At 34.4% G+C, this 461,373-nt stretch carries 401 protein-coding genes, 6 tRNA genes, 3 rRNA genes and 1 pseudogene (2 of these 411 running past the window's edge); 121 read left to right on the plus strand and 290 right to left on the minus strand.

The annotated features are described in order from the left end of the window. Together OZP09_RS08810 and OZP09_RS08815 are read right to left on the minus strand one after the other, a co-directional pair. Positions 1-552: the 5' portion of a GH25 family lysozyme gene (locus tag OZP09_RS08810; protein ID WP_269237457.1), read on the minus strand. 300 nt of this gene lie to the left of the window's left edge; only the first 552 of its 852 coding nucleotides appear in the window; its start codon is at positions 550-552; its stop codon lies off the left edge, out of view. Between the two features lie 9 nt (positions 553-561). Beyond that, a complete protein-coding gene (locus tag OZP09_RS08815) occupies positions 562-1,278 on the minus strand; it encodes a CDP-alcohol phosphatidyltransferase family protein (RefSeq protein ID WP_269237458.1) in 717 nt (238 codons plus the stop codon). Positions 1,279-1,467: 189 nt separating this feature from the next. On the opposite strand from OZP09_RS08815, the gene OZP09_RS08820 reads away from it, so the two are divergent. Together OZP09_RS08820 and OZP09_RS08825 are read left to right on the plus strand one after the other, a co-directional pair. Then, a complete protein-coding gene (locus OZP09_RS08820) occupies positions 1,468-2,535 on the plus strand; it encodes a putative type IX sorting system protein PorV2 (RefSeq protein WP_489886124.1) in 1,068 nt (355 codons plus the stop codon). Positions 2,536-2,560: 25 nt separating this feature from the next. Further along, a complete protein-coding gene (locus OZP09_RS08825) occupies positions 2,561-3,691 on the plus strand; it encodes a lipoprotein N-acyltransferase Lnb domain-containing protein (RefSeq protein ID WP_281310620.1) in 1,131 nt (376 codons plus the stop codon). Positions 3,692-3,693: 2 nt separating this feature from the next. On the opposite strand, the gene OZP09_RS08830 is transcribed toward OZP09_RS08825, so the two are convergent. The 57 genes from OZP09_RS08830 to OZP09_RS09110 all read right to left on the minus strand — a co-directional run bounded on the left by OZP09_RS08830 (position 3,694) and on the right by OZP09_RS09110 (position 68,266). Then, positions 3,694-5,088: a sugar transferase gene (locus OZP09_RS08830; protein WP_269237460.1), complete on the minus strand. Its 1,395-nt coding sequence runs from the start codon at positions 5,086-5,088 to the stop codon at positions 3,694-3,696. Between the two features lie 56 nt (positions 5,089-5,144). Continuing rightward, positions 5,145-6,494 carry an O-antigen ligase family protein gene (locus OZP09_RS08835; protein ID WP_281310621.1) on the minus strand — a complete coding sequence of 450 codons (1,350 nt, stop codon included), beginning with the start codon at positions 6,492-6,494 and terminating at the stop codon, positions 5,145-5,147. Position 6,495: 1 nt separating this feature from the next. Next, on the minus strand, positions 6,496-7,569 hold the full coding sequence (locus tag OZP09_RS08840) for a glycosyltransferase (RefSeq protein WP_269237461.1): 1,074 nt from the start codon (positions 7,567-7,569) through the stop codon (positions 6,496-6,498). Further along, positions 7,566-8,684 (minus strand): glycosyltransferase, encoded by a 1,119-nt coding sequence (locus OZP09_RS08845; RefSeq protein WP_281310622.1) that lies wholly within the window; start codon positions 8,682-8,684, stop codon positions 7,566-7,568. Before OZP09_RS08845 ends, OZP09_RS08840 begins: the two co-directional genes overlap by 4 nt. A gap of 31 nt (positions 8,685-8,715) precedes the next feature. Continuing rightward, positions 8,716-9,708, minus strand: a complete 993-nt coding sequence (locus OZP09_RS08850) for a glycosyltransferase family 2 protein (protein ID WP_269237462.1) — start codon at positions 9,706-9,708, stop codon at positions 8,716-8,718. After that, on the minus strand, positions 9,705-11,252 hold the full coding sequence (locus tag OZP09_RS08855) for a glycosyltransferase family 2 protein (RefSeq protein ID WP_281310623.1): 1,548 nt from the start codon (positions 11,250-11,252) through the stop codon (positions 9,705-9,707). Before OZP09_RS08855 ends, OZP09_RS08850 begins: the two co-directional genes overlap by 4 nt. Further along, positions 11,249-12,412 carry a glycosyltransferase family 4 protein gene (locus tag OZP09_RS08860; protein WP_281310624.1) on the minus strand — a complete coding sequence of 388 codons (1,164 nt, stop codon included), beginning with the start codon at positions 12,410-12,412 and terminating at the stop codon, positions 11,249-11,251. Before OZP09_RS08860 ends, OZP09_RS08855 begins: the two co-directional genes overlap by 4 nt. Positions 12,413-12,414: 2 nt before the next feature. After that, the gene (locus tag OZP09_RS08865; protein WP_269237467.1) at positions 12,415-13,296 is read right to left on the minus strand and encodes a hypothetical protein; all 882 of its coding nucleotides are present in this window, start codon (positions 13,294-13,296) and stop codon (positions 12,415-12,417) included. After that, on the minus strand, positions 13,296-14,729 hold the full coding sequence (locus tag OZP09_RS08870; RefSeq protein WP_281310625.1) for an MBOAT family O-acyltransferase: 1,434 nt from the start codon (positions 14,727-14,729) through the stop codon (positions 13,296-13,298). Before OZP09_RS08870 ends, OZP09_RS08865 begins: the two co-directional genes overlap by 1 nt. 45 nt (positions 14,730-14,774) lie before the next feature. Next, positions 14,775-16,175 (minus strand): glycosyltransferase family protein, encoded by a 1,401-nt coding sequence (locus OZP09_RS08875; protein WP_269237468.1) that lies wholly within the window; start codon positions 16,173-16,175, stop codon positions 14,775-14,777. Further along, entirely contained in the window at positions 16,175-17,296 is a 1,122-nt protein-coding gene (gene neuC / locus OZP09_RS08880; protein ID WP_269237469.1) for a UDP-N-acetylglucosamine 2-epimerase, read from the minus strand. Before neuC ends, OZP09_RS08875 begins: the two co-directional genes overlap by 1 nt. A 4-nt stretch (positions 17,297-17,300) precedes the next feature. Beyond that, positions 17,301-18,158 carry a glycosyltransferase family 10 domain-containing protein gene (locus OZP09_RS08885; protein WP_281310626.1) on the minus strand — a complete coding sequence of 286 codons (858 nt, stop codon included), beginning with the start codon at positions 18,156-18,158 and terminating at the stop codon, positions 17,301-17,303. Between the two features lie 661 nt (positions 18,159-18,819). Further along, complete coding sequence (locus tag OZP09_RS08890; RefSeq protein ID WP_281310627.1) at positions 18,820-19,599, minus strand: glycosyltransferase family 2 protein; 780 nt, start codon at positions 19,597-19,599, stop codon at positions 18,820-18,822. A 13-nt stretch (positions 19,600-19,612) separates the two neighbouring features. After that, positions 19,613-20,653 (minus strand): N-acetylneuraminate synthase family protein, encoded by a 1,041-nt coding sequence (locus OZP09_RS08895; protein WP_269237471.1) that lies wholly within the window; start codon positions 20,651-20,653, stop codon positions 19,613-19,615. A gap of 15 nt (positions 20,654-20,668) precedes the next feature. Next, positions 20,669-21,337 carry an acylneuraminate cytidylyltransferase family protein gene (locus tag OZP09_RS08900; protein ID WP_269237472.1) on the minus strand — a complete coding sequence of 223 codons (669 nt, stop codon included), beginning with the start codon at positions 21,335-21,337 and terminating at the stop codon, positions 20,669-20,671. After that, the gene (locus OZP09_RS08905) at positions 21,338-22,432 is read right to left on the minus strand and encodes a glycosyltransferase family 4 protein (protein ID WP_269237473.1); all 1,095 of its coding nucleotides are present in this window, start codon (positions 22,430-22,432) and stop codon (positions 21,338-21,340) included. Between the two features lie 14 nt (positions 22,433-22,446). Continuing rightward, the gene (locus OZP09_RS08910) at positions 22,447-23,538 is read right to left on the minus strand and encodes a glycosyltransferase family 2 protein (RefSeq protein ID WP_269237474.1); all 1,092 of its coding nucleotides are present in this window, start codon (positions 23,536-23,538) and stop codon (positions 22,447-22,449) included. A gap of 41 nt (positions 23,539-23,579) precedes the next feature. Then, positions 23,580-24,326 carry a glycosyltransferase family 2 protein gene (locus tag OZP09_RS08915; RefSeq protein ID WP_281310628.1) on the minus strand — a complete coding sequence of 249 codons (747 nt, stop codon included), beginning with the start codon at positions 24,324-24,326 and terminating at the stop codon, positions 23,580-23,582. Between the two features lie 31 nt (positions 24,327-24,357). Then, positions 24,358-25,380, minus strand: a complete 1,023-nt coding sequence (locus tag OZP09_RS08920; protein WP_281310629.1) for a glycosyltransferase family A protein — start codon at positions 25,378-25,380, stop codon at positions 24,358-24,360. Continuing rightward, positions 25,364-26,536: a glycosyltransferase family 4 protein gene (locus OZP09_RS08925; RefSeq protein WP_281310630.1), complete on the minus strand. Its 1,173-nt coding sequence runs from the start codon at positions 26,534-26,536 to the stop codon at positions 25,364-25,366. The genes OZP09_RS08920 and OZP09_RS08925 overlap by 17 nt, the downstream gene beginning before the upstream one ends. Positions 26,537-26,673: 137 nt before the next feature. Continuing rightward, positions 26,674-27,657, minus strand: coding sequence for a glycosyltransferase family 2 protein (locus OZP09_RS08930; RefSeq protein ID WP_281310631.1), 984 nt, complete (start codon positions 27,655-27,657; stop codon positions 26,674-26,676). Next, positions 27,654-28,847: a glycosyltransferase gene (locus tag OZP09_RS08935; RefSeq protein ID WP_281310632.1), complete on the minus strand. Its 1,194-nt coding sequence runs from the start codon at positions 28,845-28,847 to the stop codon at positions 27,654-27,656. Before OZP09_RS08935 ends, OZP09_RS08930 begins: the two co-directional genes overlap by 4 nt. Positions 28,848-28,855: 8 nt before the next feature. Further along, positions 28,856-29,794 carry a class I SAM-dependent methyltransferase gene (locus OZP09_RS08940; RefSeq protein ID WP_281310633.1) on the minus strand — a complete coding sequence of 313 codons (939 nt, stop codon included), beginning with the start codon at positions 29,792-29,794 and terminating at the stop codon, positions 28,856-28,858. Positions 29,795-29,806: 12 nt separating this feature from the next. Then, a complete protein-coding gene (locus OZP09_RS08945; protein ID WP_281310634.1) occupies positions 29,807-31,033 on the minus strand; it encodes an ABC transporter ATP-binding protein in 1,227 nt (408 codons plus the stop codon). Between the two features lie 39 nt (positions 31,034-31,072). Then, positions 31,073-31,915 (minus strand): hypothetical protein, encoded by an 843-nt coding sequence (locus OZP09_RS08950; RefSeq protein WP_281310635.1) that lies wholly within the window; start codon positions 31,913-31,915, stop codon positions 31,073-31,075. A gap of 55 nt (positions 31,916-31,970) precedes the next feature. Further along, positions 31,971-32,834, minus strand: a complete 864-nt coding sequence (locus OZP09_RS08955; RefSeq protein WP_281310636.1) for an ABC transporter permease — start codon at positions 32,832-32,834, stop codon at positions 31,971-31,973. A 101-nt stretch (positions 32,835-32,935) separates the two neighbouring features. Then, on the minus strand, positions 32,936-34,867 hold the full coding sequence (locus OZP09_RS08960; RefSeq protein WP_432419447.1) for a polysaccharide biosynthesis protein: 1,932 nt from the start codon (positions 34,865-34,867) through the stop codon (positions 32,936-32,938). Positions 34,868-34,979: 112 nt separating this feature from the next. Further along, positions 34,980-35,864 (minus strand): glucose-1-phosphate thymidylyltransferase RfbA, encoded by an 885-nt coding sequence (rfbA, locus tag OZP09_RS08965; RefSeq protein WP_269237484.1) that lies wholly within the window; start codon positions 35,862-35,864, stop codon positions 34,980-34,982. 61 nt (positions 35,865-35,925) lie between these two features. Beyond that, positions 35,926-36,771: a dTDP-4-dehydrorhamnose reductase gene (rfbD, locus tag OZP09_RS08970; protein WP_281310638.1), complete on the minus strand. Its 846-nt coding sequence runs from the start codon at positions 36,769-36,771 to the stop codon at positions 35,926-35,928. After that, positions 36,771-37,319 (minus strand): dTDP-4-dehydrorhamnose 3,5-epimerase, encoded by a 549-nt coding sequence (gene rfbC / locus OZP09_RS08975; RefSeq protein WP_269237486.1) that lies wholly within the window; start codon positions 37,317-37,319, stop codon positions 36,771-36,773. Before rfbC ends, rfbD begins: the two co-directional genes overlap by 1 nt. 2 nt (positions 37,320-37,321) lie before the next feature. Next, positions 37,322-38,464 carry a DegT/DnrJ/EryC1/StrS family aminotransferase gene (locus OZP09_RS08980; protein WP_281310639.1) on the minus strand — a complete coding sequence of 381 codons (1,143 nt, stop codon included), beginning with the start codon at positions 38,462-38,464 and terminating at the stop codon, positions 37,322-37,324. Continuing rightward, a complete protein-coding gene (locus OZP09_RS08985; protein ID WP_269237487.1) occupies positions 38,457-38,882 on the minus strand; it encodes a WxcM-like domain-containing protein in 426 nt (141 codons plus the stop codon). Before OZP09_RS08985 ends, OZP09_RS08980 begins: the two co-directional genes overlap by 8 nt. Beyond that, the gene (locus OZP09_RS08990; protein ID WP_281310640.1) at positions 38,882-39,844 is read right to left on the minus strand and encodes an MraY family glycosyltransferase; all 963 of its coding nucleotides are present in this window, start codon (positions 39,842-39,844) and stop codon (positions 38,882-38,884) included. Before OZP09_RS08990 ends, OZP09_RS08985 begins: the two co-directional genes overlap by 1 nt. A 34-nt stretch (positions 39,845-39,878) precedes the next feature. After that, positions 39,879-40,946, minus strand: coding sequence for an EpsG family protein (locus OZP09_RS08995; RefSeq protein WP_281310641.1), 1,068 nt, complete (start codon positions 40,944-40,946; stop codon positions 39,879-39,881). Between the two features lie 249 nt (positions 40,947-41,195). Beyond that, complete coding sequence (locus OZP09_RS09000) at positions 41,196-42,089, minus strand: NAD-dependent epimerase/dehydratase family protein (protein WP_269237490.1); 894 nt, start codon at positions 42,087-42,089, stop codon at positions 41,196-41,198. A 252-nt stretch (positions 42,090-42,341) separates the two neighbouring features. Next, a complete protein-coding gene (locus OZP09_RS09005; protein WP_281310642.1) occupies positions 42,342-43,514 on the minus strand; it encodes a glycosyltransferase in 1,173 nt (390 codons plus the stop codon). Continuing rightward, positions 43,495-44,601: a glycosyltransferase family 4 protein gene (locus OZP09_RS09010; protein WP_281310643.1), complete on the minus strand. Its 1,107-nt coding sequence runs from the start codon at positions 44,599-44,601 to the stop codon at positions 43,495-43,497. Before OZP09_RS09010 ends, OZP09_RS09005 begins: the two co-directional genes overlap by 20 nt. A gap of 3 nt (positions 44,602-44,604) precedes the next feature. Beyond that, complete coding sequence (locus tag OZP09_RS09015) at positions 44,605-45,486, minus strand: glycosyltransferase family A protein (RefSeq protein ID WP_269237495.1); 882 nt, start codon at positions 45,484-45,486, stop codon at positions 44,605-44,607. Then, positions 45,486-46,586: an EpsG family protein gene (locus OZP09_RS09020; protein WP_281310644.1), complete on the minus strand. Its 1,101-nt coding sequence runs from the start codon at positions 46,584-46,586 to the stop codon at positions 45,486-45,488. Before OZP09_RS09020 ends, OZP09_RS09015 begins: the two co-directional genes overlap by 1 nt. 245 nt (positions 46,587-46,831) lie before the next feature. Next, complete coding sequence (locus tag OZP09_RS09025) at positions 46,832-47,998, minus strand: glycosyltransferase family 2 protein (protein WP_281310645.1); 1,167 nt, start codon at positions 47,996-47,998, stop codon at positions 46,832-46,834. Between the two features lie 5 nt (positions 47,999-48,003). Then, positions 48,004-49,491: a lipopolysaccharide biosynthesis protein gene (locus OZP09_RS09030; protein ID WP_281310646.1), complete on the minus strand. Its 1,488-nt coding sequence runs from the start codon at positions 49,489-49,491 to the stop codon at positions 48,004-48,006. 217 nt (positions 49,492-49,708) lie between these two features. Then, entirely contained in the window at positions 49,709-50,206 is a 498-nt protein-coding gene (locus tag OZP09_RS09035; protein WP_281310647.1) for a GNAT family N-acetyltransferase, read from the minus strand. Continuing rightward, positions 50,203-51,273, minus strand: coding sequence for a DegT/DnrJ/EryC1/StrS family aminotransferase (locus OZP09_RS09040; protein WP_269237502.1), 1,071 nt, complete (start codon positions 51,271-51,273; stop codon positions 50,203-50,205). The genes OZP09_RS09035 and OZP09_RS09040 overlap by 4 nt, the downstream gene beginning before the upstream one ends. Then, positions 51,273-52,361 carry a DegT/DnrJ/EryC1/StrS family aminotransferase gene (locus tag OZP09_RS09045; protein WP_269237503.1) on the minus strand — a complete coding sequence of 363 codons (1,089 nt, stop codon included), beginning with the start codon at positions 52,359-52,361 and terminating at the stop codon, positions 51,273-51,275. The genes OZP09_RS09040 and OZP09_RS09045 overlap by 1 nt, the downstream gene beginning before the upstream one ends. A gap of 10 nt (positions 52,362-52,371) precedes the next feature. Further along, on the minus strand, positions 52,372-53,394 hold the full coding sequence (locus OZP09_RS09050; RefSeq protein ID WP_269237504.1) for a polysaccharide biosynthesis protein: 1,023 nt from the start codon (positions 53,392-53,394) through the stop codon (positions 52,372-52,374). 220 nt (positions 53,395-53,614) lie between these two features. Further along, positions 53,615-54,685: a Wzz/FepE/Etk N-terminal domain-containing protein gene (locus OZP09_RS09055; RefSeq protein WP_281310648.1), complete on the minus strand. Its 1,071-nt coding sequence runs from the start codon at positions 54,683-54,685 to the stop codon at positions 53,615-53,617. A gap of 7 nt (positions 54,686-54,692) precedes the next feature. Next, positions 54,693-57,146 (minus strand): SLBB domain-containing protein, encoded by a 2,454-nt coding sequence (locus OZP09_RS09060; RefSeq protein WP_281310649.1) that lies wholly within the window; start codon positions 57,144-57,146, stop codon positions 54,693-54,695. 39 nt (positions 57,147-57,185) lie between these two features. Further along, positions 57,186-58,241 (minus strand): dTDP-glucose 4,6-dehydratase, encoded by a 1,056-nt coding sequence (gene rfbB / locus OZP09_RS09065; RefSeq protein WP_281310650.1) that lies wholly within the window; start codon positions 58,239-58,241, stop codon positions 57,186-57,188. A gap of 15 nt (positions 58,242-58,256) precedes the next feature. Then, entirely contained in the window at positions 58,257-59,264 is a 1,008-nt protein-coding gene (locus OZP09_RS09070) for a mannose-1-phosphate guanylyltransferase (RefSeq protein WP_269237508.1), read from the minus strand. A gap of 29 nt (positions 59,265-59,293) precedes the next feature. Continuing rightward, positions 59,294-60,577 (minus strand): nucleotide sugar dehydrogenase, encoded by a 1,284-nt coding sequence (locus tag OZP09_RS09075; RefSeq protein ID WP_281310651.1) that lies wholly within the window; start codon positions 60,575-60,577, stop codon positions 59,294-59,296. A gap of 308 nt (positions 60,578-60,885) precedes the next feature. Beyond that, positions 60,886-61,362, minus strand: a complete 477-nt coding sequence (locus OZP09_RS09080) for a UpxY family transcription antiterminator (RefSeq protein WP_281310652.1) — start codon at positions 61,360-61,362, stop codon at positions 60,886-60,888. 12 nt (positions 61,363-61,374) lie between these two features. Continuing rightward, positions 61,375-62,766: a UDP-glucose 6-dehydrogenase gene (locus OZP09_RS09085; RefSeq protein WP_281310653.1), complete on the minus strand. Its 1,392-nt coding sequence runs from the start codon at positions 62,764-62,766 to the stop codon at positions 61,375-61,377. An 18-nt stretch (positions 62,767-62,784) separates the two neighbouring features. Next, on the minus strand, positions 62,785-63,768 hold the full coding sequence (locus OZP09_RS09090) for an SDR family oxidoreductase (RefSeq protein WP_269237510.1): 984 nt from the start codon (positions 63,766-63,768) through the stop codon (positions 62,785-62,787). Positions 63,769-63,781: 13 nt separating this feature from the next. After that, a complete protein-coding gene (locus tag OZP09_RS09095) occupies positions 63,782-66,232 on the minus strand; it encodes a GumC family protein (RefSeq protein ID WP_281310654.1) in 2,451 nt (816 codons plus the stop codon). Positions 66,233-66,246: 14 nt separating this feature from the next. Next, entirely contained in the window at positions 66,247-67,038 is a 792-nt protein-coding gene (locus OZP09_RS09100) for a polysaccharide biosynthesis/export family protein (protein WP_281310655.1), read from the minus strand. Between the two features lie 70 nt (positions 67,039-67,108). After that, the gene (recR, locus tag OZP09_RS09105) at positions 67,109-67,729 is read right to left on the minus strand and encodes a recombination mediator RecR (protein ID WP_269237511.1); all 621 of its coding nucleotides are present in this window, start codon (positions 67,727-67,729) and stop codon (positions 67,109-67,111) included. A 171-nt stretch (positions 67,730-67,900) separates the two neighbouring features. Next, complete coding sequence (locus tag OZP09_RS09110; RefSeq protein WP_269237512.1) at positions 67,901-68,266, minus strand: CoA-binding protein; 366 nt, start codon at positions 68,264-68,266, stop codon at positions 67,901-67,903. A gap of 154 nt (positions 68,267-68,420) precedes the next feature. On the opposite strand from OZP09_RS09110, the gene OZP09_RS09115 reads away from it, so the two are divergent. Further along, a complete protein-coding gene (locus OZP09_RS09115; protein ID WP_269237513.1) occupies positions 68,421-69,050 on the plus strand; it encodes a MarC family NAAT transporter in 630 nt (209 codons plus the stop codon). Between the two features lie 90 nt (positions 69,051-69,140). On the opposite strand, the gene ctlX is transcribed toward OZP09_RS09115, so the two are convergent. From ctlX to rpsL, 37 genes are all read right to left on the minus strand, one after another. Continuing rightward, entirely contained in the window at positions 69,141-70,076 is a 936-nt protein-coding gene (gene ctlX / locus OZP09_RS09120) for a citrulline utilization hydrolase CtlX (RefSeq protein ID WP_281310656.1), read from the minus strand. Positions 70,077-70,150: 74 nt separating this feature from the next. Beyond that, a complete protein-coding gene (locus OZP09_RS09125; protein WP_269237515.1) occupies positions 70,151-71,065 on the minus strand; it encodes a dimethylarginine dimethylaminohydrolase family protein in 915 nt (304 codons plus the stop codon). Positions 71,066-71,128: 63 nt separating this feature from the next. Further along, positions 71,129-72,406, minus strand: a complete 1,278-nt coding sequence (locus OZP09_RS09130; RefSeq protein ID WP_269237516.1) for a citrate synthase — start codon at positions 72,404-72,406, stop codon at positions 71,129-71,131. Between the two features lie 155 nt (positions 72,407-72,561). Further along, a complete protein-coding gene (eno, locus tag OZP09_RS09135) occupies positions 72,562-73,854 on the minus strand; it encodes a phosphopyruvate hydratase (protein ID WP_281310657.1) in 1,293 nt (430 codons plus the stop codon). A 111-nt stretch (positions 73,855-73,965) separates the two neighbouring features. Further along, positions 73,966-75,075, minus strand: a complete 1,110-nt coding sequence (carA, locus tag OZP09_RS09140) for a glutamine-hydrolyzing carbamoyl-phosphate synthase small subunit (RefSeq protein ID WP_269237517.1) — start codon at positions 75,073-75,075, stop codon at positions 73,966-73,968. A gap of 236 nt (positions 75,076-75,311) precedes the next feature. Next, entirely contained in the window at positions 75,312-75,803 is a 492-nt protein-coding gene (gene rplQ, locus OZP09_RS09145; RefSeq protein ID WP_269237518.1) for a 50S ribosomal protein L17, read from the minus strand. Between the two features lie 36 nt (positions 75,804-75,839). Then, entirely contained in the window at positions 75,840-76,832 is a 993-nt protein-coding gene (locus tag OZP09_RS09150) for a DNA-directed RNA polymerase subunit alpha (protein ID WP_008464329.1), read from the minus strand. Positions 76,833-76,853: 21 nt separating this feature from the next. Beyond that, positions 76,854-77,459, minus strand: a complete 606-nt coding sequence (gene rpsD / locus OZP09_RS09155) for a 30S ribosomal protein S4 (RefSeq protein WP_110305597.1) — start codon at positions 77,457-77,459, stop codon at positions 76,854-76,856. A gap of 90 nt (positions 77,460-77,549) precedes the next feature. Beyond that, a complete protein-coding gene (gene rpsK, locus OZP09_RS09160; RefSeq protein ID WP_007803677.1) occupies positions 77,550-77,933 on the minus strand; it encodes a 30S ribosomal protein S11 in 384 nt (127 codons plus the stop codon). A gap of 8 nt (positions 77,934-77,941) precedes the next feature. Continuing rightward, complete coding sequence (gene rpsM, locus OZP09_RS09165) at positions 77,942-78,316, minus strand: 30S ribosomal protein S13 (RefSeq protein WP_012022478.1); 375 nt, start codon at positions 78,314-78,316, stop codon at positions 77,942-77,944. A 2-nt stretch (positions 78,317-78,318) separates the two neighbouring features. Then, on the minus strand, positions 78,319-78,435 hold the full coding sequence (gene ykgO, locus OZP09_RS09170; protein ID WP_002987490.1) for a type B 50S ribosomal protein L36: 117 nt from the start codon (positions 78,433-78,435) through the stop codon (positions 78,319-78,321). A 12-nt stretch (positions 78,436-78,447) separates the two neighbouring features. Continuing rightward, complete coding sequence (gene infA / locus OZP09_RS09175; RefSeq protein WP_007136545.1) at positions 78,448-78,663, minus strand: translation initiation factor IF-1; 216 nt, start codon at positions 78,661-78,663, stop codon at positions 78,448-78,450. A 7-nt stretch (positions 78,664-78,670) separates the two neighbouring features. Then, positions 78,671-80,017: a preprotein translocase subunit SecY gene (gene secY, locus OZP09_RS09180; RefSeq protein WP_223680106.1), complete on the minus strand. Its 1,347-nt coding sequence runs from the start codon at positions 80,015-80,017 to the stop codon at positions 78,671-78,673. A 12-nt stretch (positions 80,018-80,029) separates the two neighbouring features. Then, positions 80,030-80,482, minus strand: coding sequence for a 50S ribosomal protein L15 (gene rplO / locus OZP09_RS09185; RefSeq protein WP_026982954.1), 453 nt, complete (start codon positions 80,480-80,482; stop codon positions 80,030-80,032). Positions 80,483-80,493: 11 nt separating this feature from the next. Beyond that, entirely contained in the window at positions 80,494-80,676 is a 183-nt protein-coding gene (rpmD, locus tag OZP09_RS09190) for a 50S ribosomal protein L30 (RefSeq protein ID WP_017495010.1), read from the minus strand. A 12-nt stretch (positions 80,677-80,688) separates the two neighbouring features. Next, entirely contained in the window at positions 80,689-81,213 is a 525-nt protein-coding gene (gene rpsE / locus OZP09_RS09195) for a 30S ribosomal protein S5 (protein WP_157486071.1), read from the minus strand. A gap of 3 nt (positions 81,214-81,216) precedes the next feature. Beyond that, positions 81,217-81,567, minus strand: coding sequence for a 50S ribosomal protein L18 (gene rplR / locus OZP09_RS09200; RefSeq protein ID WP_269237519.1), 351 nt, complete (start codon positions 81,565-81,567; stop codon positions 81,217-81,219). An 11-nt stretch (positions 81,568-81,578) separates the two neighbouring features. Next, on the minus strand, positions 81,579-82,121 hold the full coding sequence (rplF, locus tag OZP09_RS09205; RefSeq protein WP_031456036.1) for a 50S ribosomal protein L6: 543 nt from the start codon (positions 82,119-82,121) through the stop codon (positions 81,579-81,581). Between the two features lie 18 nt (positions 82,122-82,139). Continuing rightward, entirely contained in the window at positions 82,140-82,538 is a 399-nt protein-coding gene (gene rpsH / locus OZP09_RS09210) for a 30S ribosomal protein S8 (RefSeq protein ID WP_017495014.1), read from the minus strand. A gap of 104 nt (positions 82,539-82,642) precedes the next feature. Then, positions 82,643-82,912, minus strand: a complete 270-nt coding sequence (gene rpsN / locus OZP09_RS09215) for a 30S ribosomal protein S14 (protein WP_223680110.1) — start codon at positions 82,910-82,912, stop codon at positions 82,643-82,645. A gap of 3 nt (positions 82,913-82,915) precedes the next feature. Continuing rightward, positions 82,916-83,467, minus strand: a complete 552-nt coding sequence (gene rplE / locus OZP09_RS09220) for a 50S ribosomal protein L5 (protein WP_007803652.1) — start codon at positions 83,465-83,467, stop codon at positions 82,916-82,918. Between the two features lie 2 nt (positions 83,468-83,469). Further along, positions 83,470-83,784 (minus strand): 50S ribosomal protein L24, encoded by a 315-nt coding sequence (gene rplX / locus OZP09_RS09225; protein ID WP_007803650.1) that lies wholly within the window; start codon positions 83,782-83,784, stop codon positions 83,470-83,472. Between the two features lie 11 nt (positions 83,785-83,795). Beyond that, positions 83,796-84,164, minus strand: a complete 369-nt coding sequence (gene rplN, locus OZP09_RS09230; protein ID WP_007803649.1) for a 50S ribosomal protein L14 — start codon at positions 84,162-84,164, stop codon at positions 83,796-83,798. A gap of 2 nt (positions 84,165-84,166) precedes the next feature. Then, positions 84,167-84,427, minus strand: coding sequence for a 30S ribosomal protein S17 (gene rpsQ / locus OZP09_RS09235; RefSeq protein ID WP_007803646.1), 261 nt, complete (start codon positions 84,425-84,427; stop codon positions 84,167-84,169). A 17-nt stretch (positions 84,428-84,444) separates the two neighbouring features. Beyond that, a complete protein-coding gene (gene rpmC / locus OZP09_RS09240) occupies positions 84,445-84,636 on the minus strand; it encodes a 50S ribosomal protein L29 (RefSeq protein WP_008464297.1) in 192 nt (63 codons plus the stop codon). Positions 84,637-84,648: 12 nt separating this feature from the next. Further along, positions 84,649-85,074, minus strand: coding sequence for a 50S ribosomal protein L16 (gene rplP, locus OZP09_RS09245; RefSeq protein WP_017495016.1), 426 nt, complete (start codon positions 85,072-85,074; stop codon positions 84,649-84,651). 19 nt (positions 85,075-85,093) lie between these two features. Then, positions 85,094-85,855: a 30S ribosomal protein S3 gene (rpsC, locus tag OZP09_RS09250; RefSeq protein ID WP_007803635.1), complete on the minus strand. Its 762-nt coding sequence runs from the start codon at positions 85,853-85,855 to the stop codon at positions 85,094-85,096. A gap of 5 nt (positions 85,856-85,860) precedes the next feature. After that, a complete protein-coding gene (gene rplV / locus OZP09_RS09255; protein WP_007803631.1) occupies positions 85,861-86,274 on the minus strand; it encodes a 50S ribosomal protein L22 in 414 nt (137 codons plus the stop codon). Between the two features lie 6 nt (positions 86,275-86,280). Further along, positions 86,281-86,559 carry a 30S ribosomal protein S19 gene (rpsS, locus tag OZP09_RS09260; protein ID WP_012022488.1) on the minus strand — a complete coding sequence of 93 codons (279 nt, stop codon included), beginning with the start codon at positions 86,557-86,559 and terminating at the stop codon, positions 86,281-86,283. 6 nt (positions 86,560-86,565) lie between these two features. Beyond that, positions 86,566-87,390 (minus strand): 50S ribosomal protein L2, encoded by an 825-nt coding sequence (gene rplB / locus OZP09_RS09265; RefSeq protein WP_008464287.1) that lies wholly within the window; start codon positions 87,388-87,390, stop codon positions 86,566-86,568. A gap of 9 nt (positions 87,391-87,399) precedes the next feature. After that, positions 87,400-87,690, minus strand: a complete 291-nt coding sequence (gene rplW / locus OZP09_RS09270; RefSeq protein WP_012022489.1) for a 50S ribosomal protein L23 — start codon at positions 87,688-87,690, stop codon at positions 87,400-87,402. Positions 87,691-87,697: 7 nt separating this feature from the next. Beyond that, complete coding sequence (gene rplD / locus OZP09_RS09275; RefSeq protein WP_163393987.1) at positions 87,698-88,327, minus strand: 50S ribosomal protein L4; 630 nt, start codon at positions 88,325-88,327, stop codon at positions 87,698-87,700. Continuing rightward, positions 88,327-88,944, minus strand: coding sequence for a 50S ribosomal protein L3 (gene rplC, locus OZP09_RS09280; RefSeq protein WP_057124294.1), 618 nt, complete (start codon positions 88,942-88,944; stop codon positions 88,327-88,329). The genes rplD and rplC overlap by 1 nt, the downstream gene beginning before the upstream one ends. Positions 88,945-89,347: 403 nt before the next feature. Continuing rightward, on the minus strand, positions 89,348-89,653 hold the full coding sequence (gene rpsJ, locus OZP09_RS09285; protein ID WP_007803605.1) for a 30S ribosomal protein S10: 306 nt from the start codon (positions 89,651-89,653) through the stop codon (positions 89,348-89,350). Positions 89,654-89,663: 10 nt separating this feature from the next. Further along, the gene (gene fusA, locus OZP09_RS09290; protein WP_113676540.1) at positions 89,664-91,820 is read right to left on the minus strand and encodes an elongation factor G; all 2,157 of its coding nucleotides are present in this window, start codon (positions 91,818-91,820) and stop codon (positions 89,664-89,666) included. 10 nt (positions 91,821-91,830) lie between these two features. Continuing rightward, positions 91,831-92,307 carry a 30S ribosomal protein S7 gene (gene rpsG / locus OZP09_RS09295; protein WP_026727879.1) on the minus strand — a complete coding sequence of 159 codons (477 nt, stop codon included), beginning with the start codon at positions 92,305-92,307 and terminating at the stop codon, positions 91,831-91,833. A 24-nt stretch (positions 92,308-92,331) separates the two neighbouring features. Continuing rightward, complete coding sequence (gene rpsL / locus OZP09_RS09300) at positions 92,332-92,715, minus strand: 30S ribosomal protein S12 (protein WP_007136570.1); 384 nt, start codon at positions 92,713-92,715, stop codon at positions 92,332-92,334. 180 nt (positions 92,716-92,895) lie between these two features. Between rpsL and OZP09_RS09305 the strand changes: the two genes are divergently transcribed. The 6 genes from OZP09_RS09305 to rlmB all read left to right on the plus strand — a co-directional run bounded on the left by OZP09_RS09305 (position 92,896) and on the right by rlmB (position 104,907). After that, the gene (locus tag OZP09_RS09305; RefSeq protein ID WP_269237520.1) at positions 92,896-94,599 is read left to right on the plus strand and encodes a BamA/TamA family outer membrane protein; all 1,704 of its coding nucleotides are present in this window, start codon (positions 92,896-92,898) and stop codon (positions 94,597-94,599) included. 84 nt (positions 94,600-94,683) lie between these two features. Continuing rightward, complete coding sequence (locus OZP09_RS09310) at positions 94,684-97,791, plus strand: SusC/RagA family TonB-linked outer membrane protein (protein ID WP_269237521.1); 3,108 nt, start codon at positions 94,684-94,686, stop codon at positions 97,789-97,791. A gap of 4 nt (positions 97,792-97,795) precedes the next feature. Beyond that, positions 97,796-99,190 carry a SusD/RagB family nutrient-binding outer membrane lipoprotein gene (locus OZP09_RS09315; RefSeq protein WP_269237522.1) on the plus strand — a complete coding sequence of 465 codons (1,395 nt, stop codon included), beginning with the start codon at positions 97,796-97,798 and terminating at the stop codon, positions 99,188-99,190. A gap of 227 nt (positions 99,191-99,417) precedes the next feature. Continuing rightward, a complete protein-coding gene (locus tag OZP09_RS09320) occupies positions 99,418-102,606 on the plus strand; it encodes a SusC/RagA family TonB-linked outer membrane protein (protein WP_281310658.1) in 3,189 nt (1,062 codons plus the stop codon). Between the two features lie 17 nt (positions 102,607-102,623). Then, positions 102,624-104,057, plus strand: a complete 1,434-nt coding sequence (locus tag OZP09_RS09325; protein ID WP_269237525.1) for a SusD/RagB family nutrient-binding outer membrane lipoprotein — start codon at positions 102,624-102,626, stop codon at positions 104,055-104,057. A 115-nt stretch (positions 104,058-104,172) separates the two neighbouring features. Next, positions 104,173-104,907, plus strand: coding sequence for a 23S rRNA (guanosine(2251)-2'-O)-methyltransferase RlmB (gene rlmB, locus OZP09_RS09330; protein WP_269237526.1), 735 nt, complete (start codon positions 104,173-104,175; stop codon positions 104,905-104,907). A gap of 68 nt (positions 104,908-104,975) precedes the next feature. Here the strand turns inward: rlmB and OZP09_RS09335 are convergent, their stop codons facing one another. Then, positions 104,976-105,740 (minus strand): rhomboid family intramembrane serine protease, encoded by a 765-nt coding sequence (locus OZP09_RS09335; protein ID WP_269237527.1) that lies wholly within the window; start codon positions 105,738-105,740, stop codon positions 104,976-104,978. Positions 105,741-105,958: 218 nt separating this feature from the next. Between OZP09_RS09335 and OZP09_RS09340 the strand changes: the two genes are divergently transcribed. Further along, entirely contained in the window at positions 105,959-107,236 is a 1,278-nt protein-coding gene (locus OZP09_RS09340; RefSeq protein ID WP_281310659.1) for a replication-associated recombination protein A, read from the plus strand. A gap of 13 nt (positions 107,237-107,249) precedes the next feature. Here OZP09_RS09340 and OZP09_RS09345 read toward each other — a convergent pair whose 3' ends face one another. Genes OZP09_RS09345 through OZP09_RS09360 form a run of 4 tightly spaced genes read right to left on the minus strand, consistent with a single transcriptional unit; the run spans position 107,250 to position 109,847 of the window. Further along, positions 107,250-107,993 carry a hypothetical protein gene (locus OZP09_RS09345; RefSeq protein ID WP_281310660.1) on the minus strand — a complete coding sequence of 248 codons (744 nt, stop codon included), beginning with the start codon at positions 107,991-107,993 and terminating at the stop codon, positions 107,250-107,252. 2 nt (positions 107,994-107,995) lie between these two features. Beyond that, the gene (locus OZP09_RS09350) at positions 107,996-108,682 is read right to left on the minus strand and encodes a YjjG family noncanonical pyrimidine nucleotidase (RefSeq protein WP_269237529.1); all 687 of its coding nucleotides are present in this window, start codon (positions 108,680-108,682) and stop codon (positions 107,996-107,998) included. A 3-nt stretch (positions 108,683-108,685) separates the two neighbouring features. Continuing rightward, positions 108,686-109,375, minus strand: coding sequence for a RadC family protein (radC, locus tag OZP09_RS09355; RefSeq protein ID WP_269237530.1), 690 nt, complete (start codon positions 109,373-109,375; stop codon positions 108,686-108,688). Positions 109,376-109,385: 10 nt separating this feature from the next. Beyond that, a complete protein-coding gene (locus tag OZP09_RS09360; protein ID WP_269237531.1) occupies positions 109,386-109,847 on the minus strand; it encodes a GNAT family N-acetyltransferase in 462 nt (153 codons plus the stop codon). Positions 109,848-109,937: 90 nt separating this feature from the next. Between OZP09_RS09360 and OZP09_RS09365 the strand changes: the two genes are divergently transcribed. Beyond that, a complete protein-coding gene (locus tag OZP09_RS09365) occupies positions 109,938-110,567 on the plus strand; it encodes a DUF1287 domain-containing protein (protein WP_269237532.1) in 630 nt (209 codons plus the stop codon). 87 nt (positions 110,568-110,654) lie between these two features. Here OZP09_RS09365 and OZP09_RS09370 read toward each other — a convergent pair whose 3' ends face one another. Continuing rightward, positions 110,655-112,010 carry a UDP-N-acetylmuramate--L-alanine ligase gene (locus OZP09_RS09370; protein ID WP_281310661.1) on the minus strand — a complete coding sequence of 452 codons (1,356 nt, stop codon included), beginning with the start codon at positions 112,008-112,010 and terminating at the stop codon, positions 110,655-110,657. Between the two features lie 65 nt (positions 112,011-112,075). Beyond that, entirely contained in the window at positions 112,076-112,765 is a 690-nt protein-coding gene (locus OZP09_RS09375) for a tetratricopeptide repeat protein (protein ID WP_269237533.1), read from the minus strand. A gap of 130 nt (positions 112,766-112,895) precedes the next feature. Between OZP09_RS09375 and OZP09_RS09380 the strand changes: the two genes are divergently transcribed. The 4 genes from OZP09_RS09380 to OZP09_RS09395 all read left to right on the plus strand — a co-directional run bounded on the left by OZP09_RS09380 (position 112,896) and on the right by OZP09_RS09395 (position 121,249). Beyond that, the gene (locus OZP09_RS09380) at positions 112,896-119,378 is read left to right on the plus strand and encodes an alpha-2-macroglobulin family protein (RefSeq protein WP_281310662.1); all 6,483 of its coding nucleotides are present in this window, start codon (positions 112,896-112,898) and stop codon (positions 119,376-119,378) included. Between the two features lie 84 nt (positions 119,379-119,462). Beyond that, positions 119,463-120,341, plus strand: coding sequence for a hypothetical protein (locus OZP09_RS09385; protein ID WP_281310663.1), 879 nt, complete (start codon positions 119,463-119,465; stop codon positions 120,339-120,341). A gap of 28 nt (positions 120,342-120,369) precedes the next feature. After that, the gene (locus OZP09_RS09390) at positions 120,370-120,717 is read left to right on the plus strand and encodes an STAS-like domain-containing protein (RefSeq protein WP_281310664.1); all 348 of its coding nucleotides are present in this window, start codon (positions 120,370-120,372) and stop codon (positions 120,715-120,717) included. Further along, entirely contained in the window at positions 120,704-121,249 is a 546-nt protein-coding gene (locus tag OZP09_RS09395; protein ID WP_281310665.1) for a type II toxin-antitoxin system VapC family toxin, read from the plus strand. The genes OZP09_RS09390 and OZP09_RS09395 overlap by 14 nt, the downstream gene beginning before the upstream one ends. A 71-nt stretch (positions 121,250-121,320) precedes the next feature. Here OZP09_RS09395 and OZP09_RS09400 read toward each other — a convergent pair whose 3' ends face one another. From OZP09_RS09400 to hpt, 5 genes are all read right to left on the minus strand, one after another. Next, positions 121,321-123,465 (minus strand): S46 family peptidase, encoded by a 2,145-nt coding sequence (locus OZP09_RS09400; RefSeq protein ID WP_269237538.1) that lies wholly within the window; start codon positions 123,463-123,465, stop codon positions 121,321-121,323. 175 nt (positions 123,466-123,640) lie between these two features. Then, positions 123,641-124,642, minus strand: coding sequence for a GTPase ObgE (gene obgE, locus OZP09_RS09405; protein ID WP_269237539.1), 1,002 nt, complete (start codon positions 124,640-124,642; stop codon positions 123,641-123,643). 103 nt (positions 124,643-124,745) lie between these two features. Next, positions 124,746-126,020, minus strand: a complete 1,275-nt coding sequence (locus OZP09_RS09410) for a hemolysin family protein (RefSeq protein ID WP_269237540.1) — start codon at positions 126,018-126,020, stop codon at positions 124,746-124,748. Between the two features lie 213 nt (positions 126,021-126,233). Continuing rightward, a complete protein-coding gene (locus tag OZP09_RS09415; protein WP_269237541.1) occupies positions 126,234-126,806 on the minus strand; it encodes an adenylate kinase in 573 nt (190 codons plus the stop codon). Positions 126,807-126,879: 73 nt separating this feature from the next. Then, positions 126,880-127,410, minus strand: a complete 531-nt coding sequence (hpt, locus tag OZP09_RS09420; RefSeq protein ID WP_269237542.1) for a hypoxanthine phosphoribosyltransferase — start codon at positions 127,408-127,410, stop codon at positions 126,880-126,882. Between the two features lie 184 nt (positions 127,411-127,594). Between hpt and OZP09_RS09425 the strand changes: the two genes are divergently transcribed. The 7 genes from OZP09_RS09425 to OZP09_RS09455 all read left to right on the plus strand — a co-directional run bounded on the left by OZP09_RS09425 (position 127,595) and on the right by OZP09_RS09455 (position 136,742). Continuing rightward, on the plus strand, positions 127,595-128,872 hold the full coding sequence (locus OZP09_RS09425) for a PQQ-dependent sugar dehydrogenase (RefSeq protein ID WP_269237543.1): 1,278 nt from the start codon (positions 127,595-127,597) through the stop codon (positions 128,870-128,872). Between the two features lie 225 nt (positions 128,873-129,097). Then, a complete protein-coding gene (locus OZP09_RS09430) occupies positions 129,098-131,200 on the plus strand; it encodes a TonB-dependent receptor (RefSeq protein ID WP_269237544.1) in 2,103 nt (700 codons plus the stop codon). Positions 131,201-131,222: 22 nt separating this feature from the next. Beyond that, the gene (locus OZP09_RS09435) at positions 131,223-131,774 is read left to right on the plus strand and encodes a HEAT-like fold family protein (RefSeq protein ID WP_269237545.1); all 552 of its coding nucleotides are present in this window, start codon (positions 131,223-131,225) and stop codon (positions 131,772-131,774) included. A 217-nt stretch (positions 131,775-131,991) separates the two neighbouring features. Continuing rightward, on the plus strand, positions 131,992-133,146 hold the full coding sequence (locus OZP09_RS09440) for a 5-(carboxyamino)imidazole ribonucleotide synthase (protein WP_269237546.1): 1,155 nt from the start codon (positions 131,992-131,994) through the stop codon (positions 133,144-133,146). Between the two features lie 174 nt (positions 133,147-133,320). Next, positions 133,321-133,806 carry a 5-(carboxyamino)imidazole ribonucleotide mutase gene (gene purE / locus OZP09_RS09445; protein WP_269237547.1) on the plus strand — a complete coding sequence of 162 codons (486 nt, stop codon included), beginning with the start codon at positions 133,321-133,323 and terminating at the stop codon, positions 133,804-133,806. A 107-nt stretch (positions 133,807-133,913) separates the two neighbouring features. Further along, entirely contained in the window at positions 133,914-135,941 is a 2,028-nt protein-coding gene (locus OZP09_RS09450) for a M3 family metallopeptidase (RefSeq protein WP_269237548.1), read from the plus strand. A gap of 141 nt (positions 135,942-136,082) precedes the next feature. Then, entirely contained in the window at positions 136,083-136,742 is a 660-nt protein-coding gene (locus tag OZP09_RS09455) for a SanA/YdcF family protein (protein WP_269237549.1), read from the plus strand. Between the two features lie 67 nt (positions 136,743-136,809). Here OZP09_RS09455 and OZP09_RS09460 read toward each other — a convergent pair whose 3' ends face one another. Then, positions 136,810-138,072, minus strand: a complete 1,263-nt coding sequence (locus OZP09_RS09460) for a cation:proton antiporter (protein WP_269237550.1) — start codon at positions 138,070-138,072, stop codon at positions 136,810-136,812. 138 nt (positions 138,073-138,210) lie between these two features. Between OZP09_RS09460 and OZP09_RS09465 the strand changes: the two genes are divergently transcribed. The 7 genes from OZP09_RS09465 (at position 138,211) to OZP09_RS22600 (ending at position 141,328) form a co-directional block, all read left to right on the plus strand. Next, on the plus strand, positions 138,211-138,714 hold the full coding sequence (locus tag OZP09_RS09465; protein ID WP_269237551.1) for a GbsR/MarR family transcriptional regulator: 504 nt from the start codon (positions 138,211-138,213) through the stop codon (positions 138,712-138,714). A 67-nt stretch (positions 138,715-138,781) separates the two neighbouring features. Beyond that, positions 138,782-139,129: a hypothetical protein gene (locus OZP09_RS09470; protein WP_269237552.1), complete on the plus strand. Its 348-nt coding sequence runs from the start codon at positions 138,782-138,784 to the stop codon at positions 139,127-139,129. Then, on the plus strand, positions 139,126-139,473 hold the full coding sequence (locus OZP09_RS09475; RefSeq protein ID WP_269237553.1) for a hypothetical protein: 348 nt from the start codon (positions 139,126-139,128) through the stop codon (positions 139,471-139,473). Before OZP09_RS09470 ends, OZP09_RS09475 begins: the two co-directional genes overlap by 4 nt. A 17-nt stretch (positions 139,474-139,490) precedes the next feature. Then, complete coding sequence (locus OZP09_RS09480; protein WP_269237554.1) at positions 139,491-139,874, plus strand: hypothetical protein; 384 nt, start codon at positions 139,491-139,493, stop codon at positions 139,872-139,874. 91 nt (positions 139,875-139,965) lie between these two features. Further along, complete coding sequence (locus OZP09_RS09485; protein ID WP_281310666.1) at positions 139,966-140,874, plus strand: TIGR01777 family oxidoreductase; 909 nt, start codon at positions 139,966-139,968, stop codon at positions 140,872-140,874. After that, complete coding sequence (locus OZP09_RS22595; RefSeq protein WP_349293626.1) at positions 140,874-141,002, plus strand: hypothetical protein; 129 nt, start codon at positions 140,874-140,876, stop codon at positions 141,000-141,002. The genes OZP09_RS09485 and OZP09_RS22595 overlap by 1 nt, the downstream gene beginning before the upstream one ends. Positions 141,003-141,091: 89 nt before the next feature. Continuing rightward, positions 141,092-141,328, plus strand: a complete 237-nt coding sequence (locus tag OZP09_RS22600; protein ID WP_349293627.1) for an SRPBCC family protein — start codon at positions 141,092-141,094, stop codon at positions 141,326-141,328. Between the two features lie 196 nt (positions 141,329-141,524). On the opposite strand, the gene OZP09_RS09495 is transcribed toward OZP09_RS22600, so the two are convergent. The 16 genes from OZP09_RS09495 to OZP09_RS09570 form a co-directional block, all read right to left on the minus strand. Then, the gene (locus tag OZP09_RS09495) at positions 141,525-141,932 is read right to left on the minus strand and encodes a DUF1842 domain-containing protein (protein WP_269237555.1); all 408 of its coding nucleotides are present in this window, start codon (positions 141,930-141,932) and stop codon (positions 141,525-141,527) included. 259 nt (positions 141,933-142,191) lie between these two features. Then, the gene (locus tag OZP09_RS09500) at positions 142,192-143,388 is read right to left on the minus strand and encodes a phenylacetate--CoA ligase family protein (RefSeq protein WP_281310667.1); all 1,197 of its coding nucleotides are present in this window, start codon (positions 143,386-143,388) and stop codon (positions 142,192-142,194) included. Positions 143,389-143,398: 10 nt separating this feature from the next. Beyond that, positions 143,399-144,307: a glycosyltransferase family 2 protein gene (locus OZP09_RS09505; protein ID WP_281310668.1), complete on the minus strand. Its 909-nt coding sequence runs from the start codon at positions 144,305-144,307 to the stop codon at positions 143,399-143,401. A gap of 4 nt (positions 144,308-144,311) precedes the next feature. Next, complete coding sequence (locus tag OZP09_RS09510) at positions 144,312-145,580, minus strand: hypothetical protein (RefSeq protein ID WP_281310669.1); 1,269 nt, start codon at positions 145,578-145,580, stop codon at positions 144,312-144,314. A 12-nt stretch (positions 145,581-145,592) separates the two neighbouring features. Continuing rightward, complete coding sequence (locus tag OZP09_RS09515; protein ID WP_269237560.1) at positions 145,593-146,405, minus strand: hypothetical protein; 813 nt, start codon at positions 146,403-146,405, stop codon at positions 145,593-145,595. 213 nt (positions 146,406-146,618) lie between these two features. Next, on the minus strand, positions 146,619-147,188 hold the full coding sequence (locus OZP09_RS09520; protein ID WP_269237561.1) for a class I SAM-dependent methyltransferase: 570 nt from the start codon (positions 147,186-147,188) through the stop codon (positions 146,619-146,621). A gap of 1 nt (position 147,189) precedes the next feature. Continuing rightward, positions 147,190-148,614, minus strand: a complete 1,425-nt coding sequence (locus OZP09_RS09525; protein ID WP_281310670.1) for a radical SAM/SPASM domain-containing protein — start codon at positions 148,612-148,614, stop codon at positions 147,190-147,192. Between the two features lie 74 nt (positions 148,615-148,688). Continuing rightward, positions 148,689-148,859, minus strand: a complete 171-nt coding sequence (locus OZP09_RS09530; protein WP_269237563.1) for a DUF1843 domain-containing protein — start codon at positions 148,857-148,859, stop codon at positions 148,689-148,691. A 93-nt stretch (positions 148,860-148,952) separates the two neighbouring features. Then, a complete protein-coding gene (locus tag OZP09_RS09535) occupies positions 148,953-149,132 on the minus strand; it encodes a DUF1843 domain-containing protein (RefSeq protein WP_281310671.1) in 180 nt (59 codons plus the stop codon). A 103-nt stretch (positions 149,133-149,235) separates the two neighbouring features. Beyond that, positions 149,236-149,406: a DUF1843 domain-containing protein gene (locus OZP09_RS09540; protein ID WP_269237565.1), complete on the minus strand. Its 171-nt coding sequence runs from the start codon at positions 149,404-149,406 to the stop codon at positions 149,236-149,238. 91 nt (positions 149,407-149,497) lie between these two features. Further along, entirely contained in the window at positions 149,498-150,157 is a 660-nt protein-coding gene (locus tag OZP09_RS09545; RefSeq protein WP_269237566.1) for a hypothetical protein, read from the minus strand. Positions 150,158-150,891: 734 nt separating this feature from the next. Beyond that, entirely contained in the window at positions 150,892-151,641 is a 750-nt protein-coding gene (locus tag OZP09_RS09550) for a copper chaperone (RefSeq protein WP_281310672.1), read from the minus strand. A gap of 13 nt (positions 151,642-151,654) precedes the next feature. Then, entirely contained in the window at positions 151,655-153,517 is a 1,863-nt protein-coding gene (locus tag OZP09_RS09555; RefSeq protein ID WP_281310673.1) for a tyrosinase family protein, read from the minus strand. Positions 153,518-153,963: 446 nt separating this feature from the next. Further along, positions 153,964-154,944 carry a hypothetical protein gene (locus tag OZP09_RS09560; protein ID WP_281310674.1) on the minus strand — a complete coding sequence of 327 codons (981 nt, stop codon included), beginning with the start codon at positions 154,942-154,944 and terminating at the stop codon, positions 153,964-153,966. Between the two features lie 20 nt (positions 154,945-154,964). Further along, positions 154,965-155,714 (minus strand): glycosyltransferase, encoded by a 750-nt coding sequence (locus OZP09_RS09565; RefSeq protein WP_281310675.1) that lies wholly within the window; start codon positions 155,712-155,714, stop codon positions 154,965-154,967. A 192-nt stretch (positions 155,715-155,906) separates the two neighbouring features. Then, the gene (locus OZP09_RS09570) at positions 155,907-156,719 is read right to left on the minus strand and encodes a UbiA prenyltransferase family protein (RefSeq protein WP_269237572.1); all 813 of its coding nucleotides are present in this window, start codon (positions 156,717-156,719) and stop codon (positions 155,907-155,909) included. Positions 156,720-156,939: 220 nt separating this feature from the next. On the opposite strand from OZP09_RS09570, the gene gcvP reads away from it, so the two are divergent. The 7 genes from gcvP (at position 156,940) to OZP09_RS09605 (ending at position 166,039) form a co-directional block, all read left to right on the plus strand. Continuing rightward, a complete protein-coding gene (gcvP, locus tag OZP09_RS09575; protein ID WP_269237573.1) occupies positions 156,940-159,789 on the plus strand; it encodes an aminomethyl-transferring glycine dehydrogenase in 2,850 nt (949 codons plus the stop codon). 361 nt (positions 159,790-160,150) lie between these two features. Continuing rightward, entirely contained in the window at positions 160,151-161,398 is a 1,248-nt protein-coding gene (locus OZP09_RS09580; RefSeq protein ID WP_269237574.1) for a glycoside hydrolase, read from the plus strand. Positions 161,399-161,633: 235 nt separating this feature from the next. Continuing rightward, positions 161,634-162,692 (plus strand): 3-oxoacyl-ACP synthase III family protein, encoded by a 1,059-nt coding sequence (locus tag OZP09_RS09585; RefSeq protein ID WP_269237575.1) that lies wholly within the window; start codon positions 161,634-161,636, stop codon positions 162,690-162,692. A 234-nt stretch (positions 162,693-162,926) separates the two neighbouring features. Further along, entirely contained in the window at positions 162,927-163,448 is a 522-nt protein-coding gene (locus OZP09_RS09590; RefSeq protein ID WP_281310676.1) for a methyltransferase domain-containing protein, read from the plus strand. Between the two features lie 154 nt (positions 163,449-163,602). After that, a complete protein-coding gene (locus OZP09_RS09595) occupies positions 163,603-164,451 on the plus strand; it encodes a glycosyltransferase family 2 protein (protein WP_281310677.1) in 849 nt (282 codons plus the stop codon). A gap of 80 nt (positions 164,452-164,531) precedes the next feature. Beyond that, positions 164,532-165,278 (plus strand): MlaE family ABC transporter permease, encoded by a 747-nt coding sequence (locus OZP09_RS09600; RefSeq protein WP_281310678.1) that lies wholly within the window; start codon positions 164,532-164,534, stop codon positions 165,276-165,278. After that, positions 165,278-166,039, plus strand: coding sequence for an ABC transporter ATP-binding protein (locus OZP09_RS09605; protein WP_269237577.1), 762 nt, complete (start codon positions 165,278-165,280; stop codon positions 166,037-166,039). Before OZP09_RS09600 ends, OZP09_RS09605 begins: the two co-directional genes overlap by 1 nt. A 90-nt stretch (positions 166,040-166,129) precedes the next feature. Here OZP09_RS09605 and OZP09_RS09610 read toward each other — a convergent pair whose 3' ends face one another. The 12 genes from OZP09_RS09610 to OZP09_RS09665 form a co-directional block, all read right to left on the minus strand. Next, entirely contained in the window at positions 166,130-166,732 is a 603-nt protein-coding gene (locus OZP09_RS09610) for a SprT-like domain-containing protein (protein ID WP_269237578.1), read from the minus strand. A 71-nt stretch (positions 166,733-166,803) separates the two neighbouring features. Then, the gene (locus OZP09_RS09615; protein ID WP_269237579.1) at positions 166,804-167,481 is read right to left on the minus strand and encodes an SDR family NAD(P)-dependent oxidoreductase; all 678 of its coding nucleotides are present in this window, start codon (positions 167,479-167,481) and stop codon (positions 166,804-166,806) included. Positions 167,482-167,517: 36 nt separating this feature from the next. Beyond that, a complete protein-coding gene (locus OZP09_RS09620) occupies positions 167,518-168,489 on the minus strand; it encodes a M20/M25/M40 family metallo-hydrolase (protein WP_281310679.1) in 972 nt (323 codons plus the stop codon). A 22-nt stretch (positions 168,490-168,511) separates the two neighbouring features. Then, positions 168,512-169,168: a hypothetical protein gene (locus OZP09_RS09625; protein ID WP_269237580.1), complete on the minus strand. Its 657-nt coding sequence runs from the start codon at positions 169,166-169,168 to the stop codon at positions 168,512-168,514. A gap of 1 nt (position 169,169) precedes the next feature. Beyond that, positions 169,170-170,204: an ATP-grasp domain-containing protein gene (locus OZP09_RS09630; protein WP_281310680.1), complete on the minus strand. Its 1,035-nt coding sequence runs from the start codon at positions 170,202-170,204 to the stop codon at positions 169,170-169,172. 13 nt (positions 170,205-170,217) lie between these two features. Next, positions 170,218-170,928 (minus strand): NRDE family protein, encoded by a 711-nt coding sequence (locus tag OZP09_RS09635; RefSeq protein ID WP_269237583.1) that lies wholly within the window; start codon positions 170,926-170,928, stop codon positions 170,218-170,220. Then, the gene (locus OZP09_RS09640) at positions 170,916-171,404 is read right to left on the minus strand and encodes a DinB family protein (protein WP_269237584.1); all 489 of its coding nucleotides are present in this window, start codon (positions 171,402-171,404) and stop codon (positions 170,916-170,918) included. Before OZP09_RS09640 ends, OZP09_RS09635 begins: the two co-directional genes overlap by 13 nt. A gap of 2 nt (positions 171,405-171,406) precedes the next feature. Then, the gene (locus tag OZP09_RS09645; protein ID WP_269237585.1) at positions 171,407-171,793 is read right to left on the minus strand and encodes a DoxX family protein; all 387 of its coding nucleotides are present in this window, start codon (positions 171,791-171,793) and stop codon (positions 171,407-171,409) included. Positions 171,794-171,799: 6 nt separating this feature from the next. Beyond that, positions 171,800-172,258 carry a YHS domain-containing (seleno)protein gene (locus OZP09_RS09650; protein ID WP_269237586.1) on the minus strand — a complete coding sequence of 153 codons (459 nt, stop codon included), beginning with the start codon at positions 172,256-172,258 and terminating at the stop codon, positions 171,800-171,802. A 6-nt stretch (positions 172,259-172,264) separates the two neighbouring features. Further along, on the minus strand, positions 172,265-172,861 hold the full coding sequence (locus OZP09_RS09655) for a peroxiredoxin-like family protein (RefSeq protein WP_269237587.1): 597 nt from the start codon (positions 172,859-172,861) through the stop codon (positions 172,265-172,267). Positions 172,862-172,950: 89 nt separating this feature from the next. Then, the gene (locus OZP09_RS09660) at positions 172,951-173,628 is read right to left on the minus strand and encodes a Crp/Fnr family transcriptional regulator (protein WP_269237588.1); all 678 of its coding nucleotides are present in this window, start codon (positions 173,626-173,628) and stop codon (positions 172,951-172,953) included. A gap of 104 nt (positions 173,629-173,732) precedes the next feature. Further along, a complete protein-coding gene (locus OZP09_RS09665) occupies positions 173,733-174,875 on the minus strand; it encodes an acyl-CoA dehydrogenase (protein ID WP_269237589.1) in 1,143 nt (380 codons plus the stop codon). Between the two features lie 438 nt (positions 174,876-175,313). On the opposite strand from OZP09_RS09665, the gene OZP09_RS09670 reads away from it, so the two are divergent. After that, the gene (locus tag OZP09_RS09670) at positions 175,314-175,886 is read left to right on the plus strand and encodes a chalcone isomerase family protein (protein ID WP_281310681.1); all 573 of its coding nucleotides are present in this window, start codon (positions 175,314-175,316) and stop codon (positions 175,884-175,886) included. Between the two features lie 145 nt (positions 175,887-176,031). Here the strand turns inward: OZP09_RS09670 and OZP09_RS09675 are convergent, their stop codons facing one another. Then, entirely contained in the window at positions 176,032-177,186 is a 1,155-nt protein-coding gene (locus OZP09_RS09675; protein ID WP_281310682.1) for an endo-1,4-beta-xylanase, read from the minus strand. A gap of 178 nt (positions 177,187-177,364) precedes the next feature. On the opposite strand from OZP09_RS09675, the gene OZP09_RS09680 reads away from it, so the two are divergent. After that, complete coding sequence (locus OZP09_RS09680; protein ID WP_269237591.1) at positions 177,365-178,591, plus strand: Glu/Leu/Phe/Val dehydrogenase dimerization domain-containing protein; 1,227 nt, start codon at positions 177,365-177,367, stop codon at positions 178,589-178,591. Between the two features lie 256 nt (positions 178,592-178,847). Further along, on the plus strand, positions 178,848-179,750 hold the full coding sequence (locus tag OZP09_RS09685) for an energy transducer TonB (protein WP_269237592.1): 903 nt from the start codon (positions 178,848-178,850) through the stop codon (positions 179,748-179,750). 379 nt (positions 179,751-180,129) lie between these two features. Here the strand turns inward: OZP09_RS09685 and OZP09_RS09690 are convergent, their stop codons facing one another. Further along, positions 180,130-180,525 carry an ExbD/TolR family protein gene (locus OZP09_RS09690; protein ID WP_269237593.1) on the minus strand — a complete coding sequence of 132 codons (396 nt, stop codon included), beginning with the start codon at positions 180,523-180,525 and terminating at the stop codon, positions 180,130-180,132. 3 nt (positions 180,526-180,528) lie between these two features. Beyond that, on the minus strand, positions 180,529-181,224 hold the full coding sequence (locus tag OZP09_RS09695) for a MotA/TolQ/ExbB proton channel family protein (protein WP_269237594.1): 696 nt from the start codon (positions 181,222-181,224) through the stop codon (positions 180,529-180,531). Positions 181,225-181,352: 128 nt separating this feature from the next. Between OZP09_RS09695 and OZP09_RS09700 the strand changes: the two genes are divergently transcribed. Further along, positions 181,353-182,579 carry a bifunctional folylpolyglutamate synthase/dihydrofolate synthase gene (locus OZP09_RS09700; protein ID WP_269237595.1) on the plus strand — a complete coding sequence of 409 codons (1,227 nt, stop codon included), beginning with the start codon at positions 181,353-181,355 and terminating at the stop codon, positions 182,577-182,579. A 180-nt stretch (positions 182,580-182,759) separates the two neighbouring features. Then, a tRNA-Val gene (locus OZP09_RS09705) sits at positions 182,760-182,837 on the plus strand. A gap of 217 nt (positions 182,838-183,054) precedes the next feature. On the opposite strand, the gene OZP09_RS09710 is transcribed toward OZP09_RS09705, so the two are convergent. From OZP09_RS09710 to OZP09_RS09725, 4 genes are all read right to left on the minus strand, one after another. Beyond that, on the minus strand, positions 183,055-184,341 hold the full coding sequence (locus OZP09_RS09710) for a hypothetical protein (protein WP_269237596.1): 1,287 nt from the start codon (positions 184,339-184,341) through the stop codon (positions 183,055-183,057). 58 nt (positions 184,342-184,399) lie between these two features. Further along, a complete protein-coding gene (locus OZP09_RS09715; RefSeq protein WP_269237597.1) occupies positions 184,400-184,900 on the minus strand; it encodes a hypothetical protein in 501 nt (166 codons plus the stop codon). Positions 184,901-184,946: 46 nt separating this feature from the next. Continuing rightward, entirely contained in the window at positions 184,947-186,311 is a 1,365-nt protein-coding gene (locus OZP09_RS09720; RefSeq protein ID WP_269237598.1) for a hypothetical protein, read from the minus strand. Positions 186,312-186,454: 143 nt separating this feature from the next. After that, entirely contained in the window at positions 186,455-187,531 is a 1,077-nt protein-coding gene (locus OZP09_RS09725; RefSeq protein WP_281310683.1) for a calcium:cation antiporter, read from the minus strand. A gap of 146 nt (positions 187,532-187,677) precedes the next feature. Here OZP09_RS09725 and OZP09_RS09730 point away from each other — a divergent pair, with 146 nt between their 5' ends. Beyond that, entirely contained in the window at positions 187,678-188,079 is a 402-nt protein-coding gene (locus tag OZP09_RS09730; RefSeq protein ID WP_269237600.1) for a DoxX family protein, read from the plus strand. 99 nt (positions 188,080-188,178) lie between these two features. On the opposite strand, the gene OZP09_RS09735 is transcribed toward OZP09_RS09730, so the two are convergent. The 8 genes and pseudogenes from OZP09_RS09735 to OZP09_RS09770 form a co-directional block, all read right to left on the minus strand. After that, positions 188,179-188,544, minus strand: a complete 366-nt coding sequence (locus tag OZP09_RS09735) for a hypothetical protein (protein ID WP_269237601.1) — start codon at positions 188,542-188,544, stop codon at positions 188,179-188,181. Between the two features lie 122 nt (positions 188,545-188,666). After that, positions 188,667-189,050: a hypothetical protein gene (locus tag OZP09_RS09740; RefSeq protein WP_269237602.1), complete on the minus strand. Its 384-nt coding sequence runs from the start codon at positions 189,048-189,050 to the stop codon at positions 188,667-188,669. A gap of 9 nt (positions 189,051-189,059) precedes the next feature. After that, entirely contained in the window at positions 189,060-189,599 is a 540-nt protein-coding gene (locus OZP09_RS09745) for a hypothetical protein (protein ID WP_269237603.1), read from the minus strand. 350 nt (positions 189,600-189,949) lie between these two features. After that, positions 189,950-191,233, minus strand: coding sequence for a bile acid:sodium symporter family protein (locus OZP09_RS09750; RefSeq protein WP_269237604.1), 1,284 nt, complete (start codon positions 191,231-191,233; stop codon positions 189,950-189,952). 126 nt (positions 191,234-191,359) lie between these two features. Next, positions 191,360-192,022: an aspartate/glutamate racemase family protein gene (locus OZP09_RS09755; protein WP_269237605.1), complete on the minus strand. Its 663-nt coding sequence runs from the start codon at positions 192,020-192,022 to the stop codon at positions 191,360-191,362. Further along, complete coding sequence (locus OZP09_RS09760; RefSeq protein WP_269237606.1) at positions 192,019-193,401, minus strand: four-carbon acid sugar kinase family protein; 1,383 nt, start codon at positions 193,399-193,401, stop codon at positions 192,019-192,021. Before OZP09_RS09760 ends, OZP09_RS09755 begins: the two co-directional genes overlap by 4 nt. After that, entirely contained in the window at positions 193,401-194,642 is a 1,242-nt protein-coding gene (locus OZP09_RS09765) for a ribulose-bisphosphate carboxylase large subunit family protein (protein WP_281310684.1), read from the minus strand. The genes OZP09_RS09760 and OZP09_RS09765 overlap by 1 nt, the downstream gene beginning before the upstream one ends. 188 nt (positions 194,643-194,830) lie before the next feature. After that, positions 194,831-195,016: pseudogene (locus OZP09_RS09770) on the minus strand (DUF2200 family protein); the annotation flags it as partial. 187 nt (positions 195,017-195,203) lie between these two features. Here OZP09_RS09770 and OZP09_RS09775 point away from each other — a divergent pair. Next, complete coding sequence (locus OZP09_RS09775; protein ID WP_269237607.1) at positions 195,204-196,460, plus strand: MFS transporter; 1,257 nt, start codon at positions 195,204-195,206, stop codon at positions 196,458-196,460. Between the two features lie 91 nt (positions 196,461-196,551). On the opposite strand, the gene OZP09_RS09780 is transcribed toward OZP09_RS09775, so the two are convergent. The 11 genes from OZP09_RS09780 to OZP09_RS09830 all read right to left on the minus strand — a co-directional run bounded on the left by OZP09_RS09780 (position 196,552) and on the right by OZP09_RS09830 (position 211,029). Beyond that, positions 196,552-196,767, minus strand: a complete 216-nt coding sequence (locus OZP09_RS09780) for a hypothetical protein (RefSeq protein ID WP_269237608.1) — start codon at positions 196,765-196,767, stop codon at positions 196,552-196,554. Between the two features lie 77 nt (positions 196,768-196,844). Further along, positions 196,845-197,141, minus strand: a complete 297-nt coding sequence (locus OZP09_RS09785) for a hypothetical protein (RefSeq protein ID WP_269237609.1) — start codon at positions 197,139-197,141, stop codon at positions 196,845-196,847. Between the two features lie 236 nt (positions 197,142-197,377). Next, positions 197,378-197,749: a hypothetical protein gene (locus tag OZP09_RS09790; protein ID WP_269237610.1), complete on the minus strand. Its 372-nt coding sequence runs from the start codon at positions 197,747-197,749 to the stop codon at positions 197,378-197,380. 387 nt (positions 197,750-198,136) lie between these two features. Next, a complete protein-coding gene (locus tag OZP09_RS09795; protein ID WP_281310685.1) occupies positions 198,137-198,835 on the minus strand; it encodes an AAA family ATPase in 699 nt (232 codons plus the stop codon). Between the two features lie 321 nt (positions 198,836-199,156). Further along, on the minus strand, positions 199,157-199,474 hold the full coding sequence (locus OZP09_RS09800) for a type II toxin-antitoxin system RelE/ParE family toxin (protein ID WP_281310686.1): 318 nt from the start codon (positions 199,472-199,474) through the stop codon (positions 199,157-199,159). Further along, positions 199,474-199,695 carry a hypothetical protein gene (locus OZP09_RS09805; protein ID WP_269237613.1) on the minus strand — a complete coding sequence of 74 codons (222 nt, stop codon included), beginning with the start codon at positions 199,693-199,695 and terminating at the stop codon, positions 199,474-199,476. The genes OZP09_RS09800 and OZP09_RS09805 overlap by 1 nt, the downstream gene beginning before the upstream one ends. A gap of 45 nt (positions 199,696-199,740) precedes the next feature. Next, positions 199,741-202,173: a glycoside hydrolase family 2 TIM barrel-domain containing protein gene (locus OZP09_RS09810; protein WP_269237614.1), complete on the minus strand. Its 2,433-nt coding sequence runs from the start codon at positions 202,171-202,173 to the stop codon at positions 199,741-199,743. 84 nt (positions 202,174-202,257) lie between these two features. Then, on the minus strand, positions 202,258-205,767 hold the full coding sequence (locus OZP09_RS09815; protein WP_281310687.1) for a malectin domain-containing carbohydrate-binding protein: 3,510 nt from the start codon (positions 205,765-205,767) through the stop codon (positions 202,258-202,260). 283 nt (positions 205,768-206,050) lie between these two features. After that, entirely contained in the window at positions 206,051-208,780 is a 2,730-nt protein-coding gene (locus OZP09_RS09820) for an alpha-d-galacturonidase (protein ID WP_281310688.1), read from the minus strand. A 156-nt stretch (positions 208,781-208,936) separates the two neighbouring features. Next, entirely contained in the window at positions 208,937-209,824 is an 888-nt protein-coding gene (locus tag OZP09_RS09825; RefSeq protein WP_269237617.1) for a sugar phosphate isomerase/epimerase family protein, read from the minus strand. 56 nt (positions 209,825-209,880) lie between these two features. Then, the gene (locus OZP09_RS09830) at positions 209,881-211,029 is read right to left on the minus strand and encodes a sialidase family protein (RefSeq protein WP_269237618.1); all 1,149 of its coding nucleotides are present in this window, start codon (positions 211,027-211,029) and stop codon (positions 209,881-209,883) included. 240 nt (positions 211,030-211,269) lie between these two features. Between OZP09_RS09830 and OZP09_RS09835 the strand changes: the two genes are divergently transcribed. After that, positions 211,270-213,615, plus strand: coding sequence for a TonB-dependent receptor (locus OZP09_RS09835; RefSeq protein WP_269237619.1), 2,346 nt, complete (start codon positions 211,270-211,272; stop codon positions 213,613-213,615). A 16-nt stretch (positions 213,616-213,631) separates the two neighbouring features. Next, positions 213,632-214,780 (plus strand): PepSY-associated TM helix domain-containing protein, encoded by a 1,149-nt coding sequence (locus OZP09_RS09840; RefSeq protein ID WP_269237620.1) that lies wholly within the window; start codon positions 213,632-213,634, stop codon positions 214,778-214,780. Positions 214,781-214,851: 71 nt separating this feature from the next. Here the strand turns inward: OZP09_RS09840 and OZP09_RS09845 are convergent, their stop codons facing one another. From OZP09_RS09845 to OZP09_RS09970, 26 genes are all read right to left on the minus strand, one after another. After that, positions 214,852-215,682, minus strand: coding sequence for a BRO family protein (locus tag OZP09_RS09845; RefSeq protein WP_269237621.1), 831 nt, complete (start codon positions 215,680-215,682; stop codon positions 214,852-214,854). A 51-nt stretch (positions 215,683-215,733) separates the two neighbouring features. Further along, positions 215,734-218,487 (minus strand): glycoside hydrolase family 78 protein, encoded by a 2,754-nt coding sequence (locus OZP09_RS09850; RefSeq protein WP_269237622.1) that lies wholly within the window; start codon positions 218,485-218,487, stop codon positions 215,734-215,736. 149 nt (positions 218,488-218,636) lie between these two features. Next, positions 218,637-220,202, minus strand: a complete 1,566-nt coding sequence (locus OZP09_RS09855; protein WP_281310689.1) for an MGH1-like glycoside hydrolase domain-containing protein — start codon at positions 220,200-220,202, stop codon at positions 218,637-218,639. A 412-nt stretch (positions 220,203-220,614) separates the two neighbouring features. Continuing rightward, positions 220,615-223,080 carry a glycoside hydrolase family 95 protein gene (locus tag OZP09_RS09860; protein ID WP_269237624.1) on the minus strand — a complete coding sequence of 822 codons (2,466 nt, stop codon included), beginning with the start codon at positions 223,078-223,080 and terminating at the stop codon, positions 220,615-220,617. 225 nt (positions 223,081-223,305) lie between these two features. Continuing rightward, complete coding sequence (locus tag OZP09_RS09865; RefSeq protein ID WP_281310690.1) at positions 223,306-224,733, minus strand: glucuronyl esterase domain-containing protein; 1,428 nt, start codon at positions 224,731-224,733, stop codon at positions 223,306-223,308. Positions 224,734-224,859: 126 nt separating this feature from the next. Continuing rightward, positions 224,860-227,613: a glycoside hydrolase family 78 protein gene (locus tag OZP09_RS09870; RefSeq protein ID WP_281310691.1), complete on the minus strand. Its 2,754-nt coding sequence runs from the start codon at positions 227,611-227,613 to the stop codon at positions 224,860-224,862. 89 nt (positions 227,614-227,702) lie between these two features. After that, a complete protein-coding gene (locus OZP09_RS09875; RefSeq protein ID WP_269237628.1) occupies positions 227,703-229,577 on the minus strand; it encodes a sialidase/neuraminidase family protein in 1,875 nt (624 codons plus the stop codon). 84 nt (positions 229,578-229,661) lie between these two features. Next, positions 229,662-230,579 (minus strand): glycoside hydrolase family 43 protein, encoded by a 918-nt coding sequence (locus tag OZP09_RS09880; protein ID WP_269237629.1) that lies wholly within the window; start codon positions 230,577-230,579, stop codon positions 229,662-229,664. 237 nt (positions 230,580-230,816) lie between these two features. Next, positions 230,817-232,391 (minus strand): glycoside hydrolase family 28 protein, encoded by a 1,575-nt coding sequence (locus OZP09_RS09885; RefSeq protein ID WP_281310692.1) that lies wholly within the window; start codon positions 232,389-232,391, stop codon positions 230,817-230,819. A 256-nt stretch (positions 232,392-232,647) separates the two neighbouring features. Then, positions 232,648-234,048: a glycoside hydrolase family 140 protein gene (locus OZP09_RS09890; RefSeq protein WP_281310693.1), complete on the minus strand. Its 1,401-nt coding sequence runs from the start codon at positions 234,046-234,048 to the stop codon at positions 232,648-232,650. A gap of 178 nt (positions 234,049-234,226) precedes the next feature. Continuing rightward, the gene (locus tag OZP09_RS09895; protein ID WP_269237633.1) at positions 234,227-237,352 is read right to left on the minus strand and encodes a DUF6298 domain-containing protein; all 3,126 of its coding nucleotides are present in this window, start codon (positions 237,350-237,352) and stop codon (positions 234,227-234,229) included. 107 nt (positions 237,353-237,459) lie between these two features. Next, positions 237,460-239,157, minus strand: coding sequence for a polysaccharide lyase (locus OZP09_RS09900; protein ID WP_269237634.1), 1,698 nt, complete (start codon positions 239,155-239,157; stop codon positions 237,460-237,462). A 100-nt stretch (positions 239,158-239,257) separates the two neighbouring features. Continuing rightward, positions 239,258-239,929 (minus strand): DUF3826 domain-containing protein, encoded by a 672-nt coding sequence (locus OZP09_RS09905; protein WP_269237635.1) that lies wholly within the window; start codon positions 239,927-239,929, stop codon positions 239,258-239,260. 138 nt (positions 239,930-240,067) lie between these two features. After that, positions 240,068-241,777: a pectate lyase family protein gene (locus tag OZP09_RS09910; RefSeq protein ID WP_269237636.1), complete on the minus strand. Its 1,710-nt coding sequence runs from the start codon at positions 241,775-241,777 to the stop codon at positions 240,068-240,070. A 145-nt stretch (positions 241,778-241,922) separates the two neighbouring features. Beyond that, positions 241,923-243,887: a RagB/SusD family nutrient uptake outer membrane protein gene (locus OZP09_RS09915; RefSeq protein WP_269237637.1), complete on the minus strand. Its 1,965-nt coding sequence runs from the start codon at positions 243,885-243,887 to the stop codon at positions 241,923-241,925. A 13-nt stretch (positions 243,888-243,900) separates the two neighbouring features. Continuing rightward, positions 243,901-247,269 (minus strand): SusC/RagA family TonB-linked outer membrane protein, encoded by a 3,369-nt coding sequence (locus OZP09_RS09920; RefSeq protein ID WP_269237638.1) that lies wholly within the window; start codon positions 247,267-247,269, stop codon positions 243,901-243,903. A gap of 779 nt (positions 247,270-248,048) precedes the next feature. Further along, positions 248,049-249,041, minus strand: a complete 993-nt coding sequence (locus OZP09_RS09925) for a pectinesterase family protein (protein ID WP_269237639.1) — start codon at positions 249,039-249,041, stop codon at positions 248,049-248,051. Between the two features lie 108 nt (positions 249,042-249,149). Continuing rightward, positions 249,150-251,174: an aceric acid hydrolase gene (locus tag OZP09_RS09930; RefSeq protein WP_269237640.1), complete on the minus strand. Its 2,025-nt coding sequence runs from the start codon at positions 251,172-251,174 to the stop codon at positions 249,150-249,152. 91 nt (positions 251,175-251,265) lie between these two features. Further along, positions 251,266-253,731: a pectate lyase family protein gene (locus OZP09_RS09935; RefSeq protein WP_269237641.1), complete on the minus strand. Its 2,466-nt coding sequence runs from the start codon at positions 253,729-253,731 to the stop codon at positions 251,266-251,268. A 15-nt stretch (positions 253,732-253,746) separates the two neighbouring features. Continuing rightward, positions 253,747-256,077 (minus strand): DUF5703 domain-containing protein, encoded by a 2,331-nt coding sequence (locus OZP09_RS09940; RefSeq protein ID WP_281310694.1) that lies wholly within the window; start codon positions 256,075-256,077, stop codon positions 253,747-253,749. A gap of 111 nt (positions 256,078-256,188) precedes the next feature. Then, positions 256,189-257,622, minus strand: coding sequence for a sialate O-acetylesterase (locus OZP09_RS09945; protein WP_269237643.1), 1,434 nt, complete (start codon positions 257,620-257,622; stop codon positions 256,189-256,191). Positions 257,623-257,705: 83 nt separating this feature from the next. Beyond that, positions 257,706-261,092: a glycosyl hydrolase gene (locus tag OZP09_RS09950; RefSeq protein ID WP_281310695.1), complete on the minus strand. Its 3,387-nt coding sequence runs from the start codon at positions 261,090-261,092 to the stop codon at positions 257,706-257,708. A 73-nt stretch (positions 261,093-261,165) separates the two neighbouring features. After that, positions 261,166-264,450, minus strand: coding sequence for a glycoside hydrolase family 2 TIM barrel-domain containing protein (locus OZP09_RS09955; RefSeq protein ID WP_281310696.1), 3,285 nt, complete (start codon positions 264,448-264,450; stop codon positions 261,166-261,168). Further along, positions 264,450-265,574, minus strand: coding sequence for a glycoside hydrolase family protein (locus tag OZP09_RS09960; protein ID WP_281310697.1), 1,125 nt, complete (start codon positions 265,572-265,574; stop codon positions 264,450-264,452). Before OZP09_RS09960 ends, OZP09_RS09955 begins: the two co-directional genes overlap by 1 nt. Before the next feature lie 248 nt (positions 265,575-265,822). Then, positions 265,823-267,505 (minus strand): glycoside hydrolase family protein, encoded by a 1,683-nt coding sequence (locus tag OZP09_RS09965; protein WP_281310698.1) that lies wholly within the window; start codon positions 267,503-267,505, stop codon positions 265,823-265,825. 195 nt (positions 267,506-267,700) lie between these two features. Beyond that, the gene (locus OZP09_RS09970) at positions 267,701-269,890 is read right to left on the minus strand and encodes an alpha-L-rhamnosidase-related protein (protein WP_281310699.1); all 2,190 of its coding nucleotides are present in this window, start codon (positions 269,888-269,890) and stop codon (positions 267,701-267,703) included. A gap of 257 nt (positions 269,891-270,147) precedes the next feature. On the opposite strand from OZP09_RS09970, the gene OZP09_RS09975 reads away from it, so the two are divergent. Continuing rightward, positions 270,148-271,179, plus strand: coding sequence for a hypothetical protein (locus tag OZP09_RS09975; protein WP_269237653.1), 1,032 nt, complete (start codon positions 270,148-270,150; stop codon positions 271,177-271,179). 16 nt (positions 271,180-271,195) lie between these two features. Here the strand turns inward: OZP09_RS09975 and OZP09_RS09980 are convergent, their stop codons facing one another. After that, complete coding sequence (locus OZP09_RS09980) at positions 271,196-271,993, minus strand: AraC family transcriptional regulator (protein ID WP_281310700.1); 798 nt, start codon at positions 271,991-271,993, stop codon at positions 271,196-271,198. 99 nt (positions 271,994-272,092) lie between these two features. On the opposite strand from OZP09_RS09980, the gene OZP09_RS09985 reads away from it, so the two are divergent. Further along, a complete protein-coding gene (locus OZP09_RS09985; RefSeq protein ID WP_269237656.1) occupies positions 272,093-273,301 on the plus strand; it encodes an MFS transporter in 1,209 nt (402 codons plus the stop codon). A gap of 363 nt (positions 273,302-273,664) precedes the next feature. Here OZP09_RS09985 and OZP09_RS09990 read toward each other — a convergent pair whose 3' ends face one another. Continuing rightward, complete coding sequence (locus OZP09_RS09990; protein ID WP_269237657.1) at positions 273,665-274,534, minus strand: M23 family metallopeptidase; 870 nt, start codon at positions 274,532-274,534, stop codon at positions 273,665-273,667. A 209-nt stretch (positions 274,535-274,743) separates the two neighbouring features. On the opposite strand from OZP09_RS09990, the gene OZP09_RS09995 reads away from it, so the two are divergent. Further along, complete coding sequence (locus OZP09_RS09995) at positions 274,744-276,114, plus strand: phosphatidylserine decarboxylase family protein (RefSeq protein ID WP_269237658.1); 1,371 nt, start codon at positions 274,744-274,746, stop codon at positions 276,112-276,114. Between the two features lie 180 nt (positions 276,115-276,294). Here the strand turns inward: OZP09_RS09995 and OZP09_RS10000 are convergent, their stop codons facing one another. The 6 genes from OZP09_RS10000 to OZP09_RS10025 all read right to left on the minus strand — a co-directional run bounded on the left by OZP09_RS10000 (position 276,295) and on the right by OZP09_RS10025 (position 286,236). Then, the gene (locus tag OZP09_RS10000; RefSeq protein ID WP_281310701.1) at positions 276,295-277,809 is read right to left on the minus strand and encodes a T9SS type A sorting domain-containing protein; all 1,515 of its coding nucleotides are present in this window, start codon (positions 277,807-277,809) and stop codon (positions 276,295-276,297) included. Between the two features lie 279 nt (positions 277,810-278,088). Beyond that, complete coding sequence (locus OZP09_RS10005) at positions 278,089-279,864, minus strand: NACHT domain-containing protein (RefSeq protein WP_281310702.1); 1,776 nt, start codon at positions 279,862-279,864, stop codon at positions 278,089-278,091. 262 nt (positions 279,865-280,126) lie between these two features. Beyond that, positions 280,127-280,687, minus strand: coding sequence for a transcriptional regulator (locus OZP09_RS10010; RefSeq protein WP_281310703.1), 561 nt, complete (start codon positions 280,685-280,687; stop codon positions 280,127-280,129). Between the two features lie 188 nt (positions 280,688-280,875). Further along, a complete protein-coding gene (locus tag OZP09_RS10015) occupies positions 280,876-282,456 on the minus strand; it encodes a sodium:solute symporter (protein ID WP_281310704.1) in 1,581 nt (526 codons plus the stop codon). Beyond that, positions 282,453-283,517, minus strand: a complete 1,065-nt coding sequence (locus OZP09_RS10020) for a Gfo/Idh/MocA family protein (RefSeq protein WP_269237663.1) — start codon at positions 283,515-283,517, stop codon at positions 282,453-282,455. Before OZP09_RS10020 ends, OZP09_RS10015 begins: the two co-directional genes overlap by 4 nt. A gap of 202 nt (positions 283,518-283,719) precedes the next feature. Continuing rightward, positions 283,720-286,236, minus strand: a complete 2,517-nt coding sequence (locus OZP09_RS10025) for a right-handed parallel beta-helix repeat-containing protein (RefSeq protein WP_269237664.1) — start codon at positions 286,234-286,236, stop codon at positions 283,720-283,722. A 401-nt stretch (positions 286,237-286,637) separates the two neighbouring features. Here OZP09_RS10025 and OZP09_RS10030 point away from each other — a divergent pair, with 401 nt between their 5' ends. Then, positions 286,638-288,332, plus strand: a complete 1,695-nt coding sequence (locus OZP09_RS10030; RefSeq protein WP_269237665.1) for a glycoside hydrolase family 28 protein — start codon at positions 286,638-286,640, stop codon at positions 288,330-288,332. 70 nt (positions 288,333-288,402) lie between these two features. Further along, the gene (gene pelA / locus OZP09_RS10035) at positions 288,403-289,611 is read left to right on the plus strand and encodes a pectate lyase (protein ID WP_269237666.1); all 1,209 of its coding nucleotides are present in this window, start codon (positions 288,403-288,405) and stop codon (positions 289,609-289,611) included. Between the two features lie 61 nt (positions 289,612-289,672). Here pelA and OZP09_RS10040 read toward each other — a convergent pair whose 3' ends face one another. From OZP09_RS10040 to OZP09_RS10065, 6 genes are all read right to left on the minus strand, one after another. Then, positions 289,673-290,506: an amidohydrolase family protein gene (locus OZP09_RS10040; protein ID WP_269237667.1), complete on the minus strand. Its 834-nt coding sequence runs from the start codon at positions 290,504-290,506 to the stop codon at positions 289,673-289,675. A 5-nt stretch (positions 290,507-290,511) separates the two neighbouring features. Next, positions 290,512-291,309: an SDR family oxidoreductase gene (locus OZP09_RS10045; RefSeq protein ID WP_269237668.1), complete on the minus strand. Its 798-nt coding sequence runs from the start codon at positions 291,307-291,309 to the stop codon at positions 290,512-290,514. Positions 291,310-291,501: 192 nt separating this feature from the next. Then, complete coding sequence (locus OZP09_RS10050; RefSeq protein WP_269237669.1) at positions 291,502-292,515, minus strand: zinc-binding alcohol dehydrogenase family protein; 1,014 nt, start codon at positions 292,513-292,515, stop codon at positions 291,502-291,504. A gap of 1 nt (position 292,516) precedes the next feature. Further along, positions 292,517-293,371: a fumarylacetoacetate hydrolase family protein gene (locus OZP09_RS10055; RefSeq protein WP_269237670.1), complete on the minus strand. Its 855-nt coding sequence runs from the start codon at positions 293,369-293,371 to the stop codon at positions 292,517-292,519. 98 nt (positions 293,372-293,469) lie between these two features. Next, a complete protein-coding gene (locus OZP09_RS10060; RefSeq protein ID WP_269237671.1) occupies positions 293,470-294,234 on the minus strand; it encodes an SDR family NAD(P)-dependent oxidoreductase in 765 nt (254 codons plus the stop codon). Between the two features lie 16 nt (positions 294,235-294,250). Then, complete coding sequence (locus OZP09_RS10065) at positions 294,251-295,438, minus strand: glycoside hydrolase family 88/105 protein (RefSeq protein WP_269237672.1); 1,188 nt, start codon at positions 295,436-295,438, stop codon at positions 294,251-294,253. Between the two features lie 287 nt (positions 295,439-295,725). Between OZP09_RS10065 and OZP09_RS10070 the strand changes: the two genes are divergently transcribed. The 8 genes from OZP09_RS10070 to OZP09_RS10105 all read left to right on the plus strand — a co-directional run bounded on the left by OZP09_RS10070 (position 295,726) and on the right by OZP09_RS10105 (position 304,597). Then, positions 295,726-296,865, plus strand: coding sequence for an ABC transporter substrate-binding protein (locus OZP09_RS10070; protein WP_269237673.1), 1,140 nt, complete (start codon positions 295,726-295,728; stop codon positions 296,863-296,865). A gap of 4 nt (positions 296,866-296,869) precedes the next feature. Next, positions 296,870-298,012: a CaiB/BaiF CoA transferase family protein gene (locus tag OZP09_RS10075; protein WP_269237674.1), complete on the plus strand. Its 1,143-nt coding sequence runs from the start codon at positions 296,870-296,872 to the stop codon at positions 298,010-298,012. Between the two features lie 4 nt (positions 298,013-298,016). Continuing rightward, entirely contained in the window at positions 298,017-299,156 is a 1,140-nt protein-coding gene (locus OZP09_RS10080) for a CaiB/BaiF CoA transferase family protein (protein WP_269237675.1), read from the plus strand. Next, positions 299,156-300,379, plus strand: a complete 1,224-nt coding sequence (locus OZP09_RS10085) for an extracellular solute-binding protein (RefSeq protein ID WP_269237676.1) — start codon at positions 299,156-299,158, stop codon at positions 300,377-300,379. The genes OZP09_RS10080 and OZP09_RS10085 overlap by 1 nt, the downstream gene beginning before the upstream one ends. A 2-nt stretch (positions 300,380-300,381) precedes the next feature. After that, the gene (locus OZP09_RS10090; RefSeq protein ID WP_281310705.1) at positions 300,382-301,446 is read left to right on the plus strand and encodes a Gfo/Idh/MocA family oxidoreductase; all 1,065 of its coding nucleotides are present in this window, start codon (positions 300,382-300,384) and stop codon (positions 301,444-301,446) included. Positions 301,447-301,636: 190 nt separating this feature from the next. After that, positions 301,637-302,077, plus strand: a complete 441-nt coding sequence (locus tag OZP09_RS10095; protein ID WP_007809657.1) for a MaoC/PaaZ C-terminal domain-containing protein — start codon at positions 301,637-301,639, stop codon at positions 302,075-302,077. A 20-nt stretch (positions 302,078-302,097) separates the two neighbouring features. Further along, positions 302,098-303,402, plus strand: a complete 1,305-nt coding sequence (gene fucP, locus OZP09_RS10100) for an L-fucose:H+ symporter permease (RefSeq protein WP_269237680.1) — start codon at positions 302,098-302,100, stop codon at positions 303,400-303,402. A 91-nt stretch (positions 303,403-303,493) separates the two neighbouring features. Beyond that, positions 303,494-304,597 (plus strand): pectinesterase family protein, encoded by a 1,104-nt coding sequence (locus tag OZP09_RS10105; RefSeq protein ID WP_269237681.1) that lies wholly within the window; start codon positions 303,494-303,496, stop codon positions 304,595-304,597. Between the two features lie 55 nt (positions 304,598-304,652). On the opposite strand, the gene OZP09_RS10110 is transcribed toward OZP09_RS10105, so the two are convergent. Beyond that, positions 304,653-305,420 (minus strand): response regulator transcription factor, encoded by a 768-nt coding sequence (locus OZP09_RS10110; RefSeq protein ID WP_269237682.1) that lies wholly within the window; start codon positions 305,418-305,420, stop codon positions 304,653-304,655. 105 nt (positions 305,421-305,525) lie between these two features. Here OZP09_RS10110 and OZP09_RS10115 point away from each other — a divergent pair, with 105 nt between their 5' ends. Then, positions 305,526-306,275 carry a DUF1349 domain-containing protein gene (locus OZP09_RS10115; RefSeq protein WP_269237683.1) on the plus strand — a complete coding sequence of 250 codons (750 nt, stop codon included), beginning with the start codon at positions 305,526-305,528 and terminating at the stop codon, positions 306,273-306,275. A gap of 202 nt (positions 306,276-306,477) precedes the next feature. Here the strand turns inward: OZP09_RS10115 and OZP09_RS10120 are convergent. The 9 genes from OZP09_RS10120 to OZP09_RS10160 form a co-directional block, all read right to left on the minus strand. Further along, a tRNA-Leu gene (locus OZP09_RS10120) sits at positions 306,478-306,563 on the minus strand. 6 nt (positions 306,564-306,569) lie between these two features. Continuing rightward, positions 306,570-306,642 (minus strand) — tRNA-Phe (locus OZP09_RS10125). Positions 306,643-306,690: 48 nt separating this feature from the next. Continuing rightward, a 5S ribosomal RNA gene (rrf, locus tag OZP09_RS10130) occupies positions 306,691-306,800 on the minus strand. Between the two features lie 156 nt (positions 306,801-306,956). Further along, positions 306,957-309,837 (minus strand): 23S ribosomal RNA (locus tag OZP09_RS10135). A 147-nt stretch (positions 309,838-309,984) separates the two neighbouring features. Beyond that, a tRNA-Ala gene (locus OZP09_RS10140) sits at positions 309,985-310,058 on the minus strand. A gap of 91 nt (positions 310,059-310,149) precedes the next feature. Next, positions 310,150-310,223: transfer RNA gene (locus tag OZP09_RS10145), tRNA-Ile, on the minus strand. Positions 310,224-310,352: 129 nt separating this feature from the next. Beyond that, positions 310,353-311,866, minus strand: a 16S ribosomal RNA gene (locus tag OZP09_RS10150). The 16S, 23S and 5S rRNA genes sit together here with 4 tRNA genes alongside, the layout of an rRNA operon. Before the next feature lie 850 nt (positions 311,867-312,716). Continuing rightward, entirely contained in the window at positions 312,717-313,952 is a 1,236-nt protein-coding gene (locus OZP09_RS10155) for an ABC transporter permease (protein WP_281310706.1), read from the minus strand. Positions 313,953-314,065: 113 nt separating this feature from the next. After that, positions 314,066-314,560 carry a YkgJ family cysteine cluster protein gene (locus OZP09_RS10160; RefSeq protein WP_281310707.1) on the minus strand — a complete coding sequence of 165 codons (495 nt, stop codon included), beginning with the start codon at positions 314,558-314,560 and terminating at the stop codon, positions 314,066-314,068. Positions 314,561-314,632: 72 nt separating this feature from the next. On the opposite strand from OZP09_RS10160, the gene OZP09_RS10165 reads away from it, so the two are divergent. Continuing rightward, positions 314,633-315,340, plus strand: a complete 708-nt coding sequence (locus OZP09_RS10165) for a class I SAM-dependent methyltransferase (protein WP_269237685.1) — start codon at positions 314,633-314,635, stop codon at positions 315,338-315,340. An 84-nt stretch (positions 315,341-315,424) separates the two neighbouring features. On the opposite strand, the gene OZP09_RS10170 is transcribed toward OZP09_RS10165, so the two are convergent. The 10 genes from OZP09_RS10170 to OZP09_RS10215 form a co-directional block, all read right to left on the minus strand. Continuing rightward, entirely contained in the window at positions 315,425-316,279 is an 855-nt protein-coding gene (locus OZP09_RS10170) for an IS3 family transposase (RefSeq protein ID WP_269237686.1), read from the minus strand. A 14-nt stretch (positions 316,280-316,293) separates the two neighbouring features. Then, positions 316,294-316,722 carry a transposase gene (locus tag OZP09_RS10175; protein WP_269237687.1) on the minus strand — a complete coding sequence of 143 codons (429 nt, stop codon included), beginning with the start codon at positions 316,720-316,722 and terminating at the stop codon, positions 316,294-316,296. Between the two features lie 99 nt (positions 316,723-316,821). Then, positions 316,822-317,454, minus strand: a complete 633-nt coding sequence (locus OZP09_RS10180; protein ID WP_269237688.1) for a 7-carboxy-7-deazaguanine synthase QueE — start codon at positions 317,452-317,454, stop codon at positions 316,822-316,824. Positions 317,455-317,554: 100 nt separating this feature from the next. Then, positions 317,555-319,222, minus strand: coding sequence for a tetratricopeptide repeat protein (locus OZP09_RS10185; protein WP_269237689.1), 1,668 nt, complete (start codon positions 319,220-319,222; stop codon positions 317,555-317,557). 11 nt (positions 319,223-319,233) lie between these two features. Next, the gene (locus OZP09_RS10190) at positions 319,234-320,163 is read right to left on the minus strand and encodes a PstS family phosphate ABC transporter substrate-binding protein (RefSeq protein WP_269237690.1); all 930 of its coding nucleotides are present in this window, start codon (positions 320,161-320,163) and stop codon (positions 319,234-319,236) included. A gap of 2 nt (positions 320,164-320,165) precedes the next feature. Beyond that, complete coding sequence (locus OZP09_RS10195) at positions 320,166-320,396, minus strand: hypothetical protein (RefSeq protein ID WP_269237691.1); 231 nt, start codon at positions 320,394-320,396, stop codon at positions 320,166-320,168. Then, positions 320,396-321,199, minus strand: coding sequence for an energy transducer TonB (locus OZP09_RS10200; RefSeq protein ID WP_223683325.1), 804 nt, complete (start codon positions 321,197-321,199; stop codon positions 320,396-320,398). Before OZP09_RS10200 ends, OZP09_RS10195 begins: the two co-directional genes overlap by 1 nt. Before the next feature lie 40 nt (positions 321,200-321,239). Then, positions 321,240-321,788 (minus strand): ExbD/TolR family protein, encoded by a 549-nt coding sequence (locus OZP09_RS10205; RefSeq protein ID WP_269237692.1) that lies wholly within the window; start codon positions 321,786-321,788, stop codon positions 321,240-321,242. 19 nt (positions 321,789-321,807) lie between these two features. Then, positions 321,808-322,434, minus strand: coding sequence for an ExbD/TolR family protein (locus OZP09_RS10210; protein ID WP_281310708.1), 627 nt, complete (start codon positions 322,432-322,434; stop codon positions 321,808-321,810). A 71-nt stretch (positions 322,435-322,505) separates the two neighbouring features. Further along, entirely contained in the window at positions 322,506-323,330 is an 825-nt protein-coding gene (locus OZP09_RS10215) for a MotA/TolQ/ExbB proton channel family protein (RefSeq protein ID WP_223683327.1), read from the minus strand. Positions 323,331-323,708: 378 nt separating this feature from the next. Here OZP09_RS10215 and OZP09_RS10220 point away from each other — a divergent pair, with 378 nt between their 5' ends. Continuing rightward, the gene (locus OZP09_RS10220; protein ID WP_281310709.1) at positions 323,709-325,226 is read left to right on the plus strand and encodes a helicase HerA-like domain-containing protein; all 1,518 of its coding nucleotides are present in this window, start codon (positions 323,709-323,711) and stop codon (positions 325,224-325,226) included. A gap of 53 nt (positions 325,227-325,279) precedes the next feature. Here the strand turns inward: OZP09_RS10220 and OZP09_RS10225 are convergent, their stop codons facing one another. Next, positions 325,280-326,620 carry an FAD-dependent oxidoreductase gene (locus tag OZP09_RS10225; protein WP_281310710.1) on the minus strand — a complete coding sequence of 447 codons (1,341 nt, stop codon included), beginning with the start codon at positions 326,618-326,620 and terminating at the stop codon, positions 325,280-325,282. Between the two features lie 396 nt (positions 326,621-327,016). On the opposite strand from OZP09_RS10225, the gene OZP09_RS10230 reads away from it, so the two are divergent. The 3 genes from OZP09_RS10230 to OZP09_RS10240 all read left to right on the plus strand — a co-directional run bounded on the left by OZP09_RS10230 (position 327,017) and on the right by OZP09_RS10240 (position 329,592). Further along, the gene (locus tag OZP09_RS10230) at positions 327,017-328,471 is read left to right on the plus strand and encodes a serine hydrolase (protein ID WP_281310711.1); all 1,455 of its coding nucleotides are present in this window, start codon (positions 327,017-327,019) and stop codon (positions 328,469-328,471) included. Positions 328,472-328,555: 84 nt separating this feature from the next. Beyond that, the gene (locus OZP09_RS10235; RefSeq protein WP_269237697.1) at positions 328,556-328,972 is read left to right on the plus strand and encodes a DUF6157 family protein; all 417 of its coding nucleotides are present in this window, start codon (positions 328,556-328,558) and stop codon (positions 328,970-328,972) included. A 215-nt stretch (positions 328,973-329,187) separates the two neighbouring features. Further along, complete coding sequence (locus tag OZP09_RS10240) at positions 329,188-329,592, plus strand: hypothetical protein (protein ID WP_281310712.1); 405 nt, start codon at positions 329,188-329,190, stop codon at positions 329,590-329,592. A gap of 48 nt (positions 329,593-329,640) precedes the next feature. Here OZP09_RS10240 and OZP09_RS10245 read toward each other — a convergent pair whose 3' ends face one another. Next, positions 329,641-332,031 carry a penicillin acylase family protein gene (locus tag OZP09_RS10245; protein ID WP_281310713.1) on the minus strand — a complete coding sequence of 797 codons (2,391 nt, stop codon included), beginning with the start codon at positions 332,029-332,031 and terminating at the stop codon, positions 329,641-329,643. A 105-nt stretch (positions 332,032-332,136) separates the two neighbouring features. Here OZP09_RS10245 and OZP09_RS10250 point away from each other — a divergent pair, with 105 nt between their 5' ends. Then, positions 332,137-333,693 carry a hypothetical protein gene (locus OZP09_RS10250; protein ID WP_269237699.1) on the plus strand — a complete coding sequence of 519 codons (1,557 nt, stop codon included), beginning with the start codon at positions 332,137-332,139 and terminating at the stop codon, positions 333,691-333,693. Positions 333,694-333,779: 86 nt separating this feature from the next. Continuing rightward, positions 333,780-335,591 (plus strand): hypothetical protein, encoded by a 1,812-nt coding sequence (locus tag OZP09_RS10255; RefSeq protein WP_269237700.1) that lies wholly within the window; start codon positions 333,780-333,782, stop codon positions 335,589-335,591. Positions 335,592-335,652: 61 nt separating this feature from the next. On the opposite strand, the gene OZP09_RS10260 is transcribed toward OZP09_RS10255, so the two are convergent. The 4 genes from OZP09_RS10260 to OZP09_RS10275 all read right to left on the minus strand — a co-directional run bounded on the left by OZP09_RS10260 (position 335,653) and on the right by OZP09_RS10275 (position 338,891). Continuing rightward, positions 335,653-336,102 carry a YMGG-like glycine zipper-containing protein gene (locus OZP09_RS10260; RefSeq protein WP_269237701.1) on the minus strand — a complete coding sequence of 150 codons (450 nt, stop codon included), beginning with the start codon at positions 336,100-336,102 and terminating at the stop codon, positions 335,653-335,655. Between the two features lie 107 nt (positions 336,103-336,209). Then, positions 336,210-337,484, minus strand: coding sequence for a kynureninase (gene kynU / locus OZP09_RS10265; RefSeq protein ID WP_269237702.1), 1,275 nt, complete (start codon positions 337,482-337,484; stop codon positions 336,210-336,212). A 168-nt stretch (positions 337,485-337,652) separates the two neighbouring features. Beyond that, positions 337,653-338,702: a tRNA preQ1(34) S-adenosylmethionine ribosyltransferase-isomerase QueA gene (gene queA, locus OZP09_RS10270; RefSeq protein ID WP_163395267.1), complete on the minus strand. Its 1,050-nt coding sequence runs from the start codon at positions 338,700-338,702 to the stop codon at positions 337,653-337,655. A gap of 30 nt (positions 338,703-338,732) precedes the next feature. Beyond that, complete coding sequence (locus tag OZP09_RS10275) at positions 338,733-338,891, minus strand: hypothetical protein (RefSeq protein ID WP_269237704.1); 159 nt, start codon at positions 338,889-338,891, stop codon at positions 338,733-338,735. A 169-nt stretch (positions 338,892-339,060) separates the two neighbouring features. Between OZP09_RS10275 and OZP09_RS10280 the strand changes: the two genes are divergently transcribed. Next, positions 339,061-339,600 carry a DUF3575 domain-containing protein gene (locus OZP09_RS10280; protein WP_281310714.1) on the plus strand — a complete coding sequence of 180 codons (540 nt, stop codon included), beginning with the start codon at positions 339,061-339,063 and terminating at the stop codon, positions 339,598-339,600. Between the two features lie 225 nt (positions 339,601-339,825). Here the strand turns inward: OZP09_RS10280 and aroA are convergent, their stop codons facing one another. From aroA to OZP09_RS10360, 16 genes are all read right to left on the minus strand, one after another. Further along, the gene (gene aroA, locus OZP09_RS10285; protein WP_281310715.1) at positions 339,826-341,049 is read right to left on the minus strand and encodes a 3-phosphoshikimate 1-carboxyvinyltransferase; all 1,224 of its coding nucleotides are present in this window, start codon (positions 341,047-341,049) and stop codon (positions 339,826-339,828) included. A gap of 135 nt (positions 341,050-341,184) precedes the next feature. Further along, positions 341,185-341,511 carry a nucleotide pyrophosphohydrolase gene (locus OZP09_RS10290; protein WP_012022600.1) on the minus strand — a complete coding sequence of 109 codons (327 nt, stop codon included), beginning with the start codon at positions 341,509-341,511 and terminating at the stop codon, positions 341,185-341,187. A gap of 2 nt (positions 341,512-341,513) precedes the next feature. Next, complete coding sequence (locus OZP09_RS10295) at positions 341,514-343,505, minus strand: DUF3858 domain-containing protein (protein ID WP_281310716.1); 1,992 nt, start codon at positions 343,503-343,505, stop codon at positions 341,514-341,516. Between the two features lies 1 nt (position 343,506). Next, positions 343,507-345,537, minus strand: a complete 2,031-nt coding sequence (locus tag OZP09_RS10300) for a transglutaminase family protein (RefSeq protein WP_281310717.1) — start codon at positions 345,535-345,537, stop codon at positions 343,507-343,509. A gap of 23 nt (positions 345,538-345,560) precedes the next feature. Further along, the gene (locus OZP09_RS10305) at positions 345,561-347,468 is read right to left on the minus strand and encodes a DUF3858 domain-containing protein (protein ID WP_269237709.1); all 1,908 of its coding nucleotides are present in this window, start codon (positions 347,466-347,468) and stop codon (positions 345,561-345,563) included. Positions 347,469-347,531: 63 nt separating this feature from the next. Continuing rightward, entirely contained in the window at positions 347,532-347,984 is a 453-nt protein-coding gene (gene dtd / locus OZP09_RS10310; protein ID WP_269237710.1) for a D-aminoacyl-tRNA deacylase, read from the minus strand. Positions 347,985-348,092: 108 nt separating this feature from the next. Continuing rightward, positions 348,093-349,070: a ribosome small subunit-dependent GTPase A gene (gene rsgA, locus OZP09_RS10315; RefSeq protein ID WP_269237711.1), complete on the minus strand. Its 978-nt coding sequence runs from the start codon at positions 349,068-349,070 to the stop codon at positions 348,093-348,095. 140 nt (positions 349,071-349,210) lie between these two features. After that, on the minus strand, positions 349,211-352,336 hold the full coding sequence (locus OZP09_RS10320; RefSeq protein WP_269237712.1) for a DUF2135 domain-containing protein: 3,126 nt from the start codon (positions 352,334-352,336) through the stop codon (positions 349,211-349,213). A gap of 259 nt (positions 352,337-352,595) precedes the next feature. Continuing rightward, positions 352,596-353,678: a bifunctional 3-deoxy-7-phosphoheptulonate synthase/chorismate mutase type II gene (locus tag OZP09_RS10325; RefSeq protein WP_223683413.1), complete on the minus strand. Its 1,083-nt coding sequence runs from the start codon at positions 353,676-353,678 to the stop codon at positions 352,596-352,598. A gap of 11 nt (positions 353,679-353,689) precedes the next feature. Further along, a complete protein-coding gene (locus OZP09_RS10330) occupies positions 353,690-354,550 on the minus strand; it encodes a prephenate dehydrogenase (RefSeq protein WP_269237713.1) in 861 nt (286 codons plus the stop codon). Positions 354,551-354,795: 245 nt separating this feature from the next. Continuing rightward, entirely contained in the window at positions 354,796-355,941 is a 1,146-nt protein-coding gene (locus tag OZP09_RS10335) for a pyridoxal phosphate-dependent aminotransferase (protein WP_281310718.1), read from the minus strand. A gap of 86 nt (positions 355,942-356,027) precedes the next feature. Then, complete coding sequence (locus OZP09_RS10340; RefSeq protein WP_281310719.1) at positions 356,028-356,855, minus strand: prephenate dehydratase; 828 nt, start codon at positions 356,853-356,855, stop codon at positions 356,028-356,030. A 438-nt stretch (positions 356,856-357,293) separates the two neighbouring features. Next, the gene (locus tag OZP09_RS10345; RefSeq protein WP_269237714.1) at positions 357,294-357,833 is read right to left on the minus strand and encodes a hypothetical protein; all 540 of its coding nucleotides are present in this window, start codon (positions 357,831-357,833) and stop codon (positions 357,294-357,296) included. A 2-nt stretch (positions 357,834-357,835) separates the two neighbouring features. Next, a complete protein-coding gene (locus tag OZP09_RS10350) occupies positions 357,836-358,039 on the minus strand; it encodes an addiction module protein (protein ID WP_281310720.1) in 204 nt (67 codons plus the stop codon). A 195-nt stretch (positions 358,040-358,234) separates the two neighbouring features. After that, positions 358,235-359,398 (minus strand): DUF1501 domain-containing protein, encoded by a 1,164-nt coding sequence (locus OZP09_RS10355; RefSeq protein WP_269237716.1) that lies wholly within the window; start codon positions 359,396-359,398, stop codon positions 358,235-358,237. Between the two features lie 11 nt (positions 359,399-359,409). Then, positions 359,410-360,813 (minus strand): DUF1800 domain-containing protein, encoded by a 1,404-nt coding sequence (locus OZP09_RS10360; RefSeq protein ID WP_281310721.1) that lies wholly within the window; start codon positions 360,811-360,813, stop codon positions 359,410-359,412. 479 nt (positions 360,814-361,292) lie between these two features. Here OZP09_RS10360 and OZP09_RS10365 point away from each other — a divergent pair, with 479 nt between their 5' ends. The 5 genes from OZP09_RS10365 (at position 361,293) to OZP09_RS10385 (ending at position 364,458) form a co-directional block, all read left to right on the plus strand. After that, positions 361,293-362,144, plus strand: coding sequence for an alpha/beta fold hydrolase (locus OZP09_RS10365; protein ID WP_281310722.1), 852 nt, complete (start codon positions 361,293-361,295; stop codon positions 362,142-362,144). After that, positions 362,144-362,617 (plus strand): RNA polymerase sigma factor, encoded by a 474-nt coding sequence (locus OZP09_RS10370; protein WP_269237720.1) that lies wholly within the window; start codon positions 362,144-362,146, stop codon positions 362,615-362,617. Before OZP09_RS10365 ends, OZP09_RS10370 begins: the two co-directional genes overlap by 1 nt. Beyond that, positions 362,604-363,200: a hypothetical protein gene (locus tag OZP09_RS10375; protein WP_269237721.1), complete on the plus strand. Its 597-nt coding sequence runs from the start codon at positions 362,604-362,606 to the stop codon at positions 363,198-363,200. Before OZP09_RS10370 ends, OZP09_RS10375 begins: the two co-directional genes overlap by 14 nt. Positions 363,201-363,379: 179 nt before the next feature. Beyond that, a complete protein-coding gene (locus tag OZP09_RS10380; RefSeq protein ID WP_269237722.1) occupies positions 363,380-363,670 on the plus strand; it encodes a response regulator transcription factor in 291 nt (96 codons plus the stop codon). Between the two features lie 101 nt (positions 363,671-363,771). Continuing rightward, positions 363,772-364,458 carry a zinc metallopeptidase gene (locus tag OZP09_RS10385; protein WP_278011329.1) on the plus strand — a complete coding sequence of 229 codons (687 nt, stop codon included), beginning with the start codon at positions 363,772-363,774 and terminating at the stop codon, positions 364,456-364,458. 137 nt (positions 364,459-364,595) lie between these two features. Here the strand turns inward: OZP09_RS10385 and OZP09_RS10390 are convergent, their stop codons facing one another. From OZP09_RS10390 to OZP09_RS10400, 3 genes are all read right to left on the minus strand, one after another. Next, positions 364,596-365,066, minus strand: a complete 471-nt coding sequence (locus OZP09_RS10390; protein ID WP_163395318.1) for an Lrp/AsnC family transcriptional regulator — start codon at positions 365,064-365,066, stop codon at positions 364,596-364,598. A 138-nt stretch (positions 365,067-365,204) separates the two neighbouring features. Further along, on the minus strand, positions 365,205-365,954 hold the full coding sequence (locus OZP09_RS10395) for a uroporphyrinogen-III synthase (RefSeq protein WP_163410085.1): 750 nt from the start codon (positions 365,952-365,954) through the stop codon (positions 365,205-365,207). 11 nt (positions 365,955-365,965) lie between these two features. Then, positions 365,966-366,643 (minus strand): DUF4271 domain-containing protein, encoded by a 678-nt coding sequence (locus OZP09_RS10400; protein WP_269237862.1) that lies wholly within the window; start codon positions 366,641-366,643, stop codon positions 365,966-365,968. Positions 366,644-366,751: 108 nt separating this feature from the next. On the opposite strand from OZP09_RS10400, the gene OZP09_RS10405 reads away from it, so the two are divergent. From OZP09_RS10405 to OZP09_RS10415, 3 genes are read left to right on the plus strand one after another with little or no spacing between them, the layout of a single operon-like run. Continuing rightward, on the plus strand, positions 366,752-367,477 hold the full coding sequence (locus OZP09_RS10405; RefSeq protein ID WP_269237724.1) for a polyprenol monophosphomannose synthase: 726 nt from the start codon (positions 366,752-366,754) through the stop codon (positions 367,475-367,477). Between the two features lie 10 nt (positions 367,478-367,487). Beyond that, complete coding sequence (locus OZP09_RS10410; protein ID WP_269237725.1) at positions 367,488-368,828, plus strand: dihydroorotase; 1,341 nt, start codon at positions 367,488-367,490, stop codon at positions 368,826-368,828. A 7-nt stretch (positions 368,829-368,835) separates the two neighbouring features. Further along, positions 368,836-369,333: a DUF4296 domain-containing protein gene (locus OZP09_RS10415; RefSeq protein ID WP_281310723.1), complete on the plus strand. Its 498-nt coding sequence runs from the start codon at positions 368,836-368,838 to the stop codon at positions 369,331-369,333. Here OZP09_RS10415 and OZP09_RS10420 read toward each other — a convergent pair. Next, positions 369,328-370,329: an NAD-dependent epimerase/dehydratase family protein gene (locus OZP09_RS10420; protein WP_269237727.1), complete on the minus strand. Its 1,002-nt coding sequence runs from the start codon at positions 370,327-370,329 to the stop codon at positions 369,328-369,330. The two genes, OZP09_RS10415 and OZP09_RS10420, sit on opposite strands and share 6 nt — an antisense overlap. Positions 370,330-370,669: 340 nt before the next feature. On the opposite strand from OZP09_RS10420, the gene tyrS reads away from it, so the two are divergent. Further along, complete coding sequence (tyrS, locus tag OZP09_RS10425) at positions 370,670-371,965, plus strand: tyrosine--tRNA ligase (RefSeq protein WP_269237728.1); 1,296 nt, start codon at positions 370,670-370,672, stop codon at positions 371,963-371,965. 78 nt (positions 371,966-372,043) lie between these two features. On the opposite strand, the gene OZP09_RS10430 is transcribed toward tyrS, so the two are convergent. From OZP09_RS10430 to OZP09_RS10450, 5 genes are all read right to left on the minus strand, one after another. Further along, positions 372,044-373,717, minus strand: coding sequence for a CARDB domain-containing protein (locus OZP09_RS10430; RefSeq protein ID WP_269237729.1), 1,674 nt, complete (start codon positions 373,715-373,717; stop codon positions 372,044-372,046). A 147-nt stretch (positions 373,718-373,864) separates the two neighbouring features. Beyond that, complete coding sequence (locus tag OZP09_RS10435) at positions 373,865-374,845, minus strand: LuxE/PaaK family acyltransferase (protein WP_281310724.1); 981 nt, start codon at positions 374,843-374,845, stop codon at positions 373,865-373,867. Positions 374,846-374,938: 93 nt separating this feature from the next. Beyond that, entirely contained in the window at positions 374,939-375,274 is a 336-nt protein-coding gene (locus OZP09_RS10440; RefSeq protein WP_269237730.1) for a T9SS type A sorting domain-containing protein, read from the minus strand. 105 nt (positions 375,275-375,379) lie between these two features. Next, positions 375,380-376,576: a hypothetical protein gene (locus tag OZP09_RS10445; protein ID WP_269237731.1), complete on the minus strand. Its 1,197-nt coding sequence runs from the start codon at positions 376,574-376,576 to the stop codon at positions 375,380-375,382. 205 nt (positions 376,577-376,781) lie between these two features. After that, on the minus strand, positions 376,782-379,598 hold the full coding sequence (locus tag OZP09_RS10450) for a TonB-dependent receptor (RefSeq protein WP_281310725.1): 2,817 nt from the start codon (positions 379,596-379,598) through the stop codon (positions 376,782-376,784). A gap of 233 nt (positions 379,599-379,831) precedes the next feature. Between OZP09_RS10450 and OZP09_RS10455 the strand changes: the two genes are divergently transcribed. The 3 genes from OZP09_RS10455 to OZP09_RS10465 all read left to right on the plus strand — a co-directional run bounded on the left by OZP09_RS10455 (position 379,832) and on the right by OZP09_RS10465 (position 383,241). Then, positions 379,832-380,515, plus strand: coding sequence for a response regulator transcription factor (locus tag OZP09_RS10455; RefSeq protein ID WP_223682154.1), 684 nt, complete (start codon positions 379,832-379,834; stop codon positions 380,513-380,515). A gap of 180 nt (positions 380,516-380,695) precedes the next feature. After that, positions 380,696-381,775: a sensor histidine kinase gene (locus OZP09_RS10460; protein ID WP_281310726.1), complete on the plus strand. Its 1,080-nt coding sequence runs from the start codon at positions 380,696-380,698 to the stop codon at positions 381,773-381,775. A 167-nt stretch (positions 381,776-381,942) separates the two neighbouring features. Continuing rightward, on the plus strand, positions 381,943-383,241 hold the full coding sequence (locus OZP09_RS10465) for a porin (protein WP_281310727.1): 1,299 nt from the start codon (positions 381,943-381,945) through the stop codon (positions 383,239-383,241). 2 nt (positions 383,242-383,243) lie between these two features. Here OZP09_RS10465 and OZP09_RS10470 read toward each other — a convergent pair whose 3' ends face one another. The 6 genes from OZP09_RS10470 to OZP09_RS10495 all read right to left on the minus strand — a co-directional run bounded on the left by OZP09_RS10470 (position 383,244) and on the right by OZP09_RS10495 (position 390,877). After that, complete coding sequence (locus tag OZP09_RS10470) at positions 383,244-384,314, minus strand: glycosyltransferase (protein ID WP_269237735.1); 1,071 nt, start codon at positions 384,312-384,314, stop codon at positions 383,244-383,246. Positions 384,315-384,511: 197 nt separating this feature from the next. After that, on the minus strand, positions 384,512-385,027 hold the full coding sequence (locus tag OZP09_RS10475; RefSeq protein ID WP_269237736.1) for a hypothetical protein: 516 nt from the start codon (positions 385,025-385,027) through the stop codon (positions 384,512-384,514). Between the two features lie 64 nt (positions 385,028-385,091). Then, positions 385,092-388,523 (minus strand): DUF8818 domain-containing protein, encoded by a 3,432-nt coding sequence (locus OZP09_RS10480; protein WP_281310728.1) that lies wholly within the window; start codon positions 388,521-388,523, stop codon positions 385,092-385,094. Between the two features lie 101 nt (positions 388,524-388,624). Next, a complete protein-coding gene (locus OZP09_RS10485; protein WP_269237737.1) occupies positions 388,625-388,852 on the minus strand; it encodes a DUF5808 domain-containing protein in 228 nt (75 codons plus the stop codon). A gap of 180 nt (positions 388,853-389,032) precedes the next feature. Further along, on the minus strand, positions 389,033-390,292 hold the full coding sequence (locus OZP09_RS10490; RefSeq protein ID WP_269237738.1) for an aspartate kinase: 1,260 nt from the start codon (positions 390,290-390,292) through the stop codon (positions 389,033-389,035). Between the two features lie 108 nt (positions 390,293-390,400). Continuing rightward, the gene (locus OZP09_RS10495) at positions 390,401-390,877 is read right to left on the minus strand and encodes a GNAT family N-acetyltransferase (protein WP_269237739.1); all 477 of its coding nucleotides are present in this window, start codon (positions 390,875-390,877) and stop codon (positions 390,401-390,403) included. A 171-nt stretch (positions 390,878-391,048) separates the two neighbouring features. On the opposite strand from OZP09_RS10495, the gene fbp reads away from it, so the two are divergent. Both fbp and OZP09_RS10505 read left to right on the plus strand, forming a co-directional pair. After that, on the plus strand, positions 391,049-392,056 hold the full coding sequence (gene fbp, locus OZP09_RS10500) for a class 1 fructose-bisphosphatase (RefSeq protein ID WP_269237740.1): 1,008 nt from the start codon (positions 391,049-391,051) through the stop codon (positions 392,054-392,056). A gap of 65 nt (positions 392,057-392,121) precedes the next feature. Continuing rightward, entirely contained in the window at positions 392,122-392,502 is a 381-nt protein-coding gene (locus tag OZP09_RS10505; RefSeq protein ID WP_269237741.1) for a hypothetical protein, read from the plus strand. 161 nt (positions 392,503-392,663) lie between these two features. Here OZP09_RS10505 and OZP09_RS10510 read toward each other — a convergent pair whose 3' ends face one another. After that, the gene (locus OZP09_RS10510; RefSeq protein WP_223683375.1) at positions 392,664-393,095 is read right to left on the minus strand and encodes a TerB family tellurite resistance protein; all 432 of its coding nucleotides are present in this window, start codon (positions 393,093-393,095) and stop codon (positions 392,664-392,666) included. A gap of 169 nt (positions 393,096-393,264) precedes the next feature. Between OZP09_RS10510 and OZP09_RS10515 the strand changes: the two genes are divergently transcribed. The 7 genes from OZP09_RS10515 (at position 393,265) to OZP09_RS10545 (ending at position 397,245) form a co-directional block, all read left to right on the plus strand. Next, positions 393,265-393,858, plus strand: coding sequence for a HupE/UreJ family protein (locus OZP09_RS10515; RefSeq protein ID WP_223683374.1), 594 nt, complete (start codon positions 393,265-393,267; stop codon positions 393,856-393,858). A 4-nt stretch (positions 393,859-393,862) separates the two neighbouring features. Continuing rightward, complete coding sequence (locus OZP09_RS10520; protein ID WP_223683373.1) at positions 393,863-394,294, plus strand: deoxycytidylate deaminase; 432 nt, start codon at positions 393,863-393,865, stop codon at positions 394,292-394,294. After that, positions 394,294-395,871 carry a S41 family peptidase gene (locus OZP09_RS10525; protein WP_269237742.1) on the plus strand — a complete coding sequence of 526 codons (1,578 nt, stop codon included), beginning with the start codon at positions 394,294-394,296 and terminating at the stop codon, positions 395,869-395,871. Before OZP09_RS10520 ends, OZP09_RS10525 begins: the two co-directional genes overlap by 1 nt. A gap of 18 nt (positions 395,872-395,889) precedes the next feature. After that, positions 395,890-396,255, plus strand: coding sequence for a nuclear transport factor 2 family protein (locus tag OZP09_RS10530; RefSeq protein ID WP_269237743.1), 366 nt, complete (start codon positions 395,890-395,892; stop codon positions 396,253-396,255). Between the two features lie 82 nt (positions 396,256-396,337). Continuing rightward, positions 396,338-396,649: a hypothetical protein gene (locus OZP09_RS10535; protein WP_269237744.1), complete on the plus strand. Its 312-nt coding sequence runs from the start codon at positions 396,338-396,340 to the stop codon at positions 396,647-396,649. 78 nt (positions 396,650-396,727) lie between these two features. Next, the gene (locus tag OZP09_RS10540; protein WP_269237745.1) at positions 396,728-396,964 is read left to right on the plus strand and encodes a hypothetical protein; all 237 of its coding nucleotides are present in this window, start codon (positions 396,728-396,730) and stop codon (positions 396,962-396,964) included. Beyond that, entirely contained in the window at positions 396,946-397,245 is a 300-nt protein-coding gene (locus OZP09_RS10545) for a type II toxin-antitoxin system RelE/ParE family toxin (protein WP_269237746.1), read from the plus strand. The genes OZP09_RS10540 and OZP09_RS10545 overlap by 19 nt, the downstream gene beginning before the upstream one ends. A gap of 1 nt (position 397,246) precedes the next feature. On the opposite strand, the gene OZP09_RS10550 is transcribed toward OZP09_RS10545, so the two are convergent. The 3 genes from OZP09_RS10550 to OZP09_RS10560 form a co-directional block, all read right to left on the minus strand. Further along, positions 397,247-397,852: an FAD-dependent oxidoreductase gene (locus OZP09_RS10550; RefSeq protein ID WP_269237747.1), complete on the minus strand. Its 606-nt coding sequence runs from the start codon at positions 397,850-397,852 to the stop codon at positions 397,247-397,249. 1 nt (position 397,853) lies between these two features. Next, positions 397,854-398,054, minus strand: a complete 201-nt coding sequence (locus OZP09_RS10555) for a hypothetical protein (protein ID WP_163395284.1) — start codon at positions 398,052-398,054, stop codon at positions 397,854-397,856. 87 nt (positions 398,055-398,141) lie between these two features. Continuing rightward, positions 398,142-398,720, minus strand: a complete 579-nt coding sequence (locus OZP09_RS10560) for a MarC family protein (protein WP_269237748.1) — start codon at positions 398,718-398,720, stop codon at positions 398,142-398,144. A 317-nt stretch (positions 398,721-399,037) separates the two neighbouring features. Here OZP09_RS10560 and OZP09_RS10565 point away from each other — a divergent pair, with 317 nt between their 5' ends. The 3 genes from OZP09_RS10565 to OZP09_RS10575 all read left to right on the plus strand — a co-directional run bounded on the left by OZP09_RS10565 (position 399,038) and on the right by OZP09_RS10575 (position 403,598). Then, positions 399,038-399,607 carry a DUF3109 family protein gene (locus OZP09_RS10565; RefSeq protein WP_269237749.1) on the plus strand — a complete coding sequence of 190 codons (570 nt, stop codon included), beginning with the start codon at positions 399,038-399,040 and terminating at the stop codon, positions 399,605-399,607. A 333-nt stretch (positions 399,608-399,940) separates the two neighbouring features. After that, entirely contained in the window at positions 399,941-400,918 is a 978-nt protein-coding gene (locus OZP09_RS10570; protein WP_269237750.1) for a ribonucleotide-diphosphate reductase subunit beta, read from the plus strand. 289 nt (positions 400,919-401,207) lie between these two features. Further along, positions 401,208-403,598 (plus strand): ribonucleoside-diphosphate reductase subunit alpha, encoded by a 2,391-nt coding sequence (locus tag OZP09_RS10575; protein ID WP_269237751.1) that lies wholly within the window; start codon positions 401,208-401,210, stop codon positions 403,596-403,598. Positions 403,599-403,848: 250 nt separating this feature from the next. Here the strand turns inward: OZP09_RS10575 and OZP09_RS10580 are convergent, their stop codons facing one another. Then, the gene (locus OZP09_RS10580) at positions 403,849-406,980 is read right to left on the minus strand and encodes a leucine--tRNA ligase (protein WP_281310729.1); all 3,132 of its coding nucleotides are present in this window, start codon (positions 406,978-406,980) and stop codon (positions 403,849-403,851) included. Positions 406,981-407,368: 388 nt separating this feature from the next. Between OZP09_RS10580 and OZP09_RS10585 the strand changes: the two genes are divergently transcribed. The 6 genes from OZP09_RS10585 (at position 407,369) to truB (ending at position 411,450) form a co-directional block, all read left to right on the plus strand. Beyond that, positions 407,369-407,758 (plus strand): winged helix-turn-helix domain-containing protein, encoded by a 390-nt coding sequence (locus tag OZP09_RS10585; RefSeq protein WP_281310730.1) that lies wholly within the window; start codon positions 407,369-407,371, stop codon positions 407,756-407,758. A gap of 69 nt (positions 407,759-407,827) precedes the next feature. Continuing rightward, a complete protein-coding gene (locus OZP09_RS10590; RefSeq protein ID WP_281310731.1) occupies positions 407,828-408,298 on the plus strand; it encodes a molybdopterin-dependent oxidoreductase in 471 nt (156 codons plus the stop codon). A 355-nt stretch (positions 408,299-408,653) separates the two neighbouring features. Then, positions 408,654-409,529 (plus strand): cell division protein FtsX, encoded by an 876-nt coding sequence (locus tag OZP09_RS10595; RefSeq protein ID WP_281310732.1) that lies wholly within the window; start codon positions 408,654-408,656, stop codon positions 409,527-409,529. A gap of 80 nt (positions 409,530-409,609) precedes the next feature. After that, positions 409,610-409,870, plus strand: coding sequence for a DUF3098 domain-containing protein (locus OZP09_RS10600; RefSeq protein ID WP_223682175.1), 261 nt, complete (start codon positions 409,610-409,612; stop codon positions 409,868-409,870). Between the two features lie 84 nt (positions 409,871-409,954). Then, complete coding sequence (locus OZP09_RS10605; protein WP_269237754.1) at positions 409,955-410,752, plus strand: undecaprenyl-diphosphate phosphatase; 798 nt, start codon at positions 409,955-409,957, stop codon at positions 410,750-410,752. Continuing rightward, positions 410,752-411,450, plus strand: a complete 699-nt coding sequence (truB, locus tag OZP09_RS10610; protein ID WP_269237755.1) for a tRNA pseudouridine(55) synthase TruB — start codon at positions 410,752-410,754, stop codon at positions 411,448-411,450. Before OZP09_RS10605 ends, truB begins: the two co-directional genes overlap by 1 nt. Before the next feature lie 369 nt (positions 411,451-411,819). Here the strand turns inward: truB and OZP09_RS10615 are convergent, their stop codons facing one another. Beyond that, positions 411,820-412,437, minus strand: a complete 618-nt coding sequence (locus tag OZP09_RS10615; protein ID WP_269237756.1) for a thioredoxin family protein — start codon at positions 412,435-412,437, stop codon at positions 411,820-411,822. 183 nt (positions 412,438-412,620) lie between these two features. Here OZP09_RS10615 and pyrH point away from each other — a divergent pair, with 183 nt between their 5' ends. From pyrH to OZP09_RS10630, 3 genes are all read left to right on the plus strand, one after another. Further along, the gene (gene pyrH, locus OZP09_RS10620; protein WP_223682276.1) at positions 412,621-413,328 is read left to right on the plus strand and encodes a UMP kinase; all 708 of its coding nucleotides are present in this window, start codon (positions 412,621-412,623) and stop codon (positions 413,326-413,328) included. 162 nt (positions 413,329-413,490) lie between these two features. After that, positions 413,491-414,054, plus strand: coding sequence for a ribosome recycling factor (gene frr / locus OZP09_RS10625; protein WP_269237757.1), 564 nt, complete (start codon positions 413,491-413,493; stop codon positions 414,052-414,054). Positions 414,055-414,172: 118 nt separating this feature from the next. Continuing rightward, on the plus strand, positions 414,173-416,668 hold the full coding sequence (locus tag OZP09_RS10630) for a DUF5686 family protein (protein WP_281310733.1): 2,496 nt from the start codon (positions 414,173-414,175) through the stop codon (positions 416,666-416,668). A 192-nt stretch (positions 416,669-416,860) separates the two neighbouring features. Here OZP09_RS10630 and OZP09_RS10635 read toward each other — a convergent pair whose 3' ends face one another. The 4 genes from OZP09_RS10635 to OZP09_RS10650 all read right to left on the minus strand — a co-directional run bounded on the left by OZP09_RS10635 (position 416,861) and on the right by OZP09_RS10650 (position 421,085). Further along, positions 416,861-419,131 (minus strand): cation:proton antiporter, encoded by a 2,271-nt coding sequence (locus tag OZP09_RS10635; RefSeq protein WP_281310734.1) that lies wholly within the window; start codon positions 419,129-419,131, stop codon positions 416,861-416,863. A 111-nt stretch (positions 419,132-419,242) separates the two neighbouring features. After that, positions 419,243-419,962 carry a LytR/AlgR family response regulator transcription factor gene (locus tag OZP09_RS10640; protein WP_269237760.1) on the minus strand — a complete coding sequence of 240 codons (720 nt, stop codon included), beginning with the start codon at positions 419,960-419,962 and terminating at the stop codon, positions 419,243-419,245. Next, positions 419,925-420,686, minus strand: coding sequence for a sensor histidine kinase (locus OZP09_RS10645; protein WP_269237761.1), 762 nt, complete (start codon positions 420,684-420,686; stop codon positions 419,925-419,927). Before OZP09_RS10645 ends, OZP09_RS10640 begins: the two co-directional genes overlap by 38 nt. Before the next feature lie 69 nt (positions 420,687-420,755). Continuing rightward, positions 420,756-421,085: a DMT family transporter gene (locus tag OZP09_RS10650; RefSeq protein WP_269237762.1), complete on the minus strand. Its 330-nt coding sequence runs from the start codon at positions 421,083-421,085 to the stop codon at positions 420,756-420,758. 179 nt (positions 421,086-421,264) lie between these two features. Between OZP09_RS10650 and OZP09_RS10655 the strand changes: the two genes are divergently transcribed. The 4 genes from OZP09_RS10655 (at position 421,265) to rpoN (ending at position 427,061) form a co-directional block, all read left to right on the plus strand. Then, positions 421,265-423,631: an efflux RND transporter permease subunit gene (locus OZP09_RS10655; RefSeq protein WP_269237763.1), complete on the plus strand. Its 2,367-nt coding sequence runs from the start codon at positions 421,265-421,267 to the stop codon at positions 423,629-423,631. Positions 423,632-423,828: 197 nt separating this feature from the next. Next, the gene (locus OZP09_RS10660) at positions 423,829-423,981 is read left to right on the plus strand and encodes a hypothetical protein (protein ID WP_269233631.1); all 153 of its coding nucleotides are present in this window, start codon (positions 423,829-423,831) and stop codon (positions 423,979-423,981) included. A 35-nt stretch (positions 423,982-424,016) separates the two neighbouring features. After that, the gene (asnS, locus tag OZP09_RS10665) at positions 424,017-425,462 is read left to right on the plus strand and encodes an asparagine--tRNA ligase (RefSeq protein WP_269233632.1); all 1,446 of its coding nucleotides are present in this window, start codon (positions 424,017-424,019) and stop codon (positions 425,460-425,462) included. A gap of 138 nt (positions 425,463-425,600) precedes the next feature. Next, positions 425,601-427,061, plus strand: coding sequence for an RNA polymerase factor sigma-54 (gene rpoN / locus OZP09_RS10670; protein WP_269233634.1), 1,461 nt, complete (start codon positions 425,601-425,603; stop codon positions 427,059-427,061). Positions 427,062-427,128: 67 nt separating this feature from the next. Here rpoN and OZP09_RS10675 read toward each other — a convergent pair whose 3' ends face one another. Next, positions 427,129-427,548 carry a DUF8479 domain-containing protein gene (locus tag OZP09_RS10675; protein ID WP_269233635.1) on the minus strand — a complete coding sequence of 140 codons (420 nt, stop codon included), beginning with the start codon at positions 427,546-427,548 and terminating at the stop codon, positions 427,129-427,131. Between the two features lie 20 nt (positions 427,549-427,568). Further along, positions 427,569-428,162 (minus strand): thymidine kinase, encoded by a 594-nt coding sequence (locus OZP09_RS10680; protein WP_281310759.1) that lies wholly within the window; start codon positions 428,160-428,162, stop codon positions 427,569-427,571. 230 nt (positions 428,163-428,392) lie between these two features. On the opposite strand from OZP09_RS10680, the gene OZP09_RS10685 reads away from it, so the two are divergent. The 9 genes from OZP09_RS10685 (at position 428,393) to OZP09_RS10725 (ending at position 437,330) form a co-directional block, all read left to right on the plus strand. Beyond that, complete coding sequence (locus tag OZP09_RS10685) at positions 428,393-429,403, plus strand: DUF8457 domain-containing protein (RefSeq protein ID WP_269233638.1); 1,011 nt, start codon at positions 428,393-428,395, stop codon at positions 429,401-429,403. Positions 429,404-429,440: 37 nt separating this feature from the next. Next, positions 429,441-430,160: a 16S rRNA (cytidine(1402)-2'-O)-methyltransferase gene (rsmI, locus tag OZP09_RS10690; protein WP_281310735.1), complete on the plus strand. Its 720-nt coding sequence runs from the start codon at positions 429,441-429,443 to the stop codon at positions 430,158-430,160. A 106-nt stretch (positions 430,161-430,266) separates the two neighbouring features. Next, complete coding sequence (locus OZP09_RS10695) at positions 430,267-430,611, plus strand: HopJ type III effector protein (protein WP_269233639.1); 345 nt, start codon at positions 430,267-430,269, stop codon at positions 430,609-430,611. Positions 430,612-430,811: 200 nt separating this feature from the next. Next, the gene (gene recJ / locus OZP09_RS10700) at positions 430,812-432,512 is read left to right on the plus strand and encodes a single-stranded-DNA-specific exonuclease RecJ (protein ID WP_281310736.1); all 1,701 of its coding nucleotides are present in this window, start codon (positions 430,812-430,814) and stop codon (positions 432,510-432,512) included. Beyond that, positions 432,502-433,782 (plus strand): MFS transporter, encoded by a 1,281-nt coding sequence (locus OZP09_RS10705; protein ID WP_269233640.1) that lies wholly within the window; start codon positions 432,502-432,504, stop codon positions 433,780-433,782. Before recJ ends, OZP09_RS10705 begins: the two co-directional genes overlap by 11 nt. Continuing rightward, positions 433,782-434,696 carry an alpha/beta hydrolase gene (locus OZP09_RS10710; RefSeq protein WP_281310737.1) on the plus strand — a complete coding sequence of 305 codons (915 nt, stop codon included), beginning with the start codon at positions 433,782-433,784 and terminating at the stop codon, positions 434,694-434,696. The genes OZP09_RS10705 and OZP09_RS10710 overlap by 1 nt, the downstream gene beginning before the upstream one ends. A 45-nt stretch (positions 434,697-434,741) precedes the next feature. Further along, positions 434,742-435,605, plus strand: a complete 864-nt coding sequence (locus OZP09_RS10715) for a carboxypeptidase-like regulatory domain-containing protein (protein ID WP_269233644.1) — start codon at positions 434,742-434,744, stop codon at positions 435,603-435,605. Between the two features lie 82 nt (positions 435,606-435,687). Next, positions 435,688-436,044, plus strand: coding sequence for a hypothetical protein (locus OZP09_RS10720; protein WP_269233645.1), 357 nt, complete (start codon positions 435,688-435,690; stop codon positions 436,042-436,044). Positions 436,045-436,115: 71 nt separating this feature from the next. After that, on the plus strand, positions 436,116-437,330 hold the full coding sequence (locus OZP09_RS10725) for a cytochrome c3 family protein (protein ID WP_269233646.1): 1,215 nt from the start codon (positions 436,116-436,118) through the stop codon (positions 437,328-437,330). On the opposite strand, the gene OZP09_RS10730 is transcribed toward OZP09_RS10725, so the two are convergent. The 3 genes from OZP09_RS10730 to OZP09_RS10740 form a co-directional block, all read right to left on the minus strand. Next, on the minus strand, positions 437,331-438,074 hold the full coding sequence (locus OZP09_RS10730) for a UDP-2,3-diacylglucosamine diphosphatase (protein ID WP_269233647.1): 744 nt from the start codon (positions 438,072-438,074) through the stop codon (positions 437,331-437,333). 74 nt (positions 438,075-438,148) lie between these two features. Continuing rightward, a complete protein-coding gene (locus OZP09_RS10735) occupies positions 438,149-438,601 on the minus strand; it encodes a 6-pyruvoyl trahydropterin synthase family protein (protein WP_269233648.1) in 453 nt (150 codons plus the stop codon). Positions 438,602-438,763: 162 nt separating this feature from the next. Beyond that, on the minus strand, positions 438,764-439,528 hold the full coding sequence (locus OZP09_RS10740) for an enoyl-CoA hydratase/isomerase family protein (protein WP_269233649.1): 765 nt from the start codon (positions 439,526-439,528) through the stop codon (positions 438,764-438,766). A 175-nt stretch (positions 439,529-439,703) separates the two neighbouring features. Between OZP09_RS10740 and OZP09_RS10745 the strand changes: the two genes are divergently transcribed. Then, positions 439,704-439,777, plus strand: a tRNA-Ala gene (locus tag OZP09_RS10745). A 49-nt stretch (positions 439,778-439,826) separates the two neighbouring features. After that, positions 439,827-440,081 carry a GIY-YIG nuclease family protein gene (locus OZP09_RS10750; RefSeq protein ID WP_269233650.1) on the plus strand — a complete coding sequence of 85 codons (255 nt, stop codon included), beginning with the start codon at positions 439,827-439,829 and terminating at the stop codon, positions 440,079-440,081. Positions 440,082-440,169: 88 nt separating this feature from the next. On the opposite strand, the gene OZP09_RS10755 is transcribed toward OZP09_RS10750, so the two are convergent. Beyond that, a complete protein-coding gene (locus OZP09_RS10755) occupies positions 440,170-440,346 on the minus strand; it encodes a hypothetical protein (protein ID WP_281310738.1) in 177 nt (58 codons plus the stop codon). Between the two features lie 179 nt (positions 440,347-440,525). Between OZP09_RS10755 and OZP09_RS10760 the strand changes: the two genes are divergently transcribed. Continuing rightward, positions 440,526-441,089, plus strand: a complete 564-nt coding sequence (locus OZP09_RS10760; RefSeq protein WP_269233652.1) for a DUF6642 family protein — start codon at positions 440,526-440,528, stop codon at positions 441,087-441,089. Between the two features lie 199 nt (positions 441,090-441,288). Here the strand turns inward: OZP09_RS10760 and OZP09_RS10765 are convergent, their stop codons facing one another. The 4 genes from OZP09_RS10765 to OZP09_RS10780 all read right to left on the minus strand — a co-directional run bounded on the left by OZP09_RS10765 (position 441,289) and on the right by OZP09_RS10780 (position 444,555). Continuing rightward, positions 441,289-441,618, minus strand: coding sequence for a YegP family protein (locus tag OZP09_RS10765; protein ID WP_281310739.1), 330 nt, complete (start codon positions 441,616-441,618; stop codon positions 441,289-441,291). A gap of 114 nt (positions 441,619-441,732) precedes the next feature. Beyond that, entirely contained in the window at positions 441,733-442,689 is a 957-nt protein-coding gene (locus tag OZP09_RS10770; protein WP_349293628.1) for a lipid A deacylase LpxR family protein, read from the minus strand. Further along, positions 442,676-443,443 carry a monofunctional biosynthetic peptidoglycan transglycosylase gene (mtgA, locus tag OZP09_RS10775; protein ID WP_269233658.1) on the minus strand — a complete coding sequence of 256 codons (768 nt, stop codon included), beginning with the start codon at positions 443,441-443,443 and terminating at the stop codon, positions 442,676-442,678. Before mtgA ends, OZP09_RS10770 begins: the two co-directional genes overlap by 14 nt. Beyond that, complete coding sequence (locus OZP09_RS10780) at positions 443,443-444,555, minus strand: NAD(P)/FAD-dependent oxidoreductase (protein WP_281310740.1); 1,113 nt, start codon at positions 444,553-444,555, stop codon at positions 443,443-443,445. The genes mtgA and OZP09_RS10780 overlap by 1 nt, the downstream gene beginning before the upstream one ends. Before the next feature lie 293 nt (positions 444,556-444,848). Here OZP09_RS10780 and OZP09_RS10785 point away from each other — a divergent pair, with 293 nt between their 5' ends. Then, positions 444,849-446,750 carry a S9 family peptidase gene (locus OZP09_RS10785; RefSeq protein ID WP_269233659.1) on the plus strand — a complete coding sequence of 634 codons (1,902 nt, stop codon included), beginning with the start codon at positions 444,849-444,851 and terminating at the stop codon, positions 446,748-446,750. A 134-nt stretch (positions 446,751-446,884) separates the two neighbouring features. Continuing rightward, positions 446,885-449,326, plus strand: coding sequence for a hybrid sensor histidine kinase/response regulator (locus tag OZP09_RS10790; protein WP_281310741.1), 2,442 nt, complete (start codon positions 446,885-446,887; stop codon positions 449,324-449,326). Here the strand turns inward: OZP09_RS10790 and OZP09_RS10795 are convergent. The 9 genes from OZP09_RS10795 to OZP09_RS10835 form a co-directional block, all read right to left on the minus strand. Next, positions 449,323-450,663 (minus strand): sigma-54-dependent transcriptional regulator, encoded by a 1,341-nt coding sequence (locus OZP09_RS10795; protein ID WP_281310742.1) that lies wholly within the window; start codon positions 450,661-450,663, stop codon positions 449,323-449,325. The genes OZP09_RS10790 and OZP09_RS10795 overlap by 4 nt on opposite strands. Positions 450,664-450,792: 129 nt before the next feature. Continuing rightward, complete coding sequence (locus tag OZP09_RS10800) at positions 450,793-451,089, minus strand: hypothetical protein (protein WP_269233663.1); 297 nt, start codon at positions 451,087-451,089, stop codon at positions 450,793-450,795. 15 nt (positions 451,090-451,104) lie between these two features. Further along, a complete protein-coding gene (locus OZP09_RS10805) occupies positions 451,105-451,401 on the minus strand; it encodes a PepSY-like domain-containing protein (RefSeq protein ID WP_269233665.1) in 297 nt (98 codons plus the stop codon). Between the two features lie 15 nt (positions 451,402-451,416). Further along, complete coding sequence (locus tag OZP09_RS10810) at positions 451,417-451,704, minus strand: hypothetical protein (protein WP_269233666.1); 288 nt, start codon at positions 451,702-451,704, stop codon at positions 451,417-451,419. 27 nt (positions 451,705-451,731) lie between these two features. After that, positions 451,732-452,028, minus strand: coding sequence for a hypothetical protein (locus tag OZP09_RS10815; protein ID WP_269233667.1), 297 nt, complete (start codon positions 452,026-452,028; stop codon positions 451,732-451,734). A 219-nt stretch (positions 452,029-452,247) separates the two neighbouring features. After that, on the minus strand, positions 452,248-452,385 hold the full coding sequence (locus OZP09_RS10820) for an IS3 family transposase (protein WP_432419448.1): 138 nt from the start codon (positions 452,383-452,385) through the stop codon (positions 452,248-452,250). A gap of 738 nt (positions 452,386-453,123) precedes the next feature. After that, the gene (locus OZP09_RS10825; RefSeq protein WP_269233668.1) at positions 453,124-453,870 is read right to left on the minus strand and encodes a succinate dehydrogenase/fumarate reductase iron-sulfur subunit; all 747 of its coding nucleotides are present in this window, start codon (positions 453,868-453,870) and stop codon (positions 453,124-453,126) included. Positions 453,871-453,948: 78 nt separating this feature from the next. After that, the gene (locus OZP09_RS10830; protein WP_269233669.1) at positions 453,949-455,949 is read right to left on the minus strand and encodes a fumarate reductase/succinate dehydrogenase flavoprotein subunit; all 2,001 of its coding nucleotides are present in this window, start codon (positions 455,947-455,949) and stop codon (positions 453,949-453,951) included. 15 nt (positions 455,950-455,964) lie between these two features. Then, positions 455,965-456,630 carry a succinate dehydrogenase cytochrome b subunit gene (locus tag OZP09_RS10835; RefSeq protein ID WP_269233670.1) on the minus strand — a complete coding sequence of 222 codons (666 nt, stop codon included), beginning with the start codon at positions 456,628-456,630 and terminating at the stop codon, positions 455,965-455,967. 362 nt (positions 456,631-456,992) lie between these two features. On the opposite strand from OZP09_RS10835, the gene OZP09_RS10840 reads away from it, so the two are divergent. Next, positions 456,993-458,354, plus strand: a complete 1,362-nt coding sequence (locus tag OZP09_RS10840) for a hydroxymethylglutaryl-CoA synthase family protein (RefSeq protein WP_269233671.1) — start codon at positions 456,993-456,995, stop codon at positions 458,352-458,354. A 66-nt stretch (positions 458,355-458,420) separates the two neighbouring features. Continuing rightward, positions 458,421-459,188 carry an amidohydrolase gene (locus tag OZP09_RS10845; RefSeq protein WP_269233672.1) on the plus strand — a complete coding sequence of 256 codons (768 nt, stop codon included), beginning with the start codon at positions 458,421-458,423 and terminating at the stop codon, positions 459,186-459,188. Here the strand turns inward: OZP09_RS10845 and OZP09_RS10850 are convergent. Further along, positions 459,185-460,879 (minus strand): Ig-like domain-containing domain, encoded by a 1,695-nt coding sequence (locus OZP09_RS10850; protein WP_269233673.1) that lies wholly within the window; start codon positions 460,877-460,879, stop codon positions 459,185-459,187. The genes OZP09_RS10845 and OZP09_RS10850 overlap by 4 nt on opposite strands. Positions 460,880-461,063: 184 nt before the next feature. Between OZP09_RS10850 and OZP09_RS10855 the strand changes: the two genes are divergently transcribed. Further along, on the plus strand, positions 461,064-461,373 hold the 5' portion of the coding sequence (locus tag OZP09_RS10855; RefSeq protein ID WP_269233674.1) for a hypothetical protein. It continues 695 nt past the right edge of the window; the window shows 310 of its 1,005 coding nt (coding positions 1-310); its start codon is at positions 461,064-461,066; its stop codon lies beyond the right edge, outside the window.

The following is a 461,373-nucleotide window of genomic DNA, read 5'->3' on the forward strand; positions in this document are numbered from 1 at the left end:
ACTCTTCGGTAATTTTTCGATATCCAGAACCGGAGGCAAATCTCCTTTTTCCAGCTTCACTGTCTCAATAAAAAGATTGGCCTGTTCAATAGAATTTTCATTTGGTCTGTAATAATGATAAGCCCCTCTGATCATTTTATTCTTTTTAGCTCCAATCCAATTTCGTTTAAACTGAAAATCTTTTCTGTCTTTACCAACAGTTGCCCTTATAAAAACAAAATCAAGCGGATACTTTTGTTCTAAGGTATCAACATATGACCAGCTTATTTTGCCCTGATATTCCGATACATCCAAACCAATTGATTTACCTTCATGTTTTACCAGAACCTGAAAATTACGAATATCTGATAAACGCTTATCTTCAATCTCTTTTTCAGACATTTTATTGCTTTTAAAACCTAAATAATAGGCTAGTCCTCTTCGATAATGATAGATTACTGCAACAAAAAGTATGGCGAAAACGGAGAAAGAAATAAAACGTAATATCTTGCTAAAAAAGGATCTGCCGGTTTTTCTGGAAGCCGTTTTACGATAAGTGGTTTTTCTGGCCATTCTAATAAACTACTTTTTCAAAAATTTATTATTTATTACAGATAACAATACATAAAAAATAATAATCACAGGAATTGCACTGAATTGAAGCAACAGAAGCAAAAAGATAGAAATTGCTAAAAAAACAATTTGAAGCATATTATCTTTGAAAGTAAACTTTTTAATCTTTAAAGCAAATAGTGGGATTTCAGCATTCAAAATATAAGCACTACACAGCACAATAGCTACCAAAACCCAATGATTCGTTAAGATTTCGAATAACATGAAAGAATCTGAATATTCAATTACTAAAGGCAGACTCAAAATAAAAAGCGCATTTGCAGGTGTTGGCAAACCAATAAATGAATCCGCCTGACGCGTGTCTATATTAAAATTAGCCAGTCGGTAACACGATCCCAAGGTTACAATAAATCCTAAAAACGGAATAAAAACTGAAGCGGTTACATCATTAGGATTAGCACTTTTTACAAACAAACTGTACATAACATATCCCGGCACTACTCCGCTTGTTACCATATCTGCCAATGAGTCCAACTGCAACCCAAGCGGACTTGAAACTTTAAACAACCTTGCAAAAAAACCATCAAAAAAATCAAAAAAGATTCCCAAACAAACCATATAAAAAGCCATTTCATAATTTTGTTTAGAAACAAAAACTATTGCAATACAGCCACAGAAAAGGTTAATGAGAGTAATTAAATTAGGAACATGCTTTTTAATATTCATCTTTTATATTTTTGAAGATTTACAAAGCAAATTTAGCATAATAAGTCATTCTTATACGCGTTTTTAATAGAGTTTTTTCTTCTGATGCCCGACTTTTATATTATTTATCGAAAGGAAGAAATAAGCTCGGTAAAAAATTATATTTTTGGTAAAAATTTAAACAAGCTCAGGTTTGAAAAAATAAATGCCTTGAAAAAAATCTTAGTATTTTTATTATTTTGGAATTGCACATCACATTATGCACAGACGGTTCGAAAATATTCGAATGAGTTTATGAATATTGGTGTTGATGCTGCTGCCCTGGCAATGTCAAGTGCTGTTGTTGCTTCGACTAATGATGTCAATTCTGTCTATTGGAATCCGGCGGGGCTTACGCATCTTGAAGACCATCAGATTTCATTAATGCACGCCAGTTATTTTGCCAATATCGCACAATACGATTATATCGGATATGCAAGCCCCATTGATGAGAGAAGCGCCTGGGGAATCTCGATGATTCGCTTTGGAGTAGATGACATTATGGATACTACGCAACTAATCGATAATCAGGGAAATATTGATTACAACCGCATAAGTTTGTTTTCTACCGCTGATTATGGTTTTACGTTTTCATATGCTAGAAAATTACCTATTGAAGGTTTTCAATATGGTGTAAATGCTAAAATCATCAGACGTGTCATTGGGAAATTTGCCAACTCCTGGGGATTTGGTTTTGACTTTGGTCTTCAGTTTGAAAGAAACGACTGGAAATTCGGATTGATGTTGCGCGATATAACGACTACTTACAATGTTTGGAATATTGACGAAGAAGAATATAAAAAAATCTCAAATGCCATTCCGGGTGAAAATCAGGAACTGCCGGAAAGCACTGAAATTACATTACCGAAAGCACAATTAGGCGTTTCAAAAAAGTTTGAATTTCATAATGACACAAGTCTTTTGGTTGCCACAAATTTAAATATGCGTTTTGAACAAACCAACGATATTATTTCATCTAATATTGTAAGTATTGATCCCGCAGTTGGATTTGAATTTGGTTACACAGAACTTGTTTTTTTAAGAGCAGGGGCAGGAAATTTTCAAAATGTGACCCAATTAGATAATTCAGAAAAATTAAATTTTCAGCCTAATATTGGTCTTGGTTTTAAGTATAAAGGAATTCAGGTTGATTATGCACTGACCGATTTAGGAAATCAAAGTACTGCTTTATATTCTAATATTTTTTCACTTAAAGTAGATTTAGGAATCTTTAGATAAGATTTATTATTAAAAAAATCCAGCCATGAGAGGTTTTACGTTTCAAAAAATAATGTTGTTATTACTGATGTTCAATTTTAGTTTTGGACAAAGTTTACCCTTATCACAAAAAGCACATGTAAGTGTATTAACTTGTGGTCTTGGCAACGAATCGTATTCTTTTTTTGGACATACTGCTATACGTGTTGCTGATCCTGCAAACAATATTGATGTTGTATATAATTATGGTGCTTTTGATTTTAGGACTCCTAATTTTGTTGCTAAATTTGCGAAAGGTGATTTACAATATTTTGTAATTGCGCATTCTTTCGTCGATTTTATAAATGAATATAATGCCGAAAAAAGAAGCATTTATGAACAAGAACTCCTTATTCCACAAGACGCAAAACAAAAACTTTTTGATAATTTAAACACTACCCTGCTTTCGGAAGATCGCTATTATACTTATAAATTTATTGATAAAAACTGCACTTCCATGGTAGTAGATATCATTAATAAAACATTAAATAGAAAGGTAATTACCAAAAAAGGAGATACTGAAAAAACGTATAGAAGCATATTGTTTCCTTACTTTTATGGTCATTTTTACGAGAAGTTAGGAACGAGTATCATTTTTGGAACTAAAGTAGATCAGTTAGGCACTAAAATTTTCCTCCCATTTGAATTAAAAAACAGTTTAGAAAAAACAACTTTTCAAAACCATGCTTTTGTGAGTAAAAGCAAAACACTTTTAAGTTTTAAAAAAGATACACCAGTTTCATGGTGGAATAACATTTACAGTTATATTATGATTCTTGGTTTTATCATCCTAATAAATAAAAGATTTATTGACAAAATCTATTTGTTTATTCTATCCTTAATGGGAATCTTTTTTGTTTCGATGGGATTTTATTCTTTCCACCATGAATTGGCAATGAACTATAATGTCCTTTTATTTAGTCCGTTGTTATTGATGCTGATAGCTTTTTCAGCGATTAATAACAAAAGATGGACTTATAAATTTGCTGTATTTCATTTGGTCTTATTACTTATTTATGCACTTTTTATAATTAACAAAGCGCATTTTTTCATCGTTTTACCAATAATAATTACAACTGGTGTTGTTTTGGTAAGAGTAGCTATTAGAAATAAAAAAAGAATACCAATAATAATCTAAGTTTATTGCCCTCTGTAAAATAAAACTGTTGTTATTGTTTTAAAAGTAATACTCAAATCCAGAAAGACACTTCGATGCTTAATATAATATAAATCATATTGTAGTTTAATGAGACTTTCTTCTATGGACTCCCCGTATGAATAATTTACTTGGGCCCAACCAGTAAGTCCGGGTTTAATTACGTGGCGGGTTTCATAAAATGGCATTATTTCAGCAATTTCTTTAACAAAAAAAGGCCTTTCAGGTCTTGGCCCAATGATAGCCATATCGCCTTTTAAAACATTTATAAATTGCGGAAATTCATCAATTCTTGTTTTACGCATAAATCTACCGAATGGCGTAATTCTTTTATCGTTTGATTTCGCAAATACAGCTCCCTTGCTTTCTGAATCTTCAACCATTGTCCTGAATTTATAAATTTGGAATACTCTTCCGTTTTTACCTACGCGTTCTTGTGTATAAAACAAAGATCCTTTATTCCAAAAAATATTTGCAATAAAAATCAATGGGATAAAAAAGGCACAAAGAAATAAGCCTGTTAAAGAAAAAACAAATTCAATTAAACTTACTAATAATAAATAAAGCTTATTATTATTGCTACGGCTAAAGGGGAAAAATCGATAAAAATCCCTGGCAATATATTGAACCGGAATACGCTGTGTTTTGCTTTCATAAACCTGAGTGTATTCTCTAATAATATTTCCTGATTCCAATAACTGAAGCAAATATTGATACAGATCTGCTGTGATACCCTCCGTTTTTTGTGAAGCTATAATAATTTCTGAGATATTATTTTTATCCACAAAAGCCAACAGATTGTCCTTTTCAATTTCTTTTATATAGTTTAGTGAGAAATTATGATCAGCCAAAATATCTGAATTCACAAAACCAATAATCTTATAATGTGGGTCTACATTTTCTAATCCTAAAACGAGTTCATCAACCTGATGTTTATTACAAACTAAAATTACGTTTTGTGAAAAGCGATGAGTCGCTAAAAAGAAAACGTAAAAAAAGCGCCAAAGCAATAAAGAACCCAGAATCGTAAAATAAAAAATCAGAATCACCAAACGCTGCTTTGGAAGTTCAGGTGACAAAACAGGTGTAAACAGATATACTAAAGTAACTGTTGTTACGGTTAAGATAACGCCTCTAAGAATCTGAAACTGGTTGCTGGCTATTTGAAGATTATAGATCTCAAAGATTGCTCCGAAAATACTCAGATATACAATAAATAGTATTGGTCTTTGATAATTTGAATAATCCAAATTGAAATATGGATAATAAAAAAGCTTATCCATTAAATACATAGCGAGTAAAACAAAAGCAATATCAAAAACCCTAAGAAGTATCTTTCTTTCTGAAATTTCAAAATGCATTCTTTTGTTTGTTTGCATAGTCGTTGATTTACAAGCTTCTTAATTTGAGGCAAATGTATAATAAAAAATAAAATTTAATCGCCTGAATTTTCTGCTTTTTCAGGAATTTTAACCTGAACTAAAAGAAGTGACAACGCATACACAAAAGCCGGGGCTGCAAGTCGCATAGCCGCATGATTAATAGTTAACAGCCAAAAAGCCAAAAAAGGTAATATTAATATATTTTGACGGTTATTTAAAAATAAAATTAGAGGTGTGAAAAATAAAATTAATAATCCAAGCAGACCAAGTGAACCATGCTCTGCCAGCATTCTGGTAATTTCATTATGAGATGCTGCAACAATTCCGGTTTCTTTTGCCCTAATTTCTTTGTTTTTTCCAACTCCAACTCCTAAAACAGGATTTTCCAAAAACATTTTCAGTTCAGATTCGATAAGCATTTCCCTGCCGCTTAATTGACTTTTCTTTTCTCTTCCTAAAGCATCCTGATTAGCATAACGTTTGTTAATTAAACCACTGGTTTGCAAAGAACTGTACCCCCAAACTCCAATTCCTGCCAAAAATGAAAATATAACTATTAATCCTATTTTAGATTTTGTATTAGAATTAGCCTGAAAAAATAATACTATTAATAGCAAAAAAACCATCACCACTGCCGTTATTATTCCTCCTCTGGAAAAAGTAACAATTCCACGAAAAGCAAAAATTAAAACAAAGCAGGCATTTATTATTTGGAGTAATTTACTTTTAGAGTTTAGTAGTAGTTGTACAAAAAAAACAAAAATACCCAAACCCAAAATAGTAGAAACCTGATTGGGTCCAAATCCCCCCGAGGTTTCAAAATTAGATTGCGTTCCTGTAACCACATCCTTAACACTTGGAGTATATAAAAATAAGTAAATCACTATAGAAATCAGAGGCAGGCAAAATGCGGTAATTACTCCCTTTAATCGATCAAATGTTATTTCCCGCTTGTAACAGTAGATTGCAGAAATCCCTAAGCAAACCGGGCCTGATATGTTAAAAGCTATAGCTTTTCGGATATTCGTTTCAAAACTAAGCGTAAGAAATGACAGAATAATGGACGGAATCAATAATAGTAAAAAGAACCAATATAGCGCACTATTTCTTGAAAATCCCGAATAAATCATTCCTAAAAACATATAGATTATGATGGTATATTTACCAAATTCATTAAAGATCCCTCCCCCCGTCATTCTCAAAAGCACCTCAATACTCACTACATATGCCGACATAATGAGTACTTCATTATTTCCGTTTCTATTTTTTGTAATATAATAAAATCCAAACGCAAACAGTAAAACAGTTAGCACTGTCGAAATAATGGGTAAAATGTATAATAATGTGCCAATAAGGGCATGAATTAGCAATAAATAAACATAAGATAAATCTTCTTTTTTCATTTTAACTAGATTTCAGCCATTTTAAATATTTTTTCATTACATTTTCTGCAGTATAATCAGCCTGAATTACATCATAAAGCATATTTCCAAAATTAGTTCTCAAAATTTCACTTAAAATCAATTCTTCTAAAGATTGATAAAATAAATCCGGTTGATTTGAATCCACTATAAAACCATTTTTTCCATGTTGAATAATCATCGGTACTTCTCCAACCCGGGTTACAACAACAGCTTTTTTATACAATCCATATTCTAAAAGTGCCACAGGGAGGCCTTCAGATTTTGATGTTAAAACAGTAATATCAGCTTGTGCTAAAATTGCCGATATGTCTTGCCTTGAACCGTATACAAAAACATGATTTTCTAAATTATACTTAGAAATTCTTTTCTTTATTTTTTTCGAATAGTCATCTTCAAAATCTTTGCCTACTAAATGGAATGTCCATTGCTGATGAGAGGCTCTGACTTTTTTTGCCACTTCCAATAATAAGAAATGATCCTTATCCTCCCTAAGGTTTGCCAAAGATACAATCCTTTTTCCCTGAATCCCTTTCAAAATAGTATTTCCAGAAACCTGATTTGTATTTAAAGGAAAATTCGGCAAATAAATAACATTTTTAGCATGCATTTCTTTTTCAGTCCACTCCTTTAACTTTTGATTTACCGCTATAATACTATTAAAAAAAGGGAGAACTAGTCTTAACACAAATAATTTTCTTGTATGCATAAACTCAATACCTCCATAATGAAGATGCCAAATCAACTTAACAGAAGGCAGCGTTATTTTTAATAAAAAAGCTAAGAAAAAGGAAGTGCTGTGAGCATGAATATAAGAAACTTTATTTTTCACAACAAAAGATCGTAGTCGAAAAAGTGCTTTAAAATCAAGTCGTTGTTGTTTCTTTAAAAATAAATAAGATACATTCGGATTAATTTCCTCCTTTAGAATACCCTCTTTTCGGGTAGAAACTAAGCCTGAAAACTGAATTTCATCTGCTAAAACGTTTGCATAATTTACAGCCATACGCTCAGCTCCGCCAGCATCAAGTGAATCTATTATTTGAATGATTCTCATTTTACTATAAGTTTTTTAATCTCGTCTTCGAAAACCTCAAGAGTGTATCGCTGTGACCACTGGCTTGCCAGCTTGCTTTTAATTATAAAATCACCTTCATTATTAATGATATCCTCAATTTTCGATACATCTTTATTAAGCTCCATTTGTAGAAAAATTCCTCTATTTCCATAATCCAGCATAAAAGGAACACAGGAAATTTTGGTCGAAATCGGAACACAACCCCAGAACATTCCTTCGGCAATAGCTTTTGGCCAGCCTTCGCTTTTTGAAGGCAAAATAACAAAATGACTGTTTTGATACCCCATCTTTACAGTTTGCTGATTTTTATTCCCATGTAATACAATAATTTTTTCTAATCCATTAGATGTAATATAATCTTCTACTATTTTTCGTTCTGTTCCCTCTCCATACAACTCCAAAATCACATTATTTCCATTTCTAAATAATGCTTCAACTAATTGTATTGCATACAAAGGATTTTTACCCGAAGACAATGTTCCCACAAAAACAAAATGTATTTTTTCTTTTAAGTCCAATATTTTTATTGACCTTTTATCTTGTTCTGAGTAGGTAGCAGTAAAAAAAGGTTTTATATTCCTGGAACTTCCTTGCCATTCACCATAAACCAAAACCTGCATATTCCGAGTTAAAAATGTATTATTTAATATCCATTTTTGCAGGCGATAACTCCACGGCTGTTTTGATTTTGGATCCCAGTTACCTGCATATTTTGCAGTTTTGGGTTTATCTGGAAATAAAATCTGGACAAAACATCCCAATAAACCAATATTGCCCGGACAACGCAAATGAACATGATCAGCTTCTTTCATACCTTTGAAAATTTGCCAGCATATTTTTGGTGTTTTTATAATAGCATTACAAATAGATTTAAACCCTAATAAATTAATATTTTCAATCTTCAAAAACTTAATATTCCTCTGATCGTAAGAACTATCAATTTCCGTATTATTAGTCTTAATAATAGGGGCAACAATAATTAATTCATCAATATTTTTTGACCAGACATTCATTTCACGCACATATGGGGCATAACCAAAATACTGGTCATTCTTTTTGATATGATTGACATGAGTGATAATTGTAAATTTCATCAGTTTTGAACTAAATTATTTTTCAAATCAATTACTTAGGCTTATTAAAATGCAAACTACACCATCCAACAGTTCTGCCAATTGCTTCTGTAAAAGCTTCTTTTTTATTTTTTCCGTTTATGGCATTATTAAACCGGATGAGGGTCAGCAAAATAGTTATAGCATTCCATTTTAGCCGATCTTTAAAAATCGGATCCGGATTTTTGATCCTCCACACATACCATCCATTTCTAACAACCATTTTTCCGTATTTATACTGATTAGGTCTACCGGACGGTTCATGAAAATGAGACAATCGGGCACCGGTATTTAAATACAATTTTCCTGTTTTAGCAACTCTCAAAGTAAAATCTGCATCTTCATATAAACCATAACCCTCAAAATAAGTTGAAAATGAAAACTTTTCAAAAACAGTTTTTCTAAAAGAGGAAACACCTCCCATTAATTGTTCTACTTCATATACTTTACCTGTGGGCGGTAAAAATCCAACACTTCTGCCATGAGAGAATGAAGAAGAAAAACCAGGTGGCTGATCACTATCTAAATTCAGTTTTTTTCTTAAAACAAAACGACTTCCATCTTTACGTTTCCATCCATCAAAATAAAATTCGTCTATTTTAGGTATATAATTAAGACCTACTTTCTCCCACTTTATTTCATTACAAATATACCCTCCAACCCCTAATGCTTCAGGGAAGAATTTGTATGTACTCAATAAATTCTTGAAATAATCAGCTTCTAAAACTGTATCATCGTCCAGAAAACAAACAATTTCAGTTTTTTCACTTACATTATTAATTCCAAAATTTCTTTGTTTGGTAAGACCTCTGTCTACTTCTTCAATTAAAAAATATTTTAGATTCTCAAATTGATTTTGAATAAGAATACTTTCAGTATGATTGTTTAGAGAGCCATCAACGATTAAAATTTCATCAGGGTATAAAGTCTGTTCCTTCACTGACTGCAATAATTTCAGTAAAGGTTCCGGTCTCATATAGGTACAAATAATTAGCGAAAATTTCATTGTTGATTTCTTAATTGATTCGCCCAAAATACACTTCTATCCCATTGCTGTTTTAATTTAGAGAAATATCTAATTGGATTTTTTATTGATTGTTTTTTATAAAACTTTAAAAACAAAATAGTTTTATAACCCTGAATTTGCTTTTTATTTAAGTGTAATATTTTATACAACATGACTGTTGGTGATGGTTTAGGCTGAATAACATCTTTTTGCCATTCCAAAACCAATTTGGTTCTAAATCCGCCAATTGGTGCTTTTAAATGAATAATTTCCGGGTTTGGTACATACAAAATATCAATTCCCAAATTTCTTAATTGCATTCCAAAATCAGAATCTTCTCCAAATCCAAATTCAAATCTTTTATCATATTTTGTGCTTTTTAAAAATTGATTTTTCACAATACTACAGCCAGAACCAAATGAGCCCCATTGCATTTGCATTTCATGTTTTTTATCAGAAGAATGTCCTTCTCCATAACATGCCAATGTTACTGCATCGATTCCTAATTGTTTAATTTTTAAAAATACATTCTTTAAAAAATCTTTATTTATTCTTATATCATCATCGGCCATAAAAACCCATTCGCTTTTTACTTCAGCCAAAGCCAGGTTTCTTGCATTGCATGCACCGGCCTGATGTGTAAAAATATGCTTTATTTCAAAATTCCATACTTCATTTTTAAGATAATCCAGTTCTGAAAAACTATTAAAATTTGGATTCTGTTCAACAATAATAACATTTTTAGGAAGATGGGTTTGCTGTGATAGATCTTTTAAAACATCATACAAATACTCTTTCCTTCCTATTGTTGGTATAATCACATCTATAGTTTCTAACTCAACTACAATTTTAGTTGACTGAACTTCAATATTATCCAGCAATCTGTTTTTTAACTTCCTCCGAAAATAAAACAAAGAAAAAACGAAAGGCAAAAAAGCAATTTTCCTTTCATATAAAAACAAATTCAACAACAATAAAAATGACCAGCGAATTTTATAATGCTGGCTTACAAACCTAAATAACACAAAATTGCTGTTTTTATGAATTTTGGTTTGATTATTAGAAATTTCTTTTAATAATTCTGGCTCAGAATAACAAAAAAGGCCATGTGGCATTGCGAGTTTTGCCAAAGAATACAGGAAATAATCTAAACTATATGAAACTCTGATTTTCTGCTTCAAAGCTACTAAAACTGAGGCATGAATGCCTCCAACAGAACTACTCATCTGCCATGTTGGATAAGTAACTTTTTTATTGATATTTACAAAAACAGATTCTTCAACATAACCAATAGCATCTGATAAAAACGAATTTTGGAAAGGGTTGTATGAAGCCATTATTTTTTGATGATGAAAAATGGTCTCAAATTCGGAAAAATTCAAATTAGATTTTAAATCAAAACGACACCAAATTACCAACTCGTCAGGGAAAGCACTTGCAATTTCAAACAAAGTTGCTGCTATATTTTTACCTGAAACAGGCAAATTTTCATTGGCATTAGTAATTTCAATTACTTTATTGTTTTCATGATAAACAATTATCATTTATATTTGTTTTTTTGACTGATTATTTTTTCATAAAATTCTATATTCTGACTAGCTATTACATTTATATCAAAATATTTTTCTGCTTTATCCCTCGCAGCCTGAGCTAATTTAACAGACAAAACTTCATCCTTCATAAAATCAATAATTTTTTGTGCAAAAACTTTATGATTGGCTGGATGGACTAAGAAACCATTTTTACCCTCATCAATCATTTCTTTTGCCCAACCAATATTTGAAGCTACAATTGGTTTTTTCATTGCCATTGCTTCTAACCATGACACCGGAAAAGCTTCAGCAAATGAAGGGAAAACACAAACCGTTGCCTGTTGAATTTTATCTTTTATTTCAATATACGGAACACTTCCTAAATAGTTAACATTTTGGAGTGCTTTTTCTGAAAATAATTTCTGCATCATTTTCCAGGTTGAAGGATTTCCTGAAATAATATCGGGTACATCTTTACCAATTAACATCAATTTAGTATCAGAGTCATTTTCAACTATTTTATTGAAAATCAAGGGCAATTCTAAAAGTCCTTTTTTTCTAATTAGACTTCCAAAATATAATATAGTTTTCTGTTGTCTGTAAATTTCATTATGAATCTGAAATAAATTAACATCGATAGAATTGGGAATAATTGTAAATTTCTTATCCAGCCCAAAAATCATATTTGTTGTATCGGCCGTAAACCTGCTTACAGACAGAAATCCATCTGCATTTTCTAATGCTCTTTTTTCATGAAACTTATTAATCCATTTTACCGGGCGATTATCCAAATGACAAAAATAGGTATCTGACCCGTGTAACCTTATAATTACAGGACATGATTTTGGCTTAATAAATGAAGTAATCCCTGTCCAGTCGGGTGCTTCAACTAAATCAATTTCCTTTTCTGAATGAAGTTCATTAATTATCTTTTCAATTTTTTTTCGGGTTAAAAACCATGATAAACCTTTAAATCTTATATTTTTTATTTGCTGAATAAGAACTCCGTCATCATCAAACGTAACATCTTGTTTTTGCCCATACACTAATATCCTTACAGAAACTCCTTTAGCTAAAAGTCCAATTGCTAAATTTTTAATACTTGTACCAATTCCTCCTGAGTTTCCTGTTTTGGAGTGTGGGTATTCCGGAGTTAAAAAGGCTATTTTCATTCTTATTTATTAAAGAAATCTTTTAAAATAGTGGCAGTAAATAATCTGGCGCCACTATCAGTCATATGTCCACAAGAAGAGAAATATTTATCTTCTACAACCACATTCTCATAATTATGAATTTCAGGGTAAGCTTTTTTTACTTTATCAAAATAATTCATACCTGTAACATTTTCACACATTGGTGTCATCACAGGAATAAAATTAATATTGTTTTCTTTGCAAATACTTTTTATTTCTTCGTAATATTTATTGTGTTTTAAAGGTTTTAGGTTCACAATATTATTTTTCATATTACCATTTTTGTGTTTTTCTAATGGGTAATAACCTAAATTATCTAAAGCATTTGTTTTTTTGTGTATTGCTGTAAAAAAAGTTTCCCTAAATCCGATTTTTGCATCAAATTTTATATACCTGTAAAAAGGAATATAATACAACTCATTAAAATTTTCGTTCGATTGAAAATGCTTTTTTATAATTTGGGAATTATGAATGTATGGAAGGAATAATGCTGCTATTCCTTCGGCCTGATGATCATTGGAAAGATTCAAATCAGCCTCTAAAATCACATTTTTAATAGTATATTTTCTTTCAATCATTAATTTCAACAACAATGACGCTTCAAACAAATGCCCACCACTCATTCCGTAATTAAATGTTTTTAACTCCTTTTCTTCAAACATTTTTGAAACAAAATGATTATTCGCCCTGGATGAACCTAAAATTACAACATCATAATTTTGTTTTTCAGAATTAAAAACAGTCTCAATTTTTCCTCTGTTTGCAGATTGCAGGAAAATATAAGTGTATAATCCGTCTAAAGCTATAGCAGCTAGCAGAACTACAACAAAAATTTTGATCGTATAAATTAGAAAATGCTTCATTAAAACTGAAAATATATAAATTCTTTGTAATCTGAAAAAGTGCCAAAAGCCATAATTGCCATAATTGCCAAAGTTAATTTCAACATACTTTTTTTACCTGAAAGAGGCTCAATTTTAGTTCGGCTGTTCCATTCCACCAAAACAAATAATCCAATCAAAAGAAGCAGTTCGTAATTATAACGCTCGTTGTCTAAATACTGAAAGCCAAAATCTTTATTAGTAAAAATTCCTTTTATATACAAAACAGCATCAGTTATGGTTTTAGCTCTAAAAAATATCCAGGCAATACAAGTAAGTAGAAATGTGAAAAGAATATTAATTATTGTCTTTACGGAATTAAAATTCCACGAAAGTTCTATTGCATCCATATTGTTTCGGTTACTATTACGCAAAAGCAAAGGCAAAAAGTAAACTGCATTAATAAATCCCCATGCTATGTATGTCCAATTGGCTCCGTGCCAAAAACCGCTAACTACAAAAATGATAAAAGTATTTCTGATTTTCATCCAGAGTCCACCTTTGCTTCCTCCTAACGGAATGTACAAATAATCGCGAAACCAGGATGAAAGTGAAATGTGCCAGCGACGCCAAAACTCCGCTATATCTCTTGAAAAATAAGGATAATTGAAATTTCTCAATAAATCTAAACCAAACAATTTTGAAGTCCCTAATGCAATATCTGAGTAACCTGAAAAATCACCATAAATTTGAAATGCAAAATAAACTGCCCCTAACATAAGGGAAAAAGAGTTCATCGAAGTATAATGATCAAAAATTGCATTAGCATAAGTCGCACAAGTATCTGCAATGACTACTTTTTTAACTAAACCCCAGATAATTTGGCAAATACCTTCTTTGGCTTTTTCAAAATTAAATTCCCGTTTTATTTTTACCTGAGGCAGTAAATGAGTTGCTCTTTCGATTGGACCGGCTACAAGAAGCGGAAAATAGCTTACAAACAATGAATAATCTACAAAATTATATTCGGCTTTGATTCGTTTATAATAAATATCAATTACATACGACAGTCCATGAAAAGTATAAAATGAAATTCCAACTGGCAGAATTACATTTAATAAAATTGGACTCGATTTTAGCCCTGCAGTATTTAATAAGTCTGAAAATGAAGCCGCAAAAAAATTATAGTATTTGAATATTCCTAAAAATCCCAAATTGACAAAAATACTTAGCCAAAACCAAAATTTTCGGCCTCTTTCTGATTTCCCTTTTTCAATTTGAATTCCGGTATAATAATCTAAAAAAGTAGAAAACACCAATAAAAAAAGGAATCTCCAATCCCAACAAGAATAAAAATAATAACTGGCAATTATTAATACAGCGTTTTGGGTGCTTTTTGTTTTATTGAAAACGAACCAATAAAGAAAAAAAACAATTGGTAAAAAAACAGCAAACGCTATGGAATTGAAAAACATAAATTAAGTGGAATATTTTATTCTAATTCAAAGTGCAAAGAAAGGCTATTTACAAGAAATTATGTTCATAATTCCTTCCCAAATTCGTTTTGAAGATTCTTCTGGAGGGTGTCTGTTAATTTTTTCGAACCATGACTGTGCATCCTCAATACTATGCTGCGGATGTTGTAAACCAAACTCAATCTGATCAGCAATTGTATTTGCAGAATCTAACCAAATCACCGCATTTTTATTGGGCATCGAACGAAAATGAATGTATTTGTATATTTTTGAAACAGACCAATTCTTATCTACTTTAACCTTTACATCGTAATTAATAAAAGCGCATGGCTTTTTATAAGCAGCATAATCAAAGACCATCGAAGAACCTAAATTTATAACCATTTCGGTATGTTGTATCGTATTGGTCTGCAAAACCATATCTGCTTTAGTTGGTAAAACTGTATTCCATCCCTCACCTATTTTTTCCCATAAGGGCGTAATAGGTGTTATAATGTCCTGGTATTTGCCTAATACGGAATCAAACCGATTCGAAAAATCCACCGGACAGCGTCTCAAAAGTATCCCCAGGGAATTTCCTTTTACATTCAACTTTCTTACAGCTTCTGCTGCATCACTCAGGTATTGCGGGTCATCCGGACAAGTTGTTATATCGTCACCAGAATAGCAAATGTATTTTTTATTTAAATCAAGTTGATGTTCTTTATAAAATTGCTCTTTTGACATACGCAGATTGCTGTCAAAATGATTTTCAAATTGCGGCGTACCTGTTATAATTATTTGTTTTTCGCTTATGTAAGGATAATAATGAAGTAATTCTTTTTTCATATGTTCACTCCATACAAAATAAAAATCAGTTTCGACTACCATAGTTGCTTTTGGCAAATTATCCCAGGAAAAGATGAATGTTGCCGTTGGTATATTTAATTTTTTTGCTGCCAATAAGGGAGCGATTGCTAAAACCGGACGCTGATTGGTGCAAAAAACAAAATCTGGTTTTTGATTTTGAAGTGTTTCCAGACACTCCTTGAAATAAGAGGTACTGCTTTCTAATTTTTGAATTTTTTTTCGAACTTTTTCTAATCCTTTATCTGTGGAATAAAAAGTAATTAAAAATCTAGAAAATAAGTTTTTTAAGGATGATTTCCATTTAGTATATGAAAATGGGAATCGGTATGCATTATAAACCGGATCGTTTTCTTTTTTAATATTTAAATTAAGTTCAATATGTTTACGGGCATTTTTATAACTATCGGTTAAAGGATTTAGTTTTGCCTTTTTGATTTTAATTTCATTAAAACCCAATGTCTCTAAATCAAAGGGAGTATTATTCCAATAGGTTATGTCAAAATTTTTCTCTAAACCTATTTTATAAAAATTAGAAAAAGCAAAATTCCGAAGTCCGATTCCGTCAGGTAATAAAATAAAAATATTTTTGTTTGGCATTAACTGTCTTTAAATTGTTTTTGGTGATTGAGTTTCCAAATATCTGATTTTTGAAGACATTTAAGAAATAATTCAGCACTATTTCCTTGTCCAAAATCATCATCAGAATGTTGTATTCTGTGACGATCAATTATTGATAGTGCATGATTTATATTTTTTTCAGAATAATCAACATTAATAATATCTGCATGAACAGCTCTATTTTGTTGACGGGTGCCGATATTAATAATTGGAACTCCATAATAAGGAGCCTCCCTAATTCCTGCACTACTGTTGCCTATAATGAACTGACTATTTTTCAATAATGTTAAAAAGTATTCAAATCGAATTGAAGGAAAAATTCTGAACCTCACATTATGGTTTAACTTTTCGTAGGCATCAAGAAGGAACTGACTTCCTAAATCATTGTTTGGAAAAATAACTACATAATTATGGTTATCATTCAATAAACAATCAACAAATGTTTTCGCATATTGCTGCATCGATAGGTATTCAGTAGTTACAGGATGAAACATTACAATCGCAAATTCCTTGAATGGAATTTCATAATATTCTTTTACGACACTCAATTCCGGTAATTGCTGGGAAAACATGATATCAATATCCGGAGATCCAATAGTAAATATAGATTCTTCTAATTCTCCCATTTGAATCAGCCTTTTTTCAGCTTCTTTATTTGATACAAAATGTATGTGGCTTAATTTACTTACACTATGTCGAATTAACTCATCAACTGTTCCTGAAATTTCGCCCCCCTCTATATGTGCCACCAAGATATTATTTAATGAACCAACAATTGCCCCAGCAAGCGTTTCTACACGATCACCGTGAACCACAATCATATCCGGCTTAATGTTTTTGCAATAGCCTGACAAACCTTCAATAGTTTTGGCAAGAGTTAAATCCATCGTAGTTTCATGTGTATGATTCTCGAATGTGAATACATTTTTAAAATTACAGCGTTCTATTTCTATAAGGGTATAGCCATAAATTTTCTGTAGATGCATACCTGTTACAAAAACAAAGACTTCAAATTCATTTTCTGCTTCCAGGATTTGAATCAATGATTTTATTTTTCCAAAATCGGCGCGGGTTCCAGTTAGAAAAAGGATTTTTTTCATTCCTTTATAAGTTATATTTCCTTTTAAATTTTGCAATATTCTTTTCTATCATTACGCTAATCGGATAATTATCAAAATATTCATTCCCTCCTTTAAAGTGAATTATATCATTTTGTGCTGCTGAATTATCTTTTTTTTGTAATTCGAGTGCTTTTATTATATCTGATAAAAATGGAAATAACTGATATTTATTTAGTATTAGCTCTCTTGCTTCTGTAATAGCATGCAAATTTTCTTCCCATTTATTAGACATTACTATCTCCTTTAAAAACAAATCTATATGTTTGTCTGCCGGATCAATTTGAATAAAAGAATTTTTTGAAAAAAATTCTTCTACCTTATTACACCCAAAATACAAAGGCATTGTATAACTTAAAAAACAATCTGCAATTTTTTCTGTCCAATAATAATCATTTTGAAAATTTTCATAAGCAATTGCATATTTAACCTTGCTTAAAACCTCCCATTTATCATCTATTGGATTTATTCCTCTACCGTAAAGGTTTACAAACGGAAGATTTTTAATGTTGTCCAAAAAATCCATTCTTTTGTTATGTCCTTTCGAGGATCTTTGATTACTTGTAATCCAAACTATATTATCCTCTTTTGTTAAATCTTCTGGTTTTAACTCTTTTAAAAAATCAAAACTTTTATTAACATGCCAGGGTAATGCCCCGTGCGATAAGATGTTATTTTTTTTTATCTCGAATTGATTAATTATCAGTTTTACATTTTTATTTGCATATTGTCTGTATTTAGAAACCTCATTAGGTGGTTCCAAACAGATATGTATAATATTATCTCTATTGACTTTAATAGAAAAACTTTCCTTGGATAATCTAAAATAACCAGATAATCGCACTCATCAATAGCATCTTCTGTAAAAAGTAAACTGTCCCATTTCATAGAATTATCAGGCGTTTGTCTTTTTAAATCAGGATAATTGAAGTAACGTTCAATTTTTATTATCATTTTAAATTTTTAAATTCCTTTTGATTCCAAAACTCTTCTTTTTAAGGTATTTCAAAAATAATTCCGCTCTACCACTTTTATAAAATCAGCATTCGTTTGTTGGACTTTATGTAAACAATAGTCTTAAAGCTTTTGATATATTTTTTCTATAATAATTAACATCAATAATATCCGCACGAATAAACCTATTTGGCTGGCGAGACCGGATATTAATAATGTTAATTCCAAATAAGGAGCTTTACGATGGGTGAGCTGCTGTTCCCTATAATAAACTGACTTACTTTAAATAATGTTAAAAATAGTCAAATGGAAGTGATGCGAAAGTCAACCTTACATTATACTTTATACTTTATTTTTTGTATACATCAGTAATCAACTGACTTGCTAAATCATTGTTTAGAAAAATAACTATATAATTATAGATATCATTCAATAAACAATCGAAAAATGTCTTAGCATATTTCTCCATCGACTGTTTTCAGTAGATGGAGGATGAACATTACTAATCGTACCCGTAATAAATAGAAGTTTGTTCATTAATTTAAAAACATTTATTTTTTTAACTCTCTATAAATGTCCATTCTAGTTTTTAAAATTAAAATATCATGGATTACTGTCTTGAAATAATTTTTTGTGTTTATGAAAATAATTTTCTTGAAAAAATTTGCTACAATTACAACGACACTTTGGTGTTTTTTTTTGTGTAATAAATACTCCGAAATTGTTTCATTTTTATACCTTAAGATATTTGATTTTTGACTCCTTTTTATAAAATAAAAAAAAGTTTCATTTAAATCTAAAATTTCAAAACCATTATTAACCACTCTTTCAGACCATTCTTTGTCTTCACTAAATGGCAATTTTTCGTCAAATTTGAATTGCATCCAAACATCTCTGTTCACTAAAGCACAGCCAGTCATTAAACCATATTTTAAAGGCTCAATTACTTTAAAATCATTTTCAATCGCTCTTTTATAATTTTCAATGCTATTTATATATCTAATCCCTGCAACATTTTCCCTGTTCTCTAAAGCATACAATGTATTTTTAAAAAAACATTTTCCAATCGGAATTGCATGTGAACTCAGTAACAAAACGTAATCAGATTTGGCAGTTTCAATACCAACATTAGTTGCTCCACCATAGCTGAAGTCTTTTATATAAACTACTTTACATTTATATTTTTCAGCGATACTTACACTATCATCTGTTGAATAGTTATCAACAAGTATTATCTCTGAATAGTCATCAGGATAAACTTTTGTAAGGATAGATAAAACGTTTTCAAGCGCTTTTGCTTCATTTTTATTTCTAATAACTATCGATATCATAAGCCCTGAAATATTATTGAAAATCAGAAAAATCTAATTGCTCATCATTATCAATATCCCGCACAGCAATTTTATCAATCAAATCATTAAAATGTTCCGCCAGGATTTTACCTGTTCCCGGTCGTTTCACCCAAATATTTTCTTTTGATAATTTTTCGCCTTTTTTAATTGGTTTTATGGCACATACAGTTGCAAATGCAAAATCAATTGTAACTTGTTCTTCTACAGCTGGTTTTTTAGTTCCGCCACGCATCAAAGCTATTTCTGAACTTGAAACAATTAATTCCTGACAGGCTTTTTCATCCATACTGCATATAATGTCTGGACCTGTTCGCTGCATATGATCCGTAAAATGCCTTTCTAATATGCTTGCGCCGAGAGCTACCGCACCCAAACAAGCATTATTATTTAAAGTGTGATCAGATAAGCCAAATACTTTATCCGGAAAAGCCTCATGCATCTCTATCATGGCACCAAAACGGACCAAATGAATAGGTGTTGGATATAAGTTTGTTGTATGCAATAAAGCAACAGGAATATTATGTTCATCAAAAATAGCAACTGCTTTCTGAATACTTTCAATTGTATTCATTCCGGTGCTCAGAATAACAGGCTTCCCAAAAGAAGCAATATGTTCTAACAATGGATAATTATTGCATTCCCCAGAGCCAATTTTATAAGCAGGTATATTAAACTTTTTTAAACGATCTGCAGCTGCACGTGAAAACGGCGTAGAAATAAAAATCATCCCTTGATCTTCTACATAGTTTTTAAGTTCTAATTCATCTGCTTCATTTAGCGAACAACGTTCCATGATTTCATAAATAGAAACATCGGCATTGCCCGGAATAACTTTTTTTGCAGCGCCGCTCATTTCGTCTGCTACAATGTGGGTTTGATGTTTGACAACTTCGACACCTGCACGTTTTGCTGCATCAACCATTTCTTTAGCTACCTGTAAAGAACCTTCGTGATTAATTCCGATTTCGGCAATAACTAAAGGCGGAAAATCCGCACCAATTTTTCTTCCTGCAATTTGTATGTATGGGTTCATAAAATAGGTTATGAATTATATTAGTATATATTTGTTATATAAATATTCTGCATAATCAAAATCTTCCTGAGTATCGATGTCAACATTGGCTAAAATAGAGTCTACCAGAAACGGAAAAGCATCTTCAGAGATAATTTTATCTTCGAAAATTAATTTAGACTTACTAATATAAAGTAATCCGTTTTCATAAAAAATAGGATCTAAATCCTGACTGCGCTGCCCAATTTCATAATTAAAAGGGATGAATTTTTCATTAGCAATTTTCCCGAATTTTTGATGACTTTTTGTAACTGTAAATAAACTGTCCTGTTTCTTTTCCTGATAATATTGAAATGATTTTTTTAACAAACTTTCGGGTCTTAAAGGATTTGTAGGTTGTAAAAGAATAACATTTTCTATTACCTCGTCTAGCTGTTGCAATACATCTTTAACAGCCGAAACTGTAGGTTCAAAATCTCCCGATAATGATTTTGGTCGATTTACCACTTTTGCCCCAAACTGCAATGCAGCTTTTTTTATTTCATCATCATCAGTCGATACGTAAATATCATCAATTACATCACTATTTGCCTGAGCATATAAAATACTATGAGCAATCAAGGGAATTCCTCCAAGTAATTTTATATTTTTTTGAGGTAATCTTTTTGAGCCTCCTCGAGCCGGAATAATAGCGATGGTTTTCATTTATTTCAATCTGTTTTTAGCATTTTCAATAATTTCATTCATACCTGAATTCCAGCTTTGAGTTGAATACAAATTATCTGAAATTAACACCTCTTTTATTTCTTTCTGATTCAGGAATTCTAAAATAGCCTCTTCCCATTCCTGCTGAAAATGCGGATTTTCTATTAACCTGCCTAACTTTCCATATTGCAAAACTTCCGGAACTCCTCCTATTGATGAAGCAATGCAATAACAACCTGAATGCAGTGCTTCTATTAAACTCATACCAAAACCTTCATGACAAAGTGTTGGAAACAAATAACAATCTGCTATTTGATAATATTTTGGAAGTTCATCATTTGGAATTTTCCCTAAAAAACGAACTCCTTCTGTTTGATAATTTCGCGTAGCTCCAACGACTAACAAGGCTGCTTTTTTGTTTTGCAGATAGATTTTTTTCCAGACTTCCAATATAAAATCCAATCCCTTTTTAGGATGATCTTTGGAACACCAAATAAAAACTTTTTTATCTTTTAAATCTAATTGATTTTTAAAATTTAACTTTTCTTCATAGGAAACTTTATGAAATTTATTTGTATCGATTCCATTATGCAATACCGAAAATTTACAAGGCAGTATGGTATAAGTATGCTTATGTACTTTATAACTGTCATGCGTCAGTAAAATCATTTCGTCAATACTTTCGAAAAACCATCTGCCATGAAAATTGGCTAAATAGGGTGGAAAACCATGATAAAAAAATTGAATCTGACAATTTTCTCTCAAACCATTTTGAATCAAAAATTTTTGTAAAGGCTTTATTATTCCGAAATTATCAACAATCTGGATAATATATTTCTTATCCTTTTCAATCACCTGATTTAGCGCTTTTAAATATCCTAAATATGGTTTTTTAAAAAATTTTCTTTTTAGTTTATCAATTATATTTTCAGAAACAAATTGATATTTAACAGTATTCAGTACATGCTCGGGCTTTTGGCAAATTATATAATTTATTTGATGATTATTGCTCAGATAATTATAATACATTGTTGTCCAGCTTCCTGTTTTAGAATAGGGAAGTGGGAATTGCGATACTAAAATTACTTGTGCCATCTCGTTTTATAAAATTATACCCTAACTGTTTTTTTGATTTTAAAACTTATACTTTTCAAGTCATTACTAACCTTATATGTATAAGGAAATTGATGATAAAAAGAAATAATATGTAAAAGTAGCTTATCATTTATTTCTTTTAAGCTATAATATTTTGGTACTTTTTTGCCCAATTTCTTTTTGAATTTGTATTTTAAAGATGTTTTAAAATCATCTTCAATAAAGCAAACTGATAAAATACCTCCTTTAAATCGTGGCAGTTCAACAAATAAAAAATGCTCAATTACTTCTACTTTGTTATTTAAAATCAAAACAGTTCCACACTCTTCTAATTCATTAAATTCTGAGTCTGAAATTATTTCTCCCCAGCCTTCTGAATTTACATCCACGATTTCATTTTCAGAATTATGTACCAGATGACGATGATTTATTTCTACAATTCGGGACAATTGCAATTCTGTATTTAACTCTACCGTTTCTCTGCTTCTGTAATTTTTATGCCATTGATGCAACATCAATACTTTCTGATTATAGAATTCCAGTTCGCATCCTGTCTTTTTAATCCTGCTATGTATTTCTGTGTCTTCAGCACCCCAAAAATGAAAAAATTCATCAAAACCGTGAATACTTTTTAACCTTTCAACCGGGAAAAGGGTCATTCCGGTAGAATCGCTAGTGCTTAAAAATTTAACCGTATAATTATCATAATTAGTAACCTCTTTTTTATTTTCATCATCAGACATATAACCAACCTGAAAATAAGTTGCCTTGGTAGGCTTACATTTTTCTTCTAAAACTGATGTAAATTCAGGATGAAACACCATATCTACATCAGCTGTAAAACAATAATCAGAATCAAGATTTTTTAAAACATAATTAAAAGCTTTACTCTTATTCCATGGCTGAAACTGTGTAAACAAATAATGATAATTACAAAAAGAATAATCATCAACAAGTTCTTTTATCTCTGAAGCGATTTCTTTTTTAGAGCCATAATCAACAAAAATGACATTAAAATTTTGTTTGGTCTGCCAAACTAATGAATCCAGTGAACGCTTGATGCGATTGGAGTCTCTATTGCGGTATGCATATAAAATGGTTATCATTAAAAGATATATAGTTTTGTTAGTTGCAAAAAATTAGAATTTTAGTCAACTTTAATAAATATTTTTAGTAGTCTAATAAATACCCTTCTGTTTGTGCCATAATATTTTAAAAAATGTAAAAAAAAGTCTAAGAATTGTGTTTTTAATCTCTCCTTATGAGAAGTATATTTTGTATCTCCTTTACTTGTTAATCCTTCTAAATCATAAATCGCAAAAGGAGTGCTTAAATGAATAAATTTAGTTTTTCTTTTAAAAAGAGAAAAATGCATTTTCCAGTCAGAAATATATTTTAATTTTTCATCAAAAAAATTATCGCAAAAAAGAGATGCATGATAAATTATAGCTTGTTGGCATATTGTGTTGGTAAAAGCAAATTTTTCATTGATATTCTCCGGATAATCTGCCCTATTTTTGATTATGCCATTTTGTGATAAAAATATAGGAGCATAATATAATCCTTTCTGCTTTAAATTCAACACAACCTTATTAAGAGTTTCTGTATCATCCAGTAAAACATCTCCACTATTTAAAAACAATATATATTCTCCAGATGAAGCTCTTATACCTTTATTCATCGCTTGATAAATACCTTTATCTTTCTCACTAACCCAATAATTTATTTTGCTTTGATGAACTTCAATAATTTCTTTACTACCATCTTCACTTCCACCATCAATGACAACAAATTCAAATTCTCGATAAGACTGATTAACAACACTTTCTATTGTTTTTTTTAATCCAATCAAATTGTTGTAATTTATAGTAACTATTGAGAGTTTAAATGTCATACGAAATATATTTACTTATAAGGTTTAAAAATTAAAAAAGATACTCGTTAGCTTCTGCTTTAGACAATCCTTTCCAAATAATAAAATAACGCATTATCTTCTTATTTAAAATAACTTTTGCAAATAATCTGTTTTTTATAAAATACAAAAGCTCCGAATTATTTGGTTTGCCTTTAAGGATAACTTCATCTATTTCTTCTTGAGTAACAATTTTGTTACTTTCAGCATGCATCCAGTCCTCAAGAATATTCCCCATATGATAGGCATAATTTTCTGCTGTTGATAAACGCCAAAAACCTTTTTTTATGACTGGTACATCTAAAATTTGATTTTCACTATTGCCTCCAAGTTTATAATTTGAATATTTAATTTTTACACTTTCAAAAATATCACCTCTGTACGTTGCCGCAAAATGTCCGGCCCCGATAACTGCTTTTTGATTTTTGCTTACAATTGTTAAATACTTTTGCAATTGAATTTTGTTATAGAAATCCGGGTTACCAACACTTTCTGCAAACATCTTTAATCCTTTATGATTGCTGACATTTGAGAACAGGAGTTTTTTTGAAAAAAACATATCCCAATAAATATTGGCTGTATAAGTTCTTAGGGAGCGCGACGAGGGTGTGGGACAAACAGCACCGGCTCTAGGAAAGTTTTCAAAGATAGCATAAGTCGATTTTTGCCAGCCATTTAAAAACATAACATCTGAATCTGCAATTGTAACAAGAGGGAAATTATGTCCAATAATACCTTTTAAAACTGCATTTAGTTTACCAATGTTTGTAGTAGTGATAACTTCATGAATTTGCTTATTTAAAAATAACTCATTTAAATAATTCGTGACTTCCTCAGAACTTCCATTATTTACAATTGTTATAAAAGTTTTATTATGAGATGTTTTAGATAAAGAAGTGAGACATAATTTTAAAATAGCAAAACTATCCTTAAAATACCCGTTATAGTCTGGAATATAAACTGGAATGATTACCTGATGGAAATAATCAGATTGTAATTGCTTTTTGTCCTTATGTGGATTATACCCTATTCGCATTGAATAATTTATTTATTGCATGTTGATATTTTAGAGCAATTATATCTTTTGAATATTCTTGCAAATATCTATTTCTGATTTTATTTGATATATCAAATGTTTCTTGATTATTTAATTTTTTGATTTTTAGCATTTGTTGAGATAAACTCTTTACAGAATTATCGAACCATAAAACTGAAATACCATTTAATCTTTCAGGCATGGCTCCAACTTTTGTTGATATCAATAACCTTCCAGCAGCCATTGACTCAATTCCTGTTAATGGTCCAGATTCTTCTGTCGATGAAATAATAACACAATCGACCTTTGCGAAATATTCCTGAAGATTATTATTAGGAATAAACCCTGAAAAAATAATTGAACTATCTTTATTTGCAATTGCAATCAAATTATTCAACTCAGCACCTTCACCAACAATATACAGAATATCTCCTGTAGATTTTACATTTAAAAAAGATTGTATAACATTTTCAATATTTTTTTCCTTCTCTAATCTTCCTATAACTAAAAAATAATTAACTTTTGAATCCATTAAAGAAATCTTCAACAGTTTATCTTCATTAAAAGCACATTGGTCAATAATTGTGTAATTATGCTTGTCTATTTCTAATTTGTTTGCGTTATTTTCTGAATGATGAATAAATAAATCTACATGATTTAAAAAACTAAAATTTTGATCCTTTTGTATCGTTCCTGTAGTTCTAAAAACAAGCTTTTTGTTTAACTTTTTACTTTTTTCTATAATATATTTTACATAGTTAGATGATAATTGAGCATTGATAAAAATTAAATCATAATCCTCAATTATTTCAGTTAGTATGCACTTGATTTTTTTATCATAATCAAAATATTTTTTAGCCCACAAATTATTAACATAATAGCTTTGATTTTCCTTTTTTTTATTCTTTAAATAACTTATAAATGCTAAAACCCTGAGTGATTTAAATTTTTTATAAACTAAATCTTTTAAAGAAAATACTTTTTGGTTTTTATTAAATTCAAAAACTTGAGATTTTGGGGTTAACTTACCTGTTGTACAAATTGATACGTCATTATTTTGGCATAAGACGGAAGCAATGAAACCACTTTCGAGTTCTCTTCCTCCAAAGTCCCCAATCGGACCAATAAGTAAGATTCTTTTCTTAAACTCTTCCATTATTATTTCAATATTCTATTATTAAGATCCCTGAACATTAAAATTCCCATTTTTGCTTTATATCCATAAAAAAAAGTATAAAACAGGACAGTAAAAATTCTGTGTTTTTCTTCTTTTAGATTTTCTATCCTTTAAAATTATCTGGCTCTATAATCATAACATTTCAGATTCATTAAATTATCTCCAACCTTAAAAAAAATTAAAAAAAACAATCCTAATTTTAATTTAATAATATGCTTAAATTTAATGTAACAATTATATTGAAATATATTTTTATAATAAATAAGGTACCTTAATCTTTTGAAAAAGTTTTTTTCTTCTAAAATAACTATAAACATTTGTCTCGTAATCCTGAAAATTAAATATCTCAAAAGTTCTTTTTTCCGTTCAAATTTCATTCTTCTTAGAATTTTAAAAGCTTTAAGGAAATAACGCAATACTGACAATTGTGCTTTCTTATTGTTAGATAAACTCTCAATACTGTCGTGTCCTCTTCTTACCTTATATAAAAAATCTTCATGAAGTAAATATTTAGGTGAGTATGTGAGCATTCTAAAATGAAAGTCAGCTTCCTGACCTCTGAACAATTTTAAATCAAACAATTCTTTACCCTTTAAAAATTGTTTTTTCCATAGAGGAGATTGTGTTATAAAAACATGGCTATCTAAAAAATAAGAATATATTGTATGATGACTTGGTTTTAAGTTAATATAATTTTTTACGGTACTTAAATTATCTTGAAAATATTCCCATTGACAAGCACAAAAATCAAGATTAGGATTAGTTTGCATTATATCTACTTGTTTATCTAAGAAATTACAATACATAATATCATCACTATCAAACCATTTTATATATGCTCCTTTGCTGAGCTCGAATCCGTAATTGCGGCAACTATTTCCTCCTTTTGGGAGATTAACAGGCCGTTGATAATAACGAAAGCGTTTATCCTTGTGCAGATAACCGTTTACGGTTTCTTCCGTATTGTCATCTGAACCATCATCTACAATTATACATTCCCAATTTTCGTAAGTCTGATTTACAATACTATCCAGTGTTTCACCTAATAAATGACCACGATTGTAGGTGGGAATAATAATAGTTACTAATTGACTATTCATATCGTTTTATATATACTAATTAATTTCTGTACAAGTGCTATTCTGTTATAATTGAGTATAATATTTTTACTGGCATTTAAGCCATACATATCCCACCTGTCCCTATTATCAAACATTTTTTTTAAACATTTTTCTATATCTTTTTCTGTTATATCACACAAAAAACCGGTAAAGTCATTAATCACTAAATCCTTAACAGCCCCTACGTTAGTTGCTATGACTGGAAGTGAATAAGATTGGGCTTCTAAAATAACGGTAGGAATAGCCTCGTTTCTGCTCGTAAGAAGAAATAAATCTGCTTCACGCATTTTACTTTTTACATATTCTGAATTTTGAGACAAATGAAATGTCACAATTTTATCAAGTTTTAAATCATTACATAGATTTTTAAGCTTTTCTTCGAGAATACCGCCTCCTATTATATCATAATGAAAACATATTTCTGAATTTTTTTTATGAAAATTTGAAATCGAATTCAAAGCTAAATCGTAGCCTTTTTCATCAACTAATCTTCCAACTGACAAAATATTTATCTGTCTATCCCTGTTATTTCTTTTTCCTACTCCGCTTATTACCTCAACACCATTATTAAGTTCTTTAATTTTTTCCTGCTTAAAACCAAAAGAGAGCAGCATTTTAGTATTATAATTAGAAATTGAAATAACTGAATCTGCATATTTCAATAAATCTTTATAAAAGTTTCTTTTTTGTATACCTAACCGGATATCGTATCCGTGAAAAGTACATATCAATTTTATTGGTAATTGAATTTTTTTTAGAAATACGGCCTTGTTACCCACCGGTCCAAAATGACAGTGAACAATATCTATTTTTGTTTTTAAAATATAATGTAATATAAAAATAGAACTAAACGTGTATTTTTTTTCTTTTATTAGAAGTCTGATAAAATTAGTGTAATATTTGAAATTTTCAGTAAATAAGCTATCTGCTAAAATTCTTAATGCATATTTTATTTTTCTAATTTTGGTCTTCGGTAATATATCCGAAAAATCCAAAGTTTTATTTAATAAATCGTATTCTTCAAATCCTTCGATTGCTTGGTTATGCTTGTTTTTTAAAGTGCAGAAAATTTGCACTTCTATTCCTTCTTTTATCAGATCAACGATTTGATTTCTAATAAAAGTTTCTGAAACGACCGGGAAAGAATTTACCCAAAATAAAACTCTCATTTAAATTATTATTTCTTTTCAAAAACAAATATTACGTTTTCACCAATAAAATTCTTTTGATTATACATTTTGTACAATCTTAGTTTCGTAACTAAAAAATCTGTCCATTTTTTTACCTGATTTAATTTTTCAGGATTGATAGCAATTTTATTTTTTGGATATAAAACATTCAAAACTTTTTTTAATAATGCTGCTTTGACATACTGTTTTTTGCTAATTACATCAGGAATAGAAATGACTTTAAAATCGACTATTTTCAAATCAAAGACAGTAATTATTTTTTGAAGAGACGTTAAATTCCATCTCGTGATATGGTGGGGAGGGACATTAAGTACATGGTTATGATTACTTGTTAAGACAGAGTCATTACAAGGTACCGCCAATATAAGCTTACCTTTAGGATTCATTTTACTTATTGAAGCTTTTAAGAACTCATGCGGATCCTGAACATGTTCCAAAACATGAAATGAGCATACAATATCAAATTTTTCTTCATTTTCAGCGGCATAATTTTCAATACTTTGCTTCACTAATTTAATTTGATTTTCAGCTGCTTTTTTAATTGCTTCATCATTAAATTCTAAACCAACATAATTATCAACACTAATTTTCTGAGCAAAAAAACCTGAACCTGATCCGATTTCTAAAACTGAGTCTTTTTTACTTATAAATTGTGCTGCTATGTCAAATTCTTTTCTGCCACTGCTATAGTAGATTTTCCTTTTTAATTGTAATTCTTCGTAAAAAGAGGCTTCACCCGCGAATTTCGGATCAAAAAAATCTAAATTGCAATTTTTGCAATGATATAGTTTTATTTCATTTTCATTTTTAAGCTCTTTAGAAATATCAATATTTAATGTATCGTAATAAATATTTTTTAATAATTCAGATTTAATCCTTTCCGAAACTTTAACTTTTTCAGATCGGCATAAAATACATTTTTTCATTTTAAATAAGCTTTAATAAATCCATTCTGTTTTAGCAAAAGCAGAGCCCCAGTTTTTTTTAGGTACTATTACATCATCATTATTCCAAAAAACATTAAACAAAACAACATCTTCTATAATATCTAAATCATAAGCTCCATTGCTTAAATATAGTGAAAGAGAATATTGTCCTGGAGCGAGAGGTAATTTTTCAATACTCACCTCTATTTTATTTTGACCGTTGTCAATTTTGAGGCTTTCACCATACTGGTGCATATTGGCTGCCATAACTGCATTTCCTCTATCATTTTTAATTAAATATCCCAATGAAGCATATTCTAATCCCTTATTGTCAAAATGAACTGAAAATTTGAAAATCTCTCCAGAGAGAATTTCTGATTTCTCAGGAATTATAATATCTGTAATTATTTTTGCCCTTTTTTTTTCAATTACTGAGTCAGAAATAGCATTAGATTTAAAATACTCCTCTATTACATGATCAGTACTTGCAATAAGTTGAACTCTGCCATTATTCAACAAAATTGTTTTAGGACACAATGCTTTAATAGCTGCTAAATCATGGCTCACAAATAAAACTGTTCTCCCTTCACCTTTTGAAATGTCCTGCATTTTACCAATGGCTTTTTTCTGAAATTCCGCATCACCAACAGCTAAAACCTCATCGACTACCAGAATTTCAGGTTCTAAAAACGCAGCAACTGCAAATGCAAGGCGAACAGTCATTCCTGAGCTGTATCTTTTTACAGGAGTATCAATATAGCGTTGACATCCTGAAAACTCAATAATTTCATCAAGTTTGGAAGTAATTTCTTTTTTAGTCATTCCTAAAATGGCTCCGTTTAAGAAGATGTTTTCACGCCCCGTCATTTCAACATTAAATCCTGTGCCAACTTCTAAAAGTGAAGCGATACGGCCACGAGATTTGATACTTCCAGTAGTGGGAGCTGTAACCTTAGATAAAATTTTTAAGAGTGTCGACTTTCCTGCTCCGTTTTTACCGATAATTCCGAGAACTTCACCTCGTTCTACTTCAAAATTTATATCCTGTAATGCCCACACATAATCTGAAGTACCTTTTGTAGACCGGTCATTGGTATCACCTATTTTCAAATATGGATTTTCTTTACCCCGTATTTGATGCCACCAACGATTCAGGTCATGACTCAAAGTCCCTGTACCAACCTGTCCTAAACGATATTGTTTAGATATGTTTTCGGCTTTTAATATAATGTCTTTCATTTTAAGTTTTAAGTCGTAAATAACATTAAATTTTAATATCTATTTTTTAATTTTCTGATATAAATTCCGCAAAAAAATATTTTGTTTAATCATTTTCTTTAATGAATATAACATTCCGCCTTTATCAATTAATCTAAAAGTCCTGAGGGCCTGATTGTCTTGTTTTGATTCAAATTCTTCATCAGTAACTAATGCATCATTATTTAACTCATAATATCGAACCAAAACCGATAAAATGCTTTGATCGTGCCTATGCTCTGAAAATCCTTCTATTTGCATTTTTTTTTCGATTTCGAATAAATCTGTTACAATCGATGGAAAAAACAGCATTGTCTTTAGCCACTCGTCAATGAGCTTTAAAGTAGTCTCTGTTTTTTTTAACAGAAAAAAACCGGCAACTAATTTATTTTTTTCAAGCCATTGATCATTGCTGCTAAATAAATTTTGAAAATGATCAGCCGCACTTTTTTTAATCCAATATTTCAATTTGGGACTATCATTTAAATTTATATTGTTTTTTGACCATAAATAATCCATATTATCTTTATACTGAAAAAATATACTGTCATAATTTTCAAGTATCCGAATATATTCTTTCCATTTATTTGATTTAAATAACTTATTACCCGCATCAGAATATATCACGACATCATTTTTTTGAGCCCGTTCTAATACTTTTTGAATTATAAATGGTTTCCAAAGCCAATAGCCACCTCCTTTAGCACTTGAAAACAGTGTCGAATTTTTTATGTATAATGGTAAATCCTTTTCAGAGAAATGCAAAACTTCATCGAAAATACGAATCTTGCGGGATTCTTTAACAATCCTTTTAACTGAATATTTAAATTTCTTATTCCCGTAAGTGACAAAATATATAGTCATATTTAAAATTAATCTGGGTCAATTTAAAATGAAACTTCTAAATTATGTGAAGCCATTAAACAGTATCAATAAAACTTTTTTCCGTTTTATTAAAAATCAAAAGACCAATAAAGAAGAGTACTATGGTAACAGATAGTGTATAAGATAATCCTAAGATTGAAATTTCTCCTTTATTTAAAAGCATATATCGGGAAGTTTCTATAATATAAGCCAATGGATTGTATTGAACAATCCAGCCGAATTTAGGTAATTTATCTTTTATAAGTGCCATTGGATAAACTACCGCAGACAAATACATTAATAATGATATTCCAAAAGTAATCAAATGACTAAAATCACGATATTTAGTAACCATAGATGATATTAACATTCCTAATCCTAATCCTAAAAGCCCCATTACTGGAATCAGAATTGGAAAGAATAAGATAGAAATATTAAATGTTAGATTATATCCCTGAAAGTAATAAAAAATATAAAATAATATAAAGATTAGAAATTGAATTCCGAATTTAACTAAATTAGAAATTACAATTGAAAGAGGTGTAATAATTCTGGGGAAATAGACCTTCCCAAAAATACCGGCATTTGCTTTAAATGTATCTGACGTACCTGTAAGGCATGAAGTAAAATAATTCCAGACTGTAATTCCTGCTAAATTAAATAAAAATGGAGGTATTGTACCTGTCTTGATTCCTGCTACATTATTAAATATTATAGTAAAGGTAACCGATGTGAATAGCGGCTGAATCAAATACCACAGTGGACCTAAAACTGTTTGTTTATAAACCGTAATTACATCTCTTTTTACAAATAAAAATAACAAATCCCTATATTGCCAAATTTCCTTAAAATTCAGAGAGAAAAAATTATTTTTGGGCGTTATTTCAAACAGCCAGTCTTTATTATCAGTATTATTCATCTATTAATTAACAGGATTTTACCTGTCTAAAAAAAAGGTTAAAAAGGAAAAAGGCGTTTTTCTCATAAAAAACACCTTTTTATTTAATATTAATCAAACTTTTATTTATCCAAAACCTCAAAAGTAGAGTTCATACTTTTAAATTCAGGAACAATTTTTTTCATTTTACTTACTATCTCATCATTGTTATAAAAACTCGAAATATCTATAAGCTCTTCAATTTCAACATGCAAATTTTCATATTCATCCTGAATTTCCTGTGCTATCATGATCTTATTATGATAAGTGGGTAAAGTTTTAGAAGTATCATTTAATAATTCTTCATATAATTTTTCACCTGGTCTTAGGCCTACAATTTTTATTTTAATTTCTTTATCAGGAATAAAGCCGGCTAACTTAATCATTTTTTTTGCTAAATCAATAATCCTTACCGGTTTTCCCATATCAAAAATATAAATTTCGCCACCATTTCCCATTGCTCCTGCCTCTAAAACTAACTGACAAGCTTCTGGAATAGTCATAAAGTAACGAATAATATCCTGATGTGTAATTGTGACAGGCCCCCCCTGAGCAATTTGTTTAGTAAATAATGGAACTACTGATCCATTAGACCCTAAAACATTTCCAAATCGGGTTGTAATGAATTTGGTTTTACATTCTGATTCCTCTTTTTGATTTTTCAAAAATAGCGACTGTACATATTTTTCGGCAATGCGCTTACTTGCCCCCATAACATTACTAGGATTTACAGCTTTATCAGTAGAAACCATTACGAACTTCTTTACCCTGTACTTACAAGATAAGTCGGCTAAATTTTTTGTTCCCTTAACATTCGTGAGGATTGCTTGTGAAGGATTTTCTTCCATCAAAGGAACATGTTTATAAGCGGCGGCATGAAAAACAACTTGTGGCCTGAAATCACTAAAAACCTTCTCTAAGGCCTTTTTGCTTTTAACATCTGCAATAACAGCTCTTATTTTAGTTTGAGAATCTAATGCTAGGGTTTCTAAACATAAATTATGTAAAGGAGTCTCTGCGTGGTCTAAAATTATTATAGTTTTGGGATTAAATCCTAAAACCTGTCTTACAATTTCACTGCCAATAGAACCTGCTGCACCTGTAATGAGTATGACTTTATCTTTTAATTGTTTCGATATTGATTTACTGTCCAATACAATTGGTTTTCTTTCCAAGAGATCTTCAATCTGAATATTCTTAACTTTTTGAGAAATTTCTTTTTGGTTTTCCCAATCAGAAATTAACGGAACAGTGTATACTCTGTAATTGAATTCTAAACATTGGTCAACGATAATCAACTGTTCATCTTTAGACAAGCTTTTGTCTGCAATAATAACAGCTTCGGCAGCTACGGAACGCATCAAAGCAGGTAATTTTTTCTTTTGGATTAATATTGGCAAATCCAACATTCTTTTAGATGCATTCTGGCTGTTTTTATCTACAAAACCAACTATCTTAAATCTTGAAGGAGTTTCAAACTTTAATGCATTTGCTACAGAAATTGCATTAGCATCTGTTCCATAAATAACTGTCCGAATTAATTTTGAATCAGTTTTCTCAGAAAAATAAATTTCAAAAGTTTGTTTTACAACTACTCTATATAAAAATAATCCACAAAAAGACAGTACTAAGTTTATAAAAAGTGCTGTATTTAAAAAGGCCTTATGTCCAGAATATAATTCAAAAACTAAATTAATAATCAAAAAGAAAATTAAAACTGAGATTTGAGAAAATAACAGCTTTATTGCATCTATATATGAAGAGTGCCTAATTATTCCTGAATATGTTCTAAATAACCAGAAAAAAAATACATTAACAATAATAAGACTCGATACGAAATAAAAACCATATGAAGTTACTATGTAACCTATTGCTGTTCCTTCAAACAGCATATAAGTAAATGTAAATGAAAACAAAAGAACCATTATATCAATCGCAACAATAATCCATCTTGGCAGGTAACTAAGATTATTAATGTTTGCTTTAATATTTCTTGGAGAAAATTTATTGTACAAAAAAGCTGTTATTTTAGTTAATGGGTTTGTATCCAAGCTAATTATCTTTAGTATTGAAAAATTATACTTACAAAAATACTAATTAATGGTTTTAAAAAATATCCTTTTAAAATTAAAATCGATTTCCTTTTATTTTCTGCCTTAAAAATTCCATTAAATAAGAACCATATCCTGATTTAATCAATGGTAAAGCAAGTTCTTCTAGCTGCTCATCTGAGATAAACCCTTGTCGCCAAGCAATTTCTTCAATGCAGCCTACTTTTAATCCCTGTCTTTCTTCTAAAACCTGAACAAATTGTCCAGCCTGCATTAAACTATTAAACGTCCCTGTATCAAGCCAAGCTGTCCCTCTGCTTAAAATACCAACCTTTAACAATCCTTTTTCTAAATATACTTTGTTTACATCTGTAATTTCGTATTCACCTCTGGCACTTGGCTGGATACTTTTAGCAATTTCGACAACTGAATTATCGTAAAAATATAGTCCCGGAACTGCATAACTTGATTTTGGCGCTTTAGGTTTTTCTTCTATTGAAATAGCTGTAAAATTTTCATCAAATTGTACTACACCATAACGCTCAGGATCAGAAACGTGATAAGCAAATACTACACCACCGTTTGGTTTAGTATTTGATTTCAAAAGTTCTTGCATATTAGAACCGAAAAATATGTTATCTCCTAAAATCAGTGCTACATCGTCATTACCAATAAATTCCTCTCCAATCACAAAAGCCTGAGCCAAACCATTAGGAATCGCCTGCTCTGCATAACTGAATTTACATCCTAAGCTGGAACCATCTCCCAATAATTTTTTAAAATTAGGTAAATCGTGGGGAGTCGAAATAATCAGTATTTCATTTATTCCAGACATCATCAATATTGACAATGGATAATAAATCATTGGCTTGTCGTATACAGGCATCATTTGCTTACTCATTGCAAGTGTCAGAGGGTGCAAACGTGTTCCTGAACCGCCAGCTAATATAATTCCTTTCATAATTTAAATATTAAGTTTCTTTATTTGTTATCTGAAATATTATCCTAAAATGTTAATCATTTTAGTCAAACATTTTCTTTAAACTTTCTTTATAATCCGGTATATGTAAATTATAAACTGTTTTTATTTTATTCTTATCTAATAATGAAAATTGCGGACGTGCTGCCGGGGTTGGATAAGATGCAGATGGAATTCCTTCTAATCTACAGTTATAACTTCCAAATTCTTTAATATTCAACGCAAATTCATACCAGCTTATTTCACCTTCATTGGAAAAATTATAGATTCCAGGAATCCATTTTTCAGATTCTAAAATGAACATCATCGCCTTTGCCAGATCTGCCGCATAAGTTGGTGAACCTATTTGATCGTTAACCACATTAATGGATTCTCTTTCCTGCATCAAACGCTGCATTGTTTTGACAAAATTATTTCCGAACTTACTATACACCCAAGAGGTTCTAATAATAATCGAATCTTGATTTTCTTCTAAACAAGAGATTTCTCCAGCAAGTTTACTCTCTCCATAAATATTTATTGGATTTGTCTTTGCTTCTTCATTTAGTGCCAAGGACAAAGTGCCATCAAAAACATAGTCTGTTGAAATATGCATTAATTTCACATTCTTATCTTTTGCATATTTCGCTATCAACTTTACTGCTAAATGATTTATAGCAAAGGCAATATCTTTTTCTAATTCTGCCTTATCAACAGCTGTATAAGCTCCACAATTTAAAATTATATCAGGTTTTATTTCATTCAATTGGATTTTTAATAAATCCAGATTATCTAAAGTGACCTGATTTCTATTTGCAAAATACCATTCATATTGTGGATAATCAGAAGAAAGCTCTGAGAGTTCTGAACCTAATTGCCCTTTTGCCCCGGTTACTAAAATTTTTCCCATTAAAATAAACTGTTACAATTTTCAATATAAGGTAAAACCTGATCTTTTTCAGAGACAATTGCATCATTTAGATCTATTCCCCAATCAATATTTAAAGATGGATCATCAAATTTGATTCCGCCTTCTGAACCTTTGTTATAAAACTGATCGCATTTATACATCACAGAAGCTGTTTCACTGAGAACAGAAAAACCATGAGCAAATCCCTGAGGAATCAGCAATTGCTTTTTGTTTTCTGCAGAAAGCAATATACTAAATGACTTTCCATAAGTTGGAGAATCTTTTCTTAAATCTATCGCTACATCCATTATTTCACCTTCCAGAACCCTAACCAGTTTTGTTTGTGCAAAAGGCGGGTTTTGATAATGTAAACCACGTAAAGTACCTTTTTTAGAAAAAGACTGGTTATCCTGAACAAATTCAATATTTATTCCTAAATTTTGAAATTTTGTCTTACTATACGATTCAAAAAAATACCCTCTCTCATCGCCAAAAACTGTTGGCTCAGCTATTAATAAATCTTTTATAAATGTTTCTTCAATTTTCATATTTAACTTTTATAATTATTCAACAAGTTATGGATTACCTTTTTTATTCTGTCTTTTTCTTCTTCTGTCAGATGTGAGCCAGAAGGCAGACACAGCCCTCTTTTAAACAAATTTTCTGCTACGTTACCGCCATAATAAGGATATCTTGAAAAAACGGGCTGTAAATGCATTGGTTTCCAAATAGGCCTGCATTCAATATTGGCGTTTTCAAATGCGAGCCTTAAAGTTTCCGGGGTTATGCTTTTATTCTCCTTAATTAAAATTGTACTCAGCCAATAATTCGAAAAAAAAACACCTTTGGTCTGGAATAATTCTATTTCTTTCACATTCTTAAAGATTGCCTTGTAAAAGTGATTCATCTTTATTCTGGAGTCTATATTTTTATCCAAAACCTCCATCTGACCAAGTCCCACTCCGGCACAAATATTACTCATCCTGTAGTTATACCCTATTTCACTGTGTTGATAATGCACAGCTTCATCTTTTGATTGGGTTGCATAAAAAATGGCTTTTTCTTTTGCTTTTTTTGATTTCGAAATTAAGGCCCCTCCTCCTGATGTGGTTATGATTTTATTACCATTAAAAGATAAAATACTAAAAGTTCCTAACGTCCCACATTTCTTCCCTTTGTAGGAACTTCCTAAAGCCTCTGCACTATCCTCAATAACCGGAATTTGATATCGTTCTGCAATTTTATGGATTTCATCAGCTTTGTATGGATTACCATACAAATGGACAGCTATAATCGCTTTAGGCTTTTTTCCTTTTCTTATCCTGTCACAGATTGCAATTTCGAGCTGTTCAGGACATATATTCCAAGTTTCAGGTTCGCTGTCTACGAATACAGGAATTGCTGTCTGATATAAAATTGGATTAGCCGATGCAGAAAACGTTAAACTTTGACAAATTACTTCATCATCAATTCCAACTCCTAATGAAACCAAAGCCAAATGAATTGCTGAAGTCCCTGAGTTCAGTGCTGTTACATGAGATTCAGCACCAAGATAATTTTCTAAAACTTCTTCAAAATCATCTACATTTGGCCCTCCTGAAGTGATCCAATTGTCATCAAGTGCTTTTTGAATATATTTTTGTTCAAAACCACTTTGTTGTGACAGTGACAGAAAAATTCTTTTATTATTCATTAATTTTCCAATAATCTGAAGCATACCTGACATCGTCATCACTAACAGCTGACAATGGCAAAGTAGAAAATGATATTAATTTCGAATCTGTTTCCAATGATTCTATTGCATTGGCATAACCTGGAGGTATATGCACTATTTTACTATCTGAAGCACTAACAATTATAGTTTCAATATTTAAATCTTTTGAAGGATTTTCCCAATTGTCAATTTTTACAAAATGAATTTTAAAAGATCCTTTTACACAATAGAAATTTTTAGCATCTAATTTGTGTCCTTGCCAGGCTCGAATTGGATTTTCATCAGAATTGCTAATAATATAAAATCTTTCGATATTCTTAAAGCTAAAATTATTTACATAAGAAATAGTTCCTCTGTGATCTGAAAAATGTCCACCCTCTACTATTTTTGGCTTCATTAATTTAATTTGATATCTACTTTTTTTAACAAATGAAATTTTAAGCTATATAAAAAAAGTAAAGGAATACTAACAACAAGGAAAATTATTCCATCATGAATTTTTTGATATAGAAAAATGACGAGAATAGAAATAGCCATTTGCGTTAAAGCATAATATAATGCAACCAATCTATGCTGAATTTTATATTCATTACTCAATATTTGATAAAAATGTAATCGATGTGCTTCAAAAATATTTTGCTTTAAGTACAGTCTATGAATAATCGTACACACCGCATCGGTACCATAAACTGCTAAAAACAATAGCCAAACAGTTGAATCTGTTTTCAACATAAGCCTTAAAATCAAATAGATAATCCAAAAAGCAATAGTAATGCTACCTACATCGCCTGCAAAACATCTTGCCTTTTTTCTATAATTAAAAAACAAAAAGACCAAACTGGCAATGATTGCGTATTTTATAAAATCACCTTCTGTAAACAACTGAATCTTTGTATTAACATATAATAGCGAACCCATGACCACTAAAGTATACAACCCTGTAATTCCATTGATTCCGTCCATGAAGTTATAAGCATTCATTAAACCAATTGCAGTTATATAAGCCAATATAATTACTAAAATAGAAACAGTATTAAAAACTCCTAAATCAAAAAAAACTAAAGCAATTGCTATAAAATGAATCACTATTCGGATTTTATTTGATAAACTCTGAATGTCATCCCAAAAACTAACCAAACTAACAAATGTGATTGCAGTGAAGAAGAAATAATAACTTTGAATATTTTGAACAAAATAAAATAATGCGGAAAACCAGAATATGATTCCCCCACCTCTTAATGTGATTTCTTTGTGAGAACTTCTTTCGTTTGGCTTATCTATAATATTGAAATAATTAGCTACTTTAAAATAAAGCAACATTAAAATCATTAAAATAACTCCACATAGTGTATATTCCATTTTATTTTAATTAAAAAAATATATTTTTAACTTGTTAATATTTATCAAGGTTTTCTCTAAATAAATAATTTCTATAAGGTATGAGAGTAGAATTTACACCCTCGGAATCTATTTTAATTGCTCTAAAAAAAGGCAATATATAAAAGCAACAAATAAAACCAATCAACCACAGTTTTCTGTTTTCTATTGATGAACGTATAATTTCAGCAACAAGTATAATTTCAAAAATCCTAAAATAAATATAAAGTCGTGTTAAATCAATAGATTCAGAAAATAGATTTAAAAAAAATATTGAAGATATGTAAACTAATAACAAGTTTTTTTGTTGATCATATTGAAAACCATGTTTTTCATAAAAACTTATAACAATCAATCCCATTAAATTCATCACTATCAACTTCGCCAAAGGAACCGGAACTGTAAATTTATCAGAAACGTAAAATAAATAATGAGAATTTTTAAAAAATAGACTTAACCAATAAATGACACCTATTTGACCTATTAAAAAACTAACCACGATTAACAAATATAATTCACGAGTTTTTATAAAACTTCCAAATTTAAAAACTAAAAAAAAAACGACAAAAGGCAACAAACAACTGTAATGAATCGATATTCCAATTGACATCAATAAAATAAAACTTATATATTTTTTATTTAATAAGTAACTCATAGCGAAAAAAGAAATAGCGACAGACAAAGATTGTCTTATTCCATTCAAAGAAAATATAAATAAAACTGGTATAAAAACAAAAAGCACCAAAGGCAGATTTATTTTGTCTGTGTATTTTTTAATGCCTAGGTAAACTAAAATGTAGTTAAAAAAAGAAAAAAAGAAGAAAAGAAAATGATAATCTAAATTTAAATACCGAAAAACTTTCATAATACCCAGAAATCCAAATTCAAAATTGTCATCTCTACTACCCCTAATGTACCAATCAACATAATTATCATAATCACAACCAATCCTGTCTCGGAATCCTCCAATTAACACCAAAATAGTTAAAAGTATTAAGCTAATAGTTTTTTCAGCATTAGGATATCTATAACTAAAAAGGAGTAAAACTAATACTACAATAACTAATAAAATATAAAAAAACATAAAATATTCTATTTAATCTCTTCTAAAATCTCTTACTTTACCTCATTTATTCTTCAATGCTGAGATTAATTTTGTCAATTACTAAAATTTATCAAATATTTAACATTATTATTGTATGCAAAATGGTAAAATAAGTCATATTAAAAAACAAGGAAAATCATCAATCCGTTAAAAAATCATATTTTTCTTACTATAAATCATCAATATATGCTATGTTTTGAATTATTATGACTGTTTGATTTTTTTTACTTATTTAAAAGAATTAAATGTTTTTATAATACCTTCTTCTACTGATATAGGCAAGGATTTCCCAATCGCTTTTACTATCTTTTGATTACTTACAACATAATTTTCTGTTAACTTTTGCAAACGTTCTGAATTTAATGGTAAACGTAAATAGTCTCCTATCTTAGTAATACCCACAATCCAATAAACAGGAATTGACCAAATATTACTTTTTTTATTTAAGTTAGTTCTCAACAACTTAACCAATATATTTGTAGACAAAGGTTTATCATCCGCTATATGATATATACCTGAAGTTATTGACTCGTTTTCCAACAATTCCTTTATAACAAAACAAAGGTTTTCTATGCTCAAAAAAGAACGTAAATTTTCAAAAGCTCCCAACGGCCAAGGCAATCCTCTTGCGATCATCTTATAAAGTAAATTTAAATTACCTTTATTTCCTGGACCGTGAACCATACAAGGCCTTAGAATATAAATCCTTTTACCCTGAGGTAGTTCCTTACTTAAAATATATTCTTCAGCTTTAAATTTAGCTATTCCATAATGAGTCAAAGGGTGTGCAATTTCGTCTTCCGTTAAAACCCCATCCACTCTGTCGGCAATTGCCTTCACCGTGCTCATAAATATGAACACATTTGCATCCGAAACCAAAAAAGCATCAAATAATTGTTTTGTGAGCTCAAAGATAGAATCATAATAATCTTTTGGATTACCCACTTTTTTTAAATCATGGGCTTTTCCTGCAAGATGAATTATCGCACCAGTGTTCATTATATTAAATTCTTGATTAGGTATGTAACGAATACTCATTGGTTTGATATCACAAGTTGCCCTCAAATAATCTTGAAGATTTCTACCTACAAAGCCTGTTGCTCCTGTTATTACAATATTCATCTCAATTTTATAATCTATTATTTTTTTGATTTTATATTATGCTAAAAAAACATATTCTTTAAATAAAATTAAACATGTCTGAATTTAATTAATGCCGTTATTATTTTTTTGATTGTAAAAATAGTCTCTTAAAAAAATGACTTATTAACTTCCGACATATTCTTCTGTTTTTTAGGTAACAGGAACTTATAACATTTTTTTCGTTTTCTAAATTTTATAGCAGAAAGAGTATTATTTTTTTCAAATATAAAATTACACCTCAGTTTTAAAATAATTAATAAGTTTTAATTGTTCTTCAACAAAAAAAGATCGAGAATACATATGATGGTTTTTGAAACAATTTAAAGATAACTTTTCAAGTACATCTTTATTCAAATTTAAATATTTCAATTTTTCAACAATTTTATCAATGTCATTTGATTTTGAGATAGATTTAAGTAAATATCCATTAAAATTATTTTTTACAACATCTGAATTTCCACGTTCATCAAGAGTTACAACAGGTACACCCATTGATAATGCCTCTACTATACAGACAGGTAATCCTTCTTTTTTACTTGGAAACAAAAAAACATCTGTAATAGCCAAATAATTTTCGACTATTGAACTATAACCTAAATTAAGAATATACTTATTCTTAAATAAATCGATCTCTTCCTTAACTGTAAGCCCTGTTGGATGTATCGGGTCCTTACCTCCAATTAAAAGCAACACTACTTTACCAGGAAATTCTTCAATTAATTTGACAAAACTACGGTAAACCAAATCAAATCCTTTGAACTCAACAAACCTTCCAGTATAAGTAATCACAAACTTACCATCAATATTTAAACTTTGTTTTAAATTTAATTTATCAACTTCAGTAAACCTTTTATTATCGAATTTATTTAAATCGCAACCCACTCCGCAAGAATTATATTTAAATGTATTTTTCTTGAACATACTGCTTACCAATTTAAAATCTTTGCTGTTGATAAGAAATCTTTTATCCAACCTCAAAAAACAGAAAAATTCAACTATAGAAAACATTATTTTTCTAAAACCACTACTAGCATTCATGCCTAATCCATGGAAAGTACCCCAATATTTAATGCTTTTTTTTCTAAAGAGTATTACTGGAAAAATTCCTGTTGTAAAATGTGCATAAACCAAATTTGGATTCACATATGCTATTATGTTTCTAATGGCATAAGCACTTTTAATGAGTTTTGTTATTGAAGTAGATCTTGGTATATTTACTGTATGAAAAGTCAAATTATATTTAGTATAATCAAACTTATCCGCAATATTAATCACATTAGAATCTGAGCAAATGACATGTATTTCATTTTCAAAACTTAACTGAATAGCAATTTCTGCAAGGAAATTATTAAAACTACCGTAATCTGTTATAACAATAAGAACCTTATACATTATATTCATCATTAAAATGACTTATTAATATTTCTGCTGATGATTGCCAAGTCAAATTGCCTATAGCATATTCATATGCTCGTTCATTCATAGAAGCTAATTTAGAATAATCATCTTCATAAATTTTACATATCTTTTTTGAAATCTCTAAATGATTAGCATTCAACACAAATCCAATCCCATCTGGAATTTGCTCGGCTAACGCCCCTTTATTGGTAGCTATAACGGTTCTTTTATTTGCAAATACTACTGGTATAACACCAGACTGACTTGCATCAATATATGGCAACACTACAAAATCATGGTTTTTTATCAATTCTTCAATTTCCTCATCTTTTAACCATCTATTGATAATTTGAATATTCTTAGATAATTCAGAATTTTTTTTCAGATATGGGCTCAGATCTCCTCTACCAGCAATAGTAAGCTGTAAATTAGGCCGGTATCTGATCGAATTAGAAAATGCCTCTAATAGGAGACTTATACCTTTATATTCTTCAATTCTGCCAACAAAAAGGATTTTTTCTAAGAATCCATCATTCAAAATAACGTGTTTATTTGAAAAAAATGCAGCATGTGGAATATAGATAATATCACTCTCTTTTTTGTTATAAAAATCACAAACATATTTTTTAAAAAAAACATTTAACAAAATTATCTTCCTTGCTTTTTTTATTTCAAACTTTTTTACAAGTTCAACAAAAAAATTAGCTTCACCTATATGTTCAATAGGGTCGTGTAAAGTATAATAAATATTGATGTTTTTTAAAAAAAATAATATCCCTGGGTTTAAAAGACTAATCATAGGGATATACAGCACTACTGGATTAAATTTTTTTATGCAATTCGCAATTTTATTCGATTTAAATAAATTTAACAATGCTAATAAAAATTCAATTTTATTTCTGTATGTATTAAAATATACAATTTTAACATTTGTCTTTTTTTCTATTTGAAACCAATCATCGTAATTATCTATAAGCCTCGACAATATAATTTGTAGTTCAACATTAGGTTTTTCGCTTAAAGCTTTAGCCATTTCAAGTGCGTATCTAGGTCCTGCACCTACTTTTCCTAAGAACAAAATAGTAATTTTCATTATTTATTTTCTCATTTCTAATTCATCCTTTATAATCATTAAGCAACCTAATGGATAAATCAGTAATGGTAAAATATTATACTCTAAAAGTTTCCATTTACTTTTGAAGCTTTTATTATTATACCATCCAAATCTCCAAAAATTAATTAACGATTTCAATTTCGTTTTTAAAGGGACTTTTTTATTGTTGTATAGCTCAGCATATATATCCATCGCATAACTACTACTCTTACGTCTGTTCAAAATTATATTCGCTGATAAACCCTCTTGTAAATATTCACATATATATATAGCTTTATCTACAAATAAAAAATCATAATCTTCTGATATTCTATTCCAAACCAATGCTTCAGAACAAAATTTTTCATTTTCATAATCAGGGTATTTGTAATTTCGTAAAATTTCAGTTCTTGTAAACTCTTTAAAATCTACATTATACCCTAAATTATATCTAACATCAAAATAAGAGGTAATTTTTTCTTCAAATGGTAGCTTTTCTCCAACTAAACTTCCATCTTTATATTTCAATCTAAAAACGACACCAGCTAATTTAGAATCAATTGTAGTCAAATATTTCTCCCCTATTTCAATCGCATCATGCTGTAAAATGTCATCGCTATCAACAATAAAGATATATTCTCCAAGAGAGTTATCTCCCGCAATATTTATAGCTCTATGCTTCCCTCCATTATTTACTTTTATATAATTTATTTTCAGAATATTTTCTTTAATAAAATTTTGAACAATTATTGAAGTATCGTCTGTTGAGCCATCATCAACTATCAGCCATTCAAAATTTCTGGAAGTTTGTCTCAAAAGACTTTGGTATAAATCTTGAAGTAAATTAGATCTATTATAAGTTGGAGTAAAAACAGATATTAACATTATAAAAAGAAAGTTTTAATAAACATTAAAATTGTAAATACCAAATTACAAAAGATTACAAAAAAGATAAATATATTTTGTTTTTTAATTAAATCTTTGTCTTTAATAATAGGGTATAATAACAAAAAAGGCATAAATATCCAAGATAGATACGCAAATCTGTTAGTAAAATTAGCATAAATTAATAATACCCAAATACTATTGGTTATTAGATAAGTTTTAAACAAGATCTCATAAAATTTACTATTAAACTCTTTTTTAAAAACATAATAATAACCTAATACTATAGGAATAGCACTATAAATTATAAAATCAATCCTAAAAACTCCTCCCTCATTACTTGTTTCTGACATATATTGAGAAATCCTATCATCAGAATTGTTACTTGACATAAAAGATAGATTTGAATTTATAAAATCTAATATCCTCTGCCCTATAAGTAATGATATAAAAACGCTTGCTATCCAGCATTTTATGTACCCCCTAACACTTCCAAATGAATAAGCTAAAAAATAAGCAAGTAGTGGCAATAAAAAGGATTTATGCATAATTATGCTCAAAGCAAAAAAAATGAATTTTATAGACTTATTTTTTGTTGTAAATGCATATAAAAAAAAAGAACTTGCAAGACCTGTTCTTATTCCATTTACACCGTAATTCCAAAATGACATGCTACTTATTACAACAACAAACTGAAAAAAAACATTAGACTCTAAAATATTTCTAACTGCTAAATATTGTAAGAAAACATATAAAAAAGCTGTCATGAGATAAAATTGAACAATATTTAATCCCATAATTTCGTTACATAAAAACATATAATAATAATAACCTACGTCTTTAAATTGATCAAGAAATGTAAAATTATTATAGTACTCCGTATATCTAATAGTATCTCCAAAATATATCTCTTGATCATAAGGATCTCTAAATCCAATAAATAAAATTGTTATCATTAAAAATACAATAACACCATATCTTCCAATAATTTTAGGGTAATTATTGAAACTAGCTATTTCTATTAAGGGTAAAGTAAATAAAAGTGAGAATATTAATAGAAGTAAATAATAAATAGGAGTATATAGTTCGTTTGGAATCATAAATATTTAGAAGTTAAACGAAAATGGACGCTTATTAAATTTAATAATACTTTTTTTTGAATTTCCAACAATTAACAAATGATTTTCAATTCCCTTGTTTAAGTTTTTATAATAATATAGAATTAATTTAATCCTTTGTGAAGTTCTTAATTAACATTTACTTTTTTTATAATTTCAAAAAGAAAACATTGCTTACTAAACACTTGTACTGATCTATTAAAAACCTTCATTACATCAAAGACTAATTATTTGTTATTATAAAAAGATAATAATCCAATTTTTTCAAAAACATCACTAAAACCATTTATATTGGCATATTGAATGTTTTTTTTATTAAAATTACTTTTAAGAGTTTTTATTGATTTTTGTAAGATTAACGAAAATGAATAAAAGATTATAAACATCCAAAATACAAAAAAATTAACTTTTCTTTCAATTCTAAATTCTTCAGATTTTTTAATTGAAAATTTAAAAATATAATTCCTATTCATTATAATTGTCTGGGATATAAGAGGATAAAAATTAAAATGTTTTTTTAAATCATCTCTTTTTATTGACGTCAAAGCGTGTAATCCGCTGTCGCCCCATGTTGTAGAAACACTATAGATTTTTGGAACCAAGCTATCCCATATATAATTATCTTTTCTATTTTTTAAATGTGGCATTTTATCTAAGGCGCCACAATGGTTACCTAAAATCTGAGCAGAAGTAGTACTTGCAGGACAAACCCCTGCAATTGTAATTGGATAATTTAAAACACAATGGTTTTTAAGAATTAATGACAAACACACCGCTGAAAATATATCTGGACTCAAGGCACCATAATAATTACCAGTCGTTTCCTTAATTTTATCCATGATACTTTTTTTGATAATCCCATGATAGGATTTAGGAACATTATAAAAAAAATAATTAACTAACCCATTTTTCAAAAGTTTAATCAATTCTTTTTTTGGATCAACTAAATGATAAGAATCATTAATTTTAGGAATCTTGATTAAACCATTAGGAAAATTAGGATGGGCTCCAGGCCATAAAAATGTAAATGTATCTTTACTGCAGACAGATTCAATATTGTTTTCTTTTATCCAGTGAACCAATTCTATAATCTTTGGATGTACTGAATCATCATCGCCTATTAAAATAACATATTCGCCTGAAGCTAATTCCATAGCATAATTAAAGTTATCTATAGAACTTATAGCTGAATTATTATAACGATATACTATGTTTTTATTACATATAGAATCTACAAAAGCTTCTACTTGTCTTGTATCACTATTATCAGAAATAGCTATTTGAATCAGATCGGATTTAAAAGATAAAATTGATTTGATAGTTTCTATACAATAAAACTCTCTATTTTTTGTAGCTATTACTATAGATAGCAAAGCTGTTGACGAATTAGCCATTATTATTATTTTATTTGAGAACTAAAACTTATTAATTTTTCCTGATGGTTAATTTTATTATAAACTACAACATTTAAAATAAGAGATATGCTTCCAATTAAACACATGTCAATAATAAACCAATATCTACCAACCAAACCATTAGTTGAAAAATAAATAACCGTTACAGTAACTATTGTAATAAAAGTTGGAATAAGCACATCATAGAATAACCATTTTAAAAATTGATTTGGTAAAAACTTATGAATTATAACATTACTCATAATTGCCAGAGAAATGAAATTTACCAAAATCCAAGGAAAACTTGCTCCAACCATTCCGTATTTATCAACACTAAAAACTATTAAAGGAATAATAACAAACAATCCAAAAAAACCAAGTGTAATATTTGTTTTTGTATGGCCATTTGCTAATGATATGTAATAAGGAATTAATTGTAGACATAAAAAAAATCCTCCAATAACCAAAATCTTAACCGTAGTATTAACTGCATTTGCAATTATTACATCGCCAGTCCATAAAGTAACTAATGGAATAGAATACAAAAAGACACATGCTACGATTGGAGCAGAAATCATAGTAATTATAAAGGCAAACTTATGAAAATAAGCTATTTTTCCTATAATATTTTTAGTTGAAACTAACTTAGAAAAAACAGGAAATATTGCAATAATAATAGGTGTAGAGACTAACAATGGTATTTGTGATATAGTAGTCGCTAAAGAATAATAACCAAAAGACTTTAAATCCAAAATTTTACTAGTTACCAATTTATCAATTTGAATATTAATTGCTGATATAAACGCAATCACCATCATTCCTAATGCAAATTTCCAAATAGTATTAAGCAACTCTTTAGAAAAAACAGTTTTAGAATCTGTTTTTAATTCATTCCAGAGATTTACTCTAAAAACAATTAGTAAAACTAAATTACAAACAATTTGCCATATGAAATAAACCTTCAGAGAAGGAAGCAACAATAATGGAAAAATAACAACTCCCGATCTAAACAGACTCCAAATTATATTTATTTTATTTACTAAAACTTGCTTTTGTAGTCCCATCAAACCACCTTGATATAGAGTCGAAAACAACTGCAATCCAATCCCTACACCTATTAACTTAATCAAGTTAGAGACTTCAATAGGCGTATAAAGGTCAGATTTTAAAAAATTATGCCCAATATAGTCTGAAAACAGAAAAATAAATAGCACTACCAATGTACATATTCCCAGATAAATTCTCTGGAAAGTAAATAATAAATTTGCTTTATTTTCTATAGTATTCTCTTTAGCCAGTTCTCTATTAAGGGTTACTGTCAAACCAGAATCAGCAAAAGCAAAAAGACCTAAAATAACAGCATAAAAATTTATAATCGCATACGATTGTATTCCAAGAATTTCTATATAAAATCTGATAAAAATAAAAATGGAGGCAAAGCTCCATAATTTACCTATATAATTGGCTGCTATGTTTTTATTGACTGTACTCATGTTAAAATTAATCTGGATATAATTAAAAGTCACGATATTTATAAATCGAGAAATAAAATAATTTGATAAAAAGAGTGAGTCATAAAACATAACATAAAGATAGATTTAAAAATAACCTTTTAAAATCTACTACTTTATCCTTAGACAAAGTTTTTTTTAAACTATTTAAATAAAAGTATAATGCCAAACTTAAACAAATTTATTATTTCTTATGCTTTTAAAAATTTCTCCCTTTGTAAGCAACACATTCAATATTGTCATCAATGTTATAGAACATTACATTCACATTTTTCAAATTTTCAGAAATGATTTTATTTTTAGGAACCAATTTCCATCCAAATTTGTTATAAAAATCAACTAAATTGTCCTTACAAAACAAAATTCCTTTAAAATTGTTTTGATCTAAATACTTTTGCATCCCAACTAATAGTTCTTTACCATACCCTAATCCTTTTTCTAAAGAACATACATTTCCAATTCCTAAAAAAAAATGTCCTTCATTATTCAAAATCACCTCTGCATGAATTAAATTTAAATAACCTATAAGAATCTCATTTTGAAACATCAGTACATGAATATCTTCTCCGTTAATATTGTTGTTAATCCATCTTTTATGCTCTTCCTCTGAATAATCCCAATGCTTTTTCTTTAAGTTAACAATACTTTTTAAATTTTGCTCAGTTAATTGAGATTGTGTACAAAAATTGAATTTCATATATCAGTAATATTTAACCACCAACCACTAGGAATTGCAACAAATTGATCCATAAATTGGTTAACACCTCTTAAAGAGTTTTTATCTTGAAAAATCGAGTAAAGATTATTGTTAATATGTACTCCAGTTGCATAAAAGCCATTTTTTTTGAAATTTTGAATAGCTTCAGGTTTATTTTTACATAAAGTACCATAAACCCAATAATTAGGAATTGTATTTGCTGTTAATTTCAATGAATAAATTGTATCACACTCTGCTATTTTTTTATTCCAAGTTTCAGCATTATTTTTCTGCAGGGTCAATAACTTTTCAATTTCATCCATCTGTTTTGCTCCAATGAAAGAATTTAATTCACTCATCAAACCTGCATAACCCTCTAGTTTAATATCACAAACAGGATTTATTTCTCCATTAATTGTTCTAAAATTTTTTCTATCAATACCATAATCTCTTATTAATAAGGCTTTTTCATAAAGCTCCTTGTCTTTAAAAACGATTGCACCTCCATCTATTGTATTAGGCAATCTAACCGTTTGAAAAGAAAAAACAGTAACATCTGTTCCCACATTTCCCAATTTATTGCCTTTGTACTGAGAAGCAAAAGCTTCGATACCATCATCAACCACAGGTATACCGAACTCCTTACCAATTGAATTAATTGCATCTATATCTCCCAAATAACCACAAAAATGATTGTGAAAAATAGCTTTAGTATTTTTTGTAATTTTAGATTTGAGATCGTCTGGACACATACTACCTGTTTTTGGATCAACATCCACCCATACTACTTTTAATCCTTTTACCGCGAAAGGCTGATTGGAAGCCAAACAACTTACTGGACTAGCAATAACCTCATCACCAAATTGCAAACCAAATGTTGACAAAACAATTAGCATAGCAACATTATAGGAACTAATTGAAAGTAAATATTCACACCCAATAAAAACTTTCAATTGCTCCTCAAACTTTCTTCCATATTTCCCATAACTTAATTGTCCAGAATAAAGTATTTCATTTATTTCAGAATCAATAAATTTGGGCATGTAAGGTTTATAAATAGGAACCATTACCAACCTCGTTTTATTAAAGTTACCATTCTTTCCTTATCTTCATCAGTAACCCACCATCCACAAGGAATGTGCACCATCTTGCTATAAAACAAATCTAAATTGGGTAGTTTCGTTCGGTAATCGTTTAAATAAGTATGTAAGTCATTTCGTTTATGAAGTTCAGATGCCATTATACCATTTTCTGCCATCATTTTTATAAATCCATTTCGATCTTCAACTTTTAAGGTGTACAACCAATATGAAGGCTCTGAATTTGGGTAATATTCAACTAACTCAACTCCCTTTATACCTTTTAAATGTTCATCAAAAAATTTTCCATTATAAATGTATTTTTGAACTAAATTTTCAATATTTTCTAATTGAATAATTCCAATAGTCGCATTTACATTATTCATATGATATTTATACCCCTGAAAAGTAATATTATTATCCATACGAGTTAATTTCTTATCCAATCCAAACCATCTTATTAGTTTTCCCTGCTCGTATAGGTCATCATCCAAAATTTGAAGTGCTCCTCCGTCAATTGTTGTCAAATGTTTAATCCCCTGAAACGAATATACTGTAAAGGGAAAATGATTTCCAGTTTTTTTACCTTTATATTTTGCACCAAGAGCATGTGCAGCATCTTCTATTACAGGAATATTATATTTTGTAGACAATTCTTGAATTCTTTCTACATCAACTGGAATCCCTGCATAATCAACTACAATAATAGCTTTTGTTTTTCGATTAATTGCTTTTTCTATTGAATCTGCAGAAATATTACCTGTATTATAATCTATATCCGCCCATCTTACTTTGGCCCCTACCATTTTTATTGCCACATTTGTTGGCTCGGCTGTTAAAGCGGTACTAATAACTTCATCCCCTTCTTTTACTCCTGTTAAAATTAAAGCTATATGTAATGCTGCGGTGCCGGAATTTAATGATAAGGTGTTACCGCCACCTATATACTCTTCAAATTTTCTTTCAAATTCTTCTACTACATCTCCTTGAGCAACATAACCACTATACAAAACTTGTTCGAGCCTTGGCATTAAAATTTCACGGTCTGGTATACTTGTTTTTACTAATGGTAGCATAAATATAAAATTATTGATTATGAGAGGCTAATTCATCTTGAACATAATCTAGTGTAAGAAGCAATTTTTTCAGTTCTTCTACACTTAGTCTCGTTGTATTATCTGAGTTATATTCTCCACTGACTAACTTTGGACCATCCTCTTGAACATACTTTGTATAATTCAAATCTCTGAAATCTGCAGGAATCCTATAAAAGTTTCCTAAATCGTCAGCCTTTGCCATTTCTTCTTTGGCACATAAAGTCTCATACATTTTTTCAGAATGACGTTCTCCTATAATTTTAATCTCATTTTCTGCACTAAACAATTCCTTTAAAGCCTGTGCTAAATCTTCAATCGTTGAAGCTGGTGATTTTTGTACAAAAATATCTCCTGGATTTCCCTTCAAAAAAGCAAACATTACTAAATCCACAGAATCATTCAAGGACATCATAAATCTTGTCATCTTTGGATTAGTAATCGTTAACGGTTTACCTTCTTTTATTTGCTTTACAAATAAAGGTATTATTGAACCTCGAGAACACATTACATTACCATAACGAGTTGCTGTATAGATTGCATCTATATTTTTTACTCTTAAATCTCTTGCTTTAGAAACTGCTAATTTTTCCATAAAAGCCTTTGAAATTCCCATAGCGTTAATAGGATAAACTGCTTTATCCGTACTAAGTACGACTAATCTTTCAATATTATTTCGAGCTGCTGCTTCTAATACATTTTCAGCTCCAATTATATTAGTTTGAACTGCCTGCATTGGATAAAATTCACAAGAAGGCACTTGCTTTAATGCTGCAGCATGGAAAACAAAATTTACTCCATTCATAGCTGCATTGATACTATTAAAGTCTCTAATATCGCCAATAACAAAATTTAACTTGTCATTTTTGTAATGAATACGCATGTCTTCTTGCTTTTTCTCATCTCTAGAAAATATTCGTATTTCTTTTAAATCAGAGTTTAAAAACCCTTTTAACATTGCATTACCGAAAGAACCTGTACCGCCTGTAATTAATAATATTTTATCTTTGAACATAATTGAAATTTACCTTTATAAAACTTATTTAATTTTTTTATTTCTTTAACCTCTCATGAGCTTCAAACTCCAAAATAGATGATTTTAATTTAAAATAATTCAATTACTTTACTTAATCGGTTATGCGTGTCCATTATGAATGACCTTAGTCATTAGGTTTTTACTTTTGCCTCTATTATAATTTTTTAGATAAGTCGATAATTAAAAACAAAAAACATTTTTACGATGTTAACATTCTCCATATTCTTTTTATTATAAAAAAAAATATCACAAAAAAATCAGTCAATATACCTCCCAATAATACCCCTTTGACCTTACCAAATCTCTCTTTTGGCAATGGCAAAATTGGCCGATCGATAACCTGTATCAAAGGTGTATCTTTTCGCAAGGTAACTTTTGCTAATTCAGATTGCTTAACTAATTCTGTAAGTATGGCAGTATTAGCCTGAACATCGACCTGTCTCCTTGCAGAAGGAGCTCTGCGCACATTCAGAGCTGGATTCAAATTAAAAGTATTATCATTCGCAACAGCTACTCCCGTAATTGCTGTATTTAATGCTGTACGAACAGAATCCACCTGATGTTCTAAAATTTCCATATTCATACGAGCTTTTTTGCTTTTTGTATCAACATAAAATTCACCAACCTGTCTAGCAAGAGCTTCACAAAAATAGAGTGAAAATAATTCATTATCAGAACTTACATCCATTGAAATAATTGCTATCTTTTTATCTTTTTGAGCTACGGACAAAGAACCCTTAGACAAATTTTGATATATTATCCCCAATATACTATCATGTACTCTGGTAAAGTAATTACGATTAGCGGTAGGCAAAAACTGAATATTCTTAAATTTCGGATTATCATTCCATTTACTTCTCCATTTATTATTTTGAATATACATTTCGGCCAAAGAAATCACTTTCCCATTTACATTTACTGGAGTAAGCAGTGTCTTTTCAACCATTGTACGAGATTTAAAGAGCTCAGTCAGGTTAGAACTTGTAAATATGCTTCCTCCACCTCCACCAAGATCAAACCCAAAAGAACTGGCCAAGCCCAAGGCGCCTCCCAGACCTCCTCCAGATTTTTCATCTTCCAATGCAAATGTCAAAGTCGCTGTATAAATTGGTTTTTTTGAAAAAGAATAAGCTAAACCTAGCCCTCCTCCAATAAAACCTGCAATTAAAATAATTTTCCATTGAGACAATAAATAATCCCACCATTCTTTTCCCTTTTGGATTAATTCTTTCAATGAAATTTCGTCGTTGCTAACTGACTGATTATTCATATTAATTTTATTTAAAAGCTGTTACAATTAATAATGCCAGACTAGTTAAGACGCTACCAATACTTACCCATTCTCCAGTACTCATTTTCTTAGTTTCCGGTTTTTCGGGAACAACAATCTGGGAATCCGGCGTAACATTAGGATAGGATCTAAAGAATAAAAACGAACCTGTTACTGCTGCTTTTCCATTTGGATAGATAATATAAGCTTTTTTCTTCCAGCCCTTACTATCAACACCTCCAACTGAATTTATATAGTACCTGAACCCCTTTCCCTTTCTGTATGGAATCTCCGAAGAGAGTAAAACGCTTCCTGTAACTTTCACTCCCTCGTTAAAAGTAGTAACTTCTATCTCATCTTCTGGAAATAAGGTAACATTAGAATAATGTCGTTTATCTTTCACTATTTTATTCCAATCTAAAGGAATAGTTACGTATTTTAATTCTTCTTTTAATTTCTTAGTGAGGTTCTCTTTTACAGTATCTGATTTAGACAAATTAAGGTCAACTCTTTTTAAATCATCTATTTGTTCTTGCTTAATAGGTCTCTTAATTTTCAATCCTTCTAAATTAGCTACAGATGTTAAGCCGCCTGCACGCATTATTATGTTATAAACAGACTCTTTTTTATTTGCTAATACGTATTTCCCCGGATAAGCAACTGCTCCACTAATGGTAACCATTTGTGGCTTTTCAAAAACCGCCATTCTTCTGATATTTATTACATCAAACGGTTTTAAAACAAAGTTTTTTACCTGCTCATTATTATCAGCTGTAATTTCTAATTCTACTAATTCTACACGTTTCGGATTAGCATCATCAATTTCATCGGATTTTATCATCCTTGCAATTTCTACTCTTTTTGAAGCAGAGCCAGTTAAACCACCAACCTGAGCAACTAAATCATTTAATGTTAAATTTTCATAGTATTCATATTCTCCTGGATTCTTTACTTCTCCATCAATAGTAACTTTGTATTCTTCCCTAAAATCCAGAATTGAATATACGGTAACTTCGTCTTCTCTTTTTAATTCTATATCAGCATTTAAATCTCCTGATAAAGCGTCTTCTAAATTAACATTTACTATTTCTGTTGTTAAATCAGATTTTAAACGAATAATTCTGGCTCTTTTAGTATAAGCATCTTCTTTAAGCCCTTCTGCCCTTGCAATAAGATCTGAAATCCTCATTCCATCATTATAAGAATAATAATCTGGTCTAAAAACGGCTCCTTCTATTTTAATACGGTTTTCAAAACGGTTCAAAATTTTAGTGACTCTAAAAACATCTCCCGATTTAGGTAGATATGTAGAAAACTCGCTTTCATTAATATCATGAACCTTAAACTCTTTTCCTGTTTTTTGCAAAACATTTACTGAAGCTGTGTAGGCAAACTCATTGAAACCGGAAGTAAAACTCAATAAATCAGTAAATGTTTCTCCCTTTTTCATTTCGAATATACCTGGACGTTTAACTTCGCCTTCAACTACAACTCTTTGGCTATATGCAGGAATTCTTATTACATCATTATCTTTCAGGCTTACATTATCTGATTGATCTCCTTTGACTAAAAACTTATAGATATCGATGTTTTTATAAACCTTGTTATTTCGGATCAATTCGATATTTCTATAACTGCCATTTTTATCTGGACCACCAGCTAAATGCAATGCATTGTAAACAGAAGCGAGAGAGGAAATAGAGTAATTACCAGGTTGCTTACCTCCAACAATCGTCACTTTAATAGTTCTTATATCACTTAAAGTGACACTAACGTGAGATTGTCCAGATCGAACCGTACTATAAACCCTTGCAATTGCAGCTTTTATTTTTTGTGAGGCAGCTTCAATTGACATTCCTGTTACTGCAATTTGCCCAACATTCTGAATTGAAATTTTACCTTCAAAATTTACTGGTACAGTATCATCAAATTGCTGAACGCCATAAACGCTTACTTCCAATTTATCACCCGGACCCAGAACATAATTGACTGGTGTTGCCATTTTTAAATCTGGCTCGAAATTTAAAGTCGGATTATCAAATAGTTCTGATCCGAAAATCAAAGCGTTTAGTGAATCTTTGATTTTTTCGTTTTTGATTTTTTCCTGATTTCTTCCAAACTCCGAATTTTTATCCGGATCTTTTAATTTATCATTACTTTTTGTATCCTTGCTATTTTTATCCTTCTCTCCAGAGTTTTTTTTCTCATATGCTGTAATTCGAGTTCTTAACTTATCAAATTCAGCCTGACTCATTCCTTTTGACAAAGCCATAGGTTCCGCATCATTAATTGTAGCATTATTGGCCTTTAATTGAGAAATTATCTTAGCTATTTCATCATCAGACAAATAATCTACTTTTACTGTGCTTAAATCTTTCGACTTCATTATATCCTGGGCATTTGCGTTATAGGATAATAGTAAAGCAAAAAACAGGGTAAGAACGTATGTTATTTTTTTCATATTTAAATAATAATTAAACTTAAGTATTGTTTAAAAATTCTATTTTGTTTGTGAATATTGTTTTTCATAATACTCTTTATAGGAACCAGAAGTAACGTTTTTTAACCATTCTTCATTATTCAAATACCAATTAATAGTTCTTTCCAATCCCTCTTCAAAAGTTACAGAGGGCTTCCATCCAAGTTCTTTATTGATTTTAGAGGCATCAATTGCATAACGCAAATCATGACCCGGCCTATCTTTTACATACGTAATTAATTCTTCAGATTTACCTTTTTCCCTTCCTAATTTTTCATCCATAATCTGGCATAATAATTTAACCAAATCAATATTTTTCCACTCATTAAAACCTCCGATATTATACGTTTCGTGATTTTTTCCTTCATGAAAAACTAAATCAATTGCAATAGCATGATCCTCTACAAAGAGCCAGTCACGAGTATAATTTCCATCTCCATAAACAGGCAATGGTTTATTATTAATAATATTATTGATAAAAAGAGGTATTAGTTTTTCAGGGAAGTGATATGACCCATAATTATTTGAACAGTTTGTTAAAACATAAGGCAAGCCATATGTTTCTCCATAAGCCCTTACAAAATGGTCTGAACTTGCTTTTGACGCTGAATATGGAGAATTAGGGTCATACGCAGTAGTTTCAGTAAAAAGTCCTTCATTCCCTAGAGAACCATAGACTTCATCTGTACTTATATGATAAAATCTTTTTCCCTCAAAATTTTCTCTCCATTGTTTTTTTGCCGCATTAAGCAAGTTCATTGTGCCGATAACATTTGTTTTTACAAATGCCAATGGATCTTCGATTGATCTGTCAACATGAGATTCTGCCGCCAAGTGAAGTACGCCTTCAAAATTATGAATTGAAAAAAGTTCATTAATAAAAACTTCATCAACAATATCACCTTTTATAAAATTATAATTAGGTTTGTTTTCTATATCTTTAATGTTTTCCAGATTCCCGGCATAAGTTAAAGCATCTAAATTGTAAATTTGATATTCTGGATATTTATTTACAAAACGTCTGACCACATGTGAACCAATAAATCCAGCACCACCTGTTATAAGAATCTTTTTCATTTTGAATCTAATTTTTTAATTTAATAATTTAGAATTTTGTCTTTCTAATTCGGTATATATATCTTTTACATCCTGAGAATTTTCCTTTTGTAAAATTAAATTAGCCGTATCTGTATAAACAAAAATTATATTTTTTAATCCCAGGAAAGTAGTATGCTTATCACTGCCTATAACCATATTACCATCTTTATCAACTGGATGTCCTTTAGAAACCAAATAATCATAAACTGATTCAAACGAACCTAAATCTGACCAGGAGAATGATGCCGGAACAACTTTAATTTTTTTGCTACGTTCCATGACAGCATAATCTATACTAATTGATGGAATTTCCAGAGATGCATCTAAATCTAAAAAACCTTCTCTATTTGATTCCCAAACTACTTTGGATTTTTCAAATACGTCAGGCTGAAATTGTTTTAATTCATCCAAAAGTACACTAGCTTTAAAGCAAAACATTCCACTATTCCATAAAAAATTACCTTTTGCAATAAAATCTTTAGCAGTTGTTTCATTTGGTTTTTCTCTAAATGAAATCACTTTATCCCCTTTTGACTCAATATATCCGTAACCCGTTTCTGGTTTGGTTGGAATGATACCAAAAGTTACAACAAAACCTTCCTTAGCTTTTAAAATCGCCTGATTTATGGCATTAGTATAATCCTCCATTTTATCAATAATATGATCTGACGGAGTGACTATTAATATATCATCCGGATTCGAGGCAAAAGCTGCAAATGCAATTGCTGCAGCAGTATTTCTGGGAGTAGCTTCAACTATATTGATATATGAAGTTTTAGATTTGTCCATTACCTTACCGCTTAAATGATGATTCCCAACATTCCCAACCACCATTACCTTATTTGCTAAGTAACTATTTCGTTCAACAGTCATTTCAAATAAAGATTTTCCTTCAAATATTTCCAAATATTGTTTAGGCTGGCTTTTACGGGAAAGAGGCCATAATCTGCTACCTACACCTCCGGTTAGAATAACATGTGTAATTAAATTATTTTCGTCCATATTTTATCTAAATAAAAAAGAGTTCAAAACTATAATCTATTATCTGCTATAGTTCCTAAAACTCCTTTTACATCATATATTAAACCATTTGCTTTTTGAATTTCCAGAAAATTTATCTTTAAAAATTCTGAATGTGCAACTCCTAAAACTATAGCATCAAATTTGTACTTTGGTAAAACATTGGTAGTCTTTAGTCCGTATTCTTTTTCAACCTCTTCAGTATTTGCTAAGGGATCATATATTGTAACGGAAATTCCATATTCTTTTAATGCTCTTATAACGTCAACAATTTTAGTATTTCGAACATCCGGACAGTTCTCTTTAAAAGTAATTCCTAACATCAACAGTTCAGCATGATTTACTGAAATACCTTTTTTTATCATTAATTTTACTACCTGGGATGCTATGTATTCGCCCATACTGTCATTTAAACGGCGTCCTGCCAAAATTATTTCAGGATGATATCCAAATTCTTGTGCACGCTGAGCCAAATAATAAGGGTCAACACCTATGCAATGCCCCCCAACTAAACCTGGCTTAAAAGGAAGGAAATTCCATTTTGTAGCAGCAGCAGCTAAAACTTCTTGTGTATCGATATTCATCAGGTTGAATATTTTTGCAAGTTCATTAACAAAAGCGATATTAATATCCCGCTGTGAATTTTCAATGACCTTCGCTGCTTCAGCAACCTTTATTGTTGGAGCAAGATAAGTTCCGGCAGTAATAACAGATTTATAAAGTGCATCTACTTTTAAACCTATCTCGGGTGTGGATCCGGCAGTTATTTTCAAAATTTTCTCTACAGTGTGTTCTTTATCACCAGGATTAATTCTCTCTGGCGAATATCCTGCAAAAAAGTCCTCATTGAATTTTAACCCTGATACTTTTTCTAAAACAGGAACACATTGCTCCTCTGTCACACCAGGATACACTGTTGATTCATATATAACAATATCACCTTGCTTTAATACCTTACCTACTGCCTCACTGGCTTTATACAAAGGTGTTAAATCAGGACGATTATTTTTATCTACCGGAGTTGGAACCGTTATTATAAAACAATTACAATCTGAAATATTTTTTAAATCTGAAGTGCAATATAGTCCCTTTTTTTCGCTTAAGTTATTAACTAATACATCACATAAAATAGCATTATCAACTTCTAATGTAGTATCTATACCTTGTTTTAAATTTACAACTCTTGATTCATTAATATCAAATCCAGCTACAGGATATTTTGTAGCAAATAAACGTGCCAAAGGTAAACCTACATAACCTAATCCTATAACGGCTATTTTCATGTTATTATTCATATTTTTCCTTAATTTCGTTTATCACATTGCACGGCTTCGCTATTCACAGTCACATTTAATGACATGAATCTTGCAGAATTCAATTTCAGCAAATATAGTACAATAACTCAATTTTATCAACCTAGAAATTGTCTTATAGTTAATCAAAAAATAAAATGAAACCTAAATACCTATAAGTCAACAATCAAAAAAAACAAAAAACAAAAAAAAAGCAAAAACAACTAAATAAGTTATTTCTGCTTTTTTTAAACTTTGCGTCAATCAAACAACTCCAAAAAACCTTTAAATAAATAATTTTTCTTTTTTGATCATAAAACTTCTTTTTTGTATTTAATCTTTAATACACATCCTAAAGATTCTAAAACTAGAATATAATGAGTATTTGTTACTTCCTGAACTACAGCATCCTGATTACTAAAAACTCCTGTTTCTAATTTTATTTTATCCCCTTTTTTATAGGGCACCAAACAAACATCTGAAATATTGGTATCTGAAAGGCTTTTTTTGATAGCTGTAATTTCTTCATTTCGAACAATTGCCGCTTTGCCTAACCAAAATAAATAACGGACAACTCCTGCAACTTGAAAAACAGAATTCCTGTCTTTATCTGGCAATTGAACAAAAACATAAGAATTAAAAAGAGGAATTTCGACTTTTTTCTTTCTGTCTGACCATTGCTTTATCTGAGTAATTAAAGGACAGTAGCATTCTATACCTATTTCGTTAAGTTTTTCTGCTACTTTTTTTTCCCATTTAGGTTTCGTATAAACTACATACCAATTCATCCGATTAACTTATTAAGAACCTATTCCATTGTAAACAAAACCAATAGTCTTTAATTCATTTGCATTTAATATATTTCTTCCGTCAAAAACAAAAGCAGGCTTTTGCATGTAATCATATATTTTTTGCCAATCATATGTGGTAAATTCATCCCATTCAGTAAGAATCGCAATTGCATGTGCTTCCTTGCATGCTTCATAAGCGTCTTCAAATGTTAGAATAGCATCTGCATTTTCTGAAGATTTCCTTGTATCTAAATAATCTAAGTCACTTAAAATTTTATTCTTCGGCACCTTTGGATCATAAACTGAGATTTTAGCCTGTTCATTAATCAAATCATCAGCAACATATATTGCAGCAGATTCACGAGTGTCATTTGTATCTTTTTTAAATGCCCAGCCTAAAAAAGTTATCTTTTTATCAGCGACAGTATTGTATAAAGTCTGAACAATTTTATTTGAAAATCTTCTTTTTTGATAATCATTCATAATGATCACCTGTTCCCAGTAATCAGCAACTTCGTTTAATCCATAAGATTTAGCTATATAAACCAAATTTAAAATATCTTTTTGAAAACAAGAACCTCCAAATCCGACTGAAGCCTTTAAAAATTTAGCACCAATACGACTATCCATTCCTATAGCACGAGCTACTTCATTTACATCTGCACCAGTTTTCTCACACAGTTCAGACATTGCATTAATTGACGAAATCCGTTGAGCTAAAAAAGCATTTGCTGTAAGTTTAGACAATTCAGAGGACCAAACATTTGTTGTTAAAATTTTATCCCGGCTTACCCAATTTGCATAAACATCAACTAAAGCATTAATCGCATCATCTCCTTCTGGAGTTGAATCCCCTCCTATAAGAATTCTATCGGGATTTAATAAATCAGCAACGGCAGTTCCTTCTGCCAAAAATTCGGGATTAGAAAGAATTTGGAATTGTACACCATTTCCAGTACTATCTAAAATGCTTTTTATAGCTTCTGCAGTACGAACGGGCAAAGTTGATTTTTCGACAACTATTTTATTATTTTTAGAAACTCTGGCTATTTGCCTTGCACATAATTCTATATATTTCAGATCAGCAGCCATTCCTTTACCTTTTCCATAAGTTTTGGTTGGCGTATTCACTGATATAAAAACAACCTCTGCTTCATCTATAGCCTTATCTACATCAGTAGAAAAGAAGAGATTTCTACCTCTAGCTTCAGCTACAATTTTAGAAAGACCCGGCTCATAAATTGGAATATTATCTGTATTTGGATCACTCCAGTCTTTAATTCTCTGTTCATTCAAATCAACAACAGTTACTTGAATATGTGGGCATTTTTGCGCAATTACTGCCATCGTAGGACCTCCTACATAACCTGCACCGATGCAACAAATTTTTGTGATTTTCATATTTTTTTATGTATTCCTTTATTTTAAATTATCCCAATACCAATTAACTGCTTCTTTTAATCCCTCTTCAAGTGAATATTCAGGATTATATCCTAAAATTATTTTTGCTTTTTCTATACTTGCTAACGAATGTGGAATGTCTCCAACTCGGTTTTCACCATAAACAATTGCAACATCTGCTATTTTTGAATCAAATTCTCCTAAATATTTTTTCAAATATCCAACTAAATCGTTCAAAGTATTTCTTTCTCCAAATGCTGTATTATAAACAGTATTAATTGCCTTAGGATTTTTAGACGAAATTGCTAAATCATTCATCTGAATTACATTATCAATATAAGTAAAATCTCTTGAATAATTCCCATCACCATTAATTACAGGGCTTTCATAATTCATTAATTGCATTACAAATTTAGGAATTACTGCAGCATAAGCACCTTTTGGATCTTGTCTTCTTCCAAAAACATTAAAATAACGCAAACCAATTGTTTCGAATCCGTATGTTTTACTAAAAATTTCAGCATATAGTTCATTTATATATTTAGTGATTGCGTAAGGGGACAATGGCTTGCCGATTACATCTTCTACTTTAGGCATTTCTTCAGAGTCTCCATAAGTAGAAGAACTTGCTGCATAGACAAATCGTTTTACTTTAGCATCACGTGCAGCAACCAACATATTCAGAAAACCCGAAACATTTACTTCATTAGTAGTAATTGGATCATTTATGGACCTTGGTACAGAACCCAATGCTGCCTGATGCAATACATAATCTACTCCCTGAACTGCTAAATTACAATCAGATATATTTCTTATATCGCCTTCAATTAACTTAAAATTCGGATTTGTCATAAAATCACTTAGATTATGACGATGTCCCGTTGAAAAGTTATCTAAGCAAATTACATTTTGTCCTAAATTTAAAAAATGTTCACATAGGTTAGAACCAATAAAACCAGCCCCACCCGTTATTAAAATAGTATTTTGAATATTTTCTTTCATCTACTTTAAATCATTATTTTTTAAATATTTTAAAAATATTTTTAAGAAAACCTGTTTCCTTTTCCTCTTCATGATACCCATTTGAATATGTTCCATAACTACCATAATACCCATAACCATAGGCTGATCCATACTTAGCCTTATTTTCAAAACCGTTCAAAACAATACTAATATTACTTAATTCACCTCTTTTAACTCGGTTATTTAATAATGTGATCATTTCTTTTTTCGAATAATTTTGCCTAACAACATACAGTGTCACATCACTATACTGCATCAATTCTAATGCATCAGAAACAAGTCCAACAGGAGGCGTATCAAGTATTATGTAATCATATGTTTTTTTAAGTTCATCGATTAATTCGCCCATTACTTCACTTATAATTAATTCTGAAGGATTAGGGGGAATTGGTCCTGAAAGAATAACATCAAGATATGGAATCTGAGTTTTATTTACTATTTCATTGAGCGTTTTTTGCTTTATCAAATAATTGACAACCCCATATTGGTTTACCAAATTGAATTCGTCTGCCAATCTGGGCTTTCTTAAATCCATTCCTATAATCACTGTCTTTTTCTCGCTAAGTGCAAAAACAGTTGCAATATTAATTGAGCAGAATGTCTTTCCTTCCCCACTGATTGATGAAGTGAGCATTAATGTTTTTGCTCCGTCTAATTGCCTTTTTTTATACATAAACTGCAGAGACGAACGAATGCCTCTAAAAGCTTCTGATAATGCTGATTTAGGTTTTTGAAAAACTGCTAAACTGGTATTTTCTTTATTGATACCAACAACTCCAATTAATGGAATATGGGTTTGAGTGCTAATATCTTCAGTATTTTGAATTGTATTATTAATAAAAAAAAGCAGGAAAACAATAATTAAAGGTAAAAGGATACCTAAAAATAAAGCTAACACGTAATTCACAGAAGTTTTCGGACCAATCAAACCTCCACCAATATCTTTTGCACTATCTATAAAATGTATATCGGATAAATTAGATGCTTTTACAATCTCGGCTTCATTTCTTTTTTGGAGAAACGTAGCGTAAATATTATCACTTAAATCATATTTTCTTTTGATTTTCAATAATTCTTGTTGTTCTTCCGGTAGTTTTTTAATAGTACTCTCCGCTTCGCTAATTTTATTACTAACCAACGATAAATCATATTGTAAAGATGACTTTGCTGTTGCTATGTTTTCAAGTAAAACATTTTTCACAGCAATCATTTGATTGTCAAAATCTTTAAAAATTTTATCACTTTTTACAGCATAAGACATTTCAGATCTCTGTGCAGACAATCCAATAAGTTTCGAAACGTTTGTAACAACATTAGGATCTTCAATTCCTGCAACGGAAGGTGCCGGCAACTTTGAATAATCATTACTGTTTTTTAAATATGCTTTTAAAGAATTGTAGTACGCAATTTTACGAGTGACTGCATCTCTTTCAACATCAAAATTAAGGATCTTCTCCGAAACCTTTCCTCCCCCTTCTTCTATCTCATATATATTTTTATCTTTTCTAAAAGATTTAAGCTCATTTCCGGTTTCTTTTAATTGAGATTCCATTGCAACGAGAGTACTATCAATAAAACTTATAGTATTTGTAGCAAATTGATTTTTAGCATCTAACTGATTTTTTATCAGCATTTCAACAGTTGAATTTAAATATTCCACCATTCTTGCTTTATTTGTTCCCTGTAACGATAGCGTCAAAATTGAACCAGCTTTTTCATCTGCTTCAACCCCGATTCCTCTATATCTTGAAACTGTGGCATCAAAATCATTAAACTTTATAAAATATTCGTTCCCTGTATAAAAACCAGGATTATCATTTATTTCCAGCTTCCAGTTTAAAAATGGCAACACAACCTTTTCTCCAACTTTATATTTTTTAATAAATTCAATAGGTTGAACAGTTGTATTACTATAACTGTTATCAGCATAAGTAAATAGAGAAACCGAATTATTCTCAAACGGAATTCTGATTTGGTATTCGTTTGGAGTCAAAAACTTAATACTAATTAAAGTTCCGGCTAACTGCGGTTTTGTTTTATCAATATTAACATAAAAAGGAACAGAACCATATACATCAACCATGTTATAATCCCCTTTTTGAAGATAATCTATATAATACTGTAATTTATCTACTACCAATTCGTTGTGCGATCTTGATTGTAGAATAGTAGAAATACCGCTTACCTGATCTGAAATACCTCCCCAGTTAAAAACCAAACTTGTATTGGAAGTAAAAAAAGGATTACTTTCTTCTTTAATCGAAATTAAAGTTTTCATGCTGTAAATCTTTTCTTTTCGAATATTAACCTGATACGCTATGGTAAACGCAATAATTAAGCTTACTAAAAACAATTTCCAATAGCCAAAAATTTTGAGGAGAAAGCCTTTAAAATCGAAACCTGTATGATTTTCAAAAATGGAAAAATCTTTTATATCTAACATCTTTTGAGTCCCGTTTAATTTTTGATAATCAAATATACCGTTGTTGCCAATGACAATAAAGTTATTATAGTTCCTATTGACTGAATACCGGTTTGTCCTGTTCCCCAAGTTTTTTGCCTTAATGGCTTTACATAAACATAATCATTAGGCTGCAAATAATAATAAGGGGATTTCATCACATTTGCATCTGTCAGATCAATATCATTCATCTGTACACCTGTAGGCGTCTGTCGTATTATAGTAACCGCTTTTCTATTACCAACAGTAGTAATATCACCAGCATTTGCAATTGCTTCCATAATATTTACATTTTCTTTAAATATTATTTTAGTTCCTGTGCTCCCTACTTCGCCGTTTATAGTATACCTGAAACCTGATAATTTTACGGTAACAAATATATTTGCTTCTGTTTTAAAATACTCCTCAAGTAGTTTTTTTTCAATTTTGATTCGTACTTCTTCAAGCGTATATCCAATTACGTTTATTTCTCCTAAAATTGGCATTCTTATATTACCATGATCATCAACTGTAAAACCGTTAAAATATAATTGTGATTCGGATTTACCTCCGCTACTATTTTCATTTTCAGAAGCTTTAAAAATAGCAACTAATTTAGGATCAATTGCTTTAATATCCACATTTAAAACATCGTTAACCTGTAATCTATAAGGCTTTGATTCAACTGCAGAAACTGTATTCTCATTTCCGGCATTCCCTTTATCCTGCAAATACACTAAATCTTTTATAGGAATACATGATGTAAAAAGCGTACTAATTAGTAATAAATAAAAACAGTTTTTTGTCATTTTTAAAATTTTATAAGCAAATATAACTATTCCTGTAATCATCAGGAAATCTTGCTTAAGTTGTATTTATCTAATTGTTTTTGAAAGTTTTTTCGAAAGGTATACGTTGTAAAATACTTCTCCCAAGCGTGACTTCATCAGCATATTCTAATTCATCTCCTACTGAAATCCCCCTTGCTATTGTAGAAATTACAATATCAGAATCAGCAATTTGTTTATAGATATAAAAATTTGTGGTATCTCCTTCCATCGTTGAACTTAATGCAAAAATAATTTCGACAACTTTATCCAATTTTACCTTTTCAACAAGAGTCGTTATATTTAACTGGCTCGGTCCAACTCCTTCAATTGGAGAAATCTTACCTCCTAAAACATGATAAATCCCTTTATATTGCCCTGTATTTTCAATAGCCATTACATCTCTTATATCTTCAACAACACAAATAGTCTGATGATTTCTTGCTGAATTGGCACAAATTTCACAAACTTTTGTATCAGAAATATTATGACAATTTTCGCAAAATTTAATATCCTCTCGCATATTTAATAATGCCTGAGACAAAAAAACTGTTTGTTCTTTTGGCTGTTTTAACAGATGAAGGACCAAACGCAAGGCCGTACGCTTACCTATTCCTGGCAACTGGGACATTTCGCTGACTGCTTTTTCTATTAATTTTGATGAAAATTCCATGAAAACAAAGGTAATGCTTTAAACAATTAAGTGTTTTTAAAACTTTAATACTCTTAAAAGCCAAAAAGTTGTGGTTGATAATATTTCTAGCCCTGATGGAAACGGCATCCTTTTGTGCCGGGGTTCGGCGAAAAAGATAAAGTGTACAGCAGGAAACAGCTTCTAAAAAAACTAATATTGATTTGTTGCTAATAAAACTAGTGTACAGGCAACTTCGACTTTGATATTGTTAAGTTCAAGTAACTGGTATAACTCAGGATTTTCAGTACCGGGATTAAAAATTACCCGTTTAGGCTGTGCCTCCACAATATAATTATAGTAATCACGCTGACGAACCGGATTTAAATACAAAGTGACTGTATCTATATTTGTAACAGGAATGGCTTTAGTATGAATTTTTACTCCCGCAACTTCTCCGGCATTTTGACCTATTGCCAAAACAGTATGTCCTTTTTGAGTAAGCATATTTATTGCTCTAAAAGCATAACGTTGCGGTTTTGTTGTAGCACCGAGAACTAAAGTTTTTTTATTTTTCATTATTTCTGAATATAGTACAAAAGTAATTAAAAAGGCCGAATTTCCCGCTTGTTATTCATTTAGAGACACAAAGAAGAATTAAACAATATCCTAACATCATTTTAGAGTAAAATCTTAAAATTTAATTACTTTTACTCTCCCAACTAAACACATTATGGATTTATTCATTTATTTATTCGCTGCCCTTTTCTCTGTTTTAAATCCAATTGGTACTGTTCCTATCTTTGTAGGCCTTACTCATGATGATACCGACAGTGAACGATCCAGAATTTCATTATGGACCGCTATTAATGTTTTCATCATTTTAATTGTATCATTCTTTATTGGACAATATGTACTCACTTTTTTCGGAATCAGTATTGACGCACTTCGTATTGCCGGCGGGCTAGTGATTTTAAATTCAGGGTTTTCATTGTTGTCAGGAAAAATCAGCAAGAAAAGAGGAATTAATAAAAAGATTGAAAACGACGCTCAAAAGAGAAATGATATTGCATTGACGCCATTAGCAATTCCGATGCTGGCAGGACCAGGCTCTATTTCTTTATTAATTGCTTTTTATCAGGAACACCATGAAATTGAAGAAATAATTATTTCAAGTTTAGCAATTTTGGCAATTTCAATTGCAATTTTTATTATCCTGAAGAGTGCTCACTATTTGGCACGTATTTTAGGAGCTTCAGGTATTGTCGCTATTTCAAGAATAATTGGTTTTATTGTAATTGCTATAGGAATTCAATACATAGTTAGTTCTATAATTAATATCATAAAAGGCAATCTCATGTAGATGTTCATGATACATCTAAATAAAAAAATTCCAAATCCCATACTTTATGATAAGTTTGGAATTTGGAATTTCTTTATTGAAAAGTTTAAATTAACTTCTTGGCAAAAAAACTTCAGCCATCATGCACCTTGCACTCCCTCCTCCACAAGCTTCAATAGTATCTAAACCTGAACTTAAAATTTCGGCATGACTTTCTAATTGTGCAATTTGTTTTTCCGACAGACTCTGGTATGCAGATGTACTCATAACGATATATTTTTTACCATTCGTTCCTAGTACTTCCAGCATATTACCGGCAAAGTTATTCACTTGCGCTTCGGTAATTAGAATGATGTCTTTTTTATCAGCCTTTAAATTCTCCAAAACCATTTTGCGCTCTTTTTTATCATCAATACTATCAGCACAAATCACTGCAAAAGTTTCACCTATGCACATCATTACATTGGTATGATAGATAAGTTTTCGTTCACCATTTACTGTTTGAAAAGCTTCAAAAATCACAGGGGCATAATCGAAATCTTCACAGAATTCAATAAACAATTCTTCATCTGCACGTGGTGACAAGGCACAATATGCTTTTCCGTTAGCTCTGTCCAATATTAAACTTCCAGTTCCTTCCAGAAAAATACCATCTTCTTCAGCAGATGTGTAGTCCATGATATCTGTAATCTCGAAACCTTTTTCTTCTAAAACGTCCAAAATATCTTCCCGGCGTTCCTGACGACGATTTTCAGCAAACATTGGATATAGTGCTACTTCTCCATTTTCATGAAAAGAAACCCAATTATTTGGAAAAACACTATCAGGCGTATCTGTTTCTACTGTATCTTCGATAACAGTCACATCTACACCTACGGATCTGAGCTTTTCTACAAAAGCATCAAACTCCTGTTGTGCTTTTGCATTTACTGTACTTGGCAGAAGTCCGTCTAATACTTTTTGATAATAATTATTTACAGCCGTTTGCTCATTCATTCTGAAAGCAACAGGCCGAATCATTACGATTGCATTTGTCGTTTGTTTCATATTTTATTTGTTTCAAGTCTCGAGTTTCAGGCTTCACGTTAAAAACTTGAAACCTGAAACTTGAAACAATTTCTTTAATCTCTAATTAATGGTAAAGTTGAACATCTCAACAATCCTTCCTGCTTTGCAATTTCGGCATACGGAATTTCTTCTACAGTAAAACCTTTTGCACGAAGCCAATTGTTTAATCGGGTAAAATTTTTCTCAGAAACCACAACATCTTTATCAATCGAAAATACATTTGAAAACATGTTATACATTTCTTCTCTTTCGATATGAAATAAATTTTCTTTCCCAAAAAGCTTTACCAAATACATATAGTCAGCTTCTTCACGAAAACCTCTCTTATAAATTATCCCTTTATCTTTTCCAAGAGGCTGAAAACAACAATCTAAGTGTAAAGCATTATCCCTTGCTTCAATTTTGGATTTAACCAAATCGAATTCTTTCACAGTTTTGTTTGGAAACAATTGTTTGATAAAATTAACGCCTTGCATATTAGTCCGGGCGGTTATATAATCCTTATAATCACTTCCTTTATAAGTACCTATAAAGATATAATCGTTCCAAAGCATGACATCGCCTCCTTCTATATGAACATCTTCTGGTGGACGCAACACTTTTAGCGGATTAATCTGGTCAATTACATACTGAATTGCATCAAGTTCACGCTCTCTATCAGGCAAAATGTTTGATTTAATAAAGATATCATCAATTACAAAACCTATATCGCGGGCAAAAATTTGATTATAACTCTCAATAATTTGCGGACGATAAACTTTTACTCCATATTTTTGAAAAACAGCATTAAAAGCTTCCATTTCAACAACCATATCCTTTTCAAGAGGATAAGTACCTGCTTTAATATGTTCCAATGATTTGGGATCATAAGCTTCCTCGATTGAAGGAGTTGGCCCATTATGAACGGCAGAACCCAAAACCACAGCACGCAATCTTGAAGTTTCGTTCTTAATATTTAATTGCAACATAATTATTATATTTTGTTGCAAATATAAAAAAAGCTCCACATTTAAGTGAAGCTTTCAATATGATTATTTATTAGATTTAAATTCCCTCAATGGATGACCTGTATAAATTTGTCTTGGTCTTCCAATTGGCTCTTTGTTTTCACGCATTTCTTTCCATTGCGCTATCCATCCTGGTAACCTTCCAATTGCGAACATAACTGTAAACATATCAGTTGGAATCCCTAATGCTCTGTAAATAATTCCAGAGTAGAAATCAACATTTGGATATAAATTTCTTGATTTGAAGTATTCATCTTCAAGAGCAGCTGTTTCTAATTTTCTTGCAATATCTAAAATAGGATCTTCAACACCTAAAGTTTCTAAAACTTCTTTAGCCGCTTTTTTGATGATTTTAGCTCTTGGATCGAAATTTTTGTAAACCCTGTGCCCAAATCCCATTAAACGGAAAGGATCATTTTTATCTTTTGCTTTCGCCAAAAACTTATCTGTATCACCACCATCTTTATTAATATCTTCCAACATTTCAAGAACTGCCTGATTCGCACCTCCGTGAAGAGGTCCCCAAAGAGCAGAAACTCCTGCTGAAACAGACGCAAACAAACCTGCATGTGATGAACCTACCATTCTAACTGTTGAAGTTGAGCAGTTTTGCTCATGATCTGCATGAAGAATAAATAGTTTATCTAAAGCATTAACAATTACCGGATTTGCTTCATAAGGACCTGTAGGCAATTTAAACATTAATTGCATAAAACTTTCCACATATCCTTTTGTATTATCGTAGTAATTTAATGGATACCCCATTGATTTTCTATAAGTCCAAGTAGCAATTACAAGAAATTTAGCCATTGTTTTACAAATAGCTTCGTACATTTCTTTTTCATTATCAACATTAACTGCTTTAGGATTAAATGCTGTTAACGCACTTGTCAAAGCAGATAAAACTCCCATTGGGTGAGCTGTTTTTGGAAAACCATCAATGATGTTTTTCATTTCTTCGTTCACCAAAGAATGTTTTTTAATGTCATTTTCGAATTGATCTAATTCTTTAGCTGTTGGCAGCTCTCCGAAAATCAAAAGATAAGAAACCTCTAAGAAGCTTGCTTTTTCAGCAAGATCTTCGATTGAATATCCTCTGTAACGTAAAATTCCTAATTCTCCATCCAGAAAAGTAATTTCACTTTTGCATGAACCAGAATTTTTATAACCAGGATCAATAGTAATAATACCAGTTAAATCACGTAATTTGTTAATATCGATAGCGGATTCATTTTCGCTTCCTGTTATTACCGGAAGTTCAATTTTCTTACCATCTACTTCTAATGTAGCTATTTTTGACATAATATATCGGAAATAATTCTTTTAAATAATAATTTATCAAATCTAAGGAATTTAAGACTAATTAAAAAAGGAATAATGCTATGAATTTGTTAAAACCCCAAAAAAAAACCACTCGTTTTCACGAATGGTTTAATTCTACAATATAAGTCTTACAATTATTTGATCTTAAAAGCATTTAACCCAGGGAAATAAGCGGTACTTCCTAATTCCTCTTCAATTCTTAATAACTGATTGTATTTTGCCATACGATCTGAACGAGAAGCAGAACCAGTTTTAATTTGACCACAATTTAAAGCTACAGCTAAATCTGCAATAGTATTATCTTCAGTTTCTCCAGAACGGTGAGACATTACAGAAGTATAACCTGCATTTTTAGCCATGTTTACCGCAGCAATTGTTTCTGTTAAAGTTCCAATTTGGTTTACTTTTACTAATATAGAGTTAGCAATTCCTTTTTCGATACCAGTTGACAAACGGGCAACATTAGTAACGAACAAATCATCACCTACTAATTGTACTTTATCTCCAATTTTTTCAGTTAGAGCTTTCCATCCATCCCAGTCATCTTCGTACATACCATCCTCAATAGAAATAATTGGATATTTAGCAGCAAGTTCAGCTAAATACTCAGCCTGCTCTTCAGATGTTCTGATTTTTCCAGTTTCTCCTTCAAATTTAGTATAATCGTATTTTCCGTTTACATAAAACTCAGAAGCAGCGCAGTCAAGAGCGATCATAATTTCGTCTCCGAAAGAATATCCAGCTTTCTCAACAGCTAACTTAATAGTATCTAAAGCATCTTCGGTACCCCCGGCTAAATTTGGAGCAAAACCTCCTTCATCACCAACAGCAGTACTTAAACCTCTATCGTGTAATACTTTTTTCAAGCTGTGGAAAATTTCAGTTCCCATTTGCATAGCATGTGTAAAAGAAGTTGCTTTTACAGGGAAAATCATAAACTCTTGGAATGCGATAGGCGCATCAGAGTGAGATCCGCCATTGATGATGTTCATCATTGGCACAGGCAATGTATTAGCAGAAACTCCCCCTACATATCTGTATAAAGGTAATCCTAGCTCGTTAGCAGCAGCTTTTGCAGCAGCCAAAGAAACTCCTAAAATTGCATTAGCACCTAATTTAGATTTGTTTGGAGTTCCATCCAAATCAATCATTAACTGATCAATAGTATTTTGTTCAAAAACAGAAGTCCCAACTAATTCTTCAGCAATAACAGTATTTACATTATTCACTGCATTCAAAACTCCTTTACCCAGATAAGCTTTTCCACCATCACGTAATTCAACAGCTTCATGCTCTCCAGTTGAAGCTCCAGATGGAACCGCCGCTCTACCTAAAACTCCATTTTCTGTAACTACATCTACTTCTATAGTAGGATTCCCTCTGGAATCAAGAATTTGTCTTGCGTGAACTTTAATTATAATACTCATTATTTTTGTTTTTTATTAATAATTATATATTTTTTTTCGAAAGTATAAAAATATTTAATACTAAAAACTCATTTTAGTCATTAAGTACCTTTATTTATTAACTACATCGTTTTAGACTTTGCTAGTTTTGATATTCTCAACAAATTGATCAAATAAATAAGAAGAATCATGTGGTCCAGGACTAGCTTCAGGATGATATTGAACTGAAAAACAATTCTTATTCTTCATTCTCATACCAGCCACAGTATCATCATTTAGATGAATATGTGTGAGCTCTAATTCCGGATGACCTTCCAAAGCTTCTCTTTTCACAGCGAAGCCATGATTTTGAGAAGTAATTTCACCTTTACCAGTAATAAGATTTTTTACTGGGTGATTAATTCCTCTATGTCCACCAAACATTTTGTACGTTTTAACGCCATTTGCAAGAGCAATTACCTGATGCCCTAAACAAATCCCAAACAAAGGTTTGTCTTCAGCAATAATTTTCTTAGCAACTTCAATCGCTCCAAAAAGAGGATCCGGATCTCCGGGACCATTTGACAAGAAATAACCATCAGGATTAAATGCAGTCAAATCTTCATAAGTTGAATCGTATGGAAAAACTTTAATATAACAATCTCTCTTAGCAAGATTTCTTAATATATTCTTTTTTATGCCCAAGTCTAATGCTGAAATTTTGTATGTAGCATTTTCATCACCAATAAAGTACGACTCTTTAGTTGACACTTTAGAAGCCAGCTCCAAACCTTCCATATCAGGCACATTAGCCAATTCCTTCTTTAACTCTTCAATAGAAGTTCCATCTGTACAAATAACTGCATTCATAGCACCATTATCACGAATGTAACTCACCAGAGCACGAGTATCAACATCAGAAATACAAATCAGGTTTTGTTTTGTAAAATAATCCTCAAGGCTTCCTGAAGCAACTGCCCTTGAATAGTTAAAACTAAAGTTTTTACAAACTAAGCCTGCTATTTTAACGCTTTCAGATTCAACTTCTAAATCATTCACACCGTAATTACCGATATGCGGATTAGTAGTCACCATGATTTGCCCAAAATATGAAGGATCTGTAAAAATCTCCTGATACCCTGTCATTCCTGTATTAAAACAAACTTCACCAAAAGTTTTACCGCTAATACCGATAGATTTACCATGAAAAATAGTTCCGTCACTTAGTAATAAAATGGCGCTTTGTCGAGTTGTGTATTTCATTGTTTAATTTCTATTATTATAATCTTAATACTGAATTTAAAAACTCAGCGTAATTAGATATTTTGCAAATTTACTTTTTTAAAAGACCGCTGACAAGATTTTTTAAAAATTTCATTCATAAAAATAAAACCCAGTCATTTAAAAAAGTTAAATTTTGTTCTTAAAAAAAATCAAAAAAAAAGGATAAACTAAAAATTAGCTTATCCTTGATTTCTATAGAATCATTATTTTCATAATTATTCAGAAGCTTCAGTAGTCGTTTCTGATTCAGCAGCTGGAGCTTCCGGAGTTGCCTCATCAGCTTTTTTAGCTTTACCACCACGACGGCTTTTTGCTTTTTTAACTTCTTTTTTACCACCGTTGTAAAGTTCATTGAAATCTACAAGTTCGATCATCGCCATATCAGCGTTATCTCCTAAACGATTTCCAACTTTAATGATACGAGTGTATCCACCTGGACGGTCACCAACTTTAGCAGCCACATCTCTGAACAAGTCAGTTACAGCATATTTACTACGTAGGTAAGCAAAAACAATACGACGGTTGTGAGTCGTATCTTCTTTTGATTTTGTGATTAAAGGCTCAACGAATTGTTTAAGCGCTTTAGCTTTTGCAACAGTAGTGTTAATACGTTTGTGCTCAATAAGAGAACAAGCCATATTAGCCAACATAGCTTTTCTATGTCCAGTCTGTCTGCTTAAGTGATTGAATTTTTTTCCGTGTCTCATTGCTATTTTAAATTTAATCCCGCAAGCGGGATTGAATTATTCTTTATCTAATTTGTATTTAGCTAAGTCCATTCCGAAAGTTAAATTTTTAACTGCAACAAGTTCATCAAGTTCAGTTAAAGATTTTTTACCAAAATTACGGAATTTCATTAGGTCATTTTTATTGAACGATACTAAATCACCAAGTGTATCAACTTCAGCCGCTTTCAAGCAATTTAATGCTCTCACAGATAAATCCATATCAACAAGCTTAGTTTTAAGCAATTGTCTCATATGCAATGACTCTTCATCATACGATTCTGTTTGTGCAATTTCGTCAGCCTCAAGTGTAATTCTTTCATCAGAAAACAACATAAAATGGTGAATTAAAACTTTAGCAGCTTCAGTAAGAGCATCTTTTGGATTGATTGATCCATCAGTTTTGATTTCAAAAACTAATTTTTCGTAATCTGTTTTTTGCTCTACACGGAAATTTTCGATTGCATATTTTACATTTTTTACCGGAGTAAAAATAGAATCTGTAAAAATTGTTCCAATTGCAGCATTCTGTTTTTTGTTCTCTTCAGCAGGAACGTATCCTCTACCTTTTTCGATTGTTAAATCGAAGTTCAATTTGATTTTAGAATCTAAATTACAGATAACAAGGTCTGGGTTCAGAACTTGGAAACCTGAGATAAATTTTTGAAAATCACCTGCTGTCAATTGGTCTTTACCAGAAACAGAAATAGTAACTGATTCATTATCGATATCTTCAATCTGACGTTTGAAACGTACTTGTTTAAGATTAAGGATAATTTCTGTAACGTCCTCAACAACACCTGAAATAGTAGAAAACTCATGATCTACACCTTCGATACGAACAGATGTAATTGCATAACCTTCTAACGCTGAAAGCAAAACTCTTCTAAGTGCATTACCAACTGTCAATCCATAACCAGGTTCTAAAGGTCTAAATTCGAATTTACCTTCAAAATCGGTTGAATCGATCATGATAACTTTATCGGGCTTTTGAAAATTAAATATTGCCATAAATTTCGACTAAGTCAATTATTATTTGTTGTACAACTCTACGATTAATTGTTCTTTAATGTTTTCTGGAATTTGAAGTCTCGCAGGTACAGAAACGAAAGTTCCCTCTTTAAGTTCATTGTTCCAGGTAATCCATTCATAAACATGACTTGAATTTGATAAAGAACGTTCGATAGCTTCTAATGATTTAGATTTTTCACGAACTGCAACTTTATCACCAGGCTTAAGGTGGTAAGAAGGAATATTTACAACTTCACCATTAACAGTAATGTGTCTGTGAGAAACTAATTGTCTTGCACCTCTACGAGATGGAGCAATTCCCATTCTAAAAACAACATTATCTAATCTTGCTTCACATAATTGTAAAAGAACTTCACCAGTAACCCCTTTAGTAGCTGATGCTTTTTTAAATAAACCTCTGAATTGTTTTTCTAAAATTCCATAAGAATATTTAGCTTTTTGCTTTTCCATTAACTGAACAGCATACTCAGATTTTTTACCTCTTTTTTTAGCCATCCCGTGTTGTCCAGGTGGGTAATTTCTTTTTTCGAAAGATTTATCATCTCCGAAAATTGCTTCGCCAAATTTACGAGCAATTCTAGTTTTAGGACCAGTATATCTTGCCATTTCTAAAAATTAATTTAAGGTAGAGATTATGAATTCAGGTCATATCCTTCGATAATCGTTATTCTACCTTGTTATACTTAAATAATATTATTAAACTCTACGTCTTTTTGGAGGACGACATCCGTTGTGAGGCATTGGAGTAACATCGATAATCTCAGTAACTTCAATTCCACCGTTATGAATAGAACGAATAGCAGACTCACGTCCGTTTCCTGGTCCTTTTACATAAACCTTAACTTTTTTCAGTCCAGCCTCTAGAGCTACTTTACTACAATCTTCTGCTGCCATTTGAGCTGCATACGGAGTATTCTTTTTAGAACCTCTGAATCCCATTTTACCAGCTGAAGACCAAGAAATAACTTCGCCTTTCTTATTTGTCAAAGAAATAATAATATTGTTGAAAGTGGCAGAAATATGAGCCTCACCCGTTGATTCAACGATAACTTTACGTTTTTTTGCAGTTGCTTTAGCCATATTACTTATTATTTAGTTGCTTTTTTCTTGTTAGCAACAGTTTTTCTTTTACCTTTTCTTGTTCTAGAGTTATTTTTAGTTCTTTGTCCTCTTAATGGAAGACCAGATCTGTGACGGATACCTCTATAACAACCAATATCCATTAAACGTTTGATGTTTAAAGAAACTTCAGAACGCAATTCTCCTTCAATCTTGTAAAACGAAACTGCATCACGAATTGCTCCGATCTCGTCATCATTCCAATCTTGAACTTTTTTATCCTGGCTAACCTGAGCTTTTTCTAAAATCTCAATAGCTCTACTTTTTCCTAATCCGAAAATATAGGTAAGTGCAATAACACCTCTTTTGTTTTTTGGGATATCTACCCCTGCTATTCTTGCCATAATTATCCTTGTCTTTGTTTAAATCTAGGATTCTTTTTGTTTATTACGTACAGTCTCCCTTTTCTACGCACGATAATGCACTCGGCACTTCTCTTTTTTACTGATGCTCTAACTTTCATAGTAATTATCCTTTAATATCGATAAGTAATTCTTGCTTTTGACAAATCATAAGGACTCATTTCCAGTTTCACTTTATCACCAGGTAATAATTTGATGTAATGCATACGCATTTTACCAGAAATATGAGCAATTACAATATGTCCATTTTCTAACTCTACACGGAACATCGCATTTGATAATGCTTCAATGATTGATCCGTCTTGTTCTATTGCTGATTGTTTTGCCATAAATATATTAAGCTACTGCTTTTCTATTTTTACCAGTCTTCATTAAACCATCATAATGCTTGTTTAACAAGTATGAATTGATTTGCTGAATAGTATCTATTGCAACACCAACCATAATTATTAAAGAGGTACCTCCAAAAAACATTGCCCAAGATTGTTGTACATCCATAACACTTACAACAATAGCCGGGAACACAGCAATTAGAGCAAGAAATAAAGATCCTGGGAAAGTTATTAAAGACATCACTTTATCAAGAAAGTCTGAAGTTTCAGCACCTGGCCTTACACCCGGAATAAAACCACCACTTCTTTTTAAATCATCGGCCATTTTGTTAGTAGGTACTGTGATTGCAGTATAGAAGAATGTGAATACAATAATTAAAGTTGCAAAAACAAAATTATACCAAAACCCAAACATATTACTAAATGTTCCAACAATAGATTGTGATGTATCTGATTTAGACAATCCGGCTACAGCAGCAGGAATAAACATAATTGCCTGAGCAAAAATGATTGGCATAACCCCAGAAGCATTAAGCTTAAGCGGAATCCATTGCCTGTTACCACCAGCCAAATCCTGTTCATAATCCCCAGTTGTTGTACGACGAGCATATTGAACCGGAATTCTACGTACTGCCATTGTTAATAACACACAAGAAATGATGACCAATAACCAAACTATAATTTCAATAACTAATAACATTGGACCTCCATTGTTGTTAGTAACTCTGGTTGTGAATTCTTGTATAAAAGCTTGCGGTAAACGAGCTAAGATACCAACCATAATCAATAATGAAATTCCATTTCCAATCCCTTTATCTGTAATTTTTTCCCCAAGCCACATAGCAAAAATAGTGCCTGTAACCAAGATAATAACAGAAGAAAACAAAAACTCAGGTGAGTTAAACCCTAACAAAAATGCATTGCCAGGCAGTGTTCTGTATAAATTATAGATATAAGTTGGACCTTGAACCAAAGTAATAGCAATAGTTAACCAACGGGTAATTTGATTAATCTTTTTTCTACCGCTTTCCCCATCATTTTGAAGTTTTTGCAAATATGGAATCGCAATTCCCATTAACTGAACAACAATAGAAGCAGAAATGTAAGGCATAATTCCTAAAGCAAAAACTGAAGCTTTAGAGAAAGCACCTCCGGTGAACATGTCTAAGATAGATCCTAAACCATTTTTAGTTTGTCCCGCTAAACCAGTTAGTTGAGTTGCATCAATTCCCGGAAGCGTAACATGTGCTCCAAAACGATATACCAAAAGCAATCCTAATGTAATTAAGATTCTGTTTTTAAGTTCTTCGATTTTCCAAACATTACTTATTGATTCAATAAATTTCTTCATACAATAGAAAAATTATATTGTTACAGCCTCTCCACCAGCAGCTTCTATAGCAGCTTTAGCAGTAGCAGTAAATTTGTGAGCAGTTACTTTTAATTTTGCTTTCAATTCTCCTCTACCTAAAATCTTAACGATTTCGTTTTTGGTAGCCAAACGGTTTGCAACAAAGTCTGTCATAGAAACAGAATCCGTAATCACACCATTATCTACTAGCAATTGAAGTGTATCTAAATTAACACCTTCGTATTCTTTACGATTGATGTTTGTGAAACCAAACTTAGGCACACGTCTTTGAAGTGGCATTTGCCCTCCTTCAAAACCAATCTTTTTAGAATAACCAGAACGAGATTTTGCTCCTTTGTGACCTCTTGCTGCAGTGCCACCTTTACCAGAACCCTCTCCTCTACCTAATCTTTTATTTTGATTGTGTGTTGACCCTTCAGCTGGTTGTAAGTTACTTAAATTCATAACAGTATTTGTTATTTAGCTTCTTCAACAGAAACTAAGTGTTTAACTTTGTTTATCATCCCAAGGATAGCAGGATTTGAATCATGCTCTACAACTTGTCCCATTTTACGTAGACCCAAAGCTTCCAAACCTCTCTTTTGAGAAAGAGGACAGTTGATTTTGCTTCTTACTTGTTTTACTAATAATTTAGCCATAATTTCCTTGAATTAACCTTTAAAAACTTTTTCTAAAGAAACACCTCTCTGTCTTGCAACAGTATGAGCACTTCTCATTTGCAATAAAGCATCAAAAGTTGCTTTAACTACGTTATGTGGGTTTGATGATCCCTGAGATTTAGATAATACATCGTGAATACCTACTGATTCAAGAACCGAACGAACAGCTCCACCAGCAATAACTCCTGTACCATGAGAAGCAGGAATTAAAAACACACGTGCACCACCAAATTTTCCTTTTTGTTCGTGAGGAACAGATTGACCATTTAAAGGAATTTTTACTAAATTTTTCTTAGCATCTTCTACTGCTTTCGCAATTGCTTCAGAAACGTCTTTAGATTTTCCTAATCCATGACCAACTACTCCGTTTTCATCACCTACAACTACAATAGCAGAAAAACCGAAAGCTCTACCTCCTTTTGTAACCTTAGTAACACGATTAACACTAACTAGACGATCTTTAAGTTCAAGACCACTAGGTTTTACCAATTCTACATTTTTGTATTTAGACATAATATATTAGAATTTAAGTCCAGCGGCTCTTGCGCCTTCTGCTAATGATTTAATACGACCGTGATATAAATAACCACCTCTGTCAAAAGTGATGGTATCAATCCCGGATTTTAACGCTTTTTCAGCAACTAGTTTTCCAACTGCAGCCGCTACTTCAACGTTAGTACCTTTTCCTATTTCTTTTTCTCTTGAAGATGCAGCTAATAAAGTAACTCCATTTACATCATCAATAAGTTGAGCGTAAATTTCCTTATTACTTCTAAATACAGATAATCTAGGATTAGTAGCTGTACCACTAATCGATTTTCTAATTCTGAATCTAATTCTCTGTCTTCTATCAGATTTTGTTAATGACATAATCTTATTTTTTAAGCTGATTTACCTGCTTTTCTTCTTAATACTTCACCCACAAATTTAACACCTTTTCCTTTGTATGGTTCAGGCTTACGGAAACCTCTGATTTTCGCAGCAACCTGTCCTAAAAGTTGTTTATCAAATGATGTTAATTTTACGATAGGGTTTTTTCCTTTTTCAGATATTGTTTCTACTACTACTTCAGGAGCAACTTCCAAAACAATATTGTGAGAATATCCAAGAGCTAAATCTAACTTTTGACCTTGATTCGAAGCTCTGTAACCAACTCCAACTAATTCAAGTTCTTTTGTAAAACCTTCAGATACTCCAACAATCATGTTACTGATTAATGATCTGTACAATCCGTGTTTTGCTCTTTGGTCTTTATGATCAGACGATCTTTCAACTAATGCTTGATCGCCTTCAACTGTTACAGTTACGTCCGAAAACTCCTGAGTCAGTTGACCTTTTTTTCCTTTTACTGTAATAATACCGTCTTTAACTTCTACAGTTACGCCAGCAGGGATTACAATTGGGCTTTTACCTATTCTTGACATCTTATTTAGTCTTTAAAATTAGTATACGTAACAAATTACTTCACCACCTACATTTAATTGTTTCGCTTGTTTTCCAGTCATAAGACCTTTTGAAGTTGAAACAATTGCAATTCCTAATCCGTTAAGGATTCTTGGTAATTTGGCAGCACCTGCGTATTTACGTAAACCAGGTTTACTAATTCTTTGGATATCTTTAATTACAGGCTCTTTAGTATCTTTATCATACTTCAAAGCAATTTTGATTGAACCCTGAACAGAGTTGTCTTCAAATTTGTAACTTAAGATATAACCTTGATCAAATAAGATCTTAGTTATTTCTTTTTTTAGATTAGAAGCTGGAATTTCAACAACTTTGTGGTTTGCAGCCACAGCGTTACGAACTCTAGTCAAATAATCTGCAATAGGATCTGTATACATATGTATTTGATTGCGATTATGGTTTTCGGGAGACACCCGTCTCCCGAACCTTTAATCAATTAAAATTATTTTTTGGTTTGCAAAAGTAATAACTTATTGCGAGATTACCAAGACGCTTTTTTAACTCCAGGAATTAAGCCATTATTAGCCATTTCACGGAAAGTTACACGAGAAATACCAAATTGACGAATATAACCTCTTGGTCTGCCTGTTAATTTACAACGATTGTGCAAACGAACTGGTGAAGCATTTTTAGGTAATTTCTGTAAAGCTTCAAAATCTCCAGCTTCTTTCAAAGCTTTTCTTTTCTCAGCGTACTTAGCTACCGTTTTCTCTCTTTTCACCTCACGGGCTTTCATTGATTCTTTAGCCATGTCTTAATTCTTTTTAAAAGGTAAACCTAATTCAGCCAATAATGACTTTGCTTCTTTGTCAGTTTTTGCAGTAGTAACAAAAGTGATATCCATTCCTGAAATTTTGTTTACTTTATCAATATCAATTTCAGGGAAAATGATTTGCTCCAAAACTCCAAGATTGTAATTACCTCTTCCGTCGAAACCAGTAGCTTTAATACCACTAAAATCTCTAACACGTGGTAAAGCAGAAGTAACAAGTCTGTCTAAAAACTCATACATCCTTTCTCCACGCAAAGTAACTTTTGCTCCAATAGGCATCCCTTTTCTCAATTTGAATGACGCAACGTCTTTCTTTGAAATTGTAGATACTGCTTTTTGTCCAGTGATCTTAGTTAACTCATCAACTGCATAGTCAATAAGTTTTTTATCAGATACAGCTGCACCAACTCCACGGCTCAAAACGATTTTTTCAAGTTTAGGAACTTGCATTACGTTTGTATATCCGAACTCTTCTTTAAGAGCAGAGATTACTCTACTCTTATATTCTTCTTTTAGTCTAGGTGTATATGCCATTACTATAGTACTTGATTAGATTTTTTTGAAAATCTTACTTTCTTATCTCCTTCTACTCTAATACCTACTCTAGTTGTTTCCTTAGTTTTAGGATCAATTAGAGAAATGTTAGAAATTTGAATAGAAGCCTCTTTCTTAACGATACCACCTTGAGGGTTTTTAGCACTTGGTTTTGTATGTTTCGAAACCATGTTTACACCTTCAACTATCGCTTTATTTTTCTCACGGTAAACACGCAAAACTTTACCTTCAGCACCTTTATGGTCTCCAGCAATAACTCTTACGATATCTCCTGATTTAATTTTTAGCTTTATCATCTTAAAACGAATTAAAGCACTTCTGGTGCTAATGATACAATTTTCATGAATTGTTTTTCACGAAGTTCTCTTGCTACCGGACCAAAAACACGAGTTCCTCTCATTTCCCCTGCAGCATTCAAAAGAACACATGCATTATCATCGAAACGGATATAAGAACCATCAGCTCTTCTCACTTCTTTTTTGGTACGTACAACAACTGCAGTTGAAACAGCTCCTTTTTTAACATTACCGTTAGGAGTTGCATCTTTAATAGATACTACAATCTTGTCACCAACAGAGGCATACCTTCTTTTGGTACCTCCTAAAACACGGATAGTTAAAACTTCTTTTGCACCCGTATTATCTGCTACTTTTAGTCTTGATTCTTGTTGTACCATAATTATTTAGCTCTTTCTAAGATTTCAACTAATCTCCAACATTTTGTTTTACTTAAAGGACGCGTTTCGCTAATTCTTACAGTATCTCCAATGTTACAGTCGTTTGTTTCGTCGTGTGCAACATATTTCTTAGTTTTCAACACGAACTTACCGTATAATGGGTGTTTTACTTTTCTTACTTCTGCAATAACAATAGACTTGTCCATTTTATTTGAAGTAACAACACCAATTCTTTCTTTTCTTAAATTTCTTTTTTCTTCCATCTTTCAGCAGAATACAATTATTGTAACTCTCTTTTAGTTAACTCAGTAGCTAATCTAGCAACCGTTCTTCTTACACTTCTGATTTGAAGTGGGTTTGCAATTGGAGAAATAGCGTGAGCCATTTTTAGGTCAGCATATACTTTCTTAGTTTGACTAAGCTTTTCTTGCAACTCCGCTGCAGAAAGATCTTTTATTTCTGATTGTTTCATAATAAATATAAATTATGCTTCGAAATCTCTAGCAACGACGAATTTAGTTTTTACTGGAAGTTTCTGAGCTGCAAGACGTAAAGCCTCTTTTGCAACTGATAATGGAACTCCTCCAACTTCAAACATAATTCTTCCTGGTTTAACAACAGCAGCCCAATACTCAACTGCTCCTTTACCTTTACCCATACGTACTTCAAGAGGCTTCTTAGTGATAGGTTTGTCTGGAAATATTTTAATCCATAATTGTCCCTCTCTCTTCATATAACGAGTTGCAGCAATACGCGCAGCTTCTATTTGACGAGAAGTTAAGAACATTCCATCTTCATGTACAGATTTAATACCAAACATTCCATTAGAAAGTTCATGTCCTCTTTGAGAGTTACCTTTCATCTTACCTTTTTGTACCTTACGGTATTTTGTTCTTTTAGGCTGTAACATTTTTCTTTAGTTTAAAAATTTACTTTCTTTTACGAGCGTCTGGTTTACCACCTTTATTAAAGGGTTTTCTGTCTCCTCTTGGAGAATCACCACCTTTACCACCACCAGTTCCAGATTGTTTTTTATCCATTCCTGCAAGTGGAGAAAGATCTCTCTTTCCATAAACTTCACCTTTCATGATCCATACTTTGATACCCATTCTACCGTAAGTAGTATGAGCTTCAGCCAAAGCATAGTCAATATCAGCTCTGAAAGTTGATAGAGGAATTCTACCTTCTTTGAAACCTTCTGAACGCGCCATCTCAGCACCATTCAAACGACCAGAAATCAAAACTTTGATACCTTCAGCGTTCATACGCATAGAAGCAGCAATAGCCATTTTGATTGCACGTCTGTAAGAAATACGGCTTTCGATTTGACGAGCGATGCTTGTCGCCACAAGATAAGCATCTAATTCAGGTCTTTTAATTTCAAAGATGTTAATTTGAACCTCTTTATCAGTAACTTTCTTAAGTTCCTCTTTTAACTTGTCTACCTCTTGTCCACCTTTTCCGATAATGATACCAGGTCTGGCAGTAGTGATAGTAACGGTTACAAGCTTTAAAGTTCTCTCGATGATTACTTTAGATACACTAGCTTTTGATAAACGAGCGTGGATATACTTTCTGATTTTGTGATCTTCGGCAAGTTTATCACCGTAATCATTTCCACCATACCAGTTTGAGTCCCATCCTCTGATGATACCAAGTCTATTTCCAATTGGATTTGTCTTTTGTCCCATGCTGCTTAAGAATTGCTTTGTGTGTTATTGATAGCTCCAAGCACGATTGTAACGTGATTAGAACGTTTTCTTATTCTGTGTGCACGACCTTGAGGAGCTGGACGAAGTCTTTTTAACATCATTCCACCATCTACTCTGATCTCTTTAACAAATAATCCAGCTTCTTCTAAATTACCTTCACTATTTTTTTGCTCCCAGTTGTTGATTGCAGATAATAATAGTTTTTCTAATTTTCTTGAAGCTTCTTTAGAACTGAATCTTAAAATGTTAAGTGCTCTTTCTACCTTCTGACCTCTTACCAAGTCCGCTACTAAGCGCATTTTTCTAGGTGAAGTAGGGCAGTTATTCAATTTTGCGAAAGCAATAGACTTATTAGCCTCTTTTCTCGCATCTGCTGTTTCTCTTTTACGAACTCCCATTGCTTCTTATTTTTTACCTTTATTTTTTGCTCCAGCATGACCTCTAAAAGATCTAGTTGGTGAAAACTCTCCTAATTTGTGACCTACCATGTTTTCTGTTACGTAAACTGGTACAAATTGACGACCGTTATGAACTGCAATAGTTTGTCCAACGAAATCCGGAGTAATCATAGAAGCTCTAGACCAAGTCTTAACTACACTATTTTTACCACTTTCTACGTTTTCCTGAACTTTTTTGTCTAATTTATAATGAACGAAAGGTCCTTTTTTTAATGAACGTGCCATATCTTATTATTTCTTTCTACGTTCTACGATATACTTGTTACTCGGGTTTTTCTTAGAACGAGTTCTGTAACCTTTAGCTGGCAATCCGTTTCTTGAACGTGGATGCCCACCAGATGAACGTCCTTCACCACCTCCCATAGGGTGATCAACAGGGTTCATTGCTACTGGTCTAGTTCTAGGTCTTCTTCCTAACCATCTTGTTCTACCTGCTTTTCCAGATACAACTAATTGGTGATCAGAATTAGAAACAGCTCCAATTGTAGCCGAACAAGTCAACAAGATTAATCTTGTCTCCCCAGATGGCATTTTAATTGTTGCGTATTTCCCGTCTCTTGCCATTAACTGAGCAAAAGTTCCAGCTGAACGAGCGATAACAGCTCCTTGCCCTGGACGTAACTCAATACAAGATATAACAGTTCCAAGAGGAATTCTGCTTAAAGGTAATGTATTACCAATCTCTGGTTGAGATTCTGGACCAGAAACTAATTTCTGACCAACTTTCAATCCGTTCTGAGCGATAATATAAGTTTTCTCTCCATCAGCATAAGCCAATAAAGCAATAAATGCAGTACGATTTGGATCGTATTCGATTGATTTCACAGTAGCCGGAATTCCGTCTTTAGTTCTTTTGAAATCAATAATACGATATCTCTGCTTGTGACCACCACCCGTATAACGCATGGTCATCTTTCCTTGACTATTTCTACCTCCAGAGTTTTTTATCGGCGCTATCAAAGAGCGTTCCGGCTTATCAGTTGTAATGGCGTCATAACCATTCACAACTCTAAATCGCTGACCTGGGGTAATAGGTTTTAATTTTCTTACTGACATTTTTCTATCTTAGATATTGTTGTAAAAATCAATTGTTTCTCCTTCTTGTACTTGAACAATCGCTTTTTTAATTGCATTTGTCTTTCCACTGATTAAACCACTTTTAGTATATTTAGTAGATCTGTCCGGTCTCACATTCATTGTGTTAACTGAAACAATAGTTACACCATAAGCAGCTTCTACAGCTTTCTTAATTTGCACTTTGTTTGCTTTCTTGTCAACAACGAATCCGAAGCGGTTTAGAACTTCACTTTCTTTGGTTACTTTTTCCGTTACTATAGGTCTGATAATGATGCTCATATTCCTATTATTTACTTAAATTTTCTTCAATTAACTCTAAAGAACCTTCCAAAAGCACTAAATTATTAGCGTTTAATATTGCGTAAGTGCTTAATTCAGAGCTAGTTACGACGTTTGAAGCCTTCAAATTACGTGACGACAAATATACATTTTTATTTGACTCACCCAATACAAATAGAGATTTTTTATTTTCTAACCCTAAAGCTTTCAAAACGTTAATGAAATTTTTAGTGTTTGGTACATCAAAATTAAAGTCTTCAAGAACGATAACATTTGACTCTTTTGCTTTGATTGAGAAAGCAGATTTTCTTGCCAATCTTTTCAATCCTTTATTCAATTTAAATGAATAACTTCTTGGTCTTGGCCCAAAAACTGTTCCCCCACCTTTAAACAAAGGGTTCTTAACACTTCCTGCACGAGCAGTACCTGTTCCCTTTTGTTTTTTAATCTTACGCGTACTACCAGTTACTTCAGCTCTTTCTTTAGCTTTATGAGTACCTTGTCTTTGATTAGCAAGATATTGCTTAACATCAAGATATACTGCGTGATTGTTTGGTTCAATTGCGAATACTGAATCAGAAAGTTGAACTTTTCTTCCAGTATCTTTTCCGTTGAAATCTAATACTTTTACTTCCATTACTTCTGAATGATTACGTAAGAGTTTTTGTGTCCAGGAATACACCCTTTAACAACAAGTAAGTTCTTTTCAGCAACTACTTTTAAAACTCTAAGGTTTTGTACTTTTACATTATCTCCACCCATTCTTCCAGCCATACGCATTCCTTTGAATACTCTAGATGGATAAGAAGAAGCTCCTACAGAACCTGGCGCTCTTAAACGGTTGTGCTGACCATGAGTAGCTTGTCCAACCCCACCAAAACCGTGACGTTTAACAACACCCTGAAAACCTTTACCTTTAGATACACCTTGTACATCTACAAATTCTCCTTCTTCAAAAATAGAAACATCAATAAGATCTCCTAATTTTTGTTCAGTTGCGAAATCTTGGAATTCAACGACTTTTTTCTTAGCAACAGTTCCAGCTTTTTTAAAGTGCCCTAAAGCAGCTTTAGTAGAATGTTTCTCGTTTTTGTCATCGAAACCAAGTTGCAACGCTTCATACCCGTCAACACCTTTGGTTCTGACTTGGGTAACAACACACGGCCCAGCCTCGATTACTGTACAAGGAATGTTTTTCCCGTTTTCATCGAAAATACTAGTCATGCCGATTTTTTTACCAATTAACCCAGACATAAATATTAATTATTAATTACTAAAATTCCCTTCAATTTGAAAATAACAGAAATTTCCAAACAGGGAGTGCAAAAGTAGATATTAAAATTGAATATACCAAACAGTTACAGAAATTAAATCGCTCATAATCAAAATCCAAGCTCAAATCTAAACTCAAAAACCCACTTGCACATCCTAAATCTTAAATCATTTTTTCCACATTACAAACAACCGACGCACAACAATTAATTAACAAACAGTAATAAAAAACATCCGCAGCACTTTAAAACAAAGGGGGTTAGAAAAATTTTCAGAAAAGAATATTAAAAAAAACATTCAAAATCAAACAAAGAATCATTAAATAAAAAACAAAAAAAAAGCGAGTCATTTCTGACTCACTTTTATATAAAAAAATATAAAAAAATTATACTTTTATCTCTACTTCAACACCACTTGGCAATTCAAGTTTCATTAAAGCATCAATAGTTTTAGATGAAGATGAATAAATATCAATCAATCTCTTGTATGACATTACTTCAAATTGCTCTCTCGCTTTTTTATTAACGTGCGGAGAACGCAATACAGTGAAAAGTTTTTTGTGAGTTGGCAACGGAATTGGACCTGTCACAACTGCTCCAGTAGTTTTTACTGTTTTTACGATCTTTTCAGCAGATTTATCTACCAACATGTGATCGTAAGATTTTAGTTTTATTCTGATTTTTTGACTCATTTTCTTAAAATTAAGCGTTACCTTTTGCTTTTTTGATTACCTCTTCTGAAATATTAGAAGGTGTTTCTGCATAGTGAGAAAACTCCATTGTTGAAGTTGCTCTACCAGAAGATAATGTTCTTAATGTAGTTACATAACCAAACATTTCTGATAAAGGCACATCAGCTTTAATAGTTTTAGCACCATTTCTATCACCCATGTCATTAACCTGACCTCTACGACGGTTCAAGTCACCTACGATATCACCCATGTTTTCTTCAGGAGTAATAACTTCGATTTTCATGATTGGCTCAAGAATAACAGCTCCAGCAGCACGTCCAGATTCTTTATAACCCATTCTAGCAGCTAATTCAAAAGAAAGAGCATCAGAATCCACAGGGTGGAAAGATCCGTCTAATAAAGTCACCTTTAAACTATCAACAGCATATCCAGCTAATGGACCTGTTTTCATAGCCTCACGGAAACCTTTTTCAACAGCAGGGATATATTCTTTAGGAACGTTACCACCTTTTACTTCATTAACAAACTGCAATCCAACAGGAACTTTACCATCAACTTCATCAGCAGGCTCGATTCTAAATACGATATCACCGAATTTACCACGACCTCCAGATTGTTTTTTATAAGTTTCTCTGTGTTGAGCAGATCTTGTAAACGCTTCTTTATATTCTACTTGAGGCTCACCTTGGTTCACTTCAACTTTAAATTCACGTTTCATACGGTCAACTAAGATATCTAAGTGAAGCTCACCCATACCTGAAATAATAGTCTGACCTGAAGCCTCATCTGTTCTAACTGTAAATGTTGGATCCTCTTCAGCTAATTTAGCTAAAGCCATACCCATCTTATCAACGTCAGCTTTAGTTTTTGGCTCGATAGCGATACCAATTACCGGCTCTGGGAATTTCATAGACTCCAAGATAATTGGATTCTTTTCATCACATAGAGTATCTCCAGTTTTAATATCTTTAAATCCTACAGCAGCTCCAATATCTCCAGCCTCAATATATTCGATTGGATTTTGTTTATTAGCATGCATTTGGTAAATACGAGAAATTCTCTCTTTATTACCAGAACGAGTATTTAAAACATAAGAACCAGCATCTAAACGTCCAGAGTAAGCACGGAAGAAAGCTAAACGACCTACGAATGGGTCAGTAGCAATTTTAAATGCTAAAGCAGCAAACGGCTCTTTTACATCTGGCTTACGCAAGATTTTAGTTTGATCTTCTTCTAATAATTCAGCATCGTCAGGGTGAATACCTTCAATACCTTCTTTATCCAACGGAGATGGTAAATACTTACAAACAGCATCTAACATAAATTGAACTCCTTTGTTTTTGAAAGAAGAACCAGCAAGCATAGGAATGATTGCCATATCAATAGTAGCAGCTCTTAACGCATTGTTGATTTCTTCCTCAGTAATAGAGTTTTCATCTTCCATGTATTTATCCAAAAGATTCTCATCATAAGTAGCGATCTCTTCGATAAGGATAGAACGATAGTGCTTAACATCATCAACCATGTCAGCTGGGATATCAACGATATCAAAAGTAGCTCCTTGAGTTTCATCATGCCATACAATAGCCTGATTTTTCACTAAGTCAACAATACCTTTAAAATCTGCTTCATCACCAATAGGCAAAGTAATTGCAACCGCATTCGATTTCAACATATCTTTAACCTGTCCGCATACAGCTAAAAAGTTAGCACCTTGACGGTCCATTTTGTTTACGAATCCCATACGAGGAACTCTATATTGATCTGCAAGTCTCCAGTTAGTTTCTGATTGAGGCTCAACACCATCAACAGCACTAAACAAGAAAACCAAACCATCAAGTACACGTAAAGAACGGTTTACCTCTACAGTAAAATCAACGTGTCCAGGAGTATCAATAATATTAAAGTGGTAAGGCAATGATTCCGGAAGAACTTTACCTTGCTCTGTTGGAAAATTCCAAGTACAAGTTGTAGCAGCAGAAGTAATTGTAATACCTCTTTCCTGCTCTTGCGCCATCCAGTCCATTGTTGCTGCACCATCGTGTACCTCACCAATTTTGTGTGATTTTCCAGTATAAAAAAGAATACGCTCAGTTGTAGTTGTTTTACCAGCATCAATGTGAGCAGCAATCCCGATATTTCTTGTATATTTTAAATCTCTAGCCATTTCTTACGAATTAAAATCTAAAGTGAGAGAATGCTTTATTAGCCTCTGCCATTTTGTGAGTATCCATTCTTTTCTTAACCGCAGCACCTTCTTCTTTAGCCGCAGCTAAACATTCTGATGCTAAACGTTGTGCCATAGATTTTTCATTTCTTCTTCTTGAATAAAGTATTAACCACTTCATTGCCATAGAAATTTTTCTGTCTGGACGAATCTGCATTGGAATTTGGAATGTAGCTCCACCAACTCTACGGCTACGTACTTCTACGTGAGGCATAACGTTTGTTAAAGCATCTTTCCAGATTTCTAATGAAGTTTTCTCATCATTTTGTTTTTTAGTTTCGATGATATCAATAGCATCATAAAAAACTTTAAAAGCCGTTGACTTCTTACCGTCCCACATTAAGTTGTTTACAAAACGTGTTACCAATTGATCATTAAATCTTGGATCTGGTAAAAGTGGTCTTTTCTTTGCCGCTCTTTTTCTCATGTCTTTTTCTTAAAAGTTTTTAAATTACTTTTTTGCTTCTTTTGGGCGTTTAGCACCGTACTTAGATCTTCTTTGCGTTCTTCCTGCAACACCTGACGTATCAAGCGCTCCACGAACGATGTGATATCTAACACCTGGTAAATCTTTTACCCTTCCACCTCGCACTAATACTATCGAGTGCTCTTGCAGATTATGTCCTTCTCCAGGGATGTAAGCATTCACCTCATTACCATTTGTCAAACGTACACGCGCAACTTTACGCATTGCAGAGTTTGGTTTTTTTGGTGTAGTAGTGTAAACACGCGTACAAACCCCTCTTCTTTGAGGACAAGAATCTAAAGCAACCGATTTACTCTTCTTAGTGATCTGAGTTCTTCCTGTTCTTACTAATTGTTGAATTGTTGGCATAATTAATACTAAAAATTAATATGATATTAAATTCCCGCTTTTTACGGGGTTGCAAATGTATAAAATAAATTCCACTATACAAACGTTAAATCATTAATTTTCAATAACATTATTTAATCTTATGTTTTTCAAAACAATCTATAGATATTTGCAAACCTTAAACTAATGAACTAATTGCTTTTGAAACAGTTATTCCAAATATTTCTTTTTTGCTTTATAAGCTTTTCCAATTACGCACAAAATTTCAGCTTAAAAATCAAAGGCACAAATAATGCAGAAAATGCCATTATAGATTCCTTGAACTACATCAAAACACACCCAAATGTAAAATCTGTTACCAATGAAGCTATTATTGTTGTAGAAAAACTTACTAAAAAAGGTTATTTAGACATAAAAACACTTGAAAACACTAAAATAAACGACTCCATTTACACCTGTAAATTGTCGCTTGGAAAGAAAACAAAATACACCTATATATATACAGGTATAAATAATTCATTTTTCAATCTTTCAGAAACAAAAAATGACACCGTAATAATTCCTTACGAAGAGACTGAAAATTACATAAATCAAAAAATTATTGAAGCAGAAAAACAAGGATTTCCTTTAAGCAAGATAAAATTAGAAAACATCCGAAAAAAGAATTCAATAATTTATGCGGACTTAAATTTTAATTCGGAAAAAAAACGCAAGGTAAATTCCATTATTACAAATTACACAAATAATAATCGAAAGGATTTTCTCCCAAAAGGACATCTCAAACAACTTAACAAAAAATACATTAACAAAACTTTTAATCAAAATACCATCAAAGAACTTTATAACGATATAAATAATTTTGGGTTTGTAGAACAAACAAAATATCCCGAAATATTATTCACAAAAGATTCAACCAAAGTTTACATTTATCTTGAAAAAAGAAAAGCAAACACATTTGATGGCTATATTGGATTTTCAAATGATGAAAACAAAAAAATAAACCTAAACGGATATTTAGATATTACCTTAGAAAACACTCTTCTTGCAGGTGAAAAATTTTCATTATACTGGAAAAGCGATGGAAACCAACAAAAAACATTCAATACAAAATTAGAAATACCATACATTTTCAAATCGCCTCTTGGAATCAAAGCACAGCTAAACATATTTAAACAAGACAGTACTTTCCAAAACACAAAAACAGGAATTGATTTAGGGTATTATATAAATTATAACTCAAAATTTTACATTGGTTACCAATCTACAGAATCCAGCGATATCCAAAACTCAAACAACATGACCGTTAGTGATTTCAAAAACTCTTTTACAACTTCAACCTTCGATTACACAAAAACAGATCCTCTTAATAATTTGTTATCAGAAAAAGCAAATGTTAACTTAATTTTTGGTTTTGGAAACAGAAACACAAATAATCAACTTGAAACAGTGGTCAGCAGCAAGCAATTTTACACCAATTTAAACTTCTCATACAATTTTGAGCTCAATCAAAAGAACTTCATTAACATAAATTCACAAAATTTTTATCTTTCAAGCAAAAACTATTTGACAAATGAACTCTATCGCTTTGGTGGTATAAATTCGATTAGGGGCTTTTTAGAAAATAGCCTTCAAGCAAATTTATTCTCTTCAATTCTCACAGAATACAGATATCTTGTCTCTAAAAATTTATATGTAAATTCAATTCTTGATTATGCGATATATCAAGACTTAACAAGAAGTGAGGACAAAACCAAAATTGACAAACTAACCGGAATTGGAGTCGGAACATCTATCCAGACATCAAATGGACTACTAAAGATTAACCTTACAAAAGACATTTCAATTAATCAAAATTTAAAATTATATAACACTATCATAAATATATGTTATAATGTTAAATTTTAATGCTTATTGAAAAAAGATTTTTATTTATTAGGAAAGTTAACAAATTATTAAGAGTTTTGCCATACTAATTCAAAATATTTAAAAATGAAACTAAAGTTTAATGGATTTTTAGTGCTTTTACTAGCACTAGTTGCGCAAATCACATTTGCACAGGAAAGAGCTGTTTCCGGAACAGTTTCTGACAATGCAGGAATGCCTCTACCAGGCGTTAGTGTATTGGTTAAAGGAACAAAAGCAGGAACACAAACAGACTTTGATGGAAAATTCTCTATTAAAGCATCACAAAGCCAAATTTTGGTATTTAGCTACATTGGGATGAAAAGCCAAGAAGTAGCAGCGAGTTCAACAACCATTAATGTAAAACTAAGCGATGATTCAGTTGAACTGGAAAGTGTTGTTGTAACAGCATTAGGAATTAAAAAAGAGAAAAAGGCATTAGGATATGCAACTTCTCAAGTTAAAGGTGATGATTTACAAAGATCTCACGAACCTAACGTAATTGAAGGACTTGCAGGAAAAGCAGCCGGTATCCAGGTAACAGGATCAGCAGGAACACCTGGTGCTTCAAGCAGAATAGTTATTAGAGGTCAAAAATCTATCAGCTTATCTAGTCAACCGTTAATAGTTTTAGATGGCCAGATAATTGACAACTCTATAAACAACAATGCAGGATCAGGTACTAACATAGGTGGTGTTGACGACTCTAACAGAGCTATTGATATTAATCCTGAAGACATAGAAAGTGTTTCTATCTTAAAAGGGGGTGCTGCAGCCGCAATTTATGGAGAGAATGCCAGAAATGGGGTAATCATTTACACTAGTAAAAAAGGAAAGAAAAGAAAGGGAATTGGTATTGAGTTCACTAGCACTGCATCAGTTGATCAGGTAAATATGCTACCAAAAATTCAACTTAAATATGCTGCAGGTACCGATGGAACTACATATATCCCACCAGCTGCATATGGTTCAGACGGTTTTGCAACAAGTGGAGGAACTAACCAAAGCTGGGGACCTCTAATTTCTAGCGTTCCTGGCCTTACAGCAGTTAATAACCCTGAAAATTTCTTTCAAAATGGAATAACAACTACACAGAATGTTGCTCTTTCTGGTGGTGGTGACACAGGAAGCTTCAGGCTTGCTTTTGGTCACACTGACCAAACAGGTATGGTTCCAAATACTTCTCTTAAAAGATCTAACGTTAGTATAAATGCACAATATAACATTACAGATAAATTAAAAGCAGGAGCTGATATAAAATACTCTAACACAGGAGGAGTAAGAGCACAAAAAGGAAGTAACGTAGCTGGGATAATGCTTTCTCTATACAGAACACCAGCAAGTTATGACCTGCGAGACTACGAAACACCTGTAGGAACCAACAAAAATTATTTTTCTGCATATGACAATCCTTATTACACAGTAAATAATAATACATATACTGACGAAACAAACCGCAACATAATTAGTGGTCATATTACCTATAACCAAAGCAAAGCTTTTAATGCATTAGTAAGAGCAGGTGTGGATACATACACTACTCATGCACAACAAAACTATTCTTATAGTAGTAATGGTAACTCAACTGCAGACGGAACTGGCCAGGTAATATTAGACACCTATAATGCAAGCCTTTATAATATTGATTTGATTTTCAATGGTGATTTTCAGTTTTTAGATGATAAGCTGACTTTGGGCTATAATGCAGGAGCATCTATTAACTCAAAGTTCTCAAATGACATGTACACTGTAGGATCTACAATGCTTTTACCAGGTCAATATAACCTAAGTAACTTCACTACTTTTGAACCTAAAAATTATGACACCAAACAAATAAAAAGGGGGATTTTCGGACAAGTTGAACTTGGTCTGTATGACCAAGTTTATTTGACACTTACAGGTAGAAATGACTGGACTAGTACATTACCAATAGATAATAGCTCATATTTTTATCCTGCCGTAAGCGCTTCCTGGTTATTTAATAAAACCCTTAACCTTCCAGACTGGATTAATTTAGGTAAAATAAGGGGAGCGTTTGCTGAAACTTATGCTTCACCAAATCCTTATAATGTTCTTACTACTTTTGCCTCTCCTTTATATACTGATACATTTGGACCGGAATTGAAGTCTCCATATGGAGGTGCTGGAGCCTTTGGATATGAAAACACCCTTAATAATCCAGAGCTAAAACCAGAACATAACAAAGAATTCGAAATAGGTTTAGAACTAGAGATGTTTAAAAGACTACGTTTAAATGCAAGTGCATATAAATCTACAAATTACGACTTATTAGTATTAGCACCAATCGCAGCATCTACTGGATTTACTTATTATTTTACCAATGGTCCAACAGTAGAGAACAAAGGATTAGAAATTGAATTAGGATACGATATATTCAAAAACACAGCTTTCCAATGGGATATCAATGTTAACTGGAGTAAAAACGTAAATAAGGTAATTGATATTCAAGATAATTTGAACTTTTCTGGAATGGGAAGTGATTTCTTTTCAGGTAACGTAGCACCATCAGTAATAAAAGGCCAGCCATTAGGCGTTATGTACGGAACAGCCTGGGAAAGAAATAATGAAGGTAAGTTAGTTATTGGATCAAATGGAGTTCCATTAGTTCAAGATGCTTCTCAAATCATTGGAAATCCAACTCCAGACTGGTTAGCAGGTATAAGAAATAATTTCAGTTATAAAAATGTATCATTAAGCTTCTTACTTGATATAAGAAAAGGTGGAGATATATGGAATGGTACACTTGCGAGACTTCATAGACTTGGAGTATCAGAAGAATCTGCTCAAGACAGAAGCGCTACTTATATTATTCCTGGAGTTACAACTTCTGGAGCACCAAATACAGTAGCAGTTACAAACAAAGTATACTATAATAGTTATTTAGGTGATGCTGGAGCAGCTAATGAGCAACAAGTGGAAAAAGATGTTAACTGGTTAAGAATGAGAGACATTAGCTTAGGATACAGTTTTGGAAAACTTCTTTCAAAAAGTGCACCATTTGTTAGAGACGCATCATTAACACTATCCGCAAGAAACTTATTTGTAATTACAAATTACAACGGTGTAGATCCGGAAAACTCTCTTGCAGGTTCAGGCTCAAACACTACTGGATTTGATTATTTTAATAATCCAGGTTCTAAAAGCTACGCTTTAACATTAAAACTTAATTTTTAGTATTATGAAAAAAATATTCTATTTATCTATAATATTAGGAGCGCTATCCCTAAATTCATGCCAAAATGAATTAGAAACATTTAACGAAAATCCTAATAGACCTACCGAAATATCTACCCCTCAGACATTACTTACAGGTGCTGAAATCGGAACAATCAATAACTCAGTAGGAAATTTAGCAAGAAGTTTTAGTATACTTACTCAGCATACTAATGGAAATAATTTTCAATCTGCTGAATTGGGAAGTTATATTATAACAGAATTAGACAATGAAGGGGACTGGGGAAATATCTACCAAGCCGGCTTAAGTGCAAACTTAATTGTAAAAAATCATGAAGCAACCTACCCTTATTATGGAGGTATTGCAAGGATATTATTAGCTCTTAACATGGGTTATGCAACAGATATTTGGGGCGACATTCCCTTTTCAGATGCATTTGGTGGAGTTGAAGGAAACATTTCTCCAAAATATGACACACAACAAGAAGTAATTGCAAAAATACAATCCTATCTTGATATAGCAATAACAGATTTATCTAAGCCTGAAAGTGCTAACCTTAATCTTACTGTACCTGGAACAGATGATATTTTTTATGGTGGAGATACTGAAAAATGGATTAAACTTGCTTACTCAATCAAAGCACGATATGCATTGAGATTAACAATAAAAGATGGAAGCACTGTAGCTGCACAGAAAGCTTTGGATTATTTACAAAATGCGATTGCTGAAAAGGAAGATAATTTAGTAGCTACTTTTGATGGAGGAAATAATCAAAGTTCATGGTACGCCTTTAACAATCAAAGAAAAGGTTACATAGGAATGGGTAAGTTTTTCATTGATTTATTGAAAGCCAATACAGATCCACGTTTAAAATATTATGCTGCACAAGTAGGAGCACCAGCTGCACCTGGAACTTATATTGGAGCTGCACCTGAATCTCCAGATGGTTCGTTTAAAACATCTCAACTTGGAACTTATGTTGCAGGAACAGCAGCGACTCCTTTAAATATTTTTACTTTTAGTGAAATAAAATTTATTGAGGCAGAAGCACAATTTAGATTAGGCCATATTCCTGAAGCTAAACTTGCTTTACAACAAGGTATAAGTGCGTCATTGATAGATGTTACCGGAGCAGACAATACTGCATTTGCAGCAGCTACATCAACTCCTACTTTGGAAAATATTATTACACAAAAATATATTGCTTTGTTTACTACTACTGAGCCATATAATGATTTTAGAAGAACAGGATTCCCTGTATTAACTCCAAATCAAGCTAGTGAATCTAAAAAGATTCCTGTAAGATTATTGACTCCAAAGTCAGAAAGAACATTAAACAACAACGCTACTGTTGTTTCTGACATATACAGTCCTGTTTGGTGGGCGACTGCTAACTAATAATAGTTTTATCTAATAGCAAACCACTCCATTCATTTGGGGTGGTTTTTTTATTTAATAAATTTATCATAAATAATCAAAAACATAATTCCCATTTTGTTATTTATAAGTCAAAATTTAAAGCAAATGTTAAATTAACATGCTCAAAACGTAAAAAAAAAAAGATTTTTATAGGAATCTTAACGATTAATTAAGATTTTTGTCGAACTAATTCAAAATATTTAAAAATGAAACTAAAGTTCAATGGATTTTTAGTGCTTTTATTAGCACTAGTTGCGCAAATTACGTTTGCACAAGAAAGAGCTGTTTCTGGAATAGTTTCTGACAACGCGGGAATCCCTTTACCTGGTGTAAGCGTATTAGTCAAAGGAACAAAAACAGGAACTCAAACAGACTTTGATGGAAAATTTTCTATTAAAGCATTACCAAGTCAAATTTTGGTATTTAGCTACATCGGAATGAAAACCCAGGAAGTAGCTGCAAGTTTAACATCAATTAACATTAAATTAAAAGATGCCTCAGTAGAGCTGGAAGGTGTTGTAGTAACTGCACTAGGTGTTAAGAAAAGTGTCCGTGCACTTGGATATGCAACACAGGAAGTGAAAGGAGCTGATCTGACGAGAGCAAACAACAACAGTCTTTCTGGTGCTTTACAAGGTAAATTAGCTGGTGTACAAATCACCCCTTCAAGTGGCGCCCCGGGAGCTTCATCTCAGATTATAATTCGTGGTGCACGATCTTTTTCAAGTAACAATACTCCTTTGTACGTTATTGATGGTATGCCTGTGGCATCTACACCAGATTTTAGTACTGGAAATAGTGTCACTGGAGCGGATATCGCAAACAGAGCTGTGGACATCGATCCAAACGAAATAGAGTCAATAAATGTTTTAAAAGGACAAGCTGCATCTGCGTTATACGGACTTAGAGCGACAAATGGTGTAATTTTAATTACAACAAAGAGTGGAAAAAACTTAGCACAAAGCGGAAAACCAGTAATTACATTTAATACTTCAGCTAGCTTTGAAACAATTTCAAAAAAACCAGAAACTCAAAATGAATATGCGCAAGGTTCTAATGGAGTATTTAATCCAAATGCATCAACTAACTGGGGGCCAAAAATTTCAGATTTACCAAACGATCCTGCATATGGAGGAAATGTAGCAAATACAAGAAATGGTGGAATATTAAGACCTGGTAAATATTATGTCCCTCAAAGAGCAAAAGCAGGTTTAGACCCATGGGTAGCACCAAGAGCTTATGACAACATTGACGACTTTTTCAATACCGGATTCACTATAAATAATTCCTTAAACATTGCACAAGCAACTGAAAAAACCAATTATTCATTTGGTATAGGGAACTCGAAACAAGAAGGTATCATTCCGGAAACAGGTATGACCAGATATACTGCAAAAGCTGTTGTAGATACAAAACTAAACAATGAATGGAAAACTGGTTTTTCATTTAACTACGTACAAACGAAAATTGATAAAAGCACATCAGCAAATGATGGTGCTATCGTAGGAGTCTTTGGTGCTCCAAGAAGTTATGATTTAAAAGGTATTGGCTTTGAAAACCCTGCTAATCCTTATGATCAAATATATTACAGACCAAGTGTTTTTAATAATCCATATTGGGCTGCTAAACATAACGAATTTAGTGAAAAAACTAATCGTGCTTATGGAAATGCTTACGTGCAGTATTCTCCAATTATAAGCGAAGACGGAACTCAAAAGCTTACAATTAAATATCAGGCAGGTCTTGATTCATGGACTACTAACTACAGAGATCTTTTTGAATTTGGCAGTAAACTTGACTTAACAGGACAAAGTAGTAATATAAGACTTAGGGGGACAACAAATGATGTAATTAATTCTTTGTTTACAATAAACTATAACTTAGATATTACAGAAGACTTTAATTTCAATATTTTGGCAGGTAATGAGTACAATCATCATAATATTAAAGAATATGAAGAAATAGGAACAGCATTTAATTTTGGTGGCTTCCCTACAATTAGAAATGCAAGAACAGTAACCGCAGAAGAATACCGCAGACAAAAACGCACTGTGGGATTTTTTGGCAACGCAGAGTTTTCATATAAAAGTATGATTTTTTTAAGTGGTACTATTCGTAAAGATATTTCTTCTAGCATGCCTAGAGGAAATAGAGATTTTATTTACCCATCAGCTTCGTTAGGCTTTGTTATAACTGAGTTGGAAGGACTTAAAGACAACACTATTCTTTCTTATGCTAAACTTAGAGGATCTATCGCAGAGGTAGGACAGGCTGGAGATTACATTTCAAACTATTACACTACTCCCGATTATAGTGGTGGATTTTGGGTGGGAGATCCAATACAATATCCAATAACTGGTACTAGTTCATTTATTCCTAACAATGTACTATATGATCCAAACTTAAAACCACAAAATACAAAATCATATGAGTTAGGAATTGATTTAAAATTCTTCAATAACAGATTTGGCATTGATTATACATTCTCTAAACAAAAATCAAAAGATCAAATTTTTAACGTTCCATTAGCTGGTTCTGTAGGAGCAAATTCATTAGTAACCAATGGTGGAAGTATGATTAATAAAGTACATGAATTTACTATAACAGCGAATCCTGTACGTACAACAGATTTTAATTGGACATTCAATGTAAACTTCTCAAAAATTGATTCATATGTTGAATCGTTAGCTGATGGAGTCGACAACATATTTTTAGGTGGATTTACAACACCTCAGCTTAGAGCCAGTGTTGGTGATCGTTTTCCAGTTATTTATGGCACAGGTTATGCAAGAGATGATAATAATAATATTATTGTAAATGCACAAGGTCTTCCTACCGCAGATGGTGAATTAAAGGTATTAGGAGAGGTTGCTCCTAAATTTACATTAGGAGGATCTACTCAGTTCACATATAAAAGATTATCATTAGGTGCTGTTGTTGACTGGAAAAATGGAGGAAAAATGTACAGTGGATCAAACAATCTAATGAACTTTTATGGTGTAGATGCCAGAACAGCAGACAGAACGTCTGAATTTATATACCCAGGTGTTAAAGCTGACGGAACTCCAAATGATATTGTTAGAGGAGGTGCATCAGATCCAAACGGTAGACAACTTTTAAACGCTGCTTTAAACAACATTGCTGAATCTGCCGTTTTTGATGCAAGTTTTATAAAATTAAGAGAAGTTACTTTAGGATATCAACTACCTAAATTAGTAAATAACACTTTAGATGTTAGAGCTTCAATCTTCGCAAGAAACATTTTACTATGGTCTGAAATGCCTAACCTTGATCCAGAAGCTACACAAGGAAATAACAACTTTGCTGGCGGATTCGAACAATGGTCAATGCCACAAACTAAGAGTATTGGTTTTGGATTGAATTTTACATTTTAATTAAAAAAAAAAATCAAATGAAGAATATAAAAATAACAATAACAGCATTAATGGCTTTGTTCTTATTCCAATCTTGTTCTGAGGACACAATGGATGACATAAACAAAAATGTTAATGATCCGACGGACATGGCTACGAGGTTAGTTATAACAGATGTTATGGTAAATACAGCCTTTACAGTAACTGGTTCTGATGCTTCATTTTACGCTGGAGTATACTCTGAATTAAGCGCTGGAAATCACAATCAAATGTACAGTGCACAAATTAGACGTTCTGATCCACAATTATCATCCACTTATAATAATGGATGGAATAATAGCTACGAACAGTTGCGAACATTAGACATAATTATTGATAAGTGTACAAATGGAGACGAAAAAGGAAATTATCAAACACTGGGTGTTGCACAGATTTTACATGCTTATAATTTAGCGATACTTACAGATCTTTTTGGAGATGTTCCTTACACAGAAGCAGGAAAACCTGGAATAATTTTCCAACCAAAAATAGATAAGCAAGAAGCAATTTATACAGATATTTTTAAAAATTTGAATGACGCTATTATTAACTTGAATAAAACGACAACATATACAAGTTTAGGAACTCAAGATGTAATTTATGGCGGAAGTTCAGCTAAATGGATTAAAGCAGCAAATGGTTTATTAGCCAGATATACTATGAGATTATCTCTAAGAAAAGCTGATTACCAAGGCGTGATTAATTACGTAAATGCTTCTTTTGCTAATGCTGACGAAGAATTAAAACTTACAAATGGCTCAGTTCCAAATCCTTTTGCCAGATTCGAATTAGACAGAGGTGCCTTATCAGTAGCTAAAAGTTTTTACGATATGATGGTAGCAAATGGTCCGGCTGATGCTCGTACAGCTGATTACTTTACTAAAATTGGAGGAGTAGTTAAGCCATTTGACAACTCAAAGGAAGATATTGAAGGACAAGATATATATTCCATCTCTGCCCTTATGGACGAGACTAACCCAATTTACCTACTAAGCTATCATGAATTATTGTTTTTGAAAGCTGAAGCTCAGGCAAGACTGGGATTATCTGAGGCTCAAACAACTTTAAACAGCGCAATTAGAGCTGCCTACACTAAAAGACAAGCGGTAACTTTTACAACTGCAGAAGCAGACACATATATTGCTTCTATAGGAACTTTATCCGGTAACGCATTGTTAAAAAAGATAATGGTAGAAAAACATATTTCATTTTATGAAAATGAAGCTATTGAGGCATACAATGACATAAGACGTTTACAAGCATTAGGTGATGGAAACCTTATTTCACTTGTTAACCCTAAACCTCAATTTTTCCCTCAAAGATTCTCTTATGGACAATCTGACGTTTCTTCTAATACAAATGTTAAAGCTGCATTTGGAGACGGCTCATATGTATATTCAGAAAAGGTTTGGTGGGCTGGAGGTACAAGATAAGACCATCAATAGAATGATGCAAATTCATATATGAGATGCATTATAATTATGATAAACCACTCTGTTCATTCAGAGTGGTTTTTTTTATATAAAACATTATCCTTACATTTGCACCATGGAAAAAGAACATCAAATATTTGGAATCAGAGCCATAATACAAGCAATTCAGGCAGGAAAAGAAGTAGATAAAGTATTCATCCAAAAAGAAATTTCGGGTGAGTTAATGAAAGATTTAATGAAAGTGATGAAACGCGCTAACATTAATTTCTCCTATGTTCCTGTTGAAAAGCTGAATCGTCTTACCCCAAATAATCATCAGGGAGCAGTTGCAACCATATCCCCTATTGGATTCATAGATTTAGAACATCTTGTTGAATCAACAATTGAATCCGGTTCTAAACCTTTGTTTTTAATTTTAGACCAGATTTCTGATGCAAGAAATTTTGGTGCTATCATAAGAACAGCTGAGTGTACTGGTGTAAATGGAATTATAGTTCAAAAAGCAGGCTCAGCTCCAGTTAACGGGGATACCGTAAAAACTTCAGCCGGAGCTGTTTTTAATGTTCCTATCTGTAAGGTTGAACATATCAAAGATGCTATTTTTTATCTTCAGGGATCAGGAATTAAAACGGTTGCTGCCACTGAAAAAACGGATCAGAATATTTATGATTTAGAACTGAATGAACCAGTTGCCATTATCATGGGATCTGAAGACAGAGGAATTAATCCTTCTGTTCTTAAAATTGTTGATGAAAAAGCAAAACTTCCAATGTTCGGCTCTATTGGATCACTTAATGTTTCTGTAGCCTGTGGGGCATTTTTATATGAAACTGTTCGTCAAAGAAGCTAAAAACTACAGTTCTATAATAAAAACCTGAAAACACTTCGATTTGAAGTGTTTTTTTTGTGCGCAACTATTTAGAAATTTGTTTTATCTTCTGATTTCGTTATGATGTAATTTACTGAAACATCAGAATTGAAATAAGTAGAAATAATTTCAGGTTCTTCGTCAGGTATCTCTATATTGACAAAATTACCGTTTTCATCAAAGTGTTTCATAAATGGATCCTGATCAGGATCAAAATCAGGCCTTTGCCAGTCATAAACAATTGGTTTTGCATATTCAGGAGTTTTATAGAATAATGTCATAGCAAATCCTGTTATAAAACCTGCCAGATGACCTTCCCAGGAAATATTTTGATCTACATCGGGAAAAACATACCAAATCATCCCGCCATAAAGTAAAATCACAGCAAATGACAATGCTACTAAACGATAATATCTAGTCTGGATGCCTTTAAAGAATATAAAGCTTACCAGAACATAAATCAATCCACTAGCCCCAATGTGATAGTTTTCACGGCCGATAAGCCACGTAATTAAACCCGAAAATAAAATTCCATAGCCAATAACCACTAAAGATTGCTTCGGGTAAAAAAACTGTAAGGCCGGCAATAATACAATAAGCGGAATAGAGTTATTATAAAGATGATTTAAATTTTCGTGGATAAACGGACTAAATAAAATGCCCTGTAAGCCGGAAAAATCACGGGGATATATTCCATTTTGGTAAAAGTCAAAATCAAACCGGATCTGTACCCAATAGATAATCCAAAGCAAAAGAACAAAAAATACCGGAAGACCAATAACAGCGGTAGAAAATTTAAAGTGGTTATCGTTCATTTTTTTATTGAGTTTAATAAATACCATCAAAAAACTATCCAATTACAATTTCCTGATAATTTGTCAGCAAAACAGAAATATCTCGATCTACAATTCATAGCCCTGATGGAAGCGGCATCCTTTTTCCTGCTGCTGCCAGCAGGAAAAAGATATAGCGGACAGCAGGAATTAGCTCCTAAAAAATCAGAATTAAAATTGAAAACTCGTAATTTTACAAAATGGAAGCACCTTTAGCAGAACGCATTCGGCCACAAAAATTAGAAGACTACATCAGTCAAAGTCATTTGGTTGGACCAAACGGATCTTTAACACAACAAATTTCGAAAGGAATTATTCCGTCATTAATCTTCTGGGGACCACCTGGAACAGGAAAGACCACACTGGCTCAAATTATTGCGCAAGAATCCAAGCGCCCTTTTTATATACTAAGCGCAATTAATTCTGGCGTTAAAGACATTCGCGATGTAATTGAAAAAGCAAAACAAAGCGGTGGGCTATTTACAGCTAAAAATCCGATTTTGTTTATTGATGAGATTCATCGTTTTAGCAAATCACAACAAGATTCCCTTTTGGCTGCTGTTGAAAAAGGATGGATTACGCTTATTGGTGCCACTACAGAAAACCCAAGTTTTGAGGTTATTCCCGCACTATTATCACGCTGTCAGGTTTATATTTTAAATGCTTTTACAAAAAATGACCTGGAAGCCTTGTTGCATCGTGCCATGAAAACGGACACTGAATTAGCTGCCAAAAATATTGTTCTAAAAGAAACCGAAGCACTGTTAAGATTATCTGGCGGAGATGGCCGAAAACTATTAAACATTTTTGAACTGGTTGTTAACGCTTCTGCGAGCAATGAAATTATCATAACAAACGACAGGGTTTTCGAACTTGTGCAGCAAAATACGGTTTTGTATGACAAGACGGGAGAACAGCACTATGACATTGTTTCTGCCTTTATAAAATCAATAAGAGGAAGTGATCCTAATGGTGCTGTATATTGGCTTGCCAGGATGATCGAAGGCGGCGAAGATGTAAAGTTTATTGCCCGAAGAATGCTGATTTTATCCAGTGAAGACATTGGAAATGCTAATCCAACAGCTTTTATAATGGCAAACAATACTTTTCAGGCTGTTTCTACTATTGGTTATCCCGAAAGTCGTATTATATTAAGCCAATGTGCCATTTATCTTGCTACATCGCCGAAAAGCAATGCTTCTTATATGGCCATTGGAAATGCCCAGCAATTAGTTAAACAAACAGGTGATCTGCCTGTTCCGATTCATTTACGCAATGCGCCGACAAAATTAATGAAAGAATTGGGTTATGGTGAAGATTACAAATATTCGCATGATTATGCCAATAACTTTGCCGAGCAGGAATTTTTGCCTGATGCTATAAAAGAAACGGTTCTTTACAACCCCGGGAGCAATTCAAGAGAGAATAGCAACCGCGAGTTTTTAAAGAACCGCTGGAAAGATAAATATGGTTATTAAACCAATTTGTATTTTAGAATTTAACTGAAACTTTTTCAGAAATCAATTTGTCATTTTGATAATATTCAAAAAACCATTGATTGTCTTTTGCATTCAAGCTTCCCTGAATACCATCTTTTATGGCAATGAAAGAATCAGGTCGGGAGGTTTTAAGCAGCTTCATAACCACTTTTGGCGTTTTATCGATCAACTGAAACCCGTTTTCTGTTGGCTGTGCATAAAGTAAATTGGGATCTGAAACATCTGCAACAGGAGCAGAAACTGAAGTTGCAGCTACAGGAGCAGCAGTAACCGCTGCTGTTGATGCAACACCAGAAGCTGTTATTGCGGTTTTGCCACTGTATTTGTAATGCAGGCCATATATAGACAGAAAAGCCATATCAAGGGATTCTCTATATGCTGCCTCATATTCTTTCTCTTTGCTTCTTCCTGTTTCAGATGTATAAACTACTTTCCCATAACAGTCTTTAAACTCTACAAAAAGTTTTGTTACCAGGAAGGCGTTATCTCTTTTTACATCTGCGTATAAAAGATCACATCTATTGAGTAATTCTGCCGGGAGCTGATCATTCTCATAAAAAGCTTGAAATCCTGCTTTTATTAAATTTGCCTTTGTCATAGTTGATAATCGATAAGGATTAATTCCTTTGGCAAAATCAAAATTTATTGGCACAATTACAGCTTTGTAATCATTAATTGACTGTGAAAAACCAATGAATGAAGTGAATAGAATAAATACTAAAAATTTAATTTTCATAATTATAAATATTTTTTGAGTTCTAATAAATTATTTATTTGTTTTATATTTTCAGGAGCGGCCACCATTTTATCATTAAAAAAAATAGCATCCAGACCAGCATTTAAAGCACCATTAACATCAGCATCCAGACAATCACCGATCATAATACAATTTTCTTTTGAAGCCATTGCCAGATTCACAGCATAATCAAAGATAATACTATTTGGCTTTTTTACACCAGCCAGGTCTGAATTTGTAATTGTATTAAAATAACCTGAAATAGCAGCATTATTAATTTTTTTATCCTGAACTCCGGCAAAACCATTCGTTATAATATGCAGCTTATATTTTGGTTTGAGATAGTCCAAAATTTCAATTGCACCTTCAAAAAGATGATTGTTATCTGTTAAAAACTCAATATAATCATTTGCAATCTGATTAATATCTTCATCAGAAATAATAAAATCTAAAGCATCAAACGAGTGCTTCAGTCTGTTATAACGTAATTCCTGATGTGTAATTTTGTCGTTCTGATATAATTTCCAGCAAGCCTGATTTACAGGAATATACTTTTGAATAAAATCCTGGCAATTGATTTCAGGAAATTTAGTCTCAAAAATTCGATTAAAAGCTAATTCTGAATTTCTGTCAAAGTCCCAAAGTGTGTGGTCTAAATCAAAAAAGACATCGGTAATATTTTTACTCATAACTCATAAAATTCCTTCATCTGCAAAACTATAATATTTTGTTTCAGTTATGATAAGATGGTCCAAAACTTTAACATCTAAACTATCTCCGGCCTGCTTTATCTTCCTGGTGATTTGCTTATCAGCATCACTCGGAATTAAACCTCCGGAAGGATGATTATGGCACAAAATTAAGCCTGTCGCTCCATTTTCTAAAGCCACCTTAAAGACTAAACGTACATCTACAATGGTTCCTGAAATACCACCTTTACTCAATTGTGACTTTAAAATCACCTTATTAGAATTATTCAGAAAAATTACCCAAAATTCTTCATGTGGAAGCTCACCAATAATTGGCTGCATAATTTCAAAAACAATTTTACTGGATGTGATTTTTGTTAATTCTACAGTGTCCTCGGCTCTTCGGCGTCTTCCTAATTCAAGAGCTGCAATAATTGCAATAGCTTTTGCCTCTCCTATTCCTTTAAAATTTGTAAGCTGAGCCAAAGACATTTTTCCCAACGAATTCAACGTATCGACACTAGCCAAAATTCGTTTACTCAGATCAACAGCCGATTCGTTTCGGCTACCGGATCCAATTAAAATGGCAATTAATTCGGCATCGCTCAAAGCATTTTTGCCTTTCAGCATTAATTTTTCGCGTGGACGGTCATCTTCTGACCAGTTTGTAATAGGAAAATGTGCTACTTCCATTGGCGTATATTTAAAGAATGTTTTTGCCCATACAAATACTATTTGTCCGGCCTACATAAGGTTCATAATTTTCAATTATTTCGAAACCCATTTTCTGATATAAATTAATTGCTTCCAGCTGCTTATACAAAGTTTCTAAAATCAACATTTTAAAACCCTGATCTATTGCTTTACTTTCGACTTCCCTAATAATTTGCTTCGCTATTCCTAAACCTCTCGCTTCTGGTAAGACAAACATTCTTTTCAATTCGGCAATAGTTTCATTATACTTTTTGAAACAGCCACAACCTACAGCTTTATCATTTAAATAAAGAAGAACCACGTTTGGATTGAATTCAATTACATTATTACCCCAATAGTTTGCTTTTAACTCCGGGTAACGTTCCCATAAAAAAGTATCGAAAGTATTGTATAAAAATATGAAATCAGGATTTTCGCTTGTTGTATGGACAACTTTAATTTTTTCAGGCATATAGTTTTATCAATATTTTCAAAAATAAGAAAAATCATTCATTAAAAGTCATTTGTTATTTTGATAATCCTTAATTTTAAACAAAAAAGAATGAAAACTATCTCCATCGTTTTAATCCTATTTTGCTTTTTTTCTTGTAATCAAAAAGAAAACAACAGTTTAGCTTTCCAAAACAATAATCAAGCTGTTTTAAAAACTTTTGAAGAAAAACTTTCAGAAGCAGCAATTTCTATAATTGATCCATCTGTCAAATATGATCCGGTCTATTTTGCAATAGCATACCCAAACGGAGATGTACCAGCAAACAAAGGGGTTTGCACAGATGTTATTATTCGTGCTTATCGAAAATTAGATATTGATTTACAAAAAGAAGTTCATGAAGACATGATTGAAAACTTTTCTAAATATCCAAATTTAGAAAAATGGAGAATGACAAAACCGGATACTAACATAGACCACAGGAGAGTGCCTAATTTAGAAGTTTTCTTTGAAAGAAAAGGGACGAAATTACCTGTTTCTGAAAATGGCAAAGATTATAAAACAGGAGAAATCGTAACCTGGATGATCAATAACAAACTTCCACATATCGGAATTGTTACCAATAAAAAATCGGCTGATGGTGAACGCAATCTAATTGTTCATAATGTTGGAGGCGGACAGGTTTTGGAAGATTGCTTGTTTGAATACAAAATTGTCGGACATTTTCGGTACAAAAAATAAATGCTCAACTTCAAAATTGCAAATTCCAAAAAAAAATGCCAGTACAAAATTGTAACTGGCACAGTATCTAATTATCTAATTGACTAATTATCTAATTAATTCTTTAACTTCATCAAAATTTAAACCTCCATAATTTCCTGAACTCATTAATAATAATGCATAATTATCCAGATTTAAGTTGAATAAATATTCTTTGAATTCGGCTGGATTGGTATAAATAATCAAATCTTCTCTATTGAAAGAACTTGCGATCTGCTCATAAGTTACTTCTTCCAATTGTTTGATTTTTACTGCATCCGGTGAATAAAACACAACAGCAACATCAGCATATTCTAAAGCCCCTTCATATTCTTTCAAAAATTCGGCATTTAAGCTGCTGTACGTATGCAACTCTAAACAAGCCACTAAAGTTCGGTTTGGGTATTGCTCTTTTACTGCTTTTGTTGTTGCAGCTACTTTACTTGGAGAATGCGCAAAATCTTTATACGCTACTTTTCCTTTCCCTTCAGCAATTTTTTCTAATCGTTTTGAAGCACCTTTAAAACTTGCAATCGCTTCATAGAAATCGGCTTCATCAACACCCATGTTCTGACAAATCCATTTTGCTCCGGCTAAATTATTCAGGTTGTGTGCTCCAAAAACTTCGATTGGCATGTCGCCTTCCGGAGTTTCTAAAAGTGTCACCCCATCATTTACTGTATAATTTGGCGTGCGGTAAGGTAATTTTCGAATTGGATTTGTGGCTGCTTCAGAAACGCGTTTTACTTCAGGATCATTTTCGTTGTATACCAAAATCCCACCGTTTGTAATTTTAGCAATGAAAATTTCAAATTGTTCAACGTAGTTTTCATACGTTGGAAAAACATTGATATGATCCCAGGCAATTCCGGAAATCAAAGCAATATTGGGCTGGTACAAATGAAACTTTGGGCGTCTGTCTATCGGAGAAGACAAATATTCATCTCCTTCTAAAACCATAAAATCATTTTCTTTTGTAAGATGCACCATGGTATCAAAACCTTCCAACTGTGCTCCCACCATATAATCAACCTCAATATTATGATAATGCATTACGTGTAAAATCATTGAAGTAATGGTTGTTTTTCCATGAGAACCACCAATTACAACACGGGTTTTATTTTTAGATTGTTCATATAAAAACTCCGGATAAGAATAAATCTTTAAGCCTAATTCCTGCGCTTTCAGCAATTCGGGATTATCTGCTTTTGCATGCATTCCTAAAATTACTGCTTCAATATCTGAAGTGATTTTTTCAGGGAACCAGCCCATTTCTGCAGGAAGAATTCCTTTTTTTTCTAATCTTGATTTTGAAGGTTCAAAAATAGCATCGTCGCTTCCTGTAACCTGATATCCTTTATTATGTAATGCTAATGCTAAATTGTGCATAGCGCTTCCGCCTATGGCGATGAAATGTGTCTTCATTTAAAATTTCAATTTTTAAGTTCCAAATTCCACATATTATTGGAATTTAGTATTTGATATTTTTATTATTTTGAGTCAAATTTTCGTTTTAATTCCAGAGCTTTTTTAGGCTCTTTTAATTTGTTCAAATATAAATTATATAATTTTTGAAATGTAACTTTTGAATTGCCAATTTCATGTGCTTTTGTATAATTTTTTTCTGCCGAATCGTATCTTTTGAAATACTCATCAATTCTGCCTTTAGACAGATAACCATCAACAGGTGATAACTTTGCCAGTTCATTAGAATATTTCAATGCTTTTGATTCGCTCCCTCCCAATATTCCGGGCAGCTGCAAATACAATTCGATTAACGCCCAGCGTGCAGGCAGATGTTTTGGATTTAAATCAATCGCTTTCTCAAATGAAAACTTCATATCATCCACCATTCCGAATGCCTTAATTTTATTTACTTCTAATGCGCGCATCCCCAAACATCCTCCGTATTTATAAAAGTAATCCGCCTCAGTAGGTTTTAACTGCTTTAGTTTTTTGTAATATGAGGCTGTTTTTTCCCATTGTTTTTCTTCCGCAGAAATGTCGGCCAAACGTTCCAGAGTCTTACTATCATTCGGATAATGTTTTAGATTCTCTTCAAAAACAGCTTCGGCTTCTTTGTACTTTTTAGCATGAAATAACTTCTCCCCTTTTTCAAAACTGGATTGTGACCATAAAAGAAATGGCATCAAAACGAAAAAAATTATTAACTGTCTCATCTATCAAAAATAACGAAATATAAAATGTATTATTTGCTTTTAGAGATAAATTAGTAATTTGTACGAAAATTTCTCACTCCTCTCCCAACCTTTTTTTTAAAACTACTCTCTATATAATAAAACTCCTTTTATGAAAAATATAGTATTTGCTCTTTTACTACTTACTTCTACCCTATTTGCTCAACAAACAGATAAAAAATGGAATAAGGTTATTGCTTTTGAAAACGAAGGCAAAGTTAAATCGGCCAGTGAAGTCGTGACACAAATTTACAAAAAAGCAGTTTCTGAAAAAGATGAAGTTCAAATGATCAAATGCTTTTTTTATCATTCCAAATACCTGTTGGTTGTAGATGAAAATGCTCAGACAAAAATCCTTAACAATCTTAAAACAGATATTAATCGTGTCTCCGTTCCTTCAAAAGCAATTCTGAATTTTATATATACAAAATGCCTGAATGATTATTATACGCGAAATAATTATAAAATCAGACAACGAACCAATACGCCTTTTCTTGATGAAGATTTTTTGACATGGACAGAAACCAATTTCAAAAACCAAATAGATTCCACATTTAAAAAAACTTTAGAAAATGAGCCTGTTTTAAACAAAACTTATCTTGCAGACTATGAAGTGATTTTTGATTTTTTTGCTTCAGAAAAGTTCAAAAAAGAAACTTTGTTTGATTATCTGCTAAGAGAAAACCTGACTTTTTATAAACAGAAAGTACGTCAATGGGAAATTGTAAAGAGTGATTTCAAAACATATACGAAACAGCTATTAGGAAAACCAGCCGATTTTACAACCATTAATTTCGACTTTGTTACCAATGAAAATCTGCGTTCTGTTTTGTCATTATATCAAAAACAGGAATCTTACAATCCTTCTCAGGACAATCAACTGGATCGAATGCAATATGTAAAAAACACTTTACTTGAGTCAGACGAAGCCTATCTTCCTTCCTTAAATTACCTTCAAAAGGAAGCAAAAGACACTATTTTAATTCAAAAGATTCAATTAGAAAAAGCGCTTTATTATTCTAAAAATGCATCAAAAGAAACTCATCCGGATTATAACTTAAAATCTGTTTCTTTATTAGACAGTATTATTTCAATAAAAAACAGATCAGATGCTTACAAATTAGCCGTACAACACAAAGACAATGTACTGGCTAAATCATTAAATATTCAGCTTCAGAAATACATCTACTCAGATGAAAATACCAGAGCATACATTAAATACAAAAACGTAACGCAGCTAAAAGTTTCTTTCTATAAAATCAGTCAGAAACAGCTTTGGGATTATTCTAATTTATATGCTAAAAAAGATAGTCTTACGACAGTATTTCTTCAAAAAAAGCCTGTTGCTACAGAAAGTTTTTCTATTGTAAATAAAAATGATTTTTTTGAATATACTACAGAAGTACATTTGCCAACATTAAAAACAGGCTCTTATTTTGTTCATTTCGAAAGTGATTCAGAGAAAAAAGACGAGAAAGCTTTTGCTTATGAAATTATTACTGTTTCGAATCTGGCTGTTTTAGCTTCTCAAAATGCATCAGGCGAAACTTTTCAGGTGGTAGACAGAAAGACCGGAAAACCTTTGGAAAACGTACGTATAAAATCAAAATACTTTAATGTAAAAACGGACAAAAATGGAATTGCGAATTACAACCGTAAAAAAGACAATTATTATAATGACGAGATTGAATTATCTACACCAAACGATTCTATTTCTATTAGAAAAAACTATCTCCAATATTTCGATTCTTATTCGGCGAATAGCAATTATGACAATAAACCAAAAGGGAAAGTAAATTTTTATTTAGACAGGGCTATTTACCGTCCGGGGCAAACAGTTTTTTACAAAGGAATCGCAGTTCAGAAAAAGAAAAACCAAACTTCTGTTGTACAGAATACATCATTCAAAATAATTATTCGGGATGCTAATGACAATGATTTCAAAGAATTTGATGTCGTTACAAACGAATTTGGCTCTTTTTCAGGAGAATTCGTCCTGCCAAAAAGTGGCCTGACAGGCAATTTTAGAATTGAAGCTGAAGAACCTGAAAACTATGAGAATGATATTAATTATGATAAAGAAGAAGACGAACATCCTTTTTGGGACCATGTTGATTTAGAAAATTCTCAAATTGATTTCAGGGTTGAAGAATACAAAAGACCTAAATTCGAAGTTGTTTTTGAACCTAAAAAAGAAACCTTTCAGATCAATCAACCCATCAAAGTAAAAGGAAGTGCCAAAGCTTTTGCCGGAAGCAATATTTCTGATGCTGTTGTAAAGTATACTGTCACAAGATTTACGAGTTATTTCAGATATTATTACAACCAGCAGGATGAAACGGAAACCTTGGCTACCGGCGAAACCAAAACGGATGCTTCCGGAAAATTCAGTATTGATTTTACAGCAATTCCGTCAAAAAACAGTAAAAAAGAACAATTACCTGTTTTTAATTATAGAATAAACATTAGCGTAACGGACATTAACGGAGAAACCCATGACGCTGAAACTGTTGTAAAAGTGGGCTATCACGACTTGGTTCTGGGGGCAGGACTTCCTGATAAAATTGAAACGAAAAATAAAAACGAAATTTCGCTGACAAGTAGCAACTTAAACGGAGAATTTAAAGCTGTAAAAGGAGAAATTAAAATTTATTACACCAGTTCTTTTTCTGATAAATTTAAACCGAGAGTCTGGCCGGTTCCTGATTTTGAAACTATTCCTAAAGAAGACTTCAAAAGATTATTTCCTTATGAAGTAAACGAAAAGACAACAAATATTGAAAGCCCAACTTTAGTTTATTCTAAAAAAATTGATACTGAAAAAGACAAAAAAGTGGTGTTGGATTTTATTTCGAATTACAAATCCGGAAACTATAAAGTCGTGTTTTCAGCAAAAGACAGTTTTGAAAATGATATACAATCTACGACCGATTTTCAAATCATCCAAAGCAAAGACAAATACAATACGAGTACTTTATTTACGATTAAACAACTTAATGAAGACCCGAAAAAAGATGGTTTTGTTACCTTAAAAATAACTTCGGAGATTCCTGAGCTTTATATTGCTGTTACAGGAAGTTACAACAGTAAAGTATTTTTTGAGAAAACCACACATTTAGAAAACAATGAAAATATCATTAAGGTTGCGTTGAAAAAAGAGTTTGAAAATCATCTTAAAATAGGTTTTCAGAGTGTTTTTGAAAATGCATCTTTTAATAATGATTTAGATGTATTGCTGAAAAAACAAGAAGTTTCAAAATTAGAATTTAATGTTGAAACTTTTAGAAATAAATTACAGCCTGGAATTAGTGAAAACTGGTCGTTCAAATTAAAGTCAACCAATACCAGCAATGAAGCAGAAGTTTTGGCTTCGATGTACGACAGTTCACTGGACCAGTTTGCGACAAGAAACTGGGGCGGGCTTGAGTTTTATGACTATTCATACAATGGAAATAATAGTAGATCAAGCTTAGGATTTGACAAAACCTCCAGTTATCTACAAAATTTAAACGCTCCAAAAAAAGGAGTTGTGCTAAATAACGAAATCACAAAACTGATTTGGTTTGGTTTTGATTTTAACAACACCAATAATTCCCTTTACGTACAAAGAGAATATCAAAAACAGCTTAATAAAAAAGCAAAGAAACCATTAAATGCCAAAATGATTTCCGGAATCATTACAGATAAAACAAACCAACCTTTACCTGGAGTTTCTGTCTCTATTAAAGGTTCACAAAGAAGTACAACTACAGATTTTGATGGTTATTACGAAATTGAAGCTGCTGAAAAGGAAGAACTTGTTTTTAGTATGATAGGGTTTAAAAGTAAAACTGTTACAATCAAAAACTCAAAAACAATTGATGCTGTTTTAGAGGAAGACGAAAATAGTTTAAAAGAAGTCGTTGTTGTGGGTTATGGGACACAGAAAAAATCAAGCTTAACGGGAGCAGTAACACAACTTAAAAGAATTGGTTCAGAAAGCATTCCGGAAGATCGTTCTGATAGTATTAGTGAAGCGTTAGCTGGAAAGGTAGCCGGGATTCAAATTAGAGGAGCGGGAAGTATTGACATTGGCTCTGCTCCAATATATGTTGTCGATGGTATAATTGTAAATGACATCAAAAACATAAATCCAGCAGATATTGCATCTATGGATGTTTTAAAAGATGCAAGCGCCACAGCAATTTACGGAAGCAGAGCTGCGAACGGGGTCATCATCCTTACCACCAAAAAAGCATTAGAAGAATTAACCCAGGTAAAAGCCAGAAAAAATTTATCAGAAACCGCATTCTTCCTTCCCAATTTAAAAACCGATTCTAAAGGAAAAGTGAGTTTCAATTTTACTTCACCCGAAGCTTTGACTGCCTGGAAACTTCGTTTGATGGCGCATAATAAAGATGCTGTTTCCGGTTATTTAGAAAAAAATGTTGTGACTCAAAAAGAGCTGATGGTTTTACCTAATCTACCACGTTTTTTTAGAGAAAAAGACACAATTGTAATCAGTGCCAAAATTTCAAATGTTACAGCTGAAGCCAAAACCGGAATATCAATTTTACAATTCTTCGATGCTGCAACCATGCAGCCTATTGATGCCAAAATGCTGAATGTTGACAATGTAAAAAACTTTACAATTCCAGCTTACGGAAACACAACGGTAAACTGGAAAATTACAATTCCAGAAGGTTTGCAGGGAGTTCAATATAAAATATTGGCAAAATCCGGAAACTTCTCTGATGGGGAAGAAAGCATACTTCCGGTTTTAACTAACAATATGCTGGTTACAGAAAGTATTCCGATCTGGGTTCGCGAGAATTCTGTAAAAGAATATACGTTTGAGAATTTAAAAACCAATACTTCCACAACTTTAAGAAATCATCAGTTTACTTTAGAATACACCTCAAATCCAACCTGGATTGCGATTCAGTCATTACCTTATTTAATGGAATATGAACATGAATGTGCCGAACAGACTTTTGCCCGTTTTTATGCGAATGCACTGGCTTCTGAAGTTATTTCGAGTAATCCTAAAATAGCAGCTGTTTTTGAAGACTGGAGAAAAAACGGAAAACTGAATTCTAAATTAGAAGAAAACGAAGAATTAAAATCGATTATTCTGGCTGAAACACCATGGCTGAAAGACGCCCAAAGCGAAGAAGAAAAGAAAAAAAATCTCGCTCTTTTATTTGATTTGGAAAAAATGAAAACTTCGCAGGAAGCAACTTTTCAAAAATTAAAACAAAAACAAAAAGCTTCAGGAGGATTTTCTTGGTTTGACGGAAGTGACGAAAACGAATACATCACCAGACATATTTTAGCTGGACTAGGGCATTTGTCTAAATTAAGCAAAGGCAACGCTTCGCAAATTGACGAAATTGCAAAAACCGGAATTTCATATATAGATTCTAAATTTCTGGAATATTATAAAATTAGAACCAAAAACCTAAAAAAAGCTGACAAGCTGATCTGGATCAATCCATATTCTGATTTGCATTATATGTATGCCAGAAGTTTTTATCTGGAGAAATATCCGCTTTCTGATACTTTGAAAAAAGCTTCTAAATTATATCTCGCTTCGGCTAAAAACAATTGGCTTTCTTATTCTCTTTACGAAAAAGGAATGACCGCTTTAATCCTAAATCGTTATGGCGAAAAAGAGGCTGCCAAAACCATTTTAGAAAGTTTAAAAGAAACTTCTTCCAACAACGAAGATTGGGGAATGTACTGGATTTCTAATAAATCAGGCTGGTATTGGTATCAGGCTCCAATTGAAACTCAGTCTTTATTAATTGAGGCTTTCGCCGAAGTGACAAACGACACCAAATCTGTTGATGCGATGAAAGTCTGGCTGCTAAAAAACAAACAAACCAAAAACTGGCCAACCACAAAATCGACCACAGAAGCCGTTTATGCCTTATTAATGCAGGGAACGGATTGGCTGAGTGTAAAAGATAACACGGTTATCAAACTCGGAGATGAAAAAATAATGACCAAAAAACTAGCAGAAAACGAAAAAGAAGCTGCAACGGGTTATATCAAAATGAACTGGAAAGCAGAGGAAGTTAAAAAAGAAATGGCTTCGATAAGCATCGAAAACAAATCAAAAGTTCCTGCATTTGGCGGGGTTTACTGGCAGTATTTTGAAGATCTGGATAAAATAAAAACCAATTCGGGTACTGTTTTGTCAGTTGCGAAAGAATTGTATCTTAAAAAGAGTACCCTCAAAGGAAACGAATTAGAAAAAATAACGTCTAAAAATCCATTAAAAACCGGAGATCTGGTAACGGTAAGATTGATTATCTCTTCTAAAGAAAATACGGAATATGTGCATTTAAAAGATATGAGAGCTTCGTGTTTTGAACCAGTAAATGTACTTTCAGAATATAAATACAACGATGGTCTGGGCTATTATATGAGTACAAAAGACGCTGCAACTCATCTTTTCTTTGATAACGTCAATAAAGGAACTTATGTAATAGAATATGATATCCGTGTGAATAACAGCGGTGAATTTTCAAATGGGATTACCACAATCGAAAGTATGTATGCTCCGGAATTTACGAGTCATACAAAAGGGATTCGGGTTAAGGTGAATTAAATGATTAAAAATAAATCTATTTTCAACCTAAAAATCAACTTTTTAAATTATTTTTAAAAAATCAAAATCATAAAACCATTCAATATGTTTGAAATGAAAATCGAGTTCCCTTCCAAAATAACATCTGAAGTGACGGGTTATGAAAAACTAATTGAATTTTATGAAAAAATGTCTACAATTTATAATAGTGAAATAACAATTGATTTTCGTAATAACTTTTGGTTAGAAGCAAATCTTTGTGCAATTTTTGGCGCAATGATTGAAGAACTTGAAAATAGAGGAAATATTATTAAATTAGATAATATTAAACAACCAAAAGATATCTTAGCAAGAAATGGTTTTTTATTAAAGTATGGAGTAAACAAACCTGCGTCGACTTATAATACTGAACTTGAATATAAAACATTTAGTCGCAAACAAGGTAAATCATTTTCATTTTATATAGATAATGAAATTTTAAAAAAGGAAGGCTTTCCAAAGCTTTCAAAACTATTAAGTAAAAAAATTAACGAAAGTATTTTTGAGTTATATGAAAATGCAAGAACGCATGGTGCTTGTAAAAACATACACACATGTGGACAGTACTTTCCAACAAAGAAATTGTTAGATATAACGATTGTTGATATGGGGCAGACAATTAAATATAACGTTAATAATTTTAATAAATCAAATTGGAGTGGAAGCGATTGTATTGAATGGGCTACTAAAGATAAAAACACCACAAAAACTGGAAATATTTCTGGTGGTTTAGGGCTTGCAATAATTTTTGACTTTATTAAATTAAACGGTGGTAAAATTCAAATTATATCTTCTGATGGTTATTGGGAATTAAGAAGAGGTAAAATATATAAACAGGAATTAAATTTTTCTTTTCCTGGAACCATAGCCAACCTCGAGTTTAATTTGTCAGACACAAACGAATATATTCTTAAAGAAGAGATAGATTTAGATAATATTTTTTAACTTTGCAAACTTATTCATGGTAATTACAATGGGAAATATAAAAATTAATGAAGTTATCGGTGGAAACTTTGCTGTTACAACTGATGATGGAAATTTAGTTTTTAATCTTTTAGACAAAAATCTAGAAGAACAAACAAAAACTAAATTAGATTTTTCGGAGATTATCGTTTTAACTACTGCTTTTTTAAATGCTGCTATAGGTCAACTTTATAGTAAATATAAAAGTGAAGAAATTGCACCTTATCTCAAATTGACCAATGTCGCTGAAGAGGATAAAATTTTATTTAAAAAAGTAACGGAAAGAGCCAAAGAATATTTTGCAAATAAAGAAAGTTTTGAAAAAAACTCTAATGATGCTATAAATGGCAACGATTAATATAGAAACTTATAAAATTGGCTATACAGACCAATTTTTTTTTGACACAAATGTTTGGTTGTTATTATTTGGAAACCTTGCTAATTACCAAAAAAAAGACCAGAAAGAATATTCAAAGTTTTTCAAAGAATCTTTACAAAGAGAAATTCCTATTTATATTTCTTCAATGATTTTATCTGAATTTGCAAATGTATTACTCAGAGTAGATTTTAAGCAATGGAAAACGAAAAATAAGTTTACAGAAAGCAAAGACTTTAAAAAAGATTTTGGAATAACACCGGACTATAAGAAAAGTGTTAAGAATGCAAAAGAACTATTACAATCAATTTTAGATTTGCCAAATATTCATCTAATTTCAGATTTCTTTAATGGAATAGATAAGGAAACCATCCTAAAAGACTTTGATATAGTTGATTTCAATGATGCTTATTTAGTAGAATTAATAAGGAACAACAAATATAAGGTAGTTACAAATGATAAGGATTTTCAAAAATTAGAATCGAAAATTGACATAATAACTAATCAAATTTAATTCAAGTATAAATAAAAAACCCGACAGACCTTGAAAAATCTGTCGGGTTTAATTTTATAAATAAATTGAGATTATTTTGCAATAGTCAATTCGTCAATAATGTTTTTTGCTCCGGCGTATTTGTCGATAATCCAAAGTACGTAACGAATATCTACGTTGATTGTTCTTTGCAATTTAGAGTCAAAAATTACGTCACCAGCCATTGCTTCGATGTTTCCGTCAAAAGCAATTCCGATTAACTCTCCTTTTCCGTTAAGAACCGGTGAACCAGAGTTTCCTCCTGTGATATCATTGTCTGTTAAAAAGTTTACGGGCATGTATCCCGCTTTATCAGCATATTGACCAAAATCTTTTGCTTTATTCAATTCTAACAAACGGGCTGGCAAATCAAATTCCTGGTCTCCCGCTTTATACTTTTTCACCATACTTTCCATGGTTGTATAGTTGTTGATTTTAGCATCATTACGAGGATCTGCAGGCAAAGCGCGAACTTTTCCGTAAGTTAATCTTAAAGTTGAGTTTGCATCCGGATATTTAATTGCATTCAGTTTTGATTCTCTTAAACCTTCCACCAATAAACGATAAGCAGTTGCAAAACCATCATCCGCTTTTGCCTGATCATCTGATTTAGTACGATATTTTGTCAGCAAATCAGAGGAGATTATATATAATGGATCTATTGGAAGCGCCGCCGGTTTTGGGCTTGCTAAGTATTCTAAAACTTTCTCTTTAGATGCAAAAAAACTAGTTTCAGTTGCTTTTGCTATGTCAGCAGTAAAATCACCATTATTAGCCGCTTTCATTTTAGCAATTTGTGGTGCTAAACCATATTCAGCCGCTTTAGAAGCATATAAATTTAACTGTGCAGTCAAAACATCTTTTTCTAACGGAGCATAAAACTCGCCATAAATATCTTCAACCATTGCGTTGATTTTAGGCAGCATTTCTGCTTTTTTAGCATCATTTTCTTTAGAGTAAGCAATCAATGCATTTCCTAAATTTGCAGGTGCTGTAGCAAGAGCTGAAGTACGTAAAAGCTGGATCAAATAATTATCGTGAGTCGCTTTTAAATTTGTTTCTCTGTAATAATCATTGATTGTCGGAATTACATTTTCATACTTTTCCTTATTCGCAGGCTTACTCGCCCAGTCGTAGAATTTATCTTCCTGTGCTGTCTTTACATCTACCGTTCCTGCTTTTGTTAAGGCATCTATCATTCCCTGACGGTTTTTCCAGTAGTTGGCTGTCGAAGCATATTTTGAAGCATACTGTAAACGAACAGTGGCATCTTTATCCATATACTTCTTCATTACATCCATTCCGGTTTTAGCACCTTCAACCCACGCAGGATAAGCATATTTTATATTTTGCTCGATTCCTCCGGCTGGCATCCAGCGGTTTGTTCTTCCCGGATACCCTAAAATCATGGCAAAATCATTTTCTTTTACACCTTTAATGCTTACAGGCAGATAATGTTTTGGCTGCAAAGGCACATTGTCTTTAGAATATTCTGCAGGATTTCCGTCTTTGTCAGCATATACTCTGAACATAGAAAAATCTCCGGTTTGACGCGGCCACTCCCAGTTATCAGTGTCTCCACCAAATTTACCCACGCTTTCAGGAGGCGTACCTACTAAACGAACATCTTTATAATCCTGATAAACGAAATAGTAATATTCATTTCCCTGAAAGAAAGGACGAACAGAAACAGTATACTTTCCGCCTTCGTTATTTTCTTTTTCAATCAAAGCGATTTCCTGCTGAATGATTTTGTTTCTTTCTGTTTCTGTCATAGAAGCATTTACTTTTGACAAAATTCTTTTAGAAACATCATCCATACGCACGAAGAAACGAACGTATAACGATTTTGGTTTCATTTCGGCACTTTTTTCTTTTGCCCAAAAACCGTCTTTAAGATAATTTTGTTCAGCAGTTGAAAGTTCGGCAATGGCATCGTAACCACAGTGGTGATTGGTCAATACCAAACCATTTTTAGAAACGATTTCAGCAGTACAACCTCCGTTAAACTGTACAATGGCATCTTTTAAACTGTGATGGTTAATGCTGTAGATTTCTTCAGCAGTTAGCTGCAGCCCCATTTTCTGCATGTCTCTATGGTTCAATCTTTCGATGAACATTAAGAACCACATACCTTCGTCGGCTCTTACTGGAAATGCCATTAGGCACATTGTTAAAAATAAAACTATTTTTTTCATATAATACTTGAATTAGTCTTGCGAAGATACTTCATTTTCACAATTTCATCATTCAATTGTCATTGAAAATGTATTTTAGTGCTACAATTTTATAATTCTATTACGAATTCAATATTATTAAACCAAAAAAATGCTCTGTTTCCAGAGCATTTTTAATATAAAACTTTTTATTTTATTATTCATTCAGCATTTTCCAAAGCTTGTCTTTTAAATCTGTCAAACCTTGCTGGGCAACAGATGAAATAAACATATACGGAACATCTTTGAAGGACACATCCAATTCGGCTTTTAATTCGGCTTTTAATTCATCGTCCAGCATATCGCATTTTGAAATTACTAAAAGACGTTCTTTATCCAGCATTTCAGGATTGTATTTCGTTAATTCATTCACCAGAATGTCATATTCTGCTTTGATATCAGGTGTATCAACCGGAACTAAAAACAATAAGGTTGAATTACGCTCAATGTGACGCAGGAAATAATGCCCAAGACCTTTTCCTTCTGCAGCCCCTTCAATAATTCCAGGAATATCTGCGATCACAAAAGACTGAAAATCCCTGTAGGCAACAATTCCAAGATTTGGCTTCAAAGTCGTAAACGGATAATCGGCAATTTTTGGTTTTGCCGAAGTCAATACAGATAATAAAGTCGATTTTCCAGCATTTGGAAAACCTACTAAACCAACATCTGCCAAAACTTTAAGTTCCAGAATAACGTCCATTTCTACACCCAACAATCCAGGTTGTGCATAACGAGGCGTCTGGTTGGTAGAACTTCTAAAATGCCAGTTTCCTAAACCTCCTTTTCCTCCTCTTGCCAGAATCTGTTTTTCTCCGTCTTCTGTAATTTCAAAAAGTGTTTCACCAGTTTCTTTATCTTTTACAACAGTTCCCAGCGGCACTTCAATAATTTTATCCTCTCCATCTGCACCAGTACTTCGATCTCCACCTCCGTCTCCACCGTGTCCAGCTTTGATATGACGGGCAAATTTTAAATGAAATAGTGTCCAAAGACCTTTATTACCAACTAAATACACATGTCCTCCACGTCCTCCGTCACCTCCGTCCGGGCCTCCTTTTTCAATAAATTTCTCCCTATGTAAATGCGTAGATCCCTTTCCTCCTTTTCCGGAAGAAACGTATATCTTAACATAATCTACAAAATTTCCTTCTGTCATTGTTTTTGTTTATGTATAGTTTCAGGTTTCAGGTTTCAGGTTTCAGGTTATGCAGTACGATAACCTGAAACTAAAAACATTTAAACTTGAAACAAAATTCTCTCTACTCTTTTAATGCTTTCACAAGCACTTTATCAATCTTTACGCCGTCCATATCGACAACTTCTAAGACAAATTTCTGCCAAATTAACTTTTCGCCTTCTTTTGGAATATGCGAAAGCTCCGTCATGATCATTCCGCTTACGGTATTTACTTCGTAATCGTTTGTCAATTCATCTAATTCGAAATAGGTTAAGAAATCGTGTAATGAATAATGTCCGTCAACCAGCCATGATCCGTCTTCTCTTTCTATTAATTGAAATTCGTCTTTATAAAAATCTGACGCATCACCTACCAAAGCTTCCAAAATATCGTTTAAGGTAATCATGCCCTGAAAAACACCGTATTCATCAGAAACTAAGGCATAATGAACACCTGTTTTTTTGAAATTTTCCAACGCTTTGTAAGCCGTTGTCTGCTCCATCAGATAAGGCGCCTCAGATGTTATGGATGCAAGGTCAAAATTATCTTTTTCGATATTGGCAAAAATATTTTTTAAGGTTACAACTCCCACAATGTCATCATAATTATCCTTGTAAACCGGATAAACGGCATGTAAATCATGCAAAACCAGTTCTTTAATTTTAGCTTTATCGTCTTTTAAAGGCAGCATGTCTACTGATTTTCGATGCGTCATTAGAGAGCTGACTTTACGGTCTCCAATGTGAAAAACACGTTCCACAATATCCTGCTCTATTTCCTGTACTTCGCCAACTTCTGTTCCTTCTTTGATAATTGCTTTGATTTCTTCCTCAGTAACTTTTCCGTCAGCGGTTGGTTTTATCTGAAAAACATTCAGTAGAAAATCTGTTGATGATGTTAGTAACCAAATGAAAGGTGCCGTAATGATTGAAATTACTTTCATTGGCATTGCCACCATTTTGGCAATGGATTCAGGATAATTTAAACCGATTCGCTTTGGCAGTAATTCACCTAAAACCAATGAGAAAAAAGTTAAAACAACAACGACGATTCCAACTGCAACTGAATGAGCATACGGTTTTAAAACTTCAAATCCGCTAACAAAAGTTTCAACATCCATTGTAATTTTATCTCCAGAGTAGATACCCGTCAAAATTCCGATTAAGGTGATTCCGATTTGTACGGTCGATAAAAATTTATTTGGGGAATTGGCTAAATCGAGTGCTGTTTTAGCGCTTTTATTTCCTTTTTTTGCTGCCGTTTCCAGTCTGTTTTTTCTAGCCGAAATCAATGCGATCTCTGACATCGAGAAAACTCCGTTTAGTAGTATCAGAAAAAATATTATTAGTATTTCCAATTTGTGGCTTGTTCGTTATATAATAGTTTGTTAATGTAATTTGCAACCTGATCGTGTTATAGCACAGATGGAAGAGAAAAGCCCGGAGCTAAAAAAAACTAATTTTTCCTGCCAGAAAACAGCGACCGGAGGAAGCTCGTTTTATGGTTTGGAAAAATAGTTTTTTTAGCGTCCCGATAGCTATCGGGATTTCACGTACAGCTGGAAAAGCTTCTACAAATTATCTATAACTGACGTTAATCTTTCTGTAATTTCTTCAATCGTTCCGATACCGTTTACGGCATGAAATTTATTTTGCTCTTTGTAATATCCAATTAACGGAGCAGTTTTTTCGTTATATTCCTGATATCTCACACGAATTTTTTCTTCATCCTGATCGTCTACTCTTCCGCTGGTTTTTCCTCTTTCTAATAAACGTGCTACCAAAATTTCGTCATCAGCTTCTAAAGCGATAGTAGCTGTAACTTCTGAACCAATTGTTGGCAAAAATTTATCTAACGCTTCAGCCTGATTGATTGTTCTTGGATATCCGTCGAATAAAAATCCTGCTGTATCAGGATGTTTTTTTACTTCATCAATTAACATTTCGGTAGTTAATTCGCAAGGAACCAACTCTCCATTGTCCATAAAAACCCTTGCTTTTTTACCTAGTTCTGTATCATTTTTTAAATTAAAACGAAAAATATCTCCTGTTGAAAGGTGTGTCAAATTGTATTTTTCTTTTAAAAATTCTGCCTGAGTTCCTTTTCCTGCTCCCGGCTTTCCAAATAAAACGATGTTAATCATAATGAATGTAATTGTTGTGACTCCCTATTTTTTAAGAAGTTTAAAATGAATATATAGTTGTGTTTGTTTAAAATTATTCTGCTAACTTATAGATTTCGGGTAAATTTCTTCCTAAACCATTATAGTCTAAACCGTAACCAACAATGAATTTGTTTGGAATCCTGATTCCGACATAATCTATTTTGATATCTTTTTTATAAGCTTCCGGTTTAAAGAACAAAGTTGCAATTTTAAAATGCTTTACATTTTGCTCCTTAAACTTCTTTTTTAACTCTTCGATTGTGTTTCCGGTGTCAATAATATCTTCGATTATGACAACGGTCCTTCCCGAAAGATCCTGATTAATTCCGATTAATTCTTTAACCGAATTGGTACTTTCCGTTCCTTCATACGAAGCCATTTTGATAAATGAAACTTCGCAGGGACTCTTATATTTTTTCAAAAAGTCTGCAACAACCATAAAAGCACCATTCAGAACACCAACAAAAATAGGTGTATCATCTCCAAAATCATCTTCTACCTGTGCCACTATTTTGGATAAAGCAAAATCAATTTCTTTAGCCGAAATAAACGGAACAAATTGTTTATCGTGAAGTTGTATCATTATTTTTGTACTTTAAAATAATGGACAAAGATACAGAATTACTACCAAACTGTAAGTATCAAAATTTTATAGTAGCTAGAGTTTTTTACGAATGTTAAATATCAGTTAATATTTACAAACGGTTTGGGGTAACTCTTTCTGAATCATTAAATTGTTGTTTGACAAATATTTAATCAAAATCAACATGAAAATTACCATACAATTATTATCTCTATGCTTATTAACTGTAATAACAGCCTGCAATGGCCAGGTAATAAAAGAGGAAAAAGAAGCGCTGGCCAAACAGCCTGCCAATGTCGTAAAAACGGCTATTGGAAATATTACACTTCCTCCGCCCTACGCAACAGAATCTAAATCTAAAAACAGTAAAGTAATAGGCTGGCCAGAAGGAAAAACGCCAAAAGCACCGGAAGGATTTACGGTTACAAAATTTGCTGACGGATTTGAGAACCCACGCTGGTGTTATATTGGTCCAAACAATGACATTTTTGTTGTTGAAAGCGGTACCAGAGCAAGCAAAAACCAAATTATAGTTTTACGTGACAAGGATAAAGACGGCGTTTTTGAAACCCGAGAAGTCTTTTTGAAAGGTCTCAACAGACCTTTGGGAATGCTTATTCTAAAAGACTTTTTTTATGTGGCAAATACAGACGGGCTTTACCGTTATCCTTATAAAAACGCTCCATTAAAACTTGAAACACAGGGAGTCAAAATTGTTGAACTTCCGGCTGGAGGATACAACAATCACTGGACACGAAGTCTTCTCGCCAACCCGGAAGGAACTAAAATTTATATTGGCGTAGGTTCTGGAAGTAATGTGGGCGAAAACGGGATGGATAAAGAAATTCGCCGTGCAGCAATTTTAGAAATCAATCCTGACGGAACCGGCGAAAAAATTTATGCTGAAGGTCTTCGAAACCCAATGGGAATGGACTGGAATCCTGCCAATAAAAAAGAACTCTGGACTGCCGTTAATGAGCGTGATGAGCTGGGCGATGATTTGGTTCCGGATTATATTACAAGTGTAAAAAGAGGTGGGTTTTATGGATGGCCTTATTCATATTTTGGTAGTATTCCTGATCCGAGATGGAAAGGCGAAAGAAAAGATTTAATCGATAAAGCAATTGTTCCTGACGTTCCGGTTGGTGCTCACACTGCTTCTTTGGGATTGGCTTTTTATACTAAAAATGCTTTTCCGGCAAAATATAAAAACGGTGCTTTTGTGGGACAGCACGGTTCATGGAATCGTTCGGTAATATCAGGCTACAAAGTGCTGTTTGTTCCTTTTAAAGATGGAAAACCATCCGGAAAACCGGAAGATTTCTTAACTGGCTTTATTTCTGATGCTGATAAAGCCGAAGTTTACGGACGCCCTGTTGCTGTTACGGTTATGAATGACGGATCACTTTTGGTAAATGATGACAGCGGGAATACGATATGGAAAGTTACGGCGAATAAGTAAAATTCCAATCTCATAATTATCGAGATAAATTCCAGATCCCAAACTTTATGCTGATTTTTAAACACATAGAGACATAGCATTTCCGGAACTTCAAAAAAGGCGTTTCACTTGTTTTTAAAACACATAACTATTCTGCGTTTTTGCAAATGAAACGACTTTATACACAAACCAAAGCTATGTCTCTATGTGTTTAAGAATTAAGCTCAGAAACTTAAACTGTCATTTATGCTTTTAAAAAAATATTGCCTTTTTCTTCTTGTTTTAATTGTTTCTCAAAACAATTTTGCCCAGGAAGAAAAAGGTAAATCTATTGATGCTGTCCAGCCTGAAAAACTGGAAGAAGTTATTATCAGTTCCTTTCATATTAATGACAGTCTGCAAAATGCGCCGGCTTCGATTGGCATTTTATCTGAAAAAGAATTACTTCGAAATAATACTACAGATATTAGCAATGTTATTAATACCATTCCCGGCGTTTTTATGCAATCGTCAAACATCACCACAACCCGAATTTCGATTCGAGGGATTGGAGCGCGAACGCCTTATGGAACAAATAAAATTCGTGCTTTTTACGGAAGTATTCCTTTAACTTCAGGAAATAGTGAAACCGTAATTGATGACATCGATCTTCAAAACATCAATCAGATTGAAATTATAAAAGGGCCGCTTTCGAGCGTTTATGGCGCTGGTTTGGGCGGTGCTATTTTAATTTCTCCTCAAACATTAAAAAAAGGTAATTATCAAGTCGAAGTCAGTTCTGTTTTTGGCTCTTACGGCTTATTGAAAAACAGAATAAGTTTTGATTTAAATGAAAAAAGCTCATCTCTAAACCTCAGCTATCACAATTTAAAAACAGATGGCTGGCGAGAAAACAGCGCTTACAATCGGGAAGGAATTACACTTGACGGCGAATTATTTAAAAAGAAAAACAGCAAACTGAGTTATTTTTCGAATTACACCTATTTAAAAGCATATATTCCGAGTTCGATCAACAAAAATACCTTTGAGAATAATCCCAAGGCAGGTGCGCCAACTTGGGTTGCATCAAAAGGGTTTAAAGAATACAAATCGACTCTGGCAGGACTGGCTTATGATTTTAAAATAAACGACCATCTCAATAATTCAACTTCTGTTTTCATTAATTACAAAGACAGCAACGAACCTCGTCCATTTGATGTTTTACGTCAATATACTTTTACTTCCGGCGCAAGAACACAGTTTTCTGGAGATTTTAAAATCGGAAAAATCAACAATCAGTTTATTGGCGGAATTGAATATTTTGCAGACAATTATAACGGAGATACTTTTCAAAATCTGTATCAGCAAAATAATGGAAACGGAAGTTTACAAGGTGATCAGCTTTCGGCAACTAATCAGAAAAGGCACTTTTACAATGTTTTTTCCCAATTCAGAACGTTACTTTCTGACCGATTTGAGATTCAGGCAGGTTTAAATTACAACAAAACCAAATTCGAACTTCAGAATGATTTTCCCGCTTCCGCGAATAATCAAATGGAACATTACAGTTATGATGGCATTTTTTCGCCACAGCTTTCTTTGTTATTCAAGCCAAATGAAATCCAGACTTTTTACTTTTCTGCAAGCCGAGGATTTTCTCTTCCCGCAACCGAAGAAACTTTAACTAGCACAGGAAATATCAATCAAAACATAAAACCAGAAACGGGTTACAACTTTGAAGTGGGAAGCAAGCTCCATCTTTTCAGTAAAAAATTATATGCTGAAATTGCGGTTTATCGAATGGAAATTAAAGATTTATTGGTTGCTAAAAGAATCGGAGACGATCAGTATAAAGGCGTAAATGCCGGAAAAACATTTCATAAAGGAATCGAAATTGCATTAAAACACAATTGGATAATCAATCGGGCTTTTAATTTAAATTCTTATGCTGGAGCTTCTGTCGGAAATTATGAATTCAAAGAATTTGCAGATAACGGAAATGATTATTCTGGAAACAAATTAACGGGAGTTCCAGCCAATACAGCAAGCGCAGGTTTTAATTTCAATACGAATTCAGGATTTTATTTTTCAGCCGATTTTCAGTTCACAGATAAAATTCCGATGAATGATTCAAACGCCAATTTTTCAGATTCTTACTCTTTGCTGAATTTAAAAACAGGATATCAATTTGAGATTTTATCGGGATTAAAAGCACATTTAGATGCTGGAATAAATAATGTCACAAACGAAAAATATGCTTCCATGATTTTGACCAATGCAACAGGTATCGGAAATGCGCAACCACGATTTTATTATCCTGGTTTGCCCATAAATTATTACGGAATTGTCTCATTAAATTACGTATTTTAGCAAAGTATTTAAACTTCGAAAAATGCTTTCTGAATTACAGGAAAAACTGAATTATGTAAATGCTTACAGGGAAAATCGGCTAAGTGCGGCACAAGATGTTTTAGAAAATCATTCACTTTTTAGCGAATTAGTTTCAATCTGTTTTACACCTTCAGACAAAAACAATCATAAAGCCTGTTGGATTTTAGAATTTGTTTCTTACGAAGAATTGCTTTGGCTGCAGCCACACCTTGATTTTTTCTGTTCGAATTTGAAAGTTTTAAAAGATGAAAGTTCGCTTCGGCCAATTGCAAAAGTGGTTCAGCTTTTGGTCACTTCACATTATAAAAAAGAGGAAAATAAAATCTGTCTATCCGAAGAAAATATACAGGATTGTATCGAAGCGAGTTTTGACTGGCTGATAAATGATGTAAAAGTCGCCACAAAAGCTTATTCAATAAGAACTTTATATCTTTTAGGAAAACATTATAAATGGATTCATCCTGAACTAAAAGTTATTCTTGATAAGGATTTCAGCGATCATTCGGCAGCTTATAAAGCCGTTGCAAAAGAAGTTTTGAAGAAAATAAAATAGGTTTTGTCAGCCACAGATTAAAAGGATTAAAAATGATTTTTAAGGTTGCCACGAATTACACTAATTTTCACTAATTGCAGTGCGTTAAAAAATTTGTGCTAATTCGTGTAATTCGTGGCAAAAAAACAGAATCCTTTTAATCCTTTTAATCTGTGGCTAAAAACTAAATTTTGGCTAAAAAAGATTAAAAAGTATCTTTGCAAAAACACAACGCAAAATGAATTATTTTTCTTCTGATTTTAAATTAGGAATATTAGGTGGCGGACAATTAGGTAAAATGCTTTTGTTCGACACCAGAAAATTTGATATACAAACTTACGTTCTGGATCCGAGTGACGAAGCGCCTAGTAAAATTGCCTGTAATAAATTCTTTCAGGGCGATTTAATGGATTATGATACGGTTTACAATTTTGGAAAACAAGTTGATGTTTTGACTTTTGAAATCGAATTGGTAAACCTTGAAGCTTTAACGCAATTAGAAAATGAGGGTTTAAAAGTATATCCATCTCCTAAAACCTTAAAAGGAATACAGAATAAAGGTGTTCAAAAAGATTTTTATGCTGCAAATAATATCCCAACTGCACCTTATAAAAGATTCGGAAATTTAGAAAATCTAAAATCTGCCGTTTCATCAAACGAAGTTGCCTTGCCATTTGTATGGAAATGTACTGAATTTGGTTATGATGGAAATGGCGTAAAAATAGTTCGCCAAGTTTCCGATTTAGATACGCTTCCAAATGTGGAATGTATTTCAGAAACTATGGTTCCTTTTAAAAACGAACTGGCGGTAATTGTCTGCAGAAATCCATCAGGAGAAATTAAAACGTATCCGGTTGTAGAAATGGAATTCCACCCGGAAGCCAATCAGGTTGAATATGTAATCTGTCCGGCAAGAATCGATGATAAAGTCGCTGAAAAAGCCAGAGCAATTGCTTTAAACGTTTCAGAAAAATTCAATCATGTTGGTTTATTGGCAGTTGAAATGTTCCAAACCAATGATGATGAAATTTTGGTAAACGAAGTTGCTCCACGCCCGCACAATTCCGGTCATTATTCTATTGAAGCGAGTTATACCTCACAGTTCGAAAATCATTTACGTGCTATCTTAGATCTTCCGTTAGGAGATACAGACAGTAAACTTGCCGGAATTATGGTTAATTTAGTTGGTGCCGAAGGTTTCTCCGGAGATGTTGTCTACGAAAATATCGAAACCATTTTAGGATGGAACGGTGTTACGCCACATATTTACGGTAAAAAACAAACACGTCCTTTTAGAAAAATGGGGCACGTTACGATTGTAAATGAAGATATGGCGGAGGCGAGACGAATTGCTGAGCAGGTTAAGAATACTATTAGAGTGATTAGTCAATAGTAATTAGCATACAAAAAATATCGTTTGCCACAAATTACACAAATTTTCACAAATTTTTCTTAGTGAATTTTAAATTTAATTCGTGTGAATTTGTGGAATTCGTGGCAAAAACAAATAACTTAAGATTTCAGCTTGTCAACTTGCAACCTGAAACTTGAAACAAAAACAAAAAACATGAGCAAAGTAGCCATCATAATGGGAAGCATCTCAGACATGCCAGTCATGCAGGATGCGATTGATATACTAAAACAATTCAATATCGAAACAGAAGTTGATATCGTTTCGGCACACAGAACACCGGAGAAATTATTTGATTTTAGTAAAAATGCACACAATCGCGGGATTTCGGCAATTATTGCCGGAGCTGGTGGAGCGGCACATTTGCCGGGAATGGTAGCTTCGATGTCGCCGCTTCCTGTAATTGGGGTTCCGGTAAAATCAAGCAATTCTATTGATGGCTGGGATTCGGTTTTATCGATTTTGCAAATGCCTGGTGGTGTTCCGGTTGCGACTGTGGCGCTAAATGGTGCAAAAAATGCCGGAATCTTAGCTGCACAAATCATCGGAAGCCATGATAAAAAAGTTCTGGATACGATTATTGCTTATAAAGAAGAATTGAAAGCGGCGGTTAATAAGGCGGCTGATGGTTTGAAGAAGTAAATTTTAATTCCACAGAGATTCACAAAAAAACTCAAAGACTCACAAAAATAACTTAGTGTATCTCTGCGTTTTCTTTGTGAATCTTTGCGTAACAATACTATACAAATATGAGCATCTTAACACAATATTTCAACACTAAACATAATACTGCGCCTTTTTCGCAAATTAAAATCGAAGATTATTTTCCGGCTTTTCAGGAAGGAATTGCTTTGGCGAAAGCTGAAATTGATGCCATCGTAAATAATCCTGAAGGACCAACTTTTGAAAACACGATTCTGGCAATGGAATTTTCGGGTGAAATTCTGGATCGTCTTTCGAGTATTTTCTTCAATTTGAATTCGGCTGAAACGAATGACGAAATGCAGAAAATCGCTCAGGAAGTTTCGCCTTTACTGGCTGAATTCGGGAATGATATTACACTGAATGCCGAATTGTTTGCTAAAATAAAAGCCGTTTACAACCAAAAAGAGAGTCTGAATCTAACTCCTGAGCAGATTACACTTTTAGATAAAAAATACAAGAGTTTCTCAAGAAACGGAGCCAATTTAGCCGAAGACAAAAAAGACCGCTTACGCGAAATTGACAAAGAATTATCAAAATTGAGTTTGCAGTTTGGCGAAAATGTTTTGGCAGAAACCAATAACTTCGAATTGCATTTAACCAACGAAAGTGACTTAGCCGGATTACCGGAAGGCACAATCGAAGCTGCCCGATTATTAGCCAAAGAGAAAGAAAAAGAAGGCTGGATTTTTACTTTAGATTATCCAAGTTATGTTCCGTTTTTGACTTATGCTGATAATCGCGAACTGCGTAAAAAAATGGCGATTGCCTTTGGAGCAAAAGGTTTTCAAAAAAACGAATTCAATAACGAAGAAAATGTTCTGAAAATTGCTAAACTTCGTCATGAAAGAGCCAATTTATTAGGGTATAAAACACATGCTCATTTTGTTCTGGAAGAAAGAATGGCACAAAGTCCGGATAAAGTTTTTACTTTTTTGAATGATTTACTGGCCAAAGCAAAACCAGCGGCTCAAAAAGAATTTGCAGAATTGACTGCTTTTGCGAAAGAACTGGACGGAATCGAGCAGCTAGAAAAATGGGATGGAGCTTATTATTCTGAAAAGTTAAAACAACAGCTTTTTAATTTAGATGATGAAAAACTAAAACCTTATTTCCAATTAGAAAAAGTTTTAGAGGGTGCTTTTACAGTTGCCCATAAACTTTTCGGATTAACATTTACCGAAGTTTTTGATATAGATAAATACCACGAAGAAGTAATAACCTATGAAGTTCACGATGCTGATAATAATTTAGTTTCGATTTTCTATGCTGATTTCTTTCCAAGAAAAGGGAAACGAAACGGCGCGTGGATGACGTCATTCAAATCGCAATACATAAAAGACGGCGTTAACGAAAGACCGCATATTTCGAACGTTTGCAACTTTACAAAACCTACAGAAACCAAACCTTCCTTATTGACTTTTAATGAAGTAACAACTTTATTTCACGAATTTGGTCATGGATTGCACGGAATGCTGGCGAATACAAACTACCCCAGTTTATCCGGAACTTCTGTTTTCTGGGATTTTGTAGAATTGCCAAGTCAGATTATGGAAAACTGGTGTTACGAGCCGGAAGCTTTAGCGTTGTTTGCAAATCATTACGAAACTGGCGAAATTATTCCGATTGAATATGTGCAGAAAATTAAGGAAAGTGCGAGTTTTCAGGAAGGTTTGGCCACACTACGTCAATTAAGTTTTGGATTATTAGATATGGCGTGGCACGGACAAGATCCAACTAATATTACTGATCTTAAAACTTTCGAAACAGCACAATTTGCCAACACTCAATTATATCCTGATGTAAAAGAAAATGCAATGAGTACAGCATTCTCTCATATTTTTCAAGGTGGTTATTCTTCCGGATATTACAGCTACAAATGGGCTGAAGTTCTGGATGCTGATGCTTTTGAATATTTTCAGGAACAAGGCATTTTCAATACTGAAGTGGCTAAAAAATTCAAAGACAATGTACTCTCAAAAGGAGGAACTGAACATCCTATGATTTTATACAAACGCTTTAGAGGTCAGGAACCAAAACCTGAAGCTTTGTTGAAAAGAGCGGGATTGCTTTAAGATTTTTAGATTTTAGACTTCTTAGATTAATAGATATTTTAGAAACCGAAGCATTTTCAGCTTCGGTTTTTTTATTTGATTTTATCTAAAAATAAATTTAGTTATCTTCGTTATTGAACCTAATCTTATATTATATACATTTTGAAAAAATATTTTAAAATAGCGCTGTATTTTGCCATTATCGGATTGATTGCAATTGTTTCTATAAATTATCATGTAAAGTCATCTACCAAAAAATACATTCATCATTCTTTGAGAAGGTTTCCTAAAAATGATGTTGGAATTATTTTTGGCGCTGGAATCAACGGTAATCAGCCAAGTAAATATCTTAAGGACAGACTCGATGCCGGAATCCGTTTGTACAAAGCAAAAAGAATCAATAAAATATTACTTTCAGGAGATAATGGCCGCGAGGAGTACGATGAATTAACAGTGATGAAAAACTATTGTTACCGACATGGAGTTGACACCACAAAAATTTTTATTGATTACGCCGGTTTCGACACCTACTCTACCCTGTACAGAGCGAAATATATTTTTAAAATAAAAAAAGCAACTTTAATTTCGCAGGAATATCATTTGAATCGCGCCCTTTATATTGGAAGAAGTCTTGGAATAAAATCAGCGGGTTATTCCGCTAACAAAGGTGATTATAGGGGGTATCAATATGTCAAATTCAGAGAATATATTTCGATATTCAAATCCTTTTTTGATGTTTTGCGAAATCGTGAGCCTCACTTTTTAGGCAATCCAATAAATATTAACGGTCCTTCAAATTATTCCAAGGAAGACAAACGATAAAAAAACAAAACCCTACGAATTAACTGTAGGGTTTGTAGTTTAAAGACAAAATAGGAATATTCGTTCTTTACTCTTTTTCTAAAACCCGCTTTGCCAGTTTTCCAACTGTTAATCCCTGAACAACAATTGAGAATAAAACGACAATATAAGTTACTTCGAGCAGCAGGTTTTTATATTCTCCTTCTGGCATCGAAAGTACAAGTGCAATAGAAACTCCACCGCGAATTCCGCCCCAGACCAGAACCATCAAAGAACCTTTGTTGTAGGCTGATCTGATTCCGAAGAATTTAAAGGTATCAAAGAATTGCCAGGGCAAAACTATAGAAGCGATTCTTGAGAAAAGTACAATAAAGATGGCAACAAAACCTGTCAGCAGTTGTTTGTTCAAGTCTGGTAATAACAACAATTCAAAACCAATAAACAGGAATAAAATAGCATTCAGGATTTCATCAATAAGTTCCCAAAACTTCTCTAAATAATCTTTTGTCACTTCGCTCATTGCGACTTTTTTACCATAATTCCCAATAATTAGTCCGGCCACTACCATGGCCAGCGGACTTGAAACATGTAAACTCTGGGCAATCAAAAATCCGCCCATTACAATAGAAAGCGTTATGAGAACGGAAACTTTATAATCGTCAATTTTCTTCATGACTTTTGATGCAGAAAATCCTAAAACAGCTCCTAATAGAAGTCCGCCAATCCCTTCCTTAATAAATAAACAGGTAATAGAGCCTAAAGTTGCATCAAATGCAGGATCAGTAGCCATTTTAAGAACAACCGCAAACATCACTACTGCTACTCCATCATTAAATAAAGATTCGCCAACGATTTTGGTTTCTATTCTTTTAGGGACTTTAGCCTCTTTTAAAACTCCCAACACCACAATGGGGTCAGTTGGAGATATTAATGTACCAAAGACTAAACAAAATATATAAGGAATTTTTATTCCTAAAATTGGTGCAATGTAATAAAGCAGCATTGAAATGATTAAAGCTGATAGTACAACGCTTATAGTAGAATAAATCATAATGGGAACTTTCTGCTCTTTAAGATCAGACATATTTACATGAAGTGCCCCTGCAAATAAAAGGAAGTTCAACATTGCGCCCATTAAAATCGCATTGAAATCGAATTCTTTTATCAAATCAAAAAAATGTTTGGTAGTCGCAGGAAAATAAGAATCTCCCAAAAGACGAATCCCTACTGAAACCAGCATCGCAATAATCATGATTCCGATCGTACCGGGGAGTTTTAAAAATCTTAGGTTTAAATAGGCGAAGAAAGAAGCCAGTACAATAAGTACCGAAAAGGTGTAGTATAATTCCATAAAAAGTGATTTTTACAAAAATATCCTTCTCATTATTTAATCTAAAATTTGAACGGTTGAATTAACACAACTTTATAATTCACCAAATAAGTTTCAATTATTTTTGAAAGTTTAAAAACTTTTACTTACATTTGAACTATGCAATTCAAAGAAGCGAAAAATAAGTTTGTACAAACCTGGGGCGCATTAGGCTCTCAATGGGGTATTAATAAAACCATGGCACAAATCCATGCTTTATTGATGGTTTCGAACGAAGCTGTTTCGATGGAAGACATTATGGAAGAATTACAAATTTCAAGAGGAAACGCCAGTATGAACCTTCGTGCTTTGATGGATTGGGGAATCGTTTACAAAGAATATAAAGCCGGAGAGAGAAAAGAGTTTTTTACTGCCGAAAAAGACTTAGATGAGTTGGCCGTAAAAATATCGAGAGAAAGAAGCAAACGAGAAATTAAGCCAGCTTTAAAAATTTTAAAAGAAGTTTCGACAATTGAAGCCAAAGATTCAGCAGAAGAAAAACACTTTGTAGATCAGACTACTAAATTATATGATTTTGTTTTAAAAGCAGATAATATGCTGGATAAGATAACAGAGTTTAATGATAACTGGTTAGGGAAATTGGTCATGAAAATCATGAAATAATTCTAAAACTAAAAAAATTTTATTAAAACTTTCATTTTTTTCTGAAAGTTTAAAACAATCAATAATTATGAAAATTCTAAATTGCATAAATATTTTTTTAGTTGGAATTCCAATAATCCTTGTTGCTTTAGGTTTTATGATACAACAAAGCAGTGGAAATTTAATTGGTTATGGGGTAATGTTTACGCCAGTACTTGGTTTATTTCAAGTTCTTTCAGGCGTATTACTTTTAATTTATAATCCAAAAGACAAAATGCTAAAATGGTATATATCTGATGTGTGCTTATTTTTCTTTTGCTGGATATGCAACTCAAATATCATCTATATACCTTTTTTAGAATTTATCCAATTTGCCCTTCCTCCAATATTGGCAATATATTTTTCTGTATTAATTTATAAAAAAGCTAATATATGAACCTAAACATCATCGCCTATTTAATTTACCTCAGCATTACCATATTCATAATCCTGAGAGTTGGAAAAATATGCTATAAAAACGGAAACGTTTATGTCGCAGAATTGATTCCAAATCATGCTGACATCTGTCAAAAGATCAATCAGGTTTTGCTTTTGGGCTATTACCTTTTAAATATTGGTTATTGTGCCATGACATTGATTTCCTGGCAAAAAATAATATCGCTTACACAATTAACTGAAATCATCTGTTTTAAAACTTCTGTCATTATTTTTATTATATCAGCATTACATTATTTAAACATTATAGTTATCACAAAATACATTCACAAATTAATCAAATAACACTAAAATCAAATATTATGGAAACTACAAAAATCTTAATCGGTTACAGCATTTATTTACCAATTGCCTTATATCTTACCTATTATGTTTCTAAAACACTATTTAAAAATGGCAAAATATTTATGCTGGATATTTTTAAAGGCCGCGAAGATATAGCCGATGCAACCAACAAACTTTTTGAAACCGGTTTTTATCTTTTAAATATTGGCTCCGCACTTATGATCCTCCAAATGAATATCAGCGAAAACAGCTATCAGGAATTAATTGAAAAATTAAGTTATAAAATTGGCGGATTTTCTATATATCTGGGAATTATGTTGTTCTTTAATTTATATTTCTTTTTTAGAGGAAAAAGAAAAGCAAAAGAAGCTCAAGAAGAAAGACTGGTTTTTAAAGCTTAATAAAAACCGCCACGAATTCACGAATTTTTTATATTCATACCAGAAATAATTAATTGATAATTCTTGAATTCGTGGCGAAAAAATTATACAAATGAAAAAACTCATTATCGCAGCAGGAACCGGATTTTTAGGACAGGTTTTAGTAAATCATTTCAAAGATAAATTTGAAGAAATCGTAATACTGACCAGAGGAAACTCAAAAACAATTGACGGAATTAAATATGTAAACTGGAATGCCAGAAATTTTACAGGCTGGGAAAAAGAATTAGAAAATGCTACGGTTTTAATCAATCTTGCCGGAAAATCAGTAGATTGCCGTTATACCAAAAAAAACAAAAAAGAGATTCTTTTATCCCGAATTGAAAGCACTAAAATTCTAAATAAAGCAGTTTTAAATTGTCAAAACCCACCAAAGCACTGGCTGAATTCTTCAACCGCAACTATTTATCGTTTTTCATTAGACAAGCAAATGGACGAAGCTGATGGAGAAATCGGAAATGATTTTTCAATCAACGTAGCGCTTTCATGGGAAAAAGCATTTTTTAAAACTGAAACACCAAAAACCTTAAAAACTGCTTTGCGAACTTCAATAGTTTTAGGAAAAAACGGAGGTGCATTTATTCCGTTGAAGAATTTAGCAAAGTTAGGTTTCGGAGGAAAACAGGGAAAAGGAGATCAGTTTGTCAGCTGGATCCATGAAGAAGATTTTGCGAATGCTGTTAATTTTATAATCGAAAAAGAAATGACAGGCTTTATCAATGTCGTTTCTCCGGAACCTATTCGAAATGCAGATTTCATGCAGAAACTTCGAAAAACAATTGGCTTTCCTTTCGGAATCCCCGTGAATACCTTTTTATTAAAAATCGGATCATTTTTTATTCGAACAGAAGCAGAACTGATTTTAAAAAGTCGAAATGTGATTCCGAAAAGACTTTTGGAAAATGGTTTTGAATTTAAGTTTGGAAGTATTGACAAGGCTTTTCAAAATTTATTGCACTAATGACAACCATAAATCTAAACACAAAAATAAAAGCATCAAAAAAAATCGTTTTTGATGTTTCGAGAGATATAGATGTACATCAGCAATCTGCACAGCTCCATCAAAAGAAAAAGCGATTGCCGGTGTGACTTCTGGTTTAATAAGTTTAAATGAAACCGTAACCTGCCGTGGCAAACACTTCGGATTTTACCTCACTCATAAAAGCCGGATCACAGCAATGACTTTTGATGATTATTTTGTAGATGAGATGGAAGAAGGAAAATTCAAAACCTTCAAACATGAGCATTTTTTTAAAGAAATAAACGGAGTCACCATAATGACAGATCAACTGCACTATGAAACTCCGTTTGGCATTATCGGAAAATTATTCGATACTCTGTTTTTAAAAAAACATCTGATTTATTTTCTATTGGAAAGAAATAAAACTCTCAAAAAAATAGCTGAAAATAAATAGAGTAATCCAAAACAGCAACTTTAATCACCGTCAAAATGGATTAACTTTCCCCCAAAAAAGCATAATCTGTTAGCGGTTATTAGTGTTTAGCACGAACAAACTCTTTAAACGATTTAATTTTTTCTTAATCTTAAAAATACTCTCGTAATGGTAAAGACTAGCTTTTTTTTAAAATATATTTACTCGCTGAAATTACTTATACTAATTCAGCCTGGTTTACAGCTTTTACGGGTACATCTTCCACATTATGTCCAAAATATGAAAACCCTCCAGTACCATTCCATTCGTTGTCTATAGCTAAATGAGCATCAAAATTTGCTAAAAAAGATCCAATTGCCGGTGGCGGAACTGAATGCACATATTGTCCTCTTAAACCAACAACCTGAGTAACATTTCCTATGCCGGTTGCAAATATTTTTCCTGTTACTGGTACTACGATATGACTATCAGGACCTTTTACAGCCTGAGTAATGACTACTGTACCTGATACAGAATGCTGTGATGGCACTACTACTAAGCTAAATGATGCAACTGGAGCGCCTGGCATTCCAACATTTCCGATTGTGCCTTTTGCTAAATAAGCACCTGCTAATAAATCTGACATAACTTTTTAATTTAATATTTTCTTACTCGTAAGGCTTTTCAGAACCGCCTCGTTTTTTTAGTGGGATCTGCTCCACTTTTTATTATCTGTTGGAAATTAGAATAGTGCTAATTTTCAACAGTAAACAGTTTTTCAAAAAATCACTTTCTGTTTTGTTTTACTAAAATTACAATGCCTGTAAAATCTTAAATAAAAAAATGTCATGAGAGAGGTATTCTTATCCATAAAGACGGTAATAAGTGGAATGAAATTACCAAAACTATCTAAAATCCAACAACATAGGTATTTTGGTTGTATGGGGATCGACATACAATTCTGCTGCTGTAACCAGTAAAACTTCGATTTCCATGAAGCGTTCATTGTAATGCAACAGTCTTTTTAATGCTGCACGCTTTTCCTGAACAAAATCCAGCTTCAGATTTTCGGAAACATTTTGTACAATCAGCAACCGCACAATTTCCTTAAAATCTTTATTGCTCGATAATTGAATCTGAAAAGCATCTGCTCCATCAGTAACCGAAATAAATTCTTCTAAATCATAATGCTGTTCACAAACTATAAATGATTTGTTTTCTCTGGATTTTAACTCCAGAAAAGGTTTTCCATCTACCTCAACCCATCGGCCTAAATCGCCAATTGCATATCGAAAAACCGGAAATCTTTTGCGAAATGTGTTCGTAACTGCAATGGTACCATATCCGTCTTTATCAGGATGGATGATTTCTACTATAATGCCTTTGATGACTGAAAACAAAGACGGGTTTTTAGTAAAATTGGACCAGGCCCAAATCCCGGTTTCGGCAGAACCGTACATGGAGTAAATTTGCTGACAACCAAATGATTTTTGTAGCAACTTTTGTACGTTGGGTCTTAAAAATTCGCCCGCATAAAACAAATTTTCTATGTATAATTTTTTGTTATTTTCTTCTAAAAACTGCGCAAAACATAATAACTTTGAAGGTGTCCCCAGTATAAAATCAGGTTTGAAATAAGTCGCGGCCTGTTCCATATCTTCATAGGCTGCATGCGAACTCAATGCCAATGTGGTTGCCTGACATTTTTCTAAAATATCATCCATAATGGCGGCTGTACGGTACATATCTGAATAACCAAAAATATTAAGGGCTATTGTTTGAGAAGTAAAAAATTTATTTTTTGTAAGCTCTTCAGCCATTGCCAGTCGCTGATTGTGATTTTCCTGTATGTCAACCGGAAAAACCAAAGGATTCTGGGTACTTCCTCCTGAACGCACCAGATAGACTCCCGTTTTTTCTTCCTGAAGTTTAAACTTTGACTTTAAAATTGGTATTAATTCTTTTTTACTCATCATTGGAGCTTCTTCAGCAGAGTCATTTCCTTTATAAAATTCGATGTACAAAGGATTTTTTTTCGCTAATTCAAAATAATTCTGCAATACGGAATAGTCTATTTGTGGAGGAATACAATCTGAATACATAAGTTGTAGTTTATCGATTTCTTCTTTTGAAATAATAGTAGTTTTTGATTAAAATTTTAGAATGATTTAAGAGGAATAACGCTTTTTGCTGCCAGGAAGGCAATCGCTCCATTGCATGCTCCTGCCATCTTTGTGACAACATACCCATTAATTGTTGGTCGTATCGATTCGGACTTTTCTGATATCGCTTGATTGAAACCGGAATTTGTAGATCTTTCCAATTTTTATAACTAGTCCGGGACAAACTTCCTTCAATCTCTCTTACTTCAATACAGGTTGTATTCAGTAATCCAACCCGGGTTTCTTTTGTTTTGAGGATCCGATACCAAAAATCAATCCCTTCGTTTAAGGAAACATTGGTTTCGTAGCGGATTTCTCCCAATATTTTTTTGTGGATTACAACATTACTGCCAACTCCCATAATGAAATCCGGTGAACTAATCGTGTGCAAAACATCGGGAATTAAAAACAAATCATTGGAAAGAGAAATCAATTCTGCTTCAAAAGATGTAATTTTTGGCAGATAATATTCTGACGGAACCAACAGAATCCCCAGAATTAAAATGCCTATATTTTCCTGTTCCATTATTGAATTGACTTGACTTAAACAAGAAGGAGTATAACAGTCATCAGCGTCCAAAAAACTGATAAGATCTCCGCAGGCCAGTTCAATACCAATATTTCTGGCATTGCCCGGACCTTTATTTTCTCTCAATTCGATGATTTGAACTTTGGTCTGCAAAAATTGCGGGGCGAAAAATGATAATGAATCTTTGAGGTAAATCAGACTTTGATCAGTACTGCAATCATCTACAATAATAATTTGTGATGGCTTTTTTTCCTGAAAAGCCAGGGAACGGATTGTATCATAAATATACTTTTCCTTATTGTAAAGAGGAATAACAACCGTATGTTTCATAATTTTATTGCTCAAATATTGGATAAATCAAAGCCCTTCCCTGATGCACATTTACAACTGTTTCATCTGAACCGCGAAACAAACCTGAGCCGTAATTTTTATCTTCTTTACACAACAGCATACCTACTAAATGAATCTGACGATTATTTTCTTCATCATTAAATTCTTTCTGATCAACAAAATGCTGAATCAGGTATTTATCCCAATTTTCTCTAATAATGGCATTCCAATCTTCGGCTGAGCAGTCACTTTTTACATACGCACCTATTCCTCTTCCACCACTGTTTAATTTTAAAATCAAATTCTGTTCCCGATCAATGAATGCATCGCAACCGGAAGCATCAGTGATTACAAAACTGGGAATGAGATACTTTTTTAAAAAATCATAATCTTCTTCGCTTAAATAATCGCTCATAATCAGATCATCATACATTACCGCCAAAACCCTTTTATCATGAATTAAAATTAAAGTCCGGATGTCATTGAAATACGAATTTTGTTCGATTAGTTTGTCTACAACATCGGGGCTTATTTTTTTTAATTCCTCCCGATCCATTTCTAAGATAAATTGTGAAACTGGTTCCCCATTTAGATGTATTGAATCATTTAACAAAAGTAATTCCTGAGGTTTTGCAGAAATTAATTCGATTCCTAATCTGGCAAGTTCCTTTTGAAGGTAAAAAATCTCAGTTCCTTTTTCATCGTCATGAATCAGCGCTACTTTTCCGTAAGGAGCAAATTGATTTTGCAAATCATCAATAAGATTCACCAAATCGGTATTCCCGATATTTTCTTTAACTTCATAACCGTTTACCTGATTGTTTATCAGCTTTAAATAATAACTAATCATCCAGCCGTTTAGTGGATATCGCGCTCCTATTTCACAGATTTTTGCCTGATTGTTCGTGTCATATAAAAAATCAGGGCGATAAAAACCCTGATTATAATGTTGGTTATTACTTTTTTTCAGTAAAGTTTCCAGGTGATTGTCCAGCTGATAATATTTTCGAATACGGTCGTCTTCAAAATAATTAAGGACAATTGCTTTACAGGCGGCATTCAAAATAATGCACAAACGATCCATCTGTTTTTTATATGCTGAAGATACGGTTACCGAAGAATCAGCAATAAATGAACGGTTTAACTTAGTGTCATTTTGAAAATATTCAGAAAACAACTGATTCCATTTTTTCTGTTTTACTGCCTGGTTTTGCTGCATCAGAATGTCTGGCATCTTAGATTGAATTTCTGTTTCTTTCTTTGTAAGAATCATTGTCGAAATATATTAAAAACTAAGTGCTTCAACTTCCATAATGTCTTCCATTACGGCAGATTTTTTAGCTAAATATTCTTTAATTATTGGTTCTAAATCATAAGATTCAAGATCAATATTCATTGCCTTGGCATAATGAAAAATAGAATTGACTGCAAAGAAGAAGTGATTCTTTTCGGTTGGACCGCAATGAACGCTTATCCATGCCAGTGTTTTTTCACATTCTTCTTCTGAAAAATTATAGTCATTTACCAGCCATGATTGAAATTTTGGAAGTATGAACTCGACTTCTCCATGCGTATAAATTTCATGAATCAATGTTGTTAATAAAGCAATCATTATATCTTTATTTCGCAGTGAGTTTTGGTCTTTCCATGCTTTAAAATCGTAAGCGCTTTGTTTTAAATATTTACGTGAAAGCCAATCGTCATCTGTACAGATATTGGTTGCCATTGTATAAAACAATTGAGAGTGTAAAATCCTGCCAACAACTGCTAAGTCTTCATCGACAATTCGGTTTAAACTTGTAATGGAATGCAGTAATGCTTTTTCATCTGCAATGGGTTGATTTTTATGAACCAGCATTGTCATACGGTTACTGATTCCTGCAACTGTCATAGCACTGTTATTGGTTTGGCTCCAGCTATGAAAAAAGTGTTGTAATCGGTCTTTATCCTGTACTTTGGATGTCAATTGGTTAAAACTTTTTTCAATTTTTGAAAATGATTCTTCCTGAACCGGTAAGAATTTTAGTAATTGATCTTTTAAATAGGATTCTTCCATTTCTTTAAGAACCGGAAGAATAATTGAACTTAGATTAGCCATGATTATTTTGCTTTAAATTGGTTACTGATTTTAGTTTTTATTATTTATTAAAAATGTTTTTTAGTAAACCTACTTTATAAGAATTTACCATAAATACAAAATGTCATCAGCCTATTACTATTTAGGTATGAAGCAATTAATTTATGTAATAAAAAACCGCATGATCAGCTATTTTTCAGTGTGAAGAATTAAAACTGAGTCCAGGGAAATATTTTACAAAGAGCGGTAGTATTTAATTTTCCTGACCACATCAATATCTTTAAAATGGTATTGCTCTAACCAATCTGCCTGATCAAAAAACAGGCAGCGGGACTCTGCAATTACAATAATGGGTTTGCTTAATGAAATTTTATATAGTGTATTCAGTAATTCAGCGTATTGAAAATCAAAAAGTGGATTGTAGAGATAAAAAATGGTACCATCGGAAATATCCGTTTTTAAAATATCATCACATACTGCAATGACATTTGTTAATTTCTCTTTTTCAATTAAATCAACACAAACATCATTACGTTCTTTAAGAATTTCAATTCCTTTGAATTTTGCATAAGGAAATTTTACAGCCCCGAATAAAATTATGTTTCCATAACCTGAACCTAAATCATAAAATACAGTCTCGTTTGTCATCACAAGAGGATCAAAAAGATCAGATAAAAAACTTGAAGAGCCGTATCTGTATGAGTTAAGGCCGTTACGGATTGTGATTTCTGAAAGGCTTAAGTTTTCTTCAATGTTATCCGAATATTTATCAATTTCAGATTGGATTTTTTTCAGCAGCTCCATATCATTTCATCATTAATAATTCTAATTTTTTCAGGGACTCTATAGCTTTTTCCATTTTAACGGCATACTCATCATTTACTTTTTGAACATCAGCATTACAAAAATTACAGATTTCTTCCTCTTCATAAACATAATTATCGCATCCGTTACATAACTTAAGTGCTTTTGGCATTCTCGGAACTCTGTTTGTATGATCTGATACTGGAACCTGAGGACTATTATTAGGTGATTGTATTTCTACTATCTCTCCTTTTTCATTTTCGACAATTATTTCAAAAAGGCCTATATCAAAAGACAATCCTGGAGCTTCCTGTGTTTTTCTTATTCTTTCGTGTAGTCCTTTCTTTTTTAATTCTAAAGCACGATGATGACAAAAAGGATTATTGCCTCTTTTACCAAATAATACATGACTTGTCCAGGTACATCCTGCCAGGCAGGAAGATTCATAGTAACAGCCTTTGCAGCCTCCCCATAATTCTTCTTTATTTCTGTATCTGGAAAAAACCATCTCTTCGCTGTATTTCCAAATATCTTCAAGATCCATATCTTTTACATTACCACCCGTATATTCAGTTGTTGGTAATGAAGGACAGCCTTTAATTTTACCGTCGGCTTCAATGCCAATTCCGGTATGTCCTGCTGAACAACCTGTGTAATATTTCTCATTCCCTTGTCTCCAGATATGTTCGTAGGGGCCAAAATAGCCAATGTTATTTCCTGCTTGTATTAAAACATTATTCGCTAATGCTTTTCTGTATATCAAAATAAGATTATCATAAAAATCAATTAATTCATAAGGCTGAAGTATCAGTTCATCCGAATTATCAACTGCATTTCCCATAGCGACTGCAAGTTGTATCTGCCAGTTTTTTACACCATTCTCAATCAGAACATCCAGAAGTTCGTTCAGTTCATTTTTACTGCTTTTTGTTATTACTGTATTCACACTTGATGGGATATTGTGCTTTTTTAGTAACTGCAGACAATTGATTACATGTTCAAAAGAATCCCTTCTCCCTCTTATTTTATTATGTGTAACAGGCATTCCGTCAATAGAAACCCCAATATTTCTTATTCCTGCTTTTTTTGCATCAATAATTCTCTCTTCGTTTAAATTGTATGCCCCGGACTGCATAGAACATTCAATGCCACTCTGGTGTATTTTTTCTATAATTTCAAGCCAGTCTTTTCTCAAAAAAGCTTCACCTCCAATAATGGTAATTTCTCTTGTCCCAAGACGTTTAAGACTATCAATAACACCAAAACATTGTTCCGTAGTCAATTCACCTGGTCTTACTTTTCCAGCTCTGGATCCGCAGTGTGAGCATTTCAAATTACAGGCTAAAGTAATTTCCCATACCACATGAACCGGCGTCGCTGTTTTATAATCATCTCTTACTCTGTATCGTGTAGAAGTCTTATTCATCTTGATTTATTTTATAGTTTGACATTAAAAAAAACGGTTTAAAAAGTAAAACTTCATAAACCGTCTTTTTTAGCTTACTTTCTTAGAGATTCAATCGCTTCTAACAATTCTAATAAAGCTGAACTTAGATCTCCTTGTTCTCTTACAGTTTGTTTAGCTTGTTCGGCTACTGCAATCATTTTTTCCAAATCATTTGAAGCAATCGCTTCTCTGATTCCTGCTGCATAAAGCATTACTACTCCCATGGTATTTTGTTTTTTGTTATTCCTACTCTTTTGGTTTTTCAGATCCACCCTTGTTTTTCTGTACAAGTCAGTATTTTCAATTCGCTTAAAGCCTTATTTATTTTTCTTTTTTAGAAGATCAATCGCTTCTAACAATTCTAGTAAAGCTGCAGTTAAGTCGCCTTGCTCTTTTATGGTTTGTTTTGCCTGTTCGGCAACAGCTTCCATCTTTGCTAAATCATTTGAGGCCAAAGCTTCTCTGATAGCGGCTCCGTATGCCATTATTATTCCCATAATATTTCACTTTTAAGTTATTCCTACTCTTTTAGGTTTTTCGCTAAACCTATTTTCTATACAAATCAATTCGTAATTAAGTCCGGGTTTATTCTGCACTGAATTATTTCTTCAACTTTTCAATTGCTTCAAGCAATTCTAACAAAGCTGCACTTAAATCACCTTGTTCTTTTATTGTTTGTTTAGCCTGTTCTGCAACGGCTTCCATCTTTGCTAAATCATTTGAGGCAATTGCTTCTCTGATAGCAACACCATATGGCATCATTACTCCCATAATTTTATTTTTTTACTTGATTATTACTTGTTCTGCGAGATATCTCTTTATAAAATAAATTGTTCTCTATTTAAAAGACTGTCGTTATTTTTTAACTGCTGAACCCAAAATGATGTAAAAAAACAGCAGGTTCATTTGGATCTACACAAGTTAAATTACCCATCGTAACTGATTTACCATCTTTGTTTTTTCCGGTAATGATGATATTTTTCATTCCTGCTTTCAATGTCCCCAATCGATTACCTTTTGTTACTTCAATTCCCATTTCATGTGGTGTACCAGTTCTGGTAGCAATAACATTACCTGAACCATTTTCTATTAATAGTATCTGTCCTATTGCCGGTGGCGGAAATAATTGAGAAACCGTAATATCTGTAAGTGGCCCCAGCGTAATATACTCAGGTAAACTTCCGGTATTAATTGCTACAGAATCTTCTTTATTAATTGTGATAGTTCTTCCAAACTCTGGTTCGCTGCTATCATTTGTACAATACATCCACGGTGTAGTGAAAGGAGTGCCATCTTCTGTTTCTCCAATTGCTACATATCTTTGATGTATGCCCAATTTAGGTTTTTGGCTTTGTGAGTCCAGATTCAGATTGTAAAATACAGACATCAAAAGTGTACCAACAGCGTAGGTTCCGGTAGCTCCTTCAATAACTGGAAGAATAACAGGCCCAACACCTCCACCATTCCAATCTACATAAGGATATACATTTACATTTTTAACTTTTACTGGTATTGCTTGCATAAGAATTCATTTTATTCCTACTCATGAGGCTTTTCAGATCCGCCTTCGCTTTTTACTGTGCGAAACAGTTCGTTTTTTTAGTGGGTTCTGCTCCACTTTATATTTTTTTGTCCTGAATAAACATTTCTCAACAAACAAATTTTTATAAATCATATAATTTGCTTTGGAAGAAATGCATCAGAAAAAATGCTGAAAATAATTTTGCCTTTTTTATTTTCTGTAGTAAAATTACATCATGAAAAAAGCAGGAAATAAAAAAATGGTATGAGAAGGAGATTTTTGCGTATGAGTGCTGTAAAAATTACAACGAGACCGTTTTTAACCCATAAATAACTTATTATCAGAACTTAAAATACTTAAACCGAATCTAAAAAGTCATTCATAAGAGAAAAAAATCAGCAAAATTTATTGTTTTAAAGAATCCTTTTTTACTGTCCCATTATTTTCTAATTTATTTGAGACGATCCCTTTTTTTATTGTATCAGATCACAAATTCATTGTGCAATGTTTTATTGATTAACTCATAATTTTTTATACTTAGCTGATACATCTTGATTATTAAAATAAGAACCAACGGACTATTTTTGAAGGAGAAAAACGAACTGCTGTGAATACCAATAAAGAAAATCCTCACTGAACTAATATTACTCTATTTTAATACAAATAAAGAACTATTAGTTCCTGAAGGATTTCTTAATTTATAATGCCGATTATAGGTTTAAAAAACCATACGATCAAAAGTTCATCAGTCTGATTTTTGTTTGCACTATAATAATTTTTAATAATTTCATTCTGGGGACAAAAAGCCATTGAGGGAATCTTGGGTATTCCAGGTGCTCACTAATCATAACAAAAGTTACAATTAGCATCGCTAAATTGTGTCCTTTTGGTAAAAGCATAGGAAATAACATCAATGCCCATCCAGAACCAATGCACCAAACACCATGGGTAAGCCCAAAAAAGAAAGAATCGCGAAAAGCTTTCCATCCAAATGCTGACAAAATTCGATGATTATGACCTAGGTTCAAAAACCGCTGTTTAATTGGTGAAATTTCCCATATTACTACAATACCAAACAATACTAATGCAGGGATATAAGACATGGGCAATAAAAGGTTAACCCCCATTATAATTTCTATCATAAAAACACCAACAATCATCCATACTAGCAGATAACCAAACACAAAAAACAAAGCACACAAGATGCGATAGCGTTTGAAGCTCTGCTGGTAAATAAACTGAATGGGCAGAATTAATTTAGGAAGCATCATTGCAATTACCATAAGTGCCCAGCCAATTAATTGCGATGAAAAAAGCTTCATCTCAAGCAACATCTGAAATGATGTTGCAGAGGGACATGAAGCAAAGACATGACAGTATTTCATTGCCATAATATGTCCGGGGTTTACCAAAAGTAGTGTCCAGACAAAAATGCTGATAATTACCATATTAATTGTAATGCGCTTATTTTGTGAAAGTGCCATATCCCTTTTTTACTTATTGCCCTGAACGGTAAATTCCTATTCGTTCTACTGTGATTTCATTCCCGTCAAGAGGAGCATCTTTACTCTTTATCTGGACATCCAGTGAATTAATATCAAGGGCACTATCAAGATGCAATTCGTCAATAACACTTGTGATATTGAACTTAAAAGTAAGTCCTGAATCACCATGAGCAGTATTTTTCATGGAGGCATCAAGGACTCCAAAAAGAGAAACAGACTTGATGAATTTTTGATTTACATAAAGGGAAAGAAAATTAGAATCTTCGCCTCCTTTTACTCCTTCCAGCTGGAGATACACCTCATCAGGAACATTAGAAACAGAAGCTTTTAAAAGACTGTTTTTTACAGATTTCCATGCGGTGTTATCTAATTGAACAGTCATTTTGGTTTCTTTATCCTTTAAAGTAACTGAACCACTACTTGCTCCTACTAATTCCTTATTTTGTTTATTGCCCATCTTAATTCCTGTTTCTAAATTTGTTGCCCCAAGTTTATTTAATCTAAGAGATAAATTCTCTTTTAAAGAACCCGGCTGAATGGTGTCATAAGAAGTTAAAGACAGATCACTATAGGTATAAGAATAATATGTCCCGTTATACTTCAAATCATTTGTAGTCTGAACATCTGCAGGTGTATAATACCAGGCAGTACCGTTTGCATCTAATGGCATAGCAAATTGTGAATTACCATTGGCTGTTGGCCCAACCAGCCAATCTGGTTGCGTTGGATTACTGTTTTTTCCGGTTACATTCCAGGCATCCCACATACGGTCAATATTAGAATGATGTAAGAAAAATATAGGGTCGAGACCTGCTGTTGCCGGCACCCCCATCAAACCTATTTGTCTTGCAGCATTTCGTCCGCCTACCATACCGTGAACAAAATTATGGGGATTCTGCTCAAGATCTCCGGTTTCTGAACCACTATGTGAAAATCCAGTTTCCCCCCCGCCATAAAAATAACCATTTAAATCGCCTGGCCCAAGTGTTGAAGGAGCAGATCCTTCACTATAAATAGTATCCCATTGGCATTGATCATTTGCTGAATTTTCTCCATTACCTACTTGTACACCAGACCCATAACGTTCAGGTACATATAAAGGATTTGGTGTGTTATCTGGTAAAACAGTAAGTGTAAATGCTGGAGGAATATTCGATTCTGTATAGATCGTAGATTGGCTTAGATAATTCCAATAAGGCAATGACCAGTCCGAAGGACCATTTAATTCAGCTATAATGCTACGAAGAATATTTTCGAGTGCTACCAAATATCCCCTGTGCCAAGGAGGAAAAAACCAAGTACCGTGCTGACATTGGTCCCAAAAAATATTTGTTAATGTACCAGATGGAAGCGTGCTTAAATTTGCAGCGGTTCCTATGTATTTAATATTGACCCAGTTTAAATATTCGTATGGCTTTGAATATAACGATTTTGGTAATAATAATTCTCCGTGAATTGCAGCATAAAACCACCAGCTTGTAGGATCGCTTACGGGGCGGGACTGCATTACCTGTACAGCTTTTGCATACCAGTAAAGATCGGTATAATTACCGGACTTGTCTATAAATTGCCCGCCGTTGTTGTCATCCCAAGCATTTTTTCTTAAATAAACTAACTGCTTCCAAGTAGTCCCGTTATCCCAATTTATCTCAGCATTGTTACTAGACAGTGTACCGGTTTTATTTCCCCCGTCATCTGTAAAGTTTACGGTAATTACTGATGGATTAGAAGTGCTTACAGTGCCCTGAAAAGGACCACGCCCGTTACTATAAGTTACGCTAATGCTAGTTTTAGATCCGGTAATTGTGATTAACACATTTTGTTGATCTACCCACTTTCTGATAAATGAATTCATATTTTAATTATTTAATTATTTGTCTTACTCATAAGGCTTTTCAGATGCCACCTTCGCATTTTACTGTGCGAAACAGTTCGCTTTTTCAGTGCTATTTAGTCTCCTTTATAATTTTCGCTACGGATAAACATCTCTCAGCAAAGGCCTTTTTATGAATCATACACCTTGCACCGAAATGAATACATTAGAAAAAAATCCTAAAAATAAATTTTACCGGGCTTTATTTTCTATAGTAAAATTACATCAGAAAAAAAGCACGAAATAAAAAAAGGGTATGAGATGGGGATTTTTACGCATGAAAGTCGTAAAAATTAAGAGGAGACTGTTTTTTTTACATAAAACACTCATTATCAAAACAAAAGAAAAGTAAAGCTGTTTTTATTTTTTGATAAAATGGATACTAATAATAGTAGAAAACATCGCTATATACACAAATACCATGGTTATTAAACAATGCTGCCCTGCGAATGAAAAGTGAAAGTATCAGCAGTTATTTCCTGTTGCAGTAACGCAATATCCAGGCTGCCATCATCCTCTGTTTTTATGTAATTTGGTTCTGGCAAATACCGTAATTGAAGATGTGGATGATACACCGTTTTTCTTCCTTTGCGGAAATATGCGCACATTACCGAAAAGCTACTATTGGAACAGACCAGAATATCGGCTTCGACAAAAGATTTAAAAATTGAATGTATCTGGTCATAATTTTTTTCTTCGCGATCAGAGCCAATTATTACTCTGGTATGCTCTCTCTTATCAAACCGCAGTAAGATATCTTCTGCATTTTGTTTTTCGGTGTAGATATTAAAACAAACATTACCAACACCATACGCCTCTTCGATATGCAAAATGATATTTTCGTAATAATCCATATCAAACATATACCTTACTGCAAATGGGCTTGTAAAGTGTTGCGGAAATTTTTCTCTGTCATAGTCTGTTCCTCTGTTAATATGAACGGCAACTTCTACAGGTGATTTGAATTTATTGATTTGTAAAGAATGAAGTTCATTAAAGTTACCGGACATTTCCTGCTGAATTTCAGTGAAGATGTTCTTTTTCGTTTTTCCTTCCAGATACCAGGGTATAGTTTGAAAGGGATGAATTCGCAAAGCATTTTCTAAGATTACTAAAGTATCGTTATTTGTCTGTGGCAACGCTTTTTCAAAATATTGCAATAACTCTTCATAATCATCAATTCCGCACCACAAAGGGCCTTCAACCCTTATTATGTTTTTATATTTCAATTTACGATCTGCTTTATTTACAACCGGATATTTAAATCCAAACCCGAAATAATCCAAATATTCGTAAGGAGTATGCACATAATTTAAATTAAATAAACGTCCAATGGTAAGACCGCCCAAAGCATCTTTCAGTTGATGACCATGATTTCCTCCTGAAGTAAATTCTATCGTAAAGTCCATTTTATATTTTTTATGAAATTTTATTTTATGATTCTTTTTACTGATTTTGCTAATTCAAACATATTGTTTACATGGGCTTCTCCTTCTAAATACTCGTAACCATGCTTTTTTTTCCGACTGATTTCACTCATTCGATTCACATATACTTCATGTTTTTTGTATACATAATCTTTACCCAGATATTTATAATGTAAGAGTTTCAATTCAATTCCTGAAGCTGCATGAGTGTTTTCATAAAAGACAGGATTACACAAATGTGCACCAGGCCTGTAGTTGATCTCTTTTACTTTTTTGGGGTCAAAAATGATTTGTTTATCAAACCTTTCTGATCGCACTCCATGCTTAACCTGCTCTGTTATTCTTTTTTTATAGTTGGCAGGAAACTCATCACTCATCATATTGTATCCAGTTACAGCAGGCATAATTATATTTTGCTCTTTAGCCTCTACTAATTTTTCCTGTAAATTTTCATCAAATAAAAATTCATCCATATCGCAAACAATGACGTAATCTGCAGTACTTCCTTTCCAACAATTATTTTTTGATGCTGTCAATTTATCTTCTACGAATTCATTTCCTGAATCCAGACATCTAAATACTACATTTTTATAAGTACTGGCTAAATGCATCGAGTCATCTGTGCTCTGATTATCAATTATGGTAATCTTACTACAGAATTCAGAATAATAATTTAAAGTATGCCGAATCATCTTTTCCTCATTAAAACAAAGCAGATAAAGCTCGATAGTAATAGTGCTGTTTTGAGTCATAATTTTACTAAGTCACTTTTATGGTTTCCATTACCAAAATATTTAAACCCGCAACTTCAAAGAAAAACCTTCAAGCCTGAATTACAATACTTTTTATCTCCTATCAAAGCTATAGTAAGCCCTTGTATAGAAAATAAAAAATGTCACAAGAAAAAGATTCCTTGCTATAAGACAAACAGAATAGTAATAGAATTATAAAAAAACAATCATAAGCCACCAAAGAATCGGTACGCTTTCTACCCAGAAAGAAGTATAATATTTAGAACGGCTGGGATTTGCAAAGAAAATAAACAGCATCAGCATTATAACCATAATAAGATTGATTATAGCATCACGGTAATTAAATGTAGAGATTAAAATTTCTAAAAACCAAAACGGAATCAGTAATAAAAAGCCCAAAAGTTTAGTTCTTTTTACCCCGATTGTCTGTGGAACGGTTTGAAGGTGCGGATCGTCATTCGCTAAATCAATAATTTCAAAAACCAGAATCAGTACAAAAACCAATATAAAACGCTGAATTGATTTTATAAAAAAATCAGATGTTAATCCTGATCCCGCATTAATTAAAGGCAAAACCAGTGTTGCTCCTACCCAGCAAATGGCCACAATGTAAATTTTTACGCCCGCCCAGTTTCTGGCATTTCTTCTATTGGGAAAAAATGGAAGCGTATAAAGTGCCGTAACAGCAAAAATCCCAAAAGAGACAATTTGTGTAATGTGCTCTAGTTGCAGAAAATAATAACCGGACAAAATCACCGAAAGAAAACTTAAAACAGCAATAATTTTCAGTTGAATTCCGATTAGATTTTTCTTGACACGAACCAGTGCATCATATTTAACAAAATTATACCCCACAATTGTCCCAAAAAAAACAAACAGAGCCATCGCTTCATTATACTGAATATGAAAGACATGAAATGTGATATGTACCAAAGCATAACACGACAAAGCCACGTGAATACTGCTGTTTAAGTAAAAATCGAATATCTGTTTCAATAGTTTCATCCCTCAAATCTAATCAATTGTTAATAAACTCACCTATTGGTTGAAAAATTCATAAAAATTGAAGTTAAAAATACCCATTAAATTATTAATAATACTTAATTTTGCGCCACAAAAAAACAACACATTTACTATAAAATGTAATAAAGATTGTATTCTGCTGACCAACTTAAAAGAATACAAGATAAAATTACATTCTTTTTAAAAAATTAGATAGCTACAAATGAGAACAGATGCTTTTGCTTTAAGACACATTGGACCAAGAGAAACCGATCTTCCGTTTATGTTGAAGACCATTGGAGTTGACTCGATTGAACAACTGGTTTATGAAACACTTCCGGATGACATTCGTCTAAAAGCACCTTTGAATTTAGATCCTGCCATGACAGAATTCGAATATGCCAATCATATTCGTGACTTAGGGAAGAAAAACAGAACATTTAAATCATACATTGGTTTAGGTTATCACCCAACTATCGTTCCGGCTCCAATTCAAAGAAACATCTTCGAAAATCCAGGATGGTATACGGCTTACACACCGTATCAGGCAGAAATTGCACAAGGTCGTCTGGAAGCTATTTTAAATTTCCAGACTACGGTTATTGAATTAACCGGAATGGAAATCGCAAATGCTTCTTTATTAGATGAAGGAACTGCAGCTGCTGAAGCCATGGCTTTGTTGTTTGATGTTCGTACTCGTGACCAAAAGAAAAACAACACACATAAATTCTTCGTTTCTGAAGAAATTTTGCCTCAAACTTTATCTGTACTTCAAACACGTTCAACTCCAATTGGAATTGAATTAGTTGTTGGAAACCACGAAACTTTTGATTTTTCAAATGAGTTTTTCGGAGCGATTTTACAATATCCGGGAAAATACGGTCAGGTAAATGATTACAGTGCTTTTGTTGCTAAAGCAAAAGAAAACGAAATAAAAGTGGCCTTCGCTGCCGATATTTTATCATTAGCGACTTTAACTTCTCCTGGAGAAATGGGAGCTGCAGTTGTAGTGGGAACTACTCAGCGTTTTGGTGTTCCAATGGGGTACGGCGGACCTCACGCTGCATTTTTTGCAACTAAAGACGAATACAAAAGATCTATGCCGGGGCGTATTATCGGAGTTTCTGTTGATGCAAACGGAAACCGTGCTTTACGTATGGCTTTAGGAACTCGCGAACAGCACATTAAACGCGAAAAAGCAACTTCTAACATTTGTACGGCTCAGGTTTTATTAGCGGTTATGGCTGGAATGTATGCCGTTTACCACGGACCAAAAGGTTTAAAATATATTGCAAACAAAGTTCACGCATCTGCAGTTACTACTGCTGAAGCTTTAAATAAATTAGGTGTTTACCAAACCAACACAGCTTTCTTTGATACTATTTTAGTAAAAGCTGACGCTCAAAAAGTAAAAACTGTTGCAGAGAAAAACAAAGTAAACTTCTTCTATCCTGATGCTGATAGTATTTCGATTTCATTCAACGAAACGACTTCTGTTGCAGACATAAATCAAATTATTGCCATTTTTGCTAACGCTTTAGGAAAAGAAACTTTTACGGTTTCTGAATTATCAGAAGCAAGTCAATTACCGGCTTCTTTAGAAAGAACCTCTTCTTTCTTAACGCATGATGTTTTCAACAATCATCATTCAGAAAGTCAGTTAATGCGTTACATCAAAAAATTAGAGCGTAAAGATTTATCATTGAATCACTCGATGATTTCGTTAGGTTCTTGTACAATGAAATTAAACGCAGCTTCTGAAATGTTGCCTCTTTCAATGCCAAACTGGAACAGCATTCACCCGTTTGCACCAGTTGATCAGGTTGAAGGTTACCTTACCATGTTGAAGAGATTAGAGCAGCAATTAAATGTAATTACTGGTTTTGCCGGAACAACTTTGCAGCCAAACTCTGGAGCGCAAGGTGAATATGCTGGTCTAATGGCAATTCGTGCGTACCACATGTCAAGAAACGAAGGTCACCGTAATGTATGTTTGATTCCTTCATCTGCGCACGGAACAAATCCTGCTTCTGCAGCGATGGCCGGAATGAAAATTATAGTTACGAAAACTACTCCGGAAGGAAACATTGACGTAGAAGATTTAAGAGAAAAAGCAATTGAACACAAAGATGATTTATCTTGTTTAATGGTAACGTATCCTTCTACTCACGGCGTTTTCGAATCTTCAATTATCGAAATCACAAAATTAATCCACGACAACGGCGGATTAGTATATATGGATGGTGCAAATATGAACGCGCAAGTTGGATTAACAAATCCGGCTACAATTGGCGCTGACGTTTGTCACTTAAACTTACACAAAACTTTCGCTATTCCTCACGGAGGCGGTGGACCTGGAGTTGGACCAATTTGCGTGAACGAAAAATTAGTTCCGTTCTTGCCAACTAACCCAATCTTAAATGTTGGTGGTGAGCAAGCGATTACTGCTATTTCATCTGCACCTTACGGATCTGCTCTGGTTTGTTTAATTTCTTACGGTTACATTACTATGATGGGTGCCGAAGGATTAAAAAGCGCTACAGAACACGCGATCTTAAATGCTAACTATATGAAAGCACGTTTCGAAGGTCACTATCCAATTCTTTATACAGGAGAATGCGGAAGAGCAGCTCACGAAATGATTTTAGATTGTCGTGCATTCAAAGAAAACGGAATTGAAGTGGGCGATATCGCAAAACGTTTAATGGATTACGGTTTCCACGCGCCGACGGTTTCTTTCCCGGTAGCAGGAACTTTAATGATCGAACCAACAGAATCGGAAGATTTAGCCGAATTAGACCGTTTTTGTGATGCATTGATCTCAATCAGAAAAGAAATTGAAGAAGCAAAAGCTGATGATAAAAACAACGTATTGAAAAATGCACCGCACACATTAGCTATGTTAACTACTGATAACTGGGATTTCCCTTACTCAAGAGAAAAAGCCGCTTATCCATTAGATTACATTGCCGAAAATAAATTCTGGCCATCAGTTCGTCGTGTTGACGATGCGTACGGTGACAGAAATTTAGTTTGCAGCTGCGCTCCTATTGAAGCTTATATGGAGAATTAAAAAATAACTCCATTTTAAATAATAAAAATTTAAAATCCCTTATTAAAGAGCTACTAATCGGTAGCTCTTTTTTGTTCGTCAATTTATTAAGTATTCTCTCTGATAAAATTGGTTTTTACTGAAAACGCTCATTTATAGTTATTTCAGCACTAATACCAATTAATCCTTTTTTGTTATCCTATATACAATCGGTTGTTGAATTTTTAGTATTTTAATAATGTCTAATAGGTTTATGTGGTAAAATATTTAGCTAAAATACTAATAATTAAAAAATTACAGTTAAAAATTTTAATATTTTTCTCACAATCGGTTGTTTTTTATTATTATATTAGCTAAATATTTAACCTCAAAAACCATTATTATGAAAAAAAGAATCGCATCTTTATTACTAATTAGTGTTTTAACATTTACAAGCTGTTCAAAAGATGAAGAATCAGCTGTAATTGAAAACACGACTACGCAAAAGGATACAAAACCTACAAATCTTACCGGAAAAGAAAGTTCTAATGCTGCTATCGAAGTCGGAACTGTTCAGCAGTATATTAGAGGCTTCGGAGGGGCCAACATCAGGGGCTGGGTAGCTGATTTGACTGCCAATCAAAAAATCAAAGCTTTCTCCACTACGGAAGGTTTAGGGCTAAGCGTTCTTAGAGTCAGAATTTCTCCTAACAGCTCTGACTGGACAGCAGAAAAAGCAACAATTGATGCGGCTAAATCCTACGGAGCAACCATTATAGCATCTTCATGGACTGCACCGGCTTCAATGAAAGACAACAACAATCTTGTGGCAGGAAAACTAAAAACGAGTTCTTATGCTGCTTACGCACAACACCTTAAAAACTTCAATACGACTGTAGGAGGAGTTGCAGCAATTAGCCCAATAAACGAACCAAACATTAATGTAAGTTATGAATCAATGGAGTTGACAGCTTCAGAAGTTGCCAATTTTGTTGCTGCCCAGGGAGATAACTGTGGTACTAAAATAATGGCCCCAGAACCTTTTAACATGAATACAACTTATATTAATACTTACCTGAGCAACACAACAGCCAAAAATAAAACCAGTTATATTGCTGGTCACATATACGGCGCAAATCCGACATATGTAAATTTTGGAAAAGAAGTCTGGATGACAGAGCATATTACGGATACAAACGATGCCAACATCTGGACTGGCGCCATGAACACTGCCAAAGAAATACACAAGTGTATGGTGGCGGGCTATAGTATGTATACGTGGTGGTATATAAGAAGAAGCTATGGTTTGCTTGATGAAAACGGCAATATAACAAAACGCGGTTACGCAATGACACATTTCTCCCGATGGATTCGTCCTGGATTTAATAAAGTTAACTGTACTGCAAACCCTTCATCTGGTGTTTATATTACGGCATACAAAAAAGACAACAAATTGGTTATTGTGGCTATAAATGACAATGCCGAAATAACGTATCAGCCTTTTAGTTATAGCAATATTTCAATTACTGGATTTAATCGTTACAAAACAACCAGTTCATCTAATTTAGCGGCTGATAATATTGCTGTATCAGGGGGTAACTTCGGAATTAACTTGCCTGCATCAAGCATTACAACTTTGGTTTCTTACTAATCCTTCCAATTTAAGTAAAGATTAAATGCTCCAATAAATCGGAGCATTTTTTATTATATCAAATACTGTCGAACAAACCTTCAAAATTTCTTCAAAACTCTGTTTTCATTGAAAAATAGACAGTATTCTGCTAAAAATATTACTATTTCATAATTATATGCGCGCATAGTAATTTTTATCACTGTTTTATTATAATTATTTATAAATTAGCTAAAATTTTTGGAAAAAAGAAGTAATGAAAATAAAGATAATAGGTATAGGAAGCTATATTCCGCAAAAAGAAGTTAAGAATACCGATTTTGACAAACATGTTTTTTTAAATGAAGATGGAACTCCTTTTGGTTATCCTAACGAAACAGTAATTAGAAAATTCAAAGGTATTACCGGAATCCAAAACCGCCGATATGCTGAAGACCAACATACAACTTCTGATTTAGCTTTTTTTGCAGCCGAAAAAGCCATTGCAAATGCTAATATTGACAAAGAGACTTTAGATTATATCATTTTTGCACACAATTTTGGCGATGTTAAATCGGGAACTGTTCAGTCAGACATGATTCCAAGTTTAGCAACCCGTGTTAAAAACAAACTGGATATCAAAAACCCAAAATGTGTGGCTTACGATATCCTTTTTGGTTGTCCAGGATGGATTGAAGGTGTATTGCAGGCCAATGCTTTCATCAAATCAGGAATGGCAAAAAGAGTTTTGGTAATTGGTGCCGAAACACTTTCGAGAGTGGTTGACGATCACGATCGCGATTCGATGATTTACTCAGACGGTGCCGGAGCTTCAATCTTAGAAGCCTCCACCGATGAAGCCGGTTTGTTATCTTACGAAAGTGCCACTTTTGCCAATGATGAAGCCAACTTCCTTTTCTTCGGTAAATCATATAATCCTGATCTGGATCCGGACATCAAATACATCAAAATGTATGGCCGCAAAATTTACGAATTTGCACTAAGCAATGTTCCAACCGCCATGAAGGAATGTCTAGATAAAAGCGGCATTGCCATAGATGAGGTTAAAAAAATCCTGATCCATCAGGCAAATGAAAAAATGGACGAAGCTATAATCGACCGTTTTTATAAACTATATGACAGAACCGCTCCTAAAGACATTATGCCAATGAGTATCCATGATTTAGGAAACAGCAGTGTTGCCACCGTACCAACTTTATACGACCTGTTAATTCAGGGCAAAATAGAAAATCACGAAATCAGCAAAGGCGATGTAGTTATTTTCGCTTCGGTTGGAGCAGGAATGAACATCAACGCATTCGTATATAGATATTAATTTCAGTAGCTATTCCGGCTATCCATTACAAGTCCACACTTAAAAAATGTGTTTTTATGCCTTAAAAAAGCTTCTTCCAGTCGCTTCTTTAAACCTGCAAAAACTACACTTTTTAAGTCGTGGGCTTTTCATTTCTATCCGGGCTAAAAAACACCAAAACTATAAGATATCTTTGTATATTTGCCACCTAATCAAAAAATCAAGAACTAGCCCTGCCTCGTTCACACCTATACTATGTACGAAAAAACGTTTCCAAATAAAAGATTCAAACTTACTCTGGAGTTTTTACAAAAACACATCAAAACATCTGAAACTATTCTGGATTTAGGGGTTGAAAATCCGTTTTCAAAAATCATGAAAGAAGCCGGTTTTTCAGTAAAAAACACGAGCGGAGAAGATTTAGACATGAATCAGGATGCCTTAAAAAATGATAAAACTGACGTGGTAACGGCTTTCGAAATTTTCGAACATTTATTGAATCCGTTTACAATCCTGAAAGAAATCCAATCGGATAAACTTTTAATTTCGATTCCGATGCGTTTATGGTTTTCTCCGGCTTATCGTTCTAAAACAGATATGTGGGACAGACATTACCACGAATTTGAAGACTGGCAGCTGGACTGGCTTCTGGAAAAAACCGGCTGGAAAATCATCGACAGACAAAAGTGGACCAACCCGGTTAAAAAATTCGGACTAAGGCCATTTTTAAGAAGCTTCACAAACAGATACTACATTGTCTATGCTGAAAAGGCATAAATAATGTAAATTCCAAAAATAAAATTCCAACTTTGGAAATCTCAAAAAACAAACTCCAAATTCCAATTGAACTTGCTTTTGATTGGAATTTGGACTCGAGCGATAGCGAACTGGCGTAGCAATTTAAGAGATTGGAATTTTAAATTCAAAATTTATGAAATATTATATCGTCATTCCCGCACACAACGAACAGGATTTAATTGGCCTGACTTTACAATCCCTGGTTTCACAAACCGTTTTACCATCAAAAGTTGTGGTGGTTAATGACAATTCAACTGATAAAACAGAAGAAGTAGTTTTGAGTTTTGCAAAAGAAAATCCTTTTATTTCTGTTGTCAACAAAACTTCAGATGCAATTCACATGCCGGGGAGCAAAGTGATTCAGGCATTTCAGAAAGGTTTTGAAACCTTAGATTCTGATTATGAAATCATTGTCAAAATAGACGGAGATTTAATTTTCCCACCAAACTATTTCGAATCCATTATTAAACATTTCGAATCCGATTCAAAAGTCGGAATGGCTGGAGGATTTTGTTATATTGAAAAAAACGGTGGCTGGATTTTAGAAAATTTAACCGACAAAGATCATATTCGCGGCGCTTTAAAAGCGTATCGCAAAGAAACCTTCAATCAAATAGGAGGCTTACGTCCTGCAATGGGCTGGGACACCGTAGATGAATTATTATGTAAATATTACGGCTGGAAAATTGTAACAGACGAATCGTTACAAGTAAAACACTTAAAACCAACCGGTGCCAATTACAACAAAACAGCCCGTTATAAACAAGGCGAAGCTTTTTATACTTTAGGTTATGGCTTTTGGATTACAGCTATTGCTTCTGCAAAACTGGCCATGATGAAGAAAAAACCATTTCTTTTCTTAGATTATATAAGAGGTTTCTGGAAGGCAAAAAATGCAAAAACTCCGTTATTGGTTACCCCTGAACAAGCTAAATTTATAAGAAAGTATCGTTTTCAAAAAATGAAACAAAAGTTAATTTGATTGCCAAAGCAACCGAAAATGGGAAAGTCATAACCCAAAACTCATAACTTCTTTTTACCTTAGCCAATATTTGTAAAACTATGATGTTAGTTCGTTATTTATCCCAGGTAGGGAAATATTTTTTAATGCTGAAAGAAATTTTCAACAAACAGACTAAATGGTCTGTAATGAAAAAATTAATTTTCAAAGAAATCGACGATTTAATAATTGACTCCCTCGGAATTGTTTGTTTTATCTCTTTCTTCATTGGCGGGGTTGTAGCTATTCAGACTGCTTTAAACTTAACTAATCCTTTAATCCCAAAATATTTAATTGGTTTTGCAACGCGTCAGTCTGTAATCCTGGAATTTGCACCTACTTTTATTTCGGTAATTATGGCCGGAAAAATGGGCTCTTATATCACTTCAAGCATAGGAACTATGCGTGTTACCGAACAAATTGATGCTCTTGAAGTTATGGGGGTTAATTCCTTAAACTATCTGGTTTTCCCAAAAATAGTAGCTTTATTAATGTATCCGTTTGTAATTGGAATCAGTATGTTTCTGGGAATTTTTGGAGGATGGCTTGCCTGTGCTTATGGAGGATTTTCTACAAGTCAGGATTTTATCCAGGGAGCTCAAATGGAATTTATCCCTTTCCACATTACATATGCTTTTATTAAGACTTTGATTTTTGCGATGTTGTTGGCTACAATTCCATCTTTTCACGGGTATTACATGAAAGGCGGTGCATTAGAAGTTGGTAAGGCAAGTACAGTATCCTTTGTATGGACATCAGTTTGTATCATTCTTCTAAATTATATATTAACTCAATTATTATTAGGATAATGATAGAAGTAAAAAACATAGAAAAATCATTTGGTGACAGCAAAGTTTTAAAAGGTGTTTCGACAGTTTTTGAAACTGGAAAAACCAACTTAATTATTGGGCAGAGTGGATCGGGAAAGACAGTTTTATTAAAAACACTATTAGGAATTCACACACCCGACTCAGGAACAATTGAATTTGATGGCAGGGTTTATTCTGATTTAAACAAGGATGAAAAACGTGAATTGAGAACGGAAATCGGAATGGTTTTTCAGGGAAGCGCTTTATTCGATTCGATGACTGTGGCAGAAAATGTAGCTTTTCCGTTAAGAATGTTCACAAATAATAATAAAGCTCTAATCAAAGAACGTGTTGATTTTGTTTTGGAAAGAGTAAATCTGGTTGATGCACATCAAAAGCTTCCTTCTGAAATCTCAGGAGGTATGCAAAAACGTGTAGCGATTGCCCGTGCGATTGTAAATAATCCAAAATATTTGTTTTGTGATGAACCAAATTCAGGATTAGATCCAAATACCTCAACTTTGATCGATAATCTGATTCAGGAAATCACAAAAGAATACAATATTACAACTGTAATTAACACACACGACATGAACTCTGTGATGGAGATAGGAGAAAATATTGTTTTCTTAAAAAAAGGACTGAAAGCCTGGCAGGGCACAAAAGAGGAAATCTTTAGAACGGAAAACAAAGACATTGTAAAATTTGTTTATTCTTCGAATTTATTCAAAAAGGTAAGAGAGGCTTATCTAAAAGGGTAAAATCTTTAAAATTTCAATATTTAAAATTCCAAATTCCAATCTTAGTTTAATTGGGATTTGGAATTTCTATATTTGGAATTTAATTTCTCTTTATTGAATATTTATTAATTCTACCTCAGCATTTGGATTAAAAAGATATAATTTCCCGGTACTAATTTCCAGACATTCAAAACGTTTTGTCCGTACAGCAATTTTCTTGAAAATTTTCCCATTTTTAATTCTGAAAACACTGCCATACGGAATTTCAAAAACATAATTTTTATCATTTTCCTTATCATATTGCTTCAAAGCCAATGATAAAGTAGTATCGGTATCACTGCTTGCAGAAGGGTTCTTAAAATGTCTCGCCAATAAGGGAAGAATTTGATTTGGAAAAATCTCCGGACGAATAAAGGGTATCATTAATCGCTGAAAGGTCAATTTCCATTCATTACCGTGAGGTTTTATATTTCGTCCAAACTTTTCAAAAGCAACTAAATGAGAAATTTCATGAATCAGCGTAATCAAAAATCGATATTTATTTAAACTCGCATTGACTGTTATTTCATGTTTGCCACTCGGTCCTCTCCTGTAATCACCATGACGTGTCTGACGCTCGTTAACGATTTTAAGGTGCACCTGATTGGCAACGATCAAATCGAAAACAGGCTTTACGGCATGTTCGGGGATATATTTGGCTAGTGTTTCGCTCAATTTGAGTTAAATGTTTTTTGTTAAAAGTTAGATGTATTTGGAATTTGGGTTTTAAAAAATTGGAATTTAATCTACGGATTGGTAGAAGAAACTTCTAATATCTTTCCATTAAAATATTTATTCCCATTAAGCGTAAAATCATAAATATAAGTTGCCATTCCTTCAGCAGAAATGGGAGCCTGATAACCAGGGAAAGCCTCATTCAGCATTTCAGTCTGGACAGAACCTAAAGCCAAAACATTAAATGAAATGCCTTTTTCTTTGTATTCTTCAGCCAGTAATTCTGTTAAGGTACCAACAGCACCTTTGCTTGAACTATAAGCTGCTAAACCTGCGAATTTCAAACTTCCGCGAACACCGCCAATCGAACTGATGGTTACCACATGACTGCCTTTTTCAAGATAAGGCAAACAAATTCGGGTTAGATTAGCAACGGCAAAAACATTCACTTTGTAAATACTTTCAAAATCAGCATGAGTGGTTTCTGCAAAAGGTTTCAAAAGCAAAGCGCCTGCGTTGTGTACTACAGCATCTACTTTTTTCCATGTTGAAGAAAGAAAATCGCTCACAATATTGAGTTGAGATTCATCTGCCAGATCAACTGAAAGACAGGTTACATTTGGGTGTTCTAAAAGCGCTTGCGGAATTTTTCTGGAAATCGCTAAAACATTATGTCCTGCATTGGCAAACTGTAAAGCCAGTTCATAACCAATTCCTCTACTCGTTCCAGTAATAATAATATTTTTCATGCCACAAAAATAATCAAATCTTCTAAAAACGAGTCTTTATTTAGTCATTGTAATTTCTTGCGTTGGAGTTGTTGCAATTTTGGTAACAGCCGGCAAAAACTCCTGCGTAAATTTAGTGATATGCGGAATATTCATTAGCTGAAATTCATCTGACGGATGATGATAAAATTCGAAATTCTCAAAATCAAAAGTACTTATGGACTGACACGGTTTTTTGAATGCTTCATAAAAAGAATAATTATCAGAACGGTAAAAGAGTTCATATTCGGCTTCTTTTGGAAGAAAGCCAATTGTATTCTTTCCGGTATACTGATTAATCCTTTCGGCCATATTTGATTTATCAAAACCTGTTATGTAGGCAAGATAATCACGTTTCATAGGTACACCCACCATCTCAATGTTGAGCTGGGCGTATAAATTAAAATCTTTCTTTTTAAGTTTTTGCACTAAACTTTTAGATCCTAATAATCCTTTTTCTTCCCCGGCAAAAAACACAAAAAGGATGCTTCTTTTATTCAATTTTGTCTTAGCGAAATATTTAGCCATTTCTGCAACTACGGTGACTCCGGAAGCATCATCGTTTGCACCGTTATTGATCACATCATCCTGCTTGTTTTTCAGTAAACCAATATGATCATAATGTGCACTTAAAACCAAAAACTCTTTTTTGAGTTCAGGATCGCTTCCTTCTAAATATCCCACAATATTATATGCCGGCGATTTAAAATTCGTAAGTGTATCACGATACGTACTGAAATAAGGCTTTACATTATTCTTCTTAAAAAAATCCTCTAAAAAAACAGCTGCTTTTTCAATTCCCCTCGTTCCTGTCTCTCTTCCTTCGAGTTCATCAGAAGAAAGATATTTTAAAAAATCTGAGACTTCATTTTGTTCGACCAAATAATTGCTTTCAATAGCGGTTTCTTTGGAAGCTGTTTCTCCGACTGATGAAATATTAGATTTGCAGCCCAATAAAATAAACGGAAAAAGAAAGTATAGTTTTTTCATAGTCAAAGTTTTAGCTTTAAAGCTAAAACTTTAAAGCGATTGATTTAAAATATTTTTTATAGACTTTTGCTACCTGAATACTTCCAAGTAAAATAAAAAACAATGGAATAAAAACAGGTACTATATACTTTGAAAATTGGTTTGTTTTTTGAACAACAGTTTGCAGTATGACTATTAAACTTAACATTCCGATAAAAACCCCACTCAAAGTTCCAGCAATATAGTAATATTTCAGCTTTTTTTCAATTATGATATATTCCTCTTTGACCAAATATAGATTCCAGCTGGTCCAAAATGGCAATTGCAAAAAGTTGAGGCAATTTAAAACAACGCCAATTGCAAATGGCGAATATATTAAAGAAGTATTCAAATTACTTTTTGACGAAATATTTGAAGACGCTGAATAAAAATAATACGCGAGAAGAAACATAAAAAACACTGAAAAAAAATCTATAAGTTTCATTAGCTTTCTATTTTTAACCAATTTCTGAGCAAAAAGAAGCGTAAAATAAATCACAAAACTTTCTACAAAAACAACGCCGCATAAAAAGAAAACTAAATTATGAAAACCATATTTAGTATAAATTTCCAATCCAGCTAAATTGAGATATCCTAAAGGAATTGATCCAATAAAACTTACCAGAAATCCAACTGCTATGTTTTGCAATATTTTAAGCATTTTAAAAATTTAGAATTTTGTTGTTTTGAGCCACGTGTAAACGGTATTCATTCATGCCTACTTTATAATCTAAATAAGGAAATCCTCTTTTATGATTGGCAGCACTTATTTCGTACATATACGTAATATGTCGTGCCAGTTCTTTCCATGCAAACCATACAGAATGTTTAGGATCGTAAATATGAGTGGGTTCACTTGCTGCGCCATTTAATTCTACGATTTGAAAATTCTCGCCTCTTTCCAGTTCTTCAAAAGAATTGTACATAATGTCAAATCTTCCAAAATAAAATTCCGGAATCTGAGAACAAATCTTATTAATTGTTTCTGTCAGTTTTGGTGTAATCAAATGACTACCATCTATAAATTTAGCGCCACGGGCATGATTCCCAAACGGTACTAAATTTACACTTTCTCCCTTAGGGACTACTCGATGCAAAAGATCTCCATATTCTTCTTTTAATGCTTTAAACTGTAGTTCAAATCTGGGTGTTTTATGAATTAAATCTTCAATCGTTGAAATGCCATCACCAATAACAATCAAAAACTCTTTGGCAACAATTCCCGTAATTCTCCCTTGTTGTTCATGCGGATGGCGAACATAAAAAACACCAACTTCTTTTTTAAATGTAATCATATCCTGAAGCAGAAAATCAAAATTTGCTTTCTCGGCATAACTATTCAGTTCTGAAACATTTTGAATTTTTTTGACTCCGGAACCTCGCAAACCAATATCAGGTTTTGCTATTAATGGAAAATAAATTCCGTATTCTATTGCTTTATTGACAATATCTTTTATTTCACTATTTTCCTTAATCAAAATAGTTTTGGGATAATACTCCTTTGGAAGCAAATCATAAATCTGCTTTTTGCTTTCCATTAAAAATCCTCCATTCTTAATTTTTGGATTGGATGCATTAAAGAAAAAAATAGATCTTGCTTTGATTGCATAATACGCCCAAAGAAAATAAATTGGAATATATAAAACCTGAAACGGCCAATATTCCCAATTTGCGATTTTATGGAAAAATAGCTTCATCTTTATTTTTTTATTAAATATTAATAAATGCGGTAGAAAAATTTTGTGCTGCGAGCAAATCATGGTATTCAATGACACTTTTATTTTGTTGAATTGAAACTTGCGTAATACTTACCGTTTTCAAAACATTTTCCCGATTGATTATCAAACCATTTTCACAATCATCTCCCTCCGTATTTTTATGAAAATGCATCATATCTAATGGTGAAATTTCTTTTTTATCTTTTAAGAATTTAGCAAACCATCCAGAACGTTTTTTTCGAATTTCATCTGAATATAAAGTTACCGAAGACCATATATAATTTTGGGTTTCATCTAATAGCTTTGTTCTTTTTAAAATACCATCCCAAATAAGTTCGTACAGCTTTTTATCCTGGTACAAAACCACTGTAAATGGCTCAATATCTTCCAGATTAATTTGGTGCCAAAAATGGATTGGAGAATTACTTCCAATAATATCCAAAGCAATCACACCGCGGCTCTTTCGATACAAAAACTGAACTTCATGCTTTATAATTCCTCCGTTTAAAAGCACCAAAATTGTTCCATTTGCATCTGCCGCAAACCAGGTCCCTCCAGCTTTTGGATCTTTTGGGTATATGATATTTTTATCGCCACAGATGTAATTTCCAGGCGGAATCGCGTTTGGCCGAATCACTTTTTCATCCCGGTTTGAAGTGATTATTACGGTTTGATTATTGTTGATAAAACTTACTGTACACATTGTTTTTTATATTCGATTGTAGAACGGGCAACACCAAAATTATCATCCAGCAAAATATTTTCATATTGCAATACAGCTACTTTAATTAACGCCTGATGATGAATGCAATGTTCCAGATTATACAAAAGTTCTCTGTAATAATTGCTTTGAATTCTAAAGGTAAGTCCGTCGATCATTTGCTCTAAATAGATTATTTTATTTTCTTTCCGAAGGTTATTTTTAATATTCAAAATACATTCTTTTGCAAATTCGGTTTCCGTTTGAATTTGTTTGTTCCGTTCCCGGTTATCGTAATTCAAGGCTCCTGAATCATAACCATTTTCAAGACATTGAAACATTTCAAGAATATGGCGGGTGTGTTCGCCAATACTCGAATTGCTTAATGCTTCACATGATTTTGAGTAAGCTGAGTCAGAAATCTGATTCAGCAAATTTGTTAACTCATCTAAACTATAATTAATGGATTTTATCAGCATGATTATTTTGTTTTTAGAAGGTTAATGATTTTATGTTTATTGAAATATAGCAATCCTAAACAACACATAATTGTGATAAGTGCAAGTGAAAAAAGTAGTCCTTTATCCGCTTGCACTTCAATTCCTAAAACAAATAAATGCGAAAGAACAGCGCCAGTCATAACGCCAATTCCGCATAAAGCCCCAAGCCACGTTGTTTTAGGAATTAAAATTAAAATTACCACTAATAATTCTGCAATACCGGAACCAATTCTTCCATAAGGTTCAATTCCCAAAGTCGAAAAAATGTACACACTTTCGGGCGCGCCGGTAAATTTAAAATACAAAGTCTGCAGTAAAATAACCGAAGCAGTTATCTTTAAAATCCAGATTATCAATGCTGTTTTCATAACCTTTTATTTATAGATTTTTTTCCAATTCACTTCAGCCTTTGTTTTCAAATTAGCTTCGTCCTTATTCCAGCTTTTCAAAGTATTATTAAAAAAAGCATTGTAAAACAAATACAATTTTCCATCTACAATTTTAAATGTTTCCGGGTTTATTTCAACTTTTTCTCCAGCACTTCCCATTGCGTACGCGCACCATCCGCCAAATTGAGGTTCATAAAGAGCCGGATTTTTTACAAAAACATCTTTATTTCCTGAAGAAGAAAATTTATAAATTACCCCCATATAGGCAGCACTAAATTCATTTTTCCCTTTTACCGCTCTATTTTGTTTAAAATACGCTACCGGATCATAACCCTGAATGGCAGTTTTATTCTCTAAGTTATATTGAGCAATTCTTTTCGCGTCATTTTGAGAAAATGAAACCGCTGATACTAAAACGAATACTAATAAAATTATCTTTTTCATCTTATTTTAATTTAAGTTTTTTAATACTGAAACTAATAATTCAGATGTTATACGATGCCTGAAATCTGGCGAAATGTATTCAAAAAGAATATCACCGTCCGTATTTACTACAAACAAAGAAGGAACAGGTAAAAAGTTGGTATTCACCCCTTTTGAATGTACGTTAATAACTGATTTATAGTTTTCCGGAGCTTCAAAAGCAATCCCAAAAGCTTTGATTAATTCTCCTTTTGAGTCAGAAAGCAAAGTATATTTTACTTTATTCTTTTCTACGGTAATTTTTAAATTCTCGGGAGCATCCGGACTTATAGCAATAATTTGATATCCTAAATCCAGGACTTGTTTTTCGGTTTCCGCCAAAGCAGATAAATGCAAATTACAGTACGGACACCAGCCTCCGCGGTAAAAAATTAAAACCGTTTTCTTTGTCCTGATTAAATCAAAAACGTTTATGTCTTTGTTTTCAGATGTTTTTAAAATTAAATTTGGAATCTTCTCTCCTATCAACAAAGGAGCAATATCAGTTGCAGACTTGGGAACTGCATTTTGGGAATTGGCAGCAATACTAAATACCGCCAAAAGCATTATGAGTGTTTTTTTCATGATTAATAGTTTTATCTTTTATGATGATGTAAAACTACTTTACTATGAAAAAACAAAATGTCGGCTAATTTACACTTTAGGTAAAATAATTATAATTGGCTTATATCTTTGATAATAATCTCTTTTCTGGTATATATTAAAAGATTATTTACTTCCATTTCATTTAACAATTGTGTGGCGGTTTGCCTCGAAGTACAAATAATCTGGGCAATATCATTTTGGGTTAAATAATTTTCGATAGTAACCCGATTTCCTTTTTTAATTCCTTCATGTTCCGCCCAGTCTTTAAGGAATTGATACAATCTGGTTTTGGCATCTTTAGAAATTAAATTCGCATAATTATTTTTGATGCGCTTCATTTTCAGCCCGACAAATTTGGTATAAGAAAGTGCTAATGTTGGATTTCGCAACAATAAATCTTCAAAATCAGACATTAAAAAACTGCAAATCGCAACGTCATTAGAAAGTACTTTTGCATATTCATTGGCTTTTTCATCGGTTTCTAAAGTCAGTTCGCCGAATAAATCTCCTTTCTGAATAATATCTTTTATCGTTTCATTTCCCTCTTCGTCAACAGCAACAATTTTAATATTCCCTTTTTTAAGCAAGAAAATACGAGGTACATCTGAAGAAGAAAAATAAATAATTTCCCCTTTTGATGCTTTTTTGAAACCTGTAATAATACATAATTGTTTAATTTGCCCAAAACTTAGTGTTCTAAACAATTTGTGATCACGCAAATACCAGTATTTTAATTCTTCATACATAAGAGTTAATTCTATAAGGTAAATGTAATTAATTTTTTATCTCAAAAACAAAACCCTTTCGAACACAAAATTCGAAAGGGTTTTATATGGTTTTCTAATGAAATTTATTCTGCGATAACAGATCTTGAAATCACAATTTTCTGAATCTCTGAAGTTCCTTCGTAAATCTGAGTGATTTTTGCGTCACGCATCATACGCTCTACATGATATTCTTTCACATAACCATTTCCACCGTGAATCTGAACCGCTTCTACGGCTGTATCCATTGCTACCTGAGAAGCAAATAATTTAGCCATCGCGCCACTTACATCATAATTTTTATGCTGATCTTTGTCCCAGGCTGCTTTCATACACAAATGACGTGCTGCTTCAATATTTACAGCCATATCAGCCAGTTTAAAAGCAATCGCCTGATGATTGCAAATTTCTGTTCCGAAAGCTTTTCGTTCTTTGGAATATTTTAAAGCAAGCTCATAAGCCCCTGAAGCAATTCCTAAAGCCTGTGAAGCTATTCCGATTCGGCCTCCTGCAAGTGTTTTCATGGCAAATTTAAATCCGAATCCGTCTTCTCCAATTCTGTTTTCTTTCGGGACTTTCACATCACTGAACATTAAGGAATGTGTATCTGAACCACGAATCCCCATTTTTTGCTCTTTTGGCCCAACTGAAAAGCCCGGCATATCTTTGGTCATAATCAGGACATTTATTCCTTTATGCATTAATTCAGGATGTGTTTGTGCGATAACTAGATAAACAGAAGCCGTATTCCCGTTTGTAATCCAGTTTTTTGTACCATTTACCAAATAGTGATCGCCCATATCGATAGCGGTTGTTTTTTGCGAAGTGGCGTCACTACCTGCTTCAGGCTCGCTTAAGCAAAATGCTCCATGAATTTCACCCGAAGCCAGACGAGGCAGGTATTTTTGTTTTTGTTCTTCAGTTCCAAATTCCTGCAATCCCCAGCATACTAAAGAGTTATTTACAGACATCACTACTGAAGCCGATGCATCAACTTTAGAAATTTCTTCCATCGCAATTACATATGAAATTGTATCCAGCCCGCTTCCTCCGTATTTTGGATCCACCATCATCCCCATGAACCCTAACTCACCCATTTTTTTTACCTGTTCGGCCGGAAAAATTTGCTTTTCATCTCTTTCAATTACACCCGGCAACAGTTCATTTTGAGCAAAATCTCTTGCAGCCTGCTGTATCATTAAATGCTCTTCTGTTAGATTAAAATCCATAATAGTGGTTCTTTAGTTGTTAAAATGCTTTCATGCTCTCCGTGAAAGAAGCTTTTCAAAGATAAATTTTAAATACCAAATAACAATGCATGCATAGTATTTTAAGTTTTAATCCAAAAATACTATAACGTTTTCGTTCCAACTCTAAACTAAAATTAACAAAACCTAAATATTGCAATATATTATTCAAAATTTAGGGTAAAATTATAGATAGGAAAAATTACAAACTAACCATTTATAGATTTCACACATCAACAGCTGCTGCATTGTAAATCGACGATAAAAATACTCTTACTAATTTGATTTTTAATTCAATATATTTTTCAAATCAATTGCAATATCATAAAAAACTTGTCGTTTAAAAGACTAATTTTTGCAGATTAACAGTACTTTTGCAAAAAACAAAAACACTAAAAAAAACAATTATTAAGAAAGACTATGAAAAAGATTTTACTATTACTCACGCTTTTTGTAAGCATACAGTTCTCAGTAACTGCGCAAACACACATTGATGTAAACGGCGTTACTGTTCCAAGAAAAATTGAGGTTTTGAACAAAACTTTGCAACTTAACGGAGCTGGCGGAAGATCAAAAATGTGGATGGAAGTATATGTCCAGGCTTTGTACCTATCGCAATTAACACAGGATCCACAATTTATTATGGACAGCGATACCGAAATGGCAATTAGAATCGAAATTACTTCGTCTATGGTTTCAGCCAACAAATTGGGTAAAGCAATGGATACAGGATTTGAAAAATCTGCTGCAGATAAGCTTGTGGCATTACGACCAAGAATTGAGCAGCTGAAAACACTTTTAAGTGATAAGATTACAGAAAAAGATGTTTTTATATTAGCTTATAGCCCTTTGGATCAAACGATAAATGTTTTCAAAAATGAATCATTAAAAGGAAAAATTCCCGGGTTTGATTTCAAAAAAGCATTGTTCGGAATCTGGCTGTCTGATAAGCCTGTTGACGAAACGTTAAAGAAAAACTTATTGGGACAATAAACTTCCTTAGTTTCATAAATAATAAGCCGAAAACAAAAACTGTTTTCGGCTTTTTTTATAATTGATTCAAATACATTTAATAGTATTATTTTTCACATCAACTAACTTTAACAAATGCAAAATCAGTTCTAAAGCAATATTTTTTTTAATCCCTTTTTATATTTAAAATTGCTTTTAAAGCAGGTTTTGGTTTTTTATTACGATCGTATAGTAATGGATAATTCGTCCTGTTTGCAATAGGGTAATCATTTTTCCAGGACATTCCGTCATGCAGACCCCAGAAAGTAACACGATCAATTTTGTCGCGTTTTCTGTAAAATATTTCAAATAACTCCGCATATCTGTTTGCCAATTGCACCTGAATATCCTCTGGCAAGCCTTTACGGTAGGGATCTAAAAAAGTTTTAAATTCTTCTAATTCATATTGAGGATGTAACAATCCGGTTCCAATAATTTGTCCTTGTTTTGTTAATGGCAAAACGTCAATGTCTAATTCTGTAATCATTACTTTCACCCCTAATGAAGCAAATGAATCTATTGCCGCTTCTATATATTCTTTTTTAGGATAATTAAGTCCCCAATGCCCCTGAATACCAATCCCGTCAATTCTCACACCTTCTTTTTTCAGCATTCTCACCATACGCATAATACCATCTCTTTTTGTGGGCCTCCAAACATTAAAATCGTTGTAATATAATTCTGTGTGTGGCGCATATTTACTTGTAAATTTAAATGCATTCTTTACTAATGTATCACCATTACCAATACTATTAACCCAGTTCGTTTTACGGTAAGAGCCATTTTCGTCCATCACTTCATTTACAACATCCCAGGCTTGTACTTTTCCTGCATATCTGCCAGCAATAGTCTGAATATGCATTCTCATTCGTTCCATTTGCGCTTCCTTCGTATTTGGGTTACCATTTTTATCCTGAAAAAACCATTCAGGCGTCTGATTGTGCCATATTAAAGTATGCCCCACTATAAACATTTTATTTTTTTGTCCAAATGCCACGAAGTCATCTGCAGGTTTAAAATTATACACTCCCGGTTCCGGATTTATTCTTTCTGCTTTCATGACATTTTCCGGAGTAATAGAATTGAATTGCTTTAAAATAATATTTTGAGACACTAAATCCTTTCCGGATGATATCTCTTCATTTACAGCCATTCCTATTCTAAAATCATTTTTGAATGACTCTTTTAAAGTTAAATCTGAATGGTTATCATTTTCCGGATCCTGTTTTTTACAACTAATCAAAACAGCAAATATGGCTAAGATAATTACTTTCAATTTCATGTTTTTTAAGATTAAAGTTTCTGAAAAGATAGTAAAATTATTTTCTTAAATGCAACAAAGCCAAACAATAGCAATTGCATGTTTAAGACTTGCATTTGTAAATTAAAAAAGAAATCAAAGTGCATATTTCTCATAAAACCTTTCATATATTTGCTCAAAATAAATATATCGCAACAATATGAAAGATTTATTGCAACAATTCGAAAATAAAGAACCTGAAATTGTTTTCAACTGGAAAGATTCCGAAACGGAAGCCGAAGGCTGGACTGTTATTAATTCACTTCGCGGCGGAGCTGCCGGAGGCGGAACCAGAATGAGAAAAGGCCTTGACATGAACGAGGTTTTATCATTGGCAAAAACAATGGAAGTAAAATTCTCCGTATCAGGTCCTGCAATTGGAGGCGCTAAATCCGGAATTAATTTTGATCCGAACGATCCGCGTAAAAAAGGCGTATTACAACGTTGGTACAAAGCCGTTTCGCCTTTATTAAAAAGCTATTACGGAACCGGAGGCGATTTGAATGTTGATGAAATTCATGAAGTAATACCAATGACAGAAGAATGTGGCGTGTGGCATCCGCAGGAAGGCGTTTTTAACGGACATTTTAAACCAACAGAAGCTGACAAGATCAACCGCATTGGTCAATTGCGTCAGGGCGTTATAAAAGTGATTGAAAATCCTAAGTTCTCTCCTGATGTAACCAGAAAATATACTGTCGCTGATATGATTACCGGCTTTGGTGTTGCTGAGGCTGTTCGCCATTTTTATGCAACGTACGGCGGCGATATAAAAGGTAAAAAAGCAATAGTTCAGGGTTTTGGCAATGTGGGTTCTGCTGCTGCTTTTTATCTGGCAGAAATGGGCGCGAAAGTTATTGGCATCATTGACCGTGACGGAGGATTAATCAAAGAAGAGGGTTTTTCTTTTGAAGAAATCAGAACTTTGTTTTTAAATAAAGACGGAAACAAATTAGTAGCCAATAATATGATTCCGTTTGAGGAAATCAACTCAAAAATCTGGACGATTGGTGCTGAAATCTTCACTCCTTGTGCAGCTTCCAGACTGGTAACTCAGGCTCAAATAGAAAATTTAATCGCAAATGGCCTTGAGGTGATTTCATGCGGAGCAAATGTTCCTTTTGCAGATAAGGAAATTTTCTTCGGATCGATCATGGAAGAAGTAGATCATAAAGTAAGTCTGATTCCTGATTTTATTTCGAATTGCGGAATGGCGAGGGTTTTTGCTTATTTCATGGAGAAAAAAGTTCAGATGACAGATGAGGCCATTTTTAATGATACTTCAGAAATTATTAAAAATGCGATTGTAAAAGCTCATGCTTTAAATCCTTCAAAAACCAATATTAGTGCAACAGCTTTTGAAATTGCGCTGAAACAATTAGTATAATTTTTTATACTTTTCTCAAAACGAATCAGATAAATTTTATTTGATTCGTTTTTTGTTTCCCGCAGATTTGGCAGATTGAGCAGATTTAATCTTTTGATTCTACAAATATAAATCCCCTCTATCTGCCAAATCTGCGAGAGAAATAAATTTTATCTCTCTATTAAATTTTACGATCAAATTCCTCCCCTTAATTATAAACAATTTTTAGTACTTTTAGACGTTTTTATTAAATACAATTACAAAATTCAGAATCAAAATGACTTCTACGGATTCTTCAGATAAAAAGAAATCACTATTAATCTCTACTGCAATTTATGGTTTGCTGTTATTGCTGTTGTTTTTTATACGTTTCTGGCCACCTTATAATCCTGAAAATAATGCAGCACTGGCCGAAGGCGGTGGTGGCGGTGGTGTCACAGTGAATTTTGGTGACAGTGATTTGGGTTCTGGTGCTAACTATAAAAGTGAGGTTCTGGATGTAAAAAACAATGTAAAACAAGCACCTGCAAAAGCCACTCCTGAAGAAGAAGCCATCATTACTCAGGAAAACACAACCGCAGCTAACGATGTTGTCATTCCGACAAAAGAAAAGCCTAAAAAACCTGTTCCGGTAGAAAAACCCGTTACAAAACCTGTTCCTGAAAAACCTAAAGTATCGAATTCTACCAATGATGCCTTATCCAGCATTTTAAAAGGTTCAAACAAAGGCGGGGACGGCGATGATAAAGTAGCAGGAAACAAAGGAAAAGCAAACGGAAGCCTAAGTTCTGGCGGTTATTATGGAAGCGGTGGCTCCGGTGGAGGAACGGGCGGAGGCAACGGAACCGGAAATGGTATTGGCACAGGAAGCGGTTACGGTGCAGGAAGCGGAGGAGGTTCTGGCGGAGGATCGGGATATTCTTTAGGAAACCGAAAAGCATTATCAAAACCGGCACCAAAATATACTTGTGATGAGGCAGGAAAAGTAGTCGTTGAAGTTACGGTAGATCAAAGTGGAAGAACAATAAGTGCTACACCGGGAATAAAAGGAACAACCAACTTAGCCAGATGTTTATTAGATCAGGCGAAAATTGCTGCGATGAACACCAAATGGGATGCTGACAGTAATGCTCCTGCAAAACAAGTGGGTAAGATTATTTATAATTTTAGTTTGAATTAGAACACGGATTTCACGGATTAACACATAAAGAGGGCTTTTTGAAAATTTCAGAAAGCCCTTTATTTATTTTTTGTCATTTCGACGGAGGAGAAATCACACTCGTAGTTCGACAAAGTTTGGAGATTTACTTTGCGAAGTTTCTTCTGTCATTTCTCCTCCGTCGAAATGACAAGATTGTGAGTTTTTCCGAAGATTTTCGGATGTACTTTGCGGAGTTTCCTCGTTCCTCGTAATGACAAGATTGTGGTGTTTTCCCGCGTGAGGGATAGTAGCAAACTACCGAAGTAGTGCGAATAGCCCGACCGCAATAAAAAAATGGGCATATCAACGTTATGTTGATTGGCCCATTTTTATATTGTGGTCACGCCCAAATAATTCTTTACTTCGGACTCGTCGCAATTACAAATTTCAGATTGTTTCTCACTCCTATCTGTAGTACATCTACCAGATCCTGAACCTGCAGGTTAAACGGAATACGAACTACAACGGTTTGCTCCTTATTGTCTCCAATTTTAGACATCAGGCTGGTTTCTAATTCTTCAAAAGCAACAGGCTGCTTGTCGATATAGAATTTTTTATCCTCAGTAACCGATAAACTGATGAGCTGTTTATTGGTTTTTTCGTTTGATTTTGCTTTCGGCAGTGTCATTTTAATCACATTCGGATTTGCAAGCGTTGATATAATCAGGAAAAACAACAGCAGGAAAAACATAATATCACTTAACGACGATGTCGCCACCTCAGCATGAAATCTTCTTTTTCTCTTGATTGACATGGCTTATGCTCTTTGAATAATATTGACAAATTCTAATATTTGTTTCTGGATTTTCAGGGCAAAATCATCAATTTTACCATTCAGGATATGGTACCCACTATAAGCTATAATACCCACAATAAGTCCTGCCCCACTACTGATCATTTTTTCGTATAATCCACCGGAAATGTTTCCGATACTAATGTTTTCTGTTACCGAAATGCTGTAAAAAATCTTGATTACTCCCGAAATTGTCCCCACAAATCCGAGTGTTGGTGCAATACCGGCAATAAGACCAAGATGTCCTAAACGGCTTTCCATTTCGCCTATTTCAATATCGGCAGCACGATCCATATTGGATTCGATTTCCGCAATTGGACGACCGATTACCAAAACGCCTTCTTTTAAAATATTTCCGGATGCTGTATTGCTTCTTTCTACAATTGACCTTGCAAGTTCTATGTTTCCTGCATGCAGTTTATCTCCCACATCCTGCATTAAACGATTGTCTATTTTTGATGCTTTTGAAATGTATAAATAACGCTCTATGATAACGTAAATGGTGTAAAACAATAAAATTGCAATTGGAATCAGGAATACACCTCCTTTTAAAATAAATCCTAAAACTGAAATTTCGGTATTGGGTGCAACTTGTTCGATAACTACGTTAGATGCGGCGTTTGCGATGGTATCTGTTTGTAATTGAATGAAGCTAAACATATATTAATCCTGGTTTATAATAATTAATTCTAAAAAATATTTGAAATTTGCAATAAAGATAATTTTCACTCTACTATTAAACTAATAAAATCGAAAATTATTTCAATTAACCGCTATTTTATTCGAAAATGAACTATCAGGAAACTATAAATTGGATGTTTAACCAATTGCCCATGTATCAGCTTCAGGGAGCTTCGGCGTACAAAGAAGACTTAACCAATATCAGACTACTGGCGACACATTTGGGCAATCCGCAAAACAGGTTAAAATGCATTCACGTCGCGGGTACGAATGGTAAAGGTTCTACTTCGCACATGCTGTCTTCAGTTTTGCAGGAAGCAGGATATAAAGTTGGCTTGTACACTTCACCACATTTGAAAGATTTCAGGGAAAGGATCAAAATAAACGGAAAGGAAATCTCGGAAGATTTTGTTATTGAATTCATTGCAAAACATAAAGATTTCTTTGAAGCAAACGATATGAGTTTTTTCGAAATGACGGTTGGGCTGGCTTTTGACTATTTTGATTCTGAAAAAGTTGATATTGCCATTATCGAAGTTGGGCTGGGCGGAAGACTGGATGCTACAAACATCATTACACCTCTCGTTTCGGTAATTACCAATATTGGTTTAGATCATACCCAGTTTTTAGGAAATACGCTGGAAGCTATTGCGGGAGAAAAAGCCGGAATTATCAAACCGAATATTCCGGTTGTTATTGGCGAATATACTCCGGAAACACAGCCTGTTTTTTTAGCTAAAGCCGAAGAGAACAATGCGCCGATTTCTTTTGCATCCGATTTGATTGATCAGATTTATTTGTCTGACTTAATTGGTGATTATCAGTTTCACAATAAAAAGACGGTTCAGCAGACGATTGCAATTTTAAATAACCAAACTGATTTTAAAATTTCGACTGACCAATTAAAAGAAGGTTTATTACATGTTGTCAAAAACACCGGTTTGCAGGGAAGATGGCAGCAACTGGGTGAAAATCCAAAAATCATCTGTGACACGGCGCATAACAAGCATGGACTGACTGTTGTAATGAAGCAGCTTCAAAATGAAAAGTATGAGAAACTGTATATTGTTTTGGGTGTTGTGAATGATAAAGACTTAGATGCTATTCTCCCTTTATTTCCAAAAGAGGCGCAATATTATTTCTGCAGTCCAGATTCATCAAGAGGTTTACCTGCTGAAACCTTAAAAAATGCAGCTGAAAAATTTGGTTTAGAAGGCGAAAAATACGATTCGGTTGAGATCGCTTTCACGGAAGCAAAGAAAAATGCTGTTGAGAATGATTTTATCTACGCTGGCGGAAGCACTTTTGTAGTGGCAGAACTGCCTTTGAGTTAAAAACTGTTCTTTTCTGTCTAATAAGTTCCAGAAAACACTTTTAATAACAAATTCATAAACAAGGAGATAAAATCTATTTTCAAAAAAAGTTATATTTTTTAGTTGATTTTGTTTGCAGAACTCAAAAAGTACTGTATATTTGCACTCGCAATCACGAAATGATAGCAACCTAGTAAAATAGGGCGATTAGCTCAGCTGGTTCAGAGCACCTCGTTTACACCGAGGGGGTCGGGGGTTCGAACCCCTCATCGCCCACCAAGAAACTCCTTAAGAAATTAAGGAGTTTTTTTATGTTATTGCATACCGATTCGTACAATTCAATATCGGATCAAAACGGATCAAGACCAAAACCTGTGGAGCGATAAAATTTAAGCATAAATATTAGTTAGTCTAAAAACGAAGAATTTTATATTTCTTACTCCTCTAAATGCTTTAATTTTTGCATTAAAAGATTCTGCAGAAGCATTATCTCGATTTAGAATTTTATTTCTTTACATATATAACCTTGCTCTTCCATAAAATCTTTTGAAAAATTCATTAAAAAACTTCCTCTTAATTGCCAAAGTACTATTGTTCCATCCTTAAGAAAAATCCAGCGTGAAAAGCTTTTTTGTTCCGAGTCTCTATTTTCGGTTAATTCAAAGAAAATTGCATCCTTATACTGTGAGTCGTATTTGTTTTTATCAATTCCGTTTTTCTCTAAATCTCTTTTAAAGTTGTTCTTTGCTTTCTTACTTACAGATTTAGATTTAACCCAATGTATTTCTCCCAAACAAGTATCGCAGTTTAAAGTATACTTGTACACAGGATTATGCTTTAATAAATTTATTAAATAATCCTTTTTATAAATTATTGACCTTTTAGAACTTAATAATTCATTTACTCCTGAAATTGTATTAAATTGAATATTCTCTGAGATTTTTAAATCCCGTAAATACATTTCGAGACAAACACGACCATAATCTCCACCCCATTCAATTGAGGACATATCCATAATTTCGGCTTTAGTGATTTCAAATTCCTTTTTTAAGACCCTGAAAGTTCTTGGAAATTTATTTCTCGCCTCTAAATAATTGATTTTATCACCAAGAAAAGCTCTATAAATTCCTGCAATAAATGCATTGTTAAAGTTCCCCCCATTTAGCCGTTCTTTGTTAGTTGGAATTTTATCTGGCAGTATTTCGGCAATTAACTCAGAAATTTTCGAGTCATAGACTTTTCTGTTCCGTATGTTCCATGGTAACATATAAGGATATTGTCCAATTGTATATGCTGATAGTGTATCCTTTTCCTTTATTACACTAATGATAATCAATGGATAATCATCTGTTCCTTTTGCCCCCTCAAGAGATGATGCTGCCAGATTTGCTTTTTTATAGTCTTTGATTGTATTGATTGCAATAGAATCTATTTCTTTTAAAGTCTTTTCCCTCTTAGTATATTCTTTCCAAAGATTTTCTGCATTTTTAATCAACCACAAAGAATCACGACCAAAAGAAAGCAAAGGTTTTTGAAAAGAAGTCGAATCATTTGTCTTTCGAATCAATTCAACTATTTCACAAACTAATACAGGATCAATCTTTTTGATTATTGAATCCGTTCTCCCTAAAGGTGTTAGAGAAAAATTTTGCTTATTAATTTGAAAGTTATTTTCGAAGTGTGACCAACCAAAATGAAGATCTTGAATAATTATCTTGTCCCAATCACTTACTATACAATTAATTTTTTTAATGGTATTCAAACGCTGTCCAAAACTAAACATTGCACAAAACATTAAATAAACAAGCAATTTTATCCTCATGTTTTTTTTTAAATTCTATTTAATTTCCCAACAATATATTCTTCCATAATTTAAGATGATCAACTTCAAACATTAATTTCCTGCCAGCTTCATTTTCAACCGTAAATTCTCCACCCTTGTTTTTTAAGGATGGATAGAAAACCATTGTATGTAATTCGGATTTTTCCCAAATAAACTCTTGCCCCTGATGTGTCTTAAATATTAATCTCTTATCAGTTAAGCATAATTTCCCCGAAACTATATCACCCCCTATTAAGTGGTTTGCAGGTGCTTCTATAATAAAACTTTCAAAGTCCTCTATTTTTATCGTAATCCTTTCCAAAATCTTTATTGATTTTGTAAATCTTGTATACATGACACCATTTATAATTAATGCAAAAAGTGCTATAGGTGTCGAAATCCCAAGAATATTTTTCAAGGGCATATTCCCATTAAAATATCCTATACAAAAACAAAGTATAAAAATAGCAATTCCGTAAAATAATCCATTACCAATAATTTTTATTACTATTTTCATCATGAGAGACTTCTTGTTTATTTTTTGTTAGTCTGATTTCATACCCAAATTAATCCCCGCCACAACCTCCGCAAGAACTACCACACGAACTGCCGCAGGAGCTCCCACATGAAGTCCCACAGGATGATCCTCCATCAGAGCCTGAATTTCTGTCCACATACCCTGTTAACGGAACAAAAGAACTCGCTAATATTATATTGCCGTAAAGAAAATAATTCCATTGCCAGTCTTTTTCTGCCTGAGTATTTATTTTATCCTCTTTGAAAGATTGCGGAATTGTGTTGGTAAACAGGTAATTTATTATTTTATTTAAATAAAAATTGGAGATTATTAAGACAGCAAAAAGTACAAAAACGAGAAAAGTTACTGGCTTATCCATTGAAATTCCGGAAATAAGTCTGCTAAAACCAATACTTAAAACGAATCCAATAATAAGCATCGCAATTTGTATGACCTTACTAAATTGTTTAGAATTAGTCATTTTTTGTCTGATTCTGACTACTGCTTTTTCAATTTGTTCAAATATTGGTTTTTGTGCTATTATTTTAAACAATTGAGGATAATACATTGGTTCGTATTCTTTCATGATCTCAATAACACAATTTTCGTATTTATCATCGGTTAAATTTTCATCAATTAGATTTAATCTGTTATTTCCTAAAACCTCAATTTTTTTATTCATGATTAAATTATTTACAACGCCATGAATAACAAATTGCAACTTATTATTTTGAAGAAAAACAAGTTCAAAAGGGGTAAGATTTACTAAAATTGGATTCGATTTTATATTCTCATAAAATGAATCGAAAGCTGTTTTTACAAAACGCATTAAGAAACCAATTACCAACACAAACAATAAAGTATAAAAGATCAAAAAATCAGGATTCCCGATTTGTATTAAAACAGGTTTGACAAAGTAATAAACCGGAAAAACAAGAATTACGAATAATCCTAAAAACACCTTTTTAAGTGTGCCAATTTCAATTCTGGCTTCGTCCAGATTAAAAGAGTCGAGTTCATTTGAATATCCCCAGATTTCTTTTGGCTGCTTTCCGAAATTCCCTTCATACAATTCCTTTGTTCTTTCTTCAGCCTTATGGAATTTTTCTGCCTCTGATCGGTTATGAGTTGACGGAATATGTTCAATTCTTTTAGACAAAAGAGAACAGAAATCAGAATAGGAAGTGGTAAAAATTAAGTGCTGGTGCCAGACAATATCTACAATTTCTGATGGCGAAACCATTTCATTGGCAACAGCGGCGAGATACATGAATTTTTTATATTCAATAATGGCTTTTTTCGCAAAATAAATTGTCCATTTATTTTCAAATGCGAGTCTAGTCAAAAACCCATATTCGTCGTTGGGATTATCTAATTCAAACTTTAAAACTTCTTCCCAAAGTATTGCATTCATCAATATTATGTATTTTTCTATCTGCTAATATATAATTAATTTTACTACAAAAATAAATTACTTATTGCATAGAAATTCAAATGATTTGCGTTGCAAAATTCATTAAACAATACTTTAAAAAAAGACTTTCTAATTTTCTATCATCACGGATATATCATCAAAAATATAAAAGCAAATAAATTTACCAGAAGTACTACTCCATAAACAATATTCGACTTTCCTTTACTCAATGACAACATTACAGTAAATACCGACAATGCCAGCAAAACAATAGATTTGATATCAAGCCCGAGAATAATTGGCATATCCATCATAATGCAAACTGCTGCTACACTTGGAATTGTTAATCCTATACTGGCTAAAGCAGAGCCCAAAGCTAAGTTTAAACTCGTTTGCAGCCTGTTTTTTCTTGCTGCTATAATTGCTGCAATTGCCTCGGGAAGCAAAATTATGGCGGCAATAACAACTCCTACCAATGCTTTTGGCAGGCTATAGCTCACAATAATACTTTCAATTGTAGGGGATAATGTTTTTGCTAATAACACCACGATCCCTAAGCTTACTAAAAGAAAAACAAGACTTATGTAAAACGTTTTGTTATTGATTACCACTGGCTCAGCTATGTTTTCATTTTCATCATCTCCAATAGTCAGGAAATACTGCCTGTATCTTGTCGTTTGCGCAAATAAAAAAGACCCATAAATAACCAGGCAGGCCACCGATGCAAAAACAAGCTGCGGCACGGAATAATAAGATCCATGAACACTTTCTGTAAATGTTGGAAAAACTAATGTAAATACAATAATAGATACCAGCGAAACCAAACCAATGGTTACAGAAGAGGTTGAAAAATTTTGTTCATAATGCTTAAGACCGCCAATAAGAAGGCATAATCCAATGATCCCGTTAAGAATGAGCATTGTCGCGGCATAGACAGTATCTCTTGCGAGAGAAGCCGCTTCCGATCCTTCAGACAACATTAAAGAAACAATAATGGATACTTCAATAACTGTTATGGAAATGGCTAAAATAATAGTTCCATAAGGCTCTCCCACTCTTTCCGCTATTATTTCAGAATGATGTACTGCAGACATAACACTAAGAATAAGCAAAATACTTGCTACAATTTGAAAAAAGCTGCTTCCGTCAACAAGTCCGCTAAAAAAAAGAATCCACGCTAATATTGGAATGATGGTTGTCCACTGAAGTAATTGTTTCATTTCGTATGTTTTTAATATTCAATTGTATTATCTAATCCCATTTTTTATTTTCCCCAAGATAAAACTTTTATTTTTAAATCATGCTGTCATCATAAGGACAAATTCGATATATTTGATTCTATTAACAATCTAATGAGTAAAAAAATATGAGAAAAAACAACGATTTAGGATTATTGATACTCCGTATCACAGTTAGTGTTTTAATGTTCCTTCATGGTATCTCGAAATTTGGCGGAAGTTTAGAATTCATTAAATCGATGCTTGCTGAAAAAGGCATTCCTGATTTTATTGCATATGGTGTATTGGTAGGAGAAATACTGGCGCCTATTGCTATTTTAATTGGTTTCAGAACCAGAATTGCAGCTGCAATATATGCTTTCAATTGTTTGGTTGCCATTTTGATCGCCCACAGTTCTGAAATATTTTCTATGGGAGAACACGGAGGATGGGCTTTAGAATTACTTGGCCTGTATTTATTTGGTGCCCTGACTTTATTCTTTACAGGAGCCGGTAACATTGCGGTTTCAAAAAGCAGTCAATGGGATTAATACTATTACTTAAAATAATATTTTATAAAGTGCATAAATTACAAAACCTCCTAAGTCATTGATTTAGGAGGTTTTATTTTAAGATTTACATTTCGTTCTTTAGATCTTATCGAGCGTTATTTTCATTTCTTTATTTTCTAATATGAGCTTATCGCCTGTAATTGTGCTTTCACATGGATAAGGTGTTCCCGTTTCATCTTTGATAACCAGGCTCTTTCCTCCTTTTGTTAAAGCATAAGTCCCGTCTGTTATTTCCCTCTGTAAAAAACCTGTCACGTGACCATCCTTTGTGAAGGTTAACTTTCCATTAGCCAGAATTTCAGTTTTTGCAGAATCCGAGAGTGGCATCTTTGCTTCTACTGCGGTAATTTTCCAGGAGTTCACCAGTTTATTACGCCCGTTACATGAAACCATTAATACGGTTAATAATACAATACCATAAATAAATAGGTTAGATTTTTTCATGATTTTAGATTTATAGGTTAAACAGCAAACAAGTTACAAAAAAAACAAATCCAAAATATTTAAAATCAACTATTTACAATAAAAACAATAAGCAAGATCTTTTTTTAAAGAACAACTAAGCTTTAATTAAACTTAAAAATATCTTCATACTTCAGATAATTTTTTCTGCTTATCACATATAAGGGAGTTCCATTTTCATCCCTGATGAGACCTACACTTTCATCATCTGATTTAGGGAAATTAATCTGGTATCTTCTTCCGTCAGACAATTGGATTCCGTAAGTTGAAACTGAGTTTTCAATTTGTACAGAATTCTGACTGTACTCAAATTTTTCTTTTTTGCCGGAACTTTTCCTAACCGTAAAATCTTTTGCATTAAAGAACAATTCAAATTTTTCACCTTTGGCATCTGTTGCTTTCCAGGAACCGCGATAGGTGTCTGAACCACTGCATGCTGTTAAAATCAGGGCTAAAATTCCAAACAGGGCAATACTAATTTTTTTCATCGAATTTGTTTAATTATCCAGGTTTAAGGACTGTATACTTTTTATTCTTATTCCAAAAAAGCAATCATCCATGCATCCTTTTGGCACATACCCACAAGTAGAAATCAGTCCATTATTTTTTGATTCAAAATATACTGCAACATCTTTCTGTTTAACAAGCCATTCCTTTTCTGCCTTGTTATAGATTTGGTCTAATGTCAAAGCCTCTGCAGCACCTGAATTTTCATGACTGTTTATTTGATTTTCTTCTTCAGTCCATTCTAATGGGATAGTATCCGGAATATTTCCAGTATTTCCGATATATTTAAAATGGCGCCGGATTACTTTTCCGTTTGATACAGTTATTGTAGTTTCCCAGCTATAATCCAGAAAAACACTACCTTCCGCGACTATATACTTATAGGAGTTATTTGACGATGCTTTGAAATCCAGCCAGGTTTTTTGGCTTTTTTGGAAATCATTCTGATAGTTCAATTCATCTTCTGATGAGCAGGAAAATAGTAAACAGCTAATTAGTATTAGTGCAATAGAGTAAATTTTGGTTTTCATAATTGTGAGGTTATGGTTCACATAGATAGATGGTAATCAAAGTATTTAGTTGCGTTATTTTTGCAAATTATCTGTTAAAAACTTACAAAGCATAATATTTAGAAATAACAATAACAACACTCAACTCTATATCTACATCCAGAAGATGTTTTTATTTTATTAAAATTATAAATTTTATTTCAACCCAAATTTTCTCCTGAAAACCAATCTGCATAAGGGATGGAAATGGCATCCTTTTGTTTCCTTCTTTAGGAAACAAAAGATATAATGTACAGCCCGACCCTTGTGGTTATGCCCAAATTATAAAAATGAATTTAAAAAACGCCATCTCAAATAGCGCTTTTGATTTTCTAATGTGTATCTGGAGTAGTTTCATCTTCGGGATTGCCTATTTTTCGCCAGTAGTTAGCCAATAGCGAGCCGGAAACATTCATCCAGGGACTGAATACTGCTGACGCCAGGCCAACTGTTGCTAATTTGCCCATGGAGCCGGCAAGTCCGGATGCCATTCCGCCGTTTTGAAGACCGACTTCGAAAGCGATTGTCTGGCTGCTTTTTTTGTCGAGACCGCTTAATCTGCTGAGCCAATACCCGAAAAAGTAACCCGCTCCATTGTGCAGAACTGAAGCAAGGAAAAGCAAAAATCCAATCTGAATAAGATTATCCCTTCCTGCAGCAGTCGTTACCAACGTAAAATAGATGATTCCAAACATTGAAAAATACGGCATAATTGCATCAATTTTTGGATATATCTTGTACAATAAATGATACAATACTCCCACGATAAAAGCACCGCAGCTGAAGTTTACGATTTCTAAAATATGAGCTAGTCGTGTGTCTTCGACTACAGCAAATGAACCCTGAAGGAAGATAACAGCAACCAGCCAAATCGCCGAAATTATAGTTAAAACATAGATCCTCCTTTTTGCGACGGCTCCATAGTTTTTCAGGATATCGTGAATCATGGCTGCTGCCAAAGGAATAAGCACAATTTTGATAATTTCCATCATCATATTGAAAAAATGTACTTCTACTAAAGTCCCTGCAAATATTTTCATCAAAAACGGTGTCATGATTGGTGCTGCCAAAGTGGACATTGCTGTTACGGTTACAGACAAAACAAGATTTCCCTTGGCAATATACGTCATCACGTTCGAAGCTAATCCGCTGCTGCACGAACCTATCAGTATAATTCCTGCAGCGATTTCAGGTTCAAATCCAAATGTTTTGGCAATTATAAAACCCATAACCGGCATGATTGTAAAATGACCAAGTAAGCCAATTAAAACTCCTTTGCCTGATTTTCGGATACCGGTAAAATCCTCGATGCTCATTTGCGTTCCCATTCCGAACATCACCAGCTGAATGATAATCAGAATGAGCCATTTGTTTCGCATATCGAAACTGCCTACATGCAGGAAAAAATCGGGATAAATCAATCCGGCGCAGACTGCAGTAATAATCCAGAAAGTATATTGGTAACCGCTTATTATTTTCACATGTCCTGCTCCAATAGCAATACTTGAAAAACCTAAAATCAATCCGATTTTCCATAGCATATCAATTTGCTGAAACCATCCGAAACCAGCTGTAATAAAAAATATTGGAGCAAGCCAAAGAAAATATTTACGCATACAAATGAGTATTAAAACATATTATTATTCATTTTTCAAACCATATAAGTTATATAAGTAAATATAAGTGTTGCCTTTTTGCCTAGTGTAAATGTCCTTATATAATTTAATATGATGATTTTTTTGTTAGAAATAAAGCTCTGCCAGTTTTTTCATAGCAATAGCGGGACTTGCTAAAATTGGCACGAGTTTTTCGTCGGCACTTAAGCCGTCCACTACTCTCGCCATTGAGGCCTGCGCCAAAACGATTACATCTACTTCTTTCATTAATTCTTTCAGGGCTTTGGCTACCATTTCGTCATGCTTTGGAGCATCTCCGCTCATTAAAGCTTCAAAAGCACCTTCGCATAATTTAGATGAAATCGTTACATTTTTGCCTGCCAATTCGGCTCTTCTTCTCACCAGGTCGCTGGTTGGTTCAAGTGTTGTTGGTAAAGTGGCAATCACACCAATTTTATTGCTGATCTGTACCGCTTCATCTGCCATTGCCTGATCTACGCGAATCACCGGAACGGTACTCAAAGTCGCAGCGGTTTCAATCGCTACACCAATCGATGAGCAGGTTACTAAAATTACATCAGCACCGGCAGATTCTGCAAGCTTAACGTGACTCACCACCCTTGCAGCCGTATTGGGCATTAATTTTCCTTTTTTAATTACATCTTTTATCAGACTATCATCGACGATATTAAACGTTTCCGCCCCATTTAAAAATTCATTGCTTAACTGCTGAAACAACGGAACCAATGTTGCCGATGTATGTACAAAACCTAACGTTTTTGCGCTCATAATTTTTCTCCTTTTAATACTTTTATAAAATAATCGGCGGTACCTACTTGTCCACCTTTAAAATTCATTTCTATTCCATTAACCCATTCATTGTCTGAAACTGCCTTGCAAAGCGGTGCTCCCGGAGCAATTGGCGCAATCATTTCTAATGCCAGAATATCCAGTTCGGATGCTGCGTAACTTGATGTATCGCCACCTGCAAAAAGGATTCTCTTTAGCGGAACTTTTTTTAGTACTTCATTCGTTATCTGCCCCAGAACACTTCCGTAAATTGTACTGCACTGCTTCTGAATATCATTTTCTGTAATTCCTTTCGACTTAAAATAGGATTCGGTTTCAGCAATCCGCGGATCGTCTGAACCGGTACTGGTATGCAGAATTGTACTTTTTCCGTTATTGAAATTGACAATAATCCGGGCTACACAGTTTGCTATAATTTCATTTTGATATTCGCCATCAACTGCTTTGCTTTCTAATGGAATTTCGAGAAACCCATTTTCCAATGCATATTCAATTTGCCTGGAAGTAACCGGAGAGCAGCTTCCGGATAAAACCAATAAAGGCGATACTTCTCCCGCTGGCTCAAACTCAATTTCGGTTCCTATCACATTATTATTTTTCCAGTCTAATCCCAATGCCATTTCAATTCCTGATGAACCTACTGAGAACAATGTTTTTTGAGTTGCCAATTGATTAAAAACACTTCCAATGGTTTTGAGGTTTCCTAAATTGAAACCGTCAAAAAATAATATTTCCGATTCATTATTTACTACTTCTTCTAAAACTGCCGAAGTACCTTTTTCAATGGTCGTCAGATTCACAAGACTAATTGATTTTTGCGTTTGTTTTGCAAGATGTAAAGTCAAATCGCCTTCCAAAGCTGGTGTCACGGGATGTTTGCTCATTGAAGGATGTCGGTCGATACGGTAAATTTCACCATTTCCGATAGTTCCCATTCGGGCAAAAAGATTTCCGAATACGCAAAAACGTCCTAAATGCGGTGCAGATGGCGAAACTAAAACCGTTTTTTGATTAAAAACTTCGCTTCCGATTTCGATTGCTTTTCCGATGTTGCCTACGTGTGGTGCAGAATCGAAAGTGGAACAGACTTTATAATGAAAATGATTGGGGGCAAAAATTTTCAGATTTTCAAAAGCAGTATAAAGTTCTGTTCCCATTTCCGATGGTGACATCGACCTGCTCTTTCCGGCCAGACCAATAGCCTGAATTCCGGGAAAACGGTCTAAATCTTTTTGATTCGGTTTTCGCAGAAAGAGTACTGTTTTTACTCCGGCCAGCGTCAGAAATTCCAGGGCGTCAGTCGAGCCTGTAAAATCGTCGCCATAATAAGCCAATAGCAATTTTTCTTTCTGGCTCATTATTTAGAAAATTTCTTTACCGATTCTGCAAATTCAGGATATTTTATTGCCGTTTCTTCTACAGACAACCCATCAACAGCTCCTGTCCATGCTTGCTGCAAGGCATTTACTCCTGCTTTTGGTCCCATTGGATGTGCCAAAATTCCACCACCTGCCATATATAGCAAATCGGTAGTTTTAGTTCTTCTGTAGGTTTCTACAGCCTGTCCGCCCCATTGTCCGGAAGAGACTACTGGTAATATTTCGTATCCGCCTAAAAAAGGTTTTAAACAGGATTTTATTGAAGTCACTACTGAATCATCGGATTCCCAAAACTTATTCTGGATTCCGTTAACGTGAAGTTGATCTACTCCTGCCAGACGCTGAATTTTTTGGTAGGCCGGAAATTCAATTCCCAACATCGGGTGTCTGTTCAGCATTCCCCATCCGTTTCTGTGACCGTGGATAACGAGTTCGCGCCTATCACAGATTTTTTTTGTTCCTGCCAGGCCAACACTATTAATGCTAATCATGGCACAGCTTCCTTCTTCTTTTTTAATTAAATCGTATTTTCTTTGCATTGCATCAATTTCATCACTGATATTGAAGGCATACATTACTTTTTTACCTGTTTTTTGTTCGTTGTCACGAATCACTTTCATAATCGCTTTTACACGGTCATCAAAAAAGGAATTCGCTGCTGATCCCATCAATTCATCGTCTTTGATGAAATCGATTCCCGCTTCGATCAGGGTTTTTACCAAAGATGCCGTTTCCTCAACACTCATCCCGATACTTGGTTTTATAATTGTACCAATCATTGGTCTGTCCCCCACTCCACAGGATGATTTTGAACCTTTAATTCCGAATTTTGGTCCGCGATAATGAGCTGCGAACGAATCCGGCACTTCAAAATCCATTAGTTTCAAACCCGTAAATTGTGTGATTTCGTATAGATTTCCCTGCAAAGTACTGATCAGGACAGGAAGGTTATAACCGAAGTTCTCAATCGACCAGCTTACTGTTACTCTTGCTTTCTGGTATTTTTTCCCTGGAATGCTGCCTCCCGGAATTGACGGTTCGTCTGCCAGATCCAACAATTGAATATCCTCAACACACGCTGCAAAGCGTTTTTTCAATTCTTCGGTTTCACCCGGAACCGAGACAAATGTGCCCGATGACTGCTCACCTGCTAAAACTGCTGCCGCCTGTTCAACTTCATAAGGGGTTTCAATAAGATACTCCGCAAAAACTCTTTCCATTGTTCTTCATTTTTTAAAGAAATTCTAAATAAATGAATTTATGGGGAGTAAGTGTCCTGTTGTGTACTGTATGAAAAGAATTATTTTAACGAAACAAAAATAAACTCTCTCTTTCTTTTGTAATAAAAAATATTAAGCACGTAAAATCTTTTCCATTTTTTTACCTTTTGCCAGTTCATCTACCAATTAAAGGTTATTTTTTGATCAATCAGTTCTTGCAATTTCTTTTCGTCATATCCCGTCAGCCATTCAATTACCTGATGCAATTCAGCTATCGTTCTGCCTTTTTTCTCCACTTTTGTTACATAATGCGGATAAACCGAAGCAAACGTCATTTGGGCTACACGTTCATTTTGTTTGTCGTTAGGTGTCATAAGCTTTTGGATTACATTAATCTGATTATCAATACGAAAATAACAGTTTCCTTGTAAATATTGTAACAACATCTACTCATTTCTGTTAGTTTATCAAAGCACACATTACATCGAAGTTAGATAGCAAAACAATTCTTTCCTCTGCGTTTGAATTTGTATATTCGCCCCATTATTTTGAAAAAGAAGAATGATTGCAAAATTGAATGAAAAAAAATCCTATCCATGGATTGTTGTGGGCTTGTTGTGGTTTGTGGCTTTATTGAATTATTTAGACCGGCAAATGCTTTCGACTATGAAGTCAGCCATGATGGATGACATTCCTGAATTGGCCAAAGCTGAAAATTTTGGTCTCTTGATGGCTATTTTTCTTTGGATATATGCGCTAATGAGCCCCGTTTCCGGAATTATAGCGGATCGGTTTAACCGAAAAAGAATCATCATAGGAAGTCTTTTTATCTGGTCCGGAGTAACTATGGCGATGGGTTATGCCACAACTTTCAATCAGATTTATATTTTGCGCGGGATTATGGGGTTTAGTGAAGCTTTTTATATTCCGGCTGCATTATCCTTAATTGCAGATTACCATCAGGAAAAAACACGCTCTTTTGCTATTGCCATTCATACCACCGGAATTTATTTAGGACAGGCACTGGGTGGTTTTGGAGCCACTATTTCTAAGCATTTTTCGTGGCATTTCAGCTTTCACTCAGTAGGTTTATTAGGTGTACTTTACAGTTTAGTGCTTCTATTTTTTCTACAGGAGAAGAAAACGTACTTTTTTGATTCCGCAAAAAAGTCATCTGTCGGTAATGAATTTAGGCAAATGTTCAAGGGATTGGGAATCTTATTCGGCAATATCTCCTTTTGGGTTTTACTCTTTTATTTTGCTTCACCAAGTTTACCGGGCTGGGCGGCCAAAAACTGGTTACCTACTTTATTTACTGAAACGTTACATTTAGACATGGCTCTGGCGGGCCCCATTGCAACGGTAACTATTTCCATGTCGTCCTTTTTTGGCGTTTTAATTGGCGGTGCCATTTCAGACAGATGGGTGATGAAACATCTTAAAGGAAGAATTTACACCAGCGCTATTGGATTGTTTTTGACCATTCCGGCCTTGTTTTTATTTGGCTACTGCTGTGACACAACAGCTATTATTTTTGGCGCTATCCTTTTTGGACTTGGATTTGGAATTTACGACACCAACAATATGCCTATTCTTTGTCAGTTTGTTGCACCACGCTACCGTGCTACCGGATATGGAATTATGAATTTTGTCGGTATTTCAGCCGGAGCTGTTATTACCGAGTTTTTAGGAAAAGCCGCTGATAATGGCGGAATGAGACACGTTTTTGTACTGCTGTTATTTGTAGTGGTTACTGCGATTGTTTTACAACTGGTTAGTCTACATCCAAAAACTATTGATATGACGGAAGGGGAATGATGGTTGAGGGTGTAAATACAAAAACTGTTGAGTTTATGCACCTGAAAGATGCTTACACTAGCTGGAGAATTAATTATTTAGCAATTATGAATCACGTTTTGTTTAGCTCAGATTCAGAAATAATTTTTCCGGTTTGAATATCTTCCTCGCTCATTAACAACATTTCGATTTGCTCTGATGATAAGGAAACAATCTCTTCGGATTGTGTTGAATCAAAAATACTATTTATGGCTTCCAACAGTCTTTCATTTTTAGTTGCTAAAATCCTGTCTATCAAACTATTTTTTATATTATCTAAAGCATTCATAGTTTTCTATTTTTTGTAAAGTTCGATATTTATTGTAATTTTTCCAAAGAACATTTTGCATGACTATGAATCTGGAATTATTTACTCGAATGATCAATTCTTGTATTAACCAAAACGGAATCGGAGTTGAAATTTACAATAAATGTTTTGGTTTCTACGGGATCAATATCTGTTCCGAAATCTGTATAAATTTCATATTGAAGCTGAATTGAATCTCCTGAACGTTCATTATAATTTTCTCCAAGTAATTTAGCCACTTCATTGTATTTTATGCCCGGTTTTAAATAATGATCTTTCAAATCCTGAATCATAAATTCACGATGATTGTAGTCTATATCATTTCTGGTTTTCCATTTGTTTTGTTCAAATTTCACTTGTTTTTGTTCGCAGGAAATTAGAATGATTGCAATTAGGAAAATTATACAGCAAGGTTTTTTCATCACTATTTATTGTCTTGTATTTATGAGGAGAAATAGACTTAAATTGAAAGATTGCAGAGCAAGGAGATTTTTAATTTTATTGTCTTCACGAGCGGGACGCTCGCCCCAGCCTGAGGGACAAGAACTTTCCTCTTATTAAAAAGTAAATAGCTTGTATTTACAGCACTTTATTATTTTATGATTTCATTTAGATCTTTGATAATTTTATCAACTTCTTCTTTGTTATCTTTTTTCCATCTGTTAAAAAGTTTACTACAACCTCTTCCGAAATATCGTTGATTCGATTCGTCATTAAACCATCGTTTATGATTTTTATCTGCAAAGTTCCCAAAGCAAGTCTGATGTGTAAAATTGTTACTGTCATCCCAAAAATCATCATTATCATCAAGTTTAAAGATAAAATCAAATAGAACTTTTTCAGGTTTATGTGTGCCTGGTAAAAATGCAGTTCTTGGTATCTTACGTTTTTGATGATTCTCTTTACCATCACCATCAAGAATAAAATTTGTTGATTTAAATATTGGATGTTTCGAATTTGCCATCTCAATGAGTGTTCCATCTGGAAAAGGACCTTTTATAATCTCTATTTTCTGTTTTAAATCACTACCATTTATAATATTTTTACACCAAATCTCTGCTACTTCATCTTCACATATAAATTGAATCTTTTCAACTTTTTTGGTTATACCTGTTTGTACTTTAATTACATTTTTAAGTAGCTCTATGTTAGGATTTACTTCATTAATTGCATTTTTGTTATTCCATTTTAAGAAATTAATTTTTGTTTCATCTCCTGCCTTTTTTGATAAATGCTCCAGAATTTCAATTGAGTGTGTTGTGAAAATAATTTGAACATTTAAAGATTTTGCTATACCATAAAGTTTCTCTATTAATTTTACTTGCGAACCAGCGTATAACGTTGCATCTATCTAGTCAATCAATAAAAGACCACCAATATAGTTCTCTTTTAACTCAGATTTTAATCTGCTAAATGAAATTACTGAAGAAATTATTTGACCAAGATTATCTTGTCCAGCAGAATTCCCTAAGTGACCGTAATCACTTGTCTTCATTGCAAACATGTTTTTATTTGTTGATTTTACAAACTCTGCTTCAACCACATCTCTTGTAATGTATAAAATTTCTTTTGAAAGTTTAGCAAAATAATTTTTATCATTATTCTCTAATTGAAAATCTTGGAGACTGATGATTTTTTCAGATGCCAGTGGAATTAGCCTTTTAAGCCCTAAATATATAACAGGAAAATTTAAGGCATTTCCTCTTCCGTCAAAATCTACTCTGTATCTGTTTTCTGTTTCTATTAATCTTGTAGACATTTTTTTACACTCTTCGTCTTCTGATTCTAAATAGTAGATGGAAACGTTGTATTCCTTATTGTAATCTTGTTCAGGACAAAACCTAAAAATTTCTGAATACTTTGATTTAAAATATGATTCAAGTAAAGTCTTATTTTTGTATTTGAAGTCAGATGCTTGTGCAATCCAACCAAGCAATGTGGATTTTCCTGTTCCATTTTGCCCTGCAATTGCAGTAATAACACTTCCTATTTCAATAGTTTGGTTGTTTATATGTCTGAAATTCTCAACTTCTAATTTTGTAAACTTCATATCTTGAATTATTCTGTTTAATATTTGTATCTGACTTATAAGTACTTGCCAAAAATAAGATTTTTCTTTACGAATATAACGCAATTTTTATTACAAATAACAAACCTAAAACAAGCGAAAATTACCTTATGAAACCAACTCCACGTATAAGGGATGGAAATGGCATCCTTTTCTTTTCCTTCTTTTAGGAAAAGAAAAGATATAATGGATAGCCTCCCGTAGTTATCGGGACAAGCATATGCCCAAACAGTAAAAATTAGATGCAAAGTATTTTCAATAAAAAAGGCTGACCTTTCGGACAACCTTTTAGAATTATTTGGATTATTTTGTTCTTTTAATTTTTGCCGGATTTTGTCTGGTATCAAAAACATCAGCAATCATTATGAGTTTTTGTTTGGAATCGATGAAGTAAATTATTTTATAATTATCGCAAATTAAATATCTATATTCATTTTCTCTGTCGAGCAATAATTCTTCAACTTGAGTAATTTCAGGATGCGAAAGTATTTTTTTGGATTCAAGAATGATTTTCTCAATTACATTTTTTGCAACTTGTAAACTTGCGTTTTCAATGTAATATTCAAAAATTTTGTCTAACTCCCTTTCTGCAAAATCGGACCAGATTACTCTAAAAGCCATTATTTGTATTTCGATAAAAGCTCTTCACTGGTCTTGAATTTACCACTTTTAAAGTCATTTTCTGACTGGTCGATTCTTGAATTTAATTCAGCAACAGACATCGGTTTTGTGTTTTTCTGTATTTTACTTTTCAGCAAATTTTCGAACTGAGAAACTAATTCTTCGCTTTGAAGTTTTAGAAACTCTTGTACAAATTCTATTTTTCTGGTTTGCAAATCCATAGCATTATATTTTATTCAAAAATACAAATTATTTTATAAAGGTGTTTATTCCACTTTTACAATTACTGTATTTGACATTCCATTTACAGAAGAAGCGGTTAACTGAATATTTTCCTTCTTCCCGTTTGACTGAATGATGGCGATACATTTACCATTGTATACTTTATAAGATGACGCTTTAAAAGAATCCAGATTGGCCTGATAACCGTTGTCAAGCCCAACCAGTTTTCCTCCGCCGGTTACTTCAAAATCGATTTTATGATCGGCATTCGGAATTAGATTGCCGTCTTTGTCAACTATAGAAACTGTTACGTAAACCAAATCGTAAGTATCGTTGTTGATCGTGGCTTTATCTGCCTGTAATGCTATTTTTGAAGCTGCTCCAGCCGTGTGGATTTCCTTTTCCAACACTACTTTTCCGTTCTTTCTGGAAATAGCTTTTAGCGTTCCCGGTTCGAATTTTACGCGCCATGAAATATGCAAATCGTCATTCTGTTTTGCTTTTTTACCCAATGATTTTCCGTTCAGGAACAATTCGACTTCATCCGCATTGTTGTAGTATGCCCAAACGTCAACTTCCTGATCTTTTTGCCAGTTCCAGTGCGGGAAAATGTGCAAAACAGGTTTCTTCGACCATTCGCTTTGGTACATATAATAAACATCTTTTGGAAGTCCCGCCAAATCGATGATTCCGAAATACGAACTGCGCGCCGGAAATGGATACGGATCGGGTTCACCTATATAATCAAAACCAGTCCACACAAAAGTACCTGCAATGAAATCGGAGTTTTTTATCGCTTTCCAGGTTTCTTCGTGCGTAGAACCCCAAAATGATTTTACATTATCGTAAGCCGAAACTGTCCAGTCTGCATTTCCATCAAATTCAGCTCCGTACTTAACGGGCCATGCCTTAATCACATCCGCAGGCTGGTCGTAATGTCCACGGGTTTCGAGAGCCGAAACAGTCTCAGAAGCAATTATTTTCTGCCCCTTGAAACGCGCTGGAAAGGTACCGTAATCTTCGTGTTTGTAATTGAATCCCAATAAATCCAAAGCACCTGACTGATAAATAAAATTCTTCTCCGGAACATTCTCGGTCAAAGCAGAAGTTACAGGGCGAGTGGTATCCAGATTTTTTACAATTTGCGCCAATTCTTTCGTAATCGCAATTCCGGTGCTGTCAAATTGTTCACGGATTTCGTTCCCAATGCTCCACATCATCACCGACGGATAGTTGCGGTCTCTCAAAATTAAATCTTCTAAATCTCTTTTGTACCAGGCATCCCATTCTTTATGAGCATCATTTTTCACTTTTGCTTTTTTCCAAACATCAAATGCCTCGTCCTGAACGATGAAACCCATTTCATCACACAACTGCATCATTTCTAAAGAATGCGGATTGTGTGACATTCTGATAGCATTACAGCCCATTTCTTTCAGCAAAGTCAGTTTTCTGCGAACGGCGTGAATGTTTTCTACCGACCCCAAAGCACCGTTGTCGTGATGCAGGCAGACTCCGTATATTTTGGTTGGTTTTCCGTTTAAAGAAAATCCTTTTTCGGCATCAAAAGAAAAAAATCGAATTCCTAATGGTGTTTCATAAGTATCAACTAATTTTTTATTCTCGTAAATTTTGGTAAGCACTTTATACAAATACGGATTTTCGGTATCCCATAAATTTGGATTTTTCACTTCCAGATTATGTATTTTTTTAGAATTGGCATTTGCAGCTATTTTTTCTGTTGACACTGCGTTGGCTACTTCTTTATTTTTAGCATTTACAATAGAGGTAACGAATTTGAATTCTTTTTCAGTATTTGCTTTATTTTCTATAGTTACTTCAAAATGTACCGATGCTTTTTCTTTACTGATTTTGGGAGTGGTTACATAAGTTCCCCAATGTGCTACGTGCAATTTTTCTACAGCCACCAAACGTACATTTCTATAAATTCCGGAACCGGTGTACCATCTTGAATTAGGCTGTGCATCGTTATCGACTTTTACGGCAATTACATTTTCTTGTTTTCCGAAATGCAGATAAGGCGTCATCTCATAAGCAAAAGAAATGTATCCACTAGGACGAATTCCCAGCGAATGGCCGTTAATGAACACTTCGCTGTTTTTGAAAACACCATCAAATTCTATCGAAATGGTTTTGTTTACCCAATTTTCAGGTAATGTAAATGTTTTGCGGTACCAGCCTTTTCCAGCCGGCAAAAATCCTTGCTTAGTTCCTGTTTTTAAATCTTTATTGAATGCACCTTCGATACTCCAGTCGTGAGGCAATTGCAAGGTTCTCCAATCGGCAGTGCTAAAATCAGCATTGACTGCCTGTGGATAATCACCTAATTTGAAGTTCCAGTTTTTGTTGAAATCTTCGACGATTCTGGCTTTTTTGCCTTGTGCGAAACTTGCCGTTGAAAACAGTATTGTTAAAGCGATTGCAATTTTTTGTAAAACATTTTTATGTTTGTTCATAAGCTTATTTTTTCACCGCAAATTCGCAAATTATTAATCCAAATTGGGAAAAATAAAATTTGCGAATTTGCGGTCATTTTAATTTTATTGAAACTCGAAATTATCCAGGAATAACCCTTTCAAATCATCAGATTCTATTGTTATTTTGTATGTTCCTGCATTGATGTAACCGCCGGAAGTGGTGTTCAAGACTTTCCATTTTTCAGTGGCGGACGGAAACTCGATAGTGTCATTTCGCATCATGATTCCGTAGGCGTCTTCCATTTTGAATTTGACTTTCAACGGAGTTTCGTTTCGGTTCATAAAACGGAAACGCATCAGATAAATTCCTGCCACTCCAGGTTTTACCTCAAATTCAATACTATTTTTTGCCTTTTGGGTAAACTCAATATAATCAGCTTTTTTGAAATTTCCTTTTTCGATTCCGGCTCCGGTTGTTTTTGCTTTTTCAGCTTCGATTAAAACAACAGGTCTTGAATCGTCTTTTTCGCCCATATCGTAAGTTGGAACAACGGCAATAGTGTTGTTTTCAAAAAACAGTTTTTCTCCTTTCTTAACTTTTTTATGGAAAACAGAAAATTCAACTCCATTCGAATTTTTAGCCACTTCAGCCATTTTTTTATAACCCGAAATCGAATCTTTGGATTTACTGAATAGATATATTTCCGAATCTTCTTTGATTGTAACTGAACCCGAAACTTTAGAACGATTGGAAAATATCAAATAATCCGCTCCAAAAACTTCTGAAGGTAATTGTGTAAAAACAACTTCAGCATCTGAATATTGTTTAGAATTAATATCCAGCCAAGAACTTACTCCATTGGCTGATTTATCATAATAATCTCTAACAAAATCTTGAATGTTTCTTGGCGAAGCCAAAGCTCCTTTAACCGTTTTGTTTTTGGTCGCAATGGCAATTGCCGAAATAATCGCCTGACCTGCTTTTACATTCGGGAATGAAATCTTGATTTTTCCGTTTTTGCTTTTTACGACAAAAGTTTTCTTCAAAGCAACATCGTGACCAACTTCTGACCAAATATCCAAATCTTTCAGCACAATATTGTCATTAATAGCTACATCAAACAAACGCCATCCTTTGCAATCCATTCCGCCACCGGTTCCGTACCAAGGTTCGGTGAAATACAATTCAACCAAATATTCACCATCGGGAGCCGGAAACTCGTAACGCAATTTGTCCATTCCGTATCTGAAATTTTGAAATAATTCTTGTTCTTTTGTTCCTGAAATCAGGTCGAATGTTTTTCTTTGGCTTCCATAAAAATCAGGCAATTGTTTGAAACCGTCTGTCCATGACAAAGAACCCCAGGTGTCCTCTCCACTTTTATGAACATCAGCATCCCAAGTACTCCATAACGAATCTGTAATAGCTGCACCACCACAATTCACTCGGTAAATATAATTGTAGCCTTTTTGAGGTTGCAACAAAGTTTCTTTTTGGGTTTCCAATGCTTTAAAATTGGGTGCTTTTGGCAAACTGTTCAATACGATATAATCTTTGGCAACCGCTTTTCCGTTTACATAACCCACGGCATACAAAACATTGTATTGAATATTGACATTATTAAACTGAAAATGCTGTCCGATTCCCGGATTTTTTAGTTTTCCTAATGACAATTTATTGACATCATTGAATAATTCGACTTCATCACAATTCGAATAGATATCGATTCCGTTTTTGATTCCTGCAGATTCCCAACGACTCGGCCAGGTGTGTGAAACGATATAGACCATCGGATTGGTTTTGTTCGAAACGTAATTGGCTCTGTACATATAATACGCATCCAAAGGTTCTCCCCAAATACTAAAAAGTCCTTTGTAATTGACTGGTCCCACTTTGTCAATGTCCCTGAATCCTTCTCCGTTCTGAACACGTCCCGGATTTTCGTGCGAAGCAAAAAGCCAGTTAAATTGTCCTGCGATTTTATCTTTTACGGATTCGGCTTCACGGACTTTGATTTCCATTAATTGTGAAAAACGGTTTTCGCTCAAAGTTCCTTTTTGATCAAATTCACCCTCGGTGTGCAGGTCATGTGAACGCCAGGCTCCGTATTCACCGTTTAATAATTGCGTGCTCATTTCAACATCGTAATTGTACGGATCGCCACCATAAGTTCCCGACCAGTTTTGAACGACATTCCAGTCGGTTCCTTCTCCACCGTTGCAGGTTGTCACGATGCGCTGTTGCGCTGACATCGGATCCATTTCGCGGATGATTTGGGTACATTCTTCGGCAAATGCTGCCGGAATGGTGCTTTCGTTTTGCAATCCCCACATTACGACTGACGCATTGTTTCGGCGTTCTTTGATCCATTCGCGTAATAAGGTTTTGAAATTTTCTTTGAATTCCGGCGTGTCGTACCAGATATGTGCCGAAAACTGACTCCAGAACAGGATTCCGTTTTGGTCCAGTTCTTCCTGATATTTTAAATTATGAGGTTGGTGCGCTTCGCGAAAAGCATTGAATCCTGCTCCTTTAATTTGTTCAATTCTCGAATGAATCTGTTCATCTGAAAACGAATGGCTATTCCCGATCAAATGTTCGTATTCGCAGGTTCCGTTGATGAATAAAGGTTCGTCATTAATAAAAAAGCGATTGTCTTTTCCATCACGGCTCATCGGCCAGCTTACCCAACGGATTCCATAAGGTGTTTTTAGTTCGTCTATTTTTTTTCCGTTCTCCCAAATTGTCGTAACCAATTGGTACAAATATGGGTCTTTAGGCGACCATAATTTAGGATTTGCAATCTCTGGAAGTGTTTGTGCTATTTGTTTTATTTCACCTGAAGTGTTTTTGATATCAGTTTTTACACTAACAACTTTCTTTCTGCTTTTATCGAAAAGAGTGTTTTCGATAGTTAGATTTCGGTTTGCATTGCCGTAGTTTTTAATTTCGGTTGTGATATTCAGAATGGCCTTTTGTTTGGAAGTTGCTTTGTCATTCCAAATGTGAATCCCGAAAGGTTCGATTCGAACATCATTTGTAACGACCAAAGTCACAGGTCTGAAAATCCCCATTGGCTGAGAGCCTTCGGAGAATCCCCATTCGCCAGAACAGCCACCGCAAACCCAAGGCAAGTCGGCAATGAATGATGGATGTGAAGCTTTTACAATTACGTTATTTTCTTTTTCGAAAGAAACGGCTTTTGTAATATCGACGGTAAAAGTGGTTCTTCCGCCTTTGTGTTCGCCTACTTTTTTGCCGTTGACCCAAACTGTGGCATACGAACTTACGCCTTCAAAAAAAAGGAATAATTGTTTTCCCTGGTCTTTTTTATCTAAAACCAGCCTTTTGTGATACCAGGCAGTTCCGTGTAAGTTCCCGTGTTTGGTTCTTAGAAAACCGTAATACTGATCCCAGTTGTGTGGTACGTTTACTTTTTGCCATTGTGCATCGACTTTTGGATTTTGCACAAAAGTTTCTTCCTTTTCGGGAAGCTGATTTAAAACAATGGTTTCCCAAGAGGAATTCAGCGAAACTTCTTTACGAAACTTCGCCGGTTCCTTTTTGCTTTGACTCCATGTGAAGCAAGCACCTACAAAAAAACAAAAAATAAAAAAAACTATTTTCTTCATACTTTATATTGAACCATATAAGTGATATAAGGTCATTTAAGTTTTTTGGTTTTCCTGCAAGGTTTCAAAAACCTTGTAGGTATGCTATTCTAAAATACCTACAAGGTCAGAAAAAGACCTTGCAGGAAGACTAAATTTCATTGTACCTCTTCGCGTGAGGGATGGCAGTGGAGCTCTCCCGATTTTTCATCGGGAAGCGGGAACGTACAGCCCGACCCACAGGGACACGCCCAAAAACTTATCTAATACCTACAAGGTTTTGGAAAACTTGCAGGACATCTCATTAATAAAACAACCAGTCTATTGCTCCTTTTTCGCCGGCATCGATGTAACCTACATCACGTGGCGTAACGGTTTGATTGGCGTCTATGAATCCTAAAATCAATACCCGACCTTTGCCTAAATCCAGTTTGTTTTCACCGGGCTGGAAGGTGTAGGTGTGAATGTTTATTCTTGGCAATTCTTTTAAATTCATGGCACTTGCCAGGATAACTTCGGCCTGACCGTGTGCATTTCCGGCTGCGTCTGTCTCTAAACTTGGCGGGAATAAGAATCTTTTCTGGTCACTGTTGAAATAACCTACCACAAGTTTTACGGCTTTTGTATTTTTGAATTTCAGGTGTGTTCCGTTTTCGTTTTGACTTGTTTCTTCGAAAGCGATTCCTTTTAGGTTCTGTAATTCAGGAGCTATTTTTGTCAGTTCTGAAATCGGTGTTCCGTACACTTTTGTTCCATTTTTGACTGCATAAGTTCCTTTGGTTTCGCTTAACAAAGTTACCTCAACAGGCTGCCACGGCTTGCCTTCCTTGGTTGCAATTTTACCATCTTTGGATGATTTCAGCAATTCTAAATTACGTTTAAAATTGGCTAATTCTCTTTCGTAATGCGGTAATAATTCGGCCCAGGTTTTGTTGTTTCCGTCGTCTCCGCCAATCGGGATTCGGCGTTGTGCTGTCTGCATGCTGTTCGCGTACAGATAACTGTCTTTTGTTAAATTGACCAATAATTCGTAATGCTTTATACTTTCTTCGAGATGCGGAAGCGCTTTGTCTAAATCGGAAATTTCGTTGGAATAACTGTATCGTAAAACCAATAAGGCGGCTTTTACTTTCTCTGAGAAGAAATCGGCGAAGGCTTTGTACGCGTGCATATCGTTTTTAAGACGCTCAAATTCTTCTTTGTCTTTTGTAACTTTTGGCTCTGCTTTATCAATGGCTTCAACAGCTAATTTTCCGTGTTGGGTGATTTCGGCGATGATTTGTGTTGGCGTTTCTCCAATGTGAAGTTCTTTGTTCCACTCTTTCTTGGCATATTCCAAAAGCAATTCGCCGACAGGTCCGCAAGATTCGTGGAATCCCGGATATACTCTCCATTTAGCCGGGTTTACCAATTGGCTTTCGAACATTCCTAATAATAAGGTTTGACGATTTCCTTCGGTAATTCCGAATCTACGTAATGTTTTTGGAGCAATTTCTCCAGACTCATCATAGGCTTTTTGAATGTTATTGGCTGCTTCTAAATCGGTTCCAAATTTTGCTGCCAAATCATTATCCCAAAATTTAATTTCTTCATTTCGGTCTCTTTTACTATCCCAGGCATATCTTGCCCAAGCTTTATACCAAATCCAGTCACGATCCATTTCTAATAATCGCTCGCCTGTTTTGGTTTTGTCTGCCGTGTAAGGCCAGTCCCAATAGGATGCCTGTGGGTAAAGGTGTAGTGCGTTGGCGCCGTGAATATTGTGCATTGCCTTAACTGTTTTCTGGATAAAATCTGGCGAACCGTAACGGAAAGGCTCCAAATTGGCTAAAATATGAACGTTTTCAATGTGAATTGACCCTAAAGAACTCAATTGTCTATGTGTTTCTGTCCAGGGACCGCGTGGCTCATACGTTGTCAGGGATTCGCCATTGTACTTGCTCATCGTGTATAAATTTTTATATACAGGCAAGGCTTTTGCCATTACGGCAGGTGCATCAGTATCGTGCGAGCGCAGGATAATTGGCGGTTCTTCGGTCTTTCCTAACGCTTTCATACCGTCCTGAACACCCGGAATAATGGTTTTATTGAACCATTCTACATCATCCTCAATCGTGTTAATGGCTTCTCCCAGACATACCAAAAGTCCAACATTTGGATATTTTTCGATAAAGGCTGTGATTGATTTTTTAGTATAATCAGCGATTTCAGGCGTGATTGGACGTGAACGATCTTGTGTTTTGATGTTGTAATGTTCCGCAAAAGGTTTGGAAACAATAATATTATAGAACATTTGGATTACCCATATTCCTCTTTTATTAGCTTCTACGGTAAGGTAATTATAAATTTCTTCGTTCTTTTTGAAATCTTCTTCGCTTACTTCCAATGCAAACGGATAACCTTTCAATTTCACCAATGAAGCAAAAGGATGTCCGTTCCATAAATACAAGGAATTCATTCGGTTTTCGACCATCATGTCCAAATACTTTGTCCAGAGTTTTTTATCATAAAACCAAGGGAAAGTTGCGGGCGTATATGGATATTCATAAACATCTCTGCCTGGAAGATAAAACGGTTTTTGCACTCCGATACAGGCGCCTCTCAAAACCATTTCGGGACTGTCTTCGATATTGATTTCTGACGGAATTTCGCCTGAAGTTTTGATTCGGTCTGCCAATTCCATTGCGCCGTACAACGCTCCGGTTGCATCGGTTCCTTCTATGTAAATGATATTTTTTTGCGTGCGGATTTGAAAGCCTTCTTTTTTGATTAGTTTAGAATCATCGATTTTAGCAGATTTGGAATTGGTTTTCCAAAAGTCAGTTCCTTTTTCGCCAATGATGATTATTTTGTCTTTTGATTTTTTTAGTTTGTCTGAAGAAGTCACTTTTAGCCCTTTTGCTGATAAGGTTTCTGCTAGTTTTTCTGCTCCATATTTTGCTCTTGGGGCATTGGCATCACGAACAATGGTAATGTTTTGTGCTGTTGCGAAAGTGGTACATAATCCTAAAAAAAGTAAGCTTAGATATTTCATTGTATTCATTTTTTTTCAGCTAAAGCTGAAGGTGTTTTTTTGACCGCAAATTCCACAAATTTTCACAAATTAAAATCGTGATATTTTGCCACAGATTACACGGATTCACACAGATTAAAAAATCCTTTTAATTCTTTTAATCTGTGGCTAATAATTTTAATTCTGAAAAATTTTCTTCAAATAGGCAACGTTAGCTCCGTAATTGGCTTTTACATTATGCACTTGGGTAACATCTCTTGAACGTTCTACGATTAGCCAGCCACTCCATTTCATTTCATCGAGCGCCTTTTTGATTTTTGGCATATCGACATTTTTATCGTTTTCCAGCCAAACGTTATCTGTTACGGATGCGTGAATTTGTGCCAGATGTTTTTTACCTAAAATCTTTAATTCTGAAGAAATATCTCTTCCGTTGTCGACTGCATTTGCAAAATTGAAAGAGCTTTTAATGTGTTTACAGCCAATTTCATCCAGTAATTTTTTCTCGTCAGTAGCGTTTAATGAGGTTTCAATAGCAATTACTCCCTCTATTTTACCGACTTGCTTTCCGGCCCATTTTAATCTTTCGATAATGATTGGACGTAACTCCGGATTTTTTGTCAAATCGCTTTCTGTTCCTAATGGAAGATAAGCGACTTTTACTTTCATATTTTTCATTGTTGCCACACAATCGTTGATCATTCTTGCAATTGAATCTCTTTTGGCAAAGGACTGGGCGTAAAATCCGGACATTGCAATCGAACTGATTCCGACTCCTGTTTCTTTGGACTTATCCAGAAACTTTTGTCTTTCAATCGGGTCGCCTAATTTGCTGTCGAAGGTTGGTCTTTTTCCCAAACCTCCCATATCGAGTTCGATTCCGTCTGCTTTTATTTCGCTCGCCAGACCAAATGCTCCTAGTTTTTGCCTTTTTAAAATCATCCAGTCGCAAACGGCTACTTTGTAGCGTTGCTTTTTCGATGATTGAGCTGAGATATTGAATGTTCCTGCCAAAACAATTGTCAGAACTACAGCGATAGTTTTAATGAAACTAGTATTTTTCATATTGTCTTTTTTAACCACAAATTGCACAAATTAGCACAAATTTTGATTTGTAAATCTTATTCTTCCTCTGCTTTAACTGCTTTCACTTCCTTGCCTTCATCGCCTGGCCAGATTCCGTTTTTGATTGGAAGTGCCACCAGTTTGCTTGGGTCAACTTTTACATATTTCAGCTTTTGTCTTCTCCAGGTGTACACGATATGCACCATTCCGTCTGAACTTTGGATGATCGATGGATACGAATATTGGCTTATTTTTGAGTCTTCCAAAACTAAAACCGCATTCCAGTTGATTCCGTCGTCAGAAATGGAAAGGTTTAAAGGCGTTCTTGGTCCTTTGGCTTCTTTTCCAGGAGGCAGAACGTGGTTATAAACCAATAAATGTTTTCCGTTTTTAAGGGTTACTGCATCGGTGCCTGAATTATTATTTGGCAATCCGATTAATTCTAAAGGTGTCCATGTTTTTCCGTTGTCTTTTGAGAATGTACTAAAAATAGCTCTGTTCTTAGTTCTTCCAATCGCTTGAATGCTTCCGTCTTTATGAAACAGAATACTTGGCTGAATGGCATTGATTTTTTGTTTTCCTCTTGAAATGGTATCCCCCATCACCCAGGTTTTTCCGAAGTCAGGAGTGGATTCCATACGCAAATGCCAGCCATTTCCTTCGGTACTTGACGGAAGTAATACTGTTCCGTTGCTCAATAAAACCGGTTTGTTTTTGATTGGTCCCAGAAAATCTTTACTTGGCATATCAATCTTATCCGACCAGGTTTTTCCGCCATCAGAAGACGTTCTGTAAACACCCCACCACTCGGATGGTTTTGGTCCGATTTTATAAAACAGCATCAAATCACCGCCCGGAATTTGGTACAAAACTGGATTCCATGTTGGAAATCTTGTTCCGTCTGGCATCACGCCATCCGCTACCTTAACTGCTTCTCCCCATTTATCAGTACCTTTTGGTTTGATGGCTACATAAATACAAACATCAGGATGTCTTTCGTGCGAGCCTCCAAACCAGGATGCTACTAAATCTCCGTTGGCTGCTTCTGCAATAGTTACGGCGTGGCAGGAAGGATAAGGCGCTTTTTCGAAGATAAATTCATCTACCAAAATCCCTTCTTTCCAGGTCTTTTTTTCCAAAGCAGATTTACAGCTTCCCAAAAGTAGCAGTCCGAACAAAGCAATAGTTAGGTGAGTGAGTTTCATTAATTTATTCTTTTAAAATATTATGAGGTTTATTTTCAATGGATTATACAAATATCCGAATATAAAATTTATTAAGTGTAAAAATAACACTAAAAAAATAGCAAAGTGACCTGTACCGTCCTGTTTTTACAAAAACTATACCTAAAGTTAATTATAAAAAAATAGACTAAAAAATTATTATTATTTAGAATAAATAAAAATAAGTGATTTATATTTGCAAAAAATTAACAATCCAAAATAATGAAAAAGAAATTATTATTAAGTGCATTTTTTAGCTTAATGTGTGCTATTATGTTTTCACAAACAGCAGGTATTTCAGGGAAAGTGAAAACAGCAAACGGAAATTCATCAGAATTTGTAAATATCAAAATAAAAGAAACTTCCCTTTTGACAAAGACAGACAGTAATGGCGAATTTTCAATGCAAAAACTTCAAAGCGGAAATGTAACATTGGTGGTATTTGCCATGGGATGTGAAACACAAGAAATTGCAGTTGAACTAAGAGAAAATGAAACTACTATTGTTCCTGATATTTTTCTGGCTGAATCTACGCATCAATTACAATCGGTAGAAGTTGTAGGACGAAAAAAATCTTCTTATAAAAACGACCATACCTTCTCAGCAACTAAACTGGAAATGAGGGTTATTGATGTTCCTCAAAGTATTTCATTTGTAACAAAAGAACTGATTCAGGATCAGCAGGCATTGCGTTTAAAAGATGTGGGTAAAAATGTTGCAGGTGTAAATGAATTCAGTACTTATGATGATATTACAATCAGAGGTTTCAGAAACAATGACAGCAACGGAAGATTGATTAATGGTTTACGTGGAGTAAACAGTTTTTGGACAAGTCCTTTATTGGTAAATATTGAAAGAGTTGAATATATAAAAGGTCCAGCATCTGCTGTTTTTGCCAATTCAAGTCCCGGAGGTACAGTAAATATGATTACCAAAAAACCATTGGATGAAACCAGACAGGCAATTCAGTTTACAACAGGCAGTTTTAACACTTTTAGAACCACAGCTGATTTTACAGGTACTGTAAATGAAGACAAATCATTGTTGTATAGATTGAATCTGGGTTACGAAAATGCAGATACTTTTAGAGATCAGATCAGCAACAAATCAATAGTAATTGCTCCTTCTGTATCGTTTATTCCAAAAGAAGGAACCCGTTTTAATGCAGATTTGGTTTACACTGACCTGAATACTAAACTGGACAGAGGAAGAACTATTGTACAGGGCACGACAGATCTTTTTGCAACACCTATTGGTTTTAACATTGCCCAGCCAAATGATTATTTAAAAAGTAAAACTTTGGCATTGACGTTATCTTTTAGTCAGTTAATCAATAAATATTTAACATTCAACGCATCATACCTAAAAGTACGATATGATGAAGAATTAAACGAACACGGTTTTAACGGATACATCACGCCTACACTAATATCGATGTATTTTAATGATAGAAAAACAATCCAGCACGGAAATAACCTGTCTACTTATTTCTCTTCGAAGTTTGAAACCGGAGTTTTGGAGCATCAGTTAGTAGCAGGTTATGATTATATTAATGGTGAGATTAATCAATACCAAAGAGATGCAGAGAATGAAACAGGCAATGTAAAAAACTTTGATTTATTGAACCCAACTTATTCTATCAGAGATATTGATAAATATGAGTACAATGACCCTACAAATGATGTAACGAATTATTACACTAATGGAATCTATTTACAGGATTTAATTAAGTATAAAAGATTACAACTGCTACTAAGTTTAAGACAAGAATTTTATACTTTCCCGGAAAATGCTTCAGCTGGAATTACAGACGGCAAAAAATCTGAAAAAGCACTAATGCCAAAAGTGGGAATTACTTACAGCATCACTGATAACATCAATGCTTATGGCACTTTTGCCACAGGTTTCGAAGCTCAAAATGCTTCAACGGTAGGTAATGCTAATGCAGGAGGACCTTTTGATCCAATGACCAGTAATTTATTTGAAATAGGTTCGAAGGGAGAATTCTTTAACAGAAAACTTTTTATCGGAACAGCGGTTTATCAGATAACAAAAAATAATATACTCGTAAGTGCCAATGACGCATCGAATCCGGATTTACTGGAACAAAGAGGTCAGGAACGTGCAAGAGGTTTTGAAATTGAAGCTGTTGGTAAGATAAACAACAACTTAAGCATTAATTTGAGTTATGCTTATAACAATGCTATAATTACTGAGTCTGTAAAAGGTGATATCAATAATCAGGTTGGACTGACTAAAGAAAATGCACCGAAACACATCAGCGGAAGCTGGATTAAGTACAGTTTTAATGAAGGAAAAATTAAAGGTTTAGGTTTGGCAATTGGGCACAGTCAGGTTTCAGAAAGAGAAACATTTGTGAGAACTTTACAACTTCCTTCGTATGTTGTTTTTAACACTGCAGCATATTACAAAGTAGACCGTTTTACAATTGGAGTGAACTTCAACAACATTTTTGATAAAGAATATCTAGTGGGTGGCTACAACTATCAGCGAAATTTTACGGGTGCACCGAGCAATTTCCTTGTAAATGTTGGATATACTTTCTAAACAGTTAAATTAATTAATGAGAAAAATTTTAAATAAAATACATCTATGGCTCGGGCTTGCATCCGGGCTTGTTGTATTTATAAGCATGCTCGCTGCCGGTATTTTTGTCTGGGATGAAGAATTGTCGCTTTGGTATCACAGCGAAAAATATATGGTGCCTGAAGTTAAAAATGCTGCCTTACCATTAGATAGTCTGACCAAAATCATCAAGCAGAAACATCCTTTGGCTGATTATGCAGAAATTAGCAGCGATCCCAAAAGAAGTTATGTTTTCACCTCTTATAAAGAAAATATCAAACCTCACTGGACAGCTGCTTCTGATTATGAAAATTACAGTCACATTTACATTGATCAATACACAGGCAGGGAATTAGGCGAAGTCGATTTGAAATATGACTGGATATTTAATACCAGACTGTTGCATCAGAATTTACTTTTAACTTATGATGTAGGACATTATATTGTTGGTATAGCCACGCTTATCATTTTTATAATGATTCTGACAGGAATTTACTTATGGTGGCCCAAAAACAAAGCTGCTTTAAAACAGAGAATATGGTTTCGATGGAAAGATACTACTAGATGGAAACGTAAAAACTATGATCTCCACAATATCGGGGGAATCTATACTTTTTTGTTTGTTTTAATTTTTGCAATTACAGGACTGGTGTGGACTTTTGACTGGTGGACGAATGGAATTTACAGAATCTTAGGAAATGACCCCGAAAAAATCTGGAGTAAACCACCCGAAATAAATAAAGACGATCAGAAAAGAACAATGAACCCATTAGAAACGATCGTTGCTTTCACAAAGAAAAAGATTCCTGACTACACCACAATTGGATTGTCGATTCCTGAAGATTATGATAAGGTTTCTGTTCCGGTAGCTGCTTTTATCAGGCATAAAGGCAATTCTGGCTGGGATGAATCAGACAGTTATACTTTTAAAAGTCTGACTGGCGAAAATTATTTTGTCGTTACCCACGATGACAAAACCCTGGGAGCAAAATGGAGAAACAGCAACTACGCCATTCACACCGGCAGTATTTATGGACTACCAACCAAAATATTAGCCTCTTTAATTGCACTATTTTGTGCTTTTTTACCTGCCAGCGGTTTTTTAATCTGGTGGGGACGTAACAAGAAAAACAAATCAAAAAAATAACAAAAAAGGGATAATTATTTTTCAATTATCCCTTTTTTGTTATTATCTGGAAAGATATTATTACTTATTTTTTATTCAGGCAAATCTTTTTTCTTTGGAGGCAAAAAATTCTCTCCCGTTACTACATTTTTACCTGTATTTTGTTCTAATTCTATTCTTGCATTTTTAGCCACCGCACCGCCTTTTTTACTTGCAACAGCATTTTCCAGTAACCCTTTTGCTTCATCATTTTCGGCTATTTGTCTTGTAGAGAGTTCGGCTAATGCTGTAAAAATCAATTCTGCTTCGCTCATGTGGTCACGCAGGTTTTGTGATTTTAATCCTTTGACTTCCTTGTGTTTCTTCACTGAAAGTCCTGTCCATTCCTGATGAATGATATTGGTTAGAATAGCAAATTCGTTTTTCTCTTCAATGCCTGCATCTTTCCAATAATCCGTTAGTTTGTTTCTAGTCTCCTGCCCCATCATTCGTTGCTGAATCCACTTTTCACTTCGCCCGTGCTGTTTCCAGTTTTCTCTGGCGCGGTCTATACTTTGTGAAGGATCCTGAATTTCCTGTATGCGTTCATATCCTACTTTTGCCAGCCATTGTTTAAAGGGTTCTGCTTTTGGTGATGGAATGGATTGTACTAATCTAAAAATATCCTCAACATTGCCTACATCAGTCAAACGCATTTTACCATCTTCGGCAACCAATTTCAACCGGTTACAATTTGTAACCGTTTCATTTCCTTCTTTTAAAAGTCGGCTTTTCAACACTTTCCAATAGTTTCTTGCTCCCTGATAATGAGGTTGATTGGTAAGTATTTCTATAATATCAATAATTGAAAAATACCAGATTTCATTATCCGCATCATAATGGCTTCGTACTTTTTTATCTTCAAAAATTTTAACAGCATCCATAAATTACTTCTTTAAACTTACTGATACAATAATACGAAAAACCTTCTTTATTTACTTCACATTCAAAACATAAGACCCCGATTCTAAAGTCAGGACTATGTTACTGTTTTCTGTTTTATAAGAAGCTGAAGATTTCTCCAGTTTCTGATTGTTTACCGTTACCGATGAAGCATTCGTTGTTGGCAGATACACTAACGCCGATGAATTGGCTGGAATGGTAATTTTCCACTGCAATGAATTTTTAGTTTTCTTCCAGTCGCTTTTAATTGTGCCGTAAATCGATTCGTAAGCTGCATTTACAAAAGTCAGTCCCGCATTAAAATCTGGTTTCATAATAATTTGTTTGAAGCCCGGAGTTTCCGGATTACTTTTGATTCCTGCCATATTTTCGTAATACCAAATAATTAAATCACCCAAAAGCATCACGTGGTTTTGCGAATTCATGGATGGATCAGCGGTATTTCCGTTCCATAATTCCCAAATGGTCGTGGCACCGTTTTCAACCATAAAGCCCCAGCTTGGGTAGGTTTTGTTTGAAGCGAGTTTATAAGCCAAATCACCTCTTCCAAAATTAGTAAGTGTTCGCATTAAAAACTGTGTTCCGATAACGCCTGTACTGATATGCCCTTGTTTAGTCACCTCAACTTCATGAGCCATATTTTGGAAAACCTTGTCTTTCACATTTTCAGGAACCAAACCAAAAGCCAAAGGCAGGACATTTGCCGTTACCGTATTATTAGCATAGTAATTTTTTTCAGTATTCAAAAATTTCGCATTAAAAGCTTTTTTGATTCTTGTTGTCAAATCATCGTAATAAGCAATATCTGCAGCATCTGCATTTGAGATTTTAGCGAACTTTTTCATTGTGTTCAAAAGCTGAAAGTAGAAAGCACTTGACAACAATTGTCCGTCCGTCATACGAGCAGGATCTTTGGAACGGATTAATTCCAATGATTCCGGCGGAACGCACCAGTCACCGTATTTGTCCTTGTCTATTAAATCATTTTGAAGATAATTTTCTTCCATATACAACATCCATTTTTTCATTGATGGATATTGTTTTTTAATCACTTCTGCATCTGCAAATTGCTGATACAGCATATCGGCAACTGTGATATACGTTCCCGGCCAGGTTACATTATCGCCGTAATAACGCCAAAATGCCGGCGCTACATCAGGCAATCCTCCGTCCTGTGTTTGTGAAAATTTAATATCGTCCAGCCATTTGGCATATAAAGTCTGATTATTGAATAAAAAACTTTCGCCATAAGCGCCTGTTGTACGATCTCCCAACCAAGGCTGACGCTCGTTTCGCTGTGGACAGTCGATTGGCATTCCTTTGTAGTTTCCGCTGATGCCCCACCAGGCATTTTTGAAAATCTGGTTTATCGTCGCATCCGAAGATTCGAAAGTTCCTGTTGTTTTGATATTGTCATAAACTACTTTTCCAACAAAATTATCCAAAGTTGGTTTGGTCGGGAAACCCGAAATTTCTACAAATCGAAATCCGTGGAATATAAAACGTGGTTCCCAGATTTCTTCGCCTTCGCCTTTCAGCGTATACACATCGGTTGTTTTCGCATCACGCAAATTGGCAATATATAACGAACCATCAGCCTGCAAAGACTCGGCAAATTTCATTGTCACCTGATCGCCAGATTTCCCTTTTACTTTCAGTTGCAGCCAACCTACCATATTCTGACCCATATCCAAAATATACGTTCCTTTGGCAGTCGCTTTGATCGAAATCGGTTTTACCTCGCCTTTTATTTTCATATTCGGCGTCATCTGCGCTTCGTAAAAACCGCCCGGTTCCTGAACGTATCTTGCATTTACCCAGTTCTTATCATCAAAATTGGTTGTCGCCCAGCCTTTCATTTCCTTGCGGGCATTGTATTCTTCACCGTCGTATTCGTTATTGGACAAGATTGGTCCGTCGGTTGTTAGTTTCCAGGTGTCGTCTGTTCGGATAACGTCTTTCGTTCCGTCTGTATATTCTACAAACAACTGCAAAGCCATTTTCGGGAAACCAAAAGATTTGATTTTATAGGGTTTGTAATCCTGACGCATCGCAAAAAAACGTCCGTTTCCTAAAATCGTTCCGAGCATATTTTTGCCTTCCTTCAATTGCGAAGTCACATCAAAAACATTGTATTTTACGTTTTTGGTATAATCCGTCGGAACGGGTGCCAACACCTGATCGCCAATTTTATTTCCGTTAATGTACAGCTCGTACAAGCCCATTCCCATTAAGTAAATCTTGGCACTTTTTACCTGTTTTTTTACATTGATTTCTTTTCGTAAATAACGCGCCGATAATCTCGAATACTGGGAAACGCTATCGTCTTTCGACAACTTTTCATAACCAATCCAGCGTGTCGATTTCCAGTCGGCATAGGTCAAAATTCCGATGCTGAAATGGGCAGTTGAAGCCGATTTTATTTCCCCTTTATTCGTAGAAACGATTACTTTCCAAAACGCATTATCTCTGTCTTTTAGCTTTTTTCCGTTGTAAATAATATTAACAGATTCATCACTTGTTACTTTTCCGCTGTCCCATAAATCGGCTTTATTAGCATTCAAATTTTCTAAAGTCGAAGCCACTAAAATTTGATAGGCGGTTTGTTTTAAAGCATTAACATCTGATTGCATCTGCCAGCTCAAACGCGGTTTCAAAACATCGATTCCTTCCGGATTGTTTAGCATTTCGCATTGCAGATTAATCACGCTGATTTTGTTTTGGGCTTTCGCCGAAAGTGTAAAAAGTAAAATGATTAATGTAAGATGTAAAAAAAACTTTTTCATTTATTTTTATTTTTTTGTTCTCATTTTTGTCATCCCGACGGAGGAGGGATCTTCACAAGAAACTCCGTAAAGTAATTCAATCTTTGTCGATTCAGCTTGCGGAGATTCCTCGTTCCTCGGAATGACAAACTGGACTTAAAATTTACTAATTATTCTGCCACTAATTTCTCCAATTTTTCCGAAACCGCAATTTCCTTCCCATTCTTAAAAATCCTAAACCCTTTTCCTTTACCATATTTCTCCCCTGTTTTGTCCCAAAGAATCGTAATGATATTCCCGTGATACAACACATTATCCAGACAGAACCAATCCCATTTTTCCTGTGGAATCAACGGATTCACTTCAATTTTTTCATCCGCTCGCGGGCGTAAACCAACCAGTCCCGTAATCATCAAATCGTTAAAGGTCGAATGGTTGTAATAACGGCTTCTTTCCCGGTCGCCCATCAGCCAATAGCCCGTCGTTTCGTCCAGGTATTCCCCAACATACGGCTTTCCACGGTAATATTGCGACTGCACATACAACTCCATTTGTTTAAAATAATCCGTTTTGGCAACAAACTTCTGGTCGTAATTATTCAGCACATTTGCCAAAGCCGTCAACGTTTGTGAACTCGCAAAAGGCCAGATCGCACCGTCCCATTCACAGGTTCCCGTTCCATGAGTCCTGAAACGCGGACTTCTTCGCTCGGCAGTTGTCAATCCAAACGGTGCCGAAAATCCTTTTTCATCCTTAATCTGCTCCCAGGCTTTTTCAAAACCTTTGTCTTTTTGTGGCAGGTTAAAATACCACGGAATAAATCCAATTGCCTCTCTCACTTGCGCCAGCGTATCTTTTTCGGTAAAAGTTTCAAAAAATTCACTCTTCGGATTCCATAATTTCGTTTCCACCAATTGTTGCAACACATCGGCTTTAGCTTTGAATTTTGCTTCGGCTTCCTTATCGCCTTTCATACCGGCCATTTTTGAAATCGCCATCGCATTGCCATACATATAACTGTTAATCGTTGGGCGTGCATTTTGTACTTTTCGCCCGCCACTCAGCGATTCTTCCATTCCGTCTTTTACATCGTGTTGCCAAAACAAACCATCCTTGCGCTGACGGTCTTTTTCCCAAACCGCATAATCCGTAACCATATCCGGGTACATATCCAATAAGAATTTTTCATCCTTATTCACTAAATAGCGATTGTACAAAGCATCGGCAGTCCAGCTACTGAATTTATACAACTTGTTCATCGGTTTTCCATCATTGCCACGGTACCAGATTTTCACATCCTGCTCAATGTATTTTGGATCGTGAACCCAGCGGAATTCATTGATATGATGCCCCACAGCACAGGCAATCAAATTGTATTTATCGGCATAGGAACGATCGACCAAAAACTCCGTAATTCCGTAACCAAGCGGTGTTTTTTTGATGTGTTTTCGAGCGCTCCACCAACGATAATAATAGATTTCCTCAAAATTCTGCTGTGGACATTCAAACAACGGAATATTCTTTTCCATCCACGCCCACGCACTGTCATTCGGAATCGCAAATTTCAGGTTTTCGTCTTCCATCGTGTTGAAATAATCAACATAATGTTTAAAATTTTCTTCCTTTAAAATTACCGAAGTCCCTTTTTGCGAATGTCCCGCACCCGATTTACAACTGCTCAATGAAGCAATCAAAATTGTAAAAACGATTATTTTATATTTAAAATGATATAACATGTTCAAAATGATTATTTTATTTTTTATGGCGTGCCCCTCCGTGAAAAACTTCGGGTCGTGCTTTACGTTCCCGCTTTTTTTTGTTCGGCAGAAAAAGCCTCTCTAAAAAAGAGCTCCACTGCCATCACTCACGCGGATAGACGTTCTCAGTTTCCAACTATTGCAAGGTTTCCAAAACCTTGTAGGTATATTTAATTTCAATTCTTTTCTCATAGTTTTGTCATTTCGACATAAGGAGAAATCACATCCAATATTCCACAACAGTGAGTGCTCAACTTGTGTGATTTCTCCTTACGTCGAAATGACAAACTAGACTTATTATTTATACCTAACAGGTTTTAAAAACCTGTTAGGAAACTCTATTCTCAGATTTAATAATTTGTGCAAATCTGTGTAATTTGTGTTCTTCTTTTTAATTCCCATAAAAACTATAAGTCTCCCCAGCTATCATCTCCACATCATATTCATTATATTTTGGCAACTGCACTTTAGGCAATTTTGCTTCTTTAGAGATAATTGGTTTCTTTACCTCAACATCATAAAACAAAGGATTCGGATTTTTACCTTTTGCTTTTTTAAGCGTAATTCCTTTGTCAGCTTTCAAAGTATTTTCCAATTTCAATCGGCAGTTTCCTCCTAGTTTGGAATATATTTTCAAAGTCGAAACTTTATTGTTTTTCCAGGTCATATCAATTACAAATCCGCCTCGGGTTACCAAACCTTTGATGCTTCCGTCATTCCAGACTGTTGGCAAGGCAGGCAGTAAATGAATCGCATCTTCTTGGCTCTGCATCAGCATTTCGGCAATTCCTGCGGTACATCCGAAATTCCCGTCAATCTGAAACGGCTGATGTGCATCGAGCATATTTGGATACGTTCCGCCACCTTTTCTTTGGTCAGCAGTAACCAAATGCAATTGATCCTGAATCAGTTTGTAGGCGTGATTTCCGTCTAATAATCTGGCCCATAAATTCACTTTCCAGCCCATTGACCAGCCTGTGGATTCGTCTGTTCTGTAAATTAAGGATTGTTTTGCTCCTTCAAATAATTCCGGTGTTTTGATTGGCGAAATCTGATTACTCGGAAACAAACCGTACAAATGCGAAACGTGTCGGTGATTGTCTTTTGGATTGTCCCAATCGTCCTGCCATTCCTGTAACTGATTGTGTTTTCCAATTTTCATTGGAGCCATTTTTGCCAAAGCGTCTTTTACTTTTTTGGTAAAATCAGCATCCGGAGCCACCAATTCCGAAGCTTCGATTACGTGTGTAAACAAATCAAAAACCAATTGATTGTCCATTGTTGTTCCTGATGCAATTGTCGATTTTCCTGTTCCTCCTGCGTGTGTGTTTTCAGGAGAACTTGATGGAACCACAACCAAATATTTTGTATTTGGATCGATCATCATAAAATCCAGAAAGAAACTCGCCGAGCCTTTCATAATTGGATAAATTTCTGCCAAATATTTTTTATCTCCTGTGTACAAATAACGTTCCCACAAATCCTGACAAACCCATGCACCGCCTGTCATCCACATTCCAGATGCAGCCGAATCAACCGGAGCGGTTACTCGCCAGATATCGGTGTTGTGATGCAGTACCCATCCGCTGGCGTTGTACATCATCTTTGCGGTTTCTGCTCCCGAAACGCTCAACTCTTTTGCCATCTGGATAAAAGGTTCGTGCATTTCAGAAAGATTGGTTACTTCTGCCGGCCAGTAATTCATTTCGGCGTTAATGTTGGTCGTGTATTTACTGTCCCAGGGCGGTGTTACCATATCGTTCCAGATTCCCTGAAGATTTGCCGGCTGTCCGCCTGGCTGTGAACTCGAAATCAGCAAATAACGTCCAAACTGGAAATACAAACTTGCCAGTTGCGGGTCGAATTCTTTCTTGAAATCCCTGATTCTTTCGTTGGTTGGTTTCTTGGCATTTTCATTAGTTCCTAAATCCAATGAAACTCTGTTGAAGAATTTTTGGTAATAGGCAACATGTGCTTTTTTAATTTCGTCAAAACTTTTTGGCAATGCCTGCTCCAAATAGGATTTACTTTTTGCAATTTCATCACCCGTGATATCCTGATAATTTTTGAAATTGGTCGCTATCGAAATGTAAAGCGTCACTTCATCGGCTTTGTTGATGCTCAGGATTCCGTTGCTTGCCGAAACTTCTCCGCCTTTATTTTTGGCTTCCAATCTTCCCTGAAATTTTACTTTCCCTTTTACATTTTCAAAATTAGTTCCAGTTCCCGAAAGTATAATTTGATTTCCTTCTGTTGACGGAACGGTTTTGTCAATTGGGCTGTTCATAAAAACGTTACAGGTAATTTGTCCGGGTTTGCTTGCCGACAATTTTACTGCAATCACCTGATCTGAAAATGCGGTTATGATTTCGCGGGTAAATTCTACTCCGTTTACGGTGTATTTTACTTTTGCCGTAGCATCGCCGATATTTAAGTCTCTGTAATAATTAGAATATTTTTGATGTCCTGGAAACGAAATATAAACGCTTCCAAAAGTCTGATACGGCATTCCGTCATTGGTCTGCGACATAATATCACGGGTTGCCAAATCCTGTGCTTCATCAAATTTTCCGTCAAAAATGAGCTGTCTTACTTTAGGCAAAGCTTCAATTGACTTGTTGTGTGCGTTGCTGTTTGGCGAACCTGCCCAGATGGTTTCTTCGTTCAGTTGCAGGCGTTCTACAGCGGGATCGCCAAAAACCATGGCACCCAAACGTCCATTTCCGAGAGGCAATGCTTCGTTCCAGATGGAAGCCGGTTTGTCGTACCACAATTTTAGATCGCTGTTGGTTTGTGCAGTTGTCGCAAATGAAACGATACCGAAACAGATTGCTGTAATTTTATTTTTTAACTTCATAGTTTATGGTTGATAGTTGATTGCTGTTGGAAGTGTAATTCCACAAATTCAATTATTACATTCTTATTTTCTTTTTAAAGACAATCGATCTTAAATTACAAGAGTGCGTGAGGGATAGAAGCAAGCTACCGAAGTAGCGCGGATAGCCCGACCCGATTTGAAAAAGGGGGCGACTAAGCGGTTTCTAGAGTTGCCCCCTTTTTCAAATTGGGTCACGCCCAAATACTATTTCTTCACCTCGTAAACTTTATTGTTCTTTTCTCCGAACATTTCATATAATTTGTTGATGTCTTTCAATGCATTTTTCGGAAGATTTTCGGCTTTGTTACCAAAAACATATAATTTATCGTACGGTTCAATCACGCAGGTTGATTCGTCGATTTCGCCTTTTTCATTTTGTACTTTCTTTAAATCCAGACCTAAATATTTCGCCATAAACGGATATAACGCCATACGTTTTGAAGTGCCAAAATCGTGGCCTTCGGTTGGGAAATGGGCATTTTCGACCAAATCTTTTTTGCCATACAATTCATAAGTGCGCTGGATAAACGGGAACTCCAATTCGGGAACCGCCAGTGTCCAGTCTTTTCCATCGGAAACAATGAGCTGTGGTTTTGGCGCCATCATCGCCGAGATTTCGGCATTGTTGGTTCCGTTTCCGCAAAGGTGAATGCCACGACCGCTTTCGCAGGGACAACCGCCTGAAAAATGGGAAGAAACCATGACCACGGGAGCGGTAACTTTTACTCTGTCGTCGATTGCGCCCAAAAACATCGTGTGCGATCCTCCGCCGGAACCGCCGGTAACACCAACTCGGGTCATATCGACATTTTTTTGAGTCGATAAATAATCCAGCAAACGGATTCCGCTCAACACCTGAACGGTCGATGCGATGCTGTTTCTATGGGTTTGCTCAGGAAATTGCAATAATGATTCGCCCCAGGCAAACAGGTCGTAGCTTACTACAATGGCACCCATTTTGGCCATTATGGCACAACGGTACTGCTCGTCTTTTCTGTATCTTCCGTCTCCGAAATGCCCGTCGGGCGTTAAGATCACAGCTGATTTTTTATTGAACGGATAGGGTTTGTAAATCGATCCCGTAGTATAAACACCCGGAAGAATTTCCAGCGCAATATTCTCCACGCTGTAATCTTTGTAGATTCTTTTTGGGGTCAAAATCGGTTTTGATTTTGGCATTGGCGGTGCTTTGTCCAAACCAAATGACGTAATCATACAGGCTTTTATTTCTTTTTTACGGGCTTCCCAATCGTATACATTTGAATATAAAGTCGTCAAATAATTTAAACGTTCTTTTCCTTTATCGACTGAAACTTTATGGTTTTCGTATTTACGAATAATGTAGGTTCCGTCTGGCTGTTTGAAATACATGAGTTCAAATGGAGCCAGAATATTGGTAAGCGAAATTGGCAGATTTCCGGGTTCGATTCTCCAGTCGGCATAATCTAATTCTTTTCCTTTTAGCAAGCCTCTGTCATCGTTGATGGTTACGTTGAAAACGGTTTCGATTTTCTTCAAAGTTTCTGAAACGGGTTTTCTAAAGTTTGTATCTGAGGTACATTGGGCGTTTGCTAATGTCAATGTGAAAATTGAGATTAGGAAAGTAAAAGTTATGTTTTTTAAATTTTTCATTCTATTTAAAAATTGTTTTTCAATTGTTTTTGCTTTAGCTGGAGGAAAACAAATTGATTTTTGATTTTGATTTTTTTGTTTATAAAAGAAAGTGATTTTACATTTTTACAAATCACATTTTACATTTTACAACTTACATTCAATTGTATATTTTCCTGAACCTAATTTCAAATTTTTAATCGGTTTTCCATTCACTTTTATTGCAGAATCTTTCGCCGAAACCGGCAATTTTATTGTCGCTGATGTATTCGCAGGAATCTCCACTTTCAGAATTAATTTTCCGTCTTTCTTTTCCCAGGCCGAAGCAATTTTTCCATAAATAGATTGATAAGTTGCTTTTACAAAAGTCATATCGCCTAACACTTCCGGCTGAATGAAGAAATGTTTGAATCCCGGATTTTTTTCATCTGCCTTAATTCCGGCTAAACTTTGGTAGAACCATTCTTCGATCTGCCCCATCATAAAGTGATTATATGAATTTCCTTTACGCGGATCCCATTGTTCGGTCAGAGTCGTTAATCCGAATTTTATCTGAAAACCATAACCCGGTGCATCATAATGATTGTTCATTTTGTACATTGTTTCGTTTTCGCCATTTCGCGCCAATGCCTGAAATAAATAACGATTTCCAACATCGCCTGTTGTTAATCGGTCGCCTTTGGCTTTGATGTCGGCCAATAAATTCTGCATTACAGCCGATTTGTATTGCGGTTCTACGATATCCATAAAAATCGGAACAGCGTTACTAAACTGACTGTTTGTACCGTATTGTTTGGTTTCAGCATTAAAAAATTTGTCGTTAAATGCCTTTTTAATATCCGAAGTCAATGTTTCGTATTTTGCAATGTCCTCCGATTTATTCAATAATTTGGAGGCTTTCGCCAATAAACTAGCACCATAAAAATAATGTGACGTCGCCGAAAGTGCAATAGGACTGTTTTTGGAATATCCCGCCGGATGCGTTCCGTAATCGTACCAATCGCCCAATCCGTGGGAAACGATATGATTCGTAGCTTTGGTTCCTAAATAATCGACATACTTTTTCATTACCGGATAATATTTCTCAATCAATGACGCATCGCCATAATATTCGTAATACATCCACGGCAGAATCACGCCTGTCACACCCCATTCCGGAGAATCAGTAAAGTCGCCTCCAAAGACAACATATTCGGGAACAATCGTTGGAATCAAACCATTGTCACGTTGCGAATCAGAAATATTTTGCATTGTAGCCGGAATAAAACTTTCCAAATTATAATTGAAAAGCAATCCAGGACCATTTAAATGAATTTCTTCTATCCAACCCAATTTTTCACGTTGCGGACAATCGGTGAAAACACTTTGAAAGTTACTTTTTATGGCATTATTAATCAGCCAGTGTGCCTTGTTGAAAATGTCATTGGAGCATTCAAAACTTCCCGCTTCTCCCGCCGAATTGTATATGAAATTTGATTTCAAATCAACCAATGTTGGAAGATCTTTGTCCTTGTCTTCTTTGTAATTGATGTTCTCCATCTGAACATATTGATAACCGTAATAACTGAAATTAGGTCGCCATTCTTCGATGCTTTCCCCTTTCAAAGTATAGTCGTAATAATACGGTTTTCCTGTTTTTCCCTGCCCAACAGTTCCGTCTTCATTCAGGCTTTCACCCACCCAAACACGAACCGTTTGTCCTTTTTTTCCTTTCACTTTAATAGTCGGAAAACCGGAAAGATTTTGCCCCATATTAAAAATATAGAAATTGGGTTTCAGCTCTTTGGCTTCCTTAACTTCATATTGTTTTTGAACGATAATTGGCGAAGTCGTTTGTGCTCTCAAAATTCCTTTTGGTGCTTCCTGAACGACTACTTTTTTCCAATTCGAATCGTTGAATCCTTTGTTGTTCCAACCTTTTTGTTCCAAATTGGCATTATAATCTTCACCACCAAAAATGCTGTTGTAGGTAATCGGACTTTTGCTGTATTTCCAAGTTTCATCTGATTTTATGATGTCTTCGGAACCGTCTTTGTAAACCACTTTCATTTTTAAAAATAAAGTCGGCGGTCCAAAACTCACATAAAACTTCGAATAGCGTTCGGCAAGCGTATTGTACATTCCGTTGCCTAACAACACACCAATTACGTTTTCACCATTTTGCAGTTCTTTCGCAGTCAATTCATAAGTGTTGAAATTGACCGTTTTATCGTAGTCTGACCACAAAGGAGCAAACTCACTGTTGCCGATTTTCTTTCCGTTAATCGTCAATTCATAATGTCCTAAACCTGAAATGTAAACTACAGCTTCCTTGATTTCTTTCTTAACTTCAAAAGGTTTGCGAAGCATAATACTTCTGCGTGACAAAGAATCGGAAGCGTTTATTAAAGACGCTTTTTTCTCTTTGTTGAAAGTGGCAGTATGATAATTTCGGCCTTCCGGCAAATGACTGTCAGCTTTTGTAATCGCGCCGATCCAGACTGGATTCAAATCTAATTGTGAAGGTGCGATTCTGAACGAAGCTGTTTTGCTCCAATTGGATGCTTTGCCTTTTTGATTCCACACTTTGACTTTCCAGAAATATTTGGTTTCGCTTTTTAATGAAGTTCCTCCATAATTTATTTGAAGGTTTTTATCTGAATTTACTCTTCCGCTGTTCCAGATATCGCCGTTGTCATTTTTTATATTTTCTTCCGAAGAAGAAACCAAAATTTGATAGCCTATTTGTGAGGCATAAAATTCTTTTGAAACCAACTGCCAGCTTAATCTTGGCTGATTTTGAATTACTGCTAATGGATTTTCGGCCATTTCGCAGGTCAAATGTTCAGCAGAAATTTGACCATTCGAGATGAATGTTATCAGAAGACAAAAGAGGAATAATATGTTTTTGAAAAACTTCATGTTATATTTTTTTACCACAAATTTTCACAAATTATTCTTTTTATTTCAGTTCAAAAATTTGCGTGAATTTGCGTATCTGTGATTCTTTTTTATAATTTTTTAGTAATCAACGATTGAATATTAAACACTGCTTCCGGGATTAATTTTTCTGCTTCCGGCAAATCAACGAAATCGTCTGTGTCAGGAGCTGTGTCCGGATTTGGAGAATATCTTTGCTCGCCTGTGCGGAACATAATACGCTCAAAGCCATCTACGGGAGCATAAAAAATCCTTGTTGATTCTTTTCCGTCGTTGACTTTTACGGTATACGAACGGGATTTTACATCCAGTTTTACTGTCACTGTGTATGATTTATTGGCTTCGTATTTAGTAATACCACTATAACGCGCACCGTTTTTAACTTTCAGTTCTCCATCAGAATCGAATACCAATCTTACGGCTGGTAATCCCTGTTTATTTTGAAATTCCACCTGCATCAAACCGTGATTGTTTTGCTCTGGCACAACTTTAAATGTCGCTTCCATTTTTTGTGCAAACGGAATCACACGCTCAGCTCTGGAATAATCAAAATAATCCTGATCTCTTAAAGTCAATGTTTTTTTGCCATCTGCTTTCTTTTCTATTTTGGTGGATGCCCACGACAAATCATAGGTATTCCAAAGTTTCAATTCTTCGCCATTTGGCAAATCGTTGAAAACATCATTTACGTCATTAGCAACTACGCTCGTTACCGGAACCGGAATTGATGCTACCCAAATATCTTCTTTGTTCACGCTGTAACCTACCCAGATTTTTCCGTCCGGCGGAGTTCCGTTTTTTTCGGTGATTCCGCGAACGTATTGCGGACCGGCAGATTTGTAGTTTCCGCCATATCGCATTGGACTCACTTCTCCGTGAACCAATAATAAATCTTTGTAATTCAAACCATCATCAGAAGTTGAAATCGCCAATGGCCAACGGTATTCTGATGGATTGTACAGGGTTGCATAACGGTTATCAGAGGTTTTTTGTCCCCAGATTTTGGCATTGCTGTTTACAAAACCCGGTGCACGCAACGGCATATATTCCCATGATTTTCCGCCATCTTTACTTACCGAAGTTAAGGCGTGTTTCCATAAACCTACTACGTTTCCGTTTGGTAAATGGTAATAACTAAAGGCTTTGTATGGTTTTTGTAATGGAATCAATTCGTCATCGCGGTCAGCTTCTTCTACCCATTGCTGTAAAACCAAAGGTTCTTTCAGGATTTCCTCGCAGGCTTTTATCAGTCCTTTGTCTTTTGCTTTGGTATAAAATGGAAATGCCGATTTCGATTTATCCCAGGTTTTATTGTATCTGATGAAATAGATTTCGCCGAAACTGCCGTCTTTTTTGATTTCGCGAATTACACGCCCAATTCCTTTTCCGTCATTGGGATCGTCTTTTTCATCCATCGCGATTCCGTAATAGGCTAAGGCAAAAAGTCGTTTGTCTTTTGAGGTGTAAAACCCCATTCGTTGGTGCATAATCGCATCCAGATTTTTGGCTACACCTTCTACTCCTTCTTTTTTCCAGCCGTCCGGAATGTGATAAATTGGAAAAATTACCTGAGGTTTTGTCCAGGTCACACCATCTTTTGAAGTTAACATCAAAGTCTGGCTCGGTGGAATATGTTCTCCGGTTGGATCGCTTAAATAATGCAAGTAAAAGGTATTGTTCCAATACGCCATCATTGGCTGGTGGTTGTAGGTCCATCCAAAACCATCTGCTTTTTCAGGATGTTCACGGCTTGCACGCATAATCTGGGTAGCGTGAACACCAACTGCCGGACTTAATTGTCCGTGATGATAATCTATATTGGAGAGTGTTTTGCCTGTGTATCGTATCGTGTCATTTTGTGCCTGTGCAAAAGTTACTACTCCGCAAGTCAACAGGATTACTGATGCTGTTACGATATTGGTTTTTATGTTTTTAAATGCAATCATTATCTTAACTTTTTATCTGCTTGATCTGCTAAATCTGCGTGAAAAATTACTCTCGCAGATTCTGCAGATTAAGCAGATTATTTTTTATTTTCTTTCAATTAATCCTTTTAGAACTTCTTCGGAAATTGTGGTGATAGTTCCATGTTTGTGACCTTCGGGTAATTTTATTTTAGAGGATACATCTTCGAATTTTACAAAATCTGAAGTGCTTAAGGCTTTGTAATTTTTGGATCCGTAATTGTCATAATACAACAGCCATTTTTTACCGACTTTTACGACCGTTGGCCCTTCTGATAAATATTCCGTTAGGGGTTTTGATCTTTTTTCAAATGGTCCTAAAGGCGATTTCCCAAAGGCTACTTCTATGTTTCGCATCGGTCTGGTGTTGTCTTTTAAAACCAGGACATAATCTTGCTTGCCTTTTTTTACAATCACGCAATCAATGACGCTGAAACCGGGATCGTAATATAATTTTGTATCTGAAAACGTTTTGAAATCTTTGGTCGTTACATAATACATTCGGTGGTTATTTTTCTCGTCTTCTACTCCTTTTTCAAATCGGAATGGGATTGTTGATGCCCAGATAATGATGTATTCTTTTTTGACATCGTCATAAAAAATCTCGGGCGCCCACACGTTTACGACTTCGGGTTCGTGTTTCATTACGGGAATGTATTCCTGTTTTGACCAATGAATCAGGTCTTTTGAACTGGCATATCCAAAACCGTTTCCACCTTTCCAGTCGGTTGTCCAGACCATATGATAGGTTCCGTCTGCGCCTTTTGTGATGGACGGGTCACGCATAATTTTGCTCGCTCCAATTTCTGGTTTCAGGAATGATCCTTCCAAGCCTTTCCAGTTGTAACCGTCTTCGCTGTAGGCGAGATACAAACCTTCGGTAGCCGGTTCACGAAAAGAAGTGAACAGGTAAAGTTCTTTCTTTTTCTGGGAATAACTGACCGCGAAAAGTGAAAGCGTTAATATGATGAATATTTTTTTCATTGTTATTTTTTTATCCTTACCAAAGGTTTCATTGTTAAGTTATCTCCAAATATCAGCGTTAAAAACTAGCACGCAGATTCAGCAGATTTTTTTTTGCTTATTAAACCAAATGCTTCTCTTTAGCCCCGATAGCAGTGGAAATCCTTGTAAGCCGGTGTTCGGCTTACAAGATTGTAACGGATAGCGGGACGGTGCTTCCTGAAAATGCCCAATATTTCTGCTTCTAAAAAATAATATTTATTCTGTAATTGCTTTTTTATCCAGGTCTTTTCCTTTTTTAACAGCAGTTGTTACGTTATTGAAAACATTATTTTTTACAAATATATTTTTCGTGTCTTTTCCATTGGCTTCGATGAAAATATCGGTGGCGTTGAACGGAAAATTGTTGTTGATCATAATGTTCGAGGCGTTATCGATTTTGATGACCGGAACGCCTTTGAGCGGTGTCGATGAACCTACGTTGTCCAAAATCAGGTTTTTGGAATCGATGATTTTGAAAGAAGAACCCACGGTCGCATTGACTTTTACATCGTGAAATTCAACATCGGTGGCTGTGTTTACGGTAAAACCTTCCTTGCCGTCCATATTGATGTTCGAGAACGTGATGTTTTGAATTGGCATTTCAACAATTCCACGAACGAAGCCGGCTTTGTTGACATTTCCTCCCGTAACATCGCTGATGTGGATGTTTCTGAAAATTGGCGTACGCTCAGTTACCGGTTCAACTGGATTGTCTTTGTCGTAGAATAAATCTAAAATAATAGCTTCTTCCTTGATGTTTTTCATGACAATATTGTCGACGCGAATGTCTTCTACAACTCCTCCACGACCACGGGCCGATTTGATACGGATTCCTCTGTCGGTTCCGTCGAAAACGCAGTTGGAAATTGTAATTTTTTTGATTCCGCCTGACATTTCACTTCCAATTACAACTCCGCCGTGACCGCTTAACATGGTGCAGTTCGTGATCGTTACATTTTCGGTTGCTTTTCCGTATTTACGACCATCTGCATCACGACCTGATTTGATAGTGATACAGTCGTCGCCTACGCTGATATGACAGTTTGAAATGTGAACGTTGGTGCAGGACGAAGGATTGATTCCGTCTGTGTTTGGCGAATGCGGATTGTTGATTGTGATTCCGGTTACGGTTACGTTGTCGCAGAATTCAGGATTGATCGTCCAGAAAGGGGAATTTTTGAAGGTTACGCCTTCGATTAAAATATTCTTGCAATTGTAAGCCTGAAAAAAAGAAGGTCTGAAAAAGTGTTTATCAATCGTTCTTTTATAGTAAGGTTCGTACACAATTCCTTTGTTTTGCTCGGTCCACATTTTTTGGTATTTGGTTTCCGGAATCAGACCTTTGGCAGTTTCGATTCGGTAGACTTCATTCCACCACGCTTTTCCCTGACCGTCGATTACGCCTCTTCCTGTGATGGTGATGTTTTCGACGTCTTTTGCATAAAATAATGGAGAGAAAGACTGCATCACGATTCCTTCGTAACGCATTTCGACATACGGAAGATAATCATCGAAGTTCTCCGAAAATTTTAAAAGTGCACCCGAATCTAAATGAATCGTGATGTTGCTTTTTAGTTTTAAGGCTCCTGTTAAGTATTCTCCGGCTGGGAAAAAGATGGTTCCTCCTCCATTTTTAGATGCTTTTTCGATGGCATTTTGAATAGCTTCAGTACATTTTATTCCTTTGTTGTTTCCGCCTTCGTTGAGGATATTGAGCCAGCCGTCATTGGCGAAGGCTGAAGTTATTCCCGTTAGGAAGCAGAGTATGATTATGATGTTTTTGATTTTCATGATGTATTTTTTGTTCTCGCAGATTTTGCAGATTGCGCGGGATTTTTATTTTATTTTGCCACAGATTAAAAGATTTTCACAGATTATTTTTGCTTTTTTATCTGCTGGATCTGCTAAATCTGCGGGAGATATTTTTTATTCTCATTTTTGTCATCCTGACGGAGGAAGGATCTCCGTTAGTAGCTCCGCATGCTAAAATAGCTTTGTGTTAGTTTCTTGCGGAGATCCCTCGTTCCTCGGGATGACAATATTGTGGTTAATTTGAACTTAAAATTAAAACCCAGTCGTTTCCGTCTTCTTTTTTGCCGGAAGGCTGGAACTCTTTAGTTCCTTTGTTTTTAAATATTCCGATTTTTGTTTTTTTACCGTTTCTTGGGTTGTACCAGGTGGCTGTTACCTTATCTCCTGAAATTTTACCCATATTCACTGTGATTTTTCTTCCGGTATAAGTATAAATCAAGGCATAATCATTTCCTCTTGTCGCCACCTGATAATCGTATTTTTCACCTTGATTGGCCACTAACGACTGATCGGGAATTCTTTCAAAATAGGGGAATTCCAGCATCAGATTTTTAATGTGTACCATTTGTCCTGCTCCGGGAGCATTGATGGCTGATGTCCATAATTCTTTGTTTCCGTAGGCTGGTTTATCGCCTTTTCTGAACATTTGCATTACCGCATTATGGCCGTAAGTGTAACCTGCTCCGCCTGCGAAAACTGACCAGTAACCGTAACGACGCACATCATTTGCGGTCCATTTTGGCTGTAAGGTGTCGTGCAGACCGTGTGGAATTCCCTCGTAAGATGGCTCTCCGTCGAGTGTTGGTTTGGTTGGTTTTAAGTCCCAGTCTCTATGAACGAATTTGTAATTATCTTCTTTGAAAGGTTTCACCGAATCCTGATCGTATCTTCGGTGTCCGGATTGAAACATATTGAAATCCAGCCAGCTTGCATTATGAAAATTTTCTGAAGAATCGGTTCTTCCGAAAGGGTGGAAAGTCACCAACTGATCAGGATTACTGGTTTTTAAAGTGTTTCCGAGTGCGTTCCAGATGTCCTGGAATTTATCTCCGTAAGTATCGCCACCGTTCAGCCAGATTATATTGGTTCTTTTTTTATATCGATCGGCTAAAAATTTTGCATATTTTTCAACATCCACTTTCGTTACCTTACTTTTATCACTACTGATATTTGTTCCCCAAACCGGCACCATCGCAAGGTAGATTCCGTTTTTTTGCGCTACATCCAAAGTATAATCGATGTGGTCCCAGTAATCGTATTCTGGAGCATCATTTGGATCGTTACCAGGTGACGTAATTTGCTGGGACAGATTATCATTCATTAACGCCTGATCGCCATACGCATTTACGGCATTCACATTATGCAAAACCATTACCTGAACGACGTTAAATCCTTTTGCTTTTCGATCCTGAAGATATTTTTCAACACCTGCCCTGTCCAGTTTTCCGAATGTCAGCCAGCCTGTATCGCCTAACCAAAAGAAAGGTTTTCCGTCTTCGGTTACAAAATAATGTTTGTTTTCGGAAACTTTAAGTTTTGGTAATGCTTTTGATTTTGCAGATTGCGAAAATCCGCTTTGTACTGTCAACATAAAGCTTATGCTCAGGGCAAATAAGTATTTATTTTTCAGGTTCATTTTATTTTTATTTTGAATTGTGTATTTATTTTTTGCCACAGATTAGAAAGATTAAATGGATTTTTCTTTTCTGTCTATTAATTTTTCTCGCAGATTTGGCAGATAAAGCAGATTTAATTCTTAATTCTTAATTCTTAATTCTTAATTCTTAATTCTTAATTCTTATATGTAATCTTGATTAATTTTTCTTTACTACAAAAAGTACTTTTTCTTTTATTTCTGATTGCGGAATTACGACTTGTTTTCCTCCGCTGATGTTTGCTTTTTTCGTCACACTTCCATTAGAAGCATTGATTGTATATACTTCAAAAGTTCCTTTTTGATTTGACAAATCGATGGAAACGTCCTGATTATTTTTTAGATAAAAAAGATAGGCATTGCCTTTATTTTCAAGTGTCCAAAGGTTGTCTGAAAAAGTAGTTCCTGTTGCAAACTTCATACCAGTCACGGCAGAATGGAAGGAAGAAAGTTCAATTTTTGGAACATTGGGCAAAGAACCTCCCGCCATTAAAACAGCCCAGCCAAATCTTGGTGCTCCCATAGTGGAATACAGCACTGCTTTTTCCGGATATTTTTCACGGTATTCGCGAACAGCTCTGTACACCTGATCATCAGTTTCTTTTCCGGTTTTCATTTTGCGGGCGTGTTGACGTGGTGCTAAATTTACGCCTCCTTCCGGACCATAAAGCGTTCCGTCTTCTCTGTAATACCAATATTTAATATCAATTACATCTACCGTTTTGGCTCTTGAAGCGTCATTCAAAATAGCATCCTGAACATCTTTCGTAGCACTCAAAGCAATTTTTGATTCATTCGGATGTGACTTTTCATAGTTCGCAATCACATCAATCCAGAATTGCATAAATGTTAAAGGACCTGTGTATTCGGCACTTGTCATTTGCAGAACGTTGGCGTTATCTTTGAAATTCTCTAAATTTTTCTGGATAAAGGCTTCGTGTAATTTACGGATGTCGGCATTTTTGACGTCATAAAATTGCTCTGCTAAGAAAATCCTTTTGTCACCTGCATAAGGCGGAGGTTCAGGCAATCCAGTCGTATTAATGTTATTCGCCGGACGCCACGGAGAACTTGCCCAGTGTGCGCCTGCTTCTAATATATTATGCTGAAAATAGGCTTCGTTGATTAGAATTTTATTCTTTTGAGCGCCTAATTCGGCGAAGGTTTTTAATCGGTTCCAGTACCAGGCATTGTATCTCGTTAAATCATATTTGCTTAAATGATCCCAGGCTGTTCCCTGACCGCTTCTGTCGAAAGGCTGTTCGTAAAACGGCGCCCAAACATCAGGATCCATTCGGCGAATGCGTTCGTGATCGGCCATTCGTTGTTCGTACCACAATCCGTAATTATGATCGATGGCGATTTTATTATTTTCAACTAAATAATTTACGGTTTCTTCTAAATTATCTGTGTAACCCACACCGTAATGCCCCGGAACAAATCGGGTAATATGCGGTCTGGATTTTGAAACTTCTGATTCGCGCAAACTTCCTCTCCACCACGGCACATCAACGGTTTCTCCGGTAAGGACACCTTTTGAAGTCACTAATAAACCATTCGTTACCGTAATTTTATCGGAATTAGAAACGATTTCACTATTGGATTTTACTTCCTCAATTCGTTTGGCTTTAGCATAATGAGTCGAAATTGGATTTCTTGTTTTTGCTTTAGCGATGAATTCTTTTAAGGTTTCATTTAATTTATAAGCTTCGGCTGTTAAAGCTTTAGCTTGCTCCAATGTAGGGCTTGAAGAAGGTTCCGTCCCCAAATCCATTATTTGAGCATCCATTGGCGATTTGCCCAAACGCTGTTCAAGCAAAGCATAAAACAAACTTCTCGGGCTGATGTGATTGTTCACGTCTTTCCAGTGTCCGTTTCCTGCCCATTGTGACCATACTCCAAAAGCCCAGTTCTGAGCTGTTGGCGGACTGTAATTTTCTATTTTAGATGCAGATGTTTCCCAGATTACACTATTGGCAACATTCCAGCCTAAACCTCTACCGTCTTGTTCTTTATTTTTGAAACTGATCGCATTTCCATCAATTAAAGAAACATCGAAAAGAATTCCTGTTGCCCAGCTTCCAACCGATCCGCTGAAACTAAAAGGCTGATGCGATTCGCATTGCAAAAACACATTTGGTCCTGCTGTAGCATAACCTCCGACTACAAAATCATTATATCCAAATTCAGAATAACAACGCTGAAATAGTGTTTGCTGTCCTTCGGTATAAAATGTATTTCTTCTGTGTGATGCGATTTCCGAAATTGGGTTTAAAGCCAGACAATCTTCAACAGTGATTCTTTTGGCGGTTTTCAAAATAGAAACGGCACCTCCTGCAAACTGTTCAAAATTGACTTGTTTAACCCAGACATCTTCCGCATTTTTTATAGAGATTCCGTGCCATCTGTGTTGTTCGTCTTTTGGATTCGTAGTATCATAATCTGATTTCAATATCAGGTTTTCAACGCCTGAATTATTGATTCGGCCAGACCATGTATAAGTTGCGATGGTTGATTTTGATAATTCTTCATCTAAAGCATTCGTCAAAGGTGCGTCAATTGTGATTTTATTTCCCTGAACATTTGTAATTTCCCTATCGGCACGAATGACGAAATCATCCGCTTTCCATCCGATCCAGCCACTTTCTCCTCCAAAATCATTCATTGATAAAAGGTCAATCCAGTTTTTGGTGATGGGCGTATTGATAGTAATATGATCTCCTTTTTTTAGGGAAGTTCCATTTTTTACTGCTAAAACCGTAGCTCCTAATGGTGTGAAATTATCGGCTAATTCAAATTTATCTTTTAAAATTTGATTGTTTATTCCGCTGATGTTGATGATGGCTTTTCGATTGATAGAAGTTCCTAACAGCATTGTTCCGTTGGTATCTGAACCGCTTCCTCTTAGTACAATTCCGCTATCCTTGATATTAATTTCGCCTGAAACTTTGAAAATTCCTTTGTCTAAAAGTACCGTTCCTTTAAAACCAGTTGCATCGGCTTTTAATTTCGCAACATAATCAATAGCAAATTGAATTGTTGCTGTGGCATCACCTTCAATATGAGGGACAAAAACTTTAATGGCAACATTTGGAATTGCTACTGAAGACCCTTTATATCCGGCAAACGAAAAATCCGGAATTTGGTTTCCTTTTGCGTCAGCAGTACGCTCAAGTTTTCCTTGTTTGGATTTTGTAATATCGGGAAATGTGTTTTGTGCCAGACTGATATTGGCACTAAAGAAAATAACAAAACAGGATAAAACGAGTAAATCCTGTTTTGTCATTATATTTTTGAGTTGATTCAAATTCACTTTAAAATATTATTTGAATGTGTTTATTTTTGATTAGACCTGACAGGTTTTTGAAACTTGTCAGGTCTAAATTTAAAACTTTATTGCAATAAAACTTTAGATAAAGTATCCTTATTATTTTCAGGTTTTGTCCAGTCTATTTTACTGTTTGGATCAATTCCGTTAAAATATTTCTCTAAGTTGGTATATCCGTCTCCGTTGCTATCTTTATTCGCATCGGAAGCGTCTTTTGGATTCAGACCGAATTTCTTTTCCCAGGCATCTGGAATTCCGTCATTATCCGAATCTTTATAGGCTTTTCCTTTGTATTCCGGATAACCGCCTACCTGATCAGGATGTGTGATAATTCCTTTTTTATAGGAGTCGGCAGGCAATCTTCTTTTGATGAATGCTGCACCAATTGTATTTTCCAGACCATCTTTTACCTCAATTTTTCCGGTGCGAACCTGTTTGATAACTCTTTCGTCGACTGCATCACGTTTAGGTAAATTTGCTCCTGCATTTTCCAATACAAAATCATAAGTCTGGTCCGCCTTCATAATAGAAATTGGCGGCATTGCAAAAGCCTTATTTTGTTTAATTTGTGCTAAAAAGTCTTTGGTTGTTTCAGGCGACAAATCTTCTAATTGCACTCCTCCGTTCCAGTTATCGGCTGTCACTTCAGGTGACCCAGCGATAAAATTACCGTCAACAAAAGCTTTTCCGAATCTTTTCGGACTGATATAACCTGATTCAGGTTTGATAATTCGGTAACGAATCGGCTGATCGGTTGGTGTGATTGGACCCGGTTTGAAATAATTATTGATAATGTTGTATTGCGAACGATAATCACCACCATCAAGGGTACGATTCCACCAATTGAAAACGACATTATTTACAAAGTTAAAACTTCCATACATTCCAACTGAGGCATTTCTCGAAATATTATCGGCCCATAAATTGCGGATAAACATGCTATTCAAACCGCCGATTGTGCTTCCGAAAGCATGGTTGTAAGTATCCAGACCTTCTGATGAAATGGTATTCTGAATGGTCACATTAACAGCCGGCAGTTTTTCTAATTTTGATTTTTCATTCACCTGAAACTGGTGACGGTATAACGAAATATTTTCGTCTAATCCCCAGCTCATGGAACAGTGATCGATAATTACGTTTCCGATTACGTTTCCTCCCAAAGCATCGTCACGACGGGTTACTTCGGTTTCTCCACGGCGAAAACGCATATAACGAATGATAATGTCGTGGGTGTCTAATAAAACAGATTCTCCTGCAACGCAGATTCCGTCACCCGGTGCGGTTTGTCCTGCGATTGTAATGTAAGGCGCACGAACGGTAATTGGTTTTTTAAGACGAATAATTCCGGAAACATTAAACACTACTGTACGTGCTCCAACGGCTTCGAGTGCTTCACGGAAAGTCCCTTTTCCACTGTCTTCTAAACTTGTGACAACAAATATTTTACCGCCTCTTCCGCCCGGTGTTTGAGCTCCGCCTCCCATTGCACCCGGAAAAGCAGGAATATCAGCATGAACTAAATCGGTTGGCAATGATGCCCATGGCACATAAGGTCTTCCTAATAATTCTTCGGCTTTGATGATGTGCTCATTGGCTTTCCAAATTTGATCCAAACGCTCACTTTCTTCCTTCATCATGGCATCGGTTTTTTCCTGAATCGGTTTTGGAATATCGGGATATTGCGCATAGGCAGATGAAAAGATCGAACAGAATGAAAATGCTATTATTCTCCTAAGAGTCGTTTTTTGAAAATTGTTTTGCATGATCGTGAGTATGAAGTTTGTAGTTAGAATAGTTTGACACTGCAATTCATATAAAGTTTAACTTGTAATTTCAAAAATTAAACATGTCAAAAAATAGCAGCTATTCCTTCTTTTGATTCTTTTCTTTTTCTGCAATACGTTTATTCCAGCCTTCTCGTTCTTTAGTTAAATCGTAACCTTCTTTAGACAGGTAATTATTGATTCTTCCTTTGTATTTACCAAACCATGCATGTTTTTCTTTGGATGAACCACCATCCATAGCGTGTTCTCTTGCTTCAACTAAAGCGTCATAAATATATTTTTTCTGAACTTCGGTCAAAGTAGGTATCATATCATTATAAGCCGTTACCGTAATTGGAAGAACACCATAAGTCATTCCGTCTTTTACTTCGGTGATTTTAGCTTCATTCAATTGTGTTCCTAATTTTTTTAAATAGGCTTTGTGCAGTTTAGAAATTGACTTGTCAGCACTTGTTTTTAACTTATCTGTTTTCTCGTTTTGCTTATCTTTAGCTAAAGTAGTGTCGTCTTTTACTTTTTTAATTTCGGCATCTCTTGTGTCCTGAATTTTGCTCAAATCACGGAACTGCTGCGCAATAATATTGGTTACAGCGGTTTCTTTTTCTTTGTTATTCAGGGCTAATTTCTCGACAATTTTAGCTGCTCTTTCATTGGTAACCTTGATGTACTCCGGGTCTGCATATTGCTGAGCACTTAACTTGCAAAAAGCAAAAAGCAAAAACAATACTCCTAATTTTTTAATTGATGTCATTTTTAAAATTTTTTAAGTTAGTCTGTTTTATGATCTAAAATCGACTAATTATTGATTTAATAAAATCTGCACAATCTGCTAAATCTACGTGCCGATATTTTTTCACGCAGATTCTGCAGATGTAGCAAATTCTTTTTTTTATTTTAGGTCTAACAAAGGTCTTACCAAAGTTTCTTTGTTGTTCGCTAAATCGGTCCAGTCTACTTTGATAGCCGGGTTTACACCGTTGATGTAATCTTCGATATTAGTATATCCATCTCCGTTTAAATCTCCTTTTGCATCAGATGGATCTTTTGGATTCAGACCGTATTTTTTCTCCCATGCATCCGGCATACCGTCTTTGTCTGTATCAACATAAGGTTTTCCTTTGTATTCAGGATATCCGCCTACTTGTGAAATATCTGTAATGATTCCTTGTTTATACGAATCCTTCGGTAAACGACGGTGTTCAAATTGGTAGAAGTCTTTTTTCTCTAATCCTTTTGCGTATTCCGGAACTCCGGTTTTAACGGTTCTTACAATTCTTTCATCCACTTTATCCCTGATTGGCAAAGTTGCACCCACATTTTTCAGAACAAATTCATAAGCTTCATCTGCTTTCATGAAAGGACGGAACCATGGCATTGGAAATGGTTTGTCGCTTTTCATTTTATCGAAATAAGTTTTAGCCTCATCATAGCCCATTAATTCCCCTTTTTTATTTTCGATCTGAATACCGCCGTCCCAGTTGTCTTTGGTTACCTTTTCGTTTCCATTCACTATGTTTCCAGTTACATACGCTCTTCCAAAAACCATATAAGGCAGTTTGCTTCTTCCTGATTCCGGTTTTAAAATTCTGTAGCTGATTGGCTCTGCTAAATTGGTAACAGGACCCGGTTTGTAAAAGTTATTGATGATGTTGTAGTTTGCTGTATAATCACCTCCATCTGTTGATCTGTTATACCAGTTGAAAACAACATTGTTTACAAAATTGAAAATTCCGTTCCAGCCGATAGAAGGGTTTCTACCTGCATTGTTAGCCCACATGTTTCTCATAAATGAGCAGTTTTCTCCACCTAAAGTACTTCCGAAAGCGTGGTTGTACGTATCCAATGCTTCTCCGAACAAACTGTTTTGAATAGTAATGTTTACCGTTCCTACTTTAACTTCCGGATAACCAGCGCCAGGATTATACATGTGTCTGTACATAGACATATTTTCATCTAATCCCCAGGTTGCAGAAACGTGGTCGATCATAATATTACCGACAGGATTTCCTCCGATAGCATCATCACGCCGGCCTACAAAAGTTTCTCCCCTGCGGAAGCGCATATGCCTAATAATGACATCATGTGTGTCAATCCAAACCGATTCACCGGCAACACAGATCCCATCACCCGGAGCCGTTTGGCCTGCAATGGTAATATAAGGTGCACGAATAATTAACGGACTTTTAATTCTGATAATTCCTGATACGTTGAATACTACGATTCTGGCACCGCCCTGTTCGCAGGCTTCACGTAAAGTTCCTGGTCCGCGGTCTTCTAAGCTCGTTACTACATATACATTTCCGCCACGACCTCCAAAAGTGTACATACCTCCTCCTTCAGCTCCTGGAAAAGCAGGTATAGACGCCTGTGGTAAATCTGTTGGCCTTGATGCCCATGGAATAAAAGGCTTGCCGTGTTTCGCTTCTTCTTCAATTACAACTAATGCTTTTTCCCATGCTTCGTCTGAAAGTCTATTCGCCTCCGCGATAATGGCGTCTTGCTGTGCTTTAATTTCAGGGCTGATTTTTGGGTATTGGGCAAAACAATTAATGCTTCCCAAAAGCAAAAGAGGCAATACAAATAGTGCTGAATTTTTCATGTTAATTTTAATTTGGTAATTCGATTTAAACAAATCACCTGTATCTTTTTGACGGAATACAGGTGAAAGTCTAAATTTAATGTTAAGGTTTTATTAAGGTTTTAATAAAAATGCCTGAAAAAATCAGGCATTTTTTAGTTATAAGTTATTCTTGGTAATTGAAAGTTCCACTTGCATTTGCGGCATCATTCCAACCAACAGTTTGTTTCAACCATGGGTTTTGAGTTAAAACTGTTAAGCTTAAACCTTTCACATAATAATTTGGTCTCCAAAGTATGTTAAGAGGTGTTGTGTTATTATTATTATCCATAGGGGTAACTAAATTTGTTAATACAAAATTAGCATTATAAAAATTAGCTAAAGCTGTTATCTGCGCATTAAAGTTAGCATCATCTGGATCAACAGTAATACTTGCTCTTGTAGCAGCTAAAGGGTCAGTCGAAGTTGCAGTATTTTTATATTGTAAAAAGTGCCCAATTCTTTGTGTACCATTAATAGGTGCTATTCCTAGTTTTTGGTTAGTGTTGTCTACTATACCATCGACATTATCATCGCTATAAAGCATCCATCGTTGAACATCCCAAAAACGTTTTCCTTCGTAAGCTAATTCTACTCTTCTTTCATACAAAACAGCACTTATAGCAGCATATTTATCTGCTAATGTACCAATACCATAATTATTAGCTGCAGGTATTCCTACACGATTTCTAATCTTTCCTAAATATGCCGTTGCATTAGCAATATCCCCTTTTGCAGCATAACATTCAGCTATATTTAATAATAATTCGGCATAACGATATTCAAAAATATCGGTACCTGAATATTGGAAACTTGTAGCATTAGAAGCTGCTGGATTTGACATCTTACGAACATAAGCTGGACTAGACATCTGATTACCATCACTAAAGTACTCTTTATTTGAAGCATCTAGCCAACGATATCCCCATACTGTATTAGAAGCTGACTCCTTGTAAGGCCATTTAGCTCCTGAAAAAGCAAAAGTTCTATAAAATCTCGGATCACGATCTTTAAAGAAAAGAAATGGATCATAATTAACACCTGCAACTGGCTTAGATCCGTCCTTCATAGGAAACAAATCAATCATATCTTTAGGAACAGAAATTCCTCCTGTTGCAGTTGATTGACTTTTTAAACGAATAGACTTTTCCCATGAGTTATTTATAGCAACTGTAGTATTCGTAGCCAGTAACTGAACTGTAATTGCTTCTTTACAAAATGCATTATCAATCAAAAACATAGCTGCCCAATCTTTTGCAGAACTTCCGTACAATCCATAACCATCTGTTGTTAATTGAGTTTCTGCTGCTAAACCAGCTTTTAAAGCTGCATCCCAACGATCAGTTGAACTATCCCAATTTTTATTAAACAAAGGACTTGCATACGTTAATAAAACACGGGACTTCTGGGCTAAAGCAGCTCCTCTAGTTACACGTCCATAGTCTGTAGTCCATCTATCTGGTAATAAACTAGCTGCTAAATCAAAATCAGCTACAATTTGTGCTACTACCTCAGATACTGAGGCTCTTGGTAATTTTATGCTTTCATCTGTAGAACTTGCATCCTGAACATTAAGCACAATCGGAACCCCACCGTATGTTCGCATTAAATCAAAATATTGTAAGGCTCTCAAATAATACATTTGCCCTTTTGCCTGATCACGAAAAGTCTTATTTAAACTAGCACCTTTAACATCTATATCTCTCAAAAAACCATTAATATCTCTTATTCGGCTATAAGAGTTATTTACTGTACTCGATGTTAAAGTTGTTCCATAATAAGTTGATCCATCTGATGCATTCACAAATATTTTATTTGGATTAACCAAATCTGTAATACCACCTATTTCTTCTGTTAATTTTGATTGATCTGTAGTGTATAAACCAACTGTATTTGCTAATGGGGATGTATAAGCTGAAAAGAAATCATAATACACATTATTAATATACCAAGTTGCACGCTCTTGACTTTCATAAAATGAGTCATCAATTTGCCCGTAATTTTTCTTTTCTTGTAAGAAATCATCACTACACGAAGCACTTATCATAAGTAATAGTGCTAAAGTTATATATAAATTAATCTTTGTTCTCATTGTTTCTCTTAATTTAGAATGTAATATTTAAGTTAAATGCCCATGTTCTAAGAGTCGGATACGCCTCGTAAGAAGTATCATACATATTTCGGTAATGATCTGGATAAGGATTATATAAATCCCAAAGATTATTTCCTGTAACTCCAAAACTAGCACTAGAAATTTTAAGACCTGATATAATTTCTTTAGGAAGCTGGAAACCTAAAGTTAAGTTTCTAACCACACAACGAAAAGTATTCAATTGCCAGAAATCTGATGCAGAACCAAGCATTGATGAATCATAATAAGCTAAATTTGGATATTTACCTCCTAAATTATCATCTCCATACATGTCTGTCCAATAACTCTCATGTGCCCACATATTATGAGCTGAACTAACTCCTTGTTTTACAACATCAATGGCTCTGTAACCTCCCCATGAAGTAGCAATCTGAGTTTTCATAAAGAAATTTTTGTAATTCATTCCTAAATTTGTTGTAAACCCATAAGTTTTATTTTTATTTACCAATTTCGTAAAATCTTCACCAGTCATAATTCTTCCATCTGGTCCTTTTTGAACCCCGGTAGTACTATCAAAAACGCCTCCTAAATCCTGATAAGCTAACATACCTCTTCTCATCAAAGTAACGTTAGTAATACCGTTATAATTTGGTGTACCTCCAGCAGCTGTAGCTCTTTCAGTTAAGTAACCCCAATATTTTTGAATATCTTCATCAGTACGCAAAATCCCATCACCAGTCGAAGTCTGTTTCCATGTTTTGAATCCCCACTGTGGATAAATTAAAGAAGTATCTTCTCTTCTTGCGTTTGCAGATGGTAAAGTATAAGGAACGTCATAATAATCGCCTTGTTTAGCACTTGAGAAACCTAAGTTTATTCCTATATTATATTTGAAATTTTCTTTTATTTTGTCATTCCAGTTAATAGCGAACTCAGCTCCCCAATCTTCGATAGTTGCCAAATTCTCCTCAGCAAAACCACCTCCTACAGAAATTGGCACCCCAACTGTACTTGCTGCTTGAGTTAACATCTCTTTTGATTTATCATAGTATAAATCTGTCGTAATTTGTAATCTATTTCTCAAAACAGCTAAATCAATTCCGAGGTTATTTTTTATTGTACCATCCCAACCTACATTTCTATTTGGGGATACTCTTGTATTGATTCCACTTCCTAAATTAGTAGCAGCACCTGCACTACCAAAAACAAAACCTTTATCAGCAATAATATCGTAATATGTTGCCCAACGCCAAGGCAAAATATTGTCTTTTCCAGTTTTACCAATAGAGTAACGTAATTTAAAATTATTTACACCTGGTAAGGCATTTTGAAACCAATCTTCTTTTGACATCACCCAACCAAACTGTACTGATGGGAAAAACCCATAATAATTTTCAGGTGCAAATTTTGTTGAAGCATCAGTGCGGAAAACAAATTGAAATAAATACCTTGATTTATAATTATAATTCAGACGTCCCAAATAAGACAATGTCCCCGATTCTCCTCTAAGAGCAGTAGAGTTTGAAGGTGATAAAGTACCTGCTGTTAAATAAGTCCCCAAATAATCTGCAGTTGTTCCTTCATAAGCCAAACGAGTACTAAAATATTCGGCCTCTGTTTTTTCAACAGCAACCATAGCACTAATATCATGATTATCGAAAGTTCTATCATAATTTATAAAAAAGTTAGTTTGAGTACTTTTATTAAACGAAGTATCATAATAAACTCTTGAGTTACGAACGTTAGTATCTATAGAATAATCTGAATCAGTTGCTCCACTAGCTAAGTGATTATCCTGAGTTTCGTAATTTTTAATTCTTGCCATAATGTATGGCAATTGAATTTGCTCTGTTTTATCTGTACTTTCATTTCTTGCAAAAGTTCCTTTAACAGATAAACCTTTGATAAATGGCACCTTATAATTTAAAGACATATTTACATTATATCCAAAATCATCATTTACAGATTTCGAACCGTTATCTAACGTCGCAAAATAATTCCACCCTGCAATCGTCGTATTAGCATTTGCACTTCCTAAGTTTCTATCTGTTCTAGGAAAAGGTGACATCCAATATTCTTGACCATTAACAGTAGTCTGCCATGGAATATATCTTGGCATATGCAATAAATAGCCATAATCTTGTTGTTCTCCTCCTCCATTTGCTTTTGATCCGTAACTACTATCATTGATATTAGCAGAAGCTTTAGAAAATGATTTCTGAACATGACCTGTATTTGCAGAAACAGACGCAGAAAAATCTAAACTTTTAGATATTTTTGCAGTCATTCCTGTTCTAAAATTCCACTTATTGTATTCTTGCTCTCCAAGATTAGCTCCCTGAGTAAAATAGTTAGCTCCGGCAAAATAAGTTGCTTTTTCATTCCCACCACTTATAGAAAGAGCATGTTTTTGTTGAGTTGCGGGTTTCCAAGCTTTATCTAACCAGTTATAATTCAAACTTTTCATTTGTTCTAACTCATCTGCTGAAAAGAGACTTGCATTATTTGTTCCTGTCCTGTTATCAGCTATCATAAATCGGTTAGCCCAAAGTCCATATTGATAAGCATCCATTGTTTTACTATGACTAATAGCATCATTCACTGCAAATTGGTTTTGGTAAGAGAATTTAGTAGCTCCAGCTTTTCCTCTTTTTGTTTTAACCACTATTGCTCCTTGAGAAGCTCTAGAACCATAAATAGCTGCAGAACCATCTTTTAACACCGTTAAGCTTTCAATTTCAGACGGATCTAATCGATTAAAAATCTCAGCTGTAGACCTCCCTGTAGTAGGATCAATCTGAACCATGTCATCAATTATAATCAAAGGCAGATCAGTACCTCCGTCTTTTGATAGTGAAAATGTTTGACGAATCTGAATCGATGCTGCATCTCCTGGACGTTGAGAACCTCCTGTTATATTGACTCCTGGCAACTGCCCTCTCAAAGCCTCAGATAGATTAGATACTGGTAAATCCTGAATTTTTTCCATATCAACAGTAGCAATGGCTCCGGTAATATTATTCTTTTTCTGTGTACCGTATGCTACAACAACGATGTCATCTAATACATTAGAATCTTCCTGCATTTTAGCATCCAGATTTGTACGACCGTTTAATGGAATTTCCATTTTCTTCATTCCAATAAAAGAAAAAACTAATGTTGCACCAGGCTTTACATTAATTTCATACCTACCACTAAAATCTGTACTTACAGAGTTTTTGGTAGATTTTTCAGTAACGTTTACCCCTGGTATTAGTAGTCCTGTAGGGTCAGTAACAGTACCAGTGATCTTAATTTGACTGCTTCCATTTTGGGCATAAGTGATAATGCTCATCAATGCAAACAAAATAAAACTACATCTTTTGATAAGTGTTTGTTTCATAAATTTTTGATTTAGTTAGATTAATAGTTAGGTTAGTTTTTAGTTTTAATAATGGATTTTAACTTTAATTGACCCTACAATCTTATCGACTATTAAATAACTGTAGAAATTTTAAACGTTAAAAACACATTTATTAACTGATTCCAAAAATATAAGGATTGAAAACCAGAACTGTCCTGTAGTATCCTGCCCTGAAATAATCATCAAGAAAAACAGAATAAAAAAGCTATATTATCAAAAAAATGTTAGTCAAAATATACTTACACTAAAAAAAGACTTAAATTTTAAATATAATAATACACCAACAACAATAAATAAGAAAAAACACCAAAAAATAAGGAGATTTGCTAAATTTCTTTGAAAAAAGAATAAATGGGATGAATTTATTTCCAAAAATTGAATGTATGAAATCGATTTCTTTTAAATAAAAATCTTACATAAAACAAATAAACAGTAGAATGGAAAAACCTAAAAAAAATTGAAAAAAAAATTGAAAATTATAATTAAAGAGGTAAATTCTTATTAATACATAAAAGTGTTTGTTATTTTTATTGATGTGAAAAGTAAACTTTTTATAAAAAAATTATCTTTACTAGAAAATTATTTGCTAAATTTAAGATCAGCGTGAGTTTTTATTTTAGCCCAACGCAACAAACTGATAATGAGAGTTCGTATTTTAATATATAAGCATTTGTATAATAAAAGAAATTTTTATCCTAGACTTTATAGTGTCTTTTAGTCAAATTAAAAGTCTCAAAATCAAATAATTATAGTCTGTCTTATAATTCAGGACTCCATCCATTTAACACATTTTTCAAAGCATATTTTTTAATATCTGATTTTTTCAACTGATGCGACCATATTGCTCTTTTAGAAAGATCTTTAGCACCTCCACCTTTGCTTCCTAATTCAGCGTAATAAACCGTTTTTTCCTTGTCTGGAAAATTTTTATCCCCTTTCCAGGGATTCCAGCCTTCAGGAACTATATGCGAACCTAATTCTGAATTGATAAATACCGTTTTTGCAAATGGTCTCCACGGACGCCCCAGAAAAACCTTATCAACCGTACTGTCTTTCGCAGTAAGTTTACAATCCACAAATACAAATCCGTATTTATCTTCCTTGGTTGTGGAAGCTGCAGTAACATACGAATTGCTTAAACTTTCGATAGTGCAATTATAAAAATATGCAGTTGCAGCACCAAAAATAAAATCTGTTGTACCATTGATATAACAGTTTTCTAAATAATTACGGGTTCCGCCTTTTGCTAAATACAAAGTATCCTGATTTCCTAAAATGGAGCAGTTTTTTACAGAAACCCTGTCACCTTCAGTGTGCAGCGCTACTGCCTGACCTACTTTTCCAGCTGTATTTTCTATAGTGAGATTTTCTACTGAACAGTCATTTCCCTGAACTAATAAAGTATAAGAAGTATAAGTACTAAATTTTGGATCTCCCGTAACGTCAATTCCTCTGAAAGGTTTACCGGAATAATCATTATATGAAATAACGGTTTTTTCTCTGTCGGTTCCTTTTAGCGTTATATTTCTTTTAAAAGCCGGAATGACTACTTTCTCATTATAAATTCCGGACTTAATCGTAATAAAAACCCGCTTCTCGGCATGGTCTCTTACTTTGTTAATAGCTTCCTGAATAGTTTTAAAATCACCGGAACCATCCTGCGCAACAGTCAATTCAAATCGGTTATCGGTTGTTTGTGCTGATGATGTTAAAGCTATTAATGCTAAAAATAAGGTAACGATATATTTCATAATTGATGGATTTTTAAATTACATAAGTCATATAAGATCCTAAGTTTAGAAATTATTTTTCTCTTGCTTAAAAACCTTATATGACTTACATGGTAAATTCAAATTATTTTAATGTGAAAGCCAGACAGACATTTCGCCCTTACCATGATTTCCCCACGCAAAATACGGAATTAATTTCACAGTAAACTCTTTGCTATCTTTTGCCGAAAGCGGTTTATAAAGCTTTTTATCCCATGAAGTGTCATTATTGATGGATGAACTGGCCGTTATACTTAACAATTGTCTGTCCTGAATTTTGATAAAATCTGTCATAAATTTAGAATTGACATCTAAAACTACTTCGTTTATACTTGTATTCGCAGGAAGCTGATTAGATTCCAGACAATAAACAATTGGGCCTCTTTTTACAGCCACCTGATTTTTCACTTCTTCTACTAATGGATTCGCCTGCATCAATTCAACCGGCATTGGGATATTCAATTCGATAATATCACCCTTTTTCCATTTTTGTGCTAATTTTTGGTAGGACCCTGAAGTTATAGCTTCGTTGCTATTTTTGCCATTGATTGAAATTGTTGTTCCCTGGCTCCATCCCGGAATTCTCAATAAAAAAGCATAAATATCTTTCGGCGCTTTTACGATTTTCAAAGTAACTTTTCCATCCCACGGATAATTTGTCTGCTGTTCAATTTCGATTTTTTCTCCTGCAAGTGTGGTTGAATTCAGATTATTACTTCCGTATAAATTTACATACAAACCTTCTTTCGAAAAGTTGTATGCATAATTGCTCACCTCAGCAATGGTTCTAGTTACGTTTGGCGCACAGCAGTTTGATAAAGCGATATAACCTTCCCTTTCCTTGCTCCATCTTTGCTTAAAAGGCAAATCTTTGGAAACATTTAGCGGATTGTTATAAAAGAATTTTTTTCCTTCCAAATCAATTCCGGAAAGAACACTATTGTACAATGCTAACTCTACAATATCTGCATATTTAGCATCGCCTGTAATCTGCAGCATTCTCCAGTTCCATAATACATTTCCAATATTAGCACAGGTTTCTGTGTGAGCGGTAGCATTTGGCAATTGAAAAGGTCTTCCGTATGCCTGATGAATTTTTTGGACATCAGTGGGATTATAAGAAGTACCATCTGGAGAAACCCCGTCATATAAAGAACCGCAGGCTCCTGTGATGTACATTTTTCTATATGTTACATCATCCCAAATTGATTCTAAATTATCCAGTAATTTTTTCTCTCCTGTTTCAGCGTACAAATCAGCTACACCTGCGTACAGATAATTCGCTCTAACGGCGTGTCCCATAGCGGTTGTCTGCTGTCTAAACGGAATCCTGTCCTGATTGTCATCGGTTCCATCTTCGGTAGTTCCTCTGATATCGATTAGATTATTCGCCAATTCCAGATATTTTGGATTTTTAGTCGTGCGATACATTTCGACAATTCCCATATAATGCGAAGGGCAAATGGCATTTCGTGCTAATTCAGGTGATGCTTTTTTATAGAAATCATATAAGAAATCGGCAACGCGTTTTGCAATGTTTAAAAAATTGGTTTTTCCGGTGGCACGGTAATGAATGCAGGCAGCTGTCATTAAATGCCCCATATTGTATTTTTCGAAACCGAGTTGTTTTTTCACTTCTTCCGGACCCAATGTTCCCCAGCGTTCATCGATCAAAACCGGAGTATGCAGGTAGCCGTCTTTTCGCTGTGCTTTCGCAAAAAGAACAATCGCTTTATCCATTTCGACATCGAGTTTTTTATCTTTTGTAACGGCATAAGTCGCTGCCATTCCTTCAAAAATTTTATAAAAATCACCATCATGAAAAGAAGGTCCTTTAAAAGTTCCTTTGCTTTCCCCGGCTGCAATTTCAAAATTTTTGTACGCATGCGAAACCTCATCGTTGTGATACAAGTCCCACATGTACGGAAGCGTATTTTTGGTTTCTACATCAAATTGTTCTTTCCAAAAACCGTTGGTCCATTTTACATCCTGTAAACCTACACTCTGTAATTTCGAGTAAGGACTTTCTGAATTGGCAACCAGACCTTTGTTTTGGGCAATCATACAAGTGCTTACAAACAAAAGTCCCAGAGAAACATTTAATAAATTTTTCATTTCATTATTCTTTTGAACCATATAAGTAATTGAAGATCATTTAAGCAAAACTTATATTTTCTTATATTACTTATATGGTTTTATTTTTATTTTACTTCACCAGGAAATTAATTGTTCTGCTCATTGTATCACCATCAGCATCTTTAACTGTTAATACAAAAGATGCGAATCCTGATTCAATAGGCGTAAACTGAACTTCTTTTCCTTTTAAGATTACTCGTCCATTAGTAAGATCCGAAAAAGTAAATACCGGACTTGCTTCGTATCCTTTAAAATAATCCGCAGCATTTAAAACGGTTTGCTCTCCAGATTTCACAAAGAAATGTGGCTGTGCCATCCAGTCTAAATAATTATCTAATTGTGTAAATCCGTCTTCGTCTAAATCCGCATTAGCATCTGAAAAATCTCCCGCTTTGGAATTTTCATTTAAACCAAATGCTTTTTCCCACCAGTCTGGCAAGCCATCATGATCAGTGTCCCAGTCTGCAGGACGGGTTTCTGATGAAAAGTTTGGCCATCCTCCTGCATCTTCTTCATTATCAATCATTCCGCCAAGACCGCTTTTACTTCCTTTATACGTAAAAGTTCCTTTTAAAGTCTCCTCTACAATGCGGTTATCATGCTTATCAAAAAATGGCTGATTCGCACCAACATCCGAAAGTACATTTTTATAAGCTCCTTTGGCTGACTGGGTATTTACATAAGACTCGAAGAAAGGTTTATCTACAAATGTCTCATAGTCTACTTTGTCGTTATTGGTAATAGTTCTTTTTCTGCCTTTTTCCTGAGATTTCTCATCAAAATAACCTGGCATTACATTTCCGTCAAAGAAATAACGCTGCATTCCTTTTCCAACCCCTTCATGCTGTGCATTAAGTGCAACGAAAATTCCTGTTGAAGTGCCCGGTTTATAGAAATTATTCACAAAATTAACTTCATTTGCTCCGCCGTCAGTAGTTCTTTTTCCCCAGTTGTAAACGACATTATTTCTAATGTCAAGTCTTCCTGTATAAAATCCGTCACCACTTAAACCTCCTCCAATACTCCAGTTTCTTCCGTAATTATGTGCCAGTAAATTATGGTGAAAACTTCCGATATCACCACCAATCGTTGCTGCATAACCGTGCATTTTTCCGGCCTCGTATTTATCGTGTCCGGCTACATTCAAAGCTTCTGAAATTAAAGTTCTCTGCAATGTGATATGATGCGCACCACGCGAACTAAACGATTCATCAATTGTCCAGCTGATTGAACAGTGGTCGATAATACTATAATCTGCCCCTGTTAAACCCATACCGTCAAAAGTAGTTCCGCCTCCGATTCTTACTTTTAAAAATCGAATTACGCCATCATTTCCCGTTAAACCAATTGGTGCACGGCTAATCGTAATTCCCTCGCCGGGAGCTGTCTGTCCTGCAATAGTAATGTAAGGCTGATTGACCACTAATCTTGATTTCAACTGAATATTACCTGAAACGTTAAACACAATAGTTCTCGGTCCGATTTGCTGATTAATGGCGTCACGTAAACTTCCAGGTCCATCGTCGTTTAGATTGGTTACTTCAACTACTTTTCCGCCACGCCCTCCAACGGCAAAACGCCCGTAACCTTCTGCTCCAGGAAAAGCCAATTGAGCCGGTTTGAATGACCATACATTTCCTAAAGTCACATTTCCTTTGGCGTCTACTTCGTCAACTCTCCAATAATACGTTGAACCGCTGTATAAATCAGAAACTGAAAATGTTCTGTCAGTTAATTTACCTTTGAATTCCTTTGAAGATTCAGTAGCATTGGCAACAGCATTTTTATCTTCGCCAAAAAACAATTTATGTGTAACTGCATTTTTTGAAGCATCCCATTCCAATAAAACCTTTTTATCCGCTGTAACGACATGTTCATTTGCATTTTCCGGTTTTGGAGAACGCGCCTGATTCATTAAATTTGGCGTATCAATTTCAAAACCATTGATTACTATTTGTTTTACAATATCCGGATTTGTGGTCGGATCAATTTCAAAACGAATAACAACCTCTTTCCCTTTTACAGCATTGAAAGTGACATAAGCCATTGTAGCATCAATTTTTGCATTAGCTCTCTGACTAGCATTTACCGTTTCCTGAAGTTTTCCGTTTACCAAGATTTTTATCGGTGAGAAAGTTTTTCCGGTAATGACATCAAAAGCATTGTGAAAAGTTAAAAGCGTGTGTTTTCCCGGCTTTAACCCGCTAATTTTCATTTCCAGATTTTCAGCTGTAACCAGTCCGTCAGCACCTAATCTATTGTAAAACGGTGCATTCATACCTACTTTATACCATTTCGAACTGAAGTTGCCTTTCAGTTTAAATGTCACACCGTTAAAAACTTTTTGGTCTTCTTTCATATCATTTACCACCCACGAATCATAGCCCGGAGCATGAACTTCTTCAAGTCTTCTCTGAAAAAAGTCAAAATCAACTTTTACAATTTGTTTTTCAGTTGTTTTTCCAACCGATTGTGCCTGTACATTTGCTGATAAAAGCGTTGCCAAAACAGCAGCACTTATTAATTTTTTAATCATTTTAATTGGTAATAGTTAGTGTAATTTTTTCTTTTCTTCTGTTGAAATCCCTAACAGATTAATAATGTCTTTTTTTCTTTCTTCTGGAATCACCCTAAAAACTTTTAATTCTCCATTAATAAGTTCGACTTCGACAGTTGTATTTTGTTTTGCATGTAATTTAAAATGTACATTCCATTCTTTTGGCCAGGCCGGAAAAAGGTAAATTTTGCCATCGGCTTCCTGCAAAAGCATTTCCTGCATCCCGATCATACCTGCTCCGCCCCAGTTGTGGTCCGGAACCCAGTCAAAACCTGGTCCCCAGAATGTCGGGAAACGTCTTTCTGAATTGGTCATTTTTAGCAGATTATATTTCATTGCTTCTTCAGTCAATCCCAAACGGGCAGAAAAAATATTATCCTGTTTCCAACCAATGTGACTTCTGAATTTTATCGCATCAGGATCATATTTCCATGTATTCAAAGCCGTTTCCAAATCAGGTTTTCCAACGCCGTAAATTCCCCACGGATAAACGGGATATAATTGCGGTACTTCAGTATTGTTAACCCGCTCCCAGGTTTTAGCAGGAAGCAAAACTTTATGATTCTCAATCTGCCCAAAATTTAAAGGTGGAATTCTATTTTGAAATGCTTTTAAATATTCAACGTCTTCTTTTGACAATTCATTCGCCGAAAGGTTTAAAAGATTTTCTGTAATTACGGTCAGAGCCGAAATCGTGCTATTTGCATTGTTAGCCATTTTATACGTTTCAGCACCTGAACCTGGATAAAGAATTAACTTCCCGTTTCCATCTAATGCTTTTCTTCCTCTTTGTTTGGCTAAATACTGATAATGTTCATCAAAAAACCGAAGACAGCTAATGATAAATGGATTGTATTTCTGAATATCTTCGCCTGCATATTCTTTCTGTTTTAACATCATCTGGCAGAATTCAAAAACCGTGTCCCATTCGTATTCGAGCCAGGCGTTGTATTCCATTCCCGGATCGTAATCTGCAGGGCGTTTCCATTCGTATTCTGCAGGATTGGGCAAACCAAAATTTTCTAATTGTTCTGTAAAAGATGCTCCGTTGTGGTTCCAATAGACTTTGCTTCTTAATTCGGCATTTTTCTGAAGGCTTAAATAATAATCCAGCTGGGATTTCATCATATCAAAATCACCGCTTTTTACCATCGGATGATAAACCAATCGCTGGTTTTGAGCTGTCATTGTTCCTCCTCCCCAGTTTCTAAAATCAGGAGTAAAACTAAGGTCTTTGTTGGTATAAACGGGATCAACTGTAAAAAGTCCGCCGTTGAATTTGGTTGGATATTTCCCGTATGCATTACATCCGAGCATGTATCGGAACAACTGATAATTCTGCCCAATCTGATATACCGAATCTTTAGTAGTCGATTGATTTTTTTGCGTATAAATAAAACTCCGGTTCCAGAAATTATTCCACCATATTATAGTGTTTTTTTCTGCTTGTTTTGAAGTCTTTTTATTTTCAGCGATCAAAGTTTTCAATCCGTTATTCCAAGTTGAAAAATCAGATTGACTGGTGTTTAAATAAATTTCTAAAGATTGTTTTTTGGAAGGTTTTATGCTCGAAAGATTAAATCCTTTGAAATCGGTATCCTGATATTTCCCAAGATAGGTGCCATCAGGTTTCAGGTTTTCGCCAGTCATCATTCCTCCAAAAGTCAGATTGGCAATAGGATTCAGCATCTGGTCTTTTACTGATCCCATTTTCTGTTGTTTCACCGCTACATCAAAAACGGTTTGCTCACGATTTCTGTGGTAAAATTTCACTCCATTATTTTCAAAAGCAATAGAATCTTTAAAAATCACAACATCGCCCTGAGGCGCCCATTTATAGGAATTGGCATTGTTTTCTTTTCCTTTTGAAATACGATTCTGATGACGCCAGCTTTCATAAGAAGCCGTCATTTTCAACGGCGTTTTACTTTCTAAATCCAAATGAATCATCGGATTAAAAACATCAACCCAAAGTTTGATTTTCGTATCATTTTGCCCCACTAAAATATAACCGTCTTTGAGTTTTAATTCCTGATGAAAACCTTCATTATCCTTAAACGGATTTGGGGTTAAACTTACTTTTACACGACCCAGTTTCAATAAAGTATTATGTTCGTCAAAAGTCCCGCTTCGAGAGAAATAAAAATACAAATCGCCTTTCTCTACCCAGACATTCATCCCTATATCACCGCCGCCCAATGGCATTGATTCTGAGGAATTCTGGCTCTGAGTTGTCCAAACCTGATTGTAAGTATCGAGCACAGGAATTTGCGCTTTGATACAAAGCGTAGTGAATAGAGAAAATAGAAGTATTAAATTTTTCATTTTTTTATGCTGTCCTGCAAGGTTTTCAAAACCTTGTAGGTATAATTTTTAAGTTTCAATTTCAACTAAACACCTACAAGGTTTTGAAAACCTTGCAGGAACGGTTAGAATCTACCATTCATCCGTCCTAAACGAAGAAACCGGCAAACCGCCGCCACTAAACAATTCTGCTTTAGCGAAATCTTTCCACAAGTAACGAATAGCTACAGGCTTCGCTACTTTATCCGAAGTCAGCACCACCGATTTTCTTCTCACCACTGTTTTGGCCGGATAAAAAACCTTGTCCTCTCCAGCCAATTCAAAACCTAAAACTTCCTTATCATAAGCCGTTATTCCATTTTCCACATTATCAAAAGAAACCGTTACAGCTCCATCTTTTATTTCCATCGATTTGTATTTTGGGCTTTCAAATTCAAAGCCTTCTATTCCATAGGTTCTTGCCAAAGCCTGAAAAGCCAGTCGGTTTCCTCCTTTTTCCTTGTCCATTGGGTGAATGTTATTTTCTTCGCCAACGTCCATCAAAACTGCCATTCCTGAATTTGGAATTGCTGCCGAAGCCTTCAATTGCGCTTCTCTCAAATAAGCCGAATTGTATTTTTCCAGATAATCTTTTGGATGAAAAGATGCATAATTAAACGGTGCAATCTGAGCGTAGTAAAACGGAAAATCGCCTAGTTTCCAAAGTGCTCTCCAGCTTGAAACCATCTTTTTCATCAAAGCAGTATATTCAGAAGCTCTTTCGTAATTCGATTCTCCTTGGTACCAGATACAACCTTTGATTCCGTAACCAATAACCGGCGAAAGCATTCCGTTAAACAGAGTCGTAGGAACTCGGTTTGGGTCTTTTGCCAATTCTTCTTTTGTAGTCGGAATTTTAGCGCTCGCAAAATCTTTCAGCATTTCCTGATTCATCCACGCTTCCATACTTGATCCTCCGTACGAAACGTGAATTAATCCTACGGGCACATTTAAAACTTCCTGTAAAAGTGATCCGAAATACCAGGCCGTTGCACTAAAATTCGAAGTCGATTTTGGCGAAGCCACTTCCCATTTTCCTTCAAAATCATCTTTTGGTTCTAAAACTGTCGCACGCGGAATCGTAATTAACCGAATATTTTTATTGGTTGATCTAACGATTATTTCGTTTCCGTTTTTAACGGGCTGTCCCTGAAATCCTTTCAAAGGCATTTCCATATTCGATTGTCCGGAACACAGCCAAACTTCGCCGATCAAAATATTTTGGATTGTAATTTTTTCTTTTCCTTCAGTAACTTCAATTGTAAACGGACCGCCTGCAGTTGGCGTTTGCAATGCTGTTTTCCATTTACCGGAAGCATCGGCTTTAGTTTTGTAAATTTTAGAATTCCACGATGTTTTGATCATAACACTGGCGTTCTTTTCTGCCCAGCCCCAAATTGGTGCGTTTGATTTTTGTTGCAACATCATATTGTCCGTAAACAATGCAGGTAGTTTGATGTTTGCATTGATTTGTAAACTTGCTAAAAACACAAAAAGTGCAATAATTGAATTTCTAAAATTTCTCATTTTTATATTTTTTTCCCACCGCGAATTCACGAATTATTTTTTTACAATCTTTGAGAATAAAATTCGTGAATTCGTGGCTAATATTATTTTTCTTTTACAATACTTACTGGCCCCAACAATCCTGCTTTCAAAAGCGGGTTTCCTTCCAATCTATATGGCGCTGTTGTCCACGTTAATCTTTCTTCTTTTGGCAATTTTTGATCACCCATTAATCGGTTTGCCCAGGTATTGGTGATTTTAATTATAATTTCGTTTTTGCCTTTTTTAAGTGCTTTTGAAATATCAGTTTTATAAGGAAATGTCCAAAGTGTGCCACAGTCTTTTCCATTAATTGAAACTTCGGCAATGTTGGCAATTTCACCTAAATCAAGCCAGATTTTATCGGAAGCTTTTCCTTTCCAGACAAATTCTTTTTTGTACGAAGCTGTTCCCGAATAATATTTTATCTGCTCATTTTCGGATATTGACCAATCAAAAAGCTTGTTGATCTTTACAATCTCTTTCGGACCTTTATATTCCGAATCAAATTGTAATTCCCAGTTTTCATCTAAAACCTGAACGGTTTCAAATTGAGCCTCTTTTGCTTTAGCTAACACCTCTTTTGTTTCTTCTTTAAAAATTACAAAACCGGATTCATTAGCGTCTAAAGTTACCGAAACAATTGTTCTACCGTTTTCAATTTTCCAGTTATTTAAAACAATCATTTTATCAGTTACCGGATTATACCATTTTGGCGTTTTCCCCGAAATTCTAAAAGATGCTTCAAAGTTTCTTTTTGCTGAATTTTGATTCGAAAGAAAATAAATATCTTCTTCTTCGGATTTTCTATGTGTCCAGGCAATGGTTTCAGCATCGGCTCTGTTTAGATTTGGGAAATAAACATCCTGCGTAATCCCGATGGAAGCAAAATCATTTCCTAAATATGGTAATTTGACAACCGTTCCTTTTCCGATTTTCCACGAAGATGAATTGGCGTTATTCCAAATTTCATCAATTACAATTTGCCATTTCTTTTGATCGGCTTCGGAATGTATTCCCGGCTGTATATTGGGTTTATCCTCTACAAAAATAGTTCCACCTTCTTTTAGCAATTGCAGTATTTTTTCGGCGGAAGCCAAAGACAAAATTTTGTTTGGTGCCATTTTATGACTTCCCGGAAAGAGTAAAGCGCCATATTCAATTCCGCCTCCGAAAGTGATTTTTCCGTTTTGAACTTTTGCTCTATTGATCAAAACATCGGCATTGAATGAATCGTATTGATAACCGTTCAACGGATTTATCCATTGTGATAAATCTGTTATATTTTTTGAATAGGTAACTTCTTTAGGCATTTTGGCCGTTGGCTGACCTTCATTTTCCAAACGGATTTTCTCGCTTTCGAGTCTTGCTGCACCAAACACATTCGGAATAAACGGTACCAATCGATCCGGTACAAAAGAACGCGAAGGGAAATCTTCGCCAATAAAAACCGCCAAATCAATTACAGGTTTTCCTTTTTGTAACTGAAATTGAACTCTTTGACAATAATCAAACCACGCTTTTCCGGGTTTCCACCAAGTTTGGTCTCTTTGGAAAAAAGTTCCGATATCATCTAAAGTCATTCCCGGCTTTCTATCCGTCCACGGATTGTGCACAAAAACATGGTAGAATAATCGGTTGATTCCCAAAGCATAATTTCGGTCTGCCGTAGTTTTCAGATTTCCGGGATGTTCGTCCCAATCCATTCGCAAAGCCGTAAAAGATTCTGCCTGAATAATGTCTTTTCCGTAAATATGTCCGCCCGAAATCGCATCGACCATATCAAAAGGTTTATCATGCGTTGGGCTTTTTAACCAAAACTCTCCGCCCGGATAATCAACATATTTATAGTGAAGTAATGCATCGCTCATCATCGTCGGCGCAACATTTTCTGAACTTAATTTGACATTGTATTCTTTGGCAATTTGGGCAACGGTTCCATAGAAATTATCCGCAACTAAATCTCCAATAGTTTTTCTAACATCGTATAAAACTTTCTCTGAGAAATCGGCACTCTCTATCGGAATTCCTGCCATCACAGGAAGATATTCAACCAAATCATAACCGCGTCTTTTTTTAAATTCGTCCCTAAAAACCGAAGACCAGTTTTGGCTTCCGCATTCCCAGCTGTCAAAATGAAGGATTTCCAGAACTTTTGAAGCCAGTTCAGGTCCGGCAAAACGAACGGCTTCACCAAACCAGTGATCCAGTTGAAAACGAATTAATTCCGGATTGAATTTATCTACTTCCAATCCTTTCCCTGCTCCGCCAGTTGCATTTTCATGTCCTGTTGAAGTATGCCCCATTCGGATAATTTTCCATTTTCCTTTTGGGGCTTTCCAGTTCAGATTGCCATTAGCATCAACAAAATTGGAAATATTAATAATCTCTGATTTTTTAAATGATTCAGAATTCGGAATTTGTTTCTCGGTTGTTTGCGGAGTCAAACGCCAGATTGCACCTGATTTTCCTTCGTAATTATTTATTACCGATTGATTTGAAAGTGTAATTTTACTCACTTTTAAATTCTGTTTCCATTTCGCAAAATCCAGATCTTCCGCTCCGGGTTCAGTTCCGATTGGATCATACACAAATCGGAAATATTTTGCGGTAACAGGCGCAATGGTATGCGTATTTGGAAAATCCATATCCTGCCAGCCGTGGCGAGGTGCGATCAGTCTTTCGTGGAATTTAAAATTAACTCCATCATTACTAACCTCAACGATTAAACGCTGTGCCTGATAATCTCTTCCTTTGGTTTCAATAACAATTGATTTGCAGGTAAAAGGCTGAGTAAATTCGTACTGAATCCAGCCTGCATCGGCAAATTTGAAGTTTTCGTCTTTTTTAGGATCGGCCAAAAATGAAGCATCAGTATTGTTAGATGTCGTAACTTTTGGTAATTGAATCTGTGAAGTAGTCTGATATTCTTTTATAGGAACAGCAAATGTCGCAATGTCTTTATAATAATCTTTGTAATGTTCGGGAACTGGCAGTTTTGAAGTCACTTTTTTCCCTCCTAAAATTTCTGCCGTTGACCAAACCACTTTCTGCATCGACATTTCTGGTGTAATCCACGGACCGCCTGCAACTGCAAATCCGTCTGCGCCGTGAAAAGCGAGTTTCAAACCTAAACGATCGGCTTCTTTAAAAGCCCAATGAATCATATCCCAAAATTCGGGAGTCAATTGCAAAACTGGCGGATCAATTAATTGGGGATTTGCCGGACCTTTGATCGTCATTAAATAAGCACCTGCAATTCCAGCTTGTTTCATGGCTTCTAAATCGGCTGTGATCCCGGGTTTGGAATACGCCGATTTCATCCAATACCAATATACCCATGGTTTTGAGGATTCAAATGTTGGCTGAAAAGATTCTTTTTTATAAACTTCCTGTGCCGAGACGAAGCTTGCAAATAGAAGGATAAAAAAGAGGTGTTTTTTTTGAAACATTGCCGAATTTGTTTTTATAAATCTGCGTGCTATAATTTTTCACGCAGATTTAGCAGATTATTTTTGATGTTTTTTAATACTTAAATTTCTTTAAACTGTTTTCCAAACCATTTTTTGCTTCCGCAAAAGGAATCAGATAAAAACTATACTGATAATCTCCCGAAGGAATTTCATATTTCTCAATAGGTCTCGCTACTGGCGACCAGCTATCATTACCGCCTACTCCCATTTGAACCAAATCGATATTTACTGTCAAAAATCCAGGGTCTTTCAGATCATAAGTATGTTTGGCTTCGTTTAAATTTTGCTGTGTAAAAGGCCAGGCGCTCATACTCAAAACTTTTGCATCATTTACAACTAACAAACCTTTATTCTTTTGCGGTGTTGTAAAAGCCATCCACCTTACTTCCGTGCGATTTCCGTTTTCTTGCGGTTTTACATAAGGCTCAATGAAGTCATTAACTGGCAACGAATATTTTCCAACAGTAAAACCAAAACTGCGATCGATATAATTTTCCAATTCGCCTTTTCCGTACCACGAAATTTGGTCAAATTGTCTTTGAACTCCCATCTGCATTCCCACTTTTGGGATTTTTGGTAAATTTTTATCTGCTTTTAATTGATAATTTACCTGTATAATTCCGTTGGATTTTATCAAATAATCAACGCTGACCTGAGCGCTGTCTTTAATCACTTCATATGTACTGCTGATTTTGATTTCGCCTGCCGATTTTTGCATTACTACATTGGTCAATTTCGGAACCGCATTGTACCATTGTTTCAAAACTTTATTGGGCTTCCATCCTTTTCGGTCATTGTCCGTAAGCGGTCTTGTAAAATTGGGCAGTAAAGGAGCAAAAACCTGTTCTTCATTTTTATATTTATAAGAGGTTAAAGCACCGTTTGTTTTACTAATTAGAATTGAATATTCTTTACCACTAACTTTAAAATCGGCTGTTGTTTCCGAAACTTCGATTTTGTCTTTTGAAATTGCTGGTGTAAATGGCGTTTCTATCTTCTTCAACAAAAACTGATCTGTTGAAACTGCATAACCTTTGGTTGCCCAAAATTCATCTTTTGAAAGTTGAAATTCGATATTTAAAAAGTATTCCGAATCGGGTTTCATCTTCGGAAGGTATTTGTTCACATCCAAAACAAAATCAGTTCCGGCAGGAATATCAAGCGGTTTCAAAACCACTTCTTTTACGACATTTCCATTTTCTAAAATTTTGATTACGGGAATAAAATCATTCAAATTTTGAACCACCTGGCGGTTGTGAATTTTTAAAGCTGTATTATTTTCTAAAGTTGAAACTGCAGGCTGATAAATCCATTTGTTTTCAAACATAGCCGATTTTGGACGCCCGTCTGGCGATACCATTCCGTTTATATTGAAATTAGCATCGTGTTTTTTCTCTCCAAAATCTCCTCCGTAACCAAAATATTCCTGACCGGTTTTTGGATCTTTTCGAAGCAATCCCTGATCTTTTAAATCCCAGATACAACCGCCAATAACCCTTGGGGTCGAACGGAATTCATCCCATAATTCTTTTAGGTTCCCGGTAGAATTTCCCATAGAATGCGAATATTCTACAAATAAAATTGGACGTGTATCTTTGTTTTGATCTACTAAAAACTTTGGTGTAAAAACCCCTGGATAGAATCGGCTGACCATATCTACATACGGTTCGTCCTGCGGATTTTCGAAACGATGCGAATGATCGACCGTTTTTGGATAACGCGGATCTAATGGATCGATGTAACCATCCAATCTTGGATTTCCTTGTGCCGGTTCGTAATGCACTGGTCTTGTAATATCATAATCGTGTGTCCAGCCTGCCATTGCCGAGTGATTTGGACCTTTTCCAGCTTCGTTACCCAGACTCCACATTACAATACTTGGATGGTTTTTGTCGCGTTCCACCATTCGGGTCATGCGTTCTAAATACGCGTGTGTCCATTGTGGATCGTTGCTCAAAAAGCCTCCTAATCCGTGGGTTTCAAGGTTGGCTTCGTCCATTACCATTAATCCGTATTTATCACATAATTCATAGAAATAAGGATCGTCTGGAAAATGAGCTGTACGCACAAAATTGAAGTTAAACTTTTTCATCAGCTTTACATCTTCTTCTAAATCCTGATGATTCACAGCTTCGCCACGAACGGGATGATGTCCGTGATGATTAACTCCATAGACATAAGTTTCTTTTCCGTTGATGAGCATTTTGCCATTTTCTTTCGAAAATTCGATAGAACGGAAACCTATTTTAGACGATTTTACTTCACTAATACTCCCATCAGGGTTTTTTAGCGTCATTATCAAAGTATATAAGTTCGGTTTTTCGGCACTCCACTTTAAAGGATTTTTGATGGTTTCCTGAAAAAACCCAAAACGAACTTTATCCAATCGCGGTGAAACTTCGCTGATAATGTCAATGGCTTTTCTGCTTAATGGCTTTTCGAATAAAGGCTTATTTTGAGGATCGTACAATTGCACTTCAAAAGTGTGATTTTTGATGGTATCTCCGGTAAAATTCTCTAACCGAGGACGCAGTTGAAAAACGGCATCTTGGTATTGTTTGTCTAATTTGGTTTGCACAAAAAAGTCCTGAATGCGTAACTTTGGCTCTGCCATAATAAAAACTTCACGCTGAATTCCGCTTAAACGCCAGTGATCCTGATCTTCCAAATAAGAACCATCACTGTAACGGAAAACACGAACAGATAAAATATTTTCTCCTTTTTTAAGATAAGGCGTAATATTGAACTCAGAAGAATTGAAACTGTCCTGACCATACCCCAGAAAATCGCCATTGATCCAAACCTGAAAAGCAGAGCTCACACCACCAAAATGAAGCGTTACATTCATGCCATCCCAATTTTCAGGCACGGTAAATTTTCGTTGATAAGATCCAATCGGGTTATCATCCTGAGGAACAAAAGGAGGATTCACTGGACGAAAAGAGTAAACTGCACTTTTATAAATCGCTTGTCCGTAGCCTTGCATTTCCCAGTTGGATGGTACGGGAATTTTATTCCAGCCTTTTACTTCTGATTTGAAAAAATCCTGAGGTGCTTCCTGAAGGTTTTTGGCAAATTTGAAATCCCAATCGCCGTTCAATATTTTAATTCTGCTTTTATTTCTGTCTCCTTCTAAAGCATCAGCAAAATTAGTATACGAATAAGCCGTTGCACGTGCAGCTTGTCTGTTAATACTTGTTACCAATGGATTTTCCCACGGCACATCGCTATATTTTTGAGGAACACGCGGTACACCAGCTGGTTCGCCTGTAACCAATTGAGCCTGCATTCCATAAATGCTTAGCAGGAAAAAAAATAGTATTCTAAAGTTGTTCATTATTTCTTCTGTTTTTTTTCTGGCGGAGCCACAAAATTCATTTCACTCTTCCCTAAATCTTTCGAAGTCGCAACTGCAATTCCTCTCTGTTCTGCTTTGTTTACGGCACAATAAAAATGATACACAACCCCATTGTGTTTAACGACAAATGATTTGTGAGCAAACATATTATCATAAGGTTCTGATGACTCAATTAAATTTTCACCTTTCCAGTCTTTCCAATGCATTAAATCGTTTGAAACTGCAAAACGGTTAAACGCACCCTGATCCCAACCTGTCCAGAAAGCACCAAAGTAAAACATCACCCAGGTATCGTTGATTCTCTGAATGAAAGCATCGCCTGTTATTCCTCTATGGTTATTCAGTACCGGATTTTTACCGAAACGTTTCCATGTTTTCATATCATTTGAAACTGCCATTCCAATTCGCTCTGCTCCTTTGGCGGGATTTATACTGTCACCGCGGGCATTATAATACATTATAAAATTATGACCAGTTATTTTCTCTTTGTCACGGATTATGGAGTTTTTGTACATCGTACTATTATCCCACCAGCTTACCTCTTTATCTTTTGGAGTCAAAACCGGATTTTCTAATCTTTGAAATTCGTGTGGTTTTGTTGGTGATTCTTTGGTATACGCCATTCCGATTGATAAAACGCCAGCTTCATAACCTTTGCTGTCTCCGCCAAAATAACTCATCCAGTATTTGTCATCGTATTTTTCCCATTCGTAGCTTCCGCCCCAGGTTGGATCCTGAAGTGAAATATATCCTGCTTTTTGGTTGACATCCCAGTGTTTTTCATTTTCAGAAAATGACATTACTTTTCCTAAATGTTTCCAATGCAATAAATCTTCACTTTCTGCCAGCCAGGTTTCGTAGCCTCTTCCGTCGTAAATTAAATAGGTCATAAACCATTTTCCGTCTTTTCTAAAAACGCTCGGGCAATCCATTTTATAGGAGTTGTCCGTTGGCACCATTACCAAACCGTATTTGTAAGGCGTTTTGATTTCGTTGTAAATCTCCTGCATTACGGTTTCGGTGATTTCTCTTTTTTTGTATTTGGTGGCACAACTGCTTATTACAATTGCTAAAAAGGCGATAAATAGATATTTAATTTTCATTTTGTGTTGGTGTATTTTGCATACAGAATTTTCCTTTGTTTTTTGGAGCAGAACATTTGTTTTACTTTCAAAATCCCTCCCGCTTTCCGTTGCAATCTTTTTATTTTTAAAGAAAAAATAAAAAGGATTTCCACTTCAATCGGGGCTAAGGAGAAAAATTGTGCTTTTTTAGAAATCAAAAAGTAAAAAAAATCAATAATCGAATTCAGGTTTCTCTACTCTTTTCTCTATGTTCTTTTTCTATATTCTTAATTCAATTCTTTTAAACGTGATTCCATTACTTCTTTATTCAGTTTCACTTTTACCATTCCGGTTGGGTGAAATCTTTTTTTCAAATCAATAGTGTTATAGATAATTGTGTAAACATCATTGTCCTCGGGAATTAAACATAATGGTGTTCTCATAATGTCCCAAGTTTTATCTACTTTAGTTTCTATTGGCAGATAACGCGCTTCGCCCCAATTGATTCCGTCTTTTGAAAGCGTGTAGCCTATCATATTTGGTAAATGATGTCCCCAGCCTTCTGGTCCTCCGTCAAAAACGGCAATATATAAACCGTTTGGCAATTGACTTACGATTGGGTTTTCAACAAATTGAGGATGGATGGTTTTTATCGGTTCCAAACCTTTATTTAATCTTGTCCACGGGCCTTCCAGACTATTCGATTCCGCTAAAGCGACGAACCAGCCTTTTCCGGATTTCTTTGGATAATCTGTCCAGGATTCGAATGGGTAAGCTCCGCTGTAAAATCCAAAATATTTATCCCCGACTTTATACGGAAAAAAAGAAGCGACTCCCTGACGACCTTCCCAAGGCTGAGAATCCAGACCCGGTTCCATGATGATTCCCATATCTTTATAAGGCCCTCCAATTCCATTGATACCTTCTACTGTCGATTCGCATCTCCAGATTCTTCCAAAAGAATGGTTGGGCTGAATTTCTTTATGAACGGTATACGCCAAATAATAGCCGTACCATTTGTTTGCTTTTTCACTAAAAACAGGCATATACGACCAAATTGCCCCACGACGATCATTCATTGGATTATCGTCTTCGGTAATCGCATACGTTCCGCTTGCCTTATAAATAGTAGATTCTCTTTTCCAGTGAATCGCATCTTTACTGGTCCAGTGCCCAATTCTGGTTTTTACACGATCGTAATAATATTCAACACCAATTTCTCCCGCTCTTTCAGTTGGAAACATATGATACATATCACCAACTTTTACCACACGTCCGCCCTCAAAGCCTCCCTGAATTCCTTCAGTTCCCGGCATTCCTTCGTCGATAACGGGTTTGTTTTCTCCTCCGATAATTTCGAAAAGCGGTTTTTCGTCTGAGAATCCTTCGATGATGTAGGTTGGATTCCACAATTTTCCATCTAATAATCCGGCGTTTCTTGTTGCCAATTGCTGACTACTTTTCAGAACTCCTAAAATCGCAAATAATCCTTTTGCGTTTGGGAGAATGGTGTGCGTTCCTTTAGCGTAAGCAATTGCATAAATATTTACAGGAGCCAGACCTGTAATGGTAGCTCCATTTTCGAGGATTAATTTGCCGTTTTCTATTGCGTTCGGCTGAAGATATGCTACGTTACTCGCTTCCTGAAAAACACCAACCAAAAGCTGAACTGGTTCTTTGAATTTTAGTTGTAACGGAAAATTTGTTCCTTTTTTATACGATTCTAAAGGCAATTTAACTCCTGTTAAGCCTTGCAACTCGGGAGCCAGACCTACAATGTTGTGTTTGCTTCCTGAAAAAACGTGAGCATATTGCGTTGTTTTGAAGGTTTTGTAATTGGATTTTACGATTTCAAAAGTTGCTGACTTCCAGACTCTGTTTTGTGCTTCTGCAAATTGAACGCAGATTGAAAACAGTACCAAAAAGGTGGTTTTTAAATTGAAATTGTATTTTGTGTTTTTTGAAGACATTTTGTTTTTTATTTTTTCATTGATTCCAGAATCAGCACAATCTTGTCATTTCGACTGAGGAGAAATCACACTAGAAATTCCTCAACAATAATCGACAATCTTTGTGGTTACGAGTGTGATTTGCTTCGCCAGTTCACTATCGCTCGGGTCTCCATTCGGTCGAAATGACAAACTTAACGTTTGATAAACTAATCACTAAGTCCTAAAAGCTTTGTAACTCACTTTATACTCTACATTAGGCTTAACAATTAACTGATATTTATTTTTCGCTAATTGCGTAATTGTTCCTGAACTTGCTTTCGGTTTAGTTGCACTTTCAATAATCAATTTCCCTTCACCTTCTGATGCTTTTACTTTGATTTCTTTGGTACTGCAATACACGGACACTTCTCCTTTTGGCGTAGGCACTTTTCCCTCCATCCATTGCAATCCGCCAAGATTCGGTTTAATTTCATATTCTGAATATCCGGGAGCGGTTGGTTTTACACCCAAATAATATTTTCCTAACAAATAAATGGGACTCGAACCCCAAGCGTGACAAAGACTTTTACCGTAAGGACGACCATACATTTCTAAATGCTCCTTTCCTTTTTTGTTTGGGTTGTATTCTTCCCAGAAAGAGGTAGCGCCTTCATTTAACATTCCGCCCCAATACTCTTTCATTTCTTTCAGCACATAATCCTGCTCGCCCATAGCACACAATGCTTCCAGCTCGTAAAAACGCATATATGGTGTCGTAATTTTAAGAATATTATCATTTAGCAACACCTTCTTTTTTATACTTTCTTTTTGTTCTTCAGTAAAATAATTAAAGAATATACCGAACATATTAGCATATCTGGTCACAATATCCTGCATTTTACCATCGATGCGCTGGTGCTTCATGACGTTTTCTTTTTTATCCCAAAACACATCAAATAATTTGGTTTTTAAATCATCTGATAATTTTTGATACTCTTTCTGGTCTTCGTTTTTACCTGCAATTTCAGCACTGACTGCCATGGCTTCTAAACTTCTTGCTAACAGCATCTGCTCAAAACTAACTTCGCCTGTTTTTGGTAATCCGTTTGCCCAGTCAATAAAAACCCAATCGCCTTCTAAAGGTTCAAGGAATCCGTTTTTGTTTCTTCTTTCTAAACAGAAATCCATCAATGATTTCATTCGTGGATAAAAAGTCTTGATGAATTTCGTATCACCCGTATGCAGATAGTAATCGTAAACACCTACAAACCAATACAGCGAATAATCCATGATGATATTTACGTGAGCTGTTACAGGATCTTTTCCGCGAAGTGCCAACAGCGTTCGTTCTACGGAAGCCGAATCAAAGAATAAATAATAATTCATTAAATAACTTTGATAAGCGTCGCCGGACCAAACCCAGCGGTCGCGTTTGATTCCGTCTATAAAAAACTCGCGGGACGTCAAATGCATCGTGTAAGCCGACACATCCCAAATTTTATTCAATTGCTGATCTGAAGATTTGAATGCACCACGATACTCTAATGGCAGATATTCATAAAGCATTGAAATGGAATCGTATTTCACTCCCGCATCTACCTGTACCTGAACATAGCGAAATGCTTTTGATCCGTCATGTGTGTAGGTTTCAGGCTGGTTTCCATCAAAAGATAAATGGTCTAAGGTTTCGCATTTTGCAGAATCTAAAGCTTCCTCGCGGGATTCACCATAATAAAGTGCTACTTTTCCTTTACCTTTTAAACCGTGAATTTTAATATAACCAAAAGTTTCTTTACCAAAATCTACCAACTGTCCTGCTCCAAATTTTTCAGTTTTCTTTGCACTCAAAGGTTTGGTTGTCAGCTTAAATTCGGAAGGCTTATTTTCTGGCGAGTCAAAATTCCAGGAACCAACAGGAACCCAAGGTGTACCGGATTGTTGTGCTTTTCCGTTTTCATCAATCCAAAGCTTATCTTCATTGGTTACCTGCCAGGAGGCATTAGACTTAACATATTTACCATTTATGTAAATAGCCGGCAAGACTTCCTGATTATACACTTTAAAGGAAATTTTATGCTTTCCGGCAGGAACTGTTATTGATTTTGGCTGTCCGTAAACCTGAACACCGTCTAAAAGCAACTGAAAAGGTCCTTCTGAGTAAATTTTCACCTCATCCGGATTTGGAATATCGACTTCTGTCTGAAAAGTTACCAGAGCATACGGACTGTAATATTGCCAAAGCGGAGGAAAAACGGCTTCGCGTTCAGTACGCCTAACCTGCATTTTATTGCTTAACCAAATTTCAAAATCCCCTGGATACCAAATCCATGTGGCAGGTTTATTTTCCTGGGCAAATATAAGAGCTGAAGAAAATAAAACTGTAAAAACAAATAATTTTTTAAAATTTAGAAATCGATTTCGCATAAAAAGATATTTTGGGTTTAAAGATAAGTGTTCCTTTTACATTTCATAACCTGTACTGTCCTGTACCATCCTGAAATTAACAAAATATTACTGTTTTGAAAGAATTTTAAAACACTAATTAGAAAGATGTTTTTTGTAACTGTAAATACTCCAAGAATTTCTATCATCACTAAACCAAAAGTTAATTATCTTAGACTGATTTAAATTTACAATTAAACTGAATATCGGGCTAACAATTCGGACAATCAATTACAACAATGAGAAAATTTATCGTATTTTTTATATTAGCTTTTCAGGTCGTTTTTTCTCAAAAAGTACTGATAAAAGGACGTGCACAAAATACCGGAACTTATCCAGACCGCAGTGTTTCTGTAATTGTAAATGACACCCTCAATAAATTCAGAAAATATAATGATACGCTTTATAAAACTGCAAAAGCTAATGCCTTAAAAAATAACATACCTTTTAAATTTAATTATGATGAAAGATCTGCCAACCTAAATCAACTTTGGAGCAATAGAAACTACAAAACACAAACAGACAGTTTAGGCAACTTTGAGATCAGAGCCAATCTTATCGATAGTTTATTTTTCGAATCGTATGCTCACATTACACAGAAATATGCAGTTTCGGATTTAGCAAAAAAGAAAAAACTAAATATAAAACTAAAATTAGAACCTTGTGAAGTCTGGCCGGAACATCCTGAAAAGCCTGCAAAACTATATGTATTTATCGGTAAAAAAATAAAAGCATGGAACTCTCCATCCGGTCATTGCAATCTGTCATTCGATTCTAGAACATTGTCAAAATATGAAGTAGTCAAAAATATTTATGGCGATTATCCAAAAGATACGATTCAGTTTACTTCATATGTGCATTCAGCCCCATTACCACAAAATTATTCTCCTTTTAAAATTAGTTTTCTGGAATATGATTACAGCTTGCTTTATGTTTTGCAATATAAAGGTGAATTGATTCAGATTAAGTATTTGTTTGACGATGTTTATTTAACGAAAGAAGGAAGATGGGCATCGCCTTTAAAACCTAAAAATCTTTTTCACACTATTCTTCCGGATTCTATTAACCAACCTCAACTTATCAATTTTATCACTCCGATTGAATTTACCTATGACGAAAGATTTGAAAAACAAATCATAGAAAATTTTCCAGAAGCGTACTTTAAAATAGGAGACGGAAAAATTTCAACGACGTATGGTTTTTATGTTGAAGATTTATTCAGAATTAGAAAAACCGACAGACTAAAAAGTTTTGCTTATTTGATTAAGTAAGTTTACTGACTACCATTTATTTTTCCAAATTAGTATAAATATAATTTGCAGGTGTCGTTCCCAAATGTTTTTTAAACATAAAAATAAAAGCACTCGCAGTTTCATAACCCAAATCGAGCGCTATCTCTTTGATAGATTGCTTTTCACCTAATCGTTTTATGGCTTCCAGTAATTTCAATCGGGTGCGCCAGTCACTGAAATTCATTCCGAGTTCTTTGATGAATAATCGGGACAATGTTCTGCTGCTCATAAAAGCTATTTCTGCATAATAGTCTATCGAATGTTTACTTGCCACGTCTTCCAATAAAAGTTCTACCACTTTTTGCAGTCTTTCATGATTAGTTGTTGGCAAAAAAGTGGCACTTGGTTCGATTAAGGCCAGTTCATCCAAAAACACATCGATGATTCTTCTTTTGGACGGCGAAATATCTCCATCAGTACCAAAAGAGATGATTTTGAAAACCAATTGTTTTAGAAATACCGAAATATCAAAAGAAAAACTTACTTTCGGCAATCCGTCAGTAAATGAAGGATCAATAAAGGCACTATATAAATTAACATCTTTCTGAAACGTTACCTGATGCTCGGTATGACCCGGAATCCAGAGTCCCTGCAACGGATTTACAACCCAAATCTGATTATTGACCACAACATGCATAACGCCACTTGTAGCATAAATAAGCTGTGCCCGCGGATGGGAATGTGATATACAAACTGCATCGGTTACCATTTCGGTATAACCTATGACTGGTAAGCCAGGATTTATCTGAAATCCAAAATCAACTACTTTATATGTCTGATAATCGTTATTCATTGTCCAAATATAGTAATTAAGACACCGTTATTTCTTTTCACCTTTGTAAAAAATTAATTGTAGATATCATTTTAATCTGTCATACTCTAAAAATAACTAATGGAGACCATCAAAACCAATTCGGAAATAGTCAAAAAAACTACCTATTCTATTCTTTTCATCATCAGTTTTTCGCATTTGATCAATGATCTTTTGCAGGCGGTGGTTCCTTCTATTTATCCGTTACTGAAGGAAAACTTTAATCTGAGTTTTTCTCAAATCGGGATTATCACTTTTACGTATCAGATTGTCGCTTCTATCCTTCAACCATTTGTAGGAATGTATACCGATAAAAAATCGAAACCTTATTCGTTGATTATTGGAATGTTATTCACCATGACCGGATTATTCCTAGTTTCGATTGCTTCCAATTTTACGTATCTTTTATTATCTGTGAGTTTGATCGGAATTGGATCTTCAATCTTTCATCCGGAATCTTCAAGAGTGGCGCATCTGGCTTCGGGTGGTAAAAAAGGACTGGCGCAGTCAATCTTTCAGTTAGGCGGAAATGCCGGAAGTGCCATCGGACCTTTATTAGCGGCTTTTATTGTGATTCCTCACGGTCAAAATTATATTGCATGGTTTTGCCTTATCGCCCTGATCGGAATTTTTGCTTTATATAAAATTGCGCTTTGGTACACAGCACATTTATCTGAAAGAATGGCTAATAAATCGGCTCTTAAAATCGAAACACATCATTTGTCTAAAAACAGGGTAATTGCTTCGTTGGCTATTTTGTTGGTTTTGATTTTCTCTAAATATTTTTACATGGCGAGTATTACGAGTTATTATACGTTCTTTTTGATTGATAAATTTCATATTTCGATTCAGCAGTCTCAGGTTTATTTATTTTTATTTTCGGGAGCAGTTGCTGCGGGAACTTTGATTGGCGGACCAATTGGCGATCGATTTGGAAGAAAATATGTCATCTGGGTTTCGATTCTGGGTGTTGCTCCTTTTACTTTGATGCTGCCTTATGTTTCTCTTTTTTGGGTTGGAACTTTATCTGTAATTATCGGTTTGATTCTTTCATCTGCTTTCTCTGCGATTTTGGTTTATGCTACCGAATTACTGCCTGGAAAAGTGGGTCTGGTAGCCGGTCTTTTCTTTGGATTTGCATTTGGAATGGGCGGTTTGGGTTCTGCTGTTTTAGGAAAAATTGCAGATGCCACCAGTATCGAATATGTTTTTAAAATTTGTGCGTTTCTGCCTCTGATTGGAGTTATTACTGGATTTTTGCCGAATATTGAAGGTAGAAAAAAGGCTTAATTTTTTAATCTCGCAAAGTCGTGAAGTCGCAAAGGTTTTCTTTTTTAAGCTAAATTGCATCCGGCTTTAGCTGGATGATAAAATAATAACAAAGCTAAAGGCTTCAGCCGAATTGTAACTAATTTGGCTAAAGCCTTTTTCTATTCTTGCTGAATTCCTCCAGTTAAAACTGGAGGCAACTTATAAAAAACTTTACCTCTAAAAAAGCTTAATTTTTAATATTACAAAGTCACAAAGTCACAAGGTTTTCTTTTTTAAGCTTTTTAAAATGAACTTTGCGCTTTTGCGACTTTGCGAGCAAACTACAGCATTTCATATAAACTAAAAACACATAACATTCGTTTTGGAGCACTATGTGTTTTTTTACTCCTGAAGCCTGATACTGTCATTATAAGTTACGACATATTCCCTTTTGTCTAATAATTTTCCGATTCCTTTTTGAGTTAGAAAATTAGGACTAAAAGCAACTTCAGTTCCTCTGAAATTATTTTTGCTTTTTTCGTCCTGTTCATGATAATAAACGTTGAAAACAAATTTAAACCAGTCATTATCGCCTGTGTCCATCAAACCCAGTTCTGTTTGCGAATCAACTTTTTGACCTGGAGTCACCCAAATTGCTTTTTCATTAAGTCCCGAATAATTAGCAAAAGTTCCATCGGCATGTTCTACAACAACTCGCTTCCTTTGTATAGTCGTCACCTTTTTAGTTATTTCGTCGTAATTAGATTCCGAAAAATCTCCAATAAAAACAACAGTCCCTTTTCTCATGCTGTAAATAGTGTCCTGATTTTTTGAATACACAAGATAACTTTTCCATCTTTCAGGGCTTATGTCTTTTCGGGTAATGGCATAAATTTTCACAACTTTGCCCTTGTGAAAAGGAAGTGTGTAGGTAATATTCGGATTTACAGTCGGATTTAAATATCCTTGTGTTGTAGAATAACTGTATGAAAAATCAATTTTTTTATTTTTATCGATCGGTTCTAATTTAAAAAGCAAACCTGAATCGGCTGTAGCGTTTAATTTTGTAGCTTTTAGTTCTGAATTCACCAGTTTGTCAAAATTAATATTGACAATATAACTGCCTGCCGCTTCTTTAGTATACTTAAAATCCACACTGTTATCTGCATTTTTAATTGGAATAAGAATAACTTTCCCCGATTGTGACTGCATAATATTGTGAGCCATCAAAGAAAAAAAGAGAACAACTATTAAAAATTTATTTTTTGACATATTTCTTATTTATTTTTGCAGGAAAAATACGAAATAAAAACATTACGATTCATTGTTTCTCTCTTAAATTTTAGAATAAAGATCTGGTATCTCATTTCCTAACAGCAATATAAGTTCTCTCATAACAAAAAAATAAGCTTCTGTACCCAATTAATTTTTTTGCCTTATTATCTAAAATACCTTCGGTAGAAATTTTAACGCAAAAGACCATGGAAGCAACTACATTCAACAAATCAAAACAATTATTGGGAGGCTGGTTACCCCAAAATCCACAAATTATAGAAAACTGGACACGAAAAATCAAAGAGTTTACTAAAAAAAATCCATCACCCCTCATTCCCGAAATTGCTGAATTTCAAAATCTGGTCTATTCAGATCCTGTTTTGTATGCTAACGTGCAGGGAATGTTTGCCGAAGCTCATTTTTTAAAACAAAGAACACCTTTGCTGTGGGAACCAGAGCCTGTGAATTTTGAAGATTTCCTTGTTTTACTCAACGGAATTATGCAAACCGCGCCCGAAGCTTACCAAACCGGAGCGCCCGGAAACCAAACACCTGCTGGTATGATTGGTTTTCCTATTAATGCGCTTTTGGCCTGGCCGATGGCAACCAACTTTGGGTATGACGTTTTTTCAAACGCATTGGTCAATCAGCAACTTAAAAAAATATTAAACTACTGGTCTAAATTTTTAGTTACAGAAGATTCCCGTTATGTGTTGATCGAAAATGACCCTTCAGAAAACGTAATTGCATGGCTGAGCGAACTGGCACAATCGGAAATGATGGAAGTGGCCCAGGGAGCTTTAGGTTTAGAACCGAATCCTATTCCTGTTGGTGCCACCTTTTCTGATGTATTCCAGTCGGATCCTTCAGATCCTTATTATGGTTTCAAAAGCTGGGACGATTTTTTCACGAGATTGTTCTGCCCTGATGTACGTCCTGTCACAGCACCGAATGATGATTCGATTATTGTAAACGCCTGTGAGTCGGCACCTTTGCAAGTGGCAACTAATGTGTCTTTGTCGGATCAGTTTTGGTTAAAAGGACAGCCTTATTCATTAGAAAACATGATGAATTTTGATGAATTAGCACCTCAGTTTGAAGGAGGAACAGTTTATCAGGCATTTTTGAGTGCCCTGAGCTATCACCGCTGGCACAGTCCTGTAAACGGCAGAATCGTAAAAACGGCTATTGTAAACGGTTCTTATTATTTAGAAAATCTGTATCAGGGTTTCTACAATCCGGAGGGAGCCGATTCGAGTGCGCCTAATAATTCACAACCCTTTTTAACAGCAGTTGCCACCAGAGCGATTATCTTTATTGAAGCAGATAATCCCGCAATTGGATTGATGTGTGTAATGCCTGTAGGTATGGCAGAGGTTTCCAGCTGTGAGATAAAAGTAAAAACCGGAGACATTGTAAAGAAAGGTGACGAACTGGGTATGTTTCATTTTGGAGGTTCAACACACTGCCTGATTTTTAGACCGGGTGTTAATTTAGATTTTACCATTTATGAAACACCGGGCTTGGACGCTGCTAATAATATTCGTGTCAACACACAAATCGCGAAAGTGGTTTAAAAAAATATAGACTGTAAATTAAATACAAAGCAGCCAAATTATATAAAAAGTAACCAGCGTTACTAACTCTAAAGTCGCAAATCATAACCTTACTATCATGAGATTTTAAAGGTTTATAACTTTGCGACTTTTTGATTTTTAATGAGTTATAATCTAAATAATTGTAGCTTCTTCTGAAGTCTAATATTTAATTATACGTTTACTAATTTTATTTCCGGAATTTGTCAAAGTCAATACATAAGCTCCTGCAGGAAGGTTTTCTAAATCTAAAATTTGAGTTTGCTCATTCACATTCTTGTTCAGAATTAATTTACCTGATAAATCAAATAATTCGATCAAGGCTCCTTTTGTTATTTCATTTTCTAATTCAATCGTAAGGATATTTTTTACCGGATTCGGATAATAATTAAATGTAAAACCTGAATTGGTATCTTCTATAATTTCTTCAGCTACATTCGTATTTATTTTTTTTCCGGTTGCAAAGTTACTTTCCCAATAACCCAAATCGGGATTACTGCCCGAATACGAAAGTCCTACATTGGTTCCTTTGTCTATCAGATCGCTTCCCTGAACTAATTTGAATGGTAAATTTGTTGGAAGATCTCCATTTGATTGTCTTGTTCCAATGGCAAGTGCAGTGCTGGTACTTGTAAAATCGGAAGTGTTTACAGTGACACTTAAATTCCATGAATTGTTTTGCTCAGTAGCGTTTGAAATAGATATTGTTCCGGATAATGAAATGTTATTTTTGAAAATATGTTTTTTTCCGGATTGCACCGGATTCCCAAAACCAAAGTTGATGTTGTTTCCATATCCTGTACAATTATAAACTGTAATGCTTCCGGTATTGTTGTTCTGATCGAATCCTTTTTTGGGATGCCCTATCGCAACACATTTAGTTAGTACATTGTCTGCCGGAACAGAATTCCCTCCTACTTTAAAACCATTTCCGTTTCCCGTAAAACCACCGTAATTCCAAACGTCAACTCCGTTTCTGATGGCCCAGCAATTTTCGAAAGTTACTTTTTGCGTACTGTCAAAACAATCGTATCCGTCATCTGAATTTTCCCAGGCTCGGCAGTTGATGAATTTATTTCCGGGACCCTGAGTTTGTTTTGGACCGAAACCGTCTGCCATACTTCCCTTCTTTTTAGGATCATAATTTCGGTAAGCGTCGCAATTTTTTACTGTTGTATTCGAACCGCCTTTGTTAATTTCTAAACCGGTGTTTCGATTGTTGTAAAAAGCACAATTTTCGAACGTAGTATTCGAGCCCGTTACATAAGCCCCCTGATAACCGGCTCTTGTAATGGCAATTCCTTTAAAACTCCAATACGAACCTGTAATGCTAAACCCGAACGAATCCTGCACCCATTCCTGATCCGGAAACGAAAAATCGATAATGGCTCTTCCGTTATTGACACATTCAACTTTGATAGGACTTGCCGAAGTTCCTGATTTGGTAAACGAAATCGTGTTTTTAGCTCCGGCTGTATACGCAATGGTATAATTTCCGGCTTGTAATAAAACAATATCTCCGGCAACGGCTTTGCCAACAGCAGTTTTAAAATTCATTGCAGTAGAAAAACTGGAACCCGAATTGTTAGCAGTTCCAGTTGGTGTCACATAATAAGTAGTTGCCGAAACAGATGCTGATACCAAAAGCGACAGCATTAAATAGTAGATTTTTTTCATAAGTTTTGTGTTTATTTGAGGAACACAAGGTACTTATGGTTTTTTATAAAAATATTGAATTAATTCAATGGTTTTGGAATTAAATATTTGAATTTGATTGGTTTGGGATTTGATTGTGGGGTCGAGCTGGGGTTTGGAGGAGCATTTTTGAAAAGAGCCTGATTATATTTTATACCCATCAGAACTCCATACAAAAAACATTTATTCAAGTTAATTCAATAATCCTTTTTTGTTTACTTTCATATTGATATAATTTTTAGCAAGCATTTAATTGTAATTTTAAAGATTTAATAAATCATCTATTTTTTCTTTTGATGTTTTAATTTCTTCTTCAAATTGTTTGATTTTAGTGTCAATATTTGCCTTAATTTCTGAAATCATCTTAACTAAATCATGTTTTAAAAGTACTTCCAACACTTCATCATCTACTTTCATCAAAAATTTTGGTTTAAGTAGACTTTTATTTCTACTATTATAAATAGGAAGTAAATCATCTTTAATTTGTTTCTCAAAAGCAAACTTTGCAAATGGAATAAAATTAAATATTTTGCAAAATCTTATTAAGGATGAGAAAAATGTTGTTGGACGAATGAACATAAATTCACGTTTTTCAGCATCATGTATACGAGAATAGTATAATGATGCATTACAAATTTTAATGAATTGAAATAACAAAAGCTTATTATTACCTCCATTCAATTTTTTTTCAAACTTTTTAAGTTGTGGAATAAGAAAGTTTTTCTTGAAAGCTGATTCATCCAGTTCCATACTTATACTCCAAAGATTATGACTATTGTCAGTACTTGATTTAACAAGTGCATTATTAAGATTTGTATATGCCTTGGCTTTTGACTCTGAAGGTAGCTTACTTAAAAATTGAGCTGCAAAATATTCCTGCATTGATCTATGTGGAAAAGAAAATTCAAACCCGTCAAGTATCAAAATTGAAATAGTTGTATGCAAATCATATATCAAATCTTCAATATTACATTTAAAACCAGTGTTCTGTAGAACCTTTTGCATTATGTCATTTAAAATTTCATTTGTAAAAGTATAATCTCCATTGATTAGAGTTAAATAACAAAAAATATTGAGAGCTTTCTCAAATTGATCTCGATCTAATTTAGTAAGCTTTTCACGAGGGAAACTATTCTTTGTAATTCCATCATGTTTAGAATATAATGTATCAAATACATTTCTATAAAAAGAGCTCTTTTTTGCAGGTATTTCTGGATGGCTTTCAAATGCAAGAATAAACATTGATAGTAAAAGTGGATTTCTTAAGTATTCAAGATAAGGTGAATTTGCTTTTTCACTAATTACAGACAATATTCTTTGTTCCCTTTCATCAGACTCAACTATCTTTTTAATAAATCCTTCAACCTGCTTATTATCAAGCTGATTTATCATGAAATCTTTGAATCTACGAAAGCCTTCAATCCCACTACCAGGCCTAGTAGTAATAACAAAATTATTAGCAGGGAATTGATCGACAAAATCATCAATTTGGCGATTTAATTCTTGTTTTTTTGCAGAAAATATTTCATCATAACCATCCAGAAGAAATATAAACTTACCAGCCTTCAAAGTTCTATTCAGTATATCTTCCGAAGGTTTAATCTCTTGTTTTAAAATTTTGTCATAGATTAATTTTTCAAAATTTCCATTATACTGATTTAAATATCTTAGCTCTATTAATAAAGGAATTTTATACGAGGCTCTAATTGAATTTAAAAAAATAAATTTCATCAAGGTACTTTTACCACTACCAGCTGATCCAACAATTGTTATATTATTGTAATTTTCAAATAACCCTGAGAGATTAGTAAAGTCAGTTACTAATTTTTTATATGTAGCTGTAAGTGGATAATAAATATCGTCAAATCTTACCTCTGTACGATGCGCAAAAGTCGTAGTGAAATAATATTTTTTTGTCTGGGTATGAATATAATCGCTTAATCCATTCTCTAATAAATTCTTCCATTCATTTCCCAATAAATTATATATCTTGATTATAGGGGCGATAAGGTTTGTAATTTCTAATTTTGAATCCATTTATATAATTAATTTTAAAAAAATTCTCTTGTTACAGATCTTCAATCAAACTAATACTCACTATTCAAGCCTAATATTATATTAAAAAGCTTAATGTGGTTTACTAGTTATAACAAACCTACCATTTATTCCTCTTAAATTCATACATATTTACATACATTTTTTAACACCCTTTATTTTACAATATTATAACAGCACATAAAAAACGCCTCTTTATTAAAGAAAGCGCTTTTGTCATTATATTATTTTAAAAAATATTCAATCAACCCAAAACCAAATCCTCAATTGTTAGCTTTACTTTTGGCTTACCCAATTTTATCACAGCTTCCTTTACTTTAGCCTGATCTTCTTTCGAAAGGAATACAGGAATCAATACTGCTATTTCAATTTTTAATACCCGATTTATAATTATTAAATCTCGTAACGTGAAAGGTTTAATTCCATTCATAAGTTCAGACATGTGAGTTTTGCTTTTATGACCTAAAATCGAACCCAGATTTTCTTGGGTTAAATCTAGTTCCTTGAGTTTTTTTCTGATGGCTTGTTTTCTGTTTTCTAAAAATACTCTTTCTAATTCTGCTATCTGTTCAGATTTATCACTTTCTAAAAGTTTATTTTCATCAATTTGACCTACATCACTCCATTCGGCATTTTCATATTTTTCAATTAGATCACGTAATTTGGTTCTTAGATTTTTAAAATCAAGATCCTGCTTTACCAGAAGCCTTAGTTTTCTATCGGCAATGAGAGCTCTTTCGTAATCCAGTTCATTTGTGATGATACCGCTTTCTATTATTTTTTCTATGTCAAAATGTGTTTTCATTCTATATAGCCGTTTTTTCTCAACCATTTTTCAATAGTTGATTTAGCGATAACTTTGCAAACATAAATAAAGTTCTGATATAAACCGAACTTTTATTTGTTCGATTTTTTATTGAAAATTCTCTAACCATAAAAAAACGCTCCCTTAAAAAAAGAAAGCGTCCTCATAATTTATATTTTAAAAACTATTTAATTCCCATTAAAAACCAAATACAAACTCAAAATTGCTACCCCCAACAAAACAAAAAGAATCTTCACTTTTTTACTCGTCTTCGGAATATCCGTTTCATCTGAAAAATTGGTTTCCGGGTTTTTATCTGCTAATGAAATGATCACAGCTGCCACCATTAAAACAGCAAAAATGTAAAACGAAATCAATAAAAAGTGAGGCCATGCGGTGTACACATCTGCAGGGAAAATCCATAAATACAAGACCCCAACAAATAAACTAAAAGCTGAACCCCAGGATAAAGTGGCATTTACGGCTTTTTTGGTAGTGCGTTTCCAGAACACGCTTAACAGAAAAACAACGGATAAAGATGGTGCCAAAAATCCTAAAACCGCCTGAAAAATATTAAACAGATTCTGTCCTTTGATATTGTCAATCGCAATCGCAATCAGAATTGCGAATACACAACCTGCTGCAATGGTCAAACGTCCAATTTTAATTTGTTCTTTTATGGAAGCTGTCGGATTCATTTTCTTTACATAAATATCATTCGTAAAAACGGTACTTAATGCATTTAGTGACGAACCAATTGTTCCTACCAAAACGGCAATCATCACACAGATTACCAAACCGTTCATTCCGCTTGGAAAAAGATTTGTAACCATGGTCATATAAGCCAAATCGGAGTTTTTACCCAATTCCGGAAACAAAACTGCACACAGAATTCCCGGTAAAATAAACAACGGCAAAGCCATTACTTTCAGCCAGCCAATAAAGTTAACTCCCAATTGTCCCTGCTCTAAATTCTTCGCTCCCAAAACACTCTGCACCATCGACTGATCGGTACAAAAGAACGCCACTGCCGCTACAGGATAACCCAGTAAAATAGCAGGCCACGGATAATGTGCGTCGTTTGCAGGCTGAACCAGATTCCAGAAATTAGAAGGCGTTTTTGCAATCAAAGCTTCTATTCCACCCACTTTCTGCAAACCTAAATACGATAAGGTAAGCGAAACAACAATCAGTAAAATCATTTGAAAAACATTCACTTTTGCAATGGCTTTCAAACCTCCTGCATAGGTAAAAATCCCTGAGAATATCACCAAAACCGTTACACTCTGCCACATCGGAATCCCTAAAATCTGGCGAACCAGAATTCCACCGCTGAACAATCCTAACGACAGCCAGCTTACCAAAATTTTCACCATGGCATACCACGCCAAAATAGTCTGGGTACTGTCGCCGTAGCGTTTTCCCATATATTCGGGCATCGTGCTGACTTTGCTTGCAATATATCTTGGTGCAAAAACGATAGCCAAAAGCAATAAAAAAACAAAGGCGTACCATTCAAAATTTCCGGCTACGATTCCGGTCGCGTAACCAATACTTGCAAAAGCCAGTAAAGAAGAAGGTCCCACATTAGTTCCCCACATGTTGAAACCGATATTGTACCAATTCAGGGAATTTCCCGCCATAAAAAGCGTTTCGTTCTTTTTGCTTTGCTTGACGCTCACTACATATCCAATGACCAATAAAGTCACTAAATAAATAGCCACGATGATGAAATCCAGCGCCGTTAACTTATCGTAGATGCTGTTCATAGTCCGTATTCGTTAAGGACGTCAGCAATTTTTACTGGCATTCCGGTTTGCAAAGATTTATCCATTGCCTGAAGTAAAGCTACAGTTCCGATGCCTTCTTCCATATTTGGATAAGCTTCAAAGTTCTGTTCGATACTGTCCACAAAATATTCTAAATAATTCTGGTATTCCCCGCCGTGGTGGCTTTGCCCTTCAAAACGGAAATAATATTTTAAGGTACTGTCGCCCCAAGTAATTACTTTTTCTTCACCTGTTTTATCAGTAACTGCATAACGCAATTCGTGATAATCGGCCTGACTTGCGCCTTCAGTAGCTCTTAAAATCGTACTCATACCGCTGTCACGTTGCGCTGGCTGAGTTGGAGAAGTGTACACTCCACTCACTCTGGCGATTCTGCCATCAGTCGCTTTGAAGATAAAATGCATCGTATCTTCGTTTTTCAAACCTGCAACAGCTCCGTTACTGCTGATCATTCCGTAACCCATTACTTCCTGAATATTAGGAAGATACCAACGAATGAAATCTACAGGATGGCTCAAACCGCCGTACAGCCATTTGAAAGACTGCAACAACGACCATTCTTTCTTTAAGAACCATCTGTGATCAGCGTGGTATTGTGCTTCGATTGTGATTAAATCGCCGATTAATCCTGCTTCATAATCGGCTCTTTGTCTTTTTGCCGGTTCGAAGAATCTTGAACTCTGACCGATGAAAACCTTCTTTCCTGTCGATTTGCTTAATTCCAGTAATTCGTTTGCATCTGAAAGATCGTCGATAAAAGGTTTTGTACAAACAACATGTTTTCCGTGCAATAAAGCCTGCTTCACGTGTTGCGCATGCAAATGGTCGGGTGTATAAATCGCGATGATGTCAATTGATTCATCGTTTAATAAATCGTCGTAATTCGTTGTGTACGAATGAAAATCGAATTCTTTGGCTCTTTGCTTGCAGATTTCTTCGTTTCTGTCGCACACTTTTACAAGTTCTAATTTTGAACTTTCCAAAGCTGCCGACATCGTGCTTCGTCCTTCTCCGAGTCCTAAGATGGCTATTTTTAACATTGGTCTTATTTTAGGTTTTGATAGTTGTTTTGGTTTTCGTATCCTAACAGGTTTTAAAAACCTGTTAGGTATTGTTTTGCCACAGATTAAAAAGATTAACACAGACTAAAAATCTTTTTAAATCCTTTAATCTGTGGCTAAAAAATATTCTTTAATAGTACCTAACAGGTTTTGGAAACCTGTTAGGATAGCGAATACGCAATTATTTCTTTGTTTCAACTTTGTTCAGAAATATCCAGGTTTCATCCGGTTTTGCGCCTTCGATTCCAGTTTGGTATTTTTTCATTAAGTTGTTCCAGTCGTTTACACGTGGATTATTTTCGGTTGTTTTTGGATTCAATTTATCCAGACTTTCTCCTTTTGGAATACTGATGATCAACATTAATTGTCTTCCGTTTTTGAAGACCTGCAACTGCTGAAAATCGGCATTGCAGAAACCTTTTGCGATTTCAGGCCATTTTTCGAATTGAGTTGTGTGATAATCTACGTATTCTTTTTGCATTTTTTCATCGGCAACCAAATTCGCAGTCAGGACAATATTTTCCCATTCTGATACGGGTTTAGCATCTTTGCATCTTTCAAATTTCTGGAAGTCATAAACTGGATTTTCGTAGATTTTGATTTCCAAAGCCGGAAAAGCCAAAGCCAGTTTTCGCTTCGTTCTTTCCGGCTGGTTCATTAATCCGTAAATTACCAGATGGTTTTGCCATTGGTACAATTCTTCGCCTACAATTCGGAAACCTTTTATCGTCGATTTGATTTTTTCGATATCCAGATCTTTTCCGATTACTTCGATTGCGACTGATTTTGGCATTTCCTGTAAGCCCCAGGCTTCATCAATTACTACTTCTTTAGCCAGTAAACTGTTGTATGGCGGACGAATTCCTGCATTTTCTTTGATTTTTGGATTTACAAAAGCATAATTATCCTGCCAGATATTTCCTTTCGGACCATTATTGTTTTTCAGGATTTTCTGAATTGGAATCCAGTTATTTTTTATTGTAAAGCCCTGACTTCCTTCATCCGTGTATAAATACAGCCATAAAAACGGATCGTGTGCATAAGGACTGTTGTAGACTTTATCGATATAATTTTCTTCAATTCGGCTGTCCGCTTGTGCTGAAAGGGTGTAAATTCCGGCTACGTCGTGCAGATGTTTGGCGTAATGATGGATTTTATTTCGAAGGATTTTATTGTTTCTCATCACGTTTTCGGTATGCGTCCAGCCCCAGCCCATTGAAATACCGCTGTAAGCTACATCCGAAATTTCGTTATGTTCGATAGTCAGATTCTTGATAAAACCGGCTGCAATTCCCAGACATCCCCAATCTTCATTGGCTACATTGGTAATTAAGTTATCCGAAATCACTTCATCCGAACAAACTACTCTTTCATCTTTTACAGTATAAGGCAAATGTGCTTCGAATGATTCTTCAGAGAAAACACCCAGATTGATTCCGTTTCCGCCAATATCTTTGAAGAGATTTCCTTTCACTGTATTATGATTCGTTCCTCTGTGCAGATCCAATCCGGTAGAAGACAAATGCTCAAAAGAACAACTTTCAAAAAGCGTATTGTTAGCATAATTGATCTCAACAGCGGCTCTTGGTCTTCCAACCCAGCCCTGATTTTCCAAACTCGCTTGATTGGGAGTTCCAGGAGTTTTTAGTTTATAGGCATCTAATAAATACATTCCCGCCTGCAATGGCACATGACCTTGCTGTGAAGGACGAAGCCAGTTGCTGTACTGGAACGAAATTCCCTTGAAATTAAAATGATGTACAGGAGTATCCAAAGTACCTTCCACTTTTACTAAATTTTCTAAAACCGGTACAGTAACTTTTGCGGAAGCCATATTTTCTCCAGCTCTTGGAATATAATAGATTTTACCTTTTTTTCTGTTTAAAAACCATTCTCCCGGTTCGTTAAGCATTGACATTCCGTTGTTTAAATAGAACGCTGAATTCCCGTTGTTTTTAGAAATCCACGGAGCCGGCCAGGGATGTTCGCTCTGAATTCGGCTTTCCGGTTTTTCGAAGGAAAGACGGGCGCTGTCTTTAACCACCTCGATATTTTTGATTCGGAGATTGGCAATCGCCCACCATTGTACGATGTACATTTCCATTCCCGGCTCAAACTTCACCGATTTATTTTTGAAAGGAATCCAGCAGGTTTCTGTTGCAGCATCCCATGAAAGAATTCTGTCCATTTGAGTTCCTGCAGTACTTTTGGCTCTCACGGCTTTTTTGCCATTCACCCATAACTGACGGTAATTTAGAATTTCTCCCGCCTGCTGTGGCGCATCGGCTTCCCAGACTGTTCCTACTTTTAAGCCGTTTATGGCTAGTGCCGATTTTTTCCAGTTCTTTATTTCGATTCCTCCGCTTAAGATTGGTTTGGCATTTGCATCCGCTTCAATAGTTGTTGGACTGTCAGCTGTTCCGGAATCTTCAGGTCTTATGAATAGAGGTTCGTTTAAATAATATGTTCCGTTCATTACAATAATACGGATTCCGTCTTTTATCGATGCATCTTTTAATCGGCGCAGTTCTCTTGCTTTTCTTACGGCCATATGGACCGTTGCCAAAGGACTTGCTTTTGTTCCGGGATTGGTGTCTTTACCTTGGGGTGAAACCCAAATTTCGGCTGCATTCAGTGAGAATGTGCAAATTGTTATTAAAAAGAGAATTAGAACTTTTATAAAAGTATTTAAACGCATTTTTTTATTTTTTAGGTAAAGCCGTAAAGGGTTTATTTCTTAACAGTATAAGACTTATAAATAAATGTATTTTTTAAACTTTTACCAAATGAGGGTACAATTTAACAGAACATAAAAATATAAGTGTCCTGTACCCTCCTGCTTTACATTTGATCCGTGGTATCAGTGCGTATAAATAAAAAATAGCAAAAAGCTGCAATTAACTTACAGACAGTCGCAATCCTTTTTTCATCTATTAAATATATTGTAAATATTTTTTATAAATTTGTGCAATCGATTACATTATTGTATTTTCGTTTTTTTACGAAACTAATTTTATAATTTGTAAAAAAAGTATTATCAAGATAAACATATCGTACTATTTTGATACATAAAATTAAACTTTAACTAATTCAATAAGAATGAAAACTAATCTAACTACCTTTTTCCGTATGCTTTTGGCTGTTTTGACAGTAAGCTGTTCAGGAAATGTGATAGCACAAAAGTCAAAATCCTATGACACTTATGCGAACATTGAGTTTAAAATGCCGAAGGTCGAGGAGCCGAAAATTCCAAAAAACACGGTCAACCTAAAAGATTTTGGTGCAGTAAATGGCGGATATGTTTTAAACACAAAAGCTTTTGAAGATGCCATTAATGCGCTTTCAAAAAAAGGAGGAGGGAAATTAATTATTCCTCCGGGAATCTGGTTAACAGGACCAATTATTCTAAAAAGTAATATTGAGTTACATGCAGAAAGAGGTGCACTGATAAAATTTTCTACAGATAAAAGTTTATACCCACTTATCGAAACTAATTTTGAAGGTTTAAACACCTGGAGATGTATCTCTCCTATTTACGGTAAGAATTTAGAAAATATTGCTTTTACAGGAAAAGGGGTTTGGGATGGCTCAGGTGAAGCATGGAGACAGGTTAAAAGAAGTAAAGTTACAGAAAGCCAGTGGAAAGATTTTGTTTCTTCAGGTGGTGTTGTAAATGAGCAAAAAACAAGCTGGTATCCATCAGAAGTATTTATGAATGCTTCGAAGGGAGGTCCAATAGACCAAAATGTTCGTCTGGATTTAAAAACCAAAGAAGATTTTGAAAAAATTCATGATTTCCTTCGTCCGGTCTTAGTGAGTATCCAAAACAGTAAAAGGGTGCTATTTGACGGACCTGTTTTTCAAAATTCTCCGGCATGGAACATTCACCCTTTTATGATTGAAGATTTAATCGTAAGAAATATAACGGTTCGTAATCCTTGGTTTTCACAAAATGGAGACGGACTTGATGTAGAATGCTGTAAAAATGTTGTAATCGAAAACTCCAGTTTTGATGTGGGTGATGATGCCATCTGTATTAAATCAGGAAAAGACAAAGATGGTCGTGACAGAGGTATTCCGAGTGAAAATATCATAGTAAGAAATAATATAGTTTATCATGGACACGGAGGTGTAACGGTAGGTAGCGAAATGTCAGGAGGTGTAAAAAACCTTCACGTATCTAATTGTACTTTTATGGGAACTGATGTTGGTTTACGTTTCAAAAGTGCACGAGGGCGCGGAGGTGTTGTAGAAAACATTTTTATTTCTGATATTTTTATGACCGATATTCCGTCTCAGGCGATTTCGTTCAACCTTTACTATGGAGGAAAATCCATAGCAGAAACTTTGGAAGAAGGCGGTGCAAAAATTGTCAATCAAAAAATGCCTGTAGATGAAAAAACGCCTCAGTTCAAAAACATTTCGATAAAAAACATCACAATCAAAGGAGCACAACAAGCTGTATTTTTACAAGGACTTCCTGAAATGAACCTTGAAAATATTGAAATCTCTAATCTGATTGCAAAAGCAGAAAATGGATTTACTATTGTTGATGCTAACGGAATCAAAATTCACAATGCAAAACTGGATATTGAAAAACCAAATGTAATTGATATTTACAATGGTAAAAACATGTCGTTTAAGGATATTGAATTCAATTCTACTTCACCTAAAGCCATTACTATTAATGGAGAAGCTACTGAAAATATAGAATTTGTTCCTTCTGCCAATTCAGATTTTGCCAAGAAAACAGTTATTGGAGAAACGGTTCCAAAATCAGCTGTAAAACTATAGTTAATTAAACTTTTATCCTTCAGTTGTGTCTAAGTTAAAACTAAGCACAACTGAAGTTCATCAAATTACTATGAAAACATCACAAAGTCTGTCCAGAAATAAGAGTTTATTATTTGGAATCTTACTCACCTCTTTTTCGTTTCTTTATTCAGCTGCACAATCTGAAAAAGACAAAAAGACGGCGGTAATCAGTACAAAACCATTTAACGACAGTATGAATCACTGGTATGGTATTGCCGATAAAAGTAATATCGTAAATCCGATTCCGAATCAGCCGAGATACGAAGAATCCGAATACACCAAAATAGCGGATAATATCATTTACTTTCAGCGTGATAATGGAGGATGGCCAAAAAATTATGACATGCGTGCTATTTTAACGTCTGAGCAGATAAATGATATTGTAGGTTCAAGGTCTGTTTTGCATACCACTTTTGACAATGGTACTACTTACACTCATGTCTATTATCTGGCGCAGGTTTATACACTGACTAAAATAGAAAAATACAAAACGGCCTGTCTGAAAGGAATTGATTTTATTTTGGAAGCACAATATCCTAACGGTGGATGGCCTCAATATTATCCTCTGGAAAAAGGATACAGCCGCCATATTACCTTTAATGACGGCGCTTATATGGGAATCATGAATTTGCTTGACAAAATAGTAAGCAACAGCCCTGAATTTGATTTTATGGATGCCGCTACTAAAAACAAAGTGAACGCTGCTTACCAAAACGGAATTGACTGTATCTTAAAAACACAAATTTCTGACCATGGAAAACTTAGCGCCTGGTGCCAGCAGCATGACGAGGTAACTTTACTTCCGGTATGGGCCAGAAAATTTGAACCGCCAAGTATCAGTAATGCAGAAAGTGTTGATATTGTTTTGTTTTTAATGAAAATTGAAAATCCGAGTGAACAGGTTATCAGAGCTGTACAAAGTGCTGTTAAGTGGTTTGAGGATTCTAAAATATACAATACAAGAGTAGAAACTTTTGAAGCTCCCGAGATGGATTCAAAATTCAAAAAAATTAAAGATGACCGCCGTGTGGTAAACGATCCTACAGCACCTCCAATCTGGACACGCTATTATGAATTAGGTACGGGAAGACCTTTGTTTTGTGACAGGGACAGTGTGTATCTTTATTCATTGGCAGAAGTAAGCCGTGAACGCCGAACCGGTTATGCATGGTATACCTATAATCCTGAAAAAGTATTGAAGAAGTATCCGGAATGGCAGAAAAAATGGACTCCTGAAACTGATGTCTTAAAAAAATAAAACCATAAAAAAAGCGTGAATTTAATATTTCACGCTTTTTTTATGAAAATATTTATTATTTCTAATTATTTAGTTTATAAAATGATTTAGCATTTTCAGACCAGATTTTATTCTGATCCTCAATCGAAAGCTGAGACATATAATCTTCTAATATTTTCACTAACTCTTTATAATCCGAAGCTACATTGCAAACCGGCCAGTCAGATCCGAACATTAATTTATCAGCAGTAAAGTTTTCAAAAATAACATCCAGATACGGTTTTAAATCGGATGGTTTCCAATTGTTCCAGTCGGCTTCCGTCACCATTCCGGAAATTTTACATTTTACATTTTTGAATTTTGAAATCTCTTCAATTCCTTTTTTCCAGGATTCAATATCGCCCGATTTAATATCCGGTTTTGCAATATGATCAATCACAAAAGCCTGCTCCGGAAAAGATTTTACCAAATCAATGGCAGCTGGTAACTGACGATGAAAAATCAGAATATCATACGTAAAATTGAATTCCTTCAAAGCTGCGATTCCATTACGAAATGCCGCTCCAAACATAAAATCATCCGCTTCTCCCTGAACAACATGTCTGAAACCTTTCAGTTTTTCAAATTGAGAAAAATGACTCAATCGCTCTGAAATATCTTCACTTCTTAAATCAACCCAGCCCACAACTCCTTTTATAAAGTCATTTTTTAAAGCGAGATCCAGTAAAAAATGGGTTTCTTCTTCAGACTGACTTGCCTGAACCGCCACGCATCCGGAAAATTGATTTTCTGAAAGCAATGGCGACAAATCTTCGGGTAAAAAATCCCTTTGAATCTTTTTCATCGAATCATCGATCCAGCTATCCCTAACCGGATCAAATATCCAAAAATGCTGATGGGAGTCAATTCGGTTCATACCTGTTAATTTACATCACTAATTAAAGCACGATCCAAATGTACGTAACCTCCTTCTACAAAAACAAACTGTCCCGTAGTATGAGAAGAACGGTCTGAAATTATAAAAAGGGCTGTATCTGCAATTTCTTCAGTTGTGGTCATTCTGGATTCTAACGGAATACTTTTGTTGATTTTTTTCAAAACTGCTTCGCCATCCGGTACGGTTTTGATCCAGTCTTCGTATGCCGGTGTATAACATTCGGCAATAATGATGGCGTTAGAACGAATTCCATACTGAATCAAATCAACTGCCCATTCTCTCGTAAGTCCAAGAACACCGCCTTTTGCAGCAGCATATCCTGAAGTTCCGCCTTGTCCTGTCAAGGCTACTTTTGAGCCAATATTCAAAATGTTTCCTTTTGATTCTTTTAGGTATGGAAGTGCAAATTTTACCAATAAAAAGTAACTTACTACATTCAGTTTCAAAGAATCCATAAACTCTTCGTAAGTAGCATCTAAACCGGCACCGTCATTTACCCCTACGTTATTGATCACAACATCTATTCTGCCGTATTTTTTCGTAATCTCAGCAACTGCTTTTTCCATCTGGACAGGATCAGTCACATCTGTTTGCACAAACAAAGAATCAATTCCTTTTTTCTGCAAAGCTTCAGCATAACCAAAACCTCTGCTGTTTCTGTCCACCAAAACCGGAATAGCACCTTCATCCGCTAATCGATTGATGATGGTTTCACCAATACTTCCTTCTTTTCCAGCCGAACCTGATACGACTACAATTTTACCTTTTAAATGTAAATCCATTTTTGTGTTTATTTATGGTTTAAATAGCTGTAAATATTTTTAACACATAGAAACATAGCTTTATAAACATACGAAAAAGGCGTTTCACTTGCATACAAACACATATCTATGTGTGAGGAACTAGTTTCTTTCAACTCTCTTTCAAAAAATAAAAAACCTATGTTGCTATGTTTTTAAAACTATAGTTTAATCTTAATTTATCTCGATTAACGCTTTAATAGTATTATTTTTTGGGTCAATCCATTTTGTAAATTCACCGATCATATCCTCAAAATCAGCTCTGTGTGTAATGTATTTTTTTGGATCGATTTTACCTTCTTTCAGACATTTCATTACATATTCAAAATCTTCGATGGTCGCGTTTCTGCTGCTCATCAAAGTAGATTCTCTTTTATGGAAATCCGGATGACTGAAACTCAATTCTCCTTTTTGAAGTCCGACTAAAACAAATCTTCCGCCATGCGAAATATAATTGAAAGCGCTGTTCATCACTTTTTGATTTCCGGTAGCATCAATGACTACATTCGCCATATCACCGTTTGTCAGCTCAGCTAATTTTGCTGCTACATCATCATGCAAAGGATTGATTGTTTCATCTGCCTGAAGTGCTTCTTTGCAAAAGTTAAGACGGTATTCATTGATATCCATCACAATCACTTTGGCTCCGGCAATTTTAGCAAACTGAATCAGTCCTAATCCAATAGGTCCTGCACCCATTACCAAAACGGTATCGGTTGCTTTTACAGCCGCTCTTCTAACTCCGTGTGCTGCTATTGCTAATGGTTCAACCAAAGCCAGTTCGTCATAATCCAAACCTTGTCCGTGAAGTAAATACTGTTCCGGAATCGTCACATACTCGGCCATTCCGCCATCAATATGTACTCCGAAAACTTTGATATTCGCACAACAATTCGTCAGACCATTTCTACAAGCTACACATGTTCCGCAGCTGAAATACGGAATAAAAGTTACTTTATCTCCCGGCTCAAAACCTTTTGCATTTCCTTTTATATATTCGGCGGCCAGTTCATGACCTAAAATTCTTGGGTATTCAAAATAAGGCTGTGTTCCTCCAAAAGCGTGAATATCGGTTCCGCAGACTCCTATTCTTCTAATTTTCAAAAGTACTTCTCCTTCTTTTGGTTCCGGCATTGGTTTTTCTTTGATTAGAAATTCCTGCGGTTTTTCGCAAACAATATATTTCATTTTATTTAGAATAAGCTTTAGCTACTTGTTTACTTGATCCCAGACCGTCCATGCCTAATTCGATAACGTCACCCGGTTTGATGTAGATTGGATCCGGCTTAATTCCTAATCCAACTCCCGGAGGCGTTCCTGTACTGATGATGTCGCCAGGAAGCAAAGTCATAAACTGACTTAGGTAATGCACTAAAAACGGAATTTTGAAAACCAGATTAGAAGTATTGCTGTTTTGGAATTTCTTTCCGTTAACTGTCAGCCACATTGGTAAATTATTTACATCGGCAATTTCATCCTGAGTAGCCAAGAATGGTCCAAGAGGTGCGAACGTATCACAACCTTTACCTTTTGCCCATTGTCCTCCCATTTCGATTTGAAAAGCTCTTTCGCTGTAATCATTCAATAAAGCATATCCTGCTACATAATCTAAAGCTTCTGCTTCTTCTACATAACTTGCCTTTTTACCAACCACAAATGCCAGCTCGATTTCCCAATCTGTTTTTTCACTATTTTTTGGGATTATCAAATCATCATTTGGACCACATAAAGAAGTCGTTGATTTGAAAAAGATAATTGGCTCAGTTGGAATTGGTGCTCCTGTTTCATGACAATGATCTACATAATTCAGTCCGATACAGATTATTTTTGAAGGTCTCGCAACTGGAGATCCCAAACGTACATCTTCTCCTACTTCCGGTAATGCTGGATTACTTTCTAAAGCTTTTTTTAATTTTTCTAATCCATTATCTTCGAAAAAAGCTTCATTAAAATCAGTTACAATAGAAGAAACATCATATCTTTTTTCTCCAATAATAACTCCCGGTTTTTCTTGTCCGGCTGCTCCAAAACGTATTAATTTCATTTTCTTATTTTTTTAAAAGTTGCTAAGCTGCTAAGGTTCTGTGGTTCTAAGGCTAAAAATCTTAGCAGCTTAGTAACTTAGAACCTTAGTAGCTTTTTCTAATTATTTAATTTTATAAATCCTCCATCAATAGGATAATCACTTCCTGTAATAAACCCGGCTTCGTCACTGCATAAGTAAAGGGCTAAAGCAGCAATTTCCTCTGGTTGTCCCATTCGCCCGATAGGTTGTGACTTTGAAAGTTTTTCGAAAATTTCAGCTTCCTTGCCCGGATAATTTTTATTGATAAATCCATCTACAAAAGGCGTATGCACCCTCGCTGGCGAAATCGAATTACATCGGATTCCTTCATCAATATAATCTCTCGCTACTGATAAAGTCATAGCCATTACCGCACCTTTAGCAGTTGAATAAGCGAAACGATCCTGAATCCCAACCCAGGATGCAATAGAAGCCATGTTTAAAATCACACCACCTTTTGACAATTGAAATTGTGGAATCGCAGCATACAAACAATTGTAAACTCCTTTTACATTTACATCCATTACTCTTTGGAAATCGATTTCCAAAGTTGTGCCGACTTTACCCACATGAGCGATACCGGCATTATTAATCAAAATATGGATATTACCGATTTTTTCAAATGTAGCAATAACCTCTTTTTGATCTACTACATTACACGCATATGAAAATACTTTTCCGCCCAATTGCTGAATATCAGCAACAGCTTCCTGAGCACTTTCTATTGTTAAATCAATAATATGAACTTCTGCTCCCTGTTTTGCGAATAAAGTTGCAATTGCCCTTCCTATTCCACTGCCACCACCAGTTATGACAGCTTTTTTATTTTGTAATGAAAACATATTATTTAGTTTTTAATTATCTATTTAATTCTAAAGCAGCCAGAATAAAAGGTCCGGTTACTTTAGGGTCATTATCTTTTCTTCTTTCATTAATATAATATTCGTAAGAACCATCGCGATAAGGTTTTCCTCCTAAACCTGCAACCGCGCAGGCATTCGTAATTTCAATTTCGCCATTTGGATATACTTTAACAAATTTTGAAGTCATACCATCAAAAGCTTTTTCAGCAATTTTTTTGAATTTTTTAGGCAAATATCCTTTTTTAGCTCCTTTTGCAAAAGCATAAGCAAACATAGCCGTACCCGAAGTTTCTAAATAATTACCTTCACGGGTTCCCATATCAGTAACCTGATACCATAATCCTGATGGATCCTGAAATTTTACTAAAGCATTCGAAATATTATTCAAATACAAAATCAGTTCTTTTCTTTTCGGATGATCCTTAGGAAAATAATCCAGAACATCTACCAATCCCATCACATACCAGCCCATTGATCGGGACCAAAAGTTAGGCGAAACACCGGTTTCTTTGTTTGCCCATGGCATTTCTTTACTCTCATCCCAGGCATGATACAACAATCCTGTTTTTGCATCCGTTGCCTTTTTCTGAATCAATTCAAATTCATGAGCAACATCATTCAACTTTGCACCGTTTTCAAACCTAACGGTATATTCTGCATAAAATGGTTCCCCCATATACAAACCATCTAGCCACATTTGGTTAGGATATATTTTTTTATGCCAAAAACCGCCACTTGGCGTACGAGGCTGTTCTTCTAATTGTTTACGCAAAGTCTGCATCGCAACTAAATATCGTTTGTCTTTAGTCTGCTCATAGATATCAAACAAAATTCGGCCCGTCGGTATATTATCAATATTAAAGGACTCATATTTATAAGTCTTAATATTTCCATCAGCATCTATCAATTCATCAGCATATTGCTTGGCATAAGCCGTGTATTTTTCATTCTTTTTTTGTTTGCCTAATTCCTGAAAAGCATAAGTAACCAAACCATGAACATAACTGATATGTGCTACAGGAGCATCATCAAGCATATACGATTGCGGGTGACGCTGCATTAAGGTTAATGCCATTCTTTCTGACCATTTCAGCTTATTAGAAATTGTATTTTGAGCATTTGAAATTGTTGTTACAAAAATCAGTAACGCAATTATTTTGGAAAGAAAAGAAATTTTAAGCATGATAGCTATTTTAAAAATTGTATTTTATGTAATTTAACGCAAAAATAAATGTGATTTTTACATTTACAAATATAAAACTTAATATTAATAACAACGACTTATTTTAAAAATCAATATCCGAAAACAGATATAATCAAAAGCAATATCACATTTTGGTTGTAATTTGTATAAAATATAAAAAACCATTACCCGAAATGCCAAAAAACAAATATATAATCATGGCATTTGAATCTAATTTCTATATTTGTAAATGTGAAAATCACATTTATTAAAATCAGACTATCATAATGAAAAAACTAAAAGGGATTACGTGGAATCATACCAGAGGATTATTACCAATGGTTGCCACAGCTCAACGTTTTACAGAATTAAACCCGGACATTGAAATTAGCTGGGAGAAAAGAAGTTTACAGGAATTTGCAGATGCTTCCATAGAAGATTTAGCCAAAAGATTTGATTTATTGGTTATCGATCATCCGTGGACAGGTTTTGGTGCCGATACAAAAACCATTCTACCTTTATCAGATCATCTTTCTTCAGAATATATAAAAGATCAGGAAATCAATACCGTTGGTAAATCATACGGAAGTTATGTTTTTCACAATAAATTATGGGCGTTGCCAATAGACGCAGCGACTCCGGTAGCAGCTGCCCGATTGGATATCTTAGAAAAAAAGGGCTTAAAAGTTCCGCAGACTTATGACGATTTACTAGCTTTGGCCAAAAAAGGATTAGTTGCTTTTGCAGGGATTCCGGTAGATTCATTGATGACCTTTTATTCTTTTTGCTGCAGTTTAGGTGAAGATCCATTTCAGTCTCAGGAAAAAGTAATCTCTGTAGAGACAGGAAAAAAAGCTTTGCAAATGCACCGCGAACTGGCACAACTGATGGATCCAGCTAATTTCAACAGAAACCCTATTCAGGTCTATGAAGCAATGGTCAATTCAGATGAAATTGCCTACTGCCCTTTTGCTTACGGCTATTCTAATTATTCACGAATTGGTTACAGCAAAAACTTATTGCATTTTTATGATTTGGTTAAATTGAATGACAAACCGATGATCAGCTCTTTGGGAGGAACAGGTTTAGCTGTTTCATCCTTTAGCCAGCATATTCCTGAAGCGATAAAATATGCTGAATTCACAGGATCATCACAGGTACAGCAGAATATTTTTGCTGATAATGGTGGACAGCCGGGACATTTACAAGCCTGGAAAAATGACCGAATCAATGGTATAACTCATGATTATTTCAAAAATACTTTACCGGCTTTAGAAAGAGCATTTTTAAGACCGAGATATTCCGGTCACATGTATTTTCAGGATCATGCAGGCGATGTTGTTCGCGATTATTTAATGAATGGTGGTAACGAAGAACAAGTTTTACAAGTAATGGATGCACTATACGTAAAATCTTTAAACTTATAAAAACATGAAACCATTAGAAGGATTAGTTGTTTTAGAGTTTTGCCAGTTTTTGGCAGGACCTTCTGCTGGATTAAAACTGGCTGATTTAGGTGCGAGAGTCATTAAAATAGAACGCCCTGTAAAAGGAGAAGCCTGCCGCCAGTTAAGCATCAAAGATCTTTTTGTTGATGATAGCAGTTTACTTTTTCACACCATCAACAGAAATAAAGAATCCTTTGCAGCCGATCTTAAAAATCCTGATGATTTGTTTTTAGTCAAAAAACTAATCGCCAAGGCAGATATTATGACCCATAATTTCAGACCGGGTGTAATGGAAAAAATCGGACTGGATTTTGAAACCACTTTAAACATCAATCCAAAAATAATCTACGGAACTATCACAGGTTACGGAGACAAAGGTCCTTGGGCGAACAAACCGGGACAGGATTTGCTTTTGCAATCACTTTCCGGATTAAGCTGGTTAAGCGGACGAAAGAACCAGGGACCAGTACCTTTTGGTTTGGCTGTAGCCGATTTGATGTGCGGAAATCATTTCGTTCAGGGAATTTTAGCAGCATTGCTTAAAAGAGCTAAAACCGTAAAAGGCGTTTTAGTGGAAGTGAGCTTATTGGAATCGGTTTTGGATGTGCAGTTTGAAGCGATAACTTCTTACTTAAATGATGGCGGACAACAGCCACAAAGAAGCGATGTCAAAGGAAGCGCTCATGCTTTTTTAAGTGCTCCTTACGGTGTTTATCAAACTAAAAATGGGTATATTTCTCTTGCAATGGGCGATTTGCTTTTTATTGGAAGTATTTTAGAAATCGATTTCCAAAAATATACTGATAAACACAAATGGTTTTCTCAAAGAGATGAAATCAGAGAATTATTAGTCGAAAAACTGAATACCCAAACAGCAGATTATTGGATTGATGTTTTGCAAAAAGAAGGAATCTGGTGTGGAAAAGTGCTTAATTATGAGGAATTAGACAGCCAGCCTTTTGTGAATGAATTGCAACTGAAACAAACCGTACAAAATTCGGCTGGAGAAAAATTGGTTACTACCAGAAGTCCGATACAATTAGACGGAGAGATTTTGACCAGTACAAAAGCCGCTCCTAAAGTGGGCGAAGATAATGTAACCATACACAAACAATTTTTAAACTAGCAGGATGAAACCATTAGAAGATTATTTAATAGTAGATTTTAGCCAGTTTCTTTCCGGCCCTTCAGCGAGTTTGCGATTGGCCGATTTAGGTGCGCGTGTTATAAAAATTGAGAAACCGGGAACAGGCGATATCTGCAGAACCTTATATACTTCTGATTTGATTATGAATGGGGAATCATCCGTTTTTCATACTATCAACAGAAACAAAGAATCATTTGCAATTGATTTTAAACAAGCAAATGAGCTCGAAAAATTAAAAAAATTATTGGCAAAAGCTGATGTGGTAATGCATAATTTCAGACCCGGAGTGATGGAACGCGTTGGTTTGAGTTATGAGGAAGTCAAAAAGATCAATCCAAATATCGTTTATGCCGAAATTTCAGGCTACGGCACAAAATCCGAACTAAAAGATTTACCAGGACAGGATTTATTACTGCAATCGTTGACTGCTTTGACCTGGCTAAGTGGCAATCAGGAAGATGGTCCCGTACCAATGGGATTATCAATTGTTGATATGCTGGCGGGAGCACATCTCGCACAAGGAATTTTAGCTGCTTTATACAGAAAAGCAACTCATAACATTGGAGCAAAAGTTCAGGTAAGCATGCTGGAATCGGCTTTTGATTTTCAGTTTGAAACCATTACAACGTATTTTAATGACGGTGGTGAATTGCCTGTACGAACACAATCGAATAATGCGCACGCTTATTTAGGAGCACCATATGGAATTTACAAAACTCAAAACGGTTATTTAGCATTAGCTATGGGCTCTATTCCAGTTTTAGCTTCGCTTTTAAAATGTGATGAATTGCTGCAGTTTCCTGAAAATAAATTTGAATTAAGAGACGAAATAAAAAATATTCTGGCTTCTCATTTACAAACTCAGGAAACTCAATATTGGCTGGATATTTTAGAGCCTGCAGATATTTGGTGTGCCAAAGTTTTGAATTACAAACAGCTTTTTGCAGAAGAGGGATTTCAGGTTTTGAATTTTACGCAGAGAGTCGAAATGCTGGACAGCTACAACTATAAAACAACACGATGTCCGATTAGAATAGATGGAGAAATTTTTACATCGAGCAAAGGTTCTCCAAAACTAGGACAGGACAACGAGCGAATTATTAAGGAATTTATTGAATCGTAATGGAAAAAATAAGAATCGCTGTCCGGAAATTTGATCCTTTTGAAACTACACTTCAAAAGCTGTGGGATTTGTTCTGCCTTCAAAATAATATTCAAATTGAAGCAGAAATGATTCCTCTGGAACTTCATGATTTGTATGAAACCACTATTACAAAAAAAGGTTTAAAAGAAGGAAAATGGGATATTGCACACCTCAATACCGATTGGATTTATGATGCTGTACACGAAAAAGCGGTTTTAGATTTGTATTCTTTTATAGCAGCAAATCCGCCGGAAAATTATCCTTACGGCTGGCATAAATCGCTTTTAAAATTACAGCAGCTGGATAACGGCACTTATGGACTTCCGTTTCATGATGGCCCGGAATGTCTGATTTACAGAAAGGATTTATTCCAAAACCAAAACGAGCAGGAGAATTTTAAAAAGCAGTATGGTTACGAACTTTCCACACCAAAAACCTGGAAAGAGTTCGCAGAAATTGCTTCTTTTTTTAATCGGCCGGAAGAAAATCTTTATGGATGTATTTTTGCCAATTATCCGGACGGACACAATATGGTTTTTGATTTCTGCCTGCAATTATGGACACGTGGCGGATCATTAATCAATCACAAAAATCAAATCAGCGTTCACAGTAAAGCTGCAATTGAGGCTTTGGATTTTTACAGAAAAATGGTAAACGATCCAACTGCTGTTCATCCAAAGTCAAAACAATTTGATTCAGTTCAGGCAGGTTTGGCTTTCGCAAAAGGAGAATCTGCTATGGCTATCAACTGGTTCGGATTTGCTTCAATGGCACAAGTGATTGAGGAATCAAAAGTAAAGGGAAAAATTGATATCACTTCACTCCCTTCCGATCCGAATCATAAAACGGCTTCTTTAAATGTGTACTGGTTGTATACTATTGGCTCAGGAAGTAAACATAAAAAACTGGCTTACGATTTTTTACGTTTTGCAACGACTTCTGAAAGTGACAAATTATTAACTAAAGAAGGCGGTATTGGTTGTAGAAAATCAACCTGGAAAGATGAAGAAATTAATGCTTTGATACCCTTTTATCATAAACTGGAAATGCTGCATGAAAATGCATTTACCCTACCGCAGACACCAATTTGGCCAAAAGTGTGTGAGTTTATCGATCACATGATTTTAAAAGCAATAAACAGCGACATTCCTTCAGCACAATTATTAGAAGAAACACATAATAATATTCAAAAAATAGAATAGATATGAATATTCCATATAAACCTTTATTGCCAGAAACAAAACAGCCGATTATTATTATTGGTGCAAGTGGCATTGTAAAAGATGCCCATTTGCCGGCATATAAAATGGCTGGTTTTTCCGTTTTCGGAATTACTAACCGAACAATAGCAAAAGCACACGCAATGGCGGAGGAATTCGGCATTCCGAATGTTTTTGAAAACGTAGCCGATGCTGTGAAAAATGCTCCATCCAATGCAGTTTACGATATTACTGTTCTTCCTGATCAATACATCGAAATCTTAGAACAATTACCTGATGGTGCTGCAGTGCTGATCCAGAAACCAATGGGTAATGATTTGGCTCAGGCCAAAGAAATAGTAGCCGTTTGCGAAAGAAAAAAACTAGTTGCGGGAATCAATTTTCAATTGCGTTTTGCTTCTTTTGTGAGTGCTGCCCGGTATATGATCAATCAGGGAATTGTTGGTGATTTGTATGATATGGAAGTTAAAGTTACTGTAAACACACCTTGGGAATTATTCCCGCTAATCAAGGAACATCCAAGATTGGAGATTCTTTTTCATAGTGTGCATTACATCGATTGTATTCGTTCTTTTATGGGAAATCCAAAAGGAGTTTATGCGAAAACGACCAATCATCCTTTGAAGAAACTATCTTCTTGCCGTTCTTCAATTATTTTGGACTATGGCGATTCGATACGTGTGGTTATCAATACAAACCACGATCATCATTTTGGTCCGAAACACGAAGAAAGCTATATTAAATGGGAAGGAACTAAAGGAGCAATCAAAGCCAAAATGGGCTTGCTGATGAATTATCCTGACGGTATGCCGGACGAATTTGAAGTTGCACTTGAAAAAAATGGTACTTACGAATGGGAAAAAACTAATTTGGAAGGTTCCTGGTTTCCGGAAGCTTTTATTGGTACTATGTCCAACTTAATGCGTTTTAAAGAAGGTTCTGACGACAAATTATTAGCAAGCGTTCAGGATGTTCTGGATACTATGAGAGTTGTAGAAGCCTGTTACATTAGTAATGAAAAAGGAGCAATTCCACTAAACGACTTATAAAAACGAATCCCGCGTTAACGATTGAAGCGGCATCCTTTTTTGGCTTTTTCTGCCAAAAAAGATACAGCGGAAAGCGTGTTAAAACGCCCAAAAAATTATATAAATATAGTGATTTGTGAAAAGTCATTAGTAATTAGCAGTTGAGCCAATCACTAAGGACTAATCACTAAGGACTAAAAAAACTAAAAACATGTATTTCAAATCAACATTTTTTGAAGATTACCAACTTAATGATAAAAGAGTTACATTAGGTCGAACTATTACCGAAACCGATTTTGTGGTTCACGCCGGACACACGGGCGATTTTTTCCCGCATCACATGGATGAAGAATGGTGTAAGACACAACCTTTCGGACAGCGAATTGCCCATGGCACTATGGTTTTCAGTATTGGAATCGGTTTGACTGCTTCTGAAATAAATCCGGAAGCTTTTTCTAAAGGCTATGACCGAATGCGATTTGTTAAACCGGTTCATATTGGTGACACTATTCATTCTGAAATTACGATTTCTGAAAAAGGAGAAGCCAAAAAACCCGATATGGGAACGGTGACCGAGCATGTAGAAATCATCAACCAACGAGGTGAAGTGGTTTTGGTATGTGATCACCTTTTATTAGTAAAAAAGAAATAATCCTAAAATAAAATCTAACTATGCAAGTAACTAACCAATCAGGCGACCAACACGAAGTACCGACAGAAGGCGGAAAAGGAAATCAATATCTTTTACCTTTTATTTTAATTACCAGCTTATTTTTCCTTTGGGGGATGGCACATAATCTGGATTCTATTTTGATTCCACACCTAAAAAAAGCCTGTGAATTAAATAACAGTCAATCTACATTGATTGATACGGCTGTCTTTTTTGCCTATTTTATTATGGCAATTCCAGCTGGAATGCTTATTAAACGTTTTGGCTATAAAAACAGTATTATAACAGGTTTATTAGTTTTTGCTGCAGGAGCTTTTTTATTTGTACCAGCAGCAAACTCAAGAGCTTATGAACTATTTTTATTTGCATTATTTGTAATTGGATGTGGCTTGACCATTTTAGAAACCAGTGCAAATCCATACGCAGCTATTTTAGGCCCTGCCGAATCATCTTCTAAAAGATTGAATTTAGCAGCCTCTTTTAACGGATTGGCAGCAATGGTAGCACCAATTGTGGGTTCATTGTTTATACTTTCAGGAACAAACCACACACCAGAACAAATGGCAGCAATGCCTGAAGCGACTAAAGCAGCTTATTTATTAGAAGAAGCTTCAGCAGTAAAACTGCCGTACATCATTTTAGGAAGCGTATTGGTATTAGTTGCTATCTTGTTTTATTTCATGCATTTACCATCAATGAAACCAAAACATACAGAAGTAGAAGTTAAACCAGGTTTCTTCTCTGTTTTGAAATTCTCTCATTTAAGCTGGGCGGTTGTAGCCCAATTTTTTTATGTAGGTGCTCAGGTTTGTATTACGAGTTTCTTTATCAGAATTGCACAACAAGGAGCTGGATTAGATGAAAAAACAGCCGGATACTATCTTGGAATTTATGGCTTCTTATTTATGGCTGGACGTTTTATTGGAACCTTCTTTTTGAAGTTTGTTAAAGATTATGTTTTGCTTTCCATATATTGTGTAGCTAGCATTTTACTTTGTTTAGTAGCCATTTACGGATCCGGAATTGTAGTTATTTATGCTCTTGGCGGAATTGGTTTTTTTATGTCTATCATGTTCCCAACTATTTTCTCTTTAGGATTGGTAGGTTTAAAATCGAATACCGAAACGGGTTCATCATGGCTGGTAATGTCAATTGTTGGCGGAGCTATTCTCCCTTATGGTATGGGAACATTAATCGATATGAAACATGATGATATTCAGGCGGGTTATATTATTCCTTTGGCATCTTTTGTAATCATTCTTTATTTCGGAGTATTTGGTCATAAAGTAAAAAACACTATTTCTTAGTTATATTTCAATTCTTTTTATAAATTTCCAAGGTGTAAACAATTTATTCCTTGGAAATTTTATTTTAAAACTTTATCATTCATAATCTAACATGAAAAAAACTTTACTTACTTTTTATTTATTACTTATTAGTTTCAGTGCAGCTTTACATGCTCAAAAAAACAAAACTGTTTATGATATTGTTGTAGCTGCTGATGGAAGTGGTTATTATACTAAAGTTCAGGATGCTTTTAATGCTGTACCTGATAATAATTCTAAGCAGACAATCATTTTTATAAAGCCCGGCACTTATAAAGAAAAACTAAAATTAACTAAAAACAAAAAAGTAAAACTTATAGGTGAATCATACAAAACTACCATTCTCACTTTTGATGATTATGCTGAAATTGCAGGAGGAACCAGCAAGTCTTTTAGTGTATTGATTGAAGCGGATGATTTTTTTGCAGAAAACATCACTTTTGAGAATACGATTAGCAGTGAATTACCACAATATAAAAAAGGAGGTCAGGCTGTTGCTTTAATGGTAAATGGTGACAGAGTTATTTTTCATAACTGCAAAATGAGCGGTTTTCAGGATACATTTTACCTTAAAGCCAACAAAAGAACGTATATTAAAGATTGTATAATTGATGGAACGACAGACTTTATTTTTGGATCAGGAATAGCTTTGTTTGAAAATTGTGTTATCCAATGCAGAAAAGATTCATACATCACTGCAGGTAATCATGAAGCGGGTAAAAGCAAATATGGTTTTGTATTCAAAGATTGTGTTATCATGAAATATCCTAAAGCAGCCATTTCAAAAGTATCTCTTGGAAGACCGTGGGGAGCTGGTGCAAATACAGTTTTTATCCATTCGTATGAAGAATCTATTATAATACCTGAAGGCTGGTCAATCTGGTCTAAAGATCCGGAAAATAAAGCCTATGACAACTGGAAAACTTCTTTCTATGCAGAATATGATTGTTATGGTCCGGGATCAAATTCAGATAATCGTATTTCATGGTCGAAACAGTTAAATAAAACTGAAGCGTCTGAATACACTAAAGAAAAAATATTCGCAGCCAACACAACTACTGCAACTAACCTTGAAGGAGATTGGAATCCGGTAATTGAAAAAGACAAATGTGATTCGGTATTACCTTCAAAAAAAGCCAAGAATGCCGATTCAAATTTAGAAAAAGCATTTAAATAAAAAAGACATGAAAACCTTTAAGCTCCATAACGTTTAAAGGTTTTTATATTTTTGATTATACACTTATCAATCCCATAACAAAAGCTGTTTTTAACGCTTCGGTTGTATTGGCTACCTGCATTTTTTGAATTATATTCTGCCTGTGGCGACGAACAGTATAAACCGAAATATTTAACAAGTCTGCAATCTGATCACTATTGCTTCCCTTTGCCACGTGAGTCAGTATTTCTAATTCTCTTTTAGAAAGGAGACTTTCTGTATAAGGCTTATACTTTTCAGATGATATAGTTTCTCCTGTTTTAATGTTTACAATTTTAGCATCAATCCCATTTCTTAATTCCGAATTAGTAGATGGTGCATACAGGCACAATGCAAATAAAACACTTCCATTGGGTGATCTTTTAAGATACATGGTCCGATGATTGATGTAATGCTTGTTTTTATCATCAGAAGAACGCAGCCGGCTAAAAGTACTGTAATTTCTATATTCTTCCCCAGGAAGATTTTTAAGATATTGAAAAAAATAAAGTTCTAAGGCATGGCGCTCGATTACATCCTCCGAATTTAACTTATCAAATATGCAGTCTTCAAAAGCAGAATCGATAAACAAATCACCTGAGAGTCCGAGTAATTTACCAAAATTACCTGCATAAATATAACTACAGTCAGCCTGAAAATCCGAAAGTACAGCTACGCATTGCTCTATAGAAACATAAGCTGCAGCCATTTTTTTATAATCTTCTACATCTAATGCTTCCTCATCCAAAAAAGTTTGTTTTAATAAAGTAGAAGTTAACTGATCTTCGATGGATATGTTTGCCATAGTTGTTCAAAAAAAATTGGTTAATTTTACGTATTGTCGTTATTGGAAGCAGAATGTACATTTGAAAAACTAAGTTAGACTATTTATACATTTAACAAAAACATTATGAAATCTAAATCAATTATCTGTTGCACTCTTTTCCAAATTATTTTATTTACAAGTTGCAACAATATTTCTAAAGAAAACAAAACACAAAACACTGACACAAAACCAAAAGACTCAGCAATTGTCCGTGGAACTCCATGCGATATCAAACTAAGCCAAATTCATTTTACAAAATCAATTAATGGAGCTGATACGCTGGCAAAAATAGATAATAAAGAAAACATATTATTTCATGTAGGCGAGAAAAAGGATTATTTTTCAGATCCAAATAATAAACTATCAAATAATTCAGCACCTATTCTTTTATCTAAAGTTGACAACACAAAACCATTTACGTTAACAGCAAAAATAAGCCCGGAATTCACTAAAAACGGTTTGTACAATGCCGGTGTATTATACCTTTATGTAAACGACAGTTTCTATCAAAAATTTTGCTTTGAACAAGATGAACGCGGTAATCACAGAATTGTCACGGTTCGTACAATAGCAACATCTGACGACAACAATCATGATGTTGTTGAGGTCAAAACTGTTTATATGAAAATTTCATCAGATACAGAAACGGTAGCAAGTTATTATTCCCTTGACAATAAAAACTGGCAAATGGTTCGTTTATACAAAAACAATTATCCAGCAGAAATCTGGACAGGAATCAGTGCACAATGCCCGGTTGATAAAGGCACAACAAGTTATTTTGAAGATATTAGCTTAGAACAAAAAAGCGTTAAAGATTTTCGTTTAGGAATCTAAAAATATTAAAAGACTATTAGAAAAGCGGGTCATTTATAGATTCGCTTTTTTTTTACCATATATCAAAATCATTAGATATAATAGTTTGATTAAGCTTTTCCGTATTCATAATTATTGCGTTTCCGAGAAGCTTTTAGTTTTTAAGACTGCAATTTCATAAAAAAACTCCAATGAGCCAGTTAGCCGATTGAAGTCTAGTTTGTACTCAGAGCGGGAGTTGAACCCGCACGGACATTTCTGTCCACTGGATTTTAAGTCCAGCGTGTCTACCAATTTCACCATCCGAGCATTTTGTGGTACCTCCAGGGATCGAACCAGGGACACATGGATTTTCAGTCCATTGCTCTACCATCTGAGCTAAGGTACCTCATTTTAAACAAAAAACCCTATTCATTTTCAGAATAGGGTTCTTAAAGAAAGGCGACGACATACTCTCCCACAAAACTGCAGTACCATCTGCGCAGGCGGGCTTAACTTCTCTGTTCGGGATGGGAAGAGGTGAGCCCCGCCGCAATAACCACCTTAAGGTTTTTGGTTTGTAGTTTATTGTTTTTAGTTTTCACTTATAACACCTGACTTATAACCGCTCGCGTCGAGCAAATATCTTAACATACTGAGATAAAAAATATAAATAGTTTAGAAAGTTTCTCCCTCCCGTCTTTTGGACAGGAGGAAAAGGGTGTACATAAGCTTACGGATTATTAGTACTACTCGACTATGACATTACTGCCTTTACATCTATAGCCTATCAACGTGGTCATCTTCCACGATCCTTAAAAGAAATCTCATCTTGTGGTGGGTTTCGCGCTTATATGCTTTCAGCGCTTATCCCTTCCCAACGTAGCTACTCTGCGGTGCCCCTGGCGGGACAACAGATACACTAGAGGTTAGTCCAATTCGGTCCTCTCGTACTAGAATCAGATCCACTCAAATTTCTAACGCCCACAGTAGATAGAGACCGAACTGTCTCACGACGTTCTGAACCCAGCTCGCGTGCCACTTTAATGGGCGAACAGCCCAACCCTTGGGACCTTCTCCAGCCCCAGGATGTGACGAGCCGACATCGAGGTGCCAAACCCCCCCGTCGATATGAGCTCTTGGGGGAGATCAGCCTGTTATCCCCGGCGTACCTTTTATCCTTTGAGCGATGGCCCTTCCATGCGGAACCACCGGATCACTATGCTCTACTTTCGTACCTGATCGACCTGTATGTCTCTCAGTCAAGCTCCCTTATGCCATTGCACTCTACGCACGGTTACCAAGCGTACTGAGGGAACCTTTAGAAGCCTCCGTTACTCTTTTGGAGGCGACCACCCCAGTCAAACTACCCACCAAGCACTGTCCCCCGCAACACGGGGTTAGGCCTCAGATAAACAAAGGGTTGTATTTCAACAATGACTCCACAACGCCTGGCGACGCCGCTTCATAGTCTCCAACCTATCCTACACATCATTTATCCAAGGTCAATACTAAGCTATAGTAAAGGTGCACAGGGTCTTTTCGTCCCACTGCGGGTAAACGGCATCTTCACCGTTACTACAATTTCACCGAGCTCATGGCTGAGACAGTGTCCAGATCGTTACACCATTCGTGCAGGTCGGAACTTACCCGACAAGGAATTTCGCTACCTTAGGACCGTTATAGTTACGGCCGCCGTTTACTGGGGCTTCAATTCAATGCTTCTCCGAAGATAACATCTCCTCTTAACCTTCCAGCACCGGGCAGGTGTCAGGCCCTATACTTCATCTTACGATTTTGCAGAGCCCTGTGTTTTTGATAAACAGTCGCCTGGACCTCTTCACTGCGGCCCCGATTGCTCGGGGCGACCCTTCTCCCGAAGTTACGGGTCTATTTTGCCTAATTCCTTAGCCATGAATCTCTCGAGCACCTTAGGATTCTCTCCTCAACTACCTGTGTCGGTTTACGGTACTGGTACTAATTACCTGAAGTTTAGAGGTTTTTCTTGGAAGCCCTTAGGCGCACTATCTCTTTGTCCGAAGACTCCGAGTACTATCGTATTTCACCAAAATCTACGGATTTGCCTATAGATCTTATAGCTAGGTACTTTAACGAACTATTCCGTCAGTTCGCGGCGCTTTCATCACTCCGTCACCCCATCACAGTAATTAGTAGTACGGGAATATTAACCCGTTGGCCATCGACTGTCCCTTTCGGGTTCGCCTTAGGACCAGACTAACCCACAGCTGATTAGCATAGCTGTGGAAACCTTAGTTTTTCGGTGTGCGGGTTTCTCGCCCGCATTATCGTTACTTATGCCTACATTTTCTTTTCCAGCCAGTCCAGCATACCTTACGATACACCTTCAACCCTGCTGGAATGCTCCCCTACCACTTACAATTGCTTGTAAATCCATAGCTTCGGTAATATGCTTATGCCCGATTATTATCCATGCTCGTCCGCTCGACTAGTGAGCTGTTACGCACTCTTTAAATGAATGGCTGCTTCCAAGCCAACATCCTAGCTGTCTGGGCAGACAAACCTCGTTCTTTCAACTTAGCATATATTTGGGGACCTTAGCTGATGGTCTGGGTTCTTTCCCTCTCGGACTTGGACCTTAGCACCCAAGCCCTCACTGTTATCAATCATTATATAGCATTCGGAGTTTGTCAGGAATTGGTAGGCGGTGAAGCCCCCGCATCCAATCAGTAGCTCTACCTCTATATAACTAAAATAACGCTGCACCTAAATGCATTTCGGGGAGTACGAGCTATTTCCGAGTTTGATTGGCCTTTCACCCCTACCCACAGGTCATCCGAAGACTTTTCAACGTCAACCGGTTCGGTCCTCCACTGTGTGTTACCACAGCTTCAACCTGCCCATGGGTAGATCACACGGTTTCGCGTCTAACACTACTGACTAAAGCGCCCTATTCAGACTCGCTTTCGCTACGGATCCGTGGCTTAACCACTTAACCTTGCCAGCAACGTTAACTCGTAGGCTCATTATGCAAAAGGCACGCCGTCACCCCACGAAAGGGCTCCGACCGCTTGTAAGCGTATGGTTTCAGGATCTATTTCACTCCGTTATTCACGGTTCTTTTCACCTTTCCCTCACGGTACTGGTTCACTATCGGTCTCTCAGGAGTATTTAGCCTTAGCGGATGGTCCCGCCAAATTCAGACAGGGTTTCACGTGCCCCGCCCTACTCAGGATACCACTATCTATTATACTTGTTACCCATACGGGGCTATCACCCTCTATGGCCCGACTTTCCAGTCAGTTCCGGTTCCGTGTACATAAAATATCGTGGTCCTACAACCCCAATCATGCCGTAACAAAATTGGTTTGGGCTAATCCGCGTTCGCTCGCCACTACTTACGGAATCACTTTTGTTTTCTTCTCCTCCGCCTACTTAGATGTTTCAGTTCAGCGGGTTTGCCCACCTATCGGTGTACTATGTCTTCAACATAGTGGGTTGCCCCATTCGGGTATCTGCGGATCAAATGGTGTGTGCCCATACCCGCAGCTTTTCGCAGCTTATCACGCCCTTCATCGCCTCTGAGAGCCTAGGCATCCCCCATACGCCCTTATTTTGCTTATTGTACCAATCATTCAATTAAGAATGACCGTTTTTTTTTGTTTTTTGCTCTTTGTATTACTACAAAAACAAAAAACGCTTTCTACTTTTTAAATTTTTCTTATCTCAATATGTCAATGAACTTTAACTTACCATTTTCATGATAGTTTCGTGGAGAATAACGGAGTCGAACCGTTGACCTCCTGCGTGCAAGGCAGGCGCTCTAGCCAGCTGAGCTAATCCCCCATTTTCTTAGTGATGAGTTATTAGTTATGAGTTATGAATTATTGCTCATAAGGCCTCAACCTCTAAAATTTCCTTTTTTAAGTTAAAAGAGTAGTCCCGGGCAGACTCGAACTGCCGACCCCTACATTATCAGTGTAGTACTCTAACCAGCTGAGCTACGAGACTCTGTTTTTACTTAATTTTCATTATTTTTTTAAATTAACAGCAAGAGTAATCGAACCTTACGATTCAGAAACTTCAAAATATCCATCTTTTATCCCCAACGTGTGTTGCCACTAACATATGGGGCTCTAGAAAGGAGGTGTTCCAGCCGCACCTTCCGGTACGGCTACCTTGTTACGACTTAGCCCTAGTTACCAGTTTTACCCTAGGCAGCTCCTTGCGGTCACCGACTTCAGGCACCCCCAGCTTCCATGGCTTGACGGGCGGTGTGTACAAGGCCCGGGAACGTATTCACCGGATCATGGCTGATATCCGATTACTAGCGATTCCAGCTTCACGGAGTCGAGTTGCAGACTCCGATCCGAACTGTGACCGGCTTTGTAGATTCGCTCCTGGTCGCCCAGTGGCTGCTCTCTGTACCGGCCATTGTAGCACGTGTGTAGCCCAAGGCGTAAGGGCCGTGATGATTTGACGTCATCCCCACCTTCCTCACAGTTTGCACTGGCAGTCTTGTTAGAGTTCCCGACATGACTCGCTGGCAACTAACAACAGGGGTTGCGCTCGTTATAGGACTTAACCTGACACCTCACGGCACGAGCTGACGACAACCATGCAGCACCTTGTAATTTGTCTTGCGAAAGATCTGTTTCCAAACCGGTCAAACTACATTTAAGCCTTGGTAAGGTTCCTCGCGTATCATCGAATTAAACCACATGCTCCACCGCTTGTGCGGGCCCCCGTCAATTCCTTTGAGTTTCAAACTTGCGTTCGTACTCCCCAGGTGGGATACTTATCACTTTCGCTTAGCCACTGAAGTTGCCCCCAACAGCTAGTATCCATCGTTTACGGCGTGGACTACCAGGGTATCTAATCCTGTTCGCTACCCACGCTTTCGTCCATCAGCGTCAATCCATTAGTAGTAACCTGCCTTCGCAATTGGTATTCCATGTAATCTCTAAGCATTTCACCGCTACACTACATATTCTAGTTACTTCCTAATAATTCAAGTCCAGCAGTATCAATGGCCGTTCCACCGTTGAGCGATGGGCTTTCACCACTGACTTACTAGACCGCCTACGGACCCTTTAAACCCAATGATTCCGGATAACGCTTGGATCCTCCGTATTACCGCGGCTGCTGGCACGGAGTTAGCCGATCCTTATTCTTACGATACCGTCAAGCTGATTCACGAATCAGTGTTTCTTCTCGTATAAAAGCAGTTTACAATCCATAGGACCGTCATCCTGCACGCGGCATGGCTGGATCAGGCTTGCGCCCATTGTCCAATATTCCTCACTGCTGCCTCCCGTAGGAGTCTGGTCCGTGTCTCAGTACCAGTGTGGGGGATCTCCCTCTCAGGACCCCTACCCATCGTTGCCATGGTAAGCCGTTACCTTACCATCTAGCTAATGGGACGCATGCTCATCTTTTACCGTTGTGACTTTAATAGTAGGTTGATGCCAACTCACTATACCATGGGGTATTAATCCAAATTTCTCTGGGCTATCCCCCTGTAAAAGGTAGATTGCATACGCGTTACGCACCCGTGCGCCGGTCTCTAGCACCGAAGTGCTATACCCCTCGACTTGCATGTGTTAAGCCTGCCGCTAGCGTTCATCCTGAGCCAGGATCAAACTCTTCATCGTATATTTTAATATTATATCACGACGAATATCTATCGGTTCTTTTTCGAATCTAACGATTCCATTACTCTTATTTCTTTTGCCTTAACATCTCTGTTAAGACGGCTGTCAATTCAATATGTCTACGAACGTATCTTCTTTTTATTTTCGCTTGTGTTTCAAAGCGGGTGCAAAAGTAGAAATTCTTTTTGTTTCCTGCAAGAAAAATTTAAAGTTTTTTTTGAAATTTTTTCAATCTCAATCTCTTCGTTTTTCCTACCAGTCTCTCAATGAACTTCCGTGTTTTGCGGGGTGCAAATGTAAAAAGCATTTTCAAATCTCACAAGCTTTTTTGAATCTTTTTTTTGTTTTATTTCTAAAACCTCGATTCCTTATTCTTGTCAGTATTTCGATGAACGCCTTCGCTGTTGCGGGTGCAAAAGTAGCACATCTATTTACATTTCCAACCCTTTTTTTTATATTTTTTCCATCTTTTTCAATCCTTTCTCTTAACTCACTGGGAACAGCTTCCTTACATTTTGAACTTTTTTATTGATCTGTAAGACTTTTCATTGTTTAAATATCGTTTTGACAATTTACATACGTTCTCAATTGTCGTTCTTATACATTTATTAACTTTTCAATCGCTTTTCTGAACTCTAATTATCTTTTGAAAACTGTTCCATAGCCCCGATAGTAGCGAAAATCCTTTTGTGAAGGCGTCCGGCTCGAAAAGATTGAAGCGGAGAGCGGGAAATAGCTACTTAATATCATCATTCTATTCCCTTAATTATTCATTGTACTATATATTAAAAAACCCGACACGTTTTTAAAAAATGCCGGGTTACTCTATTATGGATGTTGTATTATTAAATCAATCGAAACGAATTGCTTTTACCGGAGAAATCTTTGTTATAATATAGGACGGGATTAATAATACCAAGAAACAAATTACAATGGTCATTAAATTTAATAAAACTATATAACTCCAATTTATATAGACAGGTGCCTGGTTGACATAATAGTTTTCAGGATTTAATTGAATGACACCGAATTGCTGCTGAATCAACAATATTGAAATACCTATTAAGTTACCCCAAAACAAACCTCTTATTATAAGATAAAAAGCATTGTACAAAAATATTTTACGGACAGTCCAATTATTAGCGCCTAATGCTTTTAGTATCCCAATCATTTGTGTACGTTCCAAAATAAGTACTAGTAAAGCAACTACCATATTTATTGTTGCTACCAAAATCATGACAGCCAAAATAACGATAATATTAAAATCAAAGAGCTGAAGCCAATCAAATATATAACTGTATTTCTCAATTATAGTTTTAGTATCTAAACTTGAGGAAGTTTGTTCGTAGATTTGATTTCCTGTAATTTTAATATTATTGAAGTCTTTGACAAAAACTTCGAATGCACCAACCTGATCAGGTTTCCATTTATTAATTCTTTGGATATGACGAATATCCCCAATTATATATGTTGCGTCAAAATTCTGAAAACCGGAATTAAAAATACCTGTAATTTTGAATCGGCGGCTATTAGGCATCTTTCCTTGTTCATCTTTAATAAAAAAAGTATTAAAACTATCCCCTACTTTTAAATTTAATCGGTCTGCAAGAAATCTGGAGATTATAACATCTTCATTTAATAATTTAGAAAAATCCGGCAACTTTCCTTCTACTAAATATTCTTTTATATTATTCCAGTCATAATCGGCTCCAACACCCTTGAAAATAATTCCTTCGAAAGCATTTTCGGTTCTGATAATCCCAGCCTTGCTTGCAATTACCTGGATATGGCTCACTTCAGGAAGCGATTTGAAATTAGGATAGAAATCCTGATTTTTAGAAACAGGAATCAATGTTACATCAGAATTATTATTGTCATAATTCGAAATGATAATCTGGCCGTTGAAAGCGGAAACTTTGTCCCGGATTTTTTGCTGTAATCCAATTCCGGTTGCAACTGAAACCAACATCATGATAATACCAATAGCTATAGCTGAAATAGCAATTTTTATAATAGGAGCCGAAATGCTACTTTTATAATCTTTAGCAGTGATAAGTCTTTTAGCTATAAAATATTCGAGGTTCAATTTATAAGTTGTTTATATATTTATAAAGTCGGTTTATTTCTCTCAGTCAAAAATACGTTTAAAAAAGTAAAAAAGAATTGTAACGCGTAACAATTACAAATTATTTAAGCCTCTCATAATGGCATTTTCTTCTTCATTTCTTCAACAATATTATAAGCAGCCGGGCAAATTGCTACATTCTTCAAAGTAAGATCTGTAATCTGATGGAACTTTTTTCTATCTGTATGCGGAAACTCCCTACAAGCTTTCGGGCGAACATCATAAATCATACAATAATTTTCATTATCAAGAAAAGTACAGGGAACACTTTTTAAAACATAATCGTTATCTTCATCAATTCGAAGATATTGTTCGATAAATTGCTGTGGTTTTTGTCTGAAAGATTTTGATATTCTCTCAATATCTGCCAAAGTAAATAATGGCCCGGTTGTTTTACAACAATTGGCACACTGCAAACAATCTGTCTTTTTAAATTCCGCATCATGCAAATCCTGCATAATATAATCTAAATTCTTAGGTTGTTTTTTTTTCAGCTTATCAAAATACTTTTTGTTTTCGATATGCTTATCTTTGGCTAACTTATTTAAGTTATTTAAAATTTGTTTCAAGAGTATTAATTAATTTATCTGCAAAATTAAACAACTTTAAATTCGAAACCTTAAACTTTGAACTAAATTACAATGAAAGATCTTTTCGGAAAAGCCATGTTTGATTTTCAAACTAATAATTCACCAGAAGACATTATTACCGAGACTTCAATTTCTGAAGAAGATGAAATGAGCGTTGCCTATTTATTCCGCTCTTATAAAGAGATGCCAAAATTGGAACAAAAAGCGTTGCAATTAGCATTCGGAAAGACTTTAGATGTTGGCTGTGGTGCCGGAAGCCATAGCCTTTCACTACAAAAAGACCGGAATTTAGATGTGACTTCGATTGATATTTCGGAAAAAGCAATTGAAACTTGTAAATTGCGAGGTATAAAAAATGCCAAAGTTCTAAATATATTAGATGTTGAAGAAGAAAAATTCGACACGATTCTTTTGTTAATGAACGGTACGGGGATTTTCGGAAAATTACAGAACTGCAATAAATATTTATCTAAACTAAAATCACTTTTAAATGAGGGCGGTCAAATTTTAATAGACAGTTCAGACATCATTTATATGTTTGATGAAGATGAAGATGGAGGAAAATGGATTCCGTCAGATAATGATTATTATGGCGAAATTATCTTTACAATATCTTATAAAGCAGAAAAAGAAGAACCTTTTAACTGGCTTTACTTAGATTACAATACGCTTCAAAATGCTGCGATTGCCAATGGACTTAAATGCGAATTAATTTTAGAAGGCGAACATTATGATTATTTAGCCAGACTTACAATTTAGACTTTAAAAATGTTTACTTTTTACACCAACTGTGTAATTGACTAGTCCTAAATAATCGATACAGATTTTATTAGACAAAAATATTTAATTAGACACCTGCAATGATTTTTTTGCAGGTGTTTTTCTTTTATAAGTTCTCATTTTTATCTCTCTTTGGAGATGCATTTCATTAGGAGTCAGCATATAGTTTGAATAATGAGGTCGAAGCTCATTATAAATACTAATTGATTCCTTGATAATTTGATTTGTAATTTTATAATTTGGATTATATTTGTCAATGCAAAATTCGTCTTTTAGTATTCCATTAATCCTTTCTGCCACAGCATTTTCATAAGGATCTGAGTTTTGTGTCATACTGCATAATATATTGTTTCTAATAAGCTCTTTTTGATATTGATCAGCACAGTATTGGATGCCTCTATCAGAATGATGTATCAAGGGCAGATCAAAATTCTTTCTCTGCTTGAGAGCCAATTTTAAAGCCTTTATACTGCTTTGAGTATTCAAGTTATCAGCTGTATAATATCCCATAATCTTCTTAGAATAAGCGTCTGTAATTAAACTTAAATAAAGAGGATTATCTCTTTTTCCAACATAGGTAATATCAGATACCCAGACCTGTTCGGGTCTGTCTATGTTTAAATCCAAAATTAAATTCTCATGTTTTTTAAAGCGGTGATGTGAGTTGGTTGTTACATGATACAGCCGTTTAGGCTTTATTAATAAATGATTAGCTCTGAGAATATCAAAGAATTTATCCCTTCCAATTTTCATTAAATGGAGTTTGTCCAGCAAAAGATAATAAAGTTTCCGAGTGCCGATTCTCGGCATTACTTCTCTGATTTTCTGAACCATCAACACAACCTCTCCAGCTTTGTTATGCTTTGATGCCGTACTTCTATTTTTTCGATAATAAACCTGTCTGTCTATCCCGAACAAAAAACAGGTAAATGCTATTGTTTCTCGTTCTTTTTCTCGGAATTGGTCGATTGTTCGGGTACAGAGTTTTTTCGGATATCGATATGATATTCTTTTTCAGCCAAATCAATCATCATATCAAATAGAATTACTTTTTTGTCAGCCACAAAAGCCTGCTTCTCTAAGAATGCCTTTTGCTTCTCTAAAAGTTTTACCTGAGCTTCAAGCTCCATAATCTTTTGTTCGGGTGTTTTTGCCATCTTAATTGGGCTTTGGTTCTCCCAATCAAAGTTACCAAATTTTATAAGCCATTGAACAACAGTTGAACGGGATTGAATGCCATACTGTTTTCTAGCCTGAGTAATAGAAATAAATCCTTTTTCAATATCACTTACAATTTGAAGTTTTAACGACATACTGTAGTCTCGTTGACTTCGCTTAACATAATTTGAACTGTTTTCCATAACGATGTTTTTTTGTGTATCGTTATTTCAGGACTAGACAAATTCAAAAATAAAAAACTCTTCGGCATGAAGAGTTTTTTATTTTAAATTTTTATTCTTTTAAGGGATATTTAAATATTTATGTGTCTGTAAAGAAACTCTCCATTTCGGATTATTCATTACATATTCTACGATCAGAGGAGTCATTTCTTCTTTTTTGCTCCATTCTGGCTGTAGAAATAAAATTGCGCTATCATTTACCAATTCAGCCTGTTCTTCAGCAAAAATAAAATCATGCTTATTATGGATAATTACTTTTAGTTCATCGGCATTATCATAAACAGTCTGCGTTGGTAATTTATTTTTTTTAGGAGAAAGGCAAATCCAATCCCATGAACCGGATAAAGGATAAGCACCTGACGTTTCTATATGAACTTTTAAATTTTTATCTTTTAATTTACCGGTAAGCAAACTCATATCCCATGTTAGAGGCTCACCACCTGTGACAACAACCGTATCAGCATAAACGGAAGCATTTTTTACAATTAAATCCACATTTGTTGGCGGATGCAATTCTGCATTCCAGCTTTCTTTCACATCGCACCAATGGCATCCTACATCACAACCTCCAATTCTTATGAAATAAGCAGCAGTTCCTGTATGAAAACCTTCTCCCTGAATGGTATAAAATTCTTCCATCAAAGGCAACATTGCTCCTTTATTTACTTCTAATTGTATTTCTTTTGATAACATTATTTTATTTTAAAGTGCAAAGATAGTCAATTAAATACGGAACAAAAAAACCGATAGCTTTTGAAAACTATCGGTTTTTGTATTTTAATAATTGGATTAATTATTTTAAAGCTTTCACTGATTGAGCTGCGTAAGTATTAGCAGGATCCAAAGCCAAAGTTTTATTAAAATATTCAACAGCCTTAGCTTTATCAGTATTGGCATAAGCAGCACCAATTGAATTATAAGATTCAACAATTTTTTTAACAGTCGCTGGTTTAGCTAATTCTTCAGCTCCTTTAGCAGTAATTTTATTAACATACTCTGTATAATACTTGATAATCAAATCATCTTTATCCAATAAACTATTGATTCTGGCTTTGTAAATGTAAGCCTCGTCATAAGTAGGAGAAGCAACTAAAACTTTGTCAAAAGTAGCATCTGCATTTGCTAAAGCTGCTTTATCACGGCTTTCAGCAGGTTTTCCAGCATTTCCGTAGTAAACAGAAATTCCATAATACACAGCGTCATCTAAATAATTTTTAGATTCTGTGTTAGCTGCTCCAAGTTCAAAAATAGCGGCAGCCTGAGTGTATTGTTTTTTTCCGAATAAAGCTTTACCAAAATCGGCAAGTTCTTCTACAACTAAAGGTTCTAATTCAATTGCTTTCTTGATATCAGCAAAACCAGCATCGAAAGCAGCCTGATCTACTACACCTTCTGCATTAGTCCCTTTTTTAATTTTAGATAAACCTAAATATAAATAATCCCTTCCAATTACTTTGTTTGTAGGCACTTTTATAAAATCTTCAATAGATTTAATTGCCACATCAGGATTACCATTTTCATATGCAGCATATCCTAAATATCTGAAAATTCTAGGATTCACTTTATCTTCTGCAATCATTTTGTTTGCAACCTCTTCAAGTTTTTTATAATCTTTAACCAAGATTAAGAAATCAGCATGACGCATTTTAGAATCTAAAGAATAGTCTGTAAGACTTAAATATTTCTCATAATTCGTAATTGCATTTTGTAAATTCACTTTAGCAGTCGAAGGCTTATTTCTTGCCCATTTGTAATATGTTTCAGCTAACTCTCTGTAAACAGGACCATAATTAGCATTTAAGGCGATAACTTCATTGAAAGATTTTATTGCTTCATCATACGATTTGGCTCCTTTCAACAAAACTCCTAATTGCATTTTAGCTCTCAAAAGCGTTGGATCAGCAGTAAAGGCATCACGGTAAGCTTTATAAGCATCATTTTGATTATTTGCTCCGTAATATGCATCACCAATTGCTAAAAGAGCAGTAGCATTTTGTGGTTCAATAGCCAAAGCACGCTTAAGGACGGCAATAGCATTGTTGTAATCAGGATTGTCAGAATTAATATAGGCACGACCGATATAAATAAATTCATCCACATCTTTGCGTTTCATATCTTTTGTTGCCAAGCCGAAGTTAGCTTGGGCAGCAGCAGCATTTTTCTGATCCAAGTCAAGTTGACCTAATCCAATATAATTTAAATTCTTTTTATCTGATGCTTCTAGTCCATTTAAATAATAGATTTTAGCAGAGTCAACAACACTTTCATTTAAATATATATTCCCTAAAACAAAGTTAGCTTCACCATCAGAAGGTTTAGCTTTTATAATTGATTTCAGTAAAGACTTTGCTTTCTGAAATTGTTCTGCATCGATTGCTTTTTTAGCCTCTTTGATGTCTTGCGCTTTTACAACAGAAGCTGAAGCAACTAAGGCAAGACTTAAAATTTTGAATTTGTTCATCTTTATTGTAATTAATTATTTTCTTTATCGTTTGTAATCTGATTTCTAATCTGGAGTTCTCTACCAGGAGTTTTGACAGGCATTAAACCCGACTTCAAAACAATTCGCTGGCCAATATCTCCGGCAATGAAGGAAGCAAAGCCCATTCCTAATCCTGTGTATCCCTGACAATTTATGATATACAATTCACGTGCCAAAGGATATTTACCTTCAGCGATGTCATTTTGTGTAGGACTGTAATAATTATTATCCTTCACTCCTTTAACACTCAGAACGTTTATATTGTGAACTAAATCCTGCATTTCAGGAGCTGGCTGTGAAAGCCAGTTAACTCCCACCACACCAACCATTCCATCATTTTCAGAAACAAATTTTATTACTTCGTCGTTTGTCTTAAAAGAAAAAACACCATCAGCAGGAATATCTTTAACTTTGGCCAAATCTTTCATGTACCGTACTGTACTTGAATTAGGATTATCAAACACCAGACCTTTTATTCGAGGATTTGGTATTCCTTTCATGAAATCAACTACAGTCTTCAACGCAATCAATGTATCTTTATTGCTCTTATTGGAAATAAAGGCAATTGCATCAATCGCAAACGGTGTAACTCTTGGATTTATTTTAAGCTTTATAAATTTATCTTTTTCTGCCTGAGTTAAATCTCGCGCTGTAATAGCAACCTTTGTTTTTACATTCAGAAGGTCATTAATTACTTCTGCTTCAGATTTAGCCTTAGTATTTACTTTAGCATCATAATACGTCCCTTCAAAAACAGCAACCTGATCGTCGACAATTGGCTTCACTGTTTCATCAACTGCAATTTCTATCTTCCCTTTTAAAATCGTTTCATTATTAGAATCATTTTTACTTTTTTGATTACACATTGCAAACAACAAAATAAAAATGACTAAGCCCAAAACTTTAACATTCTTTAACATACTTATTCAGTGTTAGAATTTATTAATCTCAAAAATCGAATTGCGGAATATACTATCAATAAGATGCCAAATGCGTACCTGTACATAGGATCCATGTTCAATGGCAGTTTCTTCCAAAACATAATCATTAAACCCAGTAGAAGATAAATTAAAAAAAACAATATTCCTAAAACGAGAAGAAATCGCTCTTTGAGCGATTTCTTCTGAATACTATTAAGTATATTTTTTAACATTATTCTGCAGATTGAATAGTAATTGGCAGAGAGTAAAGTACCCTTACTTTTTTACCATTTTGTTCGCCTGGAGTCCATTTTGGGCATTTTTTAAGAACCCTGATAGCTTCAGCTCCAGTCCCGTAACCGATATCTCTCAAAACTTTAATATCTGTTAATGAACCATCTTTTTCAACTACAAAAGTAACATATACTTTACCTTTTAAACCTTCTTCTTCCGGAGTCTTGTAATTGTTTCCTACGAATTTGTAGAATTTCTCCATTCCTCCAGGAAAGTCTGGTTTTACTTCGATACCAGCTGTGTTGTATACGTTGTTGTCTTCCTGAACGATTTCAGCAACCGGACCTTTACCTACTGGCTCATCAACAGTTAAAACTGCATCCGGATCACCTTTGATAGTTTCAGAACCGATTTTCTTTTCCTTAAGATCCACAATTTTTGGTGGTTCCTCAGTAATCTCTTCAGTCTTAGCCACTACTGGCTTAACAAATTTCACTTGATCCACTTTTGGTGGCGGTGGTGGTGGAGGCGGCAAATTTGGTTTTACCGGCTCTTTTGGCTTAGGAGGTAATTTTACCGTCGTAATTTTAATATCGTTATTTACTTCCTCTTCACCTGAATCTGGTAAAAAGCTGGCAATAAGAGGTGCAGCAATAGCTAAGCTGAAAATAACAGAACCAATGATAAGCGCTCTTACCGTAGTTTTAGTGTTTGATTTTCTCAGCTCGTATGCTCCATATATCTTATTACGTCCTTCGAATACGATATCAAGCCACTGATTTTTAATAATATCTAATTTCATATTTCTTGATTATTAGGTTATTGACAAAATAAAATTGCTTTTATTTTTTCTCTAACAATTCTGTTTCTTTAGGTTGAAAGTCATTAACAATTGCATAAGTCCCAACTCCTGTAATAGCCATTTCATCCAAAATATCTACTAAGTTTTTATACTTAGATTTTTTACCTGGCTTGATGATTACGATAATCCCCTTATTTTTGTCTCCTGTATATTCAATTACAGACTTTTTACGAGCCAGTAATTCTTTACGGATACCGCCTTTTCCATACTCAATATCTTTAGGCCCAGCTATAGGAGAATCTAATAATCCCATATAATAGATAAGTTTATTATTCTCACCCATCATAATAGTCATAGTTCGTTTTTCATCAACTTTTATGTCCTTATTCTTAGTGTCATCCTCATCTTTATCTGGCAAACCTAAATTCATCGATTGCGGTTTTGACAACGTTGTGGTCAACATAAAGAATGTGATCAATAAGAATGCCAAATCTACCATTGCCGTTAAATCGACTTTCGAGTTTTGTTTTTTACTTCTTACTTTGCCACCTTTCCCGCCGCCACCGTCGCCGGTATTTAATTCAGCCATTTTAGTGTATCTTTTTTAATTAAAAATCTTTCCCTCTCATACCTGTAACTAAGTTAAAGGTATTTACTTTCTGGTCTTGTAAGATATCCATAATCTTCTTGATTTGTGGATAATCTTCTTTAGCATCTCCTTTAATTGCAATCTGCAATTCCTTATCATCTAAGTCAATCGCAGCTCTTCTTGAAACTAAAAGCCATTCTTTTAATTGATTATTTAAAGAATCAATCGGAATACCTGGCTGATTAGCTTTACTTCTGTCAGCAGCTTTCATATCGATAATCTGCTTTAGACTTGCAAGAGGCACACCAAAGTCATCCATTAATGCAAATTTCTCTTTATCCTGATCTGAAAAAGAAACGCCTAATTTATTACCCATTCCTTCAAGAGTTTTTTTACGCAACTCTCTTCCTTTTAGATCAAAAAACACTTTGCTTTTTCCTTCTTTATCTTTACCTACTGAGATGATAGCCAAATCTGAATCCGGCAATTTAGTCTGTACAGTAGATGATGGAGTATCAACAGGAAGTGCCTCTGGCACCTTAGCAGTAGCGGTCAAAATAAAGAACGTAAGCAAAAGGAACGCAACATCACACATGGCAGTCATATCTGTCGATGTTGACTTTTTTTTCATTTTTATTTTAGCCATTCTCTTTTTATTTTATTTTGATAATTAATTCTAATTATTATCAAATAATTCTAATTATTATCAAAAATTAATTATTGTCTTAAGCTTCCTCTGAATTTTCTGTAAGTATTAACGATTGTAGTACCAGCCTCATCGATAGAGTATGTTAAATCGTCAATTTTAGCAGTAAAGAAGTTATAAGAAACGATCGCTAATACAGAAGTAGAGATACCTGTTGCAGTGTTGATAAGTGCCTCAGAGATACCTGTTGCAAGAGCAGCCTGATCAGGAGTACCAGCAGAAGCTAACGCACCAAACGCTTTAATCATACCAGATACTGTTCCTAATAATCCTCCTAATGTTCCTAATGATACTAAAGTAGAGATGATAGTCATGTTTTTCTCTAACATTGGCATTTCTAATGAAGTTGCCTCTTCAATTTCTTTGTGGATTACTTCTGAAGCTTCTTCACTGTTGAATCCTTCTTTTTTAACGTCCTGATATTTAATCAAAGCAGATTTAATTGCATTTGCAACAGAACCTTGTTGTTTGTCACATGAAGCGATAGCAGCCTCAATGTTTCCTTCTTTAATACTTCCCTGTACATTTTTCATAAATGTATCTAAGTTAGCTTTACCTGCAGCTTTTGAAATAACGATAAATCTTTCAATAGAAAAAACAACAACCATTAAAAACATACCTAATAATACTGGTACAATGAAACCTCCTTTATACACCATTCCTAAAGTATTGATTGGGTGACCTGTTTCAGGATTACCACCTTCAAAGTTAGCTGAATCACCCATAACGAATTTCCAGATTAACCAACCAACAAAAACACATGCTGCAATAATGATTCCTGAAACCATTCCTCCTCCATTTGAAGTGCTTTCTTTTTTAACTTTAACGTTTGCCATTTTTTTTAATTTTAATAGTTTTAAATAATTTTTATTTTTAGTTATAATTTAACTTGTAGGGTAGCAAATTTATACGTTTAGTTTAAATAAAAAAACTTTTTTTAATTTAATTGAAGCAAATTTAACTTGATTTTAAAAAAGTTCTCATTAAATTGCCCACATCATTTTTTTAATAAAACAAAAAAAAGGTCAATTTGTAGAAAAATTACAACGTTTTAGTAAATATTCAAATATTCCTTTGCTATCTTCTTAAAATGTTGCGAAATTATTTTTTACATTATTTCCAACTAAAAAGGCCGGTTTAATGTTAAAAAAATCATATTAAAACCATTAAAACCTAAGCAATACTCTTATAATCATCTAAATCACGAACAAAAAATGAATAAAAAGGACAATTTTATTGAGGATATAAATAAAGGATATTCCTTTAAAGGTGACAGCATCATTTTAGGCGGTGCTATTCTGGACGGAGAAGCAACACCGGGAACGCATGTAAAAGTCCCTCTTAAAACTTTAAATCGTCACGGGCTCATTGCAGGTGCTACCGGGACAGGTAAAACGAAAACAATCCAGGTTTTTTCGGAGCAGCTTTCAAATGCCGGAATTCCTGTTCTGATGATGGACATAAAAGGTGATTTTAGCGGTATTGCAAAAGAAGGAAAAGAAGAAGGTTTTATTACTGAACGTCATGCTAAAATAAACCTACCTTATAGTATAGCTGCATTTCCTGTTGAGTTAATGTCATTATCTAAACAAAGTGGTGTACGTCTGCGTGCCACTGTTTCTGAATTTGGACCAGTACTATTTTCAAGGATTTTAGATCTTAATGACACGCAGGCAGGCGTTGTTGCTGTAATTTTCAAATATTGTGATGATAAGAACATGCCTTTATTGGATCTAAAAGATATTAAAAAAGTCATCAACTACATTACAGAAGAAGGTAAAGAGGAAATTGAAGAAAGTTATGGTAAGATCTCTACTTCAACCACAGGAACTATCCTAAGAAAAATAATTGAACTCGAGCAACAGGGAGGCGATTTGTTTTTTGGGGAATTATCTTTTGAAATTGATGATTTGATGCGAATTGATGAAAACGGAAAAGGATACGTAAATATCATTCGCCTGACCGACATTCAGGACAAACCAAAATTGTTCTCTACCTTTATGTTAAGCCTACTGGCGGAAATTTATCAGCAAATGCCGGAAAAAGGAGATGCTGACCAACCTGAATTAGTTATTTTTATTGATGAAGCTCATTTAATTTTTAATGAAGCCAGCAAAGTCTTGTTAGAGCAAATTGAAACGATTGTAAAACTGATTCGTTCAAAAGGGATTGGTATTTATTTTATAACGCAGAATCCAATGGACGTTCCAAGTGGTGTTTTGGCACAGCTGGGACTAAAAATCCAGCATGCTCTTAGGGCTTTTACCGCAAATGATCGTCAGGCAATTAAAAAAACAGCAGATAATTACCCAACTTCTGAATATTACAAAACCGATGAATTACTTACGAGTTTAGGAATTGGGGAAGCACTGGTGACTGCCCTGAACGAAAAAGGAGTCCCGACCCCATTGGTTGCGACCATGATGCGCGCTCCTCAAAGCCGAATGGATATTTTAACTACTGATGAAATTGAAGAAATAAACAACAAATCCAAATTAGTTAAAAAATACAGTGAAGAAATCGATCGTGAAAGTGCCTACGAAATTCTGAACAAAAAAATTGAAGAGGCTGTACAGGCAGCAACAGAACAAGAAAAACAAGCTCCTGCTAAACCTTCAAAAACAGAGCCCAGCACTACCGAAGTAGTTACAAAATCTGTTCTTAAAGTTGTTACAAGTGCTACGTTTATAAGAGGCGTTTTTGGAGTTTTATCGAAATTCTTAAAAAAATAAAAAACAATTACAATGTCAAAAATCAATTCAGAAATTGATTTTTGACATTGAATTTATTTGTGAAGCAATTCCAGAATCCTGTTTTCAACTTCTGGTGAATTCCAGATGTTTTCGATATTATCTAATTTTAAAACTTCTTCCATGATTTCGTTTTGGAAATCTCCTATCGCCAGAGCCTCTGCGTAAGGACGATCACTAAATGTTACACGACTATATAACGGAATCCATTTATCAGGATGTTTGTCTGAAAAAACTTTTTCTATCTTCTTTTGCAGCAAAAATTTCTCATCTGCCGTTTTAGTGCTCATTTCTATAAAATTGCGATAAGAAAGTTCTGCAATCGCATCTGCATTTGGCTTACGCGAAATTTGATATTCTGAAAAAATCTTTGTCCAGTCGTCACCATACCTTTCAATCATTTCATTTAAAACCGAAATATCTTCAAAACCGGCATTCATTCCTTGCCCGTAAAACGGAACAATGGCGTGACATGCATCTCCAATTAATGCGATTTTATTTTCAAAAGTCCACGGAAAACATTTCATCGTTACCAAAGTACTCGTTGGATTTTTAAAGAAATCATTTGCCAGTTCCGGAATTACCTCAATTGAATCCGGGAAGTTTTTCGTAAAAAAATCTTCTACCATCTCCCGGTCTGTTAATGAAGCAAATGAATTTTCTCCTTCAAAAGGCATAAATAAAGTACAGGTAAAACTTCCGTCAAGATTAGGAAGCGCAATCAGCATATATTCTCCTCTTGGCCAGATATGAAAAGAGTTTTTATCCAGTTTATGCGAGCCATCTGCATTTGCCGGAATATTAAGTTCCTTATAACCCATATTCAAAAATTCCTGTGAATAATTGAACATGCTCTGACGCTGCATTCTGTGGCGAATCCTGGAAAAGGCACCATCGGCCCCAAAAACCATATCAAACTTTCTTTCTTCCCACTCCCCTCTTTCGGTTTCTCCAATGTGCAAAGTCGCATCATTCAAAGTAACATCCCAAACCTTCTGTTCAAAATAAAATTCGGCACCTGCCTCTTCAGCCAGGTCAATCATTCTTCGGTTTAGTTTTCCTCTTGAAATCGAATATATCGATTCTCCTTCCTGACCGTAATTCTGAAAATTAAGTTTATCAACCAAATGAATCGCGCGCTTGTCCATCGGAATTGCAATTTCACGAACCGAGTCTCCAATACCAACTGCATCCAGCGCTTTCCAGCCCCGATTGGACATAGCAAGATTTATAGAACGTCCGGAGAAATTGATTTGGCGAATATCCGGACTGCGATCATAAACATGAACAGTATGTCCGGCTTTTTTAAGATAAATTGCCAAAAGTGATCCTACGAGTCCGGAACCAACTACAGCAATTTTTAATGGAGTTTGCATCAAGGGAAAATCTAATATTGGGTCGTAAAAATAAGTAATAATTATACATAAGCTTTAAAATACAGCAATTATTTGCCGTAAAGGCTACGAAAATCTAAATATTTACATGGGCATGACCCGCTGAAAAAGCGGGCCGGGCTATTCGCTAAATCTTTTGTTCCGTTTCTCTTCACAAAAGGATACCGCTGCTATCCCTCATGCGGCACTCACTTTCATAAGGAAATCCTTTTAATGATTTATCAATAAAAAAAACACCGCTCTTGAAACCAAAAGCTAAATCAACCGTCTAATATTTTATGAGATAAATCAATTCATTAAAAAATCGTAAATTAGACACAACTTACTGAATATCTAATAATTAAAAAAAATAATCAATCAAAAAACGAATCAGTCACTATGAAAAAATCAATTAAACTAATCTTGCTGTTTGCAATTATTCATCTATTCACATCAACTATTTTTGCCCAGGATAAAGCAAAAAAAATCGAACAGCTTTTAAACAAATACAATGAATATGGCCTTTTTAATGGTTCTGCCTTAGTTGCTGAAAACGGAAAAGTTATTTTTAAAAAAGGGTACGGTTTTGCCAACATGGAATGGAATATTCCAAATAAAACAACTATAAAATTTAGATTAGGTTCAATAACCAAACAATTTACAGCCTTACTGATTGTGAAACTTGCCGAAGATGGCAAACTTAAACTTGATGCCCCGATTACTGCATATTTACCGGATTACCCGAAAGAAAACGGCGACAGAATAACGATTCATAATCTACTGACACACACATCCGGGATTCCTAACTATACAGATGCCCCTAATTTTTTTAAAGATAAAAGCAGAAATCCCTATACTCCGGAAGAATTTGTAAAAACATTTGATAAACTGCCTCTTCAGTTTAAGCCAGGCGAAAAATTCAGTTACAGCAATTCTGGTTATTTTTTACTGGGCTATATTATTGAAAAAGTTTCGGGTAAAACATATGAACAATATTTGCAGGAAACTATACTTACCCCTTTAAAAATGGTCAATACAGGTTATGACCATAGTGATATCATCTTAAAAGACAGAGCGGCGGGTTACGAAAAACAAGGAAAAAGCATTCGCAATGCTCCGTATATAGACATGAGTATCCCGTATGCAGCCGGGTCTTTATATTCGACTGTTGAAGATTTATATCTTTGGGACCAATCGTTTTATACAAATCAATTACTCTCTCAAAAGTCTATGGATTTATTGTTTAAACCTTACATCAATACTGGCGGAAATGATTCCTATGGCTACGGATGGTCTATAGAAGAAGCTTCAAATGGCACTCAAAATAAAGTAAAAGTCATCGAACATGGCGGAGGAATAAACGGTTTCAACACCATTATTTCACGCATTCCCACGGACAAGAATCTGGTTGTGTTACTGAATAATACAGGCGGAACAGTTTTAAACGAAATGAATGATGCAATTCGTGCTATTTTATATAATCAGCCTTTTGATCAGCCTAAAAAATCATTAGCACTTGAATTACTGGATGTTTTTATGACAAAAGGAACTGTTGATGGCCTTGATGCTTATACAAAGTTAAAAAATGATCCGACCTATAAAATCAAGGAAGGCGACATGAACAGAGTTGGATACTTATTATTAACGGCGGGAAAAAAGAAAGAAGCAATCGAAGTTTTCAAAATCAATGTTGTCACTTTTCCTAAATCAGGCAATGCTTACGATAGTTTAGGAGAAGCTTATTTAGCCGATGGTGAAAAAAAACTAGCCATAGAAAATTATTCAAAATCTATTGATCTTGATCCTACGAATGAAAATGGAAAGAAAATTTTATTAGAAATTTCAAAAAACTAACCATAATTAAGGATTAGTCTATTATACAATATCTCTGTATAAAAATCTGTATTTTAGATTATTGCTAACGAATAAATAATTAAGATGAAAGTTCATACTACAAATTATGAGAATACATTTATTGAAGCTGCAGAAGATTGTCCTGTAAAAAATGGGGAAATCCCACCACTAAAAGGTAAAAATAAAACAATCGCCAATATTGAATTTGAAATGATTAGCAAAAACCCCTACAAGTATTCATCTGATGATGTTTTGTTTCAGGTTTTTGCAGAAAAAAATGATCTGACAAAGTCAGATTACAAAAATGCAAGGGAAGCCTTTTTTTCTAAAGGCCAAGCATGCCTAAGAGCTTCACCTTTAACAAAACGTTACGGCTGGGGAATTCATAATGATGAAAATGGAAAAATCGCCCTTTACGCAATGGAGACCCCTCAATATGAAAAATATTTAAACGATAAAAACATTAAAGTTGTAAAAGCAATGCGAAGCTCCAGAAAATAATTCTGAGATAAGGCTATAATGCATTATAACTATTATTATATTACTCCGACAGTACAATTTTTAATTTGTATTGTCGATTTTTTATTAAAAGTCATTATTGTAAATCGAATATTTAAAGCAAAAAATATTATTTTAACGCGACCCTAATCAATATGCAACTTTAATAACCTATGAAAAGCTTTACTAAGTACCCTTCTTTGATTTTATTACTATTTATGTTTATACCTTGTATAAGTATTTCACAACAATACAAGACTGCAGTACAAATGCCCACACAGCAAAATGCAATTATTGTCAATAAAATTATTGAGGCAACTCAATACAAAACTTATTTTGTTGATTATTGCTTAAATAAAATAAACGAAACTGCCAGCAAAGAAAAATGGGATGAACAAAAAACTGTTGAAATAACAGAGACAATTAACTTTAGAAACTTCAGGGATGCTGTTTATAATTTATTTGCATTTCATGATGAAATAGAACTGGAAACACTTTTAAAAACATACCAAAAAGATAAAATATATCAGACTACCAATATCATGACAACCAACAAGGCACTTAATTACAACCTTGACATATATGCCAGGGATATTGTTAAGGGAAAATATATTTCTAAATAAGCTGCTGAGATTATTAGGTTCTAAGCTTTCTTAGAACCTAAAAAAAATCTACCCTTTAGGTTTAAAAACCAATTTTGTCGAAGTCCTTATAATCTCGTCTTTATTCAGTTTCATCTTTCTAAACTTTCCGGCGTTGTACATTTCTGCCTGATCATCATAATGTTTGCTAAATGGGTTTCCGGATTGACCGGTCGGTAAGATGCTCCAACTGTTTTCTATATCCGAAAAATCAACGACTCTTCTTGTCGAAGGACCGCCTTTTACATAATATTTTGCTTCGCCATTATATCCAAAAAACAAATTATTGATTACTTCATTGGAACCCGGAGAATTGAAAGGTCCCACATTAAATAACTTTCGGAGTGCTGCAATTTTCCCTAATGGATGTTCGTGTTCTACCGTATGCACTTTTCCCCAATTCCAGTCAGAAATATTTTCACCTAACTGATTTTGCAAAGCAACGATGGCATCTCGGAATGCTTTTGAAACAACAACAGTTCTCGTTTCTTTTATATTTTTGGTTTTGATGTTATCCCACCAAACTGAATTTTCATTTTTGATCTGATTGGCAATAACTTGTTTTCCTAAAGAAATTCCTAAAAAAAGATTGAAATTGTCTTTACCCATTTCGTCTTCAAAAGTATTTTTCAAATACAGATAAATCCACTTGTTGTAAATCGTAGGCGCGACATCCTTTATATTCGTCGTTCCCTTCCATGATTTTAAAACTTTCAATGCTTCTTTTTCTTTGTTTGAAAGTGGTTTTGAATCTAAACCCGAAATGAGATCTTTAACCACACCAACCGCAACATCAGAAGTGTTATCGTAAATCATCTTACTGATCCCTTCTTTGTCCCAATCGGATTTTGCGTCCAAAAGTCCCGAAATTCTTTTGGCGCGGTCTTCTGGCAAATAATATCCTGGGTAAAGAAATCCATTATCAATAGCTTCTGGCTGATTATTGGCAGAATAAACATATCCCCATTTCGGATTTTCAGCTGAAGGATTTTTTTCAAAATCTAAAAACCTGGTAATATCATCTTTACCTGTTGAACCATCTAAAATTAAATGTGTATTTATACCCTCATTATGCCTGTATAATTTCCCGCTCGCCCACCATCCAACATTACCTTTTGCATCGCCATACATTACATTTAACCCTGGTGCAGCGATCAGACTAACCGCTTTTTTAAAATCGGCAGTATTTTTAGCATGCGAAAGTCCGTAAGCTGCATCTAAAATCAAGATAGGCTCTCTTGTATAAGTCCATGACATCGCAATTGGATTTTTCTTATCTAAGCGTTCAATTAAATCATTCATAACAGGTCCGTGGCGCGTTATTTTAACTGTAAGAATAACATCTGAAGAATCTTTTACTTTTATTGTTTTTTTTCTGATTTCATATTTGCTAAAACCTGTCGGCGTTTGGTATTGAGAAGGGTCGCCTGTTTTGTTTTTTTCCTGATAAAAATCGATATCATCATTTTCGAACATTGTCAGACCATAAGCATAATCCCTGTTATGTGCCAAAAGCGGAAATGGAGTTCCTGCCAGGTAACAGCCATACAATTCTTGCTTCGGTGTAACTAAATGTGCTTCATACCAGGTTCCAGGCTGAGAAAATCCGATATGTGGATCATTTGCAAAAATAACTTTTCCTGTTTTGGTTTTATTTGCTCCCACAACCCAGCTATTGCTTCCAACAAACGGTGGAACTGGAGATTTATCCAACAGAAGAGCAACTGATTTTGCTATCTCAGTATATTCTTCTACATTTTCTTTTGAGTTTTTAATTTGTGTTGTATTGAATTCGCCTTCGATTCCTAAGTCTTTTAAATATTCAACACCATATTTATCCCGGATTTCTGTAAGCAAGGGATCCGTTTTTTGCGCCATTGCAAAACTAAAAGACATATAACCGAAAATATTATACACATCTTCTATGGTAAATTTTTGCTTTTTTACGCCTACCAAAGTAAATTCTATTGGAGTAACCCCATTCTCTAAATATTGATTTATTCCGTCAAGATAAGCCTGGGTAAGTTTATAGCTTTCGCTGTTTTTATCTAATTTCGCAATTGCTTTTGCAGAAGCTTCTTGAATACCAATTCCGGCAAAAAATGTATCATTTTTAAGTGCGACACCTCCAAAAATTTCAGATAAACGTCCAGGAGCAATTCGGCGCAGTAATTCCATTTGCCATAATCTTTCCTGGGCATGAACATAGCCTAAAGCAGTCATAGCGTCTTTCTCTGAATCAGCATAAATATGAGGCACCCCAACATCATCAAAATATACGGTAGTTTCTTTTTTGAGATTTTTTAATTGTACTTCCCCTTCATATTGGGGTTTCAAATGAAAAATATAAGCAAATAAACTTATCGCAGTAACGACCAACAGTACCAAAACTGCTAACAAAATCTTTTTAATTATCTTCATACTCAAAGCTTAGGAAAAGTAATATTATAACTTATAATCTAAATAGTGTAAAAAACAATATTATTTAAAAACCTAAATTTATGTAATTAATACCAATACGATATAATGTCAATCTACAAAAAAATAGCAATCGGTTTAATTTTTGTACTTCTTGTTGGAATATTTCTCAACATTGGTCTTAACTACTGGATCAAAAAGCAGCTTCCCATTATTATTCACGAGAAAAACAACACGGCTTATGATATCAATTATGAAAAAATTGAAGTTTCATTATGGTCCAGAAATATTTATACAGAGACATTATTGGTAAATCCGAAAAACGCACCGAAAGACAGCAAAAATGGACTTTTTTCTAAAATCGAGTCCATTACAATTGAGCATTTCAATATTTGGGATTTGGCTTTTAAGGATATCATTCAGGCGGAAAGCATTATTATTAATAAACCCCGTGTAATTCTATATAAAAAAGGTGAAAAACTTTTGAACAACAGCAAAAGCATTAAAACACAAATTATTGAACCTTTCAGAAAAATAATTGCTGTTTCTAACATCTATTTGAATGATGGAACAGTCGATGTTGTTTCTTTAGATACTGAAAAACCAATTTTTAGCGTTAAGAAAATCATATTAAAACTGGAAGGAATTTTAATTACGGATGCTACCCTTAAAGAAAAAATTCCAATTCAATATAAAACTTATGCCCTGGTTATTGATAGTTTATTTTACAGACCAAGTGCTTTTTACCATATCAATATTGGTAAAATAAGTACTGAAAAGAACTTTTTAAAAATCAATAATTTCTCTAATCTTCCTCAATTTAACCGACGTGATTTTACGAAACGCCTAGAAAAAGAAAAAGACATTTATACACTTAAATTTGATTCGGCCCAAATTAAAACAATGGACTGGGGCTTTAAGAATGACCGCTTTTTCTTCAAGGCAAATTCGGTTGTAATAAATCATTTTGATGCCAATATTTATCGCGGCAAAATGCCAAAAGACGATTTAAGCAAAAAATATCTTTACAATCACTTATTACGAAATATTAAATTTCCGCTTCAAATTGACACTTTACAGGCTTTGAAATCAAAATTGGTTTATGAAGAAGAAATAGATTTTTCTAAAGGGCCCGGAGTTCTGAATTTTGATAAATTTAATCTACAGGCAACCAATCTAAGAAGTGGCTTTGGCTTAAAAAAAACCAATGATGTTAAGATTAAAGTAAATTGTATTTTCATGAAAACTTCACCTCTTAATGTCGACTGGAGTTTTAATGTTTTAGATAAAAAAGACAGTTTTCATATTCAGGGCGTAATTTCAAATTTTGATGTTGCGACAATGGGACGATTCAGCAAGCCTTATATGAATGCATCATTCACAGGAGTTTTTAACAAATATCGCTTTAACTTTTATGGGAATGATATTATTTCAAAAGGAAATGCTTCATTGGATTACCACGATCTTAAAGTGAAATTATACAAAAAGAAAAAGCCTGAAAAAGAAGCCCAACTCAAAAGTGCTATCGTTAATCTGCTAGTTAAAAATGACTCAAATGACAAGACAAAAACTGCTGATGTTGAGTTGGAACGTATTCAGGAAAAATCCTTTTATAACTTTTTATGGCGCAGTATAGCTGAATCCCTGAAGAAGATTCTGATTTAAATATGAACGAATCTTAAACCTGACAATTATCAGGTTTAGAGAAAATGTTTTTTTCAATCTTTGTTTTTATTTTTAATTGAAAACAAATGACAAAGAAACGTTTACACACTTTTCATATTCCGGTAATGGGACTTGCTTATACCATTGATAGTCCGATTCGGGTGGCGCAATATGGCATTTCGTCTGTAATATCAATTGCAGACGATGATCTGATTGAGAAGATGCGTAATTTTTACAGTGCCAAATTCAACCTTCCGTATGAAGAAATAACCCAAAAATTTCACGATTACCGGGCTGAAAGAATTACATCTTATCTAAATCTGGTTGATACAATCGTAAAAGAGAAATTCGAAAATTTTAAATCCGAAATAGCCGGGAGCAAAACTGCTTTAGAAAACTTTATTGCGATGCTGCCGAATACATCAGATATCAAAAAAGGTTTTCAAAATTTACTTGAAGATGGAATTTCTGTTAAAGAAAATATTCAAAATTATATCGAGTCCCATCTTTTTCCGGGAGAGATTGATGTGAATATTATGACGAAATTAGACAAAGATAATTTCGTCAAAAACAAGCAGCTTTCGACTGAATTTAATGATGCTCATGCTGCTTTAAGAGGCTTTGCCAACAGTAATCTCCAATCATCAGTTGTGCTTTCTGCCGGAATGAATCCGAGATTGTATAGTTATTTTGAAAATTTCAGTGATTTTTTTCCAGATGAAAATAATCATCTTAAAAAGAAAATCATTTTAAAAGTAAGTGACTTTAGATCTGCGATGATTCAGGGAAATTTTTTAGCCAAGAAAGGACTCTGGGTATCTGAATACCGAATTGAATCCGGACTAAATTGCGGCGGACATGCTTTTGCAACTGACGGACTTTTACTGGGGACGATTCTTGAAGAATTTAAACAGAAAAAGCAGCAATTGATTCAGACTTCACATGATATCATGACAAAAGTACTCCAACAGAAAAATGCATATTTTCCTGAACAGCCTTTAGATTTAAAAATTACCGTTCAGGGTGGCGTGGGTACATCTCAAGAACACGAATTTTTACTGGACAATTATAATGTGGATTCTGTTGGCTGGGGATCGCCATTTTTATTGGTTTCAGAAGCCACATCTGTAGATGATGATACCCGAAAATTATTGATAAATGCTAAAGAAGAAGATCTTTACTTAAGTCATATTTCGCCTTTGGGAGTTCCGTTTAATACTTTGAAAGGAACGACAAATGAAATTCTGAAACAAAAGCGCATTCGGGAAAACAAGGCAGGAAGTTCCTGTCCGAAAAAATTTCTGGCATTAAGCAAAGAATACGATCCACACGGAATTTGTACTGCGTCAAAAAAATACCAGGACATTAAATTGGAAGAACTGAACGCTATAAAAACTACTATTTCACTCAATGCTTTTGAGAATGCTAAAGCTAAAATTACAGAGAAATCCTGTTTGTGTGTTGGTTTAGCAAATGCTTCTTATTTAGAAAATGACATTAAAATAAAAGGACAGTCTCAGGGAGTTGTAATTTGCCCAGGACCAAATATGGCATATTTCGACCAGGAAGTTTCATTAAAAGATATGTTACAGCATATTTATGGAAATAAGTCTATCTTAAGAACCCAAGATCGTCCAAATTTATTTGTGAAGGAATTAAAAATGTACATAGAGTATTTTAGAAATGAAATTGAAACAATTTCCGGAGAAATAAGTGCAAATCAGATTAAAAAATGGAATACTTTTAAAAGCAATATTTTAGAAGGAATCGACTATTATCAAAATCTTTTTTCACACACTTTATACTTTAAAAATGATGAAGAGAGAACGAAAAATCAATTTAATTTTTATAAATCAGAATTAAATTCAATACAAATACCAATACCAAAACTAGCTTAAATAACAAAACCCCGATTGATGAAATCGGGGTTTTGCTTATCATTTATTATAGGATTAAATCTTATTCTTTTTTCTTTTTGCTGCCATCAATAATAGCTCCAGTTCCTGTACCTACAGCAGCTCCTGTCAAACCTCCAATGATAGCACCTTCACCTTTTTTCTTACTGACTGCTGCCCCTGTAATCGCTCCAACTCCGGCACCAATCACTGCGCCTTTTGCTGTAGCACTCCAGCCTTTCTTTTTAGCAGGAGCCGCTGTAGTTGTAGTTGTTGCATCCTGACGCACTACGACAACTTTTTGTGCTTCTGTTTTTCGTGCTTCTTCTGCTTTTTCTTTTTCCTCCTGCAGATTAGCCATTTCTGTTTTCATCGAATCAATGACTCTTTGTTTGTTAATTTCAACTTTCATTGAATCTATACTGGCCTGCTTCGCTTTCTCAATATCAGCTTTTCCCTGATTTTGACAAGAAATTACAGTTAATGCGACTAATAAAGAATATAACGCTTTCATAATTGTATTTTTTTTAAAAAAATTATAAAACAAAGTAAGTCAGAATGACTGAATAATGTGTTACAAAATTTTGAAGAAAATTTACAGAATTAAATGAAAGAGTTTTTTTATTTTGACAGAATTCCATATTTTAAAATCTGTCCAAAATCATACATATCCTCAAAAGAACAATATAAAGGAACTGGTGCCAGACGAATGACATTAGGCTCGCGCCAGTCTGTAATCACGCCGTTTTTCATCAAATAATCGAATAAGCTTCTTCCCTCACCATGTAAAAAAACGGAGAGCTGACAAGCTCTTTCTTCCTGATTTGATGGTGTTATAATTTCGAAATTACTATCAACTTCCTTATCAATTTCATGGAGTATAAATTCCAAATAAGAGGTAATTTTATCTCTTTTGGCGATTAAAGCATCCATTCCTACCTCGGCAAACATTTCTACAGAAGCTAAATAAGGAGCCAAAGAAAGTACCGGTAAATTACTGATCTGCCAGCCACCCGCACCTTCAACTGGATCAAAATTAGGTTCCATTTTAAATCGGCGCTCTTTATTATGTCCCCACCAGCCTGCAAATCTTGGCAAGTCTGAATTATGATGTCTTTCATGAACAAAACACCCGGAAGCATTTCCTGGACCTGAATTCATATATTTATAACTACACCAGGCAGCGAAATCTACATTCCAGTCGTGTAGTTCTAATTTTATATTTCCAGCAGCGTGAGCTAAATCCCAACCTACTTTTGCACCAGCTTTTTGTCCGGCTGCAGTAATGGTTTTAATGTCAAAAACCTGCCCGGTATAATAATTTACGCCTCCAATTAAAACCAAAGCCAACTCGTCACCAACTTCTTCAATTTTTGCCAGAATATCTTTAAGTCGAATATTGTGTTCGCCTTCACGGCGTTTTATTTCTACAATAGCATCTTCCGGTTTATATCCATGAAAATGAACCTGGCTTTGAAACATATACTGATCTGACGGAAAGGCTTTTTCTTCGCAGATAATTTTATAACGGGTTGCAGTAGGCTGATAAAAAGAAACCATCAGCAAATGAAGATTTACAGTCAGGGTATTCATAACCGTAACTTCTGAAGGCAGGGCACCTACGATTTTACTCAAAGGTTCCGGGAATCTTTCCTGATAATCCCACCATGGTTTTTCTGCATAAAAATGACCTTCTACCGCAAAATGTGCCCAGTCATTCATTATTTCATCAATATAGGATTTGGTTCTTTTGGGCTGTAATCCTAAAGAATTTCCGGTGAAATAAATAACACGTTTACCATCTACTTTAGGAAAAATAAACTGATCCTGATAATGATTTAAAACGTCTTGTGAGTCAAGTTGTTTTGCGAATTCGCGTGTATTTTGAAAAGTCATTGTTTTTTGTTTTGCCTGCTAAAATAACAATTTTTGTTTGTTTTGTTTCAAGTTTAAAGTTTCAAGTTGCCAATAAATCGTGAAACCTGAAACTTAAAACCATTAAAAAACAAAAAAACCCGACAGTTTCTAAAACTATCGGGTTCTTATATTGAAAATTAATTCCGATTAAAGAATCAACATTGCATCTCCGTAAGAATAAAACTTATATCCTTCTTTGATTGCTTCATCGTAAGCTTTTTTCATTAAATCATGTCCACAAAAAGCTGAAATCATCATTAATAATGTTGATTTTGGCGTATGGAAATTAGTAATCATACAGTTTGCAATACTAAAATCGTGAGGAGGAAAGATAAATTTATTTGTCCAGCCTTCGTAAGGATTCAAAGTATTTGCAGAAGAAACAGAACTTTCAATGGCACGCATAGAAGTTGTTCCTACTGCACAAATACGTTTTTTCTTTGCTTTTCCTTCATTTACGATATCACAAGCTTCCTGAGTTATAATTAATTCCTCAGAATCCATTTTGTGTTTTGATAAATCTTCAACCTCAACTGGGTTAAAAGTTCCTAAACCTACGTGTAAAGTCACCTCAGCAAAATTCACTCCTTTGATTTCCAGTTTTTTCAAAAGGTGTTTTGAGAAGTGCAAACCAGCTGTTGGTGCTGCTACAGCTCCCTCTTCTTTTGCATAAATCGTCTGGTATCTGTCTGCATCTTCGGGAGTTACCTCGCGGTTGATATATTTAGGGATTGGAGTTTCTCCAAGCTCTGTCAATTTATTTCTGAATTCCTCATAAGAACCATCATATAGAAAACGTAAAGTTCTTCCGCGTGAAGTCGTGTTATCAATTACCTCAGCAACTAAAGAGTCATCATCGCCAAAATAAAGTTTATTACCAATTCTGATTTTACGTGCCGGATCAACCAAAACATCCCAAAGACGTTGTTCTGAATTTAGTTCTCTCAACAAGAAAACTTCAATTCTTGCTCCGGTTTTTTCTTTATTTCCGTACAAACGTGCAGGGAAAACTTTTGTATTATTTAGAATTAAAACGTCTCCGTCATCAAAATAATTGATTACGTCTTTAAACATTTTATGTTCGATAGTGTTTTTTTTACGGTCAATTACCATTAAACGGGACTCGTCTCTGTTTTCTGCCGGGAATTCAGCCAAAAGTTCTTTCGGTAAATTGAAATTGAAGTGTGATAATTTCATATTTGAATGATTGATTTTAGAATGTAGATTTTAGATTTTGTATCTAAAATTGTAAATCGTGTGCAAATATACGATTGTCAGACAGGCGTTGTCAAGTGTTTTGCTGTTTATTTTCAAAAGTCGTTGATTCAGTGGTGTTTCGACAACATCAAAAAACATTTTTGTACCATATAAATGATATAAGTTCATTTAATTCGAATTTTAGCGGTCAGCAGTGTTGGAAATGCAGAAATAACAAAATTTAAATCATTTTTTTTTACACAGAAAAATTGTATTAAATTTAACTTGAAACGAAGATTTAATTAACGTTTTTTAAGCCAAATTAATATATGTTTGCCTGAACAATCAAACATATATTATGAAAAAAAAATACTTAATAATTGTAATGTTATTTTCGATTTGTGCTGTTAATGCCCAAAATGACAACTCTACAAATGAGAAAAAAAATGAAGTAAAATTAAATGTGTTACTACCTCTAACTGGCGCACTTGAAGGAACTTATGAAAGAAGCTTAAATAGAAAATCTTCATTAGGTATTTCAGTTTTTACTGTGTTCGATAACGATAAATCAGAAGAAGATTTAAATTATTCTATATCAACATACTATAGAAGATATTTTGGAAAGAAATTTGCTTCTGGTTTTTTTGCCGAAGGTTTTGGTATGTTAAGCTCAATTGACGGAAAAAAAATATATGATACAAATGATAATTCAAAATTTACTGAAGGTTCTGATGTAATTGATTTTTCCCTTGGTTTAGGTTTAGGAAGTAAATGGGTTACTAAAAGTGGATTTATATTTGAGGTTAACGCTGGTTGGGGGAAACTATTATTTAATGCTGAAAAGACTGACCACACCCAAGTTGTAAGATTAGGTTTTAATTTGGGTTATAGATTTTAAAAATAATTAAACTTGGAAATGACAATTGGAATAAATTGGAATGGACATACATAAAACATAAACTGCCGAACCGCTAACCGTCGTTTGAAAAATTAGTAACTACTTTTTTGTTTGGCTAAAGCCGAAAAACTAATCATAAAAAACCTCCAGTCGAAACTGAAGGCTATTGAAATTATGCTCATTTTATTTAAATGGAACTTATATCACTTATATGGTTAATAATTTTTAAAGTTCTGAAATTTCAAAGTTTAACTCTTTTAAATCATTCCAGAAATCGGGATAAGATTTAGATACTACTTCTGCATTTTCTATAATAATTGGCACTTTTAAGGCTAAAGGCGCAAATGCCATTGCCATACGGTGATCGTTATAAGTGGCAATTTTCACATTATGATTCATTGTATCAGAAAGTCCTAAAGTCAAACTATCATTTGTCACCGAAATATTGGCTCCTAATTTTGTAAGCTCGATTCGGAGTGCTTCAAGCCTGTCTGTTTCTTTAATCTTTAATGTATGCAGCCCGGTTAAATGACAGCCAATTCCTAATCCTAAACAAGTAACTACAATCGTTTGAGCAATATCTGGTGTGTTATTAAGATCAAAGTTTACAGTTTCAAGTTTAAAATCCGGCTGTTTTACTAATGTCATTTTGTTTCCTTCGAAAGTAGTTTTGACACCCATTTTTTCATAAATAGAAACCAAAGCCGAATCTCCCTGCAAACTATTTTCTTTATAACTGCTCAAAGTTATGGATGCAGCGTCTGCCAAAGCAACCAGACTAAAGAAATAAGAAGCCGAACTCCAGTCCGATTCTACAACCATTTCTTTTGAAGCAACAGCCTCTTTTGTATAGACTTTAATTACGTTTCCTTCAAAACTGGTTTGGATATCCAGATCATTCAGCAAAGCTAAAGTCATTTTGATATACGGAATAGAAGTTATTTCGCCCTCTAAAGTAAGTTCTAAACCATTCTCTAATTTTGAAGCTACTAACAAAAGGGCCGAAATATACTGACTGCTCACATTTGCAGCCAGGCTTACTTTTGAAGCGGTTACTTTTTTTCCTTTAATTCTGATTGGCGGATACCCTTCTTCTTTTTCATATGAAATTTCAACACCAAGTTGCGCCAAAGCTTCTACTAAAATTTTTATCGGTCGTTCCTGCATTCTGCTTGAACCAGTCATTACAACTTCACGTCCTTCGTTTACTGCAAAATAAGCCGTTAAAAAACGCATCGCTGTCCCGGCATGATGAATATCTACAATCTCGTCATTTCCCACAAGGGCTTTTTGCATTACCTCGCTGTCATCAGAATTAGAAGTATTAGCAAGGGTTATATTTGGAAAAAGCGCCTTTAAGAGCAATAAACGATTGGTTTCGCTTTTTGATCCTGTAACAGCAATCTGGCCTTGTAAGTTTTTATGGTTGGTTTGAAGTAATAAATTCATCTATATAATTAATAAGTTGTAAATTATGAATCATGAATTATTAAAAACATAATTCAGACGCGCAATTTACCACTCCCCATTCATAATTCAAAATTGAAAACCCATAATTCAAAACTTATGAGTGATATTTCACAATTATTTCAATTTATCGTTGTTTTTGTGACGATCCTTATCCCTAACCGATTTTAAATCCATTTTTTTATCAAAAGCAGCCTGTAAATCGATTCCTGTTTGATTAGCCAAACATAAGACTACAAAAACAACATCAGCAAGTTCTTCGCCTAAATCTTTGTTTTTATCACTTTCTTTTTCTGATTGTTCCCCGTATCTACGCGCAATAATCCTCGCAACTTCACCTACTTCTTCTGTAAGTTGTGCCATATTGGTCAATTCATTAAAATAACGGACACCATGTTCTTTTATCCAGGTATCAACGTCTAATTGTGCGTTTTTCAAATCCATTACTATATTTTTTTAAGAATAATTTTTTCGCCTTGACTTGTGATTATTTTTTGAAAAATTTCTTTTAAGCCATCGTACTGATCTTCTGCAAAAATACTACTCTTAATTTCTGTTGAGCAAATAATCTGAATTTTGTTTCCTTCATTATTAATATTAAATTTATACAAAATTACATTATTCTCAGCTACAATCTGAATAGGTTTTGGAAGTGTCTCAATAACATATCCTTCAGGAATTTCAAGATTTATATTTAATTTTTCCTGACTGGGATACCCAAAATACACGGGCATTTGTCTTTTCTCCTGATTAAAATAATTTTTAGTTGTCGTAAAAAACAGCATTGGGGATATAAACATTTTGTCTCCAATAATTTCACATTGATTTTCTGAAATAAAGTCGAATGCTTCAATAACAGGCTTTTCAACATTTGTTTTTATATTTTCAACTGCATAATTTGAAATTTTAGCATTTTCTAATTGTTCTGCTAATTTTTCCAGATAATTCCCGGTACTTTTGTTTGCATTTGCAATTCTAAAACGATAAGCATCATAGTCGAGTTTATGATTTCGGATTTTACCTTGAAGCACTCCTAAATTATTGATTTTAGCAATCATCATCACATTTTCTTTTGATTGTGCAGCTGGAACCAAATTTATTTCTTCAGAAGATCCGTCTGATTTTATAAGCCTCCCTTTCCAATTCAATACATTTAAAGGCAGAATATTAGGAGAAGTAAATTTATGCGAAGCGTCTAATAAAATTTGTTTTCCATCAATTTCCGCAGCAGCAATAACATAATTAAACCCGGTTCTTGTGGGATATACCGGAGTACCGTTCTCAATAGTACTAACTAACACAGGATTTGCCTTGATACCTGCAAACTCAAGCATATTAATTAAAATAAAATTAATTTCGGCTACGTTACCAGTTTGGTTTTTATAGGCTTCTTTTACTCCTTTGTCTGTATAATAATCATTCTTTTCATCCCAGTTCATTTTATTCTGGACAAATTTAAAAATGATATTCAACCTTTCCTCTGGTGAATTAATATTAATCAATATCCGATTTAGATCTTCCGTTAAAAACATTTTCTCATTGAGTTGCTTCCCAAAATTTTCATTTTTAAAAATTGTTGTAGCAACACCCTCCCAGGTTTGTGCATAATCTTTGACAGGCTGCTCTGGTAAGCGAACCCTTTCCAGTTCATGCCGAATTGAAATTCTGTAATTTTCAAGATTATCTACATAAGGCTCCTCTATAAGAGCCGGAATATCTTTGCATGAATAGACCGCATCGATCTGCCTATAGTTAAACGATCTGGATTGATTATATTCATTGGTAAAGTTCTGGTGTCCCCCAACCATTTTAGATTCTGTCACAATATTCTGATATCCGATTAGTAATGGTTTATAAATATAAAACTCAGGTATTTCTGTTTTATATTGAAAATAATTTACGGGTACCTCATACTGACATTGGAAATCGGGAAAATTGACAATGTTTTCCGACTTTAAAATGTATTTGAATTCCAGAATTGAACCCACTTTTACATTAGGAAAAGTAATTGTTTTTTCATTCCAGTATTTATTCACATTGTTTTTAAAAACTCCCTGTCCGTCTAATTTAGTTTTTATAATATTTTTATTTTCAATATTATAAGTAAAAGCATTAGAAAATTCCAAATAATCCTTATTCATATTTTCATATCCTACATAATACTTTACTTTTTGATTGGCCCAGCTAAGTCCTTCCTTTTTATATATTTTAATTTTAAATTCATAAACATGATTTGCTGTAAAACCGTTTTTTATATCGTAAATAAAAAAAGTTTTGGCTTTTTTAAACAATATAGCTGCAGGAGCAGAACTATCTTTTGGATGAGCTCTTTCTTCTAATTCTGCAACTGTTACTTTTCCTAACTCGTAATTTTGGGCTTTGACAGTAATAGAAGTAAGAATTAAAATTATCGAAATAATTATGGCATATAATTTCATTTTAAATTTTCTTTAAAACAATTTTCTCGCTTTCTTTTGCAATCATTGCTTTATAGTAATCTTTGAGCATTTCATATTGGTGTGTTGATACAATTGCTTCATTAATTTGATGGGAAATTACCATCTGAAGCGTATTTTCATTAGCTGCAATATTAAATTTGAAAGAACCTAAGTTATCTTCCATGGTCATTGCAGCTGGTGCAGGAAGTGTTTCGACTGCATAGCCATCAGGAATTTTAATTGTGATGTTATATTTGTCCATAAATGGAAATCCAAAATCAACCGGATATTCTCTTGTTTCCTGATTAAATGGGTTCTTTTCAGTAGAAAAGAACAACATTGGGCTAACATATATTTTACCCCCTATTACTTCACATAAATTATTCCCGGTAAAAGAATAAGTTTCTATAATAGGTTTCAAAATCTCTTTTTCGTTTGTCTTTGAATAGTCACTGATTTCTATTTTATTATTTTTGTTTTCGAGTTTTTCCAGATATTCATCTTCTTTGGTACTAAAAATATTCTTTCTTGTAATCATGGCGTTATAATCTGTACATTGTCTTCTTGCCTGCCCTGTAACTTTACCTTCAGGATCAATATTATAAGTCAAAAAAACAATATCATTAGACGCCTTCTTAGGCATTAGGTCGATTTCTTCAGAAGTTCCGTCCTTTCTTATTAATCTGCCCTGCCAGTTTAAAGTTCTAAGCGGTAAAACATTTGGAATAGAAAATTTATCAGATGCATCTAATAATATATAGCCATTTTCAGTTTCTACAGCTGCAATTACATAGTTATAGGCTGTTCTGTTAGGGAATAATGCTACCCCGTTTGATCTTGTACTAACCAAAACCGGATTTGCAGTTAAACCCGAATGACGTAACATTGCTGTTAGCATTAAATTTATCTCGGCAATATTTCCTGATTTTTCCTGATAGGCTTTTCGCACTCCTTTATCGCAGCTGTAGCCATAATATTCATTCCATTTTACATTTGATTTGACATGATTTAAAATAATTAATATTTTCTCTTCAGGGCTTGTTACTCCTGCTAGTAATGCTTTTAAATCATCTTCAAAATATCCTGTCTTGTTTAATTCAGGACCAAAATCATCATACTCATAAATGGTCTTCGCTACTGAACTCCAATCTGTAGAAAAAGTTTTAATTGGACTATTAGGAAACTTAACCATTGAAAGTTCCTGCTCCAGGCTGGAGGTATAATTGTCTATGTTATTAACAAATGACTCCTCTTTCATCGCTGGCAAATCTTCAGCTATGTAAGTAGTTTTTGCTTCGATATAATCTATTTTATCCTGAGAATACTCTGTTCTTGTTGCACCTCCTCCAAATCCTCCCGTTGAATATCTTTCTTTAGAATTTATCAGGATTGATTTGTTGTTTTTTTCTGGATTCACTTTAGGAAACACATATCCCTTTTGTCTGACATTAAAAATATAATATTCCGGAATGTAAGTTACATACTCTGAATAATTTACCGGAATATTGGTTTGAAAAGCCCAGTCGCGCATCATTGTGATGTTAGATGTTCTGATTGTATAACTGTATTCTAGTACTGATCCTTCTTTTACATTAGGCATTGCAATTTTCTTTCTTGCCCTGTATTTATTTACTTCTTCATTAAAAATACCATCACTTTTGAGTTTGGTTTTTTCTATTTTTCCGTTGACTAAATTGAAAGTACACACATCGGAAAAATCAACTTTTTCCCTGGAATCATTACTTGCATTATAATATATCACACCTTGGTTTGCCCAGTCATAGCCTTCCTTTTTATATATTTTAATACGCGCTTCAACATGTGTGATTAAAACAAATCCCTCTTGTTGGTTATATTCAATAGTTGCCGTCCCCTTTTTGTACAAAATCGCTGCAGCCGCAGATGAATCTTTTGGATGCATTTTCTGCTCTAGTTCAGCAATAGATACTTTTCCTAATTTAAATTCCTGTGCTGTTGTTTTAGAAAGAATAAAAAGCACAACTAAAAAACTGAAAAATTTAATAAACTTCATTTGGTTTGTTTTGATTAGTATGATTAGTTTCTGGTTAGTATAATCTTGGCATTATCATTTTTTGATACCTGCTCCATAAAAAGACGGTATTCATCATATTCTTTATTAGAATATTTTCCTTTGTTTAAAAACATGGAGCGTTTGTAAGTAAGTTTATTATCTTCCTTTTTGATAATTTCTGTTTTATATTCGCCAAATTTCCCTTTTAATTCAAAATTCGAAGGGAGAAATTCAATTGAAAATCCGGCTGGAAGATTAACTTCAATTTCATCTGTATCTAAATAACCACGCTGAATCTGAAAAGGATTTTTACGATTTCGGATGCGTTTAACATTACTTTTACTTTGATTAAAAACATCTACAGGAAAAATCATTTTATTAGCCGAAATCACACCATAATTCGTTGCACTTACCTCTATATCTTCAGTAAAACGAATCTTTTGTTTATCATTTGTAAAAGTTATTTTCCCTAATTTTAAATTATTGATGTTGCTCCAATACTCTTTATAATGTGCTTCTTTTTCTGTAGGCTGAAAAGTTTCAGTCCTGGACTTTGAACTGTATTGAGAACCTTCTGAAGTTATAAAAATATGACCAGAAAGATTACCATTTTCATCAATACTATAACTTCCTTTATCTGTTTGGGTATTTCCTTTATCCTCATATATTTTAGTCCTCACAATTATGCCTCCTTCAGGCTTAACGACCAAAACATCCCTGTCATCTGTAAAAGTACCCTGATAACCAAATGGATCATCCTGGCTTGTACATTCCAAAAAAGTATAATTCTCTCCATTTGGAACTGCTAATATCATGTGATTTCCCTGCATCGAAACAAAATCAGACTGAATATTGGACTTGTAGCGATCACCATATAAAATAGTATTATAAGAGGGAACATCAACCGCTTGTAAAAGAGCCTTGGTATAATTGGATAATGCTTTACAATCACCATATCCCAAGCGATCTACATCTGTGGCCAACATAGGTTTCCATCCCCCAATACCTATAGCAATATTTACATATCGTGATTTTTTCTGTACATAATCATATACAATTTTTGCTTTTTCGACAGGGTCTTTTTCGTTTCCGACAAGTGCTTTGATTTTAGTCTTAGTTTCTTCCGGCAGCTCAGTAGTCCCTGTTAGAATTTTATCTCCATACCATTTACCAAAAGCTTCCCATGTTGTTGCTGTCCCGTCTACTCCTTCTAAGTGAAATTTTTCAAGTCCCATCATAATTCTCGGATAAAGATCACGTGAAGACGGGCTAAGATCTTCAGCCTTCTGAGCTAAAATATTAATGGCCTCGTAACTTAGCCTGGTATCCGTATCAGCCGTTTTTTTAATATTAAATCCTGAAAAATAAAACTCCTTCTTTTTAAACCCAAGATTATTCGGAAAAGTGACATTTAATACACTTTTCTCAACACTAAGATAATACCCTCCTAAAAAATACCATTGTGGTATAAAAGCAGTATTAGAAGTTTCCGTTTCACTGCTATAAACAATAGTAAAGGGATATGAAACTGGCGTATAATTTAAATAAACTACTCGGTTATCTGAAAAAAGGGTGCTTCCGCTTACAGCACTTTGGTCTCTAAAATCTTTTCTTTTAATCTTTTTGATTTCATTCCCAAAAGCATCATAAACAATGGCTTCGATACTTTTAATTGAGGTTGTTTTATCATAGTGCTGATAAGCATCAATGTCATTTAACCCTTTTTCATTAAAAACTGATACTATCCGCTGTTTCTTAATGTTCATGCTTCTTTGCGAAGCAATAGTAATATCCATTTGATCCAAACGCACAACGGCATTGGCATTTTCTTTGAGACTGTCTTTAATTATAGAAGTTGGATAAGTGTTTTTCTGAGCTGAAGAAATTGCGCTAGACAACAGAAAAAGCAAGACGTAAAAAGAGGTTTTCATTAGTAAGTATTTTCGCCAAATATATATTATTTTCCGAAATACTTTAACAAATATTTAATAATTTTATTCCCTGTTTTTACTGTCCATTACTATTGTTACAGGACCATCATTTAAGAGACTGACTTTCATGTCTGCACCAAAAATTCCGGTTTGTACTTTTTTATTGAATTCTTTCTCCAAAGACTTTATGAAGTTTTCATACATCGGAATTGCAAAGTCTGGTTTTGAAGCTTTTATATACGATGGGCGGTTTCCTTTTTTGGTAGAAGCATGAAGTGTAAATTGACTTACTACAATTATATCGCCATCTACATCCTTAACCGAGCAGTTCATGACATCGTTTTCATCACCGAAAATTCGCATTTTTATGATTTTACCTGCGAGCCAGTCGATATCTTCCTGAGTGTCGGCATCTTCAATGCCAACTAAAACCAATAATCCTTTTTGAATGTCTGCAACTTTTCTTCCTTCAACGGTTACTGATGCTTCTGAAACTCTTTGGATTACTATTTTCATTAAAATTGTGAATTATTGTGAATAGGTTAGATACACTGCTGTGCATCTCTACATATGGATAATGCAATTTTGGAATTTTATATAGAAAAAGAAATATTGGGATTCAATTTATTTCCTCGTTTCATCACTAGCTGCACGATCTTCTCCATAAGTATCGGTACGATAATGCTCATCATCTCCTTCAAGAATTTTAAGATAACTGTTATAGCGTGACCAGGCAATTTCATCTTTTTCCAAAGCTGCTTTTATGGCACAATGTGGTTCTTCTTTATGCAGACAGTTATTAAATTTGCATTGATCTTTCAATTTAAAAAACTCCGGAAAGTATCCGCTGATTTCTTCTTTTTCCATATCAACAATTCCAAAACCTTTGATTCCCGGCGTATCGATGATCCTGGCATCAAAAGACAAATCATACATTTCTGCAAAAGTAGTAGTATGTTGACCTTGTTTGCTTTGTTCTGAAATAACTGTAGTTTTAAGATGAAGACTTGGCTCCATTGCATTAACCAAAGTAGATTTTCCAACTCCCGAATGTCCTGAGAACATACTTACTTTGCCAATCATCATTTCCTTCAGTTTGTCAACTCCTTTATTTTCTGTAGAAGAAATTCTCAGACATTTATATCCAATTTCAGAATAAATGTGCTGCAGATAAAGCTGATCGTCTAAAGTTTGTTCTGTTAAAGTATCAATTTTATTAAAAATCAGGATAGCTTCAATTCCATATGCTTCGGCAGTAACCAAAAAACGATCGATAAAACTGGTAGTTGTTGGCGGATTATCAATTGTAACCAGTAAAAAAACCTGATCAATATTAGAAGCAATAATATGAATCTGCTTAGAAAGGTTAACCGATTTACGAACGATATAGTTCTTTCTTTCGTGGATATTATGAATGGTTCCCGTAACTGCATCTGAAGTTTTGTCCAGTTCATAATCAACAATATCACCCACAGCGATAGGATTGGTACTTTTGATTCCTTTTATTCTGAATTTCCCTTTCATGCGGCATTCCACAAAATCTCCATTTTCAGATTTTACGGTATACCAGCTTCCTGTAGATTTATAAACGAGTCCTGTCATTCAATTCAAATTGTTGATTTTAGATTTCTGATTTTAGATTTATTCTAACCTAAAAAATAAAAGGCAAAATTACGTTTTTAGAATTGAACAACGCAACTTCACCTTTTAAATTTGAAATCTATCCTTTGAATTTGCTATTATTACCAAATAATCTCAGCTAGCACATCGTTCTCCTTTATTTTGCCAAGCTGAATTGTTTTTAAAACTTTAGTCGTTTTTCCTCCTCTAGTTGTATAAATTTCTACCATAATTGTCGCCGGACCATTTTCTGTTAGTTGTGTTTCACCAAAATAATTCGTCTTGATTTGATATTTTCCTTTAATTGCATTTCGAATTAAATACTGCTCTGGTCCATAACCTTGCGTAAAATCTTTTGAAAATCTTCCGCCTGCCTCAGTACTGGTATGACTGTAATAACATTCTTCGCCATTTGGCTCAATCACATGCAAATCTAAATCTACATCCATCTGATTCCAGTTCATTATGATTCTAATATCTATCGGCATTTTATCAATATATTTTTTATCCAATTTTCCGGTTTTCAAACCCGTATGTTCTGTAATCATTCGATTTATATCCATCAGAATAATATCTTCCACCCCTTGATATTGCCTACTCATTTCACCATAATAATTTACTTCTAAAGCTTTAATCAATTCATCAAAAGCTTCCTGATATTTTCCAGCATCTTCAAGAGTTAATGCATAATCTCTTAAACTTTGTGGTTCATGCGATCTCCATTTTACGACTTGTTTGGCTGTAAAAACGGCATCATCATAATCCTGCCACTGGCGTAAAGTATAAGTCAATGTTTTGTAAAGCTGATGATTTTCTAATCCTAAATCGGCAATATTACTAATTACCTGCAATGCTTTTTTAACATCGCCCTGATTGTAGAAAAAATGCGCTACATCAAAATAAAAACTTGGATTTCTTTCCTGTGCTTTTATTAATTCCAAATACAAATCATATTGTTTTTCTTTTGGTGCCGAAGCTAAAGCTTTTAAATATAATCGGTCAGGATTCCAATTAGTCGAATTATTTACAGTGTCAACTCGTGAGAAAGCATTCGTAATGTTCTCCCTACCATAATTCAATTCATTACCTGATAAATCCGTACTATTTGAAAGCTTCTCAGAAGAAATAGTCTCTGATACTCCAACCATCATTTTTGCTTTCATAAGATACCCTTCAAGAACTTCACTTCCAATTTTTTTATCTTTTAAATCTACAATTTTTGGTGCATCATCAGTAACTTCTTCCGATTTCGCAACTACAGGAGCAACAAATTTAACCATGTCAACTGGTGGTGTCGCCGGAGTATCATATACATTATTATCCTCTTGTACTATCTCCCTTACTGGCCCTGAGCCAACTGGCTCGTCTACTGTCAAAACTGCATCTGCATCTCCTTTTATGCTTTCTGAAAGCATTTGCCTGCTTTTCTTAGACTTTGGTAAAACTTTTGGAGCCACATATTTTTTATCTTCTTTCCACCAGGAATTTAATGTTGTAAAATAAATGTCTACATTTTCCCAATTATTCTTTTGCTGTGCCAGACTTCTGTCATGTTCCTGCTTTTTAATCCTGTCAAATTCTGCGCGTAATTCAGCAGGAGGAATAATATCATACATAATATAATCCTGAAGATTTTCTAAAACAATCAGCGAAGTATTTTTGGTTATAATGCCGTATTTCTTTCCTAAAGATTCAATTTCTTGGGCATTTTTGTCGTATTGCAATTCAAGATTGGCAATCTTTTTCTGAACCCAAAGTTTTTCGATATTCACTTCATTTGTATTTTGAAGAGCAGCGTCTAAAGTTATCTTTCTTTCTAAAACAGCATCGTCTCCATTGCCAAACAACAATGTAATTTCATTTTTAGGAATTAAAGAAATTCCGGCAAAACTAAAACTGCCCGAAACTGAAGTCCCTTCCATTGGAAACAAATCGGTAATTAAAAGGTTATCTTTAATTCCTAAAAACTTTAGATTTGTATTCGTCAATTTATCCACAGCATTTTCGGTACTAAATTGGTTTAAATTGATGAAATTACCTCCCGTTTGCGAAGCGGTATAATTTAGAAAAGCAAAATCAGCCGATACACAAGATGAAATTGTAAATACCGCTTTTTTAGTTTTAGGAAATGAATTTTCACTCAAAGATGACAAACCATCTGTAGAAAACAGATACTGATCATGATTTGCAAAATTTAACTGTGAGTAGCGTGTTCCGCCATCGTATTTTGTATTTTCTAAAACCGTTTTTAATTCACTCCAGTTTCCATTAGAAATAACAAACTCTCTTTGCTTTTCAAAAGTGTAATTCAAAAAGTACAAAGTCACTTTTGTATTTTTTATCTTTTGAAAATAAGAATCCAGCAAATCCAGTTCCTTTTTCAAATCACGAGTCTGACAGCTCAAAGAATTATCCCAGATTAAACCGATTGAAGATGGAATTTTTCTTTCTTTAGTAATTCCTTCAATAAAAGTATTTCCATAAAAATAATACTGACCGCCAACATCCTGAGTCAAAACGCCTGGCGCATTATTTTGTATCGGAACTTCAAAAACGATCTTTTCTTCTGGCTGATAATTTTCTTTTTCGAAAGACGCTTCAAAAGACTGATTCCATTTTGAAAAAGAAATCCTGGACGACTTTTCAGTAATTTTGGGTGAAGTTGTAGCGCCAAGAACGGAAATCTTTACTGAAAATTTATCTAATTTCTTAGGATAGCGGCTTACCAGTTGATACGCCAGATTATTTTTGTCTGAAGCCGAAAGTTCTTCTTCATAACCAATAATTACAATACGTTCTCCATTTGGCATCAACGGATAAATTCTGGTTCTAAAGTTATTTCCATCCACTTTTTCCAATAATCCCGGATCAACTCTTCGATGCTCAATCGCTTCAAAAACCTGCTTGCCTTTATTTTTATTTACCGGAACGGCTTCGCGCATTTTTCCGTTAATATCAATGGCATACCTCGAAACGGAAACATTTTCCGGCAGTGGAAAAATAAGTTCTGCCTCCATCTGGCGATTTCCTGAATTGAAAAAGTGCATTTCGGCAGTCGTATAGGCGATATTCCCCACCACTTTTACATTCACAATAAGCTGACTCATTCTGACTTTTTCAGCGTCTTCTCCTTTGACCGTCATCTCTGGACTTTGTGCAAAAGTTTTGGTTCCGAAAAATAACAAAACATAGAATAATAATTTCAAACTGGCTTGAAAATTTTCTGGCTTAAACATTTTTGATTTCATGACTCGAAAGTTAAGATTGTATTTCAATATAGAGATCAAAAAAACTAAAAAGGTTGGGAAGAAAAAACTTTATTTTCAAAAAAATCTAATATTGAAACCATATAAGCAATATAAGTTCATTAACGCAAAAAATCCCCAACGCAAAAACGATGGAGATTCTTAAAAACAATTAATTTTCAATTAATGCTATAAGAAAACTTTTAAATGCAGTTTACTAAAACTTAAATTAACTTATATCACTTATATGGTTCAGAAAAAATTATGCATTGAAAATTTTCTCCTGGTGACCGATACTTTCCTGGTGAATTGCTTTAAACATTCTCAAAACAAACTCTTCAGTAAGACCTTTTTTCTCACCTTCTAAAATCATTTTTCCTAAAATTTCATTCCAACGGCTGTTTTGAAGAATTGCTACGTTAGCATCTTTTTTCACCTGACCAATTTCGTCAGCTACTTTCATACGTTTTCCTAAAAGCTCTAATAAGTTAGCATCAAGTACATCGATGTTAGCTCTCAGTTTCGTCATTTTTTGGCTGTACTCATCTGTAGTATCATCCGTTTTTCTGATAGTCAAATCTTTAATGATTTGTTTCAAAGCATCCGGAGTAACTTGCTGTGCAGCATCAGACCAGGCATTGTCTGGGTCGAAGTGCGTTTCGATAATCATACCATCGTAATTCAAATCTAAAGCCTCTTGCGTTACTTCGAAAATCATTTTACGATCTCCAGTAATGTGAGATGGGTCGATGATTAATGGTAAATCAGGGAATTTATTTTGCAATTCGATCGCAATCTGCCATTCCGGAATGTTTCTGTATTTTGTTTTTTCGTAAGTAGAAAAACCTCTGTGGATAACTCCTAATTTCTCGATACCTGCCATGTGTAAACGCTCAACACCACCTAACCATAAAGCTAAATCCGGGTTTACAGGGTTTTTAACCAAAACGATTTTATCTGTTCCTTTTAAAGTATCAGCAATTTCCTGAACTGCGAAAGGGTTTGCAGTTGTACGAGCACCAACCCATAATACATCGATATCATGTTCTAATGCTAGTTTACAGTGCGCTGCAGTTGCAACCTCAGTTCCCATTAACAAACCAGTTTCAGCTTTTGCTTTTTGTAACCATTTCAATCCGATTTCACCAACACCTTCAAATCCTCCCGGACGCGTTCTTGGTTTCCAGATTCCAGCTCTGAAAACGCTTACTTTAGAATCTTTTAATTCGTGAGCAATTTTCAAAACCTGATCTTCCGTTTCTGCACTACAAGGTCCAGCTATCACAAGTGGGTGATCTAAATTGAAATCTTCTAACCACTTTCTCATTTCTTTCTTATTTTCCATCTTATTCTAATTTACTTTTTAGTTATTGTTAATCCGTTTAATATCTCTTTTATTTTATTTGTGCTTTCCATTTCATTAAAAATGGCGTTGTAATCTTCTTCTTTCAGCAAATCCCTAAACCGGCTCAGGTTTGCAATATATTCTTCTAAGGTTTCTAAGACGTGTTCTTTATTTTGTTTGAAAATCGGTGTCCACATCGCCGGCGAACTTTTTGCAAGACGAACCGTGCTTTCAAATCCGCTTCCCGCCATGTCAAAAATATCCTGCTCGTCTTTTTCCTTATTCATTACCGTTTTTCCGAGCATAAAAGAACTGATGTGCGACAAATGCGAAACGTAAGCAATATGTTTGTCGTGCGAAACCGGATCCATATATCGAATTCTCATTCCGATTTCTGCAAAAAGTTTCAAAGCTTTTTCCTGCAGTTTAAAAGTGGTTTTTTCCACTTCGCATATAATATTTGTTTTTCCCTGAAACAAACCTCTTATTGCTGCCGATGGTCCTGAAAACTCTGTTCCGGCAATTGGATGCGTCGCAATAAAATTTCTTCTTTTCGGGTGACTTGCCACTGCGTCACAGATTGGTTTTTTAGTCGAACCCACTTCAAAAACAATTGTTTTATCTCCAACTACATCGAGTACCTTTGGCAAAACCGTCAGTGCCACATCAACCGGAACCGAAACAATTACAAAATCGGCATCTGCCAAATCTTCCATTTTTCCGGATTTTTCGACAACACCCAAATCAATTGCTTCCTGCAAATGTTTTTCGTTATTATCGATTCCAAAAATAGTCGCGTTCGGATGTTGCGCTTTGATGTCCAGCACCATTGAGCCACCTATTAACCCTATTCCTATTACATATACTTTCATCTTTATTTTTATTTGAAGCTAATTCCTGCTATCCGCTTTATCTTTTATGGTGAACCCCACCATAAAAGGATGCCGCTTCTATCAGGGCTAGGGCTTTTTGTTTTTTCAAGACCTTTAGATTTATTCGCCTTTTTTGTCATTTCGACTGAAAGGAGAAATCGCACTAGAAATTCCATCCGCTATTTCTTCAATCTTTGTCGAGTTCCGAGTGCGATTTCTCGTTCCTCGAAAATGACAAACTTTATCTAAAACCTATCAATCGCTTCCTGTATCTTTTCCTCCTTAACACATAATGAGAACCTTATATATCCTTCACCGTTACTTCCAAAAATGGTTCCCGGCGTTATAAAAATATGTTTGTCGTATAATATTTCGTCAATGAACTTTTCTGCTGATTCGATGCCTTCCGGAAGTTTAGCCCAAACAAATAAGCCAACTCCTTCTTTATATACTTTGCAACCTAGTTTCTCAGCCAGTTTTTCGGTTAATTCTCTACGGCGTCTGTAAATTTTATTATTATCTTCAAACCACGATTTATCACATTTCAAAGCTGCAATCGCTCCTTTCTGAATTCCGTAGAACATTCCGCTGTCCATGTTGCTTTTTACTTTTAGAACTGCATCAATAATTTCAGGATTTCCTAAAACCATTCCGACTCTCCAGCCTGCCATGTTGAATGTTTTACTAAGCGAATTCAACTCTAAAGCCACATCCTTCGCTCCTTCAAACTGCAGTAAACTCATCGGATTATCATTCAAAACAAAACTATATGGATTGTCGTTAATCAATAATATATTGTGTTTTTTAGCAAAAGCTACCAGTTTTTCAAATAACGCTGAACTTCCTCTCGCTCCTGTCGGCATGTGCGGATATCCCAACCACATAATTTTAACTTTCGAAAGATCTAATTTCTCTAAAGCTTCAAAATCCGGTTCCCAGGCATTTTCTTCTTTCAAATCATAATAAACCGGAACTGCCTGAACCAAATTAGTTACCGAAGTATAAGTCGGATACCCCGGATTCGGAATCAAAACGTGATCGCCTTCATTTAAAAATGCCAACGAAATATGCATAATTCCTTCTTTCGAACCCATCAATGGTAAAATCTCATTATTTGGATTCACTGCAACACCAAACTGATCTTTATAAAAATCCGCCATCGCCTGTCTCATTTCCGGTAATCCCTGATAGCTTTGATAACCATGTCCGTTTTCATCCTGAATTGCTGCAGCTACTGCTTCAATTACTGCTTTTGACGGACTCAAATCAGGGCTTCCAATTCCCATACTGATGATTGGTTTTCCTTCAGACATCAATTGTCTCACTTCTCTCAATTTTGAGGAGAAGTAGTATTCTTCAACTGTGTCTAATCGTTTTGCTGTTGTAATCATGATTCTTATGTATTCTCTTTTAGAATTTTCTGTTTTTTAATCCCGAAGGATTGGAATTTGGTATTTTAAAAATTGAAATTTGCCATTTATGGCTTGGTGTTTCTATATTCCCCCAATACTTTAAAATATTCTGCCATTATATTCAACAATGCTTTTGCTTTTGCGTAATCTTCGTATTTTTCAAATGTCACATCTACAAAAAACGAATATTTCCAGGGTGTTTCAATTTTTGGAAGCGACTGGATTTTGGTCAAATTCAGTTTGCAGTCGCTCATTACGTTTAGAACCGCTGCCAGACTTCCTCTTTTATGATCCAGTTCAAATTTGATGGAAGCTCTGTTGATTTCGCTTTCTGGCAAAAATGAATTTTGCTTTTTAATGATTACAAAACGGGTCATGTTGTTTTTGATTGTCTGAATCTCCGGTGCAATAATTTCAAGCTCGTACATTTCTGAAGCTACTTTACTTCCTATCGCTGCAATTCCGGTTAATTGTTTTTCCTGAATTCTTCTTGCCGTTTCCGCCGTATCTTTATCTTCAACCAATTTGATATTTGGATACGTTTTCAGGAAATCCATACATTGCAATAGTGCCATCGGGTGCGAATGAACTTCTTTTATGTCTTCAATCTTCTGACCTTTTAAAGCCATTAAATTTTGATGAATGCTCAAATAATGTTCTCCTATTATGTGTAAATTATTCTTGTCAATCAAAGCATAATTCGGAATAATCGGCCCCGCAATAGAATTTTCGATTGCCATAACCGCCTGATCTGATTTTCCGGCAATAAGGCTGTCAACCAATTCTTCAAAAGATAAACATTCGTCGATTTCAACATTTTCAGCAAAATACTCTTTCACTACCTGATGATGAAAAGAACCTTTGATACCTTGTATTGCAATTTTAGTTGTCATATAGTCAAAAAAAAATCCTGATTTTCATCAGGATTGTATATTAGTTTTATTTGTCTTAAATTTTGTTTCAAATAACCATAGCACAATCCTAACTTCTACTAAAGAAGAAATAAAAGTTGTTGCTAAAATAAAAACGGTTAGTTGCCATTTTGTTTGTGTTATTTTTTAAATTCTGTGCGAATGTATAAATTATTTTGACCTCACCAAAAAAAATATTGCATTTTATGAAACAAAAAAGGATTTCTTAACAAAATACATCCGTTTTGTATGATATTTTAATAAATCTGGCTTAAAATAAGATTTTTACAATTGGTATTTTTGAAAAGGTTCTAAGGATCTGAGTTGCTAAGCTTCTAAGATTTTAATCTTTTTGGAATCAATTTCAAATGAAAGGCATACATAAAATACAACCTCGCAAAACCAATGTTATGGTCAGTTTCATCTTGATAAGTATTTTTCCCTTAAATCAAGACCGTCTTCAAAATACGCTTCTTTTGGGTGAATATTAATGTAGGTTTTACGTGAAACTTCTAATATTGAGTCAATAAAAACGTCACCAAATCTTCTGTAAATTTCCTCTTGCATTTCATTACGGTAGCAAAAAGGATCAAATCTCCCAGGTCTTAAACATCCACCAACAAAACTTTTAGTTTCTACATTGTATTTTTTCAAAATTGATTTGATTAACTCAAATTCCTTTCTCGATTCTGTATAAAATACTAACTTTCCATCTTGAATATCTTTAAGAGCTTTTATTTTTTGAAAAATACAGCTTGTATCTACAGTTTGATAATTAGACTTAATTCTTAGAAAATTTGGATTATTAGTAAAATCTTGCACATTGTAATATATTCTATTTCCATTAAAATCTTTTTTGGGAAAATTTTCCTTTTGATTACAAGAAGAAAATGCAAATACTAACAGAATTAAAATACCAAAATGCCGCATGCTTTTATAGGTTTTGAAAAAATAGCCCATAACTACATAGATTTTAAATGAGACTTAACCTCATCCCAGGAATATAGCCCTGCTTTTCCTTCTTCTAAATTCTGGATTCTAACATCCAATTCTTTTTTTATATCCTCTGAAATTTCTAAGTCTTTTTTGGAAACACTATCCCATAGTTGTTCAGCCAAAAAAAAAAATTCGGCATCACTATATTTAGATAAATCTTTAACTTCCATGTTCTTTCTATTTAATTGCCTATTACAAATTTAGACAAATTTAATTTTGAATACGAATGTTTTTTTAGCCCCGATTACTTCACTATTATTTATTTTAATTCGAGTTCAGTGAACTTCGTTTGCAGTGAAAATCCTTTTGTGCCGGGGTTCGGCACAAAAGATTGCAACGAAAAGCGGGAATAGCTCCTGAAAATTTTAAAACAAGCCAGAAACCGGACTATTTTTAATTCCGATTTTCGAATAATCGAATTCCATTTTTTGCTGTAACAATGATGCATAAACTGACCTAAAATCAATTTGGTGTTTTAAATCGCCATTATCCAAATCGGTTAAATTTGGATTATTACCCAGAATTGTTCCTTTATTACTTCCTCCTATTACAAACATTGGCGCTGCCGTTCCGTGATCAGTTCCGCTGCCGTTGTCTTTTACGCGTCTTCCAAATTCTGAAAACACCACAATCGTTACATTTTGCAGCAATTGAGCTTGTTTCAAGTCGGTATAAAAACTGTATAAAGCATCGTTTAGTTCTGTTAATTTGCGTTCGTGGATAGAAAGCTGGTTATCATGCGTATCGAATCCGCCAAGCGAGGTGTAATACACTTTTGAATTCAGGTTTCCTTTTACGAGTCTTGCAATCCATTCCAGATTTTTGGACAATCCGGTTTTTGGATAACTGATTTCTGTTTTCGATTGCTTTAGTGCATTCTGAATGTCATCTGATCCTTCGACAACCGAATTGGCAATTTTGCGCACGAAGTCCAATTGCGGATTTTCAGATAATGTTACATTTTCCTTGCCCGTTTTTATCTTAAAACGATCTGGGTCTTTAACTGTGATTGAGTTCGGCTCCATTCCTTTCAAAGCCAGATTATCGATAGAATCGAGATTGATTCCGGCGGTTGGCTGATGATCGTGACATTGTACATCCAAATAACGCCCAAGCCATCCCTGATTTATATATTTATTGGAATCTGCCGCTGTTTGCCAAATTTCCTGACTACGGAAATGGGAACGCACCGGCTCCGGATAGCCCACATTTTGAATTACCGTTAAATCTCCGTTTTGCTGCATCTGCGCAAAATCTTTTAAAGCAGGATGAAACGCCATTCCTCTATTTTTGCCCACAACAACGTCTTTATTCAGGGAAATTTTTGTTCTCAAATCGTAATACAAAGGATCTTCATACGGAATAAAAGTATTCAGACCGTCGTTTCCTCCGTTGAGCTGAACAAATACCAGACATTGCTCTCCAGTAATCAGATTGTTCTGTTGGCCAAAAGCATGCAAAAAATTTGGAAGCACCAGCATTCCGCCGGTAAAAGTCCCTGTCAGGGTTAGAAAATTTCTTCTGTTCATAGCGCTGCGTTTTAAATCAATTGATATTCCGGCAATTTGGTGATGTAATTAAACAAACGAATTACGGCAAAATTGGCATTGGGTTGTTTAGGGTCAAAATCATACTTGAGTAAATTTTCCATATCTTTCTGCATTTCACTATTTACCTCAAATAACAATCTGTTGGATAAGTCTGCAATGATGGTTTTATTGTTTCCGTTAGAATCGAATTTTATCTTTACTTCTCTTTTCTCCAGTTCTTTTTTCGGCTTTATATTTTCTTCATCCATCATCATAATGCCAGACGCTTTTTTAGGAAGTTTTCGACCACTGCAAAGCAAATCTGAAGTATTGTTTCGCTGCAAATACACCTGTGAAGTCAGCCATGCATTTCCGCCATCCCAGCCTTTTACATTTAACTGATTATACAAATCCATCCCTTGCTGTTTCAGGAATGCGGCAATCATGCTCTCATCATAGTCGTCCAGCTGCAATTCATCAGTAAGCTGCAAAATATAAACTAAAGGATCTTTTATTTTTTTTCCGGTCTTGTCTTTGGCATATTCTTCGGTAAACATTTTGGTTAGCAGAGGCTTGATTTCAAAGTTCGATTTCCTAAAATAATCGCCATACCGAATCACCATTTCTTCTGATGGGTCATCATAAAGAAACCATTTCAGGATTTTTCGGGTAATCAGGTACGGAATATTTTTTTGTTCGAAAATAATATCCACCAGATCATCGGCTTTCCAGTTTCCCGTTCTCCCGAAGTACGTTTTATTACCGTTATCTTCTGCTTTTGGCTGGTAAACAGCACCTTCATCACCAAGATTTAATCCTGCCAAAGCCCTTGCTCCGTTTTTGATATCGTCTTCGCTATAATTCCCGATTCCGATGGTGAATAATTCCAGTAACTCACGGCTTAGGTTTTCGTTGATCTTGCCTTTTTTGTTGTCAATGTTATCCAGGTATTTAACCATAGCATTCGATTTTACAATCTTTTTGGTCATTTCTTTGAAGTTCCCAAAAGCATTTTCACGCAAAATCATATTGTGCTGGTAAAGCCAGTAATTGATTTTTACTTTTTGGGAAGCAGAGACAAAATGATTGTGCCAGAAACAAACCATTTTTTCGCGCAGTGGAAATTCATCGGTTTGCATTTTTGCAATCCACCATTGTTTTAATTCGCCTGTGGTATAAATTTCTTTTCTCTGGATTTTCTTTTTTTCTTCCGGATCCAGATCTTTTAGTGATTGCCGAAGCGCTTTTAATTCGGCAGTGGTCTTGGGTGTGTTTTCTAAAAAAGCGGGAAGTTGTGTATCAAACTTTGAATAATAGGATTTTTTTAGAAATTTTTCCAATCCCAGTTTTTCTATTTTATTAGATTCTTTTCCTGAGAAGCCCAATCGTAACGACCAAAGATTGCTTTTTTTCATAACAAAGAGGTTAGTTTAAGATAAGACTTTTGTTTTTTAGAAAGGTTTAATTTGAGGAAGGTTCTGAGGTCTTCAGTTGCTAAGGTTTTAAGATTTTGAAAGTTTTTGGTAATATTAAACGAGAAACTTCATCCGAATATTGTCATTCCTTTCGAAAGGAGAAATCACGCTAGAGACTCGACAAAGATTGGCGATATACTTTGCTGAATTTCTAGTGTGATTTGCTTCGCCTGTTAGCTATCGCTCGAGTCTCGTTCCTTGAGGATGACAAAATTGGTAGAAAAAACTTTGTGCCCTCTCGCCTTTTCAAGTAAGTAAATTAGCATACTTTTTGCGAAAACTTCCGCATACTTTGCGGTTAAAAAAAACATTCCAATATTGGAATTTAATTATTGAAAATTTTCAAAATTTTGTAACATTTTAATAGTTGCCGTATCCAAAGCACGGATCCGATTATTTATAAACTTAAAACTATTAAAATGAAAAAGTATATCATCTTAGTTATCGCATTCTTATTTTCAGCATTATGTTTAAATGTTTTTGCACAAAGTAAATCGTATCCTTTTGAAGTTGTAAAAACCGGAAACGGAAAAAAATCAATAATATTCATTCCGGGATTTGCTTCTTCTGGCGATGTTTGGAATGAAACCAAAGTCAATTTCGAAAAAAATTTTACTTGTTATACACTTACAATGGCCGGTTTCGCTGGCGCAAAACCTGTAGAAAATTCTTCATTTAAAAACTGGAAAGACGGAATTGCAGCATTCATTAAAGATCAAAAAATAGAAAAACCAGTTGTAATCGGGCACAGTATGGGAGGCGGTTTGGCTTTGGCAATTGCTTCAGATTATCCTGAATTGGTTGGAAGTATTGTCGTTGTTGATGCTTTACCATGTTTGGCCTCGCTTTCGGATCCTTCTTTTCAATCAAAAGAAAATAATGACTGCTCGCCAGCTGTAAAACAAATGACGGCTATGAATGAAAAGCAATTTTACGATATGCAGAAACAAACAATGCCAAGACTTTTGGCAGATCAATCAAAACTGGAAATGGTTGTGGATTGGAGTGTAAAATCAGATCGAAAAACTTTTGCCGAAATGTATTGTGATTTTTATAATACCGATTTGAGAAACAGGATTGCACAGATAAAATGCCCGTCGTTAATTTTGTTAGAGTCTTATTTTATAAATTTAAAACCTGCAATTGAGGAACAATATAAAAATTTGAAAACGGCTGATTTTAAATACGCTGCGAAAGGGCTTCATTTTATTATGTACGATGATACAGCCTGGTATCTGGAACAATTAAATAATTTTTTAAAACCTGAATAATGGAGTTTGAAACTATCTACAAAACATATTGGGACAGAATTTTCAGGCTATGCATGGGCTTTGTTAACGATTATGATATCGCGCAGGATCTCGCCCAGGAAACCTTTATAATCGTATGGCAGAAACTGGAAACTTTTAGAAACGAGTCGGCAATTGGAACCTGGATTTTTAGAATTGCTTCGAATAACTGTTTAAGACAGATTGAAAAAGACAAACGTTTTCCAAAATCAGATCTGCCGGTTCATCTGAGCGAAGAAAAACAAACTTCGATTGAACCCCATATTCAATTTTTATACAAATGTATAGCCGAATTACCAGAAACAGACCGTATTATTATTTCACTGGAATTAGAAGATCTAAAACAGTCGGAAATTGCCAGAATAGTTGGGCTTTCTGAAGCCAATGTACGCGTGAAAATTCACAGAATAAAAGAAAAACTGACTCAAAAATTTAAAGAACATGGACCACGATAATAATATAGATTTTAAAGATTTATGGAAAAAACAAACCGTAAGCCAGCCTGACATGCAGGATTTGCTTTCCAGGGTGAGCGTGTTTAAAAAAATGGCACTGCGCAGTTTATGGATGACCAATATTATGCTTTTGGCAACAAGTATTTTTATAATTTTTATCTGGATGTATTTTAAGCCTCAGTTGATATCAACTAAGATCGGAATCGTTTTGGTGATTCTCGCTATGGTGATTTATCTGTTAGTTTACAATAAATTATTTGGGAAATATAAAGATATTGACGCAACTATAACCAATCATGATTACCTCCAAAAATTAGTTTTGATTAAAAAGAAACAGCAATTTTTACAAACTAATATGATGAGCCTGTATTTTCTGATGCTAAGTGCCGGGATTGGCCTGTATATGTATGAATACGCTAGCCGAATGACTCTTTTGGGAGCAGTGTTGACTTATGGGATAACGTTTTTATGGATTTTATTCAACTGGTTTTTCATTCGCCCCAAACAAATCAAAAAACAGCAGAACAAAATAAATAGTCTCATTCAGAGATTCGAGGAGGCAACGCATCAGTTAGAATCATAAAAAAAAACCAAAAAGCACCTCAAAATACAATTTGAAGTGCTTTTTTTAGATATTATTAAATCTAATATAAAATCAATTGTAATATATTAGTTTTAATTTTTAAGTAAGTCACTATCATAATCAAAATCTACATATAAAGAAAATTCATTTCCAACTAAAGGCTGATAAAGCACTTGAATATGCCCCCTTATAAAGCAATCGAAGGTGAAATTGTGTTTAGTGAAGAAGTGAAAACTATAATTAGCCAGCCATTATGTGAAGATTTAGAGCGAATTCCGGCTTTAAGCAGAAGAGAGCGTGATATTGCACTATTGTTATCGCAAGGAAAGTCAACTCAGGAGATAGCCGACGATTTATTTCTAAGTTTTTTGACTGTTCAAACCCATCGCCGTAATATTCTTCAAAAATACAAAATGAAGAATGTGGCAGAACTAATTGCTTTTCTACTCAAAAACAATATGCTGAACTGAGACATAATGGGTATAAAAATGCCAAAATGACATTTTGTTAAAATGGTTCATAATTTGCAGATCGTTTTGTAAATTTAGATTCAATCAAATCAAATAAAATCATGGGAAGTGGATATTTAATTATTGCCGGGGCTATAATGTTATTTAGCTGGCTGGTAAGTTCAAGACTAAAAAGTAAATTCGAATTATACTCCAAACTGCAATTACAAAACGGTATGAGCGGGAGGGAAATTGCCGAAAAGATGCTCGCAGACAATGGTATTTACGATGTTCGTGTGATTTCGACTCCGGGTCAATTGACAGATCATTATAATCCTGCAGATAAAACGGTTAATTTAAGCGAGGCGGTTTACAATCACAGAAATGCAGCAGCAGCAGCAGTTGCGGCTCACGAGTGCGGTCATGCGGTGCAGCATGCAATTGGTTATGAGTGGCTGACAATGCGTTCGGCATTAGTGCCTATTGTAAGCGTAGCATCCAATTATGTACAATGGATTTTATTGGCCGGAATCCTGATGATCAGGACTTTTCCACAATTATTATTAGTAGGTATCGTGATTTTTGCCGCAACAACATTGTTTACAATTATAACTTTACCTGTTGAATATGATGCAAGTAATCGTGCGCTCGCGTGGTTAGAAAATAAACGAATGCTCACACAACAAGAGCAGGCGGGAGCAAAAGATGCATTAAAATGGGCAGCGAGAACGTATGTGGTAGCAGCTATTGGTTCAATTGCAACCTTGTTGTATTATATTTCGATTTATTCAGGAAGCAGAAGGAATTAGTTTTAATGTGGCAATTGAGATAATTAGCCGATTAGATAATTATTTATAAAGCCCGACAAATTTTCAAATCTGTCGGGTTTATTATTTATATGTGTTTTGAATATTATCAAATTATCAAATTGACACATTATCTAATTTTACAGCTGAATCTGTCTGTCAATCTGCTGATCCAGTGAAATGAAGGTTTCAGTTCTCGAAACCCCCTCAATTGCCTGAATTTTGGTATTTAAAAGCTGCATTAAATGTTCGTTGTCACGACAGATAATTTTAATTAAAACTGACCAGTTTCCGGTAGTATAATGACATTCTAAAACTTCAGGAATTTTTCTAAGTTCTTTTACAGCTTCGGAATTTCCGGAAGCTTTGTCGAGATAAACACCAATAAATGCCATGGTATTGTAGCCTAAAACTTTTGGGTTTACAGTAAATTTTGACCCTGATATCACACCGGATTGTTCCAGCTTCTTCAAACGCTGATGAATCGCCGCTCCCGAAATGCCTATTTTATTGGCAATTTGAAGAATAGGTTTGCGGGCATCGTCCATAAGATATCGAAGGATTTCTTTGTCGATACCGTCAATTTCAATTAATAGGGAATTGATTTTCATAACTTAAAATTTGAAACTATTCTTGTAATTTGAGTTTAGAATAGAAATCAAATGTAGTTAAATTGGTCTGAAAAAGAAAATCCAAATCCCAAGTGTTAAATTGGAATCTGGATTTTTTAAGATTGTATATTTTAGAATTTATTTCGCTTTGTTTGCTTCGGCAATGTATTTTTCCAGAGCCATTGTCATAGAAGGAGTTTCAGGAGTCGGGGCAAGAATGTCAATTCTTAAACCATGGTCTAAAGCTTCTTTTTGAGTTGTGCTTCCAAATACAGCAATTCGGGTATTGTTTTGTTTAAAATCAGGAAAGTTTTTAAACAATGATTTTATTCCCGTTGGGCTGAAAAAAGCCAAAACATCATAATAAACGTCTGCTAAATCTGACAAGTCGCTCATTACAGTTCTGTAGAAAATAGCTTGTGCCCAGTCTACTTTCAAACCGTTTAAAGTTATTGGTGCATCAGCATTTAACTGATCAGAAGCCGGCAATAAGAATTTTTCGTCCTTGTATTTTTTAATAAGCGGAGATAAATCTGCAAAATCTTTCGCGCCAACATAAATTTTACGTTTTCTGTAGACCACATATTTTTGCAGGTAAAAAGCCACCGCTTCAGATTGACAAAAATATTTCAATCCTTCAGGAACTTTGTAACGCATTTCGTCAGCAACTCTGAAAAAATGATCAACCGCATTTCGGCTTGTTAAAATAATTGCAGTGTAATGATTAAGATCGATTTTTTGTAATCGGATTTCTTTTGCACTAACTCCCTCCACATGAATAAAAGGTCTGAAATCAATTTTTATTTTGTGTTTCTGTTGGAGCTCAAAGTAAGGGGAGTTTTCCACTTTAGGTTCAGGCTGTGACACCAAAATTGTTTTCACTTTCATATTATAGACATTTACTGAGCCGCCTTAGTAATCCAATAATACAGGAAATAATAAGGGGCTATTTCAAGAGCGCAAAGATACAAAATAAAATAAAACAATTTATTGATTATTGTATTTTGATAAGTTTTAATTGAAATAAAGTATGAAAACATACTGATGCATGCTGAAACACCTATGATTGCTAATGGTATGATTTTAGGAATATCGTCATGATAGAACAAAATTGCATTAACGGGAAGTATTAATAAACCAATATAGGTTCTGTAAGTTGCTTTTTGTAAGTTGAAAAGATCGACAAATTCATTAATGTTGAAAGAAGTTCCTACGATTTTTTCAATTAAATATTTAGCTAATATAAAATAGGTCAGAAAAGTGACAATTTGGGTAAAAAGCATCCAGTCTGTTTTTTCTGTTTTTACCGGAAACTCAAAGATGTGCATTGTAATTTGTATGAAAAAGGCATACGAAATAATTTGTACAAAAAATAAGGCTACTGTAAAACTGCTTCTGAGATGTGAAACGTCGCGGTAAATTTTAACGTACTTATCCGAGAAAATAAGTCTGGTAAATTCGCTAAATCTGTTTTCATATGCTGATTTAGTAATCGCAACAACAGCAAAAGCCAACACAAATAAAAGTGTTGCCCAATCTTTGTTTTCTATTATCCTGAGGTGAAACTGTTCCATCATAACATTTACAAAATTAGTAATTTTTTGTGTCAATACTTTTATTATAGATTTATTATGAACCAAATGCTATAAAAAAGTTTACTTTTGCGGTGAAATTACGCAGAAAAAATGAGTGATAGTATTGTCATAATTCCTACCTATAACGAAATTGAAAACATAGAAAGTATAGTACGTGCTGTACTTTCGCAACATAAATCTTTTCACCTTTTAATTATCGATGATAATTCTCCTGATCGCACTGCTGATAAAGTGATTGCGCTTCAGGAAGAATTTCCGGGAAGACTGTTTCTGGAAAAAAGAGCTAAAAAATCTGGTCTTGGTACAGCTTATGTTCATGGTTTCAAATGGGCTATGGAACGTAAATATGATTTCATTTTTGAAATGGATGCTGATTTTTCACACAACCCAAATGATCTTGAAAAATTGTACAATGCCTGTCATCTTGGAGGGGCTTCTTTAGCTATTGGGTCACGTTATGTTACAGGAGTAAACGTAGTAAACTGGCCTCTTAGCAGGGTATTGATGTCTTATTTTGCTTCGGTTTATGTAAAGTTTATTACCGGAATGAAAATTCACGATGCAACAGCAGGTTTTGTGTGTTATAAAAGAGAGGTTCTGGAAAAGATAAATCTCGATAAAATCAAATTTGTTGGATACGCTTTTCAAATCGAAATGAAATATAGAACTTATTGTGGTAAATTTGAAATAACAGAAGTTCCGATTATTTTTACCGATCGTACAAAAGGAGTCTCAAAAATGAGCAATGCCATTATTAAAGAAGCAATACTTGGAGTTATTTCGCTTCGATTAAAAAAAATATTCAATACACTATAAACGAACGGCGATGAACAGGATTTTAATTAAGAATGCCAAAATTGTAAACGAAGGATCAATTTTTGAAGGTGATGTTTTAATCGAAAACGACTTAATTGTAGAAGTTGCAGACAGCATCAGTCTAAAATCATCCGATTGTAAAGTAATAGATGCCGAAGGAAATTTTCTGATTCCGGGCGCAATTGACGACCAGGTACATTTTAGGGAACCGGGACTTACACATAAAGGGGATATTGAATCGGAGTCGAGAGCTGCCGTAGCAGGAGGAATTACTTCTTTCATCGAACAGCCAAATACAGTTCCGAATGCTGTTACACAGGAAATTTTAGAAGATAAATACCAAATAGCTTCCCAGAAATCATTCGCTAATTATTCCTTTATGATGGGAGCTACGAATGATAACCTGGAGGAAGTGTTAAAAACAAATCCTAAAAATGTTGCCGGAATCAAGATTTTCCTGGGGTCTTCAACCGGAAATATGCTGGTTGATAAAGAAGAGACTTTAGAAAAAATATTTTCGAGTACGCCAATGCTAATTGCGGTTCATTGTGAAGATGAAACCACGATTCAGAATAATTTGGCTGAATTCAAAGAAAAATATGGAGATGATATTCCGGTTACGGCGCATAATCTGATCCGTAGTGCAGAAGCTTGTTATATTTCGTCTTCAAAAGCGGTGGCTTTGGCGAAAAAAACAGGAGCCCGTCTGCATATTTTCCATCTTTCAACCGCGAAAGAAATGGAATTGTTTACGAATAAAATTCCGTTGGAAGATAAAAAAATCACAGCTGAGGTTTGTGTACATCATCTTTGGTTTACCGATGAAGATTACAAAACTAAAGGAAATTTTATCAAATGGAACCCTGCCGTAAAAACGGATGCAGACAGAAAAGAACTTTGGAAAGCTTTAAATGATGGCCGTATTGACGTTATTGCAACCGATCATGCACCACATACAAAGGAAGAAAAATTACAATCTTATTTAAAAGCGCCTTCAGGAGGACCTTTAGTGCAGCATGCTGTTGTTGCAATGTTTGAAGCGTACCATCAGGGGAAAATCACGGTGGAAAAAATCGTAGAGAAAATGTGCCATAACCCTGCGAAGATTTTTAAAATCGAAAAAAGAGGTTTTATTAAAGCAGGTTATTATGCAGATTTGGTTATTGTAAATCCAGGTTTGCCATGGAGTGTGAAACCAGACAATATATTGTATAAATGCGGCTGGTCTCCGTTTGAAAATTTTACTTTCAAATCGAGAATTACACATACTTTTGTAAACGGAGAAATGGTTTATAATAATTTTAAAGTAAAAGACATCCGTGCCGGAAAACGATTATTATTTAACAGATAAACTGCAAATGAAGAATTTTGTATTTATAATATTGGTTGTGTTTCTTTCTGTAAGCTGTAAAAAAGAGCTGGTCAAAGAACCGGCTAAACTTATAGAGAAAGATAAGATGATCGATATAATATATGATTTATCTCTTTTGGAAGCTATAAAATACCAGCAGCCTTTGTCGCTGGATTCAGTTGCATCTAACCCAACAAAGTTTATTTTTAAAAAATACAAAGTTGACAGTCTGCAATTTGCACAAAGTAACATTTATTATGCAGCTGATTATGATAGCTACAAAGAAATGTTTGATGAAATAAATGCGAGGCTGGATAGAGAAAAAAAGAGTACTGAGAAAAAGCTGAAAGCTGAAGAAAAAAAAGAAAAAGCAAAAAAAGCAGCTGAAGCTAAAAAGAAAAACTTAAATGAAACTCCTAAAGATTCTGTCAAAAAGAAAGTAATTAAAAAAGCTGACATCGATTCTATAAAAAGAAAGAGAAGTCTTCAGCATAAAGGATTATAATTTCGATGCTTCTTTTATGTATTCATGCACATCCAGAAAAACCGTTCCCAGAGCGGTTTTTATTTTTTCATTCGAATACAGATTTTTAGAATAAGAAGCTTTTGCAGTGGCTTTTGTAAGGCTTCTTTTTTGAAAGAACAGAGTTGAAAAGATACTGTCTGCAATCCAAAGAAGATTCATAAATATTGGTTTGGCGTGAATTGTTGGTTTTTTTACTTTTAAAACTTCAGCAAGCGTGTTCAGAATATCCCTGAACACAATATTGTCAGCAATTACCGTAAAACGTTCATTTTTTATATTGCTTTTCATGAGCTCAAAAGCTACTCTTACAACATCATTTATAGTGATAAATCCGCTTTTTCCAAGGGTGTAGAATGAAAGTCCTTTACTTACTTTTAGATACAGTTCATTACTTCCGTGTTCAAAAATTGATTTTGTAGCAACGGGAGCTAAAATAACGCCGGGATTTACAATAATGACATCTAAGCCTTCCTGAACGCCTCTCCAGACTTCCATTTCGGCACCGTATTTTGAAATAGCGTAGTCGCTGTGTGGTTTTTCCGGATTCCAGTCAGTTTCTTCAGTGATATAAGTTTCATGTGGCTGTAAATCTCCCAAAGCAGCAATAGAACTTACGAAACAGAATTTCTTTACATCTTTTGCTAAAGAAAAATTAACCATATTGGCAGTTCCTTCGATATTGGTTTTTCGAAGTGCATCCTCATCTTTTGGATCAAAAGAAATAAGGGCAGCGCAATGATAAACGTGTTCTATATTGATGAAAGCAGTCTCAAGGGAAGGAACGTCTAATATATCGGCTTCAAGCCAATTGATTTTTTCGAATAAATCGCCTTTTTTATACAATTCAAAAACCGATTTTGTTTTTTGGATATTGTTTTGGCTGCGATAAATAGCCCTGACATTTTCTCCATTTTCAATCAAATGAAGCAATAAATGTGCGCCAACTAAACCGGTTCCTCCTGTTACTAATACCATTTTGTAAATATACTGTTTTGGGTCAAAGTTACAAAGTTACAAAGATGCAAAGGCTCAAAGTTTTTTTACTCCAAATTACATTTATTTCCCTGTTGGTGCAGTTCTAATCACTGTAATCCCTTACGGTCTTATTTTTACAAAACAGAAACGAAATGTAAACAGCCCTTGAAAAAATTGGAATTTAGAATTTTTTAAGGCATGGAATTTAAAATTTATTGAGTTTTGAAACTGAGTTTTGAAACTGAGTTTTGACATTGTCATTGCTTTTTGAATTTGCCATTGCCATTGTTTTTTGCCATTGAAATTGATATTGATTACATTTGCGCAAAAATATTTTAAAATGAAGAATCTAGTTGAAGAATTAAAGTGGCGCGGTTTGTACCATGATAGCATGCCAGGAACGGAAGAACAATTGCTAAAAGAGGTAACATCGGCTTATATTGGTTTTGATCCAACGGCAGATTCGCTGCATATTGGCAGTATGGTTCAGATTATTTTATTGGTTCATTTAAAGAATTTTGGTCATCAGCCTGTTGCTTTGGTGGGTGGTGCGACCGGAATGATTGGTGATCCATCCGGAAAATCTGATGAAAGAAATCTGTTGAACGAAGAAACTTTAGCTAAAAATGTTGCCGGAATCAAAAGTGTTCTGTCGCGTTTTTTAGATTTTAATTCAAATGAACCAAACGGACCAATCATGGTAAATAACTATGACTGGATGAAAGAGTTCTCGTTTATTGATTTTGCCCGTGAAGTTGGAAAACGTATTACGGTAAATTATATGATGGCGAAGGATTCTGTTAAAAAGAGAATTAACGGAGAAGGTGAAGGAATGTCTTTCACAGAATTCACCTACCAACTGATTCAGGGATACGATTTTTATCATTTATATAAAAACAACAACTGCCTTTTGCAAATGGGAGGTTCTGACCAATGGGGAAATATTACCACAGGTACAGAATTAGTGCGCAGAATGGGCGGAGAAAATGCGAAAGCTTTTGCATTGACAACGCCTTTAATTACAAAAGCAGACGGATCTAAATTCGGAAAGTCTGAAGGAGGAAATGTATGGCTGGATGCTGATAAAACTTCGGTATATAAATTTTACCAGTTTTGGGTAAATGCTACTGATGCTGATGCGGAAAAATACATTAAAATCTTTACTTTTTTAGATAAAGAAACAATAGAAGCTTTGATTGCAGAACATCAGGCAGCACCGCATTTAAGAGTTTTGCAAAAGAAATTAGCTGAAGAAATCACTATTTTTGTTCACAGCAAAGAAGAATTAGAAAAAGCGATTCAGGCTTCGAATATCTTGTTCGGGAATTCAACTGCGGATGATTTAAAGAAATTGGATGAAAAAACCTTTTTAGAAGTTTTTGACGGAGTTCCGCAAGCCGAAATTGCAAAAGCTGATCTTGAAAATGGTTTAGACATTATCACTGTTTTAAATGAAAAAACAGGTTTCTTTAAATCAAATGGAGAAGCGAGAAGAGCTTTAACAGCTAATTCTATTTCGGTTAACAGAGAAAAAATAAAAGAAGATTTTGTTTTGACAGTAAATGATTTAATCAACAATCAGTTTGTGTTATTGCAAAGCGGTAAGAAAAATTATTTTGTGATTCGAATTATTTAGTTCTTATTCAGAAAACTTAATTAAAAATATAAAAAGCATCAGCGGTAGCCGATGCTTTTTCGTTTTAGTGAATATTTTTTATTTAATAACTTTTCGGGTTTCATTTTTAGATTTAATCATATAAATACCGCTTTTTAACGAATCTAATGATTTGTTTTCTTCTTCTTCAGAGCTAACTTCTTTTGTTAAAACTTTTTGACCTTGGAAATTATAAACATTAATAGAATAGGGTTGCTTAACCTCTTCAGCTTCTAATTTGGATTGTACTATTTTTCCAAAAGGATTATAGAAAGTTACAGGTATGGCAGTCACGTTATTATTTTCATTTGATTCAGCATTTGTTTTAGAGTCATCAACTGAAATAAGAATGTTTCTGTTTCCGGTAAATGTTGTGCCGATATTACCAAAATCAGAAGAGAAAATTGTTTTCGATACTGTAATTGAAGCTCCTGGGTTTATTGCGTTTATTGTGATACTACCTGCAGTAGATTTTAAATCAGCTGTGTCAATAATACCGTCAGTTGATAAATAAAACTGAAGGTTTGTAGGAGTCGATGCAGCGTTTCCAGTATTTTTAATGGTTATTGCCTGTAAATTGATACTTCCGGATTGATTGCTTATAGTGTGTCTTCTGTTTCCTAAATCACTTAGTGCTGCGGGACAATCAAAACAATTACTAAAAACAATTGTATTATTTCGATCGATAACTAAATCCGGTTTTCCTGTTGGATTTGGGTTTGGATTTGTTGGAGATGTCCCATCTTTTATAACTATTTTATAAGGTGACGACACAATATTATTGTATCCATTAAAATCTTCAGTGTTAGTTATTCTCATAGTTAGATAATACTGACCGTTGCTAATAGTATTAGGGACAGTATAAACCACACTTGCAGTATAGCTATTATTTGCATTTGAAGGCGTGACCCACTGAGTAGCGGTAAGTAGTTGTGTATCGTCACTACCATCTGTATAATTGCTTGATTTTGAAAGATAAAATGTAAGTGTAGTAGTGGCACTTTGAATATTTGTACCTATATTTCTTATTGTAAAAGTTGCTGATTTTATTGAACCTCTATAGAGCTCTTCATAAGTAGATGGAGTAACTGCTACAGCTTGCAAGTCGGGTTTTTGACAGTTAAATGCAACAATAGAAAAAAGTGAATTACTGTCTGTAGAGTCTACTTCATAATCTGCATCACCGCTTTCTACACTTGCCCCATCAATTAAATAATAATTAGCACCTTTGCCAAAATCCATAAAACAAACATCACCTGAAGCTAACGATTTTGCTATTTTAATATTTACCATTTCTCTGGTATTATTAACTGTTAAGTTCGAACAAAAGTTATTTTGAGCCTCTTGCAATGTTGATCCTAATAAAATAGGTCTTATGTATTTCCAAGATAAAGAATTACATAAATCAGTAATTGGTGCGCCAAAGTCTATAGGAGTATATATATCTATTCCTCTTTCATAAGGAATATCATCTGTATATTTTACTCTGTAATATCTTGTACCCTCACCTAAACCTAAGTCAATTTTATATATATTACCTACTTTTAGTTTGTAATTTTGTTTTAAATTTAATTCTATAACTCGTAAAGGACTGAAGTGATGAGTGCATTCAATTGAAATAGCCCATTCTATATTGGGTCCCAAATCTTCTAGATCGTGATACCTGTAATCTGGATTCTGTGACCATCCAATTAAGGTTAAAAAGCAAAATAATACTAAAGTAATTTTCTTCATGATTTTATATTTAAAATTTTATTTAAAAGTAATTTTAAAATATAAATCCAGTATTTTTCGTATATTAATTGTAGGTTAATAAATTACGTATATTCTTACTAATTATGTAAAATAGAAGTAAGAGACAAAGAAACAAAGAAAGATTGCTTACAGTACCATCAAATTACAGCCACGAATATCAGAATTATCAAAACGTCCCAATACCTCGAAAGAGTTGTTGGGATTTTTTTTGCCTAAATCCTGTGTGGCGATAAATGAACAGGAATTGATATTGGCTAAATCAATCACATTGATTCCACCTGTTTTTCCGTCTTTCACATATGTTAGCGCATCTTCGGGATCACGCATGAGAACATGCATCCAGGAAGGACATTCGAAAACGCCTTCACCTAAAGAGTAAGCCTGCGCCAAAAGTTCGGTCATACCATATTCTGAATGAATTGAAGAAACGCCAAAGCCTTTACAAAGCTGTTCATGCAGTTCTTCGCGAATCATTTCTTTACGTTTGCCTTTCATTCCGCCGGTTTCCATAATAATGGTATTTTGAAGACTGAATTGATGTTTTTCAATTAAATCTAATAAAGCATATGTAACGCCAATCAAAATCACATTCTGGCCTGATTCATCCAATGCAGTCAGCTTTTTAATCAGGTCGTCGTGGTTGTGTAAATAAAACCCGCTTTCAGGCTGATTGGATAGTTTTATTAAGTCTTCGACCATATAAATTAACGAAGAGCCATCTCGTTCTAAATAAGATGGTAAAAGGGCTAAAACAACGTAGTCTTCGATATTGCCGTAAAATTGTGAAAAGCCTTTTCGGTAGCTTTCTTCATATAGGGAAACGTCCGAAACCAAATGCCGGCTCGTAACCATTTCGGTAGTACCGCTACTGGTAAAAGTTACCTGAGGGAAATCAGAATTTGAAACTACTTCGTGGCTTTTGAAAAACTGAATCGGTAGAAACGGAATTTTTTCCAGAGATTTTACCTGTTGCGGATTTATGTTTAAAAAATCACAGAAATTACGATATACTTTATTGTTTTCATATTGAAAACGAAACACCTTAAGTGCTATTTTTTCAAATTGTTTCTGACTTGAGATGGTAAATATATTGTTGGCTGTAATCAAAACTTTTTTTGTGCAAAGGTATAAATTATTGTAGGTGTAAGGATAATAAAAAAGCTCCAAATTATGGAGCTTTATATGTGCATTTTCTATGGTTTATCGAACAATTAATTTTCGCGTTGCCGAATTGCCTTGTTCACTTATTTTTATGATGTAAACTCCTGGTGTGAGATCAGGAATGCTAAGTTCTTTTGAAGTCAAATGTGTCTGAAGTACTTTTTTTCCTAAAACATCAAAAATTATAATTTCTTTTTCAAGATCATTTTTGGAAGTAATATATACTTTCCCATTTAACACAGGGTTAGGGTACAAGCTCAACCCCTCTATAGGAGCCCCCTGAGTTTTAGGCGTTGGTTTACTGTCCTGAGCTGAGACGCTTACAGTAAAGAAAAAAGCCAGTAAGAAAGTAATATAAAAGTAATTTTTTGCCATCGCATGATTTTAGATAAGTAAATATACAAAAAAGTTTTCAAAAATTACACCAAAAAAAAACATCCTAAGTATTTAGGATGTTTTTAACATTATATTTTAAGTGAATTATTTGATCAAGTTAACACCGTCAACTGTAGCCCAAGCTCCAGGAGTTAATGAAGCTCCAGTTGCAGTAGTGCTAGTTGTCCAGTTTGTTAAAGGAAGAAAACTAGCTGCAGATAATGTAAAAGTAGCTTGTCCTGAAATGAAGGTAATAGGTGAGTTGGTGATTTTTACGTCTTTTAATTTAATTTTACCACCAGCAACTTGATGATCATAAGTAACTTTATCCAGTATTTGTAGTACACCACCATTAAATGCAGTAGGAGTAGTTTGACTAACATAACCATCAATTACGATGTTGCTGAAATCTCCATTTCCTTCTTTTTTAAATTGAAAAGCGTCCAATTGAATTTCTTTTTGTTCTTCAGTAACCGTACCAGCAGCTCTTTTTAGAGTGATGTTAGTTACTTTTGGGAAATAAGCATTATCATTTGAAGAAGCTTCAATTTCCATACCATAGTTTCCTTTGTCAATTTGGTAAGCATACCAGTTACTATTTGCCTGACCTTGCCATCCATCTTGCCAGTCAAATGAATCATCATAGTTACCGTAAGAGATAGCATTAGTCATACTTACAGTTCCTCCAAAGAATTCGAATCCGTCATCAGCACCTTTGTAAGATACTAAGTGATCTAAAGTTGTTCCTGAACCTACTGAGTAAAAAGTAAAACCATTGTTTTCTTTTGCACCGTCAGCTAATTTTGAACCAGCATATTCAACTCTTGTGTAAACTAATGAACCACTATTGTGAGCTGCATTTGTTCCTCCGTATGAGATGTTATTTCCGTCTTCTGAAGTAGAAGATGCTTTTCCGCCAGCTACATTTACTGGAGCATCACCATAGATTATGATTCCTCCCCAAGATCCTGGAACCTTAGATTTTTCTGTAAATACAACTGGTTTATCAGCAGTTCCTTTTGTGATTAATTTTCCATCTTTTAATACAACTAATGCATTGTCGCCAGTTGCTTTGTCTATTGTGATGGTTGATCCTGCCTCAAATGTTACTGTAACGCCAGAGTTGATTTTTACAATTCCTTTTAAAGTGTAGTTCCCATAAGCATAAGTAACGTCCTTAGTTATTGGTCCTGTAATTTCACCAGTAGCAGGAGGAGTAACTGGAGTTGAATCGTCGCTGCTTGAGCATGAATTTAAGAATAACCCTGTTACAAGTGCTAAAGCTAAAAATTTTGTTTTCATAAGAGTGTTGTTATATTTTATTTTCACAAATGTATAGGCTAAATTCAAGTTGTGGGTTATCTCAATATTACTTTACGGTTATCAAAATAAAAGTTTAATGTCAAGAAAATGTTATGTGTTTTTTGTTCTGTTGATTTTAAACTCAATTTGCTTGTGTATAAAAAAAGCTCCAAAAATGGAGCTTTTAATAATTGTTTTTGTTGTTTTAAAAAGTATAACCAAATTTTAACGAAAACCCAACTCCTTTTTTGTAACTGTTAGCTAATAATGATTCTTCGTCAACTTTTATGGTTCCATTATTTCCAAATTCCAATTTTCGTAGTGGATTTAGTAAGTTGTCAGCAGTAAATTTCACATCAAAGTGTTCTGAAATTTTACTTCCCCAAACAAAGTCTAATTGCTGTACCGGCAATTCATAAGTATGATCCTGACCATTTGTTCCTACAGCATATATTCTTTTTCCAAAAACACCATAAACTAATGAAACAGTATTTGACCAGTCTTTGCTAAAATTAAATTCATATTTTAAATCCGAATTTACTAACCAGTCTGATGCCCCTTGTAACGATCTTGATTGATGCGTTTCTATAGAAGGTTTTACGGTAATAATTCCGTCTTCGTCTATAGATTCAAAATTAGGGCTTACAGTAACTTTAGATGACATCAAAGTAGCATTTAATCCCCATGAAAAACTACCTAAGCTTTCGCTGATTCTTTCTAGTCCAACAAGAAGTTCAGCTTCTATTCCATATAAATTGGCACTGTCAGAATTTAGAAAAGTGGTAACCGTTCCTGTGGTTGCGTTTGATATAAAAGTTTTTTCAATTGGATTGATAATATGTTTTCCAAATAATCCAACAGCAATCATTTCTTTTGCAGTTGGGAATAATTCATATTTTAAATCAAAATTGTAATTATCGCTGTTTTTCAAAATTGAATTTCCTTGAGTAGATGTTCCATCAGCATTGATGAAAGATATCGGGAAAGCCTCCATGATAACTGGTTTAGTGTATGTTTTACTTGCTGCAAAACGAATGTTAGAAGTTTCAGTCAACAAATACTTCAAATTTAATGAAGGTAAGAAATAGGCATTATCATATTTTAATATTTTGAAAGGAGCATCAAAGGTACCTAATCCTCTGTAATGAGTTTCTTTAAGAGTACTTTCAAATCGAATCCCTGCATTTACTTCAACTTTCTCTCCAAATTTTAAAAACAAATTAGCATAGCCTGCATTAGCCATTTCGTTAAGCTTAACTTTGTAAGTAGCATTAGAATTTTCGCTAAAAGACATTTTATTGGCTAAAATATCGTTGTTTATTTGAGTATCTACATTATTTATGCTTGAAGAAAAACCATCATTACCGGTACTTGAAATAAAACGGTATGAAGATTCCATCATAGATCCGTTGCCATTATATCCTATTGTCAATTTGTTTTGTTTGTCATTTTTTCCGAATTTCAAATTATACTCTACCAATGCTGAATAAAATGAATTGCCATCTACAGTTAAATATTGACGCAGGAAATTATTTCCTCCATAAGAAGTACTTATCAAATCATCACCAGTTTTAAGACCTGAGAAAAACTTTCTATCTGGCTGTTCATATTTTGTGATTGCATATGAAGCTCCGGCTTTGATAGTTTGATTTTTGTCTTTGGTTAATGCATATTCACCTAATAATTGGCCATTTAAATAATCACTTTTGTCTAGCTGATTCGTGCGTATAAATCCATTTTCAGCAGCTGTCCCTCCTGAAGGTCCGTACTGGTCTTTTATAGAGTTTAAGTTAGTTCTGATGTATAATGTGTTAAACGATAGTTTAAGCCTGTCAGTGCCATAGTTTAAACCAACTAATGCAGAGTTTGTGGTTTTGAAACGATAATCAGTGGTGATAAAGTTGTTTACATACTTAGATCCGGAAGACTGTAAATCGATAGTTCTGTCAACCCCTTCTCTTATCATAAAACTATTATCGTAATTAATAGAGAATAAGTAAGAAAAAGTACGATCGTTGCTTAAATTAAATTTTTCAGCATGCAATAAGTTTAAACTTGAATTTAAAGGAGCTTTTATTTGACTGACATCAAAACCTTTATTACCACTTATTGAATTTAATGCCTGATCTGTTGTGAAAGTTTGTCTCGTTGCCTGATTTCCAAGAAAACCTGGTAACTCTCTGTCTTTTCCATTAAATCCAAAAAAACCTGCGGCTGTATCTGAGTCAGATGATAATAAGAAATCTTTAAAGCTGTTTCCGGTTGTATAACCAGCTCCAATGTTTATTTTCGTAATACTTTTTGTTGGTTTTGAAGTTTGAATATTAAAAGTTCCACCAGCAAAATCTCCGTAAATATTTGGGTTGAATGTTTTGTATACATCAATAACGCCTACAATGTTTGTTGGAAATAAATCTAAAGGAATAATTTTTGAAAAAGGATTATTAGTAGGTGCTGATAAGTCATTAACCAATAAGTTATTGTAACGATCTTCAAGACCGCGTACAAATAAACCTCTTGATCCTACTTTAGTAATTCCTGTAATTTTAGTTAAACCTTCCTCAACATCGCTAACTCCTTTTCTGGACATTTCTTGTGCGCCGATACTTTGTTTAATAACGACAGCATTTTTTTGTTCTAAAAGTAAAGCTGTTTCTTTTTCTCTGTTTCCTCCTGCTGATTTCACAACAACATCTTTCAGTGTGTAACCTCCGGCAGATAATACCTGGTTAACAGTAATTGTTTCGTTTGCTTTAACCGTAACAGGCTTTTCTACAGATTCATATCCAACAAAACTAAAAACAAGAGTATAGTCTCCCGGATTTACGGATAAGGAATATTTTCCGTCAATGTCAGTGTTGGCACTAATGTTGGTTCCTTTAATTAAAATATTTGCAAAAGGAAGTACTTCATTATTAGTTTCTTTATCGGTTAATACACCAGAAATCGTACCTTTGTTTTGTGCGATCGAAATCGTACAGATAAATAATGTAATAAATAGAAATTTTAAATTGAATTTCATTTCAGTGTTGTGTTTAATTTATTTTGGTGCAAAGAAATACACACACTGTAAAGTTCATGTTAGGCACTTGTTATGTTTTTGTGTCTTGTAGATTATCAAATTGTTACCAGATTAAATTACCGTTAACACGACTTTTTAACCGTTGTTTTTATATTATATTTACCATCGCAATTCAAAAGCATCAAATCCATAACACATAAAATTTGATGTAAAAATTTCAATTTTTGTTATTTATGAAAAAAACACAAACCAAGATTTTGTTAGTTGATGATGAGCCGGATATTCTTGAAATTGTAGGGTACAACCTGGCCCAGGAAGGCTACCAGATTGTTACCGCTTCAAATGGAAAAGAGGCAATCACAAAAGCTCAGAAAGAATTACCGGAACTTATTATTATGGATGTAATGATGGCCGAAATGGACGGGATGGAAGCTTGTGAACACATTAGAAAAATTCCGGAATTAAATAACGTTATCATAACATTTTTAACCGCAAGAAGCGAAGACTATTCTCAAGTAGCTGGTTTTGATGCCGGTGCTGATGATTACATCACAAAGCCAATAAAACCGAAAGTCCTGGTAAGCAAAGTAAAGGCTTTGTTAAGAAGGTTAAAAGAACAGGTAGTAATTACAGATACTTTAAACGTAGGTGGAATAGAAATCAATCGTGAAGAATACAAAATCATTAAAGATAATGTTGAAATTTCCCTTCCGAGAAAAGAATTCGAATTATTCTATTTACTGGCTTCAAAACCCGGAAAAGTATTTAAAAGAGATGAAATCTTAGATAAAGTTTGGGGAAATGAAGTGGTAGTAGGCGGAAGAACTATTGATGTACACATCCGAAAATTACGCGAAAAAATTGGCGAAGACCTTTTTAAAACCATAAAAGGAGTTGGCTATAAATTTGAAGCTTAAAAATTCAATATAAATTTGAACCCTATAAGTCCTGTAAGTTTAGTAAATTTATAGTGCTCATAACTTAACTGAAGTCAATCTTTGTCAAAGTTTATTTGTCAAAGATTGACTTTTTTAAATGAACTTACAGGACTTATATGGTGAAAAAATATTTCCTTAATTGTTTATTTTAAAATTTAAATGAAAATCAATTTCAAAAAAACATATAGATTCGCTATCAAGTCGGCATTATATATAAGCTTGTTTACAACAGGATTTGTATTACTGCTGATGAATATATTCTATAAAAACCAATTAAAGTATCAGGCAGGATTTGGAATAATCTTTTTGATTTCAGTTTACATCTTTTCATTTCTTGTACTTCAGTATCGTGTAGAACGCTTTATATACAGAAGGGTAAAAAAAATCTATGATGAGGTTTCTTTACTTGAATCAACACCTCTTATCAATCAACCCATTACAACTGATATGGAAACGCTTTCGCGTGAGGTGAAAAAATTTGCTACCGATAAAAAACTAGAAATCGAGATGCTTGAAATCAGGGAACAATATCGACGAGAATTTTTAGGAAACGTTTCGCACGAACTTAAAACCCCCCTGTTTACTGTTCAGGGATATGTTTCGACTTTGCTGGATGGCGCTATGGATGATAAAACCATTCGGAAGAAATACTTGAAGCGTGCAGAAAAAGGAGTAGAACGCCTGATTTATATCGTTGAAGATCTTGATATGATCACCAAATTAGAATCAGGAGATTTAGATTTGAATTTTACGGAATTTAATATTGTTGAACTGATTCAGAATGTTTTTGATTTATTAGAAATGAAAGCTGATAAAAAGAAAATCAAATTAGCATTCGAAAGCAAGAACGTTCAATCCTTAATAGTGAAAGGGGATAAAGACCGAATTCAGCAGGTTTTGGAAAATCTGATTGTGAACTCAATTAAATATGGTAAAGAAGGAGGCTTGACTGAAGTTGGTGTGGTCAATCTTACCAAGAAAAAGGTCTTAATTCGTATTAGCGATAACGGAGAAGGGGTTGAAAAACAAAATATTTCACGTTTGTTTGAACGTTTTTACAGAGTTGATAAAAGCGGTACCCGCTCTGAGGGAGGTTCTGGTTTGGGACTGGCAATTGTAAAGCATATTATCGAAGCTCACAAAGAGAAAGTATATGTAGAAAGTGAATTCGGAATTGGTTCTGAATTTTCTTTTACGCTCGAAAAAGCAATTAAAGCAACAAAAACCGAGGTTAAATAATTGTAAGTACTGTTTTTTTAAAAGCCCTAAAACAAGGGTTTTAACGATAAATCAACATTAGAATTCGGTCCATAACATTAAATTTTTATTATAATAACATCTGGTTAATGATTTCTTAACATAGGTGGTTACATCTTTGCATCCTGAAATTAAGGGCAATAGAAAAAATGATAAAAAAAATAATAGTGGCAGTTTTAATACTGCTTACCTGCGGATTACATGCACAGGAATTGAATAAACAGGATGTGAAAAACGAAGTAATGCGTATTTTAGATTCAATCAATAAAGCAAAATTACCTGATACTAAATCCGGGGGCGGTGTCGAAGAACACTGGTATGACAAAATCTCTTTAAGAGGTTATGCACAAATCAGATACAATGGTTTGTTTTCTACAAATGATAAAGTTTCCTGCGACCAGTGTGATAAATCATGGGGAACAACTTCTACAGATCCGGATGCAAAAGCAAACAACGGGCTTTTTGTCCGTCGTGCACGTTTAGTGTTTTCAGGACAGGTTCATCCAAATGTGTTCTTCTATTTTCAGCCGGATTTTGCCAGTTCACCAGGCACCGGGCTTAATAACTTCGTACAGATTCGTGATTTGTATTTTGATCTTTCATTTGATAAGAAAAGAGAATATCGGGTGCGAATTGGCCAGAGTAAAATTCCCTATGGATTCGAAAATATGCAGTCCAGCTCCCAGCGTCTGACGTTAGACCGTGCAGATGGTATAAATAGTGCAATAGCAAATGAAAGAGATTTAGGAATGTTTTTTTATTGGGCACCAGCCGAAATCAGAAAGCGTTTTGAAATGCTGGTAAAAGATGGTTACAAAGGTTCAGGTGATTTTGGGGTGTTGGCTTTGGGAGCTTATAACGGGCAAATAGCCAATAAAATAGACGGGAATAGAGATTTAAATGTTGTAGCAAGAGCTACTTATCCTTTTGTTATAGGGAACCAGATTATAGAACCCGGAATTCAGGCTTACACAGGAAAATGGGCTTTTACCGGAGAAATTTCATCAGGAGTTGTAGTAAATGGAGATCCTAAATATATAAAAGATGAGAGAATAGGTGCGACTTTTGTTTTGTATCCAAAGCCTTTTGGAATCCAGACTGAATATAATATTGGAAAAGGACCGCGTTATAACCCAACAACCAACTCGGTTGATGTTACAGATTTAAATGGTGGGTACGTTTTGCTGAATTATAAATGGGACATTAAAAAACAGCATGTTTATCCTTTTGCCAAATTTCAATATTATGACGGAGGTAAAAAATATGAAAAGGATGCCAGAAGTTACGTCGTAAGAGATTACCAATTTGGTGTAGAATGGCAGCCAATTAAAGCATTTGAGTTAGTAGCAGAATACGTTATTGCCGACAGAACATTTGAAGATAGTGCCATTCCGGTTAACAGACAACAGGGAAATTTATTGCGGTTACAGGCGCAGTTTAATTTCTAAATTTACTTCTCAAAAACAGTAAATAACAAATCCCAGTCGATTTTATTTTCAAATTCGGATAAACCTTTAAACGATTTTACTTTTGAAAGATCTTCAATAGTAAAGTCGTTTTGCGTTGCGTAAGGTACCAATTGTTCTTCCTGAAGTTTTATGGCCAGATATTCCTGCTCGTATTGACCGGGAGTTGGAATAAAAAAAGCTTTTTTACCCAGTTTTGCCAAATCCATAACGGTAGTATAACCTGAGCGGCACAAAACCAAATCACTTTCATTAAATGTCTGTTCCAGCTGTTTGGTATTCATAAAATTGTAATACGTCACATTTTTGATCTGCTGTTTGGTTTGTGTTTTTTCGACAATGCCTTTTACAAAAACAATTTCACCTTTGTATTGTGTAATTTCTTCCTGCAGTTTTTCTTCCAGCAACGTACGCTGAGGCTCCGGACCTGACAAAATAATCATTAGGTCATATTGTTTTGGAGTGTCTTTTTTACGCATTCTGCTCAAAGGCCCAATATATTTCAGGTTTAGTTTACTTTCTTTAAGATGTCCAAGGTTGCCTGTCAAATTTGGATCTCCATCTGTATCAGGGATCCAGCATTCATTATATTTTTTTATAAAATACTGATGGCATTTACTGGTAAACTTTGTCGTATTTCCTGTCATCACATTTAGCTGATGTGTAATAAATACCGAAGGCACTTTTTTACTGAAAACCCCTAGCCTATTATCTGAAATGATACCATCTATATCATATTTTTTGATCCATGAATTCACTATTTTCTTTTCATCCACAATAGCGGCAATCATTTTAGGTAAACTTTTAATCAGTTTCCATTTAAAGTTTTTGCCATTTTTAGCATATTCAATATGATAAGAAGGGAGTTCTAAAGTCTGAATATATGGAAATTCTTTTTGCAATAATGCCAAAGCAATGCCATCTGAAGCAATTATGGGAATATAATTATTTTCCTGTAATGCTTTAATTATAGGAATGCATCGGGTTGCATGGCCCAATCCCCAGTTTAAAGGAGTAATTAAAATAGTTTTATTGGCAGTATATTCGATGCTCATGTGTAGCGATTTTGAAACGAAGATAAAAAAATCCTCTTTTTTTGTTATTTCGGATACATTACTAAATTATTAACTCTAAAGTTCGAAAAGCAAGGCAAGTAATATTAAATTTTTGGAGAATTTCTTTGTTTGCATTCATAAAAAAAGCCCGGACTTCTCAATGGAGATCCGGACTTATCTGGTCAGACATAAAGTTTTTAATCCTGAATATACGTTTTGTTTCCGTTTTTGTTGATGTAATATTTTCCTCCTTTCGGGCCGGTATAGACTTTTTTACCATTGTATTCACCGGTAACTTTATCGGCTACTTTTGGTGCCCTTTCGTTAGTTTCTTTTAAAGTTTTACTTTTTGCAGCAGATTTTTTAGCCTTGTCAGCTGCGGTTTTAGCTTTTGCAGCTTCTTTGTTTGCTGTACTTTTTGCATTTGTGGCTTCCTTAGCAGCATTTTTTGAACTCGCAGCTTCTTTTTTAGCTTTTACAGCTTCTTTATCTGCATTGTTTTTTGCATTTGCAGATTCCTTTTTTGCTTTTTCTGCTGCTTTTTTAGATTTTTCAGCTTCAGCTTTCGCATCAGCCTTAGCTTTATCAGCGTCTGATTTGGCTTTTTTTGCAGAAGCCTCAGTTTTGCTCTTAGTTGTTTTTACAGCTGTTTCCTGAGCATAAAAAGGAGATGAGAATACAACTATAAAACAAAGTAATACTAATTTTTTCATAAGATTAGGAGTTTAAAGTTGAATTAAAATTAATCAATTTTGTAATAGCTTTTTCAGTAAAGTGCTAAAAATAAGCACGAAGCTGTATGTTCCCTGTATGTACGGTAACACCTGTTTCACTTTTACGTCCCTGATAATTTAAATTGACGTCTAAAAACTGGGTTATATTTTTCTGCAGAAGTAATTTCCAGACTAAATTTTCACCAGCCTGAAGTCCTTCGAGCATTTGAAATCCAACTGAAGAAAATTCATTTCCAACGAATTTATTTTCATAAAAAGAGAACTCTCCGTTCACTGTCACTTTTTTGTCTCCGGCATACGAAAATGAAGTTCCTAAACGGTTTTGTGTTAAGGTTTCAAAATTTCCAATCTGGTTTTCTTTTTTCTGCAATTCATAAAAGAAGTCAAGACTGGTGTTTTTCGAAAATAAATAACTGATTTTAGGGGCGACTTGAAAACCGGTTAAATCATAATTTTTCTCGGTGAAATCCTCTGATGTCAGTGAAGTTTTAATTGTTTTTGTAAACAGATTAAATAGCCAGCTTTTTTGGTACAAATGCGTGTATTGTAGCTGATGGGAATAGTTTTTTACAGACTGAGAACCAATAGAAAGCAGGTTTTTTCCATTATTAATCAGATAAGAATAAGTGACAGAATGCTTTTGTTTTCCCCGGTTATAAAACAAACTGTTCCTGAAACTCGAATTCAGTCCTAAGATATTTTCTTCTGAAGAATAAAACGGATTCAGTTCAAAATTATCGCCATCACTTTTCACTTTTCTATCCAGAATAAAAGAGGTCTGGTTATAAAAATAAGATACTATTTTTTTGTATCCTTTTTCATTCTGCCATTGCAAAGGGTTTATCGTAAGCGACTGTGAAAACTTGTTCTGGTTGGTTTTGATGTAAACCCGATTGGGTAAAAAAACACGAATGAATTTTGCCTGATCCGGAAAAGGTGCTATTTCAAACTCTTCCAGTTCCTGGACATTATTGCCGTTATAATCATTCCACGCATATACACCCTGACCGGCAGGAACTTCCAAATAAGTATATTCCTGCTGTGCAATCGTTCCGGAACTGGTTTCGTAAACGGTTCCGATTTGAAGAAATTGATTAAAAAAACGGTCATTATATAAAATTCTTGAATTCAATGAAGGCTCACTTTTTCGATTGGTGTCAGTAAAGTCTAATTTTCGATAACTGGCATAAACGGCTAAATCTGTTTTTTTGTTCTGAATCAGTTTAGATTTTAAAAAATACGTTTGAGAATTGCTAACATGCTGCAATAATCCGTTTTGCAAACTATCGTTTTTTCTGCGCAAATAACCCAGTTCTACAAAAACTTTGGTGCTGTCCCCTCGTCCAACAAAAATGCCATATTCTGAAAATCGCTGGCTAATTGTCGAAAACTGGTTCGTAGCCTTGTCTTTTTCCTGATTGTCTTCTATCTGGATATTGCCGCCAACCCAGTTTTTGCCAAAATGATATTTGGTTTTGGTAATGTTTCTAATGAATTTTGAAGTAGAAGCTGTGGCATCACTGCTCAATAAACTGCCCTGATTTTCGATAGTCCAGTTCTTTAATTTAAAAAAAGCGGTAGAAGTATGTCGGTTTCCGGAATAACTTTCGGTAAAATCCAACTTTTCAAACTGATAAGTAAACAATCCGATATTGGTTGTTTTTTTCTTCGAAAACAAATCAAAATTTAAGCCTGCGACTAATAAACTCTGATCACCTAAAAGTGTTGTATTTAAATTCCAGTCCCTGTTGAATTCGATATTATACAAACGTTCGACCGATTTAAAATCTTTCTCTACAAATTGATAGTTCGCATAACCATCCAAAGTCCAGTCTTTCGTAAAAAGGCGTTTTTTGGTGTTTAATTTTAAAGCGATTCCGTTGTTGTCGCCATCATCAAGGTCTGAAAACAGATTCTGGTCATTGTTACTAATTCCAATTTCAAAATCAACCAGTGTTTTTTCGTTCGGATTGTACTTTCCTGAAAAAGTTGCTATCTGAAGTTTCATCGGTGCGACTAATTGTACAAGAGGTTCGTAATTTCCCTGTTGAATTCCGTTTACGGGAGCTGTATATTCATAAATCCGCTCAACTGAATTGGTATTTTTAATTACATAATTTCCAGAGTTTGCACCTATAAGACTGAATTTTACATTATACAAAACATCATCAGGATTATTGGAGTACTCGTAAACTTCAATGCCATTTACAATTGTTTTTTTATATAAAATTTTCTTATCAGAAAAGGTGTCTTCATACGCTGACGGTGCTTTCATTAAAGTGGCATCATCTCCGGCCTCACCTATAATCTGAACTTGTTCCGGAGAAAGATTTTGCTGCAAAGGCTGATTTTTTAAATCATTTTCAGAATATAAATAACCGGCAAAACTCCAGCTTTTATTTTCATGGGAAGCCCCGGCATAGGTTAACATACGATTGTAGTTGCGGTCTGAATACTGGTATTCGATATTGATTCGCATTTCAGAAGTAATCGTAAAAAGCGATGTAAAAACAATTTCCCCGGCATTGTAATCAATCACATAATCATTATTTTCTCCTCTTTTGAGCAAAATGCCATTTACATAAACTCGTTCAGATCCTGAAATGACCAAAACGTACAATTCGCCATTTTGTCCTTTTAATTTATACGGACCCTGATTGCCTTCCTGTCCGGTAAAAGTACTTTTGGCGTATTGACCCTTTGCAAAAGCTACAGATGCAAAGACATTAGTCTTATTGTCTTCATCGCCAAAATCAAAACTCGCCGAAAGTCCCTGAACTTTTTTATTGAAACTTAAAAATTGCGTTTTCCTGTTTTCTAAAAATACATCTCCTGCACGAATATTCCAGTCGTCACTGAACAATTCCATAAAGATATTATCAAACTGATCGAGTTTTTGAGAGTAACCGCCTTCCTGCAATGGAATATTATTGTCCTGAAGCGATGCCCTAAGACTTACCTTGTCAGATATTTTACCGGTAATCTGAAGGTCTAAATTGGAGTTTAAAACCGTATTTTGATTGTTTCCAATGGTAACCCCTCGTGTAATACTTCCTGAAGTATTCAAGCCATCAAATGGAGTTATTTTTTTAGAATTCGAATGGTCTATTTTATATAATTTTTCAGAGCCAGCATCGTTACTCACTACCTGACTGGAATTATAAAGACTGTATTCTTTGGTTAAAAAATCAGGGTATTTTAAATAATTAACCGTTAAAGTATCTGTATCCGAACTAATATTTTCTTTTAAAAGAAGATGTCCTTTTTGAAAATCAATTTTATAAAAAATTGAATCTATAGGTTCATTTTTTGAATTTAAAAGCTGAAAAAAACCGGAATTGATACTCACATTTTCCAAATGAATCGTATCTCTGGTGATCTTTACCCTTTTGGTTTTATAGAGCAAATCTGTTTCCTGGGCCTGAAGTCCTGAACAACAAATTAAAACCAATAAAATCAGTAATTTTTTCAGCATAAATACTTTAACTCTAAAAAGCCAAAAGTAGTATTTATAATTGGGAAATGTGGTGTGCGCTGTTTTAGTTTCGACAGCTAATAAAGTATAATTTATGAAAATTAATGAGCAGACAGTGTGAAGATTAATATGACTGAAATCAATATTAACATTACAATTGCTGAATTAGGATTTGCAAAGTTTATTGTCCATCCAAATTCTTTGATTTTTTTGGGTAGATATAATCTCGGGTCTTCTGGATTATAATAAAATATTCCCCAAACCCAATTGTCCGGATCATTATGCCATCTGTTTTTGGTTTCTTCACTTGGTTCATAATCGTTATTCATGATTCATATATTTGTTTGGTTATCATAAAGTTAATTTAATTTTTAAATAAAAAAAAGACAGTTGTAATTTTATTTAAATTATGATATTTTGTAAAAGTGGACATCTCATATGAAAACAAAAAAGGCTTCACTTTTACATGAAGCCTTATTATCCTGAATTAAATATAACCTTTTCTTGAATTAATTGAGTTCTTTGGTTACAATCTGCATGGTTTCGCGGCTTACTTGTCTAAGTAAAACTTCTTTGTTTTCTACAACAGTTTCTGCAGCTTGTTCATTAAAATGACGAATCGTGTATAAGGTTACATTGTCAGTAAAATCAACTTTGAATTTTTTCGAAAGTATCGCATTCAGTTCGTTGAAGTTTCCAAATTTATCTTCTACGCAAACAGAGAAACTAATCGCTGAGTTCTGAATTAAATTTACTTTCAGTTTAAATTGATGGAATAATCCGAAAATTTCACTGATGTTTTCTTCCATAATAAAAGAAAAATCAATAGAAGAAAGCGAAATCAAAAGCTGCTCTCTTTTTACAATAAAACAAGGCAGATAAGGCTCTAAATCTACTCCTTTAGAAACGCACGTTCCTTTTAATAACGGATTAACAAATGATTTTACGTATAAAGGAATCTCTTTCTTTTGTAATGGCTGTAATGTTTTCGGGTGGATAACCGTTGCACCGTAAAAAGCAAGTTCAATGGCTTCTCTGTATGAAATCTGGTTTAATAAACTCGCATTCTCAAAATAACGCGGATCAGCATTCATAACTCCCGGAACATCTTTCCAGATCGTAACGCTTTCTGCATTTAGGCAATAAGCAAAAATTCCGGCAGTGTAGTCAGAACCTTCACGGCCTAAAGTGGTAGTGAAATTGTTTTCGTCTGCGCCTAAAAATCCTTGTGTAATGTTTAATATTTTGCGTGGTACATTTTTGCTGATATTTTGTTCGGTTGTTTCCCAGTCCACTTCTGCATCTCTGTAATTTGCGTTGGTTTTAATGAAGTTACGTACATCAAGCCATTGTGTCTGGATGCCCATGAAATTCATAAAATGACTTAGGATATTTGTCGAAATCAACTCACCAAAACTCACAATTTGATCGTAAACGAAATTGTAGTTCGGGGATTTATTATGCGCCAGAAAATATTCTAATTCTGAAAATTGCTCATTCACAGCTGCAAAAACAGCATGCTTTTCATCTTCAAATAAATCAAGCAATATTTGATTATGATATTTTTTTATCTCTTGTACAGATGAATTAAGCTCTTCGGGCTTATCAAAATAATTTTTGATAACAAGCTCCAGAGCATTTGTGGTTTTCCCCATAGCCGAAACGACTAAAATCACATCTTCATACCCAACTTTTTGTAAAACGTCATAAACGTTTTTAATTCCTTCAGCATCTTTTACCGATGCACCACCAAATTTAAATACTCTCATCTTTAATTTGTATTGTTGAGACGCACTGCAGTGAGTCTCTATCAGTTTTTTAAAATTTTAATATTGTGACAGGCACACTCCTTAATTACCCTGTCGTTTTTTGTTTGATTAATTTATTTTTTCCAAGTACGAATTAATTCCTGCTTCATCCATCTGCACTACTCTCCATCCTTCGAGAACTTTTGCGCCTGAGTTTTCGTAGAAATTTACGGCAGGGGTATTCCAGTCAAGAACGTTCCATTCAATTCTTCGAACATTATCTTTTTTTCCTTGTTTCATTATTTCAGAATAAAGTGCAGATCCTAGCCCCGTGCCCCTCATTTTTTCTTTTACAATTAAATCTTCAAGGTGTATTGTTTTTCCTTTCCAGGTAGAATATCGATAATAATACAAAGCTATGCCAACAATCTCTTTATCAGCCTCTGCAACAAAAACATGAAATAATGGATTTTCTCCAAAACCATCACGTATCAAATCTTCCTGGGTTATTAAAACAGCATCCGGCTCTTTTTCAAATATCGCAAGCTCCTGAATCAGTGCTAAGACGGCTTTCATATCTTCAGGTTTTCCTTTTCTAATATCCATAATTCATATTTTTAACCTGTTATTCTCTAATTAAGTATTTTTTTAAATAAAACTTTTTGCGTTTCATTAGCAAATATACAATAGTAGCAAACTAACGAAATAATTTTTGAATCATTCTCACAAAAAAAGCGATATTTGTGACTTATAATTAAAAACTACAACGATATAGCAATGGAAGAACGCAATAAAACACTGGGAGAGTTTATTATTGAGAACCAAAAAGCATTTCAGTATTCATCTGGGGAATTATCCCGGATTATCAACTCTATACGTCTGGCGGCAAAAGTTGTCAACTATAAAGTAAACAAAGCTGGATTAGTGGATATAATAGGCGCCGTTGGCGAACAGAATGTTCAGGGAGAAGACCAGCAAAAATTAGATGTCTATGCCAACGAAGTATTCATTCAGACGTTAATAAACCGTGAGATTGTCTGTGGAATAGCTTCAGAAGAAAACGACGAATATATTACTGTCAAGGGGAGCGACAACAGTAATAATAACAAGTACGTGATCTTAATGGATCCGCTTGACGGATCTTCAAACATTGATGTAAATGTTTCTTTGGGAACTATTTTTTCTGTTTTCAGAAGAATAACGCCAATTGGAACTCCGGTAACAAGTGAGGACTTTTTACAGCCGGGAGTGAATCAGGTTGCGGCAGGATATGTTATTTATGGAACTTCAACTATGTTGGTTTACACAACCGGACATGGTGTAAACGGATTTACTCTGAATCCGGCAATTGGAACTTTTTATCTTTCACATCCAAACATGCAATTTCCTAAAGACGGGAATATTTATTCGGTAAACGAAGGCAATTATGTTCACTTTCCGCAAGGGGTCAAAAATTATATCAAATATTGCCAGCGTGAAGAAGAGGACAGGCCTTATACTTCCAGATACATTGGAAGTTTAGTTTCTGATTTTCATAGAAATATGATCAAAGGTGGGATTTATATATATCCAACCAGCTCAAAAGCACCAAAAGGGAAACTGCGATTGATGTACGAATGTAATCCGATGGCATTCATAGCAGAACAGGCCGGAGGGAAAGCAACAGACGGTTTTGGAAGAATTATGGAAATCCAGCCGACAGAATTGCATCAACGTGTTCCGTTTTTCTGCGGAAGCATTAATATGGTTGAAAAAGCTGAGGAATTTATGAAGGAAGCAGAATAGTCGTAATGTTTTTCTCAACGCAACCTTTTTACATTTTCAACATCTTTTAAATAAAAATAAAATTTATGAAAAAAATATTGATTTTAGTTATGATGGTTGTAGCTTTATTTGGCTGTTCTAGTGATGATTCAAATTCGTCTGAATTGAGAATTCGATTGTCGAATTCGAGTAAATTTAATTTTCAAAATATTAAAGTAAACACTTCAACTGGAAATGTGAACTTTGAGAATATAAGTTCCGGACAAAATACGGCATACAAAATATTTGAGAAAGCTTATGGCTATGCTTTTGTTGAATTACAAATTGAAGGAAAAACATATAGAATACAGCCTTTTGATTATGTTGGAGAAACTCCACTGAAAAAAGGGAATTATACTTATCAGATTACTGCAAATGACTCTCACGAAGAATACGGAAAATTAAGTTTGACATTAGTTAAAAATTAAAATGCCAAATTCACTTCTTATCAAATAAATTGTTGAAAATAAATAATTTGATATTTTATAATTGATAATCTGGAGATATTATAAGCAAAAGAAACCCGACAAATTTAAATTTGTCGGGTTTTATGATTTAATCTGGCTTTAATGTAACTGAAAGTAGAATATTATTTATTCATGTGCTGCATTTCATACACAAATGTGTCTAAATCCACTTTTTTATCTACTAACGACAATGCTTTTGCAATGATATAATCTACGTTACTAGGGGTAAATCCTAAAGCTACGCTTATCTTTTTTAATAAAACTTCTTGTTTATCTTCAAGATGGTGGTCAACGTGTACCATTCTTGTTAAATCATATAAACGCTCCAAGCGCTGAACATATGAATAAGGCGGGTTGATAGGGTATTTTAAAGGATCGCTAAGGATTTCTTCGTATTCAGACTCAGTTATTTCTAAACGGGATGCAAGTTTATCCAAGAAGTTTTTTTCTTCCGGATATACAACTCCGTCTGCTAGCGCTACGCGAACAATAGCTGAAAAGTGACCTTTATTTCTTTGTTTGAATTCGCTATCAAATAATTCTGCAAATGACATATTAAAAGTGTTTTTATTGAGCAAAGATAAATTTTATTTTAAATTATCAATTTTAAAGTTCTCATAAAATTTAACTTATTTTTCTGCGTTGATTTACTAAAGGGCTTTGTTTATTTTTCAAAATAAATTGTATGTTTACAGCCCCAAATCAATTAATATAAGTACACTCATGTCAGAATTTTGGATTTATTTTCAGATCGGTTTAAAGCATGTTTTAGACATTCATGCTTATGATCACGTATTGTTTTTAATCGCTTTGACAACCCCATATGCATTTAAGGACTGGAAACGGATTTTATTGCTTGTTACGATGTTTACGGTTGGTCACACATTAGCGCTTTTGCTTTCTGTTTTTGGAATTATAGCTGTAAAAGCAAGTCTGGTAGAGTTTTTAATTCCGGTTACCATTTTAATAACCGCCTTTTTCAATCTTTTTACAGCGGGTAAAGCATCTAAAAATGAAAGTCTTAATCTGGTGTTTTTTCTAACGTTATTTTTTGGAATTATTCACGGGCTTGGATTCTCAAATTATTTTAAGACGATTTTAGGAGGTACAGCATCTTCAAAATTAGTACCTTTATTGGAATTTGCACTCGGAATCGAAGCGGCGCAATTAATAGTAGTCTTTGTAGTTTTGGTTATATCGTATATCGTACAGACTGTATTTCGTTTTTCAAAACGTGACTGGGCGCTTGTAATGTCGGCTTTTGTTATTGGAGTTGTAATTCCGATGATTGTAGAAAGTCCTATTTGGAACAGATAAATTAATGGAGATAAAAAAATTAAACAAATACGATAAAGCTTATTTGCGGATAGCCAGGGAATGGGGTTCGCTGTCGTATTGTAAACGTAAACAGGTAGGTGCTATAATTGTAAAAGACAGAATGATTATCTCTGATGGATACAATGGAACACCAACCGGATTTGAAAATTGCTGCGAAGATGAAGACGGATTAACACGTTGGGATGTTTTGCATGCCGAAGCAAATGCAATCTTAAAGGTAGCCAGATCAACCCAATCCTGTGAAGGCGCAACTTTATATATTACACTTTCGCCGTGTAAAGAATGCAGCAAGCTCATACATCAGTCAGGCATAAAAAGGGTGGTATACCAAAATGGATATCGTGATGATTCCGGAATCCAGTTTTTATTGAAAGCAGGTGTTGAGGTAGAACATATTCCTGTTTTAGAAGAATAATGAAATTCAATTCAAAATATTTGCCAATCGTTATCGGAGCAGCCTTTGCTCTTGGAACTGTTCTCGGAAGCCTGATGAATGCTCCGGTAGAGGATACGCTTTTGGCTAAAAACTATTCGAAAACCAAACTCAATAAACTGATTGATTTTATCAATAATGAGTATGTGGATAGTGTTGATACAGATTCGATTGTAAATCTGACTGTAGATAATATATTGTCCAAATTAGACCCGCATTCTGTTTATATTCCGCCTAGTGAACAGGCAGAAGTTGCTGAAAGTATGAAAGGAGACTTTGTAGGCGTGGGAATTAATTTTTACATGTATAAAGACTCTGTTGCGATCATAAAACCTGTTGAAAATGGCCCTTCGGCGAAAGCCGGAATAAAATCTGGTGACCGGATTTTATATGCAGGAAAAACAAAATTATATGGAAGAAAACTGCCTTCGGATAGCTTGTTCTCTAAATTAAAAGGTATAAAAGGATCAGAAATCGAACTGACTGTTTTTAGAAAATCAGAAAAAAAGAAACTGAAGTTCAAAATCAAAAGAGATGTTATTCCGCTAAAAAGTGTAGATGCATCATTATTGCTTGATAATAAAACGGGTTATATCAAAATCAATCGTTTTGCAGAAACCACGTATGATGAGTTCAAAGTTGGTCTGACAAGATTAAAACAAAAAGGAATTCAGTCGCTGGTAATCGATCTTCGTGATAACGGCGGTGGATATATGGAAGAAGCTGTCGCTATTGCTGATGAATTTTTAAAAGATAAGCAATTGATCGTTTTTACCAAAAACAAAAATGGCAGTACTGAAAAAACGTATGCCACAAAAAGCGGAAGTTTTGAAACAGGAAAAGTAACGGTTTTGATTAATGAAAACAGTGCCTCGGCAAGTGAAATTCTGGCAGGTGCAATACAGGATAACGATCGCGGAACAATTGTTGGGCGACGTTCTTTTGGAAAAGGTTTGGTACAGCGCGAAATGGACTTCAATGACGGTTCTGCAGTTCGATTAACTGTGGCGAGGTATTATACCCCAACCGGAAGATCCATTCAAAAACCTTACGCTAAAGGAAACGAAGAATATTTTAAGGAATCTGAAGCAAGAATAAAATCAGGCGAATTGTATGCAAAAGACAGTATAAAAGTGGCTGATTCTTTAAAATTTAAAACTCCAAAAGGAAGAATTGTTTATGGTGGAGGCGGAATTGTTCCTGATGTTTTTGTGCCAATGGAAGCAGAGCACGGAAATGAAAATGTAGCTTACTTATTGCAGACAGGGGTTGTAGGTCATTTTGTCTTTGAAGAGTTGGATAAAAACCGAAATGCTTTTGCAGGACTTCATTTTAATGAGTTTTTATCTAAAATGAAAAAGTCTGATGTTTATTTTAAGAAATTCAAAAACTACATTTTTATGACTGGTCTGGATCTTAAATTAGATAAAACCAAGGATTTGGTCAATCGCTATATTACTGCCGAATTTGGCCGACAATTATACGGTGAATTGTATTACTACGATGTGATTTTAAAAGAGGACGCCATGATTAAAAAGGTGCTGAATGTAAAGAAATAATCTTTTAACTTTTTTATAATGAAAACAGAAACAGTTGTAAATGCTGAGATTGAACTTTTTGCAGCTATTAAAAAAGCGGATATTTCAGTTTTAGAAAAGGTGCTGCATGACGACTTGCTATTCAATTTGCCGGATGGGAATACCATTACCAAAGAATTTGATTTGAATTCATATCGTTACGGTAAAATGAAAATCGATTCACTGGAAGCTTCCGATCAAATCATAAATATAATTGGTGATACTGCTGTGGTTGCCGTAACCGTTTCTTTAAAAGGAACATTTGATAATAATCCTATAAACGGGGTTTTCAGATATATTCGGGTGTGGAAACAATTTGAAGACAGTATTAAAGTTATTGCCGGTAACTGTATAGCCTTACAATAAAAATAATAATACTTTTTTAAAATATTCTATAATAAAGTATCCTTAACGTTTAAGAAATTTGTGAGAATAAAAAATCTAAAAAATGAAAAATCTAAAAAAAATAAGTTTACTGTTCGTTTTAATGACCTTTGTGATTTCATGCGCTTGTATGAAAGATAAAAATACAGTTTCCGGAAAAGTGGAATCGATAGAATCAGGAAAAGACGGTTATACGGCCAAAATCAATACGACTAAAAACGAAGTTTATTTTGCGACAATTAGTATTGTAAACGTAGGTGGACCTCAAAATTATAAACAACTGAAAGAAGGTGAAGAAGTAACTTTAAAAGGTGAAATCTGGAAAACCGACACAGAGAAGCATATTAAAGTGAAAGAGATTGTGTCTGTGAAGTAATTGTATTTATTTAATTTTCAATACATAAAGCTTTCAATAGAGAATTAATCTTTAAATTTGAGTGTAAATAAAAAGGGTATGAATACAGTTGAACAAATAAAACGAAATTTAATTTCAAGAATAGAAGATTCTGAAGATTTGAATTTTCTAAATGCACTTCAGACAATTTTTGATTCTTCAGAACAGGCTTTGTATAAATTATCTTCAGATCAGGGGGAGGTAATAGAAAACAGTCGTGTAGAGATTGAAAATGGGAAATTTCATAAAAATGAAGATGTAATCTCTGAAATGAAAGAATGGCTAAAAAAGAAATAATTTGGTCTGAACTCGCTAAAATCCAGTTTTCCAATGTTCTTGAGTTTTACTTTAACCGAAATGAAAGTTCTGATTACAGTTTAAAAATTTTGGCAGAAGTAGAGGATTTATTGGAAACTCTTTCTGAAAATGAAGGTATAGGGAGGTTGACTTCTAATAAAATAACCCGTGTAATTCCCATGAATGTATATTTGGTCTTTTATGAAATTAATAAAGATAGAATAGAAATTCTTTCTTTTTGGGATAATCGCCAAAATATTGACAATAGAAAAATAAAATAATTTATCGAATACTATCATGTGCGTGAGTCTGCACGCCATTGTTCCATAAAGTCAAAATATCGGTTGCAACAGCAGCTCCGCTTCCGGCAGCAATTGCCAATTGGCTTCTCCATCCGGCTAAAGTTCCAATTACATAAATGCCTTCAGTGACTTTGTGATCCTCGTTTTTAAGCTGGATGCGCTGTTTTTCCGGTAAAGCTTTTTTGTGAGGTTCTATATATTGCATCAAACCTTGGATGTCAAAAGTATTTGCGGAACCAATTCCTATAACTATATTTTTTGTCTGATAAGAGTTTTTGTTTGTAATTACCGTAAATTCTGGATAGATTCCCTCAATTTTAATTACCTTTTCATTTGGAATCTGAGCAATGTGCGGGTAGGTTTTAGCTAAATCCTGAGTGCTTTCGGATAATAATTCTGAACCCAATTTGCCTGGTGTTATACCATAAGCATTGTAAAAAATAGCTTCCTGTAAAGAAGAGCTTTTCTGGTGTGTAAAAATCCCGATTTTTTTATCGGTAACAAAAGCTTTGTTTTTGGCAGATCCTAAAACAAGGGCACATGACATGCCTGAAACGCCTCCGCCAACAATTAAAACGTCAAACATATTATCTTCCGTTTGTTTTCTCTTCTATTTTTTTTGAAATTCTAAAAATCAAAAGAATTAAAACAGCACAGAATGAAGCAGCGACTCCAATAAGAGCTACAGCACTGTCCCCTTCAAATGGATTTTGAAAGTCAAGCTGCGTAATATTAAAGACGATTAAAGCCAGTGCCAAAACCACTAAGATGGAAGTAAAGATTTTCATAGGATTATTTATTTGTCTAAAATAATAAAGCAGAGCTTTTTGAGCTGTATTTTAGAATTTTATGGAGCAAATTTAAAAAAATATCCTTTAGACGAACAAACCTTTAACATTAGCAGCAAATAATTTAACAGCTATTGCTAAGAGAATTACCCCAAATGTCTTGCGAACTACGCCAAGCCCGTTTTCACCTAATAAAGTTTCAATTTTTTTAGATGATTTTAAAACAATATAAACCAATATAATATTCAATAAAATCGCAATAATGATATTGAAAGTATGAAATTGAGATCGTAATGAAAGCAAGGTAGTCATAGTTCCTGCTCCTGCAATTAAAGGAAAAGCTAATGGAACAATAGAGGCCGATCCGGGTTCTTCATCACGATAAATACGAATCCCTAAGATCATTTCCAAAGCAAGGAAGAACAATACAAAAGAACCGGCAACAGCAAACGAGTGTACATCGATGCCTATAAGATTAAGCAGGCCTTCACCAACAAAAAGGAAAACAATCATAATTGCACCGGCAACAAGCGAAGCTTTTTCTGATTCGATGTGTCCAACCTTTGCTCTTAAATTTACAATGATTGGTATAGAGCCCACGATATCAATAACGGCAAATAGCACCATACTTACTGTAACGATTTCTTTTAAACTGATTTCTAACATATCGCTTTGATTTTAAGGGATTAAAAACTGTTGCAAAAGTAAATAATAAAGTTAGGTGTTTTTATCCAGAAAGTATTTTTGTTATAAAAACATATTTTTATTCTTAAATAAGTGATTTTTGTAACAATTAATGTGTTTGCCATAAAGTTTCGCAAGGTTTTTTTACAAAGTTTCGTGAAGTAATACTTTGAAATAGCATTTATAAAAAGAAATCTTAGTGAAACTTTGTGGTTGCCTTCGTGAGTCTCTGCGAAACCTCTTTTTATCCATATTCTTTGACTATCTTTGCACTTTATAAATTTCAGTACTTTATTATCATGTTTCAGTTAGGAAAAACCATTATTTCGGAAGATATTCTTGAAAAAGAATTTGTGTGCAACTTGTCAGCTTGTAAAGGTGCGTGCTGCGTTGACGGGGATGCCGGTGCTCCTTTGAGCGAAGCAGAAACCAAAATTCTGGAAGAGATATATCCTAAAGTAAAACCTTTTTTGCGTAAAGAGGGTATTGCAGCTATTGAAGCGCAGGGAACCTGGGTAAAAGGTACCGACGGTGATCTTGAAACCCCGCTAATCGATAATAAAGATTGCGCTTATGTGATTTTTGATGGTAAAACGGCTCTTTGTGGAATCGAACAAGCCTACAATCAGGGAATTGTTGACTGGAAAAAACCGGTTTCCTGTCATTTATATCCAATTCGTGTAAAAGATTTTACGGAATTCGCTGCAGTGAATTATGATAAATGGGATATCTGCGATGATGCCTGTTCTTTGGGTAAAGAACTGGAAGTTCCTGTTTATAAATTTGTAAAAGAAGCACTTATTCGACGTTTTGGTGAAGACTGGTATATCGAGCTTGAAAAGGTGGCCGAAGAGTATAAAAAAGTGTAAAATCAACACCCTTATTTAAGGATTAATTTTGATCTTTTTTAGCTCAAAAAAAACTTTTTTTAACTCAAAAAAAACTTTTTAAAACAATCTTAAATTCCTTGTTTCTTATTCTAAAAAGTCTATATTTTACGGGGGTTTGCGCTATAACGGATGTATTTAATTTATTCATTTACAGTATTTTAAATATTGTCTGAAAAAAGTTTCATTTTTTCTCTTTGTTAAAAACTACGCTCGATTGTGAATAAGTTTGAGTTTGATTTTTGGCGATAAATGACAATCTTTGTAATCGTTCTGAATAGGGGGAATTCATTATAAAAATTAAACAAAAATACAATGTCACAAGTTGAACCAATTTTACAAGAAAATAAGAATCGCTTTGTTATTTTTCCAATTAAACATCATGATATTTGGGAATGGTATAAGAAAATGGAAGCTAGCTTCTGGACTGCCGAAGAAATCGATTTGCATCAGGACTTAACAGATTGGAACAACAAACTTAATGATGACGAAAGATATTTTATCAAACACATTTTAGCATTTTTTGCTGCTTCTGATGGAATCGTAAACGAAAACCTTGCTGAGAACTTTGTAAATGAAGTACAATACGCCGAAGCTAAGTTTTTCTACGGTTTTCAGATTATGATGGAAAATATTCATAGCGAAACCTATTCTTTACTAATTGATACTTACGTGAAAGATGAAGCCGAAAAAGCAGAATTGTTTAATGCTTTGGAAGTTTTTCCTGCAATTGCCAAAAAAGGGGAATGGGCTCTAAAATGGATCGAATCTGATTCGTTTGCTGAAAGGCTGATTGCTTTTGCTGCAGTTGAAGGTATTTTCTTCTCAGGTGCTTTCTGTTCTATTTATTGGTTGAAAAAACGTGGATTAATGCCGGGATTAACTTTCTCAAATGAGTTAATTTCCCGTGACGAAGGCGTACATTGTGATTTTGCAGTTCACTTGCATAATCACCATTTAATAAACAAAGTTCCAAAAGAAAGAATTAAAGAAATCATTGTTGATGCTTTAAATATTGAAAGAGAGTTTGTAACTGAATCTCTTCCGGTAAGTTTGATTGGAATGAATGCTGCTTTAATGACACAATACTTAGAATTTGTTGCTGACAGATTATTAGTAGAATTAGGCTGTGAACGTGTTTATGGATCAGCGAATCCGTTTGATTTCATGGACATGATTTCTCTTCAGGGAAAAACTAATTTCTTTGAAAAACGTGTTGCAGAGTATCAAAAGTCAGGTGTGATGAACACAGACAGTGATGCTCAGAAAATATCGTTTGACGCAGATTTTTAGAACAAAAAAAATACTGCATTTTAGTGTCCGCCACGAACACTAAAACAATAAAATCAAGAAACGAAAGTTTCTATACTAAACAAAATTTTAGATTGGATCTCACTCCCAAATCGAAGATCCGGTTGCATTTTTACGGGTTTTTTCGTCTATATTTTAGATTGAAGAACGAATAACTATGGGGATTTTACAATTCTCAAAAAAAATAAATTTAAAAACACGCAATGTTTAGTGTCGGAATTCATTTTCCGGTGCCTTTCATTTTTTCAATAACTATAAAAAAAGTAAGCTTATGTATGTAGTAAAAAGAGATGGCCACAAAGAGCCTGTAATGTTTGATAAGATTACAGAAAGAATCAAAAAATTGTGTTACGGGCTTAATGAGCTTGTAGATCCTGTTAAGGTAGCTATGAGAGTTATCGAAGGGTTGTATGACGGAGTTTCTACATCTGAATTAGATAATCTTGCAGCAGAAACAGCGGCATCTATGACTATTGCACACCCGGATTATGCACAATTGGCAGCTCGTGTGGCAATTTCAAACCTGCATTCAAATACCAAAAAATCGTTTTCAGAAACGATGAAAGATATGTATCATTACGTAAATCCAAGAAATGGTCAGGATGCTCCGTTAATTGCTGATGATGTTTACAAAGTGATTCAGGAGAACGCAGCTTTCTTAGATTCTCACATTATTTACACAAGAGATTTTAATTACGATTACTTTGGATTTAAAACTTTAGAGCGTTCTTATCTTCTAAAAATAAACGGAAAAATCGTAGAGCGTCCGCAGCATATGTTAATGCGCGTTTCTGTGGGGATTCACTTAGACGATTTGAAATCGGTTATTGAAACGTACGATTTAATGTCTAAAAAATACTTCACGCATGCAACACCAACGTTGTTCAATGCGGGAACACCTAAACCTCAGATGTCTTCTTGTTTCCTTTTGGCAATGCAGGACGACAGTATTGACGGAATTTACGATACATTAAAACAAACGGCTAAAATCTCGCAGTCAGCGGGAGGAATCGGTCTTTCTATTCACAACGTTCGTGCAACAGGATCTTACATTCGCGGTACAAACGGAACTTCAAACGGAATCGTTCCGATGTTGAGAGTATTCAACGATACAGCCCGTTATGTAGATCAGGGTGGTGGAAAACGTAAAGGAAGTTTTGCGATTTACATCGAAACCTGGCATGCTGATATTTTCGAATTTTTAGATTTGAAGAAAAATACCGGAAAAGAAGAAATGCGTGCAAGAGACTTGTTCTTCGCAATGTGGACCTCCGATTTATTCATGAAACGTGTTCAGGAAGATGGTCCCTGGACGTTAATGTGTCCTAACGAATGTCCGGGACTATATGATGTTTACGGAGAAGAATTCGAAAAACTATACATGGATTACGAGTTCAGAGGAAAAGGAAGAAAAACAATCCGTGCCCGTGAATTATGGGAGAAAATCTTAGAATCTCAAATCGAGACCGGAACACCGTATATGTTGTACAAAGATGCAGCAAACCGTAAATCAAACCACAAAAATTTAGGAACGATCCGTTCTTCTAACTTGTGTACAGAGATTATGGAGTTTACTTCTAAAGACGAAATTGCAGTTTGTAACCTGGCTTCAATCTCATTACCGATGTTCATTGAAAACGGAAAATTCGATCACGAAGCGCTTTACAATGTTACAAAACGTGTAACCCGTAACCTGAACAAAGTAATCGACAGAAACTATTATCCGGTAAAAGAAGCTGAAAACTCTAACATGCGTCACCGTCCGGTAGGATTGGGAGTGCAAGGCTTAGCAGATGCTTTCATTATGCTTCGTATGCCGTTTACAAGTGATGAGGCTAAAAAACTGAATCAGGAGATTTTCGAAACTTTATACTTTGCAGCCGTAACCGCTTCTATGGAAATGGCAAAAGAAGAAGGTCCATATTCTACATTTGAAGGTTCGCCAATGTCAAAAGGAGAATTCCAATACAATATGTGGGGAATGAAAGATGAGGAATTGTCAGGCCGTTGGGACTGGGCTTCTTTAAGAAAAGAAGTGGTAGAGCACGGAGTTCGTAACTCGTTATTGGTTGCGCCAATGCCAACAGCATCGACTTCTCAGATTCTTGGAAACAACGAAGCTTTCGAACCATATACTTCTAATATTTATACGCGTCGTGTATTGTCCGGAGAATTCATCGTAGTAAACAAACATTTACTGCACGATTTAGTTGAAAGAGGATTGTGGAACGAATCGTTGAAACAGGAAATCATGCGTCACAACGGATCTGTTCAAAATATTGATGTGATTCCGCAAGACTTAAAAGAATTGTACAAAACAGTTTGGGAAATGTCGATGAAAGACATTATCGATATGTCTCGCCAAAGAGGTTATTTTATTGACCAATCGCAGTCATTAAACTTATTCATGCAGGATGCCAATTATTCTAAACTTACGTCAATGCACTTTTACGCTTGGCAGTCAGGTTTGAAAACAGGAATGTATTACCTGAGAACAAAAGCTGCAGTTGATGCGATTAAATTCACATTAAATAACGATAAAAAAGCAGAATCCCCATCTTTAGTTGCAGAAACCGAAGAAATCGATATTGAGGATTATAAAGCAATGCTTTTAAAAGCACAAGCTGCAGGTCCAGAGGATTGTGAAATGTGCGGATCTTAATTTTAGCGTTTAGATTTAAGATTTTTAAAATATATTTATATGAAAGCAGTTATTGTAATGATAACTGCTTTTTTTGTATCGATTTGTTTTATATACAATCTTGTCAGAAATAACAAACTGTATGTTTCTGAAATAAAATTCATTATAATTCGCGCAATTCGCGGCAGAAAAAAAAGCACAAAAAAAAATCCCAAATCCCAATCGTAAAATTGGAATTTGGAATTTATTTATATTGGAATTTAAAATTTGGTTATCCAACCAAATTAATGATCTTCCCAGGAACAATAATCACTTTATTTGGCGTTCTTCCCTCTAATTGTTTTTGCGTTCTTTCGTCTTTCATTACGATTTCTTCGATTTGTGCTGCGGTCAAATCCAAAGGCAATTTGATGGTGAAACGCATTTTTCCGTTGAAAGAAACCGGATATTCTTTCTCCGATTCTACCAAATGTTTTTCTTCAAAAACCGGGAAAGGAACTTCTGAAATGGAAGTTGTATTTCCTAACTGTGACCATAATTCCTCTGCAATATGTGGCGCGTAAGGCGAAACCAAAATCGCTAACGGTTCTAAAATCGCTCTTGAATGACAATTTTGAGAAGACAATTCGTTCACACAAATCATAAACTGTGAAACCGACGTATTGAAAGAGAAATTCTCAATATCATCTGCTACTTTTTTGATGGTTTTATGTAATGATTTCAAGTTGTCTTTTGTTGGTTCGTCGTTGTTTACGATTAAGCCGTTATCATCAAAATACAATCTCCATAATTTTTTAAGAAAACCAAAAACTCCCGAAATACCAGCCGTATTCCAGGGTTTTGCCTGCTCTAACGGACCTAAGAACATTTCGTATAAACGTAATGTATCTGCTCCGTATTCTGCACAAATATCATCTGGCGTTACTACGTTGTATTTCGATTTTGACATTTTTTCAACTTCTCTCGAAACAAAGAACTTCTCATTTCTAGTTACAAATTTAGCCTCTCTAAAATAAAAATCATTTTTCTTTAATTCTTCAAAATCTAATTCGTCATTTCCATTTACAAAACTAACAGGAACATGCAATCTATATGTTTTTAAAGGAGATAATGGGGAAATTTCAATATTCTCTTTATTAATACCATTCTCCTCTAACTCTTTATAAATAGGAACTAAAAATTCATCTGAAATTTCTCGAAATAATGTATCTGAATTAACATCATTTACATTTTTCAGATCTGATACAATATCAGCCGAAAAATATGTGTTTTTAATAATTTCAGCTTTTTCAATTATTTGATTTATTTTTTCAAAGTCCTGATCTGCTTCCTTTATTTGACTATTTAAATTAGGGAATTTCTCATTGTCAGATTTCTTAGACACTTTCAAATTAAATCCTATCATATTTACAAACGCACTAGTCCCTAAAATCATTCCCTGATTAATCAGTTTTTTGAATGGTTCTTCAGTTGGAGCGAAACCTTTGTCTTTTAAGAATTTATTCCAGAAACGAGAATACAATAAGTGTCCGGTTGCGTGCTCGCTTCCTCCAATGTATAAATCTACACTTTCCCAATAGGCCAAAGCTTCTTTTGAGGCAAATTCATTTTCATTATGTGCGTCCATATAACGCATCCAATACCATGAACTTCCTGCCCAGCCCGGCATTGTGTTTAATTCTAAAGGAAAAATCGAAACGTTATCAACTAAATCGGTATTAACAACTTTGTTTTCGTTCGTGTCCCAAGCCCAAACGGCAGCATTTCCTAATGGAGGCAATCCGTCTTCGGTTGGTAGATATTTCTCTACTTCCGGCAAAATAATGGGCAAATGCTGTGCCTCGATCATTTTAGGCAATCCGTTTACGTAATAAACCGGGAAAGGCTCTCCCCAATAACGCTGACGTGAGAATACTGCATCACGCAAACGATAATTGGTTTTACCGGTTCCCTGACCTATTTCTTCTAATTTTTCGATCGCTTTTTTAGTCGCTTCTTTATAATTTAATCCGTTTAGGAAATCAGAATTGGCGATTTCAACATTGTCTTTTGATCCGTAAGCGGCTTCAGAAACATCAACATTGGCGAAAATGTTTTTGATTTCCTGCATTCCGTTTTGACCTTTAAAGAAATTAGCAAAAGCGTAATCTCTTTCGTCTCCGCAAGGAACCGCCATAACAGCACCAGTTCCGTAACCTGCCAAAACGTAATCTCCAATCCAAACCGGAATTGGTTCTTTTGTAAACGGATGCTCTGCATACGCTCCTGTGAAAACTCCAGAAATGGTTTTTACATCCGCCATACGCTCACGCTCCGAACGTTTTGATGTTTTTTCGATATAGGCTTCAACCGCTGCTTTTTGTTCCGGAGTTGTAATTTTAGCAACCAAATCGTGTTCAGGTGCCAAAGTCATGAATGTTACTCCGAAGATGGTATCAGGTCTTGTTGTGAAAACATCTATAGTTGTTGGTTGTTGGTTGTTGGTTGTTGGCACTACATTAAAACTCACCATTGCACCAACACTTTTTCCAATCCAGTTTCTTTGTGATTCTTTAATTGACTCACTCCAGTCGATATCATTTAATCCTTGAAGCAAGCGTTCGGCATAAGCAGAAATTCGCATACTCCATTGTGTCATTTTTTTTCTTATGACAGGATAGCCTCCACGTTCCGAAACTCCGTTTACGATTTCGTCGTTTGCCAGAACAGTTCCTAAGCCTGGACACCAGTTTACTTCTGTTTCTGCTAAATAGGTTAATCTGTATTGCAAAAGGATTTTTTCCTGTTCCTCTTTCGAAAATAACATCCATTCATTTGATGAAAAAGTCACAACGTTATCATCGCAAACTGCATTTACACTTCTATTTCCATCTTGTTCAAAAATTGAAACTAAAGTCGAAATATCTTCTGCTTTATCTGAATTTTTATTGTACCAGGAATTGAACAACTGAATAAAAATCCATTGTGTATGTTTATAATAATCCGGATTTGAGGTACGCACTTCACGCGCCCAGTCAAATGAGAACCCGATTTTATCTAATTGTTTTCTGTATCCTGCAATTTGCTTTCCTTCTTTATCTACTCCTCCATCAATATTTACGCGAGTTGTGTCTTCCGGACGTTGTCCTGTCTGAATGGCGTATTGCTCTGCCGGCAATCCGAAACTGTCGTAACCCATCGGGTGCAAAACATTGAATCCCTGATGTCTTTTGAAACGAGAATAAACGTCTGAAGCAATATATCCCAGCGGATGCCCCACGTGTAATCCTGCTCCGGATGGATAAGGAAACATGTCTAAAACATAATGCTTTGGCTTTTCAGAGTTATTTTTGGCAGCAAAAGTCTGGTTTTCTGCCCAATATTTTTGCCATTTGGCGTCTATTTCGTTTGGATTATATTTCATTCCTATTTTTTATTTTCTTTTTAATGGAGTCATGCTTTCGCTCACTCAAGTCATTTTTTAAGGTACTAAGGTTCTAAGTTGCAAAGGTTCTGAGGTTTTCCTCTCTTTGTCACTTAATTATAAGTCCGCAAATTTACATTTATTGCGCATTGTACCAAAGCTATTTAGCGGACAAACAAATAAAATAACAAAATACTTATTTTAATTACGTAAAAATACTTAATATTGCAATTGCAAAATACGTATTGAATAAAATTGTATTTTTTCAACACATAGAAACATAGAATTTTATTTTTATAAAGAATAATAATAGAAACTCGTTTCTTACACATAGTGATCTATGTGTATTTTTGATAAGTGAAACGTCTTTCAACAGTTTCAAAAAACTATGACTCTATGTATTGAAATGAACTCAACGAATAAAACATCGATGGCAGAAAACAAAAAATACAATATCGAAGTCCGGCTTTGGATTGAAGAAACAGAAGGGCCATTTTTAGGAATTGGAAAAGTCTGGCTGTTAGAAAATATTCGAAAAACAGGTTCAATCACCAATGCTGCAAAAGAAATGAAAATGGCGTATCGTCAGGCCTGGCAATTGGTTGAAGAAATGAATCAGCGTGCTGAAAGTCCGCTTGTAACAAAATTGCTTGGTGGGAAAGGCGGCGGTGGAGCTAAACTTACCGAAGCAGGTGAAAAAGCTATTGTTGTTTTTTATGAAATCGAAAAACGTATTAAGGATTTCGTTCAAAAAGAAACTCAAAACCTGAAATTTTAAAAATTTAAACAGCAGTATTCCTTTAAAAACATATTGAATCTGAGTTCAAACTAAATTCCAAAATTTTATATGAAAACCAAAAATTATATTCTAGTTTTATTGATTGCATTTTCATGCACAATGTGTAATTCTTCTAAAAAAGAGGAAACAGTTTCAATAGAAATTTCAAAGCCAGACAATGACAAATATCCTGTTCTTTCCCCTGTAGATAGTTTGAAAATGGTAAATCATCAGATTGAGGTAAAAGGCGATGTTGAATTTCCGCTGCTATTGAATGTTGATTCCTTAAAAAAAATGAAGGTAGTTACAATCGATGATTTGAAAGTCGTTTGCCAAAGTGGTGAGATCAAAAAAGACGACAAGGTTTGTAAAGGCGTTCTTTTGAAAGATATTTTAGAAAAAGCTAAAATCAGGCAAAACGGCCATAAAGACCGAAACTTTTATATCGTTGCCAGAGCTTCTGACGATTATAAAGCAACATTTTCATGGGCAGAAATTTTCAATAACCCAACCGGGGGAAAACACGTTCATTCTATTTGAAGAAAATGGAAAACCGGTTAAAAATGGCGAAATGATTGCGATTTGTAAAAATGATATCAAAACTGGCCCGAGACATGTGTATTGGCTGAAAAGCATAGAGGTTTATAAGATCAAATAACTTTAAATTTTAAACGCAAAGTATTATCCAAAGCTCACAAAGCTTTATCAACACAAAGCTTTGCGAACTTTGTATTTTTTTTCTAAACCAGGTATAAAATTTGCGTGCTTTGCGGTTAAATCATTTTTAAGGCTTCGTATTTTCAATATCTAATTGTACATTTATAGTATAAAAGTTCGTTAATAACTTTAAATAAAGAAATTGTTTATTATTTTTACCACATAATTTAAGCATACTATGAGTTCTAACTTTGATAAATTTCAAAAGCGCAGGTTAATTTCCTCTTATTTTTCGGTTGTATTGAGTGTATTTCTGGTATTATTCCTTTTGGGAGTACTGGGATTATTCATTATCAATTCAAAAAAACTGGCTAATGATTTTAAAGAAAAAATCGCCATGACCGTTTTCTTTAAAAATGAAGCTACAGACAGTGTTACCAAAGCTTTTGATACCGAATTGAAAAGAGCTCCTTTTGCAAAATCGTATGTTTACGTTACCAAAGAAAAAGCGGCAAAAGAACATACTGATATTATTGGAGAAGATTTCCTGACCTTTTTGGGAGAAAACCCATTATTGAATTCTTACGACATTCATTTAAAAGCAGATTATGTTGAAAGGGACAGCATTGTTAAAATTGAAAGCAACCTGCGTAAAAATACTATGATTGAAGACATTGTTTACGATAAACAATTGGTAAATCTGGTAAATGATAATATCAAAAAAGTAAGTATGTGGATTTTGATCATCAGCGGTTTCCTTGCGGTGATTGCGGTTTTATTAATCAACAGTTCTTTGCGTTTATCGATTCATTCTAACCGATTTATCATTAAAACCATGCAAATGGTTGGGGCTACAAAAGCATTCATCCGCAAACCTTTTGTAATGCGCAGTGTAAAACTGGGAATGTTAGGGGCCGTATTGGCAATTGTTGCGTTAATTGCCCTATTACTTTATGTTGAAAACAATTTCCCCGGATTAGGAATTATGGAAGACAAAGCTTTGATAGGTTTAGTATTGCTGGCGGTGTTTGCTTTAGGAGTTTTAATTACCTGGGTAAGTACACACTTTGCTACACAGCGTTTCCTTAACTTAAGAACCGACGATCTTTATTAATTTTAGATTCGAGCTTAGCATTTTTGATTAAAAACTTTAAATATTTGGAATGAGATTGCTTCATTCCCCGCAAAGACAAGATGAAAAACAATTATAAAGAAGAACCGCAATCAGAGCCTCAAAAACAGGAATTCCTTTTTGACAACATCAATTACAAAATCCTTTTGATTGGAATTGGCGTTATCGTATTAGGCTTTATTTTAATGTCAGGTGGAGGAAGTAAGGACCCGAATGTTTTTAACGAAGAAGTTTTTAGCTTTAGACGTATCAGACTGGCTCCAACAACTGTATTGATTGGTTTTGGAATCACGATTTATTCTATCTTCAAAAAATCTAAATAGACACTTAGACTTCAGACATCTTAGATTATTAGATTAAACTTATCTAAGAAGTCTAATATTCTAATAATCTAACAAATCTCATAAATGAATACATTACAAGCTATTGTTCTTGCCATCATTGAAGGAATCACAGAATTTTTACCTGTTTCTTCAACTGGACACATGATTATTGCCTCTTCTTTTTTTGGAATTGCACACGAAGACTTCACAAAGCTTTTTACGATTGTTATTCAACTTGGCGCCATACTTTCTGTTGTGGTATTATATTTCAAGCGTTTCTTTCAGACACTTGATTTTTACTTTAAACTTTTGGTTGCTTTTATACCAGCTGTAGTTTTAGGATTATTATTAAGCGATTTTATTGATGGCTTATTAGAAAATCCGGTTACCGTTGCCATTTCACTTTTAATCGGTGGTTTGATATTATTGAAAGTTGATGAATGGTTCAATAATCCAACTACAGCAGAAACTTCTCAGGAAATCACCTATTTACAAGCTCTTAAAATTGGTTTATTTCAGTGTTTGGCCATGATTCCTGGAGTATCCCGAAGCGGCGCCAGTATTGTGGGCGGTATGTCACAAAAATTATCCCGAACAACTGCTGCCGAGTTTTCCTTTTTCCTTGCTGTTCCTACCATGTTGGGAGCAACCGCAAAAAAATGTTACGATTACTATAAAGATGGTTTTGAATTATCGCACGAACAAATCAATATCCTTATTATCGGAAATGTTGTGGCTTTTATTGTTGCGCTTTTGGCCATCAAAACTTTCATTGGTTTCTTAACTAAAAACGGTTTTAAAGTGTTTGGTTATTACAGAATTATTGCCGGAATCTTTTTATTATTAATTCACTTTTTTATTCACCCGCTTACCATAATATAATGACACCTGAAGAATATTTAGACGGACAAATTTTACTGATAGACAAACCTTTAAAATGGAGTTCGTTTCAGGCAGTCAATAAATTAAAATACCTACTAATAAATAAAGTTGGACTACCAAAAAAGTTCAAAATTGGTCATGCCGGAACATTAGATCCTTTAGCAACAGGGTTATTAATCATCTGTACCGGAAAATTTACCAAACGAATTTCTGAACTTCAGGGTCAGGCAAAAGAATATACGGGAACATTTTACATAGGAGCCACTACTCCATCCTATGATCTGGAAACCGAAATCGATCAGACCTTCTCCACTACACATATTAACGAAGCTTTAATTCACGAAACAGTAAAACAATTTCTAGGCGAAATCGATCAAAAACCACCTATTTTCTCCGCTATTAAAAAAGATGGCGTTCGCCTGTATGAACATGCACGTGCAGGAGAAACTGTAGAAATAGCCAGTAGAAAGACAACTATTCATGAATTTGAAATTACCCGGATTGCATTACCTGAAGTCGATTTTAGGGTAGTTTGCAGCAAAGGGACTTATATACGTTCTTTAGCTTATGACTTTGGAAAAGCAATGGATACCGGATCACATTTAACAGTTTTACGCCGAACCAAGATTGGCGATTACGATGTTAAAAATGCTATAGATATTACCCTTTTTGAAGAAAACCTTAAAAACATTAAATAAAAAAGCACATTACAAATGTGACGACAGTAATGTGCTTGTTCCAGCTTCCCGATTAAAAATAAAATTATTCCATACTTTGGAATTTAATAATGAGGGATGTTTTTTCCTCCAAATAGAAGTCTTGAAAAAAAATCGTAGAATTTTTCGAATAACGTTTTCATAATAGTGTATTTTTAAATTATTAAATATTAAATAAAACACCAATTAAAAAAGTAAATCAGAAAATAAATAGTAGAAATGGGATTATATTACTAAGTTACAACATTTAAGCTTATAAAAAACATTTTTAACGTATTTTTTATTACTAAAATTCTTGTTTTCAGCAAATTACCTCTAAAATAACACCTTTAAACGATTTTTGACAGAAAATTACAGCCTGTTATATTTTATATTTTCCATAATTTCGACTAATTCTTCCTGAACCGAGATTCCTTTGTCAGCCAAATACCATAATTGTAAATCGTTTTTGATTTTTTCATCTATAACCCCAAAATCCTTTTTATAATTTGCCATTAATTCTGCTGCTCCTTTTGGCCTTGGCCCCCAATCAGTGCGCACAATTCCGGCTTCTTTACAAATCACGATAACTTTTGGTATTGCCCTTCCGCCATTTGTTAAATATTGACCCATCAATTCGTCATTTTCATCTCTTAAAACAATTCTGAGATCAATTTTCTTATCCGATGACACAGCCATCTTGTTTAATATTGGAAGTATTTGAGCTGCATCACCACACCATCCTTCAGAAATAACCAGCCATATATAATGATTGTCTAAATTTTGAAGCTTCGAAATCACATCTTCAGAAATTTTTATGGTTTTCTCCAAACGATTCATTCTTGCTTCGTTCAGGCTTGTGTAATGCGTTAAGCTTTCAGATTGTTCTTCGCCGGTAGATTTTCCTTCAAATAACAAATCGGTAACTAGTTTTCGATATTCAGTATAAGAATGACTATTGAATAATGCTTTGGCTACAATACTTTTCATATTTCTTTCGTTTTGATTCCATAAAAATACAGTTTTTAAAAACATTGCCGAATGACTTTTATCACATTTAAAGAAATTCAGAAATGCAGCAGAAATTTAATTCGAAAAGAACAATTAATTTTTTAAAACTCTATTTCAAAAAAACAGAATATGTCTATATTTGCACAAACAAAAGCAACACACATGAAATATAAAAGAATTCTTCTGAAATTAAGCGGCGAAGCCTTAATGGGAGACTTACAATACGGAATTGACCCTAAAAGATTAGCTGAATATGCCGATGAAATTAAGCAGATTCACGACAAAGGAGTAGAAATTGCTATTGTTATTGGAGGAGGAAATATTTTTAGAGGAGTTGCCGGAGCAAGTTCAGGTATGGACAGAGTACAAGGCGATTACATGGGAATGCTTGCTACTGTTATTAACGGAATGGCTTTGCAGGGTGCTCTTGAAGACAAAGGAATGAAAACCCGCCTGCAGACTGCTTTGAAAATGGAGTCTATTGCAGAACCTTATATCAAAAGAAGAGCAGACCGTCATCTCGAAAAAGGAAGAATCGTAATTTTTGGTGCCGGAACCGGAAACCCATATTTTACTACCGATACAGCAGCAGTTTTGAGAGGAATCGAAATCAATGCTGATGTTATTCTAAAAGGAACACGTGTAGATGGGGTTTACGATTGTGATCCTGAAAAAAATGCTTCAGCTGTAAAATTTGACTTTATTTCTTTTGAAGATGTGATCAAAAAAGGATTAAATGTAATGGATACTACAGCTTTCACATTAAGTCAGGAAAATAAATTACCGATTGTTGTTTTTGACATGAACAAAATTGGAAATCTTTTAAAAATCTGCGAAGGCGAAAATATCGGAACTGTAGTTAATATTTAAACTATTTTAGATTGTTAGAATTTAGATTATTATTTTTAATATTCATTCTACAATCTTTACATATTCAAAAAATAAAATTATATTAGTTAGCATAATTAGATCATTGCTTTTTTAGAAAAATCTAAAAATCCAAAAAGTCTGAAAATCTAAAAATCTAAAAAAATGACTGAAGAAATAGATTTCATATTAGAAAGTACTGAGGAATCAATGAATGGCACGATTGCACATTTAGAAAAAGAATTTCTAAATATCCGTGCAGGTAAAGCTTCTCCGGCAATGCTTGGAGGTGTTTTTGTTGATTATTATGGTGCTGCAACACCGCTTTCCCAGGTATCTAAAATTAGTGTTCCTGATGCAAGAACCATTACCTTGCAGCCTTTCGAAAAAAACATGTTATCAGCAATTGAAAAAGCAATTTTGATTGCCAATATTGGTTTTAACCCAATGAACAATGGTGATGTTATTATCATCAGTGTTCCGCCTCTTACGGAAGAACGCCGCAGGGATTTGGCAAAACAGGCAAAATCTGAGGCTGAAGATGCGAAAATTGGTATCCGTAATTCCCGTAAAGATGCTAATACTGATATTAAAAAATTAGAAAAAGAGGGAACTTCTGAAGACATCTGTAAGTCTGCTGAAGAAGAAGTTCAAAACTTAACAAATACATACATCAAAAAAATAGATGAATTATTAGCTGTTAAAGAAGCTGAAATCATGAAAGTGTAATGTATTTTACATAAATTTAAGAATCCGTTTGGTTAAAATTATACCAGACGGATTTTTTATTTATTACTTTTGCATACCAAAATAAATTTCCTTTGGTTTCAAAACCACAATACTCTGTATGAAGCTATTCTGTTTGTTTACTTTGTTTTTTACACTTACCCTACAGGCACAATTTCAAATAAACGGAATTGTAAAAGACTCCGGCAACAAACCGCTTCCGTTTGCTACTATTACCACTTCAGAAAACAATAATACAATTACAGACGTTGATGGGAAATTTATACTTTCAACGAATGTAAAAATTTCTTCTTTTACAGTTTCTTATATTGGGTTTCAAACGAAAGTCATTCCTGTCCAGGACAATAAAAAATTTTACCCGGTTTCTCTAAAACAAAAAACAGACGACCTCAAAGAAGTGATTGTTTCTAATGAAAACCCGGCATTGGCTATTGTAAGAAAGGTAATTGCAAACAAAAACATCAATAATCCACAGAAAAAACTCAACAGTTTTGAATACAAAACATACAATAAGCTCATTGTTACGGCTAATCCCGATTCTATAAATGGGAGGATTGACTCATCTGCTTCTTATAAAGATTTAAAGAAAAACAGAATAAATATTGACTCTTCTGATTATAAATTTAAAGAAGTTATCTCCAAACAGCATTTGTTTCAAACTGAAAAAATTTCGCAGTATCAATTTGCAAACAAAAAACTAAAAGAAACTATTCTGGGTACTAAAATGGCAGGTTTTAAACAGCCGGTGTACGAAATTATTGCTTTCAATTTACAGTCTATTTCCATTTATGATTCGAAATACGAGCTTTTTGAAACCAAATACAATAACCCTGTTTCTGACGATGCGCTAAAAGATTACAATTACAAATTACTGGACACAGTAGCCATTAAAGGTCGTACTACTTTTATGATTTATTTTAAGAATAAGCAAAAAAGAAAGTCTGCCGGCTTAGAAGGTGTTTTATACATTGATCAGGAAAATTTTGCCATTGCAAAAGCTGTTATGCGTATAAAAGGAGTACTAGATATTAGCGGAATACACGAATTTGAATATGTTCCGCAGGAAAAAATCTGGTTTCCTTCAAACACTACTTTCAAAATTGTAAAAGGAAAGAATGATGATGACATTAATATCTTAGGCGGAACTATTCAGTTTGACGGAGATTCAGAAGATGCTTTTACGACCCGTAAAAAAAGTGCTTCCGATTTTACTTATGTACTCTCAGAAAGCAACAATTCCGACATTCATTATAACACTGTTACTCCAATAAAAGATCCTTCTTATTATATCGAAATTAAAGATGATGCCAGTACAAAGCCAGAAGATTTCTGGAATGAATACAGAAAAGAAAGCCTTGATCTTAAAAGTCAAAGAACGTATCAGTTATTAGATAGTATTTCGATCAATAAAAGAATTGAGAAGCGTTTGTGGCTTGGCCGTAAAATCATAAACGGTTATATTCCGATTGGACCGGTCGACCTGGATTTGAAAAAAGTAATCAGTTATAATAATTATGAAGGTTTTCGATTAGGACTGGGCGGAATTACCAATGATCGTTTCTCTAAACGCTTCAGGATTGAAGGTTATGGCGCTTATGGAACGAAAGACGGCAACTTCAAATACAATCTGGGTTCAGGTCTTTTAATGGATAAAAATACCAATACCTGGCTAAACGGATCCTATACGGATGATGTCAGGGAGATTGCGAGTACTGTTTTTGCTGTTGATAAACGCGTTTTTAAAATTTATGATCCCCGTCCGATCAACATTAGTACTTTTTACCATTACATCAGCTGGAAAACCAATCTGCAGACGAAAATTATTCCGAAAACAGAAGCTGTCTTTGAATTAGCAAGAACCTATGTTGAACCTAAATTTGACTATCTTTTTAATCATAACGGGCAATTGTATTCCCACTATGTCATGACAACTGCAATGGCTTCTATTGTCTGGGCACCATTTAGTAATTTTATGCAGACACCAACAGGCAGATCCGAAACCGAAAAACGTTTTCCAAGATTTACTTTTCAGTTTACGCAGTCCCTTCCAGATGTTCTGGATAACGACTTCAGTTTTGCTAAAATAGATTTTAAAACAGAATACGAAAAAAAATATTTAGATGGACAAAAAACCAGTCTTTTATTCCAGGGAGGTTACGCTCTTGGTGATGTGCCTATTACCCATTTATACAATACAATGCCTAACAACCTCAACAAAGAAACCGTCATTCAGCGTATTACTTTTTCAGGAAGAAATAGTTTTGAAACAATGTATTTTAATGAATTTTTCTCTAGCGAATATCTGTTTTTCCAGATAAAACATGGCTTTAACAGAGTAAAAATTTTGAAAAAAGTTCGTCCATCCTTAGTTTTGGTTACGAGAATGGCCTGGGGAAATATGGAAAAACCGGAACAGCATATTGGTCCGGCTTATAAAACTTTGGACAAAGGTTTCTTTGAATCCGGTCTTGAATTAAATAAAATCTACAAAGGTTTTGGTTTAAGCGGATTTTACCGTTATGGTCCAAATCAATTACCAAAACTCGAAGACAATATAGCGGTTAAGATTTCTTATGTATTAGATTTAGGATTATAAAGAAGCTTTTCCTGCTGTACACTATATCTTTTATGCCGAACCCCGGCACAAAAGGATGCCGTTCCCATCAGGGCTAGAACCATTGGCTTTAAAAGAAATTTCATTAGTAATTAATAAACGATAGTAAAAATAAATCCCAAATTCCAGTTTATCACATCTGAATTTGGGATTTTAATATTAGGCTTTTAACGCTTATGGTTTCAAAATCAAAACCGATGGTGTATTATTCAGCCAGATACTTTGAGATTCGATTAACTTTTTCCAACTATCCAAACTTATGATCATTAAATTTTGAGTTTCCAGAAACTCTTTTTTAATCGTTCTGTCATGCATAATCATAATGTGGTTTGGCGCAATCTGTTCAATCGAGCGAATACTTTCCTGCATATCCCTTCCACTCTTTACTTCACCACTAGCATCCAGAACCGTAATTTGTGAACCATTATTATTGATTAGTTTCTTGGCATAATCAATCAAAAAAGAATCTTCTTCACTGAAAATCGGCATAAAAATCCGGTCTACTTCTTCTAAATCCTTATCAATAAAAATCCCTACCGGCATTTTGGTTTTAGAAATAATATGACGTGTTCTTTCATCAAAAGGAGAGTTTTCGAACAAACCTTCTTTTCCGGTAAACTTGTCAATTAATCGATCAGGGTTTACAATCCTTGATGTAAATCCAAGGATTTTTCCAAGCAAGGTCCCTTCAAAAATAGATTGTCCTAAACCTATCAGCAACAAATCATATTCTCCCTGATTTGCAGTATCTATAATATCTGTATCAATATCATTTGTTACTTTAAAAACACTTACCATATTCTGGTTCAAACGCTCTGATTCTTCAATAACCGGAAACAGCATTTTTCGTTCGTGGTCTTTTACATCAAAAGAGTGAATTTCAGTACTCAGCGACAAATGCATTGCCGTAACAATTGAATTATCAGTCTGTTTTTTCACTAAACTATTGGCAATCTGTAAAAGTTTTTTGCCTCTTTCAGGAGTCGCAAACGAGAACAGGATTTTGTATTTGCTTTTATTACCAATTTCCTGTGGAATGATTGTGGGCTTATCCTTAAAAATATAACCAATAAAATCCAGTGCCGGACCTGTCATAAAAGTAGTTACCAGAGCCATAATGACCATCATCGTAAAAATCTCAGTCGACAAAACTCCAAGGTCATAACCAATATTTAAAACAACCAGCTCCATTAATCCGCGTGTGTTCATTAAAGCACCGATAGCTAAGCTGTCTTTCCAGTTTTGCCCCACAAATTTTGCAGCGAGTGCACTTCCAAAAAATTTCCCGGCTACAGCAACAGCAATAATAACTGCGGTAACTTTCCATAAATACGGATCGTTAAGCAAACCAATCTGCGTACGTAAACCTGTAAACACAAAGAACAAAGGCAGCAAAAGGATAATAGATACATCTTCAACTTTTTCGATAAAAATATTCCTAAATTTATTATTCTCCGGCATAATAGCCCCTGCTAAAAATGCTCCAAACAAGGCATGGATTCCAATTAATTCTGATGCATAGGAAGAAATCAGGAGTGTAATAAAAAAAATAGCAACCACAGGTTTGTTGAGACTTTCACGGGTCGAATTTAAATCACCCACACGTTTCAGGAACGGACGAACTATTTTCAACATGATAATTACATATAAAATGGCTAATCCAATGACATATAATGCACTTGTAAACGATCCTGCTTTTACAATCGCAATTACAACTGCAAGTATACACCATGCCGTAATATCATCTGCTGCGGCACAAGTTATGGCAATGGTTCCGAGTTTTGTTTTCTGCATCCCGCGTTCCTGAACGATTCTGGCCAAAACCGGAAAAGCGGTAATACTCATGGCGATTCCCATGAATAATCCGAAAGAAGAAAACGCAACTCCTTGCGGTGCAAAAGTTCCATAAATAAAATAAGCCAGCGTTAATCCTAAAGCGAACGGAATCACAATACTGGCATGGCTGATTACTACAGATTCATGCGCTTTATTTTTAAGAACTTTTAAATCCAGTTCCATTCCGATCACGAACATAAAAAGTATCAACCCAATCTGACTTAGAAATTGCAGATTCCCTAAAGATGCTGCGGGAAACAAAGTAGCTGAGAATTCCGGAAAATACATCCCGACCAATGAGGGACCCAAAACAATTCCCGCAATCATTTCTCCGATAACTGATGGTTGCCCGATCTTCCTGAAAATCCAGCCAAACAAACGTGCTGCTAAAATAATAGTAACAATTTGAGCCAGCAAAATGGCCAAAGGATGCTGCAGGTTTTCAATCATCGAATGTAAAAAGTCATTCCAGTGATTGCTTTCAATTTTTTTCTGAATAATTCCGCGTCCTGCTTCAAGTGAGGCTCCTTTTGAAATCATCCAGTATATCAGACCGGTAAAACCACCAATAACTGTAACATAGAATAAAGAATTTTTAATATTATTCATAACCCGTATTTTAAATTATGAGGCAAATATCAGCACTGAAAAGCTAGTGTAAAAGCAAATTCAGCCCTAATTTTTAATCTATGTAACAAGTCTGAAAAACTTTGTAATAAGTTAGATTTTGACCTTTTTTAAAAAATCAGAACGATAGGTTTCACTTAATAAAAGTGTAGTATTTTTATTGTTTTCTTCTAAATGATGCAGCACAATTTCGTTATGATTAAAGAATTTGATTGCTTTTACCGCAACAACTTCTTTTTTATTCACACGACAGAAATCCGCCTCCGGCAATTCATTTAAAAGCGTATCAAATTTAACGTTTTTCAGATTCAGAAAACTCCCATCCGTGAGCAATACAGTTTTGTCACGGCTATCGCTTAAAGCTGTTTTGATATATTGAATCTGACTAAAATACAATAACGTTTTTCCTTTGTCTGTATTTAACTGAATGAATTTTTTGGCTGTTTCAGGTTTATTGAATCGTTCAAAAGCTTTAGAAATTGCTTTTTGCAGACGTTCTAGTTTCACCGGCTTTGTGATATAATCAACTGCGTCGATATTGAAAGCATCGGCGGCATAATCTTTATAAGCTGTACAAAAAATCACGAGTTTATCCTGAATCATTTCAGCAAGATGCAAGCCGTCAATTCCGGGCATTTCGATATCTGAGATTAATAAATCAAATTCGAGATCCGGGATTTCGGTCAATAGTTTTTCAGGATTATTAAACGTTTTTACGATTTCTACTTCGGGAATTTGTTCGCAAAGCATTTTCAGGTACGTTAATCCGGGTAACTCATCGTCCAGAAGCAAGCATTTCAGTTTTGTATTCAAGTAAGTCTATTTTTAGATGGGCTATATAAATATCGTTTTCTGTAAACCTTTCAAGTTTAAAATTGTTTTTGTAGATAATTCTCAAACGGTGTTCCAAAGTTGTATTTCCTAAACCGCTTCGTTCCTTTTTCAACACTTTTTTATCTGAAATTTTATTCGAAACTGTCATAAAGAAAGCATTGTCTTTAAACTCAAACACAACCGAAATAAAGGCATCAGCGCTTTGCAGATCGGCATGTTTAAAGGCATTTTCAATCAAATCAATCGAAATTAACGGTGCCAGTAAAGGCTGTTCGTATAATTTATCTTCTTTATTGATGTTGGTTTTTATCTTCAGTTCAAAAAGCGGACTGATTTTTATTTTATTGATTTCAATCAGGTTTAATGCAAAATCAATTTCTTCCCTGGCAGTAACAAACTTCTTTTTGCTTTCGTATAAAATATAATCCAACACATTGGCGAGTTTATCCAAAGCAAAATAAGTCTGATACGCATGAGACTGAATCGAATTCAGAATGTTCTTAAACAAATGCGGATTAAGTTTCGACTCTAATGTTTCTAATTGTAAGTCGTTTACTTTTCTTTCGAGCGCATAAAAACTTTCTTCGGCATTTTCTTTTGCTTTTTTAGACTGCATTAATTGATACACCATAAAACCAATGATGACAATTAGCAATAAAACAATTGCTAACAGAATAAAAGTGATAGTATTATTTTCCTGCATAAAGTTTTATTTTTTGCCACAGATTCACACATTAAAAATAATTAATCCTAATAATCTTTGGCTCATTTTTTAATGACTGGAAACAAACTTCAGCCCAATGATTGAAGCAATTAAAGTAGAAAGAAAAAATATTCTCCAGAAAGTGGCCGGTTCTTTAAAAATCAAAATTCCGACTAAAACAGTTCCAACAGCACCAATACCTGTCCATACGGCATAAGCTGTACCAATTGGCAAAACCTGCGTGGCTTTATAAAGCAGAGTCATACTAATCGAAAGACAGATAAAAAAACCAATCATCCAATAGGTAGATGTCACTCCGGTTGTTTCTTTGGCTTTGCCTAAACAAGATGCAAAACCTACTTCAAAAAGGCCTGCTATAATTAGTAAAATCCAATTCATTTTTTCCTTCTTTAAAATTATACTACAAAGATGAGAAAAGCCTGCATACAATTCACATCAAAATAATAATTATCTAAGTGTGAGGTTTGTTAATTAATGTTAACAAATCGCAAAAACAATGTGCTTACCAAATGATTTTTAACACTTTTCACTACATTTGCATCCATTTTACAAATTTTATGAAAAACTCGATACAAGTAGGTTTTTGGGAAAAATTAGCCCGAATCATACTTAAAAACAGAATTACGATATTAGTTATCCTCACCGCTTTGACTATCTTTTTGGCTTTTCAATGGAAAAACCTTGCGATGACATATACCGAAGCTAATTTGCTTCCTAAAGATCATATTGCCAATAAAGAATATCAAAAGTTTCTGGACAAATTTGGTGAAGAAGGAAACCTGATCGTAATTGGTTTTAAAGATCCGAAGTTTTTTACCCCTAAAAATTATGCTGCCTGGACCGAAATGATGACAGGCTTAAAAAAATCGAAAGAAGTTGATTTGGTAGTTTCTTTAAATGATTTGAAGAAACTGGAAAAAGATACTGTTAACGAAAAATTTGTGCTTTCACCATTTATAGACCAAGCCAAAACACTTGATCCGGCTTATTTAAAAAAGGTACAATTCGACTTATTCAACAATCTGCCCTTTTACGAAGGATTGTTATTTAATAAACAAAGCGGAAGCGTGCGTTCTGCGATTTACATGAACAAAGCTTTAGTAAATACAGCACAGAGAAAGACTTTTATACTTGAAAACTTAGTTCCAAAAATTGACAAGTTTGAAAAAACTACCGGTATTGACCTAAAAGTCTCAGGAATGCCTTACATCAGGACGATTAATGCAAATGATATGAAAGGCGAAATCGGGCTTTTTATAGGTGCGGCTTTGTTTACCGTTTCTTTGATTTTCTTTTTCTTTTTCCGTTCGTTCAGAGCTACCTTCATTTCGATTTGTATTTTAATTGTCGGCGTAATCTGGTCATTCGGAACGCTGGGATTATTTCATTATAAAATTACGATTTTAACAGCCATCATTCCGCCTTTAATTATTGTAATCGGAATCACGAATTGTATATTCCTGATTAACAAATATCAGCAGGAAATTAAACTCCACAGCAATCAGGCAAAAGCTTTACAACGTATTATTTCTAAAATTGGGGTTTCGACTTTGATGACGAACTTAACGACAGCAATTGGTTTTGCAACGTTTATGATTACAGGAAATGATTTGCTTTTTGAGTTTGGTCTGGTGACTTCTATCAATGTGATTTCTGTTTATTTACTGACACTCTTAATTGTGCCAATTGTATACAGTTTCATGTCAATGCCAAACGAAAAACATTTGTACCATTTGACTAAAAACTATATTTCGACTTTGCTTGACTTTGTAGAAAATATGATAAAAAACAAACGAAAAGTAATTTATACAATTTACGGATTGCTTTTGGTTTTTAGTGTTATTGGCGTTTTTCAAATGAAAGTTTCGGGCAGTTTGATTGGTGAAATGCCAAAAAGCGCTTCATTTTTTAAAGATATTTTATTCTACGAAAAAGAATTCAACGGGGTTATGCCGCTTGAAATCATGATTGACACCAAAAAGAAAAAAGGTGTTATGAAAGCTTCTACAATTCGTAAAATGGATGAGCTGCAAAATACAATTAGCGAAATGCCTGAGCTGGCAAAACCAGTTTCAGTGGTAAATCTGGTAAAATATTCGAAACAGGCTTTTTATAACGGAAATCCGGAATATTACCAATTACCTACTTCACAGGAACAGACTTTTATTTTAGGTTATGCTAAAAACGCAACCAAAAACAGCAAAGAGAACCTGATGAAAGCCTATGTTGATTCGACCGGACAATACGCCCGAATCACCACTTTTATGAAAGATATAGGTACGGATGAAATGGCTAAAGTAGAGAAAAAACTGCACTCAAAAATTGACGAAATTTTCCCGAAAGACCGTTATGAAGTAACCGTGACCGGAAAAGCTTTAGTTTTTCAAAAAGGAACTTCTTATTTGGTAGAAAACTTAATCGAATCACTGATTTTTGCCATTTTAGTAATTGCAATATTGATGCTGTATTTGTTCCGTTCTCTCAAAATGGTTTTTGCTTCGGTAATTACGAATGTTTTGCCGCTTTGTATCACATCCGGATTAATGGGTTATTTCGGAATTCCGCTAAAACCTTCTACGATTCTGGTGTTTAGTATCGCATTTGGAATCTCGGTTGATAATGCGATTCAGTTTATGGCGAAGTACAAACACGATTTATTGCAAAATAACGGAAAAGTAAAAAAATCGGTTTTCAGCGCTTTAAGAGAAACCGGAATCAGTACTTTTTATACTTCGGTAGTTTTGATTTTAGGATTTGCAACTTTTACGCTTTCCAGCTTTAGCGGGACCATTGCATTGGGAGGATTAATTTCCTGTACTTTGGCTTTTGCCATGTTTGCTAATTTATTGGTTCTTCCCGCTTTGGTGCTGACTTTTGAGAAGAAGAAAGCTAAGAAGGAGGATTTGGAAAGTTTGGAGAAGTAATTTTTTGCCACTAATTTCACTAATTGGCACTAATTTCAAATAATACTTGACAAAAGTTTGCCGCAATCTTGTCATTTCGACGAAGGAGAAATCACACCAGAAACTCCGCAAAGTAAATTGTCTAATCTTTGTAGAATCCCGAGTGTGATTTCTCCTTCGTCGAAATGACAAAAAATACGAAGTAAAAATTACTTCTTTTGAAACCTACTGCCCTAGCCCTGATCGAAGCGGCATCCTTTCTATTTTTGCTGCCAAAAATAGAAAGATACAGCGAAGAGCAGGAAACAGCTTCAAAAATTAATTATTATCGTTTATATTTGCAATTCGATATAAAAACTGATTTTATATGAATGTAAAATCAGCAATCTAAAAATCTAAAATTAAAATGAAACACACAAAAGTTAGAGACTTATTAAACAGTACGACGACGTTACAGGAAGTGAATGCAAAAGGTTGGGTGAGAACTTTTAGAAATAATCAGTTCATCGCGCTTAATGACGGTTCTACAATTAATAATATACAATGTGTTGTTGATTTTGAAAATACTCCAGAAGAGACTTTAAAAAGAATCACAACCGGAGCTTCGGTTTCTGTTTTTGGAACTTTGGTAGAAAGTAAAGGTGCGGGTCAGAAATACGAAATTCAGGTTTCTAAACTAGAAATCCTTGGAGATTCTGATGCCGAGAAATTCCCAATGCAGCCTAAAAAACACTCTTTAGAATTTTTACGTGAAAATGCTCACCTGCGTGTTCGTACAAATGCTTTTGGTGCGATTATGCGTGTGCGTTCGGTGTTATCTTATGCGGTTCACAAATATTTCCAGGACAGAGGTTTCGTTTATGTAAACACACCAATTATTACCGGAGCTGATGCTGAAGGTGCCGGAGAAATGTTTCAGGTTACTTCTTTACCATTGGACAATCTTCCTAAAAATGAAGAAGGAAACATTGATTTCAAAAAGGATTTCTTTGGAAAACATACCAACTTAACGGTTTCGGGACAATTAGAAGGGGAAACTTTCGCAATGGCTTTGGGTCAGATTTATACTTTTGGACCAACGTTTAGAGCAGAAAATTCAAACACTTCACGTCACTTGGCAGAATTCTGGATGATTGAGCCGGAAGTTGCTTTCAACGACCTTGATGACAATATGGATCTGGCTGAAGATTTTATTCAGTATGTAATTAAATATGCTTTAGATAATTGTAAAGACGATTTAGCTTTCTTGGAAGGAAGACTCTTAGAAGAAGAAAAATCAAAACCACAAGCAGAAAGAAGCGAAATGGCGTTGTTAGAAAAACTAAACTTCGTTTTGGAGAACAACTTCAAACGTGTTTCTTATACGGAAGCAATTGATATTTTAAGAGATTCAACTCCAAATAAAAAGAAGAAATTTCAATATCTTATCACAGAATGGGGAGCTGATTTACAATCAGAGCATGAGCGTTATTTGGTTGAAAAACACTTTAAATGTCCGGTAATTTTATACGATTACCCGGCAAATATTAAAGCGTTTTACATGCGTTTGAATGACAACACAGAACCAGGAAGAGAAACGGTTCGTGCCATGGATATCCTTTTCCCTGGAATTGGAGAAATCGTGGGTGGTTCTGAAAGAGAAGAGCGTTACGATGTTTTGGTTCAGAAAATGGAAGCGCTTGGAATTGACAAAGAAGAATTATACTGGTATTTAGACACCAGAAGATTTGGTTCTGCTACACACGCAGGTTTCGGTTTAGGATTTGAGCGTTTGGTATTGTTTGTTACAGGAATGACAAACATTAGGGACGTAATTCCTTTCCCAAGAACTCCTGGAAGTGCGGAATTCTAAGAAGTTAGAAAGTTTCAGGTTTCAGGTTATTGGAACTTGAACTAAAATTATAAAATTTGTTTTCGAGTTTCAGTTTTCAGTTTTGCCGTTCAGTTGAGCAACTTGAAACCTGAAACTTGAAAATTTTAACAAAAACAAATGCTAAAGCAATTTTTAAATTTAAAATTATCCCAGAAATTATCTCCTCAGCAAATCCAGCTGATGAAGTTAATTCAATTGCCTACGCAAGCTTTTGAACAGCGTTTATTAGAAGAAATGAACGAAAATCCGGCTTTAGAAGCGGGTCAGGAAGATGAATATGAAGCTGATGAATTTGCTAATGAGGAATACGACGATTATGATGATGCAGAATCAGACAGAATCGAAGCAGAGGATATTAATATTGACGAATACTTAAGCGACGACGATACTCCGGATTATAAAACTCAGGTGAATAATTATGGAGACGAAGAAGAACGTGAAACACCTTTTGCTTCGCCAATAAGTTTTCATCAGGATTTGATCAATCAGCTGAATACTTTTATTTTGAATGACGAAGAGCGCGAAATCGCTGAGTTCTTAGTGGGGAGCATCGATGATATGGGTTACATCCGCAGAAGTATTCCGGATATTGTAGACGATATGGCTTTTACTCAGGGAATTTATACCGATGAAACCATGGTCGAAAAAATGCTGCATGTCATTCACGAACTAGAACCTTCCGGAGTTGGCGCACGTGATTTGCAGGAATGTTTATTACTGCAGTTAAAGCACAAAACACCAACTGAATATGTTGATCTGGCGATTGATATTATCGAAAATCAGTTTGACGCTTTTACAAAAAAACATTACGATAAACTTTTACAAAAATACAGTGTTTCAAACGAACAGCTTAAAAAGGCTATTCACGAAATTGAAAGACTGAACCCAAAACCGGGCGGTTCTTTTACAGGAAATAATAAAGTCACAGAAAATGTAGTTCCCGACTTCGCGATCAGAATAGTTGACGGCGAACTGGAACTAACTTTAAACGGAAGAAATGCCCCTTCCCTGCACGTTTCTAAAGATTATCAGGAAATGATGCAGACGTATAAAGATTCGCGTGATAAATCGACTGCTCAGAAAGATGCGGTTCAGTTTATCAAACAAAAACTGGATTCGGCTAAATGGTTTATCGATGCGATCAGACAGCGTCAGGAAACATTATTTGTGACAATGAATGCGATTATGCATTACCAGGAAGAATTTTTCTTAGATGGTGACGAAACCAAACTAAAACCCATGATCTTAAAAGATATTGCGGATATGGTTGGTCTGGATATTTCGACGATTTCACGTGTCGCTAACAGCAAATATGTTGAAACACCATACGGAACAAAACTGATAAAAGAATTTTTCTCTGAAGCTATGAAAAATGATCAGGGAGAAGATGTTTCTACTTTAGAAATCAAAAAGATCCTAAAAAATACCATTGAAGAAGAAGATAAGAAAAAGCCACTTCCGGACGATCAACTGGCTGAAATCTTAAAAGAAAAAGGATATCCGATTGCAAGAAGAACAATTGCTAAATACCGTGAACAATTGGATATTCCGGTTGCAAGGATGAGGAAAAAGATTTAATTTTTTTTATAAATAGAAAACCCGACAAAATTCACATTCTGTCGGGTTTTTATTTGGATCAAAAAGCTTATTTATACTGGTCAGGAAATATTTTTACATTAAACAAAAACACTTTATTTTTATCACTGTAACTATAAACCAATGCATAATCATTTTCTCTAAAAACCTGTAGCCCCGGATTTGCTTTTGCTGTACCGATTAAGCTTTTCTCAATTTCCGTTTTTATAACCTTTACCTCAGCTTTTTCTTTCACAACATTCAACAAGGTAAGATTGTACTGAACTGTTCTTTCTTTATGTAAACTTACGCTATCCAGACGAATTCCCTCCTGAATAACTAACGGGCAATTTTTATTGTATTTCACTACTAATTCCGTTACTTCTTTATTTGCTTCTTCAGTATTTTCAGCAATAAAAAAATAGAAATAGCCTGCAACGCCCATCGCAATTACAATAATTGCTAAAAATAAAATATTCTGCTTTCTCATGTCTGTATTGTTAAGGCTTTTCACTTATTCTCCTGGCTTTTTTTCATCGCATTAAAGTACGCTGCACGGCTAAGCGGTTCGTATTCCTCGATTTCACCAAGCATAACCAATTTATCATTATCTGTTTTTCTAAAACTGTAATTAGCCAGATTTCCGGTTCTGGTACAAACGGCATGAACCTTTGTAACATATTCTGCTGTAGCCATAAGTCCCGGCATTGGACCAAATGGATTTCCTTTAAAATCCATATCCAGACCAGCAACAATAACACGAATTCCTTGATTCGCAAGATCGTTACAGACTGTTATGATTTCGTCATCAAAAAATTGGGCTTCATCAATTCCGATCACATCACAGCCCTGAGCCAAGATTGAGATATTGGCAGCAGCCGGAACGGGTGTTGACCGAATTTCATTAGAGTCGTGTGAAACAACCATTTCGTCATGATAGCGGGTATCTATGGCAGGTTTAAAGATTTCGACTCTTTGTTTGGCAAATTGGGCGCGCTTGAGCCTGCGGATTAACTCCTCGGTTTTACCCGAAAACATTGATCCACAAATAACTTCAATCCAGCCAAATTGTTCTTTGTGATTTACTGTATTTTCGAGAAACATTTTGTATTTTTCTACCTTTAAAAATGAATAGTTTTTATTACTTTGTACTGGTAATAAACTGATGTGAAAAATTGTCCTTTTACACTTTTTCAAAAGTAGAGAATTTTTATGAAATTGAAGATTCGCTCGCGTTTATTAACAGAAAATAAATATCAGGCGAATTTCTTTCGCAAATTAAAAAGACATTCAAAATATACTAAAATACCCTATTCACTATAATTTCAATAGTTATGAAAAAAAAACTGGAAGCCGATTTAATCAGCATTGCACATCGAATTTTAAAGCTTAAAAACAAATCCGATATCAATCAATTGTATCTGGAAACACAGAAATTATATGAAAAATTAACTGTATTAAAATTTGTAGAAGAAAATTTCGATGATATAAAACCCACTATTGGATACAGCGAAATAGAATCTCAGATTGCAACTGTTTTTGACAAAGAGGAAAATCTTCCTGCAGCAATTCAGGCTGAAGAAACAGTTCCGGCTGTTGTTGAAGAAACTGTAATTAAAGCAGAAGTTATTGCCGAACCTGAAATTATTGAAGCAACTCCTATTGAAGTCGTTGCTGAAATTCCAAAAGTTACTGCGCAAAAAGAAACTGTAGTCGATATTCCTGTAGAAAAAGTAGAGGAAATAGCTGCAAAAATGGAAGAACCTGTTGCTGAAACCAAGACAGAAACAGAACCCTCTGAAGAATTTTCTTTTAAAACAGTAAGCGATTTAAAACCAATTCCGGATTTCAAACCTGCATTTGAATTAGAAAAAGAAGAAATAAAACCTGAAGAACCAAAAGTACCTGCAAAATCGGACGCTGTTACAATTTCGCTGGAAGATATTCTGGGTGTTAGTTATGTAGATGCACAATTTGTTAAAGTAGATGATATTAAAGATGTTTCTTCTGCTCCTGCAGCTTCAATAAATGAATTTCAGGAGAAGCAGGCACCAGTTCTGGCTACAATTGCAGAACCGGTAAAAACGAAGACCGTTCCGTTAAACGAAAAACTGGCACGAGGTTTCCATATTGATCTCAATGACCGTATTGCCTTTACTAAAAATCTTTTCGGAAACAATACCGAAGATTACAGCCGTGTTTTAAATCAGCTGTTGACATTTGACAGTTTCAGTGAAGCCAAAGAATTCATAGAAACGATGGTAAAACCGGACTATAACGACTGGCAGGGTAAAGAAGATTATGAAGAGCGTTTTCTGGGAATTATTGAGAAGAAATTTTCATAACCTTTTCGTTTCACATTTTACATTTCACAAATAAACTATGTCAAAACTATATATCGTTCCAACGCCAATCGGCAATCTCGAAGACATGACTTTTCGCGCCATTCGCGTTTTGAAAGAAGTCGATCTGATTTTGGCCGAAGACACCAGAACGAGCGGTAAACTTTTAAAGCATTTTGAAATTGGCACGCACATGCACAGCCATCATATGCACAACGAACATAAAACCACCGAAAATCTAATCGCCCGCCTAAAAGCCGGTGAAACGATTGCTTTAATTTCAGATGCAGGAACTCCGGCCATTTCAGATCCTGGATTTTTACTGACCCGGGCCTGTGTCGAAAACAAGATTGAAGTAGAATGCCTTCCCGGTGCAACAGCTTTTGTTCCCGCTTTAGTAAACAGCGGACTGCCGAATGACCGATTTATTTTTGAAGGTTTCCTTCCGGAGAAAAAAGGACGTCAGACCCGATTTTTGGCTTTAGCCGAAGAAACCAGAACGATGATTTTGTATGTCTCACCACATAAATTAGTCAAGACTTTAGCAGAGTTTATTCAATATTTTGGAGAAGACAGACAAGTCTGCGTTTCGCGTGAATTATCAAAACTGCACGAAGAAAATGTACGCGGAACAGCAAAAGAAGTTCTGACACATTTTGAAAAAACAGCTCCCAGAGGTGAAATTGTTGTGGTTGTTGCCGGAAAAACAATAGAAAAAGAAGCCAAAAAAAGTAAATATTCAAAAGACGAAGAAGAATAATTTTTGCCACAGATTACACAGATTAGCACAGATTAATGAATAAAAAAAATCATTTTATCCGTTTAATCTGTGGCAAAAACTAAATAAAATTTATCAAATAAACATCATGAGCATTCAAGCCTTTTTAGAAAAAGTAAAACAAAACCCAACACAAATCACATTTCCTGAAACCATTGCAGTAATTGAAGAAAACTACAACTTCACACCAACTGCTTTTCAAAACGGAACACAACATAATGCAGCAGGCGAAAATTCAGGATCCTGCAAATTATTTTCTTTCGCAAAATTGCAAAACCTAAGCAAGGAAGAAACATTAGCCTGTTTCGGTGCTTTTTATTTTGAAGAAGTTTTAGGCGATCCAAACGGAACAAACCACCAAAACATTAGAAATTTCATCAACTTAGGCTGGGACGGCATTCAGTTTGAAGGGAATGCTTTAGAAGCAAAATAATTTTAGATTTTAGAATTCCACATTCTGAAATAATTAAAATTCTGAAAAAGCCAAACACAAAATATTCAACCACAAATTTTCGCAAATTGAATTGGTGGAAATTTGTGTAATTTGTGGTTAAAAAATAAACATCAAATTAAACGTTTTTAGTCCCGATAGCTATCGGGACTAAAATCTAAAATCAACAATCTAAAATCAAAATGCGCTGGACCTTAAAACCAAAACCTTCTGAAGATAAAATCAAACATCTGGCACGAGCCTTAAATGTAGAAGATTTTGTAGCCACACTTTTGATTCAGCGTGGAATTGAAACTTTTGAAGAGGCTAAAAATTTCTTTCGCCCATCTTTAGAACATCTGCATGATCCTTATTTAATGAAAGATATGGATAAAGCCGTTGCCCGAATAGAATCGGCAATTGAAAATCAGGAAAATATTCTGGTTTTCGGCGATTATGATGTTGACGGAACGACAGCTGTTTCTTTGGTTTCTTCGTATTTGAAATTCCATTATCCAAATATTGCGACTTACATTCCGGATCGTTACGACGAAGGTTACGGAATTTCGTATAAAGGAATTGACTTTGCAGACGATAACGGATTTTCTTTGATTATCGCTTTAGACTGCGGAATCAAATCGATTGATCATATCGCCTACGCCAAAGCCAAAAACATAGACTTTATTATCTGTGACCATCACAGACCCGGTGAATTTCTGCCGGATGCTGTTGCGATTCTTGATCCAAAAAGAGAAGACTGCTCTTACCCTTACGATGAATTGTGCGGCTGTGGAGTAGGTTTTAAACTCATTCAGGCGCTAGGTCAAAACCGAAATGAAACGATAGAAGATCTAGTTCCATACCTGGATTTAGTTGCCACAGCAATTGCCGCGGATATCGTTCCGATTACGGGTGAAAACCGTGTTCTGGCTTATTTTGGTTTAAAGGTAATCAACAGCGAACCAAGACCGGGAATTAAAGCCTTGGTACATCAGGTGAAAAAGAAAGTTCTGGACATTACGGATGTTGTTTTTATTATTTCTCCGCGAATTAATGCTGCAGGAAGAATCAAACACGGTAATCATGCAGTTGAATTGTTAACCGAATTTAATTTTGAACAAGCACAACAATTTGCATCCGAAATTGAGCAATACAATGCAGACCGGAAAGATTTAGATAAAAAAATCACCAAAGAAGCTTTTCAGCAGATTATAGAAAATAACGAAGAAGAACGTTTTTCGACCGTTGTTTTTCAGGAAGACTGGCACAAAGGTGTAATTGGAATTGTGGCTTCGAGGTTAATCGAAACGTATTATCGCCCTACCTTGGTTTTTACTAAGAGTGGTGATAAATATGCAGCATCGGCAAGATCAGTAAAAGGATTTGATGTCTATAATGCATTAGACAACTGTTCAGAGCATCTCGAACAATTTGGAGGTCATATGTACGCCGCAGGAATGACTTTGAAGGCAGAAAATTATCTGGCTTTCAAAGCCGCTTTTGAGAAATGCGTCGAAGAAACTATTCATCCTGATATGCGTACTCCTGAAATCGAAATTGATGCGGAAATTGATTTCGCTGATATAACGCCAAAACTGATTCGGATTTTAAAGCAATTCGAACCTTTTGGCCCACAAAATATGACACCTGTATTTATGACACGAAATGCAAAAGATACGGGATATGCCAAAACTCTTGGTTCAGAAGAAGAACATTTAAGACTTTTTGTAAAACAAAATAACGCTGAAGGGATGGCTGCAATTGGCTTTGGTTTAGGAAAAAAGATAAATATTGTACAAAATCAAACTCCGTTTCAACTGGCCTATTGCATTGCTGAGAATGAATGGAACGGAACTATTACCAATCAGCTGATGCTGAAAGACATTAGAAGTAATGAAAAATAACGAAAAGAAAAACGACCCGTATCAGGCATTACGCTACAGAGAATTTAATGTGTTTTTACTGTTGCGTTTTGCAATGGTTTTTGCCTGGTCCATGCAGTTTATTGTGATTGAATGGGAAGTGTATAGTTTAACAAAAGACCCGCTCTCTTTAGGGTTTATTGGTTTGATGGAAATTATTCCTGCCGTTTCAATGGCTTTGTTCGCAGGACATATTGTCGATCAGAGAGAAAAGAAAGGATTATTGGTAAAATGTATTTTAGGATTTTCAGCTATTAGTTTTGGCCTTTTCCTGTTAACCTGGCCAACAGTTGTCGGAGATTGGTCTAAAGATTACATTTTGTATTCAATTTATGCTCTTGTTTTTGTGGGCGGAATTGTTCGTTCTTTTATGGGACCAACTATTTTCTCTCTTTTATCCTTAATCATTCCTAAAAAAGTATATCCAAATGCAGCTACCTGGAGTAGTTCTGTTTGGCAGATTGGAGCCGTTATGGGACCTGCATTAGCCGGTTTCTCCATTAACTGGATTGGCGTTCACTGGTCAATGTGTCTGGTATTTGGATTTTCTATTCTTTCCTTAATTACTTTATCGCAAATCAGCAAGAAACCAATCTTAAATCCGAAAATTGGAGAATCGATAAAAGACAGTCTTACTGAAGGTTTGACTTTTGTATTCAAAAACCAGATTGTTTTAGGTGCGTTATCCCTTGATATGATTGCGGTACTTTTTGGAGGAGCCGTAGCATTATTGCCTATTTTTGCTCAGGATATTTTAAAAGTGGGTTCTGAAGGTTTTGGTATCTTAAGAGCTGCTCCTGCAGTAGGATCTTTCATTACAGTACTCGCTTCTGCGTATGTACCTTTAAATAAAAATGCCGGAAAGAAACTTTTAGCAGCCATATTTGTTTTTGGATTGTCGATTATTTTATTTGGAATTTCAACTTTTTTCTGGCTTTCTGTGTTCGCTTTATTTTTGAGTGGGCTTGCCGACGGAATTTCGGTTGTAATCAGGCAAACTATCCTGCAGCTTAAAACGCCGGATCATATGCGGGGTCGTGTTGGTGCTGTAAATTCAATTTTTGTGGGTTCTTCTAATGAATTGGGGGCTTTTGAAAGCGGTGCAACTGCAAAATTAATGGGAACTGTAACTTCAGTTGTTTTTGGTGGAAGTGTGACGCTTTTAACGGTTATTGTAACCGCACTTAAATCACCAACTTTTAGAAATTTGGATCTGAATAAAGATATGGATGAGCATCATAAATTAGAGTAATGAAATCATCTTTAGCAGCCTTATTTTTATTGTTATCCTTTTTCGCAAAAGGACAGGATCTTTACATCAAAACCTACGGAAATAAAAAAGATAAAACGATAATATTTATTCACGGCGGTCCAAGCGGCAATGCAACTTTGTTTGAAGGAACAACGGCGCAGAATCTCGCTGATCTTGGGTTTTATGTGATTGCTTATGACCGAAGAGGCGAAGGAAGATCAATAGATTCTGAGGCAAAATTTACTTTTGAAGAAGCTTTTCATGATTTAAATTCTATTTATAAAAAAAACCATTTAAAGAAAGCCATTATATTGGCCCATAGTTTCGGCGGTTTAGTTGCAACTCTTTATACGAATAAATATCCGCAGAATGTTACTGCTTTGATTTTGGCTGGCGCATTATTTTCTCAGCAAGAAACATATGATCACATTCTCAATAAACTGAAGAAAAAATACAGTAGCAATCCTGAACAATTGAAGAAAATCAGCATTGTAGAAAATCTAAATAAAAATACTGCTGAATATAGAAAAGAATGCTACGAACTTGCAGGAGAAAATGGCTTTTTTAAGATGTCAAATCCAACCGCAGCATCTAAAAAATTATACGCCGATTACGAAGCTGGAGAATTTTATAAAACGAATATTAGAAATAAAAGTGCGCCGTTAATTTTTTATCAAAACGAAAAACAAAACAACATTGATACTAAACTATATTTAAAGAAAATAAAAACTGCTGGAGTACCTATTTTTGCTATTTATGGACAAGATGATGGTATTTTTTCATTGGCACAAATCAATTCTCTTAAAAAGATAATTGGCGAGAAAAACTTCGCATTTATTGACAATTGCTCACATTACTTATTTGTAGATCAGCAAAATGCATTTCTTTCAAACGTTAAAAATTGGATAAAATAGAATTCAATTTTAATCTTATTTCATTTCTTTATTAAAAAAAAGCAGATGAAATATACTACAACCCTATTTTCCATTCTTTTTACATTTATCATTTATGCTCAAGAACAGATAATTTCAGGCAAACTAAAAAATGCTCAAAACAATGAAGAACTCGTTTATGTAAATATAGGAATCGCCAATAAAAATGCTGGAACTGTTTCAGACGAAAAAGGAATTTTCAAATTAAAGCTGAATGAAAAAGTAACCCCAAATGATACCGTTGTATTTTCTCATATTGGTTTTGAAACGAAAAAAGTATTGATTAGTCAACTGAAATCTGATCATAATACTATTGAGATGAAATCTTCTGAAAATACATTAAAAGAAGTTGTAGTAGTTTTCAAAAAACCTAAACCCAAACAATTTGGCAGAAGTGCAAAAGGTCTAAGTCTTATGCATTTTAATTTTTTTACCGTTCATGACAAAACTGTCGATGATTATTTGAGTCGTGAAAGAGGAATGGAATTTCGAATCAAAAAAGATTGCAAAGTCAATGATTTCAATTTCAATATTACTTCTAACGAATTTAAATTGGTTAAATTCAGGCTGAATTTTTATAAAATTGAAAATGGCCTGCCTTCTAAAATAATAATAGAAAAAGACATTATTTTTGAAGTAAAGGACAAAAAAACCGGATTATTTTCAGTTGACCTAAAACCTTATGATATCTATCTCGATAAAGAAATGGGCGATATTGCGGTCACCATTCAATGGCTTCGAAGTATAAAAGCCAGCGAAAAAAGCAAATTTTTCTCTATTTCTACCGCTAAGTCCCTCAGTGAAAATAGTTTTTACAGAGAAAGAAATATGGCCAATTGGAGCAAAACCGGACAAAGCCTAACATTCTACCTCAACGCGATGTGCCAGTAAACTGAAAAAATATTTTTATGAGTTTTTTTATTTAGAATTAATATAAATAATATTTATATTTGTTGAAATAAAGGAATTTATAATGAAAGATATTGAACACATATACTACAACAACTTTGGAGTGGCCTTTTACTGGAAAAAGGAAAACAAAACCATTTTAGATAAAGTACAATTGGTTTTCAGGGAAACCGGATTTTATCTTTCTGTTGCAGAATTGAATCAGTTTTGTGATTTGATTGAAAATAGTCTTATTGAAAATACTTGTTGTGAATCCTGTCAGCTAAAAAACAGCTGTCATAAATTTTTACTCAAAACACCTCTGCCACAAGTAGATTTAGCGGTTTCGATGAAAGAGATAAAATCAATAAAAGATTTGATTGAAGGAACCCTATTCCGGCTGGATCTGGATGAATATGTATATGGAGCGGGTTTAAACTAATAAATACCAATCATTTAATGTTATTTTTCATAATTGAAATATATTTATTTTAAAAAAGTATATTTACAATAATGAAGAAAGCCCTTACTCTTTTTACTTTATTTGCCCTGACGCTGCTTTTAATAAGTTGTAAAAATGAAGCCGATGCTTATATTGATCCCCGTGGAACCGATTATGCTGGTTCCGAAAGCTGTATTCAATGTCATCAGCAACAGCACGAAACATCTATTCTCAGTGCACATTACAAAGCTACATTACCTGCGACTCAAAAGAATATTTTAGGGCATTTTACAAATGGCAAAAATACTTTCGTCTATGACAAAAACACTAAACTTGTCATGGAGGAACGTAACGATTCACTTTATCAGGTATTGTATGAAAACGGAAAAGAAGTCAAAGCATATCCTTTTGATGTTCTCTTTGGCTTCAAACATGCACAAACGAGTGGCTACTGGAAAAAACATAATTTTTATGAGCTGCCCATCTCTTACTATAAATCTATAAACAACTGGGCGACAAGTCCGGATTATTCTGCTGCGAAAGCTGATTTTAGTAAAAAAATACAAAGAGAATGCTTCTCTTGCCACAGTTCTAATATTGGAAGCGATTATGTGACTACAAGCAGTTCAGAGGCTTATAATTATATGGGAATGGAAGTTCATAATTTCATGAACAAAAACACTTTAATTTACGGAATAGATTGCGAGCGCTGTCATGGTCCTGCAAAAGAACATGTCCGGACGCATTTAAAATTTCCTGATTTAAAGGAAGCGCAAAATATGGTTTCTTTTGCTAAACTGAACAGGCAGCAAAGAATAGATGCCTGCGCATTATGTCATTCTGGAAATGACAAAATGAAACTAAAATCAAGATTTCAATTTAAACCGGGAGAAAGTCTGTCCGGTTATTTTCAGGAAAACCGAAGTCCAAAAGACACTTTGAATTATGACGTTCATGGAAACCAGTTAGGGCTGCTTTCTCAAAGCAAATGTTTTCAGAAAAGCCAGACTATGGACTGTGTCACCTGTCATAATCCGCATCAGGACACACCGCAAAAAAGTATTTCGTACGCTAAAATCTGTATGAGCTGCCATCAAAGTACACAGCACAAAGCTGTAACTTTAAAAACAATTTCGAAATCGGGATTAATGAACAATTGTGTAGAATGTCATATGCCAATACAAGATTCGAAGGTAATCCGTTTTCAGCAATCAAATAGTTCAACTGTTAACAGCTATTCGCTAAGAACACACAAAATAGCTATTTATCCAACAGTTAAAAAGTAATTATTTCTCAAACTTTTTAAGTTCGAAAGTTTCACCATCAAAAACACCGTAGGTAAAATAACCAATCCAGTCGCCCAAATTGACATATTTGGCCTCTTCTCCAACCGGAATAATCATAGGTAAATGACGGTGACCAAAAATAAAATAATTATAATGTTTGGTTTCAAGTTTTCGTTTGGCATACAAAACGAGCCATTCATTTTCTTCACCCAGAAATTTCACATCTTCATCACCGGAAATGAGTTTGTTTTTTACCGATAAGTATTGTGCTAAACTCACACCAACATCAGGATGCAGCCAACGGAAAAGCCATTTTGAAAACGGATTTGTAAATACCTTTTTCATTCTTTTATATCCTTTGTCTCCGGGACCTTTTCCGTCACCGTGGCCAATCAGGAATGTTTTTCCACTAAAGGTAAATTCTTTATTGTCATGATAAACCGGAATATTCAATTCGGTTTCAAAATAATCATGCATCCACAAATCATGGTTTCCGACAAAGAAAAAAATTGGGATGCCGCTATCACGAAGCTCAGCCAGTTTACCTAAAATACGAACAAAACCTTTTGGAACAACCGTTTTATATTCGAACCAAAAATCGAACAGATCACCTAATAAAAAAATAGCTTCGGCATCTTCTTTTACTTCATCAAGCCAGGCTACGAATTTTTTCTCACGAGGCAAACTTAATTCGGGAGTTGGAGCTCCAAAGTGCTGATCAGAAGCAAAATATATTTTTTTCATTGGTGTTTTAAAAGTTAGATGTTAGAAGCTATGAGTTTTTGACTTTAACGTTTAACTCTTAACTTAAAACTTTATTACATATTATCAGACGCAAACCATTCTGCAAATGAAGAATCCGTTTCCTGAAGTTTTAGTGAAAAAAGTGAAATTCCGTCAGGTAAGCGCGATATGATTCTTTTGGCAAAATCAATTACCATATTTTCGCTGGTTGGCTGGTAATCTACTAAAATTACGTGATGACCACGATTTTTCAGTTCGTTTGCCAATTCAATATGCGGGGTAGTTTCGTTAAATACAGTCGCATGGTCAAACTGATCGACGATTTCTTCTTTTACAATTTTCTTTAGATCCGAAAAATCAATCACCATTCCGAATTTTACATTGGATCGGTCTGTAATTGGCGAACCAATAACCGTTACCGATAATTTGTAACTGTGTCCGTGAACGTTTTTGCATTTTCCGTCGTAGCCGTACAAAGCGTGTCCGGTTTCGAAACTAAATTGTTTTGTAATTCTGATATTACTCATCGGTTGTTTTTTCTGCAAATTTAGGAAATAGATGTGAGAAATGGTCTTTTAATAGAAAAAGGTCTTGATTTGTGGTTTTAGCCCTGATCGCAGCGACATCCTTTTGTGGCGGGGTTCGCCACAAAAGATATAGCGGAGAGCAGGAATCAGCTCCTAAAAAAACTACTTCTTAAATTCTATTAAAGCTTTTTTAGTAAAATCAGACAAAACCAGTTTACCTGTAATTTTAGCACGCTCAATCAGGATAGACTCCCATTGTTCTGTGCCTTCCCAAATAATTTTCTTCATTTCAAGTAAAGCTTCAGGATTATATGAACTGAGTTTTTGTGCAAAATTTTCCACTTCTGCATCCAGTAAATCAGCATTATGAAGTGCAGAATACAATCCGTTTTGCAAGGCCCAGTTTGCGGATTTCCATTCGTGAGCTGCCAAAGTCATTTGGGTCATTGCCATTTTACCGATTTTACGGGAAACAGCAGGCTCAATAACAAACGGACCAATACCAATAGCGAGTTCCGAGAGTTTTACGGCACTTTCAGGCGTTGCCAAAACATAATCGCAGGCAGCTATAATGCCCACGCCTCCTCCAACGGCTTTTCCCTGAACGCGTCCAATAATTAGCTTTGTACAATTGCGCATAGCGTTTAGTAAATGCGCAAAACCCGAGAAAAATTCGGTTCCCTGTTCTTCATTCTGTACCGCCAGCAGTTCATCAAACGAAGCTCCGGAACAGAATACTTTTGAGCCTTCGCTTTGGAGGATGATAACGGAAACCGCTTCATTTCGGCTTAACAAATTGATTTCTGCTGTTAGTCGATCTAACAACTCACGCGGAAAAGAATTACTTGCAGGATGCCCAAACTGAATGGTTGCCACCGTATTTTGAAAGGAAGTTTCTAAGCTTCCGTTTGAATTTTCAGAACTCATAAAATTAGTTTTAATAGTAAAGTTACGGTTTTGAAAAATATTTTACCAGAAAGTCTCTGAAATTTGTTTTTTGAAAATTAATTGACTTTATTTGCTCTCGCAATGGGGGATTAGCTCATTTGGCTAGAGCGTCCCGAAAGCTTTCGGGAAGGTGACGTCGCAAAACTTTATACACGGGGGATTAGCTCATTTGGCTAGAGCGCTTGCCTGGCAGGCAAGAGGTGACCGGTTCGAATCCGGTATTCTCCACAACTACAAACTCAAGTCAAAAGGCTTGAGTTTTTTTTATTTTTAGCCTATGTTTTACACTTACATCATATATTCTGAGATATTGGACAAATATTACATCGGCTCTTCTGAAAACTTACAAAAGAGATTAAACGATCACTTGACTGGAAGAAGTACTTTTACTAAAACAGCTAAAGATTGGGTGTTGAAATATTCAGAAAATTTTGAAACAAGAGCAGAAGCAGTTAGACGAGAGCTGGAAATCAAGAAAAAGAAAAGCAGGAAATATATTGAATATCTATTATTGAATAACTCAATTGAATAGAGCGTCCCGAAAGCATTCGGGAAGGTGATCGGTTCGAATCCGGTATTCTCCACAAACTACAAACTCAAGTCAAAAGGCTTGAGTTTTTTTATTTCTCATTAGCAGTATCTTCAAAATCCAGTTCGTCTTCTTCAGATTTTTTATAGTCGTTGTTTAGAAACTCTGTCAGTTTCTTTTTCTCTTTTTGATTTTTTCTAATCATAAATAAAATCAGCAAAATTAGTCCTACTGCTACAACTCCAATTATTATCCAATTGATTTCCATATCCTTAAATTTTACTAAAATTATCATTTTAAAATTTTCCGGATATTATCAAAATGTTAAACCTTTGTAATTATAAAAATCTGTTATAACAGGCTTTTCTATCTAAGTAATTATAATTAAATTGCTGACAACAGACAAAAAACGCTTTTAACCTGAATCGACTATAAAAATTAAATTCCATGGATTCTGATAAATTTATTTTCTGCCTGGAAGGTGTACCAGATGTAGAAAACGACACTGCTACCGAAGTGGTTAAAAGTCTTGAAAAACTGGCTTTTAATCAGGGTATTTCCAGTATTCACAAAACCTGCGATACTATTGAAGGACTCGAAGAAAGCCTGAATAATCTGCTTTATGACGACCATAATTTCAAAGATTACGAAATTATTTATCTGGTTATGAAAGGCGAAGCCAACAACATCTGCCTCAATAACTACTATTACAGCCTGGAAGAAATCGCCGAAATCTTTGAAGGTAAAATGAAAGGTAAAATCCTGCATTTTGCCAATTCAAAAATACTGGATCTCAACGAAGAGGAAGCGCAGTATTTCCTGGACATTACCGGAGCGCGAGCCATTTCCGGTTATGGTACGTTTTCGAACAATTTTACAAGCACCGTGTCTGTTGACAAAGCTTTTTTTAAATTATGCCAGAAAGAGGATGACCTTATTGAAATTGTGGAGACACTCTACGAAAAGCATTACGACCTTTGTAAACTTCTGGATTTTAGAATGTATTATTAGTTTTTTTTGAAGCAGATTATTTGTTTTCAATAAGACGTTTTGTCCTGCTGTCCGCTATATCTTTTTCCTGCTAAAGGAGCAGGAAAAAGGATGCCGCTCCCATCAGGGCTATATTAGAAATTTCAACTTTTTAAGACCTATGTCAACAAAAAAAGCCCTCAATTACGAGAGCTTTTAATTATATTATTAAAATCAAAACTTATGCCTGATCATCAGTTGAAGCATCCGGGGCATTAGTTTTTACAGATTCTATTCCATTATCTCTCCCGGAAGCACTTTCGTACATTTCGCTGCTTCCAATAATTTGTCCGTTTGAAGCCTTTAATGAAAAATAAAACTTCCCACTAGAAGATTCTTTTTTATCAAATTTTGAATCGTCCTTTGAATTCGTTTTTACAGATTCTATTCCGTTTGAACAAGCTGCTTTGCTTGAATATCCTTCGCTTGTCAAAATCGTCTGACCGTTGCCTGCTTTCAAATTAAATTGAAATTCTCCGTTTGCTCTCTTGGTAATTACAAATTTTCCCATGCTGTTTTTTGCTTTTAAGTTATTGGTTAGAAATAATTTTATTCTGCATTATATAAAAGTACAAAACTTAGAAATACGATTTTATGGTTAACCGTAAATTGTAAATTTTATAACTTATTTCAGCAAAAATCCTAACCGAATCGAACCGTAAAAATAGCCGGTATTCGTATTATGAACAGGGTCTTTTAATTCTCTTCCACGATACAAAAATGAATACGATATATTAAAGTTATTACGACGGTATTTAAAACCGGCTTCGGCATTAAAACGCAAAGGTTCCAGATCAAATGTCAACGGACTCGTATCATTAAACATACTTCCCTGAATGGTTGCATCATAAAACTGGTAATTGACGTTTGGCATAGCATAAAAGTAAAATTCACGAACATTGTACTGTTGTTCAAAACTTACCGAAGCATCATGCAGATTAGAATCATAAACAGGCAGTAATTTTTTAAATCCAAACCGGGCTAAAATACCTGTAGAAACTCCTGTAAAAATGGTTCCCAGATTGGCTTCCGACTGATAATGAAAATCTACATAGTCATGATGTTTGCTAGAAAATAATTTTTTCGAATACATCACATGTGTCTGTAAAGCCAGGGCATTATGCAGTTGATTTTCCCAGCCATATACTTTTTTATACCCAATGATATGATGAAAACTTTCCTGCATTTCTTTACCAAAAGCATTCGGTCCCATGAAGCCTAACTGGAAGTCAATTTTAAAAACTGATTCACTCTGATAAAAAAAACTGCGTCCAGCCTCCGCAAAAAGATATCCGGTAAAAGGGCGGTCGTTTATGGTAACAGCTTCCTCATTAATAAACCTCGGATTATAAATATATTGGCCGATCCTGAATTCGGTGATTTTTTTATTGATCTTTTCATTGTTATTTTTCGACAAAAACCTGTAAAAAATTTCCAGCCCATTTGTATAATACATATCATTTTTAGAGGAAGTATACAAATCGTTATCAGTAATAAAACCGATTTCAGTCTTTTTCTGGGCAAAGCCAAAAGCTGTCAGGAATATGAAAAGCAGAAAAAAGCTTTTTTTACTTTCCATCATAATTTATTTTACCAACGGCGCGCATTTCGCGAACAATTCTTTCTTTTCTTCTGTTGATATAACTTGAAGATCCCGTTGCTTTAAATTTCCTTGGATTTGGCAAAATGGCCGCGATACCTGCTGCCTGCATTGGTGTCAGGCTTGATGCATCACGTCTATACCAGTATTCTGTTGCGGCATAAGCACCATAAACCCCATCTCCCATTTCGATACTGTTCAGGTAAACTTCCATAATACGTTCTTTGCCCCAGATGATTTCGATCAGAACTGTAAAATAGGCCTCGAGACCTTTACGGAAATAACTTTTTCCCTGCCAGAGAAAAACGTTTTTGGCTGTTTGCTGCGAAATGGTGCTTCCTCCACGAATCCTGCGACCGCGTTCGTTGCTTTTGTAGGCTTTTTGAAGTGCTTTAAAATCGAATCCGTTATGATACAAAAAAGTTCCGTCTTCACTGGCAATAACGGCTTTTTGAAGATTCTTGGAGATCTTTTCTATTGGTTCCCAGTTATGATCGAAATATATTTCTTTATCAGACATTTTATTCTCTATTACCCGTATCACCATAAGCGGTGTAAAAAATACAGGCACATATTTAAAAATTACAACCCATACAATCGAAATTCCGAAAAACCATAAAGCAGCTTTTATGAAAAACCATTTTATTTTTTGTCCCAAACTTCGGTTTGATTTTTTAGAAGCAGGTTTCGATTTGCCTGCGGTTGTTTTTTTTGGTGTTGGTTTCTTGGCTGCCATTAAATTAAGTCTGCTAATTCTGTTCCTATTAAACTACCTATTGCTACTCCCATTCCGCCTAAACGCACTCCACAAAACACGTTATCAGACAGTTGGGACACAACAGGTTTTTTACTGTTTCCGATTCCCATAATACCACTCCATCGATGGGCAATATGAAAATCCTGATTTGGTAAAATTACATTTTTCAATAAATCTTCCAATCTATTTTGTACAATTTTGGTCTGGCCAAATTCAGTCGTAGTTTCAGTTTCAAAATCTAAATTCCTTCCTCCTCCAAGCAAAATTCTGTCACCAATATTCCTGAAATAATAATAGCCCCTGTCTAAATGAAAAGTCCCTCTAATATCTAAATTTGGAATTGGCGCTGTAATTAAAACCTGTGCTCTTGCAGGTCTTACTGCTCCATTTGTTAAAGCATTTGCAAATCCGTTTGTTGCAAAAAGCAATTTTTTAGATTTAAAACTAAAATCATTCAGCACTACTTCAACATGATTGCCGGCATCAGTAAAAGACGTTACAGTTTGCTGATTCAGAATTAAAATATTAGCGACAACAGCCTGTCTCAGCAATTCCTGCATCATATTTCCAGTATCAATCTGCGCTTCAAACGGGTTAAAAATCAAATACTCCTGAATATTTTCAAATCCAAAACGGTCAATTTCTTTAGTAAACACTTCTGCCTTAAAAAGGGGTTTTAAAACTTCATTTATAAAAGGAATTTTAGAAATGCATTCATTAAATCCGAATTCATCGTCTTTCAAAAACAATTCATAACCCCCATGAGGCCTGAAATCTACGGCATTATCCCCTAACCTTTTTCGAAGCAGCTGCAAACCCTGCCAGCGTTTTTCTATTAATTCGACAACGTCTTCTTCAGTATGTGTTTTTAAGTCCTCCATAATTTCAGAAATGCTTCCAAAACAGGCAAAACCTGCATTCTTCGTACTGGCTCCCTGCGGCAGCATTCCTTTTTCTAATACAAGTATTTTAGCTCCCGGAAATCTTTCGCGCAAGCGCAATGCTGCATGAAGTCCTACAATCCCGCTTCCAACTATGGTATACTCTACATTTGTAAACCAGTTTTTTAGTTCCCAATAACTAAGTTCCATCGTAGCAATTTATTAAATTCCAATATTTTAAATCCCAATCCCAATCTTGGGTTAAATTACAATATTTTTAAATCCTAAATTCCAATCTTTAGACAAAATTGCAAAACTTGATCTTGTAGAGTTTTGTATCTCTGGGTGGAATTGAAAACTTCAACTCCGTTCAGAGAAACAGTTTGGAATTTAAAAAAATGGAATTTCTTTTTTTAAACTTTAACACTTATTGGAATTTGGATTTTAAAAATTTGGGATTTTAAATTAGTATTTTTAGTGCTTCTAAAATTAGATTTTTTATTATGAAAAAAGTATTATTTATAACCTTAATAATGATGAGTTTGAATGCTATCGGACAAAATGTAATGTCACAGGAATTATTATGGAAATTAGGAAGAGTAACACCACTTGGACTTTCGAAAGACGGTAAAAATGTTGTTTTCAAAGTTTCAACTCCTTCTGTAGAGGAAAACAAGTCTATTTCTAAATTTTACATTTTACCTGTAAATGGAGGAAACGCTACTGAAATCAAAGACACTAAAGAGGTTCTTGCCGACAAGAACATTTCGCCTGACGGAAAATATTTGGTGTATAATGAAGAAGTAAAACTGGAAAAAGTTTTAGGAAAAGATTTCTATCCGAATCTTGACAAATCCGATGCTCAAATTTATAATGGTTTGGATTATCGCCATTGGGACACCTGGAATGAAGGAAAATTTAATCATGTTTTTTACAAAGAAAACAAAGATGGCGCAAAAGGAATTGACATTTTGAAAGATGAAAATTTTGACAGTCCACAAAAACCTTTTGGCGGTGATGAAGATTACATCTGGTCGCCAGACAGCAAAAGCATATTGTATGTGTGCAAGAAAAAAGCCGGAACTGATTATGCCGTTTCTACAAACACAAATATTTATGAGTATAATTTAGAAACTCAAAAAACAATAAACAGAACCGAAGACAATTTAGGTTACGATACAGCTCCTCAATTTTCACCAACAGGAAATTTATCATGGCTGCAGATGAAACGTGACGGTTACGAGTCTGATAAAAATGATATTATTGTTGAGTTTAAAGGAATCAAACAAAATTTAACTGCAAACTGGGACGGAACTGTAGATAATTTTATCTGGAGCAAGGATGGTAAAAATGTCTTTTTTGTTGCACCAGTCGATGGAACTAAACAGCTTTTTACAGTAAATTTTCCGGGTTTGACACGAATTGCAATTACAGTTCGTCAATTGACAAATGGTTATTTTGATGTAAACGACTTAATTGGTTTCTCCGCAGATGATATTATCGTAACACGATCTGATATGAATCATGCTTCGGAAATTTTTTCTTTTAATCTGAAGAAAAATACCTGGAAACAATTATCAAATATCAATACTGAAACGTATAAAAAATTAACCTTGAGCAAAACTGAAAAACGTTATGTGACGACAACTGACGGCAAAAAAATGCTGGTTTGGGTAATTTTACCCCCAAATTTTGACGTTTCAAAAAAATATCCAACTTTATTGTTTTGTCAGGGAGGACCTCAAAGTCCGTTGACACAATCGTATTCTTTCCGTTGGAATTTCTCTTTAATGGCTGCAAAAGGTTATGTAGTTGTTGCGCCAAACCGCCGTGGAATGCCCGGTCATGGTGTAGAATGGAATGAGCAGATCAGTAAGGATTGGGGAGGTCAGGTTATGGACGACTACCTTTCTGCAATTGATGATGTAGCCAAAGAAAATTACGTTGATAAAAGCCGTTTAGGATGTGTTGGAGCAAGCTACGGAGGCTACTCTGTATTTTATTTAGCGGGAATTCATAAAAACCGTTTTAAAACTTTTATCGCGCATGATGGTGTTTTCAATACACAAAGTATGTTTGGAACCACCGAAGAAGTTTTCTTTAACAACTGGGATTTTGGCGGGGCCTACTGGGAAAAGGACAATGCAGTTGCGCAAAAAGCATATACGACTTTTAATCCGGCGACTTTGGTTGGAAACTGGAACAAGCCTATTTTAATCATTCAGGGCGGAAAAGATTTCCGTGTACCAATCGGACAAAGTCAGGAAGCTTTTCAGGCTGCACAGTTAAGAGGAATCAAAAGCCGTTTTCTTTATTTTCCTGATGAAAATCACTGGGTTTTAAAACCTCAGAATGCACAGGTTTGGCAAAACGAATTTTTTAAATGGCTTAACGAAACCCTTTAATACATGAGCAAAATATTTCCAGCCACAGATTTACAGTCTGTGGCTTTTTTATAGAAAGTTTGGCTTTTTAAAACAGAAAATATTGAATAAATTGCAGTAATCATTTCAAAAAACGAATTTCTCAATACCAATTTATGGAAAGCAAAAGAAGCTATATGCCCATTAAAGTACTTTTCGGCTACCTTGCCCTGATCGGATTAGTAGTGGTTGTGGGATGGTTTTTATATTCTGAAAATGTAGTTTACAATAAGTTAGAAGATAAAATTGCTTTTGAAAAAACTAAAATATTAAAAGTCAGCAAGCTTTTTTCAAATGTATATAAAACAGAAAGTTTAGCCCGAAAAACAATTCAGACCAACTCTGAAAAAGACTTCAAAAGCTACCTTATCGAAACAGACTCCTTAAAATCCAGATTAGATACACTGAAACAGATTGTAACCACAGAATATCAAAAGGTTTTGCTGGACAGCGTTGCTTATTTATTGTCTGAAAAAACAGAAAACATCAGGCAATTAAAAACTATAAAAAATAAGGCTGATGATGAAGTTTCTGTAAATAACGCCATTGATGAAATTACCAAAATGGAGTTTAAACTTCGAAAACTGGAACTTCAGGATTTTACTCAAAACCCAAATGATTTGGGAAGTTATCAGCGAAATGTACTGCAAAAATATGTTGATTATCTGAACCAGAATATCCCTGACGATAGTACCAATACTTTAAGCAAACAAGCTTCTGATTCAATTTTAGCCAATTCTAAAAAGCTTTTGAGTGATGTAAAACAAAAAGCTGAAAAGAAAAAAGAGTCGCTCAATTTTGAAGAAAACAAACTGCTTAAAAATGAAATTGCAATTTCTGAACAGCTCCGAAAAGTTCTTCGGATAATTGAAAGGGAAATTATTATCAATTCCATTAAAAACAATTCATTAAAGGAAAAATCACTTAAAAAAGTAAATGAAATCGTTACCGTTTCAGCAATAGTGGGTTTACTCCTGACTGTGGTTTTCTCTATCATCATCGTAAGTGATTATTCGAAATCGCAATTGTATAAAAAGCAGTTGGAAATTGCCAACTTTAAGACCAAAAACCTTCTTAAAAGTCGTGAACAGCTTATATCTACAGTGAGCCATGATTTAAAAACCCCGCTTAGTACCATTGTAGGATATTCTGAACTTTTGAGCAATTCTGATGTAAATACCAAACAGTCGTATTTTATTAAAAACATAAAAAATTCATCTGAATATATTACACAGCTGGTCAAGGATTTGTTAGATTTTTCTCAAATCGAAGCAGGAAAAATAACAATTGAAAAGGTTCCCTTTTTATTGCCTGAAACCATTGATGAAGTGGCAAAAAGTATCCAGACCGTTTATAAACAAAAAGAAATTGACCTGATTATTAATGTTGATGAAAAGCTGAACTCAAAAATTGTTGGCGATCCGTTTCGTGTGAAACAGATTTTGAGCAACATTATTGGAAATGCCTATAAATTTACGGAGCAGGGTTTTATAAGAATCAGTGCTTATGTCGCTGACGAAAACGATTCTTTTACCATTACCATTGAAGATTCCGGTATTGGAATTGAGAAAGAAAATCAGAAACTGGTATTTGAAGAATTCGCGCAGGCAAATGAAAACATCGAAAAAAAATATGGCGGAACAGGTTTAGGATTGGCCATCTGTCAAAAAATCATTTCGATTTTAGGCGGAAAATTAAAGCTTGAAAGCACTTTTGGAGAAGGAAGCACTTTTGAAATTAAGCTACCGCTCTTATTTGATACGAGTATAAGCCTGCCCGACCCTGAATCAAAAGAAATCATTACAAATTCAGAAAAATTTACTTTTATAGTTCTGGATGATGATATCAATTTACTGAACCTTACAAGTACTGTTTTAAAACAGCAGGGGCATCAGGTCTTATCATTTACAAATGCTACAGAAGCATTAGAAACTATCCTGAATACTGATTTTGATTTCATCATTACAGATATTCAGATGCCCGAAATTGATGGGTTCTTGTTTGTTAAAAAATTGAAAAGTAAAAAAGGATCATTTTATAAAAATCAGCCCATCATCGCTATAACAGGAAGGACCGATTTAGATTTTTCTACTTACACGAATGCCGGATTTTCCACAGTAATAAATAAACCTTACTCTCCCAAAGTCTTACTTGAAACCATTCAGAAAGTCTTAGACAATACCATAAGTCATGACAATAAAATTGTAAAAAGAGAAGAAGAGGTTTCTTCAAAAACCTATTGTTTAGAAACTTTAAAAGAGTTTTTAGGAAATGATAATGAATCAGCAAAAGAGTTCATCAGATCATTTATAGAAAGTACAATCCGAAATTTAAAAGATTTAGAAAATGCCGTTGAGAAAAAAAATATAGCCGAAATAAATGCGATCAGTCACAGGATGGCACCAATGTTCAGACAGATTCAGGCACAGGAAATTGGTGAAATCCTGAAAAAATTAGAACAAAATAATTTAGAAAACTCAAATTTAGACCCTCTTTTTACTAGTTTAAAAACCAAAATAGACTTGTTATTTGATGGTTTAAAAAAAGAAATTCTTTAGTCAATATTATATTGTTTTAATTTATTATAAAGCGTTTTTCGGGTTATTTTCAATAGCTTTGCCGCTTCAGATTTATTGTTTTGAGTTCTGGATAAAGCATGAATAATCGCTTCCCTTTCATTGTCAGACAAAGAAAAACTTCCTGAACTGCCCAGTTTTTCTGTTTGAAAAAACTCAATAGGCAAAACATCGCTTTCGATAAAATCTCCTTGAGATAAAAGCGTAGCACGTTTGATACAATTTTGAAGCTCACGTAAATTTCCCGGCCAGCTGTATTTTTGAAAAATGGCTACTACTTCGGGTGAAAATCCTATAATATCTTTATTCAATTGCTGGTTTGCCTTCTCTAAAAAATAATCGGCAAAAACCATCAAATCTTCTCCTCTTTCGGTTAATGAAGGCGACTGAATAGAAAACTCATTGATTCGGTGGTACAAATCTTCACGAAAATCACCATTTTTAACAGCTTCACGCAAATCTTCGTTGGTAGCTGTAATAATCCTGATATCAACATTAATTTCCTTATTGCTGCCGACTGGTTTTATTTTTCGTTCCTGAAGTGCCCTTAACAGCTGAATCTGATTTTCATAGGAAAGATTGCCTATTTCGTCCAGAAAAATGGTTCCTCCGTTTGCTGCTTCAAAATATCCTGTTTTGTCGCTGATTGCTCCGGTAAAAGATCCTTTTAAATGCCCGAAAAACTCACTCGCTGCCAATTCTTTAGGAATTGCACCACAGTCAACTGCTATAAAATTATTGTTTTTCCTTTGGCTTTGCTGGTGGATACTTTTTGCAATAATTTCTTTTCCTGTACCGCTTTCTCCTATAATTAAAACAGACATGTCAGTAGGACTTACCAGTTTAATATGCTCTAATAATTTTTTGGAAGCAACAGAAATTCCTTTCACAAACTCATTTTCTGGAGAAGCCTGTCTATTTGTAGCCTTTTTTTCTTTTACTACAACTTTTTCAGTTGGTGCCGTTTGGAGTGCATTGGTAATAACCAATAAAACCTCATCAGGATTAAATGGTTTCGAGATGTAATCAGATGCTCCGTTTTTAATTGCTTTTACGGCAGTATTTACATCAGAGTAGCCTGTCATAAGTATAACAGGTATTTCGGGATGAGACGTTTTAAATTCAGACATCAAAACAATACCGTCAGCATCAGGCAAACGGAGGTCTGTCAAAATCAAATCGAAAGATTCTTTTTTGATATATAACCGGGCTTCTTCTGCCGAGAAAGCAATAGTGACATCAAATGCTTTTTTTTCGAGAAACCTTTCTAATAATTTGCAAAATGAAATATCGTCTTCAATTAATAATATCTTTGGCATTGCTTTTCAGGTCTTTTTGCTAAAATACCACTATTAATGCAGTATTATCACAAAATTATGTAAAAAAAAAAAAGAGACTGCTGTTAAGCAATCTCTTTTTCACCAAAAACATAAATCTAATTCACCTAATTATATTTTTAACCAGTTACCTTCAGCATCCGAATAAACAGTAGCCTTCTGGTCTCCAACTGCTATGTCTAATTTGTATTCGTTTTTGTCGTTTTTATACGCTTTTTCAAGCACGGCACCCGGATAAGCTGCTTCCAGAGCTGTCTTCACAGCTGCGGGAACATCGTCCTTATTAATTTCAGTATATTCTGATTGAAAAACTACGGAAGTTTTTGTTTGTTGAGCATCGGTAATTGTTGATGCATTGATTGACAAACTTCCAAAAACAATCGCTGCGGATAAAATTAACTTTTTCATAATGTTTTAATTTAGTTACTTTTTAATGACATTTCCTGATGCATCTGTAAAAATTGTATACTTCTTGTCTCCGTTCGAAATTTCCAGTTTATACTCGTTTTTAGCATTTTTATATACCTTTTCGAGTTTAGTGTTTGGAAAAGATTTCTCTGCTGTAGACTTTACAGCTGCCGGTACAGCATCTGAAGCAACTTCTGTGTATTCATCCTGAAAAAAGAAAGAATTAACATTTGAAATTTTTACGTTAGGAATAGCTGCCTGAACTGATAAACCTCCTAAAATAAATGCTGCAGATAAAATTAATTTTTTCATAATGCTTCTTTTTATTTATTTTTTAAGAATATTTCCCTTTTCGTCTGTGAAAACAGTAGATTTTTCACCTCTAACTGTAATTTCAATTTTATATTCTTTTTTGCTGTTTACAAATGCTTTTTCAAGTTTTACCCCTGGATAAGCATTATCTAAACCTGTTTTAATGGCTGCCGGAACAGCATCGATTTCTTTATAATCGTCCTGAAATATTGTTTTAGTAATTGTATTTACCGGACTTAATATTGATGCCTGAATTGACAAACTTCCTAAAACTATTGCTGCTGTTAAGATTATCTTTCTCATAATAAATCATTTTAAAGATTACTTAAATTATTTTTTAATCCATGATCCGTCTGCATTAGCAAAAAGATTACCTACTTTGTCACCAACTGTAACATCTAGTTTGTATTCTGATTTCTCATTTTTATATGCTTTTGTAAGTACTGCATCCGGATATGCTTTTTTAAGAGCTTCTGTAATTGCAGCTGGCACTTCTTCTAATTTTACTTCAGTATATTCGTCCTGAATTGTGATCGTTTTTACAATATTATTTGAAATTGGAGAAGTTGATGCAAATGAAGTTAAACCTCCCAAAACAATTGCGGCTGATAAAAATAAATTTTTCATAATGTGTATATTTTAAATTATTATTTAATTATTGTTTTACACATTAGACAAAGAAATTATTGTGCCATAATTAAAAGGCAAAGCCCTCACACACCTAAAGTACTATTTTTTAATAAGTTAACCAAATAAAAACATTTTTAAAAGCAATAACAACTGTGTAATTTAACACAACCTCTGTGTAAAAAATATACACAAAAGTGTTTCTCTTTTAAATAAGTTTTACCTATCGTTATTATAGTAATTTACAAATTCGATTATCTCTTCTTTTAGCTGGTTAACCGGAAGTGTATTTTTAAGATAAAAAAGTTCAGATTTTATTATTTCGAAATAGTTTTCTATTACAGCATTATAAGACAATTTCCTTTTCTAGACATGCTTTGTGTAATTCCTTTGTGCTTATGATAAATATGTTCTATCAACTTTTGATGTCTCTATGTTTATCTGATATTTTTTTTTCGTAGTAATAATAACTGCCTCTGTCCCTATTTGAGTATAATGCCTAAATTATAATGATGCCCTAATTCTATCATGGATTCCGTTTTATATTCTTGATTTCTTCGGCTCGAACTAAGGCATTAAACTTTTTTAAAAGAGCATTCTTATTCGCTGATTAGAGGCTTGGCAGATTTCTTTTTTTAGCTCTTTTAAAAGTCGTGGATACAGGTCTTCCTTTAGATTTGTTTTTCAAGACTGAAATACCTTGTTTGTGATAATTGGTGCGCTATTGATCAATCACAGATTCAATCGGTAAATTAAAAACTAAACAAGCTTCTAGTAAAGATAAAGGATATCTTCTGAATTCTTTTAGTACTTTCAGTTTAAATCAATTATAATATTGATTAATTTTAGGAAAAAGACCTTCCTCATCATAATGTTTATAGGGATTGACACATTTCATGAGATTACCCTAGTTAAAATTGTGCTCTTTTGCAACCGAACAATTGTTTTTTAAAACTTCTTCTACATATCGAAGTTTAAATTCATAGTTGTACTTGACTTCTTTCCATAAAAATACCCCCAAAGAGTGTCTAACTTTTTGGGGGCAGTTCACTGAATGAATACGTTTTTATATAAAAAAAAACGGAATGTTTTATATTATCCTTTTAAACTTGCTGCTAAATACTCACGGTTCATACGCGCGATATTTTCAAGAGAAATCCCTTTAGGACATTCTACTTCACAAGCTCCCGTATTTGTACAGTTACCAAAACCTTCTAAATCCATTTGGTGAACCATGTTTAATACACGCTCTGTAGCCTCAACTTTACCTTGTGGCAATAAAGCATACTGAGAAACTTTTGCTCCCACGAACAACATCGCAGAAGAGTTTTTACAAGTTGCCACACAAGCTCCACAACCAATACACGCTGCAGCATCAAATGATTTATCTGCATCGTGTTTATTAATCGGAATTGTATTGGCATCAATTGTATTACCTGATGTATTTACCGAGATGAATCCACCAGCGTGCTGAATTCTGTCAAAAGAACTTCTGTCCACCACTAAATCTTTAATCACAGGAAAAGCTTTTGCTCTGAATGGTTCGATAAAAATTGTATCGCCATCTTTAAACATACGCATGTGCAACTGACATGTTGTAACACCTCTGTCTGGTCCGTGTGCTTCACCATTGATGAATAAAGAACACATTCCGCAGATTCCCTCGCGACAGTCGTGGTCAAATGCTACAGGCTCTTCTCCTTTATTGATTAATTGTTCGTTAAGAACATCAAGCATTTCAAGAAAAGACATATCTGGTTCGATTCCATCGATAGGATATTCTACAATCCCTCCTTTATCTTGTGCGTTTTTTTGACGCCATATTTTTAATGTAAGTTTCATCTTTTATAAGTTTAAAAGTCTTTAAACCAAAATCTAAAATCCAATTAAGCTAAGGACTAAAGACTAAGGACTAAAATCCTATTTGTAGCTTCTTTGAACTAATTTAATGTTTTCGTAAACCAGAGGTTCTTTGTGTAATACAGCATCGCTTGGTTTTCCTTTGTACTCCCAGGCTGCAACGTATGCAAAGTTTTCGTCATCACGAAGCGCTTCACCCTCTTCTGTCTGATATTCTTCACGGAAGTGACCTCCACAAGACTCATTACGGTGTAAAGCATCTTTCGCAAACAATTCTCCTAATTCTAAGAAATCGGCAACACGGATTGCTTTTTCTAATTCCTGATTAAACTCGTTAGCACTTCCAGGTACTTTAACATCTTTATAAAACTCTTCACGTAAAGCGGCAATTTCTTCCATAGCTTCAGCTAAACCTTTAGCGTTACGGGCCATACCTACTTTGTTCCACATAATTTTACCTAATTTTTTGTGGAAATAATCTACAGAATGAGTTCCGTTATTAGTGATAAAATTATTGATCAAATCTTTTACTGATTTTTCAGCTTCAACGAATTCCGGCAAGTCTGTAGAAATTGGTCCCATTTTAATATCCGGAGCTAAGTAATCCCCAATAGTGTATGGCAATACAAAATATCCATCAGCTAAACCTTGCATTAAAGCAGAAGCTCCAAGTCTGTTTGCTCCGTGATCGGAGAAGTTAGATTCTCCAATTGAGAAACATCCAGGAATTGTAGTCATTAAGTTGTAATCAACCCATGTTCCACCCATTGTATAGTGAACCGCCGGGTAAATCATCATTGGTGTAGTATAAGGATCTTCATCGACGATTTTGTAATACATTTGGAATAAGTTTCCGTATTTACTTTTCACGATTGCAGCTCCTAATTTTGTTACTAAAGCTTTGTCATTAGCATCCAAACCTTTTACATAAGCATCTTCTTTTCCGTAACGCTCGATGGCAGCAGCAAAATCAAGATAAACTGCTTCTCCCGTTTTATTAACGCCAAAACCAGCATCACATCTTTCTTTAGCTGCACGGGATGCAACATCACGAGGTACTAAGTTACCAAAAGCAGGATATCTTCTTTCTAAGAAATAATCTCTGTCTGCCTCGGCAATATCAGTTGCTTTTTTCTTTCCTTCACGGATGGCCTGAGCATCTTCTAATTTTGCAGGAACCCAGATACGCCCGTCATTACGTAACGATTCAGACATCAAAGTCAGTTTAGACTGATGATCTCCTGAAACCGGAATACAGGTTGGGTGAATTTGTGTGTAGCAAGGATTTGCGAAAAAAGCTCCTTTTTTATGAATTTTCCAGGCTGCTGTTGCGTTACTTCCCATAGCATTTGTAGAAAGGAAAAACACGTTTCCGTATCCTCCTGAACCAATTACTACAGCGTGAGCAGAATGTCTTTCAATTTCTCCTGTAATTAAGTTACGGGCAATAATTCCTCTTGCCTTTCCGTCAATAACTACCAGTTCCAGCATTTCATGACGGTTGTACATTTTGATTTTTCCACGGCCAATCTGACGGTTCATTGCAGAATAAGCTCCTAATAATAACTGCTGTCCTGTTTGTCCTTGTGCGTAGAATGTACGCGAAACTAATGTTCCTCCAAAAGAACGGTTATCTAAAAGTCCGCCATATTCACGAGCCAACGGAACCCCCTGAGCCACACACTGGTCAATAATATTAGCAGAAACTTCAGCCAAACGGTGAACGTTTGCCTCACGTGCACGGTAGTCACCTCCTTTTACAGTATCATAAAATAACCTGTAAACTGAGTCACCGTCTCCTTTATAGTTTTTTGCAGCATTAATACCTCCTTGTGCCGCGATAGAGTGCGCACGACGAGGTGAATCCTGAAAACAAAATGCTTTTACGTTATATCCTAACTCAGCTAAAGTAGCCGCAGCTGAACCTCCAGCCAAACCTGTACCAACTACGATAATATCAAGATTACGTTTGTTAGCAGGGTTTACTAAATTAATATGATCTTTATAATTTGTCCATTTGTCCGCTATAGGACCATTTGGAATTTTTGAATCTAATGCCATTATAATTGATATTAATTATTGTTTGAAATGATGAAATAAGGCGATAATTACGAAAAGTGCCGGAACAACAACTGCGAACCAGTAACCCACTTTTGCCAAAAATCTTGAATATTTGTTGTGCATCCCTACAGACTGAAGAGAAGATGCGAACCCGTGCCATAAGTGAAATCCTAAAAGGATAAATGACAGACAGTATAATCCTGTACGAATTGGGTCATGAAATTTGTGAACTAACTCACCATAATATCTTGTAGCATCTGGTGCAGTTCCTGCTATGTATTTATACGTAACTTCAGGAAACCAGAAATCGTAAAAATGCAGTCCTAAGAATGCTAAAATAACCAATCCAGAAATAATCATATTTCTAGAACTCCATGATGCATTTGCAGCTCCGTTATAATTCGCATAAGCAATAGGCCTCGCAGCTCTGTTTTGAGCAGTAAGTATAAAGCCCATTACGAAATGGAAAATTACTCCGATTGCCAAAATTGGCTGCATTACAAATTGTATTAGCGGATTGTAACCCATAAAATGTGAAGCCTCGTTAAAAACGTCTTCACTAATAACAGAAATGAAGTTTAAGGTAACATGCAGCGCTAAAAAAGTGATTAAGAATATTCCCGAAAGAGCCATAGCTACTTTCTTTAAGATGGAAGCATTCAATAGTGCAGATTGTGCCATAAGTGTTTAAGTAGTTTGTTTTAAAAAATTAAGCAAAAATAACTCAATTACATATCAACTACAACCATTTCGTTGTTATTTATAATCATTTTAAAATAGGTTACATATACGTACTTTTACGTATTAAAAAAACAGAATACGCATTAAATTATTATAAAAATTTTCAAATGTATAATTTACCACCTCAATTTCAGAAAATAGTAATCCCATAAAAAAATAACAAAACACTGCTAAATTATTATTTTACTACAACTTCTGACTACTTTTCTCCAAAACTCCCCCTTAAGCCAGAATTTTATACTGGTAAAAATTGTCATTCCATTCTAATAACTTTACCTTTACAGCCTTCAAAAAAAATGAGAATGAAAACAGGAATTGATGCTATTTCTTTTGATGTAGCCAAGATACATTTACCCATAAAAACTTTGGCAATTGCCAGAAATATTGAACCAGAAAAATTAGAAAAAGGCCTTGGATTACTAAAAATGACTTTTCCGGATGTTCATCAGGATACGGTAGTTTTTGGAGCAAACGCCTTAACAAAGCTTATCATTGACAACAATATAAATCTAAACGAAATCAGCCGAATTTATGTTGGTACCGAAAGCAGTATTGACAGTTCGAAACCAATTGCTTCTTATTTGATTAGTTTAATGGAGCAAAAATTTGGGGAAGATGCTTTGGCTGAATGTGACGTTGTCGATTTTACTTTTGCTTGTATCGGTGGAGTTGATGCCTTGCAAAACTGCCTTGACTTTATCAAATTAAATCCATCAAAAAAAGCAATTGTAGTAACCAGTGATTTTGCTAAATACGATTTAAACTCCGGAGGAGAATACACACAAGGTGCCGGAGCAGTTGCAATGCTGATTACCTCAAACCCAAAAATCATTGCTTTTGATGACAATTGGGCCACAAGCACAAAAGGGGTTTTTGACTTTTTTAAACCGTACAGAAGCATTTCAAAAGAAGCTATTGCACAAAATGCAAATAACGAACCCTGGTTTGATAATTTAGAAGCCGAAATCGAAATCCATAAAGACCAGCCGGTTTTTGACGGACAATATTCGAATCAATGCTATATGGATCGTACGCGAAATGCTTACTTTTCATTCAAGAAATTGAAAAACACTACCGAAACTTTATACAATACCTGGAACAGTATCATCATGCATCTTCCCTATTCTTTTCAGGGACGCCGAATGTTATCTGAAATCTATGCTTTAGATCATGCTGATAAAATTATTTCCGACAATATTGAGCCGGCAGATTATCAAAATAAAATTAAAGAGATTGGAAAATCGGATGAATATAGAAAATTCGTTACCGAAAAATTGCAGCCTGCAGAATTAGCTTCTTCTTTAATAGGAAATCTTTATACAGGTTCTATTTTCATGGGATTACTATCGACTTTAGCTCATTTTTATGATACTAAAAAAGAAATCTCCGGAAAAACATTCGGTTTTTTAGCTTACGGAAGCGGGTCTAAATCGAAAGTTTTTGAAGGAACCATTCAACCGGAATGGCAATCGGCTTTAGCCAAAACCAAACTTTTTGAAAATCTGGAAGAAAGTACAGAAATCGGTTTTGAGACTTACGAAAGCCTTCACAAAAAAGAGCAAAAACAAAGTGTTCGAACGCCTAAAAACGAATGGGTTTTGGACCGAATTGAAAAGGAAATTCCAACTTTGATTGGGGCACGATATTATAAATGGATTGAATAGACTTCATGAATTCGCTCAAAAAAAAGTGAATGCGTTTTTTTTATCTTTATATAAAATTGAAACAATATGAAAATAGCCCTTATTCAGTCGGATCTTGTTTGGGAAATCCTAAAGCATAATATTAGTAATTTCGAGGCTAAAATAAGCGAAATAGATGCTTCTGTTGATTTGATTGTGCTTCCTGAGATGTTTTCAACAGGATTTACTATGAATGCTTCTGAAATGGCTGAAGCGATGGATGGAGAAACTGTTGTCTGGATGCAGACTTTAGCTAAAAATAAAAATTGCGCTATTGCGGGAAGTTTAATTATTTCGGAGAATGAGAAATACTATAATCGGTTTTTGTTTGCTTTTCCATCAGGTGAAATTCAATATTATGATAAAAGACATTTATTTTCCCTGGCTGGAGAAGATAAAGTATACAAAGCCGGAAGCAAAAAAAAGATCGTTGAATATTTAGGCTGGAAGATCTGTCTGCAGGTTTGTTATGATTTACGTTTTCCTGTATTTGTAAGAAATGTTGAAAATTATGATTTAATTTTATATGTTGCCAACTGGCCAAAAGTCCGCATAAATGCCTGGGATATACTGCTCAAAGCCCGCGCGGTTGAAAACCTAAGTTATGCCATTGGAGTAAACAGAATAGGTTTTGATGCGAACAATCATCAATATAATGGTCATTCGCAGGTCGTTGATTTTCTTGGTAATCCAATTTTAGAACCTCAGGAAAATGAAGGTGTTTTTATAGTTGAATTAGATAAAAATATCATGTTGGAAACCCGAAAAAAAATGAACTTTCTCAGTGATAAAGATCTGTTTGAAATACAGAGTTAAAAAGCGGTTTTCTTTTTCTTTTTTTCCGCATTTAGCTTTGCTTCTTCATTCTTTTTCGCTAATTCAGGATTGTAAGGAATACTTAAATCTATAGATTCAACTTTGTCCCAGTTTGCATGCAGGTCAATTTCTTCCTGATAATAAAATACTTCCTCAGAATATCTTTTTTCTAAATAGTTTCCGGGGTCGTACACTTTGTTTTTATTGTCGTCATAAATAACCCTCACAGAATATATAGCAGGTTCTAAAAGCAAAAACTCAAAATTAGTTTTGCTTTCAGAATAATCGCTGGCAAGTACAACGTCTCCTTTTTTATTAGTTAATTCAACCATTATCGGGAAACGTTTTACATTCTTTAAATTCAGTGTAAGATTTCCGTATTCTTCTATTTCGCGTGTATTCAGTTTGTATGATAAGGTATCATTCGATTTTTCATAAAAATCGGTCAATGCACCAGGTAAAAACGTAAAATTATATTTTTGTGCGGGGTCTTTTTTAAAATCGATATAGAGCTTTTGCTCAAATTCATCATATTCTGTTGTATAATCCACAGCTGTAGAATCTTTGTTGACTAGTTTAATTTTTGACTTGTCGAAGTTGATAAGCGGAGTTGCCGTTTCGAGCGTAAACCTGTCTCTAAAGTGTATTATTCCGTTTTGTACTGCAGTTATATTCAGGGTGTCTTTTTTCTGGTTTTTGATTCTGAGACTAAATTTTTTATTGTAATCTTCCTTACTTACTTCCAGTGATAAAGAGTCGGCTTTTATTGGTTTATACCAAACTTGCAAAGAATCCTTTTTTGGGAATCGTGTTATAATAGTTTCTAAAACCTCAGTATTGTTCTTGAGTACAATTTTGGGTTTCGAATCTTTATTAAAGTTCTGTTTTCCTTCATATGGAAGCAATAATCGGTTTCCTGATGCCTGTATTGGTTTAAAAGCTTTTAAAGGAAGCTGCTCTTTAAATAACTCAAGTTCGAAAACAGTATCGTTTGGAATCGTTATAGATTGTTTGATAAATCCAATTTTATCATCTTTCGGATTAAATTTATTGTTGTTTCCTTTGTCTTTTAAAGCTACCAGGAGATATTTTCCAGCTTTTAGATTTTCTAATCTAAAAACGGTTAGACTGTCTAACGTATTGGTAATGTATCGTGGATTTTCTTTATAAATGACAGAATCCTTAAATTTATCATTGATTTCGTAAAGCATTACAGTGACAAAATTATCGGCAATTTTATTATAAGAATCTTTAATTCTTCCGTTTAAAGCAAGAGAATCAATATAAGTCCCCGTAGAGAAAACATATTTAAATTGATTATACGGATTTCCTTCATTATTATCTGCAATACTTTGACCGAAATTAAAACTATATGTGGTGTTGGGCTGTAAGGTGTCCAGAATTTTTATATTGATAAATTTGCTTGCATTAGTAGGTGTGATAATAGGTGGATTTTTCATTGGCGGAGAAATAATCAACTGTTTATTGGCATTTTTAAGCTTTACATATTCATCAAATGTCAGTGTGATTTCGTCTGCTTTAAAATTGGTGCTGAAATTTTCAGGAGAACTTGATCTTAAAACAGGACCAAGTGTGTCTTTTAAGCCACCGGTTATGCTGCCGCGCTTCGCGCAACTCATCATTAAAAATACCAATAAAAAAGTAAAATATTTTAAGCTGTTTTTAAACATAACAAATTCGTGATTTAATTGCACAAAATAACAATTATATTTGCTTTAATTGAAATTTTTTATCGTTTTATTGGGTTTTGGAGTTTTTAAGGAAGCTGTTTTTAAATTTAATAAAAAGTTATAATTTCAAATTTACAAACGGGATATAATTTCTTACATTTGATTTCAATTTAATTTACAGGTTTTGAAGAAGATTTTCTTTTTAATATTACTTTTCTTTTTGTTTATTTCGTGTAATGATACCCCTAAACCAATTGTCTCTTTTTACTATTGGAAAACAATTTTTAAATTATCTGAAACAGAAAAAGAAGCTCTTCTTGACAATAATGTCCGTAAAATTTATATCCGTTATTTCGATATCGATTTACATCCAAAAGATACGAGTCCTATTCCTTTAACGCCAATTCGCTTTATGGAAAAGATGAATAGTTTTGACATTGTCCCCGTGGTGTATATTAAAAATAAAGTGATGCTGAAACCCAATCTTGATGTTG

The sequence above is a fragment of the Flavobacterium flavigenum genome (assembly GCF_027111255.2).
Classification (GTDB): domain Bacteria; phylum Bacteroidota; class Bacteroidia; order Flavobacteriales; family Flavobacteriaceae; genus Flavobacterium; species Flavobacterium flavigenum.

Excerpts from the sequence above, each read along its gene's own strand:
- OZP09_RS08815 (WP_269237458.1), bottom strand. The coding sequence starts at position 1,278 with ATGAATATTAAAAAGCATGTTCCTAATTTAATTACTCTCATTAACCTT.
- OZP09_RS08825 (WP_281310620.1), top strand. The coding sequence starts at position 2,561 with ATGAGAGGTTTTACGTTTCAAAAAATAATGTTGTTATTACTGATGTTC.
- OZP09_RS08830 (WP_269237460.1), bottom strand. The coding sequence starts at position 5,088 with ATGCAAACAAACAAAAGAATGCATTTTGAAATTTCAGAAAGAAAGATA.
- OZP09_RS08835 (WP_281310621.1), bottom strand. The coding sequence starts at position 6,494 with ATGAAAAAAGAAGATTTATCTTATGTTTATTTATTGCTAATTCATGCC.
- OZP09_RS08840 (WP_269237461.1), bottom strand. The coding sequence starts at position 7,569 with ATGAGAATCATTCAAATAATAGATTCACTTGATGCTGGCGGAGCTGAG.
- OZP09_RS08845 (WP_281310622.1), bottom strand. The coding sequence starts at position 8,684 with ATGAAATTTACAATTATCACTCATGTCAATCATATCAAAAAGAATGAC.
- OZP09_RS08850 (WP_269237462.1), bottom strand. The coding sequence starts at position 9,708 with ATGAAATTTTCGCTAATTATTTGTACCTATATGAGACCGGAACCTTTA.
- OZP09_RS08855 (WP_281310623.1), bottom strand. The coding sequence starts at position 11,252 with ATGATAATTGTTTATCATGAAAACAATAAAGTAATTGAAATTACTAAT.
- OZP09_RS08860 (WP_281310624.1), bottom strand. The coding sequence starts at position 12,412 with ATGAAAATAGCCTTTTTAACTCCGGAATACCCACACTCCAAAACAGGA.
- OZP09_RS08865 (WP_269237467.1), bottom strand. The coding sequence starts at position 13,296 with ATGAAGCATTTTCTAATTTATACGATCAAAATTTTTGTTGTAGTTCTG.
- OZP09_RS08870 (WP_281310625.1), bottom strand. The coding sequence starts at position 14,729 with ATGTTTTTCAATTCCATAGCGTTTGCTGTTTTTTTACCAATTGTTTTT.
- OZP09_RS08875 (WP_269237468.1), bottom strand. The coding sequence starts at position 16,175 with ATGCCAAACAAAAATATTTTTATTTTATTACCTGACGGAATCGGACTT.
- neuC (WP_269237469.1), bottom strand. The coding sequence starts at position 17,296 with ATGAAAAAAATCCTTTTTCTAACTGGAACCCGCGCCGATTTTGGAAAA.
- OZP09_RS08890 (WP_281310627.1), bottom strand. The coding sequence starts at position 19,599 with ATGATATCGATAGTTATTAGAAATAAAAATGAAGCAAAAGCGCTTGAA.
- OZP09_RS08895 (WP_269237471.1), bottom strand. The coding sequence starts at position 20,653 with ATGAACCCATACATACAAATTGCAGGAAGAAAAATTGGTGCGGATTTT.
- OZP09_RS08900 (WP_269237472.1), bottom strand. The coding sequence starts at position 21,337 with ATGAAAACCATCGCTATTATTCCGGCTCGAGGAGGCTCAAAAAGATTA.
- OZP09_RS08905 (WP_269237473.1), bottom strand. The coding sequence starts at position 22,432 with ATGGCACAAGTAATTTTAGTATCGCAATTCCCACTTCCCTATTCTAAA.
- OZP09_RS08910 (WP_269237474.1), bottom strand. The coding sequence starts at position 23,538 with ATGATAACCATTTTATATGCATACCGCAATAGAGACTCCAATCGCATC.
- OZP09_RS08915 (WP_281310628.1), bottom strand. The coding sequence starts at position 24,326 with ATGACATTTAAACTCTCAATAGTTACTATAAATTACAACAATTTGATT.
- OZP09_RS08920 (WP_281310629.1), bottom strand. The coding sequence starts at position 25,380 with ATGCGAATAGGGTATAATCCACATAAGGACAAAAAGCAATTACAATCT.
- OZP09_RS08925 (WP_281310630.1), bottom strand. The coding sequence starts at position 26,536 with ATGGAAGAGTTTAAGAAAAGAATCTTACTTATTGGTCCGATTGGGGAC.
- OZP09_RS08930 (WP_281310631.1), bottom strand. The coding sequence starts at position 27,657 with ATGAATAGTCAATTAGTAACTATTATTATTCCCACCTACAATCGTGGT.
- OZP09_RS08935 (WP_281310632.1), bottom strand. The coding sequence starts at position 28,847 with ATGAGAGTTTTATTTTGGGTAAATTCTTTCCCGGTCGTTTCAGAAACT.
- OZP09_RS08940 (WP_281310633.1), bottom strand. The coding sequence starts at position 29,794 with ATGAAAAAATGTATTTTATGCCGATCTGAAAAAGTTAAAGTTTCGGAA.
- OZP09_RS08945 (WP_281310634.1), bottom strand. The coding sequence starts at position 31,033 with ATGAAAGACATTATATTAAAAGCCGAAAACATATCTAAACAATATCGT.
- OZP09_RS08950 (WP_281310635.1), bottom strand. The coding sequence starts at position 31,915 with ATGACTATATATTTTGTCACTTACGGGAATAAGAAATTTAAATATTCA.
- OZP09_RS08955 (WP_281310636.1), bottom strand. The coding sequence starts at position 32,834 with ATGAATAATACTGATAATAAAGACTGGCTGTTTGAAATAACGCCCAAA.
- rfbA (WP_269237484.1), bottom strand. The coding sequence starts at position 35,864 with ATGAAAGGAATTATATTAGCTGGCGGTTCAGGAACACGTTTGCACCCT.
- rfbD (WP_281310638.1), bottom strand. The coding sequence starts at position 36,771 with ATGGGAAAAATTTTAGTAACCGGGGCAAAAGGGCAATTAGGTTCAGAA.
- rfbC (WP_269237486.1), bottom strand. The coding sequence starts at position 37,319 with ATGAAAATTGAAGAAACATTTATAAAAGATTTATTAATAGCTGAGCCA.
- OZP09_RS08980 (WP_281310639.1), bottom strand. The coding sequence starts at position 38,464 with ATGAATAATAAAAGAATTTTTCTGTCACTGTCACAACAAAGTGGTTTT.
- OZP09_RS08985 (WP_269237487.1), bottom strand. The coding sequence starts at position 38,882 with ATGAAGCCAAAAATAGTAGAGGGTGGACATTTTTCAGATCACAGAGGA.
- OZP09_RS08990 (WP_281310640.1), bottom strand. The coding sequence starts at position 39,844 with ATGGAATATACACTATGTGGAGTTATTTTAATGATTTTAATGTTGCTT.
- OZP09_RS08995 (WP_281310641.1), bottom strand. The coding sequence starts at position 40,946 with ATGTTTTTTTATATTTTATTAGTTATTGTAGTATTAGTTTTACTCCTT.
- OZP09_RS09000 (WP_269237490.1), bottom strand. The coding sequence starts at position 42,089 with ATGAATATTGTAATAACAGGAGCAACAGGCTTTGTAGGTAGAAATCTT.
- OZP09_RS09005 (WP_281310642.1), bottom strand. The coding sequence starts at position 43,514 with ATGATGAATATAATGTATAAGGTTCTTATTGTTATAACAGATTACGGT.
- OZP09_RS09010 (WP_281310643.1), bottom strand. The coding sequence starts at position 44,601 with ATGAAAATTACTATTTTGTTCTTAGGAAAAGTAGGTGCAGGACCTAGA.
- OZP09_RS09015 (WP_269237495.1), bottom strand. The coding sequence starts at position 45,486 with ATGTTAATATCTGTTTTTACTCCAACTTATAATAGATCTAATTTACTT.
- OZP09_RS09020 (WP_281310644.1), bottom strand. The coding sequence starts at position 46,586 with ATGATTCCAAACGAACTATATACTCCTATTTATTATTTACTTCTATTA.
- OZP09_RS09025 (WP_281310645.1), bottom strand. The coding sequence starts at position 47,998 with ATGGCTAATTCGTCAACAGCTTTGCTATCTATAGTAATAGCTACAAAA.
- OZP09_RS09030 (WP_281310646.1), bottom strand. The coding sequence starts at position 49,491 with ATGAGTACAGTCAATAAAAACATAGCAGCCAATTATATAGGTAAATTA.
- OZP09_RS09035 (WP_281310647.1), bottom strand. The coding sequence starts at position 50,206 with ATGAAATTCAATTTTTGTACACAATCTCAATTAACTGAGCAAAATTTA.
- OZP09_RS09040 (WP_269237502.1), bottom strand. The coding sequence starts at position 51,273 with ATGGTTCCTATTTATAAACCTTACATGCCCAAATTTATTGATTCTGAA.
- OZP09_RS09045 (WP_269237503.1), bottom strand. The coding sequence starts at position 52,361 with ATGCTACCATTAGTAAAAACAAGTATACCAGACCGTGAAATTTTAATG.
- OZP09_RS09050 (WP_269237504.1), bottom strand. The coding sequence starts at position 53,394 with ATGTTCAAAGATAAAATATTATTAATTACAGGCGGTACAGGTTCTTTC.
- OZP09_RS09055 (WP_281310648.1), bottom strand. The coding sequence starts at position 54,685 with ATGAATAATCAGTCAGTTAGCAACGACGAAATTTCATTGAAAGAATTA.
- OZP09_RS09060 (WP_281310649.1), bottom strand. The coding sequence starts at position 57,146 with ATGAAAAAAATAACATACGTTCTTACCCTGTTTTTTGCTTTACTATTA.
- rfbB (WP_281310650.1), bottom strand. The coding sequence starts at position 58,241 with ATGAAAAAGATTCTTATAACAGGTGGTGCTGGATTTATTGGTTCACAT.
- OZP09_RS09070 (WP_269237508.1), bottom strand. The coding sequence starts at position 59,264 with ATGGACGAAAATAATTTAATTACACATGTTATTCTAACCGGAGGTGTA.
- OZP09_RS09075 (WP_281310651.1), bottom strand. The coding sequence starts at position 60,577 with ATGAATAATAACATGAAAATAGCCGTTATAGGATTAGGTTATGTAGGT.
- OZP09_RS09080 (WP_281310652.1), bottom strand. The coding sequence starts at position 61,362 with ATGAATTGGTATGTAGTTTATACGAAACCTAAATGGGAAAAAAAAGTA.
- OZP09_RS09085 (WP_281310653.1), bottom strand. The coding sequence starts at position 62,766 with ATGAAAATCACAAAAATTTGTTGCATCGGTGCAGGTTATGTAGGAGGT.
- OZP09_RS09090 (WP_269237510.1), bottom strand. The coding sequence starts at position 63,768 with ATGAAAGAAAATATTCAAAATACTATTTTAATAACGGGTGGGGCTGGT.
- OZP09_RS09095 (WP_281310654.1), bottom strand. The coding sequence starts at position 66,232 with ATGTTAGATATAAAAGATTTTTCCATTTTTGAAAATCATACAGGTTTC.
- OZP09_RS09100 (WP_281310655.1), bottom strand. The coding sequence starts at position 67,038 with ATGACAAAAAACTGTTTTTATTTATTACTAATTAGTACGCTTTTTACA.
- recR (WP_269237511.1), bottom strand. The coding sequence starts at position 67,729 with ATGGAATTTTCATCAAAATTAATAGAAAAAGCAGTCAGCGAAATGTCC.
- OZP09_RS09110 (WP_269237512.1), bottom strand. The coding sequence starts at position 68,266 with ATGAAAAATAAAAAAACTTTAGTTCTCGGTGCTACAACAAAACCGCAA.
- OZP09_RS09115 (WP_269237513.1), top strand. The coding sequence starts at position 68,421 with ATGGATTTATTCATTTATTTATTCGCTGCCCTTTTCTCTGTTTTAAAT.
- ctlX (WP_281310656.1), bottom strand. The coding sequence starts at position 70,076 with ATGAAACAAACGACAAATGCAATCGTAATGATTCGGCCTGTTGCTTTC.
- OZP09_RS09125 (WP_269237515.1), bottom strand. The coding sequence starts at position 71,065 with ATGTTGCAATTAAATATTAAGAACGAAACTTCAAGATTGCGTGCTGTG.
- OZP09_RS09130 (WP_269237516.1), bottom strand. The coding sequence starts at position 72,406 with ATGTCAAAAATAGCTACATTAGAAGTAGATGGTAAGAAAATTGAACTT.
- eno (WP_281310657.1), bottom strand. The coding sequence starts at position 73,854 with ATGAGTATTATAATTAAAGTTCACGCAAGACAAATTCTTGATTCCAGA.
- carA (WP_269237517.1), bottom strand. The coding sequence starts at position 75,075 with ATGAAATACACAACTCGACAAAGCGCCATTTTATTACTAAGTGACGGA.
- rplQ (WP_269237518.1), bottom strand. The coding sequence starts at position 75,803 with ATGAGACACGGAAAAAAATTCAATCACTTAAGCAGACAGACTGGACAT.
- OZP09_RS09150 (WP_008464329.1), bottom strand. The coding sequence starts at position 76,832 with ATGGCAATATTTAATTTTCAAAAGCCCGATAAAGTTATCATGATCGAT.
- rpsD (WP_110305597.1), bottom strand. The coding sequence starts at position 77,459 with ATGGCAAGATATACTGGTCCTAAAACTAGAATTGCTCGTAAATTTGGC.
- rpsK (WP_007803677.1), bottom strand. The coding sequence starts at position 77,933 with ATGGCTAAAGCAACTGCAAAAAAACGTAAAGTTATCGTTGAATCAACG.
- rpsM (WP_012022478.1), bottom strand. The coding sequence starts at position 78,316 with ATGGCAAGAATAGCAGGGGTAGATATCCCAAAAAACAAAAGAGGTGTT.
- ykgO (WP_002987490.1), bottom strand. The coding sequence starts at position 78,435 with ATGAAAGTTAGAGCATCAGTAAAAAAGAGAAGTGCCGAGTGCATTATC.
- infA (WP_007136545.1), bottom strand. The coding sequence starts at position 78,663 with ATGGCAAAACAATCAGCAATAGAACAAGACGGATCAATCATTGAAGCA.
- secY (WP_223680106.1), bottom strand. The coding sequence starts at position 80,017 with ATGAAGAAATTTATTGAATCAATAAGTAATGTTTGGAAAATCGAAGAA.
- rplO (WP_026982954.1), bottom strand. The coding sequence starts at position 80,482 with ATGAATTTAAGTAACTTACAACCAGCTGAAGGGTCAACACACAATCAA.
- rpmD (WP_017495010.1), bottom strand. The coding sequence starts at position 80,676 with ATGGCTAAATTATTAGTAAAACAAGTAAGAAGCAAAATCAACTGTCCT.
- rplR (WP_269237519.1), bottom strand. The coding sequence starts at position 81,567 with ATGTCATTAACAAAATCTGATAGAAGACAGAGAATTAGATTCAGAATT.
- rplF (WP_031456036.1), bottom strand. The coding sequence starts at position 82,121 with ATGTCAAGAATAGGTAAAAGCCCAATTGTAATCCCTGCTGGCGTAACT.
- rpsH (WP_017495014.1), bottom strand. The coding sequence starts at position 82,538 with ATGTATACAGATCCTATTGCAGATTATTTGACTAGAGTTCGTAACGCT.
- rpsN (WP_223680110.1), bottom strand. The coding sequence starts at position 82,912 with ATGGCTAAAGAATCAATGAAAGCCCGTGAGGTGAAAAGAGAGAAAACG.
- rplE (WP_007803652.1), bottom strand. The coding sequence starts at position 83,467 with ATGGCATATACACCTAGACTAAAAGAAGAATATAAGAGTAGAGTAATC.
- rplX (WP_007803650.1), bottom strand. The coding sequence starts at position 83,784 with ATGATAAAGCTAAAAATTAAATCAGGAGATATCGTAAGAGTTATTGCT.
- rplN (WP_007803649.1), bottom strand. The coding sequence starts at position 84,164 with ATGGTACAACAAGAATCAAGACTAAAAGTAGCAGATAATACGGGTGCA.
- rpsQ (WP_007803646.1), bottom strand. The coding sequence starts at position 84,427 with ATGGAAGAAAAAAGAAATTTAAGAAAAGAAAGAATTGGTGTTGTTACT.
- rpmC (WP_008464297.1), bottom strand. The coding sequence starts at position 84,636 with ATGAAACAATCAGAAATAAAAGATCTTTCTGCAGCGGAGTTGCAAGAA.
- rplP (WP_017495016.1), bottom strand. The coding sequence starts at position 85,074 with ATGTTACAGCCTAAAAGAACAAAATACCGTAAGGTACAAAAAGGTAAG.
- rpsC (WP_007803635.1), bottom strand. The coding sequence starts at position 85,855 with ATGGGACAAAAGACAAATCCAATTGGAAATAGACTTGGTATCATCAGA.
- rplV (WP_007803631.1), bottom strand. The coding sequence starts at position 86,274 with ATGGGAGTTCGTAAAAGAGAAACAGCAGATGCGAGAAAAGAGGCTAAT.
- rpsS (WP_012022488.1), bottom strand. The coding sequence starts at position 86,559 with ATGGCACGTTCATTAAAAAAAGGACCTTTCGTTCATTATAAATTAGAC.
- rplB (WP_008464287.1), bottom strand. The coding sequence starts at position 87,390 with ATGTCAGTAAGAAAATTAAAACCTATTACCCCAGGTCAGCGATTTAGA.
- rplW (WP_012022489.1), bottom strand. The coding sequence starts at position 87,690 with ATGAGCATCATTATCAGACCTATAGTAACGGAAAAAGTAACCAAAGAA.
- rplD (WP_163393987.1), bottom strand. The coding sequence starts at position 88,327 with ATGGAAGTAAAAGTATTAGATTTCAACGGAAAAGATACTGGAAGAAAA.
- rplC (WP_057124294.1), bottom strand. The coding sequence starts at position 88,944 with ATGTCTGGGTTAATTGGTAAAAAAATCGGCATGACTAGTATTTTCGAT.
- rpsJ (WP_007803605.1), bottom strand. The coding sequence starts at position 89,653 with ATGAGTCAAAAAATCAGAATAAAACTAAAATCTTACGATCACATGTTG.
- fusA (WP_113676540.1), bottom strand. The coding sequence starts at position 91,820 with ATGGCTAGAGATTTAAAATATACAAGAAATATCGGGATTGCTGCTCAC.
- rpsG (WP_026727879.1), bottom strand. The coding sequence starts at position 92,307 with ATGAGAAAAAGAGCGGCAAAGAAAAGACCACTTTTACCAGATCCAAGA.
- rpsL (WP_007136570.1), bottom strand. The coding sequence starts at position 92,715 with ATGCCAACAATTCAACAATTAGTAAGAACAGGAAGAACTCAGATCACT.
- OZP09_RS09310 (WP_269237521.1), top strand. The coding sequence starts at position 94,684 with ATGAAACTAAAGTTTAATGGATTTTTAGTGCTTTTACTAGCACTAGTT.
- OZP09_RS09315 (WP_269237522.1), top strand. The coding sequence starts at position 97,796 with ATGAAAAAAATATTCTATTTATCTATAATATTAGGAGCGCTATCCCTA.
- OZP09_RS09320 (WP_281310658.1), top strand. The coding sequence starts at position 99,418 with ATGAAACTAAAGTTCAATGGATTTTTAGTGCTTTTATTAGCACTAGTT.
- OZP09_RS09325 (WP_269237525.1), top strand. The coding sequence starts at position 102,624 with ATGAAGAATATAAAAATAACAATAACAGCATTAATGGCTTTGTTCTTA.
- rlmB (WP_269237526.1), top strand. The coding sequence starts at position 104,173 with ATGGAAAAAGAACATCAAATATTTGGAATCAGAGCCATAATACAAGCA.
- OZP09_RS09335 (WP_269237527.1), bottom strand. The coding sequence starts at position 105,740 with ATGAACGATAACCACTTTAAATTTTCTACCGCTGTTATTGGTCTTCCG.
- OZP09_RS09340 (WP_281310659.1), top strand. The coding sequence starts at position 105,959 with ATGGAAGCACCTTTAGCAGAACGCATTCGGCCACAAAAATTAGAAGAC.
- OZP09_RS09345 (WP_281310660.1), bottom strand. The coding sequence starts at position 107,993 with ATGAAAATTAAATTTTTAGTATTTATTCTATTCACTTCATTCATTGGT.
- OZP09_RS09350 (WP_269237529.1), bottom strand. The coding sequence starts at position 108,682 with ATGAGTAAAAATATTACCGATGTCTTTTTTGATTTAGACCACACACTT.
- radC (WP_269237530.1), bottom strand. The coding sequence starts at position 109,375 with ATGGAAGTAGCACATTTTCCTATTACAAACTGGTCAGAAGATGACCGT.
- OZP09_RS09360 (WP_269237531.1), bottom strand. The coding sequence starts at position 109,847 with ATGCCTGAAAAAATTAAAGTTGTCCATACAACAAGCGAAAATCCTGAT.
- OZP09_RS09365 (WP_269237532.1), top strand. The coding sequence starts at position 109,938 with ATGAAAACTATCTCCATCGTTTTAATCCTATTTTGCTTTTTTTCTTGT.
- OZP09_RS09370 (WP_281310661.1), bottom strand. The coding sequence starts at position 112,010 with ATGAAGACACATTTCATCGCCATAGGCGGAAGCGCTATGCACAATTTA.
- OZP09_RS09375 (WP_269237533.1), bottom strand. The coding sequence starts at position 112,765 with ATGAGACAGTTAATAATTTTTTTCGTTTTGATGCCATTTCTTTTATGG.
- OZP09_RS09380 (WP_281310662.1), top strand. The coding sequence starts at position 112,896 with ATGAAAAATATAGTATTTGCTCTTTTACTACTTACTTCTACCCTATTT.
- OZP09_RS09385 (WP_281310663.1), top strand. The coding sequence starts at position 119,463 with ATGTTTGAAATGAAAATCGAGTTCCCTTCCAAAATAACATCTGAAGTG.
- OZP09_RS09390 (WP_281310664.1), top strand. The coding sequence starts at position 120,370 with ATGGGAAATATAAAAATTAATGAAGTTATCGGTGGAAACTTTGCTGTT.
- OZP09_RS09395 (WP_281310665.1), top strand. The coding sequence starts at position 120,704 with ATGGCAACGATTAATATAGAAACTTATAAAATTGGCTATACAGACCAA.
- OZP09_RS09400 (WP_269237538.1), bottom strand. The coding sequence starts at position 123,465 with ATGAAAAAAATAGTTTTATTTTTAACAATGTGCCTAATGGCATTTCCA.
- obgE (WP_269237539.1), bottom strand. The coding sequence starts at position 124,642 with ATGACAGAAGGAAATTTTGTAGATTATGTTAAGATATACGTTTCTTCC.
- OZP09_RS09415 (WP_269237541.1), bottom strand. The coding sequence starts at position 126,806 with ATGATTAACATCGTTTTATTTGGAAAGCCGGGAGCAGGAAAAGGAACT.
- hpt (WP_269237542.1), bottom strand. The coding sequence starts at position 127,410 with ATGATACAACTTCACGATAAACAATTTGTTCCGTTTATTTCGGCTAAA.
- OZP09_RS09425 (WP_269237543.1), top strand. The coding sequence starts at position 127,595 with ATGAAAATTACCATACAATTATTATCTCTATGCTTATTAACTGTAATA.
- OZP09_RS09430 (WP_269237544.1), top strand. The coding sequence starts at position 129,098 with ATGCTTTTAAAAAAATATTGCCTTTTTCTTCTTGTTTTAATTGTTTCT.
- OZP09_RS09435 (WP_269237545.1), top strand. The coding sequence starts at position 131,223 with ATGCTTTCTGAATTACAGGAAAAACTGAATTATGTAAATGCTTACAGG.
- OZP09_RS09440 (WP_269237546.1), top strand. The coding sequence starts at position 131,992 with ATGAATTATTTTTCTTCTGATTTTAAATTAGGAATATTAGGTGGCGGA.
- purE (WP_269237547.1), top strand. The coding sequence starts at position 133,321 with ATGAGCAAAGTAGCCATCATAATGGGAAGCATCTCAGACATGCCAGTC.
- OZP09_RS09450 (WP_269237548.1), top strand. The coding sequence starts at position 133,914 with ATGAGCATCTTAACACAATATTTCAACACTAAACATAATACTGCGCCT.
- OZP09_RS09460 (WP_269237550.1), bottom strand. The coding sequence starts at position 138,072 with ATGGAATTATACTACACCTTTTCGGTACTTATTGTACTGGCTTCTTTC.
- OZP09_RS09465 (WP_269237551.1), top strand. The coding sequence starts at position 138,211 with ATGCAATTCAAAGAAGCGAAAAATAAGTTTGTACAAACCTGGGGCGCA.
- OZP09_RS09470 (WP_269237552.1), top strand. The coding sequence starts at position 138,782 with ATGAAAATTCTAAATTGCATAAATATTTTTTTAGTTGGAATTCCAATA.
- OZP09_RS09475 (WP_269237553.1), top strand. The coding sequence starts at position 139,126 with ATGAACCTAAACATCATCGCCTATTTAATTTACCTCAGCATTACCATA.
- OZP09_RS09480 (WP_269237554.1), top strand. The coding sequence starts at position 139,491 with ATGGAAACTACAAAAATCTTAATCGGTTACAGCATTTATTTACCAATT.
- OZP09_RS09485 (WP_281310666.1), top strand. The coding sequence starts at position 139,966 with ATGAAAAAACTCATTATCGCAGCAGGAACCGGATTTTTAGGACAGGTT.
- OZP09_RS22595 (WP_349293626.1), top strand. The coding sequence starts at position 140,874 with ATGACAACCATAAATCTAAACACAAAAATAAAAGCATCAAAAAAAATC.
- OZP09_RS22600 (WP_349293627.1), top strand. The coding sequence starts at position 141,092 with ATGACTTTTGATGATTATTTTGTAGATGAGATGGAAGAAGGAAAATTC.
- OZP09_RS09495 (WP_269237555.1), bottom strand. The coding sequence starts at position 141,932 with ATGTCAGATTTATTAGCAGGTGCTTATTTAGCAAAAGGCACAATCGGA.
- OZP09_RS09500 (WP_281310667.1), bottom strand. The coding sequence starts at position 143,388 with ATGTATTCAGATTGTATTCCTCCACAAATAGACTATTCCGTATTGCAG.
- OZP09_RS09505 (WP_281310668.1), bottom strand. The coding sequence starts at position 144,307 with ATGAAACATACGGTTGTTATTCCTCTTTACAATAAGGAAAAGTATATT.
- OZP09_RS09510 (WP_281310669.1), bottom strand. The coding sequence starts at position 145,580 with ATGATTCTTACAAAGAAAGAAACAGAAATTCAATCTAAGATGCCAGAC.
- OZP09_RS09515 (WP_269237560.1), bottom strand. The coding sequence starts at position 146,405 with ATGGCTAATCTAAGTTCAATTATTCTTCCGGTTCTTAAAGAAATGGAA.
- OZP09_RS09520 (WP_269237561.1), bottom strand. The coding sequence starts at position 147,188 with ATGGAGCTGCTGAAAAAAATCCAATCTGAAATTGATAAATATTCGGAT.
- OZP09_RS09525 (WP_281310670.1), bottom strand. The coding sequence starts at position 148,614 with ATGAATAAGACTTCTACACGATACAGAGTAAGAGATGATTATAAAACA.
- OZP09_RS09530 (WP_269237563.1), bottom strand. The coding sequence starts at position 148,859 with ATGGGAGTAGTAATGCTTTATGCAGCAGGAATCAGAGAAGCGATTGCT.
- OZP09_RS09535 (WP_281310671.1), bottom strand. The coding sequence starts at position 149,132 with ATGGGAATAATAATGGCATACGGAGCCGCTATCAGAGAAGCTTTGGCC.
- OZP09_RS09540 (WP_269237565.1), bottom strand. The coding sequence starts at position 149,406 with ATGGGAGTAATGATGCCATATGGTGTTGCTATCAGAGAAGCAATTGCC.
- OZP09_RS09545 (WP_269237566.1), bottom strand. The coding sequence starts at position 150,157 with ATGCAAGCAATACCAGTAAAAGTTAAAAATGTAAATGTATATCCTTAT.
- OZP09_RS09550 (WP_281310672.1), bottom strand. The coding sequence starts at position 151,641 with ATGGCACTTTCACAAAATAAGCGCATTACAATTAATATGGTAATTATC.
- OZP09_RS09555 (WP_281310673.1), bottom strand. The coding sequence starts at position 153,517 with ATGAATTCATTTATCAGAAAGTGGGTAGATCAACAAAATGTGTTAATC.
- OZP09_RS09560 (WP_281310674.1), bottom strand. The coding sequence starts at position 154,944 with ATGGACTTTACGATAGAATTTACTTCAGGAGGAAATCATGGTCATCAA.
- OZP09_RS09565 (WP_281310675.1), bottom strand. The coding sequence starts at position 155,714 with ATGACTCAAAACAGCACTATTACTATCGAGCTTTATCTGCTTTGTTTT.
- OZP09_RS09570 (WP_269237572.1), bottom strand. The coding sequence starts at position 156,719 with ATGAAACTATTGAAACAGATATTCGATTTTTACTTAAACAGCAGTATT.
- gcvP (WP_269237573.1), top strand. The coding sequence starts at position 156,940 with ATGAGAACAGATGCTTTTGCTTTAAGACACATTGGACCAAGAGAAACC.
- OZP09_RS09580 (WP_269237574.1), top strand. The coding sequence starts at position 160,151 with ATGAAAAAAAGAATCGCATCTTTATTACTAATTAGTGTTTTAACATTT.
- OZP09_RS09585 (WP_269237575.1), top strand. The coding sequence starts at position 161,634 with ATGAAAATAAAGATAATAGGTATAGGAAGCTATATTCCGCAAAAAGAA.
- OZP09_RS09590 (WP_281310676.1), top strand. The coding sequence starts at position 162,927 with ATGTACGAAAAAACGTTTCCAAATAAAAGATTCAAACTTACTCTGGAG.
- OZP09_RS09595 (WP_281310677.1), top strand. The coding sequence starts at position 163,603 with ATGAAATATTATATCGTCATTCCCGCACACAACGAACAGGATTTAATT.
- OZP09_RS09600 (WP_281310678.1), top strand. The coding sequence starts at position 164,532 with ATGATGTTAGTTCGTTATTTATCCCAGGTAGGGAAATATTTTTTAATG.
- OZP09_RS09605 (WP_269237577.1), top strand. The coding sequence starts at position 165,278 with ATGATAGAAGTAAAAAACATAGAAAAATCATTTGGTGACAGCAAAGTT.
- OZP09_RS09615 (WP_269237579.1), bottom strand. The coding sequence starts at position 167,481 with ATGAAAAATATTATTATTACTGGAACGAGTAGAGGAATTGGTTATGAA.
- OZP09_RS09620 (WP_281310679.1), bottom strand. The coding sequence starts at position 168,489 with ATGAAAAAACTATACTTTCTTTTTCCGTTTATTTTATTGGGCTGCAAA.
- OZP09_RS09625 (WP_269237580.1), bottom strand. The coding sequence starts at position 169,168 with ATGCTTAAAATATTGCAAAACATAGCAGTTGGATTTCTGGTAAGTTTT.
- OZP09_RS09630 (WP_281310680.1), bottom strand. The coding sequence starts at position 170,204 with ATGAAGCTATTTTTCCATAAAATCGCAAATTGGGAATATTGGCCGTTT.
- OZP09_RS09635 (WP_269237583.1), bottom strand. The coding sequence starts at position 170,928 with ATGTGTACAGTAAGTTTTATCAACAATAATCAAACCGTAATAATCACT.
- OZP09_RS09640 (WP_269237584.1), bottom strand. The coding sequence starts at position 171,404 with ATGCTGATAAAATCCATTAATTATAGTTTAGATGAGTTAACAAATTTG.
- OZP09_RS09645 (WP_269237585.1), bottom strand. The coding sequence starts at position 171,793 with ATGAAAACAGCATTGATAATCTGGATTTTAAAGATAACTGCTTCGGTT.
- OZP09_RS09650 (WP_269237586.1), bottom strand. The coding sequence starts at position 172,258 with ATGAAAAAGATAATTTTATTAGTATTCGTTTTAGTATCAGCGGTTTCA.
- OZP09_RS09655 (WP_269237587.1), bottom strand. The coding sequence starts at position 172,861 with ATGAAAAAAACACTCATAATGCTTTTGGCGGTATTTAGTATTGCTGCC.
- OZP09_RS09660 (WP_269237588.1), bottom strand. The coding sequence starts at position 173,628 with ATGTATGAAGAATTAAAATACTGGTATTTGCGTGATCACAAATTGTTT.
- OZP09_RS09665 (WP_269237589.1), bottom strand. The coding sequence starts at position 174,875 with ATGGATTTTAATCTAACAGAAGAGCATTTAATGATACAGCAGGCTGCA.
- OZP09_RS09670 (WP_281310681.1), top strand. The coding sequence starts at position 175,314 with ATGAAAAAGATTTTACTATTACTCACGCTTTTTGTAAGCATACAGTTC.
- OZP09_RS09675 (WP_281310682.1), bottom strand. The coding sequence starts at position 177,186 with ATGAAATTGAAAGTAATTATCTTAGCCATATTTGCTGTTTTGATTAGT.
- OZP09_RS09680 (WP_269237591.1), top strand. The coding sequence starts at position 177,365 with ATGAAAGATTTATTGCAACAATTCGAAAATAAAGAACCTGAAATTGTT.
- OZP09_RS09685 (WP_269237592.1), top strand. The coding sequence starts at position 178,848 with ATGACTTCTACGGATTCTTCAGATAAAAAGAAATCACTATTAATCTCT.
- OZP09_RS09690 (WP_269237593.1), bottom strand. The coding sequence starts at position 180,525 with ATGTCAATCAAGAGAAAAAGAAGATTTCATGCTGAGGTGGCGACATCG.
- OZP09_RS09695 (WP_269237594.1), bottom strand. The coding sequence starts at position 181,224 with ATGTTTAGCTTCATTCAATTACAAACAGATACCATCGCAAACGCCGCA.
- OZP09_RS09700 (WP_269237595.1), top strand. The coding sequence starts at position 181,353 with ATGAACTATCAGGAAACTATAAATTGGATGTTTAACCAATTGCCCATG.
- OZP09_RS09710 (WP_269237596.1), bottom strand. The coding sequence starts at position 184,341 with ATGTTTAGTTTTGGACAGCGTTTGAATACCATTAAAAAAATTAATTGT.
- OZP09_RS09715 (WP_269237597.1), bottom strand. The coding sequence starts at position 184,900 with ATGATGAAAATAGTAATAAAAATTATTGGTAATGGATTATTTTACGGA.
- OZP09_RS09720 (WP_269237598.1), bottom strand. The coding sequence starts at position 186,311 with ATGAATGCAATACTTTGGGAAGAAGTTTTAAAGTTTGAATTAGATAAT.
- OZP09_RS09725 (WP_281310683.1), bottom strand. The coding sequence starts at position 187,531 with ATGAAACAATTACTTCAGTGGACAACCATCATTCCAATATTAGCGTGG.
- OZP09_RS09730 (WP_269237600.1), top strand. The coding sequence starts at position 187,678 with ATGAGAAAAAACAACGATTTAGGATTATTGATACTCCGTATCACAGTT.
- OZP09_RS09735 (WP_269237601.1), bottom strand. The coding sequence starts at position 188,544 with ATGAAAAAATCTAACCTATTTATTTATGGTATTGTATTATTAACCGTA.
- OZP09_RS09740 (WP_269237602.1), bottom strand. The coding sequence starts at position 189,050 with ATGAAAAAAATTAGTATTGCCCTGTTTGGAATTTTAGCCCTGATTTTA.
- OZP09_RS09745 (WP_269237603.1), bottom strand. The coding sequence starts at position 189,599 with ATGAAAACCAAAATTTACTCTATTGCACTAATACTAATTAGCTGTTTA.
- OZP09_RS09750 (WP_269237604.1), bottom strand. The coding sequence starts at position 191,233 with ATGCGTAAATATTTTCTTTGGCTTGCTCCAATATTTTTTATTACAGCT.
- OZP09_RS09755 (WP_269237605.1), bottom strand. The coding sequence starts at position 192,022 with ATGAGCGCAAAAACGTTAGGTTTTGTACATACATCGGCAACATTGGTT.
- OZP09_RS09760 (WP_269237606.1), bottom strand. The coding sequence starts at position 193,401 with ATGAGCCAGAAAGAAAAATTGCTATTGGCTTATTATGGCGACGATTTT.
- OZP09_RS09765 (WP_281310684.1), bottom strand. The coding sequence starts at position 194,642 with ATGGAAAGAGTTTTTGCGGAGTATCTTATTGAAACCCCTTATGAAGTT.
- OZP09_RS09775 (WP_269237607.1), top strand. The coding sequence starts at position 195,204 with ATGATTGCAAAATTGAATGAAAAAAAATCCTATCCATGGATTGTTGTG.
- OZP09_RS09780 (WP_269237608.1), bottom strand. The coding sequence starts at position 196,767 with ATGAATGCTTTAGATAATATAAAAAATAGTTTGATAGACAGGATTTTA.
- OZP09_RS09790 (WP_269237610.1), bottom strand. The coding sequence starts at position 197,749 with ATGGCAAATTCGAAACATCCAATATTTAAATCAACAAATTTTATTCTT.
- OZP09_RS09795 (WP_281310685.1), bottom strand. The coding sequence starts at position 198,835 with ATGAAGTTTACAAAATTAGAAGTTGAGAATTTCAGACATATAAACAAC.
- OZP09_RS09800 (WP_281310686.1), bottom strand. The coding sequence starts at position 199,474 with ATGGCTTTTAGAGTAATCTGGTCCGATTTTGCAGAAAGGGAGTTAGAC.
- OZP09_RS09805 (WP_269237613.1), bottom strand. The coding sequence starts at position 199,695 with ATGGATTTGCAAACCAGAAAAATAGAATTTGTACAAGAGTTTCTAAAA.
- OZP09_RS09810 (WP_269237614.1), bottom strand. The coding sequence starts at position 202,173 with ATGAACAAACATAAAAATGTTTTACAAAAAATTGCAATCGCTTTAACA.
- OZP09_RS09815 (WP_281310687.1), bottom strand. The coding sequence starts at position 205,767 with ATGAAGAAAATAGTTTTTTTTATTTTTTGTTTTTTTGTAGGTGCTTGC.
- OZP09_RS09820 (WP_281310688.1), bottom strand. The coding sequence starts at position 208,780 with ATGAAATATCTAAGCTTACTTTTTTTAGGATTATGTACCACTTTCGCA.
- OZP09_RS09825 (WP_269237617.1), bottom strand. The coding sequence starts at position 209,824 with ATGAAAAATACTAGTTTCATTAAAACTATCGCTGTAGTTCTGACAATT.
- OZP09_RS09830 (WP_269237618.1), bottom strand. The coding sequence starts at position 211,029 with ATGAAACTCACTCACCTAACTATTGCTTTGTTCGGACTGCTACTTTTG.
- OZP09_RS09835 (WP_269237619.1), top strand. The coding sequence starts at position 211,270 with ATGAAAAAGAAATTATTATTAAGTGCATTTTTTAGCTTAATGTGTGCT.
- OZP09_RS09840 (WP_269237620.1), top strand. The coding sequence starts at position 213,632 with ATGAGAAAAATTTTAAATAAAATACATCTATGGCTCGGGCTTGCATCC.
- OZP09_RS09845 (WP_269237621.1), bottom strand. The coding sequence starts at position 215,682 with ATGGATGCTGTTAAAATTTTTGAAGATAAAAAAGTACGAAGCCATTAT.
- OZP09_RS09850 (WP_269237622.1), bottom strand. The coding sequence starts at position 218,487 with ATGAAAAAGTTTTTTTTACATCTTACATTAATCATTTTACTTTTTACA.
- OZP09_RS09855 (WP_281310689.1), bottom strand. The coding sequence starts at position 220,202 with ATGTTATATCATTTTAAATATAAAATAATCGTTTTTACAATTTTGATT.
- OZP09_RS09860 (WP_269237624.1), bottom strand. The coding sequence starts at position 223,080 with ATGAAGTTAAAAAATAAAATTACAGCAATCTGTTTCGGTATCGTTTCA.
- OZP09_RS09865 (WP_281310690.1), bottom strand. The coding sequence starts at position 224,733 with ATGAAAAATTTAAAAAACATAACTTTTACTTTCCTAATCTCAATTTTC.
- OZP09_RS09870 (WP_281310691.1), bottom strand. The coding sequence starts at position 227,613 with ATGAAGTTTTTCAAAAACATATTATTCCTCTTTTGTCTTCTGATAACA.
- OZP09_RS09875 (WP_269237628.1), bottom strand. The coding sequence starts at position 229,577 with ATGATTGCATTTAAAAACATAAAAACCAATATCGTAACAGCATCAGTA.
- OZP09_RS09880 (WP_269237629.1), bottom strand. The coding sequence starts at position 230,579 with ATGAAAAAAATATTCATCATATTAACGCTTTCACTTTTCGCGGTCAGT.
- OZP09_RS09885 (WP_281310692.1), bottom strand. The coding sequence starts at position 232,391 with ATGAAAATCAAAAACATCATAATCATACTCTGCTTCCTAACGGGAATA.
- OZP09_RS09890 (WP_281310693.1), bottom strand. The coding sequence starts at position 234,048 with ATGAACCTGAAAAATAAATACTTATTTGCCCTGAGCATAAGCTTTATG.
- OZP09_RS09895 (WP_269237633.1), bottom strand. The coding sequence starts at position 237,352 with ATGACAAAACAGGATTTACTCGTTTTATCCTGTTTTGTTATTTTCTTT.
- OZP09_RS09900 (WP_269237634.1), bottom strand. The coding sequence starts at position 239,157 with ATGCAAAACAATTTTCAAAAAACGACTCTTAGGAGAATAATAGCATTT.
- OZP09_RS09905 (WP_269237635.1), bottom strand. The coding sequence starts at position 239,929 with ATGACATCAATTAAAAAATTAGGAGTATTGTTTTTGCTTTTTGCTTTT.
- OZP09_RS09910 (WP_269237636.1), bottom strand. The coding sequence starts at position 241,777 with ATGAAAAATTCAGCACTATTTGTATTGCCTCTTTTGCTTTTGGGAAGC.
- OZP09_RS09915 (WP_269237637.1), bottom strand. The coding sequence starts at position 243,887 with ATGAGAACAAAGATTAATTTATATATAACTTTAGCACTATTACTTATG.
- OZP09_RS09920 (WP_269237638.1), bottom strand. The coding sequence starts at position 247,269 with ATGAAACAAACACTTATCAAAAGATGTAGTTTTATTTTGTTTGCATTG.
- OZP09_RS09925 (WP_269237639.1), bottom strand. The coding sequence starts at position 249,041 with ATGAAATATATCGTTACCTTATTTTTAGCATTAATAGCTTTAACATCA.
- OZP09_RS09930 (WP_269237640.1), bottom strand. The coding sequence starts at position 251,174 with ATGAAAAATTTATTAAATGTTTCTCTGGGACTTTTGTTTGTAAGCACT.
- OZP09_RS09935 (WP_269237641.1), bottom strand. The coding sequence starts at position 253,731 with ATGATTAAAAAATTAATAAGTGCTGCTGTTTTGGCAACGCTTTTATCA.
- OZP09_RS09940 (WP_281310694.1), bottom strand. The coding sequence starts at position 256,077 with ATGAAAAATTTAATACTTCTATTTTCTCTATTCACTACGCTTTGTATC.
- OZP09_RS09945 (WP_269237643.1), bottom strand. The coding sequence starts at position 257,622 with ATGAGAAATTTTAGAAATTCAATTATTGCACTTTTTGTGTTTTTAGCA.
- OZP09_RS09950 (WP_281310695.1), bottom strand. The coding sequence starts at position 261,092 with ATGTTTCAAAAAAAACACCTCTTTTTTATCCTTCTATTTGCAAGCTTC.
- OZP09_RS09955 (WP_281310696.1), bottom strand. The coding sequence starts at position 264,450 with ATGAACAACTTTAGAATACTATTTTTTTTCCTGCTAAGCATTTATGGA.
- OZP09_RS09960 (WP_281310697.1), bottom strand. The coding sequence starts at position 265,574 with ATGAAAATTAAATATCTATTTATCGCCTTTTTAGCAATTGTAATAAGC.
- OZP09_RS09965 (WP_281310698.1), bottom strand. The coding sequence starts at position 267,505 with ATGTCTTCAAAAAACACAAAATACAATTTCAATTTAAAAACCACCTTT.
- OZP09_RS09970 (WP_281310699.1), bottom strand. The coding sequence starts at position 269,890 with ATGCGAAATCGATTTCTAAATTTTAAAAAATTATTTGTTTTTACAGTT.
- OZP09_RS09975 (WP_269237653.1), top strand. The coding sequence starts at position 270,148 with ATGAGAAAATTTATCGTATTTTTTATATTAGCTTTTCAGGTCGTTTTT.
- OZP09_RS09980 (WP_281310700.1), bottom strand. The coding sequence starts at position 271,993 with ATGAATAACGATTATCAGACATATAAAGTAGTTGATTTTGGATTTCAG.
- OZP09_RS09985 (WP_269237656.1), top strand. The coding sequence starts at position 272,093 with ATGGAGACCATCAAAACCAATTCGGAAATAGTCAAAAAAACTACCTAT.
- OZP09_RS09990 (WP_269237657.1), bottom strand. The coding sequence starts at position 274,534 with ATGTCAAAAAATAAATTTTTAATAGTTGTTCTCTTTTTTTCTTTGATG.
- OZP09_RS09995 (WP_269237658.1), top strand. The coding sequence starts at position 274,744 with ATGGAAGCAACTACATTCAACAAATCAAAACAATTATTGGGAGGCTGG.
- OZP09_RS10000 (WP_281310701.1), bottom strand. The coding sequence starts at position 277,809 with ATGAAAAAAATCTACTATTTAATGCTGTCGCTTTTGGTATCAGCATCT.
- OZP09_RS10005 (WP_281310702.1), bottom strand. The coding sequence starts at position 279,864 with ATGGATTCAAAATTAGAAATTACAAACCTTATCGCCCCTATAATCAAG.
- OZP09_RS10010 (WP_281310703.1), bottom strand. The coding sequence starts at position 280,687 with ATGAAAACACATTTTGACATAGAAAAAATAATAGAAAGCGGTATCATC.
- OZP09_RS10015 (WP_281310704.1), bottom strand. The coding sequence starts at position 282,456 with ATGAACAGCATCTACGATAAGTTAACGGCGCTGGATTTCATCATCGTG.
- OZP09_RS10020 (WP_269237663.1), bottom strand. The coding sequence starts at position 283,517 with ATGTTAAAAATAGCCATCTTAGGACTCGGAGAAGGACGAAGCACGATG.
- OZP09_RS10025 (WP_269237664.1), bottom strand. The coding sequence starts at position 286,236 with ATGCGTTTAAATACTTTTATAAAAGTTCTAATTCTCTTTTTAATAACA.
- OZP09_RS10030 (WP_269237665.1), top strand. The coding sequence starts at position 286,638 with ATGAAAACTAATCTAACTACCTTTTTCCGTATGCTTTTGGCTGTTTTG.
- pelA (WP_269237666.1), top strand. The coding sequence starts at position 288,403 with ATGAAAACATCACAAAGTCTGTCCAGAAATAAGAGTTTATTATTTGGA.
- OZP09_RS10040 (WP_269237667.1), bottom strand. The coding sequence starts at position 290,506 with ATGAACCGAATTGACTCCCATCAGCATTTTTGGATATTTGATCCGGTT.
- OZP09_RS10045 (WP_269237668.1), bottom strand. The coding sequence starts at position 291,309 with ATGGATTTACATTTAAAAGGTAAAATTGTAGTCGTATCAGGTTCGGCT.
- OZP09_RS10050 (WP_269237669.1), bottom strand. The coding sequence starts at position 292,515 with ATGAAATATATTGTTTGCGAAAAACCGCAGGAATTTCTAATCAAAGAA.
- OZP09_RS10055 (WP_269237670.1), bottom strand. The coding sequence starts at position 293,371 with ATGAAATTAATACGTTTTGGAGCAGCCGGACAAGAAAAACCGGGAGTT.
- OZP09_RS10060 (WP_269237671.1), bottom strand. The coding sequence starts at position 294,234 with ATGTTTTCATTACAAAATAAAAAAGCTGTCATAACTGGTGGTGGCAGT.
- OZP09_RS10065 (WP_269237672.1), bottom strand. The coding sequence starts at position 295,438 with ATGCTTAAAATTTCTTTTCTTTCCAAAATAATTGCGTTACTGATTTTT.
- OZP09_RS10070 (WP_269237673.1), top strand. The coding sequence starts at position 295,726 with ATGAAAAAACTAAAAGGGATTACGTGGAATCATACCAGAGGATTATTA.
- OZP09_RS10075 (WP_269237674.1), top strand. The coding sequence starts at position 296,870 with ATGAAACCATTAGAAGGATTAGTTGTTTTAGAGTTTTGCCAGTTTTTG.
- OZP09_RS10080 (WP_269237675.1), top strand. The coding sequence starts at position 298,017 with ATGAAACCATTAGAAGATTATTTAATAGTAGATTTTAGCCAGTTTCTT.
- OZP09_RS10085 (WP_269237676.1), top strand. The coding sequence starts at position 299,156 with ATGGAAAAAATAAGAATCGCTGTCCGGAAATTTGATCCTTTTGAAACT.
- OZP09_RS10090 (WP_281310705.1), top strand. The coding sequence starts at position 300,382 with ATGAATATTCCATATAAACCTTTATTGCCAGAAACAAAACAGCCGATT.
- OZP09_RS10095 (WP_007809657.1), top strand. The coding sequence starts at position 301,637 with ATGTATTTCAAATCAACATTTTTTGAAGATTACCAACTTAATGATAAA.
- fucP (WP_269237680.1), top strand. The coding sequence starts at position 302,098 with ATGCAAGTAACTAACCAATCAGGCGACCAACACGAAGTACCGACAGAA.
- OZP09_RS10105 (WP_269237681.1), top strand. The coding sequence starts at position 303,494 with ATGAAAAAAACTTTACTTACTTTTTATTTATTACTTATTAGTTTCAGT.
- OZP09_RS10110 (WP_269237682.1), bottom strand. The coding sequence starts at position 305,420 with ATGGCAAACATATCCATCGAAGATCAGTTAACTTCTACTTTATTAAAA.
- OZP09_RS10115 (WP_269237683.1), top strand. The coding sequence starts at position 305,526 with ATGAAATCTAAATCAATTATCTGTTGCACTCTTTTCCAAATTATTTTA.
- OZP09_RS10165 (WP_269237685.1), top strand. The coding sequence starts at position 314,633 with ATGAAAGATCTTTTCGGAAAAGCCATGTTTGATTTTCAAACTAATAAT.
- OZP09_RS10175 (WP_269237687.1), bottom strand. The coding sequence starts at position 316,722 with ATGGAAAACAGTTCAAATTATGTTAAGCGAAGTCAACGAGACTACAGT.
- OZP09_RS10180 (WP_269237688.1), bottom strand. The coding sequence starts at position 317,454 with ATGTTATCAAAAGAAATACAATTAGAAGTAAATAAAGGAGCAATGTTG.
- OZP09_RS10185 (WP_269237689.1), bottom strand. The coding sequence starts at position 319,222 with ATGAACAAATTCAAAATTTTAAGTCTTGCCTTAGTTGCTTCAGCTTCT.
- OZP09_RS10190 (WP_269237690.1), bottom strand. The coding sequence starts at position 320,163 with ATGTTAAAGAATGTTAAAGTTTTGGGCTTAGTCATTTTTATTTTGTTG.
- OZP09_RS10195 (WP_269237691.1), bottom strand. The coding sequence starts at position 320,396 with ATGTTAAAAAATATACTTAATAGTATTCAGAAGAAATCGCTCAAAGAG.
- OZP09_RS10200 (WP_223683325.1), bottom strand. The coding sequence starts at position 321,199 with ATGAAATTAGATATTATTAAAAATCAGTGGCTTGATATCGTATTCGAA.
- OZP09_RS10205 (WP_269237692.1), bottom strand. The coding sequence starts at position 321,788 with ATGGCTGAATTAAATACCGGCGACGGTGGCGGCGGGAAAGGTGGCAAA.
- OZP09_RS10210 (WP_281310708.1), bottom strand. The coding sequence starts at position 322,434 with ATGGCTAAAATAAAAATGAAAAAAAAGTCAACATCGACAGATATGACT.
- OZP09_RS10215 (WP_223683327.1), bottom strand. The coding sequence starts at position 323,330 with ATGGCAAACGTTAAAGTTAAAAAAGAAAGCACTTCAAATGGAGGAGGA.
- OZP09_RS10220 (WP_281310709.1), top strand. The coding sequence starts at position 323,709 with ATGAATAAAAAGGACAATTTTATTGAGGATATAAATAAAGGATATTCC.
- OZP09_RS10225 (WP_281310710.1), bottom strand. The coding sequence starts at position 326,620 with ATGCAAACTCCATTAAAAATTGCTGTAGTTGGTTCCGGACTCGTAGGA.
- OZP09_RS10230 (WP_281310711.1), top strand. The coding sequence starts at position 327,017 with ATGAAAAAATCAATTAAACTAATCTTGCTGTTTGCAATTATTCATCTA.
- OZP09_RS10235 (WP_269237697.1), top strand. The coding sequence starts at position 328,556 with ATGAAAGTTCATACTACAAATTATGAGAATACATTTATTGAAGCTGCA.
- OZP09_RS10240 (WP_281310712.1), top strand. The coding sequence starts at position 329,188 with ATGTTTATACCTTGTATAAGTATTTCACAACAATACAAGACTGCAGTA.
- OZP09_RS10245 (WP_281310713.1), bottom strand. The coding sequence starts at position 332,031 with ATGAAGATAATTAAAAAGATTTTGTTAGCAGTTTTGGTACTGTTGGTC.
- OZP09_RS10250 (WP_269237699.1), top strand. The coding sequence starts at position 332,137 with ATGTCAATCTACAAAAAAATAGCAATCGGTTTAATTTTTGTACTTCTT.
- OZP09_RS10255 (WP_269237700.1), top strand. The coding sequence starts at position 333,780 with ATGACAAAGAAACGTTTACACACTTTTCATATTCCGGTAATGGGACTT.
- OZP09_RS10260 (WP_269237701.1), bottom strand. The coding sequence starts at position 336,102 with ATGAAAGCGTTATATTCTTTATTAGTCGCATTAACTGTAATTTCTTGT.
- kynU (WP_269237702.1), bottom strand. The coding sequence starts at position 337,484 with ATGACTTTTCAAAATACACGCGAATTCGCAAAACAACTTGACTCACAA.
- queA (WP_163395267.1), bottom strand. The coding sequence starts at position 338,702 with ATGAAATTATCACACTTCAATTTCAATTTACCGAAAGAACTTTTGGCT.
- OZP09_RS10275 (WP_269237704.1), bottom strand. The coding sequence starts at position 338,891 with ATGAACTTATATCATTTATATGGTACAAAAATGTTTTTTGATGTTGTC.
- OZP09_RS10280 (WP_281310714.1), top strand. The coding sequence starts at position 339,061 with ATGAAAAAAAAATACTTAATAATTGTAATGTTATTTTCGATTTGTGCT.
- aroA (WP_281310715.1), bottom strand. The coding sequence starts at position 341,049 with ATGAATTTATTACTTCAAACCAACCATAAAAACTTACAAGGCCAGATT.
- OZP09_RS10290 (WP_012022600.1), bottom strand. The coding sequence starts at position 341,511 with ATGGATTTGAAAAACGCACAATTAGACGTTGATACCTGGATAAAAGAA.
- OZP09_RS10295 (WP_281310716.1), bottom strand. The coding sequence starts at position 343,505 with ATGAAATTATATGCCATAATTATTTCGATAATTTTAATTCTTACTTCT.
- OZP09_RS10300 (WP_281310717.1), bottom strand. The coding sequence starts at position 345,537 with ATGAAGTTTATTAAATTTTTCAGTTTTTTAGTTGTGCTTTTTATTCTT.
- OZP09_RS10305 (WP_269237709.1), bottom strand. The coding sequence starts at position 347,468 with ATGAAAACCTCTTTTTACGTCTTGCTTTTTCTGTTGTCTAGCGCAATT.
- dtd (WP_269237710.1), bottom strand. The coding sequence starts at position 347,984 with ATGAAAATAGTAATCCAAAGAGTTTCAGAAGCATCAGTAACCGTTGAA.
- rsgA (WP_269237711.1), bottom strand. The coding sequence starts at position 349,070 with ATGACAGGACTCGTTTATAAATCTACAGGAAGCTGGTATACCGTAAAA.
- OZP09_RS10320 (WP_269237712.1), bottom strand. The coding sequence starts at position 352,336 with ATGAAATCAAAAATGTTTAAGCCAGAAAATTTTCAAGCCAGTTTGAAA.
- OZP09_RS10325 (WP_223683413.1), bottom strand. The coding sequence starts at position 353,678 with ATGGAAAATAAGAAAGAAATGAGAAAGTGGTTAGAAGATTTCAATTTA.
- OZP09_RS10330 (WP_269237713.1), bottom strand. The coding sequence starts at position 354,550 with ATGAAAGTATATGTAATAGGAATAGGGTTAATAGGTGGCTCAATGGTG.
- OZP09_RS10335 (WP_281310718.1), bottom strand. The coding sequence starts at position 355,941 with ATGATTACAACAGCAAAACGATTAGACACAGTTGAAGAATACTACTTC.
- OZP09_RS10340 (WP_281310719.1), bottom strand. The coding sequence starts at position 356,855 with ATGACAACTAAAATTGCAATACAAGGTATCAAAGGTTCTTTTCATCAT.
- OZP09_RS10345 (WP_269237714.1), bottom strand. The coding sequence starts at position 357,833 with ATGGGCTATTTTTTCAAAACCTATAAAAGCATGCGGCATTTTGGTATT.
- OZP09_RS10350 (WP_281310720.1), bottom strand. The coding sequence starts at position 358,039 with ATGGAAGTTAAAGATTTATCTAAATATAGTGATGCCGAATTTTTTTTT.
- OZP09_RS10355 (WP_269237716.1), bottom strand. The coding sequence starts at position 359,398 with ATGAACAGAAGAAATTTTCTAACCCTGACAGGGACTTTTACCGGCGGA.
- OZP09_RS10360 (WP_281310721.1), bottom strand. The coding sequence starts at position 360,813 with ATGAAAAAAAGCAATCTTTGGTCGTTACGATTGGGCTTCTCAGGAAAA.
- OZP09_RS10365 (WP_281310722.1), top strand. The coding sequence starts at position 361,293 with ATGAAAAAGTATATCATCTTAGTTATCGCATTCTTATTTTCAGCATTA.
- OZP09_RS10370 (WP_269237720.1), top strand. The coding sequence starts at position 362,144 with ATGGAGTTTGAAACTATCTACAAAACATATTGGGACAGAATTTTCAGG.
- OZP09_RS10375 (WP_269237721.1), top strand. The coding sequence starts at position 362,604 with ATGGACCACGATAATAATATAGATTTTAAAGATTTATGGAAAAAACAA.
- OZP09_RS10380 (WP_269237722.1), top strand. The coding sequence starts at position 363,380 with ATGCCCCCTTATAAAGCAATCGAAGGTGAAATTGTGTTTAGTGAAGAA.
- OZP09_RS10385 (WP_278011329.1), top strand. The coding sequence starts at position 363,772 with ATGGGAAGTGGATATTTAATTATTGCCGGGGCTATAATGTTATTTAGC.
- OZP09_RS10390 (WP_163395318.1), bottom strand. The coding sequence starts at position 365,066 with ATGAAAATCAATTCCCTATTAATTGAAATTGACGGTATCGACAAAGAA.
- OZP09_RS10395 (WP_163410085.1), bottom strand. The coding sequence starts at position 365,954 with ATGAAAGTGAAAACAATTTTGGTGTCACAGCCTGAACCTAAAGTGGAA.
- OZP09_RS10400 (WP_269237862.1), bottom strand. The coding sequence starts at position 366,643 with ATGATGGAACAGTTTCACCTCAGGATAATAGAAAACAAAGATTGGGCA.
- OZP09_RS10405 (WP_269237724.1), top strand. The coding sequence starts at position 366,752 with ATGAGTGATAGTATTGTCATAATTCCTACCTATAACGAAATTGAAAAC.
- OZP09_RS10410 (WP_269237725.1), top strand. The coding sequence starts at position 367,488 with ATGAACAGGATTTTAATTAAGAATGCCAAAATTGTAAACGAAGGATCA.
- OZP09_RS10415 (WP_281310723.1), top strand. The coding sequence starts at position 368,836 with ATGAAGAATTTTGTATTTATAATATTGGTTGTGTTTCTTTCTGTAAGC.
- OZP09_RS10420 (WP_269237727.1), bottom strand. The coding sequence starts at position 370,329 with ATGGTATTAGTAACAGGAGGAACCGGTTTAGTTGGCGCACATTTATTG.
- tyrS (WP_269237728.1), top strand. The coding sequence starts at position 370,670 with ATGAAGAATCTAGTTGAAGAATTAAAGTGGCGCGGTTTGTACCATGAT.
- OZP09_RS10430 (WP_269237729.1), bottom strand. The coding sequence starts at position 373,717 with ATGAAGAAAATTACTTTAGTATTATTTTGCTTTTTAACCTTAATTGGA.
- OZP09_RS10440 (WP_269237730.1), bottom strand. The coding sequence starts at position 375,274 with ATGGCAAAAAATTACTTTTATATTACTTTCTTACTGGCTTTTTTCTTT.
- OZP09_RS10445 (WP_269237731.1), bottom strand. The coding sequence starts at position 376,576 with ATGAAAACAAAATTTTTAGCTTTAGCACTTGTAACAGGGTTATTCTTA.
- OZP09_RS10450 (WP_281310725.1), bottom strand. The coding sequence starts at position 379,598 with ATGAAATTCAATTTAAAATTTCTATTTATTACATTATTTATCTGTACG.
- OZP09_RS10455 (WP_223682154.1), top strand. The coding sequence starts at position 379,832 with ATGAAAAAAACACAAACCAAGATTTTGTTAGTTGATGATGAGCCGGAT.
- OZP09_RS10460 (WP_281310726.1), top strand. The coding sequence starts at position 380,696 with ATGAAAATCAATTTCAAAAAAACATATAGATTCGCTATCAAGTCGGCA.
- OZP09_RS10465 (WP_281310727.1), top strand. The coding sequence starts at position 381,943 with ATGATAAAAAAAATAATAGTGGCAGTTTTAATACTGCTTACCTGCGGA.
- OZP09_RS10470 (WP_269237735.1), bottom strand. The coding sequence starts at position 384,314 with ATGAGCATCGAATATACTGCCAATAAAACTATTTTAATTACTCCTTTA.
- OZP09_RS10475 (WP_269237736.1), bottom strand. The coding sequence starts at position 385,027 with ATGAAAAAATTAGTATTACTTTGTTTTATAGTTGTATTCTCATCTCCT.
- OZP09_RS10480 (WP_281310728.1), bottom strand. The coding sequence starts at position 388,523 with ATGCTGAAAAAATTACTGATTTTATTGGTTTTAATTTGTTGTTCAGGA.
- OZP09_RS10485 (WP_269237737.1), bottom strand. The coding sequence starts at position 388,852 with ATGAATAACGATTATGAACCAAGTGAAGAAACCAAAAACAGATGGCAT.
- OZP09_RS10490 (WP_269237738.1), bottom strand. The coding sequence starts at position 390,292 with ATGAGAGTATTTAAATTTGGTGGTGCATCGGTAAAAGATGCTGAAGGA.
- OZP09_RS10495 (WP_269237739.1), bottom strand. The coding sequence starts at position 390,877 with ATGGATATTAGAAAAGGAAAACCTGAAGATATGAAAGCCGTCTTAGCA.
- fbp (WP_269237740.1), top strand. The coding sequence starts at position 391,049 with ATGGAAGAACGCAATAAAACACTGGGAGAGTTTATTATTGAGAACCAA.
- OZP09_RS10505 (WP_269237741.1), top strand. The coding sequence starts at position 392,122 with ATGAAAAAAATATTGATTTTAGTTATGATGGTTGTAGCTTTATTTGGC.
- OZP09_RS10510 (WP_223683375.1), bottom strand. The coding sequence starts at position 393,095 with ATGTCATTTGCAGAATTATTTGATAGCGAATTCAAACAAAGAAATAAA.
- OZP09_RS10515 (WP_223683374.1), top strand. The coding sequence starts at position 393,265 with ATGTCAGAATTTTGGATTTATTTTCAGATCGGTTTAAAGCATGTTTTA.
- OZP09_RS10520 (WP_223683373.1), top strand. The coding sequence starts at position 393,863 with ATGGAGATAAAAAAATTAAACAAATACGATAAAGCTTATTTGCGGATA.
- OZP09_RS10525 (WP_269237742.1), top strand. The coding sequence starts at position 394,294 with ATGAAATTCAATTCAAAATATTTGCCAATCGTTATCGGAGCAGCCTTT.
- OZP09_RS10530 (WP_269237743.1), top strand. The coding sequence starts at position 395,890 with ATGAAAACAGAAACAGTTGTAAATGCTGAGATTGAACTTTTTGCAGCT.
- OZP09_RS10535 (WP_269237744.1), top strand. The coding sequence starts at position 396,338 with ATGAAAAATCTAAAAAAAATAAGTTTACTGTTCGTTTTAATGACCTTT.
- OZP09_RS10540 (WP_269237745.1), top strand. The coding sequence starts at position 396,728 with ATGAATACAGTTGAACAAATAAAACGAAATTTAATTTCAAGAATAGAA.
- OZP09_RS10545 (WP_269237746.1), top strand. The coding sequence starts at position 396,946 with ATGGCTAAAAAAGAAATAATTTGGTCTGAACTCGCTAAAATCCAGTTT.
- OZP09_RS10550 (WP_269237747.1), bottom strand. The coding sequence starts at position 397,852 with ATGTTTGACGTTTTAATTGTTGGCGGAGGCGTTTCAGGCATGTCATGT.
- OZP09_RS10555 (WP_163395284.1), bottom strand. The coding sequence starts at position 398,054 with ATGAAAATCTTTACTTCCATCTTAGTGGTTTTGGCACTGGCTTTAATC.
- OZP09_RS10560 (WP_269237748.1), bottom strand. The coding sequence starts at position 398,720 with ATGTTAGAAATCAGTTTAAAAGAAATCGTTACAGTAAGTATGGTGCTA.
- OZP09_RS10565 (WP_269237749.1), top strand. The coding sequence starts at position 399,038 with ATGTTTCAGTTAGGAAAAACCATTATTTCGGAAGATATTCTTGAAAAA.
- OZP09_RS10570 (WP_269237750.1), top strand. The coding sequence starts at position 399,941 with ATGTCACAAGTTGAACCAATTTTACAAGAAAATAAGAATCGCTTTGTT.
- OZP09_RS10575 (WP_269237751.1), top strand. The coding sequence starts at position 401,208 with ATGTATGTAGTAAAAAGAGATGGCCACAAAGAGCCTGTAATGTTTGAT.
- OZP09_RS10580 (WP_281310729.1), bottom strand. The coding sequence starts at position 406,980 with ATGAAATATAATCCAAACGAAATAGACGCCAAATGGCAAAAATATTGG.
- OZP09_RS10585 (WP_281310730.1), top strand. The coding sequence starts at position 407,369 with ATGACTCTATGTATTGAAATGAACTCAACGAATAAAACATCGATGGCA.
- OZP09_RS10590 (WP_281310731.1), top strand. The coding sequence starts at position 407,828 with ATGAAAACCAAAAATTATATTCTAGTTTTATTGATTGCATTTTCATGC.
- OZP09_RS10595 (WP_281310732.1), top strand. The coding sequence starts at position 408,654 with ATGAGTTCTAACTTTGATAAATTTCAAAAGCGCAGGTTAATTTCCTCT.
- OZP09_RS10600 (WP_223682175.1), top strand. The coding sequence starts at position 409,610 with ATGAAAAACAATTATAAAGAAGAACCGCAATCAGAGCCTCAAAAACAG.
- OZP09_RS10605 (WP_269237754.1), top strand. The coding sequence starts at position 409,955 with ATGAATACATTACAAGCTATTGTTCTTGCCATCATTGAAGGAATCACA.
- truB (WP_269237755.1), top strand. The coding sequence starts at position 410,752 with ATGACACCTGAAGAATATTTAGACGGACAAATTTTACTGATAGACAAA.
- OZP09_RS10615 (WP_269237756.1), bottom strand. The coding sequence starts at position 412,437 with ATGAAAAGTATTGTAGCCAAAGCATTATTCAATAGTCATTCTTATACT.
- pyrH (WP_223682276.1), top strand. The coding sequence starts at position 412,621 with ATGAAATATAAAAGAATTCTTCTGAAATTAAGCGGCGAAGCCTTAATG.
- frr (WP_269237757.1), top strand. The coding sequence starts at position 413,491 with ATGACTGAAGAAATAGATTTCATATTAGAAAGTACTGAGGAATCAATG.
- OZP09_RS10630 (WP_281310733.1), top strand. The coding sequence starts at position 414,173 with ATGAAGCTATTCTGTTTGTTTACTTTGTTTTTTACACTTACCCTACAG.
- OZP09_RS10635 (WP_281310734.1), bottom strand. The coding sequence starts at position 419,131 with ATGAATAATATTAAAAATTCTTTATTCTATGTTACAGTTATTGGTGGT.
- OZP09_RS10645 (WP_269237761.1), bottom strand. The coding sequence starts at position 420,686 with ATGCAGGAAAATAATACTATCACTTTTATTCTGTTAGCAATTGTTTTA.
- OZP09_RS10650 (WP_269237762.1), bottom strand. The coding sequence starts at position 421,085 with ATGAATTGGATTTTACTAATTATAGCAGGCCTTTTTGAAGTAGGTTTT.
- OZP09_RS10655 (WP_269237763.1), top strand. The coding sequence starts at position 421,265 with ATGAAAAACTCGATACAAGTAGGTTTTTGGGAAAAATTAGCCCGAATC.
- asnS (WP_269233632.1), top strand. The coding sequence starts at position 424,017 with ATGAAACACACAAAAGTTAGAGACTTATTAAACAGTACGACGACGTTA.
- rpoN (WP_269233634.1), top strand. The coding sequence starts at position 425,601 with ATGCTAAAGCAATTTTTAAATTTAAAATTATCCCAGAAATTATCTCCT.
- OZP09_RS10675 (WP_269233635.1), bottom strand. The coding sequence starts at position 427,548 with ATGAGAAAGCAGAATATTTTATTTTTAGCAATTATTGTAATTGCGATG.
- OZP09_RS10680 (WP_281310759.1), bottom strand. The coding sequence starts at position 428,162 with ATGTTTCTCGAAAATACAGTAAATCACAAAGAACAATTTGGCTGGATT.
- OZP09_RS10685 (WP_269233638.1), top strand. The coding sequence starts at position 428,393 with ATGAAAAAAAAACTGGAAGCCGATTTAATCAGCATTGCACATCGAATT.
- rsmI (WP_281310735.1), top strand. The coding sequence starts at position 429,441 with ATGTCAAAACTATATATCGTTCCAACGCCAATCGGCAATCTCGAAGAC.
- OZP09_RS10695 (WP_269233639.1), top strand. The coding sequence starts at position 430,267 with ATGAGCATTCAAGCCTTTTTAGAAAAAGTAAAACAAAACCCAACACAA.
- recJ (WP_281310736.1), top strand. The coding sequence starts at position 430,812 with ATGCGCTGGACCTTAAAACCAAAACCTTCTGAAGATAAAATCAAACAT.
- OZP09_RS10705 (WP_269233640.1), top strand. The coding sequence starts at position 432,502 with ATGAAAAATAACGAAAAGAAAAACGACCCGTATCAGGCATTACGCTAC.
- OZP09_RS10710 (WP_281310737.1), top strand. The coding sequence starts at position 433,782 with ATGAAATCATCTTTAGCAGCCTTATTTTTATTGTTATCCTTTTTCGCA.
- OZP09_RS10715 (WP_269233644.1), top strand. The coding sequence starts at position 434,742 with ATGAAATATACTACAACCCTATTTTCCATTCTTTTTACATTTATCATT.
- OZP09_RS10720 (WP_269233645.1), top strand. The coding sequence starts at position 435,688 with ATGAAAGATATTGAACACATATACTACAACAACTTTGGAGTGGCCTTT.
- OZP09_RS10725 (WP_269233646.1), top strand. The coding sequence starts at position 436,116 with ATGAAGAAAGCCCTTACTCTTTTTACTTTATTTGCCCTGACGCTGCTT.
- OZP09_RS10730 (WP_269233647.1), bottom strand. The coding sequence starts at position 438,074 with ATGAAAAAAATATATTTTGCTTCTGATCAGCACTTTGGAGCTCCAACT.
- OZP09_RS10735 (WP_269233648.1), bottom strand. The coding sequence starts at position 438,601 with ATGAGTAATATCAGAATTACAAAACAATTTAGTTTCGAAACCGGACAC.
- OZP09_RS10740 (WP_269233649.1), bottom strand. The coding sequence starts at position 439,528 with ATGAGTTCTGAAAATTCAAACGGAAGCTTAGAAACTTCCTTTCAAAAT.
- OZP09_RS10750 (WP_269233650.1), top strand. The coding sequence starts at position 439,827 with ATGTTTTACACTTACATCATATATTCTGAGATATTGGACAAATATTAC.
- OZP09_RS10755 (WP_281310738.1), bottom strand. The coding sequence starts at position 440,346 with ATGGAAATCAATTGGATAATAATTGGAGTTGTAGCAGTAGGACTAATT.
- OZP09_RS10760 (WP_269233652.1), top strand. The coding sequence starts at position 440,526 with ATGGATTCTGATAAATTTATTTTCTGCCTGGAAGGTGTACCAGATGTA.
- OZP09_RS10765 (WP_281310739.1), bottom strand. The coding sequence starts at position 441,618 with ATGGGAAAATTTGTAATTACCAAGAGAGCAAACGGAGAATTTCAATTT.
- OZP09_RS10770 (WP_349293628.1), bottom strand. The coding sequence starts at position 442,689 with ATGATGGAAAGTAAAAAAAGCTTTTTTCTGCTTTTCATATTCCTGACA.
- mtgA (WP_269233658.1), bottom strand. The coding sequence starts at position 443,443 with ATGGCAGCCAAGAAACCAACACCAAAAAAAACAACCGCAGGCAAATCG.
- OZP09_RS10780 (WP_281310740.1), bottom strand. The coding sequence starts at position 444,555 with ATGGAACTTAGTTATTGGGAACTAAAAAACTGGTTTACAAATGTAGAG.
- OZP09_RS10785 (WP_269233659.1), top strand. The coding sequence starts at position 444,849 with ATGAAAAAAGTATTATTTATAACCTTAATAATGATGAGTTTGAATGCT.
- OZP09_RS10790 (WP_281310741.1), top strand. The coding sequence starts at position 446,885 with ATGGAAAGCAAAAGAAGCTATATGCCCATTAAAGTACTTTTCGGCTAC.
- OZP09_RS10795 (WP_281310742.1), bottom strand. The coding sequence starts at position 450,663 with ATGCCAAAGATATTATTAATTGAAGACGATATTTCATTTTGCAAATTA.
- OZP09_RS10800 (WP_269233663.1), bottom strand. The coding sequence starts at position 451,089 with ATGAAAAAGTTAATTTTATCCGCAGCGATTGTTTTTGGAAGTTTGTCA.
- OZP09_RS10805 (WP_269233665.1), bottom strand. The coding sequence starts at position 451,401 with ATGAAAAAATTAATTTTATCTGCAGCATTTATTTTAGGAGGTTTATCA.
- OZP09_RS10810 (WP_269233666.1), bottom strand. The coding sequence starts at position 451,704 with ATGAGAAAGATAATCTTAACAGCAGCAATAGTTTTAGGAAGTTTGTCA.
- OZP09_RS10815 (WP_269233667.1), bottom strand. The coding sequence starts at position 452,028 with ATGAAAAATTTATTTTTATCAGCCGCAATTGTTTTGGGAGGTTTAACT.
- OZP09_RS10825 (WP_269233668.1), bottom strand. The coding sequence starts at position 453,870 with ATGAAACTTACATTAAAAATATGGCGTCAAAAAAACGCACAAGATAAA.
- OZP09_RS10830 (WP_269233669.1), bottom strand. The coding sequence starts at position 455,949 with ATGGCATTAGATTCAAAAATTCCAAATGGTCCTATAGCGGACAAATGG.
- OZP09_RS10835 (WP_269233670.1), bottom strand. The coding sequence starts at position 456,630 with ATGGCACAATCTGCACTATTGAATGCTTCCATCTTAAAGAAAGTAGCT.
- OZP09_RS10840 (WP_269233671.1), top strand. The coding sequence starts at position 456,993 with ATGAAAACAGGAATTGATGCTATTTCTTTTGATGTAGCCAAGATACAT.
- OZP09_RS10845 (WP_269233672.1), top strand. The coding sequence starts at position 458,421 with ATGAAAATAGCCCTTATTCAGTCGGATCTTGTTTGGGAAATCCTAAAG.
- OZP09_RS10850 (WP_269233673.1), bottom strand. The coding sequence starts at position 460,879 with ATGTTTAAAAACAGCTTAAAATATTTTACTTTTTTATTGGTATTTTTA.